General features: G+C 65.5%; 484 protein-coding genes, 7 tRNA genes and 3 pseudogenes (2 of these 494 cut by a window edge). 251 read left to right on the top strand and 243 right to left on the bottom strand.

Going from position 1 to position 442,535, the window contains the following annotated elements; all coding sequences use genetic code 11:
- Positions 1–105: the 5' portion of a DUF7503 family protein gene (locus LIX00_RS26245; RefSeq protein WP_438267058.1), read on the bottom strand. It extends 30 nt beyond the left edge of the window; only the first 105 of its 135 coding nucleotides appear in the window; it begins with the start codon at positions 103–105; its stop codon lies beyond the left edge, outside the window.
- A 508-nt stretch (positions 106–613) separates the two neighbouring features.
- On the opposite strand from LIX00_RS26245, the gene LIX00_RS02450 reads away from it, so the two are divergent.
- From LIX00_RS02450 to LIX00_RS02475, 6 genes are all read left to right on the top strand, one after another.
- Positions 614–1,792, top strand: coding sequence for a thiolase domain-containing protein (locus tag LIX00_RS02450; RefSeq protein WP_227354598.1), 1,179 nt, complete (start codon positions 614–616; stop codon positions 1,790–1,792).
- A complete protein-coding gene (locus LIX00_RS02455; RefSeq protein ID WP_227354599.1) occupies positions 1,789–3,210 on the top strand; it encodes a zinc ribbon domain-containing protein in 1,422 nt (473 codons plus the stop codon). Before LIX00_RS02450 ends, LIX00_RS02455 begins: the two co-directional genes overlap by 4 nt.
- A 267-nt stretch (positions 3,211–3,477) precedes the next feature.
- Positions 3,478–4,287: an aldo/keto reductase gene (locus LIX00_RS02460; RefSeq protein WP_227354600.1), complete on the top strand. Its 810-nt coding sequence runs from the start codon at positions 3,478–3,480 to the stop codon at positions 4,285–4,287.
- A 68-nt stretch (positions 4,288–4,355) separates the two neighbouring features.
- On the top strand, positions 4,356–5,009 hold the full coding sequence (locus LIX00_RS02465) for a hypothetical protein (protein ID WP_227354601.1): 654 nt from the start codon (positions 4,356–4,358) through the stop codon (positions 5,007–5,009).
- A 37-nt stretch (positions 5,010–5,046) separates the two neighbouring features.
- Positions 5,047–5,928, top strand: coding sequence for a 3-hydroxyacyl-CoA dehydrogenase family protein (locus LIX00_RS02470; RefSeq protein WP_227354602.1), 882 nt, complete (start codon positions 5,047–5,049; stop codon positions 5,926–5,928).
- Positions 5,925–6,773 carry an enoyl-CoA hydratase/isomerase family protein gene (locus LIX00_RS02475; protein ID WP_227354603.1) on the top strand — a complete coding sequence of 283 codons (849 nt, stop codon included), beginning with the start codon at positions 5,925–5,927 and terminating at the stop codon, positions 6,771–6,773. Before LIX00_RS02470 ends, LIX00_RS02475 begins: the two co-directional genes overlap by 4 nt.
- Positions 6,774–6,792: 19 nt before the next feature.
- On the opposite strand, the gene LIX00_RS02480 is transcribed toward LIX00_RS02475, so the two are convergent.
- A complete protein-coding gene (locus tag LIX00_RS02480; RefSeq protein WP_227354604.1) occupies positions 6,793–7,578 on the bottom strand; it encodes a helix-turn-helix transcriptional regulator in 786 nt (261 codons plus the stop codon).
- A gap of 255 nt (positions 7,579–7,833) precedes the next feature.
- Between LIX00_RS02480 and LIX00_RS02485 the strand changes: the two genes are divergently transcribed.
- Both LIX00_RS02485 and LIX00_RS02490 read left to right on the top strand, forming a co-directional pair.
- Complete coding sequence (locus LIX00_RS02485; RefSeq protein WP_227354605.1) at positions 7,834–8,172, top strand: DUF7344 domain-containing protein; 339 nt, start codon at positions 7,834–7,836, stop codon at positions 8,170–8,172.
- Between the two features lie 243 nt (positions 8,173–8,415).
- On the top strand, positions 8,416–9,252 hold the full coding sequence (locus LIX00_RS02490) for an MBL fold metallo-hydrolase (protein WP_227354606.1): 837 nt from the start codon (positions 8,416–8,418) through the stop codon (positions 9,250–9,252).
- Here the strand turns inward: LIX00_RS02490 and LIX00_RS02495 are convergent.
- The gene (locus LIX00_RS02495) at positions 9,249–9,548 is read right to left on the bottom strand and encodes a DUF7545 family protein (RefSeq protein ID WP_227354607.1); all 300 of its coding nucleotides are present in this window, start codon (positions 9,546–9,548) and stop codon (positions 9,249–9,251) included. The two genes, LIX00_RS02490 and LIX00_RS02495, sit on opposite strands and share 4 nt — an antisense overlap.
- An 82-nt stretch (positions 9,549–9,630) precedes the next feature.
- Positions 9,631–10,992 (bottom strand): glutaredoxin 3, encoded by a 1,362-nt coding sequence (gene grxC / locus LIX00_RS02500; RefSeq protein WP_227354608.1) that lies wholly within the window; start codon positions 10,990–10,992, stop codon positions 9,631–9,633.
- Between the two features lie 149 nt (positions 10,993–11,141).
- Between grxC and LIX00_RS02505 the strand changes: the two genes are divergently transcribed.
- Positions 11,142–11,426 (top strand): DUF357 domain-containing protein, encoded by a 285-nt coding sequence (locus LIX00_RS02505; protein WP_227354609.1) that lies wholly within the window; start codon positions 11,142–11,144, stop codon positions 11,424–11,426.
- Positions 11,427–11,444: 18 nt separating this feature from the next.
- On the opposite strand, the gene LIX00_RS02510 is transcribed toward LIX00_RS02505, so the two are convergent.
- Positions 11,445–12,641 carry a putative manganese transporter gene (locus tag LIX00_RS02510; RefSeq protein ID WP_227354610.1) on the bottom strand — a complete coding sequence of 399 codons (1,197 nt, stop codon included), beginning with the start codon at positions 12,639–12,641 and terminating at the stop codon, positions 11,445–11,447.
- A 181-nt stretch (positions 12,642–12,822) separates the two neighbouring features.
- Between LIX00_RS02510 and LIX00_RS02515 the strand changes: the two genes are divergently transcribed.
- Positions 12,823–13,017 (top strand): cold-shock protein, encoded by a 195-nt coding sequence (locus LIX00_RS02515; protein ID WP_227354611.1) that lies wholly within the window; start codon positions 12,823–12,825, stop codon positions 13,015–13,017.
- 95 nt (positions 13,018–13,112) lie between these two features.
- Positions 13,113–13,292 (top strand): DUF7836 family putative zinc-binding protein, encoded by a 180-nt coding sequence (locus LIX00_RS02520; RefSeq protein WP_227354612.1) that lies wholly within the window; start codon positions 13,113–13,115, stop codon positions 13,290–13,292.
- On the opposite strand, the gene LIX00_RS02525 is transcribed toward LIX00_RS02520, so the two are convergent.
- Positions 13,293–13,700, bottom strand: coding sequence for a translation initiation factor IF-2 subunit beta (locus LIX00_RS02525; protein ID WP_227354613.1), 408 nt, complete (start codon positions 13,698–13,700; stop codon positions 13,293–13,295). It lies immediately after the preceding gene.
- Between the two features lie 117 nt (positions 13,701–13,817).
- On the opposite strand from LIX00_RS02525, the gene LIX00_RS02530 reads away from it, so the two are divergent.
- A complete protein-coding gene (locus LIX00_RS02530; RefSeq protein ID WP_227354614.1) occupies positions 13,818–14,054 on the top strand; it encodes a UPF0058 family protein in 237 nt (78 codons plus the stop codon).
- A 189-nt stretch (positions 14,055–14,243) separates the two neighbouring features.
- A complete protein-coding gene (locus tag LIX00_RS02535; RefSeq protein ID WP_227354615.1) occupies positions 14,244–14,843 on the top strand; it encodes a flagellin in 600 nt (199 codons plus the stop codon).
- A 30-nt stretch (positions 14,844–14,873) separates the two neighbouring features.
- Here the strand turns inward: LIX00_RS02535 and LIX00_RS02540 are convergent, their stop codons facing one another.
- The 4 genes from LIX00_RS02540 to LIX00_RS02555 form a co-directional block, all read right to left on the bottom strand.
- Positions 14,874–15,674, bottom strand: a complete 801-nt coding sequence (locus tag LIX00_RS02540; protein ID WP_227354616.1) for a carbon-nitrogen family hydrolase — start codon at positions 15,672–15,674, stop codon at positions 14,874–14,876.
- The gene (locus LIX00_RS02545; RefSeq protein ID WP_227354617.1) at positions 15,671–16,102 is read right to left on the bottom strand and encodes an SRPBCC family protein; all 432 of its coding nucleotides are present in this window, start codon (positions 16,100–16,102) and stop codon (positions 15,671–15,673) included. The genes LIX00_RS02540 and LIX00_RS02545 overlap by 4 nt, the downstream gene beginning before the upstream one ends.
- A 38-nt stretch (positions 16,103–16,140) precedes the next feature.
- Entirely contained in the window at positions 16,141–16,365 is a 225-nt protein-coding gene (locus LIX00_RS02550) for a DUF7123 family protein (RefSeq protein ID WP_227354618.1), read from the bottom strand.
- 68 nt (positions 16,366–16,433) lie between these two features.
- The gene (locus tag LIX00_RS02555; protein ID WP_227354619.1) at positions 16,434–16,622 is read right to left on the bottom strand and encodes a DUF7525 family protein; all 189 of its coding nucleotides are present in this window, start codon (positions 16,620–16,622) and stop codon (positions 16,434–16,436) included.
- 111 nt (positions 16,623–16,733) lie between these two features.
- On the opposite strand from LIX00_RS02555, the gene LIX00_RS02560 reads away from it, so the two are divergent.
- Both LIX00_RS02560 and LIX00_RS02565 read left to right on the top strand, forming a co-directional pair.
- On the top strand, positions 16,734–17,924 hold the full coding sequence (locus LIX00_RS02560; protein ID WP_227354620.1) for an LEA/WHy family protein: 1,191 nt from the start codon (positions 16,734–16,736) through the stop codon (positions 17,922–17,924).
- A gap of 87 nt (positions 17,925–18,011) precedes the next feature.
- Positions 18,012–18,446, top strand: a complete 435-nt coding sequence (locus tag LIX00_RS02565; protein ID WP_227354621.1) for a DUF7528 family protein — start codon at positions 18,012–18,014, stop codon at positions 18,444–18,446.
- 34 nt (positions 18,447–18,480) lie between these two features.
- On the opposite strand, the gene LIX00_RS02570 is transcribed toward LIX00_RS02565, so the two are convergent.
- From LIX00_RS02570 to LIX00_RS02610, 10 genes are all read right to left on the bottom strand, one after another.
- Positions 18,481–19,509: a phosphate signaling complex PhoU family protein gene (locus tag LIX00_RS02570; RefSeq protein WP_227354622.1), complete on the bottom strand. Its 1,029-nt coding sequence runs from the start codon at positions 19,507–19,509 to the stop codon at positions 18,481–18,483.
- Between the two features lie 53 nt (positions 19,510–19,562).
- Positions 19,563–20,627, bottom strand: a complete 1,065-nt coding sequence (locus LIX00_RS02575; RefSeq protein WP_227354623.1) for an ATP-NAD kinase family protein — start codon at positions 20,625–20,627, stop codon at positions 19,563–19,565.
- Between the two features lie 48 nt (positions 20,628–20,675).
- Positions 20,676–21,530 carry a manganese catalase family protein gene (locus tag LIX00_RS02580; RefSeq protein WP_368410725.1) on the bottom strand — a complete coding sequence of 285 codons (855 nt, stop codon included), beginning with the start codon at positions 21,528–21,530 and terminating at the stop codon, positions 20,676–20,678.
- A 220-nt stretch (positions 21,531–21,750) separates the two neighbouring features.
- Positions 21,751–22,443 carry a competence/damage-inducible protein A gene (locus LIX00_RS02585; protein ID WP_227354625.1) on the bottom strand — a complete coding sequence of 231 codons (693 nt, stop codon included), beginning with the start codon at positions 22,441–22,443 and terminating at the stop codon, positions 21,751–21,753.
- 30 nt (positions 22,444–22,473) lie between these two features.
- Complete coding sequence (locus LIX00_RS02590; protein ID WP_227354626.1) at positions 22,474–23,244, bottom strand: DUF5803 family protein; 771 nt, start codon at positions 23,242–23,244, stop codon at positions 22,474–22,476.
- Positions 23,241–23,915: a DUF2110 family protein gene (locus LIX00_RS02595; protein WP_227354627.1), complete on the bottom strand. Its 675-nt coding sequence runs from the start codon at positions 23,913–23,915 to the stop codon at positions 23,241–23,243. Before LIX00_RS02595 ends, LIX00_RS02590 begins: the two co-directional genes overlap by 4 nt.
- Positions 23,915–24,442 carry a transcription factor E gene (gene tfe, locus LIX00_RS02600; protein ID WP_227354628.1) on the bottom strand — a complete coding sequence of 176 codons (528 nt, stop codon included), beginning with the start codon at positions 24,440–24,442 and terminating at the stop codon, positions 23,915–23,917. Before tfe ends, LIX00_RS02595 begins: the two co-directional genes overlap by 1 nt.
- A gap of 21 nt (positions 24,443–24,463) precedes the next feature.
- A complete protein-coding gene (locus LIX00_RS25910) occupies positions 24,464–24,598 on the bottom strand; it encodes a hypothetical protein (protein WP_255679341.1) in 135 nt (44 codons plus the stop codon).
- A complete protein-coding gene (locus tag LIX00_RS02605) occupies positions 24,595–25,137 on the bottom strand; it encodes a tRNA (cytidine(56)-2'-O)-methyltransferase (RefSeq protein WP_227354629.1) in 543 nt (180 codons plus the stop codon). Before LIX00_RS02605 ends, LIX00_RS25910 begins: the two co-directional genes overlap by 4 nt.
- A 46-nt stretch (positions 25,138–25,183) precedes the next feature.
- On the bottom strand, positions 25,184–26,809 hold the full coding sequence (locus tag LIX00_RS02610; protein ID WP_227354630.1) for a Na+/H+ antiporter NhaC family protein: 1,626 nt from the start codon (positions 26,807–26,809) through the stop codon (positions 25,184–25,186).
- Positions 26,810–26,973: 164 nt separating this feature from the next.
- Here LIX00_RS02610 and LIX00_RS02615 point away from each other — a divergent pair, with 164 nt between their 5' ends.
- Complete coding sequence (locus LIX00_RS02615) at positions 26,974–27,906, top strand: NAD-dependent epimerase/dehydratase family protein (protein WP_227354631.1); 933 nt, start codon at positions 26,974–26,976, stop codon at positions 27,904–27,906.
- A 27-nt stretch (positions 27,907–27,933) separates the two neighbouring features.
- Here LIX00_RS02615 and LIX00_RS02620 read toward each other — a convergent pair whose 3' ends face one another.
- From LIX00_RS02620 to LIX00_RS02645, 6 genes are all read right to left on the bottom strand, one after another.
- The gene (locus LIX00_RS02620; RefSeq protein ID WP_227354632.1) at positions 27,934–28,266 is read right to left on the bottom strand and encodes a BsuPI-related putative proteinase inhibitor; all 333 of its coding nucleotides are present in this window, start codon (positions 28,264–28,266) and stop codon (positions 27,934–27,936) included.
- 52 nt (positions 28,267–28,318) lie between these two features.
- Positions 28,319–29,458: a S8 family serine peptidase gene (locus LIX00_RS02625; RefSeq protein ID WP_227354633.1), complete on the bottom strand. Its 1,140-nt coding sequence runs from the start codon at positions 29,456–29,458 to the stop codon at positions 28,319–28,321.
- A gap of 166 nt (positions 29,459–29,624) precedes the next feature.
- The gene (locus LIX00_RS02630; RefSeq protein WP_227354634.1) at positions 29,625–30,773 is read right to left on the bottom strand and encodes a S8 family peptidase; all 1,149 of its coding nucleotides are present in this window, start codon (positions 30,771–30,773) and stop codon (positions 29,625–29,627) included.
- A 366-nt stretch (positions 30,774–31,139) separates the two neighbouring features.
- On the bottom strand, positions 31,140–32,267 hold the full coding sequence (locus tag LIX00_RS02635) for a S8 family peptidase (protein WP_227354635.1): 1,128 nt from the start codon (positions 32,265–32,267) through the stop codon (positions 31,140–31,142).
- Between the two features lie 186 nt (positions 32,268–32,453).
- Positions 32,454–33,611 (bottom strand): S8 family peptidase, encoded by a 1,158-nt coding sequence (locus LIX00_RS02640; RefSeq protein ID WP_227354636.1) that lies wholly within the window; start codon positions 33,609–33,611, stop codon positions 32,454–32,456.
- A gap of 107 nt (positions 33,612–33,718) precedes the next feature.
- Positions 33,719–33,955 (bottom strand): hypothetical protein, encoded by a 237-nt coding sequence (locus tag LIX00_RS02645; RefSeq protein WP_227354637.1) that lies wholly within the window; start codon positions 33,953–33,955, stop codon positions 33,719–33,721.
- 182 nt (positions 33,956–34,137) lie between these two features.
- Here LIX00_RS02645 and LIX00_RS02650 point away from each other — a divergent pair, with 182 nt between their 5' ends.
- Together LIX00_RS02650 and LIX00_RS02655 are read left to right on the top strand one after the other, a co-directional pair.
- Complete coding sequence (locus LIX00_RS02650; protein ID WP_227354638.1) at positions 34,138–34,893, top strand: DUF2797 domain-containing protein; 756 nt, start codon at positions 34,138–34,140, stop codon at positions 34,891–34,893.
- Positions 34,894–34,916: 23 nt separating this feature from the next.
- Positions 34,917–36,254, top strand: coding sequence for a DEAD/DEAH box helicase (locus LIX00_RS02655; protein ID WP_227354639.1), 1,338 nt, complete (start codon positions 34,917–34,919; stop codon positions 36,252–36,254).
- Here LIX00_RS02655 and LIX00_RS02660 read toward each other — a convergent pair whose 3' ends face one another.
- Positions 36,255–36,641: a hypothetical protein gene (locus LIX00_RS02660; protein ID WP_227354640.1), complete on the bottom strand. Its 387-nt coding sequence runs from the start codon at positions 36,639–36,641 to the stop codon at positions 36,255–36,257.
- Between the two features lie 76 nt (positions 36,642–36,717).
- Here LIX00_RS02660 and LIX00_RS02665 point away from each other — a divergent pair, with 76 nt between their 5' ends.
- Positions 36,718–38,223, top strand: coding sequence for a DUF790 family protein (locus LIX00_RS02665; protein WP_227354641.1), 1,506 nt, complete (start codon positions 36,718–36,720; stop codon positions 38,221–38,223).
- Here LIX00_RS02665 and LIX00_RS02670 read toward each other — a convergent pair.
- Together LIX00_RS02670 and LIX00_RS02675 are read right to left on the bottom strand one after the other, a co-directional pair.
- On the bottom strand, positions 38,220–38,732 hold the full coding sequence (locus LIX00_RS02670) for a DUF7122 family protein (protein WP_227354642.1): 513 nt from the start codon (positions 38,730–38,732) through the stop codon (positions 38,220–38,222). The genes LIX00_RS02665 and LIX00_RS02670 overlap by 4 nt on opposite strands.
- The gene (locus tag LIX00_RS02675; protein WP_227354643.1) at positions 38,729–39,634 is read right to left on the bottom strand and encodes an RsmB/NOP family class I SAM-dependent RNA methyltransferase; all 906 of its coding nucleotides are present in this window, start codon (positions 39,632–39,634) and stop codon (positions 38,729–38,731) included. Before LIX00_RS02675 ends, LIX00_RS02670 begins: the two co-directional genes overlap by 4 nt.
- A 96-nt stretch (positions 39,635–39,730) precedes the next feature.
- Here LIX00_RS02675 and LIX00_RS02680 point away from each other — a divergent pair, with 96 nt between their 5' ends.
- Positions 39,731–40,477, top strand: a complete 747-nt coding sequence (locus LIX00_RS02680; RefSeq protein WP_227354644.1) for a proteasome assembly chaperone family protein — start codon at positions 39,731–39,733, stop codon at positions 40,475–40,477.
- Positions 40,478–40,525: 48 nt separating this feature from the next.
- Here the strand turns inward: LIX00_RS02680 and LIX00_RS25915 are convergent, their stop codons facing one another.
- A complete protein-coding gene (locus tag LIX00_RS25915) occupies positions 40,526–40,648 on the bottom strand; it encodes a hypothetical protein (RefSeq protein ID WP_255679343.1) in 123 nt (40 codons plus the stop codon).
- A 419-nt stretch (positions 40,649–41,067) separates the two neighbouring features.
- Here LIX00_RS25915 and LIX00_RS02685 point away from each other — a divergent pair, with 419 nt between their 5' ends.
- The 6 genes from LIX00_RS02685 to LIX00_RS02710 all read left to right on the top strand — a co-directional run bounded on the left by LIX00_RS02685 (position 41,068) and on the right by LIX00_RS02710 (position 44,795).
- Positions 41,068–41,217, top strand: coding sequence for a hypothetical protein (locus tag LIX00_RS02685; RefSeq protein WP_227354645.1), 150 nt, complete (start codon positions 41,068–41,070; stop codon positions 41,215–41,217).
- Between the two features lie 61 nt (positions 41,218–41,278).
- Positions 41,279–42,400, top strand: a complete 1,122-nt coding sequence (locus LIX00_RS02690; RefSeq protein ID WP_227354646.1) for a pyridoxal phosphate-dependent aminotransferase — start codon at positions 41,279–41,281, stop codon at positions 42,398–42,400.
- A 223-nt stretch (positions 42,401–42,623) separates the two neighbouring features.
- Entirely contained in the window at positions 42,624–43,091 is a 468-nt protein-coding gene (locus LIX00_RS02695) for a hypothetical protein (RefSeq protein ID WP_227354647.1), read from the top strand.
- Positions 43,092–43,186: 95 nt separating this feature from the next.
- The gene (locus LIX00_RS02700; RefSeq protein ID WP_227354648.1) at positions 43,187–44,038 is read left to right on the top strand and encodes a UbiA family prenyltransferase; all 852 of its coding nucleotides are present in this window, start codon (positions 43,187–43,189) and stop codon (positions 44,036–44,038) included.
- Between the two features lie 29 nt (positions 44,039–44,067).
- On the top strand, positions 44,068–44,373 hold the full coding sequence (locus tag LIX00_RS02705; protein WP_227354649.1) for a hypothetical protein: 306 nt from the start codon (positions 44,068–44,070) through the stop codon (positions 44,371–44,373).
- Positions 44,370–44,795 carry an NUDIX hydrolase gene (locus LIX00_RS02710; protein WP_227354650.1) on the top strand — a complete coding sequence of 142 codons (426 nt, stop codon included), beginning with the start codon at positions 44,370–44,372 and terminating at the stop codon, positions 44,793–44,795. Before LIX00_RS02705 ends, LIX00_RS02710 begins: the two co-directional genes overlap by 4 nt.
- Positions 44,796–44,803: 8 nt before the next feature.
- Here the strand turns inward: LIX00_RS02710 and LIX00_RS02715 are convergent, their stop codons facing one another.
- Complete coding sequence (locus LIX00_RS02715) at positions 44,804–45,181, bottom strand: hypothetical protein (protein WP_227354651.1); 378 nt, start codon at positions 45,179–45,181, stop codon at positions 44,804–44,806.
- Positions 45,182–45,226: 45 nt separating this feature from the next.
- Between LIX00_RS02715 and LIX00_RS02720 the strand changes: the two genes are divergently transcribed.
- From LIX00_RS02720 to LIX00_RS02730, 3 genes are all read left to right on the top strand, one after another.
- Positions 45,227–46,108, top strand: coding sequence for an alpha/beta fold hydrolase (locus LIX00_RS02720; protein WP_227354652.1), 882 nt, complete (start codon positions 45,227–45,229; stop codon positions 46,106–46,108).
- A 32-nt stretch (positions 46,109–46,140) separates the two neighbouring features.
- A complete protein-coding gene (locus LIX00_RS02725) occupies positions 46,141–46,779 on the top strand; it encodes a type 1 glutamine amidotransferase (RefSeq protein ID WP_227354653.1) in 639 nt (212 codons plus the stop codon).
- A 486-nt stretch (positions 46,780–47,265) separates the two neighbouring features.
- Positions 47,266–48,348, top strand: coding sequence for a TrmB family transcriptional regulator (locus LIX00_RS02730; protein WP_227354654.1), 1,083 nt, complete (start codon positions 47,266–47,268; stop codon positions 48,346–48,348).
- A gap of 173 nt (positions 48,349–48,521) precedes the next feature.
- On the opposite strand, the gene LIX00_RS02735 is transcribed toward LIX00_RS02730, so the two are convergent.
- Positions 48,522–49,703, bottom strand: coding sequence for a redox-regulated ATPase YchF (locus tag LIX00_RS02735; RefSeq protein ID WP_227354655.1), 1,182 nt, complete (start codon positions 49,701–49,703; stop codon positions 48,522–48,524).
- Positions 49,704–49,835: 132 nt separating this feature from the next.
- Between LIX00_RS02735 and LIX00_RS02740 the strand changes: the two genes are divergently transcribed.
- A complete protein-coding gene (locus LIX00_RS02740; RefSeq protein WP_227354656.1) occupies positions 49,836–50,567 on the top strand; it encodes a GNAT family N-acetyltransferase in 732 nt (243 codons plus the stop codon).
- 60 nt (positions 50,568–50,627) lie between these two features.
- On the opposite strand, the gene LIX00_RS02745 is transcribed toward LIX00_RS02740, so the two are convergent.
- Positions 50,628–51,200 (bottom strand): DUF2238 domain-containing protein, encoded by a 573-nt coding sequence (locus LIX00_RS02745; RefSeq protein ID WP_227354657.1) that lies wholly within the window; start codon positions 51,198–51,200, stop codon positions 50,628–50,630.
- Positions 51,201–51,381: 181 nt separating this feature from the next.
- A complete protein-coding gene (locus tag LIX00_RS02750) occupies positions 51,382–51,591 on the bottom strand; it encodes a dodecin family protein (RefSeq protein ID WP_227354658.1) in 210 nt (69 codons plus the stop codon).
- A 113-nt stretch (positions 51,592–51,704) separates the two neighbouring features.
- Here LIX00_RS02750 and LIX00_RS02755 point away from each other — a divergent pair, with 113 nt between their 5' ends.
- The gene (locus LIX00_RS02755) at positions 51,705–52,094 is read left to right on the top strand and encodes a DUF2267 domain-containing protein (RefSeq protein WP_227354659.1); all 390 of its coding nucleotides are present in this window, start codon (positions 51,705–51,707) and stop codon (positions 52,092–52,094) included.
- 11 nt (positions 52,095–52,105) lie between these two features.
- Here the strand turns inward: LIX00_RS02755 and LIX00_RS02760 are convergent, their stop codons facing one another.
- The 5 genes from LIX00_RS02760 to LIX00_RS02780 all read right to left on the bottom strand — a co-directional run bounded on the left by LIX00_RS02760 (position 52,106) and on the right by LIX00_RS02780 (position 57,674).
- Entirely contained in the window at positions 52,106–52,486 is a 381-nt protein-coding gene (locus LIX00_RS02760) for a DUF8055 family protein (RefSeq protein WP_227354660.1), read from the bottom strand.
- Positions 52,483–54,156 (bottom strand): FAD-dependent monooxygenase, encoded by a 1,674-nt coding sequence (locus tag LIX00_RS02765; RefSeq protein ID WP_227355654.1) that lies wholly within the window; start codon positions 54,154–54,156, stop codon positions 52,483–52,485. Before LIX00_RS02765 ends, LIX00_RS02760 begins: the two co-directional genes overlap by 4 nt.
- Positions 54,157–54,160: 4 nt before the next feature.
- Positions 54,161–55,693 (bottom strand): FAD-binding protein, encoded by a 1,533-nt coding sequence (locus LIX00_RS02770; RefSeq protein WP_227354661.1) that lies wholly within the window; start codon positions 55,691–55,693, stop codon positions 54,161–54,163.
- A gap of 2 nt (positions 55,694–55,695) precedes the next feature.
- On the bottom strand, positions 55,696–56,544 hold the full coding sequence (locus LIX00_RS02775; protein WP_227354662.1) for an electron transfer flavoprotein subunit beta/FixA family protein: 849 nt from the start codon (positions 56,542–56,544) through the stop codon (positions 55,696–55,698).
- A 185-nt stretch (positions 56,545–56,729) separates the two neighbouring features.
- On the bottom strand, positions 56,730–57,674 hold the full coding sequence (locus tag LIX00_RS02780) for a polymer-forming cytoskeletal protein (protein WP_227354663.1): 945 nt from the start codon (positions 57,672–57,674) through the stop codon (positions 56,730–56,732).
- 116 nt (positions 57,675–57,790) lie between these two features.
- Here LIX00_RS02780 and LIX00_RS02785 point away from each other — a divergent pair, with 116 nt between their 5' ends.
- Together LIX00_RS02785 and LIX00_RS25920 are read left to right on the top strand one after the other, a co-directional pair.
- The gene (locus LIX00_RS02785; RefSeq protein ID WP_227354664.1) at positions 57,791–57,988 is read left to right on the top strand and encodes a DUF5800 family protein; all 198 of its coding nucleotides are present in this window, start codon (positions 57,791–57,793) and stop codon (positions 57,986–57,988) included.
- A gap of 31 nt (positions 57,989–58,019) precedes the next feature.
- The gene (locus tag LIX00_RS25920) at positions 58,020–58,154 is read left to right on the top strand and encodes a hypothetical protein (RefSeq protein ID WP_255679344.1); all 135 of its coding nucleotides are present in this window, start codon (positions 58,020–58,022) and stop codon (positions 58,152–58,154) included.
- A 175-nt stretch (positions 58,155–58,329) separates the two neighbouring features.
- Here the strand turns inward: LIX00_RS25920 and pan1 are convergent, their stop codons facing one another.
- Complete coding sequence (gene pan1 / locus LIX00_RS02790; RefSeq protein ID WP_227354665.1) at positions 58,330–59,544, bottom strand: proteasome-activating nucleotidase Pan1; 1,215 nt, start codon at positions 59,542–59,544, stop codon at positions 58,330–58,332.
- A gap of 143 nt (positions 59,545–59,687) precedes the next feature.
- Here pan1 and LIX00_RS02795 point away from each other — a divergent pair, with 143 nt between their 5' ends.
- The 3 genes from LIX00_RS02795 to rad50 all read left to right on the top strand — a co-directional run bounded on the left by LIX00_RS02795 (position 59,688) and on the right by rad50 (position 64,137).
- A complete protein-coding gene (locus LIX00_RS02795; protein WP_227354666.1) occupies positions 59,688–59,963 on the top strand; it encodes a MarR family transcriptional regulator in 276 nt (91 codons plus the stop codon).
- 155 nt (positions 59,964–60,118) lie between these two features.
- Positions 60,119–61,474, top strand: coding sequence for a DNA double-strand break repair protein Mre11 (gene mre11 / locus LIX00_RS02800; RefSeq protein ID WP_227354667.1), 1,356 nt, complete (start codon positions 60,119–60,121; stop codon positions 61,472–61,474).
- Positions 61,471–64,137, top strand: a complete 2,667-nt coding sequence (rad50, locus tag LIX00_RS02805) for a DNA double-strand break repair ATPase Rad50 (RefSeq protein WP_227354668.1) — start codon at positions 61,471–61,473, stop codon at positions 64,135–64,137. The genes mre11 and rad50 overlap by 4 nt, the downstream gene beginning before the upstream one ends.
- On the opposite strand, the gene LIX00_RS02810 is transcribed toward rad50, so the two are convergent.
- From LIX00_RS02810 to LIX00_RS02820, 3 genes are read right to left on the bottom strand one after another with little or no spacing between them, the layout of a single operon-like run.
- Positions 64,114–64,548, bottom strand: coding sequence for a DUF7346 family protein (locus tag LIX00_RS02810; RefSeq protein ID WP_227354669.1), 435 nt, complete (start codon positions 64,546–64,548; stop codon positions 64,114–64,116). The genes rad50 and LIX00_RS02810 overlap by 24 nt on opposite strands.
- 25 nt (positions 64,549–64,573) lie before the next feature.
- Positions 64,574–64,909: a DUF7322 domain-containing protein gene (locus LIX00_RS02815; RefSeq protein WP_227354670.1), complete on the bottom strand. Its 336-nt coding sequence runs from the start codon at positions 64,907–64,909 to the stop codon at positions 64,574–64,576.
- A 57-nt stretch (positions 64,910–64,966) separates the two neighbouring features.
- The gene (locus LIX00_RS02820; RefSeq protein ID WP_227354671.1) at positions 64,967–65,152 is read right to left on the bottom strand and encodes a DUF7331 family protein; all 186 of its coding nucleotides are present in this window, start codon (positions 65,150–65,152) and stop codon (positions 64,967–64,969) included.
- A gap of 108 nt (positions 65,153–65,260) precedes the next feature.
- Here LIX00_RS02820 and LIX00_RS02825 point away from each other — a divergent pair, with 108 nt between their 5' ends.
- From LIX00_RS02825 to LIX00_RS02870, 10 genes are all read left to right on the top strand, one after another.
- On the top strand, positions 65,261–67,942 hold the full coding sequence (locus LIX00_RS02825; protein ID WP_227354672.1) for a DNA-directed DNA polymerase: 2,682 nt from the start codon (positions 65,261–65,263) through the stop codon (positions 67,940–67,942).
- Between the two features lie 153 nt (positions 67,943–68,095).
- Entirely contained in the window at positions 68,096–68,998 is a 903-nt protein-coding gene (locus tag LIX00_RS02830; protein WP_227354673.1) for an ABC transporter ATP-binding protein, read from the top strand.
- A gap of 9 nt (positions 68,999–69,007) precedes the next feature.
- The gene (gene sufB / locus LIX00_RS02835) at positions 69,008–70,438 is read left to right on the top strand and encodes a Fe-S cluster assembly protein SufB (protein ID WP_227354674.1); all 1,431 of its coding nucleotides are present in this window, start codon (positions 69,008–69,010) and stop codon (positions 70,436–70,438) included.
- Complete coding sequence (gene sufD, locus LIX00_RS02840) at positions 70,435–71,643, top strand: Fe-S cluster assembly protein SufD (RefSeq protein WP_227354675.1); 1,209 nt, start codon at positions 70,435–70,437, stop codon at positions 71,641–71,643. The genes sufB and sufD overlap by 4 nt, the downstream gene beginning before the upstream one ends.
- 77 nt (positions 71,644–71,720) lie before the next feature.
- On the top strand, positions 71,721–72,221 hold the full coding sequence (locus tag LIX00_RS02845) for a ferritin family protein (protein ID WP_227354676.1): 501 nt from the start codon (positions 71,721–71,723) through the stop codon (positions 72,219–72,221).
- Entirely contained in the window at positions 72,218–72,646 is a 429-nt protein-coding gene (locus tag LIX00_RS02850; RefSeq protein ID WP_227354677.1) for a metal-dependent transcriptional regulator, read from the top strand. Before LIX00_RS02845 ends, LIX00_RS02850 begins: the two co-directional genes overlap by 4 nt.
- Positions 72,647–72,830: 184 nt before the next feature.
- Positions 72,831–72,903 (top strand) — tRNA-Gln (locus LIX00_RS02855).
- A 157-nt stretch (positions 72,904–73,060) separates the two neighbouring features.
- The gene (locus tag LIX00_RS02860) at positions 73,061–73,810 is read left to right on the top strand and encodes a helix-turn-helix domain-containing protein (protein WP_227354678.1); all 750 of its coding nucleotides are present in this window, start codon (positions 73,061–73,063) and stop codon (positions 73,808–73,810) included.
- A gap of 60 nt (positions 73,811–73,870) precedes the next feature.
- Entirely contained in the window at positions 73,871–76,435 is a 2,565-nt protein-coding gene (locus tag LIX00_RS02865; RefSeq protein WP_227354679.1) for a heavy metal translocating P-type ATPase, read from the top strand.
- 171 nt (positions 76,436–76,606) lie between these two features.
- Positions 76,607–77,281 carry a helix-turn-helix domain-containing protein gene (locus LIX00_RS02870; RefSeq protein ID WP_227354680.1) on the top strand — a complete coding sequence of 225 codons (675 nt, stop codon included), beginning with the start codon at positions 76,607–76,609 and terminating at the stop codon, positions 77,279–77,281.
- A gap of 65 nt (positions 77,282–77,346) precedes the next feature.
- Here the strand turns inward: LIX00_RS02870 and LIX00_RS02875 are convergent, their stop codons facing one another.
- Positions 77,347–77,979 carry a hypothetical protein gene (locus tag LIX00_RS02875; RefSeq protein WP_227354681.1) on the bottom strand — a complete coding sequence of 211 codons (633 nt, stop codon included), beginning with the start codon at positions 77,977–77,979 and terminating at the stop codon, positions 77,347–77,349.
- 357 nt (positions 77,980–78,336) lie between these two features.
- Between LIX00_RS02875 and LIX00_RS02880 the strand changes: the two genes are divergently transcribed.
- A complete protein-coding gene (locus tag LIX00_RS02880; RefSeq protein WP_227354682.1) occupies positions 78,337–78,522 on the top strand; it encodes a hypothetical protein in 186 nt (61 codons plus the stop codon).
- Positions 78,523–78,594: 72 nt separating this feature from the next.
- On the opposite strand, the gene LIX00_RS02885 is transcribed toward LIX00_RS02880, so the two are convergent.
- Together LIX00_RS02885 and LIX00_RS02890 are read right to left on the bottom strand one after the other, a co-directional pair.
- Positions 78,595–79,023, bottom strand: coding sequence for a hypothetical protein (locus tag LIX00_RS02885; protein WP_227354683.1), 429 nt, complete (start codon positions 79,021–79,023; stop codon positions 78,595–78,597).
- Positions 79,024–79,154: 131 nt separating this feature from the next.
- Positions 79,155–79,859 (bottom strand): alanyl-tRNA editing protein, encoded by a 705-nt coding sequence (locus tag LIX00_RS02890; RefSeq protein WP_227354684.1) that lies wholly within the window; start codon positions 79,857–79,859, stop codon positions 79,155–79,157.
- A 110-nt stretch (positions 79,860–79,969) separates the two neighbouring features.
- On the opposite strand from LIX00_RS02890, the gene LIX00_RS02895 reads away from it, so the two are divergent.
- Entirely contained in the window at positions 79,970–80,677 is a 708-nt protein-coding gene (locus tag LIX00_RS02895) for an HD domain-containing protein (protein WP_227354685.1), read from the top strand.
- Positions 80,678–80,696: 19 nt separating this feature from the next.
- Here the strand turns inward: LIX00_RS02895 and LIX00_RS02900 are convergent, their stop codons facing one another.
- From LIX00_RS02900 to LIX00_RS02920, 5 genes are all read right to left on the bottom strand, one after another.
- A complete protein-coding gene (locus LIX00_RS02900; RefSeq protein ID WP_227354686.1) occupies positions 80,697–81,353 on the bottom strand; it encodes a LysE family translocator in 657 nt (218 codons plus the stop codon).
- A 38-nt stretch (positions 81,354–81,391) separates the two neighbouring features.
- Positions 81,392–82,105: a TMEM165/GDT1 family protein gene (locus LIX00_RS02905; protein ID WP_227354687.1), complete on the bottom strand. Its 714-nt coding sequence runs from the start codon at positions 82,103–82,105 to the stop codon at positions 81,392–81,394.
- Positions 82,106–82,777: a metal-dependent transcriptional regulator gene (locus LIX00_RS02910; RefSeq protein WP_227354688.1), complete on the bottom strand. Its 672-nt coding sequence runs from the start codon at positions 82,775–82,777 to the stop codon at positions 82,106–82,108.
- Positions 82,778–82,878: 101 nt separating this feature from the next.
- Positions 82,879–83,310, bottom strand: a complete 432-nt coding sequence (locus tag LIX00_RS02915) for an FAD synthase family protein (RefSeq protein WP_227354689.1) — start codon at positions 83,308–83,310, stop codon at positions 82,879–82,881.
- Positions 83,307–83,795, bottom strand: a complete 489-nt coding sequence (locus tag LIX00_RS02920; protein ID WP_227354690.1) for a Mov34/MPN/PAD-1 family protein — start codon at positions 83,793–83,795, stop codon at positions 83,307–83,309. Before LIX00_RS02920 ends, LIX00_RS02915 begins: the two co-directional genes overlap by 4 nt.
- Positions 83,796–83,944: 149 nt before the next feature.
- Between LIX00_RS02920 and han the strand changes: the two genes are divergently transcribed.
- A complete protein-coding gene (gene han / locus LIX00_RS02925) occupies positions 83,945–85,858 on the top strand; it encodes a Hef-associated nuclease (RefSeq protein ID WP_227354691.1) in 1,914 nt (637 codons plus the stop codon).
- Here the strand turns inward: han and LIX00_RS02930 are convergent.
- The gene (locus tag LIX00_RS02930; RefSeq protein WP_438267067.1) at positions 85,855–87,435 is read right to left on the bottom strand and encodes a phospholipase D-like domain-containing protein; all 1,581 of its coding nucleotides are present in this window, start codon (positions 87,433–87,435) and stop codon (positions 85,855–85,857) included. The two genes, han and LIX00_RS02930, sit on opposite strands and share 4 nt — an antisense overlap.
- A gap of 109 nt (positions 87,436–87,544) precedes the next feature.
- Here LIX00_RS02930 and LIX00_RS02935 point away from each other — a divergent pair, with 109 nt between their 5' ends.
- A complete protein-coding gene (locus LIX00_RS02935) occupies positions 87,545–87,799 on the top strand; it encodes a hypothetical protein (RefSeq protein ID WP_227354693.1) in 255 nt (84 codons plus the stop codon).
- Here LIX00_RS02935 and LIX00_RS26250 read toward each other — a convergent pair.
- From LIX00_RS26250 to cofD, 7 genes are all read right to left on the bottom strand, one after another.
- A complete protein-coding gene (locus LIX00_RS26250) occupies positions 87,784–87,936 on the bottom strand; it encodes a DUF7837 family putative zinc-binding protein (protein ID WP_438267059.1) in 153 nt (50 codons plus the stop codon). The genes LIX00_RS02935 and LIX00_RS26250 overlap by 16 nt on opposite strands.
- 81 nt (positions 87,937–88,017) lie before the next feature.
- Positions 88,018–89,280, bottom strand: a complete 1,263-nt coding sequence (locus LIX00_RS02940; RefSeq protein WP_227354694.1) for a HEAT repeat domain-containing protein — start codon at positions 89,278–89,280, stop codon at positions 88,018–88,020.
- A gap of 57 nt (positions 89,281–89,337) precedes the next feature.
- Entirely contained in the window at positions 89,338–90,054 is a 717-nt protein-coding gene (locus LIX00_RS02945) for a protein sorting system archaetidylserine synthase (RefSeq protein ID WP_227354695.1), read from the bottom strand.
- 78 nt (positions 90,055–90,132) lie between these two features.
- Positions 90,133–90,696 carry a DUF447 domain-containing protein gene (locus LIX00_RS02950; RefSeq protein ID WP_227354696.1) on the bottom strand — a complete coding sequence of 188 codons (564 nt, stop codon included), beginning with the start codon at positions 90,694–90,696 and terminating at the stop codon, positions 90,133–90,135.
- The gene (locus LIX00_RS02955) at positions 90,693–91,529 is read right to left on the bottom strand and encodes a triphosphoribosyl-dephospho-CoA synthase (RefSeq protein WP_227354697.1); all 837 of its coding nucleotides are present in this window, start codon (positions 91,527–91,529) and stop codon (positions 90,693–90,695) included. The genes LIX00_RS02950 and LIX00_RS02955 overlap by 4 nt, the downstream gene beginning before the upstream one ends.
- Positions 91,526–92,269, bottom strand: a complete 744-nt coding sequence (locus tag LIX00_RS02960) for a tRNA-dihydrouridine synthase (RefSeq protein ID WP_227354698.1) — start codon at positions 92,267–92,269, stop codon at positions 91,526–91,528. Before LIX00_RS02960 ends, LIX00_RS02955 begins: the two co-directional genes overlap by 4 nt.
- Before the next feature lies 1 nt (position 92,270).
- On the bottom strand, positions 92,271–93,263 hold the full coding sequence (cofD, locus tag LIX00_RS02965) for a 2-phospho-L-lactate transferase (RefSeq protein WP_227354699.1): 993 nt from the start codon (positions 93,261–93,263) through the stop codon (positions 92,271–92,273).
- A gap of 245 nt (positions 93,264–93,508) precedes the next feature.
- Between cofD and LIX00_RS02970 the strand changes: the two genes are divergently transcribed.
- The 3 genes from LIX00_RS02970 (at position 93,509) to LIX00_RS02980 (ending at position 96,369) form a co-directional block, all read left to right on the top strand.
- Positions 93,509–94,732 carry an HD domain-containing protein gene (locus LIX00_RS02970; RefSeq protein ID WP_227354700.1) on the top strand — a complete coding sequence of 408 codons (1,224 nt, stop codon included), beginning with the start codon at positions 93,509–93,511 and terminating at the stop codon, positions 94,730–94,732.
- A gap of 57 nt (positions 94,733–94,789) precedes the next feature.
- Positions 94,790–95,803, top strand: coding sequence for an amidohydrolase family protein (locus tag LIX00_RS02975; protein WP_227354701.1), 1,014 nt, complete (start codon positions 94,790–94,792; stop codon positions 95,801–95,803).
- A gap of 80 nt (positions 95,804–95,883) precedes the next feature.
- Positions 95,884–96,369, top strand: coding sequence for a universal stress protein (locus tag LIX00_RS02980; RefSeq protein ID WP_227354702.1), 486 nt, complete (start codon positions 95,884–95,886; stop codon positions 96,367–96,369).
- A 19-nt stretch (positions 96,370–96,388) separates the two neighbouring features.
- On the opposite strand, the gene LIX00_RS02985 is transcribed toward LIX00_RS02980, so the two are convergent.
- Positions 96,389–97,306 carry a biotin--[acetyl-CoA-carboxylase] ligase gene (locus LIX00_RS02985; RefSeq protein ID WP_227354703.1) on the bottom strand — a complete coding sequence of 306 codons (918 nt, stop codon included), beginning with the start codon at positions 97,304–97,306 and terminating at the stop codon, positions 96,389–96,391.
- Between the two features lie 210 nt (positions 97,307–97,516).
- On the opposite strand from LIX00_RS02985, the gene LIX00_RS02990 reads away from it, so the two are divergent.
- A complete protein-coding gene (locus LIX00_RS02990) occupies positions 97,517–97,912 on the top strand; it encodes a hypothetical protein (protein WP_227354704.1) in 396 nt (131 codons plus the stop codon).
- A gap of 12 nt (positions 97,913–97,924) precedes the next feature.
- On the opposite strand, the gene LIX00_RS02995 is transcribed toward LIX00_RS02990, so the two are convergent.
- Positions 97,925–99,712, bottom strand: coding sequence for an acetyl-CoA carboxylase biotin carboxylase subunit (locus LIX00_RS02995; protein ID WP_227354705.1), 1,788 nt, complete (start codon positions 99,710–99,712; stop codon positions 97,925–97,927).
- Between the two features lie 220 nt (positions 99,713–99,932).
- On the opposite strand from LIX00_RS02995, the gene LIX00_RS03000 reads away from it, so the two are divergent.
- Genes LIX00_RS03000 through LIX00_RS03010 form a run of 3 tightly spaced genes read left to right on the top strand, consistent with a single transcriptional unit; the run spans position 99,933 to position 101,200 of the window.
- Positions 99,933–100,223 (top strand): 50S ribosomal protein L21e, encoded by a 291-nt coding sequence (locus LIX00_RS03000; RefSeq protein WP_227354706.1) that lies wholly within the window; start codon positions 99,933–99,935, stop codon positions 100,221–100,223.
- Positions 100,224–100,227: 4 nt separating this feature from the next.
- On the top strand, positions 100,228–100,584 hold the full coding sequence (locus LIX00_RS03005; RefSeq protein WP_227354707.1) for an RNA polymerase Rpb4 family protein: 357 nt from the start codon (positions 100,228–100,230) through the stop codon (positions 100,582–100,584).
- Between the two features lie 43 nt (positions 100,585–100,627).
- A complete protein-coding gene (locus LIX00_RS03010) occupies positions 100,628–101,200 on the top strand; it encodes a DUF655 domain-containing protein (protein ID WP_227354708.1) in 573 nt (190 codons plus the stop codon).
- 5 nt (positions 101,201–101,205) lie between these two features.
- On the opposite strand, the gene LIX00_RS03015 is transcribed toward LIX00_RS03010, so the two are convergent.
- Positions 101,206–101,529, bottom strand: coding sequence for a hypothetical protein (locus LIX00_RS03015; RefSeq protein WP_227354709.1), 324 nt, complete (start codon positions 101,527–101,529; stop codon positions 101,206–101,208).
- A 112-nt stretch (positions 101,530–101,641) separates the two neighbouring features.
- Between LIX00_RS03015 and LIX00_RS03020 the strand changes: the two genes are divergently transcribed.
- The 8 genes from LIX00_RS03020 (at position 101,642) to LIX00_RS03055 (ending at position 111,058) form a co-directional block, all read left to right on the top strand.
- Positions 101,642–102,526, top strand: a complete 885-nt coding sequence (locus LIX00_RS03020) for a 16S ribosomal RNA methyltransferase A (protein ID WP_227354710.1) — start codon at positions 101,642–101,644, stop codon at positions 102,524–102,526.
- Entirely contained in the window at positions 102,526–103,707 is a 1,182-nt protein-coding gene (locus LIX00_RS03025) for a mechanosensitive ion channel family protein (protein WP_227354711.1), read from the top strand. The genes LIX00_RS03020 and LIX00_RS03025 overlap by 1 nt, the downstream gene beginning before the upstream one ends.
- Positions 103,704–104,279, top strand: a complete 576-nt coding sequence (locus LIX00_RS03030; RefSeq protein WP_227354712.1) for a HemK2/MTQ2 family protein methyltransferase — start codon at positions 103,704–103,706, stop codon at positions 104,277–104,279. Before LIX00_RS03025 ends, LIX00_RS03030 begins: the two co-directional genes overlap by 4 nt.
- Positions 104,280–104,343: 64 nt before the next feature.
- Positions 104,344–105,339 carry a 5-methyltetrahydropteroyltriglutamate--homocysteine methyltransferase gene (locus LIX00_RS03035; protein WP_227354713.1) on the top strand — a complete coding sequence of 332 codons (996 nt, stop codon included), beginning with the start codon at positions 104,344–104,346 and terminating at the stop codon, positions 105,337–105,339.
- Positions 105,336–106,463: a methionine synthase gene (locus LIX00_RS03040; protein WP_227354714.1), complete on the top strand. Its 1,128-nt coding sequence runs from the start codon at positions 105,336–105,338 to the stop codon at positions 106,461–106,463. The genes LIX00_RS03035 and LIX00_RS03040 overlap by 4 nt, the downstream gene beginning before the upstream one ends.
- A 289-nt stretch (positions 106,464–106,752) precedes the next feature.
- A complete protein-coding gene (locus LIX00_RS03045; RefSeq protein ID WP_227354715.1) occupies positions 106,753–108,099 on the top strand; it encodes a ribonuclease J in 1,347 nt (448 codons plus the stop codon).
- A gap of 1 nt (position 108,100) precedes the next feature.
- A complete protein-coding gene (idsA3, locus tag LIX00_RS03050) occupies positions 108,101–109,156 on the top strand; it encodes a geranylfarnesyl diphosphate synthase (protein WP_227354716.1) in 1,056 nt (351 codons plus the stop codon).
- 183 nt (positions 109,157–109,339) lie between these two features.
- On the top strand, positions 109,340–111,058 hold the full coding sequence (locus LIX00_RS03055; protein WP_227354717.1) for a glutamate--tRNA ligase: 1,719 nt from the start codon (positions 109,340–109,342) through the stop codon (positions 111,056–111,058).
- Between the two features lie 426 nt (positions 111,059–111,484).
- On the opposite strand, the gene LIX00_RS03060 is transcribed toward LIX00_RS03055, so the two are convergent.
- From LIX00_RS03060 to LIX00_RS03070, 3 genes are all read right to left on the bottom strand, one after another.
- Complete coding sequence (locus LIX00_RS03060; RefSeq protein ID WP_227354718.1) at positions 111,485–111,640, bottom strand: DUF8014 family protein; 156 nt, start codon at positions 111,638–111,640, stop codon at positions 111,485–111,487.
- Positions 111,641–111,663: 23 nt separating this feature from the next.
- Positions 111,664–113,949, bottom strand: coding sequence for a tRNA(Met) cytidine acetyltransferase TmcA (gene tmcA, locus LIX00_RS03065; protein WP_227354719.1), 2,286 nt, complete (start codon positions 113,947–113,949; stop codon positions 111,664–111,666).
- A gap of 199 nt (positions 113,950–114,148) precedes the next feature.
- A complete protein-coding gene (locus tag LIX00_RS03070) occupies positions 114,149–115,003 on the bottom strand; it encodes a cytochrome c oxidase subunit 3 (protein WP_227354720.1) in 855 nt (284 codons plus the stop codon).
- Positions 115,004–115,146: 143 nt separating this feature from the next.
- Between LIX00_RS03070 and LIX00_RS03075 the strand changes: the two genes are divergently transcribed.
- The 10 genes from LIX00_RS03075 (at position 115,147) to LIX00_RS03120 (ending at position 122,394) form a co-directional block, all read left to right on the top strand.
- Complete coding sequence (locus LIX00_RS03075; protein WP_227354721.1) at positions 115,147–115,725, top strand: GNAT family N-acetyltransferase; 579 nt, start codon at positions 115,147–115,149, stop codon at positions 115,723–115,725.
- A 144-nt stretch (positions 115,726–115,869) separates the two neighbouring features.
- Entirely contained in the window at positions 115,870–116,232 is a 363-nt protein-coding gene (rpl7ae, locus tag LIX00_RS03080) for a 50S ribosomal protein L7Ae (RefSeq protein WP_227354722.1), read from the top strand.
- Between the two features lie 11 nt (positions 116,233–116,243).
- Positions 116,244–116,471, top strand: coding sequence for a 30S ribosomal protein S28e (locus LIX00_RS03085; RefSeq protein WP_049970866.1), 228 nt, complete (start codon positions 116,244–116,246; stop codon positions 116,469–116,471).
- The gene (locus LIX00_RS03090) at positions 116,471–116,656 is read left to right on the top strand and encodes a 50S ribosomal protein L24e (RefSeq protein WP_227354723.1); all 186 of its coding nucleotides are present in this window, start codon (positions 116,471–116,473) and stop codon (positions 116,654–116,656) included. The genes LIX00_RS03085 and LIX00_RS03090 overlap by 1 nt, the downstream gene beginning before the upstream one ends.
- Positions 116,653–117,108, top strand: a complete 456-nt coding sequence (gene ndk, locus LIX00_RS03095; RefSeq protein ID WP_227354724.1) for a nucleoside-diphosphate kinase — start codon at positions 116,653–116,655, stop codon at positions 117,106–117,108. The genes LIX00_RS03090 and ndk overlap by 4 nt, the downstream gene beginning before the upstream one ends.
- Before the next feature lie 132 nt (positions 117,109–117,240).
- Complete coding sequence (locus LIX00_RS03100) at positions 117,241–118,641, top strand: selenium-binding family protein (protein ID WP_227354725.1); 1,401 nt, start codon at positions 117,241–117,243, stop codon at positions 118,639–118,641.
- Positions 118,638–118,961 (top strand): 2Fe-2S iron-sulfur cluster-binding protein, encoded by a 324-nt coding sequence (locus tag LIX00_RS03105; RefSeq protein ID WP_227354726.1) that lies wholly within the window; start codon positions 118,638–118,640, stop codon positions 118,959–118,961. The genes LIX00_RS03100 and LIX00_RS03105 overlap by 4 nt, the downstream gene beginning before the upstream one ends.
- A gap of 212 nt (positions 118,962–119,173) precedes the next feature.
- Positions 119,174–119,575 (top strand): carboxymuconolactone decarboxylase family protein, encoded by a 402-nt coding sequence (locus LIX00_RS03110; protein ID WP_227354727.1) that lies wholly within the window; start codon positions 119,174–119,176, stop codon positions 119,573–119,575.
- A 108-nt stretch (positions 119,576–119,683) separates the two neighbouring features.
- Positions 119,684–122,068, top strand: a complete 2,385-nt coding sequence (locus LIX00_RS03115; protein ID WP_227354728.1) for a penicillin acylase family protein — start codon at positions 119,684–119,686, stop codon at positions 122,066–122,068.
- Positions 122,065–122,394: a hypothetical protein gene (locus tag LIX00_RS03120; RefSeq protein ID WP_227354729.1), complete on the top strand. Its 330-nt coding sequence runs from the start codon at positions 122,065–122,067 to the stop codon at positions 122,392–122,394. The genes LIX00_RS03115 and LIX00_RS03120 overlap by 4 nt, the downstream gene beginning before the upstream one ends.
- Positions 122,395–122,425: 31 nt before the next feature.
- On the opposite strand, the gene LIX00_RS03125 is transcribed toward LIX00_RS03120, so the two are convergent.
- From LIX00_RS03125 to LIX00_RS03145, 5 genes are all read right to left on the bottom strand, one after another.
- The gene (locus LIX00_RS03125; protein ID WP_227354730.1) at positions 122,426–122,878 is read right to left on the bottom strand and encodes a hypothetical protein; all 453 of its coding nucleotides are present in this window, start codon (positions 122,876–122,878) and stop codon (positions 122,426–122,428) included.
- 77 nt (positions 122,879–122,955) lie between these two features.
- Positions 122,956–123,026 (bottom strand) — tRNA-Gly (locus LIX00_RS03130).
- A gap of 126 nt (positions 123,027–123,152) precedes the next feature.
- Positions 123,153–123,794 carry a class I SAM-dependent methyltransferase gene (locus LIX00_RS03135; RefSeq protein WP_227354731.1) on the bottom strand — a complete coding sequence of 214 codons (642 nt, stop codon included), beginning with the start codon at positions 123,792–123,794 and terminating at the stop codon, positions 123,153–123,155.
- A 31-nt stretch (positions 123,795–123,825) separates the two neighbouring features.
- Complete coding sequence (locus tag LIX00_RS03140) at positions 123,826–125,925, bottom strand: type II secretion system F family protein (RefSeq protein WP_227354732.1); 2,100 nt, start codon at positions 125,923–125,925, stop codon at positions 123,826–123,828.
- Positions 125,925–127,559, bottom strand: a complete 1,635-nt coding sequence (locus LIX00_RS03145; RefSeq protein ID WP_227354733.1) for a type II/IV secretion system ATPase subunit — start codon at positions 127,557–127,559, stop codon at positions 125,925–125,927. Before LIX00_RS03145 ends, LIX00_RS03140 begins: the two co-directional genes overlap by 1 nt.
- A 246-nt stretch (positions 127,560–127,805) precedes the next feature.
- Here LIX00_RS03145 and LIX00_RS03155 point away from each other — a divergent pair, with 246 nt between their 5' ends.
- Positions 127,806–128,279, top strand: a complete 474-nt coding sequence (locus LIX00_RS03155) for a DUF5793 family protein (RefSeq protein WP_227354734.1) — start codon at positions 127,806–127,808, stop codon at positions 128,277–128,279.
- 62 nt (positions 128,280–128,341) lie between these two features.
- On the opposite strand, the gene LIX00_RS25925 is transcribed toward LIX00_RS03155, so the two are convergent.
- The gene (locus tag LIX00_RS25925) at positions 128,342–128,473 is read right to left on the bottom strand and encodes a hypothetical protein (RefSeq protein WP_255679346.1); all 132 of its coding nucleotides are present in this window, start codon (positions 128,471–128,473) and stop codon (positions 128,342–128,344) included.
- 91 nt (positions 128,474–128,564) lie between these two features.
- Between LIX00_RS25925 and LIX00_RS03160 the strand changes: the two genes are divergently transcribed.
- From LIX00_RS03160 to LIX00_RS03180, 5 genes are all read left to right on the top strand, one after another.
- Positions 128,565–129,926, top strand: a complete 1,362-nt coding sequence (locus LIX00_RS03160) for a phosphohexomutase domain-containing protein (RefSeq protein ID WP_227354735.1) — start codon at positions 128,565–128,567, stop codon at positions 129,924–129,926.
- 87 nt (positions 129,927–130,013) lie between these two features.
- The gene (locus LIX00_RS03165) at positions 130,014–131,084 is read left to right on the top strand and encodes a BMP family lipoprotein (protein ID WP_227354736.1); all 1,071 of its coding nucleotides are present in this window, start codon (positions 130,014–130,016) and stop codon (positions 131,082–131,084) included.
- Positions 131,085–131,225: 141 nt separating this feature from the next.
- The gene (locus LIX00_RS03170) at positions 131,226–132,809 is read left to right on the top strand and encodes an ABC transporter ATP-binding protein (RefSeq protein ID WP_227354737.1); all 1,584 of its coding nucleotides are present in this window, start codon (positions 131,226–131,228) and stop codon (positions 132,807–132,809) included.
- A complete protein-coding gene (locus LIX00_RS03175; protein ID WP_227354738.1) occupies positions 132,806–133,978 on the top strand; it encodes an ABC transporter permease in 1,173 nt (390 codons plus the stop codon). The genes LIX00_RS03170 and LIX00_RS03175 overlap by 4 nt, the downstream gene beginning before the upstream one ends.
- Complete coding sequence (locus LIX00_RS03180) at positions 133,971–135,020, top strand: ABC transporter permease (protein ID WP_227354739.1); 1,050 nt, start codon at positions 133,971–133,973, stop codon at positions 135,018–135,020. Before LIX00_RS03175 ends, LIX00_RS03180 begins: the two co-directional genes overlap by 8 nt.
- Here the strand turns inward: LIX00_RS03180 and LIX00_RS03185 are convergent.
- Complete coding sequence (locus LIX00_RS03185; protein WP_227354740.1) at positions 134,999–135,169, bottom strand: hypothetical protein; 171 nt, start codon at positions 135,167–135,169, stop codon at positions 134,999–135,001. The two genes, LIX00_RS03180 and LIX00_RS03185, sit on opposite strands and share 22 nt — an antisense overlap.
- Positions 135,170–135,318: 149 nt before the next feature.
- Between LIX00_RS03185 and cdd the strand changes: the two genes are divergently transcribed.
- Both cdd and LIX00_RS03195 read left to right on the top strand, forming a co-directional pair.
- Complete coding sequence (gene cdd / locus LIX00_RS03190) at positions 135,319–135,705, top strand: cytidine deaminase (RefSeq protein ID WP_227354741.1); 387 nt, start codon at positions 135,319–135,321, stop codon at positions 135,703–135,705.
- A gap of 56 nt (positions 135,706–135,761) precedes the next feature.
- Complete coding sequence (locus tag LIX00_RS03195; protein ID WP_227354742.1) at positions 135,762–136,580, top strand: nucleoside phosphorylase; 819 nt, start codon at positions 135,762–135,764, stop codon at positions 136,578–136,580.
- Here LIX00_RS03195 and LIX00_RS03200 read toward each other — a convergent pair.
- Complete coding sequence (locus tag LIX00_RS03200) at positions 136,577–138,829, bottom strand: DUF2298 domain-containing protein (RefSeq protein WP_227354743.1); 2,253 nt, start codon at positions 138,827–138,829, stop codon at positions 136,577–136,579. The genes LIX00_RS03195 and LIX00_RS03200 overlap by 4 nt on opposite strands.
- A 152-nt stretch (positions 138,830–138,981) precedes the next feature.
- Between LIX00_RS03200 and LIX00_RS03205 the strand changes: the two genes are divergently transcribed.
- The 11 genes from LIX00_RS03205 (at position 138,982) to LIX00_RS03255 (ending at position 148,334) form a co-directional block, all read left to right on the top strand.
- Positions 138,982–139,056, top strand: a tRNA-Met gene (locus tag LIX00_RS03205).
- A gap of 133 nt (positions 139,057–139,189) precedes the next feature.
- Positions 139,190–139,873, top strand: coding sequence for a type 1 glutamine amidotransferase domain-containing protein (locus LIX00_RS03210; protein WP_227354744.1), 684 nt, complete (start codon positions 139,190–139,192; stop codon positions 139,871–139,873).
- A gap of 51 nt (positions 139,874–139,924) precedes the next feature.
- Positions 139,925–140,203, top strand: a complete 279-nt coding sequence (locus LIX00_RS03215) for a hypothetical protein (protein WP_227354745.1) — start codon at positions 139,925–139,927, stop codon at positions 140,201–140,203.
- A gap of 142 nt (positions 140,204–140,345) precedes the next feature.
- A complete protein-coding gene (locus LIX00_RS03220) occupies positions 140,346–142,397 on the top strand; it encodes an ABC transporter substrate-binding protein (RefSeq protein WP_227354746.1) in 2,052 nt (683 codons plus the stop codon).
- Positions 142,398–142,574: 177 nt separating this feature from the next.
- Positions 142,575–143,564 carry an ABC transporter permease gene (locus tag LIX00_RS03225; protein ID WP_227354747.1) on the top strand — a complete coding sequence of 330 codons (990 nt, stop codon included), beginning with the start codon at positions 142,575–142,577 and terminating at the stop codon, positions 143,562–143,564.
- A complete protein-coding gene (locus LIX00_RS03230) occupies positions 143,565–144,521 on the top strand; it encodes an ABC transporter permease (RefSeq protein WP_227354748.1) in 957 nt (318 codons plus the stop codon).
- Between the two features lie 2 nt (positions 144,522–144,523).
- A complete protein-coding gene (locus tag LIX00_RS03235) occupies positions 144,524–145,675 on the top strand; it encodes an ABC transporter ATP-binding protein (protein ID WP_227354749.1) in 1,152 nt (383 codons plus the stop codon).
- Positions 145,645–147,015 carry an ABC transporter ATP-binding protein gene (locus LIX00_RS03240; RefSeq protein WP_227354750.1) on the top strand — a complete coding sequence of 457 codons (1,371 nt, stop codon included), beginning with the start codon at positions 145,645–145,647 and terminating at the stop codon, positions 147,013–147,015. Before LIX00_RS03235 ends, LIX00_RS03240 begins: the two co-directional genes overlap by 31 nt.
- Before the next feature lie 78 nt (positions 147,016–147,093).
- Positions 147,094–147,582 (top strand): hypothetical protein, encoded by a 489-nt coding sequence (locus LIX00_RS03245; RefSeq protein ID WP_227354751.1) that lies wholly within the window; start codon positions 147,094–147,096, stop codon positions 147,580–147,582.
- Positions 147,579–148,037, top strand: coding sequence for a hypothetical protein (locus tag LIX00_RS03250; RefSeq protein WP_227354752.1), 459 nt, complete (start codon positions 147,579–147,581; stop codon positions 148,035–148,037). The genes LIX00_RS03245 and LIX00_RS03250 overlap by 4 nt, the downstream gene beginning before the upstream one ends.
- A gap of 39 nt (positions 148,038–148,076) precedes the next feature.
- The gene (locus LIX00_RS03255; protein WP_227354753.1) at positions 148,077–148,334 is read left to right on the top strand and encodes a hypothetical protein; all 258 of its coding nucleotides are present in this window, start codon (positions 148,077–148,079) and stop codon (positions 148,332–148,334) included.
- A gap of 12 nt (positions 148,335–148,346) precedes the next feature.
- Here the strand turns inward: LIX00_RS03255 and LIX00_RS03260 are convergent, their stop codons facing one another.
- The 6 genes from LIX00_RS03260 to LIX00_RS03285 all read right to left on the bottom strand — a co-directional run bounded on the left by LIX00_RS03260 (position 148,347) and on the right by LIX00_RS03285 (position 151,669).
- The gene (locus tag LIX00_RS03260; protein ID WP_227354754.1) at positions 148,347–148,559 is read right to left on the bottom strand and encodes a hypothetical protein; all 213 of its coding nucleotides are present in this window, start codon (positions 148,557–148,559) and stop codon (positions 148,347–148,349) included.
- A 5-nt stretch (positions 148,560–148,564) separates the two neighbouring features.
- On the bottom strand, positions 148,565–149,092 hold the full coding sequence (locus LIX00_RS03265) for a hypothetical protein (RefSeq protein ID WP_227354755.1): 528 nt from the start codon (positions 149,090–149,092) through the stop codon (positions 148,565–148,567).
- Between the two features lie 3 nt (positions 149,093–149,095).
- A complete protein-coding gene (locus tag LIX00_RS03270; RefSeq protein WP_227354756.1) occupies positions 149,096–149,347 on the bottom strand; it encodes a hypothetical protein in 252 nt (83 codons plus the stop codon).
- 45 nt (positions 149,348–149,392) lie between these two features.
- Positions 149,393–149,728 (bottom strand): hypothetical protein, encoded by a 336-nt coding sequence (locus tag LIX00_RS03275; protein WP_227354757.1) that lies wholly within the window; start codon positions 149,726–149,728, stop codon positions 149,393–149,395.
- A 1-nt stretch (position 149,729) separates the two neighbouring features.
- Positions 149,730–150,296 carry a hypoxanthine/guanine phosphoribosyltransferase gene (gene hpt, locus LIX00_RS03280; RefSeq protein ID WP_227354758.1) on the bottom strand — a complete coding sequence of 189 codons (567 nt, stop codon included), beginning with the start codon at positions 150,294–150,296 and terminating at the stop codon, positions 149,730–149,732.
- Between the two features lie 881 nt (positions 150,297–151,177).
- The gene (locus LIX00_RS03285) at positions 151,178–151,669 is read right to left on the bottom strand and encodes a type IV pilin domain-containing protein (RefSeq protein WP_227354759.1); all 492 of its coding nucleotides are present in this window, start codon (positions 151,667–151,669) and stop codon (positions 151,178–151,180) included.
- A gap of 539 nt (positions 151,670–152,208) precedes the next feature.
- Between LIX00_RS03285 and mbhE the strand changes: the two genes are divergently transcribed.
- Genes mbhE through mnhG form a run of 7 tightly spaced genes read left to right on the top strand, consistent with a single transcriptional unit; the run spans position 152,209 to position 158,117 of the window.
- A complete protein-coding gene (mbhE, locus tag LIX00_RS03290; RefSeq protein ID WP_227355656.1) occupies positions 152,209–154,566 on the top strand; it encodes a hydrogen gas-evolving membrane-bound hydrogenase subunit E in 2,358 nt (785 codons plus the stop codon).
- Positions 154,563–155,027, top strand: a complete 465-nt coding sequence (locus LIX00_RS03295) for an MnhB domain-containing protein (RefSeq protein WP_227354760.1) — start codon at positions 154,563–154,565, stop codon at positions 155,025–155,027. The genes mbhE and LIX00_RS03295 overlap by 4 nt, the downstream gene beginning before the upstream one ends.
- On the top strand, positions 155,024–155,359 hold the full coding sequence (locus LIX00_RS03300) for a sodium:proton antiporter (RefSeq protein ID WP_227354761.1): 336 nt from the start codon (positions 155,024–155,026) through the stop codon (positions 155,357–155,359). The genes LIX00_RS03295 and LIX00_RS03300 overlap by 4 nt, the downstream gene beginning before the upstream one ends.
- Positions 155,356–156,936, top strand: coding sequence for a complex I subunit 5 family protein (locus LIX00_RS03305; protein ID WP_227354762.1), 1,581 nt, complete (start codon positions 155,356–155,358; stop codon positions 156,934–156,936). Before LIX00_RS03300 ends, LIX00_RS03305 begins: the two co-directional genes overlap by 4 nt.
- A complete protein-coding gene (locus LIX00_RS03310) occupies positions 156,933–157,523 on the top strand; it encodes a Na+/H+ antiporter subunit E (protein ID WP_227354763.1) in 591 nt (196 codons plus the stop codon). Before LIX00_RS03305 ends, LIX00_RS03310 begins: the two co-directional genes overlap by 4 nt.
- On the top strand, positions 157,504–157,797 hold the full coding sequence (locus LIX00_RS03315) for an MrpF/PhaF family protein (protein WP_438267060.1): 294 nt from the start codon (positions 157,504–157,506) through the stop codon (positions 157,795–157,797). Before LIX00_RS03310 ends, LIX00_RS03315 begins: the two co-directional genes overlap by 20 nt.
- Entirely contained in the window at positions 157,794–158,117 is a 324-nt protein-coding gene (mnhG, locus tag LIX00_RS03320; protein WP_227354765.1) for a monovalent cation/H(+) antiporter subunit G, read from the top strand. Before LIX00_RS03315 ends, mnhG begins: the two co-directional genes overlap by 4 nt.
- Positions 158,118–158,119: 2 nt before the next feature.
- Here the strand turns inward: mnhG and coaBC are convergent, their stop codons facing one another.
- Both coaBC and LIX00_RS03330 read right to left on the bottom strand, forming a co-directional pair.
- Positions 158,120–159,283, bottom strand: coding sequence for a bifunctional phosphopantothenoylcysteine decarboxylase/phosphopantothenate--cysteine ligase CoaBC (gene coaBC, locus LIX00_RS03325; protein WP_227354766.1), 1,164 nt, complete (start codon positions 159,281–159,283; stop codon positions 158,120–158,122).
- A gap of 53 nt (positions 159,284–159,336) precedes the next feature.
- A pseudogene (locus LIX00_RS03330) lies at positions 159,337–159,738 on the bottom strand (ATP-binding cassette domain-containing protein); the annotation flags it as partial.
- A gap of 103 nt (positions 159,739–159,841) precedes the next feature.
- Here LIX00_RS03330 and sugE point away from each other — a divergent pair.
- The gene (sugE, locus tag LIX00_RS03335) at positions 159,842–160,165 is read left to right on the top strand and encodes a quaternary ammonium compound efflux SMR transporter SugE (RefSeq protein WP_227354767.1); all 324 of its coding nucleotides are present in this window, start codon (positions 159,842–159,844) and stop codon (positions 160,163–160,165) included.
- 236 nt (positions 160,166–160,401) lie between these two features.
- Positions 160,402–160,932, top strand: coding sequence for an SRPBCC family protein (locus LIX00_RS03340; RefSeq protein ID WP_227354768.1), 531 nt, complete (start codon positions 160,402–160,404; stop codon positions 160,930–160,932).
- A 24-nt stretch (positions 160,933–160,956) separates the two neighbouring features.
- Here LIX00_RS03340 and LIX00_RS03345 read toward each other — a convergent pair whose 3' ends face one another.
- The 5 genes from LIX00_RS03345 to LIX00_RS03365 all read right to left on the bottom strand — a co-directional run bounded on the left by LIX00_RS03345 (position 160,957) and on the right by LIX00_RS03365 (position 165,948).
- A complete protein-coding gene (locus LIX00_RS03345; RefSeq protein WP_227354769.1) occupies positions 160,957–161,814 on the bottom strand; it encodes a DMT family transporter in 858 nt (285 codons plus the stop codon).
- 73 nt (positions 161,815–161,887) lie between these two features.
- Entirely contained in the window at positions 161,888–162,604 is a 717-nt protein-coding gene (locus tag LIX00_RS03350) for a GNAT family N-acetyltransferase (RefSeq protein ID WP_227354770.1), read from the bottom strand.
- Between the two features lie 114 nt (positions 162,605–162,718).
- Entirely contained in the window at positions 162,719–164,062 is a 1,344-nt protein-coding gene (locus tag LIX00_RS03355; protein ID WP_227354771.1) for an alkaline phosphatase family protein, read from the bottom strand.
- Positions 164,063–164,122: 60 nt separating this feature from the next.
- Complete coding sequence (locus LIX00_RS03360; RefSeq protein WP_227354772.1) at positions 164,123–165,235, bottom strand: DHH family phosphoesterase; 1,113 nt, start codon at positions 165,233–165,235, stop codon at positions 164,123–164,125.
- A gap of 179 nt (positions 165,236–165,414) precedes the next feature.
- Positions 165,415–165,948 (bottom strand): inorganic diphosphatase, encoded by a 534-nt coding sequence (locus tag LIX00_RS03365; RefSeq protein ID WP_227354773.1) that lies wholly within the window; start codon positions 165,946–165,948, stop codon positions 165,415–165,417.
- Positions 165,949–166,162: 214 nt separating this feature from the next.
- Here LIX00_RS03365 and LIX00_RS03370 point away from each other — a divergent pair, with 214 nt between their 5' ends.
- The gene (locus LIX00_RS03370) at positions 166,163–166,519 is read left to right on the top strand and encodes a PadR family transcriptional regulator (protein ID WP_227354774.1); all 357 of its coding nucleotides are present in this window, start codon (positions 166,163–166,165) and stop codon (positions 166,517–166,519) included.
- Here the strand turns inward: LIX00_RS03370 and LIX00_RS03375 are convergent.
- Together LIX00_RS03375 and rnhA are read right to left on the bottom strand one after the other, a co-directional pair.
- A complete protein-coding gene (locus tag LIX00_RS03375) occupies positions 166,500–167,045 on the bottom strand; it encodes a DUF7108 family protein (protein WP_227354775.1) in 546 nt (181 codons plus the stop codon). The genes LIX00_RS03370 and LIX00_RS03375 overlap by 20 nt on opposite strands.
- On the bottom strand, positions 167,038–167,631 hold the full coding sequence (gene rnhA / locus LIX00_RS03380; RefSeq protein ID WP_227354776.1) for a ribonuclease HI: 594 nt from the start codon (positions 167,629–167,631) through the stop codon (positions 167,038–167,040). The genes LIX00_RS03375 and rnhA overlap by 8 nt, the downstream gene beginning before the upstream one ends.
- A 129-nt stretch (positions 167,632–167,760) precedes the next feature.
- Here rnhA and LIX00_RS03385 point away from each other — a divergent pair, with 129 nt between their 5' ends.
- The 3 genes from LIX00_RS03385 (at position 167,761) to LIX00_RS03395 (ending at position 170,442) form a co-directional block, all read left to right on the top strand.
- The gene (locus tag LIX00_RS03385; protein WP_227354777.1) at positions 167,761–168,726 is read left to right on the top strand and encodes a transcription initiation factor IIB; all 966 of its coding nucleotides are present in this window, start codon (positions 167,761–167,763) and stop codon (positions 168,724–168,726) included.
- Positions 168,727–168,897: 171 nt separating this feature from the next.
- Entirely contained in the window at positions 168,898–170,157 is a 1,260-nt protein-coding gene (gene nreA / locus LIX00_RS03390) for a DNA repair protein NreA (RefSeq protein ID WP_227354778.1), read from the top strand.
- Positions 170,158–170,250: 93 nt separating this feature from the next.
- Positions 170,251–170,442, top strand: coding sequence for a hypothetical protein (locus LIX00_RS03395; RefSeq protein WP_227354779.1), 192 nt, complete (start codon positions 170,251–170,253; stop codon positions 170,440–170,442).
- Between the two features lie 65 nt (positions 170,443–170,507).
- Here the strand turns inward: LIX00_RS03395 and LIX00_RS03400 are convergent, their stop codons facing one another.
- The 8 genes from LIX00_RS03400 to LIX00_RS03435 all read right to left on the bottom strand — a co-directional run bounded on the left by LIX00_RS03400 (position 170,508) and on the right by LIX00_RS03435 (position 176,874).
- Positions 170,508–171,788, bottom strand: a complete 1,281-nt coding sequence (locus LIX00_RS03400) for an MFS transporter (RefSeq protein ID WP_227354780.1) — start codon at positions 171,786–171,788, stop codon at positions 170,508–170,510.
- A gap of 332 nt (positions 171,789–172,120) precedes the next feature.
- Complete coding sequence (gene corA, locus LIX00_RS03405) at positions 172,121–173,101, bottom strand: magnesium/cobalt transporter CorA (RefSeq protein ID WP_227354781.1); 981 nt, start codon at positions 173,099–173,101, stop codon at positions 172,121–172,123.
- The gene (locus tag LIX00_RS03410; protein WP_227354782.1) at positions 173,098–173,268 is read right to left on the bottom strand and encodes a hypothetical protein; all 171 of its coding nucleotides are present in this window, start codon (positions 173,266–173,268) and stop codon (positions 173,098–173,100) included. Before LIX00_RS03410 ends, corA begins: the two co-directional genes overlap by 4 nt.
- A gap of 39 nt (positions 173,269–173,307) precedes the next feature.
- Complete coding sequence (locus tag LIX00_RS03415) at positions 173,308–173,943, bottom strand: DUF6517 family protein (RefSeq protein ID WP_227354783.1); 636 nt, start codon at positions 173,941–173,943, stop codon at positions 173,308–173,310.
- 78 nt (positions 173,944–174,021) lie between these two features.
- Positions 174,022–175,509, bottom strand: coding sequence for a cysteine--tRNA ligase (cysS, locus tag LIX00_RS03420; RefSeq protein ID WP_227354784.1), 1,488 nt, complete (start codon positions 175,507–175,509; stop codon positions 174,022–174,024).
- Between the two features lie 43 nt (positions 175,510–175,552).
- Positions 175,553–176,047: a DUF7523 family protein gene (locus LIX00_RS03425; protein WP_227354785.1), complete on the bottom strand. Its 495-nt coding sequence runs from the start codon at positions 176,045–176,047 to the stop codon at positions 175,553–175,555.
- A gap of 55 nt (positions 176,048–176,102) precedes the next feature.
- Entirely contained in the window at positions 176,103–176,654 is a 552-nt protein-coding gene (locus tag LIX00_RS03430; RefSeq protein ID WP_227354786.1) for a DUF7524 family protein, read from the bottom strand.
- Between the two features lie 34 nt (positions 176,655–176,688).
- Positions 176,689–176,874, bottom strand: coding sequence for a methytransferase partner Trm112 (locus tag LIX00_RS03435; protein WP_227354787.1), 186 nt, complete (start codon positions 176,872–176,874; stop codon positions 176,689–176,691).
- A gap of 102 nt (positions 176,875–176,976) precedes the next feature.
- On the opposite strand from LIX00_RS03435, the gene LIX00_RS03440 reads away from it, so the two are divergent.
- Positions 176,977–177,393, top strand: coding sequence for an EamA family transporter (locus tag LIX00_RS03440; RefSeq protein WP_227354788.1), 417 nt, complete (start codon positions 176,977–176,979; stop codon positions 177,391–177,393).
- 218 nt (positions 177,394–177,611) lie between these two features.
- Positions 177,612–177,917, top strand: coding sequence for a hypothetical protein (locus LIX00_RS03445; protein WP_227354789.1), 306 nt, complete (start codon positions 177,612–177,614; stop codon positions 177,915–177,917).
- Here the strand turns inward: LIX00_RS03445 and LIX00_RS03450 are convergent.
- The 4 genes from LIX00_RS03450 to LIX00_RS03465 form a co-directional block, all read right to left on the bottom strand.
- Complete coding sequence (locus LIX00_RS03450) at positions 177,914–179,818, bottom strand: DUF7527 domain-containing protein (RefSeq protein ID WP_227354790.1); 1,905 nt, start codon at positions 179,816–179,818, stop codon at positions 177,914–177,916. The two genes, LIX00_RS03445 and LIX00_RS03450, sit on opposite strands and share 4 nt — an antisense overlap.
- 67 nt (positions 179,819–179,885) lie before the next feature.
- Complete coding sequence (locus tag LIX00_RS03455; protein WP_227354791.1) at positions 179,886–180,164, bottom strand: UPF0058 family protein; 279 nt, start codon at positions 180,162–180,164, stop codon at positions 179,886–179,888.
- A gap of 68 nt (positions 180,165–180,232) precedes the next feature.
- The gene (locus LIX00_RS03460; protein ID WP_227354792.1) at positions 180,233–180,448 is read right to left on the bottom strand and encodes a ribbon-helix-helix domain-containing protein; all 216 of its coding nucleotides are present in this window, start codon (positions 180,446–180,448) and stop codon (positions 180,233–180,235) included.
- A gap of 179 nt (positions 180,449–180,627) precedes the next feature.
- Positions 180,628–180,873 carry a hypothetical protein gene (locus LIX00_RS03465; protein ID WP_368410726.1) on the bottom strand — a complete coding sequence of 82 codons (246 nt, stop codon included), beginning with the start codon at positions 180,871–180,873 and terminating at the stop codon, positions 180,628–180,630.
- Between the two features lie 223 nt (positions 180,874–181,096).
- Between LIX00_RS03465 and LIX00_RS03470 the strand changes: the two genes are divergently transcribed.
- From LIX00_RS03470 to LIX00_RS03490, 5 genes are all read left to right on the top strand, one after another.
- Complete coding sequence (locus tag LIX00_RS03470) at positions 181,097–181,693, top strand: sulfite oxidase-like oxidoreductase (protein WP_227354794.1); 597 nt, start codon at positions 181,097–181,099, stop codon at positions 181,691–181,693.
- Between the two features lie 33 nt (positions 181,694–181,726).
- Positions 181,727–183,076 carry an isochorismate synthase gene (locus tag LIX00_RS03475; protein ID WP_227354795.1) on the top strand — a complete coding sequence of 450 codons (1,350 nt, stop codon included), beginning with the start codon at positions 181,727–181,729 and terminating at the stop codon, positions 183,074–183,076.
- Positions 183,073–184,830, top strand: a complete 1,758-nt coding sequence (menD, locus tag LIX00_RS03480; RefSeq protein WP_227354796.1) for a 2-succinyl-5-enolpyruvyl-6-hydroxy-3-cyclohexene-1-carboxylic-acid synthase — start codon at positions 183,073–183,075, stop codon at positions 184,828–184,830. The genes LIX00_RS03475 and menD overlap by 4 nt, the downstream gene beginning before the upstream one ends.
- A 64-nt stretch (positions 184,831–184,894) precedes the next feature.
- A complete protein-coding gene (locus tag LIX00_RS03485; protein ID WP_227354797.1) occupies positions 184,895–185,278 on the top strand; it encodes a DUF7522 family protein in 384 nt (127 codons plus the stop codon).
- Positions 185,279–185,330: 52 nt separating this feature from the next.
- Positions 185,331–185,780: a DUF302 domain-containing protein gene (locus tag LIX00_RS03490; protein WP_227354798.1), complete on the top strand. Its 450-nt coding sequence runs from the start codon at positions 185,331–185,333 to the stop codon at positions 185,778–185,780.
- Positions 185,781–185,822: 42 nt separating this feature from the next.
- Here LIX00_RS03490 and LIX00_RS03495 read toward each other — a convergent pair whose 3' ends face one another.
- The 5 genes from LIX00_RS03495 to LIX00_RS03515 all read right to left on the bottom strand — a co-directional run bounded on the left by LIX00_RS03495 (position 185,823) and on the right by LIX00_RS03515 (position 190,632).
- Positions 185,823–187,142 carry a toprim domain-containing protein gene (locus tag LIX00_RS03495; protein ID WP_227354799.1) on the bottom strand — a complete coding sequence of 440 codons (1,320 nt, stop codon included), beginning with the start codon at positions 187,140–187,142 and terminating at the stop codon, positions 185,823–185,825.
- 137 nt (positions 187,143–187,279) lie between these two features.
- Positions 187,280–188,521, bottom strand: a complete 1,242-nt coding sequence (locus LIX00_RS03500; protein WP_227354800.1) for a tripartite tricarboxylate transporter permease — start codon at positions 188,519–188,521, stop codon at positions 187,280–187,282.
- A gap of 104 nt (positions 188,522–188,625) precedes the next feature.
- A complete protein-coding gene (rpl12p, locus tag LIX00_RS03505; protein ID WP_227354801.1) occupies positions 188,626–188,955 on the bottom strand; it encodes a 50S ribosomal protein P1 in 330 nt (109 codons plus the stop codon).
- Positions 188,956–188,960: 5 nt separating this feature from the next.
- Complete coding sequence (locus LIX00_RS03510; protein WP_227354802.1) at positions 188,961–189,992, bottom strand: 50S ribosomal protein L10; 1,032 nt, start codon at positions 189,990–189,992, stop codon at positions 188,961–188,963.
- Between the two features lies 1 nt (position 189,993).
- Complete coding sequence (locus LIX00_RS03515; protein ID WP_227354803.1) at positions 189,994–190,632, bottom strand: 50S ribosomal protein L1; 639 nt, start codon at positions 190,630–190,632, stop codon at positions 189,994–189,996.
- A 199-nt stretch (positions 190,633–190,831) separates the two neighbouring features.
- On the opposite strand from LIX00_RS03515, the gene LIX00_RS03520 reads away from it, so the two are divergent.
- The gene (locus LIX00_RS03520) at positions 190,832–191,548 is read left to right on the top strand and encodes a hypothetical protein (RefSeq protein ID WP_227354804.1); all 717 of its coding nucleotides are present in this window, start codon (positions 190,832–190,834) and stop codon (positions 191,546–191,548) included.
- Positions 191,549–191,573: 25 nt separating this feature from the next.
- Here LIX00_RS03520 and LIX00_RS03525 read toward each other — a convergent pair whose 3' ends face one another.
- Complete coding sequence (locus LIX00_RS03525) at positions 191,574–192,050, bottom strand: 50S ribosomal protein L11 (protein ID WP_227354805.1); 477 nt, start codon at positions 192,048–192,050, stop codon at positions 191,574–191,576.
- Between the two features lie 153 nt (positions 192,051–192,203).
- Positions 192,204–192,407 carry a VNG_1110C family protein gene (locus LIX00_RS03530; RefSeq protein ID WP_227354806.1) on the bottom strand — a complete coding sequence of 68 codons (204 nt, stop codon included), beginning with the start codon at positions 192,405–192,407 and terminating at the stop codon, positions 192,204–192,206.
- Between the two features lie 109 nt (positions 192,408–192,516).
- Here LIX00_RS03530 and LIX00_RS03535 point away from each other — a divergent pair, with 109 nt between their 5' ends.
- From LIX00_RS03535 to LIX00_RS03570, 8 genes are all read left to right on the top strand, one after another.
- Positions 192,517–193,626 (top strand): OBG GTPase family GTP-binding protein, encoded by a 1,110-nt coding sequence (locus LIX00_RS03535; protein ID WP_227354807.1) that lies wholly within the window; start codon positions 192,517–192,519, stop codon positions 193,624–193,626.
- Positions 193,623–194,096 carry a TIGR04206 family protein gene (locus tag LIX00_RS03540; protein ID WP_227354808.1) on the top strand — a complete coding sequence of 158 codons (474 nt, stop codon included), beginning with the start codon at positions 193,623–193,625 and terminating at the stop codon, positions 194,094–194,096. Before LIX00_RS03535 ends, LIX00_RS03540 begins: the two co-directional genes overlap by 4 nt.
- A gap of 158 nt (positions 194,097–194,254) precedes the next feature.
- Complete coding sequence (locus tag LIX00_RS03545; protein ID WP_227354809.1) at positions 194,255–195,013, top strand: VOC family protein; 759 nt, start codon at positions 194,255–194,257, stop codon at positions 195,011–195,013.
- A 604-nt stretch (positions 195,014–195,617) separates the two neighbouring features.
- The gene (locus LIX00_RS03550; protein WP_227354810.1) at positions 195,618–197,612 is read left to right on the top strand and encodes a DUF7827 domain-containing protein; all 1,995 of its coding nucleotides are present in this window, start codon (positions 195,618–195,620) and stop codon (positions 197,610–197,612) included.
- 389 nt (positions 197,613–198,001) lie between these two features.
- Positions 198,002–198,850: a DUF7344 domain-containing protein gene (locus LIX00_RS03555; protein WP_227354811.1), complete on the top strand. Its 849-nt coding sequence runs from the start codon at positions 198,002–198,004 to the stop codon at positions 198,848–198,850.
- A 2-nt stretch (positions 198,851–198,852) separates the two neighbouring features.
- Complete coding sequence (locus LIX00_RS03560; RefSeq protein WP_227354812.1) at positions 198,853–199,167, top strand: HalOD1 output domain-containing protein; 315 nt, start codon at positions 198,853–198,855, stop codon at positions 199,165–199,167.
- Between the two features lie 107 nt (positions 199,168–199,274).
- The gene (locus LIX00_RS03565) at positions 199,275–199,631 is read left to right on the top strand and encodes a hypothetical protein (protein ID WP_227354813.1); all 357 of its coding nucleotides are present in this window, start codon (positions 199,275–199,277) and stop codon (positions 199,629–199,631) included.
- A 156-nt stretch (positions 199,632–199,787) separates the two neighbouring features.
- Complete coding sequence (locus tag LIX00_RS03570) at positions 199,788–200,408, top strand: N-acetylmuramoyl-L-alanine amidase (protein ID WP_227354814.1); 621 nt, start codon at positions 199,788–199,790, stop codon at positions 200,406–200,408.
- Positions 200,409–200,753: 345 nt separating this feature from the next.
- On the opposite strand, the gene LIX00_RS03575 is transcribed toward LIX00_RS03570, so the two are convergent.
- Entirely contained in the window at positions 200,754–202,100 is a 1,347-nt protein-coding gene (locus LIX00_RS03575) for a glycosyltransferase family 39 protein (protein ID WP_227354815.1), read from the bottom strand.
- 444 nt (positions 202,101–202,544) lie between these two features.
- Here LIX00_RS03575 and LIX00_RS03580 point away from each other — a divergent pair, with 444 nt between their 5' ends.
- Positions 202,545–202,778, top strand: a complete 234-nt coding sequence (locus tag LIX00_RS03580) for a hypothetical protein (protein WP_227354816.1) — start codon at positions 202,545–202,547, stop codon at positions 202,776–202,778.
- Positions 202,779–202,856: 78 nt separating this feature from the next.
- Here the strand turns inward: LIX00_RS03580 and LIX00_RS03585 are convergent, their stop codons facing one another.
- The gene (locus LIX00_RS03585; RefSeq protein WP_438267061.1) at positions 202,857–203,198 is read right to left on the bottom strand and encodes a DUF7853 family protein; all 342 of its coding nucleotides are present in this window, start codon (positions 203,196–203,198) and stop codon (positions 202,857–202,859) included.
- A gap of 389 nt (positions 203,199–203,587) precedes the next feature.
- On the opposite strand from LIX00_RS03585, the gene LIX00_RS03590 reads away from it, so the two are divergent.
- Positions 203,588–204,214: a class I SAM-dependent methyltransferase gene (locus tag LIX00_RS03590; protein WP_227354818.1), complete on the top strand. Its 627-nt coding sequence runs from the start codon at positions 203,588–203,590 to the stop codon at positions 204,212–204,214.
- 61 nt (positions 204,215–204,275) lie between these two features.
- On the opposite strand, the gene LIX00_RS03595 is transcribed toward LIX00_RS03590, so the two are convergent.
- Positions 204,276–204,494, bottom strand: coding sequence for a DUF7522 family protein (locus tag LIX00_RS03595; protein ID WP_227354819.1), 219 nt, complete (start codon positions 204,492–204,494; stop codon positions 204,276–204,278).
- 183 nt (positions 204,495–204,677) lie between these two features.
- On the opposite strand from LIX00_RS03595, the gene LIX00_RS03600 reads away from it, so the two are divergent.
- Complete coding sequence (locus LIX00_RS03600) at positions 204,678–204,872, top strand: hypothetical protein (RefSeq protein WP_227354820.1); 195 nt, start codon at positions 204,678–204,680, stop codon at positions 204,870–204,872.
- 7 nt (positions 204,873–204,879) lie between these two features.
- Here the strand turns inward: LIX00_RS03600 and LIX00_RS26090 are convergent, their stop codons facing one another.
- Positions 204,880–205,152, bottom strand: coding sequence for a HalOD1 output domain-containing protein (locus tag LIX00_RS26090; protein ID WP_227354821.1), 273 nt, complete (start codon positions 205,150–205,152; stop codon positions 204,880–204,882).
- Between the two features lie 128 nt (positions 205,153–205,280).
- On the opposite strand from LIX00_RS26090, the gene LIX00_RS03610 reads away from it, so the two are divergent.
- On the top strand, positions 205,281–206,303 hold the full coding sequence (locus LIX00_RS03610) for a threonine ammonia-lyase (protein ID WP_227354822.1): 1,023 nt from the start codon (positions 205,281–205,283) through the stop codon (positions 206,301–206,303).
- Positions 206,304–206,546: 243 nt separating this feature from the next.
- Positions 206,547–207,812: an MFS transporter gene (locus LIX00_RS03615; RefSeq protein WP_227354823.1), complete on the top strand. Its 1,266-nt coding sequence runs from the start codon at positions 206,547–206,549 to the stop codon at positions 207,810–207,812.
- A gap of 154 nt (positions 207,813–207,966) precedes the next feature.
- Here the strand turns inward: LIX00_RS03615 and arsN2 are convergent, their stop codons facing one another.
- From arsN2 to dph5, 5 genes are all read right to left on the bottom strand, one after another.
- Positions 207,967–208,431, bottom strand: coding sequence for an arsenic resistance N-acetyltransferase ArsN2 (gene arsN2 / locus LIX00_RS03620; protein WP_227354824.1), 465 nt, complete (start codon positions 208,429–208,431; stop codon positions 207,967–207,969).
- Positions 208,428–209,759, bottom strand: coding sequence for an amidohydrolase (locus LIX00_RS03625; RefSeq protein ID WP_227354825.1), 1,332 nt, complete (start codon positions 209,757–209,759; stop codon positions 208,428–208,430). The genes arsN2 and LIX00_RS03625 overlap by 4 nt, the downstream gene beginning before the upstream one ends.
- The gene (locus LIX00_RS03630; protein WP_227354826.1) at positions 209,756–211,324 is read right to left on the bottom strand and encodes a sodium:solute symporter family protein; all 1,569 of its coding nucleotides are present in this window, start codon (positions 211,322–211,324) and stop codon (positions 209,756–209,758) included. Before LIX00_RS03630 ends, LIX00_RS03625 begins: the two co-directional genes overlap by 4 nt.
- Before the next feature lie 2 nt (positions 211,325–211,326).
- A complete protein-coding gene (locus tag LIX00_RS03635) occupies positions 211,327–211,659 on the bottom strand; it encodes a DUF3311 domain-containing protein (RefSeq protein WP_227354827.1) in 333 nt (110 codons plus the stop codon).
- A 203-nt stretch (positions 211,660–211,862) separates the two neighbouring features.
- Positions 211,863–212,669, bottom strand: coding sequence for a diphthine synthase (dph5, locus tag LIX00_RS03640; RefSeq protein WP_227354828.1), 807 nt, complete (start codon positions 212,667–212,669; stop codon positions 211,863–211,865).
- Positions 212,670–212,750: 81 nt separating this feature from the next.
- On the opposite strand from dph5, the gene LIX00_RS03645 reads away from it, so the two are divergent.
- The 4 genes from LIX00_RS03645 to LIX00_RS03660 all read left to right on the top strand — a co-directional run bounded on the left by LIX00_RS03645 (position 212,751) and on the right by LIX00_RS03660 (position 216,242).
- On the top strand, positions 212,751–213,731 hold the full coding sequence (locus LIX00_RS03645; protein ID WP_227354829.1) for a class I SAM-dependent methyltransferase: 981 nt from the start codon (positions 212,751–212,753) through the stop codon (positions 213,729–213,731).
- 64 nt (positions 213,732–213,795) lie between these two features.
- Positions 213,796–213,870: transfer RNA gene (locus LIX00_RS03650), tRNA-Thr, on the top strand.
- A gap of 169 nt (positions 213,871–214,039) precedes the next feature.
- Positions 214,040–215,065 (top strand): hypothetical protein, encoded by a 1,026-nt coding sequence (locus tag LIX00_RS03655; RefSeq protein WP_227354830.1) that lies wholly within the window; start codon positions 214,040–214,042, stop codon positions 215,063–215,065.
- Positions 215,066–215,309: 244 nt separating this feature from the next.
- On the top strand, positions 215,310–216,242 hold the full coding sequence (locus LIX00_RS03660; RefSeq protein WP_227354831.1) for a formyltransferase family protein: 933 nt from the start codon (positions 215,310–215,312) through the stop codon (positions 216,240–216,242).
- A 44-nt stretch (positions 216,243–216,286) separates the two neighbouring features.
- On the opposite strand, the gene LIX00_RS03665 is transcribed toward LIX00_RS03660, so the two are convergent.
- Positions 216,287–217,408 carry a GNAT family N-acetyltransferase gene (locus LIX00_RS03665; protein WP_227354832.1) on the bottom strand — a complete coding sequence of 374 codons (1,122 nt, stop codon included), beginning with the start codon at positions 217,406–217,408 and terminating at the stop codon, positions 216,287–216,289.
- Positions 217,409–217,609: 201 nt separating this feature from the next.
- Here LIX00_RS03665 and LIX00_RS03670 point away from each other — a divergent pair, with 201 nt between their 5' ends.
- Together LIX00_RS03670 and LIX00_RS03675 are read left to right on the top strand one after the other, a co-directional pair.
- The gene (locus tag LIX00_RS03670; RefSeq protein WP_227354833.1) at positions 217,610–219,190 is read left to right on the top strand and encodes a class I adenylate-forming enzyme family protein; all 1,581 of its coding nucleotides are present in this window, start codon (positions 217,610–217,612) and stop codon (positions 219,188–219,190) included.
- A gap of 520 nt (positions 219,191–219,710) precedes the next feature.
- Positions 219,711–220,073 (top strand): hypothetical protein, encoded by a 363-nt coding sequence (locus LIX00_RS03675; protein WP_227354834.1) that lies wholly within the window; start codon positions 219,711–219,713, stop codon positions 220,071–220,073.
- 160 nt (positions 220,074–220,233) lie between these two features.
- Here LIX00_RS03675 and coxB read toward each other — a convergent pair whose 3' ends face one another.
- Positions 220,234–221,022: a cytochrome c oxidase subunit II gene (gene coxB / locus LIX00_RS03680; RefSeq protein WP_227354835.1), complete on the bottom strand. Its 789-nt coding sequence runs from the start codon at positions 221,020–221,022 to the stop codon at positions 220,234–220,236.
- Between the two features lie 202 nt (positions 221,023–221,224).
- Here coxB and LIX00_RS03685 point away from each other — a divergent pair, with 202 nt between their 5' ends.
- Both LIX00_RS03685 and LIX00_RS03690 read left to right on the top strand, forming a co-directional pair.
- Entirely contained in the window at positions 221,225–223,489 is a 2,265-nt protein-coding gene (locus LIX00_RS03685) for a DUF6789 family protein (RefSeq protein ID WP_368410711.1), read from the top strand.
- Positions 223,486–224,046 carry a hypothetical protein gene (locus LIX00_RS03690; protein ID WP_227354836.1) on the top strand — a complete coding sequence of 187 codons (561 nt, stop codon included), beginning with the start codon at positions 223,486–223,488 and terminating at the stop codon, positions 224,044–224,046. Before LIX00_RS03685 ends, LIX00_RS03690 begins: the two co-directional genes overlap by 4 nt.
- A 1-nt stretch (position 224,047) precedes the next feature.
- On the opposite strand, the gene LIX00_RS03695 is transcribed toward LIX00_RS03690, so the two are convergent.
- From LIX00_RS03695 to LIX00_RS03705, 3 genes are read right to left on the bottom strand one after another with little or no spacing between them, the layout of a single operon-like run.
- Positions 224,048–224,890: a cytochrome c oxidase subunit 3 gene (locus tag LIX00_RS03695; RefSeq protein WP_227354837.1), complete on the bottom strand. Its 843-nt coding sequence runs from the start codon at positions 224,888–224,890 to the stop codon at positions 224,048–224,050.
- 47 nt (positions 224,891–224,937) lie between these two features.
- Positions 224,938–225,612 carry a TIGR00266 family protein gene (locus LIX00_RS03700; protein WP_227354838.1) on the bottom strand — a complete coding sequence of 225 codons (675 nt, stop codon included), beginning with the start codon at positions 225,610–225,612 and terminating at the stop codon, positions 224,938–224,940.
- A gap of 55 nt (positions 225,613–225,667) precedes the next feature.
- Positions 225,668–226,447 carry a GHMP family kinase ATP-binding protein gene (locus LIX00_RS03705; protein WP_227354839.1) on the bottom strand — a complete coding sequence of 260 codons (780 nt, stop codon included), beginning with the start codon at positions 226,445–226,447 and terminating at the stop codon, positions 225,668–225,670.
- Between the two features lie 179 nt (positions 226,448–226,626).
- Here LIX00_RS03705 and LIX00_RS03710 point away from each other — a divergent pair, with 179 nt between their 5' ends.
- Positions 226,627–226,824: a DUF7501 family protein gene (locus tag LIX00_RS03710; RefSeq protein WP_227354840.1), complete on the top strand. Its 198-nt coding sequence runs from the start codon at positions 226,627–226,629 to the stop codon at positions 226,822–226,824.
- Between the two features lie 64 nt (positions 226,825–226,888).
- Here LIX00_RS03710 and LIX00_RS03715 read toward each other — a convergent pair whose 3' ends face one another.
- Complete coding sequence (locus LIX00_RS03715) at positions 226,889–227,320, bottom strand: hypothetical protein (protein ID WP_227354841.1); 432 nt, start codon at positions 227,318–227,320, stop codon at positions 226,889–226,891.
- Positions 227,321–227,382: 62 nt separating this feature from the next.
- Complete coding sequence (locus LIX00_RS03720) at positions 227,383–227,721, bottom strand: DUF7344 domain-containing protein (RefSeq protein ID WP_227354842.1); 339 nt, start codon at positions 227,719–227,721, stop codon at positions 227,383–227,385.
- A 102-nt stretch (positions 227,722–227,823) separates the two neighbouring features.
- On the opposite strand from LIX00_RS03720, the gene LIX00_RS03725 reads away from it, so the two are divergent.
- The 4 genes from LIX00_RS03725 to LIX00_RS03740 all read left to right on the top strand — a co-directional run bounded on the left by LIX00_RS03725 (position 227,824) and on the right by LIX00_RS03740 (position 230,364).
- On the top strand, positions 227,824–228,633 hold the full coding sequence (locus tag LIX00_RS03725; RefSeq protein WP_227354843.1) for an ArsR/SmtB family transcription factor: 810 nt from the start codon (positions 227,824–227,826) through the stop codon (positions 228,631–228,633).
- A 30-nt stretch (positions 228,634–228,663) separates the two neighbouring features.
- Positions 228,664–228,948, top strand: a complete 285-nt coding sequence (locus tag LIX00_RS03730; RefSeq protein ID WP_227354844.1) for a hypothetical protein — start codon at positions 228,664–228,666, stop codon at positions 228,946–228,948.
- A 98-nt stretch (positions 228,949–229,046) separates the two neighbouring features.
- Entirely contained in the window at positions 229,047–229,331 is a 285-nt protein-coding gene (locus LIX00_RS03735; RefSeq protein ID WP_227354845.1) for a spore germination protein GerW family protein, read from the top strand.
- Positions 229,332–229,416: 85 nt separating this feature from the next.
- Positions 229,417–230,364 (top strand): phytoene/squalene synthase family protein, encoded by a 948-nt coding sequence (locus LIX00_RS03740; protein WP_227354846.1) that lies wholly within the window; start codon positions 229,417–229,419, stop codon positions 230,362–230,364.
- Here LIX00_RS03740 and cruF read toward each other — a convergent pair.
- From cruF to crtID, 3 genes are read right to left on the bottom strand one after another with little or no spacing between them, the layout of a single operon-like run.
- A complete protein-coding gene (gene cruF / locus LIX00_RS03745) occupies positions 230,361–231,194 on the bottom strand; it encodes a bisanhydrobacterioruberin hydratase (protein WP_227354847.1) in 834 nt (277 codons plus the stop codon). The two genes, LIX00_RS03740 and cruF, sit on opposite strands and share 4 nt — an antisense overlap.
- A complete protein-coding gene (locus LIX00_RS03750) occupies positions 231,187–232,014 on the bottom strand; it encodes a prenyltransferase (protein ID WP_227354848.1) in 828 nt (275 codons plus the stop codon). Before LIX00_RS03750 ends, cruF begins: the two co-directional genes overlap by 8 nt.
- Before the next feature lie 12 nt (positions 232,015–232,026).
- The gene (crtID, locus tag LIX00_RS03755; protein WP_227354849.1) at positions 232,027–233,547 is read right to left on the bottom strand and encodes a bifunctional phytoene desaturase/3,4-desaturase; all 1,521 of its coding nucleotides are present in this window, start codon (positions 233,545–233,547) and stop codon (positions 232,027–232,029) included.
- A gap of 369 nt (positions 233,548–233,916) precedes the next feature.
- Between crtID and LIX00_RS03760 the strand changes: the two genes are divergently transcribed.
- Entirely contained in the window at positions 233,917–234,219 is a 303-nt protein-coding gene (locus LIX00_RS03760) for a hypothetical protein (protein WP_227354850.1), read from the top strand.
- Positions 234,220–234,223: 4 nt separating this feature from the next.
- On the opposite strand, the gene LIX00_RS03765 is transcribed toward LIX00_RS03760, so the two are convergent.
- On the bottom strand, positions 234,224–235,483 hold the full coding sequence (locus LIX00_RS03765) for a heme ABC transporter ATP-binding protein (protein ID WP_227354851.1): 1,260 nt from the start codon (positions 235,481–235,483) through the stop codon (positions 234,224–234,226).
- Positions 235,480–236,589 (bottom strand): vitamin B12 ABC transporter permease BtuC, encoded by a 1,110-nt coding sequence (btuC, locus tag LIX00_RS03770; protein WP_227354852.1) that lies wholly within the window; start codon positions 236,587–236,589, stop codon positions 235,480–235,482. Before btuC ends, LIX00_RS03765 begins: the two co-directional genes overlap by 4 nt.
- 63 nt (positions 236,590–236,652) lie before the next feature.
- Here btuC and LIX00_RS03775 point away from each other — a divergent pair, with 63 nt between their 5' ends.
- From LIX00_RS03775 to LIX00_RS03795, 5 genes are all read left to right on the top strand, one after another.
- A complete protein-coding gene (locus tag LIX00_RS03775) occupies positions 236,653–237,729 on the top strand; it encodes a PGF-CTERM-anchored ABC transporter substrate-binding protein (protein WP_227354853.1) in 1,077 nt (358 codons plus the stop codon).
- Positions 237,730–237,802: 73 nt separating this feature from the next.
- Positions 237,803–238,084 carry a signal recognition particle subunit SRP19 gene (srp19, locus tag LIX00_RS03780; RefSeq protein WP_227354854.1) on the top strand — a complete coding sequence of 94 codons (282 nt, stop codon included), beginning with the start codon at positions 237,803–237,805 and terminating at the stop codon, positions 238,082–238,084.
- Entirely contained in the window at positions 238,084–238,311 is a 228-nt protein-coding gene (locus LIX00_RS03785) for an H/ACA ribonucleoprotein complex subunit GAR1 (protein WP_227354855.1), read from the top strand. The genes srp19 and LIX00_RS03785 overlap by 1 nt, the downstream gene beginning before the upstream one ends.
- Before the next feature lie 324 nt (positions 238,312–238,635).
- Positions 238,636–239,673 carry an ArsA family ATPase gene (locus tag LIX00_RS03790; protein WP_227354856.1) on the top strand — a complete coding sequence of 346 codons (1,038 nt, stop codon included), beginning with the start codon at positions 238,636–238,638 and terminating at the stop codon, positions 239,671–239,673.
- 191 nt (positions 239,674–239,864) lie between these two features.
- On the top strand, positions 239,865–241,238 hold the full coding sequence (locus tag LIX00_RS03795) for a GntP family permease (protein ID WP_227354857.1): 1,374 nt from the start codon (positions 239,865–239,867) through the stop codon (positions 241,236–241,238).
- 30 nt (positions 241,239–241,268) lie between these two features.
- On the opposite strand, the gene LIX00_RS03800 is transcribed toward LIX00_RS03795, so the two are convergent.
- Genes LIX00_RS03800 through LIX00_RS03820 form a run of 5 tightly spaced genes read right to left on the bottom strand, consistent with a single transcriptional unit; the run spans position 241,269 to position 245,947 of the window.
- On the bottom strand, positions 241,269–242,576 hold the full coding sequence (locus LIX00_RS03800) for a glycerate kinase type-2 family protein (RefSeq protein WP_227354858.1): 1,308 nt from the start codon (positions 242,574–242,576) through the stop codon (positions 241,269–241,271).
- The gene (locus LIX00_RS03805) at positions 242,573–243,424 is read right to left on the bottom strand and encodes an SDR family oxidoreductase (RefSeq protein WP_227354859.1); all 852 of its coding nucleotides are present in this window, start codon (positions 243,422–243,424) and stop codon (positions 242,573–242,575) included. The genes LIX00_RS03800 and LIX00_RS03805 overlap by 4 nt, the downstream gene beginning before the upstream one ends.
- A 24-nt stretch (positions 243,425–243,448) precedes the next feature.
- Positions 243,449–244,276: an endonuclease V gene (locus tag LIX00_RS03810; protein WP_227354860.1), complete on the bottom strand. Its 828-nt coding sequence runs from the start codon at positions 244,274–244,276 to the stop codon at positions 243,449–243,451.
- A complete protein-coding gene (locus LIX00_RS03815; RefSeq protein ID WP_227354861.1) occupies positions 244,276–245,193 on the bottom strand; it encodes a rhomboid family intramembrane serine protease in 918 nt (305 codons plus the stop codon). The genes LIX00_RS03810 and LIX00_RS03815 overlap by 1 nt, the downstream gene beginning before the upstream one ends.
- 55 nt (positions 245,194–245,248) lie before the next feature.
- Complete coding sequence (locus LIX00_RS03820) at positions 245,249–245,947, bottom strand: class I SAM-dependent methyltransferase (RefSeq protein WP_227354862.1); 699 nt, start codon at positions 245,945–245,947, stop codon at positions 245,249–245,251.
- 116 nt (positions 245,948–246,063) lie between these two features.
- Between LIX00_RS03820 and LIX00_RS03825 the strand changes: the two genes are divergently transcribed.
- Genes LIX00_RS03825 through LIX00_RS03835 form a run of 3 tightly spaced genes read left to right on the top strand, consistent with a single transcriptional unit; the run spans position 246,064 to position 248,671 of the window.
- Positions 246,064–246,501, top strand: coding sequence for a DUF5788 family protein (locus LIX00_RS03825; RefSeq protein WP_227354863.1), 438 nt, complete (start codon positions 246,064–246,066; stop codon positions 246,499–246,501).
- Positions 246,498–248,237, top strand: coding sequence for a DNA polymerase/3'-5' exonuclease PolX (polX, locus tag LIX00_RS03830; RefSeq protein ID WP_227354864.1), 1,740 nt, complete (start codon positions 246,498–246,500; stop codon positions 248,235–248,237). Before LIX00_RS03825 ends, polX begins: the two co-directional genes overlap by 4 nt.
- Positions 248,237–248,671 carry a Mut7-C RNAse domain-containing protein gene (locus LIX00_RS03835; RefSeq protein WP_227354865.1) on the top strand — a complete coding sequence of 145 codons (435 nt, stop codon included), beginning with the start codon at positions 248,237–248,239 and terminating at the stop codon, positions 248,669–248,671. The genes polX and LIX00_RS03835 overlap by 1 nt, the downstream gene beginning before the upstream one ends.
- A gap of 24 nt (positions 248,672–248,695) precedes the next feature.
- Here the strand turns inward: LIX00_RS03835 and LIX00_RS03840 are convergent, their stop codons facing one another.
- Positions 248,696–249,508 carry a cell division protein CdpA domain-containing protein gene (locus LIX00_RS03840; RefSeq protein ID WP_227354866.1) on the bottom strand — a complete coding sequence of 271 codons (813 nt, stop codon included), beginning with the start codon at positions 249,506–249,508 and terminating at the stop codon, positions 248,696–248,698.
- A 160-nt stretch (positions 249,509–249,668) separates the two neighbouring features.
- Entirely contained in the window at positions 249,669–250,163 is a 495-nt protein-coding gene (locus LIX00_RS03845; RefSeq protein WP_227354867.1) for a hypothetical protein, read from the bottom strand.
- 210 nt (positions 250,164–250,373) lie between these two features.
- Between LIX00_RS03845 and LIX00_RS03850 the strand changes: the two genes are divergently transcribed.
- From LIX00_RS03850 to LIX00_RS03860, 3 genes are all read left to right on the top strand, one after another.
- On the top strand, positions 250,374–250,664 hold the full coding sequence (locus tag LIX00_RS03850; RefSeq protein WP_227354868.1) for a DUF5789 family protein: 291 nt from the start codon (positions 250,374–250,376) through the stop codon (positions 250,662–250,664).
- Positions 250,665–250,678: 14 nt separating this feature from the next.
- Positions 250,679–251,347: a CPBP family glutamic-type intramembrane protease gene (locus LIX00_RS03855; RefSeq protein ID WP_438267068.1), complete on the top strand. Its 669-nt coding sequence runs from the start codon at positions 250,679–250,681 to the stop codon at positions 251,345–251,347.
- Between the two features lie 80 nt (positions 251,348–251,427).
- Positions 251,428–252,333 (top strand): DMT family transporter, encoded by a 906-nt coding sequence (locus LIX00_RS03860; RefSeq protein WP_227354870.1) that lies wholly within the window; start codon positions 251,428–251,430, stop codon positions 252,331–252,333.
- A gap of 1 nt (position 252,334) precedes the next feature.
- Here the strand turns inward: LIX00_RS03860 and queC are convergent, their stop codons facing one another.
- The 3 genes from queC to LIX00_RS03875 are packed head-to-tail and all read right to left on the bottom strand — an operon-like array spanning position 252,335 to position 254,296.
- Positions 252,335–253,075 (bottom strand): 7-cyano-7-deazaguanine synthase QueC, encoded by a 741-nt coding sequence (queC, locus tag LIX00_RS03865; RefSeq protein WP_227354871.1) that lies wholly within the window; start codon positions 253,073–253,075, stop codon positions 252,335–252,337.
- 4 nt (positions 253,076–253,079) lie between these two features.
- A complete protein-coding gene (locus LIX00_RS03870) occupies positions 253,080–253,856 on the bottom strand; it encodes a 7-carboxy-7-deazaguanine synthase QueE (RefSeq protein ID WP_227354872.1) in 777 nt (258 codons plus the stop codon).
- A 2-nt stretch (positions 253,857–253,858) separates the two neighbouring features.
- Positions 253,859–254,296 (bottom strand): 6-pyruvoyl trahydropterin synthase family protein, encoded by a 438-nt coding sequence (locus LIX00_RS03875; RefSeq protein ID WP_227354873.1) that lies wholly within the window; start codon positions 254,294–254,296, stop codon positions 253,859–253,861.
- A gap of 375 nt (positions 254,297–254,671) precedes the next feature.
- Between LIX00_RS03875 and LIX00_RS03880 the strand changes: the two genes are divergently transcribed.
- On the top strand, positions 254,672–255,415 hold the full coding sequence (locus LIX00_RS03880; RefSeq protein ID WP_227354874.1) for an Lrp/AsnC family transcriptional regulator: 744 nt from the start codon (positions 254,672–254,674) through the stop codon (positions 255,413–255,415).
- Between the two features lie 90 nt (positions 255,416–255,505).
- On the opposite strand, the gene LIX00_RS03885 is transcribed toward LIX00_RS03880, so the two are convergent.
- The 9 genes from LIX00_RS03885 to LIX00_RS03925 form a co-directional block, all read right to left on the bottom strand.
- Positions 255,506–256,366, bottom strand: a complete 861-nt coding sequence (locus LIX00_RS03885; RefSeq protein WP_227354875.1) for an MBL fold metallo-hydrolase — start codon at positions 256,364–256,366, stop codon at positions 255,506–255,508.
- A 177-nt stretch (positions 256,367–256,543) separates the two neighbouring features.
- On the bottom strand, positions 256,544–257,554 hold the full coding sequence (locus LIX00_RS03890; RefSeq protein ID WP_227354876.1) for an NAD(P)-dependent oxidoreductase: 1,011 nt from the start codon (positions 257,552–257,554) through the stop codon (positions 256,544–256,546).
- A 36-nt stretch (positions 257,555–257,590) separates the two neighbouring features.
- Positions 257,591–258,403, bottom strand: coding sequence for a sugar phosphate isomerase/epimerase family protein (locus tag LIX00_RS03895; RefSeq protein WP_227354877.1), 813 nt, complete (start codon positions 258,401–258,403; stop codon positions 257,591–257,593).
- Between the two features lie 34 nt (positions 258,404–258,437).
- Positions 258,438–259,769: a glucoamylase gene (locus LIX00_RS03900; RefSeq protein ID WP_227354878.1), complete on the bottom strand. Its 1,332-nt coding sequence runs from the start codon at positions 259,767–259,769 to the stop codon at positions 258,438–258,440.
- A gap of 14 nt (positions 259,770–259,783) precedes the next feature.
- Positions 259,784–260,935: an ABC transporter ATP-binding protein gene (locus LIX00_RS03905; RefSeq protein ID WP_227354879.1), complete on the bottom strand. Its 1,152-nt coding sequence runs from the start codon at positions 260,933–260,935 to the stop codon at positions 259,784–259,786.
- Between the two features lie 54 nt (positions 260,936–260,989).
- Entirely contained in the window at positions 260,990–262,117 is a 1,128-nt protein-coding gene (locus LIX00_RS03910; RefSeq protein ID WP_227354880.1) for an ABC transporter ATP-binding protein, read from the bottom strand.
- A 2-nt stretch (positions 262,118–262,119) separates the two neighbouring features.
- Positions 262,120–263,019, bottom strand: a complete 900-nt coding sequence (locus LIX00_RS03915; protein ID WP_227354881.1) for a carbohydrate ABC transporter permease — start codon at positions 263,017–263,019, stop codon at positions 262,120–262,122.
- A gap of 3 nt (positions 263,020–263,022) precedes the next feature.
- On the bottom strand, positions 263,023–263,928 hold the full coding sequence (locus LIX00_RS03920) for a carbohydrate ABC transporter permease (RefSeq protein WP_227354882.1): 906 nt from the start codon (positions 263,926–263,928) through the stop codon (positions 263,023–263,025).
- A 34-nt stretch (positions 263,929–263,962) separates the two neighbouring features.
- Positions 263,963–265,336 carry an ABC transporter substrate-binding protein gene (locus tag LIX00_RS03925; protein ID WP_227354883.1) on the bottom strand — a complete coding sequence of 458 codons (1,374 nt, stop codon included), beginning with the start codon at positions 265,334–265,336 and terminating at the stop codon, positions 263,963–263,965.
- Between the two features lie 155 nt (positions 265,337–265,491).
- Here LIX00_RS03925 and LIX00_RS03930 point away from each other — a divergent pair, with 155 nt between their 5' ends.
- Positions 265,492–266,580, top strand: a complete 1,089-nt coding sequence (locus tag LIX00_RS03930) for a TrmB family transcriptional regulator (protein ID WP_227354884.1) — start codon at positions 265,492–265,494, stop codon at positions 266,578–266,580.
- A gap of 21 nt (positions 266,581–266,601) precedes the next feature.
- Here LIX00_RS03930 and LIX00_RS03935 read toward each other — a convergent pair whose 3' ends face one another.
- The gene (locus tag LIX00_RS03935; protein WP_227354885.1) at positions 266,602–267,909 is read right to left on the bottom strand and encodes a purine-cytosine permease family protein; all 1,308 of its coding nucleotides are present in this window, start codon (positions 267,907–267,909) and stop codon (positions 266,602–266,604) included.
- Between the two features lie 142 nt (positions 267,910–268,051).
- Here LIX00_RS03935 and LIX00_RS03940 point away from each other — a divergent pair, with 142 nt between their 5' ends.
- Positions 268,052–269,026, top strand: a complete 975-nt coding sequence (locus LIX00_RS03940) for an LLM class flavin-dependent oxidoreductase (RefSeq protein WP_227354886.1) — start codon at positions 268,052–268,054, stop codon at positions 269,024–269,026.
- A 25-nt stretch (positions 269,027–269,051) separates the two neighbouring features.
- Here the strand turns inward: LIX00_RS03940 and LIX00_RS03945 are convergent, their stop codons facing one another.
- Positions 269,052–270,206: a hypothetical protein gene (locus LIX00_RS03945; protein ID WP_227354887.1), complete on the bottom strand. Its 1,155-nt coding sequence runs from the start codon at positions 270,204–270,206 to the stop codon at positions 269,052–269,054.
- Between the two features lie 113 nt (positions 270,207–270,319).
- On the opposite strand from LIX00_RS03945, the gene LIX00_RS03950 reads away from it, so the two are divergent.
- From LIX00_RS03950 to LIX00_RS03965, 4 genes are all read left to right on the top strand, one after another.
- Positions 270,320–271,429 (top strand): mandelate racemase/muconate lactonizing enzyme family protein, encoded by a 1,110-nt coding sequence (locus LIX00_RS03950; RefSeq protein WP_227354888.1) that lies wholly within the window; start codon positions 270,320–270,322, stop codon positions 271,427–271,429.
- Entirely contained in the window at positions 271,426–272,586 is a 1,161-nt protein-coding gene (locus tag LIX00_RS03955) for a M20 family metallopeptidase (RefSeq protein WP_227354889.1), read from the top strand. The genes LIX00_RS03950 and LIX00_RS03955 overlap by 4 nt, the downstream gene beginning before the upstream one ends.
- Before the next feature lie 127 nt (positions 272,587–272,713).
- Entirely contained in the window at positions 272,714–273,913 is a 1,200-nt protein-coding gene (locus tag LIX00_RS03960; RefSeq protein ID WP_368410727.1) for a pyridoxal phosphate-dependent aminotransferase, read from the top strand.
- A 40-nt stretch (positions 273,914–273,953) separates the two neighbouring features.
- Positions 273,954–274,406, top strand: a complete 453-nt coding sequence (locus LIX00_RS03965) for a TIGR03668 family PPOX class F420-dependent oxidoreductase (RefSeq protein WP_227354891.1) — start codon at positions 273,954–273,956, stop codon at positions 274,404–274,406.
- A gap of 207 nt (positions 274,407–274,613) precedes the next feature.
- Here LIX00_RS03965 and LIX00_RS03970 read toward each other — a convergent pair.
- The 3 genes from LIX00_RS03970 to LIX00_RS03980 form a co-directional block, all read right to left on the bottom strand.
- Positions 274,614–274,688: transfer RNA gene (locus LIX00_RS03970), tRNA-Glu, on the bottom strand.
- 106 nt (positions 274,689–274,794) lie between these two features.
- Positions 274,795–275,976, bottom strand: coding sequence for a helix-turn-helix transcriptional regulator (locus LIX00_RS03975; RefSeq protein ID WP_227354892.1), 1,182 nt, complete (start codon positions 275,974–275,976; stop codon positions 274,795–274,797).
- A gap of 51 nt (positions 275,977–276,027) precedes the next feature.
- Positions 276,028–277,179 (bottom strand): metal-dependent hydrolase family protein, encoded by a 1,152-nt coding sequence (locus LIX00_RS03980; protein WP_227354893.1) that lies wholly within the window; start codon positions 277,177–277,179, stop codon positions 276,028–276,030.
- A gap of 100 nt (positions 277,180–277,279) precedes the next feature.
- Between LIX00_RS03980 and LIX00_RS03985 the strand changes: the two genes are divergently transcribed.
- Entirely contained in the window at positions 277,280–278,020 is a 741-nt protein-coding gene (locus tag LIX00_RS03985) for an SDR family oxidoreductase (protein ID WP_227355657.1), read from the top strand.
- 57 nt (positions 278,021–278,077) lie between these two features.
- Here the strand turns inward: LIX00_RS03985 and LIX00_RS03990 are convergent, their stop codons facing one another.
- The 3 genes from LIX00_RS03990 to LIX00_RS04000 form a co-directional block, all read right to left on the bottom strand.
- The gene (locus LIX00_RS03990) at positions 278,078–279,124 is read right to left on the bottom strand and encodes a ferredoxin--NADP reductase (RefSeq protein WP_227354894.1); all 1,047 of its coding nucleotides are present in this window, start codon (positions 279,122–279,124) and stop codon (positions 278,078–278,080) included.
- Positions 279,125–279,185: 61 nt separating this feature from the next.
- Positions 279,186–282,215 (bottom strand): FAD-binding and (Fe-S)-binding domain-containing protein, encoded by a 3,030-nt coding sequence (locus LIX00_RS03995; protein WP_227354895.1) that lies wholly within the window; start codon positions 282,213–282,215, stop codon positions 279,186–279,188.
- 40 nt (positions 282,216–282,255) lie between these two features.
- Complete coding sequence (locus LIX00_RS04000; protein WP_255679347.1) at positions 282,256–283,155, bottom strand: DMT family transporter; 900 nt, start codon at positions 283,153–283,155, stop codon at positions 282,256–282,258.
- 249 nt (positions 283,156–283,404) lie between these two features.
- Between LIX00_RS04000 and LIX00_RS04005 the strand changes: the two genes are divergently transcribed.
- The gene (locus tag LIX00_RS04005; protein ID WP_227354897.1) at positions 283,405–283,890 is read left to right on the top strand and encodes an Lrp/AsnC family transcriptional regulator; all 486 of its coding nucleotides are present in this window, start codon (positions 283,405–283,407) and stop codon (positions 283,888–283,890) included.
- On the opposite strand, the gene LIX00_RS04010 is transcribed toward LIX00_RS04005, so the two are convergent.
- Positions 283,891–284,388, bottom strand: a complete 498-nt coding sequence (locus tag LIX00_RS04010; protein ID WP_227354898.1) for a hypothetical protein — start codon at positions 284,386–284,388, stop codon at positions 283,891–283,893.
- A gap of 86 nt (positions 284,389–284,474) precedes the next feature.
- On the opposite strand from LIX00_RS04010, the gene LIX00_RS04015 reads away from it, so the two are divergent.
- The gene (locus LIX00_RS04015) at positions 284,475–285,053 is read left to right on the top strand and encodes an MBL fold metallo-hydrolase (protein ID WP_227354899.1); all 579 of its coding nucleotides are present in this window, start codon (positions 284,475–284,477) and stop codon (positions 285,051–285,053) included.
- A 27-nt stretch (positions 285,054–285,080) separates the two neighbouring features.
- Here LIX00_RS04015 and LIX00_RS04020 read toward each other — a convergent pair whose 3' ends face one another.
- Complete coding sequence (locus tag LIX00_RS04020) at positions 285,081–285,869, bottom strand: ATPase (protein WP_227354900.1); 789 nt, start codon at positions 285,867–285,869, stop codon at positions 285,081–285,083.
- On the bottom strand, positions 285,866–286,132 hold the full coding sequence (locus LIX00_RS04025) for a DUF5827 family protein (RefSeq protein ID WP_227354901.1): 267 nt from the start codon (positions 286,130–286,132) through the stop codon (positions 285,866–285,868). The genes LIX00_RS04020 and LIX00_RS04025 overlap by 4 nt, the downstream gene beginning before the upstream one ends.
- A gap of 148 nt (positions 286,133–286,280) precedes the next feature.
- On the opposite strand from LIX00_RS04025, the gene LIX00_RS04030 reads away from it, so the two are divergent.
- Entirely contained in the window at positions 286,281–286,709 is a 429-nt protein-coding gene (locus tag LIX00_RS04030; RefSeq protein WP_227354902.1) for a DUF7522 family protein, read from the top strand.
- Between the two features lie 69 nt (positions 286,710–286,778).
- Here LIX00_RS04030 and sod read toward each other — a convergent pair whose 3' ends face one another.
- The 5 genes from sod to LIX00_RS04055 all read right to left on the bottom strand — a co-directional run bounded on the left by sod (position 286,779) and on the right by LIX00_RS04055 (position 290,763).
- Positions 286,779–287,390, bottom strand: coding sequence for a superoxide dismutase [Mn] (sod, locus tag LIX00_RS04035; RefSeq protein WP_227354903.1), 612 nt, complete (start codon positions 287,388–287,390; stop codon positions 286,779–286,781).
- Positions 287,391–287,506: 116 nt separating this feature from the next.
- Positions 287,507–288,127 carry a superoxide dismutase gene (locus LIX00_RS04040; protein ID WP_227354904.1) on the bottom strand — a complete coding sequence of 207 codons (621 nt, stop codon included), beginning with the start codon at positions 288,125–288,127 and terminating at the stop codon, positions 287,507–287,509.
- A 159-nt stretch (positions 288,128–288,286) separates the two neighbouring features.
- On the bottom strand, positions 288,287–289,174 hold the full coding sequence (locus tag LIX00_RS04045; RefSeq protein WP_227354905.1) for a DsbA family protein: 888 nt from the start codon (positions 289,172–289,174) through the stop codon (positions 288,287–288,289).
- 140 nt (positions 289,175–289,314) lie between these two features.
- Positions 289,315–289,851, bottom strand: coding sequence for a hypothetical protein (locus tag LIX00_RS04050; protein WP_227354906.1), 537 nt, complete (start codon positions 289,849–289,851; stop codon positions 289,315–289,317).
- Positions 289,852–290,073: 222 nt separating this feature from the next.
- Complete coding sequence (locus tag LIX00_RS04055) at positions 290,074–290,763, bottom strand: DUF2270 domain-containing protein (protein WP_368410728.1); 690 nt, start codon at positions 290,761–290,763, stop codon at positions 290,074–290,076.
- 177 nt (positions 290,764–290,940) lie between these two features.
- Here LIX00_RS04055 and LIX00_RS04060 point away from each other — a divergent pair, with 177 nt between their 5' ends.
- Positions 290,941–292,485: a long-chain-fatty-acid--CoA ligase gene (locus LIX00_RS04060; RefSeq protein ID WP_227354908.1), complete on the top strand. Its 1,545-nt coding sequence runs from the start codon at positions 290,941–290,943 to the stop codon at positions 292,483–292,485.
- A gap of 32 nt (positions 292,486–292,517) precedes the next feature.
- Here LIX00_RS04060 and LIX00_RS04065 read toward each other — a convergent pair whose 3' ends face one another.
- Complete coding sequence (locus tag LIX00_RS04065; protein ID WP_227354909.1) at positions 292,518–292,928, bottom strand: DUF7344 domain-containing protein; 411 nt, start codon at positions 292,926–292,928, stop codon at positions 292,518–292,520.
- A gap of 296 nt (positions 292,929–293,224) precedes the next feature.
- Between LIX00_RS04065 and LIX00_RS04070 the strand changes: the two genes are divergently transcribed.
- Positions 293,225–293,365, top strand: coding sequence for a DUF7503 family protein (locus LIX00_RS04070; RefSeq protein WP_227354910.1), 141 nt, complete (start codon positions 293,225–293,227; stop codon positions 293,363–293,365).
- On the opposite strand, the gene LIX00_RS04075 is transcribed toward LIX00_RS04070, so the two are convergent.
- The 4 genes from LIX00_RS04075 to LIX00_RS04090 all read right to left on the bottom strand — a co-directional run bounded on the left by LIX00_RS04075 (position 293,362) and on the right by LIX00_RS04090 (position 298,993).
- Positions 293,362–295,485 carry a hypothetical protein gene (locus LIX00_RS04075; RefSeq protein ID WP_227354911.1) on the bottom strand — a complete coding sequence of 708 codons (2,124 nt, stop codon included), beginning with the start codon at positions 295,483–295,485 and terminating at the stop codon, positions 293,362–293,364. The two genes, LIX00_RS04070 and LIX00_RS04075, sit on opposite strands and share 4 nt — an antisense overlap.
- Positions 295,486–295,566: 81 nt before the next feature.
- Positions 295,567–296,523: a DdfA family disk-determining factor gene (gene ddfA / locus LIX00_RS04080; RefSeq protein ID WP_227354912.1), complete on the bottom strand. Its 957-nt coding sequence runs from the start codon at positions 296,521–296,523 to the stop codon at positions 295,567–295,569.
- Positions 296,524–296,676: 153 nt separating this feature from the next.
- Entirely contained in the window at positions 296,677–297,891 is a 1,215-nt protein-coding gene (locus tag LIX00_RS04085; RefSeq protein WP_227354913.1) for a lactate 2-monooxygenase, read from the bottom strand.
- 25 nt (positions 297,892–297,916) lie between these two features.
- Entirely contained in the window at positions 297,917–298,993 is a 1,077-nt protein-coding gene (locus LIX00_RS04090) for a putative sulfate/molybdate transporter (protein ID WP_227354914.1), read from the bottom strand.
- 227 nt (positions 298,994–299,220) lie between these two features.
- Between LIX00_RS04090 and LIX00_RS04095 the strand changes: the two genes are divergently transcribed.
- From LIX00_RS04095 to LIX00_RS04110, 4 genes are all read left to right on the top strand, one after another.
- Positions 299,221–299,979 carry an SDR family NAD(P)-dependent oxidoreductase gene (locus LIX00_RS04095; protein WP_227354915.1) on the top strand — a complete coding sequence of 253 codons (759 nt, stop codon included), beginning with the start codon at positions 299,221–299,223 and terminating at the stop codon, positions 299,977–299,979.
- 49 nt (positions 299,980–300,028) lie between these two features.
- Positions 300,029–301,030 carry a TIGR04024 family LLM class F420-dependent oxidoreductase gene (locus LIX00_RS04100; protein WP_227354916.1) on the top strand — a complete coding sequence of 334 codons (1,002 nt, stop codon included), beginning with the start codon at positions 300,029–300,031 and terminating at the stop codon, positions 301,028–301,030.
- Positions 301,031–301,105: 75 nt separating this feature from the next.
- Entirely contained in the window at positions 301,106–301,420 is a 315-nt protein-coding gene (locus tag LIX00_RS04105; RefSeq protein ID WP_227354917.1) for a 2Fe-2S iron-sulfur cluster-binding protein, read from the top strand.
- Positions 301,417–301,827, top strand: coding sequence for a luciferase domain-containing protein (locus LIX00_RS04110; protein WP_227354918.1), 411 nt, complete (start codon positions 301,417–301,419; stop codon positions 301,825–301,827). Before LIX00_RS04105 ends, LIX00_RS04110 begins: the two co-directional genes overlap by 4 nt.
- Here the strand turns inward: LIX00_RS04110 and LIX00_RS04115 are convergent.
- Genes LIX00_RS04115 through LIX00_RS04125 form a run of 3 tightly spaced genes read right to left on the bottom strand, consistent with a single transcriptional unit; the run spans position 301,824 to position 303,245 of the window.
- Positions 301,824–302,054: a hypothetical protein gene (locus tag LIX00_RS04115; protein WP_227354919.1), complete on the bottom strand. Its 231-nt coding sequence runs from the start codon at positions 302,052–302,054 to the stop codon at positions 301,824–301,826. The genes LIX00_RS04110 and LIX00_RS04115 overlap by 4 nt on opposite strands.
- Positions 302,054–302,197 (bottom strand): hypothetical protein, encoded by a 144-nt coding sequence (locus LIX00_RS04120; protein ID WP_227354920.1) that lies wholly within the window; start codon positions 302,195–302,197, stop codon positions 302,054–302,056. Before LIX00_RS04120 ends, LIX00_RS04115 begins: the two co-directional genes overlap by 1 nt.
- A 55-nt stretch (positions 302,198–302,252) precedes the next feature.
- Entirely contained in the window at positions 302,253–303,245 is a 993-nt protein-coding gene (locus LIX00_RS04125) for a DMT family transporter (RefSeq protein WP_227354921.1), read from the bottom strand.
- Positions 303,246–303,401: 156 nt separating this feature from the next.
- Here LIX00_RS04125 and LIX00_RS04130 point away from each other — a divergent pair, with 156 nt between their 5' ends.
- Positions 303,402–305,087 carry a thiamine pyrophosphate-binding protein gene (locus LIX00_RS04130; protein WP_227354922.1) on the top strand — a complete coding sequence of 562 codons (1,686 nt, stop codon included), beginning with the start codon at positions 303,402–303,404 and terminating at the stop codon, positions 305,085–305,087.
- Between the two features lie 48 nt (positions 305,088–305,135).
- Here the strand turns inward: LIX00_RS04130 and LIX00_RS04135 are convergent, their stop codons facing one another.
- From LIX00_RS04135 to LIX00_RS04170, 8 genes and pseudogenes are all read right to left on the bottom strand, one after another.
- Positions 305,136–306,485: a PQQ-dependent sugar dehydrogenase gene (locus LIX00_RS04135; RefSeq protein ID WP_368410729.1), complete on the bottom strand. Its 1,350-nt coding sequence runs from the start codon at positions 306,483–306,485 to the stop codon at positions 305,136–305,138.
- A gap of 122 nt (positions 306,486–306,607) precedes the next feature.
- Entirely contained in the window at positions 306,608–308,014 is a 1,407-nt protein-coding gene (locus LIX00_RS04140; protein ID WP_227354924.1) for an FAD-binding oxidoreductase, read from the bottom strand.
- Between the two features lie 72 nt (positions 308,015–308,086).
- Positions 308,087–308,776 carry a 6-hydroxymethylpterin diphosphokinase MptE-like protein gene (locus tag LIX00_RS04145; RefSeq protein WP_227355658.1) on the bottom strand — a complete coding sequence of 230 codons (690 nt, stop codon included), beginning with the start codon at positions 308,774–308,776 and terminating at the stop codon, positions 308,087–308,089.
- 130 nt (positions 308,777–308,906) lie between these two features.
- Positions 308,907–309,713 (bottom strand): annotated as a pseudogene (gene folP, locus LIX00_RS04150) (dihydropteroate synthase); the annotation flags it as partial.
- Between the two features lie 39 nt (positions 309,714–309,752).
- Positions 309,753–311,597: a CHAT domain-containing protein gene (locus LIX00_RS04155; RefSeq protein WP_227354926.1), complete on the bottom strand. Its 1,845-nt coding sequence runs from the start codon at positions 311,595–311,597 to the stop codon at positions 309,753–309,755.
- Positions 311,598–311,851: 254 nt separating this feature from the next.
- A complete protein-coding gene (locus LIX00_RS04160) occupies positions 311,852–312,550 on the bottom strand; it encodes a DUF7504 family protein (protein ID WP_227354927.1) in 699 nt (232 codons plus the stop codon).
- A gap of 60 nt (positions 312,551–312,610) precedes the next feature.
- The gene (locus LIX00_RS04165) at positions 312,611–312,847 is read right to left on the bottom strand and encodes a hypothetical protein (RefSeq protein WP_227354928.1); all 237 of its coding nucleotides are present in this window, start codon (positions 312,845–312,847) and stop codon (positions 312,611–312,613) included.
- On the bottom strand, positions 312,826–313,188 hold the full coding sequence (locus LIX00_RS04170; RefSeq protein WP_227354929.1) for a hypothetical protein: 363 nt from the start codon (positions 313,186–313,188) through the stop codon (positions 312,826–312,828). The genes LIX00_RS04165 and LIX00_RS04170 overlap by 22 nt, the downstream gene beginning before the upstream one ends.
- A 155-nt stretch (positions 313,189–313,343) precedes the next feature.
- Between LIX00_RS04170 and LIX00_RS04175 the strand changes: the two genes are divergently transcribed.
- From LIX00_RS04175 to LIX00_RS04185, 3 genes are read left to right on the top strand one after another with little or no spacing between them, the layout of a single operon-like run.
- Positions 313,344–313,868 (top strand): DUF8114 family protein, encoded by a 525-nt coding sequence (locus LIX00_RS04175; RefSeq protein ID WP_227354930.1) that lies wholly within the window; start codon positions 313,344–313,346, stop codon positions 313,866–313,868.
- Positions 313,865–314,614: an RNA methyltransferase gene (locus LIX00_RS04180; RefSeq protein WP_227354931.1), complete on the top strand. Its 750-nt coding sequence runs from the start codon at positions 313,865–313,867 to the stop codon at positions 314,612–314,614. The genes LIX00_RS04175 and LIX00_RS04180 overlap by 4 nt, the downstream gene beginning before the upstream one ends.
- A 36-nt stretch (positions 314,615–314,650) precedes the next feature.
- On the top strand, positions 314,651–315,487 hold the full coding sequence (locus LIX00_RS04185; protein ID WP_227354932.1) for a phosphatase PAP2 family protein: 837 nt from the start codon (positions 314,651–314,653) through the stop codon (positions 315,485–315,487).
- A 30-nt stretch (positions 315,488–315,517) separates the two neighbouring features.
- Here the strand turns inward: LIX00_RS04185 and LIX00_RS04190 are convergent, their stop codons facing one another.
- Together LIX00_RS04190 and gatE are read right to left on the bottom strand one after the other, a co-directional pair.
- Complete coding sequence (locus LIX00_RS04190; RefSeq protein WP_227354934.1) at positions 315,518–315,832, bottom strand: formate/nitrite transporter family protein; 315 nt, start codon at positions 315,830–315,832, stop codon at positions 315,518–315,520.
- A 179-nt stretch (positions 315,833–316,011) separates the two neighbouring features.
- A complete protein-coding gene (gene gatE, locus LIX00_RS04195) occupies positions 316,012–317,880 on the bottom strand; it encodes a Glu-tRNA(Gln) amidotransferase subunit GatE (protein WP_227354935.1) in 1,869 nt (622 codons plus the stop codon).
- Positions 317,881–318,157: 277 nt separating this feature from the next.
- On the opposite strand from gatE, the gene LIX00_RS04200 reads away from it, so the two are divergent.
- Positions 318,158–319,975, top strand: a complete 1,818-nt coding sequence (locus LIX00_RS04200) for a hybrid sensor histidine kinase/response regulator (protein WP_227354936.1) — start codon at positions 318,158–318,160, stop codon at positions 319,973–319,975.
- Here the strand turns inward: LIX00_RS04200 and LIX00_RS04205 are convergent, their stop codons facing one another.
- Entirely contained in the window at positions 319,976–321,457 is a 1,482-nt protein-coding gene (locus LIX00_RS04205) for a PH domain-containing protein (protein WP_227354937.1), read from the bottom strand.
- On the bottom strand, positions 321,454–321,915 hold the full coding sequence (locus LIX00_RS04210) for a PH domain-containing protein (RefSeq protein WP_227354938.1): 462 nt from the start codon (positions 321,913–321,915) through the stop codon (positions 321,454–321,456). Before LIX00_RS04210 ends, LIX00_RS04205 begins: the two co-directional genes overlap by 4 nt.
- Positions 321,916–322,093: 178 nt before the next feature.
- On the opposite strand from LIX00_RS04210, the gene LIX00_RS04215 reads away from it, so the two are divergent.
- On the top strand, positions 322,094–323,032 hold the full coding sequence (locus tag LIX00_RS04215; RefSeq protein ID WP_227354939.1) for a hypothetical protein: 939 nt from the start codon (positions 322,094–322,096) through the stop codon (positions 323,030–323,032).
- A gap of 62 nt (positions 323,033–323,094) precedes the next feature.
- On the opposite strand, the gene LIX00_RS04220 is transcribed toward LIX00_RS04215, so the two are convergent.
- Complete coding sequence (locus LIX00_RS04220; protein ID WP_227354940.1) at positions 323,095–324,507, bottom strand: class II fumarate hydratase; 1,413 nt, start codon at positions 324,505–324,507, stop codon at positions 323,095–323,097.
- Positions 324,508–324,695: 188 nt separating this feature from the next.
- Here LIX00_RS04220 and LIX00_RS04225 point away from each other — a divergent pair, with 188 nt between their 5' ends.
- From LIX00_RS04225 to LIX00_RS04240, 4 genes are read left to right on the top strand one after another with little or no spacing between them, the layout of a single operon-like run.
- A complete protein-coding gene (locus LIX00_RS04225; protein ID WP_227354941.1) occupies positions 324,696–326,003 on the top strand; it encodes an ABC transporter substrate-binding protein in 1,308 nt (435 codons plus the stop codon).
- A gap of 20 nt (positions 326,004–326,023) precedes the next feature.
- On the top strand, positions 326,024–327,022 hold the full coding sequence (locus tag LIX00_RS04230; protein WP_227354942.1) for a carbohydrate ABC transporter permease: 999 nt from the start codon (positions 326,024–326,026) through the stop codon (positions 327,020–327,022).
- 52 nt (positions 327,023–327,074) lie between these two features.
- Positions 327,075–328,010 carry a carbohydrate ABC transporter permease gene (locus LIX00_RS04235; protein ID WP_368410730.1) on the top strand — a complete coding sequence of 312 codons (936 nt, stop codon included), beginning with the start codon at positions 327,075–327,077 and terminating at the stop codon, positions 328,008–328,010.
- A 39-nt stretch (positions 328,011–328,049) separates the two neighbouring features.
- Positions 328,050–329,225 carry an ABC transporter ATP-binding protein gene (locus LIX00_RS04240; RefSeq protein WP_227354944.1) on the top strand — a complete coding sequence of 392 codons (1,176 nt, stop codon included), beginning with the start codon at positions 328,050–328,052 and terminating at the stop codon, positions 329,223–329,225.
- Here LIX00_RS04240 and LIX00_RS04245 read toward each other — a convergent pair.
- The 5 genes from LIX00_RS04245 to LIX00_RS04265 all read right to left on the bottom strand — a co-directional run bounded on the left by LIX00_RS04245 (position 329,222) and on the right by LIX00_RS04265 (position 333,120).
- Positions 329,222–329,476: a BolA family protein gene (locus LIX00_RS04245; protein WP_227354945.1), complete on the bottom strand. Its 255-nt coding sequence runs from the start codon at positions 329,474–329,476 to the stop codon at positions 329,222–329,224. The genes LIX00_RS04240 and LIX00_RS04245 overlap by 4 nt on opposite strands.
- Positions 329,477–329,551: 75 nt before the next feature.
- A complete protein-coding gene (locus LIX00_RS04250) occupies positions 329,552–329,833 on the bottom strand; it encodes a hypothetical protein (protein WP_227354946.1) in 282 nt (93 codons plus the stop codon).
- A 40-nt stretch (positions 329,834–329,873) separates the two neighbouring features.
- A complete protein-coding gene (gene fen, locus LIX00_RS04255) occupies positions 329,874–330,854 on the bottom strand; it encodes a flap endonuclease-1 (protein WP_227354947.1) in 981 nt (326 codons plus the stop codon).
- Positions 330,855–331,470: 616 nt separating this feature from the next.
- The gene (locus LIX00_RS04260) at positions 331,471–332,478 is read right to left on the bottom strand and encodes a DsbA family protein (RefSeq protein ID WP_227354948.1); all 1,008 of its coding nucleotides are present in this window, start codon (positions 332,476–332,478) and stop codon (positions 331,471–331,473) included.
- 87 nt (positions 332,479–332,565) lie between these two features.
- Complete coding sequence (locus LIX00_RS04265) at positions 332,566–333,120, bottom strand: GNAT family N-acetyltransferase (protein ID WP_227355659.1); 555 nt, start codon at positions 333,118–333,120, stop codon at positions 332,566–332,568.
- Positions 333,121–333,189: 69 nt separating this feature from the next.
- Here LIX00_RS04265 and LIX00_RS04270 point away from each other — a divergent pair, with 69 nt between their 5' ends.
- The 3 genes from LIX00_RS04270 (at position 333,190) to LIX00_RS04280 (ending at position 334,706) form a co-directional block, all read left to right on the top strand.
- Complete coding sequence (locus LIX00_RS04270; RefSeq protein ID WP_227354949.1) at positions 333,190–333,780, top strand: class I SAM-dependent methyltransferase; 591 nt, start codon at positions 333,190–333,192, stop codon at positions 333,778–333,780.
- Positions 333,781–333,803: 23 nt separating this feature from the next.
- Positions 333,804–334,214 carry a DUF3054 domain-containing protein gene (locus LIX00_RS04275; protein ID WP_227354950.1) on the top strand — a complete coding sequence of 137 codons (411 nt, stop codon included), beginning with the start codon at positions 333,804–333,806 and terminating at the stop codon, positions 334,212–334,214.
- 87 nt (positions 334,215–334,301) lie between these two features.
- Entirely contained in the window at positions 334,302–334,706 is a 405-nt protein-coding gene (locus LIX00_RS04280; RefSeq protein WP_227354952.1) for a PPOX class F420-dependent oxidoreductase, read from the top strand.
- A gap of 24 nt (positions 334,707–334,730) precedes the next feature.
- On the opposite strand, the gene LIX00_RS04285 is transcribed toward LIX00_RS04280, so the two are convergent.
- Positions 334,731–335,372 (bottom strand): SdpI family protein, encoded by a 642-nt coding sequence (locus LIX00_RS04285; RefSeq protein WP_227354954.1) that lies wholly within the window; start codon positions 335,370–335,372, stop codon positions 334,731–334,733.
- 382 nt (positions 335,373–335,754) lie between these two features.
- On the opposite strand from LIX00_RS04285, the gene LIX00_RS04290 reads away from it, so the two are divergent.
- Both LIX00_RS04290 and LIX00_RS04295 read left to right on the top strand, forming a co-directional pair.
- Positions 335,755–335,970: a DUF8015 family protein gene (locus tag LIX00_RS04290; RefSeq protein ID WP_227354955.1), complete on the top strand. Its 216-nt coding sequence runs from the start codon at positions 335,755–335,757 to the stop codon at positions 335,968–335,970.
- 48 nt (positions 335,971–336,018) lie between these two features.
- Entirely contained in the window at positions 336,019–337,017 is a 999-nt protein-coding gene (locus LIX00_RS04295) for an ornithine cyclodeaminase family protein (protein ID WP_227354956.1), read from the top strand.
- 10 nt (positions 337,018–337,027) lie between these two features.
- Here the strand turns inward: LIX00_RS04295 and LIX00_RS04300 are convergent, their stop codons facing one another.
- The 4 genes from LIX00_RS04300 to LIX00_RS04315 form a co-directional block, all read right to left on the bottom strand.
- A complete protein-coding gene (locus LIX00_RS04300) occupies positions 337,028–337,459 on the bottom strand; it encodes a hypothetical protein (RefSeq protein ID WP_227354957.1) in 432 nt (143 codons plus the stop codon).
- A gap of 53 nt (positions 337,460–337,512) precedes the next feature.
- A complete protein-coding gene (locus tag LIX00_RS04305; protein WP_227354958.1) occupies positions 337,513–337,773 on the bottom strand; it encodes a hypothetical protein in 261 nt (86 codons plus the stop codon).
- Between the two features lie 55 nt (positions 337,774–337,828).
- A complete protein-coding gene (locus LIX00_RS04310; protein WP_227354959.1) occupies positions 337,829–338,809 on the bottom strand; it encodes a presenilin family intramembrane aspartyl protease PSH in 981 nt (326 codons plus the stop codon).
- A 386-nt stretch (positions 338,810–339,195) separates the two neighbouring features.
- On the bottom strand, positions 339,196–340,296 hold the full coding sequence (locus LIX00_RS04315) for a pyridoxal phosphate-dependent aminotransferase (RefSeq protein ID WP_227354960.1): 1,101 nt from the start codon (positions 340,294–340,296) through the stop codon (positions 339,196–339,198).
- 75 nt (positions 340,297–340,371) lie between these two features.
- On the opposite strand from LIX00_RS04315, the gene LIX00_RS04320 reads away from it, so the two are divergent.
- From LIX00_RS04320 to LIX00_RS04335, 4 genes are all read left to right on the top strand, one after another.
- Positions 340,372–340,731, top strand: a complete 360-nt coding sequence (locus LIX00_RS04320) for a nuclear transport factor 2 family protein (RefSeq protein WP_227354961.1) — start codon at positions 340,372–340,374, stop codon at positions 340,729–340,731.
- A gap of 395 nt (positions 340,732–341,126) precedes the next feature.
- Positions 341,127–342,998 (top strand): ABC transporter ATP-binding protein, encoded by a 1,872-nt coding sequence (locus tag LIX00_RS04325; RefSeq protein WP_227354962.1) that lies wholly within the window; start codon positions 341,127–341,129, stop codon positions 342,996–342,998.
- 37 nt (positions 342,999–343,035) lie between these two features.
- Positions 343,036–343,545, top strand: coding sequence for a CinA family protein (locus LIX00_RS04330; RefSeq protein ID WP_227354963.1), 510 nt, complete (start codon positions 343,036–343,038; stop codon positions 343,543–343,545).
- Between the two features lie 61 nt (positions 343,546–343,606).
- Positions 343,607–344,086, top strand: a complete 480-nt coding sequence (locus LIX00_RS04335; RefSeq protein ID WP_227354964.1) for a metal-dependent hydrolase — start codon at positions 343,607–343,609, stop codon at positions 344,084–344,086.
- Here the strand turns inward: LIX00_RS04335 and LIX00_RS04340 are convergent.
- A complete protein-coding gene (locus LIX00_RS04340; protein WP_368410731.1) occupies positions 344,080–344,814 on the bottom strand; it encodes a PHP-associated domain-containing protein in 735 nt (244 codons plus the stop codon). The genes LIX00_RS04335 and LIX00_RS04340 overlap by 7 nt on opposite strands.
- A gap of 109 nt (positions 344,815–344,923) precedes the next feature.
- On the opposite strand from LIX00_RS04340, the gene LIX00_RS04345 reads away from it, so the two are divergent.
- From LIX00_RS04345 to LIX00_RS04355, 3 genes are read left to right on the top strand one after another with little or no spacing between them, the layout of a single operon-like run.
- Positions 344,924–345,559, top strand: a complete 636-nt coding sequence (locus LIX00_RS04345) for an HAD family hydrolase (RefSeq protein WP_227354966.1) — start codon at positions 344,924–344,926, stop codon at positions 345,557–345,559.
- 47 nt (positions 345,560–345,606) lie between these two features.
- On the top strand, positions 345,607–345,918 hold the full coding sequence (locus LIX00_RS04350; RefSeq protein ID WP_227354967.1) for a DUF7565 family protein: 312 nt from the start codon (positions 345,607–345,609) through the stop codon (positions 345,916–345,918).
- A 45-nt stretch (positions 345,919–345,963) separates the two neighbouring features.
- Positions 345,964–347,940 carry an AMP-binding protein gene (locus LIX00_RS04355; protein WP_227354968.1) on the top strand — a complete coding sequence of 659 codons (1,977 nt, stop codon included), beginning with the start codon at positions 345,964–345,966 and terminating at the stop codon, positions 347,938–347,940.
- Here the strand turns inward: LIX00_RS04355 and LIX00_RS04360 are convergent.
- Entirely contained in the window at positions 347,937–348,656 is a 720-nt protein-coding gene (locus LIX00_RS04360; RefSeq protein ID WP_227354969.1) for a hypothetical protein, read from the bottom strand. The genes LIX00_RS04355 and LIX00_RS04360 overlap by 4 nt on opposite strands.
- A gap of 92 nt (positions 348,657–348,748) precedes the next feature.
- Between LIX00_RS04360 and LIX00_RS04365 the strand changes: the two genes are divergently transcribed.
- Positions 348,749–350,179 carry a short-chain fatty acid transporter gene (locus LIX00_RS04365; protein ID WP_227354970.1) on the top strand — a complete coding sequence of 477 codons (1,431 nt, stop codon included), beginning with the start codon at positions 348,749–348,751 and terminating at the stop codon, positions 350,177–350,179.
- 33 nt (positions 350,180–350,212) lie between these two features.
- On the opposite strand, the gene LIX00_RS04370 is transcribed toward LIX00_RS04365, so the two are convergent.
- From LIX00_RS04370 to LIX00_RS04390, 5 genes are all read right to left on the bottom strand, one after another.
- Positions 350,213–350,800: a cupredoxin domain-containing protein gene (locus LIX00_RS04370; RefSeq protein ID WP_227354971.1), complete on the bottom strand. Its 588-nt coding sequence runs from the start codon at positions 350,798–350,800 to the stop codon at positions 350,213–350,215.
- 93 nt (positions 350,801–350,893) lie between these two features.
- On the bottom strand, positions 350,894–352,039 hold the full coding sequence (gene dnaJ / locus LIX00_RS04375) for a molecular chaperone DnaJ (RefSeq protein WP_227354972.1): 1,146 nt from the start codon (positions 352,037–352,039) through the stop codon (positions 350,894–350,896).
- Between the two features lie 97 nt (positions 352,040–352,136).
- Positions 352,137–354,038: a molecular chaperone DnaK gene (gene dnaK / locus LIX00_RS04380; protein ID WP_227354973.1), complete on the bottom strand. Its 1,902-nt coding sequence runs from the start codon at positions 354,036–354,038 to the stop codon at positions 352,137–352,139.
- 223 nt (positions 354,039–354,261) lie between these two features.
- Positions 354,262–354,915: a nucleotide exchange factor GrpE gene (locus LIX00_RS04385; RefSeq protein WP_227354974.1), complete on the bottom strand. Its 654-nt coding sequence runs from the start codon at positions 354,913–354,915 to the stop codon at positions 354,262–354,264.
- Positions 354,916–354,948: 33 nt separating this feature from the next.
- Entirely contained in the window at positions 354,949–355,296 is a 348-nt protein-coding gene (locus LIX00_RS04390; protein WP_227354975.1) for a DUF7344 domain-containing protein, read from the bottom strand.
- A 279-nt stretch (positions 355,297–355,575) separates the two neighbouring features.
- Here LIX00_RS04390 and LIX00_RS04395 point away from each other — a divergent pair, with 279 nt between their 5' ends.
- From LIX00_RS04395 to nth, 3 genes are all read left to right on the top strand, one after another.
- On the top strand, positions 355,576–355,935 hold the full coding sequence (locus tag LIX00_RS04395) for a hypothetical protein (protein WP_227354976.1): 360 nt from the start codon (positions 355,576–355,578) through the stop codon (positions 355,933–355,935).
- Between the two features lie 80 nt (positions 355,936–356,015).
- On the top strand, positions 356,016–357,317 hold the full coding sequence (locus LIX00_RS04400; RefSeq protein WP_227354977.1) for an MFS transporter: 1,302 nt from the start codon (positions 356,016–356,018) through the stop codon (positions 357,315–357,317).
- A gap of 76 nt (positions 357,318–357,393) precedes the next feature.
- On the top strand, positions 357,394–358,080 hold the full coding sequence (gene nth, locus LIX00_RS04405) for an endonuclease III (protein ID WP_227354979.1): 687 nt from the start codon (positions 357,394–357,396) through the stop codon (positions 358,078–358,080).
- A gap of 15 nt (positions 358,081–358,095) precedes the next feature.
- Here the strand turns inward: nth and LIX00_RS04410 are convergent, their stop codons facing one another.
- The gene (locus LIX00_RS04410) at positions 358,096–358,581 is read right to left on the bottom strand and encodes a DUF7321 family protein (RefSeq protein ID WP_227354980.1); all 486 of its coding nucleotides are present in this window, start codon (positions 358,579–358,581) and stop codon (positions 358,096–358,098) included.
- An 89-nt stretch (positions 358,582–358,670) separates the two neighbouring features.
- Here LIX00_RS04410 and LIX00_RS04415 point away from each other — a divergent pair, with 89 nt between their 5' ends.
- The 8 genes from LIX00_RS04415 to LIX00_RS04450 all read left to right on the top strand — a co-directional run bounded on the left by LIX00_RS04415 (position 358,671) and on the right by LIX00_RS04450 (position 363,677).
- Positions 358,671–359,456, top strand: coding sequence for a DUF7319 domain-containing protein (locus LIX00_RS04415; protein ID WP_227354981.1), 786 nt, complete (start codon positions 358,671–358,673; stop codon positions 359,454–359,456).
- Positions 359,457–359,544: 88 nt separating this feature from the next.
- Positions 359,545–360,237, top strand: coding sequence for a plastocyanin/azurin family copper-binding protein (locus LIX00_RS04420; RefSeq protein ID WP_227354982.1), 693 nt, complete (start codon positions 359,545–359,547; stop codon positions 360,235–360,237).
- On the top strand, positions 360,238–360,624 hold the full coding sequence (locus LIX00_RS04425; RefSeq protein ID WP_227354983.1) for a DUF7318 family protein: 387 nt from the start codon (positions 360,238–360,240) through the stop codon (positions 360,622–360,624).
- Between the two features lie 3 nt (positions 360,625–360,627).
- The gene (locus tag LIX00_RS04430) at positions 360,628–361,473 is read left to right on the top strand and encodes a Rieske 2Fe-2S domain-containing protein (RefSeq protein ID WP_227354984.1); all 846 of its coding nucleotides are present in this window, start codon (positions 360,628–360,630) and stop codon (positions 361,471–361,473) included.
- Complete coding sequence (locus LIX00_RS04435) at positions 361,474–362,277, top strand: cytochrome b (RefSeq protein ID WP_227354985.1); 804 nt, start codon at positions 361,474–361,476, stop codon at positions 362,275–362,277.
- Positions 362,278–362,282: 5 nt separating this feature from the next.
- Positions 362,283–363,041 carry a cytochrome b family protein gene (locus LIX00_RS04440; RefSeq protein WP_227354986.1) on the top strand — a complete coding sequence of 253 codons (759 nt, stop codon included), beginning with the start codon at positions 362,283–362,285 and terminating at the stop codon, positions 363,039–363,041.
- A 53-nt stretch (positions 363,042–363,094) separates the two neighbouring features.
- Complete coding sequence (locus LIX00_RS04445) at positions 363,095–363,430, top strand: DUF7315 family membrane protein (protein WP_227355660.1); 336 nt, start codon at positions 363,095–363,097, stop codon at positions 363,428–363,430.
- Positions 363,423–363,677, top strand: coding sequence for a DUF7314 family protein (locus tag LIX00_RS04450; RefSeq protein ID WP_227354987.1), 255 nt, complete (start codon positions 363,423–363,425; stop codon positions 363,675–363,677). Before LIX00_RS04445 ends, LIX00_RS04450 begins: the two co-directional genes overlap by 8 nt.
- Before the next feature lie 49 nt (positions 363,678–363,726).
- On the opposite strand, the gene LIX00_RS04455 is transcribed toward LIX00_RS04450, so the two are convergent.
- The 19 genes from LIX00_RS04455 to moaA form a co-directional block, all read right to left on the bottom strand.
- A complete protein-coding gene (locus tag LIX00_RS04455) occupies positions 363,727–364,467 on the bottom strand; it encodes an isopentenyl phosphate kinase (RefSeq protein WP_227354988.1) in 741 nt (246 codons plus the stop codon).
- Positions 364,464–365,447, bottom strand: a complete 984-nt coding sequence (gene mvk / locus LIX00_RS04460; RefSeq protein WP_227354989.1) for a mevalonate kinase — start codon at positions 365,445–365,447, stop codon at positions 364,464–364,466. The genes LIX00_RS04455 and mvk overlap by 4 nt, the downstream gene beginning before the upstream one ends.
- 385 nt (positions 365,448–365,832) lie before the next feature.
- The gene (locus tag LIX00_RS04465) at positions 365,833–366,561 is read right to left on the bottom strand and encodes a cupin domain-containing protein (protein WP_227354990.1); all 729 of its coding nucleotides are present in this window, start codon (positions 366,559–366,561) and stop codon (positions 365,833–365,835) included.
- A gap of 331 nt (positions 366,562–366,892) precedes the next feature.
- Entirely contained in the window at positions 366,893–367,666 is a 774-nt protein-coding gene (rpsB, locus tag LIX00_RS04470; protein ID WP_227354991.1) for a 30S ribosomal protein S2, read from the bottom strand.
- Complete coding sequence (gene eno / locus LIX00_RS04475) at positions 367,663–368,868, bottom strand: phosphopyruvate hydratase (RefSeq protein ID WP_227354992.1); 1,206 nt, start codon at positions 368,866–368,868, stop codon at positions 367,663–367,665. The genes rpsB and eno overlap by 4 nt, the downstream gene beginning before the upstream one ends.
- The gene (locus tag LIX00_RS04480; protein ID WP_368410717.1) at positions 368,865–369,047 is read right to left on the bottom strand and encodes a DNA-directed RNA polymerase subunit K; all 183 of its coding nucleotides are present in this window, start codon (positions 369,045–369,047) and stop codon (positions 368,865–368,867) included. The genes eno and LIX00_RS04480 overlap by 4 nt, the downstream gene beginning before the upstream one ends.
- Entirely contained in the window at positions 369,047–369,247 is a 201-nt protein-coding gene (locus LIX00_RS04485; RefSeq protein ID WP_227354994.1) for a DNA-directed RNA polymerase subunit N, read from the bottom strand. Before LIX00_RS04485 ends, LIX00_RS04480 begins: the two co-directional genes overlap by 1 nt.
- A gap of 12 nt (positions 369,248–369,259) precedes the next feature.
- A complete protein-coding gene (locus LIX00_RS04490; protein WP_227354995.1) occupies positions 369,260–369,655 on the bottom strand; it encodes a 30S ribosomal protein S9 in 396 nt (131 codons plus the stop codon).
- Complete coding sequence (locus tag LIX00_RS04495) at positions 369,649–370,086, bottom strand: 50S ribosomal protein L13 (protein WP_227354996.1); 438 nt, start codon at positions 370,084–370,086, stop codon at positions 369,649–369,651. The genes LIX00_RS04490 and LIX00_RS04495 overlap by 7 nt, the downstream gene beginning before the upstream one ends.
- On the bottom strand, positions 370,083–370,436 hold the full coding sequence (locus LIX00_RS04500; RefSeq protein ID WP_227354997.1) for a 50S ribosomal protein L18e: 354 nt from the start codon (positions 370,434–370,436) through the stop codon (positions 370,083–370,085). The genes LIX00_RS04495 and LIX00_RS04500 overlap by 4 nt, the downstream gene beginning before the upstream one ends.
- Before the next feature lie 26 nt (positions 370,437–370,462).
- A tRNA-Leu gene (locus LIX00_RS04505) sits at positions 370,463–370,547 on the bottom strand.
- 195 nt (positions 370,548–370,742) lie between these two features.
- Complete coding sequence (locus LIX00_RS04510) at positions 370,743–371,489, bottom strand: DNA-directed RNA polymerase subunit D (protein ID WP_227354998.1); 747 nt, start codon at positions 371,487–371,489, stop codon at positions 370,743–370,745.
- A 3-nt stretch (positions 371,490–371,492) separates the two neighbouring features.
- Positions 371,493–371,879: a 30S ribosomal protein S11 gene (locus LIX00_RS04515; protein WP_227354999.1), complete on the bottom strand. Its 387-nt coding sequence runs from the start codon at positions 371,877–371,879 to the stop codon at positions 371,493–371,495.
- Positions 371,876–372,397 carry a 30S ribosomal protein S4 gene (locus tag LIX00_RS04520; RefSeq protein WP_227355000.1) on the bottom strand — a complete coding sequence of 174 codons (522 nt, stop codon included), beginning with the start codon at positions 372,395–372,397 and terminating at the stop codon, positions 371,876–371,878. The genes LIX00_RS04515 and LIX00_RS04520 overlap by 4 nt, the downstream gene beginning before the upstream one ends.
- Positions 372,397–372,903, bottom strand: a complete 507-nt coding sequence (locus tag LIX00_RS04525; protein WP_227355001.1) for a 30S ribosomal protein S13 — start codon at positions 372,901–372,903, stop codon at positions 372,397–372,399. Before LIX00_RS04525 ends, LIX00_RS04520 begins: the two co-directional genes overlap by 1 nt.
- Positions 372,904–372,919: 16 nt before the next feature.
- Positions 372,920–373,004: transfer RNA gene (locus tag LIX00_RS04530), tRNA-Ser, on the bottom strand.
- A gap of 76 nt (positions 373,005–373,080) precedes the next feature.
- The gene (locus LIX00_RS04535) at positions 373,081–373,365 is read right to left on the bottom strand and encodes a hypothetical protein (protein ID WP_227355002.1); all 285 of its coding nucleotides are present in this window, start codon (positions 373,363–373,365) and stop codon (positions 373,081–373,083) included.
- Positions 373,362–374,138, bottom strand: a complete 777-nt coding sequence (locus LIX00_RS04540; RefSeq protein ID WP_227355003.1) for a M99 family carboxypeptidase catalytic domain-containing protein — start codon at positions 374,136–374,138, stop codon at positions 373,362–373,364. The genes LIX00_RS04535 and LIX00_RS04540 overlap by 4 nt, the downstream gene beginning before the upstream one ends.
- A gap of 43 nt (positions 374,139–374,181) precedes the next feature.
- On the bottom strand, positions 374,182–375,141 hold the full coding sequence (moaA, locus tag LIX00_RS04545; RefSeq protein WP_227355004.1) for a GTP 3',8-cyclase MoaA: 960 nt from the start codon (positions 375,139–375,141) through the stop codon (positions 374,182–374,184).
- A gap of 179 nt (positions 375,142–375,320) precedes the next feature.
- Between moaA and LIX00_RS04550 the strand changes: the two genes are divergently transcribed.
- Positions 375,321–376,355 (top strand): Mrp/NBP35 family ATP-binding protein, encoded by a 1,035-nt coding sequence (locus LIX00_RS04550; protein ID WP_227355005.1) that lies wholly within the window; start codon positions 375,321–375,323, stop codon positions 376,353–376,355.
- A 2-nt stretch (positions 376,356–376,357) separates the two neighbouring features.
- A complete protein-coding gene (locus tag LIX00_RS04555) occupies positions 376,358–376,585 on the top strand; it encodes a DUF7976 family protein (protein ID WP_227355006.1) in 228 nt (75 codons plus the stop codon).
- 14 nt (positions 376,586–376,599) lie between these two features.
- On the opposite strand, the gene LIX00_RS04560 is transcribed toward LIX00_RS04555, so the two are convergent.
- Positions 376,600–377,355 (bottom strand): hypothetical protein, encoded by a 756-nt coding sequence (locus LIX00_RS04560; RefSeq protein ID WP_227355007.1) that lies wholly within the window; start codon positions 377,353–377,355, stop codon positions 376,600–376,602.
- A 237-nt stretch (positions 377,356–377,592) separates the two neighbouring features.
- Positions 377,593–380,952 (bottom strand): PKD domain-containing protein, encoded by a 3,360-nt coding sequence (locus LIX00_RS04565; RefSeq protein WP_227355008.1) that lies wholly within the window; start codon positions 380,950–380,952, stop codon positions 377,593–377,595.
- Positions 380,953–381,251: 299 nt separating this feature from the next.
- Between LIX00_RS04565 and LIX00_RS04570 the strand changes: the two genes are divergently transcribed.
- The 3 genes from LIX00_RS04570 (at position 381,252) to lrpA1 (ending at position 384,611) form a co-directional block, all read left to right on the top strand.
- Positions 381,252–383,141, top strand: a complete 1,890-nt coding sequence (locus LIX00_RS04570; protein WP_227355009.1) for a 2-oxoacid:acceptor oxidoreductase subunit alpha — start codon at positions 381,252–381,254, stop codon at positions 383,139–383,141.
- A 1-nt stretch (position 383,142) separates the two neighbouring features.
- Positions 383,143–384,078: a thiamine pyrophosphate-dependent enzyme gene (locus LIX00_RS04575; RefSeq protein WP_227355011.1), complete on the top strand. Its 936-nt coding sequence runs from the start codon at positions 383,143–383,145 to the stop codon at positions 384,076–384,078.
- A 104-nt stretch (positions 384,079–384,182) separates the two neighbouring features.
- A complete protein-coding gene (lrpA1, locus tag LIX00_RS04580) occupies positions 384,183–384,611 on the top strand; it encodes an HTH-type transcriptional regulator LrpA1 (RefSeq protein WP_227355012.1) in 429 nt (142 codons plus the stop codon).
- On the opposite strand, the gene LIX00_RS04585 is transcribed toward lrpA1, so the two are convergent.
- Positions 384,604–385,227, bottom strand: a complete 624-nt coding sequence (locus LIX00_RS04585; RefSeq protein ID WP_227355013.1) for an arsinothricin resistance N-acetyltransferase ArsN1 family B — start codon at positions 385,225–385,227, stop codon at positions 384,604–384,606. The genes lrpA1 and LIX00_RS04585 overlap by 8 nt on opposite strands.
- Before the next feature lie 88 nt (positions 385,228–385,315).
- Here LIX00_RS04585 and LIX00_RS04590 point away from each other — a divergent pair, with 88 nt between their 5' ends.
- A complete protein-coding gene (locus LIX00_RS04590; protein WP_227355014.1) occupies positions 385,316–385,792 on the top strand; it encodes an SRPBCC family protein in 477 nt (158 codons plus the stop codon).
- Positions 385,793–385,826: 34 nt separating this feature from the next.
- Entirely contained in the window at positions 385,827–386,384 is a 558-nt protein-coding gene (locus tag LIX00_RS04595; RefSeq protein ID WP_227355016.1) for an NAD(P)/FAD-dependent oxidoreductase, read from the top strand.
- Here LIX00_RS04595 and LIX00_RS04600 read toward each other — a convergent pair whose 3' ends face one another.
- Positions 386,385–386,993: a plastocyanin/azurin family copper-binding protein gene (locus LIX00_RS04600; protein ID WP_227355018.1), complete on the bottom strand. Its 609-nt coding sequence runs from the start codon at positions 386,991–386,993 to the stop codon at positions 386,385–386,387. It lies immediately after the preceding gene.
- Between the two features lie 285 nt (positions 386,994–387,278).
- On the opposite strand from LIX00_RS04600, the gene LIX00_RS04605 reads away from it, so the two are divergent.
- Complete coding sequence (locus tag LIX00_RS04605; RefSeq protein ID WP_227355019.1) at positions 387,279–387,536, top strand: MTH865 family protein; 258 nt, start codon at positions 387,279–387,281, stop codon at positions 387,534–387,536.
- On the opposite strand, the gene LIX00_RS04610 is transcribed toward LIX00_RS04605, so the two are convergent.
- Positions 387,537–387,779, bottom strand: coding sequence for a hypothetical protein (locus LIX00_RS04610; RefSeq protein ID WP_227355020.1), 243 nt, complete (start codon positions 387,777–387,779; stop codon positions 387,537–387,539).
- Positions 387,780–387,830: 51 nt separating this feature from the next.
- Entirely contained in the window at positions 387,831–388,871 is a 1,041-nt protein-coding gene (pdhA, locus tag LIX00_RS04615; protein ID WP_227355021.1) for a pyruvate dehydrogenase (acetyl-transferring) E1 component subunit alpha, read from the bottom strand.
- Positions 388,872–389,105: 234 nt separating this feature from the next.
- On the opposite strand from pdhA, the gene LIX00_RS04620 reads away from it, so the two are divergent.
- From LIX00_RS04620 to LIX00_RS04635, 4 genes are all read left to right on the top strand, one after another.
- On the top strand, positions 389,106–390,416 hold the full coding sequence (locus tag LIX00_RS04620) for a M20/M25/M40 family metallo-hydrolase (RefSeq protein ID WP_227355023.1): 1,311 nt from the start codon (positions 389,106–389,108) through the stop codon (positions 390,414–390,416).
- Between the two features lie 72 nt (positions 390,417–390,488).
- A complete protein-coding gene (locus LIX00_RS04625; protein ID WP_227355024.1) occupies positions 390,489–391,226 on the top strand; it encodes an NAD(+)/NADH kinase in 738 nt (245 codons plus the stop codon).
- Positions 391,227–391,282: 56 nt separating this feature from the next.
- The gene (locus LIX00_RS04630; RefSeq protein ID WP_227355025.1) at positions 391,283–391,717 is read left to right on the top strand and encodes a DUF7313 family protein; all 435 of its coding nucleotides are present in this window, start codon (positions 391,283–391,285) and stop codon (positions 391,715–391,717) included.
- Between the two features lie 315 nt (positions 391,718–392,032).
- Positions 392,033–393,265, top strand: a complete 1,233-nt coding sequence (locus LIX00_RS04635; RefSeq protein WP_227355026.1) for an outer membrane protein assembly factor BamB family protein — start codon at positions 392,033–392,035, stop codon at positions 393,263–393,265.
- A gap of 54 nt (positions 393,266–393,319) precedes the next feature.
- Here LIX00_RS04635 and LIX00_RS04640 read toward each other — a convergent pair whose 3' ends face one another.
- The gene (locus LIX00_RS04640; protein WP_227355027.1) at positions 393,320–393,733 is read right to left on the bottom strand and encodes a hypothetical protein; all 414 of its coding nucleotides are present in this window, start codon (positions 393,731–393,733) and stop codon (positions 393,320–393,322) included.
- Positions 393,734–393,874: 141 nt separating this feature from the next.
- On the opposite strand from LIX00_RS04640, the gene LIX00_RS04645 reads away from it, so the two are divergent.
- From LIX00_RS04645 to LIX00_RS25930, 3 genes are all read left to right on the top strand, one after another.
- Positions 393,875–394,951, top strand: coding sequence for a saccharopine dehydrogenase family protein (locus tag LIX00_RS04645; RefSeq protein WP_227355028.1), 1,077 nt, complete (start codon positions 393,875–393,877; stop codon positions 394,949–394,951).
- 148 nt (positions 394,952–395,099) lie between these two features.
- Positions 395,100–395,423, top strand: a complete 324-nt coding sequence (locus tag LIX00_RS04650; RefSeq protein ID WP_227355029.1) for a DUF7979 domain-containing protein — start codon at positions 395,100–395,102, stop codon at positions 395,421–395,423.
- A 3-nt stretch (positions 395,424–395,426) separates the two neighbouring features.
- Positions 395,427–395,555, top strand: a complete 129-nt coding sequence (locus LIX00_RS25930; RefSeq protein ID WP_255679351.1) for a hypothetical protein — start codon at positions 395,427–395,429, stop codon at positions 395,553–395,555.
- Positions 395,556–395,639: 84 nt separating this feature from the next.
- On the opposite strand, the gene LIX00_RS04655 is transcribed toward LIX00_RS25930, so the two are convergent.
- Both LIX00_RS04655 and LIX00_RS04660 read right to left on the bottom strand, forming a co-directional pair.
- Complete coding sequence (locus LIX00_RS04655) at positions 395,640–396,287, bottom strand: HD domain-containing protein (RefSeq protein WP_227355030.1); 648 nt, start codon at positions 396,285–396,287, stop codon at positions 395,640–395,642.
- 195 nt (positions 396,288–396,482) lie between these two features.
- A complete protein-coding gene (locus LIX00_RS04660; RefSeq protein ID WP_227355031.1) occupies positions 396,483–398,129 on the bottom strand; it encodes an acetate--CoA ligase in 1,647 nt (548 codons plus the stop codon).
- 267 nt (positions 398,130–398,396) lie between these two features.
- Between LIX00_RS04660 and LIX00_RS04665 the strand changes: the two genes are divergently transcribed.
- The 5 genes from LIX00_RS04665 to LIX00_RS04685 all read left to right on the top strand — a co-directional run bounded on the left by LIX00_RS04665 (position 398,397) and on the right by LIX00_RS04685 (position 402,827).
- On the top strand, positions 398,397–399,557 hold the full coding sequence (locus tag LIX00_RS04665) for a glutathione-independent formaldehyde dehydrogenase (protein WP_227355661.1): 1,161 nt from the start codon (positions 398,397–398,399) through the stop codon (positions 399,555–399,557).
- A gap of 70 nt (positions 399,558–399,627) precedes the next feature.
- The gene (locus LIX00_RS04670) at positions 399,628–400,851 is read left to right on the top strand and encodes an ornithine cyclodeaminase, nickel-pincer nucleotide-dependent (protein WP_227355032.1); all 1,224 of its coding nucleotides are present in this window, start codon (positions 399,628–399,630) and stop codon (positions 400,849–400,851) included.
- 72 nt (positions 400,852–400,923) lie between these two features.
- On the top strand, positions 400,924–401,181 hold the full coding sequence (locus tag LIX00_RS04675; RefSeq protein WP_227355033.1) for a hypothetical protein: 258 nt from the start codon (positions 400,924–400,926) through the stop codon (positions 401,179–401,181).
- A 127-nt stretch (positions 401,182–401,308) separates the two neighbouring features.
- Positions 401,309–401,890 carry an HhH-GDP family DNA glycosylase gene (locus LIX00_RS04680; protein ID WP_227355034.1) on the top strand — a complete coding sequence of 194 codons (582 nt, stop codon included), beginning with the start codon at positions 401,309–401,311 and terminating at the stop codon, positions 401,888–401,890.
- A gap of 70 nt (positions 401,891–401,960) precedes the next feature.
- Entirely contained in the window at positions 401,961–402,827 is an 867-nt protein-coding gene (locus LIX00_RS04685) for an NmrA/HSCARG family protein (protein ID WP_227355035.1), read from the top strand.
- 60 nt (positions 402,828–402,887) lie between these two features.
- Here the strand turns inward: LIX00_RS04685 and LIX00_RS04690 are convergent, their stop codons facing one another.
- Both LIX00_RS04690 and LIX00_RS04695 read right to left on the bottom strand, forming a co-directional pair.
- Positions 402,888–403,328, bottom strand: coding sequence for an AAA family ATPase (locus LIX00_RS04690; RefSeq protein ID WP_227355037.1), 441 nt, complete (start codon positions 403,326–403,328; stop codon positions 402,888–402,890).
- A gap of 103 nt (positions 403,329–403,431) precedes the next feature.
- Positions 403,432–404,361, bottom strand: coding sequence for a hypothetical protein (locus LIX00_RS04695; protein ID WP_227355724.1), 930 nt, complete (start codon positions 404,359–404,361; stop codon positions 403,432–403,434).
- Between LIX00_RS04695 and LIX00_RS26095 the strand changes: the two genes are divergently transcribed.
- On the top strand, positions 404,275–404,676 hold the full coding sequence (locus tag LIX00_RS26095; RefSeq protein ID WP_227355662.1) for a DUF6176 family protein: 402 nt from the start codon (positions 404,275–404,277) through the stop codon (positions 404,674–404,676). The two genes, LIX00_RS04695 and LIX00_RS26095, sit on opposite strands and share 87 nt — an antisense overlap.
- A 3-nt stretch (positions 404,677–404,679) precedes the next feature.
- On the opposite strand, the gene LIX00_RS04705 is transcribed toward LIX00_RS26095, so the two are convergent.
- Both LIX00_RS04705 and LIX00_RS04710 read right to left on the bottom strand, forming a co-directional pair.
- A complete protein-coding gene (locus LIX00_RS04705) occupies positions 404,680–405,576 on the bottom strand; it encodes a universal stress protein (RefSeq protein WP_227355038.1) in 897 nt (298 codons plus the stop codon).
- A gap of 5 nt (positions 405,577–405,581) precedes the next feature.
- Positions 405,582–405,860, bottom strand: a complete 279-nt coding sequence (locus tag LIX00_RS04710; protein ID WP_227355040.1) for a hypothetical protein — start codon at positions 405,858–405,860, stop codon at positions 405,582–405,584.
- 42 nt (positions 405,861–405,902) lie between these two features.
- Between LIX00_RS04710 and LIX00_RS04715 the strand changes: the two genes are divergently transcribed.
- Both LIX00_RS04715 and LIX00_RS04720 read left to right on the top strand, forming a co-directional pair.
- Positions 405,903–406,643 carry a lipase family alpha/beta hydrolase gene (locus LIX00_RS04715; RefSeq protein ID WP_227355042.1) on the top strand — a complete coding sequence of 247 codons (741 nt, stop codon included), beginning with the start codon at positions 405,903–405,905 and terminating at the stop codon, positions 406,641–406,643.
- A gap of 53 nt (positions 406,644–406,696) precedes the next feature.
- Positions 406,697–407,569 (top strand): SDR family oxidoreductase, encoded by an 873-nt coding sequence (locus LIX00_RS04720; RefSeq protein WP_227355043.1) that lies wholly within the window; start codon positions 406,697–406,699, stop codon positions 407,567–407,569.
- A 37-nt stretch (positions 407,570–407,606) separates the two neighbouring features.
- Here the strand turns inward: LIX00_RS04720 and LIX00_RS04725 are convergent, their stop codons facing one another.
- Positions 407,607–408,452: a hypothetical protein gene (locus tag LIX00_RS04725; RefSeq protein WP_227355044.1), complete on the bottom strand. Its 846-nt coding sequence runs from the start codon at positions 408,450–408,452 to the stop codon at positions 407,607–407,609.
- Between the two features lie 142 nt (positions 408,453–408,594).
- Between LIX00_RS04725 and LIX00_RS04730 the strand changes: the two genes are divergently transcribed.
- On the top strand, positions 408,595–409,791 hold the full coding sequence (locus LIX00_RS04730; RefSeq protein WP_227355045.1) for a low temperature requirement protein A: 1,197 nt from the start codon (positions 408,595–408,597) through the stop codon (positions 409,789–409,791).
- A gap of 133 nt (positions 409,792–409,924) precedes the next feature.
- Positions 409,925–410,575, top strand: a complete 651-nt coding sequence (locus LIX00_RS04735) for a dihydrofolate reductase family protein (RefSeq protein ID WP_227355046.1) — start codon at positions 409,925–409,927, stop codon at positions 410,573–410,575.
- A gap of 164 nt (positions 410,576–410,739) precedes the next feature.
- Here LIX00_RS04735 and LIX00_RS04740 read toward each other — a convergent pair whose 3' ends face one another.
- Positions 410,740–413,832 carry a PAS domain S-box protein gene (locus LIX00_RS04740; protein WP_227355047.1) on the bottom strand — a complete coding sequence of 1,031 codons (3,093 nt, stop codon included), beginning with the start codon at positions 413,830–413,832 and terminating at the stop codon, positions 410,740–410,742.
- Positions 413,833–414,144: 312 nt separating this feature from the next.
- Between LIX00_RS04740 and LIX00_RS04745 the strand changes: the two genes are divergently transcribed.
- The 7 genes from LIX00_RS04745 (at position 414,145) to LIX00_RS04775 (ending at position 419,987) form a co-directional block, all read left to right on the top strand.
- A complete protein-coding gene (locus tag LIX00_RS04745; protein WP_227355048.1) occupies positions 414,145–414,333 on the top strand; it encodes a hypothetical protein in 189 nt (62 codons plus the stop codon).
- Complete coding sequence (gene aceA / locus LIX00_RS04750; protein ID WP_227355049.1) at positions 414,330–415,358, top strand: isocitrate lyase; 1,029 nt, start codon at positions 414,330–414,332, stop codon at positions 415,356–415,358. The genes LIX00_RS04745 and aceA overlap by 4 nt, the downstream gene beginning before the upstream one ends.
- On the top strand, positions 415,351–416,271 hold the full coding sequence (locus LIX00_RS04755) for an HpcH/HpaI aldolase/citrate lyase family protein (protein ID WP_227355053.1): 921 nt from the start codon (positions 415,351–415,353) through the stop codon (positions 416,269–416,271). Before aceA ends, LIX00_RS04755 begins: the two co-directional genes overlap by 8 nt.
- 226 nt (positions 416,272–416,497) lie before the next feature.
- Entirely contained in the window at positions 416,498–417,094 is a 597-nt protein-coding gene (locus LIX00_RS04760; protein WP_227355054.1) for a DUF6230 family protein, read from the top strand.
- A gap of 40 nt (positions 417,095–417,134) precedes the next feature.
- A complete protein-coding gene (locus tag LIX00_RS04765; protein WP_227355055.1) occupies positions 417,135–417,563 on the top strand; it encodes a DUF6114 domain-containing protein in 429 nt (142 codons plus the stop codon).
- 190 nt (positions 417,564–417,753) lie between these two features.
- Complete coding sequence (locus LIX00_RS04770) at positions 417,754–418,407, top strand: helix-turn-helix domain-containing protein (RefSeq protein WP_227355057.1); 654 nt, start codon at positions 417,754–417,756, stop codon at positions 418,405–418,407.
- A gap of 122 nt (positions 418,408–418,529) precedes the next feature.
- Positions 418,530–419,987 carry a hypothetical protein gene (locus LIX00_RS04775; protein WP_227355058.1) on the top strand — a complete coding sequence of 486 codons (1,458 nt, stop codon included), beginning with the start codon at positions 418,530–418,532 and terminating at the stop codon, positions 419,985–419,987.
- 55 nt (positions 419,988–420,042) lie between these two features.
- On the opposite strand, the gene LIX00_RS04780 is transcribed toward LIX00_RS04775, so the two are convergent.
- The 3 genes from LIX00_RS04780 to LIX00_RS04790 form a co-directional block, all read right to left on the bottom strand.
- The gene (locus tag LIX00_RS04780; protein WP_227355060.1) at positions 420,043–421,029 is read right to left on the bottom strand and encodes a TackOD1 domain-containing metal-binding protein; all 987 of its coding nucleotides are present in this window, start codon (positions 421,027–421,029) and stop codon (positions 420,043–420,045) included.
- 223 nt (positions 421,030–421,252) lie between these two features.
- Positions 421,253–421,780, bottom strand: coding sequence for a hypothetical protein (locus LIX00_RS04785; RefSeq protein ID WP_227355062.1), 528 nt, complete (start codon positions 421,778–421,780; stop codon positions 421,253–421,255).
- 183 nt (positions 421,781–421,963) lie between these two features.
- Positions 421,964–423,664: a class I adenylate-forming enzyme family protein gene (locus LIX00_RS04790; protein ID WP_227355063.1), complete on the bottom strand. Its 1,701-nt coding sequence runs from the start codon at positions 423,662–423,664 to the stop codon at positions 421,964–421,966.
- 253 nt (positions 423,665–423,917) lie between these two features.
- Here LIX00_RS04790 and LIX00_RS04795 point away from each other — a divergent pair, with 253 nt between their 5' ends.
- Positions 423,918–425,438, top strand: coding sequence for a formate/nitrite transporter family protein (locus LIX00_RS04795; protein WP_227355064.1), 1,521 nt, complete (start codon positions 423,918–423,920; stop codon positions 425,436–425,438).
- Positions 425,439–425,455: 17 nt separating this feature from the next.
- On the opposite strand, the gene LIX00_RS04800 is transcribed toward LIX00_RS04795, so the two are convergent.
- Entirely contained in the window at positions 425,456–425,794 is a 339-nt protein-coding gene (locus LIX00_RS04800; RefSeq protein ID WP_227355065.1) for a DsrE family protein, read from the bottom strand.
- Between the two features lie 176 nt (positions 425,795–425,970).
- Here LIX00_RS04800 and LIX00_RS04805 point away from each other — a divergent pair, with 176 nt between their 5' ends.
- The 5 genes from LIX00_RS04805 to LIX00_RS04825 all read left to right on the top strand — a co-directional run bounded on the left by LIX00_RS04805 (position 425,971) and on the right by LIX00_RS04825 (position 430,915).
- Positions 425,971–426,747, top strand: coding sequence for an SDR family NAD(P)-dependent oxidoreductase (locus LIX00_RS04805; RefSeq protein ID WP_227355066.1), 777 nt, complete (start codon positions 425,971–425,973; stop codon positions 426,745–426,747).
- Positions 426,748–426,813: 66 nt separating this feature from the next.
- Positions 426,814–427,467 (top strand): helix-turn-helix domain-containing protein, encoded by a 654-nt coding sequence (locus tag LIX00_RS04810; RefSeq protein WP_227355067.1) that lies wholly within the window; start codon positions 426,814–426,816, stop codon positions 427,465–427,467.
- A 143-nt stretch (positions 427,468–427,610) separates the two neighbouring features.
- A complete protein-coding gene (locus tag LIX00_RS04815; protein ID WP_227355068.1) occupies positions 427,611–428,174 on the top strand; it encodes an SCP2 sterol-binding domain-containing protein in 564 nt (187 codons plus the stop codon).
- On the top strand, positions 428,174–429,376 hold the full coding sequence (locus tag LIX00_RS04820; RefSeq protein ID WP_227355069.1) for an acyl-CoA dehydrogenase family protein: 1,203 nt from the start codon (positions 428,174–428,176) through the stop codon (positions 429,374–429,376). Before LIX00_RS04815 ends, LIX00_RS04820 begins: the two co-directional genes overlap by 1 nt.
- Positions 429,377–429,481: 105 nt before the next feature.
- Positions 429,482–430,915 (top strand): FAD-binding oxidoreductase, encoded by a 1,434-nt coding sequence (locus LIX00_RS04825; protein ID WP_227355070.1) that lies wholly within the window; start codon positions 429,482–429,484, stop codon positions 430,913–430,915.
- 276 nt (positions 430,916–431,191) lie between these two features.
- On the opposite strand, the gene LIX00_RS04830 is transcribed toward LIX00_RS04825, so the two are convergent.
- Positions 431,192–431,725, bottom strand: coding sequence for an SCP2 sterol-binding domain-containing protein (locus tag LIX00_RS04830; RefSeq protein WP_227355071.1), 534 nt, complete (start codon positions 431,723–431,725; stop codon positions 431,192–431,194).
- Between the two features lie 359 nt (positions 431,726–432,084).
- Between LIX00_RS04830 and LIX00_RS04835 the strand changes: the two are divergent.
- The 8 genes and pseudogenes from LIX00_RS04835 (at position 432,085) to LIX00_RS04870 (ending at position 439,485) form a co-directional block, all read left to right on the top strand.
- Positions 432,085–433,374: pseudogene (locus LIX00_RS04835) on the top strand (ABC transporter substrate-binding protein).
- Positions 433,375–433,399: 25 nt separating this feature from the next.
- Positions 433,400–434,320: a carbohydrate ABC transporter permease gene (locus LIX00_RS04840; RefSeq protein ID WP_227355072.1), complete on the top strand. Its 921-nt coding sequence runs from the start codon at positions 433,400–433,402 to the stop codon at positions 434,318–434,320.
- Positions 434,317–435,237, top strand: coding sequence for a carbohydrate ABC transporter permease (locus LIX00_RS04845; protein ID WP_227355073.1), 921 nt, complete (start codon positions 434,317–434,319; stop codon positions 435,235–435,237). The genes LIX00_RS04840 and LIX00_RS04845 overlap by 4 nt, the downstream gene beginning before the upstream one ends.
- Positions 435,238–435,291: 54 nt before the next feature.
- Positions 435,292–436,416, top strand: a complete 1,125-nt coding sequence (locus LIX00_RS04850) for an ABC transporter ATP-binding protein (protein ID WP_227355074.1) — start codon at positions 435,292–435,294, stop codon at positions 436,414–436,416.
- A complete protein-coding gene (locus LIX00_RS04855) occupies positions 436,413–436,589 on the top strand; it encodes a hypothetical protein (protein ID WP_227355075.1) in 177 nt (58 codons plus the stop codon). The genes LIX00_RS04850 and LIX00_RS04855 overlap by 4 nt, the downstream gene beginning before the upstream one ends.
- A gap of 105 nt (positions 436,590–436,694) precedes the next feature.
- The gene (glpR, locus tag LIX00_RS04860; RefSeq protein ID WP_227355076.1) at positions 436,695–437,453 is read left to right on the top strand and encodes an HTH-type transcriptional regulator GlpR; all 759 of its coding nucleotides are present in this window, start codon (positions 436,695–436,697) and stop codon (positions 437,451–437,453) included.
- Positions 437,450–438,358 carry a 1-phosphofructokinase gene (gene pfkB / locus LIX00_RS04865; protein WP_227355077.1) on the top strand — a complete coding sequence of 303 codons (909 nt, stop codon included), beginning with the start codon at positions 437,450–437,452 and terminating at the stop codon, positions 438,356–438,358. Before glpR ends, pfkB begins: the two co-directional genes overlap by 4 nt.
- A gap of 110 nt (positions 438,359–438,468) precedes the next feature.
- A complete protein-coding gene (locus LIX00_RS04870) occupies positions 438,469–439,485 on the top strand; it encodes a M48 family metalloprotease (RefSeq protein WP_227355078.1) in 1,017 nt (338 codons plus the stop codon).
- A 45-nt stretch (positions 439,486–439,530) separates the two neighbouring features.
- Here LIX00_RS04870 and LIX00_RS04875 read toward each other — a convergent pair whose 3' ends face one another.
- The gene (locus tag LIX00_RS04875; RefSeq protein ID WP_227355079.1) at positions 439,531–440,727 is read right to left on the bottom strand and encodes a PKD domain-containing protein; all 1,197 of its coding nucleotides are present in this window, start codon (positions 440,725–440,727) and stop codon (positions 439,531–439,533) included.
- Positions 440,728–440,970: 243 nt separating this feature from the next.
- Here LIX00_RS04875 and LIX00_RS04880 point away from each other — a divergent pair, with 243 nt between their 5' ends.
- Positions 440,971–442,038 carry a M42 family metallopeptidase gene (locus LIX00_RS04880; RefSeq protein ID WP_227355080.1) on the top strand — a complete coding sequence of 356 codons (1,068 nt, stop codon included), beginning with the start codon at positions 440,971–440,973 and terminating at the stop codon, positions 442,036–442,038.
- A 53-nt stretch (positions 442,039–442,091) separates the two neighbouring features.
- On the opposite strand, the gene LIX00_RS04885 is transcribed toward LIX00_RS04880, so the two are convergent.
- Positions 442,092–442,535: the 3' portion of an IucA/IucC family protein gene (locus LIX00_RS04885; RefSeq protein ID WP_227355081.1), read on the bottom strand. It continues 1,371 nt past the right edge of the window; the window shows 444 of its 1,815 coding nt (coding positions 1,372–1,815); the start codon falls outside the window, past its right edge — the gene reads right to left on this strand; its stop codon occupies positions 442,092–442,094.

The raw sequence follows: 442,535 nt of genomic DNA on the forward strand, positions 1-442,535 counted from the left end.
CGCGTTGCCCGTCTGAGTGAGCAAGAGGCAGATCGTGAACAGGACGCCAGCCATTCGTGGGTTCTCTGCGAGGTAAGCCGTTAGCGAGTCATTACTTTTCGTCATCGCATCCGTTACGTGGGAGAGGAGAAGGTTAACTTTTCCTAAATGATTTAGACGGGAAATAAATTGGAATATCGTTTCATTTCGCAAGAGAAACCAGACCGTACCCGGGGAGGCGGGATACGAAAGGGGAGGTTACCGCTTTCGACGGGGTCATTTCCATCGGTCCGTAATTCTCTAATCGACGCAAGTACAAGGGTAATGGCCGATTACGCCGATTTTCGTCGCCGAAGCTCCTCGCTGCAGCGGGACGGACGCGAGCCGTAACGAGTTTCGAGGTTCGCACCGCCCCCCTCGCGGTTTCGATGATTTCCGGGGGACGCGGAATCGAGGACCCAGCTGAAACGCTTTCGGGTGAGTACTCGCCGTCGTTTCGGAACGTCGCTCGTTACGGCGAAGGGAGTGCGAGCCAGCGCGTCGGCGCGGACGAGGGCCTTCGGGAACGCCTCCTCGTTCGAGGGAGCACGAAAGTGACGGCAGTTATTTGCCCGCAGAACCATCAGTTCGATACATGCGAGACGCGTACCTCGTCGGCGCGGCCCAAACCGACTTCGGGTCGTTCCCCGACGAAAGCTATCGGTCGCTGTTCCGCACCGCCTTCGAGGCGGCTCGCGACAGCGTTCCGGCGGGCATCGACCCGGACGACGTGGACGAAGCGTTCGTCGGCACGCTCGGCGTCGGCGGGCGGCAACTCGGCCTCTCGGGGCCCGCGGTGACGGAACACGTCGGCCTCGACGGGATCCCCTGCACTCGCGTCGAGAACGCCTGCGCGGCCAGCGGATACGCGGTTCGACAGGCGGTGCAGGCGGTGAAAAGCGGGATGGCCGACGTCGTCCTCGCGGGCGGCGTCGAGATCATGACCGACGCCTCGAGCGACGCGACGAAGTACTGGCTCGGCGTCTCCGGCGAGACCGAGTGGGAGCGCCTCTCCGGGACGACCTTCGCGGGCGTCTACGCCCAGATGGCCGACGCGCACATGGCCGAGTACGGCACGACCGGCGAGCACCTCTCGCGCGTGGCGGTGAAGAATCACGCCAACGGGGCGAAGAATCCCCACGCCCAACTCGGCTTCGAGTGCTCGCTGGAAGACGCCCTGAACGCGCCCGTCGTCGCCGACCCGCTGACGCTCTACCACTGCTGTCCGACCACGGACGGGGCGGCCTGCGCCCTCGTGGTCTCCGAGGACGCGGTCGAGGAGTACACCGACGACCCGATTCGAATCGCGGGGGTCGGCGCGGCCAGCGACCGAGTCGGACTGTTCCAGCGGGAGTCGTACACCTCCGTACCGGCCTCGCGCGAGGCGGCGGAGCGGGCCTACGAGATGGCGGGCGTCGCGCCCGAGGACATCGACTTCGCGGAGGTTCACGACTGCTTTTCCATCGCGGAACTGCTGGCCTACGAGGACCTCGGCTTCTGCGAACCCGGCGAGGCCGGAGACTTCGTCGAATCCGGCGCGACCGAACTCGACGGCGACCTCCCGGTCAACACCTCCGGCGGGTTGAAGTCGAAGGGCCATCCCATCGGCGCGACGGGGGCCGGACAGCTGGTCGAGGCCTACAAACAGCTCTCGGGCGCGGCGGGCGACCGACAAGTCGAGGGCGCGACCCGCGGGCTGACCCACAACGTCGGCGGCAGCGGCGGTGCGGCGGTCGTCCACGTGCTGGAACGCGAGCAGGGGGTGGAAGCGTGACGGACATCGTCGCGGTCGGAGCCTACGCCCCGCGACTCCGCGTCTCGGCCGAGGAGTTCCGCGAGGCGTGGGGGCGGTTCCACGCCGCCGGCGTCGAGCGGAAGGCGGTGCCGGAAGCCGACGAGGACGCGCTGACGATGGCTCACGAGGCCGCGACGCGGGCGCTCGACGCCGCCGGAGACCCCGACGTCGCCTTCCTCGCGTTCGCCTCCACCACCCCGCCGCTGGCCGAGGAGGACCTGACCGCCCGACTCGGCGGGATGCTCGGCGTCCCGAGCGACGCGACCCGGCACGTCTTCACGGGGAGCACCCGCGCCGGAACCCGGGCGCTGTTCGCCGGACTGACCGCCGGCCCGTGGAACGACGGCGTCGGATTGGTCGTGGCCGCCGACTGCCCTCGGGGGGAACCCGATTCGGCGGAAGAACACGCCGCGGGTGCGGGGGCGGCGGCGTTCGTCCTCGCGGACGACGGTCCCGTCCGCATCCTCCAGCGGGCCGAGTACGCCGACGAGTTTCCCGGCACGCGCTTCCGACGAGCCGGCGACGGGACCGTCGACGGACTCGGCGTCACGGGCTACGACCGACGCGCGTTCACCGAGACGCTCGCCGGGGCGGTCGAGCAACTCGATTTCGAGGGCGTCGACGCCGCCGCGGTGCAGGCCCCGGACGGGAAACTCCCTTACCGCGCGGCCGGCGCGCTCGGCGTCGGCGCGGACGAGGTTCGGGCCGGGACGCTCGTCCACGAACTCGGCGACGCGGGCGCGGCGAGCGTTCCGCTCGGATTGGCGAAGGCTCTGAGCGAAGGCCGCGAGCGAATCCTCGCCGCGTCGTTCGGAAGCGGGGCGGGGGCCGACGCCCTGCTCGTGGAGGCCGACGAGGTACCGACGTCGCTCGCGCTGGACGGCGAGGATAGCGTCTCCTACGCCGAGTACCTCCGCGAGCGGGGCGAACTCACCTCCGGCCCGCCGAGCGGCGGCGGGGCCTACGTCAGCGTCCCGTCGTGGCGGCGCACGCTCGACCAGCGCCACCGACTGCTCGCCGGGCGGTGTTCGGAGTGCGGCGCGCTGAACTTCCCGCCGGAGGGCGCGTGCAGCGCGTGTAAATCGCTGGTCGAGTACGAGGAGGTGCGACTGACGGGCGAGGGAACCGTGGAAGCCGCGACGACCATCTCGCAGGGCGGTGCCCCGCCGGAGTTCGCGGAAGAGCAGGCCCGGTCGGGCGATTTCGACGTGGCGATAGTCGCGCTCGACGGGCCGGACGGCGACTCGGCGAGCGCCCCCGCGCAGGTGACCGGCACCGACCCCGGAACCCTCGAAATCGGCGACAGGGTGACGACGACGATGCGCCGAATCTACACGCAGGAGGGCGTGACGAGGTACGGGTTCAAAATCCGACCGATTCGGTCGGATTTCGAATGAGAGGATAGCACAGCTATCCGCGCGGTTCGAAATTCGGCCGGTCGACCGAGTTTCGAATCGGGAGCGATTCGGCTCCTCGTGTGATTCCGGCAGTATTCGGGAGACCTACCGCTCCGCGAATTACCCATAAAAATTCTGTCTCGTGTACCCCTACCCGAGACAACTATCCGATTTCGCGGTTACGATAAAAGCTTTCTGTAACGAGTCGGAAATTCGATCTGTTCGCGACCGAATCTGATTTGATTCGCAGGACGAGCTTGTCGCTCGATGGACTCCCCCGACGCGGGCGTCGAACTCCCGGCGATCGGACTCGGAACGTGGAAGAACACCGACTCGGACCGCTGCGCCGAGACGGTTCGGACGGCGCTCGAACTGGGCTACCGACACGTCGATACCGCCGCGATGTACGGCAACGAGTCGGCCGTCGGCGACGGAATCGCCCGCGCCGACGTTCCGCGCGAGGACGTAGTCGTCGCGACGAAGGTCTGGCACGACAGTCTGGGCTACGACGACGTCATCGAGAGCGCGGAGAACAGCCGTTCTCGGCTCGGAGTCGACGCCATCGACGTTCTGTACGTCCACTGGCCCTGCTTCAGTTACGACCCCGAGGAGACGCTTCCGGCGTTCGACCACCTCCGCGAGGAAGGCGCGATTCGACACGTCGGGGTGAGCAACTTCACGCCCGACCTGTTGGACGAGGCGCGGGCGGTTCTCGACGCGCCTATCGTCGCCAACCAAGTCGAGATGCACCCGCTCCTTCCGCAGGCGGAACTCCGCGAGCACTGCGCCGAGCGCGGCGTTCGACTCGTCGCCTACTCGCCGCTGATTCACGGCGAGGCGTTCGACGTCCCGGAGCTGAGTGCCGTCGCCGAGAGGCGCGGCGCGAGCGAAGCGCAGGTCGGTCTCGCGTGGCTCCGCGAGAAGGGCGTCGCCGCGATACCGAAGGCGAGCGGTGAGAATCACCTCGCGGACAACCTCGACAGCCTGTCCCTCGACCTATCGGACGAGGACGTCGAGCGAATCGACGCCATCGAGGACGAAAAGCGAATCAGTACGGCCGACTGGACGCCGTGGTAGGGACCAGAGCGACGACACGCGGCCAGTATAGCAGAAAGCACTTACGGTAATTTCGGAGACGTACGGTGATGAACCGCGACTGGCGTTTCCGGCTTCGAATCGCGCTCGGCATTCTCCTGCTGGCGAATCCGTTCTACCTCTTTCCGCACGCTGGCGATGCGACCTATCGATACGAGGCCGAGAAGATCGATTACTCGCGAACCTACCTCCGCGCGGACAGCCAACTCGCGCGGGTCGATTGCTACGTCGAACACGAACGGGGGTGTCTGCTGGCGGTCGAAATCGCCCAACACGGCCCCGTCACCATCAACGCATCGGGTTTTCGGCGGTACCGGACCGGCGCGGAGTACGTCGCGCTGGACGACGCCGAAGACGGCCCCGCACCGTTCTATCGCCGGATCGTGAATCGATCGGACGGGCGAGTGACGGTTCGACTGGAGAAAGTCGCGCCCGAGACGCTCCTTTCGAGAATCGCGCTGAACGGGAGCGAACTGTCGAAACCCGCCCGAAAAGCGATGCGAGGCGAGACGGTGACGGTTCGCGGCGACCCGCTCCCGGAGGCGGACGAGGTCGTTCGAAAGGGCGGTGACTATTACGTCTTCAGAAGCGTCGGCTACGCCCCGCCGGATTCGGATCGAACCGGCGAGAGCATCGTCAGCGGTGCGGTGTTCCTCGCCGGACTCGCGCTCGTCCTCCCCGGCCGCCGCTGGCGCGTCGCGTAGAAAAACGCTTTTCCTTCGTCCCCGCGCGCTCTCGGATATGAAGGTAGGCGTACTCGGAGCCGGAACCATGGGACACGGAATCGCGCAGGTCGCGGCGATGGCGGGCCACGACGTGACGCTCCGCGACATCGAGGAGGAGTTCGTCGAGAACGGTATCGAGAGCGTCGAGGCGAATCTGCAGGGGGGCGTCGAACGCGACAAGGTGACCGAGGAGGAGAAGGCCGCGGCGCTCGACCGAATCTCGGGGACGACCGACCTCGAAACCGCGGTCGGCGACGCGGCGCTGGTCGTCGAGGCGGTGCCGGAGGAGATGGATATCAAACGGGCGACGTTCGCGGACGTGGAGGAACTCGTCTCCCCCGAGACCGTCATCGCGTCGAACACCTCGTCGCTCTCGCTGACCGAGATAGCCAGCGCGCTCTCCGACCCGACGCGAGCCATCGGGCTCCACTTCTTCAACCCGGTTCACATCATGAAGCTCGTGGAGGTCGTCGTCCCCGAGCAGGCGGACGACGGAACGGTCGAGTTCGCCGCCGAGTTCGTCGAGGACATCGACAAGGTGGCGGTCGAAGTGCGCGACTCGCCCGGGTTCGCCTCCTCGCGCCTCGGGGTCGCCCTCGGCGTCGAAGCCATCCGGATGCTCCAGGAGGGCGTGGCGAGTCCCCGCGACATCGACGCCGCGATGGAACTCGGGTACAACCACCCGATGGGCCCCATCGAACTCGGCGACGTGGTCGGACTGGACGTTCGCCTCGACATCCTCGAACACCTCCGCGAGGAACTTGGCGAGCGATTCCGTCCGCCCCAAATTCTGCGCCAGAAGGTTCGGGCCGGGAAGCTCGGCAAGAAGACCGGCGAGGGGTTCTACGTCTGGGAGGACGGCGAAATAGCGGGTGTGAGCGGAGGTGACGGCGAATGAGCGACGAATCGGACGAGACGAGCCGAACCGGCGAAGCGCCCGGCAGTCCCGAGCAAGTCGCGGCCGAGTGCGAGACGGTCGAGGTGGCCGTCGAGGAGCGCGTCGCCACGGTCACGCTGAACCGGCCGGACGCCCGCAACGCCCTGAACGCTCAGCTCCGTTCCGAACTGAAAGACGTGCTCGACGCGGTCGAAGCGTCACCGGACGTTCGCGTGGTCGTCCTCACCGGGGCGGACGAGGCGAAGGCGTTCGTCGCCGGAGCCGACGTGAACGAACTCCGGGAGCGCGACGCGCTCGAACAGCGCGAGGCGAGCAAGCGCCCGCGCGTCTATGAGTACGTGGACGACCTGGAGAAGCCGGTCATCGGGGCGCTCAACGGTCACGCCCTCGGCGGCGGGTGTGAACTCGCGCAGGCCTGCGACGTGCGTATCGCGCACGAACGCGCGAAGCTCGGCCAGCCCGAAATCAACCTCGGCATCATGCCCGGCGGCGGCGGCACCCAGCGCCTCCCCCGTCTGGTCGGCGAGGGGCAGGCGATGCGGCTCGTTCTCTCCGGCGAGATAATCGACGCGGAGGAGGCTCGCGACATCGGCCTCGTGGACGAGGTGTGCTCGGACGAGGAGTTCGACGACCGCGTCTACGAACTCGCCGGACGGATGGCAGAGAAGAGTCCGGCGGCGCTCGAACTCGCGAAGAAGGCCGTCAAGGCGAGCAGTCGGATGGAACTCGAAGCGGGCATCGAGTACGAGGCGGAGCTGTTCGCGCTGTTGTTCGCGTCGGAGGACAAGAACGAAGGTATCGACGCCTTCTTCGAGGACCGGGAACCGGAGTGGCAGCGGCGGTGAACCGCGCTCCGACTCGGAGTCACCCGCCCCCGATGTAGTCCGCGCCGTCGCGGTACGACTCGAAGAGTTCGCGGCCCCACGCCGTCGCTTCCCGGGTGTGGTTGGCGACGAGACCGCGAAGTTCCCCCCGCTCGTCGTACACGACGACGCAGACGCCGTCGCGCTCCCCTTCCACCGCGATGAGTCCGAACGGGAGCGTGTCGGTCGTCTCCCAGACGGAGAGTCCCCCCGACCGTAACGCCTCCTGAAGTCGGTCGCCGTAGTCGGTGACGAGGTACCGGACGACCGGACGTTCGAGCACGAGTTCCGCCGACAGATCCCCTCGCACCGCCTGCTCGTGGAACAACTCCACGTACTGCGGGAGGGCGACCGGCGAGAAACCTCGCGTCACGTCCGCTTCCGACACTATCTCCTCGACGTACTGAACCGGATGATTCGGCGCGTGGCGCTCCGCGAGGGCGACCGTCGCGTCGTCTAAGAGCGCCATCGGGAGGTCGCAGTCGGTCGGAAGGATGGATAGGAGTTGGCGGGTTCGGCGCACGTCTTCCACGCACCCGCGAAACGCGTCGTACTCGGCTTCGAGCAAGCGCCCGGCGAGCGTCAGTTCGAGTCCGGCGTCGGTTCGCTCGACGAGGTCGTGTTCGCGCAACTCCCGCACCGCTTTGTACACCGTCGAACGGGAGACCCCGAGTTCGTCGCCGAGGTCCCGTTTCGGTATCGGACCGGACGAGAGCGCGGAGAGGAACTGCGACCGTTTCGTCACGGTCGCGATCGTGTCGTTCAAATCGTCTCCCGTCTCAGTCATGCGTTACTCGTCTTTTTTGGCGCATCGAGCATAAATTTGTCTTAAACGGACACAACAGTTATGTAGGTGGTTCGGAGGTTCGAACCACGCTTTCGATCGTCGTACTCCGTTCCGGGGTCGAATCGTGTCTGATGAACTAAATTAATGAGCGTTCATTTCCATTACTCTCACGCCCGAATCGGAGATTCGAACCGCGTCCCCCAGCGCAATCGGCTCTCCGCTCGAACGCGGTCGGCACACGGAGGTCAGCAACCGATGATTCGAAACTCGACACTGGACGGCGGAGAAGAAACGCTACCGTGGTCGCTTACCGCGGCGCTCGACATTCTCGCAGCACCTCTCCGTCGGTCACTCCTCCGATTTTTCGCGGAACACGAAGGCCCCGTCTCCGTGACCGAACTCGCGGCGTGCTGTGTCGACGACGGCGCATCGGTGCGAGAACCGGAACGAATCGCTATCGCGTTACGTCACGTGCACCTCCCGCGACTCGCTGATTACGGAGTCGTCACCTACGATCTGCGAGAGAACACCGTCGAGCGAATCCCCGACGCCGCCGTCGTCCGAACTCTCCTCACCATCGTCTCCGACCGATAACGCCCCGTCCGAATGTGAGTGCGGCACTACTGCCGCACTTGTCAGAGGCACATTGCGGTACCGGACGCCCGCCGCCGGTGAAGACATCGACGGTGGGCGTTCTCGGAATCTGACTGAACGAATATATGTCTTTGGTTAACGACCCATATTAGTCGATTCATCGATGCGGAATTCGAACGTTTCCCTCGATCGGCGGATGGAGCGAACGCAACCTTTAGGCGGGTCTGACGGGCAGTAGTTCGCATGGCGATTCACAGCGACTGGGGCGATTGGCTCCCTCGCGCGGTCGAGGACGCAACGCCCTCGGGCGTCGGCATCTGGTATCTCGGCTGCAACGGATTCGTCCTGAAAGCGAGCGACGGAACGACGCTGTTCGTCGACCCGTACCTCGGAACGGGCGACCCGCCGCGAACCGTTCGCATGGTTCCCGTGCCGTTCGACCCGGCGGACGTGACGGAGGCCGACGCGGTGCTGGCGACGCACGAACACACCGACCACGTTCACGGACCGAGTCAGGCACCCATCCTCGAATCGACTGGGGCGACCTTCTACGCGCCCGACGACGGCATCGCCGTCGCGCGCGAGGACGAACGCTGGACCAAGGAGTGGAACGTCTCCGACGACCAACTCGAGGCGGTGGCGGAGGGCGATTCGTTCGACGTCGGCGAGTTCACCGTCCACGTCGAACCGGCGCACGACTCCGATTCGACGCACCCCGTTTCGTACGTCGTCGAACACTCGGCGGGAACGTTCTTCCACGGCGGCGACACGAAACCGGGGGACGAACTCGAATCCGTCGGCGAGCGGTACGACATCGACCTCGGCGTGCTGGCGTTCGGGTCCGACGGACGAATCCCGGACAAAGAGACCGGGGAACCGAAGTACACGAAGTGGTACAGCGACGAGAACGAGGTGGCGGCCGCCGCGAACGCCCTCCGGATCGACCGACTGCTACCGAGCCACTGGGACATGTGGAAGGGTCTCACTGCGGACCCGACCGCGCTCTACGACCACGTCCGGAGTTACGACTATCCGGCGTCGCTCGAAATCGTCGAAATCGGGGACCGAATCGACCTCTAGTGGGAGTGGCCGGTCGCTTCCTCGAACGTGATGCCGAGTCGTTCTTCGAACAGTTCGCGCGACTTCTCCTCGATGGCGGCTATCTGGGGGTCGGCCTCGCCCTGACTGTGGTGAACCGCCGCGTGGGCCTGCTGAACGAACGAGATGAGCGCCATGTCGCCGATGACCTCCGACTGCGTCTCGGTCCCTTCGCGGAGCAGGTCGATGAGGCCCGGCGGCAGTTCGAGGTCGTCGGTCTCGCCGTCCGGTCCTTCGATGGTGTACGTCGCCGTCTCGATGTCGTCTGCGTCTGCCATACCGTCAGTTCACCGTGAAGGGTAAAGGGTCTGTGGGTAGGCGCGTTGGGACGACGTCCCGGCGCGACGAAGCGCGTCGAACTCAGTCGTCGGAGAGCGCCGCGCTCTCCTGCGCGGCGCTCGCACCGCCGACCTCGGCGGTTTCGAGGTACTCGTCCGCGTCGATGGCGGCCTTACAGCCCATGCCCGCGGCGGTCACGGCCTGCTGGTAGTGGTAGTCGACCACGTCGCCCGCGCCGAAGATGCCGGGTACGTCCGTCTTCGTCTGGCCGCCCCCCTTGCCGCCCGCGGTGCGGATGTACCCATCCTCGTCCAATCGGACGCCCGTGCCTTCGAGGTAGCCCGTGTTCGGCGTGTGGCCGATGGCGAGGAACACCGCGCCCACGTCGAAGTCGAAGGCCTCGGTCTCGGGGTGGTCCGGCTTTTCGGTGGGGCGACCCTCGGGGTGGGTGACCATCTTGACGTGGCTGACGCCGCCCTCGGGCGAGCCGTGAATCTCGGTTACCTCGGTGTTCTTCATTATCTCGATGTCGCCGTCCTCGACCTTCTCCTGGACGCGGTCTTGCCAGTAGTCCTCGGCGCGGAACTCCTCGCGCCGGTGAACGAGGTACACCTTCTCCGCGAATTTGGTGAGGAAGGTGGCCTCCTCGAACGCGGCGTCGCCGCCGCCGATGACGACCATCTCCTCGTCGCGGAAGAACGCGCCGTCGCAGGTCGCGCAGGTCGAGACGCCGTAGCCCATCAGTTCGTCCTCCCCCGGAATCGAGAGCGTTCGGGCGCTCGCGCCGCTGGCCGCGATGAGCGCGTCGGTCGTGAACACCTTCCCGTTCGAGAGTTCGACCCGGAACGGGCGCGAGGTGTCGTCCACGTCCTCGATGATGCCCATCTCGACGTCGGCGCCGAACCGCTCGGCCTGTTCCTGCATGTTGTTGATGAGGTCGGGCCCGCTGATGCCCTCCGGGAAGCCGGGGTAGTTTTCGACCTCCGTGGTGAGCGTCAACTGACCGCCCGGTTCGTCGCCTTGCAGGACGAGCGGGTCGTTGTTCGCCCGCGCGGCGTAGATGGCCGCGGTCAGCCCCGCGATGCCGCTTCCGGAGACGATGAGCTTTCGGTGCTCGGGGTCGCCGCCGCCTCCCTCGCTTCGTCCCTTCGCGTCGCCGTTCCCCCCGTCGGCGCGCGCGATTCCGAGCTTCTCGTCGAGTTCGCCCGTTTCGTCGAGCGCGCTTGTCTCGTCCCATCCGCCGACGAGTTCGTCGTCGATGAACACCTCGGGTGCCGTCTTGCGACCGTTCGCTCGCTCGACCATCTCCTCGAACAGTTCCTCGTCGCCGGTCACGTTGTACGTCTCGTACTCGACGCCTTTCTCGTCGAAGAGGTCTTTCGCTTTATCGCAGTACGGACAGTCCTCCTTCGTATAAATCTCGACGTGAGGATGTTCGGTCATGGTGCAATATCACTTCCCATCGCGTATTTACCTTGCGCTGTCCTCCCTCGTTTCCGGTATCGTCAGCCCTCGACTCCGTTCGACTCCCCGACGTCGACCGTTCGCAATCGTCCGAAGCCCTTACCCCCTTCCCCTCGCTTCTCACGCCTATGACCGCGGATATAGACGAGAAGACGAACCGCTACGAGCGACTGTTGTCTGAGGCGCTCGACGCCGCCGAAATCGCTCCGCCGACCGACACGCCGATGGGCGAGGCGGCGGCGGACTGCAAGGAAATGGCGCGGTCGTACCTCGAAGACGGACGGCACTTCCGCGAGGACGACGACCTCGTCAACGCGCTCGCCTCGTTCTCCTACGGTCACGCGTGGCTCGACGCCGGAGTTCGGATCGGCCTGTTCGACGCGCCCCGAGAGGGACACCTGTTCACGACGTAACGCCGAAAATTCGACGTCTCACCCCAGGACGCCGAACCCCGTTTTCGCGCCGATGTCGAAGAACAGGTGCAGGGCGACGCCGACGACGAGCGCGGGAATCGTCGTGTAGATGGACGCGACGACGGCGGCCTTCTTGTCGATGGCGAGAAGGGGAAAGAGGGCGTCGCCGTCCTGACTGATGGCGTTCGCGGTGAGCGCGGAAAACGGAATCGCACCCTCGGCGTACACGCTGGCCAGCACGATCTGCGGGCCGCAACCGGGTATCAGTCCGATGACCGCGCCGGCGACGGGGGCGAGCACGCCGACGGCGGCGGCGAGTGATCCCACGTCGACGCCGAGGAGGACGACCCCGTACTCGTAGAGGAGGTACGCCGCGAGCACCCACACCGTGACGAAACTCGTCTCCAGCGCGGCGTGCGTCAGCGTGTCGTAGAGGTCGGCGAAGGAGTCGCGGGCGCGACCGACTCGCCCGTCGCCGAGGTAGCGTCGTCCGACGAAGTAGAGGTAGAACGACGCCGTCGTCCCCGTCAGCCCGACGACCGTGAACGCGCCGGCGTACGACGCGCCGAGCGTCAGCGGGACGTCCGGTGCGCCGGAGAGCAGGTACAGCACGCCCAAAACGAGTGCGACACCCGCCGACACCCACCAGAGGGCGTGAACCGCGTGGCTGAGCGGGGTCAAAACGGGGGACTCCCGGGCCGCGGTCGTTTCGCAGCAGTCGTACTCGTGCGCCGGATTGCCGCCGGGATTGGCCGCGACCGATCCCCCGTCCGTCGCCGTCCGTCCGAAAGTGGCGACCGCGCGGTCGACGCGACCGACGCCCATGCCGAAGCGGTCGATGGCGTAGCCCGAGGCGATGGCGGTGGCGAAGGCGATACCGTACGCGTACAGCGCGGCTTTTGGGGCCAGCGCGAGGATGACGAACGCGGAGTCGCCCGCCGTGGCGATGAGCGTCGCGACGACGGTTCCGAAGCTGACCGTCCCGCGGACGTACAGCGGCATCATCACGATGGCCCCGCCGCAGCCGGGCGTGAGACCCATGAGCGCGCCGAACAGCGGTTGCAGTCGCTCGTTGTCCGAGAGTCGTTCGACCAGTGCGCCGTTCGTCCGGTACTGGACGACGCCGAACAGGAGCACCGTGACCGCCACGAACGCGCTCACCTGCACGTAGCCGTCGCGCACCGAGGTGAGAAACACCTCCACGAGTTCGTTCATCGTTTCCGCACACCTTCCAGAGACGCCAGCAGATTTAGACTCATCTAAACTCTATTTTCGTAGGGGGGAACTTATACGTTTCGCCGGTGCAATTCTTGCCGGTCGGTTCGTGAACGATTCGAGGCGGGGACGAGGTAGAGCCACAATTCTTATTCGCTCTACCATACTCTGTACGGTCGCAATGGCGAAAGGTACGGTCACCTTCTTCAACGACACTGGCGGTTACGGTTTCATCGACACCGAGGACGCGGACGAGGACGTGTTCTTCCACATGGAAGACGTCGGCGGTCCCGACTTGGAGGAGGGCCAAGAAGTGGAGTTCGACATCGAACAGGCCGACAAAGGGCCGCGAGCAACGAACCTCCAACGAATCTGAGCTAGTTCCGGACGGGCTAGTTCGGCGAGGAGCGACGGCTCTGTTTCACTCGGTCGCCAACAAGATTTTTCCCGGTTCCCATCGACATCCACGATATGGTGGAGACGTACGTTCGACTGTTGTGCCCGGAGTGCGGAAAAAATTGGGAATCGAGTCCGGACGACCTGCCCGCTTCCGACCGGCAGTTCAACTGTCCGAACTGCCACGCGACACGGCGAACGTCGGAGTTCACGCGGACCGAACGCGACCTGGAGACGCTGAAACAGCTCCAGTAATCAGCCGCTCGTCGCCGCCCGCGCGCCGCACGCTTCGCAGCGTAGCATCAGCGCACCGTTTTCCCGTTCGAGTTGCGTATCCGGCAGCCCACACTCCGGACAGCGGACGAACTGCTCGGTGTACTCCTCGATGGCGTTCGCGATACGCTCGGCGGAGAACGACCCGGTCAGACGGGCACGACCCTTCTCGTCGATCTGCGCGCTCGTCCCCAGTTCGTTCTGTACGAACTTGAGAACGTGCTTTTCTTCGCGCCCGAGTCGGTCGAGCGTCGCCTGAAAGTTCTCGTACACGGTGGCGTTGCCCTCCTGTCGGACGTTCGGGTCGGGTACGTCGAACCTGTCGCCGCTTCCTTCGATGTCCGGCGTCTCGTCCAGCGCTCGTTCGAGCTGTTCGTCGTAATCGACCATACCCGTATCCAACGCCTCTGCCGATAAAAGCGTTTCAAACTCGAAAACGGACCGTATGGCGTGCTAGCGGGACTCAAGATAATAATATAACCCTGCAACCACTACATCAGCGTGCTTATGAAGAAGCAGGAGCTTATCCACCTTCACGGCCTGCTTGCAGAGGTCGGTAATCACTTCGAGAACAGAAACGGGGAGACGATTAGACTGGACGAGTACGACGCACTCGGCGTACGGCCAACATCCATTCACAAATCGAAAACTGACCACAAGGCGGCTGTTTTTGCGTTGGCTGGTGCGATAACGACGGAGATGCGTGCGACCGAACGCGAAACGGTCGCACCCCGAGCAGACTGAACAACAGCGCGTTGGCTCCCCGCAGTTAGAAAATTCCCGAGTGGTAACGCTGCGCTTCTAATTTAATGTGTCAGAGTCAGTACTGTGTAATATTCTCAGACGTGATAACGGGCTGCGGGATTTAATACAACTCTCTTCGAACTGTACGCTACCGAATCGGCAGAATGTCACGGGAGACAGAAAATAAACATGAACGAAAACGACACAAACGGACGGCGTTCGGACCGCGGTCAAGTCGGCATCGGAACGCTCATCGTGTTCATCGCGATGGTGCTCGTCGCTGCGATTGCAGCGGGCGTGCTCATCAACACGGCGGGGTTCCTCCAATCGAAATCCGAACAGACCGGGACGGAGAGCAGCGCACAGGTGACCGACCGCGTACACGTCGTCAGCACGATGGGCAACGTGACTTTCAGCGGGGCGAAGGGCAGCCACGTGGTCGATTACGTCAACCTCACGGTGATGAAAGGCTCCGGTTCCGGCGACATCAACCTCTCGACGGCGACCATCGAGTGGCTCGGCCCCGACGACGGACGTATCCTGACGATGGGCGACAGCGCCAACGGTACGCAGTTCGCCGTCGAAGAGATCCGGGACGAAGGCGACTCGCTCCCGGTGCTCGTCAGCAAGAAAGACCGCTTCCGAATCGTGCTCAACGCGAGTGCGATCACCGGCGGTCTCGAAGAGCGCCAGGACTTCACGATAAAGATCGTCACGTCCGCGGGTGCGATGACGTACCATCACAGCGTCCCGGAGACGCTCTCGGACGGCCACGCGATAGCGCTGTAATCGCCCCTCTTTCTCTCGTTCTCCGCTCGACTAGCGTCGCCTGTCGCGCCACGCCGGAAACTCCTCGCGCACGCGTTCGACGCGTGCTGGGTCGATGTCGGTAACGACGAGGTCCGGTTCGTCGCCCGTGCTCGCGAGGAGCGTTCCCCACGGATCGTACACCGTCGACCGACCGAGGAGGGTCGCGTCTTGGTACGACCCGGAGCCGTTGATGGTGGCGAGAAAACACTGGTTTTCGACGGCGCGCGCCCGTGAGAGCACCGTCCAGTGTTCGACGCGGGGGTAGGGCCACGCGCTCGGGACGAGCACGAGCGTCGCGCCCGCCTCCGCGATGTCGCGGTAGAGTTCTGGGAATCGCAGGTCGTAGCAGGTCGTCATCCCGACGGTCACGTCCTCGAACTCCGCGATACCGAGCGACTCGCCGGGGACGAGCAGTTCGGCTTCCGCGGACTCGTAGCCGAAGAGGTGGTGTTTCCGGTACACCGCCCGCCGCCGTCCGTCGCGGTCGAAGGAGACCGACGTGTTGGCGAGGCCTTCGTCGGCGGGCGTCCCGTCGTCCGTCAGCGAGAGGTCTTCGACGATGCTCCCGGCGAGGACGCCGATCCCGTGCTCCGCGGCGAGGTCGCTCACCGCCGAGAGCGTCGGCCCGTCCAACCCCTCGGCGTTTCGCTGGTAGGTTTCGAAGGCGAAGTAGCCGACGTTGAAAATCTCGGGGAGGGCGACGAGGTCCGCGCCGCGTCGGGCCGCCGATTCGATGGCCTCGGCCGCCCGTTCGCGGTTCGACTCCACGTCGCCGCCTTCGATGGCGAGCTGTGCGAGCGCGAGCCTCATGACCTGACTCCGACTTCGTCTCGAAGCGCGTCTTCGAGGTTCGATAGCTCCTCGTCCAGGTGTTTCTTGAAGTATCGCTCGATGCCGGGGATGCGACCCTCGACGACGAACCGGTTGACGAGCCTACAGCCGCCCTCCGTGGGGAGAATCTCGTGCTCCCCGGTCACGCGCATGGCCGACGAGCGCCCGACGAACTTCACGTACCTCGGTTCTTCGCGGACGACGTCCTCGGTCTCGACGGGAATCGTTCGGCTCACGAACGGAATCGGAAGCTCGATGTGCCACGTCGCGCGCCTGCTCCCGGCCTCGGCGTCGTACTCCGCGACGACGCTGATGGCGCTGGCTCGCCGCTTTGGGTCGGCGATGAACTCCCAGACCTCCTCCGGGGGAACGGGGAGGTCGAAGGTTCGCTCTACCCGGACTGTCATACGAAAAGATTGGCGTGCGGCGGTAAAAATCCAGCCACTTAGCTCGGACTGACCTTCCACGTCGTCGAACGGGCGCGCCCCCACTTTTCGATGTCCACGTCCTCGGACTTCTCGGCGAGTTTCGGGAGTCGGGACCCTACCTGCTTCGAGGAGAGGCCGAGGTGCTTGGCGATGTTCTTCGCGCGGAAGTACCGCTCACCGCCAGCGACGCTATCGCGTAGGAACTCGAGGATTCGCCGTTCCTCGTCGCTGAAATCTGTCATCCTCACCAACACTACGCGCCTGACGGTCTTAACCATTATCCCCCCGAAGAACAAGTGTTAATTTCGCGTCAATTCGAGTAGAGGTGCGTCGCCGTTATCGCCAGCACGCCCGCGACGACGGCGGTTGCGAAGCCCCACGCCGCGATTTCCGTCCCCGGAGTGGCGAACGTCACCGCCGCCCCGACGACCGCGACGAGCACGAACAACACGGAGAGGCCGACCCCCATGTCCGTCGAAACTGCCTGATTTCCTGCCATGTGACACCCTTTCCCGACCTTCGACTTAGTTCATTCTACTCCGATTCGGTGGGTTCGATGACAGATACGCGACCCGAGGGTTTTTTGGTACCGCTCTCCCGGAACATCCGTATGGTCGTGGGACCGCTTAAGACGCTGTTACCTGTCGGAAAGCGCGGGTTTCTCGCTATCGTACTCGTCGCCGCGCTCGCCGGGGCGGGCGTGCTCTCGGGCGTGCTCGGCGCGCCGAGCGTCGTCGGCGTGGACAACGAGTTCGGGGACGTGACGAACGAGACGACGGAGATACGAACCGCGCTCGTCGTTGACAACCCCAACCCGTTCGGCGTGCGGGTCGGGAACACCTCGGTGAACTACACCGTCGAGATGAACGACGTGGCGATGGCCACGGGCGAGCGGTCGAACCTCGGACTCGACCCCGGGAACACGACGCTCCGGTTCTCGACGCGGATGGAGAATGGAAAGATTCCCGAGTGGTGGGCGACGCACATCCGAAACGACGAGCGGACGACGCTTCGAATCCGGTCGAAGGTCAGTTCGTCGCTCGTCGGTCGGTCGGTGCGCGTTCCGTACAGCCAGCGAATCGAGACGAACATCATCGACGAGTTCAACTCGACGGAGACGCGCCCGGTGAACGCGAGCGCCCCGCTCGTCTCCGACCCCGTGCTCTACGTCAACGAGACGAGCGCGAACTGGGGTTCCCCGACGCGCGATCGGACGCCCATCCGGATGCGGATGCGAATGTACAACCCGAAACAGGTGCCGTACACCGTCTCCGAAATCGGGTACGAGGTGACGATGAACGGGATTCCGGTCGGGGAGGGAACGACCGCACGACCGTACACCATCCCGGCGAACTCCGAGCGGACGGTTAAGATGCGGACCGTCATCCGCAACCAACGACTCGACGAGTGGTGGGTGAGCCACCTCGAAAACGACCAAACGACTCACCTGAAAATCGATTTCTACGCGAAGGTCGACCTCCCGACCGGGAGCACGGTTCGCGTGCCGCTTCGCCCGCTGACCTACGAGAAGCGAATCGAGACGCACATCTTCGAGAACGACTCGATCGAAGGCGCGGTCGAGGGGTCGAACGGAACGACCCGGCCCGCCGGAACGACGCGGGCGACGACGGGAAGCGATTCGGGCGCGACGACGGAGACGACCGACGGACGGACGACGGACGCGCCACCGACAGAGACGACCGCCGGTGAGACGACCACCACGGACGACGGTGGGCTTCTCGGGAGCCTGTCGGTGGACGCCCGGGCGGCGCGATACTTTCCCTCACCGATAGAGTTTTGAATCCGGCGTGACCATTTCTGCGTATGCCACGGAGTAGTCACTCTCCTGGTCGAGTTCTTCTCGGGCGATGAGAGTGCCGTAACGGCGATGCGAGACGGTGAATCGATAGTTCTGGACATCGACGGGCAGTCCTACGAGTTGTCGCGCGAGGCGGCGACCGACCTGCAGGACGCGGTCGGCGACGCCCTGACCGAACGCCGCGAGTTCTTCCGCACCGCGGGCACGTTCCGCGAGGACGGGAGCTACGAGGTGTCCCGCCGGAGCGCCGACTCGGCGGGGAACGCGAAGGTGTTCCAAAGTTTCGACGCGATGGCTCGGCTGTTCGACCGCCTGCCGGACGAGTTCACCGCGGAGGACGTGGGTCGAACCGGAATCACGGGGTCGCGCAGACACCTGCTGGTTCGCCACTTCGCGGAACACCCCGACTTCGCCTGTCGAATCGGCTCGCGGAATCCGCTGACCGCGAGGAAGGAGACGGACGTCCTCGGCGAGGACGCGACGGCGGAGGTGGGCGCTGACTGAGCGGTCGCCGCCCGCCGAGAAAACGGGTCGTCGTTCAGGTGATCGTCGTGTGTTCGCTCTCCTCGTTCAGCGCCAGGTTCGCGGCTATCTCGGCGTTCCGCATGGCGTACTGGGCCGTCTGCTGGAGGCTGACGAGCACGTCGCGAACCTGCAGGAGGTCCTCGTTCGACATTTCGGGGAGGTCGGAGAGGATGTCCGACTCGCGGTCGCCGAGTTCGTGGAACTTCCGCCGGACTTCGAGGGTCATGTCGTAGTCGCGCTCGACCGCCGCCTGCACCGCCAGCGCCGTCACCTCGTCCACCTGGTCGGTGAACTCGCGGATGCGGCGCATGGTGCTTCCGTCCACTTCGAGCGTGTGGCCGTCGGCTTCGAGGACGATGTCCGCGATGTCCTCCGCGTTGTCGGCGGTCAGTTCGAGGTTCTTCGCTATCGAGCGATAGCCGATGAGGGGGAAGCCGGTGTCGAGTCCCACCGCGCGGGCGAGGTTCGGGTTCTCGTGGGCCGTGAAGATGAGGCGCAGGAGGAGGACGAATATCTTGTTCGCCTGTCGCTCGCGGTTCAGCGCCCGCTGCGCGAGATCCGGATTCCCGTGAGCCAGCGCCTTCACCGCCTCGCCGCGCATCGTGCTCCCCGTGTTCTCCAGTCGCTCCAGCAGGTTGTCCAGATCGAAGTCCTCGGGGTCGACGGAACACCGGATGGCGATGCTCGCGGGCGTCTCCTCGATGACGCCGAGTCCCATCAACTGCGTCTCCGCGTTGTAGACGGCGTTGATGTGACTGCTCTCCAACGTCCCGTCGCTCTCGACGTGGATGACCCGCCGCCCGAGCACGTACTGGGCGACGATGGCCCGCTCCACCGCGTCCGCGTCGAGTTGCTCGGTGTGTATCGTCGCTTCGACCTCGTCGTCGTGCGCCGATTCCGGGAGGACGGTGAGCGAGCCTTTGCCGCTGATTCGAAGCGACACCTCGTCGCCCTTCTCGACCCCGTGCTCCTGCGCCCACTCGGCGGGCAGGGTCATCGCTAGCGTCGACGGTCCCAGTCGCTGCACCTTCCGTGTTTCCATACCCTTCTATTTTCGCATGAACCCTTAAGCCTCACCGTATGACACTAGATGCCTCATACGACTTTCAACAGCCGTCGCTCGAAGCGCCCGACTCGCACCTTTCGCCAACCGCGGAGCGAGTCGTCCACGTCCTCGTCCCCGGTGTCGACCCGGAGAACGCCGACTCCGTCGAGTTTCGTCTTCGAAGCAACGACCTCCACGTCGGACCGGCGAATCACGGCGGGCGAAATCTGGTCGTTCCCGCGCCCGAAGACGAACCCCTGCCCGCCGATGGGCGAGACGACGATGACGTTTCGCTCGCCGAGGTGGGCCAGAATCTCCTCCTCGTTCGCGTCGGAAGCTAGCACCTCCCCGTCGCGCCACACGTCGACGCCCAGCGGCGACCCGTCGAATCCCAGTTCCGACTGTATCGCGCCGACCGTGCTTCCGGGTCCGAAGACGTAGGTGACGCCGTCTTCCACGTCGTCCGCGACCCCCGCCGCGAGGCTCTCGACGGTTCCGCCGCCGAGTTGCTTGCTCGACTGGAGCGCGTCGGCCACGGGCACCCGCGCGACGGCCCGCAGTTCGGCTCGAACCTCTCCCTCGCGATAGGCCGCCTCGTCGATGTCGTTCACCTCGCGCTCCTCGACGCGGTCGAACGAGGCGGCGATTCGGCCCGCCGCCTTCGGCGTCACCGCGAACACCGACGAGTAGATTTTCACGCCGGCGGGAACTCCGAGCACGGGAACTGCGGCGTCGAACTCGGCCAGCGTCTCCGCCACGTCGACCGCGGTTCCGTCCCCGCCGGCGAACAGAATCAGGTCGACGTCCTCCGCCGCCAGTCGGCGAACCGCTTCGCGGGTGTCCTCGGCGGTCGTTTCGCTCCCGGCGGGTTCGCCGACGATTTCGGGGTCGAACCCCGCGCGCCGCGCTTCCTCCGCGCCCATCTCGCCCCCGTAGGCCAGAACCTCCGCGTCGGGTGCTCGCTCGGCGAGCGCGGACAAGGCGGCGACCGCTCTGTCCGGCGCGCGTCGTTCCGCGCCGCGCTCCCGCGCCTCCGCGACTTTCCCGTCCGTGCCCTTCAGACCGACTCGCCCGCCCATCCCGGCGATGGGGTTGACGACCACGCCGACTCGCATAGCTGGTGGTTCGGCGGCGCGGATAAAAGGCGTGTGGGCGGCGGCGAATCAGTCGTCTTCGCCCTGCTCTTTCACTTCGTTGTGCGTCTTCGGGTTCGGAGATTGGAGGTTAGCCTTCGGCCCGTCCTGGTCCTGCTCGCGGATGAACGAGAAGGTCCCCTCGCCGTCGACGGACTCGCCCTGCGTCCACCGTTTCTCGGGGTCCTGCGGCTCGTTCACGTCCGTGGACATGAACGAGTAGTTGAACTCCTCGTTCTCCTTGTCGTCGGGGAAGCTGTCCGGAACCGGCAGGTGGTCGAACATGTCTTCGGGGTCGCCCAGGTCCTGCAGGAGGGCGAGCCACTGGTTCTGGTGCATGGTGTCGCGGGCGATGAGGTACGAGAGCATGTCCTTCATCCCCTCGTCGTCGGTCGCCTCCCACAGCCTCGTCGCCAGCAGTCGTCCGGTCGATTCGGCCATGACGTTGGCGTACATGTCCGCCGCGAGGTTCCCGCTGGCGACGACGTAGTTCCCGTTGAACGGGAACCCGTTGCTGTCCACCGGCATCGCGTGCAGTCCCGACGAGAGCAGTTGGCGCGGCTGCATTCCGCTCATCGCGGCGTTCACGGCCCGGTCCTGACTCATCTGCTCGCGGAGTTCGACCGGAGCGCCCTCCAAGTTCTTGGCGACCGCCGTCGCCAGCATCTCGATGTGACCGAGTTCCTCGGTCGCGGTCTCCAGGAGGGCGTGCCGGTACTCGTCGTGTTTCTGCGGGAGCGCCCACGCCTGAAACAGGTACTGGAGCGCGACCCGCATCTCCCCCTCGACGCCGCCGATGGCCTGCTGGAGCATCTTCGCGAACGCCGGGTCGGGTTCCTCTACCTCCACCTCGTACTGTAGTTTTCCTCCGTCGTGGTAGAACACGGTACCACCGCGTCCGACTGCACTCACTGCGTCAATAAGCATGGCGGCCCTCGGAATCCGCCGCGCCGGGTTGTCAAGAGTTAAGAGTGCGGACCGGCTACCGCCGAGTATGTTCCCACTCGCAGAGACGTTCCCCACGAACGCGGCAGGTATCGTCGTTCTCGTCGTCGGACTCGCGTCGGTCGCCGCGTGGATGGCGTACCTCTACCGCTGAGGTCGTCTATCGCTCCGGTCGTTCGACGCGCCCGCGCAACCAGTCGGCGGCGTTTCGCACGGTCTCCTCGTCCGACCCCTCGATTTTGACGCGGACGTGGTCGCCGGGGTAGCTTCCGACCTTCACGTCGAATCGCTCGCGTAGCTCCGCGAATCGGTCGACGAGGGCGCTCTCCGGTTCGTCCGCCGGGACGACTTCTTCGAAGTGCGGTCCGCCGTCGAACTCGTCGGCCACGCGTTCGAACATCGTTCGCATTTCCTTGGGCACGCCCGGCAGGACGTAGACGTTCTCGATCTCCGCGCCGGGGGCGACGCCGACCTCGTTCGGGAGCATCCGCGCTCCCTTCGGGAGGTGGGTCGTCCCCGCGACGAGGTCGGCGCGCTCGTAATCCGTGTGTTCGTCTATCCAGCGGATCGCCTCCTCGTGTTCCTCCACCGGGACGCCGATCGCCGCCGCGACCCCCTCCATCGTCAGGTCGTCGTGGGTCGGCCCGAGACCCCCCGTGACGACGACGGCGTCGTACTCGGCGAGCGATTCGTTCACGACGCGGGCGATGTCGGCCACGCGGTCGGGAACGACGACGACTCGCTCGACCGAGACGCCGCGCTCCGTCAGTCGCTCGCCCAGCCACGCGGCGTTCGTGTTGACGGTGTCGCCGGAGAGAATCTCGTCTCCGACGGTGACCAACGCAACTCGCATACCGGAGGGTGGACCGCCAGACGAAAAGGGCTATCGCATCCCCGGCGGCGGGCCGTCGCCGAAGTCGTCGTCCGAGACGTCCACGTTCAGCCCCAGCTCCTCGCGCTCGCGTTCGAGTTGGCGAATCTGGAGGCGGAAGTACGCCAACCCTCCGAGGCCGGCCAGTAGCGCCACGCCGACCACCCCGCCGAAGATGAACTTATCGCGGGCCAGGTAGTAGCGAACGGAGATGGCGTCCGGGTTTATCGATTCGTCCCAGACGATGTGAACCCGACCGTCGCGCATCTCGGTCTCGTACTTGCCTGGACGCACGTCGCTCAGCAGAAACAGGTCGACGCGCATCCCGCGAGGGATGACGACCTCGTAGGTTCGGTCTTTCAGGTAGGTCGGCACCGAGAACGTCTTTCCGCGCCTCGGGGCGGTGTACGCCAGCTTTCCCTTCCCCTTCGGCGGCGTGATGATGGTCTTCGATTTCGTCTTCTTCACCCGAATCTCTTCGGCACCGACGACCGTTCCGTTCGGGTACTGGAACTTGACCGCGGAAATTTCGACGGGTGCCTTCTCGCCGAGGGCCTCCTGTTTGTGGATTTCGAGCGTCGTCTTTCCGTTGAGGTCGTAGATGGCTTGGTACTCGTCGCTGGAGACGTTGTAGGTCACGTCCTGTTCGGTGTCCCACTCGTACGACGCGTTCGCGGCGAGTTTCTTTTGGCTTATCTGGTCCGGTCCGAACACCGACGAACACCCCGCGCTGGCCGCGAGCACGACGAGCAGACCGAACGCGAGTACGAGTCGCCGATTCATGGAATGACGCAACGAATCTCGGCCGGGATGTACTCGCCGATGCTGGCGAGCAGTCCCGGCGGGTCGGTGTCTTCCGTGCAGACGATGCTCTGTTCCAGCACGCCGAGGCGTTCGACCGTCACGATGTCGCGGGCGTGTCCGGCGCGGTTGACCGTCGCGCGAACCTCTCCCCGCGTCGCGCTGTTGACGTTCACGCGCCCGTCGCCCCGCGACCAGTCGAACAGGCGGTCGCGCTCCTCGTCGGCGAGGCGCGAGGGGTCGCCGTCGCCGCCGAACACGAATCGCATCGGGAGGTGCTGGACGAGACCGAACCGCTCGACTATCTGGGCGGGCGCGCCGGGGCCGAGGCCGAGTTCGGACGCCGGAATCCGAACGTCCCGCCCGGCGTCGAGGACGAACCCCTCGTCGTCCCACGATTCGAGCGTTCCGACGTAGGTTTCGCCCTCGCGGAGGTCCGGCGTGACCTCGCCCCACTCCTCGCGGAGGACGTTCCGAGCGATGACCTCGTCGTCGCCCTCGACCGTGACCGTGACGAAGTCGTCGCGGCGGATGCCGATTTCGTACGTCACGTCGAGGTCGCCGAGGGCGTTCTCGATGAGCGACCCGAGACCGTCGAGCGCGCGATCTCTCGCGTTGCCGTCGACGTACACTTTGGTTGCGAGGACGACCATTATGCGCCGAGTTCCTCGACGTTGAGTTCGCGTTCGAGTTCCTCGATACGCTCGTCCATCGAATCGACTAACATCGCGTTGTCCATCGATTCGAGCGGCGAACCGCACTCGGGACACTCGAAGCCGAAGTCCATCGCCTCGCCGAACTCGAAGCGAAGCGAGCAGATCTCACAGAGGTAGAACTCGTGGTTCCGCTCGTACTCCTCGCGCTGCTTCAGCGCGTCGAGCAGGCGGTACATCTCCTCTTCCAAGTTCTCGGGTATCTTGTCGTACTCGAACGTCCAGAGGTAGGTGAGCCACCCCGAGTCCTCGTCGCGGAGACGCCGATAGGACGCGAGGTCGTTCTCGTAGAGGATGAAGAGCGCCCTGCGAACGTCGTTGAGTTCGAGGTCGAGTTCCTCCGCGAGTTCCTCGTCGGTGACCTCGCCGTCCGGCGGCGCGGCGGCGACCGGCATTCCCTTCGGGCCGACCAGTTCGTGGAGATACTTCTGTATCACCGGGTCGCTCAGTAGGTCCTCGAAAGCCATTGATACGTTATACCGGGTTGTTCAGCCGTTTAAAACCATCGGGAGACGGTCGGTGTGCGTCGTTTCGGCTCGAACGCCGTCGGTCGGGGGACGCGCCGAAACGCGTACTTTCGGCGTTCCCGGTCGACCCTCGTCCCGGTGTCGTTCGTCGGTCACCCCTCGTCGACCGACTCCACCCGCTTTCCGGTCGCCTTCGGAATCACGCGCTGTTCCGCGCCCTCCCACTCGCGCTCCAGTTCCCGACCCTCGAACAGTCTGTCCAGAAACACGGCCAACCCCGCGACCTCCGAGTGCGGCTGGTTCGTCACGCCGACGTTCCAGTCGGCGGCCTCGTACACGTCGAACGAGACCTTCTCCGCGCCGACGACGACGAGCAGGGGGGCGTCGGTGCTCGCCGCCCGAACGTCCGCCTCCACGTCCTGAATCCGCTCGCCGTACATCGTCAGGTGGACGACGCGACCCTCCCAGTTCCGGATGAGCGCCTTCTGGCTGCCCGAACACTCGACCGAGAAGGGACCGCCGAAGCGGTCGGTGATGTCCGCGATGGTGTCGCGGGACTTCCCCGCGTTGTCGGGGAGGACGACGCGGTCCGCCCCCAGCGCGCGGGCCGTGAGTCCGACGTGCGTGGTCATCCGCTCGTCGCGCCCGGGTCGGTGGCCGAGTCGGACGACGGTGACCTCCGGTTCGTTCTGCATGGGCGGACGAACGAGCGGGACGAGTTAGGGGGTTTCGAATCTCGACTCACTCGAACACCTGCGCGACGCCCAACTCGCCGGTCGTGCCGAGGTGCTCCGAGAGGACGTACGTCCCGCCGACGAGCGTGGCGAGTCCGAGCGCGAGCGTGAGGCCGACCGGGAGTCCGGTGTAGCCGCTGACGAGGAACGCCACCGTCGCGATTCCGGCGGCCAGCAACGCGTAGGGAATCTGCGTGTTGACGTGGTCGACGTGGTCGCTGGCGGCGAACATGCTCGACATAACGGTCGTGTCGCTGATGGGCGAGCAGTGGTCGCCGAACAGCGACCCCGTGAGGATGGCTCCGATCGCCAGCGCGAGGGGCGTACCGAGGCTGTGCGCCAGCGGGACTGCGACCGGGAACAGGATTCCCATCGTCCCCCACGAGGTGCCGATACAGAAGCTGATGATGGCCGCGCTCAGGAACACGACCGCCGGGAGCAGTTCGGGGGTGATGATGCCCTTCGAGACGCTGACGACGTAGTCGCCGACGTTCAGCGCCTCGCTGACCGAGCCGATGCTCCACGCCAGCGAGAGGATGGCGACGGGGAACATCACCATCTTGAAGCCTTCGAAGATGGAGTCGCTGACCCTGTCCAGCCCGATGCGAGCGTGGCCGACGAGGATGGCGAGGATCGTCGCACAGCCCGCGAACGCCGCCCAGAGGATGGCGCTCGCGGTGTCCGCGTTCCGTAGCGCCCTGCTGAACGCGTCGAAGACGGCGGATATCGACTCGAAGATTCCGTCGGCGCCGGCGAGCGCCGTGGCGGTCTTCCCGACGCCGCCGCCGGTGAACCAGAGGCTGAAGACGGTCACGGCGACGAGCACGACGATGGGCGAGACGAAGTACCACCAGCGCGGGTCGACGTGGTCGGGCGTCTCGATGTCGCTCGCCTGCGTCTCCATCAGCGGGTTGGCGTCGTCGCGGAGCACCTTCCCTTCCCGGCGGGCGCGACGCTCGGCGGCCCGCATCGGACCGAAATCCCAATCGGCGAGCACGACGATGAAGACCAGCGCGAGCGCGAACAGGCTGTAGAAGCGGAACGGGATGGACTGGATGAACACCACGAAGGCGCTCTTCTGGATGCCGAGCGAGTTGAACTGCTGTTGGATGAGCCCCACCTCGTAGCCGAGCCACGTCGAGACCACGGCGATGCTGGCGGTGGGTGCGGTGGTCGAATCGAGGATGTACGCCAGTTTCTCCCGGCTCACGTCGAAGCGGTCGGTCACGGGACGCATCACCGACCCCGAGATCATCGTGCTGGCGTAGGAGTCGAAGAAGATGAGCATGCCAAGAATCGAGGTGCCGAGTTGGGCCTGCCGTCCCGTCTTCACCCGCTTGACGATGGCGTCCGCCACGGAACGCATCCCGCCGGAGAGGAATATCATCCCGAGCATCGCGCCGATGAGGAACGTGAACAGGAGCAGTTTGACGTTGAACGCGTCGGTGAGGTTCGTCACGACGAACTGTAAACCGCGGGCGGCACCGGCCACGGGGTTCCACCCGACGAGGATAGTCGCACCGAGCCAGATACCGGCGAACAGCGACAGTAACGCCTGCCGCGACACCAGCGTCAGCACGATGGCGATCAGCGCCGGAAACAGGCTGATGAGGCCGTACGTCTCTGAAGGCATGGTGAGACTCACTATCGGTCACGAAAATAAGCGTTATTGGCGTCGATTGAAATCATAAATCTGAATTTCTATTGGAATATCACGTTTCGGTTCGGATTCCCGAAACTTCCCGCGTACCGGCGAAGACCGGAAAACACTTGCGCGCCACCGGCACAGGTTGGCACATGCAACTATCCGGGAAACGAGTGCTCGTAACCGGCGGCGCCGGACTGGTCGGCTCTCACCTCGCCGAGCGACTGTCGGAAGAAAACGACGTGACTGTCGCCGACGACCTCTCGAAGGGAACCCGGGACCGGGTCCCCGAAGGGGTCGAGTTCGCGCGGGCGGACATGACCGACGAGGACGACGTGGCCGAGGTCGTCACCGAAGACCTCGACGTCGTCTTTCACTTCGCGGCGTACACCGACACTAACTACTCCGACCCCCGCCGGTTGTTCGAGGAGAACGGCGCGATGACGTACAACGTCCTCGAACGGATGCACGAGGTCGGCGTCACCAACCTCGCGTTCACCTCCTCTTCGACAGTGTACGGCGAAGCGCCGATGCCGACGCCGGAGGACTACGCCCCGCTCGAACCCATCAGCATCTACGGCGCGAGCAAACTCGCCGACGAGGGCATCGTCTCGACGTACGCCCACTCGCACGGCATCACGTCGTGGGTGTATCGGTTCGCCAACATCGTGGGGCCGCACCAGCGCGGAAACGTCATCCCGGACTTCATCGAGAAACTCCTCTCCGACCCCGAGACGCTGACCATCCTCGGAAACGGTCTCCAGGAGAAATCCTACCTGCACGTCGAGGAGTGCGTCGACGCGATGTGCCACGTCGTCGAGACCGCGGACGACGACCTCAACATCTACAACCTCGGCACCAGAACGACCACCTCGGTCAACGCCATCGCCGACATCGTGGCCGACGTGATGGGTCTCGACCCCGAGTACGAGTACACCGGCGGCGACCGCGGTTGGACGGGCGACGTGCCGAAGATGCGCCTCTCCATCGAGAAACTGTCCGCGCTCGGTTGGAACCCCGCTCGGAGCAGCGACGAGGCGGTTCGGAGAGCGGCCGAACAGTTGTACGACGAACTGCGCAGGTAGCGTTCCGTAGCGACACGCCCCCGCGAACTACACCGAGAAATCGGTGCTCGCTTCCACGTCCTCTTCCACGAGTTCGAGCGTCGCGACGACGGTGTACCGACCCGGTGCCGGGTCGGGCCATTCCGCGGTGTAGGTTTTTTCGGCGCCGGGGTCGAACGTCACCGACCTGAGCGCCTGCGTGAACATCCGCCCGTCGCTCGCCCGCCAGATTTCGGCGTCGTCGTCGAGCACCGCGAAGTCGGCGTCGAGGCCGCTTCGGAAGGTCACGTCCGCCGGGTCGTCGTCCGGGTTCCGCACCGTTAGTTCGAATTCGACGATATCGCCGCCGGTCGTCGCGGTCACGTCGCTTTCGAGTACCATTGATTCACCGTTCGTCGGAACGAGTAGAAAAGCTTGCCCTCGCGGCGTCGGTTCAGCAGTCGACCGCCGCCGCAACGTCGAGCAGTTTGCAACTCGAACAACCGGAGACGGATCCCGCCGTACTCGTGAGCCGCGTTCGCGCGCTCTGGTGGCTGAACCCCCTCTGAGCCATCAGGATGCCGCCCGCCGCCGCGACGTGCGGCGCGGACATCGACGAACCGGAGAACGTCGCGTACCCGCCGGGAACGGTCGAGTAGATGTCGCTACCGGGCGCGTAGATCTCCGCCGACGTGGTACTGCTGGACGAGACGGCGTCGCTCTTGTCCGTCGCGCCGACCGAGATAACCTCGGAGTACTCGGCGGGGTAGCCGACGCACGTCGAACACGATCCCGAGGCCGCGGCGACGAGGAGGACCCCGTTGTCGTAGGCGTACCGAATCGCGTCGTGGAGCGCCTGCGACCCCGACGACCCGCCGAGGCTCATGCTCCCGACGTCCCAGCCCTGGTCGGCGACGTACTCGACGCCCGCCGCGATGTCGGAGTAGCTACCACTGCCGGAGCAACTGAGCACTTTGACGGCGTGCAAGGTCGCTCCGGAAGCGACGCCGTAGACGCCCTGCGAGTCGTACGCTGCCCCCGCGATACCCGCGCAGTGGGTGCCGTGGTCGTTGTCGTCCGACCACGACTGGTTGCAGGCGTTGTCGTTACCGCCGTAGCTACAACTACTCCCACAGGTGACGAACCCAGCACCCGAACCGAGGTTGGCCCGTAGGTCCGGGTGGTCGTCGTCGATGCCCGTATCGATGATGGCGACGTCCGCACCCGAACCATCGTAGCCGCAGTGGTACGTCCTGTCGGCGTTCACTCGGTCGATGTTCCACGTCGTCTGCTGGCCGAGCGCGCGCATCCGGCCGTTCTCCTCGACGTACCGAATCTTCGGATTCCGCGCGAGCGCTTCGGCCGCTCGCTTCGGAACGCGAATCGTGAGCGCGTCGAAGTTGAACTCGCGGACGACCTCGTGTCCCGTATCGAGGATCGTTTTTCGCGCGTCGCGACCGTCGTAGCCGACGTTGACCTCGACGAATTCGTCGGGGCTCGCCGCCGCGAAACCGCTCACAGTTGGGAGCGCGAGCGCGGCACCGGTTGTTCTGAGAACTGTCCGTCTGGAGACGAACTCTCGTGAATCCTCCATGATTACCATCTGATTTTCATTATAATAAATTTATCTAGAGGGAAATAATAGGCAGGAAAATGCCTGCGGCGGTCCCCGCGTCTCTGTCGAGGACCGACGGTTTCGCGGCGGCGGCCGGAACGCCGAGTTCCGCCGCGTCGACGGCGGTTTACGGTCCTCGACGAGCTTACGTACTGTCGCCGGAATCGTAGCCGAGGGCGGCCGCAACGTCGAGGAGTCCCGATCCGGATTCGTTGCTCGATAGGCCGACGTCCTCGGCGGTGGATTTCAACCGACTTCTCGCCTCCGAGTTGGTGTAGCCGTTCGCCATCAGTTGCCCGGCGGCACCCGAGACGTGCGGGCAGGCCATCGACGTCCCCGAGAGTCTGGTGTACGTCCCGCCGACGTACGTCGAGTAGATGTCGCTACCGGGCGCGGCGATCTCGACTTCCGGACCCTGACTGGAGAACGAGGAGAGGCCGTCGTTCCTGTTGGTCGAGCTAACCGCCATGACGCTGGGGTAAGCCGCCGGGTAGCCGACGCAGTCCGTACACGGCCCGGAGTTGCCCGCCGCAGCGACGAGCAGGACGCCGTTGCTCTGGGCGTACTGGCAGGCGTCGCGGAGGGTCTGCGAACCGGACGAACTTCCCAAACTCAGGCTTCCGACGTCCCACCCTTGGTCGGCGACGTACTCGATACCGGCCGCCACGTCCGACGTGGTGCCCGAACCGGAGCCGGTGAGCACCTTCACCGCGTGCAGCGTCGCCTCCGTGGAGACGCCGACGACGCCCTGGCCGTTGTCCACGGCGTCGGCGATGCCGGCGCAGTGGGTGCCGTGACCGTTGTTGTCCTGCCACGCCGGGTAGTTTCCGGTGGTCACGAACGACCGACCCGTGCCGAGATTGGCCTGCAGGTCGGGGTGCGTGCTGTCGATGCCGGTGTCGATGATAGCGATGTCCGCGCCGGCACCCGTCTCGCCGTTCGCGTGGGCGACTTCGGCGTCCGCGCGGTCGACGCCCCACGGGAGCGTTTGGGCCAGCGCCTCGACGGTTCCGTTCTCCTCGACGTAGCGAACGTCGGCGCGATTCCGAAGCCCCGAGGCGGCCTTTTTGGGCGCGCGAATCGTGAGCACGTCGATGGAGTCGAACTCTCGAATTACGTCGGTCGCCGCGCTACGGGCCGCACTCCGACTGCTGTTCGACGCGACCCCGACGTTGACCTCGACCGTATCGTCGGGTTTCGCCGCCGCCAAACCACCCGCACTCGCCGCGGCGAGCGAACCGCCGGTCAGTTTCAACACGTCTCGCCTCGATGGAATACCGAATTTCTGTGCCATCGAGTCAAAAATAAAATACTGTGGAACTATAAAAGATTTCTACGCTCACGTTTAATTGAGCGGTTTTCATAACTGCTCGAATCAGTCTCCGAATCTATCGGTCGGAAAGTAATCGGCGAACGGCGGCGAACCGCCCGGCGAACTCTCGTCGCTCGCGCCGTTACTATCGGATGGGCGACGATCCGACGGTCCTACTCGTCCGGGCGGCGGTGTTCGCGGGCTTTCACTCGGGACCCGTCGCTCGTTCGGCGAAACGTCAGAAAACGATGTGATGGTGCGGCCAGCGCGTCGAGGAACCCGTTGCCCCGTTCGTCGCTTTGCGGTCCGAGAACCTCGACGGCGTGCGCGAAACGGAAGCGAGTCGCTTCAGTTGTCGCCGGTCGGCGAACCGACGGCCGCAGCGACGTCCAGCAGGCCGGCGCCGGACTCGTTGCTCGACAGACCGATGTTCTCCGCGGTGTTCTTGAGGCGACTGCGTGCGCCCGAGTTCGAGTAACCCGCGGCCATCAGGACGCCGGCGGCACCCGCGACGTGCGGGCAGGCCATCGACGTTCCCGAGAGCGTGTTGTAGCCGCCGTCGTTGTACGTCGAGTAGATGTTGCTGCCGGGTGCGGCGATCTCGACTTCCGGCCCGGTCGAGGAGAAGTACGACAGGCCGTCGCTGGAGTTGGTCGAACTGACCGCCACGACGCTGGAGTAAGCCGCCGGGTAGCCGACGCAGTAGGAACACGGTCCGCTGTTGCCCGCCGCAGCGACGACGAAGACGCCGCTGTTGTAGGCGTAGTTACAGGCGTCCTGAAGCGTGTAGGAACCGGACGACCCGCCGAGGCTCATGCTGGCCACGTCGAACCCCTGATTCGCCGTCCACTCGACGCCGGCCGCGATGTCCGAGAACGACCCGCTGCCGCTGTCGCTCAGCACCTTCCCGGCGTGCAGCGTCGCGTCGGGAGCGACGCCTTTGATGCCCTGTCCGTCGTTTTCCGCCGCCGCGATGCCGGCGCAGTGAGTGCCGTGACCGTTGCCGTCCTCCCACGTGCTGTAGCCGAATCCGCGACTGTAGCCGACGTTGTCGAGGTCGGCGTGGTCGGAGTCGATGCCGGTGTCGAGAATGGCGATGTCCGCGCCCGCACCCGTGTAGCCGTCCGCGTGCGCCTGCTCCGCGTCGACGCGGTCGACGCCCCAGGGGACGGAGTCCGCGAGGGCGTGCATCTGACCGTCCTCCTCGACGTAGCGCACGTCCGGACGTCGCTCGAGCGCCGCGACTGCTCGCTTTGGAACTTCGAGCGAGAGCGCGTCGAAACTGAAATCGCGACGGACGGCGGAAGCCGCGTTCAGCGCCGCCTTCCGTCCACCATTTCCTTGATAACCGACGTTGATCCGCACGAAGTCGTCCGGTTTCGCGTTCGCGAAACCGGTGACCGCGAGGCCGCCCGCCGCACCGCTCGTCGTCTTGAGTACGCTACGCCGCGAAACGCCACCTTTGTTGCGTATCATTGCGATTGAAACAATGTATGCCTAGGTATTAAATTTTACTTATTGGGAACTATTAATATATTCTTTAAATCCGTGGATATACACTCTCGCGGCGGAGAGACGTCTCGCAGACGTCCCTCGGTCGGTATCGAGTCGCTCCCGGAGAGCGGTCGAGTTCCGAAAAAAGGATCGCCGAGCGGTGGACGTTCAGTTGTCGCTCGAATCGTAGCCGAGGGCGGCCGCAACGTCGAGGAGGCCCTGCCCCTGTACGTTCGACGAGAGACCGAGGTCTTTCGCCGTGCTCAGAATCCGGCTCTCCGCGTCGCGAGCCGAGTAGCCCTGCGCCATGAGTTGCCCCACGGCACCGGCGACGTGCGGGCAGGCCATCGACGTTCCCGAGAAGGTGTCGTACCCGCCGGGCACGGTCGAGTAGATGTTGCTACCGGGCGCGATGATGTCCACTTCGGGGCCTTGGCTGGAGAACGAGGACTGGCCGTCGCTCTCGTTCGAGGACGCGACCGCGATGGTCTCGGGGTAGGCCGCCGGGTAGCCGACGCAGTCCGTGCACTGACCGCTGTTGCCGGCCGCCGCGACGAGCGAGACGCCGTTGTCGTAGGCGTACCGAATCGCGTCGTGGAGCGCCTGCGACCCCGACGACCCGCCGAGGCTCATGCTCCCGACGTCCCAGCCCTGGTCGGCGACGTACTCGACGCCCGCCGCGATGTCGGAGAAGTATCCGCTGCCCCGGGAATCGAGCACTTTGACGGCGTGCAGCGTCGCCTCCGTGGAGACGCCGATGACGCCCTGGCCGTTGTCCACGGCGTCGGCGATGCCGGCGCAGTGGGTGCCGTGGTCGTTGTCGTCGTCCCAGCTGTATCGGCACTTCTTCGGTCCGCCCTTGCAGGAGACGAACGCCTTCCCCGCGCCGAGGTTGGCCTGCAGGTCGGGGTGGTCGGAGTCGATGCCGGTATCGATGATGGCGATGTCCGCGCCCGCGCCCGTCTCGCCGTTCGCGTGAGCTACGTCCGCGTCGACGCGCTCGATGCCCCACGGTTCGGTCTCCGCGAGGGCGTGCATCGTCCCGTTCTCCTCGACGTAGCGAACGTTCGGATTGTTCTGTAGGCCCGAAACGGCCTTCTTCGGCACGCGAATCGTGAGCACGTCGATGGAGTTGAACTCCCGAACCACGTCGGACGCGGCGCTAAGCGCCGCCGAGCGACCGCGTCCGCTCTTGAACCCGATGTTGACTTCGACCTTGTCGGTGGGCTTCGCCGCCGCGAGGCCGCTCGCGCCGGTCGCTGCCAGCGAACCGCCCGTTAGTCTGAGTACATTCCGCCGCGAAACGCCATTGTCTTTCCTTGCCATGCAGCTTGTAATAATCTCCTACGTATTTAAATAATTTTCTTTTCGAATAAATTAATATTTAGAGATAGATTGGTCTGACGAACTAGCGCGCCACCGCAAACGCCACCCTAGGCGTCGAGTGTGCCTGCCGTCCCGTTCTCCTCGACGTACCGAATCGCCGCGTGAGCCTCCAGTTCCGACCGCCGTTCGCGCGGGATTGTGACGGTCACCACGTCGAGCGATTCGAACTCGCGTATCACCTCCACGGCGCAGTCTAACGCCGCTTTTCGGCCACTCTCGCCGTCGAATCCGACGTTCACCTCGACAGCGTCCCGCTCCGATTCCTCCGTGTCACGGTCCGGCACGGTACGTTACTACGAGGCAATGATTATTAAAAGCTTTTCCTTACGTTCAAATATTTCCTCTCAACCCAATTTCAACCGAATAACGCGATGTATTTCCCCGCGAACGTCCGGAAACCACCCTCGGGGAAATCGTTTCCCGACGAACGATACGACTTTTACTCGGTCGGCGCGTACTCCCGTTCGTGCAAGTCGTCGGGTACGAAACTGGTGCGTCCGGGGACGGTCCCCCTTCCTTGTTGGTGAGCGACGGTTCCCTCGCGCGCGAGGAACTGCCGCCCGGAACCGAACTCGAATACACGCTCGGGGACCGACACTGCGCCGGGACGTTCGACGGTGAGACCCACGTCCCCTGTGCTCGCCCCGGAACGCCGTACTGCGACGCCCACACCAGCACGTGGGTCTGCGCCCGCTGCACCGGGACGTGTCTGAAAGACGAGATGGACTGCTACGAGGAACACGCCGTCTACCTCGCCGCGTTCGCGCCGGCGACGTTCAAGGTCGGCGTCACCCGCGAGTGGCGACTTCGAACGCGGCTCCGCGAGCAGGGCGCGGACCGCGCCGCCCACCTCCGAACCGTCAAGGACGGGCGGATCGCCCGCGAACTGGAGGCCGAACTCGCGGAGACGTTCACCGACCGCGTCCGCGTCCCCGCGAAGATTCGGAACCTCCACCGAACCGTCGACGAATCCGCGTGGCGCGACGCCCTGTCGCCGTTCGACCCGCTCGACACGTTCGCATTCGAGTACGGCTTCGAATTGGCGTCCGCGCCCGTCCGCGAGACGCTCGCCAGCGGCACCGTCGTCGGAACGCAAGGTCGCGTGCTCGTGCTCGAACGCGCGGGCACCGCCTACGCGACGGACATGCGCGACCTCGTCGGCTACGAACTGGAGCGCGGCGCGACCGACCGAAGCCTCCAGTCCAGCCTCGGCACCTTTTAGGCCGCGGAATCCCCATTTTCGGTGTGGCCGACGTGACCATCTCGTACGAAGGCGGCACCCTGCGGGTCGAGACCGAACGCGACCTGCCGTTCACCGAACCCGACCCGCGCTCGAAGACCCGGCGCGCCCCCGCCTTCCGCTACGCCGCCCTCCGCGATTTTCTCGACGAACGCGACGTTTCGACCGACGACTCCGTCCTCGACCTACCGAAACTCCCGCGACTGCTCTCGGCCTACGAACTTCGGGAGTATCAGGCGAACGCCCTCGATTCGTGGGACGACGCTCGCCGACGAGGGGTGCTCGAACTCCCGACGGGGAGCGGAAAGACGGTCATCGGGGTGAAGGCCATCGAGCGGTGTCAGACTCCGACGCTCGTCGTCGTTCCGACCATCGATCTGCTCGAACAGTGGCGGCGGGTGCTCGAAACGGAGTTCGACACGCCCATCGGCCAACTCGGGGGCGGCGAACAGAACGTCGAAGCCCTCACCGTCTCGACCTACGACTCGGCGTACCTCCGGGCGGACGACATCGGCGACCGGTTCGGCCTCGCCGTCTTCGACGAGGTTCACCACCTCGGCGGCGAGGGCTACCGCGAAATCGCCCGCCTGCTCGCCGCCCCCGCCCGGATGGGGCTGACGGCGACGTTCGAACGACCGGACGGCGCACACGAGGTCGTCGGCGACCTCGTCGGCCCGAAGGTGTTCGACGTCGACGTGGACGAACTCGCGGGCGAGTACCTCGCGCCGTACGACGTCAAACGGATGACGGTCGAACTCACGCCCGAGGAGCGCGACCGGTACGAGCGAGAGCAGGGCGTGTTCACCGACTACCTCGCCAAGTCGAACATCCGGATGCAGAGCGGAAGCGACTATCAGGAACTCGTCAAACGGTCGGGCAACGACCCGGAGGCCCGCGAAGCCCTCCTCGCCAAGCAGCGCGCGCGCGACATCATGATGAACAGCGACGCGAAGGTGGCGACGCTCGCCGATATCCTCGACAACCACTGCGACGACCGAGTCATCGTCTTCACGGCGCACAACGACCTCGTCTATCGCCTCTCCGAGCGATTTCTGATTCCGGCCGTCACGCACCAGACGCCGACCGCGGAGCGCCGGGAGGTACTCGACCGATTCCGGCGCGGGGAGTACTCGCGCGTGGTCACGTCGAACGTGTTGGACGAGGGCGTGGACGTGCCCGACGCCAACGTGGCCGTCGTCCTCTCGGGGAGCGGGAGCGAGCGCGAGTTCACACAGCGTCTCGGGCGAATTCTGCGGGAGAAGGGAGACGGCGGGCGCGCCATCCTGTACGAGGTCGTGACCGAGGAGACCGCGGAAGTTCGCGTCGCTAACCGACGGCGATAGCTACTTCAGGTCGAGGTCGACGCTCGTCCGCGAGGCGTTGTCGTACTTCGAGTAGTCGACCGGTAACACGACGGAGATATCCTTCGACTCGCCGCCCGGGACGGTCACTTTCGTCCGCTTTTCGTGGACCGAGTCGTCGATGGTGACGGACGTCTCGAGCGTCGCGGAGTCCTTCTTCTCGCCCTTGTTCCGCACGGTGACGACCACGACGAGCTTTCCTTTCTCCCCCTTCTCGACGCTGATATCCTGGTTCACCAGCGTTCCGGACCGCTTTCTGTCGCCGTCGCCGCTTCGTTGACCGCCGCCGCCGAGAATCGTCGCGCACCCGCCGGTCGAGGCGAGCGTCGCGGCGAGACCGAACCGCTGGAGGGCTTTTCGTCTTCGCATACCCCCTCCTCTCGGGCGACCGGAATGAATCTTCTCATTCAGATTCCTTTTGTACGCTCCGCGCCTACCGGGAATCGTGCTCACGAAAGACCTGCTCCGCGTCTCGCGCGCCGGGGGAGGCTATCACCCGCAGTTCGCCGGGCGCGAACACCGCCCGCTGGCCGCGCGCGTCCTCGGCACGTACCAGGGTCACGTCGGCGAACCGCGTTCTCGGCTTCGGTCTGCGCTCGCCGACCTCGAAACGGACGCCCCGGACTTCAAACTCGTCCGGGGATTCGCCAAACTGCTCGAACGCGAGGCGGTCTTCGAAACGCGGGCCGCCGTTCCGCCGGAGCGCGCCCGGAAAGTCGCGTTCGAGGAGGCGGAAGCGGTCGGCGTGGCCGACGACGTCGACCGCACGACCGCGCTTCGTCGGGCGGCGGAGCGCCTCGGCTCGACGCCGGACGACATTTCGGAGTCGCTGTACGCCGACCTGGAGGAGCGCCAACTCCTCGCCGCCTTCGACCCGCGCTGGAGTCCCGACGAACTCGTCGCCCAGTACAACCTCTCGCTCGCCCAGACCGCGCTGTTCGACGCGACCGAACTCCGCGTCCGGAGTTCGAACCCGAAGGCGCTCGTCTCCGCCGTCAAACGACTGCGGCTGATGTACGAGATTCGGAAGACCGACGCCGGACGCGAGGTGATCGTCACCGGCCCCGACGCGCTCTTTCGCTCGACGCGCCGGTACGGAACCCGGTTCGCGCGCCTCCTCCGAACCGTGGCGAAGGCGAACGAGTGGCACCTCGCGGCGACCGTCGACGACTACGGAACCGAGCGCGAACTCGTCCTCACCGACGCCGACCCCGTGCGCGCACCCGGAACCGAACCGGTGAGCGACGTGTCGTTCGACAGCGGCGTCGAACGGGAATTCGCCGCCCGGTTCGAGGCGCTCGGGTTGGACTGGAACCTCGTGCGCGAACCGGAACCGCTCGAGGCGGGCGCGAAGGTGATGATTCCGGACTTCGCGTTCGACTACGAGCACGCCGACTTTCGGCTCTTCTTCGAGGTGATGGGCTTCTGGACGCCGGAGTACGTCGAGAAGAAGCTCTCCCAACTCGACACGGTCGAGGACGTGGAACTGCTCGTGGCTGTGGACGAGTCCCTCGGCGTGGGCGAGGAGATAGCGGCGCGCGACCACCGGGCCATCCCCTACTCCGGCGGGCGAATCCGCGTCAAGGACGTGCGCGACGCACTCCGGCGCTACGAGGACGAACTCGTCGCGGAGAGCGCCGACTCGCTCCCGGACGAACTCGCGCCGGACGCCGACGCCATTTCGTTGACCGACCTCGCCGCCCGGCACGGCGTGAGCGAGGACGCGCTCGCCGACAAGGAGTTTCCGGAGCACGAGCGAGTCGGGCGGACGCTGGTTCGTCCCGCCGTCCTCGCCGCGCTGGCCGACGACATCGAGGACGGCATGGCGTACTCGGAGGTCGAAGGACTACTCGCCGACTCCGGCATCGAAGACGCCAGCGCCGTGCTCTCGGAACTGGGCTACTCCGTCGAGTGGGAGGGGCTGAGCGGCGGGACGGTCAGGGAGCGTTAGATGTCGCGCCGTCGTCCCTGCGGCACGAGCGACTGGAGTTCGCCGTGGAGGAATAGCCCGACGCCGAGGGGTTCTCGCTCGCCCGCGAGTTCGTGGGCCGCGATGAGGTAGCCCCAGTCGCCGTCCCAGTCGAGTTCCTGGTCCTCGCCGCGCGCGAAGCGCCGCGCCCGTTCGCGGTCGAGTTCGACGACGTTCCTCGTCGCGCGCCGCCCGAACCGCTGGGCCGCGTTCGTCGTCGGCTTCCAGTGCTCCTGTCGCGTGCGGAGGAACGTCATCCCGAGCGCTTCGATGCGAACCGGCGAGTCGAGGTCGCCGCGGAGCACCCACACCTTCCCCTTTCCCTTCTCCCAGAACGAGCAGTCGTCGAACGTCTCCGGGGGGATACCGAACCGCTCGTCCCACCAGTCGAGCACCTCCTCCCTGGTCGCGCGACCCGACACCTCGCGCTCGTCCGCGGTGGCGGGGAGGCGGTCGAATCGCTGGCCGTCGTTCGTCGGTTCGTCGGTCACGCGCCCACCTCCAGTTTCGCGCAGAAGAACCCGCCCGTGTCGTTGTGGTGCGGGTAGAATCGCTTCGCCGCTCGGACGCTCTCGTCGTACTCGTCGCCCCGCCACTCCGTGACGCCGGGTTCGGAGCGCAGGCCGACCTCGAACTCGACGAGGCGACAGTCCTCGGACGCGAGGACGTAATCGAGGACGGCTTCGTTCTCCTCGGGCGCGAAGGTGCAGGTGGAGTAGACGACCTCCCCGCCCTCTCTGGTGGCCTGCACCGCCCGCCGGAGGATGCCCTTCTGGACGCCGGAGACGCCCTCGATGTGGTCGAGGCTCCAGTCGTCCAGCGCGGTCGGGTTCTTCCGAACCGTCCCCTCGCAGGAGCAGGGGACGTCCACGAGCGCGGCGTCGAAGGCCGCGAAGTCGAACGGTTTGAGCGAGAAGTTCCGCGCGTCCTGGTTCGTGACCGCGACGGAGGTGACGCCGAGTCGTTCGGCGTTGAACCGAAGCGCGGAGAGGCGTCCGAGGTTGCTGTCGTTCGCCACGACGAGGCCCTCGTCGTCCATCAGCGCGGCCAGTTGCGTCGTCTTCCCGCCCGGCGCGGCGCAGGAATCGAGCACGCGGTCGCCCGGTCGGGGGTCGAGGACGACCGCGGGAATCGAGGACACCTCCTCCTGTCCGTGCGTCCAGCCGTGAAAGGACGGCCACGTGTTGCCGGGGCTGGCGTCGATCTCCAGCACGCTCTCGTTCCACTCGCGCGGCGTCCACTCGACGTCCTCCGCGTCGAGCGCCCGCGTCACGCGCTCCCGGGTCGCCTTGATGCCGTTCACCCGGACGACGGACGGAAGCGGTCGCTCGCAGGCGGCGCGGAACGCCTCGAAGTCGTCGAGTATGGGTTCGTAACGCTCCAGTGCGTCCATTACTCGGACGTGCGAGCGAGAGGCGTTTGTGGGTTTCGGAGCGTCCCTCGCGACTCCGCCCGCGCAATTAAGTGGAATCCGGCCGAATTATCGCGTATGACCAACGTAACCGTGGTCGCGGACGACGTGGAACTGGACGCGCCGACGCTGGTCGAGGGACTGCCGGGGCTGGGTCTGGTCGGAAAGATCGCCACGGACCACCTCGTCGAGGAGTTCGACATGACCTACTACGCGGGAATCGACTGCGACGGCATCCCGCAGATAGCGGTGTACCAGGGCGGCGACCGGGAGCTACTCCCGCCGGTTCGGCTCTACGCCGACGAGGAGCGGGACCTCGTCGCGCTGCGGAGCGACGTGCCCGTCTCGTCGGACGCCGCGCCCGAGTTCGCCAGCTGCGTCACCTCGTGGATAGAGTCGAACGACGCCACGCCGCTGTTCCTGAGCGGTCTCCCGCACCAGAAGCAGCCGGACGAGGTGCCCAGCCTGTACGGCGTCGCGACCGGCGACGCCGGAACCCTGCTCGACGACCACGACATCGGCGCGCCGGACGAGACGGGCGCGGTCAGCGGCCCGACCGGGGCGCTCCTCCACCACGCCGGGAAGGAGGAACTCGACGCCGTCGGCCTCGTCGTGCAGTCCGACCCGCAGTTCCCCGACCCGGAGGCGGCCCGCATCCTCATCGAGAAGGGCATCGGTCCCCTCGCGGACGTCGAGGTGAACACGGACGACCTCGTGGAGCGCGCCGAGGACATCCGCGAGCAGAAAGAGCAACTCGCCCAGCGGATGCAGCAGGCCGAGTCGGAGGAGAGTTCGCAGGCGCAACCGCTTCGGATGTTCCACTGAACCTTTTACGACGGTCGAGCGTAGCGAATCGGAACCTCCGGTCGCGGTTCACTCACCGCTGGCGTTCGGCGGGACGGTCACCCACTCCGAGTCCGGCGCGGAGCGCCGGACTACCTTCACCTTCGATTCGCGGACGTCGTCGCCGTCGAAATCGCGGCTCGTTTCGCACACCAACGAAAACGTGCGGTTCTCGTCCGCCGGAACGACGAATCGCTGCTCTATCGCGCGTCGAAACCCCTCCCCTCGGAACGCTATCTCCCACCGGAGGTGAACGCGCGCCGTTTCGGTCTCCTCGCCTCTCTAATTCGGCGATCAGCACGAAACGTCCCGGCTCGAATCCGTGTACCTCCGCGGATTCGATCGTAAATCGAGGTTTCTCCGCGTCCTTCGTAATCTTCGCACAGCCGGACAGCACGGGGTAAGCGAGGGCCGTAGATAGCAGGCGGCGACGTTTCATGAGGCGGTTTTTTCGAACCGGTTCGAATACGTGCCATTTTCCAAACGAAATCGGTACGTCGCGCGATGCGCGTTTCGTCGCTCGCTCGGCGGAAAGCGTCGGTCTTTTCCACGCCAACCGCGTTCGAACGACCATGACCGACAGCGAAGACGCCGACCTACAGCAGTTCCTCCGCGACGCGGACAAGGTGTACTCCGAGTACGAGAAGGGCTACATGGACGCCGACGCCGCCCTGTCGGTGCTCCGCGACCACCTCGACGCGCTCCGAGCGCAGGTCGAGTGACCGAACGGGGTCGCCCCGAGAGGAGAAGAATTATCGCACCGGGTTCCGTCGTTTCGGGCGTATGACCGGCTTTTCGGACAGGGTCGAACGCGTATCGATAAGCGGCATCCGGAAGGTGTTCGAGGCCGCGGGCGAGGACGCCATCAACCTCGGCATCGGACAACCCGACTTCCCGACGCCGGACCACGCCCGGCGGGCCGCGCTCGACGCCATCGAATCGGGCGCGACCGACGCTTACACGCCGAACAAGGGATTCCCGGAGCTTCGGGACGCCATCAGCGCGAAACACGAGCGGGACAACGACCTCGACGTCCCGCCGGAGAACGTCATCGCCACGGCGGGCGGGAGCGAAGCCCTCCACATCGCGATCGAGGCGCACGTCGACCCCGGCGAGGAGGTCATCTTTCCCGACCCCGGATTCGTCTCCTACGACGCGCTGACGAAGATCGCGGGCGGCGAACCCCGACCCGTCGTGCTCCGGGAGGACCTCACGCTCGACCCCGCGGCGGTCGAGGACGCCATCACGGACGACACCGCCGCGTTCGTCGTCAACAGCCCCGCGAACCCGACCGGGGCGGTCCAGAGCGAGGAGGATATGCGGGAGTTCGCCCGCATCGCCGACGAGCACGACGTGCTCTGCATCTCCGACGAGGTGTACGAACACATCGTCTTCGACGGCGACCACCACTCGCCCATGCAGTTCGCCGAGTCCGACAACGTCGTCGTCGTCAACGCCTGTTCGAAATCCTACTCGATGACCGGGTGGCGACTCGGCTGGGTCGCCGGAAGCGAGCGCCGAATCGAGCGAATGCTCCGCGTCCACCAGTACGTGCAGGCCTGCGCGAGCGCCCCGGCGCAGTTCGCCGCGGAGGCCGCCCTCACCGGTCCGCAGGACCCCGTCGACGAGATGGTCGCCGCCTTCGAGGAGCGCCGGGACGTGCTCTTGGACGGTCTCTCCGACATCGGTCTCGAAACGCCGACGCCCTCCGGCGCGTTCTACGCCATGCCGAAGGTTCCCGAGGGGTGGGTGGACGAGGTGCTCTCGCGCGGCGTCATCGTCGTCCCCGGCGACGCCTTCGGCGAGGGCGGCGCGGGCTACGCCCGCATCTCCTACGCGACCGGTATCGAAGAGATCGAAACGGCGCTCGAAGTGATGGGTGAGGCGGCGCGCGCGGTTCGGTAATCGAACCCCTCCCCTTCTGCGAGCGGTCCCCCGCTTTCGCCGTCGCGGCGATGCGGTGCGGTCGCGCGACGATAATCGCCGGTGGATTCGACGCCGCGGACGGACATCCGTCGTTGGGACGGTGGAAATCACCTTCCGCGTTTACGAATCAAGTTCTCGAATCGACTGAACGGATAAAACGACCGCCGCTACTGAAATCGCTCCTTGCCGTTCTCCCGCCGACATGGAGTCATCACCAGCGTCGAACGCCCTCGTGGCGGTCGTCGTCGCGGGACTCGTGATGAGCGTCGGCGGACACGCGCTCCCGCTTTTCGGCGCGGACGGCGTTCACCCGAGCCAGAACCGCACGGAAACGACGACCCCCTGTCCGACGACCGAAACGACGGACGGACGACTCGACGAGAATCGAACGACGGTCGGGACGGTGACCGTCGAGACGGAGACGGTCGGTACCCTCACCGAGGGGGACCGCACGGAGACGACCCAGACTACCCGGACCACCGAGACGACCGATTCGGACGTCTCCGCGACTGACACCACCGAGGGGGAGTTCGTCACGACGGTCACCGCGAACGAAACGACGCGAACCGAAACGACCGGCGCGTTCGAAACCGGAACGACCGGGACGCCGGGAACCGACACGCGGACGGAGACGACTCGCTGTCCGACGGTCGGAACCGCGTCCCGGTAATCCGACCGTTCGTCCGCCCCTCCTTTCGGCCGCTCGCGCGGGACTCCCCTCGTCGGCCTGTGATTTTATCTTCGTCGCAAACGTGATTCGATTCGATGCCTCTCTCGCGCCGCGGTTCCGGCGTCGTTCCCGCCGCCCGCGCCGTCGCTTCGCAGGTTCACCCGGTGTTCATGCTCCCGCCCGTCGCCGCCTCGTGGTTCGGGAGCATGTTGGCCGAGCAGTTCTCGCTCACCACGGGCGCGCTCCACATGATCGCCATCTTCGCCGCGGTCTACACGGCCCACGTCAAGGACGGCTACGTCGATTTTCACGTCCGCGGTGAGGACGACGACCATCCCCTGACCGCGAAGGGGTGCAAACTCCTGCTCGCCGCCGCGACCGCCCTCTTCTCCGCCGCCCTCGCCGGACTCTGGGCGGTCGTCGGCCTCGGCGCGGCGCTCGTCACGCTCCCGACGTGGTTCATCGGCTACTTCCACGCGCCGCAACTCGACACGAACCCCGTCACCGCGACGAGCGGCTATCCGTTCGGCATCGCGCTCGCCATCCTCGGCGGCTACTACGTGCAGACCCGAACGTTCGCGCCCGTCGCCGCCGCGTTCGCCCTCGTCTTCCTCGTGCTCCTCTCGGGCGTGAAGGTCGTCGACGACGCGCAGGACTACGAGTACGACCGCACCATCGCGAAGCGAACCGTCGCGGTCGCGCTCGGACGCGAGCGCGCTCGCGTCGCGGCGTTCGCCCTCATGGTGGTCGCCCTGCTCGGCGTCCTCGGCTTCGCCGCGGCGCGGGTCTTCCCACCGAGTTCCGTCCTCGCGGCGGCGGCGTTCGCGGTCGTCGCGGGTATCGCGTACCGAACCGGGCCGGAACTCGCCACCATGTTGCTCATCCGCGGGTCGTACGTCTTCCTCGCGCTGCTGCTCGCAGCGGTGTGGTTCCGTCCGCTTTCCTAACACCGTTCCCCGCGAGCGAAGGAGGTCGCGTGCCCGACTGCCCCGACGCGCTCGCGGTCACCGCCGCCGAACCGCTGGTCGCGTACGCCCGCTCGCGCGAAGACGCGGACGAATCCGCGTCGACGAACTCCGCGAGGCGTTCGGAAATCGATTCGAGGTGGCGTCTTCCGCGTCTCGAAGGGCGTCGGAATGCTCGTCGCTTCCGGATAGGGTTCGCCGAGCGCGGACGTACCGAGACCGAGCGACGGCCGGAACGCCGCGACGACCACCGAATCGGACAGCTGGCCGAAATAATACTTACACCCCTCCTCATCGTTTGGGGGAGATACGCGTGACCGAACCCGCCGTAACCGCCGAGAAAGCCTACGCCTACGTCACCCGCGACTGCGCGCGAACGGAGCTACTCGTGTTCGAACACGCCGACCGAGAGGCGGGCGTGCAGGTTCCGAAGGGCGGTATCGAGGACGGAGAGGCCCCGCGCGAGGCGGTCGTTCGGGAAGTGAAAGAGGAGAGCGGGCTGACGGAGTTCGAGTCGATACGCCGGCTGACGACGGACGTGTGGCACCACCACGAGAAGCCGAAAGCGTACCGCCGCCACTTCTTCCACATCGAGGCCGGCGAGAGCCGCGACGAGTGGCGACACACCGTCACGGGCGACGGTGACGACCGGGGCGTCGTCTACAAGTACTTCTGGGTTCACCCCGAAGCGGTGTCGCTCGCGCGGGACATGGACGACTACGTCGAGCGGGTGCTGTAGTCGGCGCGTTAGACGTCGAGCGACCGACACCGCTCGACCCAGCGCTCCTCGAACGTCGATTCGGAGACCACGCGTCCCGCGAGGTCGGCGACTTCGGTCACGTCCTCGTCAGCGCACCACGAGACGCACCGTTCGTACACGGGCATCGGGATATCGTCGGCGTCCCGCACGACTCGAAGCTCCTCCGCGCCCGCGAGGTGCGCGACGAACGCGCGGGTGTGACCGTCCGTCAGCGTCCACTCGCCGCCGATTTTCCGAACGGGAAGCGGATCGTAGTTCGGACCCTCGAAGTCGAACCACGCCGCGACCGACGCGAGTTTCGCCGCGTTCAGGTAGAGCTGACTCGGCCGAACCTCGGCCAGCGGAACGACGAACGGTTCGGACACGCTCCCACGTCAACGCTTATCCGCGAAAACCCCGTCGGTTCGACCGTGACGGAACTCGCTCACCACGAGGCGGTCGTCGACGGCGTTCGGCTCCACTACGTCGAGGCGGGGGACGGCCCGCTCGTCGTTCTCCTGCACGGATTTCCGGAGTTCTGGTACTCGTGGCGCGAGCAGATACCGGCGCTCGCCGAGGCCGGGTTCCGCGTCGTCGCGCCGGACATGCGGGGCTACAACGCCTCCGAGAAGCCGCGAGGCGTCGAGCGGTATCGAACGGACGAACTGGTCGGCGACGCGGCGGCGCTCGTCGACCGCTTCGGCGAGGAGTCCGCCAGCGTCGTGGGCCACGACTGGGGCGGAGTGGTCGCGTGGGAGACGGCGATTCGCCGCCCGGAGCGCGTCGACCGACTCGCGGTATTGAACGCCCCGCACCCGGGCAGGTATCGGGAGGCGATTCGCTCGCCCGAACAGCTGTTGCGGTCGTGGTACGCGCTCTTCTTCCAGCTTCCGAAGGTGCCCGAGCTACTGCTGTCCGCCCGCGACTACGCCGGAATCGAGGGGATGCTCCGCGGGAGCGCCGAGAGCCCGGACGCCTTCACGGAGGAGGACATCCGTCGGTACGTCGAGGCCGCCGCCCGACCGGGGGCGCTGACGGCGGCCCTCGACTACTACCGGGCGGCGTTCCGCGAGAACGCGCCAGAGGAGCTTCGCGCCCGCCTCGGCGGGACGAGACGCTCGTTCGACGTTCGCGCCCCGACCCTGCTGATCTGGGGCGAGCGAGACCCCGCGCTAAGCGTCGAGTTGACGGAGGGACTGGAGCGATGGGTGCCCGACCTCAGGGTCGAGCGACTGCCGGACGCGGGACACGCCGTGCAAAACGACGCGCCCGACCGCGTGAACGAACTGCTGGTCGAGTTTCTGCGGGAGTAGCTTTTTCGTCGCCCCCGACCGATTGCCGCTCGATGCTGCTCGTACTGGAGAACGAGGTGAAGCCGGAGGTTCGGTACTTCGTCCGCGCGATGTCCGAGTTCCTCCCCGAGCACGCGGTCTACGACTACGCGAACGAGGGCGGCCGGCCGTCGCTCTCGGGCGTCGACGGCGTCGTCGTCGCCGGAAGCACGGCGGGCGTGTACGAGCGCGAGGAGTACCCGTGGATGGACGCGGAGGCCGCGCTGATCCGCGAACTCGTCGAACGCCGGATTCCCACGCTCGGCGTCTGTTTCGGCCACCAGTTGGTCAACCGCTCGCTCGGCGGGTCGGTCGAACACCGCGGGCTGACGGCGGAGTTGGTGCGCGCCGATTTCGCGGACGACCCGCTGTTCGAAGGGGTCGAGGGCGTGGTTCCGGCGATTCACGGCGACCACGTGACCGAACTCGGCGAGGGGATGGAGACCGTCGCCGCGACGGAACACTGCGAGATTTTCGCCGCGCGACACCGGGACGCCCCCCTCTGGACGACCCAGTTCCACCCGGAGTTCACGGCGGCGCTGTTGCCGCGAATCGCCGCCGATTTCGACTGGCGAGAGAACGACCTCTCGTTCGGGGACGTGACGTCGGAGCGGGTCTTCGAGAACTTCGCCGAACTGGCGGACGAACACTGACCCGTCCCGTGGTTGCCCGAGAGACCACCGCGAACTGCGCCGGCGGTCGCGGACCTCGCGAGCCGTCTTCTCGCGGTCGTTGTGCCGCGCACGGGTACGTCCTCGATCGTTCTCCGTAGCGCCCTTCACTGTCTGACGGGACACCGACGAACGAGATTTCCGACTACAACGGGCGTTGTCCTACAACGGCTATTGTTAAGAAAATTGATAATTCTTATCTACTCTCGGATCCGACTTCCTACCGTGATGAACTGGAAGCATCACCGAACTCGCCCGAACGAAAAATTGAAGAACCGGGAGACGCGCTCCGGCACCAATTGGTGGTTCATCGCCGGCGTCGCCTCTGCGGCGGGCACCGGATAAGCACCGCGCCGGTGCGCCTGAGCGCACCGAAAAGAACATTACGGAAACGGGAGCGATACCGGATCGCTCCTGTCGATTCGACCGACGTTCAAAATTTATCCGTGTACATCGTACGAACTGACCATGGAAACCGGTGAACTCGTTTCAGTGCTGAAAGACGCTGGTTTATCCCCCTATCAGGCCAACGCCTACGTCACGCTTCTAGAACTCGGCGCGGCGTCGGCGAGCGAACTCGCGACCGCAAGCGGTGTTCCGGGACCGCGCATCTACGACGTACTGCGGGACCTGGAAGACGGCGGGTACATCGTCACCTACGAACAGGATCAGCTGTACGCCCGCGCGACCGATCCGGCGGACGCACTCGCGACCATCAGGACTCGCATCGGACGCTTCGAAACCGCCGTCGAGGAGATCGAATCCCGCTGGCACCAGCCGGAGGCTCACGACCACGAAATCACCATCGTTCGGCGGTTCGAAACGGTCTTCGAACAAACCAAACGCGACATTCGGAACGCCGAGGATTACGTGCTCATGTCGATAACTCCGAACCAGTTTCGGGAACTCCGGCCCGTGCTCCGCGAGGCTCACGAGCGCGGCGTCTACACCCACGTCGTGATCCAGCCGCAGCCGGACGAAGAGTTCTCGATCGAAACGGAGGAGTTCGAAGGCGTTTGCGCGGAAGCGCAACGGACGGTTCCGTGTTGGGGAAAGCCGTTCGCCGTCTTGATCGACCATCGGAAGGTCGGCTTCGCGCTCTACATCGGTTCTCCCGACGAGTACGGCATCCTCGTCGACGATCCCCTTCACGAGTTCGTGTTCTGGTTTTATCTGGCGGGGTTATCGGAGATCGCCGAATCGGTGTACACGAACTCCAGGACGCAGCTACCGATCGCCTTCGGGGAAATCCGCGGTTGTATTCGCATGGTCGAACCGCTACTGCGGGACGACGCGACGGTGATCGCTCGGGTCGACGGGCGGTGGACCCGCACGAAACGCTCCTGCGAGCTTTCGGGGCGACTCACCGACATCCAGTACGCCGGTCAACCGGCGACCGACGGCCCGGCGTCGCTGTTCCACTTGATCGAGCAGGCTACGTTCGTCATCGAGGCGGATCAGGAGCGGTACACGATCGGCGGACACGGCGCATCGCTCGAAGACGTCGAGGCGGACCGCATCGTCGTCGAGGACATCGAATACAGCGATTGAGGAGATTAGCGCGTCGATACCGCGTCCGCCGACCGGGTTACCTTCGCAGTCCACGTCCGATCGATAACCGCACGCGAACGCACCCGCCGCCGTTCGAGACGACCTCCGCTCGCCCTCCGCTTTCAGCACGGAACCGGCGTCGCATCACGAGGGCTTCGACGGAGCCTTCGAACCTACTTCGCCGCGCTGACGATCTTTATCACGTCGCCCTCCTCCAGTTCGTAGGAGTCGCCGACGTCGCGATTGGTCTTCGCGTTCACGGCGTGGAGGTAGCCGTCGCCGATGTCGCTGTGGACCGCGTAAGCGAGGTCCACCGGCGTCGAACCGCGGGGGAGCAGGAAGGCGTCGGGAAGGACGTTCCCCTTCCCGTCCGTCCACTTGGACTCGTTCTGCACCGGGTAGGCCGTGATTCGGTCGAGCAGGTCGTACACCGCCGAATCGAGGGCCTGCTGGACGCCCGTGCCGCCCCACTCCCGCATGACGCCCCGGATTCGTTCGAGCCCCGCCCGCTGCTGGTCGCTGACGTCGTCGATTACCTCGAAGTCGGCGTCACCGGGGTCGTAGTCGACGACGTCGGCCTCGGCACCCTGCCGGAGCGCGAGTTCGCCCTCCGCGGTCGCGGGAACGACGAGTTTGCCCGTCTCGCGGAGCCGTTCGATGTTCTCCTCGGGTGCGACGTCGGCCTTGTTGGCGACGAGGATGATGGGTTTGGTTCGAGCGCGGACGTCGCGTGCGAGTTCCTCGCGGTGTTCGTCCGTCCACTGTTGGGGGTCGTCGGGGTAGTCCAGTTCGCGGAGGCTCGCGGCCACTTCGTGTTCGGTCGCGCCGAACCCCGTCAACAGCTCCGCGAGGGCCTCGTCGATGTAGAAGCCGGGCGAGCGGGATTGGCGTTCGACCCCTTCCCAGTTGCGCTCGATGATGCCGGTCAACCACTGATCCATCTCCTCCTCGATGAAGTTCACCTCCTCGACGGGGTCGTAGGTGCCGACCTCGACGGGTTCGCCCTCTTCGTTCGTCCCGCCGGAGGCGTCCACGACGTTGACGATGGCGTCGGCGTTCGTCAGCTCGTCCAGGAACTGGTTGCCGAGGCCGCGCCCCTCGTGCGCGCCCGGCACGAGTCCGGCCACGTCGAGCAGTTCGACGGGAACGTAGCGTTTCCCGTCGCGGCAGTTCTCGTTACCGCACCGCTCGTCGCGTTCGAGACAGGGACAGTCCGTGCGAACGTAGCTCACCCCGCGATTGGCGTCGATAGTGGTGAAGGGGTAGTTCGCCACGTCCACCTCGGCCAGCGTCGCCGCCTTGTAGAAGGTGGACTTCCCGGCGTTGGGTTTGCCCGCCAGCGCGATGGAAATCATGCGTACTCATATCAGGGTATCGTGGAACTACCTTTCGGTTCCCGGGGCGCGGACGGCCGGAATCGAACGACCCTTCCGGGGACGGGCGACGCCGTCGATAAAAATAAGTGCTGTTGAGTGGTAACAGGGTGCATGGAGTTCTCCGAGAAGCTCGAGTTCGGCCACGAGGACCGCAAGCAAATCTACGAGTACGTGGAACGGCACGGTACCGCGGACGCCGACGAGGTGCAGGAGACGCTCCGAATCGACCCGGGCGGATTTCGCCACCACGTCGCCATCCTCCGGCGCGACGGCTACCTCACGGAGGACGACGGCGTCCTCTCGGTCTCCCTCGAAACCGGCGCCGAGGAGGAGTACGACACCGAGGACGTGGCGTTCGTCATCCGCCCCGCCCGACAGGAGGACCTCTCCGGCATCGTCGGCGCGATTCGACAGGTCGCGGAGGAGGGAACGTACATCGTCGCGGAGAGCGTCGCCGACGAAATCGACCACCAGGACGCCCTGCTCCGCCACAACGAACTCGAATCGCGGATGTTTTTCGTGGCGACGGTGGACGACGAAGTCGTCGGCTGGGTGCACCTCCACGCCCCCGAAATTGACAAACTCAGCCACACCGCCGAGTTGACGGTCGGCGTGCTGGAGGAGTACCGCAGCCACGGTATCGGCAGCCACCTCCTCGAACGCGGACTGGAGTGGGCCGGGTCGAACGGTTACGAGAAGGTGTACCAGAGCGCCCCCTCGACCAACCAGAACGCCATCGAGTTCCTCGAAGCCCACGGCTGGGAGACGGAGGCGGTGCGCGAAGACCACTACAAGATGAACGGCGACTACGTGGACGAAGTGATGATGGCGGTGAAACTGTAACCCGTCGACGCTCCGTTTTTCGCCGACGGCGTCCGTCGTTCGAACCGAGCGACCGCGCCGTCAGTCGCCGCGCCGGGTGAAGTTCCGGAGGAGGCGGTCGCCGAACGCGAGCACGAGGAGCGCCCCGAGGAGGTTGAAACAGAGGTCGAGGACGGTGTCGCGCGCGCTGTAGGGGATGAGCACGGGGTCGATGCCGAGGCGGTCGGTGACCGCGTGGACGGCGTACTCCGTGAGTTCCCACAGGACGCCGACGCCGACGATGGCGGCGAGGACGCGCGGTCTGGGGTCGTCGCCGCGGCGGTCGGCCGCGGCGTGGACGAATCCGCCGAGGAGCGTCGCGGAGAGGGTGTGCGTGACGTGGTCCCACCACCACGTCTCGTCGTACGGGCCGAGCATCCCGACGGCGTGGGCGAGCATCGCGGTCCCCGCGTACACGCGCTGCCACGGCCGGAACGAGACGTCGTACTTGCGCTCGACGACGTCGGGGAGGAAGGTTGCCGCGAGCGCGAGGACGGCGTTCACGATCCCGCCCGGGTGCCGTCGGCGAAGCCCCTCGACGAACACGCCGAGGGTCGCGAGCTTGATACCGCGCTCGGCCTTTCGAGCCGCGGAACGCCACATCGTTCCCGTCATGAGTACTAGTCGATGGTGACGGGGACGGTCGGAAATAGGTTCGCATTCGCGGCCGGGGTCGCGGAACTCGCGACCGCCGCCCGTGACGATCGAGGCTCGGATCCATCGGCTACCGGCACTCGACGCGAGCGAAAAATCGACGTCCGGAGCGCGATTCGTCCGTCGCCCGCCACCCCCCGCGTTACTGCTGGTGGTGAACCGGGAACGCGACTTCGACGGTCGTCTTGTATCCCGTTATCTCCCCGTCCTCCACGTCCGCCGTCCAGTCTTCGACTTCGATACCGTGGATGTCGTCGATGGTCTGACTCGCCTGTTCGACCGCCTCGCGGGCGGCGTCCTCCCACGATTCGTCGGAGGTGCCGAGCACTTTGATTATCTTCACTGCCGTCATGGCACGCGTCATACGCCGCGCCGGACATAGCCTCTTGTGGCCGACCCGCGAACCGGGCGAAACCGCCGGTCGATACTTGTACGGTGGCGTCGTTTACCCGACGGGGGGAGAACATGGACTACAGCGATTTCATCGGACAGGTGCAGCACCGACTCGAACTGGGGACCCAAGGCAAGACGGTTCGGGCGATTCGAGCCACGCTGACGACGCTCGGCGAGCGATTGCAGGAGGGCGAAGCGACCGACCTCGCCGGGCCGCTGCCGATGGAAATAGACTGGTATCTCGAAAACGCGGAGTCGGGCCAGCGGTTCGATTACGACGAGTTCGTCTCGCGCGTCGCCGACCGGGCGAGCGTGGAGCGGAACGAGGCGAACTTCTACGGGCAGTCCATCGTGTCGCTCCTCGCCGAGGTCGTTCCGGAAGGAGAGTTCCGGCAGGTTCGCCAACAACTGCCGGAGGAGTACGACCCGCTCTTCGAACTGGTCGGCGTCGAATTCGACTGACGCTCGACGCGCTACCTCCGCGCCCGCCGGGTTTCCGGACTCGGGACGTGAGTCAACAACTGCGCCGCGTCGTGGACGTCGTGGGTCTTCACGACCATCTCCGCGACCTCGCGGACCGTGAAGTCGGTCTCCATCTCGCGACCGTAACACCGCGCGTACAGCGCCAACCAGTCGTTGAGCGCCCGCTCCAGTTCCGCCATCTCCGACCCGTCGAATCGGGCGAACTCGCCGGTTCGCCCCTCGACGTACACCGCGACGACGTCGCCGACGCCGTCCCGGAGGTACGACAGCGCCCGTTCCTCGTCCGGCGGGTCGGCGGGCGGGTCGAACGACTCGCGGTCGCTCCGGGCGCGCTCCGCCAGCGCGGCGATGCGGTCGCGGTGCTCGGTCATCCCTCTCTGAACTCCACGCCCTTCCCGCCGCGCGGATGCTCCCACTCGGTCTCCGCGACGATGGCGCAGGTGCCGCACTCGACGCAGGGTTGCGTGTCGAGGCTGACTATCCGCTCCTCGTGTCCGTTCACCTGCACCGTCTCCTCGCGGTAGCAGCCGCCGCCGAAGTCCTTCGCGCTGACCGGGCAGGCCGAGACCGCCGCGCCGCTGGCTTCGTAGGAGTCGTTTCGCAGGCGGATGTGGGGGTTGCCCACGTCGGTGTCGTAGGTCAGGTCGCCGATTCGGTCGGCGAGGCTCTTCGGCTCGACCTCGTTCTCGTCCGTAACCGGCGTTCCGAGTTCCTCCGCGATGACCGTCGGAAGCGTGACGTAGGGCGTCTGCGTGTCCGGAATCATCGAGGAGAGGTACGGCGAACCGTACAGTCGTTCGAGCTGTCCCTCCACGACGCCCGATCGGAGCACCGCCCGTCCGAGCCGCGAGGAGAGCAGGCTGTCCGTGAGATCCGCCGCCCGCTCGTTCTCGCCGAGCCGACCGAGGGTTTGGTACTGCTTCGGGCGGAGTTTGCCCATCACGCCCTCGTCTTTCAACTTCTTCGTGTAGAGCTTGCCGGCCCGCTCCGGTTCGCCGCGCATGCGCGCCTCCGCGAACGCCTCCGCGGCGAGCGCGCCCGCGGTCACGGCGTGGTTCATGCCCTTGATTATCGGCCCCTGCGCCTGCATCTGCCCGCCGGCGTCGCCGACGAGCACCAGCCGTCCGCGGTGCGGCGCGGGGTGGGCCACCTTCTTCGAGTCGGGGACGAGCTTCGCGGAGTACTCCACCTCGTCGTAGTGCCCGTTCAACCACTGGCCGAGCAGCGGGTGGGTGAGCAGGTTGTCGAGCAGTTCGTGCGGCTCCGCCTCCTCCGCGACCAGGCTGTCGAGGTGGAAGACGGTCCCGATGGAGAGCGAGTCCTCGTTCGTGTAGAGGAAGCCGCCGCCGCGCACCCCGTCGAAGAGGTTCCCCGAGAACAGGTGCGCCTTCCCCGTGTCGTCGTCGACGTCGAATCGCTCCTCGACGACGTCCTGAGGCATGTCGATGACCGCTTTCACGCCCTGGAACCACTCGTCCGGTTCCTCCCAGTTCATCAGTCCCGCGTCGCGGGCGAGTTCGCTGTTCACGCCGTCCGCCGCGACGATGAAGTCCGCCGTGATGGGGTCGAGCTCGTCGCAGGTGACGCCGACGATCCGACCGTTCTCGCGGAGCAGTCCGTTCACCCGCACGCCGGCCAACAACCCGCCGCCGGTCTCGCTGGTCATCTCGTGGACCCGGTCGGCGAGCCACGAGTCCATCTTCCGGCGGAGCACCGCGTCGGCCCACTCCGTGTCGTGCTCGTGGAGGCGAGTGATGTCGAACGACTTCACCTTCTCGTCGGCCACGTTGTGGATGTAGTAGTCCGTGATGGGGCGTTCCGCCGCCTCCTCGCGGAAGTCGGGGAACAGCGAGTCGACGGTGTAGGGGGCCGACTCCTCGGCGTAGATGAGTCCGCCGGAGACGTTCTTCGACCCTGCCTCGACGCCGCGTTCGAGGACGAGCGTTTCGATTCCGTTCCGTGCGAGCGTCGCGGCCGCCGCGGCCCCGCCGGGCCCCGCTCCGACCACGACAGCTTCGTAGTGTTCGTATTCGTCCGTCATCGTCTCAGTCATCGCCTTCCGCCGCGACCGCGTCCAGTTCGCCCGCCTCGACCGCGTCCGTGAGGCGGGGGAGCACTTCGAAGAGGTCACCCTCGATGTAGTAATCGCTGAAGTCCCTGATGTCGGCGTCCGGGTCGGTGTTGATGGAGACGATGGTGTCCGACTCGTCCATCCCGACCTTGTGCTGAATCGCGCCGCTGATACCCGCCGCGATGTAGAGGGGCGGTTGGACGATCTGCCCGGTCTCGCCGATCTGGCGCTCCTCGGTGACGTACTGCTCGACGTGTCCCTCCACGCTGTAGGAGGCGGTGACGACGCCGCGGGACAGACCGAGGTCGGCGTCGTTGAAGGCGTCCACGAGGTCGAGCGCGAGTTCGATTCCCTTCGTGGGGTCGTCGCCGATACCGCGTCCCACGGCGACGACGACCTCGCGTCCGGTCAGGTCGATGCCGGTGTCGAGCACGTCCCAGTCGGAGACGTCGACGCGGAACCAGTCGTCCGGCAGGTCGATGTCGTGGGAGACGATTTCGCCCTCGCGCTCCGGGTCGGCCTCCATCGGTTCGAAGCTCCCCGGGATGACGGAACAGCCCTGCGGGTGGAACTCCCTGTCGGGGTTGTCGAGACAGAGGATGGTCGAGTACTCGAACCCGGAGAAATCGGGCCGTTTCATGTGGAGCACGCGCTCGAACTCGACCTTCTCGCCGGGCGTCCCCGTCTTCACGGGGTTGGAGATGAGTTCGTTCTCGATGGTCAGCCCCGAGCAGTCGCTGGCGAGGCCGGAGTCGAGTTCGCCCTGCACCTGCGCGGAGAGGTCGCGCCCGTTGTTCGTCGCCGGGAAGAGGAAGTAGCGCGGCTTGTCGTAGTCCTTCCAGTCGGCCTCGGTTCGGGCCATGTCGGCGACGATTTCGGTGTACGGCTTGTGGCGGAACCGCTCCAGTCGGTCGTCGTCGTGGTAGACCGCCACGTCCGCGCCGATGGCGATGCACTCCTCGGCGAGGTCCCCCATGTCGTCGCCGACGAGGACGGCCACGACGCGCTCCTCGTCGCCGTACTCCTCGGCGTAGTCGTCCATCAGTTCGCGGGCCTTGCCGAGCATCTCCCGCGACACGTCGAGGAGTTCGCCGCCCTGCGTCTCGCAGTACACCCACATGTCGCGGTAGACGCCGTCCTCCAGCGCCCTGACGTGCTTTTTGTCCGCGGTGGGGCGGGCGAGTCCGTCGTCTTCCGCTTCCTCCTCGTCGCCCTCGGCGTCCGATTCGTCAGGTTCCTCGGCGGTGGCCTCCGCCTCGTCGGGGTCTTCCACGTCCTCCTCGGTCGCTTCGTACTTCCCTTCGGTTTCGGTGTCCTCGGTGGCTTCGCCCTCGGTCTGCTCCCGAACCTCCTCGATTCGAGCCTGGATGGCCTCCTTCGCCGTCGTTCGGTCTTTGCCCTCCTCCTCTCTGGTGAGCAGGTCGTCCAGCGCGCCGGGGTCTTCGACTGTCTTCACGTCCTCTTCGAGTTCCTCGACGGTTCGCTCGCCGGGGTCGATGTCCGTCACGGTCAGTCACCCGCCGCGAAGGGTCGCATCGTTTCGAGCACCTCGGACATCCCCTCCTCGTCGTCGGGCGTGACCATCGTGGCCTCCCGCTCCGCCGGGGCCTTCGGAATCGGGTCGACCGACGACACGATGGTCGGCGATCCGTCCAGTCCGATGTAGTCCGGGTCGAGGTTGAGGTCGGCGTGGTCCCACGTCGTCATGTGGTCCTCGTGCTCCTCGGCGCGTTCTTCCGTCTCGGCTTTCAGCCGTTTGCGCTGGAGTCGGTGGGAGGCCTTCCGGTACGACGACTCGTACTCGGGGTCGGTGACGATGAAGGCTGGGAGCGGCGATTCGACGGTCTCTATCTCGTCCACGTCGCCCTCCACCAGTCGCTTCGCGCGGACGCGTCGCTCCTCCTCGTCCACCTCCATGGCGATGACGTGCGTGATGATGGGGTAGTCGAGACACCACGCCGTCTGCGGTCCGGTCTGGCCCGTCTCGCCGTCCGCGGTCTTGAATCCCGCGAACACGAGGTCGGGTTCGCCGATCTTCTCGATGCCGGACGAGAGGGTTATCGCGGTCGCCCACGTGTCCGCGGCGGCCATCTCGCGGTCGGAGAGCAAGTAGAGGTCGTCGGCGTACACCGTCATCGCCTCTCTGAGCACGTCGCCGTACCCCGGCGGCCCCATGCTCATCGCGCTCACCCGCCCTCCGTGTTTCACCTTCGTCTGGAGGGCGGCCCGGAGCGCGAACTGGTCGTTCGGGTTCATCACCGTCGGCGTCTTTCCGCGCTCCAGGTGGCCGTCCTCGTCGAACGACACCTGTCCCTCGCGGAAGTCGGGAACGCCCTTGGTCAACACGACCGAGTGCATCGGTACCTCCTAACGTGAATGTGTTTAGTTGGCATACGTCACTTTGTACCATTCCCCCAGTCATTATTATACTGTCGGAGAACCAACAGAGAACCGACATACGAGCGCGTTACCTCCGGTAGCCGACAGCTATGGCTCCGTCGAAATCGGCGGCGAAAATTATCAATCGTCGGGAAAATCGGACGTTACGCCTGCGGCGCGGGACCGTCCGAGGAGTTCCGCTCCCGCTGGCGGGTCGTCTCGACCGACTCGTCCACGTCGTCCGCCTCTCGCTCGACTTCGTCGGTCGGTTTGCGCTTCTCCGTGCGTATCATCGTCATCTCGCCGCGGGCGCGCATCGTCCCGTCGGCGGTGGCGTCCTCGTGAAATTCGAGGTCGGTGCAGGACACGTCGCCGAGCACCTCCGTCCCGTCTTCGAGGACGACGGTCCCGTTCCGGGTCGTCACGTCCCCGTGGATTCGCGTTCCGGAACCGACGACGATGTCGCCGCGAGCGCGGAGACTGCCGAACAGCTCGGTGTCCGAACCCATCTCGATCTCCTCCGCGCGGATGTTCCCGTGCAGGCGACAGTCGTCGCCGATGGTCGCGGGCGTCGAGACGCGCCACGCGTCGTCGCTGACGCGGGCGTTCCGCGGGATGACCGCCGGGTCGGCCTCGGTCTCGTCCAACATCTCGTCGATGACGTTCCGAGCGGCCTCCTCCTCGCCGAGTCGCAGGAGTTGCGAGAGGTAGACGAACAGGAAGACGACGGTCGGCATCGGGTTGCGGATGACGATCCACCCGTTCGCTTCGAACCCCTCGTCTATCTGTACGTCGTCGCCGATGTCGAGGTCGCCGCTGACCATCAGCCGTCCCGAGACGTGGACGCGCTCGCCGAGGTAGGCGTCCTGCCCGACGAGCACGTCGCCGTCCACGTCGCTCCAGAGGTCGAGGCGGCAGTCGGCCTCGGCTTCGATGTGTCCCCCGAAGGTCGCTCGCTCGCCCGCGATGACGTGGTTCCCGCGAACGCCGAACTCGACGGTGCTCTGTGCGCCGACGATGACGTCGCCGTCGGTCACGAGGTCGTGTTCTTCGACGGTCGTCCCGTCGGGAATCGAGAGGGTGTCCAATGAGTCGGAGCGGAGCGGCACACATCCTACCAGCGAGTCACCGGTAATAAATCCTCCCGCGTGCGTCTGACGGGCGTCTGCCGACCGCGCCGTCGCGTTCTGTAGCTTTTTTATTCGGTCGCGGCCAACGCTGGCGCATGACCACGCTTTCCTTCGACGACGAGGGCGTCGACGTCGTCTACGAGGGCACCGAGTTTCGCATGTCGAAAGACCTCATCGAGGAGGCGACTCAGAAGTCGTACTACGACGTGACCGACCACGAGGTGCTCCGACTGGTCGAGAAGAATCCCTCCCTCGGCGGGCAAGCACGTCGAATCGGTGATATCATCCGGTAGGATTTAGGTGCGGGAACCGAAACCGTGGAACATGAACCTCCCTGCCGACTTCGATCACCCCGCGTGGCTGACCGCGGTGAGCACCGTCGCGTCCTACCTGCTCGTGCTCGCGGCGATGACCGTCCTGCTCTTCGGCGTTCCGTACCTGCTTTTCACGGCGCTGTGAGTCGGCTCTGACGACCGCTAGCGCCCGACGGAACCCCACACCCTCCCGGTTGCACGCTGGCATCGGTTACCGGCGCGTCCGAGCGAAACGAATAGCTCCATAAAAACGGGTTCCGCAGGGCTCTCGTGTACGAAAGTCGAAAACGCGAACGGAGAGAAATCGACCGACCCGAACCTCAGGCGAACGTCTTGGAGACTTCGTCGTCCTCGTCCTCTTCCTCGATTTTCTCCCGCGCGTCGAGGAAGTCCTGCATCGTTATCTCGGTGCGGTCGTCGCGGATGGCGAACATCCCGGCCTCCGTGCAGATGGCCTTGATGTCGGCACCGCTGGCGTCGCCCGTCTCGTTCGCGAGTTTCTCGTAGTCCATGTCGTCGGCGACGTTCATGTCGCGGGTGTGGATGCGGAAGATCTGCTCGCGGCCTTCCTCGTTCGGGTTGGGGACCTCGATGAGGCGGTCGAACCGACCTGGGCGCAGGATGGCGCGGTCGAGCATGTCGAAGCGGTTGGTCGCCGCGATGATGCGAATCTCGCCCCGCTCCTCGAAGCCGTCCATCTCGGAGAGCAGTTGCATCATCGTGCGCTGCACCTCGGCGTCGCCCGACGTCTTCGAGTCGGTGCGTTTCGACGCGATGGCGTCTATCTCGTCGATGAAGATGACGGCGGGTTCGTGGTCGCGGGCTACCTGGAAGAGGTCGCGCACCAGTTTCGCCCCCTCGCCGATGAACTTGTGGACGAGTTCCGATCCGGCCATCTTGATGAACGTGGCGTCGGTCTGGTTGGCGACGGCCTTCGCCAGCATCGTCTTCCCGGTTCCGGGCGGCCCGTAGAGGAGCACGCCGCTCGGGGGTTCGATGCCGACGTCTTCGAACATGTCGGGGTTCTCCAGCGGCATCTCGACCGTCTCGCGGACCTCGTTCATCTGCTCTTTCAGCCCACCGATGTCGGTGTAGGTCACGTCGGGACTCTTCGTGACCTGCATCACGCGAGCGCGCACGTCGGTCTCGTCGTCGAGCGTCTTCACGATGGAGAGGGAGTTGTTGACGGCGACGCGCGAGTCGGGTTCGAGGTCGGTGCGCATCTCGTCGGTCACTTCGGTAACGGCCTCTTGATTGTTACCGTGCTGTTTGATGATGACGCCCTCCTCCGTGATCTCCTGCACGGTGGCGACGAACAGCGGCGATTGTTTCAGCTTCTTGTTCTCGTGGGTGAGTCGTTCGAGCTTCTGCTGATATTTGTTGTTCTCTGCGTTCGCGTCGAGGAGCTTATCCCGCATCTCCTCGTTCTGTGATTCGAGGACTTCGAGGCGTTCCTGAAGCGCCTCTATCTTATCCTGTTGGGACGTGTTCTCCTCGTCGTAGGGGAGATCAACGTCTTCCACAGTGTCGGTCATCAGTACCCGATAAGCGCCTGTCTCTTAAGAGGCTTCGGGTGAGCGACCGTTTCGTCCGCCTCTCTCACCGAGGAAATATAATTCCCAATGGTAATATTTCTGAATGGGAAATATTATTAGGCTGTATTCGAAATGGGTGATTGATGAGTGCTCCAGAGCTATCACACACGAACGGAACTCGTTTGCGAGACGCGGACTCGACCGACACCATCCGCGACCTGCCGCCGAGCGCGAAGTTGGTCGCAAAGGTGCTCGAATACAACGAAACGATGACCCAGAGCGAACTCGCGGACGAGACGCTCCTTCCGCCCCGGACGGTTCGCTACGCGCTGAACCGTCTCGAAGACGAGGAACTCGTCGACTCGCGCTTTTCGTTCTCCGACGCGCGCAAGCGTCTCTACACGCTCGACCTCGAATAGAGCGAACTCTTATAAGTAAGAGCGCGGCCAATCGTAGCCATGCGCTCTCGAAGTCGACGTCCCGAACTCCCCGCTGCTCGACCGGTCCGTCGCGTGCGAGCCCCCGCGATTCCTCACGGAAATCATTTAAGGCCAGTATGCTAAGTACGCAACCAATGACACGGGTGATTCACACCGGCGACACCCACATCGGGTATCGTCAGTATCATTCGCCCGAGCGACGGGACGATTTCCTCTCCGCGTTCGACAGAGTCGTCGACGACGCCATCGAGGACGACGTGGACGCCGTCGTCCACGCCGGCGACCTGTTTCACGACCGTCGCCCGGGACTCGCCGACCTCCTCGGGACCATCTCCGTCCTCCGAAAGCTCAGTCGGGTGGACATCCCGTTTCTCGCCATCGTCGGCAACCACGAGAGCACGCGCGGCGACCAGTGGCTCGACCTCTTCGAGAAACTGGGGCTCGCGACGCGGCTCGGTCCCGACCCGGTCGCGGTCGGCGACACCGCTTTCTACGGCTTGGACCACGTCCCGTTGTCGAAGCGGGACGACCTCGACTACGATTTCGTCCCCCACGAGCAAGACCACGCCGCGCTCGTCGCCCACGGACTCTTCCAGCCGTTCGAGTTCGGCAACTGGGACGCCGAGGAGGTGCTCACCGAGGCGTCGGTCGAGTTCGACGCGATGCTGCTCGGCGACAACCACCAGCACGGAAAAGAGCGAGTCGAAGACACGTGGGTCACGTACTGCGGTTCGACCGAGCGCGCGAGCGCGAGCGAGCGCGACGACCGGGGGTACAACATCGTCACGTTCGACGGCGACACAACCATCACCCGGCGAGGTATCCCGACCCGAGACTTCGAGTTCATCTCGGTCGGACTCGGCGAGGGCGAGGGCATCGACCGCGTCCGCGAGGTCGTTCGGGAGTACGACCTCGAAGATTCGGTCGCCCTGATTTCGGTTACCGGCGAGGGGGAGAACGTCACCCCCGCTCGCGTCGAGGCGTTCGCGCTGGACGAAGGCGCGCTCGTCGCCCGCGTGAACGACCGCCGCGAGGTGGACGCCGAGACGGGGGACCTCTCCGTCTCGTTCGCCGACCCCGACGACGCTGTCAGAAAGCGGGTCCGCGAGATGGGACTCAGCGAGACGGCCCACGACGTGGACGAGATCGTTCGCGCGAGCAAGGTGGCCGACTCGAACGTCCGGGCCGCGGTGGAAGAGCACGTCTCCGACCGCATCGAAGAGGGCGTCGCGGCCTTCGAACCGGCGGACGACGAGGCGGGCGAAGCGGTTCCGGAGGACGCCCCCGACGCGACGGACTCGACCGATCCGACCGACTCGACTCCCGAGAACGAAGCTGTCGAGGAAGCGCCGTCGGCGGGCGAAACCGCCGAGGCGTCCGCCGAAACGAGCGCGTCGGACGAGTTCGACGAACCGACGACTCTCGCGCAGGCCGACCGAGGTGAGTCGGGCGACGCCGACGAGCAGATATCGATGGAGGACTTCCTGTGAGGTTCGACCGAATCCGCCTCTCGAACTTCAAGTGTTACGAGGACGCCGACCTGCTGCTCGACGCGGGCGTCACGGTCATCCACGGCCTCAACGGGAGCGGCAAATCCTCGCTACTCGAAGCGTGCTTTTTCGCGCTGTACGGCGCGCGAGCACTCGACAGAACGTTAGACGACATCGTCACCATCGGCGCGGACGACGCGGAGGTCGAACTCTGGTTCACGCACGCGGGCGGGGAGTACCACCTCCACCGTCGAGTTCGGGCGACGGGTGAGTCGGCCCAGACCGCGAAGTGCGTGCTGGAGACGCCGGGGGGAAGCGTCGACGGTTCCCGCGACGTGCGCGACCACGTCAGCGACCTGTTTCGAATGGACGCCGAGGCGTTCGTCAACTGCGCCTACGTCCGGCAGGGCGAGGTGAACAAACTCATCAACGCGACGCCCGCCCAGCGGCAGGACATGATAGACGACCTCCTGCAACTGGGCAAACTGGAGGAGTACCGCGAGCGGGCGAGCGACGCCCGCCTCGGAGTCAAAGGCGTCCTCGACGACCGACGCGGGAGCCTCTCGGAACTCGAATCGCAGATAGCGACGAAAGAGGAGAAGAACCTCCACGAGTCGTTGAACGACCTCGAATCGAAGCGCAACGAGACGGAGTCGGAGATAGAGCGGTTCGAAGAAAACCGCGACAAGGCGCGGCAGACGCTCGAAGATGCCGAAGACGTGCTCGAAACGTACGACGAAAAACGCGAGGAACTCCGGTCGATCGAGGACGACATCGAGGAACTCCGGACCCAAATCGCCGAGGCGGAACAGGAGCGCGAGGAACTTCGAACCCGAGCCGCGAAAAACAGGGAACGAATCTCGGAGTTGGAATCGGACATCGCGGCCGCGCTCGCCGAGACGGAACTCGACTCGGCCGACGAGGACGCGCTCGAAAGCCGACTCGACGAACTCGACGACGAGGACGAATCGGTCGCGGAAGCGTTGAAAGACGCTCGCATGAAAGCGCAGATGTTCGACAATCAGGCGTCGAACCTCGCCGAGCGCGCGGGCGAACTCGAATCGCGAGCGCGGGAGAAACGGGAGCGAGCCGAACGGCTCGACGCGGAGGCCGAAGCCGCGACGGAGGAACTCGAAGACCGCCGCGAGAAGCTGACGGAGATCGACGCCGACGTCGAATCGCTCCGCGAGCGGTTCGCGGACGCGCCGGTCGACTTCGGCGACGCGAGCGACCACCTCGAATCGCTTCGCTCGGACCTCGCCGACCGCCGCGAGGACGAGACGGAGCGGCGGGCGGAACTGAAAACGGCGAGAGAGCAGGTCGCTGAGGCCGAGAGGCTGTTGGAGGAGGGTAAGTGCCCGGAGTGCGGACAGGAGGTCGAGGGGTCTCCGCACGTCGATTCGGTGGACGAGAACCGCGAGCGGGTGTCCGAGTTGGAAGCGCGGGTCGCGCGGTGCCGCGAAGAGCGGGAGGAGTTGGAAACGAAAATCGAAGGTGCCGAATCGCTCGTGGCGGCCGAAAACCGCGTAAACGAGCTACGAAACAACCGCGAGAACGTCGCGCAGTTGGTCGAAGACCGCGAGCAAGCGGTCGGCGAGAAGCGCGAGCAGGCGGAAATGCTCCGCGAGGACGCCGACGACCTGATGGCCGACTCGGGGGAACGGCGCGAGGACGCGGACGAACTCGAAGCGAAAGCGGAGACGCACCGAGAGACGGTCGCCGACCTCGAAGCGAAGCGAGAATCGCTCGCGGAACGGCGGGAGCGGATCGAGCGGATTCAGTCGCTTCGAGGAGACGTGGACGACGCCGAGAGCGAACTCGACCGCCTCGGCGAGAATCGGGACCACCTCGAAGAACTGAACGGCCAGCGGCGCGACCGCCTCGACGAGAAGCGGTCGCGCCGGACGGAACTGCAGGAGGCGTACGACGAGTCTCGCGTCGAGAAGGCTCGAGAGGACAAAGAACGGGCCGAAGGATACCTCGAACGGGTCGAAGAGGAGTTGTCGACCCTCCGGGAACGGCGGGACGACCTCATCGACCGAATCGGCGGCGTTCGCGGCGAAATCGAGGAGCTGGAAGAACTCCGCGACCGCCGCGACGGCATCGAATCGCGCGTCTCCGCGCTCGAATCGTTGTACGACGAAGCCGCCGACCTGCAGGCGATGTACGGCGACCTCCGGGCGGAACTCCGCCAGCGGAACGTCGAGAGTTTGGAGCGGATGTTGAACGACGTGTTCGACCTCGTCTATCAGAACGACTCGTACTCCCGAATCGCGCTCGACGGCGAGTACCGACTGACCGTCTACCAGAAGGACGGCGAACCGCTCGACCCCGAACAGCTATCCGGCGGCGAACGGGCGCTGTTCAACCTCAGCCTCCGTTGTGCCATCTATCGACTCCTCTCCGAAGGTATCGAGGGGAGCGCACCGATGCCGCCGCTGATTCTGGACGAACCGACGGTGTTCCTCGACTCCGGCCACGTCTCGCAGTTGGTCGAGCTGGTGCAGTCGATGCGCAAACTGGGCGTCGAACAGATCGTCGTCGTCAGCCACGACGAGGAGTTGGTCGGTGCCGCGGACGACCTCGTGCGGGTGGAAAAGGACGCGACGACGAACCGCTCCCACGTCGAACACCGGGACTCACTGGCCGAAGTCGCCGATTAACGGTTCCAGTCCGTCGGTCGCGGTGTCGGTCAGACCGTACCCGCGTTCGCCGGCGACTCGGCGTTCTTCGACGAGTCCGGCGGCGCGGAACTCGGCGAGGTACCCGTGGATGTCGCTCTCGCAAAGGTCGTACGCGGAGAGCAGTTCGCGGACGGAGAGCGGCCCTCGGTCGTGGAGTTCGACCAACAGTCCGAGCGCGCGCTCGTTCGGAACCGCGGTGAGGACGCGACGGGTGGCGGGACCGACTCGCCGGGCGGCCGTTTCCAGCGGCGATTCGCCGTCGGCGAACCGGAGTCGGTCGTTTTTCAGATAGGTTTCGTCTCCGGTTCGCGGGTCGCGGACGAGGCTCGATTCGTCCGATCGCTTGAGGAGAAGATACCGCCGTCCCGATTCGTCGCGCACGGTTCGCATGAGTCGAGATAGCGCGGCGACGCGGTTAGTCCTTCTGGACGGCGCGGTACCGCTGATAGCCGCGCGCGAACGCCACGAGACCGACGAGGACGAGTCCGCCGCCGAACGTCCACCGTCGCTCGAACCAGATGAGCATGAGTCCGAGACTGAGCGCGAATAGGGCGACGTTGAAGAGCAGGACCTGCGCCCAGAACTCCTTCTGTAGCTCCGGGTCGGCGTCTACTTGACTGTAGTCGCGCACCGACGGTGCCTTGATTTTGAGGTTTTCGGACGGGTCGTTCACCTCCGGGACGAGGTCGGCTTCCGGGGCGTCACCCGGGTCTTCGGACCCTTCGTCGTCGTGACCGAATCTATCGAACACCGTAATCGAAAAATCGTGCGGGAAGTGAAAAGCGTTCGGAGTCGATTCGGTGTCTCTTCAGACGTGTTTCTCTAGCGTGACCGTGCTGGATGCTTTGAGCCAGCCGAGGGGATTTTCGGCGTCGTAGAATACCACCCCGTCGTCCGTCTCGTAGGCCTCTATCGAACCCGTCGGCTCGTCCGGAGCCGGGAGCCCGGTTTCTGCGCGGTCCAGCTTACTGTCTTCGGTGGCACGGTCAGACATTGACTTGACCTCGGAGTATGCTATGCGCTAACACATTAAATCCCTTTCCATTCCGGCGACTCGCACAAACGGGAGGGTTTTTACCGGGAAGCACCAAAAACAATCGACATGACTCAATCGGGGCTCGGCGACTTCGCGGGCGGGGACGAGCGACCCGCGGCGGAAGCCCGCGCCGTCGCCGGAAACGACGACACGACGGTACGCGTCGTGGACGCCGACGCGGAGTGGCTTCCTGACTCGCAAGGTGACATCGAACTGGCAGTGACGCAGGTCGATTACACCGTCGAGGGAAGCGGCGAGGACGAAGAGCCGATTATCCACGTCTTCGGGCGGACGCCGGACGACGAACTCGAACACGTCCGCGTCGTCGGCTTTCGACCGTACTTCTACGCGCCGACCGAGACCTTGGACGACGAGAAACTGAGCGACTCGCGCATCACCGGTTTCGAAGAAGGGTACGAGAGCATTCGCGGCGAGCGGCTGACGAAAATCTTCGGGAGGACGCCCCGCGACGTGGGGAACATCCGCGACCAGTTCGAACACTACGAAGCGGACATCCTCTTTCCAAACAGGTTTCTCATCGACAAGGACGTAAAAAGCGGCGTTCGCGTGCCGGAGCGTCGCCGGGACGACGGCGAAATCGTCGTTCGAGAGGACGAAGTCGTCGCCGCCGACGTGCACGCGAACCTTCGGGTCCACACCTTCGACATCGAGGTGGACGACCGCTCGGGATTCCCCGAGGACGGCGAAGAGTCCATCATCTGTCTCACCAGTCACGACTCCTACCGCGACGAGTACGTCGCGTGGCTGTACGACGCCCCGGACGGCGGCGTCGACGCGCCGGACGACCTCCCCGATTACGAACCGCTCCGCGACGACTCCGACATCGAGGTTCGGACCTTCGCGGAAGAGGAAGCGATGCTGGCGTCGTTCCTCGACTACATCGAGGAGACGGACCCGGACGTGCTCACCGGGTGGAACTTCGACGACTTCGACGCGCCGTACCTCCTGGACCGCCTCGAACGGTTGGCGGGGAGACACCACGACTACGACCTCGACTACGAGCGACTCTCGCGCGTGAACGAGGTGTGGCGGAGCGACTGGGGCGGCCCGACGATAAAGGGCCGCGTGGTCTTCGACCTGCTGTACGCCTACAAGCGCACGCAGTTCAGCGAGCTCGACTCCTACCGCCTCGACGCCGTCGGCGAAGTCGAACTCGGCGTCGGCAAGGAACGCTACGCCGGCGACATCGGCGACCTCTGGGAGCGGAATCCGCCGCGCCTGCTGGAGTACAACGTCAGGGACGTGGAGCTCTGCGTCGAACTCGACCGCAAGCAGGACATCATCGCCTTCTGGCAGGAGGTCGCGTCGTTCGTCGGCTGTAAACTCGAAGACGCGACGACGCCGGGCGACGCGGTGGACGTGTACGTCCTCCACGAGGCCCACGGCCAGTTCGCGCTTCCCTCGAAGGGGCAAGTCGAGAGCGAGGACTACGAGGGCGGCGCGGTGTTCGACCCGATAACGGGCGTCAAGGAGAACGTCACGGTGCTCGACCTGAAGTCTCTGTACCCGATGTCGATGTCGACCATCAACGCCTCGCCGGAGACGAAAGTCGACCCGGAGGAGTACGACGGGGACACCTACCGCGCGCCGAACGGAACCCACTTCCGGAAGGAACCGGACGGCGTCGTGCGCGCGATCATCAACGAGACGCTGGCCGAACGCGAGGAGAAGAAAGAGCTCCGGAACCAACACGACCCCGACAGCCACGAGTACGAGGTCTTCGACCGCCAGCAGGCCGCGGTGAAGGTGATAATGAACAGTCTGTACGGCGTGCTCGGCTGGGACAGGTTCCGCCTCTACGACAAGGAGATGGGCGCGGCCATCACCGCGACCGGGCGGGAGGTCATCGAGTTCACCGAAACCGCGGCGAACGAACTCGACTACCGGGTGGCGTACGGCGACACGGACTCGATCATGTTGGAACTCGGCGGAGACGTCGAAAAATCGGAGGCCATCGAGCAGTCGTTCGAAATCGAGGAGCACATCAACGCCCGCTACGACGAGTTCGCGCGCGAGGAGTTGAACGCCGAGGACCACCGCTTCCAGATCGAGTTCGAGAAGCTCTACCGCCGCTTCTTCCAGGCGGGCAAGAAGAAGCGGTACGCCGGGTACATCGTCTGGAAGGAGGGCAAGGACGTAGACGACATCGACATCACGGGATTCGAGTACAAACGGTCGGACATCGCGCCCATCACGAAGGAGGTCCAGCGGGAGGTCATCGAGATGATCGTGACGGGCGAGGAGTTGGACGACGTGAAGACGTACGTCCACGACGTCATCGAGGACTTCCGGGAGGGGAACGTCGATCTGGACGAGGTCGCCATCCCCGGCGGTATCGGGAAGCGACTCGACGACTACGACACCGACACGGCCCACGTGCGCGGGGCGAAGTACGCCAACGTCCTCCTGGGAACGAACTTCCAGCGCGGGAGCAAGCCCAAGCGACTCTACTTGAAGAAGGTTCACCCGACGTTCTTCGAGCGGATGGAGGGAGAGAAGGACTTCGACGCGCGGACCGACGCGCTGTACGGCGAGTTCAAACGCGAACAGGACGTCATCTGCTTCGAGTACGCAGACCAGATCCCCGACGAGTTCGAGGTAGACTGGGACAAGATGCTCGACAAGACGCTGAAAGGACCCATCGCGCGCGTGCTCGAAGCGCTCGACATCTCGTGGGAGGAAGTGAAATCCGGCCAACAACAGACGGGGCTCGGGAGCTTCGTGTGAGCGCCGACGAAACTATCGAAACCCCGTAAGGAACCACCATTGTTTTCCGGTCTGCGAAAAGAATCTTTACTTTCCGGAAATCGATTGCATACGAATGCGAAACCGTTATGGGACGACCGACCCTTGCTCCAAACGACTTAGGTGAACCTAACTATGGCAACGCTCGAACTAAGAAATGTCCACGCGGAGGTCGTGGAAGAAAGTGAGGAAATCCTCAAAGGCGTCGATCTCGAGGTTAGCTCCGGCGAGATTCACGCGCTGATGGGGCCGAACGGAAGTGGGAAATCGACGACGGCGAAGATAATCGCCGGACACCCCGCGTACGAAGTGACCGACGGCGAAGTGCTCGTCCACCTCGAAGAGGGCGAGTTCGGCGACGTCGAGATACCGGAGGACAAGCGCACGTGGAACCTCCTCGAACTGGAGCCGAACGAGCGCGCGGCGCTCGGCGTCTTCCTCGGCTTCCAGTACCCCGCCGAAATCGAGGGCGTCACGATGTCGAACTTCCTCCGCACAGCGGTCAACGCTAAGTTCGAGGAGCGCGAAGAGCTCTTCGAAGAGGGCGACGACGAGGAAGAGGAGGAAGAAGCGGGCTACGACACCAGCCCGATGGAAGGTCCCGCCGACGAGGGCGAGATCAGCGTCGCGGAGTTCCAACAGCTCCTGAAAGAGAAGATGGAACTGCTCGACATGGACGAGAAGTTCGCCCAGCGCTACCTCAACGCCGGCTTCTCCGGCGGCGAGAAGAAGCAGAACGAAGTCTTGCAGGCCGCCCTCCTCGAACCGTCCGTCGCAGTGCTCGACGAGATCGACTCGGGGCTGGACATCGACCGACTGCAAGACGTATCGAACGGGATCAACGCCCTGCGCGACGAGCAGGGGACCGGAATCCTGCAGATTACCCACTACCAGCGTATCCTCGACTACGTCGAACCCGACACGGTTCACATCATGCTCGACGGGGAAGTCGTCATGGAAGGCGGTCCGGAACTCGCCAAAGAACTCGAAGACAAGGGATACGACTGGGTTCGCGACGAAGTCTACCAAACCGCATAAGGTGAAATTATGAGCTCAGAACAGGATCACTTGAAAGAGACAGACACGGAAGAACGGTTCGAGTTCAAGAAGGAACAACGGGCCGCCGTCAAGTCCGACAAGGGGCTGACCGAAGAGGTCGTCCGCCTCATCAGCGAGGACAAGGACGAACCCGAGTGGATGCTTCAGCGCCGCCTGCGCGCGCTGGAACACTACCAGAACATGCCCCTGCCGACGGACTGGCCCGGCCAGCCCGACCTCACAGAACTCGACGTCGAGGAGATCGTCCCGTACATCCGCCCCGACGTGGACACCCGCGGCGGCGCGGATAGCTGGGACGACCTGCCGGAGGACATCAAGGACACCTTCGACAAACTCGGCATCCCGGAGGCGGAGCGCAACGCGCTCTCCGGCGTCGGCGCCCAGTACGAGTCCGAGGTCGTCTACCAGAACATGCAGGAGCAGTGGGAGGAGAAGGGCGTCGTCTTCATGAACATGGACCAAGCGGTCCAGGAACACGAAGACCTCGTCAAGGAGTACTTCATGACGAAGTGCGTGCCGCCGAGCGACAACAAGTTCGCGGCGCTCCACGGGGCCGTCTGGTCCGGCGGGTCGTTCGTCTACGTCCCGGAGGACGTGACGGTTCAGATGCCCGTGCAGGCGTACTTCCGCATGAACTCCGAAGGGATGGGGCAGTTCGAGCACACGCTCATCATCGCCGAGGAAGGGAGCGAAGTCCACTACATCGAGGGCTGTTCCGCGCCCAAGTACTCCGCGTTCAACCTCCACTCCGGCGGCGTCGAGGTGTTCGTCGGCGAGGACGCCCACGTCCAGTACTCGACCGTGCAGAACTGGTCGAAGAACACCTACAACCTGAACACCAAGCGCGCCATCGTCGAAGCGGGCGGCCGCATGGAGTGGGTCTCGGGCAGCATGGGGTCGAAGTCCACCATGCTCTACCCGTGTTCCATCCTGAAGGGTCCCGGCGCGAGCGCCAACCACATCTCCATCGCATTCGCCGGCAAGGGCCAGAACATCGACACAGGCGCGAAGGTGTACCACAACGCGCCCCGCACCAACTCGACCATCGAGTCGAAGTCCATAAGCAAGGACGGCGGCCGCACGAACTACCGCGGTCTCGTCCAGATCAGCGACGGTGCGGTCGACTCGTCCACCTCGGTCGAGTGCGACGCGCTGATGTTCGACAACGAGTCCACGTCGGACACCATGCCGTACATGGAGATCAACGAAGACCGCGTGGACGTCGCTCACGAGGCGACCGTCGGCAAGATCGGCGACGAGGACGTGTTCTACCTCCAGAGCCGCGGACTGGACGACGACGACGCGAAGCAGATGATCGTGAGCGGGTTCATCGAGCCCATCACGGAGGAGCTACCCATCGAGTACGCGGTCGAACTGAACCGCCTCATCGAACTCGAGATGGAGGGAAGCCTCGGATGAGCACGCAGGTGCACAGCACCCTCTCGGAGGAGACCGTCCGCGAGATTTCGAGCGACCTCGGCGAACCCGAGTGGCTGCTCGAAACGCGCCTCGAGGCGCTGTCGGCGCTCGACGACCTGGACATGCCGCAGGTCATCCGAACGCCGGGCCGCGACTGGACGAACCTCGACGCGCTGGACTACGACAGCTTCGTCGACCCGCTCGGGGCCGAGGAGGAAAAAGATCGCGTCGAACCCGAGGGCGTTCACGTCCTCCCGCTGTCCGAGGCGTTCGACGAGCACGGAGACGTCGTGAAAGAGCACTTCGGCTCCGTCATCGACCCGCAGGAGAACTACCTGACGGCGCTCTCGACGGCGCTCTTCACGAGCGGCACGCTCATCTACGTCCCGAAGGGCGTCGACGCCGAGGACGTGACCATTCGGACGACGATGCAGAGCCAGTCGCTGTTCAACTACACGCTCGTCGTCACCGAGGATTCGAGCTCGGTGACGATTCTCGAGCGACAGGACTGCGAACCGCTGTCGGGGGAGCGCTACTACAGCGGACTGGTCGAAATCGCCACCGGCGAGAACAGCCACGTCCAGTACGGCTCCCTACAGGAGTTGGACGAGGAGACGTACAACTACACGCTGAAGCGCGGCAGCGCCGCCGACTACGCGACGGTCAACTGGATCGAGGGCAACCTCGGTTCCCGGCTCACGAAGTCCTCCGTCGAGACGACGCTCGACGGCGAAGGCTCGGAGACGAAGACCGTCGGCGCGTTCTTCGGTCACGACGACCAGCACTTCGACGTGGCGGCTCGGGTCTGGCACAAGACGGCGCACACGACGGCCGACCTCGTGACCCGCGGCGTGCTGGACGACGAGGCGCGCTCCGTCTACGAGGGCGTACAGGACGTCGGCACCGACGCGTGGGACACCAGTTCCTACCAGCGCGAGAACACGCTGATGCTCTCGGACGGGAGCGAGGCCGACGCGTCGCCGAAGCTCATCATCAACAACCACGACACCGAGGCGAGCCACTCCGCGACGGTCGGACAGATCGACAAGGAAGACCTGTTCTACATGACCTCGCGCGGCGTGCAGGAGCAACTGGCGAAGGACATGCTCGTGGAAGGGTTCTTCGTGCCCGTCCTGGACGAGGTCGAAGTCGAAGAACTCCGGAACGACCTCGAATCGAAGATCACCGAACGGCTGCAGAACTGAACGAGCCCTTCTTTCGTCTTCCGTCGCGCGCGAGCGCATCAGGGACTGTTAAGTTTCCCCGCCGCTACCCCTCACGCATGAGTGTGGGTCAGCGCGTCTCGTCCGATCGTCAACTGGCGCGCCTGCTTCAGATCGGTGTCGTGCTGGAAGAGGTCGTCGAGGCGCGGGCCGCGCGCCACTTCGAGACGCTCCCCTCCGAGGAACGAAACGAGCTTCACGAGGACGTTCGCGAGATGCTCACGGAAGCGCGCGAAGAGTCGGCCGAACACCGAGAGCGCCTCGAATCGCTCATCGACGAACTCGACGCGAAGACGATCCCGTTCGAGGAGATCGAGATGTTGGTCGGCGAGCAGTACGCCCAGACCGCCCCCGACGATTTCGACGGCGTGCTCTACGACCAACTCCACGGCGAGGAGACGGCGTACAAGTTCTACGACGACCTCATCGTCGCCATCGAGTCGAGCGACGCGACGTTCGCGCTCGACCGCGAGCGACTGCTCGAAACGCTCACCGCGATTCGAGCGGAGGAGGCGGAAGGCGTCGAAGAAGTGGCGGAACTGATGGAGGCCGCAGAATGAACACCGCAGACCAGTACCTGAAAACTATCTACCTCGTCCAACGCATCGAAGACGGACCGGCCGCGACCGGCGCGCTCGCGGACAGACTCGACATCAGCCCGGCGAGCGTCAACGAGATGGTCGGAAAACTCCAAGACCGCGGGTTGGTCGAACACGAGAAGTATCGCGGCGCGACGCTGACCGACGAGGGGGAGACCCGCGCCCGCGACGCCCTCCAGACGTACTGCATCCTCGAACGCTTCCTCGCCAACGTGCTCGAAGTCGAGGAGTTCCGCACCGAGGCGAAACAGCTCGAAAGCGTCATCGACGAGACGGTCGCGGAGCGATTGGACACCATCATCGACCGCGAACCGCAGTGTCCGGACTGCTTCCGCGCCGACGCGGACATGTGTGCGTATCTGGTCGACGAGGGCGAGGCGGACTGACCGGGTGAAACGAGGCGAATCGAATCGGCGTACTGCGGTTTTCCCCGCCGGTCGTTTGCGGTACGTTCAAGTATCAGCCCAGATTACGTGACGACGAAGCCTCGCATCTACCGCCGAGTCCCGCGGTGGTGAGCAGCGTCGAAAGAACGTGAGCCTCGCGGGACCGTGCGAATGAGGCGAACGAAGTCCCGTGGTGTAGCGGCCAATCATAATGGCCTTTGGAGCCATTGACGGCGGTTCGAATCCGCCCGGGACTATACCCAAAACGGTACGATTCCCCTTTTACGCGGTGATGATCGTCGGCAGTTGGTGAACCGAGTAAAAGTCGTACTGGTCGTGGCGGTGAGTCGACCGACGCTCAGGGACCGTCAATTCATCAACGCGTTCATAGCCGTCTCGCCGCTATAGCAGAGCATGCGAGAATTCGTCTTCGCTCTCGAATACGACCCGGAGAGCAGCGCGGTCGCCGACATCCTCGCCGCCAATCCCGAGACGACGATTCGGTCGCTCTCCTGCCACGTGACGTCCGACAACCTCTGGCGCGTTGACCACGTAAGCGGAAACGACGACGCGCTCGACGAACTCGCCGAGACGGTCGCGGACGCCGAGTACTACACCGACTGCCTGGCTCGTCGCGACTGCGGGGCCGACTGGGAGACGCGGGTGCTCGATCGTACCGACGACGTGCTCGTCCTCTACTCCTACTGGACGAGGACTCCCTCCTGCACCTCCATCCCGCACCTCGCACTCGACCACTTCGGCGACGGGCTCATCTTCGAAACCACGTGGACGGGCCGCCGCTACGAGTGGCGAATCATCGCTCCCGGCGACACCGCCTTTCGTGCCTTCCGCGAGGCCATCGGAGGGGAGATCGACGGGACGACCGGCGTCGACTTCGTCCGAGTGGGTGGCACGGCAGCGGACACGACGAAAGACGGTAGTGCGGAAACCCTCACGCCCGAGCAGGACGCGGCGGTCCGCGCCGCCGTCGAACGCGGCTACTACGAGACACCGCGCGAGATCGAGACCTACGAACTGGCCAAAGAGCTGGACGTTCCGGGGTCGACGCTGGGGTACCGACTGCGTCGCGCCGAGAGTAAACTGGCGACGGCCTACGTCGACGATAGTCCACCATCCTCTCGATTGCCGGCTTCCGAGTCCTAACGCGGCATTCGGTACGCACCAAACGAAGCGGTTTGTCCGTCAGTCACCTTCGAACGCGTAATGACTACGAACGCCGCGGGACCGGAGGGAACTCCGCCCCGAGCCGTGGAGCTGGACGTGCCCGGGATGGATTGCCCCTCCTGCGCGGAGAAGATCGTCAACAGCGTCTCCGCGCTCGACGGCGTCGTCTCCGTCGAACCGCAGGTGATGACCGGAACCGTCCACGTCGAGTACGCCCCCGGAAGGGTGGGCGTGGATGCCCTCGTCGAACGCGTCCACTCCGCCGGCTACGACGTCGAATCGCGGAGCGACCTCGAGACAGTGCGCTTCGACGTCCCCACGATGGATTGTGCGTCCTGTGCGGGTAAAATCGAGAACGCACTCGATACCGTCGAGGGCCTTCGAGAGCGAGAGACGTTACCGACGACCGGAACAGTCATCGTCACCTACGACGCCGAACGAACCTCCCGCGCCGATCTCGTCGCCGCCATCGAGAGCGCGGGATACGAAGTCGAAGAGACCGGCACGGAAGCGGACGGAGGAGGCTTCGACGGGGAGAGTTCGGCGAAAGCCGTCTGGCTGAGTCCACGAGCGCTCAAGACTTGGATCGGTGGTGGGCTGTTGCTACTCGGCCTCGTCTTCGAGTTCCTGCTCTCCGGATTCGACGTGACGCTCTTCGCGCTTCTCGGACGGGAATTCGGCGCGGCAGAGCTGCTCTACTTCGCCGGTGCAGCGATCAGCGGGGAGGAAATCATCCGCAACGGGTACTACTCCGCTCGAACCCGGTCGCTCGACATCGACCTGCTGATGAGCCTCGGCATTCTCGGTGCGATCTCGGCCAGCTTGGTCTTCGCCGAGGCGCTTTATCTCGAAGCGGGGATGCTGGCGGTGCTGTTCAGCGTCGCGGAGTTGATGGAGGAGTACGCGATGGACCGCGCTCGCTCCTCGCTGCGCGAACTAATGGACCTCTCCCCGACGACCGCGACCGTCCGGCGCGACGGGGAGGAGACGACCGTCCCCGTCGAAGAACTGCGCGTGGGCGACCGCGTGATCGTCCGGCCCGGCGACCGCGTTCCCGCCGACGGAACGGTCATCGAGGGCGAGAGCGCGGTCAATCAGGCACCGATCACCGGCGAAAGCGTTCCCGTCGACAAAGCGGAAGGTGACGAGGTGTACGCCGGGACCATCAACGAAGAGGGGTACCTCGAAGCCGAAGTCACGGCGGTGGCCGAGGACAGCATGCTCGCCCGCATCATCGAACTCGTCGAAGACGCCCAGCGGGACAAAACCGAACACGAGCGGTTCGTCGATCGGTTCGCCGGTCAGTACACGCCGGTCGTCGTCTCGCTGGCCGTCCTCATCGCCGCAGTCCCACCGCTCCTCATCGACGCTACCGTAACCGTCGGCTTCGGCGGTACCACCCTCGCCTTCGCCGGCGACTGGGCGACGTGGTTCAAGCGCGGACTGGCGCTCCTCGTCCTCTCGTGCCCGTGTGCGTTGGTCATCAGCACGCCGGTCAGCGTCGTATCCGGAATCACCAGCGCAGCGCGCAACGGCGTTCTCATCGAGGGCGGAACTCACCTCGAATCGGTCGGTACCGTGGGAGCCGTCGCGTTCGACAAAACCGGAACGCTCACGCACGGACGACTCACCGTCACCGACATCGTGCCCGTCCGCGGCGAATCCCGGGAGTCGGTACTGGCAGCGGCGGCGAGTCTGGAGTCGCGAAGCGAGCACCCGATCGCGCAGGCCGTCGTGGAGGCTGCCGACGAAGAGGGCGTCGAACGCGAGGACGTCTCGGCGTTCGAGAGCTTAACGGGAAGAGGCGTCCGCGCCGCGCTGGACGGCGAAGCGCATTACGTGGGCAAGCCCGCCCTCTTCGAGGAGCTGGGAATCTCGCTGGACCGCATTCAGGCCGCATCCGACGGGGGTGTGGAACTCGAAGGGTCCGGTGACCGCGACGAACCGTTCCCGCCGCAGGGTGATACGATCGCCGACCTGCAGGCGGAGGGGAAGACCGTGATTCTCGTCGGAACCGAGAAGCAGATCGAGGGCGTGATCGCGGTCGCGGACGAGGTGCGCCCCGAGGCGAGACGGGCGGTGGAGCGCCTTCGCGATATCGGCGTCGAGCACGTGGTAATGTTGACCGGAGATAACGAGACCACTGCCCGCGCCGTCGGCGAGACGGCCGATATTGACGAGGTCCACGCGGAGCTGCTTCCGGAAGACAAGGTGAACGTAATCGCGGCGCTCGACGAGAAGTACGGCGGTGTAGCGATGACTGGGGACGGAGTCAACGACGCACCCGCGCTCGCGACTGCTACCGTCGGCGTGGCGATGGGTGCAGCAGGAACGGACACGGCGGTCGAGTCAGCGGACATCGCCCTGATGGGTGACGATTTACTGAAAGTTCCCTATCTGTACGCGCTGTCGAGGAAAGCCAACGGTGTCATCAGGGAGAACATCTGGGCGAGCGTCGGTGTAAAGGCGCTGTTGGCGGTCGGCGTCCCGTTCGGACTGGTGAACGTCGCGATCGCCGTTATCGTCGGCGACATGGGGATGAGTCTCGGCGTGACGACGAACGCGCTACGATTGGCGCGAATCGAACCCGAGCGAATCGAGTAATTGTCAAACTCCGCCCGGGACTACACCGATTTTGACTCGAACCTTCTCACGGCGTTTCGTTCCGCGTCCGACGACGGCGGGTGCGGCGATGTCCGCACCCGAGGCGAGCGCGCTATTTGCCGCGACTCTCCGCCCGTAACTCCCATTACCATCTAAAATCCACGTGGCGATATGAGTACGATCGCGGAATTCAGTATTCCGGCGGAGGAGTTCGCGCTGTCCGAGACGTTGGAGCGCCTGCCCGAGATGGTGTTCAAAATCGACCGCGTGGTGGCGCACGATACGGATTACGTAATGCCGTTCGTCTGGGCATCCGACGGCGATTTCGAGTCGCTGACCGCGGCGCTCGAAATCGACCCCAGCGTGGGAAACGTCGAGCTTCTCACCGACCTCGACGAGGAGCGTCTTTACCGCATGGAGTGGGTCAACAAGACCCGGATAATCGGGCACATGCTGCTCGAACAGAGCGCGACCGTTCAGCGCGCAACGGCGCACGACGACCAATGGGATCTACGCGTGCTGTTCCCCGAGCAGAACCGGATTTCGGCAACGAGCCAGTACGCGCACGAGCACGGGTTCTCCCTCGACGTCTCGCGGATCTACGACGTCGACAGCGCACAGCGCGTTAGATTCGACCTCACCGACGACCAACAGGAAGCCCTCGCCATGGCCGTCGAACACGGTTACTACGACGTCCCGCGGGACGTCGACCAGTCCGAACTGGCCGAAAAACTCGGCGTGTCACACCAAGCGCTTTCAGAACGGCTCCGGCGGGGAACCAAGGGAATCCTCGAGAAGGTCGTTCTCGATACCCCCGCCGACGAGGACGCGGACCGTACCCTCTGACGGGACCGGCAAGATAAGAGGACCGCCGTGCCGCCCGCCATCGTTCGAAACGGTCCGAGATGCGGTTACTTCGAACCGTGCTGAATCGTTCCCGTCCACTTTCCGTACATGTCGTCGGTCTGTTTGTCCTTATCCAGCAGGAGTACTTCGACGTTCAGCGTCCCGGAGTTGAACTGCCGGAGCGCCGCCTTGTCGATCTCGATTTGGTGCGTTCCCTCGTCGTGCTGGAATCGAACGCCGGCGCGCGCGACTCGTTCGCCGTTGATTCTCACGAGGAAGTACGGGTCGCCGTCCACCAGCGGTTCGGGGTCGACGCCCGACATGCTGGTGTTCGCCACGACCTCGACGTCGAAGTCGGAGTAGCCGTTCCCGCTCTTCGCTTCGACCTTGTTGGTGAACGTCACGCTCTTGATTCGTCCGGGCTCCCGCTTGACGTCTATCGGCGTGTTCGGCGCTTTCGGCGGCGACCACGATTGGGTCGTCGTCGTTCCGGTCGTCGTCTCCGTCGTTTCCGTCGTCGTCGTTGTCGTCGTTGTCGTGGTACCGGTCGTAGAGGTGGTCGCGGTGGTCGTCTGGGCGGGACTCGTCGACGTCGAGGTCGTTTCCGTCGTGGTCGTGTCCGACCCGCCGATGCCGCTACAGCCGGCGAACAGGACGGCGACGACGAGGACGAGCGCGGATAACTGATGACGATTCATAGGTGGGTAATGGAGATGATTCGTTAATATCCTTTTGCCGCTTTTCAAGCGTCCGTTTCCTAATATCGACGCCGTCGGAATCGAGAGTAACGAGAGAGTACGGCTCCCGACGGGCGGCGTGAAAACGCGCGAGGCGAACGGAAAGCGACGCGTAGGATCGACTTATCGCCGACCGCGTCCGATAACAGATAGGAGATCCGAACGCTTCGATTTCGACGGACGACGTTGACGCTGCGTTATTTTATCATTTTTGATTGACGGGTAGAAACAAGACATATATACGCTTCGGACACATCCGTAATATCTACCATCGGTTTGGCGATATTCATGGAATATAAACAAAATAATCGGTACGAGATGACAGTTACAGATGCGGAGTACGACGACGACGGTTCCTTGAATCTCTCGGTGCGCTTCGACCCGAACGAGACGCCCCCGCTGGACGAACTACTCACCGATAGCTACGTCAAACTGAGCGTGTACGACAGAGGAGAGTTCGCGGAGAGCGGGACGCTGGCCCTCTACAACCGTATTCACTGTTGAGCGGATTCGATCGGCGAAAAAGCGGAGTTTTCTGGCGAGGTGCGGTCGGTACCGGTCGGTTCTTGAAGCAGTTTAGAGTCGGTCGCGCCCCTTACGACGCGACACGGAGCGTCCGAGTTCGAACTCGTCGAATTTTCGCGAAACTGTCCGCAGGTAGCGACGAACGTCGAACCCCGTTCGTCGTTTCGTGCGCCCCCGTCGAGAGCGTGAGCGGCGGGACGGTTCTCGGTTCCGACGGTTCAGCAACCGCCGAGCCGCTGCTTGCGTCTCCGGTGAGATGAGGGGATTGTCCGGCGAGAACGCCTGCGAGAGCACCCCGCAGACCGCCGCGATGACGACGAAGTAGTATCCGAGGGTCGTGATGATGTTCGCCGAGAAGAACGCGACGTAGATGCCGTTCACGAAGAAGAACAGCCCGAGGAGCTGTAACCCCCTGTTGAGATACCGAAACGACGAGTCCGTCGTTGGTTGCTCGATGCCGTTTAGGTTTGTCGTACTCATCTACCCACACGCCGTTTCGACGCGCGACGTAATGAAAGTCAGTCAGACATATGTGTATAACGTGACTTGAACGGAAATAAACCACTCGAAGATGCGACACGCCCGTTGAGAGCTTCTCGAACGGCGGTCGACTAGTCGAGCACGAATTTCAGCCGCTCTTCGTCGCTTCCCTTCGTCTCTCGTCCGGTGATTCGGAACTCGCCGATTTCCCCCGTGTTTTCGACGTGCGTTCCCGCGCACGCGGTTCGGTCGTACCCGTCTATCTCCACGATGCGAATCTCTCGGATGCTCTTCGGAAGGAGGCGAATCCGCGTTCGTTCAGGGTCGAGCGTCGATTCCGCCTCGTCGCGGGCCATCTCGTACCAGTCGACGGCCAGTCCCTCCTCGATGCGCTCTTCCATCTCCGCCTCGATGCGGGCGAACTCCTCGTCGGTAAATCGCTCGTAGGCGCAGTCGATTCGGGCGCGGTCGGCGTACAACTGGTTTCCCGTCGTCGGCGCGTCGAACTCGTCCAGCAAGACCGCCGAGAGGAGGTGTTGTGCGGTGTGATGTCGCATGTGCGCATACCGACGCTTCCAGTCGATTCGTCCGGTGACGACGGTTCCCGCTTCCGGCGGGGTTCCGTCGACGGTGTGGTAGATGGTATCTTTCTTCTGCACGTCGGAGACTCGCCACGTTTCGCCGTCGGTTTCGAACTCGCCCGTATCGGCGGGCTGTCCGCCACCTTCGGGATAGAACAGCGTTCGGTCGAGTACGACGCGGTCGCCCGCGACGCGCTCGACCGTCGCCTCGAACTCTCGATCGTACGTGGCGTCGAGATACAGCGCCTCGGTCATATGCCGGTAGAAGAACAGGCGACACTTAATGAACTCGTCGTAACGCTAAAGAGCGAATCGTGCGTTTGTATCAGTAATGAGTACGAACTACGGACAACGGAGGAGAGTTTATGGGTGTCGAAATTAAGGGTTCGCCGGTCTCTGAACAGGAGTTCGAGGAGATGAAAGAGTTCGTTTACGAGTATCTCTCCGCGAGCGTGAAAAACGAAGAGGGTGGCGGGCGTATGCGCTGGTACCCGTGGCACTCCGCGGACTACCGGTTCAACCACATCCTCAACGTCGTGAGTCTGGCCGAAACCATCGCGGAACGGGAAGGTGCCGACGTGGACGTGGCCCGCGTCGCCGGGCTGTTCCACGACATCGCCAAACTCGACGCGGACCAGGAGGTGCACGCGGAGGAGGGGGCGCGGGTGGCCCGCGAGTACCTCGAATCGCACGGCGAGTTCCCCGAGTCGTTCGTCGACCAGGTGTGCAAGGCCGTCGAGAACCACTCGTATCAGGGCGACCTCTCGCGCCTCTCGAAGGAGACGCAGTCACTCATCGAGGCGGATATGCTCGATAAGGTCGGCGCGAACGGAACCGCCCTCATGCTCCTTCGGATGGGCTACGAGGCACGAACGCACATGGCCGCCGCGGAGATGGTCGACAGGGTGCTCGAACGCGGGAAGGACGCCTCCGCCCGCGTGCAGAGCGAGACGGCGCGGGACATCGCCCACCGCCGACTGAAACGCGTGAAGTGGTTCCGCGAGTGGCTGGAAGACGAGGTGCCGGAGATGGACGCGGAGCCGTCGGGGTCGCCGCGGAACGGCGACTTCTGAGCTCCGCGAGTCGCCGAGGTCACGCGAGCGTCGTCGCCGCGTCGTAGACGAACGCCGCGCCCGCGAGGGCGAGCACGCCCGCGCTCAGATACGCGACCGCGGGCGCGAACGAATCGACCCGCTTTCCCGCGGCGACCAGCGCGGCCGGAAAGCCGGTGATCCAGAGCGCGATACCCGCGAAGAAGCTCGCGACGATGACGGGACCGCCGGTCGTCACCGCGAGTTCGCCGGGGAGGCCGGCGAGCGCGCCGAACCGTCCGGGGTCGAGCAGTCCGACGCCCGCCGTGAGCCACCAGATTATCTGATAGGGGTTCGTGATGGCGAGCGCGAACGCTTTTCTGAACCCCTTCGCGTCCTCCTCGACCGCGTCGGCGGTGAACGTCGCTGTCGCGTCCTTCGCCGCTCCGTAGGCGAAGTACAGCATGAGCAACCCGCCGACGCCGACCATGAGTCCGCGGACGAGCGGGGCGTCTCGGACGACCGCGACGACCCCCGCGAGCGCGAGGACGAAAAAGCAGGCGTCGGCGGTCATCGCACCGAGTCCGGCGAAGAACCCCGACCGCCAGCCGCGGAGGACGCTCTCCTCGGCGATGACCGCGTTCATCGGTCCCGGCGGGGCCGCGAGCGAAAGGCCGAGAACGACCCCCGCGACCGCCGAAACGAGCACTTCCAGCATCGAACGCGGCTTCGCGCCGGGAAACCAAAAGACCGCGGTTAGAGGAACCCGCCCCACTCCGCGAACACGAACGCGCCGAACAGGAGGAAGACGAATGCGGCGACGAGTTCCATGTACCTCGTCGGCACCCGGCGCTCGAACCGCTCGCCGATGAGCGCGTCCACGCCGGTTCTGAGTCCGAGGGCCGCCACGACGCCGACGAAGACCGACGCCCGAGCGCGCGGGAAGGTGGCCGCGAGGTCGATGGTCAGCAGCTGCGTCTTGTCGCCGAACTCGGCGAACGCGATGAAGACGAAACTCGTCAGGACGCCGCCGTACGCGCCCATCCGAGTCAGCACGCTATCGGGAAGCAGACGACCGGAGAGCCCCACGTCGACTCCGCCGCCGGTCACGAGCGGGCTTTCGTTCTGCTCGCCGCGGAAGCGCCGGGACGCGCTCCGGAGCGTCCACAGGCCGAAGGCGACGAACAGGCCGCCGGTCGTCGCCGCGATGACGCCGCCCGGGAGGACGGCGACTATCCAACCGCCCATCGCGACCTCGACGAGGCTCCAGAGCGAGAAGGCGGCCATCGACCCGACGAACACTTTCTTCGCGTCGTATCGGGAGGCCAGCGTGACGACGACGAGCTGTCCCTTGTCGCCGAAGGTGGCGAGCATGTTGGCGAGAAACGACGCCAGCAGCGGACCGTACTCGGCGTACCGCTCGACGACGGACTGTAAGCCGGTCGCGGCGGGAGTCGGCGCGCCCACCATCTACGCCACTTCTTCGGCGACCGCCCGGACTCGAATCGACCGGGCGACGCTCTCGGGAAGGCTCTGTTCGTCGGCGTCGATGGCGACCGTCACCATGCCGAAGGGGGCCACGTCCGTGATTTCGAGTTCCGTACCGGGCGTGATTCCCGCGTCGGAGAGGTAGCGGAGTTCCTCCTCGTCGCGGTCGCTGACGCGCGCCACGACGACCGTTTGGCCCACGTCGTGTTCGCTGAGGCGCGTCGTGTCGTCCTCCTCGATGGGCGTGAGGTCGGCGTCCGGAATCGGGTCGCCGTGCGGGTCGACCGTCGGGTTCCCCAGCACCTCGGCGACGCGGCGCTCGAACTCCTCGCTGATGTGGTGTTCGAGGCGGTCGGCCTCGTCGTGGACCTCGCTCCACGAGTAGTCCAGGTGCTCGGTCAGGTAGGACTCCAGCAGGCGGTGGTGACGGAGCACTTCGAGGGCGACCGTCTCGCCCTCCTCGGTGAGTTCGACGCCCTTGTACTTCTCCCGGTGGAGCAGGCCGCGGTCGGCCAGTTTCTCGACCATGCTGGTGACCGTCGGCGGCGTCACGCCGAGGTACTCGGCGATTTCGGATGTCGCCACCGGCTCCTCGCTTTCCTTCTGGAGCGTGTAGATGGCCTTCAGGTAATCCTCCATCACGTCGCTCAACATCACTGGTTCGATTTAGATGCTTCTAAACCTTCAATTTGTCGTGTGCTCGGTGTCGCGTTCGGGTGCGGGGCGAGGATCGGACAGTCGCCCTCTGTCGGGCTCTAATCGCACCGCTCCTCGCAGATTCGGTCGATGATTCGTCCCGTCGAAAGCAGTTCCTCCGCGTCGTCGGGGTCGAGCGGCGAGGCGCGTCTGACCTCGCAGTCGATTCCGCGCCGGTCTAGCTCCGCCTCGATGGCCGCGTCGTCGTGGTGCTGGTCGTACCCCAGCGCGATGATATCCGGGTCGAGTTCTTCGATGGGCACGAAGATATCCTCGGAGTGGCCGACGCGCGCGTGGTCGACCACCTCCAGCGCGCCGACCAGGTCCCGGCGCTGACGGTTCGGCAGGATGGGCGGTTGCTTGTGCGTCACGTTCTCTCGGCGGGCGACGATGACCGACAGCCTATCGCCCATCGCCGCCGCGTCGCGGAGATAGTGGACGTGGCCCGGGTGGAGGATGTCGAATGTTCCCTGCGCGAGTACGTGGGTCACTGCTCTCTCAACTCCTCGTCGATGTCCGCCTGCGTGAAATCGAAGAACGATTCCGCGTCCGGAAGTTCGACGTCCAACACGTCGAGCGTTCGCGGGTCGCCGTCCCGGTCGAACGCCCTCCAACTGTTCCGGTCGTAGGGCGCGCCGATGATGATGTGCACGTCGCCCTGCCCGAACGTCGCCAAGTCGGCGTCGCTCGGTCGGAGCACCCCGTTCGGGTGCGAGTGGACCGAGCCGATCGCTCGCGTATCGTTGGGCACGGTGCTCGTTTTCACCGTCGCGCTCACGCTGTTCGACTCGGTGCCGGGCATGACGAGCACGTCGGTGATGACGGTCCCCTCGCGGTCGAGTCCGAGTCGACTCGCGGATTCGCCGCGGAGGAATCCCATGTACTCGTTCGGGTGGGTGTCGCGGGAGGCTTCGAGCGCGAACTCCAGCGTCTCCGCCGCGATGCCCAAGATTTCGTTCGAGCGGAACAGCCGCATACCACACACTCCGATTCCCCGCGTTCTAAACGTTGCGAACGCGCCGGGTACCGAATCCCGTCGATATCGAATATAATTTTAAGCGATTCCGCACGAGCGGCCGCAAGTTGCAAAGCGTTAAAAATAGCGCCCCCGAAAGTGGGGACAAGATGACTCCCCCCGATACCGGTTCCGTCGATGGAACCGACGATTCCGTCGTGTACGACCTCGCGGCGGACTGTACGCTCTCCGATATCTCCGAGGGTGAACGATATCACGCCACCGTCAACGGCGTCGTCGATTACGGCGTGTTCGTCGATCTATCCGACTCCGTATCCGGTCTCGTTCACGAATCGAATCTCTCCGGCGAGTACGAGGTCGGCGACGACCTCGTCGTCGAACTGCTCGAAGTGCGGGAGAACGGCGACCTGAGTTTCACGCCGGTCGAGTCCGACGACTTCGAGACCGTCGCCGTCGCTCACGAGTACGAAGTCGCCGAGACGGGCACGCTCTCCGAGCAAATCGGCGAAACCGTCCACATCGAAGGTGAAGTGGTCCAGATAAAACAGACCGGTGGCCCGACCATCTTCCACGTCAGCGACGACACCGGCGTCGTTCCCTGCGCCGCGTTCGAGGAAGCGGGCGTGCGCGCACATCCCGACATCGACATCGGTGACGTCGTCCACCTCGTTGGCGCGGTCGAGGAGCGCGACGGCTCGCTTCAAGTCGAAGTCACCTCCCTCGACGCGCTGACGGGCGAGGAGGAGACGGTCGTCCGCGACCGAATCGAGAGCGCGCTCGACGAGCGCGCCGAACCGCACGACACCGAACCGCTCGTCGAGTGGCCCGCGCTCGAACAGCTGTTTCCCGATCTGCGGGAAATCGCCAAAAAGCTCCGGCGAACCGTGCTCGAGAGCCGCCCGATTCGCGTCCGACACCACGCCGACGGCGACGGCATGTGCGCCAGCATCCCGGTCGAACTCGCGCTGAAACGCTTCATCGAGGAGACCCACCAGGACCCCGACGCGAAGCGCCACCTGTTCAAGCGCCTGCCGAGCAAGGCACCCTTCTACGAGATGGAGGACGTGACGCGCGACCTGAACTTCGCGCTCGAAGACCAGGCCCGCCACGGCCAGAAACTCCCCCTCCTGCTCATGCTCGACAACGGGAGCACGGAGGAGGACGTGCCCGCCTACGAGAACTTGGCGCACTACGACATCCCGATTCTCGTCGTCGACCACCACCACCCCGACCCCGAAGCGGTCGAACCGTACACCGACGGGCACGTCAACCCGTACCTCTACGACGAGGATTACCGCATCACGACCGGGATGATGTGCGTCGAACTCGCCCGGATGATATCGCCGGACGTGACCGACGAACTTCGGCACGTTCCCGCGGTCGCCGGCATCTCCGACCGCTCGAAGGCCAACGCGATGACGGATTACGTCGAACTGGCCGAGGCCGAGGGGTACGACGAGGAGTTCCTCACGGACGTCGGCGAAGCCCTCGACTACGAGGCGTTCTGGCTGAAGTACGACCCCGGACGGAACCTCATCAACGACGTGCTCAACGTGGGCTGCGACGACGAGGAACGCCACCGCGAACTCGTCTCGTTCCTCGCGGAGCGCGCCCGCGCGGACACCGACCAGCAACTCGACGCCGCGATGCCCCACGTCAAACACGAGCGACTGGCGAGCGAAGCCCACCTCTACCGGGTCGACGTGGAGAATCACGCCTACCGCTTCACCTACCCGCCGCCGGGGAAGACGACCGGCGAGATTCACGACCGGAAGGTACGGGAGACGGGCGAACCGGTCATCACCATCGGCTACGGGCCGGACTTCGCCGTCCTCCGGAGCGACGGCGTCCGCCTTGACATCCCGGAGATGGTCTCCGAACTCAACGACGAAATCGTCGGCGGCGGCGTCAACGGCGGCGGTCACCTCGTCGTCGGGAGCATCAAGTTCGTCCAAGGGATGCGCGAACAGGTGCTCGACGCCCTCGTGGAGAAGATGGCGGACGCGGAACTCGACGAGGACCTCCAGAGCACGACCATCGGCCACCAGCGCGCGGAAGACTAACCGAACGCCACCTCCCTCCTCGCGAGCCAAACTGCTCCAGCCACGCCGACCGCGACGAATCCGCAGAGACCGACCGGAACGCGTCGCCCGCCCGCCTTCCAGTCGGCCCTGAACACTTCCGCGTAGTACGCGCCCGCCTCCGTTCCGTGGAGAATCACGGCGACTTCGCGGTTCTCTCGGGCGGAGTGATTGTTCCAGTTGAGACTGCCGACGACGACGTGTCGCTCGTCCACCACGACGCCTTTCGCGTGTATCTTCTCGTATCCCCGCGGTTCCACCAGTTTCGCCTTCAGCGGAAGTCCTTCGGCGTCGGCGCGCTCGTTCAGCCAGCGCACGACTTTTCGGTTGTTTTCGCGGGCGTACCACGCCCCGCTGAGTAGAACGCGGACTTCGACGCCGCGGCGGGCCGCGGCGAGGGTCGCGCGGACGAACGGTTGTCGCGGACCGCCGACCGTCATCTGCTGGACGAGTATCGACTCGTTCGCGGAGCGCAGGAGGGAGACGATGCCTCTCTCGGCGTTGTCCGGTGCGGTCAGCACGGTGACGGATTCGACGGACACGACTCGCGGTTCGAATCGGCCGGGATAGCTTCCGTTCGCCGGAGCGGCGGGGGCGAACGACCGCCCGCGCCTGAACGCTTCCCACGAGCGAGTGTCGCGCCAACCGGCGTCCGCCTCGAACACCTCGGCCAGTTCCGCCGCCGCCGCACCGCGGACGACGACGCCCCATCCGCGATTCGAACGCCCGCCCGTACCTGACGGTTTCCAGTTTTCCGTTAGCACCATCGCCCGGTCGTCGACGACGGCGTACTTCGCGTGGTGGAAGGCGTAACGCGCTCGCTCCCCGCCGATGACCTCGACGGAGATACCGCGCTCGGCGAGCGCGTCGAGGACGGCCGCCTCGCGCCGCGAGATTCCGCCGACCGGTGCGTCGTCCACGAGCACGCGAACCGCGACGCCTCGATTCGCGGCGGCGACGAGGGTTCGAGCGACGCGGCGGGAGGTGAACGAGTACCCGGCGAGGAGGATGCGGTCGTCCGCCGACCGGAGCGTTTCGACCGGGACGGTGGGGTCGTCCGGCAGGACGAACGCGCGCACCGTCGCGGCGTCGGTGCGGACGATGGGCCGCTCGGTCGCTCCTAACGGCCGCCACTCGCTTCCGTTCGGTCGCCACCGTTCGCCCTCCGGCGCGTCGGCGTACGCGACCGAATCGACGGTCGCGGTCCGACGGTCACCCGCCCCGTTTCGACGCAGGACGACGGTTTCGCCGCTGTTGGCCAGCGAGAGCCCGGCTATCGGGAGCGCGCGAAGCGACGTGAGATTCTCGGTCAGGTTCGGTGCGGTGGAGAACGCGATTCGCCCCGAGACGGTCTCGTTCGGGAGTTCGACCGCGTTTTCGCCGTCCGATATCCTCCATCCCGAAAGATTCGTCCGGCGGGGAAACGACACGACGACGAACTCCCCGGCGTCCTCGTCCGCGACCGGGTTCGGATACACCGCGACGATTTTCGGGTGCGGAGTCGCTACGGCCGCCGACGCGGTCGCTACCGCGGGAACCGGGAGAACGGGCGCGAACATAACCAGGGCGGCGAGCGCGACTCTGGCCAACACGGGGCGGAGTGGTTCCGGCTTCGGGTTTAAACGTTCGGAACGGTGGATTTTTGTCAGCGACGTTCGGTCTCTCGGTATGGTCTCGATACCGATCGCGCTCGAACTGGCCGGGTACGCGCTGGGGGCGCTCGGCGCGGTGCTCGTCTTCTTCGAGTTCTTTCAGATTCCGGACTACATCGAGTACGACCCGGACTACAACGATTACACCATCGACATCTCGCCGATGGAGGTGACGGAACACACGTGGATCGGTCGCGTCGGCGCGTTTCTCGTCGCGCTCGCGTTCGCGCTCGAATTTCTGGCGGTTCTCCTCGCTCAGAGTCTCGGGTGAACGACCTCTCGGCAGTCGGGACATTCGGCGAACTGCGCGCGACCGTTTTCCGTTTCGTATTCGATGAGAAGATAGCCACTCGGAATGTCGCTCTCGCAGTTCGGGCACGCGCCGAGTCGAACGGGTTCGGTCGCCATTTACCTCTCGGCCGGAAGTGGTCGCTTAATAACCTTTGTTATTGACCGATTAGAGGACGGTAATGACTCCTTACCGGCCGACTACAGCGCCTTTTCGGCCTCGCTCTGGACGAGGAAGGCGCGGTCGTCGGCGTAGCCGCGCACCGCGTCGAGCGCCCGGGCAGTTCCGATCTGGTTCAGCGCCCACGCGGCGCTCGCGCGGACGGAGTCCGACTCGTCGTTTTCGAGCGTGTCCGCGAGGGGGTCGATGGCCCGCGTGTCGCCGATGCGACCGAGGGCGCGAGCGGCGTGGCTGCGAACGCCTTCGTCGTCCGCGACGAGTTGATCCGCGATTTCCTGCGTCACCTCGTCGCTTCCGATTTCGCCGAGTGCTTTGATGACGGTCTTCGCCATCCCGGGGTCGGCGTCGACGTAGTCGACGATGGCGTCGATGGCTTCGTCGCTCCCGATCTTACCGAGGATGCGGATGGCGTCCTTATCGCGCCGGTTCGCTCGTTGGAGCATGGGTTCGAGCGCCTCCTCGTTGCCCATCCGTTCGAGCGCGTCGAGGCAGTGACGCTCCATGAAGTTCGACTGGAGCGAATCGAGCGCGAGGAGCACCATGTCCGCCCGGTCTTTCTTCTCCCAGACTTTGAGGGCGTGCCACTCCGGCGGGTAGTCCTTCCGGTGGTCGAGCACCTCGTAGAACCCTTCGGCTTCGAGCTGGTCGCGCGTTTCGAGGTCGCTCCACTCCTCGGCGTCGTCGATACCCTGTTTCAGCTCCTCGGTCGCCGCGACCAGCGCCTCGATGGTGTCCGCGTCCTCGTCCGGGTCGAGATCCGCGTCGCCGACGGCGGCGGCCGAGTTTTCGAGTACTTCCGCGAGGTCGTCCGAGTTCCGGGATAGGGTGACGCCGAAATCGGTGTTGAGCGTGTCCTGCACCGTTTCGACGAACGATTCGACGACGTCGACGAGTTCGCCGCTCCCCTCGTCGGTCCAGCGGGTGTCCCGAACGGTCGATGCGGCGTCCTCGATGTCGCCGATAACGTCCGCGGCGTACGGCCCGCGCTGGTCCTCGAGTTCGTCGCGGAGGTCGGAGAGTCGGGTCTCCAACTCCTCTCGCGGGTCTTCCTCGTCCTCGTCTTCCGGTTCGGGAATATCGGCGCTCTCCAGCAGCCCCTCTATCTTGTCGAGTTTCGCTTCGACCACGTCGAGGTCGGCTTCCGTCTCGGCGGCTTCGAGTTCCGACTCCGCTTCGTCGAGTTGTTCCTCGACGGTGGCCGCGTCGACGGGTTCCGTCTCCGATTCGGGTTCCGTCTCCTCGGTCTGCTCCTCCTCGGTCCCTTCGGCGTCTTCGTCGCTCATGCGTCCACCCCCGGGAAAGCCGTTGCTCTCATATGCCGAAAAATCGGTGCGTGCCCATCAAGAGCGTTTCCCTTCTGTCGTCGGCGCGGTTTTCCCGTCCGTCGTCCGCCAGTAAAACTGCGGCGAGAGCACGAGGTACGCCAGCGCCAGCGTCAGCAGGGCGTAGGGGAACGCTCGTCCCCGAAAGTCCGGGACGAGCACCGCGAGCGAGTGGACGATTCCCATGATGAGCGCGTCGCGGGCCAACAGGTCGGGGTACGTAATCGTCGACACCATCAGTCCCGCGAGGACGAACGCGAGCGGGACGAGGACGAACGGGTCGGTGAACCCAGCGAGCACCCCGGCGCTGATGATGACCGACGCGAGCGTCGTCGGAACCCCTTCGGTCACGTCGTCGTCGGTGTCGTAGGCCGTGTACAGCCCCAACCTGACGATGGCCATCGCGACGAACAGCGCGCCGCCGGCGAGCGCCACCGCGACGCGGAGCGCGTCGAATCCCCACGCTTCGCGCACGACGGCGACGACCAGCATCGCCGGCGCGACCGAGAACGAGGCCATGTCGGCCAGCGAGTCGAGGTACGGCCCCGCCGCCGAACTCCCGACGTGGCGGGCCAGCACGCCGTCGAGTCCGTCCGCCACCGCGGCCAGCAGGATGAGGCGCGCCGCCAGTTCGGGGTTCGCGGTCGCCGTCGCAACCGCCAGAAAGCCGAGCGCGGCGTTCGAGACGGTCACCGCGTCGGCCAGCGACAGCCGACCGACGAACCGGGGTTTCATACCCGGCGAGTAGTGCGAGCGCGCTTGATACGTCTTTTGAAAGCACGCTCGAGGCGGAAAATACGCCGTCGCCGAAACTCACCGCTCGGCGACGTCTCGAATCCGGTCGAAGGCCTCGCGCTCGCGCTCGCCCCCGCACGTGCGAGCCACGTCCTCGAAGTAGTCCAGTCGCGCCCGGAGTTCGTCGGCGTCGTAGCCCTCCACGCCGAGACGGGACGCGGCCACGGTCGCCTCCACGACCGCCGCGAACCCCCGGTTGGTCGTCGGAACCGCCTCCCGCACGATTTCCGAGTCGACCGGCGTCAGCGCCCACTCCTCCCAGCGCGTTCCGCCCGACTCCCCCGAATCGACCCGCTCGACCTCGACCTCGACCCACGCGTCGGCGGAGTCGAGCACCGCTCCCGACTCCTCCCGAATCGAGAGCGCGGCGTCCGCGAAGTCCACGGGGTCGCGGGTGAACTGGACGACGCCGCCGCCCCTCCGGCGGAAGTTCCGCCGCGTTCGGGTGTTTCCCCACGTTCGGGCCGTCACGGGGTCGCCCGCGCGGAGGCCGAGCGCCGCCGCGTTCCAGAGGTCGTTCGGGCCGAGCGTCGTGACGACCGACTCGGTCACGCCCCGGAGTTCGACCGGCCACTCGGTCACGGCGTCTCTCCCCGCGCCAACGCGACGAACAACCCGCCGGCGACGATGTCCGCGGTCGTTCCGGGGTTGATACCGTCCTCGACCAGCGAGTCGGCGAAGGCGCGAAGGAGTTCCAAGTCGCCGTTGCGCGCCCCTTGAAGCGCCTCCTGCGCGCGAACGCGGACGCTCTCAGCGACCCTCCTCCCGTGCTGTTTCGCCACGAAGGTGTCCGGTTCGCGGGCCAGCAGTTCGAGGTAGACGCGCGCGCCGCGACCCGAGAGCGGTCCCTCGAGTTCCGCGATTCGCTCGCCCGCCCGGAACGTCCGTTCGAACTCGTTCGTCCACTCGCGGGCGATGCCGTCCTCGTCCGCCCCGAGCTCCATCACGTCGTAGAGGGTGAGTTCGGCGTCCCTGACGGCCGGAATCGCGTCGCTCCCCCGGCGCACGTCGAACTCGTCCGCACCCTCGGGCGGGTCGTCGACGTACACGTCGACGTGCTCGAACGCGCGGTAGAACCCCTCGGCGTCAGCGACCGTCGTGGACTCGACGACCTCGGCGACGGCGTCGGGGGCGGGTTCGTCCGCCTTCACGAGGGGAACCAGCAGGCAGAGCGCCCCGAACTGCGTGTTGCCCCCCGACTGCCCGCTCATCCCGGCGACGGCCTCCTCGAACGCCTCGCCGACCGCCGCGCCGTCTTCGGCCGCCCGAAGCCCCGCCCCGGCGCCGACCGCCCCGGCGAGGAAGTGTTCGAACCGGAGGTCGGGAAAGTCCCGTTCGCGGTCGACGTTGCCGGGTTTCGGCGTCCCCGCGACCTCCAACAACAGCGCGAGTTGCGCTCGTTCCGCGGGCGTCATGCGACCGCCTCCGCGAACCACTCGTCGGTCGCGCGGCGAACCCGCGAGAGGACCGCCGGACGGTCGCTGGGTCGCCCGACGCTCACCGCGTCCGCGCCGTAGTCGAGGTACTCGGCGACCGTCTCCCCGTCCCGGACGCCGTTGTTCGCGACGAGGAAGCAGTCGGTCGCCGCCGCGATTTCGGCGACCGCGCGCTCCGAGTCCATCGCGTCCACGTGGACGACGTCCGCGCCGGCGTCCGCGACGACGCGGGCGACTTCCGGGAGGTCGACGCCGGACATCTCGGTTCGAACCTTGACGCCGACCGCCGCGCCCGTCTCGGCGGCCGCCCGAACCTGCTCGCGGAGTCTGTCGGGGTTTCGAAGCAGCGACTGCCCCGCGCCCGCCGCGCACATCTCGTCCTGTCGGCAGTGCGCGTTCACCTCCAGAATCGCGTCGTGCGCGCGGCACACCTCGGCGGCGGCGCGAATCGGTGGCAGGGTCGCGGAGCGCACGTTGAACCCCGGACGGAGCGGCGCGTCGGCGAGCGCGGCGAGTTGGTCGTCCGCGAAGGCGACGGGGTCGTCCGGCAGGAACTCCTCGCGGTCGCGGTCGACCATTTTTCGGGCCGCCTCGCGCGTCTCTTCGTCCAGCGCGATACCGCCCAGAAACGCCGCCCCGACGTGTCCCGCACCTGCAAGCGCCCACTCGGCGTCGGATTCGCCGCTGAGACTCGCCAGCGCGACCCGCGGCTCGAACATCTCAAGCCACCTCCAGCGCGCGTTCGGCCGCGCGCGCGACGCGTTCCGCGTCCGCGGCGTCGTTCATCTCCGTGTCCGTCCTGACGACCGGCCGGTCGAGGTTCGTCCCGTCCTCGTCGTCCAGCACGAAGGCGTCCGCGAAGGGGTACGCCGCCGCCACGCCCGCGGTGCTCGGGTCGTAGCCCACCGCCGCCATCAGTTTCGCCGCCGGCCCGGAGAAGACGCGGTCTTCCACGAACGGCGAGACGGCGACCACGGTGGTCGATTCCAGCGCCTCGCGGAGTTCGTCGACGGCGAGCATCGGGCCGATGCTCGTCACCGGGTTCGACGGGCCGACGACGACCGGTTCGTCCGAAATCGCGTCCAGCGCGGCGGGCGACGGGTCGGCCTCGTCGGCGCCCCGGAACTCCACGTCCACGACTTCGGGGTCGCCGCCGCGCGCGACCCAGAACTCCTGGAAGTGCATCTCCCCGCCCGGCGTGCGGACGATGCTCGCCACCGGGTCGTCGCTCATCGGAACCACGTCGACCGGGGCGTCGAAGGCGTCGGCGAGGAGACGGGTCGTCTCGGTGAGGGTGTGGCCCTCGTCCAGTAACCCCGTCCGCGTGACGTGAACCGCCCGGTCGCGGTCGCCCAGCAGCATGAACTCCGCGACGCCGGAGAACCGCCGCCAGCGAGCGATGTCTCTCCCGTCGGTCTGGAACTCGTCTGGGAGGTAGCGCGGGCCGTCGGAGAGGCCCGCCGACTCGGCGAGTCGGTGGAGTTCGTCGTGGGTCTCGGTCGTGTCGTCGGCGATTCCCCACCACGTCTCGCGGTTCAGCACGTCGCCCTGCTGGAACAGCACGGTGTCGATGTCGGGGCAGACGAGCAGTCCCCCCAACTCGACGTCGTCGCCCGTGTTCCCGACGACGGTCGTCTCGGCGGGCGAGAAGACCGAGCGCGCGCCGTCCAGAAGCTTGGGGGTGCCCGTTCCCCCGGAGAGAAACGTTACCATGCTCGGAGATGGTCGCGGGGTCGTGTAAATTCTTGCGCTCGGTTACTCCCAGAGCGATCGCCACGTTTCGACGTGCAACGCGAGGTACGTGCCGTCGCCGTCGACGTTCGCGCGAGCGACGTTCGCCTCCTCGTCGACCGTCGTCTCCAGCCGCACGAACGTCTGTCGCTCCCGGTCGTATCTGACGCGGTAATCGCCCTCCTCGTCCTTCGGTTTTTATACCACGACGACCGAAACACGTCACAATGAAGACCATCAAGGACAGCGTCCACGACCACATCGACGTGGTCGGCGTCGCGCGGGACTTGCTCGACACCCCCGCGGTCCAGCGACTCCGCCACATCACGCAACTCGGAACCGCCCGCCTCGTCTATCCCTCCGCGAACCACACGCGATTCGAACACAGCCTCGGGGTGTACCACCTCGCGTGCGAGGCCCTCGCCAACCTCGGCATCGAGGGCGTGCAGGCCGAGCGCGTCCGCGCCGCCGCCATCCTCCACGACGTGGGGCACTCCCCCTACAGCCACACCATCGAAGACCTCATCCACCGCCGCACGGGCAAGTACCACGACGACGTGCACGACCTGCTCGTCGGGTCGGAGGTCGGCGACGTGCTCCGGGCGCACGACTTAGACCCCGACACCGTCGCCGGACTCATCGCGGGGGACGGCGAACTCGGACAGGTCGTCTCCGGCGAACTCGACGTGGACAGGATGGACTACCTCGTCCGCGACGCCCACCACACGGGGGTTCCGTACGGCACCATCGACCACCAGCGTCTCGTCCGCGAACTGACCTTCCTCGACGGCGAACTGGTGCTCGCGGAGGGGAACGTCCAGACCGCCGAGAGCCTGCTGGTCGCTCGCGCGCTGATGAACCCGACGGTGTACAACCACCACGTCACGCGGATCAGCAAATCCATGCTCCAACGCGCGAGCGAGCGACTCCTCGACGCGCCGGACATCGACGCCGAGGAGTTGCGCCGGATGGACGACCACGACCTGCTCGTCGCGCTCCGTGCGAACCCGAACACCGCCGAGTTCGCGCGCTGCCTCTCGGACCGCGACCTCTACAAGCGCGCCGTCTGGGCCGAGATGGCGGACGTGCCCGACGACGTCATCGACGCCGACCACGAGACCGTCCGCGACCACGAAGCCGACATCGCCGAGAGCGCGGGGGTCGATCCGGACTCGGTCATCCTCGACGTTCCGGGTCGCCCGCGGATGACCGAGTCCTCGTCGCGCGTCATCGTCAACGGCGAAGTCAGGCCCCTCGCCCGGCAGTCGACGCTCGTCAGGGCGCTCCAGCGAGTCCAGCGCGACCAGTGGCGACTGGGCGTCTACGCGCCGGCGGAGGAGACGGAGCGGGTCGGACTCGCGGCGGAGCGCGTGCTCGGACTCGCCACCGACGGGGCGCTCGTCAGCGACGTTCGGACCGGCGTCAGGACGACGCTGGACGACTTCGAGTGAGGCGTCCGCTCGAACCGCGACGAGGAGTTTAAGACCCGCTGCTAACAACTTCCTCGCATGTTCGTCGAGGGTACGATACTGCGCGGCCCGAACTTCGACCCCGTCGAGGGTCGCGTGGTGGTCGAAGACGGTACGATAACGGCTGTCGAAGAGGAGTCCGTCTCGTCGTCGGACGTCGTCCTCCCCGCGTTCGTCAACGCCCACACGCACATCGGCGATTCGATCGCGAAGGAGGCGGGTGCGGGCCTCTCGCTCGAAGAACTCGTCGCGCCGCCCGACGGATTGAAACATCGACTGCTCCGCGAGGCGACCCGAGCGGAGACGGTCGAAGCGATGCGCCGGTCGGTGCGGTTCATGCAGCGGACAGGGACGGCGTCGTTTCTCGAATTCCGCGAGGGCGGCGTCGAGGGCGTCTTCGCGCTGCGAGAGGCGGTCGAAGGACTCGACGTCGACCCGGTCATCCTCGGACGCGAGACGGTCGAGGCGATGGAGGCCGGCGACGGATTCGGCGCGAGCGGCGCGAACGACGCGGACTTCGGCCACGAGCGCAACGCGACCGCCCGGGCCGGAAAGCTGTTCGGCATCCACGCGGGGGAGGTCGATTCCAGCGACATCAACCCGGCGCTCGACCTCTCGCCGAACTTCCTCGTCCACGTCGTCCACCCGGAACCGATCCACCTCGACCGAATCGAGGACAGCGAGATTCCCGTCGCGGTCTGCCCGCGGTCGAACCTCGTCACCGGCGTCGGCCTGCCGCCGATTCGGGAACTGCTCGACAGGACGACGGTCGCGCTCGGGACGGACAACGTGATGCTGAACAGTCCGTCGATGTTTCGGGAGATGGAGTTCGCGGCGAAACTGACCGAAGCGTCCCCGCGGGAGGTGCTCCGAATGGCGACGCGGAACGGCGCGCAAATCGCGGGGCTGAACTGCGGCGTCGTGGAACCGGGTCGGGACGCGAAACTGCTCGTCCTCGACGGCGACTCGGACAACCTCGTCGGAAGTCGCAACGTGATTCGCGCCGTCGTCCGCCGCGCGGGGGCGACCGACGTGAAGGACGTGCTGCTGTAGTCCCGGCTGACTTTCGGTTCGAAGGCCGAAGACACCAAACGAGTTAAGAAGGCGCGAACCGTGCTATTCGGTAACGTATCATGTACGATCGAATTCTCGTGCCGACCGACGGTTCGGCGGAGACCGAACGAGTGGTCGAACACGCCGCCGAACTGGCCGAGGCGCACGGGGCGGAACTGCACGCGATCTACGTCGTCAACTCGGCGACGTTCGCCAGCCTCCCGATGGAAACCTCGTGGGAGGGCATCAACGACATGCTTCAGGAGGAGGGCGAGTCCGCGCTCGAAGACGTGCGTCGCGTCGCGGATCGCTACGACGTGTCGCTCACGACCCACCTCGTGGAGGGGCCGCCGAACCGGGAAATCGTTCGATACGCGGAGCAGGGCGGTTTCGACCTCATCGTGATGGGTACCCACGGCCGCGGCGGCATCGACCGACTCCTGCTCGGGAGCGTCGCGGAGCGCGTCGTCCGCGCCTCCACCGTCCCGGTGCTCACCGTCCGGGTCGGCGCGGACGAGAACTCGCCGAAAACCGAGGCGAGCGAGGGGGCGAAGGGGAGCAGTTAGACGGCGCGGGCGCGGGCGCTCAGACGGGTCGGAGGTGTTCGCAGTCGCCCGCGTGAACGCGAACCTCGCCGTCGTCGGTCGCCACGACCAGCGCGCCGGGCGTCACGACGTCCACCGCGTTCCCTATCACGTCTCCGTCCCGCGTTTCGATTCTTACTCGCTGTCCGAGCGTCGCCGCTCGCTCGCGCCACGCGCCGAGCACGTCGTCGGTGTTCGCGCGGAGCGCGTCGAACTCCTCTAACAGGCGCTGGACGAATATTCGACGGTTCACGCTCCCCGCCGCCTCCTGCACGCTCGTCGCGCCCTCGGGAAGCGACGCTCCGGGGACGTTGACGTTCACGCCGATTCCGACGACGATCCACGAGACGCGGTCCGCCTCGCCCTCCATCTCGGTGAGGATTCCCGCGAGTTTCTCTTCCCCCACGAGAACGTCGTTCGGCCACTTGATCTCCGCCGGAACGCCCGCCTCGCGGGCGGCGCGCGTCACGGCGACCGCGGCGGCGAGCGTCAGCAGCGGGACGTGCGCCGGCGGCAGGTTCGGCCGGAGGACGATACTCATCCAGACGCCGCCGGACGGTCCGACCCACTCGCGGTCCAGTCGGCCCCGCCCGCCGACCTGTTCGTCGGCCAGCACGACCACGTCTTTCGCTCCGTCCGCCGCGAGATTCCGCGCTCGGTCGTTCGTGCTCCCGATGGACTCGTGGTACTCGACCTCGAAGGGGGCGTCGAGACCGTACTCGACCGTGGGGCCGAACTCCGAAGCCTCGCCGAGAACGTAGCCTTTGTTCGTGGTCTCGATTTCGTACCCCGCCTCGCGGAGCGCCTCGACGTGCTTCCAGACCGCGTTTCGGGACACGTCGAGGCGCTCGGCGAGTTCCGGACCGGAAACCGGACCGTCGGCGAGCGCGTCCAGGACGGCTCGGCGCGTGTCGTTCATGTCGCGCGATAAGGCGGGTCGCGACAAGAGTCGTGCGTTTCGCGGCGGCGAAGGTGGAGAAAGACCCTCGACGGAGAGACCGTCCGAAACCGCGGCCCCGGTGCCGCGACCGACGATATCCGCGCCGGTGCTGCGAGTCGATTCGGGGCACTTCGACGGACACCGGCGAGCGACCACAGCGTTATCCCCCTCGGCCACCCATGTTAGAGCATGGCAGACACGAAAAAAGGTCGGAACAAGCAAGCTCACGACGCGGAGAAGCGCCAGCGAGAGCGGGAACTCTCCGAAGCGCGCGAGCGTGCCGACGAAACCGAGCCGCCGCGCGACGAACGAGAGGAGTCCGGCGACGTTCGCGACGACGCGGACGAAAACGCGGACTCCCCGCGTCGGTGTCACCGACGCGGTTGCGACGAGGCGGCGGCGTTTGTCGTCCTCGAACGGTACCAAGAGGAAACGGGGCACGGCGCGGTCGAGGCGAAAGCCCTCCTGTGTCGGACCCACACCGCCGAGGAGCGCCCCGCGAATCTCGACGGCGTCTACGCGGAGTACGTGTTTCGCGTCGAACCGCTTCCGGAGTCGGTGCCGGTGACGGAGCCCGAACGGTAAGGGTTCGCTCGCTCAGTCCACGACGACGAGCACGTCGCCCATGTCCACGCTCTCGCCCTCGCTAACCGCGACCTGCGTGACCGTGCCGCCCCGCGAGGCGACCACGTCGTTTTCCATCTTCATCGCTTCGAGGACGCAGACCACGTCGCCGGCCTGGATTTCGTCGCCCTCCTCGACTCTCACGTCGAGGATTGTTCCCTGCATCTCGGCGGAGACGGTCTCGCCCTCGGCGTCCACGACGGATTCGCCGCCGCCGCCGCTACTGCCGCCCGCCGGTTCGGGCTTCTGGCCGCCCGAGTTGGCGTTCGCGGGAACCGCCGCCGCGCCGCGCTCTTCGAGATTGACTTCGAATCGCTTCCCGTTGACCTCGACCGTGAACTCGCGTTCGACGGTCTCCTCGTCGTCGCTCGACGCTTCGGTCGACCCCCACTTCTCCTGCGCCTCCGCTATCTTCCGCTCGTCCAGGTGCTCGTCCAGGTATTTCGTCGTGTGCTCGCCGGCGACGAACGCCTCGTCTTCGAGCATCGCACGGTGGAAGGGGATGATGGTGACGACGCCCTCGATGTCGTACTCCGCCAGCGCGCGCCGACCGCGGGCGAGACACTCCTCGCGGTCCGCCCCGTGGACGATGAGTTTCGCGATCATCGAGTCGTAGTCCGTCACGAGGTCGTCGCCCTGCCGGAGCGCGTCGTCGAGGCGAACGCCGATTCCGCCCGGCGGGTCGTACACGTCGAGCGTGCCGCCGCGGGCGGGCGCGAAGTCCTCCGCCGCGTTCTCGGCGTTGATGCGGAACTCCATCGCGTGGCCCTCCAGCTCCACGTCCTCCTGCGCGAAGTCGAGTTCGTCGCCCGCCGCGACCCGAATCTGCCACTTCACGATGTCGATGCCCGTCAGTTCCTCGGTGACGCAGTGCTCGACCTGGATGCGGGTGTTCACTTCGAGGAAGAAGAACTCGCCGTCCTCGACGAGGAACTCCACTGTTCCGGCGTTGACGTACTCGGACGCCTTCACGCCCTGTCGGGCCGCCTCGCCTATCTCCTCCCGGAGCGCGTCGGAGAGCGCGGGCGAGGGTCCTTCCTCGATGACCTTCTGGTGGCGGCGCTGGAGCGAGCAGTCGCGCTCGCCGAGGTGGCGGACGTTGCCGTGCTCGTCGGCGATTATCTGCACCTCGATGTGGCGCGGCCGTTCGAGGTAGCGTTCGAGGTAGACCGAGTCGTTGTCGAAGTACGCCTCGCCCTCGCGCTGCGCGGAGTCGAGTTGGTCTTCGACCTCGTCTTCCGTCCGAACGACCTTCATCCCGCGCCCGCCGCCGCCGCCCTCGGCCTTGATGGCGATGGGGTAGCCGTGTTCCTCGCCGAACGCGCGCACCTCCTCGGGGTCGGTGACGGGGTCGGTCGTCCCCGGAACGATGGGAACGTCGGCCCCTCGCATCACCTTGCGGGCCTTCGTCTTCTCGCCGAGTTGCTCCATCGAGTCGCTGGTCGGGCCGATCCACGTCACGCCGTCGGTGGCTTCGACCTTCGCGGCGAAGTCGGCGTTCTCGGCGAGGAAGCCGTAGCCGGGGTGGATGGCGTCCGCGCCGGCCTTCTCCGCGGCGTCGATGATGGCCTCCTGGTCGAGATACGAGTCGGCCGCCCGCGCCGGGCCGACGTTGTACGCTTCGTCGGCGTAGCGGACGTGTCCCGAATTTCGGTCGGCGTCGCTGTAGACGGCGACGGTGTCGATTCCGAGTTCCTCGCAGGCGCGCATCACGCGAACCGCGATTTCCCCGCGATTGGCGACGAGAACCTTGTCGAACATCCTTGCGGGAGAGTATTCGGGTGGGTTACCTCATTCTGTCGGTTCTTATCTCGGGGTTGCGGCCGTCAACTGAGCGCTGAAATCGGGTTGACGGACGACCGGCCGCACCGGCTCGAACCGCGACGACGGAGCCGCGTCCGCGAGCGCTCCGAAAAAGCCGTCGCGGCGACCGCAGAACGTACGTTTTATAACCGTCACCGAACAAGAGCGTCGTACGACTATGCCGAGCTCGCACGGACCGTACCACAGCACCCGCGAAAAGTTATCGAACAACCCCCGAGAACGCGGCACCTCTCCGCCACAGCGCGCCGTCCAGCAGTTCGAGGCCGGGCAGAAGGTCCACCTCAAAATCGACCCGAGCGTCCGCGACGGTCGCTTCCACCCGCGCTTCGACGGTCGAACGGGCGAGGTCGAGGGTCGGCAGGGGCAAGCCTACAAGGTCGTCATCAACGACGGCGGCAAGGACAAGACCCTCATCGTCAAGCCCGCACACCTCCGCGCACAGGAGTAACTCCATGACCATCTTCAAGGAAAAGCTCGGCGAGGAGTATCTCACCACCGCGGAGGCGAAAGAGCTGCTCGCGGACATCGAGTACGAACGCGCGATGGACGAGACCCGCGAGATGCCGTACAACCTCTCGCGCGCCATCGAACACGTCAATCGGTTCGCGGTGCTCGACGCCGAGGAGTCCCGGGAACTGGTTACGGAACTGCTCGAACTGGAGAAGGTGGACGAGCCGACGGCGTTCAAGATAACCGACCTCCTGCCGAAAGACCGCGACGAACTCCGGGCCATCTACGCCCAAGAACGGTTCACCCTCTCCGGCGAGGAACTGGACGAGATACTGAACGTCGTGGCGAAGTACGAGTAACCTGACCGACTCTTTAAGTTACTCGTCACCGTATCACGGGGCAATGAGTGAATCCGAGAGTGGCCGCGAAGCGGTGGCCGTGGTGCTCGACTTTCTGCCGCACGGCAGAGCGGACGACGACCGTCCTCGGTACCAGAAGGAGCCGCTCGCGTACGCGCTGACCGAGTCCGACTTTCGCCTGCTCGAACTCACGCTCGAACGGGACGGGGGTATCGGAATCGGCGACAGCGTCACCGTCGAACCGCCGGAGGACCGCGAGGGCATCGAAAAGGTGCGCGAGATAGAGTACGACGACCTCTCGGCGGCCGCGCAGTCGGAACTCGAACACGCCGTGGTGGACGTCGTCGAAAGGGACGAACGGCGGTTCGTGGACTTCTACAACGACGCACAGCCCATCACCCTCCGACTCCACCAGTTGAACCTGCTTCCGGGTATCGGGAAGAAACTGCGGAACAACGTGCTCGAAGCGCGAAAGCGCCAACCGTTCGAGAGCTTCGACGACCTCGAAGACCGCGTCGCCGGACTCCACAATCCCGAGGACGTGCTGGTCGAGCGTATCATCGAAGAAATTCGGGCGGATGACCTGAAGTATCGGACGTTCGCCCGACGCGAGTAGCGTTTTCAGTTCGACTCGTTCTGCTGATCGTCGCTCTCCAAGTGCTCGCGCGCGAACTCCGAGAGCGAGTCCCACCCCGTCTTCTCGCCGAGTCGTTCGATGGCCTGCCCGATGGTCTCCTCTGCGCCGAGCGACTCCTCCGAGCCTTCGATCGGCGTGATTCGTTCGTCGTCGGGGTGCGCCCTCCCCCTGAACGTCGAGCGCGTCTCCGGGTCGTAGAAGACGGGTTCGCCGACGCCCATCACGCCCACGTATTCGGCGCGATTGTACTCGTCGTGGTCGATGTTCCACGTATCGTACTCCGGGGTTACGGGATCGCGTCGGCCCATTCGTTATCCTCTCCGTTTCGGACGTTCGGTCGTTAACTTAGTAAGGATGGCGGCCGGTTCCGAGCGCGACTCGGTGGGTTTACGCCATTCGCTCCGTTACACCGCGACAACGATGGGACGCGCGCCACGCGAGGAACACGGCACGAGAGACCCCGACGCCCTCATCCGACGGGCCGGCGTCCGGGGCGACCCGAACCGCGACCAGCACTTCCTCGTGGACGACCGAGTGGTCGACCGCATACCGGAGTACGCCGAGGGGATGGACCTCTCCCACGTCCTCGAAATCGGCGGCGGGCCGGGCGTGCTGACCGACCGCCTGCTCGCGGTCGCCGACCGGGTGACGGTGGTCGAGCGCGACGCCGAGTTCGCCGAGTTCCTGCGTCGGGAGTTCCGAGAGGAGCGCGACGCGGGGCGGCTGACGGTCGTGGAGGGCGACGCCTTGGACGTCGAACTCCCCGACTTCACCGCCTGCGTCGCCAACCTCCCGTACGGCATCTCCAGCGAAATCGCGTTTCGACTGCTCCCCCGTGGGAATCCGATGGTGCTGATGTTCCAGCAGGAGTTCGCTGAGCGAATGGCCGCCGAGGCGGGGAGCGACGACTACGGACGCCTCTCCGTGACGGCCCAGCACTACGCCGACGTGGAGGTCGTAGAGCGCGTCCCGCGCGAGGCGTTCGCGCCGCAACCGGAGGTGTCGAGCGCCGTCGTGCGGACGACGCCGCGACGACCCGACTACGAGGTGGACGACGAGGCGTTCTTCCTCGACTTCGTGAAGGCCGTCTTCACCCAGCGCCGGAAGACGATTCGAAACGCGATCCGAAACACGGCCCACATCTCGGGGCTGGACGACCCCGACGCGGTGGTCGACGCGCTCGAATCCCCCGATTCCGACGTTCTCGACGACGACATCCTCCGGAGGCGCGCCGGGAAGGTCGCGCCCGCGCAGTTCGCCGCGATGGCGCGGATTGCGGACGAGCACGGACGGGGTGGTGGCTGATGGTCGAGTGGGTCAAGCAGATCGGCAACCTCACCATGCTCGACGTGCGGTTGTTCATCACGGCGTTCGTCGTCCTCTCCGTCGTCGCGGTTCTCGTACTCGCGTGGCGGGGACGCCCGCGCTTGCAGGAGAAAATGCCCCACGCGCTGGCGAACGTCATCACCGTCGGCGGCGTCTGCGTTTACCTTCTGCTGGCGAGTGCGACGCTCGCTTTCCTCTGGAGGGTGATCAACACGGGGCTCATCATCCCCGAGAAGTGGACCCACGATACGAAGTATGCAGTACAAGTCACGATGACGGTGCTCGCGCTCACCGTGGCATACGTTATCGCCGGATTCACCCGCCAAGGTGTCGAGCGGGTGACGAAACAGCGCGACGCGTTCTCCCAGCACCAGACGCAGGTGTTCATACGCGTCGCGCAGCTTTCCGTGTACGTCGTTGGCTTCACCGCCGTTCTCGGCATCTGGAAAGTCGACCTCACCGGTCTGCTCGTCGGCGCGGGATTCCTCGGCATCGTCGTCGGGATGGCCGCACGACAGACGCTCGGGTCGCTTTTGGCGGGGTTCATGTTGATGTTCGCCCGGCCGTTCGAGATCGGCGACTGGGTGGAGATCGAAGACCGAGAGGGAATCGTGACCGACATCTCCATCGTCAACACGCGAATCCAGACGTTCGACGGCGAGTACGTGATGATTCCGAACGACGTGGTCGGCGGGAGCACCATCACCAACCGGAGTCGGAAGGGCCGCCTGCGACTGGAGGTCGACGTCGGCGTCGATTACGAGACGGACGTCGGACGGGCCAGCGAACTGGCGAAGGAAGCGATGAAGGAACCGGACGACGTGCTGTCGGTTCCGTCGCCGGAGGTCGTGACGAAGGAGCTCGCCGACTCCGCCGTCCTGCTCGGCCTGCGGTTCTGGATCGACAAGCCCAGCGCCCGCCGGAAGTGGCGCGCGCGGACGGAGGTCATCAGGGCGGTCAAGGCGGCGTTCGACCGCGAGGGAATCAAGATACCCTACCCGCAGCGCGAACTCTCGGGGCGCGAGGAGACCGGCGGCTTTCGGGTCGCCGGACGGGCTCGGCGCGAACTCGGGGCGACGGCCGACGGCGGAGAAGATACCGACGACCCGCGACCGTCCGGCGGGGACGGCGGGGAAGACGGGGGCGACGATCGACCGTGACGAACCTCGCGGAGCGACGCGGCGTCGAGACGGCGGTGTATCAGCCGGCGGAGGACTCGCACCTGCTCGCCGAGACGGCGGCGGGCGAGATTTCCGCGGACGAACTCGTGCTCGAAGTCGGGACGGGGTCGGGTTACGTGGCGGAGTACGTCGCCGACGAGACGACCGCCCGAGTGCTCGGGTCCGACGTGAATCCGCACGCCTGCGAGCGTGCGCGCGACCGCGGCGTCGAGGCGGTTCGAGCGAACCTGGTCGCCCCCTTTCGTGACGGCGTCTTCGACGCCGTCTTGTTCAACCCGCCGTACCTGCCGACCGACCCGGACGAGGAGCGCGACGACTGGATGGAGCGCGCGCTCTCGGGCGGCGAGTCGGGCCGGGAGGTCATCGACCCGTTCCTCGACTCGGTCGGGCGGGTGCTCGCGCCGGAGGGCAGGGTCTTCCTCCTCGTCAGCAGTCTCACGGGCGTGGAGGAAGTCGTCGAGCGGGCGAGCGAGAACGGGTTCGGTGCGGTCGCGCTCCGGGACGAATCGTTCCCCTTCGAGACGCTGTCGGTGCTGAAGCTGGTTCGCTGATTACTGTAGATAATTTTCTGGGATGGAAAATATTAAACACCGGCATACCATACGGTCGGGTACCATGACCGAACGCGTCGCCACGACTCCGGGAATCTTCCCCCTCCCGGACTGGGCGAAAGACGACCTCTCCGACGTGAAGGGACACCAGAAAGACGACCTCATCTCCGGCGACGAGGGGCCGGAACTCGCGGGGATATACGACAAGGCCCGCGCCGAAGTCGCAGGGGTACAGCAGGACGCCGGACTCGACCGCGTCGTGGAGGGGCAACTCCGCTGGGACGACATGCTCGCGCACCCCCTCGCGGTTCACGATTCGGTGGAGACGCGGGGTATCGTCCGCTACTACGACAACAACAACTTCTACCGCGACCCCGTCGTGGTGGACGAACTCACCTTCGACGGCGACGTGGCGTCCGAACTGGAGGCCGCGGCGGAACTCACCGACGACCTGCAGGCGGTTCTCCCCGGTCCCTACTCGCTGGCCGACCTCGCGACCGACGAGTTCTACGGCGACGACGAGGAGTTCCTCGCGGGGGTCGCCGAGTTCCTCGCGGGCGAGGCGGGGGCGTTCCCCGACGTCGAGACGCTGTTTCTCCTCGAACCGTCGCTCGTGGAGAATCCGCCCGTCGACGGCGAGGACGCCCGCGCTAGCGAGGCCATCGACGCGGTGGCCGACGCGACCGACGCCGAGGTCGTCGTCCACACCTACTGGGGGTCGCTGGACGAGAAGGTGCACGCCCACCTGCTCGACGCCGACGTGGACGCGGTGGGCTACGACCTCGTCACCGACCACGAGGGGACGCTGCACAACGTCAACGAGTACGGGACGAAGGACTCGGTCGCGCTCGGTCTCGCGGACGGCCAGAACACGCTGGTCGAGTCGCCGGAGACCATCGCCGAGCGCGTCGAGTGGTTCGAGGAGAACACGCACGTCAACGAGTTCGACACCGCCTACCTCACGACGAACACGGAACCGTTCTACCTGCCGTACAACAAGTTCGAGGCGAAACTCGCGGCGCTGGCCGAGGCGGCGCGGGTGCAGGAGGTGAAAGCATGAGCGACGAGTTGCCGGCGGAGTCCCCAACAGCCGACTCGGACGAAACGACGCGCGAGCGGAGCGAGGTTCGCGACCAGTTCCGCCCCGCGGACCACGACAACGACCACTTCATCCTGACCACCGTCGTCGGGAGCTATCCGAAGCCGAAGTGGGTGGACAGGGCGCGCGACCTGTACGAAGACGACGAGGCGGACTTCGACGAGAAAGCGTTGCAGGAGGCGCAGGACGACGCCTCGCGGCTCATCACCCGCGAACACGAGCGCGCGGGCCTCGACGTGGTGGTCGACGGCGAGATGCGGCGCAACGAGATGGTCGAGTTCTTCGCGCACCGCATCGAGGGCTACGAGTTCAACGGTCCGGTGAAGGTGTGGGGCCACAACTACTTCGACAAGCCGAGCGTCGTCTCGGAAGTCGAGTACGACGAGACGTGGCTGGTGGACGAGTACGAGTTCACGAGCGAGGTGGCTGAGCGCCCCGTGAAGGTGCCCATCACCGGCCCATACACGCTGGCGAGTTGGAGTTTCAACGAAGCGTACGACGACGAGGAGTCGCTGGCCTACGACCTCGCCGACCTCGTGAACGAGGAGATAGAGAAACTGGTCGACGCCGGCGCGCGCTACGTCCAGATCGACGAACCCGCGCTGGCCACGACGCCGGACGACCACGCCATCGTCGGGGAGTGTCTGGAGCGCATCGCCGACGGAATCCCCGAGGACGTGTACCTCGGCCTGCACGTCTGCTACGGCGACTACTCGCGCATCTACCCCGAGATACTGGAGTTCCCGGTGGACGAGTTCGACCTCGAACTCGCCAACGGCGACTACGACCAACTGGACGTGTTCCGCGACCCCGAGTTCACGGCGAACCTCGCGCTCGGCGTGACGGACGCCCACGACGCCAGCGTCGAGAGCGTCGAGGAGATAAAGGCGAACATCCGCAAGGGCCTCGAAATCGTCCCGCCGGAGCGACTGACCGTGAGCCCCGACTGCGGGCTGAAGTTGCTGCCGCGCGAGGTGGCCTACGGAAAGATGGCGAACATGGTGCAGGCCGCGCGGGAGGTCGAGGCGGAGTTGGACTCCGGGGAACTCGAAGTCGGCCGCGAAGTCGTCAGCGCGGACGACTAGCGGGAGCGACCCGCGAATCGACGTTCGAACGACGCTCGTTCCTCGGAAACGCACCGTTTTTCGCCTGCTAGCTGCTCGCGTAGAGCGCAATCCCGGCAGTTTTTATTACCCGGGGGCGTAGGTGAGGCTAGACTGGGCAACTCGCGGGTCTGCGGCCCCCGCCGCGCGCGAGTGCTGGACCGACGTGCTGTAAGACGCCGGGGTCTGACGCTCGCGGCCCCGCGAGAGTTTCAGTGAGCAACGCAACCGCCACGACGCGTGGCATTTCAGTGCTCGAGGAAAGCAAACTATGGAAATCGAAATCGCAACAATCGGCGGCTACGAAGAAGTCGGACGGCAGATGACTGCCGTGCGCGCGGGTGACGACGTGGTTATCTTCGACATGGGTCTGAACCTGTCGAAGGTGCTGCTTCACGACAACGTCGAAACCGAGAAACTACACAGTCTCGACCTCATCGACATGGGCGCGATTCCGGACGACCGGGTCATGTCCGACCTCGAAGGCGACGTGAAGGCCATCGTCCCCACGCACGGTCACTTGGACCACATCGGGGCGCTCAGCAAACTGGCTCACCGGTACAACGCGCCAATCATCGCATCGCCGTTCACCATCGAACTGGTGAAACAGCAGATTCAGAGCGAGGAGAAGTTCGGCGTCGAGAACGACCTCGTGAAGATGGAAGCCGGGGAGACGACCCAGCTGAGCGACGACATCGAACTCGAGTTCGTGAACGTCACTCACTCCATCATCGACGCCATCAACCCCGTCGTTCACACGCCCGAGGGCGCTATCGTCTACGGACTCGACAAGCGCATGGACCACACGCCCGTGCTCGGCGACCCCATCGACATGAAGCGGTTCCGCGAAATCGGGCGCGAGGGCAACGGCGTCCTCGCGTACATCGAGGACTGCACGAACGCGGGCCGCAAAGGTCGCACGCCGAGCGAGGCGGTCGCTCGCCGTCACCTGAAAGACGTGCTCTACAGCGTGCAGGACTACGACGGCGGCATCGTGGCGACGACGTTCTCCAGCCACATCGCCCGCGTGAAGAGCCTCGTCGAGTTCGCGCAGGACATCGACCGCACTCCGGTGTTGCTCGGACGCTCGATGGAGAAGTACTCGGGAACCGCGGAGCGCCTGAACTTCGTCGACTTCCCCGAGAACATGGGCATGTTCGGCCACCGCAAGTCGGTCGACCGAACGTTCAAGCGCATCATGAAGGAGGGCAAGGAGAACTACCTGCCCATCGTGACCGGCCACCAGGGCGAACCCCGCGCGATGCTGACCCGGATGGGGCGCGGCGAGACGCCGTACCAGTTGGACGACGGCGACAAGGTCATCTTCTCCGCGCGGGTCATCCCGGAACCCACGAACGAGGGCCAGCGCTACCAGTCCGAGCGCCTCCTGAAGATGCAGGGCGCGCGAATCTACGACGACGTGCACGTCTCCGGCCACCTCCGCGAGGAGGGGCACTACCAGATGCTCGACGCGCTCCAGCCGCAGAACGTCATCCCGGCCCACCAGAACATGAAGGGGTACGCGCCGTACGTCGACCTCTGCGAGAGTCGGGGCTACCGCCTCGGTCGAGACCTCCACGCCTCGCGGAACGGTAACCTCATCCAGCTGGTCGATTGATATGACAGACGCGAGCACGGAATCACGCGAAGAACTCGTCACGCAGACGGTCGAACAGCGCCGCGAACTGGTCAACGAGGCCATCGAGGAGGAACTCCCGATCGTCGAACCGGAGCGCCTCTACGAAGCGTCGCGGTATCTGCTCGACGCGGGCGGGAAACGCCTTCGACCGACGGTGCTGCTGTTGGTCGCGGACGCGCTGGCCGACGTCGAACCCATGTCGGAGGCCTACCGAAAGTTCCCTGCGCTCGACGGGACGGAGGTGGACGTGATGGCCGCCGCGGTGAGCATCGAGGTCATCCAGTCGTTCACGCTCATCCACGACGATATCATGGACGCCGACGACCTGCGCCGCGGCGTTCCGTCGGTTCACCGCGCTTACGACACCGAGACGGCGATTCTGGCCGGTGACACCCTCTACTCGAAGGCGTTCGAGATCATGCTCGACACCGACGCCACGCCGGAGCGGTGTGTCGGCGCGCTCGACGTGCTCGCATCCACCTGTACGAAGATCTGCGAAGGACAGGCGCTCGACGTCGCGTTCGAGGAACGACCGGACGTACTCCCCGAGGAGTATCTCGAGATGATAGAGAACAAGACCGCCGTGCTGTACGGGGCGGCGGCGACCGTTCCGGCCGTCTTGCTCGGCGCCGACGAGGATACCGCGGAGGCGCTCTATCGGTACGGCATCGACGTGGGCCGGGCATTCCAGATTCAGGACGACGTGCTCGACCTGACCGTCCCGAGCGACAAACTCGGGAAACAGCGCGGGAGCGACCTCGTGGAGGACAAACAGACCATCATCACGCTCCACGCCCGCAAGCAGGGCGTCGACGTGGACTCGCTGGTCGAAGCCGACGAGGTCGGCGACGTGAGCGAAGCGGAAATCGACGCCGCGGTGAACGTGTTGGACGACGCCGGAAGCATCGACTACGCGAAAGAGAAGGCGCAGGAACTCGTCCAGCGCGGGAAGGATCACCTCGACGTGCTTCCGGAGAACGAGTCGCGCTACCTGCTGGAGCAGATCGCGGACTACCTCATCGAACGCGGCCACTGACCGTCCGTCGGTTCCGTTCGACGGACGCGTTCGGCTGTCGCCGAGGCGGGCGGTAGTCGGTCGACGACCCGGCGAGCCTCCGCGGCGTTCTCGAAGATTCTCGCGAGTCGGCGATTCCCGCCGGCGGAAGCCCCCGCTCGGAAGAGCGAGGTTTTTCATCGAGACTCTCAAAACCACGAGACGATGGACGACGAGTTACGCGCCCGAGTCGAGACGGAGGCGGAGAGACACGCGCTGTTCAACGCGCTGAAACACGACAGCGACGCCGACGTCGGGGCCATCATGGGGTCGCTGATGGGCGAGAATCCGGCGTTCCGCGAGCACGGAAACGAGGTTCCCGGGGTCGCGGGGAAGGTCGTCGCGCGGGTCAACCAGCTCGACGCCGCAGAGCGCAGGGAGCGCCTCGCCGAACTCGACCCGGAGTTGGTCGAAGAACTCGACGCCGAAGACGAGGAGGAAGAGCGCGTGCTCCCCGACCTGCCGAACGCCGAGGAGTACGACCAGGTTCGAATGCGCTGCGCGCCGAACCCGAACGGACCGTGGCATATCGGACACGGTCGGATGCCCGCCGTCATTGGGACTTACAAGGAGATGTACGACGGTTGGTTCCTCGTCCGGTTCGACGACACCGACCCGGAGACGAAACGTCCCGACCTGGACGCCTACGACGCCATCCTGGAGGACGTGGAGTACCTCGGCTTCGACCCCGACGAGGTGATGAGGGCCAGCGACCGCCTCGAAATCTACTACGACCACGCCCGCGACCTCATCGGGGAGGGGGGCGCGTACACCTGCTCCTGTTCGGGCGAGGAGTTCTCGAATCTCAAGAACGACGCGAAACCGTGCCCGCACCGCGACAAAGACCCCGAGACGACGCTGGAGGAGTTCGAGAACATGGTCGCCGGGGAGTACGACTCCGGCGAGATGGTGCTCCGAGTGAAGACCGACATCGAACACAAGAACCCCGCCCTGCGCGACTGGGTCGCCTTCCGAATCGTCGACACGCCGCACCCCCGACCGGAGGCGGCCGAGTATCGGTGCTGGCCCATGCTCGACTTCCAGTCCGGCATCGACGACCACATGAAAGGCATCACGCACATCATCCGCGGCATCGACCTGCAGGACTCGGCGAAGCGCCAGCGGTTCGTCTACGACTACTTCGACTGGGAGTACCCCGAGACCATCCACTGGGGGCACGTGCAGGTGGACGAGTACGACGTGAAGATGTCCACCTCGACCATCGCCGAACTCATCCGGAAGGGCGAACTCGACGGCTGGGACGACCCGCGCGCGCCAACCCTCCGGAGCGTCCGCAGGCGGGGCATTCGCGGCGAGGCCATCACCGAGGCGATGGCCGAACTCGGCACCTCCACGAGCAACGTCGACCTGGCGATGAGCACGGTCTACGCCAAGAACCGCGACCTCGTGGACGACGTCGCGCCCCGGTACTTCCTCGTCCGCGACGGCGTGGAGTACCCCCTCGTCGGCGAGCACCCCCCGACCGCGGAGCCGCCGGTTCACCCCGACCACGAGGACAGGGGGACGCGCCGCATCCCTGCCGGGGAAGCGGTGCTAATCGAACCCGGCGACATCCCGGACCACGGGGAGCGCGTCTGGCTGAAGGGGCTTGGCTGTTTCCGGCACACCCGCGACGCCCTCCAGTACACGGGCGACGACATCGACGCGGTCCGGGAGGAGGGCGTCGACGTCATCCACTGGGTGCCCGCCGAGGAGAACGTCCCGGTTCGACTGCGGACGATGGACGGCGACGTGGACGGGTTCGCGGAACCGGAGTTCGCGGAGACCGACGCGGACGACGTCGTCCAGTTCGAGCGCGTCGGGTTCGCCCGCGTCGACCGGCACGACGAGGACGAGACGGTCGCCTACTTCGCGCACGAGTAGCACCGCCCGATTCCCCTTTTCGTCCGATTCGACCGACTACGCGGCCGCGAGGACGGAACGAGCTAAACCGCGAGTTTCGTCCTCGCCGGGGAAGGGTAGGCGTCCCTCGGCGGATGAAGGGCGAGGGAGGAGCGACCGGAGGGAGCGACGACCGAGGGTTTCGTTCATAGGCCCTAGCGATAGTTCGAGCCGAACTAGTGGAATGCAGCAGTTTGGTCCTCGGAAGTCGCTAGAGTGGGTTAGTCGCTAGCTGATGCTCGAGCACGTGAGTGAAGCCCTCACTCGCTTCGCTCGTTCGCCCTTCATCTGCCAGGAAACCGCCCCGCCCTGCCCTTCCCCGGCGAACGCGGAACTCGCCGCAGTGGCTCGTTCCGCGTCCGCGGCCGCGAGTGAGCGATGGTATCGACAGGGACGTTTTTCGACCGCTCACCGCCACTCGACGTCCTCCAGCGGTTCGGCCACGACGCCGTCCTGCCGGGCCAGCACCCTCGCGTGAGCGGTGCAGACCTCCCGATTCTCGGCCCACGGGACGTGCAACCGAACCGCCGCCTCGTTCTCGCAGTCGTTCTCGGCGCACTCCATCGCCCGGAGGGAGGGGTTCGTCCCTAATCGGTGTACCGCTCGACCTCCTCCCGCGCCGCGGCGTTCCCGTAGCGGTCGACGAGCGGTTGAAACGCCCTTCCCAGCGCGCGCATGGCCTCTCCGGGCGAGTGGAAGCCGAGTTCGTCCGCGACGGCGGGCCACCTGCGGGCCTGCAACACCTTCCGCACCAGCAGGCGTTCCTGCTCGGGCGAGAGCGCGTCGGCGTCGGCCGGGTCCACGAAGTGTTTCACGACCAGTCGCCGGAAGGGGGCCGGGCCGTGGTCGAACTGCCCCGGACCGTAGGCGCTGGCGGCGACCAGTCGCCACTCCCAGTCGGTGAGCGCGGGCGAGACGGGCGTCTCGGTGGCGCGCAGAGCCTCCCGCACCACGTCCGATTCCACGTCGCCGAGCGCGTCCGAGAGCACCGACGCGATTCGCCCCGCGAACCGCCGGGCGTGGCGGTCGTACAGGTCGCGGCCCGCGTCGGAGAGGGGGGCCATCATCAGCGCCGAGTACTCCCCGCTGGCGTCGTTGCGCGTGGTCGATAGCTGGACGGTGCGGTAACCGTTCTCGCGCCAGAATCGGAGCAGTTCGGGGGTCGCTCCGAACCCCGTGCCGAGCCAGTCGAGGTGCGAGAACTCCCGCCGAATCTCGCCGAGCAGGCGCGACCCGAGGCCCGACGACCGGACGGCGTGGTGGGTGGCGATTCGCATGACGCGCATCCCCTCCGGGACCCCCGCGTCGAAGTCCCGGAGTTGCGTCGTGAGCACGTCCGGGAGCATGTTGCCCTTCACCCGCCCGCCGTCGTACATGTGCTCGCGCACGTCGGCGGGGAGATTTCCCTCGCGGGCGAGCAGGGCGACGCTGACGACGTGGCCGTCCAGCGAGAGCGCCCGCACCGCGACGTTCGGCGCGTCCAGCAGTCGCGCGAGATCGGCCGGTTCGGTTCGGTAGTGCGCGAGGACGAGCAGGCCGAACGTCTCGCGCAGCAGGTTCTCGTCCGCGAGCAACTCGCCCGGGCCGAGCGCTCGGTACTCGACCTCCGAAGGGGTCGCGTCCGCCGCGAGCGGTTCGACCGCGGGGCGGGCGTCGAGCGCGAGCGCGCGGAACGCCCACACTTCCACCGGGTCGCCCGGCGCGTAGCGAATCGGTTCGACCATGCTCGCGTCGGTCACGTCGTGGCCGCTCTCGGCGAGTCGGTCCCGGAACCGCACCGAGAAGCCCCGTCCCGCGCCTTCGTAGCCGTGGACGGTCGTCGCGAACGCGACGCGTGGGAACGCCAAGAACCGTTCCAGCAGGCGAACCGAGAGCGCGGCGGCTTCGTCCACCAGCACCACGTCGGCGTCGGCTTCGACCGCCGCGGTCGGTCTCTCGAACCGCACGACGCCGCCCGACTCCGACGAGATTCGCGCGGGCGGGTCGCCGTCGGTCCCGGCGAGTTCGCCCAGCGAGTCGAGCACTTCGCCGGCGCGGGCGAACACCTCGCGGGCGCTTCGATAGCTCCGAGCCGTCACGAGCACGTCGTCGCCGTCCGCGGCGAAACAGCCCGCCGCGATTCCGGCGGCGCTCGATTTCCCCCGGCCGCGGTCGGCCTCCACGACGACCGCCCGCTCGCGTTCGTCGTCCTCGTCGCGCTCGCTGCGTTCTTCGCGTTCGTTCCGTCCCCGTCTTCGAAGATCCTCGAAGGCACGCACCGCCGTTCGCTGATCGTCGGTGAGACACGTTTCGTAGGCGATCCGCGGGAAATCGCGGCGCGAAAGGTCGCGCCCCCGCGGTCGCAGCCTCGGTGCGGGGTGCGTCAGCCCGTCTTTCTCGGTCGTTCCCGAGTCAACGTCGACGATGGCGACGCCGGGATGCGCGCGGAGCGTGGCGACGAAGCGTCGCCGGAAGTTTCCGGTTACGTCCTCGACGTCGAACGGCGGCACCGCGAGCGTCTCGTCGAACTCGTCCCGCCGCGCTGGCCACGAGTCGAGCGGCGGCGCGAGCAGGACGAACAGGCCGCCGCCGTCGACCGCGCCGACGACCCGCCCCAGCGCGTTCGGCCGGAGCTCGCCGTGCGCGTCGAAGACGACCGCCTCGCGGGTCGTTCCGAGCAAGGTTCCGGCGCGGCGCTGCGCGACCCGCTCGCAGTCGAGCGCGCGCCGGGGTCCGACCTGTACCGTTTCCGCCCGGGGAATCCCCGCCGCGTCGAGGGCGCGGCGGGCGGCGGCGTCCCCCTCGCTTCGGTCGCCCGCGAGGACGAGCAACCGACGCTCGTTCGACCGTCGGGCCTCCTCTCGCAGGGCCGTCGCCACCGACGCTACGTCCATACTCGGTGTTAGAAAGGGCGTCGCAAGGATGTTTCTCTTCGGTGTGAGAAGGTCAGGAGTCGTGGCGAGGTGGGGTCGGGTGATGGCGCCAGACCCGCTCGCGTTTCGCGGGGACCTCGCCACTTACGGCGACATCGTCATTAGTTAAATGCTTTCTGGAGGTGGCGGTATCTCGAACCGGTCGGGGACGCTCGGTCGGTCACCCGGCGAGCGTCGCTCCGGCGTAGATGGAGACGACGAGGAAGAGCCAGACGGCGTCCACGAAGTGCCAGTACATCGACACCGTCGAGACCGAGGTGTCTCGCTCGGCGTCGTACTGACCGAGTAGCGCGCGCGCCAGCAGAATCGTCATCAAGACGACGCCGAGCGTGACGTGCAGGCCGTGCAGGCCGGTCAGGCCGAAGAAGGCGCTTCCGAAGACGCCGGACGTGAGCGTGAAGCCCTCGTGGGTGATGAACTCGTAGTATTCGAATATCTGCCCGCCGAGGAAGACGACGGACAGCGCGACCGTCAGTGCGAGGAGGCCGACGAACCGGCGTCGCTTTCCGCTCAACAGCGAGGTGTGTGCGAAGTGGAGGGTGAAACTGCTGGTGACGAGGATGAGCGTGTTGACGAGGACGAGCGAGTTCAACAGGGGTGGGATGGTCTGTCCGCTCGGCGGCCAGGCGCCCGTTCTGATGAAGAAGTAGTAGACGAACCCCGCGCCGAACGTCGCCACCTCGGTTCCGAGAAACAGTATCATCGCCCACCGGAGTTTCGTCCCTCCCGCCGCCTCGCGACTCCAGTAGTGGTCGACGAAGCCGTGATAGAGCCAGCCGTAGACGCCGACGAGGAACACGACCGTCCCCGCGACGAAGACGGCGGGGCCGTATATCGGCGCGACGGTGCCGTTCCCGCCCTGACTCATCACGTACAGGGCCGCTCCGGTGTACAGTCCCGTCGCACCGACCGCCGAGACGAAGGGCCACCAGGACGCTTCGCCGAAGCCCCGCGGCCAGTCCTCCGTCGCCGGGTGGTGGCTGTGCTCTCGCTCCTCCACTTCTCCCCCGCTCACGGTCTCCGCACCTCCCCATTCATAGCTCGAAGTACGGGCCGAACCGACAAAACCCTCATTCGTATTCGTCGGAGTCGTTCCGGTCGGTAATTTGCCGCGACGGAAGTGAAACGTTTTTGTCACCCATCCGTCTCGCCTCCGGTATGCTCGGCCCCGTCTTTCCGGAAGGCGACCGCGTCGAACTCCGCGTGACCGAGCGGGAGGACCTCGACCTCCTGCAGCGAGTGCGAACCGACCCCGAACTCCGTATCCCGATGACGTTCACCGAACCGCAGACCCGCGAACAGGTCGAGGAGTTCTACGAGAACACGGTCTCGGCGGACAGCGGCGATTCGAACTTCGTCGTCTGCGTCGACGGCGAACCGGTCGGCGAGGCGAACCTGTTTCGGGTCGAAGCCGACCGCGGCGAAATCGCCTACTGGCTCGACCGCGACGAACGCGGGGAGGGGTACGCCACGGAGGCGGTGTCGCTCCTGTTGGACTACGCCTTCGACACCCGAGGCCTCCACCGGGTCGTCGCTAGGGTCGTGAATTTCGACGAGGCGTCGCACGCGCTCCTGAAACGACTACGGATTCGAAGAGGAGGGGCGACTCCGGGAACACGTCTTCCTGCGCGGCGAGTACCGCGACGTGTCGCTCTACGGTCTTCTGCGCGAGGAACTCGTCGCGCGACCGGTGAGCGGAATCGAAATCGCCCGACTCGGCGGCGTGCGCTAGCGTAGCATTCCGTCGTCTATTTGAAAGCGTTTTTATGGGGGCATATTCTACTGAAGGGTACAACCCGTGCGGGGTTGATGATGCTCCTAGCCATACAGGATTCATCTGGCAGGGGAGCCTGAGCCAACGCACGGGGAGGTGAACAACCCATGCCAGTATACGTCAACTACGACGTCCCGGCCGACCTCCAAGACCGAGCGCTCGAGGCGCTCGAAGTCGCGCGGGACACGGGAAGCGTAAAGAAAGGAACGAACGAGACGACCAAGGCGGTCGAACGAGGGAACGCGTCCCTCATCTACGTCGCCGAGGACGTCCAGCCCGAGGAAATCGTCATGCACCTGCCCGAGCTCGCCGACGAGAAGGGAATCCCCTTCGTCTTCGTCGACACGCAGGACGACGTCGGTCACGCCGCCGGACTGGAAGTCGGCAGCGCCGCCGCGGCCATCGTCGATGCGGGCGAGGCCGGCGAGGACGTGGACGACATCGCCTCGAAGGTCGAGGAACTGCGGTGAGGTGGTAGACGATGAGTGCTGAAGAGACCGGACAGGAGGACTCCACCTCCGCCGAGGTCATCGAAATCGTCGGCAAGACCGGAATGCACGGCGAGGCCATGCAGGTCAAGTGCCGCATCCGAGAGGGCGAGAACCAAGGGCGCATCATCACGCGCAACTGTCTCGGCCCCGTTCGCGAGGGCGACGTGCTTCAGTTGCGCGAAACCGCACGCGAGGCGGACTCCATCGGAGGACAATAATGCCACAGACGCGAGAGTGCGACTACTGCGGCGGCGACATCGAACCCGGCACGGGAACGATGTTCGTCCGCACGGACGGAACGACCATCCACTACTGCTCGGCGAAGTGCGAGAAGAACGCCGACCTCGGGCGCGAACCCCGCGACCTCGAGTGGACCGAGGAAGGTAGCGGTGGTGGAGAATGAGCGAGCGAACCTTCGTGATGGTCAAGCCCGACGGCGTCCAGCGCGGCCTCATCGGGGAGATCGTCTCCCGATTCGAGGACCGCGGTCTGAAGCTCGTCGGCGGGAAGTTCACGCAGATTGACCGGGAACTCGCCGAGGAACACTACGGCGAACACGAGGGCAAGCCCTTCTTCGAGGGCCTCGTGGACTTCATCACCTCCGGACCGGTCTTCGCGATGGTCTGGGAGGGGCAGGACGCGGTCGCCCAAGTCCGAACGATGATGGGCGAGACCGACCCCGCCGAGTCCGCGCCGGGAACGATTCGCGGCGACTTCGGACTCGACCTGGGTCGGAACGTCGTCCACGGTTCGGACACCGAGAAAGGCTCCAACGAGCGCGAGATTTCGCTGTTCTTCGACGAGGACGAGTTGGTCGACTACGAACGAGTCGACAACGAGTGGCTGTACGAGTAACCGACCACCGAAGACCGATTTTTCGTTCTTTCCGATACGACGGCCGAGGCCATCGTCAATTAGAGGCAAAATTTGCCGCTACGCGCCCCATCACGACAATCGGTATCTAACCACACGGTCGAGGGAGAACCCGTGAGCGACACTGAATCATCCGAAAGCGGAGCGCACGAACACCACGAACACCACGACGTGGAGGGACCGGGGTACGCCACGCCGCAGGCGGCCATCGAGCAGGCCGAACGCGAGAAGATCGCCTACGTGATGTCGCTGTACGTCGGCACCGACGTGGACGCGCCGGATTTCCTGTCGATCGTGGACGTCGACCCGGACTCCGAGACGTACTGTCAGGTCGTCGACCGCGTGGAGATGCCGAACAAGGGCGACGAACTCCACCACTTCGGTTGGAACGCCTGTTCGTCGTCCTGCCACGTCGGGGGCCTGGAGCGCCGCCACCTCGTCGTTCCGGGCCAGCGATCATCGCGGCTACACATCGTGGACACGAAAGACCGAGAGAATCCGGAGATCGTCAAAGTCATCGAACCGGAGGAGGTGCACGAGTACGACCTCTCGGCGCCGCACACCGTCCACTGCATCCCCGACGGCGAGATTCTCATCTCGATGCTCGGAAACGAGGACGGCGACCTGCCGGGCGGCTTCCTCGAACTGAACGACGACTTCGAGATCGAGGGGCGGTGGGACGCGCCGGGCGAGATCGATATGAACTACGACTTCTGGTACCAGCCCCGGCACAACGTGATGGTGTCGAGCGAGTGGGCCGCGCCGAAAACGTACTACCCCGGCTTCGACCTGGAGGATGTGGAGGCAGGCAAGTACGGCCACGAAATCCACGTCTGGGACTGGACGAACCGGACCGTCGAGCAGACCATCGACCTCGGAGAGGAGGGGTTGATTCCGCTGGAAGTCCGATTCCTCCACAGCCCCGAGGCCGTCCACGGCTACGTGGGTGCGGCGCTCTCCTCGAACCTGTTCCACTTCTACGAGGACGACGACGAGTGGCGCGCCGAGAAGGTCATCGACGTCGAACCGCGCGAGCACGAGGACTGGGACATGCCAGTGCCGGGGCTCATCACCGACCTCGTCGTCTCGATGGACGACCGCTACCTGTTCTTCGGGAACTGGCTCCACGGCGACGTGCGGATGTACGACGTGAGCGACCCGAAGAACCCGCGACTCGCCGACCGCGTGTGGGCCGGAGGGCTGTTCGGCCCGCGCCATCCGACCGGCGAGAACGACCGTCCCGTCATCGCGGGCCCGCAGATGCTCCAATTGTCCCTCGACGGCGAGCGACTCTACTGGACGACCTCGCTGTTCTCCACGTGGGACAACCAGTTCTATCCGGAGGAGGGCGAGAAGGGCTCCGTGATGCTCAAGGCCGACGTGAACCCGCGGAAGGGGACGATGACCCTCGACGAGGACTTCCTCGTGGACTTCGGCGAGATGCCGAACGGTCCGGCGAGGGCGCACGAAATACGGTGGCCGGACGGCGACTGCACGAGCGACGTGTGGCAGTGAGCCGCCGCCACGACGTCGAACTCGTCCGGCGCGACGGCCGGAACGAATCCGTCCGCACCGACGGCGAGGAATCGATACTCGAAGCCGCGGAGCGGGCGGAAATCGGTCTCCCCTTCGGGTGTCGAATCGGCGCGTGCGCCACCTGCACCGGTCGACTGCTCGACGGGCGAATCGAACACGCGCGACCGCCGAGTGCGCTGAAACCGCGATTTCTGGACGAGGGGTACGTCCTGCTCTGTATCGCACGAGCGAGGGCGGACTGCCGAATCGAAGTCGGCGTCGACGTGCAGAAAGAACTGGTCGAGAACCCGTGGAAGTAGCGCCGACCTTGACCGCGGCGAGTTTCACGACCGGCTTCGCGACGGAAGGATTCGCGGACGGCGACGCTAACGCTATACTCCGTACTATCAGACTTCATCAGGCGACTCTCATTACTCCGGACGTTGTATTTTATAGACGAGTTCCCGGCGTGACGACGACGGCGGTACGGGGAGTCAGGGACGCGTCCGGGGACTCGAAGGGGGAAAAGAACATGGTATCGACCGAAACACGGGAGGAAATAGAGGAGTACCTCGGGCAGGTTCCGACGTGGGTGGAGAACCTCGCGGAACCGGCGAGCGACCAGAGTTGGGAACTCGTCCGGGACCTCGAATTCGGGGAGACGGACCTGTCCGCGCGGGAGAAGGCGCTCATCGGAGTCGGCGTGGCGGCCGCCATCAAGTGCCCGTACTGCATCCACTTCCACAAGGAAGACGCGCGGATGGAGGACGTCACGGAGGACGAACTCGCGGAGGCCGTCAACCTCGCCAGCACGACGCAGTACTTCTCGACGATTCTCCACGGGGCGGAGGTCGACGTGGACGAGTTCGTCGACGAAACGACCGAAATCGTCGAACACGTCGAAGAACAACGGGCCGCGGCGGGAGCCGACTGACCCGGCGGCTCGTCCGTCAGTCCGTTCGCGAATCGCTCGTAGCGGTCGAGCCGACCGAGGCCGACCAGTCGACAGTCATTTTATATCGAGCGGCGCACAGGTTTTCGTATGGACACGGATATCACTCGCCGGGCGCTCGTCGGGGCGATTCTCGGCGGAAGCGCCGTCGGCGGGTCGCTCTCGCCCATTCGGAGCTACCTCCGACGATTCGCCCCCCTCAGCGGAACGGCGTGGGACGGCGCGACCGACCGCACCGACCGTCGCGTCGAAAGCCCCTACGGAGCGGCGAAACTCCGCTACGACGGGGACGGCGTGCCGAACGTCACGGCGGACGACGAGCGGGCGCTCTACTTCGCGGTGGGGTACGCGCAGGCCCGCGACCGACTGTTTCAACTCGACCTCCAGCGCCGACTGATGCGCGGACAGGTGTCCGCGGTGGTCGGCGAGGCGGCGCTTTCGAGCGACGAGTTTCACGTGCAGATGGACTTCGCGGGCGCGGCGGAAGTGACGTGGAACCACGTCTCCGACACCGACACCGGAGAACTCGTCCGGGCGTTCTCCGAGGGCGTCAACGCGCACGTCGAAAACGAATCGCTTCCGCTGGAGTTCGCGCTGCTGGAGTACGAACCCGCGCCGTGGACGCCCGCGGACACGATGCTGATGGAGAAACAGATATCGTGGAACCTGACGGGGAGCTTTCTGACGCTCCGACGCGCGACGGTCGCCGAGAAACTCGGCCCGCGGGCCGCGCGCGATCTCTACCCGGCGCGTCTCGACCACGATTCGCCCATCATCCGGAACGACGGCGACCGAAACGGAGGACGGAGCGGGCGGGAGAACGAGAGCGCGGGCGACGAGGCGGACCGGTACGAACCGCCGAGGGGTGCGGTCGGAACGCCGCTGCTCGACTGGGCGGGCGAGTTCGAGCGCGGCCGCGGAATCGGGTCGAACAGTTGGGTCGTCTCCGGGAAACACACGAAGAGCGGGAAGCCCATCGTGGCGAACGACCCGCACCTGAGCCTGATGGCCCCGCCGGTCTGGTACGAGATGAACCTCCGCGCGGGGGAGACGAGAGTTCGAGGCGTCACCTTCCCCGGCGTCCCGTTCGTCGTCATCGGCGAGAACCGCGCCGGGGCGTGGGGGTTCACGAACACCGGGGCTGACGTCATCGACTTCTACGAGTACGAGACGCGGGGCGGGCGCTATCGCTACCGGGGAGGGTGGCGCGAGTTCGACGCCGAGACGCGGGAGATCGAGGTGGCGGACGGCGAGAACCGCGAAGTGACGGTTCGAAAGACGGTTCACGGGCCGATGCTCGAGCGCGAGGGCCACCGCGTCGGCGTCGCGTGGACGGGCCACACCGCGACGGAGACGACGCTGGCCGTTCACCGATACGGCAGGAGCGAGGGGGTGGACGACCTGCTCGCGGCGATCCGGCGGTTCGACCTCCCGACGCAGAACCTCGTGTACGCGGACCGCGACGGAAACACGCTCTACTACGTCACCGGTCGGATTCCGATGCGAACCGCGGACGGAGAGCGGGTGCGGGGCGACCGAATCTTCGACGGCTCCGCCGGGGAGGCCGAGTGGACGGGCTTCGAACCCTTCGGCGTCTCGTCGTGGGAGGGGTTCGTTCCGTTCGAGGAGAAGCCCCACGTCGTCGACCCCGACCTCCTCGCCACCGCGAACCAGCGCGTCACCGACGACCCGTACCTCGCGGAGGCGTACTCCAGCCCCTACCGGGGGCAGCGAATCTACGAACTGCTCGACGCGGCGGCGGCGTCCGGTTCTGGGATGGACGCCGCGACGATGAAAGCCGTTCAGGACGACGCGCTGGACAAGCGCGCCGAGCGGTTGGTGCCGGAACTGCTCGGCGCGGCGCGCGGAAAAGACGGGGTTCGCTCGGCGGTGGAGACGCTCTCCCGGTGGGATTTCCGGATGCGCCGCGACTCGAAGGGTGCCCTGCTGTTCGCTCACTGGTTCGACGCCTTTCGCGAGGAGACGCTGGGCGACGAGTTCGAGCGGGCGGGGTTGGACGAGAGCTACTACCCCCGCGACTGGGTGCTCGCCCGCCTCCGGGGGAAACGATGGTTCGGGAGCGAGGGCCGGAGCGCGGCGATGGTTCGGGCGCTCCGAACCGCCGTTCGGCGAATCGAGGAGGGGGAATACGAGACGTACGGCGATTACAACACCAGCCGCGCCATCGCGCACCCGTTCGACCAGTCGTTCCTGAACTACCCCCGCCTGCCGACCGACGGGTCGAGTCACACCGTGAACAACTTCCGGGTCGAGGACGCCGTCGGAAGCAGTTGGCGGATGATCTGCCCGATGGGCGGCGAATCGGCGGCGATTCTGCCGGGCGGCAACTCGGGCGATTACTTCTCCGAGCACTACGACGACCAACTGCGGGCGTGGGCGAACGCCGAGTACAAACCGATGACGCGCGAGATTCGCGGCGACGTGGCCGTCACGTTCGAAGGTGAGAAGCGATGAGCCGACTCGGCGAGTTTCGGGGGGACGGCGCTCGGCGCTGGACGCTGGTCGGCCTCGGAGCGCTCCTCGGCCTCGCCCTCGCGTGGCTTCACTGGCTCGGCCTGCTGGTCGGCGGCGTCCTCGTGAGTCTCCCGACCGCGGACCCGAAGCGCGGCGTTCTGGCCGGACTCGGATTCGGCGCGCTGGCGCTGCTGGTTTTCGCGGGACTGCTCGCGCTCCGCGGGGCGCTCGTTCCCGCGGTCGAGATGGGTCGAATCACCGCGCTGACCGCGGCGATTCCGCTCGTCGCGGGTGCCGTCGGCGGACTGGCGCGGGCGCTGGTCTGAACGCGCTCGCTTCGACGACCCGCGATAGGACTCACACCGACTCCGCGACGAGCAGGTACGCCAACAGCACGAGCAGCGATACTTCCGAAACGACGGTGACGAACTCCACCGGACCGGCGAGGAGGTGGTCGAGGAGAAACGGCAATAGCGGGCCGGCGTGCTGGGTACCGGGGCCGAACAGGAACAGCGGCCGGTGTCCGCCGGCGTGCCACCCGAAGTAGCCGACGAGGTACGCGAGCACGAGGACGATTCCGCCGGCGTACAGCGGTCGACGCGGTGCTCCCGCCGCGGCGAGGAACAATCCGACGACCATCGCCAGTCCGGAGACGACGAACAGCGGCCACCGGAGGTCGCGCGGAACGAGAAATCCGGCCATCATCCACCGGGTCCAGTTCAGCGCGCCCAGCGAGAGGTGAATCACCGCGACGACGACCGCTAGCTGGGCGGCGACGAAGCGAACCGGCGAGACGCCGTCGGAATCCATCGGGAGAACTAGCGGTGCGACGGGACAAAGCGGTTCGGTGGGAACTGCGGACGGTCTCCGATCCCTCGCAGGAGTAGTGCACCGGACGGGATTTGAACCCGTGCCATGAGCTTGGAAGGCTCAGGTCCTGCCACTAGACCACCGGTGCGCGGTGCTCACTTCGCTCGCACCGCGCACCGAGCCTCGCTTCACTTCGTTCAGTGAGACACCGGTGCGATTCGTGGTGCGGCGAATACGAGTGTATCTCCGGATTGTGGGCGACGGCTTAAGGGTGTTACTGTTTTCGCCCGCGGACTTCGGCGTAGCAGTTCCCGCTGGACACGGACACGTCGTCCGGAACCAGCGCGCTCTCCGCCACGTCCTCGCGGAACTCCTCGGGCGAGTAGATGTGATAGAACCGCGGCACCGTCTCGCCGCCGGGGAGGGTCCAATCGACGGTCGTATCGAACCCCTCCTCGCGGTCGAACCGGTCGTGCGCCGTGCTCCACGCGCTCACCAGCGCGACGCCATCCCGGCCGAGCACCCGCGCCAACTCGTTCAGGCTGTCGAGGCGGGCCTCGCGGGTGGGGAGGTGGTGGAGCGTCGCTACGTACACCGCGAGGTCGACGGAGTCGTCCGCGAAGGGCAGGCGCGCCGCGTCGCACTGCACCAACTCGACCTCGAACGCGCGCTCTCGGGCGCGGGTTCGCGCTTCCGCGAGCAGTCCCCCGCTCGCGTCCGCTCCCACGACGCGCCGAGCGCGCGAGGCGAGTAGCTCCGCGTGGCGTCCGTTGCCGCAGCCGAGGTCGAGCGCGGTGTCCGCCTCCCGACCGTCGAGGAACGACTCGACTTCGGGCCACGCGTGCTCCCGAGTTCGGGCGAAGTGGGCCGCGATGCGGTCGTAGGTCGCCCTGACGTCGCGGCCGGTCGGTTCCATACCCGAACTCTCGCGCCGGACGCCAAATGTCCTACGGGTGAACGAAGTGGTCGAGCGCGAGGAAGACGACGTAGGCGACGGCGAACATGACCGTCGCGTGTTTCGCGCCGTCTTTCGCGCTCCCCTCGCCCATCTTCCCCGCGACGAGCCCCGAGAAGAGCGCCTGCACCAGCGCGGTGTGGAAGAAAACGAGGGTGTAGGCGTCGATGTCGACCGCCCCGACGTCGCCGACGCCGCCGAGACCGACCGGTCCGCTCCCGGCCGCGTCCGCGGACGGCAAGTTCTCCAGCGCGGGAACGAGGATGCCGGAGAGCGACGCGACGATGAACAGGAAGACGAAGAACGAGAGGTAGATGATGACGAGGTAGGTCATCATCTCCTGTCGGCGCTGGCGCTTCAGCCGCCGACTGGCCTGCGCCTCGTCCGCCGCGATACGGAGCACGCTTCCGATGTCGCCGCTCGCGTGCATCGCGTTCGTCACGAGCGTCACGACGCGCGTGACGGTCGGCGTGTCGATTCGGTCTTCCAATCGCCGGAGCGCCGTCGCCGCGTCGGTTCCCCACTCGATGTCGCGCCACGTGCGCCCCAGTTCCGCGTTCAGCACGCCGAGGTCGCTGTCGGCGACGCGACCGAAACTCTCGACGACGGTCATCCCCGCCTCGTTGACGCTGGCGAGCCGGTCGAGCAGGTCCGGAACCGCGGCCTCGATGGCGGCGAGCCGCCGTCGCTTGAGCTCCCGGACGGCGGCGAACGTCGCCAACACGAACAGTGCGGCCTGCGCCACCGCGTCGTCCGCCGACGCGAGCGTGGCGGTTCCCGCCGCGACTTCGGGACCGAGGCGAACGAGAACGAACAGAGCCGCGAGCGGAATCGTCAGATAGAGCACCGCGACCGGTCGCTCGCGCACGGTTCGGAGGGGGTCCGCGAGGGCGCTCCGCACGCTCCTGAACCGGTCGAACGCCGCCAGTCGCTCGGCGTTCGTCGCGACCCCGCCGTCGCCCACGGCTCGCCCCGCGTCCGGGTCGCTCGCTCGGCGAACGTCGTGCGAGCCGCTCTCGACCGGCGCGCGTTCGTCCCGGCTGATGCGCAGCGATTCCGTGATGCTGTCGAGGTAGACGACGAATCCGACGTTGCCGAGCGGGACGAGCAGGTACGTCATCAGCTGGAGGAACGAGAGCGTGTCCGCGACGCCCATCAGTCCGACGACGACGAGGATGGTGATGAACAGGAGGGGGCCGACGACGAACAGCGAGACGTACCCCTCGGCCAGCGTCGCCAGCAGTTCGAGAAACGCCTCCTGCTCGGCCTTCGCGTCCCGCTGGTAGCGTTCGTACTGCTCGCGGAGGTACCCCGGGAGGCTCTGGCCGCTCTGGAGCACGCTCGCGAGGTTCTCGCCGAACTCCTCGAACTTCTCGCTCGGCGACTGGCGCGACATCTGGCGGATGGCCGTCAGCACGTCGAGGCCGAACAGATCCATCGCCTTCACGCCGACCGCGACCTCCTCCGCGGCCTCGCCGTACACGTCCCGATTGCGCGCCAAGGTTCGCATTATCTCGGGAAACGCCATCCCGCTTCGGGAGAGGGCGAAGACGAACGCGACGGTTCGCGCGAGGCTGGCGTCTATCCGTCTCGCCCGGGCGCTCCCGCGGTGCGACAGCGTCTCCCAGCGGAGCCAGTAGGTTGTCGCACCCCCGAGCAGTCCGACCGTCGCGCTGCTGAACAGCAGGAGGACGAACAGTTCGCCCGCGGAGAGGGTGGGGACTGCGAGGACGTTCGAGAGGAAGCCGAGCCGCGCCGGGAGCGTCCCGCGGAGCGTCTCGGGCGACACCGACAACACGGCCAGCACCAGTCCGACGAGGTAGACGCCGAGGACGCTCCCCGCCACCGCCGCGAGCGCGGCGTACATCCACGTCTTCGAAGCGTACAGCCGGTACGTCTCGCCGACGTGAGCCGCCCGGAGGTGGTCGCTTCGTTTCGAGCGTCGTCTCCCGCTGGCTTGGACGTAGGTTCCGAACACCTGCAACGCGACGCGCGTGACGGTTCGGTAGGCAGTCCTGCTGACGGGCGACAGGACGACGGGCGCGAGCAGGAGGAGCGCGAGGACGAGCGGAACGTAGTTCAGCAGTCCCATCAGTCGAACTCCGAAACCTCGGCGTCGGTGGTTCGCTCGACCGTCTCGACCACCCGGTCGGGGTCGGCGTAGTACTCGTTTATCATCGCGGTGAACCGGCGATAGTCCGTCACGCCGTTCTCGCGGAGGTACTGGAGGACGAGCTTTCGGTCGCGAAGTTCGGAGAGGAGCCGCGAACGCGACCAGCCGTGGTTCTCCTGAATATCGCTCAGCACGTCGCTGTCGCGCCTGCGAACGGCGTCGGTCGCGGCGTCCCGCTCGAACGCGGTCGTGTAATCGAGGTCGCCGGTCCGCTGGTCGATGCCGTTAATTTCGGCGACCGTCCGATTCCGGCGGACGCGCTCGTCGCCGACGTAGGTGAGCGTCTGGATGGAGAGGATGTCGAGGGACTGAATCATCGCCCGCGGCACGTTGATCGGCTCGTTCTCCAGCCGGTTGATGACCGTCTGGACGCTGTCGGCGTGCATCGTGGAGTAGGTCGTGTGTCCCGTGTTCATCGCCTGAAACAGCGTCATCGCCTCCCGCCCGCGAACCTCGCCCACCGCGATGTACTCGGGGCGGTGGCGGAGCGCGGAGCGGAGCAGGTCGTACATCGTGATGTCCGTCCCTTCGTCCGGTCGGTCGCGGGTCACCGACGAGAGCCAGTTGTCGTGGTACAGCGTCAGTTCCCGCGTGTCCTCGATGGTGAGCACCTTCGAGCGCGGGGGGATGAACATCGAGATGGCGTTCATCGACGTGGTCTTTCCGGACGCCGTCCCGCCCGCGAAGATGAGCGATTTGTTGTTCTCGATGGCCAACCAGAGGTAGGCCATCTGGTCGAGCGAGAACGTCCCGTAGTTCACCAAGTCGACCGGCGTGAACGGTTCGTCGGCGTACTTCCGGATGGTGAACGCCGACCCGCGCGGCGTCACCTCCTTCCCGAGGGCGAGTTCCGTGCGACTCCCGTCCGGGAGGGTGGCCTCGACGACCGGCTCCCCGACGCTGACGTGTTGTCCCGACTGCTGGGCGAGTCGGACGACGAGGCTGTCGAGTTCGTCCTCCGCGTAGGCGACGTTCGTCTCGATGTCGTTGTACTCGTCGTGGTAGACGAAGATGGGGAGGTCGTACCCGTCGCAGGAGACGTCCTCGATGTGCGGGTCGTGCATGAGCGGGTCGAGTTTGCCGAAGCCGCGGAACGCCCGGAAGAGGTAGTAGAAGAGGCGGTAGTAGCCGGCGGCGTCGACGTCGACGCCGTACACCTCCAGCAGTTCGCGCAGTTCGTCGCGGAGGACGTCTTCGGCGGTGTTACCGCCCATCTCGCGCCGGTAGATGAGCGACTCGCGCAAATCGGAGAAGAGGCGGTCGAGCAGATCGGCTTCGAACTCGTCCAGTTCGGGTTCGACCACGTAGTACAGGTGTTCGTTCGCGTCCGGGTCGTGGTAGATGGTGACGAACGCGAACGGCGCGTTCACCCAGTAGCGTTCCACTTCCCGGTAGCCCGGCGCACCCGCGAACGAGATGAGCGAACCGTGCGCGGCGGGGTCGTAGTAGCCGACCGAGACGGTCGAACCGCGAAGCATCTCGGCGGTCCGACGAATCGTTCGCCGGACCTCGCGGACGCGGACGGTCAGGTCGTCTAGCTCCAAGCTCGACATGTCTCTTCGATGGCGTTCGGACGCGTCCCGGTCGGGATTTCCGTTCCGCGCGTGACGCGCGCTTTCGTCACGCCCTTTGTAGCACGAGTATTTAAATCAATGGCTGGGTAGTTTCAATTCCGAAATATTTTTCGGCGCGGCGGAGGTGTCAGCCCATCGACCGTCCGGCGAGCGCGCATCGCTTCCGTCCTTGCGTTCGCGTGGCGTTACGTTCATGAGACGCGAGAACGTAGGCGGAGATACGGAATGAGGCGCGACTACTTCACACTGGAGGTCGAAAACATCGACTGGGTCGAGGCGGACGGGACGCCCCGCAAGCCGACGGTACTCATCGATTTCGAGGGGCCGTCTTCGACGCTCCGCGAACGACTCTCGGGACCCGATGGAGACCTCCTTGACGCCGACGAGACGGACGTAACCTTCCGCCTCCAAGCCAGCATCGACGACGCCGACGCGACCGGCGTCGTGAGCGTGACGAACCGCACGACCGGCGATTTCATACTCGAACTCAATCAGGAAGCGGCGGACGTACTCCGGTTCATCAAAGCCGCTCGCGCGTACGGGTCCGAGACCGACGACACGGAGGGACGGTATCACGTCGACATCGCCATCAACGGCGACCACGTGGTTTCCTACGAGAAGGCGACGTTCCTCATCTACAACAGCGAAGGCAACCTCCTCCGCCAACACAGTCTCATCCCGAGCGGTGTCGAACTGTGAACCGCCGCGGGATCGCGCACCGTGGCACTCGACCTCCTTTTCTCCGGTAACCTTCCCGCGTGCTATAACAGCGGGGGGATGACGTCCATCGCCACCGCGGTCAGATAGAGACCGAAGAGCACCGTCAGGGTGATGAGGAGTCCGATGAGATAATCGAACAGGCCGGTTGGCGTCGTCAGCTTTGGCAGGTTCATGTCAGTCCCTACGCCGGAGAGCCGCTTATTTTTATTGGGGGATGCGCCGAGAATCGAGTGAACCTAAGTATCCGGAAACGAACGACTCCGTATGAAGCTGTTCGGAACCGCGGGTATTCGCGGCAGCGTCGTCGAGCGAGTGACGCCGGAACTCGCCCTCGCCGTCGGTCGCGCCGCGGGACGGCCGGGCGAGGAGTTCGTGGTCGCCCGGGACGGGCGCGAAACCGGTGCCGCGCTCGCCGCCGCGATGGAGGCAGGACTGGAGAGCGCCGGTGCGGACGTTCGCCGGGCGGGGATGCTCCCGACCCCCGCGCTGGCGTTCGCTTCGCGCGGTCGTCGCGGCGTCGTGCTCACGGCGAGCCACAACCCGCCGACCGACAACGGCATCAAACTGTTCGACGACGGGGTGGAGTACGACCGCGCCGCCGAGCGCGACGTGGAATCGCGCGTGGCGGACGACGACCCGCCCCTCCCGTGGGACGAGTGGGGGTCGAGCATCCGCGAAGACGTGCTCGACGAGTACCGGGACGCCGTCATCGAGTACGCCCGAGCGCACGGCGCGCCGCTGGACGGACTCCGGGTCGCCGTCGACTGCGGAAACGGGATGGGAAGCCTCGCCACGCCGCAGGTGCTTCGCGCGCTGGGTGCGCGCGCGGTCACGCTCAACGCGAACGTGGACGGGCACTTCCCCGGACGCGCGAGCAAGCCGACGCCGGAGACGCTCACCGACCTCCAATCGTTCGTCGCGGACGGCGACTTCGCGTTCGGACTGGCCCACGACGGGGACGCGGACCGAATCGTCCTCGTCAACGGCGACGGGGAGTTCGTCCACGAGGACACCGTCGTCGCCGTCTTGGCGGAGCACTACACCCGAGAGAGCGACGCGCCCGACCCGGTCGTCGTGACGACGCCGAACGCCTCGGCCCGCATCGACGAGCGCGTTCGGGCGGCGGGCGGCCGCGTCGAGCGCGTGCGGCTCGGCGCGCTCCACGAGGGTATCGCGTCGACGCTCGAAGCGGGCGACGACGACACGGAGGTCGTGTTCGCCGCCGAACCGTGGAAACACATCCACACGCGGTTCGGCGGCTGGATAGACGGCGTCACGAGCGCGGCGGTGCTCGCGCGACTCGTCGCCGACGCGGGCGGCGTCGAACCGCTTCGGGGCGAGGTGACCGAGCGCCCGTATCGAAAGGTGAGCGTCGACTGTCCCGACGCCGCGAAGGAGGAAGCGATGGAGCGAATCGAGGCGACGATTCCGGATCGATTCCCCGAAGCCGCGGTGCGAACCGAGCACGGCGTTCGGGCCGAACTGCCGGACGGGTCGTGGATCCTCGTTCGGCCGAGCGGCACCGAACCCTACGTCAGAATCTACGCCGAAAGCGAGGACGTGGACGGGTTGGTCGCCGAGGCGGAAGCGGTCGTCGAGGGAGCTGTGTCGGATTCTCGAGGGTAACTCGAAACGCCCTAGAATCCAGTTGTTCGCCGCTATAGCCGCGAAGCGGAGCGTTTATGAGGAACAATCAGGGTGGACTATACATAGATGACGGACATCGAAAAACGGCGACGACAACTCGTGAAAACCGGCGGCGCGCTCGGCATCGCCGGCCTCGCGGGGTGCCTCGGCGGCGTCCCCGGCACCGGCGGCAACACGACGAACGTCGGCATGGTGTACGCCCTCGGCGGCAAGGGCGACAACTCGTTCAACGACATGGCGTTCAAGGGTGCGCAGAAGACCAAAAAGGAGATGGACGTCTCCCTCTCGGAGGTCGAACCGGGGGACGCGAGCCAGTTCCAAACGTACCAGCGCAAGTTCGCGTCGCAGAAAAGTCCCAGCTTCGAACTCATCTGCTGCATCGGCTTCGTACAGACCGACGCGCTGAAGAAGACCGCGAAGAACTTCCCGAAGCAGAACTTCATGCTGGTCGACAGCGAGGTCAAGCGGAAGAACGTCTCCAACTTCGTCTTCAAGGAACACCAGGGCTCGTTCCAGGTCGGTCACCTCGCGGGACTGCTGACGACCAGCGACTTCAGCGAGGGCGGCGGCTCGACGAACGGCGACAAGGTGGTCGGTTTCGTCGGAGGGAAGCAGAACCCGCTCATCAAGAAGTTCGAAGCCGGCTTCATGGCCGGTGCGAAGCACGCCGACAGCGACATCGAGGTCAAGTCGGCGTACGCGGGCTCGTGGAGCGACATCCAGCGCGGGAAGGAGATAGCCCTCTCGATGTACGACGAGGGCGCGGACGTCGTCTACCACGCCGCCGGCGGAACCGGAAACGGCGTGTTCAAGGCGGCCAAGCAGAAGAGCCGCTACGCGATCGGCGTGGACTCCGACCAGTCCAAGAGCGCCAAATCCTACGCGGATTGGATCGTCGCCAGCATGGTCAAGCACGTTGACACGGCCGTCTACAACTCCGTGAAGAACGTCGTGAACGGCAACTTCGAGGGCGGACAGACGCACTCGCTCGGACTGGGGAAAGACGGCGTCGAGGCCGTCATCGGTCAGAGCTTCACAGGCAAGATCCCGAAGAAGATCACCTCGAAGTTGGAAAAGTCCAAGCAGGCCATCATCAACGGCGACATCTCGGTTCCGAAGGATCCGAAGAACGTCTAATCGCACACCCGATCTGACGCGGATTCCCGGACGGCGTTGCCGACGACGGTCGGCACATCCCGTCGCCGAACCGCCGGGGACGGTGGACAGCGACGACGGAGAACGCGTCGACTACCGGAGTAACCGCGTCGTCATACATTAATGAGTACTCCTACTGTACATCTCGACGGAATCACGAAGCGGTTCCCCGGAGTCGTCGCCAACGACGAGGTCGACCTCGTCGTCGAAAACGGCACGGTCCACGCGCTCCTCGGCGAGAACGGCGCAGGGAAGACCACGCTGATGAACGTCCTCTACGGACTGTACCGCCCCGAGGAAGGGACGGTTCGGGTGGACGGGGAATCGCGCGCGTTCGAATCACCCCGGGACGCGATCGACGCCGGCATCGGAATGATACACCAGCACTTCATGCTCGTCGACCCGATGACCGTCACCGAGAACATCGTCCTCGGCAACGAGCCGCGAAAGTGGGGCGGACTGGCGGTCGACCAGGACCGCGCCCGCGAGCAGGTTGTCGAACTGAGCGAACGGTACGGCTTCGACGTGGACGTCGACGCGAACATCGAGTCGGTCGGCGTCGGCGTCCAGCAGCGCGTGGAGATACTGAAGGCGTTGTACCGCGGCGCCGACGTGCTCATCCTCGACGAGCCGACCGCGGTGCTCACCCCGCAGGAAGTCGAGGACCTGTTCGCCGTCTTCGACGAACTGACCGACCAGGGGAAGACCATCATCTTCATCACGCACAAACTCGGCGAGGCGATGCAGGCCGCCGACGACATCACCGTCCTTCGAGACGGCGAGAACGTCGGCACCGTGGACGCCGCCGCCGCGACCCGCGAAGACCTCGCGGAGATGATGGTCGGACGCGAGGTCATCCTCGAAGCGGACAAGGAGCCCGGAAACCCCGGCGACGTCGTCCTCTCGGTCGAAAATCTCGGCATCACCGACGAGGCGGGAATCGAGCGCGTTTCGGACGTGAGCTTCGACGTCCGCGAGGGGGAAGTGTTCGGCATCGCGGGCGTCGACGGCAACGGGCAGAACGAGTTGGTCGAAGCTATCACGGGGATGCGCACGCCCGACGCCGGCAGCGTCGTCTTCGACGGCGAGGACGTGACCCGGCGCTCGCGCCAGGAACACATCGAGCGCGGCATGGCGTACGTCCCCGAGGACCGTCAGGAACGAGGGCTCGTCATGGAGTTCGATCTGGTCGAGAACGCCCTTCTCGGGAGCCAACACAGCCCTCCCTACGCCAAGCGCGGCGGCATCGACTGGGAGGCGACCCGCGGCCACGCCGACGCTCTCGTCGAGGAGTACGACGTCCGCCCGAGTAACGTGGACGCCGAGGCGCACTCCCTGTCCGGCGGAAACCAGCAGAAGTTCGTCGTCGGTCGGGAGTTCAACCGCGACCCGTCGCTGGTCGTCGCCTCCCACCCGACCCGCGGAGTGGACATCGGCAGCATCGAGTTCATCCACGACCGCCTGCTGAAGCTTCGACGGGGCGGCAAAGCCGTCCTCCTCGTCTCCTCGAAGCTCGACGAAGTGCAGCAGCTCTCCGACCGGCTGGGCGTCGTCCACGACGGCGAGTTGGTCGACGTGGTAGACCCCGATACGGTCAGCGAGGAACAACTCGGGTTGCTGATGGCCGGCGAGCGCCCCGCTTCGGTGCCCCGGATGGCCGCGCGCGCCGCGGACGGCGGCGCGCCCGTCGGAGGTGAGTCTCGATGAGCGACGGACTGCGAGGCAGGGCCGCGACAGCGCTCGAACGCCTCGTCGGCGCGTCGGCGTTGGAACGGCTGGTACTGAGCGTGGCGGCGTTGCTCGCGGCGCTGGTGGTCGGCGGGGTGCTGCTCGCGGCGTCCGGTTACAATCCGCTGCTGGTGTACGTGTACCTGTTCTACGGCGCGGTCGGCACGCCGTTCAACGTGGCGCTCACGCTCCAGCAGATGACCCTGCTCCTGTTCACCGGGCTGGCGGTCGCGGTGTCGTTCCGGGCCGGACTGTTCAACATCGGCACGCAGGGACAGCTCGTGCTCGGTTCGCTGGCGACGGCGCTGACCGTCCTCGCCGTCGCGCCGCTGGTTCCGGGCGGTGTCGTCGGTGCCATCGTGCTCATCCCGCTCGGGCTCCTGGCCGGAGCGGTGACGGGCGGCGTGTACGGGGCGATTCCCGGCGCGCTGAAGGCGTACGCCGACGCCAACGAGGTCATCACCACCATCATGCTCAACTTCATCGCCACGGGAATCGCGTTCTACCTCGTCAACAACTACTTCCGGGTGAGTTCGACGGTCGCCACCGAGAGCGTCCCCGGTTACGCGACGTTCAAACCGCTCGTGTTCCACCCGAGTTCGAGCTTCTCGCTGCTCGTGTTCTTCGGGGCGCTGGGGCTCGCGGGCGGCGTCCACCGCCTGTTCAAGAACACCTCGTTCGGCTACGACCTGCGAACCAGCGGTCTCCAGCCAGAGGCCGCGTCCTACGCCGGCGTGAACGCGAAGCGGATGGCCGTCACGAGCATGACGCTCTCGGGAGCCATCGGCGGGGTGGCCGGGGCCATCTTCGTGCTGATGGTCGAAGGCCGATACATCGAACCCCCGGCGCTCGGCTTCGACGGCATCACGGTCTCCATACTCGCGGGGAACAACCCCATTGCGGTGATTCCGGCCGCGTTTCTGTTCGGCGTCCTGAAGAGCGGCGGTCTCTCGGTCGGCTTCCAGACGGACGTTCCGCCGCAGCTCATCGGCGTGCTCCGCGGTCTCATCATCTTGTTCGTCGCCATGCCGGAGTTCTTCCGCATGGTCGGCGGTCGACTCGGGGTCGCGAATCGCGAGCGCGTCGCCGCCGACGGTGGCGAACCGTCTCCGTCGGACGGCGACGACGGAGGTGACGACGATGCGTAGGAAACACGCCCTGCTCGTCGCGCTCGCGGCGCTACTCGTGGTCGGCGCGCTCGTCGTGGAAGTGTTCTTCCCCGCGAGTCCGACCGCGGCGGTCATCGGTATCATCGACGTCGGCTACCTCAGCGCGTCGCTCCGGGTGACCGTCCCCATCGCCTTCGCCGCGCTCGGCGGCATCTTCGCGGAGAAGAGCGGCGTCATCAACATCGGCCTCGAAGGCCTGCTCATCATCGCCGCGTTCACCGGCATCGCCGTCAGCGGAGCGTCGACCGGATTCGCCTCGCCGGCGACGGCCGCGTGGCTCGGTTTCGTGGCGGCGGTCGCCGTCAGCACGCTGTTCGCGCTCCTGTTCGCTATCGTCACCATAGATCTACAGGCCGACCAGATCATCGCGGGACTGGCGGTGTGGCTCATCGCGCTCGGACTGGCTCCGTTCGCCAGTCGGGTCATCTGGGGGAGCACCACCAGCGAGACGGTCCCGTCGCTGTCGAACTGGGTGATTCCCGGACTGGTCGAGATACCGGTGATCGGACCGGTGTTCTTCAACGCCAACCCGACCGTGTACATGCTCCTGGTGGCCGTACCGCTGTCGTGGTACGTGCTCCGGGGGACGCCGTTCGGCCGGTGGGTGCGCGCCAGCGGCGAGAACCCGCAGGCGCTGGACACCGCCGGCGTGGACGTGCGGCGGGTGCGGTACGCGAGCGTCCTGCTCTCGGGGGTCCTCTGCGGCATCGGCGGTGCCGGACTGTCCCTCTCGCTGGGACAGTTCATCGGCAGCGGCGCGACGATGGTGGATGGGCGGGGCTGGATCGGCATCACCGCGTATCTGTTCGGGAACTACAACCCGCTGGGCGCGTTCGGCGCGTCGTTGCTGTTCGCGGCGCTCTCGGCGCTGGAGATACGGCTCCAGACCCTCGGGTTCGACATCTCGCAGACCCTCGTCCGTCTCGTTCCGTACGTCGTCGTCATCGTCGTGCTGACGTTCGTCGGACGAACGCGCACGCCGGACGCCGCGGGCGAACACTACGAATCCGGCGAGGAGTGAGGCGGCGGGCGGTCGTTCGCCGCCATCGGCGGTCGCTTTTCGTCACGCGTTTCGGTCGTCTCTCGGAGCGGAGTCGGCGGTCTCGACCTGCTCCGGGGTTCGAAGACGAGCGACCGGAAAACGACCGAAACGAGCAGCGTGCGAAGCACGGCGAGTCTGGTTCCGTTTTCGCATAAAAACGTACGGCGTTCGGACGTCGCTCGATGGGCGGACGGGGCGACCGGCCGCGTCGTTCGAAGCCTCGCTTCTCGATTCACCTTCGGATTTTATTTGAACCGTCGCCGCGCACCACTTCCGTATGGACGAACTCGTCGAGCGAGCACGCGAGGTACAGGAACGCGCCCACGTCCCCTACTCCGACTACCCGGTCGGTGCGGCGCTTCGAACCGCGGACGGAACGGTGTACGTCGGCTGTAACATCGAGAACGCGAACTACAGCAACTCGCTCCACGCGGAGGAGGTCGCCATCGCCGAGGCGATAAAGGAAGGCCACCGGAAGTTCGACCGCATCGCGGTGAGTTCAGCGCGACGCGACGGCGTGACGCCCTGCGGGATGTGCCGGCAGACGCTCGCGGAGTTCTGCGGCGACGACTTCGCGGTCGTCTGCGACGAGGGCGACGACGCGACCGAGTACAGCCTCGGCGAACTGCTGCCGAACACGATCACGGAGGAGATGCTCGGCTGAGGCGGTTGGACGGACGACGCGAAGCACCTATCTCCGCGGCGATAAACGTGTCAGCCATGGACGACAGCGAAGACCCGAACGCGGAGGTACAGTACCACATCGAAGTCGGCGAGGGCGACGTCGCCGACTCGGTCCTCCTGCCCGGCAATCCCGAGCGCGTCGGAAAGATAACGCAGTTCTGGGACTCGGCGGACGAGGTGGCCTTCCACCGCGAGTACCGAACCGCGACGGGTACCTACGACGGGACGCCCATCAGCGTCACCTCGACCGGAATCGGCAGTCCGTCCGCCGCCATCGCGGTCGAGGAGTTGGCGCGAGTCGGCGCGGACACGTTCATCCGCGTCGGTTCGTGCGGCGCGATCCAACCCGAGATGGACGTGGGCGACCTCGTCATCACGACCGGCGGGGTCAGACAGGAGGGGACGAGCGACGAGTACGTCCGCGAGGAGTACCCGGCGGTCGCGGACTACGAGGTCGTCGCCGCGCTCGTCGCCGCCGCGGAGCGACTCGGCCACGACTACCACGCGGGCATCACGATGAGCGCCGATAGCTTCTACGCCGGGCAGGGTCGCCCCGGATTCGAGGGGTTCCGCGCCGAGGGCGGCGACGAGTTGGTCGAACACCTGAAGAACGCGAACGTGAAGAACATCGAGATGGAAGCGAGCGCGATTCTCACCATCGCCAACGTCTACGGACTGCGGGCGGGGGCGGTCTGCTCGGTGTACGCCAACCGCGAGACCGGCGAGTTCAGAACCGAGGGCGAACACCGCGCCGCCGAAACCGCCAGTCTGGCGGTGAAACTGCTCGCGGAGATGGACGAACTGAAGGCCGAGGCGGGCGTCGAACGCTGGCACCCCGGACTGGCGTTAGATTAACCCGGTACGTCGGTCTGCCGGTCGACGGCGGTCTGGTTCACGCGGTATATCGACACCGACCCGGAACGGTGGGCCAGTTCGACGCCGGGATAGTTCGAGAACGTCGACCGTCCGTACCACTCCCGTTCGCGCGGTCCGTAGTAGATGTACCTCACGTCGTACCGGTCGAAGAGCCTCGCGCGAGTTTCCCAGTCGGCGCTGTAGATGAGTTCGACGTTCCGCTTTCGCTCCTCGTAGGCCGCGTCGCCGCGGTAGATTCGTTCCTGATACCAGCCGAGAACCGTCGGCAGGCCGGTGAGCGACGACGCCGGACTCCCCCACTGGTAGGGTTTGCCGGGCGCGGAGACGATGTGCGGCCGCCCCTCTTTCGCGCCGAGCCACTCGATAGCGCCGGCCTCGCCGGCGTGAACCGTCCAGATGAACGCCATTCCGTCGAGCGTCGGGTCTTCCGTTCTGTGGATGGCGCTGTCCGAACCGACGTGCTGGCCGAGCGCGAAGACGCCGTAGACGGACGTCGACAGCAGGAGGAACGAGGCGAAAATCGCCATCCACTGTCGCGGCGTGAGAAGCGTTCCCGAGAGTTGGTCGGGCGCGGCGTCGGTCAGGAGTCGCGCGAGCGCGACGCCGCCGGCGACCGCCCAGAGCACCCACACCTGCATGTACACCTTGAAGACGGTGTTGAACCGCCCGGCGATCGCGTTGTCCTGCAAGTAGACGAACTCCACGAGCAGGACGAGACCGGCACCCCCGACCAGCAGGACCGTCTCGAAGTCGAGGTCGGCGTCGAGGCGGAGGAGCGCCCACCCGGCGACGAGGAGGGGTGCGACCAGCGCGACCGCCGCGACGCCGCCCTGCCATCCCGCAACGACCAGCAGACCGCCGAGAACGCCGACCTGCGTGGCCTCCCTGTCCCGCCAGCGGACGTGCGAGCCCAAGTAGAGCGCGAAGAGGGCGAGGAACGCCCCGTGGACGACGAGCACCTCCACGAGGCTACTTCGGTCGGGGAAGAAGGCGATGCTCCGGTTCCCGGCGGCACCGAGGAGGACGTTCGCCACGAACGGAGCCGCCCAGATTAACGATAGCGCGCCGACGACGACCGTTATCGCCATCGCGGTCGTCGTCCGCCCGAGTTCACGGACGACGACCGATTCCCCTCCCGCGATGCGTTCGCCGCCGGGAACGAGCGTCGCCGGATGCTCGTCCGCGAAGGTAAGCGAGAGCCAGACGACGCCGAGCGCGGTCGGGAAGCTCCACGAGCTGACGGTGCTGACGAAGGCGACGACGAGCGGAAGCGCGCCGAAGACGAGCGCCCGACGCCACCGCGCGTCCGAGCGGTAGACGGCGTAGCCGAGCGCGGCGACGAACAACAGAAACGGTTGCCCCATCATGTGGGCGTGCAGGTCGCCGTTCAGGTACGCGAAGAAGGGGAACTCGTTTATCGTTCCGACCATCACGCGACTCGCGTCCCAGTAGTGGAACTCGGTCGGGGTGAGCGGGACGTCCGCCGGGTTCATCTCCAACGGCGTCGCTATCGCCTCGACGAGCGAGCGGGGAAGCGCCCCCGCGAGCAACCGCATCGGGGTGTAGACGTTCGCGGCGAAGCCGACGAAGAACGCGGCGAGCGCGCCCGCGAGCCGCCGGGGCGTTCCGTGTCGGTCGGCGATCGCGCTCGCCAGTCCGTAGGCGGTGCTGACGAGCATGCCGTAGAATCCCGCGAGCGCGAGGTTGTAGCTGAACCGGGGGAGCGTCCCCGTCAGCTTCGTCAGGATGGCCGCGACGAGGTGGCCCCCGTAGTAGTAGCGGACGGGTTCTCCCGCGAACCACATGTCTTCGGGCGGGAGCGCGGGCGCGCGCATGAGCGACTGCAACAGGCCGAAGTCGAGGAACTTCTCGCCGCCCGTCGCGATAATCGCCGGGTCGATGGCCCGGATGACGATCAGAAAGCAGAACGCGGCGGTGAACACGGCCATCGCTTCCGCGTACCCTCGGAGGTCGAGTTCGATATCGCGCCTCCACAGCAGGACGGAGATGGAAGCGAGCACGGCGATGGCCGCGACGACGGTGGCGGTGGTGAACGCGAACTGTCCGAGCCAGTACACCACTATCGTCACGACGGCGAGCGAGGCGGGGAGTGCGAACGCGGCCCCCCGGTCGGGGAATCGCGGAAAGAGCGCGGCAGCGGCCGGAAGACCCGCGAGAGCGAACGCGTAGTAGACGAGCAGCCAGAAGGCGACGAGCGCGAACTCCATATCTTCTGCTTTGGTGAGTGCGCCGGAAAGGTATACGTCTTGGGGTCGTGATACGCAGCGGACACGTTCTCCGCCCGGCGGCGCGGCGGTACTAACTCACATACGGCGGTCGAATCACAATCCTTAACTACCGAACGACAGTACGAGAGTGTAGCGGGATGGGATAGCCAGGAGATTCCGGCGGGCTCATAACCCGCAGATCGGTAGTTCAAATCTACCTCCCGCTACTTTTACACTATCTCCGGTTCGAAGCGTCGCCTCCGTTCTGCGAACGGTCCGCCGATACGCGAGAGTTCGTTCTCGGTCTAGCTTCCGCGACCGGCCACGCGATTTATTGACCGCGGTACGCAAGAACGTCGTATGACAACCGCGCTGTTCGTGGTCAGCGAGGAAGGGTATTGGGGCGAAGAGTGCGTCGACCCGCTTCAGACCCTCTCCGACGCGGGGGTCGACATCGACGTCGCGACGCCGAGCGGCTCGAAAGCGGTCGTCGACCAGCGCTCCATCGACCCGGAGAACGTCGGCGAAGAGACCGCGGAGCGAGTCCGCGACGTCCACGAGAACGACGAGCGAATGCAGAATCCGATACCGCTGGCGAACGTCGACGGCGACATGTACGACGCGGTGGTGTTCCCCGGCGGACACGGGACGGAGTGGGACGTGAACCAAGACCGACACGCGCGACGGCTGCTCCGGGACACCGTCGAAGGGGAGGACGGGAAGGCGCTCGTGGTCTGTCACGCGGTCGGATTGCTGGCGTTCACGCGGGACGGCGGCGGCGGATTCCTCGTCGAAGGGCGAGACGTGACCGGCTTCCCGAACGACTGGGAGGAGGATATCGTCGACGAGCACGACTGCATGCCCGACGGACGAAAACTCCCGTACTACGTCGAAGACGAAGTGAGCGCGGCGGGCGGAAACTGGGACGCCGAACTCGACTCGGAGACGAGCGTGCGCGTGGACGGCGACTTGCTCACCGCGCGCGGCCCCGAATCGTCCCACGAAGCGGCGACGACGCTCCTCGAGAACCTCGGCGTCAAGTAACCGTCGGCAAAAACGGACGATTTATGCCGTCATCGTCCGCACTGCCAACGAATGCTCGGGACGCGCGGCGTGCTGGCGATACTGGCGGGGGTCACGATGACCGTCGCCGTGGTCTTCCTCCGGTCGGGGCGGAGACGGACGGGGTTTTGGTTACTGACGGCGGGGTTTTTCGTCGCCAGCATCTGGTCCGCGCTGAGTATCGCGTGGGCGCAGACGTATCCGGGTCGAGCAGCGCTCTCCGACGAGTCGTTCCTCCTCTTGGGGACGACCGCGGTCGCCGGGACGATTTACTACGGAATGCTTGCCAAAGATGATGACAGATATCGATAACGACAGGTAAGATACCGCACATTGACCTTTCCGATAAACCGTTTAAAATTCTTTATAGGTAGTATCGACTTCTATGAACCGCTGAAAACTAAATCCTTCTGGTGACCAGTAACTTTAAATACATCTTCTACAAGTCTTTGGTATGCCACGGCGACGCAACCGAAGTGGTAACGACGATAGCCGAAGGAACTTTCTAAAGGCGAGCGGGGCCGGTGCGGTCGCGCTCTCGCTCGCCGGCTGTTCGGGTCAGGAAAAAAATCCGGGAACCAGTACGACGGGAACCGGGGACACTTCGACGACGAACGGGGAAGCGGGTACGGTCAGCGTCGGTCCCGACCAGATTACGCCTGGCGGAACGCTGCGGTACGGTCTTCCGGAAGCCCCGGACAGTCCGAATATCTTCCTGTCCGGTAACGTGTACTCCGCCGTCGGGCTAGCACCGGTGTACAACTACGGTGTCAGCACCGACCCGGTGACGTTCGAGGTCAAACCGAACGTCTTCACCGATTGGGAACTGAAGAACGCCGACAAGGAGAAACCGGACGTCTACTTCAACGTCCGAAAGGAAGGGCTGGAGTGGAACGACGGTGAGAAGTTCAAGCCGATAGACGACGTCGTGTTCTCGTACCAGTACCTGCTGGACCACGAACCCGGCGAGTTCTCGGCGTGGAACGACTACGAGAAGGTCGAGGAGGCGAGCAACGACTGGGATATCCACATCAAGATGTCCCAGCAGGTCGGTACGTGGGACACGACCATCCTCCAAGGAGCGCCCATCATTCCCAAACACAAGTGGGAGGGCGTCGATTACAACAACTACGACCCGATGGCGAAGAACGAGGAAGGACCCGTCGGAACCGGGCCGGGGAAACTCACCCAGTTCAACCCCGACACCTCGATGCAGGTCAAGTTCCGCCGCGACTACATCGACAACACCTACGCGCTCAACAGCCTCCAGTGGATCAAAGACCACAAGTCGCTCATCCACGGCGGTCCGTTCCTCGACGGCGTGAACTTCAAGGTGTACGGCGGGACGTCGCCGATGACGCAGGCGTTCCTGAACGGCGATATCGACACACACTACGGTAGCTTCTCGCCGGCGCAGATTCCGAAGGTCAAGAAGGACAGCAAGAGCAGCCTCATCAAGGGGTACGACAGCGGGTTCTCCTACTACGGCTTCAACTGTCGCCGCGCCCCGCTCGACGACGTGGCGTTCCGACAGGCGATGGCGTTCATGTTCGACGACCAGTACTGGGTCCGGTCCCTGAAGGGCGGCTACGTCATCAAGGGCGACTACGCCCAGTCGCCCGGTTACAGGGCCGTCCGTCCGGAGACCGTCCACGGCGGCGAGTTGCTGACCGACCCGCGGACGAACGCGTTCGACTTCCGGAGTGCGTCCGGCAATAAAAAGCCCGACGTCCAAGGCGTTCGCAAGTTCCTGACGGACAGAAAGGTAGTCAGCGGTAAGGGGACCTACGTCGGCAAGGAGTTCCCCGGAACGTTCTCCGGCGTCAAAGCGAGCCGTTCGACTGCGAAGTACGAGTACTCCTTCGGCTCCATCAAGTCGAAGGCGCTCAAAGATGCGAACGTCTCGGTCGACAAGGAGATTCGAATCGACGGGCAGACCGTTCCGGAGATGATGGACGGGGACGCGATCGTCATCTTCATCGACCCGCCGAGCGAGAAGCCGAACGAGGCGAAGGCCATCGACCAGTGGCGGAAGAACCTGCTACAGCTCGGCATCCCGGTTCGAACCAAACCCGTCGAGTTCAACACCTTGTCCGGCCTGGTGTACAACCAGGAAGACTACGACATCTATCCGATGGGTTGGGGCGGCACCAGCGCGTACGGAACGTCCATCGAGGCGTTCTTCCACTCGCGGAACGCGGGCGACGACCACGAGAAGTTCGCCTACAACTCCACCGGCTACGGCGTCGCCGGCGGTAGCGCCGACACGCTCATCGAAGACGCGTACAGCGAGACCGACCCCGAGACGCGGAACAAGAAGTGGGCGAAGGCCATCGAGCGCGTATACCTCGACATGCCGTACATGGTACAGGACTACGCGAAGTACCGCTGGCCCATGAACACGGCCAAGTTCGGCGGCGTCGTCGGCAACATCGTCGACCCCGCGTACGCGAACTGGGATTCGGAGTACGGCAACCTCTACCTCAAGGAGAACTTGAAGCAGTAACGGTCGTCTTCCGACCCTCGGTACTGGATTTTACCGACTCGTAGGGATGCCGACCGAATTTCGTACCAGAACGATGCGAGAACACCACATTGATAACGAATGTGTGCCATGCACCGCATGGATTCGCAAGACCAAGCGATATGGTAACTATCACACCGACGTCGAAGAAGGATGGCCATGAGTAGGATCAGCGCCCGCTACCTCGCAAAGCGGCTGGTCGTCTCCTACCTGACCCTGCTCGTGATAATGACGATCCTGTTCGTGCTCGTCCGAAGCATGCCCGGGTCGTTCATCAACAGCATGATAACGCCGGAGATGAGGCCGGCGCAGATCGAGCGACTCAGGGAGACGTGGGGACTCAACGAGCCGTTGTGGAAACAGTACGTGAACTTCATGCTCAACTACCAGGTCGGCGAGTTCGGACGCTCGCCGATCCGAAAGGTGTCCGTCTGGTCGCTCATCGTCCGACGACTTCCGCGCACCATCATCCTGTTCGGCGCGGGATTCGTCGTCGCGTACACGGTCGGCCCGCTGGTCGGGATGTACCTCGGCTGGTGGCGCGGGACGCGGAAGGACAAGTTCACGTACACCGTCGGTTTGACGATGTACTCCATGCCCGCGTTCTGGATCGCGTGGCTGTTCATCTGGCTGTTCGACTACGAACTGGGCTGGCTGAAGAGCCAGTACATGGTCAACCAGTTCGGAATCGCCGATTGGACGCCGACGATAGCGATGACGAACATCTTACACCACATCGCTCTCCCGCTGTTCAGCATCGCGTTCGTCGGCTGGGTCGGCGCGATGCTCGTCATGCGTCCGTCGATGAACAACGTCACCGGCGAGGACTACGTGTTCCTCGCGCGAGCGAAGGGTCTCAGCGAGCGAACGGTGATGATGAAACACGCCGCTCGCAACGCGCTGATTCCGGTCGCGACGCAGGCTATCGTCGGACTGGCGTTCCTCATCGACGGGAGCATTCTCATCGAGCAAGTGTTCAGTTGGCCCGGCATCGGGGAGCTGATCGTCAGCGCGGTGTTACAGCATGATTACCCCGTCACGCAGGCGGCGTTCTTCATCCTCGCCGTCCTCATCATCACGATGCGGCTGTTCACGGACGTCGCGTACACGTATCTCGACCCGCGGATCAAATTCGAGGGGAAATCATAGATGTCGACACAATCCAAAACCGCGTCGGCGACCGGTTCGTTCAAGGAGCGATGGGAGCCGCGCATCGAACGCTTCCGCCGAGGGTGGAATCGATACACCCAGCACAAGATGGGCGTCCTCGGGCTCCTCATCCTGCTGATGTACGTCCTCTGGGCGCTGTTCCCGTCGGTGTTCGCTCCGCACACCTTACAGTGGCGGGCGTTCGTCGGCAACGACCCGCACGCCTATCTGACGCTGCAACAGAAACAGCAGTTCCCGCATCCGCCCGCGTTCGGGGATCCGTTCTTCGCGCCCCTCGGCACGGACGACCTGGGGCACGGCATCCTCACCAAGATGGTGTACTCGGCGAAGACGGCCCTGTACATCGGCTTCGCCGCCGGACTCCTCTCCAGCCTCGTCGGCGTTCCGTTGGGGCTCATCAGCGGATTCTACGGCGACACGTGGATCGACGAACTCATCCAGCGCATCGTCGACGTGATGTACGGGATGCCGTTCCTCCCGTTCCTCGTCGTCCTCGTCGCCATCAACGGCATCACCACGACGAACATCATCTTCGGCATCGCCATCACGTCGTGGCTCAACAACTGCATCCTCATCCGCGGGGAGACGCTGTCGCTCAAGGAGCGGGCGTACATCGAGTCGGCCCGCGTCGCGGGGGCGAGCGATACGCGAATCGTGTTCCGACACATCCTCCCGAACGTCATCCCCCTCGCCTTCGTGTTCCTCGCGCAGGACGCTGCGGGAGCGATTCTCGCGCAGGCGGCGCTCGCGTACCTCGGGTTGGCCGATTTCACGGCCAACTCGTGGGGGATAATGATCGAGAGGGTCAGCGCTAAGGGTTACGTCTTCGACGCGCCGTGGTGGCTCATCCCGCCGGGGCTGGCGATCACGTCCATCGCCGCGGCGTTCTACTTCATCGGATTCTCGGTGGAGGACGTTGCGAATCCACAGGAGTAACAATGTCACTGTTAGAAGTAAACGAGCTTTGCGTTCGGTACGACGCCGGAGAAAAGCAGGTTCACGCCGTCGACGGCGTCAGTTTCAGTGTCGACCACGGCGAGACGTACGGTCTCGTCGGCGAATCAGGCTGCGGAAAGACGACGCTGGCGAAGTCGCTCATCCACCTCCTCGACGCGAACGGCTACGTCGAAAGCGGCGAGGTGTGGTTCGACGGGACGCTCCCGCAGTGGGAGGACGAGAACGGGAACGCGCGCCGGGAGATAATCGACGACGACCGCTACCCGGTGCGCGAGGACGGGATGACCGACCTCACGAAGCTGGACGACCAGCAGATTCGCGACGTTCGCTGGCGGGACATCGCGCTCATCCCGCAGAGCGCGATGAACGCGCTCAATCCGGTGTACAAGGTCGGCGATCAGATCGTCGAGGCCATCCTGCGTCACGAACCGGCGACGACCCGCGAGGAGGCGGACGCTCGCGCCCGCGACCTCATCGAACGCGTCGGCATCGAACCGGAACGCGCGGACGACTACGCCCACCAGTTCAGCGGCGGGATGAAACAGCGCGCCGTCATCGCCATGGCGATGGCGTGCAATCCGGACTTGCTCATCGCGGACGAGCCGACGACCGCGCTCGACGTTATCATCCAAGACCGCATCCTCGAGGAACTCGAAGCGCTCCAAGAGGAGTTCAACGTCGCGATTCTCGTCGTCAGTCACGACGTCAGCGTCATGGCCGAGATATGCGATAAGCTCGCCGTGATGTACGGCGGAAAGATGATGGAGAGCGGACCGATGGGCGAGGTGCTCACGGATTCGGCGAACCCGTACACGCTCGGGCTGAAAAACTCGTTCCCGACGGTCGAAGAGGAGCAGCGGAAACTCATCTCCATCCCCGGGTCGCCGCCGACGCTCCTCGACCCCGGTGCGGGATGCCGATTCTCGGCCCGGTGTCCGTTCGTCGTGGACGAGTGTCACTCGGCGCACCCCCCGATGTACGACGTCGAGCAGGCGGAGATGGGCAAGCGCACCGAAGCGAACACGCCCCACGTCCACCGTTCGGCTTGTTATCGCGTCGACGAACTCGAAACGATGCGCACTGAGGCGCAAAAGGAGGAAACATGGCAACAGAACACGACCCAGACCCACTAGTTGAGATAGAGAACGTCTCGAAGTTGTTCGACTTATCGCAGGGCGTCGTCGACCGCGTCCTCGGTCGAGAACCGCAGCCGGTTCGCGCGGTTCAGAACGTGGACCTGACCATCAACGAGGGAGACATCATGGGGATCGCCGGCGAATCCGGCTGCGGGAAAACCACGCTCGGAAAGCTGCTGGTGAAACTGTACGAACCGACGGACGGAACGATCACGTTCGACGGACGCGACGTGACCGAGCTCTCGCGGGAGGACGAGAAGATGTTCCGCCAGCGCGTCCAGATGATATTCCAGGACCCGTTCGAGAGTCTGAACCCTCGAATGACGGTGTTCCAATCGGTCGTCGAACCGCTCCAGATAAACGATATCGGTGACGGGTACCGGGACCGCCGGGAGCGGGTCACCCGCGTGCTGAACGACGTGGGGCTCTCGCCCGCGGAGGCGTACTTGAACGAGTTCCCGAAGGAACTGTCGGGCGGCGAGCGCCAGCGCGTCGCCATCGCCCGCGCGCTGGTCGTCAACCCCGACTTCGTCGTCTGCGACGAGCCGGTTTCGATGCTCGACGTGTCGATTCGAGCGGGCGTGTTGAACCTGATGAAGGAACTGCAGGACGAGTACGGCCTTACTTACTTGTTCATCAGCCACGATCTCTCTCTCATCCGGTACATGTGCGACCGGACGGCCATCATGTACCTCGGCGACGTCATCGAACAGGGGCCGACAACCGACGTCGTGACAAAGCCGAAACACCCCTACACGCAGGCGTTGTTCGATGCGGTGCCGGAGATTTCGCCCGACGCCGAACGACACCGGGCGAACGTGACCGGCGAGGTTCCGAACCCTCGAAACCCGCCGAGCGGTTGTCGGTTCCACCCGCGCTGCTCCAAGATAATCCCGCCGGAGGACTGGACGGGCAGTCAGGACGCGTTCCGGCGCGCGTTCAACTTCAAACGAAGCGTCGCGACGGGCGAACTGGACGTGGAGGACGTGGAAACTGACCACGTAGAGCAGCGCGTCGCGGTCGATAGATTGCTCGAAACCGGTCTCGCGTTGGAGCTACCGGAGGAACACCGCCTCGAAGGAGAGGGGAAAGGGTCGGTCGACGTGCGGACGCTCGACATGCCTCGACGGGCCGAGAACGCGCTTCGATCCGCCGCCCGCGACCTCCTCGAGGGCGACGTCCAAGCGGCGGAGGAGCAACTCGACCGGGAGTTCCAGACCATCTGCGAGCAGCAGCATCCCGACCTCCGACGGGCGGACGAACAGATTACGGCCTGCCACCTCTACGAATCGTCGGCGTCGAATACGGAGACCATCACGCCGGACGCTTCCGACTGATTCCCGGCGCGGTTTCTCGTTCGTCCGCTGCCGAGAGAAACCCTTACGGTACCGATACACAAAGTTCCGATTATCATCATGTCTTCCGCCCGTTCCGTGTTACGACCGGACCGTCCGCTCCTCGTCGCGCTCGTCGTCGCCACGGCGGTCGTCACGCTGTGGCTGTTCGTCCCGACGATGTCGGGCCACATCGCCACGATGAACGTCGGAAGCGTCGACGTGACGGTGTCGGAGTACGCCGTCTCCGACGGCGGCGAACACCTCTCCGCCACGCTCGAAGTCCACAACCCGACGCGCCGAGCGGTCGTGTTCTACAGCGGACTGTTACACGCCGCCGACGGCCGAACGCAGCTATCCGACGGGACGACGACCGGACTCGGAGAAGCGACCGTTCCTCCGGGGGAAACGGTCGAAATCACCGCGAACATCGACCTCGCCCCGGAGCGCGTCTCGCGAGCGAGGCGCGCCGTCGAATCGGGGTCGGTCGCGCTCTCCGGCAAACTTCGCGGGGAGATCGGTAACGAAGGCGTCACCGTTCCCGTCGATACCGCGGGGTCGGACCGATGACGGAAGCGAACACGAACGGCTGGGCGAGCGACAGCACCCACGGAAACGCGCGGCGTCGATACCGAATCGCGGTTCTCGGAAAGAGCCTCGTGTCGGGCGGCATCGCCGGACTGGCGGCGTTTACGTACAGCATGTCGGGATTGATGACCGCGTCGCTAGACCCGTCCTTCGTGCTCGGACTCGTCGCCCTCGCCGGTGCCTACGCACACCTGCTCGCACACGACCTGCGCGAGAGCATCCGCGTCGGGTTGATGGGGTTCATCTTCGGCGGACTCACGATGGTCGGCGTTTGGATCGCTCCGCTCTGGATACTTCCGTTCGCGTCGGGTGCCCGCGACATCTTGCTCCCGAGAGTAGCCGGAACGGCGGTCGTCGCCGCGCTTTTCGTCTACGCGGCGGTGTACCTCGGGGCGTACCTGACCACCCTGACGGTGGACGCCTACGCGTCCACGTGAACCGTGAGCGTTTTGGTACGAGCGTCGCTACCTTTCTCCGTGTCGAAAGACGTCCCGACGCGCGAACGCTCCGTCCGCGAACGCGGCACCTTCGCAAAACACGGTGACGACCCGACGATAGCCAGCTATCTCTCGTCGCTGTTCTTGCTCCTCTCGGTGCCATCGTTCGTCCTGCTCGCGTACGCGGGCTACTGGTACGACCTGTACGCCTACGGGGCGATAATCCCGGTGTTCGCGGGACTCCTCGTCGGGTCCATCGCGCTCGCGTTCGCCATCATGCACGTGGCGACTCGCTGAAACGCGTTCCCGTCAGAACGTGCTGCTCCGAATCGTCACGAAAAAGACGAGTACCATCGCCGCGACGAGGAGGACGAACTCCGTCTGGGTCGCCGATCCTTGCCCGGAGAGGAAAAAGAGCAGGAGACTGGCGACGCCGAGTAGGGTCGCCGCGGTGAACATGAGCACCGTGACGTTCGTTTCGTCGGTCAACCAGTAGAAGACTCGGTTTCCAAGGTCGTCCATGTATCTCAGAAACGGATACCCTCGTAAACGCACTCGACGGGTTCGAGGACGATCTGCTGGGCGAGGGCGTAGGTCGTGAGCGCGAGCGTCGAATCCGCGGTGAACTCGGCGTCATCGTCGCGCCACTCGGCGACGCTCGCGGCGAATCGAACGTGGGAATCGTGAATCGTCATGAGCCACTTCGGTGGAAGTTCGCCGCGGGTCCCCTTATGCTTCACCCGTAACAGATATTTGAACGTTTCGTCGGTTCGCCAGCCGATGTCCTCGCCCGCCTGGAACTCGGGGAACTGCGGCGTGCCGAACAACTGGACGAGGCGGTAGAGAGGGATGCCGACGTGCTCCGCCTCCGTCCCGTCGGTTTCGGGGCCGATGTACGCGACGACGTTCAGGTCGTCTCGTTCGCGGACGTTGTCCTCGACCAACACGCCGCCGTCGGCTCTGCGCGTTTCTATCTCCGCTCGGGGGACCGGTTCGACGACGATATCTCGGAGTTCCTCGAAGTCGGGTGCGTCGGGGTGATTCCGAACGTCCATGGCTCAGTACGCGAAGTAGTTGAAGCCGCGCCAACCGGCGTAGCCGAGTCCGAGAAGGGCGACGCCGGCCGCGATGACGACGAGCGATTCGGAAGTCGTCATCGTATCGTCCATCTGCGGAATCAGTTTGAAGTACAGCGAGAGGCCGAACAGGAAGTAGATGTAGCCGACGATGACACTGAGCAGCGCCACGACTATCGATATCAGTCCTATCGGACCGCGCAGCGGTTTCGGAACGCGACTCTTTAACGCCATGGTTTGTGCTACTACGGCACAATCATAAGTGTTCTGCAACGAAGGTTAATTCGATTCGTCCCGTTCGCTCTCGCTCGCTTCGAGGTTCTCCAGTCCGTCTCCGGCGAGCGGTGACATTCGCTCGTCGAACTCGTCCTCGTCGGACTTCGCCGCCGCGTCCCGCCCGGCGAAGTAGGAGGAGATGAACTTCTCGTGGTGCTCGCGGAGGGTGTACCCCACCCAGATGAGCGCGAGGCCGGGGAGCATACGGAGGACGAAGGCCGGGGAGGTCACCCCGTACGCACCCGTGACGACCGACCCGTGAAGGGAGTCGCCGACGAGCAGCGCGCCCGTGACGAGCGTGAACGTCGAAACCATCGACAGGAACCGTCGAGAGAACATCTCACCCGTCGCCGTGCTCGTTCACGATGACGACTTCGCCGTCCTGCACGTCCACGTTGATGAGCGTCTTGACCGCGTAGTCGGTCTCGTCCAACTCGTTCGCGCCGACCTTCTTGATGACGGCGCACACGTCCACCACGTCCGCGCCGATGTACTCCAGCGCCTCGGTGACGGCTTTCATCGTCCCGCCGGTGCTGAGCACGTCGTCCAGCAGGAGCACCCGGTCGCCCTCGCGGACGTTGTTGATGTACATCTCGTTCTCGGAGTAGCCGGTCTGCTGGGAGAGCGCGACCTCCCCCTCCAGTCCGTACTGTCGCTTGCGGATGACGACCAGCGGGATGTCGGTCATCAGCGAGACGGCGGTCGAGATGTGGATGCCCATCGCGGCGGGCGTGACGATTTTATCGACGTTCTCCAGGTCCGCCTTCCGGATGATCTTGATGACGATTTCGCGCAGGAGGGTCGGTTCGAGCATCGGAATGCCGTCGCTGATGGGATGGACGAAGTAGTGGTACCCGTTTTTCTCGATAATCGGCGCTTCGAGAAGCGACTGCTTCAACTGGTCCATGTTGGTGATTTTCGACCCATCAGTAAAAGATGCCGGTATCGTCGTTCGCGGAGAAGACTAGCGGAGTAATCGAAAGCAACATTGGAACCGAACGGAGCGGTTCAAGCGAGAACGGACCGCGTCCTCTCCGGAGCGAAACCAGTTCTTGTGGCGAAGAATCGTTCACTGATGTTAGGCCCAGGCCACGCCCTCGCTCGGACGCTCGCTCGCAGACGCTTCGCGTCCACTCGCGCCGCATCCTCGTTCACCCGTTACCACCAGGAACCGCCAGGACGAATGTGCCGTCTGGCGCATTCGTCCTGAAGGCGGCTGGTCAGCCTGCCGCCGTGAATCGCTAGGGCGAACGTCCGCCGAAAGCGGCTGGCCGGATTAGAATCGGCCGTGCGGGCCGCCGGCCCGCACGGCCGGCTGTCCTGGTGGCAACGGGCGAACGAAGGAGGGAGCGAGTGGCGAAGCCACGAGCGACTGACCGAGTGAGGGCGTGGCCTGTGCCTAGTCGCAGCTAGCGTCGTTGCTTCAACGCCTCGTGTCGAAACGCGACAAATGCGGGATTTTCTGCCGGCGGTTACCAAACCCAACGCCACAAAATCGTCTTCCGACCGCGGCCACTTTCACTTTCGCTCCGGGTAAGGCTCACCGCTTTTAGCCCGCCCGTACTACGAGAAAGTGCGGGTGGGCGAGACCCGCACTCCGACGATCGGTTGCCAAGACCCCCTACCCCAGCAAGGTTTGAATAGTTCCCCCACTCCCCTTTTGCGGGAGTGAGCCTCGGCTAATGGCGTTATGCGGTTAGTTGGATTCCAGCCATCAACCATCACATCTAATTATTGGCGAATTTTGGCTATAGAAAATTAAACGGTATAATTTGACAGCTAGAGGTTTTAATTCACTTCGTACGTTGCAAGCACGTTGGAATTAGAACCACCATCAGCGTTCCAAACAATTTTGATGACGTCTCCGGAATCATATTGTCCATTACCATTCGTTCCTGCAGTAGGTGTTAACACAACAGATTCACCACCTGTAATTTCTGCTTGATCACCCAATGAATCACCCCATGAATTAACATTAGTGTCACTGTCAATAGTGTCATCGTCGGTGCTAGGCTCAAAGACCACAGAGATTTCTCCCTCTTGTAGCGGGCTACCGCCGACGTGGGAAACTTCAATCTCAGTGGCGGACTTTTGGCTAATCTCAAGCGATACTTGGGGAGCGTTCTTTTGAACACTATCTCCAAGACCCATCACGAACGCTCCAATCACGGCAGCCAGTATCACGGTGATAGCGACCATCAGAATGACGCCGATAACGGGACTGACCGCACGCTCGAAGTCCCGTCCGGTAGCTTCTTCGAACTTTTCTTTGAGTGTCATGTTTTGTGTTTCTCCTTCGACGCGCGTTTCCATCACCGGGACCGGCTAGGAGAGATAAATATCCCGACAGTTGGATTCAGATGTCGGAAATTTGATCGTCCTGCTCCCAACTCGATTCCGATTTCTTCCGGCGATGTGCGCGTTACAACAGCCGTTACTACTCGGCCCTAATAAATATATGGCTGTACATATATAAATATCAATTTTTGATAATTTTCCCTCAAGAGTTCGTATTTAAATAGTATCGGTGCGTGTAATTATCTATCGGGCGGTATTGGCGACTTCGAGACAATTGTTGGCCCGGGTGCGACGAGAAGGAAATCGTTCGAGCCGACGGCGTCGTCTCCCCCGTCCGCCGGTCGAGTTCGGCGGTGGGCCTCGCGATTCGCTCCGGGAGACCCGTGATTTTACGCTCGAGCCATCGGCCGCTTTCGGCGAGTTACCCGACCGGTTTGAGAACTGTTAAGGTGAGTCCATCGCTCACTTCGAGTGTGCAATCACCATCCGACCCGGTAGCCGCGGTTGTCCTTGCGCTGGTGATGCTCCCGTTCGCGGCGGCGGCGCTGACCCCGGTCGTCTACCGCGTGCTGGGCGAGCGCACCGCCTACTACGCGGCGGCGGTCGCGCTCGCCTGCTTCGGGATGGTCGCCAGCCAACTGGGCACCGAAGGGCCGGTCTCTTTCGCGTGGATTCCATCGCTCGGCGTCTCCCTCCGGTTCTACGTGGACGGCCTCGCGCTCCTCATCGGCTTTCTCGCGAGCGGGGTCGGCGTGCTCATCCTCACCTACTCGGGAGGGTACATGCACCACGAACCGGGCAAGGCGAAGTACTACACCGCGCTGCTGGCGTTCATGGGGTCGATGTTGGGGGTCGCCTTCGCGGCGGATCTCGTCTCCCTGTTCGTCTTCTGGGAACTGACGAGTCTCTCGTCGTTCATCCTCATCGGCCACTACTCCGACCAGCGGTCGTCGCAGTACGCCGCCCGGAAATCGATGCTCATCACCGTCTCGGGCGGTCTGTTCATGTTAATCGGCTTCCTGCTGCTGGCGAACACGGTGCCGGCGCCGCACGCTTTCGACCTCGCGTGGATGGTCGAACACCCCGCGGAGGTGCACGAGGGGTTGGTCGAAGCCGGGATGCTCCTGCCGGTCCTCTCGCTCGTCGCCATCGGCGCGGCGGCGAAGTCGGCGCAAGTTCCGCTCCACATCTGGCTGCCGAACGCGATGGAAGCGCCGACCCCGGTCTCGGCGTTCCTCCACTCCGCGACGATGGTCAAGGCGGGCGTCTACCTCGTCGGGCGTTTCCGTCCCATCCTCCTACCGGAGGGGGTCCACGGAATCCCCGAGTGGTCGTTGCTCTTCACCGTGCTCGGCCTCGTCACGATGACCGTCGCGGCCATCCTCGCCGTCGCCGCCACCGACATCAAGGAACTGCTGGCGTACTCGACGGCGAGCCACCTCGGTCTTATCATCGCCGGATTCGGCTTCGCCTCCGAACTCGGTGCCGAGACGGGGGCGTTCCACATCCTGAACCACGCGGTGTTCAAGGCCGCGCTGTTCCTCGTCGCGGGAATCATCGCGCACGAGGCGGGTACCCGGAGGATAGCGCACCTCGGCGGCCTCGGGCGCGACCTCCCCGTCACCGCCGCCATCACCGTCGTCGCGGCGCTCGGGATGGCCGGCGTCCCGCCCTTCAACGGCTTCTACTCGAAGGAGTTCCTGTTCGATGCGGCGTGGCACGCCGCGGAAGCCGCGGGCGGCCTCGCGTGGCTCTACCCCGTCGTGGCCGTCTTCGGGAGCGTCTTCACGTTCCTCTACTCGGTCAAGTTCATGATGCTCTTCTTCGGCGAGAAACCGGAGGGTCTGGGGCACGTCCACCGTCCGCCCGCGGTGATGCTCGTTCCGCCGGCCATCCTCGGGACCATCGCGGCGCTCATCGGACTCGGCGGCGTGACCTCGTCGCTCCACCTCGCGCCGGCCCCGCTCGACCACTTCGTCGGGGAGGTCGTCGGCAGCGTCCTCCCGCCGGGCGCGGAACACGAGCCGTTCCACTACCACCTCCCGGATCACGTCACGCCCCCAGCCGTCATGAGCGCGACCACCATCGCGCTCGGCGCGGCGGCCTACCCGTTCTACGACCGCCTCCACGACGGTATCAACCGCCTGCTATCGGTCGACCCGCTCCGGGCGAACTGGTGGTACGACAACGCCGTCTTCGGGCTGAACGACGCGAGCGTGGCCGCGATTCCCCGCATCCAGACCGGCCTGCTCCGAACCTACGCGACGTGGACCCTCGCGGCGGTCACCGCCCTCGCCCTCGGCGGATACGCCGCGGCGAGCGTCCCGCTCCCCGCATTCGAGGGTCTGAACCCGAGCATGACCTATCCGATTTTGCTCGTCCTGCTGGTCGCGGCCGTGGGCGCGGTCGCGGTGAGCGTCGCGCCCTCGCACGTCGCGGGCGTGCTCACCCTCTCGATTCTTGGGTTCATGGTCGCCGTCTTCTACGTGTTGGCGAGCGCCCCCGACCTCGCGCTCACGCAACTGGTGGTCGAGACGCTGTCGCTCGTCATCTTCCTGCTCGTCTTGGACCGTCTCCCCTCGTTCTACGGCGAGATGAACCGCGGTCGAGCCATCCGCGACGGCGCGCTCTCGGTCGCCGTCGGCGCGACCGTCTTCGTCACGGTGCTCCTCTCGACGGCGGCGCATCCCGACTCCATCGCGTCGCACTTCACCGAACCTGCCGTGACCGTGAAAAAGGCGGGCGGCCACAACATCGTCAACGTCATCCTGGTGGACTTCCGTGGCTTCGATACGATGGGTGAAATCTCGGTCATCGCGATGGCCGCGCTCTCGGTGTTGACGCTCATCGCCATGCGCGAACGGGGTGAGATACAGTGACGACGATCATCACCCGAACCGTCACGCGCACGGTGGTGCCGCTCATCTTCGTCACATCGGTGGCGCTCATGTTGCAGGGGCACAACCTCCCCGGCGGCGGGTTCATCGCGGGCGTCCTGACGACGACGGCGTTCGCGCTCGTCTACATCGTCTACGGGCTGGGATACCTCGAGGAGGAGTTGTTCCACCGGATGGTCCGCGGCCCGGTCGAACACCTCCAGCACGGTATCGTGGAGAACTACCGCGCCCTCTTCGCGCTGGGGCTGGCGCTCGCCGCCGGAAGCGGACTGGTGTCGATGGCGTTCGATCACGCCTTCCTCTATCAGACGCACGACTACGTCCGCCACCTCCCGATTTACGGCGAACTGCACGTAGCCAGCGCGCTGGCGTTCGACACGGGGGTCTACCTCGTCGTCGTCGGGGCGCTGCTGACGATCCTCTCGGTGGTGGGTGCGGAATGACGCAGTTCGCCCTCGCGGCCGTGCTCGGCTTCCTGTTCGCCCTCGGCACGTTCCTCGTCCTGCGCCGGGACGTGGTGCGGGTCGTCTGGGGCGTCGCCATCATCAGCCAAGCCGCCAACGTCTACCTCGTCACGATGGGGGGGGTGGAGGGTCGCGTTCCGATACTCGGCCACGGCGGCGGTCACGCCGTCACCGACCCGCTCGTGCAGGCGCTCGTCCTGACCGCCATCGTCATCGGGTTCGGGACGACCGCCTTCGCGCTCGTCCTGACGTACCGCGTCTACGAGGAACACGGAACCATCGACATGAACGAACTGGGTGAGTCGGCGTGAACCAACTCGTCATCGCACCGCTGCTCGTCGCGCTCGTGACGGCGATTCTGACGCTCCTCGTCCGGAGCGTCCCGAGCGTCCAGCGCGGGACGAGCATGCTCGGCGGGGTCGGCTACGTCGTCGCGGTGGCCGCCCTCTGGGCCGAGGTCGACCCGCTCGGCGCGTCGAACGTCGTCCCCTACCAGGTCGGCGACTGGCGAGCGCCGTACGGAATCACGCTGGTCGCCGACTCGCTTTCGGTGTTCATGCTCGCGCTCGCGGCGGTCGTTTCGCTTGCCGCGCTGGCGTTCTCTATACGGTACGTCGACGAGTTCGGCCAGCGCCTCTCGTACCACCCGCTCTACCACTTCATGCTGGTCGGCGTGACTGGGTCGTTCCTCACGGGCGATATCTTCAACCTGTTCGTCTGGTTCGAGGTGATGCTCATGTCGAGCTACGTCCTCGTCGTCTTCTACAGCGGGCCGGAACACACCCGCGCGGCGCTCCAGTACGTCGTCCTCAACCTCATCGGGAGCGCGGTCATGCTCCTCGCAATCGGCGGTATCTACGCCACGACGGGGACGCTCAACATGGCCGACTTGGCGAGACGGCTGGCAAACCCGACCGCCTACGGGTTACAAGACCCGGCGAGCGTCTACCCCGTCCTCGGCCTGTCGGCGCTCCTCTTCGCGGTCTTCGCGCTGAAGGCGGGCATCGTCCCCTTCCAGTTCTGGGTGCCCCCGGCGTACCGCGCCGCCCCGGCACCCGTCTCCGCGATGCTCGCCGGCGTGGTGAAGAAGGTCGGCGTCTACGCCATCATCCGCCTCTACTTCACCGTCTTCTCGGCGCTGGAACTGGGCGAACTCGCGCTCCCCGGCTTCGGGGGGAACTCCGTGCTTTCCTTCTTCGGACCCGTCATGTTCGTCATGGCCGCCGCGAGCATCCTGCTCGGCGGCCTCGGCGCGGTCGGCAGGGACGACATCGACGGCTTGCTCGCCTACTCGAGCATCGGACAGGTCGGCTTCATCGTCCTGCCGCTCGCCGTCGGCGCGACCGTCCCCGAGGTTCGAACGCTCGCCATCGCGGCGGCGCTCGTCTACGCGCTGAACCACGCGCTGGCGAAGGGACTGCTCTTTCTCGTCTCCGGGTCGGTGCTCTCGTCGGTGGGTTCCATCCGGTTCGCCGACCTCGGCGGCCTGACGCGGAAAGACCCCGTGCTGTCGGGCGTCTTCTTCGTCGGCGCGCTCTCGCTCATCGGCATCCCGCCCCTGTCGGGCTTCTTCGGAAAGCTCCTCGTCTTCGACGTGGCAGGGCGCGCCGGGGCGACGCTCGCTCTCGCCCTCGCGCTGGCCGGGGCCATCCTGACCATCGCGTACTTCAGCCGCGCGTGGAACCGCGGATTCTGGGGCCCCGAGAGCGCGATGGTCGAACGGGGCGCTCCCGCGACCGGCGTGGTCGTCGTCGCCGCGCTGGCGGTGCTCGTCCTGCTGGTCGGCGTCGGCTTCGACCCGGTGTTCCGGGCCGCCGAATCCGCTGCGCGGGCGGCGACCGAATCGCAGGGCTACGTCGACGCGGTGCTCGGAGGTGGTGCGGCGTGAAGAAGTGGCCCGTCATCGGCTTCGCGCTCGCCGTCCTCTGGCTGTTCGTCCGCGGCGTCGCACTCGAACCGACGGCCATCCTCGGCGAGTTTCTCATCGGCCTCGCGGTCGGATTGCTCATCGCGTTCGCCTTTCGGCGCTTCTACGCCGCGGAGACGAGCGTCGTACGGAACCTGCAGGCGGCACCGTACGCCGCGCTGTACGTCGGCGTCTTCCTCAAGGAACTCGCGACGGCGAACGTCGACGTCGCGTACCGCGTGCTCGCGCCGGGGATGCCCATCAAACCCGGCGTGGTCGTCGTCCCGCTTCGGGTGCAGACGGACGCGGCCATCACGACCATCGCCAACAGCATCACGCTCACGCCCGGAACCCTGACCATGGATTACGACGAGGAGAGAAACGCGCTTTACGTCCACAGCATCGACGCCCGCGACCCCGAGTCCGTCGTCGCACCGATTCGGACGTGGGAAGATTACGCCCTCGTCATCTTCGACGAGGAGCGCAAACCCGGCGACCCCGTGCCGGAGATTCCGCTCGCCCACGCGGGATACGAGTCGGCGGACGGAGGTGTCGAACGTGGCGACTGAGGGTTTGCTCGCCACGGTGCTCCAAGCGGGACTCGTCGTCGCCAGCGGACTCACCCTGTTGGCGGGCTACCGCGTCATCAAGGGGCCGACGATTCCGGACAGGGTCGTGGCGCTCGACACCATCGGAACGAACGTCGTCGCCATCGCGGTTCTGTACGCGCTCCAGACCGGCGAAGGGCTGTTCGTCACGGTGAGCCTCGTGCTCGCCATCATCGGGTTCATCAGCACCATCGCGGTCTCGCAGTACGTCATCGAGGGGGATATCATCAAATGAGCGCCGTCCAGCAAATCGTCGTCGGACTGCTCGTTGCCGTCGGGAGTTTCTTCCTCGCGGTCGGAACGTTCGGCCTGCTCAGACTCCCCGACGTGTACAATCGGATGCACGCGACCAGCAAGGCGACCACGCTCGGCGCGGCCTCGCTCTTCCTCGCCGGGTTCGTCCAGTACGGCCCCCGGGGCGCGGGGCTGACCTCGCTGGTGGGTATCGTCTTCCTCTTCATCACCGCGCCGACCGGCGCGCACATGATCTCCCGGTCGGCCCAGAAGATGGGTATCGAGTTCTTCGGCGACGCCGAGTGGCCGGACGAGGACTGAACTCACTCGGCCAGTTCGGCGGCGAGTTCCTCCGCCACCCGTCGGCCGAGTTCGGCCTTGCTTCCGCCGTACTCCCGAACGCTGTGCTCGCGGACGAACACGGCTCGCGTCTCGTCTTCGCCCATCACGCTCGCGTCGTTCGCCACGACGAACGAGAGGCCGGCGCGTTCGAGCGTCTCGCGCGCGGCGGCGACCATCGCCGCGTCGTCCCCGCCCGTCTCGGCTTTGAATCCGACGATGGGGAGGTTCGGGTAGTCGTCTCGAATCTCGTCGATGAGCTTCGGCGTCGGGTGTAGATCCAGCGAGAGTTCCCGGCCGGAGCGAATCTTCTCCCCCGCGGCGTCGGTCGTGTAGTCGCTGATGGCCGCCACCGAAACCAGCGCGTCCGCCGGAAACGCCGTCACGAGGTCGGAGACGGCGTCGAGCATCTCCGCCGCCGTCTCCACCCGCACGTCGGTCGCGTAGGGGACGCTCTCGCCCGGGTGGACGAGGGCGACGTTCGCGCCGGCGGCGTAGCACGCGCGGGCGACTGCCCGTCCGGTCTTCCCCGAGGAACGACTCGTCAGCACGCGGATGGGATCGACGGGTTCGCTCGTGGCCCCGCTGGTGATGACGACGTTCTTTCCGTCGAGCGGGCCGGGGGTCGCCGCCCGGGCGACTTCGAGCGCGATGGTGTCCTCGGCGGCTATCTTCGCCTTCCCCTCCTCGATTCGCGGTTCGACGAACTCGACGCCCCACGACGCCACGCGCTCGATGGCGTCGAGCACGCCGGGGTGGTCGTACATCGGTTCGTGCATGGCCGGCGCGACGACCACGGGAACCTCCGCGCCGAGCGCCGTCGTCGCGCAGGTCGTCACCGGAGTGTCGTCGACCGCGCTCGCGATTTTACCGACCGTGTTCGCGGTGGCGGGCGCGACGAGAAACACGTCGGCCCACCCCTCGCGCCCGCAGAGTTCGACGTGCTCGACCCGCCCCGTTATCTCGGTGACGACGGGGTTGTCGGTGGCGTACTCGACCGCCCACGGGTGAATGATACCCTGCGCGCTCGGCGACAGCACCGCCCTCACGCTCGCGCCCCGTCTGCGCAGTTCGTGGGCCAACTCGACGACCTTCACCGCCGCGATGCTTCCCGTCACCCCCAACGCCACGTTCACTCCGGTGAGCATTATCCGCTATTGGGTGCGGAATCCGATAAAAAGTCACGGGTTCGACCCGCGGCTTACCTGCTCGTGCTCGCCCGGCGGGCCGCCTCCTCGACGAACCGCTCCGAGAGCGCGTCGATTTCGCCCGCCTGCACCCGCCAGAGGTCGGCGTAGAGGCCGTCGTTTTCGAGCAGTTCCTCGTGAGTGCCGCGTTCGACTATCTCGCCGTCTTCGACCGAGAGGATGGTGTCCGCCCCCTTCACCGTCGAGAGGCGGTGGGCGATGATGAACGTCGTGCGGTCCTCGGTGAGGCGGTCGAGACTGCGCTGGATGAGCATCTCCGTCTCGGTGTCGACGTCGCTGGTCGCTTCGTCGAGGATGAGAATCTCCGGGTCTTTGAGGATGGCGCGCGCTATGGAGATGCGCTGTCGCTGACCGCCCGAGAGCTTCACCCCGCGCTCGCCGACCCGCGTGTCGTACTTGATAAAGGTACTTGAATTTCGGCAGGACGGGAACCTGACGACGGGGACTGAGAGACGCGAAACGGAAGGCATAGTGTTCGCCCTTCCCGAGAGGAGAGCGATGTCGTGGAAACTGCTCGTCGTCGCCGGGGTGTTCGAAGTCGCGTGGGCCATCGGGCTGGAGTACTCCGACGGTCTCTCGAAGTTCTGGCCCTCGGCGGCGACGGTCGTCGCCCTCGTGATCAGCATGGTGCTCCTGGCGAAGGCCATCGAGACGCTTCCGGTCGGGACCGCCTACGCGGTCTGGACGGGTATCGGCGCGGTCGGAACCGCGACGCTCGGCGTCGTGCTCTTCGACGAACCCGCCGACCTGCTCCGCGTGGCGTTCATCGGTCTCATCGTCGTCGGCATCGTCGGCCTCCACCTCTCCTCCGGCGGGCACTGAGTCGAATCGGAGGGAGACGTTTCCGGACGGAGTCGGGCGGTCGATGGAGGGCGAACCGCCTCGATAGGTGCGAACCACCCCGATTGGGACGAACCGCCCAGTACGCGCCGGGGCGGCGAGGGCGCGTCGTCCGAGCCGCCAGCGCCGGACTTCGTTCGAGACCTCGCGAACGGGGCGAGCCGTTCGCTCGCCGTCCGCCGGAATGCTTACTTTCAGCCGCGTAAAACCGAAGAGACGTGGATCGCGTCGAACTCAGCACCGTCGTTCACGTGCCGCCGGAGGAGGCCTACGAGTTCCTCATCGACTTTCCGGGCTACGCCAACTACTCGAAACATCTGAAGCGCGTCACGCGACATGGCGAGGGCGGGCCGAGGACGGAGTACGACATCCACCTCGAATGGTGGAAGATAGGGTACACCGTCCGCTCGGAGGTGACGGAACTCGCCCCCCCGAACCGTATCGACTGGCGAATAACCAAGGACTTCAGCGCCCACGGCCACTGGCGGGTCGAGGAGGTGCCGGAGGAGGCACCGGAGGGGAAGGAGACCGCCTCGCGGGTATGGCTCTCCATCAACTTCGACGCCGATTCGGCGGACTCCGGGATGCTCGACCTCCCGATGTTCGTCTCGCTCGGCTGGGTCGTGAACAAGGTGAAACCGCTGGTGCTGAAGGAAGCGGAGCGGGTCGTCGCGCGAATCGTCGCGGACTTGGAGGGCGAAACGCGCGACGTGAACCTCGTAATTCACGAGAAACCGGACTCCGTCTGAGCGTTCGAGCGGCCTTATGGCGACTCATTCGACCTGCACGAGCAACACGCCCGCGAGCACCAGCCCTCCACCGACCACGGTCACGGGCGTTATCGGTTCGGCGAGGATGGCCGCGCCGAGCAGGAGCGTGACCACGGGTTCGACGGTGCTGACGATGCTCGCGCGACTCGCGCCGACTCTCCCCAGCCCGGCGAAGAAGGTGAAGATGGGTAGCGCGGTGGCGACCACGGCGATGCCGGCGACGACCGACCACTCGGCGGCCGTCGTCGGAATCGAGATGGTTCCCGTCGTCGAACCGAAGACGAAGTACGCGCAGGCCGCCGCCGGAAGGACGTGCGCGGTGAGTTGATCGGCGGGAACGACGTCCAGCGCGATTCTGCTCGCGGTGATGTAGCTCGCGTACACCGCGGCGGCCCCGAGGACGATGACGACGCCGCGCGGGTCGGCACCCGCCGGGTCGCCGCCCGTGATGAGCGCGACCCCGGTCAGCGCGAGGACGAGCGCCGCGCCGGTTCGGCGGGTCACGCGCTCCCCCAACAGGAGCGCGGAGAGCGCGACGACGAAGGCGGGGTAGGTGTAGAGCAGGATGCCGACGAGTCCGGCGGTCATGAACGTCAGTCCCCAGAAGTACAGTCCGCTCATCACGGCGTAGCCGAACGCACCGAGGCCGAGACCGACGAGGAGGGTGCGCCCCGAGAAACGATGGAGTCGGCCGCGAACCGCCAAGCCCGCCCAGACCAGCGCGGTGGCGAACACGAATCGAAAGAAGAGGAGGGTCGGTATCGACAGCCCCGCGTCCGCCGCGAGTTTGCCGAAGATGCCGAGGGTGCCGAAGCCCACGGCTGAGACGACCACCAGCGCGGTGCCGACCCGGTCGGTCATTCGTCCGGGGGTTCGCATTTCTGCGGTAAATACGTGTATTTGTTCGGCTCAAAAATATCGACTCGATTTCAAACTAGCCGAGGCGGACCAGCGCCGCCGTCGCGAACCGCTCGAAACCGAGTTCCCGCGCCAGCGCGACCGACCACGGCCACTCGTCCGCCGTCCGGTACTGCGGGAGGAGTCCCTCCGCGAGCGCGCGCTCCGTCGTCCGGGAGACGACGGCGCGGCCGTTCCCCTCGTTCCGGTGGTCCGGGTGCGTAACGACGCCGATGTGCGCGATGAAGTCGTCCCAGCCTTCGTAGCCCGCGGTCGCGACGAGGTCGTCGTCGACGAACAGTCCGACCGTCTCGCCGGGCGAAAATCGCGGAGCACCCTGCTCCCACTCCTCGTCGGGAATCGCCGCGCGAAATCGGTCGTAGGCCGATTCGTCGGCGGACGTCAGTACACGAGCGTCGGACGAGACCGGCGCGAACGATTCCCCGTCCGCGTACCCGTAGAACGCCGGGCCGAGCGCTCGCGTTACGGTTCCGAACGTTTCGAACCGTTCTCTGAGGGCGTCCTCGTCGCCGATGTCGAGCGGTTCCAAGCCGTCCGCGTGCCGACGGAGCGGTTCGACCAGCGACTCGGGAGCACCGACGACGAGCGATTCTCCGCTCCGGAACAACTGGACGCCGCCCTCGTCGGCCGCGCCGACGGCCACGCCGGATTCGTCGAACGCACCGTTCTCGACGCCGAGGCGGTTCGTCCAGTACGAAGCGAGGGCGTCGAGCGTTCGGGTCGTGAGCGTCACGTCTTCGACCTCGGTCGTTCCTTTTCGTCCACCGTGATAGGGGTTCGGGACGAAGGACGGTGGAAATATCGTCGTCGTTCGGTCGCGCGCCGACCGACGGAAGGCGGGTGTGGCTCAGACCAGACTACGCCCGTCGAATTCGCTCGCGGGGTAGTCGAGTTCCATCAGGTCGAGGATGGTCGGCGCGATGTCGAACAGGTCGACGCCCTCGTCGATGGTCACGTCGGCGTCCACGAACAGCGAGGCGTTGTCGAAGCTGTGCATCCCGTTTCGCGGGCCGGCGCCGAACACGTCGTCGTGGCCCTTGAACCCCGCCTTGAGGTCGAAGCCGTGGTTCGGGATGGCGACGAGGTCGGGCGCGATGTCCTCGTGGTCGCCGCGGAAGGCATCCTCCTTCTCGACCACGCGAGCGCACACCTTCTTCCCGTTCGGCCCCTCGAGGTTTTCGAGCATCCCCTTGAGTTCGGCGCGCTTTTCCTCGTACTCGTCCTGCGGAACGCTTCCGCGAGGTTCGCGCCCTTCGAGGTTGATGTAGAATCGCCCGGGGATGAGCGAGTAGGCGGCGGTGTCGTCGGCGATGTCGCCGAGTTCCTCGTGGTCGTCGTCCTGGTAGGAGAGCCACCCCTCGTCCGCGAGCCACTGGTTGAAGTGCACCTCGTAGTCGAGACCGGTGAACCCGTGGTCGCTGGCGACGACCATCGTCACGTCGTCGGCCAGCGCCTCTCGGAGCTTTCCGAGGTACTCGTCTACCTTCTTGTAGAACTCGATGAACTCCTCTTTGTACTCGCCGTCCTCCTCGTAATCGCGGAAGAGGAAGTGGTTGACCCGGTCGGTGGTCATGAAGACGCCGAAGAACAGGTCCCAGTCGTCCTGGTCGACGTAGTGACGGAACGCCTCGTAGCGCGCTTCGAGGGTCGCGTAGGCGTTCTCGAGGAACTCCGATTTGTCCGCCTCGTGTCCGAGTTTCGCGTTGGTGTCGATGCGGTAGTCGGTGGACTGCAGGTAGTCCCGCAGTTCGTCGGGGTACGCCGCCTTGTCCACGCCGGGCGAGAGGAACCCCGAAACCATGCGCTGGACGTTGCGCTGGGGCGGGAACGTGACCGGGACGTTCATCACCGTCGCGTTTCGGCCCGCGTCTGTCACGCGGTCCCAGATGCGCGTCGCCTGCACGTCCCGTCCCATCGGAACGTAGGTGTCGTACGAACCGACCTCGCGGTCCTGGAAGCCGTAGACGCCAGTTTGGCCGGGGTTGACGCCCGTCGTGAGGGAGGGCCAGCAGGCCGAGGATTCCGGCGGTACGATGCTATCTATCGCTCCCGCGCTCCCTTCGCTCGCCAGCGATGCGATGTTCGGGAACTCCGAAGCATTCTCCTTGAGAAAACTGTACGGCACGCCGTCGATGCCGAAGAAGGCTACCCGGGGGTCGTCGCCTCCACGGAGCCTATCGAAGAGACCCATACGCCGCCCTACCACAGGCGGCTACAAGAACCTTCGTTTCCATGCTACGGACTATCGAACCTACGAACTCTCAAACGCAGTGAACAACGCCTTCCGAGTGCTCGCGTCGATGAGCGAATCCAGCGTCCCGGCGTGTCGGCTGTCGACCTGCGCGAAGATACCGAGCGGGACGCGCGCGGTCGCGGCGTCCGCGTTCCCGCCCGTCGTCTCGCTCGCGTCGAACGCCCCGTCGAGGATGTCCACCGCGCTGGTGCGAACGTCCTCCGCGCGACAGGAGATGACGATGGTCTCCTCGTGTAATCCGAACACGGCCGCCGTCGAGACGCCTTCCAATCGGAGTAGCGAGTCCGCCGACTCCTCCAACGCGCTGACCGACGGAACCGCCCCGACGTTCGACACGGCGAAACTCGCCCGGCGCTCCCGGTTGGCGATGGCTTCGCCGAGCACGTCGAAGGTGTCGCCGCTGACGCCCGGCGACCGCAGGGCCTCGATGCGTCCGAGGTCGGCGTAGGCGTGCAGGAACCCGGCGGCGTCGTAGTCGTTGACGCCGTTGGCCCGGCGGAACTCCCGCGTTCCGGCGCGAACGCCGTAGAGGAGCGCGGTCGCCACGCGCTGGTCGGGGACGAGGCCCGCGTCGCGGACGAGGTCGGTCACCACGGTCGAGGTCGCGCCGTCGTCCGTTCGCGTGATGGTCAGGATGTTCTCCTCGGCGGTCGGTCGGTGTCGGACGACGCCGACGACCGGCGGGTTGTTCGAGAGGCGCGGAACCGCGCCGCCGCCGCCGATGGCGATGGCGGCGTCGCAGTCGGGGAGTCCATCGCCCGTCTCGCCGATGACCGTCAGGTCGACGTCGAAGATGTTGCAGAACGCCTTGCTGTCCTCGCCCGTCACCTCCCCCTCCGCGGCGATGCGCCCCGCGACGCCCCAGTCCTTGCAGAGGGCTTGCACGCCCACCGCCGCCGCGAGCGAGTCGATGCTCGCGCTCTCGGGAACGACGAGGGCGACGCGGTTCTGGCCGGCCACCGTCTCGCGGAGCGAGTCGACGGGCGACCGATCGGTGCCGCGGCGCAGAGAGCGAAGTTGGACGGCGTAGAGAACGCCGCCGCTGGAGAGAACGAGCGCGAGCGCGGCGAGCACGACCGGCGCGTTTTCGAGGACCGAACCGAGGAGCATTGCTATCGCATAGCTCCGCGCTAGCGTAAATAATTTCGGGTGAGCGACTGTGACAGTTATAAGACTAGTTCGGTTGGAGAGTTTGCTAACGAGTAAATACGCCTATCATCTGGCGGTCGGAGGAGCACTGCGGAAAAATTCGATGATACAAATTTCTGACCGTATCGACCGGATGACGGCTATCCGAAGTGTTCCGCGTACAGCTCCTGGGCGTGTTCGATGGCGTTCAACGCGGCCTCCCGATCCTCCCAGCCCTGCGTTTCGACTTCCTTGCCCGCTTCGAGGTTCTTGTAGGTGGCGAAGAACTCGTCTATCTCGTCTTTTTGCTGTTGCGTGATGTCGTCCACGTCCTCGATGTGGTCGAAGCGCGGGTCTTCGACGGGGACGGCGATGACCTTGTCGTCCTGTTCGCCGTCGTCGTCCATCTTCATGAGCGCGACGGGGCGCACTTCGATGACGCAGCCGGGGAACGTCGAATCCTCGACGAGAACGAGCACGTCGAATGGGTCTTCGTCGTCGTAGTACGACTGCGGGATGAAGCCGTAATCACCCGGGTAGTGGACGTTGCTGTGGAGCACCCGGTCGAGCATGACGCCGGGGATGTCCTTGTCGTACTCGTACTTGTTCCGGTCACCTTTGAGACACTCGACGACTGCGTAGATTTCCTCGGGAGCGTTCGGCCCCGTTTCGAGGTCTTCCCAGAGATTCGTCATGGGTCGTCTGCGAATCGACGGGAAGACCAAAAAGTCCTTTCGGCATCGACGCAAACCCCCCGTTACTCACTCGCTCGGTCATCCCGAAAGAGCACACGTCACCGCCGTCGAGAGTGACCACTCAGTAATAAAATCGAACGAAAGCGAAGAGAAACACCAAGAAACTTGAGAAGGGTTAAATATCTCGATTACATATCTCGTCGTGTCAAAGCCAATGTCAGAGGCACAAACACTCACCGAAAGCAGTACCGCCCGCGACCTCACCGCGTTTCAGCGGAACATCCTCATCGTCCTCACCGAGGAGCCGATGTACGGTCTCGCCATCAAGCGGGAACTCGAGGACTTCTACGACGCGGAAGTGAACCACGGTCGGCTGTACCCCAACCTCGACACGCTGGTCGAGCGCGGGCTGGTCGAGAAGAGCGAGTTGGACAAGCGCACCAACGAGTACGGCCTGACGCAGGACGGGCTGAGCGCAGTCGAGGACTCGCTGGCGTGGTCGCTCTCGAAGTTCGTCACGAACGAGGAGCGCGCGGAGCAGGTTCGCTCGCTCATCGAGAAGCACGAGTAACCGACTCGAACACGAGCTCGATCGATTTTTCGACGACCTCCTTCTGAGCGTCGCTTGGCCACGCGTTTCGTCGGAAGTAGTCGGTGCGGAACTCGTCGACTTCGGCGGCGGTCGCCGACTCGACGGGCCGGGCGTAGTGGTTGCTCATGAAGTCGGCGAACGCCTCGGCGTTCGCGCCGTGCACCTCGCCGTGGGCGTCGCGAACCGTCCTCGCGACGGCCCGGTTGTGTTCGTCTATCTCGCCCCAGTCGTCCGGGTCGCCGGGACCGTCGAGCGGAATCTCGACGGCGCGACCCGTATCTTCGATTCGCTCGACCCGAATCGCGCCGTCTTCGACCCACTCCGCGGGGTGAAGGACGAGGACGGTTCGCGCGTCGTCTTCGCGAATGCGCGCGATAAAATCGTGTTCGGCGAGCAGTCGCTCGCGCTCCGCTCGGTACGCCTCGGCTTCGTCGTCCCCCGCTTCGCGCGCGAGGTGCGTCAGTCGCTCCGCTTCCGAAATCGTGTCGTTCGGCAGTTCAGCCATCGTCTAACGCCTCGTTTACCAGTTTATCGGCGCGCTCGTTTACCTCCCGCGGAACGTGCTTGAGCGACCACGTCTCGAACTCGTCGAGCAGCTCCCGCGCTCGAACCCGTTTTTCGCGCAGTTCGGGGTCGTTCGTCTTCCACGCGCCGGTCACCTGCTTGACGACGAGCTGCGAGTCGCCCTTCACGTCCACGGTGTCGAACCCGTAATCGCGGGCGGCTTCGAGGCCTTGGACGAGCGCCTCGTACTCGGCCTGGTTGTTCGTGGCGCGTCCGATCCGCTCGCCGCCTTCCGCGGCGATACCGTCGCTGGTGACGATGACCCAGCCGGTCGCGGCCGGGCCGGGGTTCCCGCGACTGCCCCCGTCGAAGTAGACGTACGCGTGGCCGCCCGCGTCGCTCAGCAGCGCCTCGATATCCTGCGGGTTCGCGCCCTGGATGACGACTTTATCGTCGTACGCGACGGCGACGGCGTCGCCGCGCTTCGCTCGCCAGCGTTCGTACTCGTTCTTCCCCTCGGACACGATGACCCCGGCGCTGGCGAGCGCCTCGCGCGCCTCGTCCACGTCGCACTCGATGACTGGCATTGGTCGGCACTCGTCCGCGTGTAAGTAAACGGGTTCCGATACGTTCGACGTGCGTGCTACCGTCTGTCAGATATATATAGCTTTTGTCCAAGGGTTTAAGTGCTTCGAAGCTACTACTATAAAAGTGCGATGACACGGTCCACTCGCCAGCGGGAGCGCCAACTTGAAGGGGAGCAAACGGCGAACGAACGAGAGGGAGAGCGATCTTGTCCTGAGTGCGAATCTGATAATCTGGTCAAGAGTAACGACCGTTCCGAACTGATCTGTGACGACTGCGGATTGGTCGTCGAGGAAGAGCAGATCGACCCCGGCCCGGAGTGGCGTGCCTTCAACCATCAGGAACGCCAGCAGAAATCGCGCGTGGGCGCGCCGACCACGCAGACGATGCACGACAAGGGGTTGACGACGACCATCGACTGGAAGGACAAAGACGCCTACGGTCGATCCATCTCTTCTAAAAAGCGCAGTCAGATGCACCGACTGCGCAAGTGGCAGGAACGTATCCGAACGAAGGACGCGGGCGAGCGCAACCTGCAGTTCGCCCTTTCGGAGATCGACCGGATGGCGTCCGCGCTCGGCGTTCCGCGCTCGGTCCGCGAGGTCGCCTCGGTCATCTACCGTCGCGCGCTCAAGGAAGATCTGATCCGCGGGCGCTCGATCGAGGGCGTGGCGACCAGTGCGCTCTACGCCGCCTGCCGAAAGGAAGGCATCCCGCGGAGCCTCGAGGAGATCTCCGAGGTATCTCGCGTCGAGCGAAAGGAGATCGGTCGAACGTACCGGTACATCTCGCAGGAACTCGGCCTCGAGATGAAACCCGTCGACCCGAAGAAGTACGTTCCCCGGTTCTGTTCCGAACTCGAACTCAGCGAAGAAGTCCAGTCGAAAGCGAACGACATCATCGAGACGACCGCGGAAGAAGGGTTGCTCTCGGGCAAATCGCCGACGGGGTACGCCGCGGCCGCGATCTACGCCGCGTCGCTGCTCTGCAACGAGAAAAAGACCCAGCGCGAAGTCGCCGACGTCGCGCAGGTGACCGAGGTCACCATCCGCAACCGGTACCAAGAACAGATCGAAGCGATGGGAATCCACAGCTAAGACTCGTCCAGCTTATTTTATCGCCCCCGCCCGCCGAGTGTCAGCTATCGCGGTCGCCCGTTCCGCGAGTCGTCCTCGGCGGGTCGCCGAAGTCGTTCCCGGTCCGTCGCCCGCGACCGTAACCGCGGGACGACCGAACGTTCAAGCCGTCCGCGACCCTAGAGCGAGCGAATGCGGTTGGACGAGTACATCGACGACCTGCGGCCCGACGAGGAGGAGCGCAGACGCCGTCTCGCCGAGGAGAAGTCCTACGAGATTCTGGACTACGTGGACGATTTCGAGGAGCGGTTCTCGGAGGTGGCGCAGGGTGATTCTCTGTTCGGAAGCACGTCGCCCTCGGTGTTCGTCGGCCGGTCGTCGTACCCCAACGTCTCGACCGGAATCCTCTCGCCGGTCGGCGAGGAAGAGCGCGCGTCGGAGTTCGCCACCAGCGGCGACTGGTACCGGCGCGGCCTCGACATCGACAACGTGCTCCAGTACCGAACCGGGCTGTTGAACTCGAACCGCTCCGCGAAGGTGAACGTGGACGACGTGTGGGACGGATTCGTCGGCGTCCAGCGCGAGATCGCCATCGCCGACCGCCCGGTGGACGTGGAGATCGGCCTCGCCGAGAGACTCGACTTGGACGTGAGCGTGGACGACGTCGCAACCCCGACCGGCCCCTCCGCCCGCGCGGACTCGGCGACGCTGGCGGAGAATCCGCACGTCCCGCGCCCCGTCAAGAAGACGCTGGAGGACGACGACTGGCAGGCTCAGGGCGCGATGACCTACCTCTACCGCCGGGGGTTCGACGTGTACGACATCAACACCATCCTCTCCGCGGGCGCGCTGGGACGGGGGCGGAACCGAAAGCTCGTCCCGACGCGCTGGTCGATAACGGCGGTGGACGACACCGTCGGGCAGTACCTCCGCGGGCGCATCCGCGACGCGCCGAGCATCGACGAGACGCAGGTCTGGGTGAACGAGTACATGGGTAACCGCTACTGGGTCGTCCTCGCGCCGGGACGGTGGGAGTTCGAACTCGTGGAGATGAAAGCGCCGGGGAGCATCTGGAACCCCTCCCGGGACGACGACATCTGGATGGGGAGCGCCCACGAGGGGTTCGAGGGCAGAACCCAGTACGTCGAGGAGACGTCGGGGGCGTACTACGCCTCTCGGCTCGGCGTGCTGGAACACTTGGAGAGCATCGGCCGGCAGGCGAAAGCCCTCGTGCTCCGCGAGGTGAGCGACGACTACTGGGCCCCCGTCGGCGTCTGGCAGGTGCGAGAGAGCGTCAGAAACGCCTTCGACGGGGAGTTCGGCGAATCGGAATCGTTCCACGCCGCGGTTCGGAACATCGTGCCGGAGCTTCCGATCTCGATGAACCGACTCCGCCGAAAGTCCGAGATGGTCTCCGGCGTGCAGGCGAACCTGTTCGATTTCGGGCGGTGAGTCGACGATCGGTTCGTTGAAACGCGGTCCCCGGGCGTCCCGGAACGCATTTTACCGGGACGAGACTTACCAAATCGAGTAGAGCTGGAACCCATGCGCCGCCGTCGCCTCCTCACCCTGCTCGGTGCCGCAACCGGCGGGGGCTGTCACTCGATCGTGGGGGCGTCCCCTCCCGACGCGAACCCCGGTCGACGCGACACGCCGAACCTCACCGTTTGGCGCACCAGTAACCCGAGCGAACGCTGCGAAACGACCGCCACGACCGCCGAAGCCTCGACGGAGTGATTTCGAGCGGCGTCCCCTCGCTGGAGAGCGCGCCCCTCTTGTCCGTCGAGAGCGGCGCGCGGAATCTATCGGTCGTCGAATGCCGCTTTCAACGACACTCCAGCTACGAGGGGACGTTTCGAGACGGTGACACCGAGTGCAACGCCGAGCGGAACGACGCCGACGAGCGCGAGCGCCACCGCCGGCGTCGTCGCGTCCGCGACTCGGCCGCCGACCAGCAGGAAGGGAACGCGAACGACGGCACCGACGAAGGCGACGGCGCTCAGCGTCGTCGCCCGGCCGGCGGAGTCCGCGCGGTCGTTCAGATAGGCGCTGTGGATCGGACGGACCACGTCGCCGCAGGTCCGAAAACCGACGATGGCCGAGAGCGTCGCGGCCGCGGCGAGGGACCCGCCGAACAGCCGAGTTCCGACGAGCGGCACCAGCATCGCGGCCCCGCCGACACCGACCAGCGCGAGCAACGCGGTGACCGACCCGAGCGATTCGCGGAGCGCGTCGGCCCGGTCGACGGCGAAGGCCGACAGCGCGGTGAACGTCGCGTAGAGGCAACCGAGGACGACGAACTCCGGAAGCGGCGCGCCCGCGACCGTCGCGGTGGTTCGGGGCAGGGTCCGGACGACCACGGGTTGAAGGTAGTCGCCGGCGGCGGACAGGGACCCGACGAAGACGGCCACGACGGCGATGACGACGCGGAGGCCGGGACGACCGAGGAAGTGACGAATCAGCGAAAGCGCGCGACGCGGGCCGAGGGAAGTATCCCCACCCTCGTCGGTGCTCGCTCCTCGATACCGAGCGTTCGCGGGGAGCGACGCGACGATAGCGACGCCCGACCAACTGAGCGCGGCCGCGCAGGCGAACGGAGCCAGCGGTTCGACCACGTAGAGGAATCCGCCGGCGACCATCGTCGTCGCGGTAACCCAGAGTCGCAGCGCCGCACCGCGGCTCTCGATTTCGGTGTATCGTTCCGCCTCGTCCGCCTCGTCGAGGGCGTCGTACAGCCACGCCTCGGTGCTCCCGGACTGGAAGGCGCTGGCGAGACCGAAGACGACGAAGACGCTCACGACGGCGGTCGTCGAGCGCACGAACGCCCACGAGGAGACGCCGACCGCGAACAGCGTCTGGCTGAGCAGGAGGCTCCTCCTGCGACCGAGACGGTCGCCGACGTAGCCGCTCGGCACCTCGCCGAGGACGGCGACCGCGGCCATCGCGGACCCCCCGAGCGCGAGGTCGGTGAACGTCACTCCGCGACTCACGAGAAAGACGTTCAAGAACGGCCCGATGAAGCCGATAGCGCTGACACAGCGGTACGCGTAGTACGTCACCACCGCCCGACGGAGGTTGGTCACCGCGACCACCTCCGGGTGCGACGCCGGGGGGCGGGGCGGCCGGGGAATCGATGGACGGGTCCCTCTCGTCGGAGGAGAGGGCACGCGAAACGGTTCTGTCGGTCTGAACTGCGGGTGGATCGTCGAAACATGTGGCGTGACGGATGGGATAACAGTCACAACGCTAGTCACCGCGAGGTATCGCCGGGAGCTACACCCGTCACTGCGCGGTGTCGCGTCGGTGGGACTCCGTTCGGAGTGTCACGCCGCGTTCGACATGGACCGATGTTTTTCCGGTTTCGTGATAAGTGTATCGGGAGCGAAAGTCACACCCCCGCACCGGGCCCCGACCGTCACAACCAGCCTTCCTGCCGGAAGTAGACGACCAGAACCACCGTCACGAGTAACATACCCAGCATCACGGCGGGGTAGCCGTACGTCCAGCCCAACTCCGGCATGTTGTACGGGCTGTCCGCGAAGTTCATCCCGTACAGGCCGACGACGAACGTCAGGGGGAGGACGATGGTGGCGACGACGGTGAGCTTCTTCATCACCTCGTTGGTCGAGACGGAGAGCGAGTTGAGGTAGATGTCGCGCGCGCCGCTCGCCAGGTCGCGATACGTCTCGGTCAGGTCGACCAGTTGAACGAGGTGGTCGTACACGTCGCGGAAGTACTTCTCCGTCTCCGGGCGCACCTCCTCGGGGTCGCCGCGGGCGAGGTAGCCCACCGCCTCTCGCGTCGGCCACGCGAGTTTGCGAAACGAGAGCAGTTCCCGTCGGACGCTGTTTATCGACTCCAGCGTCTCGATGTCCGTCTCCGTGATGACGGCGTCCTCCACCTCCTCGATCCGATCTTCTATCAGGTCGAGGACGTCGAAGTAGCTGTCCACGATTCCGTCGCAGATGCGGTACGCCGTGAAATCCGCGCCGCGCCCGAGGATGCGCCGGTCGCCGTCGAGCGCTGCCCGCCAGATGCGCTCGACGGCATCGATGTCGTGCTCCGAGAGCGTGACCAACCAGTCCTCGCCGACGAACAGGCCGACCGATTCGGCCCGAATCTCCCCTTGAAACGTGGTGTCGCCGCGAGCCAGACCGGCCGTTTTGAGCAGGACGAAGGTGTACCCCTCGAACTCCTCGGTTTTCGGCCTGACGCCGTTGCGGATGTCCTCGACCGAGAGGTGGTGGATGCCGAACTCCTCGGCGACCCGTTCCAGTTCGACGGGCGTCGCTCCGGTCGCCCGAACCCACACGCTCCCCGGTTCCGCCCGGGCGGTCTCCATATCGCGGAACGTTTCGACTGTCTCGTCCGAGAACGCCAGCGACTCGACCGTCATCGCGGCTCCTCCGACGGCGTCGCGTTTCCGATGGCGAGGAGCGTGACGCCGACCATGACGCCGGTTATGGAGAACGCCCGACCGGGGTACGATGCGACCAGTCCGAACACGTAACCCGCCAGTCCGAGGACCGTCAGCGCGAGGCCGACGGCGAGGGTGCGGTTCATAGTCTCCGTACCGGAGAGGGGAGAAAAAACGTTACCCGATTACTTCTCGTGTTCGACGCCCTCGACGAGGCGGTAGACGCCCTCCGACTCGTCTAGCTGCTTCGGATAGATCGCCATCGCCACCACGATGTCGTCTCCGTGTTTGACCTTCGCCACGTGGATGGACACTTCGATCGTCGCGCCGTTGGACTTCGCGGTCGTCGTGAACTCCGACACCTCGGTCTTCGTTCCGAGCATCGTCACTCGCTTCGAACCGGTCTTTCGGAGGTCGTCGACGTTCGCGTAGCCGGAGACGAACCGCTCGACCAGCTTTCGGTCGTCGTACTTCGCCAGCGGGTTGAACGTCTTCCCGGCGACCTCGACCTTCGGGCTGCTGATAACCACGAACTTCGAGACGGTTCCCTCCGCGATTCCCGACACTCCGACCGACTTCTCGTACTGGGCGACCCAGTTCGTCACTTTGACCTCGCGGCTCTGTCCGGCCGCTTCGAACGTTCGTTTCGCGGTCTTCCGCTCGACGCTCGCCTTCTCGTACCCCGCCCCCGAGAGCGCCTCGTTCCCGACCGTCGCCTTGTTCGCGCTGAAGGCGAGGGAGTCCCCGAGAATGAAACCGAGACAGCCGCTCGAGAGGACGAGAACCGCCAGAAACGCGCCAGCGAGTATTTTGCGTGCCATATGAACCATCCGTACACGACCATCCAGTATAAACCCGACGACTGCGAAAACGGAAATTTGAGCGACGGTTCGAGCGCGCTACGGGAGTTTGAACGAGGCCCCGGAGTCGGTGTCCTGCACGTCGACGCCGAGGGCACGGAGTTCGTCGCGCAGGGCGTCCGCGCGCTCGTAGTTGCCCGCCTCGCGCTCCCCTTCGCGCAGGTCGAGGACGAGTTCCACGAGGTCCTCCGCGAGTCGCACGTCGCCGCCCGTCTCGCCGCCGAGGGTGAATCCGAGTACGTCGCCGCCGAGTTCCCCGAACGTCTCGACCGCTCTCCTGAGCCCCTCGTAGTCGTACTCCTCGCGGTCGTCGACGTGGCGGTTGACCGCGGTCACGAGGTCGAGCAGGGCCGCCAGCGCGCGACGGGTGTTGAAGTCGTCGTTCATCGCGCTCTCGAAATCGGCGCGGGTCTCCTCGACCGCCACGCGCAGGTCGTCGTCCGCGACCTTCGTCCGGGCGTCCGGGTCGTCGAGCGCCTCCACCGCGCGGTCGTACCCTCCCGAAAGTCGCTCCCACCGGTCGACGGCCTCGCTCACCGTCTCGTCGCTGTACGTCTGGGGGTTGCCGTACGACGTGGAGAGGAGGAACATCCGAACCGCGTTCGCGCCGAGTTCCGCCACCGCGTCCCTGACGGTGAAGAAGTTCTGGAGGCTGGAACTCATCTTCTCGCCCTCGGTTTCGAGCAGGCGAACGTGGAGCCAGTAGCGGGCGAACCGGTGGCCGGTCGCCGCCTCGCTCTGGGCCACCTCGTTCTCGTGGTGCGGGAAGACGAGGTCCTGGCCGCCGACGTGGATGTCGATGGTCTCGCCGAGGTGTTTCATGCTCATCGCCGAGCACTCGATGTGCCACCCCGGTCGGCCCTCGCTCCACGGCGACTCCCACGTCCGACCGGAAGGACGGGAGACCGCGTAGTCGGTGTCCGAGTCGCGGTGTTCCTCGATGGCGTCCTCGCTCACCCCGTCCGCCTTCCAGAGCGCGAAGTCCGCGGGGTGGCGCTTGTCGCCGCGCTCCTCCTCTTCCCCCTGCGCCTCCATCTCCTCGACGCGCTGGTTCGAGAGTTTGCCGTAGTCGTCGAACGTCGTCACGTCGAAGTAGACGGAGCCGTTCGATTCGTAGGCGTACCCCGCCTCGACCAGCGTCTCGATGAGGTCGATTATCTCCGGGAGGTGCTCGCTGACCCGGGGGTAGACGTCCGCCCGCAGGAGGTTCAGGTCGCGCATGTCGCGGATCGTTTGCGTGATGAAGGTGCGGGCGACCTCGGCCTCGTCCTCGCCGAGGTCGTCTTCGCCGGCCCGCGCCGCGATCTTCTCGTTCACGTCGGTGAAGTTCTCGACGTGGCGCACGTCGTAGCCGAGGTGTTCCAGCCATCGGTGCATCACGTCCGTGTGCACCCATCCCCGCGCGTGGCCGAGGTGCGCGTAGTCCGAGACGGTCAGTCCGCAGTAGTAGAGGAGCACGGAATCGGGATCGCCCGGTTCGAACGGTTCCCGCTCTCCCGTGAGCGTGTTCGTAACGGAGAGTGTCATGGCAAAGGGTAGCGTCAGCAACCGTTTTAAATCGTCGGAAGCGTCACGGTCCGCCGAATTCCGGCACCGAATCCAGCGCGTCCTCGACCGCTCGCACCGCGTTCGCACCGTCCCGGCGCTCGACGACCACGACGAGCGATTCGGCGACGGCGGCGGCGACGATATCGACCTCCGTCGTCGCGAGGCGCGCGACGACGTGCGAGAGCGCCGCCGCGTCCACGTCGCCCGTGGCGACGACCGCCGTGAGCGACCCGCGGTCGGGCGAGAAGCCGACGTCGCCGACGACGAGCAACGGGTCGTCGTCCGACTCCCCGAGTCCGCTCCGCATGACGACGCGGGCGTCGCGCGCGTCGGCGCGGTAGTCCGGCATCTCGTCGGCGAATCGGTTCAGCGCCGTCGAAACCGCGTCGGTGTCGTCGCCGACCTCGTCCGCGAGGAACCGGGCGGCGGCGGTGTAGTTCACCACGCCCGCCCGGAGCGCGGCGTGGAGGAACGGTCGTCGCCGAACCGCCTCGCGGGTCGCTGCTGCGAGTGACATCATCGACCGGGACGCACGGGACGGAAAAAAGCGATGCGATCGTCGGACGAGGGTGCTAGCGGGTGAGGAAGTACGCCGCCGCGCCCAGTCCGGCCAGCACGACCAGCGCGCCGAACACCGCGACGACCCCGTCGACGACGGCCCCGACGCCGATGACGAGGAACAAAGCGAGGACGCCGAGCACGAGCAGCGGGAGGTTCTTCGTCAGTTCCGACGGTTCGGTGTCGGAGTCGGCGGGGCGGCGCTTCGGCTTCGAGAGCGACTCGTCGACCCGAACCGAGTCGCCTCGCTCGTCGGGTTCCGTGATGTCCACGTCCACGTAGGCGGTCTCCGCGCCGTACCCCGTGGCGACCTTCAGTTTCCCGCTGGCGGGGGCGTCGTGGACCGTGACGGTCACGTACCGCGTCGTCCCGCCTTCGACGTAGTGGTTCGTCGCCGCGAGCGACGCGCCCCGTGAGAGGTCGTCGTCGAGGTGGACGTACGCGTGCACCGGCGCGCCGTGGTTCTCCAGCGCGACGGTGAACGAGTCGTCGGCCTCGAACGACTGCGCTACCTCTATATCGTGGAGGCCGTCGCGGTTGATGTGAATCGGTAGCGTGCCCGGCACGGTTCACCCTTTATTGTATAGTGTACAAAGACGTTCAGGCCTCCCGCATGTCCGGCGGGAGGAGGTTCGGGATGCCGTCCTCGATGGGATATCGCTCGCCGCACTCCGTGCAGGTGAGCGTTCCTTGCAGCACTTCTCCGTCGTCCTCCCGTCGCACGTCCAAATCGAGTTCCTGCTTGTCCAGCGGACAGCAGATGATGTCCATCAGGGACTTCTTCATGCCCGGGTGGACGAAGGGGTGGGGCAAAAGCGTGACGGGTTCGACGGTTCGACGCCTTTCGCTTTCGAAACGCCTCTCACCCCCGGCGCGAAACCACCCCGCATGAACTACGTCGGGTGGGCCATCGTCGCCCTCGTCGGATACACGGCGCTGCCGCCGCTCGTCAGCATCGCCACGCGAGAGATTCCGGACACCGTGGCCGCGCTGGTGGCGAACGGGATGCTCGTCGCCGCGGCGCTCGCCATCACGGTGTACGAGGGCGAACAGATCGTCCCGTACCTCACGAGCGACAAAGCGCCCTACATGTACCTCGCCGGCGTCTCCCTCGCCGTCGGCATCCTCGCGTACTATCGGGCGCTGGCGTCCGGCCCGGTGAGCGTCGTCGTCCCCATCTTCGGCCTCTTCATCGCCACGAGTTCGATTCTCGGCATCGCGCTCCTGGACGAACCGCTCACGGCCCGCAAGGCCGCGGGAATCGGGTTCGCGCTGCTCGCCATCTATCTGACGACGGTGGAGTGAGGAGGCGGAACGGAGAATCGAGCGCGCTCCCCGGAGCGACCGTGACACGTTCGTGTGCACTAGGCGGCGCGAACCCCGCCGACACCGACACGTCCGTGGATACCGTCGCGAACGAGTCGCAAGTGTTAACCCGTCTCATTAGAAACCAACCTCCGACGGTTCTACTTGCGGTGTCGACAACAATCTTTAAAAGGTTCAAAGACAAGTTAACACGTGCCATGATAGACCGACTTGAAAAGGAAGTCGATATGCTAGAACGCCATTTGCAGGTTCTGAAAATGGTCATCGAGAACGAACCCATCGGCATCGTGAAGATGTCGAACGAGACGGGGTACCCGCACCACAAGGTTCGGTACTCCCTCCGCGTCCTCGAAGAAGAGAATCTCATCTCGCCCTCCAACCAAGGAGCGATCACGACCGAGCGAACGCAGGAGTTCGTCGCGGAACTCGACGAGAAACTCGCCGAGATTACGGACAAACTCGATACGATGAAGATCGGCGAGAAGCCCGAAGCCGAGAGTTAAAGTTCTGGAACGGTCAGATAGAACTGCCCGTTGCGCGATTCGACCAAACAGAGATGGTATCCCCGCTTACGGGATAGCTTGACGAAACTCTCCCTCTTTTCCCGCGTCAGCAACCCGCCGCTGGTCGCGTCCTCCGTCGTCTCCAGCGCGGCGGGTTCGAAGAAGCTCTTCGTGACCTGAAACGCCGCGCTGAGTTCGTCGTTCGCCGCGACGACGTCTGTTGCGGCGTCCACCAGCGACCCCATCATCTCGCCGGTCGCCGGTTCTCGCGAGTCGTTGATGTTCGCCACGGCGAGGGGGTTTCCCATCCTGTCGCGCAGGATGACGTCGAACGACAGCTCTCGCTCCTCGTCCTCCTCGCTCGCCGCGGTCACCGCCCCGTGGAGTTCGGCCCGGTCGACCTCCTGAATCGCCTCGAAGAGGTCTTTCATCCCGCGCTGGTGGCCCGTCTCCAGAATCTCGTACAGCAGGTCGGTGACCAGCCACGAGACGAATTGGAACTCCATCGAATCGTGGAGGAACGCCTCGTACTCGCGCCCCTCGACCGCGACGCCGTCGGATTCGAACTGCGTGTGGTGTTCGAGTTTCAGGTTGGACTCGACCGCCTCCCGGTCGACTTCGCCCGCCGCCGCGTCGGTCAACGTTCCCTTCCCCTTCGAGCCGTAGCGGACGAACAGGTTCGTCCCCGCGAACGCCTGCTCCGGCGTCAGCTGTCGCTCCGCCACCGCGCCGGGGGCGCTCTCCCGAACCGTCTCGAGTTCGTCTCGGAGCCGTTCGACCTCGCTCTGAAGCCGATCGCGTTCCTGTCGAAGCTCGTCGCGCTCCGCTTCCGACTCCGACAGCTTCGTTCGGAGCGTCTCGATTTGCTCCGCGCGCGCCGCCAGTTCGGCTTCGAGTTCCTTCGTTCGCTTGGACGCGGCGCGCGCTTGCGACTGTTGCTGCGGCGGTCGTCGCGTCGTCCGGCGCTGTTTGACCCCCCTCTCGCGCGATTTGGACGTGCTGCTCTTGTCCGGGTCGAGCGACGGAATCGTCGACGTCTCGCGCCACTGTTTCTCGTCGGAGAGCGGGTCGGACGCGCCCCCGTTCGACTCGGTTTCGGAGGCGGTCGCCCGCTCTTCCGACTGCTGGTTCGCCTCGGAGGCCGCCCGCCGAGGCGAGGGCTGGTCGGGCTCCTGCGTGGGCTGACGGGGCGTCCGCTCTGTCTCCGGGGCCGTCGCGGCGGGCTCAGCCGATCCCGGGGTCGTCTCGGGTTCCGAATCCGGCTCCGACGGCTGGTCCGGTTCCGATTCGGACTCCGATCCGGGTTCGTCCCCCTCCGAATCGGAGGACGAGGCGGCCGTCGGCGTTTCGTCGGGCGTCTTCGGCTCTGGAATATCGATGACGTCCACGTCCGCGGCGACGACTTCGTAGATTCCCACCTCGTCGTTCGCGCGTTCGAACGCCTCGTCGCCGCTGACGAGCTGTTCGCTCTCGCCGACGTACGCGACGCTCATCGACCGCCCCGCGTGGTAGACGACGTAGTAATCGCCGCTCAGGACGTTCTCGCTGAGTTCGACGTAGCCCGTGAAGTTCTTCCCCGCCAGCGTGTCGCTCGCCTCGGCGAGCGGCGTGTCGTTGGTGTAGTACTTCGCCTGCGTCTTTCCGCCCCGCTCTCGCATACTGAACAACAGCGGAAGGGAGGCGTGTGGGGCCTCGAAAACCGTTCCGTCGGCGTCCTCGAAATCGTCGAGTTCGCCGCCGAACACGCCGACGACGCGACCGTTCAACATGAACAGCTGCGCGCCGCCGGCCCGAACGGCACCGGAAAACTCGGCGTCGGCGAGGTCGCGGAGCGCGTCGAAGCCGCCGGTGAATGGGCGAGAATCCCACTCGGATATCTTCTCGTCCGTACGTGTATCCATACTTACGTCAAAACGGCATTCCCCTCAAATACTTTCGGGTTGGCGTAATACGCCCGTCAGACGGATCTCAGATTTTGCTCTCGGCGTCGTCGGCGAGCTCTTCCATGCGCTTGCCGATTCGACCGGCCTCGCTGAACTCGTCTTCGCTCATCACGGTCGCCAGCGAGTTGCCGAGCACGAAGACGGCGTGCTTGTGCTCGCTCTTGGATTTGTGGACGTGCGACGGGTCGACGTCGAGTTGGTCGTACGCGTCGAACGCGTCGTTGGGAACGTCCTCTTGCTCCCTGAAGTACTCCATGATGGTCACCATCTGCTCGTGAAGCTCGAGAAGATCGTCTTTATGCATGTCCGCGGTTTAGTAGCTATGTGGTTTAAGGGTTTCTGAGAACGGTTCGCACACTGACGAAGATAGCGTCAGAAGACGTACTCGTCTTCGTGCCCCATCATCCCCTCTTCTTCGAGACCCGGCTCGCGCTCATCGTCCATCGGCCCGCTCGTCTTGTATGCCTTGAGACCGGTGGCGAGCAAGTCCTCGATGGCTTCTTCCCGGTTGACGAACTCCCCTTGGTCAACCAACTGGGCGATCTGCATTTCGAGGTGCTCCGGTACGGTGATCTCTACCTTTGGCATTGGAACGTTGCAGGCTTCGAGAGGGGTGTTCTTAAGTCTGACGGGTAGATAATACGGCGGTCACGAACGAGAAGTCGCCATTTCAAAAATTTATTTCCAAGAATATCGGCTCACCGCTCACGTTCGTGAAGTAACCGTCGGGTTCGACGCCGAAGAAAGGAACAGCCGTCAGTCCGTCGTCACCGGTTTCCGAACATCTGGTCGAGCGAGTCGATGATGCTGCTCGGTTTCAGCGAGTTGAGGCGCTCCTCCATCCGCTTTTGGTTAAAGTAGCTGGCGAACGCGAGGATGGTCGGCGGCCACAGGCCGATGAACAGACCGCGCTGGCGGTTCCCCCTGAGGAAAAACTGATGCCACGAGAGGAGGACGGACGCGGCGGACGCGAGTATCGCGAGGTCGGTCGTGGACTTCTGTGCCGCTCCCATCGTCGGACTCTCCTCCATCCCCATCTGTTGCTCTGTCTGAGACATGCGTCAACCGATAGCGTCGGCGCTTTCCTTTGTTATTCAGTAGCTACTCCCGAGCGCGATCGCGGTCGGTTGCGATACGACGATTACTCGGGAGTAAGGCACCGTTTCGCCGGGCGACGGCCGCCGTCGCCCGTTCCTGTCCGGTAACCCTACGTGCCCTCGCTCCCTGAGTGCGACCATGCGCGTTAGGGACGTGACGAACCTCCACCGGGAGTTCGACGGCGAACGACTGCCGCCGGGACAGCGCGAGACGAGCAAGTTCCCCGTTCTCTCGAAGAGCGGAACGCCCGAGTGGAACCCGGAGACGTGGGAGTTTTCGGTCACGGGCGCGGTCGAGAACGAACTCGCGCTCTCGTGGGACGAGTTCCGCGACCTGCCGAGCGAGACCCAGCGACAGGACTTCCACTGCGTGACTGGTTGGAGCAAGTTCGACTGCGAGTTCACGGGCGTCACCCTTCCGACCCTCGCGGAGCGGGCGGGCGTGAGAGACGACGCCGTCCACGTCATGTTCTCGGCCCTCGACGACTACGCGACCAACCTCCCGCTCGACGAGTGCATGCGCGACGAGGTTCTCCTCGCGTGGGCGTACGACGGCGACCCGCTCCCGTCGGAGCACGGCGGGCCGCTCCGGGTGGTCACGCCGCACAAGTACGCCTACAAGGGGGCCAAGTGGGTGAACGCCGTCGAATTCCTCACGGAGCCGAAACGCGGCTACTGGGAGAAACGCGGGTATTCCGACACCGCGAATCCGTGGAACGAGGAGCGATATAGTTAGGCTGAAGGGTCACCGCTTCCGAACTGTATCGCAATGCCACCGCACCGCGACGGTCAACTGTCGGCGGGTTCCACGCTGGTGACCCGTACCTGCCGAATATCCGACGTTTCGTTTCGCTCGTTTCTCGCCGGGCGGCCGGCACCGCGAATCTACTGGACCACCCCGGACGGTCTCGAAATCGCCGCGAGCGGTGCGGTCGCGCGCATCACCGCCGAGGGTCAGGGTCGATTCGACGACGTCCGCGCGCGGGCGAGCGACCTCTTCGCCTCCGTCGACCGGAACGATTCCACACCCGACGGCGGCGACTGTCCGAAAGCGACCCGTCCGCGGCTCTTCGGCGGGTTCTCGTTTCACGCCGAGCACGACGCCAATCCGCCGTGGGACGACTTCCCCGGCGCGGAGTTCGTCCTTCCCCGCGTCCAGTTGACGCGAACGGAAAGCGACACGTGGCTCACCGTCTCGGCGCGCGAGACGTCGCCGGGGTCCGTCGAGCAGACGCTGTCGGAGACGCGCGCCGAGACGGAGACGCTCCCGAAGATGCGCCCGACCGCCGACCCGCCGGGCATCGAGGCGACGCGCCACGCCGCGTCCCGCGGGGAGTGGTGCGAGCAGGTTCGACGAGCGACCGACCAGATTCGCGACGGGACGCTCCGAAAGGTCGTCCTCGCGACCGCGCTCGACGTGAAGCTGACCGACCCCGTCTCCGTCCCGGACACGCTCGAACGGCTCCGAACGTCGTATCCCGAGTGCTACCGATTTCTCGTCGAACCCGCCTCGACGGGCAGTTTCTTCGGCGCACCGCCCGAGCGACTCGTCTCGCTTCGCGGGCAGACCGTCGAGACGGAGGCGCTCGCCGGGTCCGTCGCTCGGGGTGAGACGCCCGAGGAGGACGACGGGCTGGCGGCCGAACTGGCCGAAAGCGAGAAAGTCCGCGAGGAACACGACCTCGTCACCGAGACGATTCGGGACGGGCTCGAACCGCTCGCCTCGTCGGTGACCGTCGGCGAGAGACGGCTCAAACGACTCTCGAACATCCAACACCTCCAGACGCCGATATCGGCGGAGCTGGACGGCGACGAACACGCCCTCTCGGTGGTCGAGGCGCTCCATCCGACCCCCGCCGTCGGCGGCCTCCCGCCGGACGAAGCCATGCGAACGATACGGGAGACCGAGACCTTCGACCGCGGCTGGTACGCCTCGCCCGTCGGCTGGTTCGACGCCGACGGCGACGGCGAGTTCGCGGTCGGAATTCGCTCGGGCGTCGCCGCGGGCGAGCGCGCGACGCTGTTCGCCGGAAACGGCATCGTCGCCGACAGCGACCCGAGCGCCGAGTGGGAGGAAGTGCAGTTGAAGTTCCTGCCGATTCTGGACGAACTCGAATGAGCCACCCGAACCGAAACACCCTGTGGGCCGAGACGTTCGTGGACGAACTGGCCGCCGGGGGCGTCGACGCCGTCTGTCTCGCGCCCGGCAGTCGGTCGACGCCCCTGACGGTCGCGTTCGCGGCGCACGACGACGTCGAGGTGTTCTCGTACTTGGACGAGCGCTCGGCGGCCTTCTTCGCGCTCGGTCGGGCGAAGCGCACCGGGACGCCGACGCCCGTCGTCTGCACGTCGGGGACGGCGGCGGCGAACTTCCACCCGGCCGTCATCGAGGCCGACAGGGCCCGCGTGCCGATGCTCGTCCTCACCGCGGACCGCCCGCCGGAGCTCCGGGACAGCGGCGCGAACCAGACGGTCGACCAGGAGAAGCTGTACGGCGACGCCGTCCGCTGGTACGCCGACCTCGCCGAACCGGAGGCCGAGGCGCGGAAACTTCGCTCGCTCCGCGCGGCGGCGGCGCGCGCGATCGACTCGGCCGTCGGCACGCCGCCGGGGCCGGTGCACCTCAACTTCCCGTTCCGAAAGCCGCTCGAACCGACGGAGGTTCCGGGCGACGTGCCGGCGGCGTTCGCGGAGCGCCACCCCCTCGCGGTCCGGGGACGCGACGGCCCCTTCGTTCGCGTCTCGCGGGGGGTACCGGAACTCGACGCCTCGTCGCTGGGGCGGATCGCCGACCGGATCGCGGACGCGGAGCGCGGTCTGCTCGTCGTCGGCCCCGCGGACGCGCCGACGCCCGACCGCGACGCGCTGGCGACGCTGGCCGACGCGACCGGATTCCCGATACTCGCGGACCCCCTGTCGGGCCACCGGTTCGGTCACGACCGGCCGGTCGTCGGCGGCTACGACTCGTACCTCGTCCCGGACGTGACCGACGACTGGCCCGACCCGGAGGTCGTCCTCCGGTTCGGCGCGTCGCCGACCTCGAAGGCGCTCCGGCGGTACCTCGAACGAACAGACGCTCGACAGTACCTCGTCGACTCCGCGGGCGGGTGGCGCGAGGCGTCGTTCACCGCGACCGACCTCGTGGTGGCCGACCCGACCCGATTCGCGGAGGAACTCGCCGGGCGATTCGCGGATTCAAGCGCGACCGCCGGCGAGGAGTGGCGGCGGCGCTTCGACCGCGCGGAGATGCGCCACTGGAACGCGGTCGCGGACACGGACGAGCACTTCGAAGGCGGCGTTCTCGCGTCCGTCTCGGAACTCGTCCCCGACCCGACGACGCTGTTCGTCTCCAACAGCATGCCCGTGCGCGACTTGGACCGGTTCGGCGAACCGCGCCCCGCCGACCTGACGGTGCTCGGAAATCGCGGCGCGAGCGGTATCGACGGCATCGTCAGCACGGCGCTCGGAGCCGGGAGCGCGACCGACGACCCGCTGGTGCTCGTAACCGGCGACCTCGCGTACTACCACGACATGAACGGCTTGCTCGCGCTCGGGCGCTGCGGAGTGGACGCGACCGTCGTGGAGATAAACAACGACGGCGGCGGTATCTTCCACATGCTCCCCATCGAATCGTTCGACCCGCCGTTCACCGGACAGTTCCGAACGCCGCACGGACTCGACTTCGAGCCGACGGGCGACCTCTACGGGTTCGACTTCGAGCGCGTGGACGCGCTCTCCGCGTTTCGGGAGCGTTTCCGGGCGTCCCTCGACGCGCCGGGGACGCAGGTCGTCGAAGTCGTCACGGACGCCGAAGCCAGTCACCGAACGCGGGAGTCGGTACGGGAGCGCGTCGTTCGGGCGCTCTCGTCTTAATTTTCATCTGGAATAATCTCGGTAAGATTGAAGCTATCGCCGCGAGAAGACGGCGGGAGAGAAGATGACGGAAACCGCTCAGGAATCGAAAGAACTCGTCGCGTTCTTGCGAGAACAGGTCGGTGAGCACCTTCGAAGCGTCCTCTACTACGACGACAGCGACTGGGACGTGTTGTTCGTCCGCGACGACGTGGCCGACGCCTACGACGAACGGGAGCGCGTGAACATCCTCCGCGATATGCGCCTCGAAGCGATCGAGAAATCCCATCAGGAAGACCTCTACGTCCACGGGACGCTGAACTGCACCATCAGGTGCTTCGAGGACGCGGTGGAGATGCACTTCGCCCACGGCGAGAAATCGGGTACGGCGGTCGCGCTCGACGGGGAGGTGTTCGCGGTACAGAACACCTTCGTCGGTCGCTGTCTCGAAGTGATGGGTCGGCAGTGACGGCGTCCGGGTAAGCGTGGTGTTTTTACTCGGCCGGGAGAGTGAGTGACGTATGAGCCTCGCAATCGACCCGTCGAAGCTGGACGGAGAGGACATCGGCGAAAAGCGCGCGACGCTGGCGATGGAACACGAGGAAGCCGTCGAACACGTCCGCGAGGCGTTCTCGGACGCCGGGTTCGGCGTCGCCACCGAGTTCTCCCCCTCCGCGCTGCTCGCCGAGAAGATCGACGCCGACCGGGACGACTACCACGTCCTCGGCGCGTGCAACCCCGCGATGGCGAACCGCGCGCTGGACGCGAGCGACCACCGAATCGGCGCGCTCTTTCCCTGCAACGTCGTCGTTTGGGAGGAGGAACCTGGACGGCAGACGGTCTACCACGTCAGCATCATGAAGATAGCCCGACTCGTCGGCATGGCCCCCGACGACGAGGCGTGGGACGACATCGTCGCCGAGACCGGGGCGTTCGTGGACGAGGCGTGGGCGAACCTCGACACGGCGTAAGCGCCGCGCCTCGTTCGATTCGCCCGCGGAGACCGCCGACGGTTACGAGGACGACTCGCCGCCGTCGGCCGTCTCGTCGAGGTTGAGCAGATCGGCGATATCGATCTCGCCGTTGTGCATCGCTTCGCGGAGTCGCCGTCGCACGTCCCGCGAGGCGCTCTCCCTGTTGGTGACGTCCCACTCGTCCTCGCCGACGGCCGATTCGTGTAGGTCGCCCGCCGCTGGCAACGCGGGGAGTTCGGGGGAGTGGTCGGTGGCCCCCTCCGAATCGAATTCGTCGATATCGACGTCGAGGCGTCGCGCACCCGTTTCGTCGTCGACGCCGTTCTCGCGAACGCCGGGAGCGTCGAGATACATCGCTCGTCCGCGCGAGACGAGTTCGCGTCGTAGGTCGCCGACTATCGACTCGACGATGCTGTTCGTCGCCTCCTCGGGTATCTCGTTCACGGCGCGCTGGAGGGTCCGTCGGCGGCGCTCGCGCTCGTCGATCTCGTCGCCGATTTCGTCGACGACGAGTCGCTGCAGGGCTTCGCCCTTCGATTGGAGGTCCTCGCCGACGGCCTCGAGTTCGATACCGTACCGTCCCTCGATACCGTGCGTTTCGAGCCACTCGCGGTCCGCCTCGCTCTGCGCCGGCGGCGTGAATCGCTGGGTTTCGAGTTGGTCGTCCGAGAGGTGTTCGGGGTCGATTCCGATTCGACGAACCTCGTCGAGCGAGACGCCGAGTCGCTCCGAGCGCGACGCGAAGTCCTCGGCGATTTCGAACCCCGTCGGGTCGTAATCGGTGAGCAGGTACAGCGTGTACTCGGTATCGCTGTCGAGTTCGCGCGCGAGGTCCTCGATGAGCGCGGTCGCCTGCCACCCGCTTCCGGAGACGACCGATAGCTCGTACCGATCCGCGAGCGGTTTCACCTTCAGGTACGCCGAGTCCTTTTCGACGAACAGGATTTTGTCCGCTTCGACGCTCTCGGCGTCCGCGAGCGCGCGTTCGCGGCTGGCGTCGATGATGTTCAGGTCGCTGTAGGTGAGTTCGCCCTCCTTGACCATCTCGCTCAGCGTTTCGCTGAGGTACTGGCTCATTCGTCGCCCGAAGTCGAACTCCGGATCGGCGAGTTGGTCGGGGAACGCCCGTTCGAGGATCGGTTTCACGGGGTTGTACCAGAAATCCCGTAGGCTGTTCGCGTTCGAGGGTCCGCGCCATTCGACTTCGGGAACCGAGAGGCGAGCTATCGAGTGGATGATACGCTTGGGCGACAGTTCGCCCTGATAGTGATACTCCTCGACGGCGCGAAAGTCCTCGGTCGAGAACTCCTGTAGTTCCGACAGGGTCTCCGGGGGTGGACGGGACGACTGGTCGGTCATCGTTCTCCTTCGAGGGAAAGTCGCGTGTCTATTTAACGAATTTGGGGAGTTTCTCGACTCACTCACGAGTGAGACGCCGGCCGTCCCTCCGTTCACCGGGAGCAGAAACTCCGTTTTCCGGGACTCCCGCCTCGCGGTCACCCGCCGAGGGCGAGCGGGCCCATCAACACCCCCATCAAGTGAACGCGCCGACAGCCCACCCGCGGGGGAAACAGACCGAGCGCAGTGCTGACGAGAAAGACGCCGATTCCCGCGACGCCCGCGAACAGGAACGACGCCGCGACCAGCAGCGCGAGCACGACCAGCGAGAGCAGTCGGTAGTCCATCCGACCGACCGTCCGGAGGTAGGTGTCGCCCAGCACGAACACGAGTACGAATCCGACGATCCCGGCGACCGCGACGCTCGCGAGCAAGATCGGTAAGTCGAGCGGTGCGCCCGTTTCCCGCAGTGCGACCATCACGCCGGTTCGAGGCGTTCCGAGCACCACCAGCGCGAACAGGGCGAACACCGTGTTCGCGGTGTTGACGCCGCTGGTCGTCACGACGAAGCCGCGCGCGCCGGTGCGCCCCGGAACGAGCGCGAGCGCGAAGACCGCGGCGATCGCGCTCGAAACACCCGGCAAATAGCCGACGACGGCTCCGGCGAGCGCGCCCCCGAGCGCGGTCAGGAGGACGGTCTTTCCGGAGACGGCGAGCGTCGCGTCCGCCTGTTCCGGAACGCCCGAACCGTCCATCGCGTCGACGAGCACCGGCGCGCCGAACAGCCCCGCGAACAGCGGCGTGAGGACGCCGCCCGAATCGAGCGGCGCGGCGAGCGTCAGGTCGAGCGTGAGAACGCCGAGAACCGAACTCGCGCAGAAGGCGACGATCCCGCCGACCGCTCCCCGCACCGTCGGCTCAGTGACGACGAGCAGACCCGCGACCGCGACGAGCAGGAGGGGAAGCCGCGCTCGCACGAGCGGGTACGTGGCGGTCATCGCCGCGGTCACCGGAACCGCGAGCGGCACCGCGAACGCGACCGCGAGACCGCTGCCCAGCGCGGAGAGTCGTATCGCCTCCCGCCCTCGGCCTTCGATGACGAGGCGGTGGCCGGGAAGCGCCGTCGCGGCCATCGCGGGGTCGGGGACGCCGAGCGCGAGGGTCGGAACAACGTCGAGAAACGAGTGGACGACCCCGGCGGCCAACATCGCCGCGCCGACGAATTTCGGCGGACCGGGCACCGCGGGGGCCACCGACGCCAGCAGCAGCGCGAGGTTGTTGACGTGGATTCCCGGCGTCAGTCCGCTCACCGTCCCGAGCGCCACGCCGCCGAAGACGAACGCGAGCGCCGTCGCCGTCGCCGTCGGAGCTACCACCAACCGCGTTCCGAACGCCTCCATCGAGGCGGAGTGGTCCCGTTTTCCTACTTAAACGTTGGCTGTCCCGTCGACAGCCGTCGCTCCGCGAAACCGGCGCGAAAGAAAATCTCGTTTGGTGTCGTCGCTCAGCCGAAGAGTTCGCCGAGACCTTCGCCGCTGGCCTCGTCCTCTTCGTCTTCGTCCTCTTCTTCTTCGGCGGCTTCCTCTTCTTCGGCGGCTTCCTCGCCACCTTCTTCGCCACCCGCGGCACCGCCGGCGGCGGCGCCACCGGCGGGAACGGCGGCGGCCTGTTCGACGGCCTCGTCGATGTCGACGTCCTCCAGCGCGGCGACGAGCGCCTTGACGCGGGATTCCTCGACATCGACGCCGGCGGCGTCGAGGACGTTGGTGAGGTTTTCTTCGTTGATCTCTTCGCCCGATTCGTTCAGGATGAGTGCAGCGTAAACGTATTCCATGGTTGTTATCCGAACATAGCGCCGAGGCCTTCTCCGGCCGCGTCGTCGTCATCGTCTTCGTCGTCTTCGTCTTCGGACTCGGCTTCCGTTTCTTCGTCAGTCGATTCTTCTTCCTCGGCCGCACCGCCCGCGGCGGGGGCTTCGATGCCGCGAAGCTCCTCGGGCAGCGCGTCCTCGTCCTCGATTTGGGCGGCCAGCGTCCGCACCTGCGCGTCCGCCTTGCTCACGAGATCCGGGGCAAGGTCGGGGCTCTCGATGGCGGCCTGTAGACCGAGGCTCTTGGCCTCGCCGGTCGCCTTCGAGACGAGCAGGGGTACGGTCTGGTCGGTCGGGAACACCGCGTTGACCGAGAGGTTGCGACCGAAGGCCGCGGCCCGCTCGATGTCCGCGCGGTACTCGTCGACGTCGATGGCGAGTTCGTCCGACTCGAACATGACGCCGTCGGAATAGACGGCGCGCAGGTCGAGACCGACCTCCTTCGGCTCCATGCCGAGCTCGGAGAGAACGTTCGCCAGCTCCTCCGAGACCTCGTCGCCTTCCTCCGCGACGAGGCTGTCCTCGGTCACGTGGATGGAGCCGTCCATGATGCGCGCGGCGGCGCCTGCCTGCTGGAGTTCGCCCACGAACGGTCCGGGGTCGACGCCCGTGTCGCCCTCGGGAATGGTGATGTCGTTCGGCGCGATTTCGCCGGCCGAGATGGGGGCGGGACTCTTCGAGGCCTCCAGTTCGCGGTACAGACCGAACGGGTTGTCGTTCGTCCCGATGAGACCGATCTGGCCGGTGACGTACTCCTCCAGGTCTTCGAAGCCGCCGCCGACCTCCGAGAGCGCGCGCCGAACGAGCGTGTTACGGCTGACGCGGAGTTCCGCGCTCCCGTGGAGACTGCGGCGCATGTTCTGGAGCTGTTTGCTCGGAATGCCGGTGATGTTGACGACGCCGACGCTGTTGTAGTCGTCGATGAAGTCGGTCAACTCGTCGACTTCCTCGCGCTTCCACTCGGGAATCGTCTCGGTCTTCCGTTCTGCTTCTGCGGACACGTTAGGCCACCTCCACGGACGGTCCCATCGTCGTCTTGACGTAGACGGTGTCGACGTTGAGCGGACCTTTCTCCAGGTTCGAGTGGAGACGGCGGAGGATAACGTCGATGTTCTCGGCGATGTCCTCCGCGGACATGTCCTCCGCGCCGACGCGCGTGTGGAACGTCCGCCGGTCGCCGCTCCGGAGCTGAACCGTGTTTTTCATCCGGTTGACGGTTTCCACGACGTCGTCGTCGGGCTGAAGCGGCGTCGGCATCTTCCCGCGCGGACCGAGCACGGTACCGAGGTATCGACCGATGTCTTGCATCATCGACGCCTCGGCGATGAAGAAGTCCGTGTCGTCGGCGAGGTCTTTCGCCGCGTCGCTGTCGTCGCCCAGGTCTTCCAGTTCGTCACCGCCGAGAACGTCGTCCGCGACGTCTTCGGCGCGAAGGGCGGTTTCGCCCTCCGCGAACACCACGATGGTGGTGTCTTGGCCGGTGCCGGACGGTAGCACGATGCTCTCGTCCACACGATTCGACGGATCGTTTAAATCGAGGTCGCGCAAGTTGATCGCGAGGTCCACCGTCTCGCGGAAGTTCCGCGGCGGGGAGTCCTCGAGTGCGCGAGAGACTGCTTGCTCTATCTCATTATCTGCCATCGTTCACCTCCGTAGTACGCAGGAATGCTCCTACGGGTCAGTGAAACAGGTGATGCCTGTCTCACCCGAATTTGACGCATGCGCAACTTAAACCCGTCGAACTACCGCGCGTCCGCGGTACCGGCGGCGGCGCACCGTGGCGGAGCACCGCAGGCCGACACCGGTTTCAGTTACGGCGACGAATCGACGAAGGAAAGCAATGACACTTCTTCCGGGTGCGCTGGCGCTCGCGCTCGCCGCCGTCCACATCTTCGCGGGGAGGGTGCGGTCGTTTCAGGTGATTCCGCGGAGTTACTGGCTCTCGATGGCCGGGGGCGCGTCGGTCGCGTACGTCTTCGTCCACATCCTGCCGGAGCTGAGCGAGGGCGACACGGTTCTCGAAGGGGTGGTGTTCCTGGCTCGGTTCCTCGAACACCACGTGTACCTCGTCGCGCTCATCGGATTCGCTCTGTTCTACGGGCTGGAACGATTCGCGCGCGAGTTCGGTCGCGACGGGGGTCGCGAGGGGACGGGCATCTGGGTGTTCTGGATTCACATCGGCTCGTTCACCGCGTACAACGCGCTCATCGGCTACCTGCTCGTCCACCGGGAGGTGACGGGACTGACCAGTCTCGCGTTCTTCGCCGCCGCGATGGGGCTGCACTTCGTCGTCAACGATTACGGGCTTCGGGAGCACCACGAGGACGCCTACGACCGAATCGGTCGCTGGTTGCTGGCCGTCGCCGTGATCGTCGGGTGGGCGGTCGGTAGCACGACGCACATACACGAACCGGCCGTGAACACCCTGTTCGCGTTCTTGGCGGGGAGCATCGTTCTGAACGTCATCAAAGAGGAACTTCCCGAGGAGCGCGAGAGTCGCTTCTGGGCGTTCGCGTTCGGTGCCGCGGGCTACACCGCGCTGCTGCTCACGGTGTGACGAAAATCGAAAGGAGAGACCCGGATCAGGCGGCGAGAGCGTCGTCGTACTCGCCGGCGTCGATCTGCTCTTTAAACTCGCGGGGGTTCTTCCCCTCGATGGTGACGCCGAGCGAGGTGCACGTCCCGACGACCTCCTTCGCCGCGTTCTTCGTGTCGTAGGCGAGGAGGTCGGGCTTCTTCTGTTCCGCGATCTTCTTCACCTGGTCGATGGAGAGGTCGGCGACGAAATCCTTCTGGGGTTCGCCGCTTCCCGTCTCGAATCCGGCCTCGTCCTTGATGAGCGCCGCGGTCGGCGGGACGCCGATTTCGAGCTCGAAGCTGCCGTCCTCCTCGATGGTAACGGTCACGGGGACTTCCGTGCCGTCGAAGGCGGCGGTCTGTTCGTTGATCTCGTTGACGACTTCCTGCACGTTGACCGCGGTCGGGCCGAGCTCCGGTCCGAGCGGCGGGCCGGGGTTGGCCTGCCCTCCGGGTACGAGGACTTCGATTGTATCAGCCATACGTACACGGAATCTCGCCGCAGTTTTAAACGTTACGAGGAGAGTTCGTCGGGGGACGGTGTCGCGGACGAATTCGACGGAACCGGTCGCCGCGAGGAAGACCCGCGAGCGCCGGGCGTTTCCAGCAACGAACCGAGTGCCCCGCGAGCGAGATTACGGCAGACTCACGCCGTGGCGGCCGAGGAACTCGCTGGCTTCCTTTATCTCCACCGGACTGCCGATGATGCGGAGGTACTCGTCCTCGAACGGCACGATGGTGAGTACGAACTCCCGTTCGAGGTCGGCCCGAATCCCGTTGAGCACGTCGCGGTGAAGAACGATCTGCGTGCTATCTCGTAGATGGGCGGGATCCGGCATTACGTGTAAACGCTTCGATGGCCGCAACCTATTAACGTGTCGAAAGTGATGTGTGCCCCTCTGATTCGAAAGAACAGGTTTTTCGGCGGTCACGGCGGACGTGTCCACAATGGGACTGGAGGAGGAAATCGAAGCGCTCCGCGAGGAGATCTCCAACACGCCATACAACAAGTCGACCGAGTCGCACATCGGTCGGCTGAAGGCGAAGCTCGCGGAGAAGAAAGAAAAGCTGGAGAACCAGTCCTCCGCGGGCGGCGGCCACGGCTACGCCGTCGAGAAAACCGGCGACGCGACGGTCGCGTTCGTCGGGTTTCCGAGCGTCGGGAAATCGACCCTGTTGAACGCGCTCACCGCCGCCGACAGCGAGGTCGGCGCGTACGAGTTCACCACGCTCGACGTGAACCCGGGGATGTTGCAGTATCGCGGCGCGAACATCCAACTGCTCGACGTGCCGGGACTCATCGAGGGGGCCGCTCACGGGCGCGGCGGCGGACGCGAGGTGCTGTCGGTCGTCCGCGCCGCGGACCTCGCGGTGTTCGTCCTCTCGGTCTTCGAAATCGACCAGTACGAACGCCTCAAGGCGGAGCTGTACGAGAACAAGATCCGGTTGGACGAGGAGCCGCCGAGCATCTCCGTCTCGAAGAAAGGCATGGGCGGCATCAAGGTCACCTCCAGCGTCGAACAGGAAATGTCCGAGGACGTCATCAAGGAGGTGCTCCGCGAGCGCGGGTACGTGAACGCGGACGTGACCCTGCGCGAGAACCTGGACATCGACCGCCTCATCGACGGCATCATGGACAATCGCGTCTACATCCCCTCGATGGTGACGGTGAACAAGGTCGACCTCATCGACCCCGAGTACGCCGAAACCGTCCGCGAACGGCTCCGAGCGCACGACATCGCCCCCGCCGATGCGGTGTTCATCAGCGCCGAGGAGGAGAAGGGGCTCGAATCGTTGAAAGAATCGATCTGGTCGAACCTCGGCCTGATGCGCATCTACATGGACAAGCCGGGGCGCGGCATCGACTACGACGAACCGCTCGTCCTCCCCGAGGGAAGCACCGTCGCGGACGCCTGCGAGAAACTCGGCGGCGACTTCGAGCAGCGATTCCGGTTCGCGCGCGTCAGCGGCCCCAGCGCGAAGCACGACGAACAGCAGGTCGGCACGGAGCACGTCCTCGCGGACGAGGACGTGCTTCGGCTGGTTCTTCGGAAGTGAGACGCCCCTCGATTCTCGCGGGTCGTTCCCTCTCATCCTCCCTCTCGGGACGCCGTCTCGCGCTTCTCGCGCTGGGCCTCGTTCCGTGGACGGTTCTCGTCGCGCGCGGCGGGACGACGTTCGTCTTTCCGTGGGGACTGGTCGAACCGACGACGCTCCACGTCACGACGCTCCCCGACTACCTGTTCGTCTACACCGCGGGCCTGCCGGATCGACTCCTCGCGTGGCCGGTGAGCGTCCTCTGTTACCTCCTCGCGCTCGCGTGCGCGTTCGCGGGGCGGTTCGAAGACAGACGCGTGACGGCGGGGCTGCTCGTGTTGGCGGGCGCGAGCCACGCGAGTTTCGCGCTCGGACTCGTTACCGGCGTCTCGCGGTCGGGGTTGGTGGTTCCCGTCGGCCCGGTCGCGCTCTGGCTCGTCGCGTGGTGGTTTCACTGGCCCGACCTGCGCGGCGCGCTGAACCGGGGGTGAAACCGCCGGGCGCTCGGGGAACTTCCGCGGATCGCGCCTCGTGTTCCTTCGCACACACGCGAAAAGACACTAAAACCGGAGAAATCGAAGATAACGGAGTCGAACGAACTTTCCGCGGGCGGTACTCTTAACGCGCCGGAGGGGGTGGTTTCGAACGCATGAACGGGACGCTCGACCACACCATGATGCGAGTAGCGGACCTGGACGAGTCGCTCGACTGGTACCGGACCCACCTCGACTACGAGGAGCAGGGTCGCTGGGAGGCGGACACCTTCACCAACGTCTACCTCGGCCCGGCGGACGCCCACGACGAGGGCGCCGTGCTCGAACTCACCTACAACCACGACGGGCGGTCGTACGAGATGGGCGACGCGTGGGGGCACATCGCCGTCCGCGTCGAGGACGTGTACGACGCCTACGAGGAGTTGATGGACGCGGGCGTCGAGGACTACCGCGACCCCGACTCCTGCGGCGGGAGCTACGCCTTCGTGAAGGACCCGGACGGGCACGAAGTCGAAATCGTGGAGCGCGACCACGGCGCGCGCTGGAGTCTCGACCACACCATGATCCGCGTCGAGGACGCCGACGAGGCGCTCGGCTTCTGGACGCGCAAGTTCGAGTACCAACACACCGGACGCTGGGAGTCGGACACCTTCGCCAACTACTTCGTGAAGCCCGAGGACGCCGCGCCGGAGGCGATGGCGGTCGAACTCACCTACAACTACGACGGCCGGTCGTACGAGATGGGTGACGCGTGGGGACACCTCGCGGTGCGCGCGGACGACCTCCACGACGACTGGGAGACGCTGATGGAGCGCGAAGCCGAGGACTACCGCGACCCCGAGTCCTGCGACGACCGCTACGCGTTCACCAAAGACCAGGACGGACACGAGATAGAGCTCGTCGAGCGCGACTGAACGCGCTCGGGTGCGACCGGACGCGACGGAGTACGACGGGGCACGTCGAAGCGCGGACCGGCGCGACGAAACGCGACCGAGCGCTGCAAACAGTGAACTGGCGTGAGAGGGCCTGAATCGCCCGTACTCTCCCGTTTTCTCGGTCGGCTCGACCCCTCCGAATCAGTTAGTGAGTAAATGAATCGATACTGTTCTGTCGATAGAGTTTCAGTCATCGATAAATTTCATAATCGGCTTCTGATCATGTCTTCGTCTGGAAAAATGATCCGATGCCACTTAAAGCGTGGAACTGTGAATCCTTCGGTTGATGGTGGTACTCCCGCCTCGAAACGGACGGCGCTCGTCGATTTCGGTCAGTTCTATTACCGTTTTCGAAAACTTCCACCGAGCCCTCTCACGCCCGAATTCGGGCGTAAGAGAGCGTATCAGCCCGTTCCCAGACCACAAAGCATTTATAATAAAGGAATAACGTACAATCTGTACCCCTACCCATGGTGGCAAACGGAGTACCACTTCCATGCTCGAATCGCTCGGGTTGCACAAAGCGTGCGAATGGTCGTGGGAAAGGGACTGTCGCCGTACAAGAAATAAAAAACGATAAAGCATGACAGGAAATACGACAAAGGTTCGCAGCCTGCTCCTGACGGCGCTGATGGTTATGTCGGTATTCGCCGGCGCGACCGCGTTCGCAGGATCAGTTGGTGCGGCCGAGGCTGACGCTGAGATTGGCGTTGACTCGCCGATCTTCCAGGGTCAGCAGGCTAACGCCACTGGCTTCAGTGGCGAAGTAACGCTCGAGAAGAAAGTGGACGGTAACTGGATCTACCAAGACCAGTACACGGCTGACGGTAACGGTAACGTCACCGTCGACACGTCCAACCTCGAAGGTCAGTACCGTCTTGACGACGGTTCCACCAACGTCACATTCCAGGTCGTCCAGCAGACGCTCGACTTGGAGGCCAGCAGCACCACGGTGAAGAACGGTGGCGCTGACTCGGTCATCACCTTCGAACTCGCGGACTCGAACCGCAACAACTTCAACGTCTCCGCCACGTCCGAAGACGCGTTCGGCGAGGACGTTGCGAAGTACGTCGGTAATTACAGCAGCGACGGCGACGAAGCCACGCTCGACTTCACCGGCGTCGACCCCGGCACGTACAACATCACGCTCGGCGTGAACGACACGACCGCGAGCGAGACGTTCCAGGTCACCGTCAAGGACGCGGGCGACATCAGCGGTAACTTCGAAGAGTCGTCCTACAGCGTCCCGCGCGGCGACATCGTCCCGATTACGGTCGAACTCACGAACACCAACTCGGGAACTGTTCAGGTCGGCAGCGACGAGTCGAACTTCAACATCTCCGTCGACGTTACGGACGGTAGCGGTGACGCCAACGACGGTAAGGTCACCTTCTACCTGAACACGTACAAGACCACCAGCGGCAACGCTGACGATGTCATCTACGCGGCATCCAGCAGCGGCGACTCCGTCGACGCCACGTGGAAGACTCCCTCGTCCGATGGTCTCGACGCTCCGGTCGCAGTCACGTCCGGTGACAACATCTACAAGCTGCGAATCGACGCTAACGACGACGGCACTCCGGACAACGCCGCCGCGCTCAACGTCAACCCGCGCAGCACCGGTAGCGCCCAGACGTGGATCGCTCCCGACAATCTCAACGACGTGAGCAACGCGACGGAACTGACCGACGTTCTCACCCAGCGTAGCAACGTCGCCCACGGCGACCACGTCGTCGTTCAGGTCAAGGACACGACCGGTATCTTCGGCGCCATCAACGAGGAGGGCGCAGGTCACGACGACCTCTCCAACATCAACGGCCTCTCGCTGACGGTCACCGAGGACAACCCCGAGCCGAACACCGACGCAGATTCGTTCACCACGGGCGACAGCGGCGTCTCGCTGATAACTGACGGTGCGAACAAGTCGCTCTACGTCCTCGTCGACACGTCCGCAGTCAGCGTCGACAAAAAGGACCTCATGGGCGAGTGGACGGCCACCTTCACGGTTGACGAGAACTTCGCAGTTACGCCCGACGAGAACCAGTCCGTCTCGACCGCGTTCTCGGTCGAGGAGGCAACCATCGAAGTGAACAGCGGTGACGACGTGCGCGTCGCACCCGGCGACAACCAGACCATCTCGGGTACGACCAACCTCGCGCCCGGTACGCCGGTGACCATCCAAGCTAGCTCCGGTGTCTTCTTCAAAAACGTGAACGACCTCACGGTCAACGACGACGGCACCTTCAGCGGCACGATCGACTTCAGCGGCTACGACAACGGCACCGAGTTCACCGCCAAGGCCATCGCCAGCGGTCTGTCGGCTTCCGTCGATGGCGTCCTCGACCAGAACGCTGGTCAGCCGACGACGACGACCACGACGACCACGACGACCACGACGACCACGACCACGACGACGACCTCGTCCGAGCCGTCGACCACGACGTCCACGACGGAGAAGACGTCCACGACGGAGAAGACGTCCACGACGAACGACGACGGTCAGCCCGGATTCGGCGTCGCCATCTCCGTCATCGCACTCCTCGCCGCTGCGCTCCTCGCGCTCCGCCGAGAGAACTAACTCAGACACCGCGTCTGATTTCGACTAATCAATTCATTTTTCGCGCACTCGACCGCCGAGCGACGGCGCTACCGAATCGACGATAGCGCCGGTGGATGAGTCGCCAAGTACCTCACCAGTGACCCCAAACACGGTGTACAAACTATCCCTATTCCGGTGATTCACCGGACGAGAGGGGGTGTAGACTACCGTTTTCGAGTGCTCAACGCGACGTGCGAGCGGACGCGATTGACTCGATCGACTTAATCCGCTGTCAGATTCGCTATTGACGGACGGTAGAAGCGCTGTTTGGTGGATCCTCGTCCTAAACGTAGCCGACGATTCACGAGGAGTGAGACGCGATCCCGTTGGCCACTGGGTTTAAACGTGTCTACCACGCTTAATCTGTGATGGACTGGGAACGCACGCCGGAGAACGATGTGACCCGTTTGCTGGCCGATGCACGCAATCGGACGATCGCGCACCTTGTCCAAAACGCCGGCGGGTCGCTCCACATCTCCGAACTTGCCGACCGGATCGCGTCGCGTCACGCGGGAATTTTGGAGTCGGACGAGTACGAAGGACGGTTCGAACGAGTCCTCATCTCACTTCACCACAACCACCTTCCGAAACTCGCCGACGCCGGACTCGTCGAATACGACCGCGAAGATAATCTTGTGCGCTATCGAACCGACGCGGCGGTCGACGCCGAGTGGGTCGATGGCGAGAAAATCGATCGATTACTCGCTCGCTTCCAACCCGAAAGCGAGTCGGACGAGAACGCGATCGGAGTGCTCGAGGATAGAGCGAGTATCATCGAGCACGGGCGAGTCTTGGCGGACGAGGCCGACGAGGAGCTGTTCTGCATGTACATCTCCGATGATTTACTGGAGGAAAACTGCATCTGTCACGCGAAGGACGCCGTCGCTCGCGACGTCAAAATTTACCTCGGGTCGCAAAACGAGACCGTCCGCGACCTCGCCCGTCGACGGCTTCCGGAAGCGACCCTCTGGGAACCCCAGTCGGATTGGGTGAGGGAAAAGGGGAGGAGAATCGGTCGACTCGTGCTCGCCGACCGCGAAAAGGTCATGCTCGCACTGTTGGACGGGGACGAGGCGAGCGGAACCGGACGGGAAACCGCGATGATCGGGGAGGGGTGGAACAATCCGTTGGTCGTCCTCGTCCGCGAGTTGCTGGGTCCGAGACTCGACCATCTCGATTACCAGAGCGACGAGTTTCGGAGCGAACTTCCATTCTAACCATGACGAAACACCACAGCACCGACGGTGGAACTGATTTCGATCACTCAGAGCGGACATATCGGTTCGAATACGACGCCGAGGGCGGCGAACGACCGAGCGTGATCGTCGTACGGGCCGTCGCGGCGGTCACGAATACGCCGTCGATCGATTTCGATCCGCTGTACGATACCATCGACCCCGATCACCTAGACGGACTCTTCGCCGAAACGGACGGCACGGCAAGCGTCGAACTGTCGTTCACCTTCGGAGAGTGTTCGGTCACGGTAACGCACGACGAAGTCCGAATCCGCACCGAAGGCGAGTCGGCGATGTGATCTCGGAGTAATCCCCGCAGCGGTTCGTAGAGCGCGAACGGACGCCAGTTGTCCTACAGAATTATTCATGCCGAATTCTTTAGTCGCTAGCGGTCGTAGCCGCGACGATGCTCGCACACCTGCACCAGTACCAGCACGAGGAGGTCGAAGACGGTAACCGGACGGCGGGGGAGTCCCAGACCGAAGATTCGGTCAACAAGGACGCGGAGGAGTACTTCGGCAGGAGCATGGACGACTTCGACGCCGAAACGTGGGAGACGGTCGAACACGATGGCGACCCGATTCAACGTCGGTCCGTCACCATCGACGAGGTGGTCGCCATCTCCGTTCCGGAGAAACCGGCCGACGACGACGATCCCGACCTCCCCGGACGGACCATCCAAATTCGCACGGGCGGCGGCGAAACGTTCGTTTCGCAGGCCAAAATCGTCGAAGTGCAGGAGGCGAACCCGGACGAGACCTGACCGCGGCGAACGTTTCCCGACGGCCGGACGAAACGACCCCCGCGGTCGACGCCGTTTTCGCTCGCGACCGACGATGGATTCTTCGCATTTCGTAGACATATACCAATCATACTAGACTATGAATTAAAGCATATGCGTCTTAATAATGAAGATGCGATGCAAGAAAACAACAGTGGCGGTTCGACGCGACGCGACGTCCTGAAGCGTATCGGTGCGGTCGGCGTGACCGGTCTCGGCGGCGCCGCGCTGACGAGCGGCACCGCGGCGGCGAAACCGACGGTGGACTGGGAACCGGCTCACTCCAGCAATTACACGGCCGCGGACCGCGGCGCGGGGTACATCGACTGGGTCATCATCCACACCGTTCAGGGGTCGGCCAGCAGCGCGGTCAACTGGTTCCAGGACCCCGACGCCGACGTCAGCGCCCACTACACCGTCGCGCAGGACGGGTACAAGTACCAGAGCGTCAGCGACATCAACATCGCGTGGCACGCGGGCGAGTGGGACTACAACCAGTATTCGGTCGGCATCGAACACGGCGGCTACGTCAGCGGAACCTACGAAGACGCGCAGTATCGGGCGTCGGCCAAACTGACGAGTTGGCTCTGCGACCAGTACGGCATCCCGAAACAGCACCCGTCGAGCGTCCCGTACGACGCGGCGAACCCGGCGAACGGCGGCGTCATCGCCCACTCGCAAGTACCGAGCAGCACGCACACCGACCCCGGCTCCAACTGGGACTGGGGTTACTACATGGACCTCGTCAGGTCGTACTGATCGACGGACGAGCGCCTTCGTTTTTGAAGGACCGTGAACTCTCGTGTGAAACCCGGGAGCGTTCACCAACCTTCGCTGCGGCGGGTGAAGAACGGCAACGACGGTCTCAAGTACCGTGTTCGACGTCGACTCGACGAGGCGGAACCCCGATTCGGAGTCGGAACGCGCGGTGAGGCGACCTGCCAACGGTCACGTCGCCCGGAAGTGGTATCGGTCGACCACGGGTTAGACCGGCATGGAACGCGCCTATCTCGGTTCTCGCGGAACCCGAAAACCGTTCGAGAGACGGTACGCAAAATGCGCATGTTGAGGGCGGTTCCTCGGTTTTCCGCGAACCGATGTCGGCTAATGCGTCGGTAGCGGAGATCTCGACAGCCGTTTCCCGCTCTCTTCGACAAACCGATAAACGGTGATTCCGGCGAAGTGATGAACCGTCGTCTGGGTGTGCGTTCGTCGGACGACCTGCAGCACTTTCGCTCGATGTGAGCGCTTCGAAGTGGAAAAAATCGTCCACACGGTGTCGGTCCGTCGAACTTGCTTTCGAATCGCCGGACGAAGCGGTCCGGCGATGTCACCGATCGTTTTCATCCCTCGTTTATCGAAGTAGTACCCGAAGGGAGACGTGATTTTGCGTTTGTCGACGATAACGAGGTCCCGTGGCGAATACTGTTGCTCGACGAAATCCGCCGCCGCCTCGAAGTTTCGCTTTTGATGGCGCGTGTACTGGTGATTAATGGGCGCGACGGTACTCACCAAAATGAGGGTCAGTAGTGCCAGCTGTACGTTCGGGCGCGGGATCAGCGTAATTCCGCGAGCGAAGAGGATGTAGAGTGCGACCGAACAACCGATCAAGTATTTCGGTGAGTAGATCGGTTGAACCAGATACGAGGAACCGATCGCGATACCGATCGGGAGTACGAGCCAACTCCAGAGAAACGCCGATTTGCGCCTCGAAAGGACGCTGTGGGGAACGAAAAACGATCCGAAAACGCCGACGAAGATACCCAGTAAAACGACGGTATTCCACGGCGAGTGAGGGACCCGCACTATGAACTGAACGAAGGTCGTCGTTATATCGTGCCAGTTCGGCGGCGCAGCGATGTGACGGACTTGCCCCCCGCTTCCGTACGTGTTCGGGATGAAAACCTTTGCGGCGATCATTCCGACCGGGGGAGCACTGCCGATTACCGTCGGCAGTGCGACGCGCCCCCACGTGGAGAGGCACGGACGAACGCCGTTACACTCACGGTAGAGAAACCAACCGTAGTAGAGGAGTTGCGCCGCGATGATGAAAAACCCGTAAACGTGCGTGTAAGCGAGGAGCACGGCAGTTACGGTGTACGCCACCGTGTTCGAAGTCGTCGGAGTCTGCAGCGTATCGAGAAAACAGTAGTAGGAGAGAACGGTGAGAAACGCCAAGAGAGCGTACATCCGCGCTTCCTGCGCGAAGTATATCTGAAACGGATTGATCGCGAACAAGAGGGAAGCGATGGCTCCGACTTGGAATCCGTACAGACGTTTTCCGACGGCGTAAATCAGGGGGATGGTGAGCAGGCTAAGGCAGGCGGACAGGAGCCGTACCGCCTGCTCTTCGGTGCCGACGAGAGCGATCCATCCCTTGAGCAGGACGTAGTAAAGCGGCAGGTGCGGTTGGACTTTCGGAAGCTCGGTCAGGAGCTCAACGTAGCTCATGGTCGAGACGAAATGCATGGTAATCGTCTCGTCGAGCCAAAAGCTATCGAATCCGAGCGAGTGAAGGCGCAGCGCACCACCGAAAGCGCAGACGAGGAAGAGAAAAAATACGTGATAGTATTCGAGATATATCGTCCTTTCACGTAACCCTTGCAAATTCATTTTCTGTATGGCTTAACCGGAGTGCTATCAATCTCTCGGATTGGCTCACTTCGCTCCGCAGATTGATAGATGGGTGACAGATATCCCCGTGAGTAATTTTTCGCTCGCTCGCCGGACCTCGCAGAACGTACTCAGCTCTCGGCCGCGGCGAAGATGATTCCAGCGATTGTCCGATGCTACTCGACGCCGTTCTTCATCGACGCGAGGTGGACACGTGGACGTGAAGAGTGCTTGCATATTAATGCCATCGACTCATAATATAAACCGCTGAAGAACGTACAAATGCAGAAATCAGACGGGGACGACGGTTCACGAACGCCACTCAGTCCCTCCGCGCGCGAAGCGCTCGACGAATTCGCCCCGCTCATCGAGGAGAACGACCACCTCTCCCGTAACGAAGCACAGTCTCATCTTCGGCAGATCGGTTTCGAGGCAGAACTCGCTCGTACCACCCTCGATGAACTTCTGAACAAGGGGTATCTCTACGACGTGCGCGGTGAGATTCGACTTCCGTAGCTATACCGGTAACGTGAGGGCGTCTCGTTACACACCCTCGACCTCAACGGACAGGTGCTTATGGCCGAGAGAGGGGATTTAGTGTGATTGCGGAGCCCGGTTCGCTTCGAGGATCGTCGCAACGCGATGGAGGAGGTGTTCGAGCCGGGATCGTTCGATCTCCCACCAGGTGGTTGCGTGATGGTACTCCGCGAGAACCTCTTGTATCGCCTCGAACTGGGCGATGGTAAACTGCGTAGTACCAGCGTCGAGTCGCTCGAATGCGTGGAAAATCTCGAGTGACGGCGGTTCGACGGTAGCCGTCTCGTCAGCGGAAGCTTCTCGCTCGATTCGGTGGAGGAGCACGTGATGGAGCGTCCACTGTTCAGCCGGCGGGAGCGACAGTGAAATCGGTCGTGTTGACGGTGAACGGGCAGCCATGGCGATTCGGCGGTGTAGTTGCCCGTAGGTGCTCCCCGGCTATAGCTCTTCGTCCAATGGTAGCAGCTATCACGATATCTCGATGACGGACGGTAGTTCGCTCATCCAATACGAGAAACTGTCGATGATTTCGGCTACAGCTGGTTATCGTCGCAAACACGACCAAAACGGATCGTGAAGTTCGTCGGTTGGATACCGACTTTGGGTGAAAGATTGCGAGCGGAATTCATCGTGCGCCGCGAGTCCGCATTCAGTATCCGAGGTCGCCACTCGAGCGGCGACACCACACTCGCAGACTTGAACGACTGCTTTCGGCGGGGGGTTCCGGCACTCGAAGACTGCACTAACGGCCTAGGAGACTATGGGCGTACCGTCCGTGGATTTTGACGATGAGTTCGCCCGAAGATGGATTCGACGATGCGTACACTGGAACGCCGCCGTGGGATATCGGCCGCCCTCAGTCGGCCGTTCGCTCGCTGTTCGAGACGCAATCGTTCGAGGGGCCAATCCTCGATATCGGTTGTGGAACGGGTGAGAACGCGCTCTTCCTCGCGGCTCAGGGGTACTCGGTTCTCGGAGTCGACGCCTCTCCGCGCGCCATCGAAAAGGCGCGAGCGAAGGCGCAAACGCGAGACGTAGCGGGACAGGTCCGCTTCCAAATTCAGGACGCGCTCTCGCTCGATGAACTCGGTGAAACGTTCGGCGTCGCCCTCGACTGCGGCCTATTTCACGTCTTCGACGATGAGAACCGACGAACCTACGTCGAATCGGTCGGCAGCGTCGTCGAGCCAGATGGTCGCGTCATCATCCTCTGTTTCAGCGACCGGGAACCGGGCGAGTGGGGGCCACGGCGAATCAGCGAAGCGGAGCTTCGAACGACGTTTACCGATGGGTGGGTCGTGGAAACCATCGAGCCGGCCCAGTTCGAAGTCAACGCCGACCAGGAGGGAATCGACCCGTCGAACGACGATAGCGTCGAAGCGTGGCTCGCCATCGTTCGCCGGGCCGCCGGATGAACGGACGTGAGGGCTCGGCTAGCGAAGTCGGCACGTGCGGGCGCGATTCTTCCCTCGGCGATCACGAGTCGGTAATGTTCCATCCTCGACTCATTTGAATGCGATGAAAGAATATATGGATGATTTCGTCAATGCGCTGCCTGAGTTCACCCGCTGGAATATCCTCACGCCTGTACGTGAGTTCGAAAGCATCCTCAGAGTAGCAGGCGATACCGCGAAGGGAATTACCAGACCGATCCAACGCAAACTCCACCAGCTCGTCTGCGTCAATTTCGTTCACGTCCCAGTTTTAGTACGCACTCATGAAAGTTGTTTAGACTTACCCTAAATATGAAGATTGGAATCGTGGGCCTTCTGACCTCGTTCGATTATTAATATCTGAAGATCAGCCGCGGTTCTTTCGGGTTTGCGGCAAAATACCGCGAGCCGTAAAAATTTTCCCAGTGGGAAATTTCATCGGAGTATGGAGGTCACAATTCGACTGAACGATGGGGCACAGTTGGCACTAAAGGATGTCGGCATCGCTGCTGAAGAAGGGAAAATTGCATTCAGCATTGATGGTGTTCTCCTCAACGTTGACGATGCAACACTCGAAGCGCTTTCTGGAAACGCAGTTCGGCCGATCGCCGTCACGTTCGAAATCAGTGATGAGGAGTGATAAGCCGCTATTCCTCGTCTAGCGGTGTGAGTTGAATCTGCCCCTCGTTTGCGACAGCGATTCGATAGCCAGAATAAGTGAATACAACACGGATATGGCTTTGCTGGTCGTCCTCGTTCTGAGGGGTAAGGAGATCGTTCAAAGCATCGGGGTCAATAGACTCACAGAGCGGTTGGAGTTCTTCGGTCGAGACATCCTCTTCTGCTTCCGCACTCCGATGCTGACCTCGTCCGGGATGAACTGGGACTGGAGGACGCGGACATCGTGGATCACGACGCATCGATGCAGTTCACTGTCGGTCATCGGACACGGAATCGCGTCGTCCCCGATTTTTCCTATACAAACGCGTCGTCGGTGTCGGATGTCCGTCGTGAACACTTAACACGAGCGGGCCCATATCGGCGCGAGATGCCATCGTACGATCCCATCGAGTCCCCCGACGAGACGACGATATTCCCCTACCACGACCTCACACCGCCGACGACGCGGGACGTATACGAGGCGCGGGCCGTCGTCCGGCGGTACCTTCCGCGAACGCCGCTGGTGCGCAGCGAGAGCCTCTCGGCCGAACTCGACGCCGACGTCTACCTCAAGCGGGAAGACACGCTCCCGACGAGGTCGTTCAAGATTCGCGGGTTCTACAACCTCGTCGCCGACCTCGACCCGGAGTTCCGCGAGAAAGGACTGATCACGTCGAGCATGGGGAATCACGGCCAAGGGATGGCGACCGCCGCGCGGGAGTTCGACGTTCCGGCGGTGATCGTCGTCCCCGAGACGCTGGAGAACCCGACCAAGATAAACGGCATGAAACGGCTCGGAGCGACCGTCGTCGCGCACGGCAGAGACGTCGACGAGGCGCGCGAGCACGCCGAGCGGCGGGCGGCCGAGGAAGGGTACCGGTACGTCCACGGCGGGAACGAACCTCACCTGATCGCCGGACGCGCCAGCGCCGGCCTCGAAGTGATGGAGGACCGTCCCGAGGTGGACGTCCTGATAAACCCCGTCGGGGGCGGGAGCAGCGCCGCGGCCTACGCGCTCACCGTCGGCAAACTCCTCGGAGCCGACGTTATCGGCGTGCAGGCGGCGGGAGCCGACGCCGTCCACCGAGCGTGGAGCGGGGGCGAGATCGAACTCCAAGAGAGCGCCGACACGTTCGCGGAGGGAATCAAGACGCGAACGCCGTTCGCGCTTCCGTTGGAGATCATGCGGGAGCACCTCGCGGAGATGCTGCTCGTCGAGGACGACCAGATACGGGCGGCTATCCGACGGGTACTCGCCGACGACGCGGTCTTGGCCGAGGGAGCGGCGGCCACCGGCGTCGCGGCGGCGCTCGAACTGGGCGACGAACTCGCGGGAAAGACCGTCGTACTGCCGATATCGGGCAGTAACCTCTCCACGACCAAACTTCGGGAGATACTCGACGAGCGGTGAACGGTCCGGGCACCCCTTCGCGGCGGCTCACCGACCGCCGCCGGTCCAAGCTCCATACTATCCGACAGAACCGAGGGGAAAGACTTATCGACTAACTGTCGGACCGACCGCCAGCCTAGGTTATCTCCGCCCGGGGCGTACTAGGAACTCGGTGTTCCAGATGGCTCCCGCGGCGCGACGACCGTTATCGAACGAAACGATCGAAGAACTCCGGGCCGGTGTCCGGGGGACGGGAGCCAACTCATGACGAACTTCCGATCACCGAAAGGGGGCGACGCCCCCGACTCGCGCGAATCGGTAGCCGTCCCGTGGCGTTCTCCGCTGGTTCAAGTAGTGCTCGCGAGCACGTTCCTGGCTCCGCTCGGGGTGCCGCTCGTCAGTCCGGTGTTGCCGCTGTTCCGCGACGTGTTCGCGCTGACCGACGCGCAGGCGAGCCTCCTCATCAGCGCGTACTTCGCGATGGGGATCTTCCTTTCCCCGTTCATCGGGATGCTCGCCGACCGGGTCGGTCGGCGGAGCGTCCTCATCCCGTGCCTGTTCGCGTTCGGTCTCACCGGCGGTGCGACCGTATTCGCGCCCGACTATTCGACCGTGCTAGTGCTGCGCCTCCTGCAGGGAACCGCCGCAGCGGGTATCTTCATCACGACGGTGACGCTGATCGGCGATTCTTTCGAGGGCGTGCAGCGAAACACCGTCCTCGGGATGAACACCGCCGTGCTGACGGCGAGCGCGGCGATCTTTCCGATCGTCGGCGGCGCGCTCGCTACCATCGCGTGGGACGTCCCGTTCTTCACCTACCTCGCCGCCCTTCCAGTCGGCCTGTTCGCGGTTTTCGTACTCGAAGACCCGCCGAGCGAACGCGAGACGCGCAGCCTCGCGTACCTTCGCGGCGCGGTGAGCGCGCTCGCCGCTCGCGAAGCGGCCGTGCTCTACGGAACGACGTTCATGGTCGAGTTCCTGGCGTTCGGCGCGATCCTGACGTCGCTGCCGTTCTTCCTGACGGCGCGGTTCGGACTATCTCCGGTCTCGGTCGGGTTGATAGTGACCGCGGTGGGCGTGTCTTCGGCGCTCGTTTCCACCCAGAACGGGCGCTTCGCGCGACACCTGTCGAACCACGGACTCATCGGGGTCGGATTCGGCTGCTACGGCGTGAGCCTTCTCGGGGCCTGGTTAGCCCCCTCGCCGCTGTCCGTCGGACTCGCCGTGCTCGTGTTCGGCGCGGGGATCGGATTGATTCTCCCGTCGGTCGACGCCGCGATAAGCGACGTGGTTTCGACGCGGTTCCGCGCGGGGGCGCTGAGCCTCCGAAACAGTACGACGTTTCTCGGGCGGACGACTGGACCGATAGCCTTCGCCGCGTTGGCGATGACGACCGGATACCACGCCCTCCTCCTCGCGGCGGGTGTGGTCGCCCTCGGGTGCGGTCTCCTCATCGTGATCCTGACCGGTCAGACTCACCGCGACCGCAGCGTCGCCGCGCCCGAGGAACCCGGACCGGGCGTGCGCTGAGACCCGTTGCCGCGCGGGGCCGGTACGGTCGCGATGCGATCGTAGTCGTGACGGTTCGCGTCGGAGCGACGACGCCGAAATCCGAGGCGCGCTCGCCGACCGGCACCTCGCTACGGCGAACGCCAATCGGGACCGTTCAGCGTCGATGCCGGGATCACCCGCACCCGTCGGCGGAGAGCGCCTTGGACATGCAGACCGCGGACGACGGACAGAGATCCGCGAACTGGTTCGTCTCCCGGATCACGGCGGGGACGGCGTCGCGGTCGATTTCCTCGAATCCCGAGCGCCGGAAGAAGTCGGCCGCCGTGGTCGTGAGGAGAAACACCCGTTCGACGCCCGACTCCCGGCCGCGGTCGAGGAGGCGTTCGCAGAGCGCGCGACCGTACCCCCGGCCTCGAACCGACGAGTCGATCACGACGGAGCGGAGGAGCGCGGCGCGACCGTGACGTTCGAGACCGCCGATTCCCACGCGCTCGTCGCCGGCGTAACACAGGTACAGGGACTCGCGATGGGCCTCCACGTCGGCCGCGGGAAGTCCGTTTCGTTCGAGGCGCGCTTCGACGTACGGTAAATCCGCCTTTCGAACCGGTCGAAGGTCGACGGCCGGGGACGCGGTCACGTCGAATCGGCCCCCCCGGTGGACGCCGAGCCCCCGCCGGCGCGACCGAGCGGGTCGCGAGCGGCCGCGGTGAGGATCGCGTCGGTCAGCACCTCGACCGCGGTCGGGAGCGTCGACTCGTCGATGTCGAACGTCGCCGTGTGGTGGCCGGTCGGGTGGTCGGTCCCGACGATGGCGTACGTCGCCAGGCCGCCGCGCTCCTGGACGGCGCGCATCAGGTAGGTACCGTCCTCGCTCGCCCCGAACGGCGCGTCGTCGACGACGCGGTCGACGGCCGAGTGGGACCGCGCGGCTTCGCCGACGAGGGCGGCCAGCGCGGGGTCGCTGTCGGCGCGCGGCGCTTGCCCCTCGACCGTCACCTCGGCGTCGCAGCGGTGCGCGTCCGCGGCGGCGCGGACGGCCCGCTCGAACTCGGTTTTCATGTACTCCATCAGGGCGGTCGTCTCGCCGCGAACCTCGGCTTCCGCCTCGATTCGTTCGGCCGTCACGTTCGACGCCGTCCCGCCCTCGACTCGGCCGACGTTGACCCGGGTCGCCCCGTCGGCGTGGCGGGGAATGGCGTAGACGTTCTGGATGGCGGTGCCGAGGGCCTGCATCGCGTTTCGGCCCTCGTTCGGCGCGAGGCCGGCGTGGCTCGACTCCCCCCGGAACGTGACGCCGAGATTGCTGACCGCGAGCGGTTCGACGATTCCGGCGACGACCTCGCCGGTGGGATGGTCGAGACCGACGTGGACGGCGAACAGATAGTCCACGTCGGCGACGTGCTCGCTCTTCGCCATCGGTCGGCCGCCGCCGGCCTTCTCCTCCGCCGGCTGGAAGAAGACCTTGAACGTTCCCGAGAAGTCGCTCTCCGCCACCGCTTCGAGCACGCCGAGGCCGATGGTCGCGTGCGCGTCGTGCCCGCAAGCGTGCATCGCGCCGTCGCGCCGGGAGCGGAACCCCTCGGCCGCGGGGCGATGGGTCTCGTCGGTCGATTCGTCGCGGAGGAGACCGTCGATGTCGACGCGGAGGGCGACCGTCGGCCCCTCGCCGCGGTCGAGGACCGCGAGCGCGCCGGTGCAATCGTCGAGGGCGTCGAGGAGGTCCTCGCGGGCACCGTCCTCCCGCGCCCGGTCGCGCCACGCGGCGATATCGGCGGACGACGGAACCGCCAGTCGCTCGGTCGGATCCATCGCCGCCCGGCCGAGGTGGAGTCGGTCGACGCCGATGCCCTCGACCTCCTCGGCGAGTCGGCAGGTCGTGTAGAACTCTCGCCACGCGGGTTCCGGGTAGCGGTGGAGTTCCCGCCGGAGGTCGACCAGGCGGTCGCGGACGGGAGTGTGGGTCATCGCGAACACCGTCCCTCTCCCTCGTCGCCGGGCGCGTCCGGGTCCGTCCCGCCGTCGGTGGCCACGCCCGAGGGTGACCCGGGCGGGTCGCGAACGGATTCGGGCCGGGAGAGGCGGATGATTTCGCGCGCGAACTCGATATCGTCGACTTCGGTGACGAGGCTCACGGGGATGAAGACGGCCGTGGTCGCGAGGAGTCCCCAGAGCCCGGCGTGGAGTTGGAGCGGCGACGCGGCGAAGAAGGTGAACAGCACCGTCACGCTCGCGCCGGCGAACAGTCCCGCCAACGCTCCCTCGCGCGTGGCCCGCGGCCAGTACAACGCGCCGACGACCAGCGGCAGGAACTGGATGATGGCGCCGTAGGCTCCGGCCAGCAGCTGCACGATTTCGACCGGACTGAAGAGGGCGAAGTAGTAGGCGACGCCGACGATGGGAAAGACGGCGAGTTTCATCAGTCGCGCCTCGCGCCGGTCGTCGATGCCGGGGTCGAACAGGGGTTTGTAGAAATCGCGCGCGGTGATGCTGGCGGCCGCGTGAACGATGGCGTCGGCGGTGCTCATCGCCGCCGCGAGCGCGCCGGCGAAGAAGAATCCGACCAGGAACGGGTTGAGATCCAGCGTGGTGACCAGGTGCGGCAGGATGCGGTCCGGATTGCTGAGGTCGGTGACGTACAGGACGCCCGAGAACCCGATGAGCAAGATGGGGATGAGGAGATACTGAAACGTCGGGTAGAGGACGACCGTCCGCTTGAGCGTCCGCTCGCTGTCTGCCGTGTACGCCCGCATGAACAGGTGGGGCCACATCACGAATCCGAGCGCCGAGACCACGATGTAGCTGGAGTACCGGAGCATCGGCATCTCGGGCGCGCCGACGACGAGGTGGGTCGGCTGTTCGGCCGCGATGCGTTCGAACATCGGTTGGAGCCCGCCGTACAGTTCGAACGGGAGGTAGAGTCCGAGCCCCCACGCCAGGACGATCATCATGATGCCCTGGAGGACGTTCGACCAGCCGACGCCCATCATCCCGCTCGTGAAGACGTACACGGCGATGACGGCGAACGGGAGGAGCGCCGAGAGCCAGAACGGGATGAGCCCGTTGCTCGCCTCGTTCAGGACGAATCCGACGCCCTTGATTTGGATGACGAGGTAGGGGATGAACGCGCCGACGCTGACGACGGCCATGAGGCCCGACAGGAGCCGACTGTCGTACCTGTCGGTGATGAAGTCCGCCTGCGTGACGTAGCCCATCTCGCGGCCGAGCCGCGAAATCTTGGGGCCGAACAGGTACCACGGTAACATCCCGAACCCGCCGTAGACGAGGATGTAGAGCGCCGCCGCGCCGCGGCTGTACGCCCACCCGGGACCGCCGAGGAACGCGAAACCGCTCAGGATGCTCGCGCCCATGATGAAATAGAGCACGAGGAGTCCGATACCCCGATTCCCGGCGACGTACCCCTCCGTGGTCTCCTGGTCGGCTTCGCCCCGACTCCACAGCCCCAGTCCGAGCGCGAACGCGAGGTACAGGAGCGGAATCGCCGTGACGATGAGGGTACTCGTGGCGACCATGGCTACGGTCCGTCCTCCGCGTCGCCCTTCGCGAAGAGCGGCCCCTCGTCGACCCGGTACAGCAGGTACGTGTTGACCGCGACGAACGCCAGTACGAGCGAGTCCCAGAATATGTTGAACGGAAGCCCGAGGACGTACGGCGTGACGCGATTGAACGGAACGAAGACCGGCCAGACGGTGAAACTGAGTAAGACGGCGTACACGATGAAGTGGAGCCAGTACCGCTTTCGTTTGCTGGTCGGCGTTCCCGGTGCGAAGAGGTCGAGCCCGGATTCCCGGCCGGCGGCCTCCGTTTGGTACTCCTCCGAATCCCGTACGGGTTCTGTTTGGCTCATGGGTGGTCTGTTAGCGGTCGCCGCTCGACCGCGTTCTACGATGTGTTATATCATACCACGATAATAAATGTCCATTCCGTTCAGATTATATTTCCCGCCGGGGGAAGTATCCGCCGGGACCGACGTCGCGTCGCCCTCCGCGGAACGCCGCACCGACCGCGGGCCGTGTCGAGTCGGGAGTGGCGGAGGGTGAAATCCGAACCCTATTCGACGGTCACCAGTTCGCTCGGCGCGCCCGCGAGCGATTCGAGCGCGTCCGCCTCGATGTGGTGGAGGTCGCCCGGAACGACGAGCAGGTGGAGCGGGTCGCCGAAGTCCCGCTCCGCGAGTTCCGACAGTCGGTCGGCTTCCACCCGCGGATTCGGACTGCCGGCGCGCGCGACCGCGACCGCCAAGACGTCCTCGTACCCCTCGGCGAGCATCCCGCTCGCCTCGTCCGCGGTCATGTACTCGTCCTCCGCGTCGCCGCTCCGACCGCCGGACGGACTCCAGCCGACCTTGATGTCGAGGTAGACGAGGGTGTGGAGGCCGCGGTCGCGGTTGTCGTCGAGCACGTCCGTGACGCTGGCCGGGAGGCCCTCCGCGCCGTGGGCGTAGTCGAACGGGAGCGTCGTCGCCTTCCCGAAGCGGTAGTTCTGGAGGCCGGTGAGACCGCTCGCCGCGGACTCGGCGGTCGGAGCGTGGACGACCCTGGTGTCGATACCCCGCTCCTCGGCGCGCAGTCGGAGGTCGACGTGGGTGGTCGATATCATGGTGTCGCCCGCGGTGAGGAACGCCGCCCGACCCGCCTCGGCGGCGGCGAGAATTTCCTCGGGGTCCTGTTCGACGCCAGGTCGATCTCGCACCTCGATGGTCGCGTCGTGGAACCGTTCGAGGTCGGCGACGTCCGCCCCGACGAGTTTGCTGGTGTAGAACTCGGCGAACGCGCGGTCCGCGTCCGCGATCGCGTCGCGGCCCTCGAGGGTGATGGAACGCTCGTCGTACAGGCCGAGACCGATGAAGGTGAGCATAGCCGTCCTTGGGAGGTGGGACGCTTAAGCGGTGCGACCGAAAGCGTCAGCGTTAACGCCCGCTTCCGGCAAGACGAGGGTATGAAAGCGCCCTGCGTGCGCGTCGAACGGGAGCGCGGCGAGGCGACGCGCCGCGAACTCGCGGACGCGAACCTCGTGGCCGACGACCTCGAAATCGTCGTGGAAGACGACCGGCTCTACGTCCCCGTGACCGACGCCGACGCGGTGCCCGAGCGATTCACGGTCGTCGAACGCGAGGTTCCGACCCGACGAACGCAGGACACCCCCGCCGACCTGCTCGGGTTCGACCCGAGCTACGAACGACTGGGCGATATCGTCCTCGTCGACGAGGACGACCCCGAGCGCGCGCGACGCATCGCCGACGCCGTCGTCGACTCCTCCCTCCCGGTGGAGACGGTGCTGAACCGCGCGTCGAAGGTGAAAGGCGAGACCCGGGTCCGCGAGTGGGACGTGCTCGCGGGCGGGAAGACGACGACCGTCCACCGCGAGTACGGCTGCGAGTTCGCCCTCGACGTCGCCCGGGTGTACTTCTCCCCCCGCCTCGCCACCGAGCGCCACCGCGTCGCGGAGCAGGTCGAGGCGGACGAGCGGGCGTTCGACATGTTCGCCGGCGTCGGCCCGTTCGTCATCCCCTTCGCCAAGCGCGGCGCGGAGGTCGTCGGGGTGGACGTGAACGAGGTCGCCGTCGAGTACCTCCGCGAGAACGCGCGCCGGAACGGGGTCGAAGACCGGGTGACGGCCGTCCGCGGGGACGTTCGGGAGGTCGCGTCGGAGTACGAGAACTGGGCCGACCGCCTCGTGATGAACCTCCCGCACAGTGCCGACGAGTTCCTCGATACGGCGGTCGCGCTCGCGGGCGACGACTGCGCGCTCCACTACTACGACATCCAGCACGAGGACGACCCCTTCGGCCCCGGCGAGGGAGCCGTCCGCGCCGCCGCCGAACCGGAGTACGACGTTTCGGTCGAGACGCGACGGGTCGTGCGGTCGTACGCACCCCACGAACTGAACGTCTGCCTCGACGTGCGACTAACCCGCTAGCCCGCGGCGATTCCGGAACCCTTATGCTTCCAGTGGATTGTATGTTCGAATGCAGAGGCACCGCGCCGGTGTAGCTCAGACTGGCTAGAGCGATTCCTTCGTAAGGAATAGGCCGAGGGTTCAAATCCCTCCACCGGCTCTTCTCTCACCTTTCAAAGTCCGAGAGCCGACCGCTCGGAAACGCCGTAGATTCACCGTCGAACGCTCGAACCCGTTTGTCAAAAGAATTGGACATTCGTTATTAAACGAATCATTGGTAACTCATCCGCGAATACACTTTATAAGACCTCGTCGGTGATAATTCATCGATGGAATCAGAAACGAGAGTCGCGAATTTCACCCGAAATCTGGATTCTCGAATCGTCCCGGCCTGTTTTTTCGTCGTCGTCGGTCAGGTCGCGATGGCCGTTCAGTATCTCCTCGTTCGACTGTCGGCTCGGACCGTCCACTACGACGTCAAGGTCAAGTGGCTCCCCATCGCCGAGCAGTTGGCGAACGGGAGGGTCCTCTACCTCACCACGACCTTCGACAACAAAACGCCGCTCTGGCACGCGCTCAATTTCCTCGTCTACCGAACCGGTCACTACGTCGTCGTCTTCTACCTCCTCGTCGGGCTGGCAAACGCGGCCATCGCCTACTTGCTGTGGGAGTGGCTCCGCAGGGAGGGGAAGGGGAAGGCGGGAATCGTCGCCGGCGGGTCGTATCTCGCGGCGAGTCCCGTCGTGCTCGGCACCGTCACCAACGTCCGGTCGTTCGCGATGGTTTTCGTCCTTCTCGCGCTTCTCACCCGGAGGGCGGCGATACGGGGCGCGTTCACCGCCGTCGCCGTCCTGTTCTCGCAGTTCTCCGTCCTCGCCATCCCCGTCCTGCTGTACGACGGTTGGCGGCGTTCCGGGAAGCGGTACGACTGGGCGTGCCGGTATCTCGTCGCGGGCGCGGCGACCGGCGTCGTGGCGTACCTTCCGCTCGTTCTCGTCTGGTCGCCCGAGGCGGCCGTCGCGGGGGTTAAAGCGACGTTCCTCGAGTTCAACCACTACGCGTTCGAGAAAGTCGATAACTTCTCGCCGTACAACCGGCCCCGCATGTGGGCGGTGCATCTGCTCGAAGTCGCACAGAAACTCCTCGTTCTACTCGTCGGTGCCGCGGGCGCGGTCGCCTACCGGACGCTTCGAAGCGGGTGGACGTGGGACGCCTTCACGAAGGCGACGGTTCTCGCGGCGCTGTTCACGGCGACGCTGCTGGTCAAATCGCTGGCGTACTACTGGCTTCCACCCGTCGTCTTCCTCTCGGTTCTGCTCGGTACCGGTCTCACCGGCTGGATTGCGACCGACTGACGCCGTCCGCCGCTGCCCTCCACCGGGTCGCTCCCGCGGATACCGCCCCTATCAGTATTTCGCCTCTGTATCGTGCCTCACAGTCGTCAGGTTCCCTATAACAAATGGTGTGAATCGAGAGTAAGGGCGTAGAGGTCGATGAACTATTAGCTCGACGACTGACGTACAATCAGAAAAGAGCCGTTCTCGTCCTCGACCGGATCGTTCGGAGGGGGTCGACGGACGGCCGAACCGCTCTCGCCCGGTGCGGCAGGAGCCGCTTCGGGTCGGCGTCCTCCTCTCCGGCGAAACCGTGCCCGCGTGGGTGAAGCGGGCGATAGAGCGCACGGTCGAAGCGGCGAACGTCGAGATAACGCACCTCGTCATCCACGAGGCGTCCTCTCCGACCGACCTCAGCGAGTTCCTCGTGCGGTCGACCCCGGCGGACGTTCCCGAGTACCTCTCGTGTTGCTTCGACCGGCTCCGCTCCCACGCGCTCTGGTCGCTGTTGGGAGCGGTTCGGCAGCTCGCGAGGACCCCCGAGTACCGGAAGCCGATGCCGGTCGATTCGATCGACCACTTCTCGGATGCGAAACGGATTCGGTGCCGAGCGCTTCCCGCGTCGGACTTCGGAAATCGACTCCCCGAACGCGTCGCCGAGGACGTCGGCGCGAACACCGACGTCGTCCTTCGGTTCGGGTTCGGCGTGCTGAAGGGGGAGTTCTTGACGATGCCGACGCACGGCGTGTTGAGCTTCCACCGGGGGGATCTCGAATCCTACCGCGGACAGCCCGGCGGTCTCTGGGAGTTCCTCAACGACGAACCGACCGTCGGCGTCACGCTCCAGCGAATCGACGACACGCTCGACGGCGGGCGGATAGTCGCCGAGGAGACGGTCGACATCGCCGACGCACGCACGTGGCGGGAGGTCGAGCGGCGGCAGATCGCCGCGTGCGAAGAACTGCTCGCCGCCGGCGTTCGGTCGCTCCGGGACCCGGAGCACGAACCGAGGTCGCCCGACACGCTCGGCGCGCTGTACACCGTTCCGCGGGGAATCGACGCCGTTCGTTACGCGACCAAGACCGCGATTGGACTCCTTCGAACCGCCGTCGGTCGACGCGGGGTCGGAAGCAGAACGCCGGACGACTACGTCTCCGAGCCGCGCCAGCGAACCGTCGAAGCGCGACGAAGCGACTGACCCGGGGGGACGGCGAGGTCGCCGGGGCTACGCGGCCGACCGTCTCACCCGACTTCCAGCTCGCAGAACGACAGGTTCCAACTCTCCTCGTCCGTGAGCGCCTGCCCGTTCACCACCCACTCGCCGCCCGACCCGCCGAGCGGACGGGCGGAGAACCAGTACGCCGACGCGAACCGCGAGAGCGGCAATCGGTCGGTGCCGAGGAAGCCGTGCCGAGCGAGCATCGACCGCGGAAGCGTCGTCCCCGCGGCCGCGACCACGTCGGCGTCCCGGTACTCCTCGAGAACCGCGCCGAGGAGCGCGGAGAGCGCCTTCGTCCGCGCCTCCCCGCCCGCCACCGGGAGCACGTCCGAGAGGTGGACGATGCGCTCGTCCGCGTCCTTCTGTTCGCCGACGACGATGGCGACCGGGCCGCCCTCCCCCCGGAAAACGTAGGTCGCGTAGTCGAAGCGCGGGTTGTCGTAGCGCCACTCGAAGAACTGCTCGTCGCGCACCGCGTGAACGCGGGGGGTGGACCGGTCGGCCGCTATCTCCGCGACGCGCGCCGCCGGGACGCCGGCGTAGCGGTCGAGTTCCCCGTCGGGCGCCCTCGGCGTCGTTCGGTCGCGGGCCGCGAGGTAGACTCGGAGACCCGGCGACGCCGCGCCCGCCAACGGCGCGTTCGACAGCGCCGCGGGGTTCTGCACCCGGTAGAACTCGGTGAACGCCGCCATGATACCGTCGTCGAGCGAGAGCTTCTCGGCCATCTTTTCGAGTCCGGCTTTCACGGCTTCGTTCGGGAATCCGACGACGACGGACGGCTCTTGCGGGCCGTAGTGGTCGTAAACGTGCTCGGCCATTCGGGTGAACAACCCCCGCCTTCGGTGGTCGGGGTGCACCATCGGGTCGACCTGCACGAGCGCGAGCTCCCGTCGACCGCCGACGGACAGCGGCAGGGGGAGGCTCGGGCGAGCGCCGACGATTCGTCCGTCTCGCTCCGCGACGCAGATGGGCACCCGCGACCGATAGGGGTTTTCGACGAACTTCCAGTCGAACCAGTCGCCGCGACCGCGACGGTCGCCGAACACCGTCCGGTACAGCGCCAACACGCCGCTTCGGTCGCCGGGCTCGTACTGCCGAACCCGATACGAGTCGACCGCGGACGCCCCGTACTCCCTGTTTACCATCGCCGGACGGACGCCCGCGAAAACCGTAAATCGCGGCGGTCGTTCGCGCGTTAAGCGGCGCGGAACGTCGCCCCTCGAAACGACGAGCGGCGGGCACGTTCCGCCTATCGACCGCGAAGACTCGCGTTAACCGGCTAGTCCGACGCTGCCCTCGATGAACGATTTACCACGCTTTTCCCGATCGGTCACGCCGGTGTCCGCATGGAGGCCGACGCGTTTTCAGCCGCGGCGCGCTCCGGTAACGTCGCGAGACTGTACGACGAAACCGCGGAGGTGCACCTCCGAAAGCTGGCACTCGAGATGGACGGCGAGACGTACACGCACGGCGAACTCCGCGACCGCTCCGCGCGGTTCGCCGGCGGTCTCCGCGCGCTCTCCCTGCAACCGGACGACCGCATCGCCCTCTTTCTCCCCAACAGCCCCGCGTTCGTCGTCGCCGCGCTCGGCGCGCTCAAGGCGGGGACGCCGTTCATCCCGATGAACCCCCAGTACCGAACCCGGGAGGTCGCCTATCGGTTCGACGACGGCGACGTCGCGGCCGTCGTGACCGACGGCTCCCTCCGAGGGACGGTCGAAGACGCCGTGGCCGCCGTCGACGTCGACCCGCTCGTCATCGGGTGCGGCGACGGGTGGGGCGGGCGGCGCGGACGCGACGACGGCGCGGGGCGGTTCGTTCGGTTCGAGGAGGTGGACGACGACCCGCTCGTCGCCGACCGGTTGGACGACGACGTCGCGATGCAGCCCTACACCAGCGGCACGACGGGGGAGCCGAAGGGCGTCCTGCTCACGCACCGAAACCTCCGAGCCCAGTCGTTCATCGGGTTCGAGCGAACCGCCCTCGACGCCGAGGAGGAGCGGTTCCTGTCGGCGCTCCCGCTGTCGCACATCGCCGGCTTCGTCAACCGGACGTGGCAACCCCTCGTCCGGGGTGCGACCGTCCACCTCCGCGACCCCGAATCGTGGAACCCGGAGGACGCGATGGCCACCATCGAGTCCGAGCGCATCACGAAGTTCGGTGCCGTCGCCGCGATGTACGTCGACATCATCGAACACGAGTCGTTCGGCGAGTACGACCTGTCGAGTCTGCAGGAGTCGATGGAGGGCGGCACGAGCATGCCGCCCGCGGTGCAGGAGCGGTTCGAGGAGGGCGCGGGCGTCGAACTGTTCGAGGCGTACGGCCTGACCGAGACCGGCGGGGGAACCCACGCCGGCATCAAGGCCACCTTCGGCCCGCGTCGCGGTACCATCGGCCAACCGTTCCGCGCCACCGACTGCAAGGTCGTCGACGGGGACGGGCGGGAAGTGCCGTCGGGCGAAGCGGGCGAACTCCTCCTCCGCGGCCCGCACGTCATGGCGGGCTACCACGACCGCCCGGACGAGACCGCCGCGGCGTTCACCGACGACGGCTACTTCCGGACGGGCGACGTGGTTCGCCGGGACGACGACAACTACTACGAGGTGCTCGGGCGCAAATCCGACCGCATCGTCACCGCGGGGTACAACGTCTACCCCCGCGAGGTCGAGGAGGTGCTCCACCGACACCCGGACGTGGCGGACGCCGCCGTGGTCGGCGTTCCGGACGACCGCCGGGGCGAGACGGTGAAAGCCTACGTCGTCCCGGTCGCGGGGACGTCCCCGAACGCCGACCGACTCAGGGAGCACTGTCTGGAGACGATGGCGGCGTACAAACACCCGCGGGATATCGAGTTCGTGCGGACGCTTCCCCGAACGACGAGCGGGAAGGTACAGCGGTTCGAACTCGGCGGGCAGGCCGACGACTGACGCTCCGCCGCCGGTTTTTTACACCCGAGTGACGCGAGTCCGAGCGGTCGCCGGAGGGCCGACGGACGCGAGCGAAGTGTTTTCGGACGACCGACGGAACTGCGTTTTGTCCGTTTCGGGCGACCCGACGACGGCGGTTCGCCGCAACTCTCCCCCCGCGACGGTCGCGTCCCGGGCCGCGCGAGCGGAGGGCCGAGGGGGACGCTCCCCGCCGAGAAGTCGAAAAACCGAAAGGATATTGAGTAGCGGGAGCACGGAACTTCGGCGAAGAGGGACAGGCCTCGCTTAGTCCGCGTTTGGGCAAGCCTAGGCGACCGCGCACGGTTCGACCGACGGGTCGAACGGCCGGTTATTTTCGGCGCTTCAAAAACCGCATCAGAGCCGCGATGAACGATTCCAACGATTTTAGCGCGTTCGTTCATCCTATATTTGTACGAAATGAACTTCCTACAATCCGGTAAAACTCCGCCCAACCATCACCCCTGCTTTTTCCTTGGGGCTCCAAAGGGACGACCGTACCATGCGACCACTATCTCGGAAACTCGTGGCGACTGTACTCGTAAGCGTACTGCTCATCGGCGGCGGTACGACCGTCGCCCTCGCGGACGGGCAGTCCGCGGACGAGAGCGTTCACAAAATCGGCAGCCAGGATATCACCATCAGCGACGCGACGATAACCATCGAGGACACGCACGTCAAAGGACCGGGACTCCCGGACGCCACCATCGAAGACCAGACGTACACCGTCGAGGAGTCGAAGACGACCGTCGACGGGCTGACGGTGTCGGTAAACGGTGAGACGTACGAAATCTGCGAAATCGATATCACCGTCCAGAACGTCGGCGTGACGCTGGACGACGTCCGACTCTCGAGCGGTAGCTAACCGCCGGTTCTCGGGTTCCGATTTTCGGCTCCGACCCCGTTTTTATCGACCGTCGACTCGGTAGCGGCGCGACCGACCGCGAACCGGCGGATCGGACGAACGACACGGACGGTACGACCGAGGGACGGAGAGGTCGAGCGGGGCGAACCGCCGACGTTCGCTACGACGGTGCGTTCGCGGCGGTCGCGTTCGGTGCGGGTTCGTTACTCGCCGTCCCGTTCGTCGCGCCCGCGTTGTCTCGAAGCCACCGCCGGTACTCGTCTTCCGGCAGCACCCTGACCGTCGTTCGCATCAGGGCGTGTCCCGAACCGCAGAACTCCGTGCAGTAGCCGCGGTACGTTCCGGGTTCGAAGACGCGAGTGTGGATAATCGTCGTTCGGCGCGGGAACACGTCCTGCTTGACGCCGAGTCTCGGGACGAACAGCGAGTGGATGACGTCCGCCGAGGTCATCTCGATGTAGATGTCGGTGTTCGCGGGGACGACGAGTTCGCTCTGCGTCGTGACGTTCGTGCCGGGGTAGCTGAACTGCCACCCCCACTGGTAGGCGAGGCCGCGAACCGTCACCGGGCCCGACCCCGAGGCGGTGGCGTTCCCGGGGGCCTGAGACGAGTCGCTCGGCTGCTCCGGCGTGATGTACGGGCTGGCGAGCACCGTGTACGCCGCGACACCGACGAACAGGAGGATGATCGCGGTCGCGATGGTCCACGTGATTTCGAGGGGCGGGTCCTCCGCCGTCGGAAGCGGGTCGTCGTTGTTCCGGAACCGGACGACCGCGTAGATGAGGATGACCTCGACGAAGAGCGTCAGCGGAATCGCCACGTAGAGCAGTTGGAAGTTCAACTGCTCGATGAGCCGCTTGTTGACGGACTGGGCCGCCGCTGGAGCGACGGCGACTATTCCCACCGCACCCAAGAGGAAGGCGAACCCCCCCGCGCGACGAAGTCGCATCGTTCCCGAGTCAACGGTCGGGTCAATATAGCTATCGCGGGCGGAGTGAGATGTCAGTTCGCGTATCAGCTCGCCGAAACGCCCCGAGCGGATCGACCGCCCCTCGAACCGACCTCCGGATTTATCGTAATCGATACCGACACGGTAGACCACGCATGTACGCGGGGTGGGGAGCGAGCGGACGCAACGGAGGGTATCGGCGGTGAATCGACCGGTGGTCGAACTGACCGCCCTCGGACTGCTGCTCGGGGGATGCTGGCTCGTCGCGTGGCTGTCCCGTCGAAACGGCGCGGAACCGGACGGCGGGTACCGGACGCGGCGCGGGTTCGGCGTCGACGTCGGGACGCTCAAGGAGTCGGTGACCCGCTGGACGACGACGACCGACCACCGGGAGATAGGGATACTGTACATCGTCTTCGGCACCTTCGCGGCGCTCTGGGGCGGCACCGACGCCATGATGATGCGCACCGAACTCCTCACCCCCTCCGCCGACATCTGGTCGGTGGAGACCTACAACGCCCTGTTCACCGCCCACGGCCTCATGATGCTCTTTTTCTTCGTGACGCCGGTGTTCTTCGGCATCGCGAACTACTTCGTCCCGCTGCTCCTCGACGCCGACGACATGGCGTTCCCGCGGCTGAACGCCATCGGCTTCTGGCTCCTTCCGCCCTCGCTGTTCCTCGTCCGCGGCGGCCTCCCCGCGCAGATCGTCGGGCAGATACTCGGTTTGCTCGGATTTCGAGGCGACGTCCGTCAGTTCTTCTGGACGCTCCACGACCCGGAACTCGGCTGGACGCTGTACACGCCGCTGTCGGTGCAGACGGTGAACCCGCAGATAGATTTCCTCCTCCTCGGCCTGCACCTCTCCGGCATCGCCACGACCATCGGCGCGATCAACTTCATCGCCACGATACTCTACGAGCGCGGTGAGGGGGTCGGTTGGGAGAACCTCGACATCTTCTCGTGGACCATCCTCACGACGAGCGGCATCGTCCTCTTCGCGTTCCCGCTGCTGGGCAGCGCGCTCATCATGCTCCTGCTCGACCGGAACTTCGGCACCACGTTCTACGCGCCGGTGGGCGGCGACCCCATCCTCTGGCAGCACCTGTTCTGGTTCTTCGGCCACCCCGAGGTGTACATCATCTTCCTCCCCGCCACGGGGCTGATGAGTTTCATCCTCCCGAAGTTCGTGGGCCGGAAGCTGTTCGGGTTCAAGTACATCGTCTACTCGACGCTCGCCATCGGCGTGCTCAGCTTCGGCGTCTGGGCCCACCACATGTTCGTCACCGGCCTCGACCCGCGCCTGCGGGCGAGTTTCATGGCCGTCTCCATCGCCATCGCGGTGCCGAGCGCCATCAAGACGTTCAACTGGATAACGACCATCTGGTCGGGCAACGTCCGGCTGACCGCGCCGATGGTGCTCTGCATCGCCAGCATCGGCACGTTCGTCGTCGGCGGCGTGACGGGCGTGTTCCTCGCCACGATTCCCGTCGACATCGTCTACCACGCGACGTACTACGTCGTCGGCCACTTCCACATGATCGTCATGGGCATCATCCCGTACACGATGGTCGCGGCCAGCTACTTCTGGTACCCCATCCTGACTGGGCGGATGTACGACCGCCAACTTGCGCTGTTCCAGTCGGTGCTGCTCGTCTTCGGGTCGGTCGTGACGTTCGGGACGCTCATCGCCATGGGACTATCGCACCTACCGCGGCGGTACGCCGTCTACCCGCCCGAGTTCGCGACGCCCCAGCGAATTGCGACCGTCGGCGCGTTCGTCATCGGCATCAGCGTCCTCCTGTGGCTGTACAACATGATCTGGTCGTACTGGAGCGGGGAGCCGGTACGAACCGCGGACGTGTGGGGCCTGAAGCGCACCCGGCAGTTCACCCGCGAGTGGCAGTGGTTCGAGCGGCGACTGGAGGAGCGGTACGACATCGAACCGACGGAGCCCGAGGTTACGCGCGCGTCCTCGACGACCGTTCCCGGCGAGGGGAGCCCGACCATCCTCCGAAGCGTGGAACCGCTCCTCACCACGATACCGCGAATCGCCGCCGCCGCCGCGACCGGCGGATTCGTCGGAACGATGATGATGTCGGGCGTTCTGCTCACCGCGACGATTCTGGGCGTGTTCGACCTCTCGTCGTTCGCCGAACTCGCGGAACTCGTCGGAATGCGCAACGTCACCGTGGGTTACCTCCTCTTTCTCGTCGGCGGAATGACGACGTGGGCGCTCCTGTTCGCCACGCTGGCGGAGTTCCTGCCGGGCCGCCCGCGAATCGTGACTGGTATCGCGTACGCGACGATAATCTCGGTCGGGTTCGGACTGGCGTTCTACACCGGGCAAACCGGACTGCGACTCCTCGGCTACCTCGTGTTCGTCCTCGTCGCCCACTGGTTCTACGGCGTCGGCCTGTCCGTCACGTTCGAGTACGTCGGGTCGCGCTGGCGGGTCGAGAGATGAGCGGCGACGAGCGTTCTTCCGCGCCGGTTAGGGACGACCGACCGACCGTCTCGACCCTGCTGACCTACGGCGCGCCGTTCCTCGGGACGCTCCTCGTCGCGGTCGGCATCGCCGGCGGCATCCTCGGGGGGTACGCCGCGGTGCAGGCGGAACTGGGGTTGTGCGGGGATCCGACGATCGTGGTCTACACGCCCGACCAGTCGGAGCAGTATACGAACCCGCGGGCCGATCCGACGCTGCGCCGCTTCGACGTCTCCGAACTGGCTCCGGCGGAACGGCGCGCGTTCGAGGAGGCCGTCGAAAGCGTGAGGGGGGAAGCCGAGGTACGGGGGCGGTTCGTCCACCGGCGGGCGTTCCGCCGCGGCGTCCTCGTCTCGGACGGCGGGACGGTGCGCTACGCGACCGTCGCCTCGACGAACTCGTGTCTCTCCGTCGACCCGCTGCTCTTCCCGCTCGGGGTGGTGTCCATCCTCCTCGGCGTTCTGGGCATCCTCACGCCGCCGCTCTACCGGATGGTGCTCGAACGCGAGGAGCGGGCGGGGCGGGGGCCGCGGTGAACTAGCCGGTGATCGCCGCCCCGGCGTACAGCACGACGACGAGGAAGATCCAGACGGCGTCCACGAAGTGCCAGTACATCGACACCGTCGAGACCGAGGTGTCTCGCTCGGCGTCGTACTGCCCGCGCAGCGCCCGCCAGAGGACGATACCGAGCAACACCACGCCGAGCGTGACGTGGAGACCGTGCAGGCCGGTCAGGCCGAAGAAGGCGCTTCCGAAGATTCCGGTCGACAGGGTGAACCCTTCCCCGACGATGAACTCGTGGTACTCGACGACCTGCCCCCCGACGAACGCGACGCCGAGCGCCACCGTGAGTCCGAGGAGCGCGAGAAACCGCCCCCGGCGTTCGTCTTCCAGCGCGAGGTGCGCGAAGTGGAGCGTGAAACTGCTGAGCACGAGGAGCACCGTGTTGACGAGGACGAGCGAACTCAGGAGGTGGGGGAGGTCGCCCGGCGGCCACCCGCCGACGCGGATGAAAAAGTAGTACGCGAACCCCGCGCCGAACGTCCCCAAGTCGGTGAGCAGGAACAACACCATCGTCGTCAGATACGAACGTCGCTTCCGGGCGTCCGCCCGCTCCCGCCAGTAGCGGCGGACGTAGGCCGAATCGAGCCACCCCGCGAGTCCGGCGACGAACACCCCGAAGCCGACGACCGCGATGGCGATTCCGAGCACCGTGGGGAACACGTCGGTCGCCCGACCCAGGAGCGCGAGCGCGCCGCCGGCGTACAGCGTTCCGGCGCCGGCGGCGGCGACGAAGGGCCAGCGACTCCGCTCGTGGTGACTCGACTCGTGCTGGCGCTGCTCCGCGGCGCGGTCCGCGCCGGCCGTCGGGTCGGACATGGTACCGATAGAGACAGTCCGCCGAACGGCAAAAAACCGACGGCGACCTATCGGTTGTCGGCCGAGAGCGCGTTCGCGAACACGAGCGGGTTGCGCGTCTGGAGCCAGACGGTTCCCGCGCCGGAGAACCGCGTGACCCGCCCTTCGCCGCCGAGCACCGAAGATTTGATGCCGCCGTCGCGTTCGCGCGAGAGGTCGAGACCGTCCGTCCACGCGACGAGGTGGTCTTCGTCCACGATGAGGGGGTCGTCGTCCGCGATGTCGACGCTGTAAATCGACCCGTACGACGAGAGGAACGCGATACCGTCACCGCTCATGGCGAGGACGGTTAGCTCGTTGGACGAGAAGAAGTTCCGCGCGTCGTTGAGCGCGGTTTCGTGTTCCACCTCGGGCGTCCACGCCAGCGGCGACCCCGATTGGGCTTTGATGCGGCCGGTCTCCGCGAGGTCGATGGCGACGACGTCGCCGGGCACGTCCGGCGCGAGCGTGACGTGCGCCCCGTCGACCTCCGCCGTGAACGCGTTCGAGACCGTCTCGCGCTCGTCGCTGATGGCCCGCGAGAGCATCCCCTTGAGACCGTCGCCTCCGCCGACCCGCGCGTCGGCGTTCGTGCTCGCGCTCCGACTGACCATCGTGCCCGTCTTCGCCTCGATGGTCTCCCCCTCGTCGAGCGTCGCCGTGAGAACCGCGTTGCTCGGTCCGTTGGTGATCTCGTACTCCATACCCGAAACTGATGGCCGGTCTGCTATATGAAGTTACGCACGAAGCCGGCGATACCTACAGGAGCGTCGCCCCGTCGAACGAGATGCCCGTCCTGTGGGGGAGGACGCCCTCGACGCCGACGGCGAACACCGTCTCGCCGAGCATCGCCATGCTCGCCGCGCCGCCGGCGGCTTCGACTTCGGCCACCGTCTCCCGAACCCTGTCCGTCGGCAGTCCGATTTCGCGCGCGAACGTCCACGAATCGCGGATCAGCCGTTCGAGCGACGGTTCGTCGGGGAGCGAGTCGAGAACGCGACCGCCCACCGCCTCGATTCGGGCCATGAGTTCGTCGTCGCCGAGGGTGTCGCTCGTCGCCATGCCGCCGAACGAGACGTACTCGACGGCGTCGCTCGGCTCCCAGCGCCTGCGTCCCGACCCGTCGTCCATCAGCAACCCGCCCGCCGACTGGATGAACACGTCGCCGAGGCCGGTGCCCGCCTCGACCTCCGCGACGTGCGAGGCTTGGACGAGTCCGTCCCGCGAAAGCCCGAGTTCGAACGCCTCGTTCGCCGCGAGCGCGGTTGCGAGGGTCGCCGCGCCGCTCGCGCCGAACCCGCAGCCGACGGGAACCTCGGCGTCGAGTTCGACGCGCGCCGCGACGCCGAGGTCGTCGAGCACGCCCTCGACCGGTTCGAAGTCGGTGGCGTCGCCGTCGAGGAACACTTCGGTTCGATCTGCGGCCCGCACGTCGGCGACGACGCCGTCCTCGATGGCCACGCTCGCACCCTTCGACCCGTTTCCGGACTCCGCCGGCGCGAACACCGCCGTGATGCTCCCCGGAGCGAACGCTCTCATACGGGTACCGAGGCGGAAGCGGGCCTTCAATCCGCCGACCGACGAGCCGGAGTCGTGGAGTGGAAATATTTACTGAAATAGGAGCATTCGTGGATATATATTCACTAAATTCCTTAGATCGATTCCGAACGTCTATCACTTCCCGAAAAATTTTATAGTATGCTACCGAATAACATAGTATGTCGAGCCAGTCCTCGCCCGCGCAGACGACTTCCCAATGGAGCGACCCGAAACGCTGTCCGTTCTGCGATGCTCCCCTCGACGACGGCGGTTGGGGGTTCATCGTACACATCAGGGAGAATCAGCCGTGTAACGACGAGTTCGAAACGTGGCGCGACCGAATCGGCGGCGACATGCGCGGCGAGTGGGGCGGATAGCGGGCCGTCGCCCGTTTTCGATTCCTCGATTCACGTCGTCCCCGTCCGACTCGTCTTTTTCGCGTCAATCCTCGCGTCTCGATTCCTCGTCGCCCGTATCGCGGTCTTCGTCCCGCTCTTTCTCGTCCGCCTCTTTTTCCTCTTCCTCTGTCTCGTCTTTTTCTTCTTTTTCGTCTTCCTGCTCTTTCGCCTCTCCTTTCTCGTCTCTCTTCCCCTCTCGCTCTTCCCGCTCCCGTTCTTCCCTTTCTCGCGCACCCTCGTTCCGCTCACTCCCACCGCCGCTCGTCCGGTCCGCGCTCGCCCCGGTCCGGTCCCCCGCGCTCGTCGCGTCGTCGACGTCGCTCGCGCCTCCGTCGGCGACGGTCGTGGGGAGAGGGTCGGACGACTGCGTCTTCGCGCCGGGGGTCGGCGGGTCGACCACGCCGACCGTGACGACGATACCGGCCGCGAAGAACGCGGCACCGACCAGCGTCAGCGTCCGCTGCATTCGGTTCATCGTCCGCGGGATTCGGCGACCGTCGACTTTATTAGTGATGGACTAAATCGTCCGGCGGTCGGTCAGGTCGCCCCGTCGTCGAATTCGAGCGTCACGTCGAGTAAGGCGTGGAGCACGTCCGGGAACCGGGTGACCTCGACCCGCTCGTCGCCGCGGTAGTCCACGATGTCGGCGGCGGCGAGTTTCGGGAGGTCGGTGTGGTGGAGGTCGGTGTATATCCTGACGAGCGTCTCGGCCGAGAGGGGTTCGTCTCGCCCCGCGGCCATCCACCCCGCGACGTTGTCCGCGATGCGCGTCACCGTCGTCCGGTCGCGTCGGCGGAGATGGTACAGAGCGTAGCGTCGCCGCGGCTCAGCGAGTATCTGTAAGAGCGTTCGCAGCGAATCCTCCTCCCCATCCATGAGTTCTCGGTTGACGAACGGTGGGTTTCCGGCCCGATGTAATAAAACGCCGGGAATCGCTGGGTCGGGCAGAGTTATAGTAATCGCACGGAATGTCACGGTATGGTCGATTTCCCTCCCTCCTCCATCGACGCCGTCGCGGACGAAGACCGCGATCCTCGCGTCGTCGGCGTCGACAGCGACGACGCCGACGACCTCGTCGCGGCGCTCTCCTCGCAGACCGGTCGGGACATCCTCGCCGCCCTCTACGAGGAACCCGCGACCCCCGCGGCCATCGCGGAGCGGGTCGATACGTCCCTCCAGAACGCCCAGTACCACCTCGGAAAGCTGGCGGACGGAAATCTCGTCGAGGTCGCGGACACGATGTACTCCAGCAAGGGCCGCGAGATGAAGGTGTACGCCCCGGTCGCGGAACCCCTCGTGCTCTTCGCCGGAAACGAGTCGGACACCGCGGGGTTGAAATCCGCCTTGAAGAACCTGCTCGGCGGTCTCGGCGTCCTCGGCCTGGCGAGCCTCGTCGTCCAGCGACTCTCGTCCGGCGGGATGACGCTGACGAGCGGCGACTCGAACGACGGAGGGAAATCGTCGAACGGAGCGGGCGGCGGCGACGTCGCTCAAGGGACGACCAGCGATAGCGCGGGCGGCGATGCGATCGGCGCGACGCAGTCGCCCACGGGCAGCGGAACGACGGAAAGCGCGGCGCGGAAGACCGCCGAAACGACGACGACCGTCGCGGACCGCACCACCGCGGCGGTGGGTGATGCGACGACGACCGTGACGCGGACGGTCGCGGAGGGGACGGCGGGCGTCGACCTCCCGCCGGGACTGCTCTTCTTCGCGGGCGGCGCGCTGGTTCTCGCGCTCGCATTCGCGGTCTGGTACGTCCGGGCGCGGCGCGAGCGTGAACCTTGATGGAGGTCGAGTGCTAACATCTGTCAACCGTTGCTCGACAGCAGAACCGTCCACACCGTCGGAACGCTCTCGATGGCGTCGGGAGCGGCGGTGCTCGTCCTCTCGCTCTCCGTCGTTCTCGCGGGAATCGCGGACGTCGTCGGCGACGCCGCGACGACGACGGACGCGGTGTCCGTCCTCGTTCGGACGCTCGCGGCGGGGGGGTCCGCGTTCGGCGAATCGGGAGGGACGCTCTCGCTCGGGCTTCTCGGCGTCGGCGTCGGCTGCTGGCTACTCGGCGTCGGCCTGCTGTTACAGGGCCGAACCGAGCGGTGAGGAGACGGTGCGGCGCGCCGAATCGCCCCGAACTACCTTGTCTCTGCCCGGCGTACTCGGCGTCCGGTGATACGGTGAGCTTCGAACGGATACGATCGATGGCCGAGCGACTCGGCGAGCGCGCGAGCGTCGAAGCGGTGTACGGCGACCCGATTTCGGTCGGGGACAGGACCGTCGTCCCCGTGGCGAGCGTCGGGTACGGGTTCGGGGGAGGCGGGGACGAGGACGGCGGCGGAATGGGCGGGGGCGTCGGAGCGACGCCCGTCGGCGCGCTCGAACTGACGCCGGACGGGACGCGGTTCGTCCGGTTCTCGAACCCTCGTCGCGTCGGCGTCGCCCTCGTCGTCGGGTTCGTCCTCGGAGTGCTCTTCGGACGGAAGTGACTCCGAAGAGACCCGTTCGCGCAAACGATTTATGGGACTCACCGTCGTACTCGGACGGAACGTCGTCGGGGGGCGGGGTTCTCGAATGGTCACGGACCGACAACTCGCAACGAGCAAGGCGATCAATCGCCGAACCGGACGGACGTTCTACGTCGCGACTCGACTCCTCCCGAAGCGCGTGCGACACCCGACGTACGTCCTCTACGCGTTCTTCCGGACGGCCGACGAGGTCGTGGACGACGCGGCGGGCGTTCCGTCGGACGACCAGTACGCCGCGCTGGAGCGACTTCGGGCGCAGGCGCTCGGTCGGGAGTCGACCGACGACCCGGTTCTCGTCGCCTTCCGCGAGGTGGCGGAGACGCACGACATCCCGGACGCCGAGATAGAGTCGTTCGTGGACGCGATGGCGACGGACGTCGAGAAGGGGCGGTACGAGGACTACGCCGAACTGGAAGCGTACATGCGGGGGTCGGCGGCCGCCGTCGGTCGGATGATGCTCGCGGTCGTCGGTGCCGACGACCGCGCGCGCGCTCGACCGCACGCGACGGCGCTGGGCGAGGCGTTGCAGTTGACCAACTTCCTCCGCGACGTGCGCGAGGACATCGAGGAGCAGGACCGTATCTACCTGCCCCGGACGACGCTCGAGCGCCACGGGGTCACCGAGGAGCAAATCCGGCGGTTGGAGTTCTCCGAGGGTTTCGCGGCGGCGGTGCACGACGAACTCCGTCGGGCCGAGTCGCTGTACTGGCACGGCGTCAGGGGCATCCGGTACCTCCCCGCCGACTGTCGGTTTCCCGTCCTGCTCGCCGCCGTGCTCTACGCCGAACACCACCGACTCATCCGGGCGCGCGGGTACGACGTGCTCTCCGCGACGCCGCGACTCGGCCTCGCACGCACGGCGTGGGTCGTCGCCCGAACGCGCTGGCGCTGGCAGTTCCGCCGCGACCCCGAAACCGTCTTCGAGGCCGTGAGCGCGGTTTCCGAGGGGGCCGGTCGCCGCGCGGGAACCGGGTCGTCGTCGCCGACGCGCTAGCGAGGCGCTCCGCGCGACGACCGGAGGACGGCGAAGTCGAACCGGTCGCTCCTGCGGAGGCCGACGAACAGCAGGAGGGCGATGCAGACGGGAATCCAGTTCGCGAAGTAGGCGTTCGTCGCGCCCCAGAGGACGACGAAGCTCACCATATCGTCCAGCGCGAACTCGCACCGGTCGAGTCGCTCGCGGAGCGCGCGCCAGTCGAAGCCGAGTTCGACCAGTCCGACCGCGACCGCCCCGCTCGCCAGCCAGCCAGCGTAGTTCGAGGGGGGAACGCCGTAGTACGCGCCACCCTCGGCGTACGTCCAGAGGCCGAGGGCGACGGCGGCGGGGTCCAGCACGAGGTCGACGAGCAGCACGACGGCGAGCGAGGCCGCGAATCTGGCGAGCCGAGAGCCCGCTCGGGGGCCGAGCAGGAGGAGGCAGAGCAGGTAGCTGTTCAGCACGAGGGGGAAGAAGAAGACGGGGAGGCCGGCCGGAACCGTTCCGAACAGCATCGGGCCGAGTTCGACCCCGTAGCGAAACTCGCCATAGGGGAAGCCGGTCGTCACGCCGACGAACTCCACCGCGTAGGTGTAGGCCGCCAGCGCGAGGAGCGCGATTCCCGCGCGGCGGTCGACGAGCGGCGCGAGTCCGGCGACGAGCGGCGACCGCATCACGAGCGTCCCGAACAGGATGAGGAGCGGGTCGCGCGCGAGTCGCGCCGGAATCCACCCCTCGTGCCCCGCCACGAACAGCAGGGCCCCGACGAGGGGGAAGACGACGGCGATGGTGAACCGGTTGTTCCGGACGAGCGTCGACAGCCCCGCTTCCGCGTCGCGTCTATCCACGGACGACACCCCACAGGCCGCCGAGCGTTAGCGCCGCCCCGACGGCGGCGTTGATGGCCGGATACCACCAGTAGGCGCGGTCGATGGCCACGTCGCCGACGACCCACGCCGCGACGAGGGCGGGGTAGGCGAGCAACAGCGCGCCGGCGCGGGGGTCGAGCAGGGCGAACGTCCCCGCCGCGAGGAGCCAGCAGACCGCACAGTAGGCCAGCGTCCCTCGCGCCCCGAGCACCGTCGCGGTCGTCCGGATTCCCGCCCGGCGGTCCGGGTCGATATCGGGAATCGCTGAGAAGGCGTGCATCGCCATCGCCCAGAGCCACCCGCCGGCGACGGCGAACGGGGGCGGGGGTGTCGCGGCGAGCGCGGCGTAGGCCGCGGCACCCGGGAGAACGTAGAGACCGTTCGAGACGGAGTCGAGGAACGGCGTCGCCTTGAATCGCAGCGGCGGCGCGGAGTACCCCGCGCCGAGGACGAGGAAGCCGAGGAGCCACGGCCGCGCGACGGGCGGCGCGACGAGCACGAGCGCGAGTCCGAGCAGGGCGGAGACGACGACCGCGATCGGAACCGCTCCGCCCCCGCGGTACCTGCCCTCGCGGCCGTCTTTCTTCGGATTTCGCTCGTCAGCGTCGGCGTCGAACACGTCGTTGACGCCGTAGAGGAAGACGTTCGCCGGGACGAGGAAGTAGGCGAACAGCGCGAGCGCGGGGGGAGAGAGCAGTTCGTCGACCGAGGACGCTCCGTAGGATAGCCCTACCAACACCGGTCCGGCGAGGTAGAGCCAGAATCGCGGGCGCGACAGTTTCAGTAGCTGGCGAATCATCGGAGCCTCGGTTCAGCGGTCTTCGATGACGGCGGCGGCGGCGTGCTGTCCGCCGATGAGACACATCGGCACCCCGATGCCGGGCGTGGTGTACGACCCCGTGAAGTACAGTCCGTCGACCTTCGGCGAGCGGTGGCCGGGGCGTAAGGGTCCGGTCTGCCGGAGCGTGTGGGCCAGTCCGAGCGCGGTTCCCTTCGCGCTGTTGTACCGCTCGGCGAACTCCGAGACGCAGAACCGCTCCTCGAAGACGATTCGGTCGCGGAGTTCGACGCCGGTATTCTCGGCGACGTCGGCCAGCATCTTCTCGCGGAATCGGTCGCGGACGGCGGGGCCGTCCGGAAGGCCCGGCGCGATTGGGACGAGGACGAAGAGGTTGTTGTACCCGTCGGGAGCCACGGCGTCGTCGGTCTGGCTCGGCGCGCAGATGTAGTAGGCCGGGTCGTCGGGCCACGCCGGACGTTCGAAAATCCGGTCGAAGTGGGCGTTCCAGTCGGTCGGGAGGACGAGGGTGTGGTGGGCGAGCGGGTCGACGTCGCCCTCGACGCCGAGGTAGAGGAGGAACGCCGACGGGGCGTAGGTGCGCGAGTTCCAGTAGTCCGCGCCGTACCGGCGCATCTCCGGCGGGAGGAGTTCCAGTTCGGTGTGGGCGTAGTCGGCGTCGCTCACGACGAGGTCTGCGGCGGTCGCTTCGTCCCCGACGTGAACGAGGAAATCCCCCTCGTGGCCCGTGACGGCGGTCACCTCGCGGCCGGTTCGGTACTCGACGCCCAACTCCTCGCCGAGTTCGGCGATACCGTCAACGACGCCGCCGATGCCGCCCTCCGGGTAGTAGACGCCGAGGTTGAAATCGACGTGGCTCATCAGGTTGTAGATGGCCGGCGTGTTCTTCGGGGAACCGCCCAGGAAGACGAGCGTGTACTGCAGTATCTGCTGGAGCCTCGGGTGGTCGAAGAAGCTCTCGACGTGGTCCTGCATCGACCCGAGGAGGTTCAGGCCGCGGGCGTTCTTCGCCACGTCCCACGAGAGGTAGTCCCGAAAGCGGGCGCGGTCGGCGTAGACGAAGTACTCCATCCCGACGCCGTAGTTCCGCTCCGCCCGGTCGAGGTACCGCTGGAGTTCCTCGCCCGCGCCCGGTTCGAATGCCTCGAACGTCTCCTTGTTCCGTTCGAGGTCGGGGACGATATCGACCCGGTTACCGTCCGCTCGCGGCCCGCGGCCAGTCGCGCGGCCCGGCGAGGAGTCGCCCTTGAAGAAGATACGGTAGTGCGGGTCGAGTCGCCGTAACCCGTAGTAGTCGTCCGGCGCGCGGTCGAAGTGCCCGAAGAACCGCTCGAACACGTCCGGCATGAGGTACCACGACGGACCCATGTCGAACCGGAAGCCGTCGGCGGCGAGGCGACTGGCGCGCCCGCCGAGCTGGTCGTTCTTCTCCAGCACGGTCACGTCCGCGCCCGCCTCGGCGAGGTAGCACGCCGTCGAAAGTCCCCCGAACCCGCTTCCTACCACGACGACGGACTGGTCGACGAGGTTCATAGGTCCCGTGCGAGCGCGACGGTGATAAAAACGACACCCCGACGAAGGGGAGGCTTTGTCGATGCATAAGGTCGTTTCTCCGTACGTTTAGCTGGCGTATAACAAAGGTAGTAAAGCCCGTATCATCTACCGCGCCCTTCCTGACTCGGGCGCGTAAGCGTGCAGCCGTGAACTCGGGTAGTCCGACGGTGCCAGAGGCTCTGGCGGAAGGTTGGCCTCCTTCCAAAGTGTCACCAACCCTCTCACGAAAGTTCTCATCTCGGAGTACCGTTATTCCACGCTGCACCTCTTTACTCTCGCGAAAATGTGCGATATTCGATAGATTTATGTCGGCGTGCGCCGCGCTCGTACCCAACGGACGAATCAGACGTGCAACTCGACGCATTCTTACTGTTACTCGGTGTCGCCCTGCTCTCGTTTCTCGTCGTGGTGACGCTGTACGTCGTCTGGTCCCGAATCGTCGGTCTCGACCCGACGCTCGCGCAGGGGTTCGTGTCCCTCTCGGGCGTGAAACGGTTCGCGATGGCGCTGGTGTCCGGCGTTCTGCTCGGCGTCAGCGCGGTACTCGCTCCCTCGGTTCCGGTCGGCGTCGCGGCCATCGTCATGCTCGCGGCCAGCACGTTCGCCGCGCTGATGCTGTTCGAACTGGTGCGCAAGCGACACGCGACCTGAACGGTCAGGACTCCGCGTCGACGCTGGCTTCGACCGCGGACAGCAGTTCGTCGGGCGAGACGACCGTCCCGCGTTCGCGGAGCGTCCGATAGCGCGCCGCGGCGTCGCTCCCGGCGTAGTTCCGTTCCTCGAAGGGACGCTCCTCGACGATGATGACCGAGTCGGCTTCGGCGGCGGCTTCGAGGTTCGCCAGGTTCCCCGCGCCGACCTCCACGTCGGCGAGCACGGTCGCGTCCGCGTCGCGGATTCGCGCCTCGACCGCTTCCCGCGCGCTCGCGCCGATGGGCGCGAAGGGTTCTTCGACCACCGCGTCCAGTCCGAGCAGGCGGGCGGTTTCGAGGTCGGAGTCGCCCTCGTTCAGCACGCCGACGGACGCGTCGTACCCCGCCGCGGTTAGCAGGTAGAGCAGGCGCGAGACGGTTCCGCCGCCCCCGACGACGTGGACGCGCCCCTCGCGGGCGGGGGTCGTTCGGTCCGGGAGCGCGGTCACGTACGTCGACCCAGTCACGGGGTGGCGGGAGACGACCGCCCGGGCGTCGAACGCCTCGCGGAGGGTGTCCTCGGCCAACACGTCCGTCGGCGGGCCGGAGGCGAGCACCGACCCGGAATCGAGGAGCAGGAGTTCGTCGCAGTAGTGCGCGGCGAGATTCAGGTCGTGGATGGCCGCGACCACGGTCTTTCCCTCCCGAACCAGTTCCCGGACGAGTTCGAACGTTCGCACCTGATGGTTGATGTCGAGGCTCGCGGTCGGTTCGTCCAGCAGGAGGACGGGCGTGTCCTGCGCCAACGCGCGGGCGAGCAGGACCCGTTGGCGTTCTCCGCCGCTTATCGCGGTGATGGGGCGGTCGGCGAACGCGGTCACGTCGGTTCGCTCCATCGCGCCCTCGACGACGTCCGCGTCCGAGACCGTCTCGGTCGTCCGTTTCTCGCCCGCGCGACCGCCGAACCGCGAGCGGTAGGGGTTGCGACCCATGGCGACCACCTCGCGGACGGGGAAGTCGAACGAGAGCGACGTGTCCTGCGGGACGGTCGCCACGCGGCGACTGGCCGCCTTGGAGGAGAGGTCGGAGACGGCGTCGCCGTCGACCAGCACGCGCCCCTCGTCGGGCGAGAGCGCGCCGTTCACCGCCCGGAGCAGGGTCGTCTTCCCCGCCCCGTTCGGGCCGACGAGTCCCACGAACCGTCCGCCGTCGACGGTGGCGGTGACGCCGTCGAGGACGCGGGCGTTTCCGAGTCGCACCGCCACGTCCTCGATTCGGATCACAGCGCGTGCACCTCCCGCTTGCGGAGCAAGTAGAGGAAGAAGGGCGCGCCGAGGAAGGCGGTGACGATGCCGACCGGGAGTTGCTCCGCGCCCGCGGCGGAGCGGGCGACGGTGTCGGTCGCCACCAGGAAGACGGACCCGGCGAGAGCGCTGGTCGGGAGCAGTATTCGGTGGTCGGGGCCGACGAGCAGGCGCATCACGTGCGGCACGACGAGGCCGACGAATCCGATGACGCCCGACACCGCGACCGCGGCCGCGGTGACGACGCTGGCGACGGCGAGGAGGAGGCGCTTCGTGCGTTCGACCTCGACGCCGAGGTTGTGGGCGTCCTCCTCGCCGAGCAGGAGGACGTTGAGTTCCTGCGCGAACGCGGCGAGGACGAGAAAGCCGACGAGCGAGACGGGGAGCGCGACGCCGACCTTTCCCCACGAGGCGTAGTGGAGGTGGCCCATCAACCAGAAGACGGCCTCCCGCAGGCTCTCCCCGCTTTCGAGGAGGAGAAAGGAGACGACCGCGCCGAGCAGCGTCTGCACCGCGACCCCGGCGAGCAGGAGCGTGGCGACCGGCGTCCGCCCGTCCCGCGTCGCCAGCAGGTAGACGCCGAAGGCGGCGGCCATCGCGCCGACGAAGGCGAACAGGGGCAGCGCGAAGGGGAGCGAAATCGAGAACGCGATGGTCGCCACCGCCCCGACCGCCGCGCCCGAGGAGACGCCGATGATGGAGGGGTCGGCCATCGGGTTGCGGAAGAAGCCCTGCATCACGACGCCCGCGGTGGCGAGGGCGAAGCCGACCACCGCGGCCAGCGCGATTCGCGGCAGTCGGAGGCGGGTGACGATGACCGCCGCGGTTCGCGGCACCGCGAAGGAGAAGAGGGGGTCGTACGAGAGGTCCGGGAACGGGACGCCGAGCGAGAGGCCGCCCGGAACCGACAGCGTCTGCTGGGAGAGTCGGACCCCGGTCGGCACCGCCAGCGCGTTGAGGAGGGTCTTCGCCACCACGACGGGCGAGAGGGAAGTCGGGCCGATCGCGGCGCTCGCCAACACGACGAGTATCAACGCCGCCGTCAGTCCGCCGCACCACGTCGTCACGCGCGTCCCGTATCGCATCTGTATCCAAGTCTGGTTGCTTTAGGTAAATATTTATTGAACACGCTCGACGTGCCGAGTGGCATGAGACACCTACTGCTGTCGGCGATGCTCGTCGTCGCCGCGATTTTCGGCTCGGGCGGCGTCGTCGGTGCGACCGACGACGCCGCCGACCTGGCGCAGAACTCCTGTTCGTTCCCGTTCTCGAAGACCGACGCGACGGGGACGGAGGTCACGGTGAAAGAGGAGCCGCGGAGGATAGTCACGCTCTCGCCGAGCGCGGCCCAGACGATGTGGGAGATCGGCGGGAAGGAGAAGGTCGTCGGGGTCACGAAGTACGCGATGTACCTCGACGGCGCGAGCGCGAAGGTGAACGTCTCGGGGGCCGGGATGACGACCGTCGTCCCCGAGAAGGTCGTCGCGCAGAACCCCGACCTCGTGCTCGCCCCCAACATCATCCCCGACCAGACCGTCCAAAAGCTGCGGGACGCGGGGCTGACCGTCTACAAGTTCCGCGAGTCGAAGTCCATCGAGGACATCTACGCGAAGACGAAGCTGACCGGCCAGTTGACGGGCGAGTGTCGAGGGGCCACGGAGACCGTCTCGTGGATGAAAGACCGCGTGAGCACCGTCCGTAAGGCGGTCGAAGGCGAAGACCGTCCGAAGGTGCTGTACGTCATGGGCGGCGGCTTCACCGCCGGAAACGGAACGTTCGTGAACACCATCATCCGGACGGCGGGCGGAACGAACGTCGCCGCCGAAGCCGGGATAGAGGGGTACAAACAGGTCAGCAACGAGGTGGTCGTCCAACGCCAGCCCGAGTGGTTCGTCCTCTCGGGCGGTATGCAAGTCCCCGACGCCTACGGCGAGACGCCCGCCGCGAAGCGGAACAACACGGTGTCGCTGAACTCGAACTACGTGAATCAGCCCGCTCCGCGCATCGTCTACCCCATCGCCACCCTGGCGAAGAAACTCCACCCCGAAGCGTACGCGGAGGCGAACGCGACGAGTACGACGACCGAGACGACCGCGGCGGCCGAGACGAACGCCGGGAAGACGACGACCACGACCGCGACCGGTTCCGGCGGTCAACCCGGCTTCGGAACGTCCGCCGCGCTGGCGGCGCTCGCGTTGGTCGCCCTCCTCGCGCGGCGCGAGTGAGGCGATTCGGCGGGGGAGGACTCGGCGCGAGCGACACGAAAAGGCGTTTAACGGGGGACTGCGGAGAAGAAGTATGGTCGAAATAGTCATCTGGCCCGCGTATCTCGACGCGGGGTTGACTCGGAGCGAGGGGCGGCGGGTGCCCGAGCGCGCCGCCGTCGAGGAGCCGACGGTGGACGAAATCGCCCGCGCGGTCCAGCAGGTCGGGTACGACACCGTCATCGAACGCGACAAGGCTTACTCGCGCGAGGGGTGGGAAGAGCGCGGTCGCGTGCTGGTGAAGAACGCCGACGACTCCTCGAAGAACGACCTCATCCAGGCCGTCGCCGCCTACGTGTCGGCCATGCGCGACTGATGCGCCGACTCGGGCAGGTCGTTCGAACCGCGCAGGGGCTCGCCATCGTCCGGTCGCCGGGCGAGGAACACCCCGACCTCGGCACCGAGGCGGTGGACGAGAGCTTACGGACCGTGGGCCGCGTGGTCGACGTGTTCGGCCCGGTCGAGCGACCGTACCTCGCGGTGTCGCCGGACGAGGGGACGCGACTGGCCGCCCTCGTCGGGTCGAAGCTGTACGCGCGATAGCGACTCGGCTCCGTCGCCGGCGGGCCGGCGTCTCGGGAAGCAGCTTCGCCGACCGTCGATCGTTGGTGACGACGAGTTGGCATTCTCGAAAGCTCCCGCCGTCTCGACTCGGGAGGGCTTTCCGGAACCCCGTCACGTCGTTTCTCCGAAGGTCGCGTGACGAGAGCATTCGACGGGGTTTCGAGGAGTTCCGCTGCGAAACCGTCTCACCGCGAATCGTTCCGCACTCCGCCGAGACATCGCCGTACTCCGCTTTCCATCGACTCCGAACGGAGTCGCGTAGAGACCGACGGGTACACGTGTCCGCGCCCGATACCCACTGCCATGAGTCAAATCGACGTGGAACCCGTCGAGCGAATCGACGAAGCGGACGTGCCCGCGGGCGTGGAGGCCCCGGAGTACGTCCTCTACGGCGGGAAGGGCGGCGTCGGCAAGACGACGATGGCCGCCGCGACGGGGCTGGCCAGCGCGCGCGACGGGACGCGAACGCTCGTCGTCTCGACCGACCCGGCGCACTCGCTGTCCGACACGTTCGAGCGCGAGATTCCGGCGGAGGCGACGCGGATTCGGGACGACGTCCCGCTCTTCGCCGCCGAAATCGACCCCGACGCCGCGCTGGAGGAGCAGGCGGGAATGCTCGGCGGCGAGGGTCCCCTCGGCGGGATGCTCGGCGACGACGGCGACGGGCCGATGGCCTCCCTGTTAGGCGGGGCGATGCCGGGGGCCGACGAGGCCGCCGCGATGCAAAAACTGCTGGAGTTCCTCGACGACGACCGGTTCGACCGCGTGGTCGTGGACACCGCGCCGACCGGGCACACCCTCCGCCTGCTCGAACTCCCCGAGATAATGGATACGATGGTCGGGCGGATGGTGTCGCTCCGCCAGCGATTGCAGGGAATGATGGACGGCGTGAAGGGCGTGTTCGGCGGCGAGAGCGACTCGTCGGAGGGCATCGACGACCTCGAGGCGCTCAAGGGACAGATAGAGCGCCTGCGGACGACCCTCCGCGACCCCGCACAGACCGACTTCCGCGTCGTGATGATTCCCGAGGAGATGAGCGTCTTCGAGTCGAAGCGCCTGCTCTCGCAGCTCGACGAGTTCGACATCCCGGTGGGGACCGTCGTCGTCAACCGCGTGATGGAGAATCTCGCCGACGTGACGGAGGCGGTCGATTCGAGCAAGTTCGTCGCGCCGAACTTGGAAACCTGCGAGTTCTGCCAGCAGCGGTGGCAGGTGCAACAGCGCGCACTTCGGGAAGCCCAAGACGTGTTCCGCGGCCACGACATCAAGCGCGTTCCCCTCTTCGCCGACGAGGTGCGCGGCGAGGAGATGCTGTGCGTCGTCGCGGCGTGCCTGGACTGAGGCGCACTCGCGGTTCGGGGACGCATTCGGGACCGGCTTCGGTGTCGACGAAAATCGGCGCGGAGAACTTCGGCGACCGTCACGACCGAGATTCGGTCTAAGTATAATACATATAAGATTATAATACAGAAACAGGAAATTACGGATGGTTCTCGTACCGTTTTCTCCGATGAGGCTATCGAGTAGGGTGCATGTTACAGGGACTCGCACTCGTTGCGCTCCTGATCGGAGCGGTCGCGTTCATCATCGTCGCAACGGCGAAGTTGGAGTTGCACGCGTTTCTGACGCTACTCGTCGCCGCGTACGGAACCGGATTGATAGCGGGCGTCGACCCGAAGAAGGTTGCGACGCTCGTCACCGACGGGTTCGGAAGCGTGCTGGGCTACATCGGCATCGTCATCCTCGCGGGGACGATCATCGGAACGACGCTCGAACGATCCGGCGCGGCGATCGTCATCGCGGAGACGATCCTCGGCCTGGTCGGCGAAGAGCACACGACCGAGGTCATGGCCGTCACGGGGAGCATCGTCAGCATTCCCGTTTTCTGCGACTCGGGGTTCGTGATCCTCTCCGGGTTGAATCGCGCGGTCGCCGAGCGCTCTTCGCTCTCCCTTTCGACGCTCGGCGTGGCCCTCGCGGGGGGGCTCTACGTCACGCACGTCTTCGTTCCGCCGACCCCCGGCCCGATCGCCGCCGCGGGTATCCTCGGCGCGGACGTCGGCCTCGTCATGCTCACGGGACTGCTCGTGAGCGTTCCCGTGGTGTTCGTCGCGGCGAAGTGGGCCGATGCGGTCGCCTCGAACTACCACATCGATCCGAACCCGGAAACGACGATCGAGGACATCAAATCGGAGTACGGCGACCTGCCGTCGCCGACGGCTTCGTTCGCACCGCTGCTCGTTCCCATCGCGCTCATCACGCTCGGTAGCATCGCTTCCTACCCGGAAGCGGGGAACCCGGCGTTCGTTACCGGAGCGCCCCAGCGGTGGCTCCTCTTTCTCGGCGATCCGGCGGTGGCACTCGTCATCGGCGCGTTCGTCGCGTTCGGAATGGTTCCGACGTACAAAGACGAGATCACCGACGAGTGGGTTTCCGACGGTATCACGAACGCCGCGGTCATCCTCGCGGTGACGGGTGCCGGCGGCGCGTTCGGTTCGGTGCTCGCCGCGCTCCCGCTGAAGGCGTTCGTGCAGAACACGTTCGGCGGTCTCGGCGTCGGTTTGCTCGCCGCGTTCGTCATCGCCGCTGCGCTGAAGACGGCGCTCGGCTCCTCGACGGTCGCCATCCTGACGACGGCGAGCCTCGTCGCTCCGTTGCTCGGGTCGCTCGGCCTCGCGTCGCAGTGGGGAAAAGTGTTCGCCGTCCTCGCCATCGGTGCGGGGAGCATGACCGTCAGCCACGCCAACGACTCCTACTTCTGGATCATCACCGAGTTCACCGATATGGAACCGCAGACCGCCTACCAGGCGTGGACGCTGGCGACGCTCGCGCTCGGACTCGCCAGCATCGTCTGGATCGTCGTACTCCGAAACGCGGTCCAAGTGTCGGCGTCGCTGGTCGGGTGACCGCCCCGACGGCGCTCGTCGGTCGCTCGGCTACTCGACCACCAACACCCGCAAGTCGTTCACGTTCGTCCCCGTCGGGCCGGTTTCCACGAGCGCCCCCGCGGAATCGAGGAACGGGTATGCGTCGTTCTCCCGAAGCGCCTCCTCACCGTCCTCGACCGGCGTCCCGTCGTCCACGAGCGCGCCGGCAGCGTCGGTGCTCCCGTCCCGTCCGTCGGTGTCGACGCTGGCGACCGTGATACCGGCGTCGAGTTCGAGGCGGGAGCCGAGGGCGAACTCCAGATTCGGGCCGCCCTCGCCCGCTCCGCGGACCGCCACCGTCGTCTCGCCGCCCGAGAGCAGTATCGCCGGCGGAGCCAGCGGATTCCCGCTCGCCTGCACTTCCTCGGCGACGGCGACGTGGGTCGCGGCGGACTCGCGCGCTTCCCCGCGAACGCGCGAGGAGAGAATCATCGCCTCGTACCCCCGCTCCTCGGCGGTTTCGCGGGCCGCGTCCAGCGCGGTGAACCCGTTGGCGAGGACGTGATTAGCGACGCGGTCGAAGACGGGGTCGTCTCCCTCGGGCGTCTCCGATAGCTCGCCGGAGACGCCGCGCTCCAGTCGGTCTCGAACGGTCGACTCGACGCCGTACCGGTCGAGGACCGCCAGCGCGTCCCCGAAGGTCGTTCCGTCCGGCGCGGTCGGGCCGCTTCCGATGACGCCGGGGTCGTCGCCGACCACGTCGCTGAACAGCAGACCGACGACGGTCGCGGGGGACGCCGCGCGGGCGAGTTGCCCGCCTTTCAGCGCCGAGCAGTGCTTGCGAACCGCGTTTATCTCGTCGATGTCCGCGCCCGAATCGAGCAGGTCGCGGGTCGCCCCCTGCAGGTCCGCCAGCGAGATTCCGTCCGCGGGGGCGGGCAGGAGGGCGCTCGCGCCGCCGGTGACGACCGCGAGGACGAGCGTCCCCTCGTCGGCAGAGTCGACGAGTTCGCGCACCCGCCGTGCGCTCTCGACGCCCTCCTCGCTGGGCACCGGGTGGTCGCCCGGAAGCACGTCGACGGTCGCCGTCTCCTCGGGGTCGTCGGTCACGACCGCGCCGCGAGCGACGCGGTCGCCCAGAACGGATTCGACCGCCACCGCGACCTGCGCGGCGGCTTTCCCGCCGCCGACGACGACCACCTCGTCGTACGCGGAGAGGTCGTACCTCCCGTCCCCGATTCGGAGCGTCTCCCCGTCGAGCGCCACCCGCTCGCGGACGACGGTGTCGGGGTGAGCCGCCTCGATTCCGGCTTCGATGCAGGCCAGCGCCGCGTCGCGGGCGGGCGTCGCGGCGAGCGCCTCCCGATTCGCTATCATCCGAGGTACTTCTTCGCCCAGTTGCTGGTCGAGAGCTCCGAGACGGTCCCGTAGAGCTTATCGAGCCACGCCGCCGGGAGGATTCGCGCGTAATCGGTCAACTCCGCGACGGTGCCGACAGGGTAGCGCGCTTCGGGGTGTTGGACGTTCGCCGCGTCGAGGATGGTGTCGGCGACCTCCTTCGGATGCACCGCGCCGGGCATGCCGCCGTCGACGGCCCGCCGGTCGTCGTACATCTCGTAGAACCGCTCGTAGGCCCCGGAGCGTTCGACGCCTTCGATCTCCCCGTTCGCCCGCTCGTAGAACTGCGTGTCCACCGGACCGGGTTCGACCAGCACGACGTCGACGTCGTACTCCTCGACCTCCGAGCGCAGCGCGTCGGAGATGCCCTCCAGCGCGAACTTCGACCCGCTGTAGATTCCCATGCCGGGGACCGCGACGCGCCCGACCGCGCTGGAGACGTTGACGACGGTTCCCTTCCCCCGTTCGCGCATGTGGGGGAGGGCGGCCCGCACGAGGCGGAGCGGCCCGTAGACGTTCACGTCGAACTGCGCGTGCACCTGCTCTATCGGCACGTCCTCGACGGGGCCGGGTTGCGCGTAGCCCGCGTTGTTGACCAGACAGTCGACGTGCCCGTGTTCGTCCACGATGCGCGAGACGACGCGGTCGACGTCCTCGTCCTCCCGCACGTTCAGCGTGGCGACGTGACAACCCTTCTCGCCGAGCGTCTCGATATCGGCGGGATTTCTGGCGGTGGCGTACACTTCCCAGCCGTCCGCGAGGAACGAGAGGGCGGTCTCCCTGCCGATTCCCGACGAACAGCCCGTGATCAGCACAGTCTCGGCCATGGGGTTTCCTTCGAAGGGGGGTGGCTAAGTACCAACGGTTTCTTTCACCTCGCCGGCGTAGGCGTCCGCCCGCCGGGTCGGCTCCGGAAGTTTGTAGCCCGCGCAGAGTTTCCAGACGAGTTCCGCCGCCGTCTCGGCGCTCACCCGGTGGCCGGGGCTGACGTACAGCGGATTGACGTGGCGCTTTTCGGGGTTGTCGTACTGGCGCGACTGGAGCGCGTAGCCGATGACGGTTCCGTCGGGCGCGCTGACCCGACCGTTCGCGACGACGGGGACGCGCTCGCCCTCGTCCATGTGGCCCTGCGGCGGGTCGCGCAGGGTCCCGCAGAGCAGGCTCTTTGCGACGCCGACGGCCGGCACGTCCAGCATGACGCCGATGTGGGTGGCGATGCCCGCCTGTCGGAAGTGGATGCGTCCGCTCCCGTCCACGACGGCGAGGTCGGGGTCGACCGACAGCTCCTCGAACGCCGCCAGAATCGCCCCGCCCTCGCGGAAGGATAGCAGGCCGGGGATGTACGGAATCTCCGTCTCGACCGCGGCGTGGGCGCGCTCGACGACCTCGCCGTCGCGGAGCGCGACGAGGGCGCTCACCGCGTAGTCGCCGACGAACGCTTGGTCGACGCCGACGACGACCGGCGCGTCGGCTCCGTCCCGTTCTTCGACGCCTCCGAGGTCGCCACCCCCGGTCGGGAGTCGGGTCTGCCCGTCGTCGCCCCCGGTCCGAATCGCGGCCGGGTCGAACGCGAACTCGTCCTCGAACACCGCCGTCTCGGCCACCTCGTGCTGGAGCGCCTCCATCTCCTCGCGCGAGAGCGAGGCGTCCGGCGCGAACTCGGGATGGGCGAGGGTCATCAGAACCGCCCGCCACCCATTCCGCCCCGGCCACCGCCGCCGAACTCGAGCTGTTTCGGCGCGCGTTGGCCCTCCTTCCTGAGCTTCGCGCCGTAGAGTAGCCCAAGACCGAGGCCGGTGAGGTGCGCGAGTTGGGCGACGCCGCCCGCGCCGACGCCGAAGGCGACGCTGGTGAACGCCGAGTAGACGGCGAACGCGAGCGTCGCCAGCCAGAGCGGCATCGGGATGATGAAGTAGAGGTAGATGCGGAGGTTGGGGTTCAGCACCGTGAGCACGCCCATGATGGCCGCTATCGCGCCGCTCGCGCCGAGGACGGGGGCGAGCTGTCCCGGTTGGGTGAGGATTGTCGCCCAGACCTGCGCGAGCCCCGAGAGCGCGCCCGTCGCCAGAAAGAGGACGGTGAACTTCTTGCTCCCGATGCGTCGTTCGACGACCGGGCCGAAGAAGTACAGCACGATGCTGTTGATCGCGATGTGGCCGATGCTGCCGTGCGCGAAGATGGAGATGAACCACGTCCAGACGTAGAAGGGGTGCGCGGTGTTCAGCGTGAAGATGTTGAACCACTGCATGTCGAATTGCCCCTGCGTTGGCGGGTTGATACCGAACAACGGCGCGATAGCTATCTGGGCGACGTACGTCAGCCACATTAGCCCGAGGAAGACGAACGTCATGTTCCCCCGGAAGTACGCGAGGGGACCGCCGGTTCCGGTGCTCACGCCGAACGTACCGCTCCGACCCCGGTTCTCCACGCTGTCGTCGAACCCGCTGTCGAAGACCCCTTTCGGGTCGTTCCACTCGTTCAGCCCCGGACAGGAGTGGTTTTCCGGCAGACGATGTTCGCCGCAGAACGTCCCGCCGCACATCCGGCATTTGTACGGCATGTTCTCGTTTTGACCACACACGTCGCAGTTCGCCATTGTTTGTCGTTTGAACCGATAGCAGAAATGGGTTTGGGTGATTCGGCGACCGTCGTTATCGGGCGTCTTCCGGTCGCTGCCCGCCGAAGACGGCGAAGTTGTAGTACTGCCAGATGGACGTGACCGAGTCGTATCCCGACTCGCGGAGCCACACCAGTTGGTCGGTGAGCGTGTCGGGGTCGTCGTACTCGTCGCTGGCCTGCCAGCGAGCCATGAACTCCTCTTCCTCCCAGCCCTTGGAGCGAACCCAGTTCTTTATCATCGAGTCCGAGAGCGTCTCCAGGTGCGGCGCGTCGAAGCGAATCACGTCGCCGTTGACGAACCATCCGCCGGGGACCAGCGCGTCGAAGACGGCGTCGAAGAGGACGCGTTTCTTCTCGGCGGAGAGGTGGTGGACGGCGAGCGACGAGATGACGAGGTCGAACTCCTCGCTGGCGGCGGGGTGGTCGTCCGGAAACGCACCGCGTTCGATGTCGACTCGGTCGCCGAACGTCTCCAGTTTGCGGTCGGCCTCGGCCAACATCTTCTCGCTGTGGTCGACGGCGAGGACGCTGCTCTCCGAGAACCGCGTGAGGAGTTTCGCGGTGAGTTCCCCCGTTCCCGCCCCGAGTTCGAGGACGCGAATCTCGTCGGTGCGCTCCTGCGGCGGCGCGTTCAAGATCGCGTCGTGGAGTTCGTCGTACCGCGGGACGATGGCCTCGATGCCGGGGTCGTAGACGCGAGAATCCTCGAACACTTCGCCGGGTTTCTTCATGCCCCCTCTAGCGGACCGAGCGATTAATGCTTTTTCCGGCCTCATCTCGGGCCGGGGATTATGCCCGCGACGCATAGGGGGCAGGACCTTTTTGTCTGCGCCGACGAGTAGTACCCGTGAAAGGGTACGAGCGAAAACAACTGCTGGAGCGCGTCGACCGCGAGGGGGCGACCATCGGCGCGACCATCCCCGAGGCGATAACGGTGCAGGGGGAGGACATCAACCTGCGCGAGTTCGTCTTCGAGATAAAGCGCCGGGAGACGATTCCGCCGGGCGAGCGCGACCGGGTGGACCGGGCCAAGTCGAACCTGCGGCGGGAGCGCCTCCAGCGCAGGCAGCGCCTCGAAAACGAAGACATCTCCCGCGAGGAGGGCGAGCGACTGGTCGAGAGCATCATCGGCATCGACCGGGCGTTGAACGCGCTGGAGAGTCTGGGGCCGACCGACCTCGAAGCGGAGGAGCGGGCGAAGGAGACCGCGGACAAGAAGCGCTGGATGTCGTTCCTGAAGAAAGCGCTCGGGCGCGAAAACGCCGGTAAACGGTCACGACTATGAGCAGAAACGCCGAAATTTCCGACCTGTTCGAGGAGTACGCGAACCTGCTGGAGGCGCAGGACGTGGGGTACAAACCGCAAGCCTACCGCCGGGCCGCGGACAACATCCGGGACTACCCCGAGGATATCGAGGAGATGGCGGCGGGCGGCCCGGACGAGGTCGGGCGGATTCCCCAGGTCGGCGAGTCCATCGCCGGGAAAGTGGTCGAGTACTTCGAGACGGGCGAAATCGAGGCGCTCGAGGAAGAACGCGAGAAGTTGCCCGTCCGGATGGAGGAGTTGACCCGCGTCGAAGGCGTCGGACCGAAGACGGTCGGCGACCTCTACGACGAACTCGGCGTCGAGACGCTGGACGACTTGGAGGAGGCCGCCCGAAACGGGGAGATTCGGGAACTCAAGGGGTACGGGGAGAAGACCGAGCAGAACATCATCGACGGAATCGAGTTCGCCCGCACCGTCCGCGGTCGGCAACTGCTCGGCGACGCCCGCCCGGTGGGCGAACAGGTGCTCGCGTTCGTCGACGACGTGCCGAGCGTCGGACGCTGCGAACTCGCGGGTTCCTTGCGGCGATGGCGCGAGACCATCGGCGACGTGGACGTGCTGGCCGAGAGCGAGGACAAGCAGGCGGTCGTGGACGCCTTAACCGACTGGGAACGCGCGACCGAGGTCATCGAGGCGGGCACCGACAAGGCCGCCATCCGGGTCTCGGACGTGCGCGTCGACCTCCGGGTCATCGCGCCCGAGGAGTTCGGGAGCGCGCTCCAGTACTTCACCGGGAGCAAGAACCACAACATCACCCTGCGGAACTACGCCATCGAACGCGACCTGAAGGTGAACGAGTACGGCGTGTTCGACGTTTCGGAGGTGGACGACCCGGACGCGGGGCAACGAGTCGGCGAACGAATCGCCGGCGAGACGGAAGCGAGCATGTACGACGCGCTCGGACTGCCGCTGATAGCGCCCGAGATGCGCGAGGACAGGGGCGAAATCGACGCCGCGATCGCCGGAGAACTTCCGGACCTCGTCGAAGCGGACGACGTTCGCGGCGACCTCCACCTGCACACCGACTGGTCGGACGGGGGCTACACCGTCGCGGAGATGGTCGACGGGGCCGCCGAGTTCGGTCTCGATTACATCGCCGTCTCCGACCACGCGACCGGGCCGGGGATGGTCGGCGGCGTCGGCCTCTCGGACGACGAACTCCGCGAGCAGATGGAGGAAATTCGAACGGTCGCGGACGACGCGCCCATCGACGTGCTCGCCGGCGTCGAGGCGAACATCGACGCGGAGGGGGGAATCAGCGTCGCGGACGACGTGTTGGCCGAGTTGGACATCGTCGTCGCCTCGCCGCACAGCGGACTCGACGGCGACGCCACGGAACGGCTGATTCGAGCCATCGAGCACCCGAGCGTCGACGTGCTCGGCCACCCGAGCGGTCGCCTCATCAACCGCCGTCCCGGCGTCGACTTCGACGTGCGCAAGGTGGCGAAAGCCGCCGCGGAACACGGCGTCGCGCTCGAAATCAACAGCAACACGCACCGCCTCGACCTCTGGGGGGCGGCGGTGCAGGTCGCGGTCGATGAGGGCGCGCTCGTCGCCATCAACACGGACGCCCACGGTCCCGACGAGTACCGAAACGTCCGGTACGGGGTTCACACCGCCCGACGCGGGTGGGCCGAGGCCGACGACGTGCTCAACGCCCGCGACGCGGAGGGACTTCGGGACTTCTGCCACTGATGGCCCTCCTCCTCGACGTGATGCTGGGAAAGCTGGCGACCTACCTCCGGATGTGCGGGTACGACGCGGCCTACGCCCTCGACAGGGGTATCGAGGACGACGACGAGATTCTCGAACTGACGCGAGCGGAGGGGCGGACGCTATTGACGCGGGACCGGGAGTTGGCGGCGCGGGCCGACGACTCCATTCTCGTCGAATCGCTCGACGTGAGCGACCAATTGCGCGAACTTCGGGGGAAGGGTCTCGACCTCTCGCTCTCCGAGCCCTCGCGGTGTTCGGACTGTAACGGGACGCTGGTGCGCGACGCGGGGCGACCGCCCGACCACGCGCCCGACGGGAAGGCGGTCTGGCGGTGTCGGGAGTGCGGAAAACGGTTCTGGAAGGGGAGCCACTGGGCGTCGGTCGAACGGACGCTCGAAGAAATCCGTCGGTGAGCAATCGGCGGTCGGCGGTCGACGTCAGCGATTCGGCGTCCACCGGTCGCAGGCGTCCATGTCGGTCATCCGCCGGTCGTAGAGGCCGCAGTAGGGCGTCATCCCGTCGTCGGTGCGGACGTAATCGAAGTGGGCGCAGTTCCCGCAGTACGTGTCGGTCGGGGTGGCGGTCGTCTCCGGCGCTCGCTCGTGCTGCGGGGGAATCGGCGAGGAGATGTCGTCGCTCGTCGCGCCCCCGTCGCTCACGGGGTCGCTCGCCGCGCCGATTTCGCCGTCGGGCCGGTCGCCGAAGACGCCGACGCTGCCGAACCCGCCGGAGCGTTCGACCTCCACGACCCTCGTCTCGCCCTTGCGCGTGACCTCCATCGTGACGGTTCCGCCGGGGTCGTTGCGCGTCTTGAAGTTCACGACGGCGGTGAACAGACACCAGAACGTGACGACGAGGCCGAGAAAGTAGACCGCGACGACCGGGAGGGTGAGTTGTTCGCCGTGTCCCCGCCAGTGGAGCGGATAGGCGTACCAGAACATCGCAACGCCGAGGACGGAGATGCTCGACCCGATGGCCGCCGCGGCGCGGACGCGATTGCTCGTCGCGGGCAGGACGGTGAAGATGCCGACGAACACCGACGGAACGCCCAAACCCGCGGTGACGCCGGCGAGTTTATACGAGCCGTAGCGGTTCACCCCGACCGCCGAAAAGAGGCTCGTCGTCGCCGCGAGGATGGCGACGACGACGAGCAGAGACCCGGCGAGAAACAGGCCGACGCCGAGGTAGAGTCGCTTCGGGCGTTTTTTCACGCCGTCGCGCCCTTCGTAGGTTTCCCCGAGGCTTGTCATGTGTCCGTCATTGGAGGCCACCTACTAAACTACTGCGTCAGACAAGTATCATAAACAGTACCTGTAGGGGAGAAATCGGCCGGGAAAGGCGTGCAGTAGCGGCGTTTACTGAATGACAACTTCGCGACCGTATCGCGGGAAGGCGGGTCGACGAACACCGTCACCTGTAGGCGTACGCAACCGCGAAGAGGGAGACGAACGAACCCCCGAGCGCGATACCGAGGAGGAGACCGGGACCGGCCCGGAACCAAATCGCGGGAGCGAGCGGGAGGACCAACGCCCCGCAGAGGATGGCCGCCCCGCCGAGTCGTCGCGCCGCGGCGCGGTCGACGTTCGGGGTGGTGAGCAGTTCCCGCCGGTCTCGGTAGCGGATGAGCCACCCCAGAACGATACAGAGGCCGGCGCTGACGACGACCGTGACCGTCCCGACGAGACGCGTCGAGACGCCGAAACGGATCGCGGCGGCGAAGGCGCACATCCCGATTCCACACAGCCCGACCACGGTTGCATTCGCTCGAACCGCGCTCTCGTCGGTCGCGTCGGCTCCGTATAAACGGCGAGTTCGACTCCCGGACCGCAAGGAGAGAGCGGCAACGGCAACGAGGAGACATCCTATGAGGAGGGTGGTCGCTGCCGCGAGACCGTCCGCTTTCATAGCTGCCGTTCGAATTTCGGAATCATAACCGATACGATTGTTGTCCTCTCGACGCAACTCACCGCGAGCGAAGTTCCGACGGCGCTTTCGGTCGAGCTTTTGTCAAGGAGGCAGGCCGAGACCGACGCCACGTAGCGCTGGTCTCGGCACCCGACCGCGGCAAAAGGTCGTGTCGAAAAGCCTAATCCCCGGGGTGTCAAACGGGCGAGTATGGCTGACGACAACGAAGACGAGGGCCCCGCCGTCGAACTCGGCGAGCGCGAGCGCGTCGAGGGCGCGCCGGTCGCCCGCATCTCCTCTCGACTGTTCTGGCCGATTCAGAAGAGCGAAATCGTCCGGAAGGTCGGCGACCAGACGGTTCGAACGCCGGACGGACCGCGGAAACTCTCGGACGTGCTCGAAGACGTGGACGAGACCTACTTCCAGAGCGAACACGAGTTCACGCGGAACGTCCGCGACGTCGTCGGTACGGGGCCGGTTCCGACTGCAGACGATTCGTGAGCCTCGTTCGGTCGGTGGAGGGGCGGACGTTCGGACTGACGTGGGTGCAGTTATCGCTGCTCGTCGGCGCGGCGCTGACGGTCGCGTGGTCGCTGTGGGAGGTTCCGCGCGACAGTTTGAACGCGCGGGTCGTCCGCGACGTGACGCTGTACGTGGCGATTCCGGGCGCGCTGGCGGTGACCCACGGACGCCACCTCGGCTATCGAATCGACCGCAAGGCGATACGAAACACGCTCGTTCTCGCGGCGTTCGTGGTTCCGTTCTACGTCGTCGGGTCGTCGCTCCCGTCGATTCGGACGTACTATCCGATGTGGAGCACGACCGCCGACCTCGGGAGTTTCCTGCCGCACGCCGCGAAGCAGTTCGTCGTCGTCGTCGCCGCGGAGACGTACTACCGCGGATTGCTCTGCGTCGGCGTCCGGAAAATCGGATTCAAGAGCGTGTTCATCAGCCCGGTCGTGTACGCCTTCCACCACCTCGGTAAGCCGCCCATCGAACTCCTCCTCTCAGGGCCGACCGACGTGCTCTTCGGCGCGGTGGACTACGACTGCGATTCGCTGCTCCCCTCCGTCGTCGCGCACGGACTCGGTCTCGTCCTCCTCGATTGGCTGGTGCTTCACGACCCGCTCATCCGCACGGAGACGGTGGTCGATTGGCTCTCGTGGCTTCGAATACCGCTGTGACGGAGGAACGGAACCGGGGGTTCGTTACGAACCCTACCCGGAACTTTAAATCGGATGCCGGGACCACTCCCTGACGAGCGATGTTTCACGTCGTCGAGCGGGTCGAAGACGAAGTGCCTCCGATGGTCGCCCTCGCCGTCGCCGTCGTCGCCGTGAGCACGAGCGCCATCCTCGTCGAACTGAGCTACGCGCCGAGCATCATCAAGGCGTTCTATCGCGTGCTCTTCACGACGCTCCTGCTCGCCCCGCTCGCCGTCACGCGCTACCGCGCCGACCTCCGTACCTTCTCGCGCCGGGACTTGCTCGTCGCTATCGTCACCGGCGGCGCGCTCGCCTGTCACTTCGTCGCGTGGTTCGAGAGCCTGGAATGGACGACGGTCGCCGCCTCCGTGACGCTCGTGCAGTCGCAACCGCTGTTCGTCGCGTTCGGCGCGTGGGCACTGTTGGACGAGCGAGTTACCCGACGAACGGTGGCCGGGATCCTCGTCGCGCTCGTCGGGATGGTCGCGATGTCGCTCGGCGGCCTGCTTTCGGGGGCGGTAGTCGCCGGGCAGCGCCCGCTCTACGGAAACGCGCTCGCGGTCGTCGGGGCGATCGCCGCGGCGGGGTACGTCCTCGCGGGGCGGTCGCTCCGCCAGCGCGTCTCCCTCGTTCCGTACGTGACGGTCGTGTACGGCGTCTGCACGGTCGTCCTGTTCGGCGTCGCGCTGGCCGGCGATGCTCCCGTGGCGCTCACCGCCTATCGACCGACCGAGTGGCTTCTGTTCCTCGCCATGGCCGTCGGACCGGGCATCTTCGGCCACACGGTCATCAACTGGGCGCTGAAGTACGTCGAATCGAGCGTCGTCAGCGTCTCGCTGCTCGGCGAACCCGTCGGGAGTACCCTGCTCGCCCTCGCCATCCTCGGCGAGGTGCCGGGGATCGCGACCGTCGCGGGTGGTCTCGTCGTTCTCGGCGGAATCTACGTCACGTCGACGGCGCGCTGAGTCAGTAGTTCGGACGCTCCTCGTACTCGATGGGGTCCCGCACGCCGACGTTCTGGAACGCCTGCAGGCGATACGCGCAGGCGTCACAGGTTCCGCAGGCGGGTTCCGACGCGCGGTAGCAACTCCACGTGTGTTCGTAGGGAACGTCGAGGTCGACCCCGCGGCGGGCGATGTCGGTCTTGCTCCACTCGACGAACGGCGCGACGAGTTCGACGGTCGTGTCGGGTTTCGTCCCGATGTCGACGACCCGCTGGAACGCCTCGAAGAACGCGGGTCGGCAGTCTGGATACCCCGAGAAGTCCTCGCTGTGCGCGCCGATGAACACGGCGTCGCAGTCGTTCGCTTCCGCGCAGGAGACCGCCATCGAGAGCAGGTTCGCGTTCCGGAACGGAACGTAGGTGTCCGGCACCTCGTCGCTCTCCAGATCCGCGTCTTCGACCGCCATCTCGTCGTCCGTGAGACTCGACCCGCCGATGGTGGCGAGGTGACTCGTCTCGACGCGGAGGAACTCGGCGTCGAGTTCGTCGGCCTGTCGTTTCGCGCAGTCGAACTCCTTGCCCTCGGTTCGCTGGCCGTAGGAGGTGTGCAGGAAGTACGGTTCGTACCCTCGATCGCGGGCCTCGTAGGCCGCGGTCGCGCTGTCCATCCCGCCCGAAGCGAGGATGACGGCCCGGTTCTGCGTCGTCGATTCGTCCGTCGGTTCCGTCCTCTCTCGTGTCGCGGTCGTCTCGTTTCGTGTCATGCGTTCAGGTTCCGGGTGCGTCGTTCCAGAGGTCGACGTGCAGTCGCGGCGTGTACCTGTAGCCGCGCTCCATCGCCAATTCGGCGACTCGGTCGCGCGTCTCGTCCAGTCGGTCTCGGGTCGCGCCTTCCGGCATCAGGAGCACGTCCGCGTCTCGGACGGTCGCGTCGGCGGCGTCGCGAATCCGCGAAACGAGCCGGTCGACCTCCCTCAGGTCGGAGTCGTCCGTGACGACGAACTTCAACTGCGTTTCGTAGGCGTCCGCGAACTTCGCCAACGCCGCCGCGTCGATTCGCCGCGCTTCGTGGCGCGCCGCCCACTCGCCGTCTCCTTTCGGGTCCCTCTCGGCGGTCGGCGTCGAGGAGGCGAGTTTTGGGCTGACGCTCGCCAGGTCGATGGGCGCGTCCCTGAATATCGTGCCGTTCGTTTCGACCGTGGTGTGGTAGCCGGCCTCCGCGAGTCGGTCGAGGAGGGCGACGCACTCGTCGTGAACCAGGGGTTCGCCGCCCGTGACGACGACGTGGTTCGCGTCGTGCGATTCTATCTCCGCGAGGATTTCGGAGAGCGTCATCCTCGCGTGGGTCGGCTCCCACGAGGTGTGGTACGAGTCGCAGAACCAACACCGGAGGTTACAACCGCTGGTTCGGACGAAGACGCTCGGCGTGCCAACCAGTTTCCCCTCGCCTTGAAGCGAGTAGAACAGTTCGTTGACGGGGAGCGACGGTTCGCCGGAGTCCGTTTCCGTCCCCGTCCTCTCCTTCGCGTCGGCGTTCACCGGCATGGTCAAATCGGGCCGCCGCAGAGTTCCGCGGTTTCGCTGACCCGCACCGCAACATCGGAGACGGTGTCCGGCAGTTCCGCGCGGAGTCGGCGTTCGAGTTCGATGCTCATCACTTCCGCCGTCGGCGGCGCGTCGAAGAGGACGACGGCGTCGGAATCGCCGCTTCGCTCGAACGCTTCGACGAGCGGGTCGCCCGCCTCCAGCAGGAACCGGTGGTCCCACTCGGAGATGACTGCGGTAATATCTCCCTTGTCGACGACCCATCCCTCGTCCGTGAGTTCGCCGACGACCGTTACCTCGATTTCGTAGTTGTGGCCGTGCGGCCTGCTACATTTTCCGTCGTGGTGGAGCAACCGGTGGCCGGAACTGATGCGAATCGGTCGGTCGCGTCCGATGTGGAGGGTTCGTTCGTGCGGTGATTCCAGTATAGGCTCGGACATACCCGAAGCTTATCGAGAGAATACTTAAACGGTACCACTCCGAACGCGCCGGCTACAGCAGCCGGCGCAGGATTCGGAGCGGAAGCGTGATTATCGCGATGACGAGGTTGATGGCCGAGCGAAGCACCGACCGAATGGGTGCGAGCACCGAGAGCATGGTTTAATTTTCGTCGGAAAGAAGGCTGTCGCTTGTGGCTGCAAATGCAAGCGTGGATTACCGTCGTCCGTCTTCGTCAGGGGAGTTCACGGACGATTTTCAGCGCGGTCGGAAGGTGTATCCCGTCCACGCTCCTCGACGACCGATCGTCCGCGGGGGAGTCGGTCGCGGAACCGGGGACGAAAAACGGTTTAGCGCGTCTCTGATTAAATCGAGCCATGGGATATCGGCTCGACGAAATCGACAAGCGGATTATCTACCGACTGATGCAGAACGCTCGGGACACCTCCGCGCCCCAGATAGCCGACGAAGTGAGCGTCTCGGCCGGGACGATACGGAATCGCGTGCAGAAGATGCGGGAACACGGAATCATCACCGGGTTCCACGCGAACATCGATTTCGAGCGCGTCGACGGGAGGTTGACGAGTCTGTTCACCTGCACGGCGGAGGTTCCGAGTCGGGAGGGACTCGCGCAGAGTATCCTCGACATCCCCGGCGTCGTGAACGTCCGCGAACTCATGACCGGGCGGGGGAATCTACAGGTCAAGGCGGTGAGCGAGGACACGAGCGACCTCTCCCGCATCGCGAACGAGCTTTCGAATCGCGGACTCGAAATCGAGAACGAAAACCTCGTCCAGAACGAGCGGTTCCACCCCTATCACCAGTTCGGACCGGACGAACGACGGGGTCACGTCTCCATGGCCGACCTCGTAAGCCTCTCCGGCGAGGCGGACGTCGTCGAGTTGGTGATCGACTCCGACGCGCCGATCGCCAACAAGACGCTGAAGGAGGCGGGACGGGAAGGGCTCATCGGCGACGAACTCCTCATCATCGCCATCGAGCGCGACGATACGGTCCTCACTCCGAAGGGAAGCACGTGGATTCGCCCGGACGACGTCGTGACGGTGTTCTCCAGGGAGGGCGTTTCGGACGACGTTCTGCGGGAGTTCGTGGGGGAATAACGCGCGGAACGAGGGAATCGGGCCGGTGGAAACGGCATCGCTCCCCCGTACCCGGTGAACCGCTCCGGAACGGTACCGAGTATCGCACCGCTATCGCCGATTCGCGGGTATTTCGAACGTGTAGGTGTCGCCGTGGTCGAGGTACGCAACTCGGTCTTCGAGCCCCGCTTCCGCGATCGCGTCCTCGAAGTCGGCGCGCGGCGACCGGAAGACCTCGTAATCGTTGTAGTGAATCGGAATCGAGGTGTCCGCGTCGAACAGTTTCACGGCCTCGACGCCCTGTTCCGCGTCCATCGTCAACAGGATGCCGAGGATCTTCGTCCCGCCCAGGTGTAAGAGCGCGATATCGATGTGCGGGTATCGCTCGGGAATCGCTTTCAGTTTATCGTACACGAGCGTATCGCCCGTGATGTAGAGCCGCAGAAGCGTTCGTTCCTCGTCCGCTCGAAACTCGAGCATGCTCCCCATCACCGGGGGGAGCGCCTTCGAGAGGATACCGGGCGCGTGAGTCCCCGGCATCGCCGTGATGGTGAGTTCCGTTTCTCCCTTCCGAACGCGCGTTTTCTCCCACGTGTCCATCGGATACGTTTCGTGGAATCCCTCGTCCGCGAGTTCGCCGGCAGCGTGGTGCGTCGTCACGATAGGAAGGCTCCGGTCGAGTTTCTCCTCGACGACGCGATCGAAGTGGTCCCCGTGATAGTGCGAGAGGAGCACGAAATCGATGTCCGGCGGTAACTCCTCGATATCGATGGCCGGGTCGGTTCTTCGCTTCGAGGTGATACCGTATCCGAGGTGGACGTGGTCGCCGCTGTGGAGGAAGTTCGGATCGGTCAGAATCGCGAATCCGGCGTAGCGAACGATCAGGGTGGCGGTTCCGACGAAGAATATCGAGCCGCTTTCGAGGTCCACGTCGTCCGTCCGCGGGGGCGAAAGCTCGAGCGTTCGGTCCATATCGGACGCTTCGGTACGCCGTTTCTTAGCGTTGTGCTAGCCATCCAACTACTCCGCCCCGCGGTCGCTCGCAAACGTCGGAGCGACGTTGCACGGGTCGCGGATTTCGCCGCCGTCGACGAACCCGCGGACGCGACGAGAGCGCGGACGAGGAGACTCGCGGTTGGCGGCCGCCCTTCAGCCGAAGTGCGCGACGAGACGCTCCGCCCACCGCCGGTTCGCGTCCTCGGTCCGCCCCGCGATGTGCGGCGTGTGAACGACGTTGTCCCGGCCGAGGAGCGGGTCGTCAAGCGCCAGCGGCTCCTCGTCCCACACGTCCGCGGCCAAGAGGAGTTCGTCGGCGAGCACGCGCTCCCGAAGCGCCGCCGTGTCGCAGACGCCCGCCCTCGTGATGAGGACGACCAGACAGCCCTCCGGAAGGCGGTCGATGTGGTCGGCCGTGATCAGCCCCCGCGTCGCCTCGGTGAGCGGCACGGTCGGCGCGAATACCTCCGCGTCGCGGACGAGCGCGTCGAGGTCGTACACCCGCCGCGCGCCCGAGCGGTGGAAGCAGGGCTCGTCGGCGTACGGATCGTAGGCGGCGACGTCGGCGCCGAGGAAGTCGGCGACGCTCGCGTAGCGGCTGCCGATGTTGCCGACGCCCGCGACGCGAACGCGTTTGCCCGAGACCGTACCGTTCACGAACGCGGGGTCGTCGGCGAACTGGTGGCCCCTGGCCTCCGGAATCTCGTTGTCGAGTTGGTCGAGGTCCCACGGGTCGTGGCTCTCGATCATCCCCCGGTACTTCTGGGGGAGCTTTCGGAGCGCGTTTATCGTCAGCGCGATGCCGAACTCGGACACGGACTCGCTCCAGAAGCCCTCGTTCGTGTGGTCGTGGACGGTCACCCCGCGGTCTTCGAGCGCGGCCGCGACGGTCCCGTCCGCCGAGTACATCGACGTGGTCATCACGAACGCTTCGCGCAGGTTCGAGAAGGCGGACAGCCGCGTATCGTCCACCCTCGCGCCCAGCGAGACGAGTTGCGTGACGCCGCTCGGGTCGGCGACGGCGTCCGTCAGGGGCGTCTCCCGTTGGTCGTTCAAGCGGACGAACTCGACCGGCCCGTCGCGTTCCCAGAGCCGGCGGAGATGGTCCGCCGCGAGGGGCCAGACGTCTTCGAACAGCGGGTCGACGACGATGGTGCGTGACATCGGTGTGTATCCTCCTGTGTCTCCTGTGATTCGAGTTTACGCTTCGGATTCTCCGCGGTCGAACAGATATCGCACGTTTTCGAGCACCTGAGGCGGCATCCGCTCCGGGTGCGAGGGGTACGGCGGCACCTCGGCGGTTATCCACCCGTCGTACCCGACGTCCGCGAGCGCGTCGACGACGCTCTCCCAGTCGATATCGCCCTGCAGCGGGTACGTCGGTCGGTGCGCGTCCGTGAGCCAGTCCTTGACGTGTACCTTGGAGATGCGCCCCCCGAGTTCGCGTATCCATCGGTCGGGGAGCCCCCACCGAAAGCCGTTGCCGACGTCGAAGTACGCGGTCACCGGCCCGGCGTCGGCCGCGGCGTCCAGAAATCGGCTGAACTCCGACGGGGAGTAGAGGAAGTCGTTCTGGACGTTCTCGACGGCGACGCGGACGTCCCGCTCGGCGGCGTACCGGACCAGTTCGCGCACGGCGTCGAGCGCCCGGTCGTAGCAGGCGTCGTAGTCGGCGGACGGTTCGACCACCGCCGGGACGACGAGCACCTCGTCCGCGCCGAGGGTCGCCGCGGCGTCCACCATCTCCTTTCCGATTTCGATACCTCGCTCCCGCGCCTCGTCGTCGGCGCTCGACAGCGGGTACTCCCAGTGGCGCACGGTCGAGACCGCCGGGATGGCGAGGTCGTGCGCCGCCGCCGCCCGTTTCATCTTCCGGCGGCCGGCGTCGGTCGTGATTTCGCCGTCCGCGGTGTAGTTCGGTTCGACGCCGTCGTAGCCCGCGGCCGAGACGATGTCGCACGTTCGTTCGAAGTCGTCGGTCGGAAAGCCGGCTTGGTTCAGTCCGTAGTTCATGAGTGGGTGATGTCGGGTGGGTTCGGTTCGCGTCTCACCGCGCGTCCGCTCGGCGGAGCAGGGCGGTCAGGAACTCGGCGTGGCTCCACGCCAGCGGCAGCGCGAAGCTGACGACGTTCCGCTCGGCCGTCTGCTCCGCGAGGTCGCGGTACGCGTCCTTCATGTGCCCCAACTCCTCGACCACGAGGTCGAAGGGCACGTCCCGGAGCACTTCCTCGTCGAACTCCTTCTCGAAGTCCCGCCTCGTGTGCCACTCGTTCTCCATGAACGACTCGAAGCGGTCGCGCGTCGTCAGGTGTTCCGGGATGTGGCCCGAATCGTCGGCGTACCGGGCGATGGTTTCGAGGACGGCGTCCCCGCGCTCGACCTCGCCGCGGTCGAACCGATACTGCGCGTGCCACGCCGTGTACTGCATCCACGGTCCGTTCCCGCCGTGCTGTTGCACCTCGTAGTCGCGGTAGAACCCGAGAAACCGCTGGAGCCCCCCGAGTTCCGGGTCGTCGAGCGCGGCGACCGCCCGTTCGGCGGCCTCCTCGACGCTCGCGCCGAACAGGTCGTCGAGGCCGAAGTAGTAGGGTGCGAGCAGGGTGATATCCGGCCGCGCGTCGATATCGCCGGTCGGCGAGTACCGACGGGGGACGTGCCGCGTGCTCGTGAACGCCCGTCGCACGCCGCCTTCCAGTCGCGTTCGGAACTCCTCGACGGCGTCGACGACGGCGGGCGTCTCGCGGAGGGTGGACAGCGCGTCGACCGTCGATCGAAGCGCGGCGACGAAGGTGCAGTTCACCCACAGCGTGTAGCCGGACTCGATGCGGCCCTCGTGGATGCTCGTCGTGCTCTCGACCAACTGCGCGTTCGGGTCGAACAGTTCGTCCCGGACGAACGGGACGGCGCGCTCGACGGCGTCGACGGCGGTCGCGTAAAAGTCGTCGTCGACGGCCTCCGTCGAGTTGGTCGCGTCGAGGGCGAGGAGCGCGTGCGCGAGGACGCGCAGCCCGTGTCCGGTGTTGTCCTCCTGAACGTAGATGCTCTTGTCCGTCCCGTCGAGCGCGTATCGCTGCTGCCACGCGCCGGTCTCGTCTTGGACGGCGAGCACGAATCTGGCCGCGTCGAGGATGCGTCGCGTGCAGTCGTCAGGCCGAACGTCGGCTTCGACCGCGGTCAACCACGCCCGCGTTATCGAGGCGATGTCGCGCGGATAGGCGTACGGGTATCGGTTGTCGGGCGAACTGGCCAGCGGCACCGCGCCGCGACGCTCCGCCGGGTACACCAACTCGTCCAACACGTCGAGGTGGAACTCCGGCGTCAGGATGTGGTCGGGGACTTGTTCGACGGCGCTCGCCTGCTGAACTGAATCGTCGGTCATGGATCGATTATCGCTCATTCGGATCGCGTGAGGGGCCGTTCTTCGTGCGACTGTGCGGCGGTACCTCTGGTCTTCAGGGCTCGCTTCGACCCGGGGTCGAAGAGGTAGACGTCGGCGGGGTCGACCGAAACGCCGACCGTCTCGCCCGGGTTCGGGTACACGTCCGGCGGTACCCGCGCGGTGAGATTTTGATCGGCGGCGGAGAGGTGGAGGAAGTTGTCGTTGCCTTGGTACTCGGCGACGGTCACGGTCGCCTCGAACGTCGCCGAGTCGGCGGCCGCGTCGACTCGGAGGTCCTCGGGTCGCAGCCCCACGCGCACCTCCGCCCCGTCGTCGCGGGGAACCGAGTCGGCGGGGAGCGTGGCGAACGCGACCCCCTCCCGTCGAAGCGCCGCCTCGCCGCCCGACGCGTCGACGCGGGCGGCGAAGGTGTTCATCGACGGACTGCCGAGGAACGTCGCCACGAACTCGTTCACCGGGTGGTCGTACGCGGTCTCCGGCGGCGCCACCTGCTGGAGTTTCCCGTCGTCCATGATGGCGATGCGGTCGGCCATCGTCATCGCCTCCGTCTGGTCGTGCGTGACGTACACCGTCGTCACGCCGAGGTCGTCCTGGATGTGCTGAAGCTCCGTCCGCATCCGCGCCCGCAGTTTCGCGTCGAGGTTCGACAGCGGTTCGTCGAGCAGGAACACGTCGGGGTCGCGGACGATGGCGCGGCCGAGCGCCACGCGCTGTTTCTGCCCGCCGCTCATCTCGTCGGGGAGGTCGTCGAGCAGTTCGGTGATGTCGAGCAAGGACGCAACGTCCTCGACTTTCTCCTCCCGCGCCGTCGCGTCGAGGTCGGTCGAGTGTTTGAGGCCGTACTCGATGTTCTCCCGGGCGGTCATCTTGGTGTAGAGCGCGTAGCTCTGGAACACCATCGCGAGGGAACGTTCGCTCGGCGCTAGCTCCTGCACCTCCCGGTCGCCGATTTCTATCGTTCCCGACGTGACGGTTTCGAGTCCGGCGATCATCCGGAGCGTCGTCGATTTCCCGCAGCCGGACGGACCGACGAAGACGACGAACTCGCCGTCCTCGGCGGCGAGTTCGAGGTCATCGACGGCGGTTTCCCGGCCCTGTGCGTCGTCGTAGATCTTCGTGAGACCGTTCATTTCAAGCGTCGCCATCGGTATCACCTCGCGGGTTCGTCGTCTCGTCGTTCGACCGGCGTACGCGAGCGCTCATCGCACCGCCTCCCCGTCGTCGAACGCGTGCAGTTCGTCGATATCGAAGGCGACGTCGACGCGGTCCCCCTCGGAGAGCCCGGGGGGAAGGTCGCGCAGCCGCGCGGTGAACCGCGAGCCGCCTCGAACCAGCGCGAGTTCGTACGCGTTCCCGAGCGGTTCGACGACGGCGACCTCGCACTCGAACGATTCGCCGTACGCCGCGTTCGACCCCGTTCGTCCGCCGTCCGTCAGGTGGACGTTCTCCGGGCGGATGCCGACGGTGTCCGCGCCGGCCGGGAGCGACGTTCCGAGCGAGACCGGCTCGCCGTGGGGGAAGAGACGCGCATCCCGGCCGCCGTCCACGTCGAAGAAGTTCATCGGCGGGTTGCCGATGAAGCCGGCGACGAACTCGTTGGTCGGTCGCTTGTAGATCTCCTCTGGCGTGCCGACCTGCTGGAGCTCCCCGTCGTTCATCACCGCGATGCGGTCGGCGACGCTCATCGCCTCCTCCTGGTCGTGGGTGACGTACACCGTCGTCGTGCCGAGCCGCTGTTGGAGTTCCCGGATTTCGAACCGCGTCTGGACGCGCAGTTTCGCGTCGAGGTTCGACAGCGGTTCGTCCAACAGGAACGCCTTCGGCTCGCGGATTATCGTCCGCCCGACCGCGACGCGCTGGCGCTGGCCGCCCGACAGCTGTCCGGGCTTCTTGTCGAGCAGGTCGCCGATCTCCAGCAGTTCGGCCGTCTCCTCTATCTTCCGCTCCTTCTCGTCCTTCGAGAGGTCCATCTTCCCGAGCGGGAACGCGAGGTTCTCCCGCACCGTCTTGTGGGGGTAGAGCGCGTAGCTCTGGAACACCATCGAGAGCTCCCGCTTCTGGGGGAGGGTTCTGGTGACGTCCGCGCCGCCGATGTCGATGGTGCCGGCCGTCGGCGTTTCGAGTCCGGCGATCATCCGGAGCGTCGTCGATTTCCCGCAGCCGGACGGGCCGAGCAGGACGAGGAACTCGCCGGATTCGACCTCGAGCGAAAGGTCGTCGACGGCGACGATACCGCCGTACTCCTTCCGAAGGCCGTCGAGCGAGATGCCCGCCGCCTCGTTCGATTCGTCGGCGGCGTTCCGGTCGACGTGTGCGTTCGCCGCCATCGTCACCCCTCCACCGAGCCGAAGGTCAAGCCCTCGACCATGTACTTTTCGAGGTAGACGAACATGACGATGATCGGGATGCTCGTCATCAGCGACGCGGCCATGATCTGCCCCCAGACCTGATGGAACCCAGTCGAGAGCGCTTCGAGCCCGATGGGGAGCGTGTAGTTGCTCTGGCTCCGGAGGAAGATGCTGGCGAAGAGGTACTCGTTCCAGGCGATCATGAACGTGTAGATGAACACCGCGACGATGGCCGGCGCCGAGAGCGGGAGCGTGATTCGGAATATCACTTCGAGCCGCGAGTAGCCGTCCATCATCGCGGCCTCCTCTATCTCCGGCGGGACGCTCCGGAAGTAGTTCCCGAGCATGTAGAGCGACACCGGGAGCGTCTGGACGAGGTACGTGATGATGAGGCTCCCCGGCTTGTCGACCAGCCCGAGCCAGACGACGATCTGGAAGAGCGGGACGACGAGCAGGATGCCGGAGAACATGTAGACGAGGAGCACCCCGCGGGAGAACAGTCCCCGGCCGCGGTACTCCAGCCGCGCGAAGCTGTACGCGCCGAACGTGGCGACGACGACCGACAGGCCGCCGGTGATCACCGAGATGATGAGGCTGTTCTTGAAGTAGGTCACGAACGGGAACGTCTGCGGACTGAAGACGCTCTCGTAGTGTTTGAGCGTCAGGTCCCGCGGGACGAGCGTCGGCGGTAGCGAGTAGATGGCGCTCTCGTTCATGAAGCTCGTCATCACCATCCAGTAGAACGGGAACAGGGAGACGAACAGCGTCACCGCTATCGAGAGGTAGAACACCAGCCGTTCCCACCGACTCGTCTCGATGTGATTGCGTCCGAACGCGCTCTTGAATCCGTCGACCGTCGTCGTGTAAATCGTTTCTATCATGTATCACCACTCCAATATCCAGCTGACGTACACGAGGACGAACCCCATGAGGGCGAGGAACAGCACCATCGCGATGGCGGCGGCCTGCCCCTGGTTGTAGTTGGCGAACGCGGTCTGGTAGGCGTAGATCGGCAGCGTCTGCACCTGCCGCGTCAGCAGCCAGATGTCCGCGAACTTGTTGAAGTTCCATATCCAGCGCAGGAGGAACACGGTGCCGAGGACGTACTTCAGTTCGGGGAGCGTGATGTCCTTGAACTGCGCGAGCCGTCCGGCCCCGTCTATCTTCGCCGCCTCGTACATGTCCGACGGAATCGCCTGCAGTCGCGCGATTATCATGAGGAAGGCGAAGGGGAAGTACCGCCACGCGTCGAACAGGACGACCATCGGCAGCGCGGTCTCCGCGTTGTTGAGCAGGTCGAGTTGCCCGCTCGACCAGCCGAGAACGTTGGTCAACAGGTACGGGGCCAGCCCGTACAGCGGATCGAGCAGCCACTGCCAGATGTACGCCACCGCGATGAGCGGCGCGACGTAGGGGAGCAACATGAGCCCTCTGACGACCCGTCGACCCCGGAACTGGCGGTTGAACAGGAGCGCGACGGCGAGTCCGCCGACGGTGGCGAGGCTGTCGCTGAAGAACGTGAAGACGACCGTGTTCTTCAGCGCCGACCAGAACGCGGCGCTCGAAAAGAGCGTCTCGTAGTGGCTCAGTCCGACCCACGTCGGCGATTCGGCGGGCGATATCGGAACCCGCGTGAAGCTCAGGTAGACGTTGTACGCCACCGGGTACAGGATGACCGCGGCGACGAGCACGATGGCCGGCGCGATGAGCAAGTAACCGAGAATGGCCTCTTTCTGCTCTATCGTGTACTCTCCGTCGGGTAACAGTTTCGACGTAGTTTTCGTTGACATTGATGAAAGTCACCGCTGGCGGGCGGCGAATCGGCTACTGCCCGACCGCCTCGCGCATCTTCTTCGCCTGCTCCTTGGCGACGGTGGCGGCGTCGTCGCCGGAGGCGACGCGGGAGACGGCCTCGGCGATCAGATACTTGTTCGTGATCTGACCCAGTTTCGGGAACGATTTCCCCTCGACGTAGCCGAACCGCTCGATGTTCTCGAACGCGCCGGAGATGTCCTTGAGGGTCGACCCCCACGCTTTCAGCGTCTCGTCGTTTTTGAACCGCTCGCTCTGGGCGGTCGGTTTGAGCACGGGGTTCATCCCGCCGGGGGCCATGTGGAGCCACTTGACGTAGTGGTCGCCGGTCATGAGGTACTCGGCGTACTTCTTTCCGGCCTCGAGCTTCTGTTTCGACGCGGAGCTGAAGTGACTGAGCGTGACGACCTGTCCGAAGGAGCTTTTGCGCTTCTTCTCGACGTGCGGCGCGAATCCGGTGTCTTTCACCATCTTCGACCCCGCCTTCGCGGCGTCTCCCATGAGGTACGACGAGTACTCGACGAGGTGACACTGCTCGTTGAGGTACGTGTGGTTGGCGGTTTTCCACGTGTCCTTTCCCGGCGGCGTGTACTGGGCCAACTTGCCGTAGAACTCCAGCGCCTCGATCATCTCCTTGCTGTCGAAGACGATTTTGCCCTGCTTGTCGAACACGCGCGCGCCGTTCGACCGCGCGAAGGGCGTGAAACACTGGCGAGCGAACGAGGTCTTTTTCGTCCCGACGACGACGCCGAACTGATTCTCGTTCGGCTTGTGGAGGGTCTTCGCGGCGTTCAACAGCGCGTCCCACGTCGTGGGTCGTTTCAGACCGTTCTCCTCGAGGACGCTCTTGCGGTACCAGAAGCCCTGCACCCAGCCGTGCATCGGCACGGCGTAGTGGCCGCCGCCGGGGGCGCGGGTGAGTTCGAGAGCGCCGTCGTAGAACTTCTCCCTGCCGATGGAGTCGATGACGTCCTTCGCTGCGCTCTTCGAGAGCAGTCCGCCGCTACCCAACTTCTGCATCGGGGAGAGGCCGAACTCCGCGACGGTCGGAAGCGTGTTCGACGCCCGCGCGGAGGAGATGCGGGTCGGAAGTTCGTCCTCCTTCACGGTTCGCATCTGCACGTTCGTCCCGTGGCTCGATTCGTACCCCTTGATGAGCTCCTTGATGACCTGTTGCCGGTCGTTCTCGACCTGCGTCGTCCAGAACGTTATCGACGACCCTCCGTTACCGCCCTTGTTGCCGCCCTTCTTCCCCTGCGTTCCGTCGTCGCCACCACCATAGAGGCTTCCGAGACACCCCGCGAGGGACGTCGCAACGGAGGCCCCGCCGACCGCCTTGAGAACGTTACGTCGGGATTTCGAGGCCGCGTCGATGTCGTCTGTCATGGTATGGCTTCGCACCAAGGTTCATAGACAAAATATATAAAATTTGCCCTCTGAGTTGATACTGTAGTGAATATGGTTGTGTATGAACGAACGTTTATGATTCCGCCGCGCGATTTCTGGGAACCTTTATCGGTGGAGACGCGAGGGTGCGACGAATGAACGAAGCGGAGTTGCGCGACGGGCTCATGGAAGCGGGGTTGTCGGAGTACCAGGTGAAGGCGTACGTCACGCTCCTCGAACTCGGGAGCGCGGCGGCGACGGACTTGGCCGAGAAGGCCGACGTTCCGCGGTCGCGAATCTACGACATCCTCCGCGACCTCGAAGACGAGGGGTACGTCGAGACGTACGAACAGGATTCGTTGCGCGCCCGCGCGCGGGACCCGACGGAGATATTCGAGGAACTGCAGGCGCGCGCGGAGGTGCTGAGCGACACGGCGGAGGAGATCAGGGAGCGGTGGCAGAAGACGGGCGTGGGCGGCCACCGAATCAGCGTCCTCAAGCGGGTCGAGACGGTGCTCGAACGGGCGGAGTTGGCGATACGGGACGCGGAAAATCAGGTACAACTCTCGATCCGACCCGGCCAGTTCGACCGTCTGAAGCCGGCGCTCCGTACCGCCGTCGAGAACGACGTGTTCGTCACGGTCTCGTTCAACACGTCGCCAGAACAGCCGTCCTCCCCGCCGACCGACGACGAGATGCGCGGCGTCGTGACCGAAGCCCGGCACAGGGACCTCCCGGCGCCGTTCCTCGTGCTGGTCGACCGGGAAGTGACGTGTTACGCCCCCCACATGCGGCCGGTCGGACAGTTCGGCGTCGTGTTCGAGGACACGACGCTGACGTACGTCTTCCACTGGTACTTTCAGGCGGCGCTCTGGGAGTCGTGGCCGGTCTTCTACACGACCCGCGACGACGGCCTCCCGGCCGAGTACGTCGACATCCGGGAGTGCATCCGCGATATCGCCCCGCTCTTGGCCGACGGCGCGATCATCGACGCGTCCGTCCGCGGTAAGGACGCCGGGCGGAAGCGGACCCACGACCTCCGGGGGCGCGTGACCGACGTCCTCTACGCGAACCCGGAGGCCGACGAGGGTGCGACGCCGTCGCTCTCCAGTTTGGCCGGGCAGGCGACGCTCGTGCTGGAGACGGACGAGGGCGAGTACGGCATCGGCGGGTGGGGAGCGATCCTCGAGGATATCGAGGCCGAGCGGGTTGTCATCGAGTCTGTGCGGTTCGACGACGCCTGACGGCGCTCTGAGAACCGGTTTTCAGTCGGCGGTCTCCGTCGCCCTCGTCGGCGTTCGCCGGGCGATCCAGGCGTCGACCGGCGACTTGATCGCGTAGTATATCCCGCCGGCGATCGCGGCGCTCGAGAGCGCGGGAACGAGCCAGTCCGGGGCTTGGATCGCGTACGCCGCGCCGATGGTCCAGGCGATGACGGCCGCGGGATTCCACCCGCGGAGGTACCAGTACCGACCGCCTCGCTCGAACAGGTCGCTCGCGTCGAAGTCGCGTTCGAGCAAGTAGTAGTGAACGAGCAAAATCCCCGTCGTCGGGACGAGCGTTACGGTGAGCGCCTCGAGGAAACCGAGGATTCCCCCGTAGCTGAAGATGCCCGCGATCGCCAGGATCGTTCCGATGAGACCGGTGACCGTCGTCATGTACACTCGATTCCACCCCGTTATCTGTGAGAGCGCGATACCGCCGGCGTAGACGTTGGTGACGTTCGTCGTCCACGACCCGGCGATCAGCAGGACGAGTCCCAGCGAGCCGAGGCCGAGTTCGACCATGATGGTCACCGGGTTCCACGTCCCGGCGGCCGCGGCGGCGAGGATGCCGATACCGGCGAGAACGATGCCGAAGATGACCCACGCGAGCGCCGCTCCCCAGCCCGGACCTTCCGGTCGCCGAGGATTACCGTACCGTCCGTAGTCCATCGCGACGATGAGGAACGCCGCGGTCGCGGCCGGAAAGATGTTCAGCGCCGCCCAGAAGCTGAGCCGTCCGCCGCCCGCGCCGCTCAGGGTGACGGAGTACTGGGTCACGATTTGGTAGACGACGAGCGCGAGGAGAACCGTCATTATCGGTACGGCGAGCCGGTTCAACCACTCGATCCACCGGTAACCGAAGACGGCGACCGAAGCCATGAGGACGCCCAGTACGCCAGCGAGAAGCGCGAACGAGACGTCGACGCCGAAGTTCGCCAGTATCGCCTTCGAACTCTGCGCCACGATTCCGGTCTGGACGCCGAACCACCCGACCGTCGCGATGACCATCGCGAGGGAGGGAATTACCCGTCCTCGCACGCCGAACGGCGCGCGCATCGCGGTCGTTCCGGCCGTGCCTTCCGCCGCGGCTATCTTCGTTCCGAAGTACACCAGCACCCCGATGAGGACGATGCTGATCACCGCTGCGGCGAGGCCGGCGAGCACTCCTGCGCCGAGGGTGAGCGATCCGAGCAGGAAATTCGTGATGACGATCGCGAACCCCGCCCATATCGTGAAGATCTTCCAGAACCCCCTCGTTCTGTTTTCCTCGGGGATGACGTCGATCCCCTCCGTTTCGATAAACCCCATAGTTTGTGATTGTCTGGCATGGTTGTAAGCATTTTGTTTATTTCGCCAATTTCCCAACCAATATCAAAAAATAATCCGGAGAGGGTGTGGAACCGAAGCAATTTTGAGTCATCCTTTAGGTTCTATCCCGCCTACTCCTCGCATGGAATTCGGGATCTACCTCAACCAGTACGGCGACGAGCGCCACCCCTTCGCGTTCGAGGACGCCTTCGAACAGGCGGCGCTCATGGAAGAACTGGGATACGACACCGCCGCGGTGGGCGAGCGACACTTCTACGAGGAGGGGTTCTACGAACCGCTGACCTTCCTCTCCGCGCTCGGCGCGCGAACCGACGACCTCGATCTCATGGCGAACATCCTCATCCTGCCCGTCTACCACCCGATTCACCTCGCCGAGCGAATCACGGCGCTCGACCACCTGATCGACGGACGAACGCGGTGGGGCGTCTCGTTGGGCTACCGGGAGAGCGAACTTCGCAACTTCGGCGTCGAGATGGACGACCGCGTTCCGCGATTCTTGGAGAGCATCGATATCGTGAAGCGGTTGCTGGAGGGGGAGCGATTCAGCCACGACGGGGCGTACTTCCGGTTCGACGACGCGTTCGTTCGACCCCGACCGGTTCAAAAGCCGCGACCGCGGCTCTGGGGCGGCGGCAGTTCGCCCGTCGCGATAAAGCGGGCGGCGTACCGGTGCGACGGCTTTACCGCCGCCGTCACCGTCCCGGAGACGCTCGCCGACGATATCGAGCGCTACCGCGAGGCGGTGGCGGAAGCGGGGAAAGACCCGGACGACGCGTCGGTCACGATCATGGTGGACGGGTACGTCGGCGAATCCACCGACGCCGCCCGGGAGGCGCTCGAACCGTACATGTTCGACCTCCACGAGAAGTACATCAAGTGGGGGAACCCCGAGTTCCGACGACGACCGACGTGGGAGGACGTCGAAGCGCAGGTTCTGGTCGGGACGGCGGACGAAGTCGCCGAGAAGGTCGCGCGCTACCGCGATATCGGCGTCGACCACCTCATCTTCCGAACGCAGTTCCCGGGGATGGAGCAGTCGGCGGCGCTCGAAAGTATCCGTCGGTTCGGGGAGGACGTGATGCCGCAGTTCCGGTAACGAGGCTCGCCTCGGCCGCGCCGCGCTACGCGTATTCGCTGATCGCCTCCCGTATCCAGTCCAAGTTGCGCTCCGGTAGCAGCCCGTAGTTGTAGAACGAGACGCGCTCGGCCCCGGCGTCGACGACCGCGTCGACCAGTTCTCGGACGGTCGCGGCGTCGCGAACCGCTGGGTGGCCGGGTAGCAGTCCCGCGTGGAGCGGAACGTCGGGCGTCAGATCGTCGGCCACTCGAAGTCGGTCCGCGGCCGCGGTTCCCGACGACTCGTACGCGATAACGGTGTAGTAATCGAGCGAGTCGGCCAGTCGCGCCAAGTCGGCACCCTGCATCCACGCGTCTTCGACGTCGAGCAGGCCGACGTAGTAGCCCATCTTCGCGTCGACGACCGCCCGACAGTCCGAGAACAGCGTCGTCAGAACGTCCGTGCGCGCGTCGGCGTATCCCTCGACTTCGGGGTGCGCGGCGAGCCAGCCGTAGGGGTCGACGGTCGACGGGAGGCGGCCCTCGGCCAATCGCAGAATCGCCTCTCGGCACGCGCGGCGGGCGCGGTCGACGTCCACACCGTCGTTCGCGGCGTTCTCCCGACAGTGGTCGCAAAAGCAGAGCCCGAACAGGAACTCCCCGAGGGTGCCGAGTCGGGCGTGGATTTTCTGGTGGTGCCAGCCGAACCCGGTTCCGTACATGTAATCGAACGACTCCAGTTCGATGCGGTCGAACGCGCCGAGCGCCGAGAGCTCTCCGAGAACGTCCAGGAGATACCGCCGAACCGTCGGATTCGCGGGACAGAGTCCGAACGCGAGCGAATCCCCGAACGGCGTTCGAATCGTCGCCTCCGGACGGCGCAGTCCCAGCCGCGAGTTGTGACAACCGACCGTCCACGAGTTGAGCGACACCTCCGACCCCTCCACGCCGTCGACTATCTCACGAACCCAATCGCCATCGCCCATCGTCTCGTTCGGAACCGGTTTCAGATCGGCGTACTCCGCGTCCGGCCGGAAGTAACTGCTCGCCCGCGCGAAGAACGTCTTCCGCGCGGGGTTGTGCGGGAGGAACGCCTGAACGGCGTGGTAGTTCGTGGCGAGGTTGATCTCCGTGATGCCGATGTCGTCGAGTCGCTCGACGACGGCGTCGACGCCCTCGTCGAGCACGTCCCACGGGTACGCCCACAACGCGAAGTCCATGTTGGATGGACGCCAGCGCGTCGCTTATCGTTTTCTCGAATCGTTCCGATACGTCTCCGACGGAACGGCTCGGAGCGCGCCAAGTTGATGACCCACTCCGCCGTACCACGCGCATGCAGATCACTCGCGTAGCGATCCACCGGTTCGAGATACCGCTGGAAGAGCCGTTCGTCACCGCGCTCCGGCCGATTCCCGCCCTCGAACGCGTGCTGGTCGAAGTCGAGACGGACGTCGGACTCACCGGCGTCGGCGAGGGCGCACCCGCGTACGAGGTGACCGGCGAGACGCAGGGCTCGACCGCCGCCGTCCTCGCGGACGTGCTGGCCCCCGCCGTTCTCGGCGAGGATCCGCTGGCGGTCGAACGCCTCGTTCGACGGATGCGGGCGCTCGTCGACGGTGCGCCGAGCGCGCACGCGGCGCTCGAAATCGCCTTTCAGGACCTCCGCGGAAAGGCGGCAGAGCAACCGCTGTACCGATTGCTCGGCGGAAACGCCGAAGAGCCGACGCTCACCGTCCCGAAGGTTCTCAGCATCAAACCTCCCGACGAGATGGCGGCCGACGCCGCGGCCGCCGTCGACGAGGGTTACGACCAACTGAAGATAAAGCTCGGACGCGACCCGGAGACGGATATCGAACGCGTGACCGCTATCGCGGCGGCCGTTCCCGACGAAACCAGCCTGAAAGCCGACGCGAATCAGGGATGGGGCGACGCGAAGACGGCCGTAGAGGCGCTCGCCGGAATGGCCCACCACCTCGACGTGATCGAACAACCCGTCGCCAAGGAGAACGTGAGCGACCTCGCCTTCCTCCGCGACCGACTCGACGTCCCGGTCATGCCCGACGAGAGCGTCGAAACGGCGACCGACGCGTTGGACCTGATAAAGCGAGGGGCGGGCGACGTCTTCAACATCAAACTGATGAAGACCGGCGGCATCGCCGAGGCGGTCCGACTGAACGCGGTCGCCGAGGCGGACGACCGTCCGACGCAGTTGGGGTCGATGGTCGAGGGACACGTCGGAACCGCCGCGGGAATTCACTTCGCGTCGGCCTTCGAGAACGTGATCTGGAACGAGATGGTCGGCCCTTTCATGACGACCGAGGGAATCACCGACCTGCGCGCGGACGTTCCGCGAATCGAAACCTCCGGCCCCGGCCTCGGCGTGCGGGTCGACCGAACGAAGCTGCGGTCGCTCCGCAGCGACGTTACCGAAATCGAACCATGAGCGTCGACGAGGAACGACTGGTCGAGTTGACCGCGGAACTGGTCGAGCGGGCGAGCGAGAATCCCCCCGGAAACGAGCGCGCGGTCGCCGACTTCCTCGCGGAGCGACTTCGAGCGTCGCCGGTCGGGTTCGACGTCGAGCGGTACGAGGTCGAACCCGACCGTCCGAACGTCGTCGCTCGCGCCGGCGACGCCGACGGCGGAACGGTGCTCCTCGCCGGCCACACGGACGTGGTTCCCGCGACCCCCGACGAGTGGACCGGCGACCCGTACGCGCTCCGTCGGAACGCGGGGCGACTCGTCGGCCGGGGCGCGTCCGATATGAAAGCCGCCCTCGCCGCCAAGGTGCTCGCGGCCGAATCGGCGCTCGCCGACGGCGCGGTCGACGGGGAGGTCGTCCTCGCGTTCGTCGTCGACGAGGAGTGGAACGGCGCGGGGATGCGAGCGCTCGTCGATCGGGGAATCGCGGCCGACTACGCGATCATCGGCGAGCCGACGAATCTGAACGTGTGCGTCGCACAGAAGGGCGTCGCGCGGTACCGACTCACCGTCCGGGGGAAGAGCGCCCACTCCGGCCGACCGGATCGCGGCGTGAACGCCATCACCGGGATGCGTCGTGCGCTCGACCGAATCGAAGAACTCGACCCGGACGTCCGCCGGACGACGTCGCATTCGCTGTTGGCGCCCGAAACGATAACCGTCACCGAGATCGACGGCGGAATCGGGCCGAACGTCGTTCCCGACCGCGTCGTCGCCACGGTCGACTGGCGGACGCTCCCCGGACGCGACGGGTCGGTCGACGCGTTCGATCGCAGAATCGAGAGCGCGCTCGACGGCCTGTCGGTCGACGGGACGGAAGTGGACGTTTCCTCCGAGCGTCTCGTGTTCGCTCGCGCGGCGGAGATCCCGTCCGACCATCCCCTCGCCGCGACCGTCGTCGAGGCTGCGCGGGATTCGGACGCGGACGCCGACGCGGTCGGGTTCGACGCGGCGACCGACGCGCGATTTCTGATCCGCGACGCGGGGATTCCGACGGTGCTGTTCGGTCCCGGGAGCATCGAGGAGGACGCCCACACGGTCGACGAATCGGTCGCCGTCGACGACGTGGTCACGACGGCCCGCGTTTACGAGTCGGCGATCCGCCGCTTGCTCGCCTGAAACGGGATTTCGAGCGTTTTCCGAGTCCATGTCGCCGTTCGACCTCGAACGGTCGGTCTCGGCGGGGCGTCGGTTCGGACCGGCGGCACCAACGTACTTGCTTTCGAACGACGAACGCACGACCACGATGAACGGGGAGCAGCCACACTCGCGCTCCGATTCGCGCCTTTCGGAGCGAGTAAGCGCCATCGACCGCTCGAAGATCCGCGTGATGTACGACCTGGCGCTGGAGGTCGCCGACGAGGATCTCGTCCACTTCGAGATAGGGGAACCCGACTTCGATACGCCGACGCACATCGTGGAAGCGGCGGCGGACGCCGCGAACGCCGGCGCTACGCACTACACCTCGAACGCGGGTCTTCCGGAGCTTCGGGAGGCGGTGGCGGCGAAGACGGCCACGGAAAACGGGGTCGAGTTCGACCCCCGTCGGGAGATCACGATCACCAACGGCGCGATGGAGGCCCTGTACCTCGCGCTCCAAACCGTCGTCTCGCCCGGCGACGAGGTGGTCGTCCCGACTCCCGCGTGGCCGAACTATCGAAATCAGATTCGTCTCGCGGGGGGAGTACCGGTGTACGTGCCGCTGCCAGCGGAGCGGGGATTCGATTTGGACGCCGACGCCGTCGCCGACGCCATCTCCGACGAGACCGCGGCGGTGATCGTCTGCAGGCCGTCGAATCCCACCGGTCGCGTGTACGACCGCGACCGACTCGAAACCGTCGTCGAGGCGGCGGCCGCACACGACGCGTACGTCATCGCCGACGAGGTCTACGAGGGACTCATCTTCGACGGTTCGCCCCGGAGCGTCGCCGCGGACACCGCGCACTCGGACGCCGTCGTGAGCGTGAATTCGTGTTCGAAGAAGTACGCGATGACGGGTTGGCGATTGGGTTGGTTGGCCGGACCGGAGCACGTCGTTCGGGCCGCCACGGTCACGCACGAGAGCACGACGGCGTGCGCGCCGAGCGTTTCGCAGCACGCGGCGATCGCGGCGCTCACGGGACCGCAGGAGCCGATCCGCGCGATGAAAGACGCGTACGAGACGCGCCGCGACTACGTCGTCGACCGGATCGCCGACATCCCCGATATTTCGTGCCCCCGTCCGAAGGGGGCGTTTTACGCCTTCGTCGACGTGAGCGCGCTCGACGGGTCGAGCTTCGAGATCGCAAAACGGTTGCTCTACGATTACGGCGTCGTGACGGCGCCGGGGGACGGATTCGGGGACGCGGGCGAAGGGTACCTGCGACTCAGCTTCGCGACCGGTTTGGAACGCATCGAACTCGGCCTCGATCGCATCGAGGCGATGGTGACGGCGGAGCGAGGATAGCGGCGAAACGCTCGGTACAGAGCACCGCGTTCGTATTCGTATGTACTCCGAACGAGAACGCCGATTCGTATCGAACGCGCGCGTCGCCCGCCTCGCGACCGTCGACCGTGATGGACGGCCGCACGTCGTCCCGATCTGTTTCGCGCTCGTCGGCGACCGACTCGTCTCCCCGATCGACGAAAAACCGAAATCCGTCGACGCGGACGCGCTGACGCGGGTACGAAACGTCCGGCACGACCCGCGCGCCGCGGTCGTAGTCGATCGTTACTCCGACGACTGGTCGCGGTTGGGGTGGGTGCAGATTCGCGGCGAAGCCTCGATTCGAGAGCCCCGCGATTCGACGTTCGCTTCGGCCGTTTCCTCGCTCCGAACGAAGTACCCCCAGTACGACGACCACCGATTGGAGGACCGACCACTCGTCGTTCTCGACCCGCGAACGGTCGTCTCGTGGGGGAATCTCCGACCGTCGTCGAACGACCGGAATCGGAGGTGACCCCCCGACGTCGAAGCGTGATTGCCCTCGGGAGGCTTCGAGATTCGTCTCTTGCCACCGCTCAAAACCGGGAGAAATCGGAGGGAAAGAAGGAGTGCTCCGTCAGGGATTTGAACAACCGGAAGACGCTTCCTCGCCTCCGGCGAGACTGCCTCTTCCGTAATTCGAACCCCTGAGCGTCCGCTTTTCCTCGTTACACTCGGAAAATGCTCCGTCAGGGATTTGAACCCTGGTCCTTGCCGTGAGAGGGCAAGATGATTGGCCGGACTACACCAACGGAGCGCGTTTTTCGATAGTCGTAGGGACCGTTTAACAGTTGCGTTTTCGCCGCGCCGTGGCCCAAATTGACACGTGCTGGCAGGGGTTCGCGCTCGGAGGGAAGAAACGGTCACTCCCGGTCGAGCGGCGAGCCGGCGGCGTCGGGCTCGTGACCGTCGAGGCTGATGATGTTCTCGCGGCCGACCCGGAGTTTGCTGATGTCGCCGTCGTCTTCCATCTCCGAGAGGAGCATGCTCACCTTGGATTTCGACCAGCCCGTCGCCTCCACGATGTTCACCTGCTTCATCCGTCCGCCGTTTTCGCGGAGCAGTTTCTTCACGCGCGCCTCGTCGGTCAACAACTCCTCGTCGCTCACCGCGGGTTCGGCGGAGTTGCTACTCGCCGTCGCCGGCGCGGAACCACCGCCGCCGCCACCGCCGCCGGGAGTGCTCGGCGGAGACGAGAGCGAGCCGAAACCCCCCTGTCGCCACGCGAACACCGCGGCCAAGCCGATGAGAACGACCACGGCGGCGACGAACAGCATCATCGGCGATTCGGAGGGCTGTTCGCCGCCGCTTCCCGGCGGATTCTCTCCGCCGTTCGGCGGGGATGTAGTCGTGGTCGTTCCGTCGTCCGGCGGCGGCGTGAACTGAACCATCGGTCGCTGGTCGTTGAACTCACGCGGCCCCGACCACGAGACGGTGTCGCTCCCCGCGAGCGTTTCCCCCGTCATGTGGAACTTCTTCCCCTGCGGTTCCGCGGACTTGAACTTCATCCCGTCCGCTGGTTCGATGACGAGCGTCTGCCGTTCTCCGAGATAAAGTCCTCCCTTGAACACGTCGCCGATGGTGCGGTACCCCTTGTTGTTGTCCGCGAACGAAGTCCACCTGAACGACATCTCGACGACGCCTCGCCGCGCGTCTTCGTTCAGGCCGCCGCCGCCGATGTAGGCCCGTTTCGAAAAGTTCTCCGCGACCATTCCCCGGCCCGTTCGATTGGCCGCCGTTTTGGTGAGATTTCTCGCATTGTTCTTGAAGTCCGTGTAGAGTTCCGTCTCTCCGTTGTTGAACTGCTCTTTGAACTGTTGGAACTGTCGTCGCTCGGTGTCGTTGTTCAGCGTCTTCTCGTACCGAAACGTCCAGCGCGCGGAGTAGTTTCCGTAGACGGTGATGTGAAACTCGACGTCGTCGAACTCCTGAGGAGTGGTGAACGTCTGCGGAGTTTCCTGGCTGCTACTCTGAGTCGTACCGAGAGCGGGAAACGACCCGACGAGTAGCACCACGACGAGGCCGACAGCCAGGAGCCGTCTCATGTACCTAATTCGTCCATGCCCGGATATAAAAGACCTTGTGACGTGCGGTCGTCAGCGCGCTATGCTCCCAGACGACACGACACGTGTTGGCGATTGCCACGCGGTAACGTCCTCGCGTGGGTCGGAATCGAGCACCACGAGGTCGGCCCGATAGCCGTCCTCGACCAATCCAACGTCCGACAGACCGAGCAAGTCGGCGGCGTTGACGGTCGCCGCTTCCAGCGCATCGTCGGGCGAGAGACCGTACTCCACCATCAGTTCGAGTTCCTCCGGAATGTCGCCGTGGAAGTTGAAGGGCGTCCCGGCGTCGGTTCCCATCGCCACCGACACCCCGGCGTCGACGGCGTGCTCGAACGCTTCCGCGAACGCCTCGGCGGTTTCTTCGGCCTTCTCGACCGCGTACTCGGGGATTCCGGCGTCCGTTCCGGCGTCGACGATTCCGTGGAGCGCCTTCGCGGTCGGCACCCAGTACGTCCCTCGTTCGGCCATGAGCTCCGCCGCTTCCCGATCCATGAACGTTCCGTGTTCGACGCTCGAAACTCCGGCGCGCACGGCGTTCTTGATGCCCGCCGTCCCGTGGGCGTGGGCCGCCGTCGGCACGCGTTTCGCGCCGGCGGTCTCGACGAGCGCGGTCAGTTCCTCCTCGTCCAACTCCGGCGCGCCGGTGATTGCGCCCTCGGTGAGGACGCCGCCGGTCGCCATGCACTTTATCACGTCGGCCCCGCGCTTGAGCTGCTCCCGAACCGCCTTCTTGACCTCCGCGCGCCCGTCGGCCTCCCGCCCGAACCAGTGACCGTGTCCGCCGGTCATCACGACGTTCTCCCCGCAGGCGAGCACTCGCGGGCCGTCGACGACGCCTTCCTCGACCGCTCGCGCCGCGTCGAGGGCGAGCGTCGCGGGCGCGCCGAGGTCGCGGACGGTCGTCACGCCCGATTCGAGCGCCGCCGCGAGGTTCGCCGTCGCTCGATAGGCGAGCATCGTCTCGGTCTCACCGACCGTCGACGCCGGGTCCGGTCGGCCGTCCAACATCAGGTGAACGTGCGAGTCGACGAGTCCCGGCGCGACGAACCGCCCGTTCGCGTCTATCTCTTCGTCGGCGTCGGGAACGTCGCCGACGGCGACGATTCTCCCGTCTTCGACCGCCACGTCCGCCTCCCGGATTCCGGCGGCGTCCACCACGTCGCCACCACGGAGTACGAGCATGGCTGGCGTGAGACGCGCCGGGGAGATAACTGTCGGGGTCGCGGCAGACGGGGAAATCGCGGGCAAAAGAGCGAACACGCCCGAGGGCGAACGCGGGCGTATGGCAGAGACACCGCTCTCCGGAAAGTGCGCGTTGGTTACCGGCGCGAGTTCGGGTATCGGACGGGCGACGGCGCACGCGCTCGCCCGCGACGGCGCGGGGGTCGCGCTGGCGGCGCGCCGCGAATCGAAACTGTCCGACCTCGCGGAGTCGCTCGAATCGGAGTACGACGCGGAGACGCTCGTCGTCCCGACCGACGTGCGCGACGAGGACGACGTGGCGTCGATGGTCGAGGAGACGGTCGCCGCGTTCGACGGCCTCGACGTGCTGGTGAACAACGCGGGGTTGGCGCGCGGCGACGCGGTCGAAGAGCTCTCGACCGACGAGTTCCGGACGATGCAGGAGACGAACGTGGACGGGGTCTTCTTCGCCGCGCGGGCGGCGCTCCCGCACCTCCGCGAATCGTCGGGCAACCTCGTCTTTCTCGGGAGCTTCGCGGGTCAGTATCCCCGACCGTTCAACCCCGTCTACGCAGCGACGAAGTGGTGGGTCCGCGGGTTCGCCCACAGCCTCGAGGGGCAGGTTGGCGAGGACGGCGTGGCGATAACGGTCGTGAACCCGTCCGAAGTCCGCACCGAATTCGGGTCGGAGTACGGCGAGTCGTTCGCCGAGCGGTTCGACCCCGGCAGCGTGACCGAACCGGAGGAAGTCGCCGCCGCCATCGCGTTCGCGGCGCGACAGGAGGTGTCGACGGTCAGCGAACTCGACGTCTATCGGCGCGATAAGTTCGCCCACTTCTGACCGTCCCCGCTCTCCGGCGCCTCGCCTCTCCGGTGGTCTCCGCGCCCGCCGCGCCGCCTATCCGTACCCCTCGTACTGGATGTGTTCGTCCGGGACGCCGAGCAGTCGCGCGGTTCCGGCGAGTCGGGAGACCATCGCGTTGACCCCGCAGGCGTACACCTCCAGTTCGTCGGGGTGGATTCGCGCGTCGATGTCGTACGCCGGGTCGTCCGCGAACCGGGCGATTCCCTCCGGGAGGTCGCTCGCCGAGGACGCGGCGAGGTACTTCACGAGCGTCTGCTGGACGTAGTCGGTCTCGCCCTCCCAGTCGGTGAGGTACTCCTCGCGCGAGCAGGTGGGTACGAAGTGGAAGTTCTCGTGTTCGTCGTCCAGTTCGCGGAACTCCTCGCGGTACGGTAGGTCGTCTTTCCACGTCGCGCCGAGGAACAGCCACAGATCGCGTCGGTCGCCGCCGACCTCGTCCCGTCCCTCCTCCAGCGTGTATCGAATCATGCTCCGGAGCGGTGCGACGCCGGTTCCGGTGGCGAGAAACGCCATGTCGCGCCCGGACGGTTCTTCGAGGACGAACTCGCCGTTCGGCCCGCGGACCGTCACCTCGTCGCCCTCCGAGAGGTCGTCGAACAGCTTCGTCGTGAGTCGCCCCCGCGGGACGCGCCGCACGCAGAACTCGAGCGCGTCCTCGTTCGGCGAACTGGCGACTGAGTACGGTCGCGGCGTTCGCCGGTACCGAAGCGTGACGTACTGGCCGGGGGAGAAACCGAACTCGTCCTCGACGTCGATTCGCGCCGTGAGCAGGGCCGGGTAGGCGCGGTCGTACCGCTCTTTGAGCGTCGAGAGCACGGCGTAGAGGCGTTCGTGACTCCCCTCCTCGTTCTCCAGCAGGGTACTCAGTCGGTCCCAATCGACGTCGTTCGCTCCGGGGCGTTCGACCTCCTCGACCCACTCGTCGTACCCGCGTCCCGCGAGCAGGTCGGTGACGCGCTCGACGACCTCCTCGGTGCGGTTGTGGCCCATGTGTCCGACGCCAGCGACCGTCGCCGAATCCGTTATCAGCGGCAACTCCTCGGCTCGTTCGTGTTCGGTGTGCTGAGGTGGAACCTTCATGGCCGATCCGCTTACAGTGACGGACACGACCGACAAAACGCTTCCCGCCCCTCGAAGCGCGCTACCGAAGCGCCTCCGCGACCTTCTCGATGGGGTGGGGCGGTTCTTCCCCCTGCCAGTCGCCGAGTTGCGTTCGACAGGACGCGCCGGGGGCGACGACTTCAGCCCCTGCGCTCGCGTCGACCTGCTCGAAGAGGATGCGGCCGACCGCCTGCGACATCGAGTAGTGCTCGGCCTCGTAGCCGAAACTCCCCGCCATGCCGCAACAGCCCGAATCGAGGGGGTCGACCTCGTAGCCCGCGCGCCGGAGGACGCTCACCGCGTGGTGGTCTTTCTTCGTCGCTTTCTGGTGGCAGTGGCCGTGGTAGGTCAGCGACCCGCTCCCGCCGAACGCGAGGTCGAAGTCGAAGGTGTCCAGGTACTCGCAGACGCCGTACGTGTTCGCCGCGAGGCGTTCGGCTTCGGTTCGGATACCGCCCGCCTCCGGGTCGGCGGAGCGAGGTTCGGCGTACTGGCCGCTCGACGAACCGGACGCCTCGCTCGCGGGGAGCAGATCGAGGTAGTCCGACTGGAACATCACGGCGTCGGAGGGTTCGACCACGACCACGTCCCACCCGTCCCGGACGAAGGGTGCCAGCGCCGCGACGTTCCGCTCTGCTTGCTCGCGCGATTTGTCGAGAAAGCCCTTCGAATGGGCGGGGCGACCGCTCGCGGTCACCCCGCTCGGCAGTCGGACGTGAACGCCCGCGGCTTCGAGCACCCGAACGGCCGCCTTGCCGGCCTCGGGGTGGTTGTAGTTCGTGTAGGTGTCCGGAAAGAGGACGACGCGCCGGTCGGCGTCGGCCTCCGCGACGCGGGTGCCCCGCTTCTCGAACCAGTCTTCGAGGCTCTCGCGGTGGAACGTCGGCAGGCTTCGCTCGCTGGCGATGCCGACGGTCTTCTCGGCGAGGATCCGCGACCCCGGAATTTTCGTCGCCCAGTTCGAAAGCGGCGCGAGGGCGCTTCCGAGCGCCGACAGTCGCCCGATGTTCGCGAAGAGTCGGTCGCGCAGGCTCGCCCCGTGTCGCCGGTGGTACTCGTGTTCGATTTCGGCTTTCAGCTTCGCCATGTCGACCTCCGAGGGGCAATCGCGGGCGCAGCCCTTGCAGCCGATGCAGAGTTCCATCACCTCGTGCATGAACTCCACGTCGAACTGCTCGTCGTCCGGCAGACTCCCGCTCATCGCCTGCCGGAGCATGTTCGCCCGGCCGCGGGTGCTCGTTATCTCCTCGTCGGCGGCCCGGTAGGTCGGGCACATCACGCCGCCGGTGGTCTCCTGCCCGCCGCGACAGCCGCCGCAGCCGTGACAGAGTTCGACCATCCCCTGGAAGCCGTTGTCGTTCTCCCAGTTCAGCGCCGGGTCGAACCCCGCGTCGAACCCGTAATCGGGCGAAAAGCGGAGGTTCTCGGTCGTGCTCACGTCCCCGCACACCTGCCCCGGATTCAGCAGCCAGTCGGGGTCGAACGCGGTCTTGAGGTCGCGGAAGACGTTCCAGACGCGCTCGCCGTACAGCTTTCGATTCCACTGCGTTCTGGCGCGCCCGTCGCCGTGCTCGCCCGAGACGCTCCCGCCGTACTCCACCACGAGGTCGGTCACGCCGTCCGCGATGGCCGCCATCTGGTTCACACCCGCCGGGCTCTTGGTGTCGATGAGCGGGCGGATGTGCAGACAGCCCGGCCCGGCGTGGGCGTAGACGCTGGCGAACGTGTCGTTCTCCTCGAGCACGCGCTGGAACTCGGCGACGTACTCCGGCAGGTGCTCGGGCGGCACCGCGGCGTCCTCGATGAACGAGATGTGTTTCGCGTCGGTCGTCCGCGAGAGCAGGATGGGGAGGCCTGACTTCCGGAGCTTCCAGAAGCGGGCGCGCTCGGCCTCGTCGTGGGCTTCCATCGCGGCGAGCGCCCGGTCGCCCTCGCGGTCGCCTCGGAGGCGGGCGACCTTCTCGCGCCCGTCCGCGTCGTCCTCGGCGTAGAACTCCACGAGGAGGACCGAGTCGGTTCCCTCGGGCAGCATCTCCACCACGTCGCGGAACTCCTCGGTGTCGCGGGCGAGTTCGACGAGCACGTCGTCCAGCACCTCGACGGCGGCGGGGTCGTGGTCGAGGATGGGCGCGACGTCCTCCATCGCGTCGTTCAGGCTCCCGTAGGTCAGGAGCGCCATCGACTTCGTCTCGGGGACGGGTTCGAGACTCACCGTGGCCTCCGTGACGATGGCGAGCGTCCCCTCGCTTCCGGCGAGGAGGCGCGCCAGATTGACCGCGCCGTCTTCGGCCTCCTCGACCAATCTGTCGAGGTTGTACCCCGAGACGTTGCGTTTGAGTCGCGGGAACGCGTCGCGGACCGCCTCGGCCTCCTCGTCGAGGATTCGAAGGACTTCCGCGTAAATACGCGCCTTCAGGGAGTCCCCGTCGGCCCCCTCGCGCAGTTCGTCCATCGTCACCTCGCCGAACCGCGTCACGGTCCCGTCCGCGAGCACCACCTCGCACTCCTCGACGTAGGCGTCGGTCTTGCCGTACTTAAGCGAGTGCGCCCCCGTGGAGTTGTTGCCGATAGCGCCGCCGAGGGCGCTCTTGTCGCCCCACGCGGGGTCGGGCGCGAACTTCAGGTCGCTGTCGGCGAGCGCCCGGTTCAGGTCGCCGAGGACGATGCCCGGTTGTGCGCGCGCGGTCCGGCCCTCGGGGTCGAAATCCAGCAGCGCGTCCATGTGATGGGTGAAGTCGAGCACCACCGCCTCGTTGACGGACTGCCCCGCCAGACTCGTGCCGCCGCCGCGCGGGAGCACCGGTATCTCGCGCTCGGCGCAGTACGTCATCACCGCGGCCACGTCCTCGGTCGAGCGCGGGAAGACGACGCCGATGGGCGTCACCTCGTAGGCGCTCGCGTCGGTCGCGTAGAGTTGGCGGGAGTACTCGTCGAAGCGCACCTCGCCCTCGACCCGCTTCCGGAGGTCGGCGACGAGCCCGGGGCGCGTCACGTCGTCGGAGCGGTAGTCGTAGTTCGCCCGGTCGTCGCGGGCCGGGTCGTCCGTCTCGCCCGCGTCACGTGTTGCCATGCGGGGGCGTAGGGAGGGGAACCCGAAAAGTGATGCGGGGTCAGATTCGCCGCGCGGTCGGTGAGACCGATCGCGCGAACGCGAACAGGGCGTCCCGCTTCAGCAGGGCGAAACCGACGAAGATGGCGGCGAAGCCAAGGACGGTCGTTTCGGCCACCAGTTCGTCGAGCAGGAGCCAGCTGAGGAGCGTGGCGACGACCGGTTCGAGGTAGCCGACGAGGTTGAGTTCGGTCGGACCGATGCGGTCCAGCAGGTGGAAGTAGAGCAGGAACGCGACCACGCCGGAGACGAGGGCGAGGTAGGTGAGCGACGCGACCGCGGGGAGCGACCAGCGTATCGCGGCGACGGACTCGCCGCGGGCGACGCTGGCGACGTGGAGGAGTCCCGACCCGAACACCATCGCCCAGCCCTGCAGTCCGGGGACGGAGAGGTCGGTTCGGAGGGGCCGGGCGAGCACCGAACCGAGGGCGAAACTCGCAGCGCCGAGGAAGACGAGTCCGATGCCGAGCACGTCGGCCGAGAGGACGTCCGCGGGGTTCGGGTCGGCGACGATGGCGACGCCGACGACGCCGCAGGCGAGTCCGACGACGCCGAGGGGCGTGACGTGCTCGTCCGCGAGAAGCCCGCTGGCGAAGACGGCGGTGAGCACCGGCGAGAGGCTGACGACGACCGCCGCGAGCGCGCCGGGGACGTGCTGCTGACCGAGGTAGAGCAGGCTGTGGTGACCCGCGATGACGAACGCGCCGACGGTCGCCACCGCCAGCGCGTCGGCCCGACTTCGGGGACGCCAGCGGTCGGTCGCGGCCGCGGCGTATCCGAGGATAACCAACCCGGCAACGTCGTACCGGATGGCCGCGAACAGGAGGGGCGGGAAGTAGCGGAGCCCGACGTCGATGGAGACGAACGAGGCGCCCCAGAAGCTGGCGAGCAGTACGAACATCACCCCGTTCCGTGGGAGCAATCTGCTAGATTTAGACGATAGCATGGATTTCTATCCAAGTCTACTTGACGCCGGTTGTTAAACCCTTCTACAACGGATTCGTTTGCCACCGTCTCTCAGTCGGATTTCGAGCGTAGAATGGAATTCCTCTCCAAAATCGGCGGTTCGAGGAATCCGCGCGCTTCTATCGTCTCGCCGTCCTGACCGAAATCCAGAGATTAAGTATCGGGACTCCCCAACGTCGGGCCGATGGACGAACGCGACGTCACCCTGCTCAAGGCAATCTCCGACCTGGAAACCGGCAGTCCCGAGAAACTGCACGAGGAGACCGGGATACCGGTCTCCACCATCCACTACCGCCTCAACAACCTCCGGGACGCGGGCATCATCGAGAACGACCTCTACGACATCGACCTCGAAGCGTTCGGACTCGGCGTCACGGTCGTCGTGGAGGTGTTCGCCGACTACACGGGATCGTACGCGGACTTCGGCGAGAAGATTCTCGACATCGAGGGCGTCACGCAGGCGTACTTCACGATGGGCGAGACCGATTTCATCGTGGTCGCCCACCTCACCGGACGCGAGATGGTCGAACGACTCATCAGCGACTTCGAGAGCATCGAGGAGGTCGAGCGGACGAACTCCACGTTCGTCATCTCCACGCTTCGGGACTCCCACCGCGTGCTCCAGAGCTACAGCCTCGAGACGCTCGTGGACGAACTCGCCGAGGAGTAACTAGATCGGCGCGCCGTCCTTGTTCCCGGTCGAACACCGCACCGAGAGCGATTCGCGGTCGGGTGCGATACAGGAGACGGAGCTGATGACGTCGGTGTTCGTCGGCTCCGGCTGGAAGGTCACGCTGTCGCCGACCCGTATCCGGTTGAACAGCGACCGGTAGGTGGTGTACCGCTTTCGCCCGCCTTCCTCCGCGTCGTTCGGCCACGCCACTCGATAGTGGTCGATGGTCACCTCGTAGGTCGGATTTCCGTACGTCCGCCGGAGTTCCTTCGCCGTCTCGCCGCTCACGGAGACGTTTCCCGCGCTGGCGTTGCTCGGATAGTCGTCGCGGGTAGTCACTCCCTCGGGCCCGGCGGAGACCAGCGTCTCGCCGCCGCCGCGGACCGCCTTCGCGACGACCTTGCCCCGGTTCGTGCCGAGGACCGCTTTCGTACACCCGGCGGTCGCGGCGAGCGCGCCGACCGCTCCGACCTCCAGGAACCGACGACGGTTCACGCGTCGGCGTTCGGGGGTGTCCGGGATAGTTCTGTCTACTCGGCGCGAACGAAAACCGGAAGCCCCACCCGCCCCTACGCCGAGCCATGATTCGCAACATCGCGGCCGGCGTCCAGTCGTTCACCAGCAACGCCTTTCTCGTGGTCGGGGAGCGAACCGTCCTCGTGGACGCGGGGTCGAACTTCGACGCCGCGGGTCGAATCGAGGAACTGGCGGGCGGTTTGGACGCGGTGGTTCTCACGCACACCCACCCGGACCACGTCGGCAACGTCGAGGCGGTGAAAGACGCATTCGGCGTCGAAGCGTTCGGGTTCGACGCGAGTCAGCACGGCGTCGACGTCGAAATCGAGGACGACGAGACGGTCGCGCTCGGCGACGACGACTACCGCGCGCTCCACACGCCGGGGCACAAGAACGACCACCTCTGTTTTTACTCCGAGTCGGCGGGCGTGCTCTTCGCCGGCGACCTCGTCTTCCAGAACGGGAGTTTCGGGCGAACCGACCTCGAGGAGGGCGACCGCGAGGCCCTCGTCCGGAGCATCGACCGCGTGCTCGCCGCGGCGGACGAGGAGTTGCGCGAGATGCACACGGGCCACGGCCCGAGCGTGACGACGAACCCCTACCACGACCTCGAACTCGCGTCGCAGGCCGCGCGGATGTACTGACGCGGTTCGACCACCGGCGAAATCCGACTACCGAAGCGCCTCGTAGGCGCTCTCGTAGACCGCCGCGATCTTCTCGGGGTCGTTTCGCTCGGCCTTCGTCAGCGGTTCGAGCGCGTGGGTCGTGCGCGGTTCGAGCAGGCCCACGACGTCCTCCGCGCGCTTTTCCATCGTTCCGTCTCGAACGCTGCTGTCGGCGATTTCGCAGGCTTTCAGGTAGCGCGCCCCGTCGTACACCCTGACGCGTCGGGGTTCGACGACCGCCACCGTCTCGAACTCGACGCCCCGAATCGGGCGGGCGATGTCCCCGTAGGACTCCACGACCGCCCGCTCTTCGCTCCGGATTCGCTCCGCCAGCGCCCGGAAGTGGGGGAGGTAGCGTCGCTCGGTCTGGTCGTTCAGTTCGGGAAGCGACTCGACCGTCACGGCGTCGCCCAAAGGGAGGTGCTCCCGCACGAGGTCGGGGAGGGAGACGGTACCGTTCACGACGAACCCCTCGCCGACGCGGTCGACGAGGAACTCCCGACGTTTCTGACCGAGCAGTCCTTGCCCGTTCCCCGGTGCCGGTCGCCAGAGCCGGTGAACCGGATTCACGTCCTCGGGCGCGAGGTCGCCCGCGCTCGCGTCCGCGAGGCGACTCGCGTCCTTACCGTACAGTCCCCCCGCGGAGACGGCGGTCGCGGCGTCGTCGTGGTCGAACCAGAAGTCGTTGCCCGCGCGAGGTTTGAACCCGACGGCGTCGAGGTGCGAGAGGAGACCGACCGTGAACGTCGTCTTCCCCGCGTCGACCCGGTCGCTTCCGGCGACGAGAGTCGTCATGTCTTCAGTCCGTAGTAGCCGGGTTCCTCCTCGCTCGGAGGCTCCGCGACGACGAGGTCGTCGGCGTTGACCATTATCCACGGAATCGCCCAGTCGAGCAGGATGTCCTCGGTCTCGACGTCGATCTCCGCGTCCGGGTCGAGCCCCTGCAGGAGCCGCGCGATCTCGTAGACGCTGTACATCGAGTCCGAGTCGAGCAGTTCGTCGGGTTCGTAGAAGTCGCACGGATACAGTTCCTCGAACTCCGATTTCGGTCTCGGCATACCCGGTGGTACGCGCGAACGAGCGTAAAACCTCACGAATCGAGTCGTCGCACTGCCGGCGAGAAATACTCGACCCGCCGACGCGTAACCGGAGTTCGCGATACTTGTAACCGAGTTTTTATGTGACTGCTTCTAAATAGTGGACGACATGCGCGAGGAACAGGGCAGTGAGACGAAGGATGCACTCGTGTCGGCGTTCGCCGAGTTCGGCGGCGAGGAGCTTCGAGATATCTGGCTGTTCGACCAAACCGATTTCGAGATGCTGTACCTCCGGGACGACGTCGCCGCCAAACTCGAAGAGATAGACGTCGGGAAGTTCGTCGACAACGAGCGGTTCGGGTTCATCACTCGGGACACGTACGACCAGTTGTACTACGCCTCCTACCAGTACACGGTCCGAGGGTTCGACGACTTCGAACAGTTTCGAACGTTCTTCGCGGACGACGAGCGAAACGTCGGCGTGTTCGCCAGTCTCGACCAACGGCCCGGCGGGCACGACTACGAATCGCTCTATCGACACGTGAACGACATCGCCTCCGGATACGACGTTCCGTCGGTGACGCCGGCGGAGGACTGACCGCGCGGAAACGAGGATGGCGGTCGCTCACCTTCGAACTCCGTCCGAAAAATATCGGTAGTTTGGGCTCTACTCGACCCGCGACGAGACGTTCTCGAACTGGTCGGCAACCTCGTCCCAATCGACGACCTCGAAGAAGTTGTCGATGAAGTCGCCGCGGTCCGGACCGTAGTCGTAGTAGTAGGAGTGCTCCCAGACGTCGAGCGCGAGGATGGGATGGCTCCCCCAGAGCGCGCCCTGGTCGTGCTTGTCGACGACGAGGTTTCGGAGCTGCTTGGCGACCGGGTCGTAGACCAGGAGCGCCCAGCCCGAGGCGTTCTTCGCGGCGGCCTCGAACTCGCCCTTCCAGCCCTCGTAGGAGCCGAAGTCCTCCTCGATGCGGTCGGCCAGTTCGCCCTCGGGTTCGCCGCCGCCGTTCGGGTCCATGTTCTCCCAGAACAGGGTGTGGAGGTAGTGTCCACAGCCGTTGTGGGTGACGTTTCGGATGGCCGACCCCGAGGAGCCGAACTCGCCGTTCTCGCGGTTTTCAGCGAGCGTCTCCTCGGCCTTGTTCAGGCCGTTGACGTAGCCCTGGTGGTGCGTGTCGTGGTGCCACGTGAGCACCTGGTCGGAGATGTGCGGTTCCAGCGCGTCGTAGTCGTACGGAAGCGGTGGTAGTTCCGCGTTGGATTGTTCTGGCATAGTTTGCTCCTCCACCTCACCTATCTCACTTAGTGCTGTTAAACTTTGAGGAGATGGTTGATAGCATACGGCACGACGTTGCGGCAAAATAGTCCGATTGTGGGCGTCCGTCAGACTCACTCGGTTCCGGAGAGCGTCCACGTGCTCGCCCGGTCGTAGCGCTCCGCCACGTCGTCCCAGTTCACCACGTCCCAGAAGTTGTCCACGTACTCGCCGCGGTTGTTCTCGTACTGGAGGTAGTAGGCGTGCTCCCACACGTCCAGCACGAGGAGCGGCGTCGCCCCCTGCGGCGACTGGTTCTGGTGGTTCTCGGCCATGCTCACGATGGGCTTTCCGGCGGCGTGGTCGTACAGCAACAGCCCCCACCCGGAGCCCTCGACGCCCTTGGCGGCCTCGGAGAAGTGCGACTTGAACTGGTCGAACCCGCCGAAGTGCTCGTCCAAGGCGTCGGCCAGTTCGCCGCCGGGTTCGCCGCCGCCGTCCGGCGACATGTTCTCCCAGAACACGGAGTGGTTGACGTGGCCCGAGAGGTTGAACGCGAGGTTTCGCTCGACCCCCTTCACGTCGCCCCACTCGTCGTTCTCCCGCATCGTTTCCAGTTTATCGAGCGCGGCGTTCGCACCGTCGACGTACCCCTGGTGGTGCTTGTCGTGGTGCAGCTCCATGATGCGCGCGTCGATGCTCGGTTCCAGTGCGTCGTAGTCGTACGGTAGGTCTGGTAGTTCGTACGTCGCCATTCGAAATCCCCCGTGTGCTGGTCAACGGTGGTTGTGTTAAACGTTTAGGCGAACGACGAACCGCGACCGAGAGGGGACGCACCGGGAGACGGCGTCGACCCGCACCACGGGGTTACCGCGTCGAAACTGCTCGACGGTTGAGGAACGACCGTCGTTCGATCACGCGTTTTTCGTCTTCCGTATCTTCCTCTCGAACAGCGGATACGGCTGCGCGCCGATGAGCTTCCGCGCCTCGTCCGAGTCGCGGTCGTAGAAGATGAACCCCGGCGTCCCTCGGATGCCGTGCGACTTGGCGGCGGAGACGTCGTCGGCGACGCTCGACCGGACGGCGTTCGCGCGATTTCGCAGGCACGAGTCGACTGCGTCGGCGTCGACGCCCTCCACGTCTTCGGTGATGTCGAGCAGGTTCTTCTTCGACGCCCATCCGGAGTTCTCCTCGCCCTGCGCGTCGAACACCGCCTCGTGCCAGCGTTTGAACGCGTTCGGATTCTCGCGTCGGACCTGTCGCCAGACGCATTTGGCCATCCGGGCCGCCGTCTTCGAACTGGCACCGAGGTACGGGAAATCGAGAACGACGATACGCACCGTTCCCGGACGGGCGTAGTCGTCGACGAGTTTCGGGAGCGTTTCCCGCGCGAACTTCCTGCAGAAGGGACACTGGTAATCGCTCCAGTAGTACGCGTCCACCGGCGCGTCGGGAGCGCCGATAACGGGGTTGCCCCGGAGGTCGATGCCGTAGCCCGTCGTCTCGTCGGTCGCGTACAGGAGCGACGATTCGTCGGTGGCGGTCGTTCCCTCGGTCCGGGAGCGGGCGGTTTCCGTCTCGGTCTCCGTCTCCGTCTCCGTCTCCGTCTTCGTCTCCGTTTTCGTCATCGTCTCCGCGGTCGTCTCCGTTCCCGTCGTCGTTCCGCCGGACGAACCGTTCTGCTTCGTCGTTTTACCGTCTAGCCTGTCGGTGATGCTCGTGCAACCGGACAGTCCGAGGAGTCCGCCGGCGGTCGTTCCGAGGAACGCCCGCCGAGCGATTTCGGAGTCGCTGTCGAACATTGTCGCTCGTGTCGAGGGAGACGCGCCAAGGACAAAGCTTCACTGCCCGATTTCGGAGTTTGAAGTCGGTCGGTGCGTTTTACTTACCGCGATTCGGTCGGCAACGGGTTTCGCCCGGCCGCGCACGTCCGGTCGTCGCCCTAGGCGTCGAGTCGACACTCCCGGGGGTCGCCGGCCCGAGCGAGAAATCCGAGCAGGAGCACGAGACCGCCCGCTCTGAGCAGGTCGCCGTGGAACGGCAGCGCCGCCAGCGCCCCGGCGAAGCCGAGAAAACCGAGCAGTCCCGCCCCGCAACTCGCGCACCCCGAGGCGAGCAGTCCGGGCAGCACGCCGGTCAACTCCGAGAGGTTCGACGCGCCGGTCGCGCTCACCCGCGCGGCGGTGTTGGTGACGGCGACCCCCGTCAGCAGCGCGTAGGCGACGATGAGTCCGAGACCGAGCCAACCGTTGGTCGCCAGCACGTTCTCCATCAACAGGACGAGGGTTTCGTCCAGCCAGTGAAGCCCCGCGCCGAGCATCTGCATCGACATCTCCGGAAACGTCGAGAGGACGAGCAGGAGGTAGGTGAGGACCGCGACGACGGCGGTGCCGACGATTCGGGGTGCGGAGGTCGTCGGGTACGTCAACGCGGCTTTCAGCTTCGTGCTCCGTCGGCGGAGTCGCTCGTGTCCGGTCATGCGCTCTCGATTGCTCCGGGTTCGTCGAAGGCGCTTCGGATCGGCGGCGTACGGCCGTGCGCCTCCGTTCGAACGCCGTCGGTTTCGTTTCGACCCCGGTGCCGGATACACTTGGCGATTCGGGCCGCGGTTCGATGGTCCGGCGTTCGGATTCGAGGACGAACCGAATCCCGCCGGGTCTCGCGGGGGACGGAGAACGGAATCGACGACCGCACCAACCCGCTAGTCGTCGTAGATTTCGCCCCTCACGTGGTGCATCCCCGGCCAGAACGTGATGGCCAGCAGTCCGGCGTAGAACAGGGCGACTGCGGCCGTGACGGCGGTTCCGGGAATCGCTCCTATCGCCGCGGTTCGAGACCACGGCTGGTTCGGCTCGAACGTCGAGACGCGGATGACCCACGCGACGAGGAGGAGACCCAGGAGGGGGAGGTACACCCGCCGGAGGCGGTGGGCGAGCGCCGCCACGGTGGAGATGTTCGGCGTCGGGCGGCGAACGTCGTCGCTCAGCGTGGCGCGCCAGTCGACGGACTCGACGTCCTCGGCCGGGTTCAGGGCGGTGGAGAACACGTTCTCCTGCAGCACGCGGATGCGGGAGCGCCAGATGTCGTAGCCGCGATAGCGTCGGGCCTCGATTCCGAGGAACGCGGCCACGACGAGCATCCCGATGAGCAGCAGGTAGTGCGGGTTCCCTCGACTCGAAAACGCCCACGTCAGGATGGCCGCCATGAGCGTTATCGCCCAGTACGTCGTCTGGTCGAGGCGCTGTCGCCACGTGTTCGTCCTGTCCATCTCGCCCCGGTAGAAGTGCGCGAGCGCCGTGCCGAACTCGGTGTCCTCCGTCGCCACCCCGCGCCCGATTCCTCGGTGTTCCGGTGCTTCGGGGTCGTAGTCCCCCTTTTCGCTGTCGCTCATGGTCGGGAGGACAGCGCCCTCGAACTTTGCGGTGACGGCGACTCGAACGGTTCGACCGTTCCCCTCCGGTCTTCCCATCGCGTCGCCGCGCGGCGACGATTCGCGCACCCGCGGGACGGACGTTCCGTGCTGCTTCGTGGCAAACACTTTAGACCGGGCTCTTCGTTATCATCAGTCATGGCGAATCTCGTCAACGCCGTGAGGGAGACGGTACGCGAACATCCGGACGACCCGGCCATCGTCACCGACGACGGAACGCTGACGTATCAGGAACTTTGGGAACGCATCGGCGGCTTCGCCGCGGGGCTGACGGAGCGCGGGGTCGGCGTCGACGACCGAGTCGCGCTGTACCTGCCGAACGTCCCGCAGTTCGTCGTCGCGTTCCACGGGACGCTCAGGGCCGGCGGCGTCGTCGTCCCGATGAACCCCCAGTACCGAGCGCGGGAGATCAGCCACCTGCTCGCGGACAGCGGCGCGCGGGTCGTCGTGACGCTTCCGGATCTCGTCCCGTTCGTGGACGAAGTCCGCGAGGACACGGACGTGGAGCACGTCGCGTCCGTGGGCGACGGCGGGTTCGAGGAGTTCCTCGGGGAGGGCGACCCCGAAATCGCCGAGCGCGCGGACGACGACCTCGCGGTGCAGCCGTACACCAGCGGAACGACCGGCACGCCGAAGGGCGTGCGACTCACCCACCACAACCTCGCCTCGAACGCCGCCGCGGCGGCCGACCTCATTCCGGGGGGAATCGGCCCCGACGACTCGCAGTTGGGCGTCCTCCCTCTCTTTCACATCTACGGCATGACGGTCTGTATGAACGCCACGCTGTTCCGCGGCGGGACGTTCTACCCGCTCCCCTCCTGGGACGCCCAGCGGGCCCTCTCGCTCGTCGAGGACGCGGAACTGACGCTGATGCACGGCGTGCCCGCGATGTACAACGACGTCATCAACCAGCCGAACGCGGAGGAGTTCGACCTCTCCTCGATTCGGCTCGCGGGAGTGGGCGGCGGCGGAATTCCAATCGAGGTGCTCCGACGATTCGAGGAGCTGTACGACGCGAAGATCTACGAGGGCTACGGCCTGACCGAGACGAGCCCCGTCACGCACTTCAACACGCCCGACGACGGGCGGCGCGTCGGGAGCATCGGAAGGACCGTACCGGGCGTCAGTTCCCGCGTGGTCGACGACGACTTCGAGGAGCTTCCGCCGGTCGAGGAAGGGCCGCTCGCCGAGGACGACGCTGAGTTGGACGACGTGACCGGCGAGATAGTCGTCGCCGGGGCGAACGTGATGCTCGGCTACGCCGGACTGCCCGAGGCGACCGAGGAGGCGTTCACCGAGGCGGACGGCGAACGCTGGTTCCACACGGGCGACATCGGCTACTGGGACGAGGACGGCTTCTTCTACGTGGTCGACCGGAAGAAACACATGATCAACACCGCGGGCTACAACGTCTACCCCCGCGAGGTCGAGGAACTGCTCTTCGAGCACGAGGCGGTCGCTGACGCGGCGGTCATCGGGGTTCCGGACGAGCGCCGGAACGAGACGGTGAAAGCCGTCATCGTGCCGGTTCCGGACGCCGACGTGACGGCCGACGAGATTCGAGAGTACTGCCTCGACAACCTCGCCGCGTACAAACACCCCCGCGAAGTCGCGTTCGTGGAGGAACTGCCCCGCACGACCACCGGGAAGGTGCAGAAGTTCGAACTTCGAGAGCAGTCGTAGTCGGGACGGCCGGCGTCTTTTCGCGGTTTCGTTTACTGCCGAGACGAGTGTTCCTCGACGTTCGCCGCGAGTTCCACGAACAGTTCGAACGCCTCGGACTGCACGTCGTACTCCACGAACTCCCCCGTCCGTTCGAAGCGCACGACGCCGGCGCTGGCGAGTTTCGGGAGGTGGGTGTGGAGCAATTCGACGCGGAGTCGCTGCTGTTTGGACGGCGACGGCGCGATGGCCGCCTCCTCTTCCATCGTTCGCACGTGCTCGACGAGGGATTCGACGACCGCCGTCTCGTGCTCGCGGAGATGGTAGAGAACGTATCGACGGCGACGGTTGGCGAGTACGTCCAGAATCACCTCCAGCGGAACGTCGGCACCGACGAGAACGTCGTCGAGCGGTTTAACCGAGTCGTGTTCTCGAACCAGCAACTCGAACGCGTCGTTCGCCATGGTCACCGGTTCTAGGTCGGTCGACGAATAAAACCACACGATAATTTCATCAGAGAGCAGTTGGTGAAAATGTATGCGCGGAACGGGCCGTACGAACGGAAACGGACCCGTTACTCGGCGGAAATTTGTCGTTTACCCGATCGGAACGGGGAAAGAGGCGATTACCGCGAAGTAATCGGAGTGTACCGTCGAGCTAGAAATTTATTATCTCCGGCTGGAAGTGGCAAGCGGTAATTGCTTCCGGATATTAAACCTTAAGTTAACTATATGCCCTCCGGGGGCCCTCGTAAGCCTGCATGTCGCAGAGAAACCAAGCGTTACGAAACTACCTCGCCGAGAATCCGCGAATGATGGGCGTCGCCTTCGCCATCCTGCTCGCGCTGACGCAAGCGGGTAACACCGCCGCCGCGCACGGCGGCGGCATCTCCGGACCCTAGGACAGGAGGTCGAAGGAGAGTTCCGTCGACCAGCGGAGTTCCCCGTCGACGGAGACCGGCAGCTGTTCCAGTTGGAAGATGTAGACGAGTTCGGCGGTCGAAACGGAGAGCTCCGGAATCGAACCGCCGGCGAGGAAGTAGGAGTCGACGTCGTCGAGGTACGGGATATAGAGGGAACCGATTCCCCTGTTCGCCGTCGGATACGTCGTTATTTTCACGCGGTACTCGTCGTCCGCCTCCCCGGTGCGGAGTCGATACAGCGCCGGAAAGCTACTCTCGCACTGCGCGACCTCGACGCTCCCGTCGCCGATGACGACGTACTGGTTCGCCACGAGTCGGTGCTCGCCGACGACCGCCAGCGCCGAGCGGAGCGAGAAGCCCGCGTTGAGCAGGCGCGCGACCTGCCGACCGACGGCGATGGCTCCGTCGTTGCCGACGTCGCCGTGCGTGACGATACCGCCGACGCTCCCGTTCTCGACGAGGCCGAGCCCCTGTCGATAGGAGTTACAGCCGTTCAGGAAGAACGTCTCGACGCCGGTTCCGTCGAGCGATCGCGCGTCGAGCGTCCCGTCCGCGCAGACGAACCCCCGCTCGTCGATGTGACCGATGTAGTGGAGGAAGTCCGTCTCCGACGCGAGCAGTCGCTCCAGCGCCTCGGTGGAGAGGTTCTCGTGGACGGTGACGTCGAACGGAAGCTCGTCCCGCTGGCCGTACAGCGCGCTGTCGTCGTTGTCGTACTCGGCGCGCATCCGGTCGTCGTTACAGACGATGTCGATGTCGATATCGCCGTCGGACGCGGTTCGCTCCCAGCGGTGGTCGAACGCGCTCCGGAGCAGTTTGTTCGCGCCGAACGGTCGGCCGGTTCCGAGCCACGCCTGCTCCAGCGCGTCCGTCGCCGGCGGTACGACGTACGGTTCGTCGGTCCCCTCCCGTCCGCGACGAGCGTCCGTCGACCGACCGAACTCCGCAGAGCGGGCGAACTCCGCCGAACGAGCGGGCGCCGACCGGACGAACTCGTCCACGTACGACGGTGCCGCGGCCCGCGTTCGCGCGGCCGCTCCCGCCGTCGCTCGCCGCACGACGGCGAGTTCGTCGACGAGGTACGGGAGCAACGCGACGTTATCGGCTTCCGGGGTCACCGACACCGTGAGCCGCCACGTCGGAATCGCGTCCCGAACGGCGTCGAACGGTACGGAGAGATACGTCTCCAGTCGCTCCCCGAGCGACGCGTCGTACAGGTCGGCGAGCGGGAGGTCGAGGGTCCCCTCGACGGCGCGACGCTCGTGGAGTTCGACCGGGTACAGCCCCTCGGTCCTGACCAGACAGTCGAAGAACAACGCCTGCTTGAGGACCCGTTCGACCTCCGCGTCGAATCCGCGGTCGGCGTCCAAGGGATGTTCGAACCCGCTATCGGTGACGATGCGCGACCGCTCCCCCGGAACGAGCGTCGCACCGAGGTAGTACGCGAGCGGCGCGGCGACGTACGCCCGCTCGCGCTCGGCGGGAACTTCGATTCGAATGCCGGTGTCTGAGGGCGAGACTCCGTCGGGGATTTCGAGGCGGTCGCCGAGTTCGATCGTCGGCGGGTGGCCGCGCAGCGTTGGAAACGACCGCTCGGGGCTGGTGGTCTTGAGCGCCGACCCGAACGTCGAAATCGCCGCCATCACGTCGACCGGGTCGGCCGTCGTCCGCACCGTCTCCGCCGGGCGTTCGTGATACGACCGCGCGCCGACTCGCACGGTCGTCTCGTCCTCGAAATCGAACGCGACGTGTTCGAGCGCGGACGTGACCGTCACCCCGCTCTCGACGAAGACGAAGAGCTTGATCGGCGCGTGCAGTTCGATGCAGTACTCCGCCGCCGGCAGTCGCTCCCGGGTGTCCCGTTCGATTTCGCGGACGAGGGTGCCGTCTCCCCGGCGGACGTGGGCTTCGACGAAGTACGGAAGCACCAGTCGAGCGGTGTCGATTTCGACCGCGCTGTCGGTCGGAACGGAGAACCGGTCGGTGTCGACCGGCTCCGGACGAACCGGCGAGGACGTTCTGAATTCGAACCGCCGGTCGTGGATGGGGTCGAATATCGACAGTCGAGGGCCGGCGGCCGGCGAGAACGTCGGTTTCACGCGCGCACCCCCCGCCCCCGTTCCACTCCCGTCCCGCGACCGCTCGCCGATACGTCGGCGAGCGGGCGAATCCTGTCCATTCTATTCGAGTTCCAGACCGAACCAGTCGGTCGTAAACTCCGTGTCGGGGAGGTGCCAGCGTTGTTCGGGGCCGATTTCGCCGACGCGGAGTTCGACCGTGGCGTCGAACAGGGGTTCGATGGCGGCCACCTCGGGCGTGTTCCGTTCCGCCGGAAGAACGTAGTGGGCCACTCCGGAGAGGTCTTCGACGGTGTCGAAACAGTCCTCGAGGAACTGCTTCGCGTCGCCCTCTCCGTGCTCGTCGACGACCGGCCGGAGGGAGTCGAAACAGAAGCGAAGTTCGGCGGGGTCCATTCCGCGGCGTTCGTAGTCTATCTTCCGCAGCGTTCGGTCGATCTCTCGTTGGAAGTCGAAGAGGTCGCCGACGACCTCCGTCACTCGACGGTCGGTCGAAGCGGACGCGTCGGGCGTACCGGAGACCGCCGACCGGGCTTCGGCGCTGAAGTTGAGGACGTAACCCCCGTTCGAGGCCGTCCCGACCCCCGAAAGCCTCCTGTTAGCCGTGGTCACGTTTCGGTCGTGGAGCGCGACGACCTGCGTCCTATCCGGGTCGTCGCGTCCGAGCAGTTGGACGCTGACCGCGTCCACGACCCGATCGGGCACCAGCCCCGTGAGCAGGAGGTTTCCGCCCGTCTGCTTGATCCGGGCGAGTTCGGATTCGACTTCCACGACGCCGTCCGCGGAAACCGTAACGTAGTGCCCGTGGAGCGCGAACGAGACCGTTCCGGCGGTTCGGTCCCTCCCGTCCGGCCTCGGGGCGAACAGGGCGTCGAGCGCGTCCGGATCGATGACGTCGTACAACGGTACCTCGATATCGGCAGGGGTCACGCCGGCCGCTTCGGCGACTGTCTCGACCACCGTCGTGCCGAGCATTCGGTCGCTTCGCCATGCATTCGGCTCGTGTACCTTCGTGACGCCGGATTCCGATGACCGGCCACTACCGTCCTCTCCATCCATGGTTCTTCTGCCGAGTAGCACCGTGATACTTATAAATTCTCTTAATCCTTTGAATCGTAGCGCGCCGTTCTGAAGCTTATCCGAACCGTTCACCACGGTTCGTCGCCCGGGTCTGCGGACGTTCGATTCGCGGCCGCCGCCGGTCGCGCCGGCTCACCGACCGACCCGCCTCTCGCCCGTCTCCACCAGCACCGACCGGTCCACCTCCGCTAACGAGACGTGGCCCGACAGCGCGAGGGTGAGGTCGAGGTCGGCGAGGAAGTTCCGGAGCACCTCTCTGACGCCGTCGGCGCCGTCGATTCCCAGCCCGTAGACGTACGGACGTCCGAGCATGACCGCGTCAGCGCCGAGCGCGATGGCCCGGACGACGTCCGCCCCGCGGCGGATTCCGCTGTCGAAGAGCACGGGAACCTCGTCGCCGACTTCGTCCACGACGCCGGGGAGGGCGTCGAGCGCGCCGATGGCGCCGTCGACCTGTCGGCCGCCGTGGTTCGAGACGACGAGTCCGTCGACGCCGCGCTCGACCGCCTCGCGGGCGTCGTCCGGATGGAGGATGCCCTTCAGCACGACGGGGAGGTCGGTGCGTTCGCGCAGGAAATCGAGGTCGTCCCACGTCAGCGATGGATCGCCGAATATCTCCGTGAACCGCCAGAGAGCGCCCGTTTCGTCCTCCTCAGGCGGGGCGTCGAGCGAGTCGCGGAACGCGGGGTCGCTCAGGTAGTTCGCCACGCCCTCCCCGTCGAGGAAGGGGAGGTAGGCGTGGTCCACGTCGCGCTCCCGCCAGCCCATCATCGGGGTGTCGAGCGTGACGACGACGGCCTCGTAGCCCGCCTCCTCCGCCCGACGGAGGAAGCTGGCGCTCACGTCGCGGTCGGCGCTCCAGTAGAGTTGGAACCAGCCGAGGGTGTCGCCGAGTTCGTCGGCCACGTCCTCCATCGTCTCCGAGGACGCGGAACTGAGGACGAGCGGCACGTCGATGTCGGCGGCGGCGCGCGCGGTGGCGAGTTCGCCGTCCTCGTGGATGATGGACTGGACGCCGACGGGCGCGAGCACCACCGGCACCGGGAGTTCTCGTCCGAAGAGTTCGACCGAGAGGTCGCGCTCTTCCACGTCGCGGAGCATCCGAGGGACGATTCGCCAGCGGTCGAACGCGCGGCGATTTTCGTCCTCGGTGCTCTCCTCGCCCGCCGACCCCGCGACGTAGGCGTGGGCCTCGGGCGGAAGTTCCTCGCGGGCGAGTTCGGCGAGGTCTTCGGGCGACGCGGGCAGGTCGGGCGTTCGGTCGGCGAGCATCCCGGCGGCGTACACTTCTCGCTGGCGGTTCGGGCCGAACGGTTCCGAGGAATCGTCCTCCGAGGAGTCGTCCATGGTTCGTGAGAGATTCTCAGTCGGATTATATCTTGTTCCGGAGCCGCCTCGCGCCGACCCCGACGACGAAGGCGACGCCGACGTTCGTCAGCAGGCCGAGCAGGCCGATTCCGACCGCGAGCCACGGATGGTCGGTGTCGAGCCCCGACTTCCCGAGTTCGACCGCGACCAGCACGAGCACGACGCCGAGCACGGGGAGGGGGAACGCCGCGACGAGCGACGCCGCGAACACGGCGGCCAGCGCGTACAGCACGCCCAAGACGAGATTGGCGCCGGCGGTTCGCGCGCCGAAGGCGTACTTCCCCGCGACGCCCCCGCTTCCGTGGCACATCGGCATCGCGCCGAACGGCAGCGCGAGCAGGTTCATCGCGCCCATGCTGGTCGCCAGTTCGTCCGGCGACACGTCGGCGTCGAGCAGGTCGGAGAGCAGGAGCGAGGTGGCGACGGCCGCGTTGCCGACCGTCATCGCCAACTGTCCGGCGGCCGCGGAGAGCATCCCCGACGTAAGTACCGGCGTGAAACCGATCGAGACGGCGGGGAGGCTGGGCGGGGAAACGCCGACGTCGAACCCCGCGAGGACGAGTCCGAGCGCGAGCACCGCGAGCGCGCTCACCCGTCGGTACCCGAGCGCGGCGACGACCGCCGTGACCGCGGCGGCGAGCAGCGCGGTCGTCGGAGCGGCGACACCGAGTTCGAGGCCGGTTCGCGCGAGGAGGAGCGCGACGGCCACCTGCACGCCCCGAACGACGGGGTCGCCGACGTGCGCCGCGAGGCGGCCGAGCGACCCCGTCGCCCCGAGGACGAGGAGGACGCCCCCGGCGAGCAGTCCGGCGGTGACGAACTCGCCGGTCGTGAGGGTGTCCGCGACGACGAGGGCCGCGAGCGCCTTCATCGGTTCGACCGAGACGGGGACGCCGTAGCGGAGCCCCCAGACGACCTGAAAGACGGCGAAGCCGAGGAGCAAAACCGGTAGTTCGAGGTCGGTGAGCGCGGCGACCGCGACCGCGACGGGGAGGACGGTGATGGAATCGCCGACCGCTCCGGTCGCCTCGGAGAGCGAGAAGTCGAGTCGCCGCCCGCTCTCGAACGTGTTCTCGGCCATCGGAGGTTGTGACGGACGCAACCGGTATAGATTTACTGAGAAACGGAATTCGGCGACATACGGCCGAACTGGAAACCGATTTCGGTTGCTCTCCGCGACCCTCCACCGTCGAGGGTACTTCGGATGACCGCGACAAGAACTATCCTTCGAGTTCGAGTATCGCCGGGCATGGACGGCGTTACCGAGCGGAACGCGACGGAAAACGGCGTGACGGGAGGAGAAGGAACGTGAGAGAGCAGTTCGGCGTTTCGGGGAAGACGGCCATCGTGACGGGCGCGTCGAGCGGTATCGGGAAGGTGATCGCGGAGCGGTTCGCGGACGACGGGGCGAACGTCGTCGTCTGCTCGCGCGAGCAGGGGAACGTCGACCCGGTGGCCGAGGGGATCGGCGAGAACGCCCTCGCGGTCGAGTGCGACGTGACCGAGAGGGACGCGGTCGAGGCGCTCGTCGAGGCCACCGTCGAGGAGTTCGGCGGACTGGACGTGCTGGTGAACAACGCCGGGGCGAGTTTCATGGCGGGCTTCGACGACATCACCCCCAACGGCTGGGCGAAGATAGTGGACATCAACCTCGCCGGAACCTACCACTGCACGCAGGTCGCCGGAGAGCGCCTGAAAGACGGCGGCGGGTCGGTCATCAACGTGGCCAGCGTGGCGGGTCAGCAGGGCTCGCCGTACATGAGCCACTACGGCGCGGCGAAGGCCGGTATCATCAACCTCACGCGGACGCTCGCGTTCGAGTGGGCGGGCGACGACGTGCGCGTGAACTGCATCGCACCCGGCTTCGTCGCCACGCCGGGACTCGAATCGCAGATGGGCGTCTCCGCCGAGGACGTCGACCGCGAGGACGTGGAGCGCCGGGTCGGGCTGAGCGAGGAGATAGCCGACGTGACGCAGTTCCTCGCCAGCCCGGCGTCGTCGTTCGTCGTCGGCGAGACGATCACCGCGGCCGGCGTCCCCGACATCGTGGAGACGCCCGAGGTCTGAACCGCGAACATCGGTACTGATAGGTGACCACACGAACCATTCGAAGCAAATGCCCGCAGACAGAACGGTTCACCTCCCGGTCGCGGCACAGCCGAGCGTCGACACGCTGGTCGAACTCACGCAGAGAGCGGAAGACTTGGGCTACGAACACGCGTGGCTCCCCGAGACGTGGGGCCGCGACGCGGTGACGAGCCTGACCGCGATGGCGCTCGGCACCGAGGACATCGGTCTCGGCCCGTCCATCTGGAACGTCTACTCGCGGTCGCCCGCGCTCATCGGCCAGACCGCGGCGACGCTGCAGGAGGTCTCGGACGGTCGCTTCCGGGTCGGCCTCGGGCCGAGCGGCCCGGCGGTCATTCAGGGGTGGCACGGCGAGTCGTTCGACCGCCCGCTCCGGCGCACCCGCGAGACCATCGACATCGTCCGGAAGGTGCTGTCGGGCGAGACGGTGAACTACGACGGCGACTGCTTCACGGTCGGCGGCTTCCGACTGCGCTGCGACCCGCCGGAGACGCCGCCGCCCATCGACGCCGCGGCGATGGGACCGAAGTCGGTGGAACTCGCCGGGCGCTTCGCGGACGGCTGGCACGCCATCGTCTTCACGCCGGACGGTCTGCGCGACCGACTCGACGACCTGCGCCGCGGGGCGGAACTCGGCGACCGCGACCCCGACGACGTGCGGGTGACGCTCTCGCTGACCTGCTGCGCGCTGGAGGACGGCGAGCGCGCCCGGCGACTCGCCCGCGAGCACGCCGCCTTCTACGTCGGCGGGATGGGAACCTACTACCGCGATTCGCTGGCCAGACAGGGGTACGAGGAACTCGCGCACGACATCGCCTCGGCGTGGGGAAGCGGCGACAAGGAGCGGGCGACCGAACTCGTCGGCGACGACCTGCTCGACGACCTCGGGGCCGCGGGGACGCCCGCACACGCGCGCGAGAAACTGGAGAGGTTCGCCGCCATCGACGGCGTCGACGCGGTCGCGGTCGGCTTCCCCCGCGGCGCGACGGTCGAGGAGGCCCGCGAGACGATGGCCGCGTTAGCTCCCTGAGCCGAAGCCGGACGTCCGCCGAACCCTCGTCGTGCCGTGGAAAGACGTAACTCGGTCGCGGGCGACCCTCCTCCCATGCCGACCGTCAGATTCCGCGGCCGAGAGTTCGAGTGCGAGGAGGGCGCGATACTCCGCGACGTGCTCCTCGACGCCGACGAGACGCCGTACAACGGCGCGGCGCGCTACCTGAACTGTCGGGGGAAGGCGGCCTGCGGTACCTGCGCCGTCGAAGTCGACGGGGCTGTGAGCGACCCGGAACCGAAGGAGACGCGCCGCCTCTCGAAACCGCCCCACGAACCCGACTCCGACCTTCGACTCGCGTGCCGGACGCGCGTGCTCGGCGACGTGGAGGTGCGAAAGCGCGCGGGGTTCTGGGGGCGGAAGGCGTGACCGAAGCTATCGACCGAATCGTCGCGGAGGTGTCGACGTGGGACGGCGTCGAAGCGGGCGACCACCGGTTCGGCGGCGCCGAGTTTCGCCTCGGCCCGCGGGAAGTGGGTCACGTCCACCGCTGGGGCATCGTCGACGTCGCGTTTCCGCGCCGGGTGCGCGACCGACTCGTCGAGGAAGGGCGCGCGGAACCGCACCACGTCTACCCCGAGTCGGGGTGGACGACGTTCCGCGTCGAGGAGGAGGACGACGCGGACGGCGCGCTCTGGCTGTTGCGCCTCTCGTACCTGAGCCACGCGAAGGCGGTGCGGAGAACCGACGCGGGCCGGGACGCCCTCTCGGGAGTCGACGTCGACGCGGAACTCGCCGCGCTCGAACCGAGCGACGAGCTTCGGGAGCTGCTCTAACGCTCGGCCCACTCGGTCGCGCGCTCGACGGCGTCGGCCCTCGAGTCGGTCTCTGCGACCGTCTCCCACTCGTCGCGCTCCACGTCGTACACGGAGACCGCGTACCCCTCGTCGCGGTAGGTCAGGTTCTCGACGTACAGTTCTTCGCTATCGTCCTCGCGGAGCCAGACGCGAATCTGCTTGCCGCCTTCCAGATCCTCGCGGCGTCGCCACCCGGAAATCGACATCACCGGGACCCCCAATCCGAGATACCGAGCACGCGGTCGCACTCCGGACACGTCCAGACCTTCGGCGTGCTCGCGGCCGACGCGCGTTCGAGTCGCTGCGCCCACTCGGTGATGTCGGACTCGCAGTACGGACAGATGGCCATGGAGTCCGTGACGACGGAACTTCACTTGTACGTTCGGGCGAGCTATCGAAAATCGCTACCGGTAGTAGACGTTCCCCGAGACGACCACCGTCTCCGAGGAGGACGCCCCCGGAAGCGAGCGCGAGGGCCTGCGGGCCGCGACGACCCCGCGCTTCAGCGCCGCCCACTTCAGCAGGACGAATCCGGCGAGGATGACGAGGAAGCCGAGCACCGTGTTTCCGGTGATGGGTTCGCCGAGGAGGAGCCACCCGAAGAGGGTGGCGACGGCCGGGACGACGTAGTTCACGAGGTTGACCTCGTTCGCGCCGACGCGCCCCAGCAGGTCGAAGTAGATGAAGTAGCCCGCGAGGCTGGCGACGATCGCGAGGTAGGCGAGCGAGGCCAGCGCCATCGGCGACGGCGACACCGTCGGCCAGCCGCGAAGCGCGGCGCTCGTGACGTGGAGGAAGAGCGCGCCGACCAACATCATCCACGCTTGCTGCGTGAGCGTCGGAAGCGTCGTCCGCATCCGCTGGGTCAGCACCGAGGCGAGCGCGAAGACGACCGCCGCGGCGAACAGCAGGCCGACGCCGACGGCGGTGCCGCCGAGCGCCGACGGGTTCGGATTCGCCACCACGACGACGCCGACCAGCGCCACGAGGACGCCAGCGATTTCGAGCGCGTCCAACCGTTCGTCCGGCAGGAGCGCGAGCGCGAACAGCGGCGTGACGACCGGTTTTAAACTCAGGATGACCGCGCCGACCCCGCTCGTGACGTACTGCTGGCCGGTGAAGACGAGCGCGAGGTAGAGACCGAAGAGGAAGACGCCCCCGACGGCGACGTTCGCCCAGTCGGTTCGCGTCGCCGGTCGCCACCGGAAGTCGTCCCGACGAAGGCCGAGTCCGGCGACGATGACCAACAGCACCGCGCTCGCCGCGTCGTACCGGAGCGCGGCGAACAGCACGGGCGGGAAGGCGCGGAGACCGGTCTCGATGGCGACGAACGACGACCCCCAGATGACCGCGAGCAGGAGGAACGACGCTGCGTTTCGATACCGTGATAGATTCATGCGTTTCGAACACCTCGGAGAGCGGGTATTACCGTTAACAGCCCCCGACACTTCAAAATTGTCGGGGCTGAGATACCAATTCACAGAGTCGCACGCCCCGGCCGGTAGGTCCGCGAATCCCGGAAATTGTTTAGTCCCTCGCGTTCAGTCACCGCCATGGTAGATTCACGCACGGGGGCGGCGCTGTTCACCGACGCCCTCGAAACGTACGGCGTCGAGCACGTCTTCGGCAACCCCGGAACGACCGAACTGCCCGTCATGCGCGCGCTGGGGGACAGCGAGTTGGAGTACGTTCTCGCGCCGCACGAGGACATCGCGGTCGGGATGGCCGCGGGCTACGCCAGCACCCGCCGGTACGACGCGCGGGACGGGAGTCCGGTCGGCGTCGTCAACCTCCACGTCGCGCCGGGCGTCGCGCACGGACTCGGCAACCTCTACGGCGCGTCGGTGGCGGGTGCCCCGCTCGTCGTGACCGCGGGGGCGCACAGCCTCGACTTCCGCCACGAGGAACCGATACTCTCCGGCGACCTGCTCGCCATGACCGACCAGTTCACGAAGTGGAGCGCGGAGGTGACCGACGTCACCGCGCTCCCGACGATGCTCCGGCGAGCGTTCCGCGTGGCCCTGACGCCGCCGACCGGTCCGGTCTTCCTCGCCCTCCCGCTGGACGTGATGATGGCCGAGACGGACGTCGAGCCCCAGCGATTGGGGCGCATCCAGAACCCCGGCGCGGGCGACCCCGAGGCGATAGCGCGGGCCGCCGACGCGCTTCGGGAGGCCGACGACCCCGTGCTCGTCGTCGGCGACCACGTCCCGCGTCACGGCGCGCGGTCGCGGACCGACCCCGTCGACGCGGCGGTCCGCCTCGCGGAGGCGACCGGCGCGCGCGTCCACGCCGAAATTCTCTCCTGCGAGGTGGCCTTCCCCACCGACCACGAGCAGTGGGTCTCCCACATCCCGCCGGACGAAAATCTGGCCGCCACCGTGATGAACGCCGACGCGCTCGTCTTCGCGGGCTGTTCGACCAACACGACGCTCACCCGCCACGACCGCGACCTCGTTCCCGACGACGCGACCATCGTCGACCTGAACGACGAGCCGTGGCAGGTCGGGAAGAACGCGCCCGCCGACGTCGCCGCGGTGGGCGACCTCGGCCTCGTCATGGACGCCGTCGCGGAGCGGGTCGAACTCCCGGACGACGAACTGGCGGGGCGGTTGGAGCGCGTCCGACAGTTCAAGTCCTTCGCGCAACAGAAGATGGCGTCGATGGGCGAAGACGAGTCGGACGACCCCCGCGCCTCGAAAGCCGAGCTCGTGGACGCCCTGCGCTCGGTCGTTCCGGACGCCTACATCGTGGACGAGGGCGTCACCTCGAAGTACGCCCTGCTCACGCGCTGGGACTTCGAGCGCGAATCGTACATCTCGAACAAGGGCGGCGGACTGGGCTACGGCCTCCCCGCCGCGGTCGGCGCCGCGATGGCCGAGGCGGAGCGCGACGACCCCAGACCGGTCGTCGGCTTCGTCGGCGACGGGTCGTACCTCTACTACCCCCACGCGCTCTACCCGGCGGCCCGGTACGACGTCGACCTGACCGTCGTCGTTCCGGACAACCGCAACTACCGCATCCTCAAGGACAACACGATAAAGCTGTTCGGCGGGACGGACGACGACCACGAGTTCGTCGGGATGGACTTCGACCCGCCCGTCGACATCCCGAAGAACGCGGAGAGCCACGGCGCGACCGGACACCTCGTGGAGTCGCCCGACGACATCGAGGCGACGGTGGAAACCGCGCTCGCCGAGGACGGCCCGAGCGTCGTCGACGTGCTGATTCACGATTGACGTCGCGTCCGCCGACTCGGCGCGAGCCGCGGTTCGCCGGCGAGTTCCTCACCCGGCGGGGACGATGCGGTGGAGTCCGCCGCCGTCGGCTCCGGTGCCGAGCACGTACATCTCCCCGCTATCGTCGCGGCCGAACGAGAAGATTCGCTCCACCTTGCTTCCGGCGTTTCCGGCCACCGCGACGACCCGCGTCGGCCACAGACCGCCGTCGTCGGGGCGCGTCGCGACGAACAGTCGGCCCTCGGCCTGCAGGTCGCCGAAGACGTACGTCCCCCGCATCGCCGGAAGCGCCGACCCGCGATAGACGTACCCGCCGATGACGGAGATTCCGCTGACGGGACCGCCCGAGTGGGGGTATTCGATGATGGGCGAGGCGAGCGGTTCGCCGCCACGGACGCTCCCGGGCGTCCGACCCGGGCAGTCGTCCGCCTCGTAGCAGTGGGTTCCCTCCTTGACGTTCCACCCGTAGTTGCCGCCCTTCTCGACGAGGCTCACTTCCTCGTACCGGCTCTGCCCGACGTCGCTGACGAAGAAGTCTCCCCGGTCGAAGGACATCCGCCACGGGTTCCGGAACCCCCACGCGTAGTGTTCGTCGAGACCGTCGGCATCGACCAGCGGGTTGTCGTCGGGCACGGCGTAGCCCTTTCCGTTCGCTCGGTTATCGACGTCGATGCGGAGGATGCTCCCGAGGAGGTTCTCGGTCACGTCCTGTCCGTTGCCCCCGTCGACGGCGTCGTACCAATCGGGGACGTGACCCGTCCCCTGGTCGCCGCCCCCGCCGCCGTCGCCCACCGCCACGTAGAGGTAGCCGTCCGCCCCGAACTTGATGTCCCCGGCGTTGTGGTTGCTCTGTGGCTCCGGAATCTCCAAGACGACGCGTTCGGAGTCGCGCTTCGCTCGCCCGCCGTCTTCGGTCGCCGCGAACTCCGAGAGGACGAACGTGTGGCTGTAGTTCGGCGGCGTTCCGGGTCGCGGCGGGGAGGTGTAGCGGACGAACAGTCGGCGGTTCTCGGCGAAATCGGGGTGGAGCGCCATCCCCAGCAGTCCCTTTTCGCCGCCGGCCTCGACGGCGTCGCGCAGGTCGAGGAACGGTTCGTCGCGGAGGCCGTTCGAGTCGTGGAGATGGACGAGACCGACCTGGTCGGCGATGTAGCGACGGTCGGCGTCGGGCGCGAAGGCCACGTCCAGCGGTGCCTCCATGCCGGTCGCCAGCGTTCGAAGACCGACCGAGTCGGGCGGGTTACCCCCCGTCGCGTCCGTTCCCGACGTGCCGGTCGTCCCGGTCGCTTCCGCGCCGGTCGTGTTCGGTCGAGCGTTCCGGCCGGCCGGTCGCCCGCAACCGGCCAGTCCCGTCAGCGAACCTGCGAGCGTCGCTTCGAGAAAGCGTCGCCGCTTCATGTCCGCCGATACGCGTCCGGGCGGCAAAAGGGAGGGGTGCGAAGGGAGGTTCGCGCCGCGATTCGGGGCGGAGCCGCGAAGCGGCGGTTCCGTTCCCGCGTCGCGCTCGTCGGGGACGACGCTCACCGCATCCGCCCCCCGTTCCTCGTCTCGGGGAATATCTTCCCGGGATTCAGCGTGTCGTTCGGGTCGAGGGCGCGTTTCACCCGGCGCATCGCTTCGACGCTCGCCTCGCCGTGTTCGAGTTCGAGGTACTCGCGCTTCCCGCGGCCGACGCCGTGCTCGCCGGTGCAGGTGCCGCCCACTTCGATGGCCCGCTCGACGATTTCGGTCTGCACCCGCCGGGCGCGTTCGACGTGGTCGTCGTCGGACTCGTCCACCAGCACCGAGTAGTGGAGGTTGCCGTCCCCGGCGTGACCGAAGCAGGGAATCAACAGGTCGTGTTCCTCGGCGAGTCGGCGCACGAGTCGAACGATGTTCGGGTACTCGCTGATGGGCACCGTCACGTCGCCGGGGTGGAGCGGCGAGAGTTCCGGGTCGTAGGCCTGCACCGCGTACGCGAGTTCCCGCCGGGCCTGCCACAGTTCGTCCATCTCGTCGCCATCGGCCACGTCGAACCGCGCCGCGTCGTGCGCGTCGAACACCGAGCGACAGAACTCGATCTCGTTCTCGACGCCGTGGTTCGCGTGGAACTCGACGAACACCATCGGGGAGTCCGGCAGGGACGACCCGGTGTAGGCGTTGGCCATCGCGGCGCTCGTCTCGTCCACGAGTTCGATGGTCGCCACGTCCACGCCGGAGCGAACCGCGTCGGAGACGGCCTCGACGGCGTCCGACAGCGTGTCGAAGAGGGCGCGCCCGCCGCGAATCTGCTCGGGTCGCCCGGCGAGTTCGAGCGTCGCCCGCGTGACCACCGCGAGGGTGCCCTCGCTCCCGACGACGAGGTCCTTCAGGTTGTAGCCGCTGGAGGTCTTGACCGCCTTGCTCCCCGCCGTGACGACCGACCCGTCCGCCAGCACGGCCTCCAGTTCGAGCACCCAGTCGCCCACCTCGCCGTACTTCACGGTCTTCATCCCGCTGGCGTCGTTGGCTATCATCCCGCCGATGGTCGAGATGTCGCCCGACGAGGGCAGGGGCGGGAAGAAGAGGCCGTGGTCGGCGACGGTCTCGTCCACGACCGAGCCGAAGACGCCCGGCTCCACGTCCACCTGAAAATCGTCCGGACGCACGTCGAGCACCGCGTTCATCCGGCTCGTATCCATGCTGATTCCGCCGCGGGAGGGGGTCGCGTTCCCCTCGAGGCTCGTCCCCGCCGCGTAGGGCGTGACCGGTACTCCCCGGTCGTCCGCCGCGGCGAGCACGCTCGCCACGTCGCCCGTCGATTCGGGCCACACCACCGCGTCCGGGCGCACCCGCTCCGACTCCGGCGTTCCGAAGTCCCCCGCGTGTCCGTCGCGCTGGGAGTCGCCGAACGATAGCTGGTCGTCGGCGAGCGGGAGGTCGCGGAGAAACGAACAGTCGAATGGCATACGCTGGCAATGGTCAACGCGGACGATAAAAACTCCCCCGTGCAAACGAAGGACGAAACGAGGCGACGCGGTTCACGACGGGAGCGCGCTCGTATCGATCCCATCGCGCCGCCCGTCGAGCGCCGAAAATCGCTCGTCGCGCCGCAGTTCCAGCCAGCGGAGCAGGCGCTCCGCCCAGTCGAGTTTTTTGCGCTTCGCCGCGCCGACGGCGGGGTCGTCGAAGTCCCAGCCGAGGAAGACGAGCCTCCCCGCCCCGAAGTGGTCGGCGAGGAAGGCCGCCCGGTCGCCGTCGGTGAACCCGCCGAAGTTGCGGACGGGGCCGCGGGGTTCGGCCTGCGTCGTCGCCAGCACGTGTTCCGCGTCGAACGTCGGAACGTGCTCCCGAATCGCCGGAACGTTGTCGCCGTGCGCGTGCGCCGCGACCGGAACCCCCCGCTCGGTCAACTCGCGGGCCGTCTCGGGGTTCTTGTCGAGGTCCGTCACCATGCAGTCCACGGCGACTCCCGCGTCGAGGAGGGCGTCCGCGGCGGTTGACGCCGCCAGCACGAAGTCGGCCTCGCGCGCCCGGTCGACCTCGTCGTCGAGCGACGGCCCCGCCCCGGCGACGGCGATCGTCCGCCCGGCGAAGTCGTCGAATCGAGCGCGGTCGAAGGGGACGGCGAGCGCCGCGAGCGCGTCGCGGGCGCGCTCGTCGCCCGCGCGGGAGAAACCGAAATCCTCGAGGATGGCCGCGTACGCCGGTTCCCAGTCGTCGAAGTTCATGCGTCGCTCCGAGAAAGTCGAGTGTCCGCGCCAGAAGTGCGTCCGATGCGTACCCCTACCCATCGAAGCACTTCCGGCTTACCTCCCGTTGGAATGTCGTCCGGTATAAGTTTTCCCGTCATTCGCTATCCCGTCCGAAGACGTGCCCGATGGTGGCTGCGTCCACCGTCTCCGCCACGTCGTGCGTCCGAATCACGTCCGCCCCGCGCTCGACCGCCAGCGCCGTCGCCGCGAGGCTCGCCGGGAGTCGTTCGTCGGTGTCCCTGCCGACCACGTCGCCGAGGAAGTTCTTCCGATTGACGGAGACGAGGACGGGCCGGCCCAGTTCGCGCAGTTCCGCGAGTCGGCGGAACGTCTCCCGGTCGTCGGCCAGCGTCTTCTCCTCGCTCCACCCGCCGAAGGCGGGGTCGAGGATGGTCTTGTCGGTCAGCGGCTCGCTCGCCAGCGCGTCGAAGATGTCGTCCGGGCGCTCTATCGCGCCGGGTCGGTGGACGTCCGGCGGACTCGCCATCTTCACCACGGCGGCGTCGTGGCGCTCGCAGACCGACGCCATCTCCGGGTCGGCGAAGCCGCAGATGTCGTTCACCATGTCGAATCCGCGCGAAAGCGCCTCGTCCGCCACCTCGGCGTACCGCGTCTCGATGGAGAAGACGGCGTCGCCGGAGACCCGTTCGACCGTCTCGACCGCCGCGTCGAGGCGGTCGAGTTCCTCCTCTGCGGTCAGCACTTCGAACCGCTTGTTCGCCGATTCGAGGCCCACGTCCACGATGTTCGCGCCTTCGGCGAGGAGTTCGGATTCGACGTACTCGGCGGCGTCTTCGGGGTCGTCGTAGACGCTCGGGTCGTACGGCGATTCCTCGCTGACGTTCAACACGCCCATGATTCGGGGCGGGTGCGCCGGCCCGATTCCGAGCCCCGCGGCGGAGACGTTCTGCATACTCGGACGAGGGGAGCGGAGGGATAAAAAGCGGCCCTTTCAGTCGAGGTCGGCGGCGGAGATGTCGTCGCTCCAGTAGAGGTCGCCCTCGTACTCTACCGGAGCCGCTTCTAGGTCGAAATACGCGTCGAGCTCGTCCTCCGTCAGTTCGAACGATTCGATGGTCCCGGGACCGAGATACTGCTTCGTCACGCTATCGACGTTTATTCCGATGGTACTACCCATACCCAAGTGGTGGTCGACGTACCACTCCTGTCTTACGCGGAACGTCTCCTCGTCGACTCGACGGAGGCGGAAGTAGGAACACCCGCCCGAGCGTGACTGACAGAGCGTCGTTCCCCCGTCGCCGATGGTGATGTACTGGTATCCGGCGAGCGTCTGTCCGCGCGCGATGGACAGCGCGACTCGAAACGGAAATCCGGTGTTAAGGAGGCGAGCAAGCGTTCGTCCGACTCTCGTGGCAACCTGATTGGACACCTCCGAGAGGGTGACGACGCCCGTGTGACTTCCCTTCTCGACCAACGCCGCACCCTGTTCGTACGAGCGACAGGCGTTGAGGAGGAACGTTTGCACGTTCACCGCGTCGAGACGCCGCGCGTCGAGAACGCCATCGGCGCACCGGATTCCCCGATGGTCGACGTGACCGACGTAGTGGAGGAAATCGGTGGGAGTTGCGAGCTGCTCGCGAAGCTCGTCGGTGGTGAGGTCGTACGCCAGTTCGACGTCGTAGTCGATCATGTCACGGAAACCGTACAGCTCCTCGACCCTCCCTTCCTCGCGCATGCTCGCGTCGTTACAGATGACTCGAATTCGAACGGTGGGATCGTCGGTCGGGTCGAACTCGACTCGACGCCGTAGCGACTCGACGGTCACCTTGTTGCTCCCCATCGGATACCCGTCACCGATCCACGCGTGTTCGGCGCTCTCGACCGGTTCCGGTTCGACTATCGGCGGTTTCGACTCGTCATCGCCGGACTCCGCGACCGCGTCTCGACAGAACTCGGTCAGAGTCCGCGGGGGTGCGTCGATGGTGGCGTCGTTCACCCGTGACGGACACCGTATCAGGGCGAGGTCGTTCGCCACGAACGGGAGGACGTCGACGTTCGTGCTCGTCGGCACGACGTCGGTCGTCAAGTGCCACTCGGGTACGTGCGGTTCGAGCGTTTCGAACGGGACGTCGAGATACGTCCCGAGACGTTCGGATAACGGTGCGTCGTAGAGTGCGGCGAAGTCGAGATCGACCGACGGTTCGATCGCGTCGCGCTCGTGCAGGGTGATCGGATAATAACCCTCGGTTCGCACCACGCAATCGAGGAACCACACCTGTCGAAGTACGCGACCGACGGTCGATTCGTAGCCGTTCGAACCCGTTAGCGAGTACTCGAATCCGTCCCCCACGAGGGCGGGTTCGGTTCCCGGAACGAGCGTCGCCCCGAGGTAGTGCGCGAGCGACGCGGCCGGATACACGTACTCTCGCTTCGGCGGGAGCGCAAGGTGGACGTTCGTGTTCGGCGGTTCGAGTTCTTTCGGAGCCGAAAACTCCTCACCGCGTTCGATAGCCGGCGGATGTCCCCTGAGCGTGGGATACGCGCGCTCGGGGCTGGTGGTCTTGAGCGCCGACCCGAACAGCGACACCGCCCGCATCGCGTCCTCGACATCACCCGTTACAGTGATCGTTCCCGCCGGGCGCGTGTGTAGCGATCGAGCGCCCAAACGCACCGTCTGCTCGTCGTCGAATTCGATGACGGTAGTTTCGTCGTCGCGGTTCACCCGAACCGCGGATTCGACGCCGAGATAGAGGTTGATCGGTGTCGGTGAGACCTGCAGGTAGTACTCGTTCGGAGCAACGGACAGTTCGTCCGCGTTCAGGTCGAACCGTTCCACGACTGTTTGCGCTCCGTTCCAGAAATCAACCGTGAAAATGCCCGGTAGAACAATCCGTCGCGTCGATAACGCCACCGCCGAGTCCATCGGAAACGGAAAGTCGTCCGTATCGACCGACCGCAGCGATACGGGGTCGGACGTGTGTAGTTCGAATCGAACGTTCTCGATCGGATCGAATATCGCTACGCCCGACGGATTCGAAATCCGGTCGAATCTCGGAGCGACTGACGACTCGTCGTCCGAATCAAATCGATTCATATCTGAACCCAGTTCGTCGTCCGGTCGTACTCCGGAACGTGCCAGCGCTGTTTCGGCACCAATCCGTCGCCCTGCTTCACTTCGATGCGCGCGTCGAACAGCGGCGACAGTTCCCGCACCAGCGCGTCGTCGTCCGGAAGCGGCAGGTGGTAGTGCGCCATGCCGCGAACGCCGCGGACGAGCGCCGTGACGATTCGAAGGAACTGTTCGACGGTGTCGCGGTCGTACCGTTCGAGCGGTTTGACGAGCGAATCGAACGACAGTCGAAGTTCCGAGGGGGCGAGACCGTCGGCCCACTCGTCGAAGAAGCTGACGGCGGTGACGATGTCCGACCGGAGGTCGCGGAGACCGACCTCGGCGGAGGCGTTCGGTCCCGGGACGGTCGGGGTCGGCCTCGAACTGGCGGCGCGCTCGTCGTTCCCCCAGTCGATTATCCACACGTCGGCGTCGTCCGTCCTCGTGCCCGCGGGGAGTTTCGCCCCGGCGTACCGGGCGGTCGCGTCCGCGAGAACGAGGACGCGCTTTCGCTCCTCCGTGCTCGCGCCGAGCAGTTGTATCGTCGTTCGGTTCGTGGTCGTCTCGGAGACTCGTCCGGTGACGAGGATGTTACACCCTCGCCGTTTGAAGTCGGCGAGAACCTCGCGAAACTCGACCGAGTCGTTCCCGCCGCGGAACGAGATCTCTGCGGGACGCATCGATGAGAAACCGATGGAAGCGGCCGGTGATAAAAATTCGGTTCGTTCCGCTCGCCGGTTTCAGTCCACCGCGTCGTTCATCGCGTCGTTCCCGCCCCGAATCGCCGTCGTCCGTTCCTCGACGGCGGCGAATTCGGCCGTCTCGTCCCTGATATCGCTCGCGTTTTGCGCGGTCCGGTCTATCACCGACGCGACCTCCTCCGCGCCCGCGGCCTGCTCGTCCGTCGCGTCCGCGACCTCCTCGATGCCGAGCGTCGCCTCCTCGACCGCGTCGCTCATCTCGTCGAGGCTCTCCATCGCCGCACCGACGTCCTCGGCGGACGACTGTCCGTCCTCCGCTCGCTCGCGGCGGACACCTGCTCCGCCGACGCCGCGACCCGCTGAATCGCCGCGCTCAGTTCCGACACCTCCGTCGCGACGGTTCGCATCCCGGTGGACTGGTCGGTCGAGAGCGCGGCGATTTCGCCGACGCTCTCGGCGATCTCCTCCGAGGACTCGTACAGTTCGAGCGGTCCGCCGCGCGCTCCGTTCGCGTCGTCGCCGTACTCCGCATCGAGGAGTTCGTCTTCGACCGTTTCGTCCAGTTCTATTTCGACCCCCGTCTCGGGACGCCGGTTGTGCCACGCTCTAACAGCCATCGAACACATAATTCCCCATATATATTCCCGGGAGCGACGGGGGGAACGGAAGCCGCGGAGAGCGGTACGGGGATGGATTCGTCGCGAGAAGCGCCGTATCGATGTCGGCGGCGCAGACACGCACTTTTTGGTCCTCCGGTCGTTACGGGAACGTGATGGGTAAAGTGAGCATCGGGCTTCGCGGCTGGCGGTTCGACGAGGAGGAGGTGTTCACCGACGAGGGGAACTTCCGACCGATGGGCGAGATGTCCGCCGACACGCAGAAACGACTCGCGCGCCTGTCGGCCCTCGTCGGGTCGCCCTGCGACGCTTGCTGGCTGATTCACGGGGACGAGAACGTCCGACGGTGCAACGTGACGGAGGTCGTGTACGGCGAACCCCTGGCGGAGATCTCGGTCTGCGCGGAACACGAGCCGGACTTCCTCTACTGGTACTTCGAGGAGGGCGGCGAACGGCTTCGGGGCGAGGCGGAGCTTCAGGACGAGTTCCACGAGTGGTTCGCCGACGGCGGACGCGCCCCGGAGGGGTACGGCGAGATGGAGCACGTCGACACCGACCCCGACGACCTACCGGAGCCGCCGGAACCAGACCTCGAGGCGATGAACGTCGAGCTTCCTGCGGAGGAGAAAGAGAAGATAGACCTCCGCGACGTGGACTTCTCGCGGGATTACCCGGGATGAAACCGGCCGTCGCCGTCGTCGAGCCGAAGACGCCGGGCAACATCGGTACCATCGCGCGGGCCATGAAGAACTTCGGTCTCCACGACCTGAAGCTGGTGAACCCGCCGGAGTTCGGGCGCGACAGCGAAGCGTACGGATTCGCCGGGCGGGCCCGGAACGACGTGCTTCCGAACTACGACGAGGTGACGTTCGACGAACTGGTCGCGAACTACCACACGGTCGGACTGACGGCGACGACGAACGAGGACGACAGACGCCACGTCCGATTTCCGTTCACCACGCCCCGCCGACTGGCCGAAACGCTCGCCGCGGTCGAGACGGACACCGTCCTCGTCTTCGGGCGGGAGTCGGACGGCCTGACGAACGAGGAGTTGTCGCGCGTCGACGAGGTGTGCGCGATTCCCGCGAGCGCGGCCTACCCCTCGCTGAACCTCGGGCAGGCCGCCACCGTCACGCTGTACGAACTGCGCGACCTGACGGTCGACGAGCGCCAACTTCCGGACGTGGAGCGCGAACGCGCGGACGAGCGGGAGATAGAGGGTCTCTACGAGACGTTCGCGGATCTCCTCGAGAGCGTCGACCACCCCGAGGAGAAGCGGGAGAAGGCCATGCGGATGATACGTCGACTCGTCGGGCGCGCGCACCCGACCGGTCGAGAGGTGGCCACGCTCCGCGGTATCGTTCGACAGGCGAGTCGACGCGCGCGGTCGTCCGACTCGCGCGGAAGTACTCGAGGAGATAGGTAACTACTTTATGTCGTGTCGCCTCAGTAACGAGTAATCATGGTGTCCGCCCTCCACTTCCACTCCCTCCCGCTCGGGACGCAGTTCACGCTGCTCGTCGCGGTACCGAGCGTCCTGTTGTTGCTCGTCGGCAAACAGGTGTTCCTTCCCGAAGAACGCCTCCGAACGCTGTTCGGCGACTTCCTCAAGACGGACTGGAAGTACCTCGGCGTCGCGTGGGTCGTCACGAACATCGTCAACACGCTCGCCCTCCACTTCCACGTCGGGAGAACGTTCACGGGCGTCGTGTACGCCATCGAGGGAGCGACGGTGGCGACCTTTCAGGGCATCGCCTCGACGCCGCTTACGGTCGCGTTCACCGCGGTCTACCTCGTCGGCTTCCCGTTCGTCGTGCTCTTCACGTACTTCAAGCTGAAGGTGCACGACGAGGAGGAGGCCCAGCGATACGCGCTGGCGTACGTCTTCCTCGTCCTGTTGGCGGTGCCCTTCTTCCTCCTGTTCCCGGTGAAGGTGTCGTCGCTCTACCTGACGACGGTCGAACCGCTGATGTACGAACTCAGCCCCGCCATCCAGTACGGCATCCACTCGACCGACACGCTGGTGAAGGCGTTCCCGAGCCTCCACACCGGCCTGTCCGTGCTCGCGGCGCTGTACGCTCGGAAAGCGGACGCGGCGTACGCCTACACGACGGCGGTCCTCGCGGTGGCCATCGTCTTCTCGACCATCTACCTCGGCGTTCACTGGCTGACCGACGCGGCCTTCGCCGTGGTGCTCGTCGCCTGCGCGTACTACCTCTCCCAGAAGGTCAGCGAACCCCGGTGGTCCGTCGTCTCGCGCGAGGCGATGGCGGCGGTTCGTCGAACCGCCGGACGATAGCCGTCCGATAGCGGATCTTTTCGAGTGCGGTCAGCCGTCGTCGGTAGCGTCCCCCTCGTCGGCGTCGTCCCGCCGCGTGCGGTACTCCTCGGAGAGCGCGACGAACACGGTGCCGCCGACCGCGTTCCCCGGCGTCGTCCAGACGGGGAAGTGGCCGAACTCGCCGAGCGTAACGCCCTTCCCCATGAACATCGCCGACAGCACCTCCGTCGTCCCTAGGAGGCAGTGGTGAAACGGCCCGAACCCGATACCCGTCGTGACGATGACCACGAACAGGAGTCGGCTCGCCGTGTCTCGGCTGGCGGCGAGTCCCGAGATGAACAGCCCCTTCGAGGGGCGATCCATCTCCTTCAGCGCGTTGTTATCTCGCGTTCGAGGATGTTACCGTAGGACAACGTCGCCCCGGACGGGTCGACGTTCGAATCCGAACTCACCCGTCACCACCACGAGTCCGACTCGGCTCGACCATTCTCGGTCGGAGCATCGGTCCCGTCCGCCAGAGTCCTGCCGGCGGAAAACCGGAATCAGGCCCGCTGCTGAATCTCCTCGCGCAGAATCCGGCTCACGAGGTCGCCGTCGGCCTTGCCGCGGAGTTGACCCATGCACTCGCCCATCAGGCCCGAGAACGCGGCCATCCCCTCGGATTCGACCTGCTCTTCGTTGCGTTCGACGACCGAGACGACCGCGTCGCGGACTTCGTCCTCGCCGACGCCCGCGAGGCCCGCTTCCTCGACGGCCTCCTCGGCGGAGAGTTCCGGATTTTCGGCGAGCAGCGTCAGCACGTCGTTAACGCCCTCCTTCGCCAGGTCGCCCTCCGTGACGAGTTCGACGACGCCGAGGAAGTCGTCGTCGTCCAGATTCTCGACCGGCACGTCGTCGCGCCGGAGTTCCGTCACCGTGCTCTCGACCAGTCCGGCGACGAACGTCGGGTCCGCGCCCGTCTCGACCGCCCGTTCGAACAGGGGCATCCGACGACCGTAGGCGACCTGCTCGGCGAGGCCGGCGTCGAGCGAGAACTCGGATCGGTAGCGCTCGACCTTCTCGGTGAGCAGTTCCGGCGTCTCCACCTCGGTCGGGTCCAACTCGACCGGCGGCACGTCGGTTTCCGGGTACATCCGCGCCGCGCCGGGGAGCGGTCGGAGGTAGCGCGAGGTGCCGTCCTCGTTCGCGCCGCGGGTCTCCTCCGGCACGCCCTCGATGGCGACCTCGGCGCGAGCGGCCGCGGCTTCGATGGCGTTCTCGGCGACTTCGGAACCGGCGGCGACGATGGCGACCGCGTCCTCGTCGCCCGCGCCGACGGCCTCCCGGAGGGCGTCGACTTCGTCCCCTGTCACGCCGTAGGCCGGGAGTTCGTCGGTGTGGAAGATACCCCCCGCGCCGTGGCGCTTCGCGTGGTCCGAGAGTTCGGTGCCGAGGCGGCGGTCGGGTTGAATCTCCCGGCCGACGAGCCCGTCGAAGCCGAAGAGCGGGACGGCCGCGACCGTCCCGCCGCCGTCGAGCGCGCCGCGGATGACGCCGCTGTCCGTGTCCGCGAACACCTCGCTCACGTCCCGCGGGTCGCCGACCGCCGCGTCGAGCGCCCGGAGTTCGTCGCGGATGGAGAGCAGTTCGACCTGCCGTCCGACCTCGAGTCGGACGAGGTCGTCGATGTCGTCGAGGCTCTGGACGCCCTTCATCTCCACGCGCGCGCCCTCCGCGATGGAGACGTTCACGTCCTGACGGATGGTGCCGAGGCCGCGTTTGACCCGCCCGGTCGAGCGTAAGAGCATCCCGATTCGCTCGGCGGCTTCGCGGGCCTGCTCCGGCGACCGGATGTCCGGACTCGTGCCGATCTCCACGAGCGGAATTCCGAGGCGGTCGAGGCTGTAGAGGACGCCGTCCTCGCGCTCCTCGATGCGCTGGGCGCTCTCCTCTTCCAGCATCAGGTCTTCGACGCCGACCGGGCCGTCGCTCGTCTCTATCTCGCCGTCGGTGGCGACGAGCGTCGACCGCTGGAACCCCGACGTGTTCGAGCCGTCCACGACGATTTTCCGCATGACGTGCGCTTGGTCGACCACGTCCATGTCGAGCAGTTGTGCGATTTCGAGGACGATGTCCCGCGCCTCCTCGTCCAGTCGGTGCGGCGGTTCGTCGTCCTCCTCCACGAGGCAGGTCGTGTCGTACGCCAGGTACTCGAACTCGCGGTCGATTTGGCTCTCCTCGAGGGCCGCTTCGTCTATCTCGCCGAGTTCGCTCCGCGTCGGGTGGAGGTACCGGGTGAACGTCCGCGCCGCGTCCTCCGGTTCGCGCAGTTCGGTCGGACACTCGCAGAACAGCTTCGTCTCGGTGTCGAGCTGCTGGTGAATCTCCAGCCCCGCCACCAGACCGAGATCCGCGTAGTCGTACTCGCTCATTGGTCGCACGTGGGACGCGGAGGGGTAAAAAACCGTCCAGTTCGGGCGAGTTTCCCCCGTCGGTAACGTCGTCGACCGCGCCGCTCGAGGTTCTCGAACGATGGAATATCGTACACGTACTAAATACTATCACACCGTCGCCTCATTCAATCCACTTCTCGTCGCGCAAGTGTCGAACGTCAGCGATAATTCCCGTCTCGGCGCGGTGACGACGGGAAGACGCGACGGTCGTCGGAGAGCCCGTAGATTTAAAAGCAAAGAAAATCGTTACTCCCGTATGACTAGTTTCCTGGGGGCGAGCGATTTCGGCGACGATACGCCCATCCGGGTACTTCACGTGGACGACGACCCCGCCCGCGTTCGGCTCTCCGAAGCCCTTCTGACGAATCACCTCGCGGACGCGGTCGTTCACACCGAGACCGACCCGACGGCGGCGCTCGCCAGCCTCGACGACGGCCGCGCCGTCGACTGCGTCGTCAGCGACTTCGACATGGGCGAGACGAACGGGCTCGACTTTCTGGAGACGGTCCGAGACCGCTTTCCGCGCCTCCCGTTCATCCTCTTCACCGGCAAGGGAAGCGAGGAGATAGCGAGCGAGGCCATCTCCGCGGGCGTCACCGACTACCTCCAGAAGGGCGGCGGCGCGGACCAGTACGCGGTGCTGGCGAATCGCATCGAGAACGTCGTCGGTCGCTACCGGGCGGAACGCGCCGCGACGGAGTACCAAGAGCGGATGCGGAACGTCTACGAGCGGGTGAGGGACGCCTTCTTCGCGCTCGACGCCGAGTGGCGGTTCACGTACCTCAACGAACGAGCCGAGCGACTGCTGAGCAGGACGGAAGAGGAGCTACTCGGGGAAGTCGTCTGGGAGGAGTTCCCCGACGCGCTCAACAGCCAGTTCGAGGACGAGTACCGCGAGGCGATGGAGACGCAGGAACCGACGATGTTCGAGGCGCACTACCCGCCGCTCGACAAACTGTTCAAAGTCCACGCCTACCCGTCGGAGGAGGGGCTGTCCGTCTACTTCCGCGACGTGACCGAAGCGAACGAGATGCGGAAGGAACACCACCGGGAGAAGGAACTGCTCGAACGGGTGTTCGAGACGAGTCCGGTCGGCATCCTCGTCATCGACTCGGAGGGCGAGATAACGCGCGCCAACGAACGGGTGGTCGAACTGCTCGAAGTCACCGAAGAAGAGATCACGAACCGCACCTACGACTCCTCCCAGTGGACGACGACGGACGAGGAGGGCAACCCGTTCGCGGACGGCGAGAATCCGCTCTTGGAGGTGTTCGAAGAGGGAACGACGATACGGGACGTGTCGATGGGGTACGAGGGTCCGAGCGGCGACTGGCGCCTCCTCTCCATCAGCGCGGCACCGATACGGTCGGCGGACGGGGACTTGGAGCGCGTCGTCGTCACCGTCGACGACGTGACCGAGCGGAGGAACCGCCAGCAGGAACTGGAACAGCAGAACGAGCGCCTCGAGGAGTTCGCCAGCGTCGTCTCCCACGACCTCCGGAATCCGCTCGACGTCGCGCAGGTCAGAACCGACCTCGAACGCCGGGAGCGGGACTCGGAGCACTTGGAGGAAATCTCGCTCGCGCTCGACAGGATGGACGCGCTCATCACCGACCTCCTGACGCTCGCTCGGCAGGGTCGCGTCGTCGGCGAGACGAAATCGCTCGACCTCAGCGACGCGGTTCGCGACGCGTGGTCGATAACCGGGAGCGAAACGGCGACCCTCGACGTGGCCGACGACCTCCCGACGATTCGCGCCGACGAGAGCCGTCTCCGCGAACTCCTCGAAAACCTGCTCGACAACGCGGTCACCCACGCCGGGGACGACCCGCACGTCCGCGTCGAAGCGGTACGCGACGGATTCGCGATCGGGGACGACGGTTACGGCATCCCCCCCGAGAAGCGCGACAGGATATTCGAAGACGGGTTCTCGACCGAGCGAAGAGGGACGGGGTTCGGACTCTCCATCGTGAAACAGATCGCCGACGCCCACGAGTGGACGCTCACCGCGGGCGACGACGAACTCGGCGGCGCGCGCTTCGAGGTTCGCGGCGTCGACACCGCCGAGGAGTGATCACTCGCGGCTGGAGGGTTTCGATTCGGCGTTCCTCCGGCGGGACTGCGCCTTCCGGCGTCGAACCTGTCGGCCCAGTCGCCGGCCGACCAGTTCGCGCAGGTCGCTCGCGTTCCCCTCGTCCACGTCCGCGGCGCGGGCGTCCCGCCCGCCGAGGCCGACCGAACTCGCCGTGTCGACGACGACCGTCCCCAGTCGCCAGCGACGCTGGAAGAAGGTCTCCCGCTGGATGACGGTCTGCACCCGGTAGTAGGGGACGACGTGCGTCGTCCTGCGCCAGAACCCGTTCCGCGTCTGCACGTGGTCGTCGCCGACGAAGTAGCCGCGGTGTTTCCACTGGTAGTGTCCCGCCACGGGCGCGAGCGCGACGAGCGCGAGGGGTGCGTACCAGAAATCGAGTAAGCCGGTGAACCGGTCGACGCCGTAGGTGAGCGCCGTCAGACCGACGACGGCGAGCGCGTAGCGAACGGCGTAGCGGCGACGGGTCCGCGCGGGCGGTCGCTCGAACGTCGGGTCGTCGAACGACTCGATGGAGTGCGCCAGCGCGAGGACGCGCTCGCGGACCGCGAGCGGAACCGCCGCCTCCGACCCGCCGGACGGGCCCTGTCCGGGCGCGTAGCCAGCCGTCTCGACCGAGAGCGTCGCGTAGCCCGCGAGTCGCATGAGCGGGTTCTCGCGGAGCGTGAGCGTCTGCACCTTGTCGAGCGGGATGCTCCCGTCGTACCGCTGGAGCAGGCCGCGCTCGTACCGGAGTTCGTCGTCGACCCGCGCGAGCCGGAAATCGTAGTAGCGCGCGAACGTGACCATCGCGCTCGCCACCCAGAGCACCAGCGCGGAGACCGCCAGTTGCGCGAGTCCGACCAGCAGCGTCAGTCCGCCGAGCGAGTTCGCGGCGTCCGTCAACAGCGGGACGACGAGGAACACGAGACCGAAAACGCGCGGTTCGAGCGAGACGGCGGAGAGCAGCAGTAGCTCCGTCGAACTGATTTCGTACAGGAGGTCGGCCTCCGGTTCCGGTCGTTCGCCTCCTTCGTCCGCCACGACGCCCCGTTTGCGGCGCTGTATCTCGCGCTGGAGGCGTCTCGCTTCCTCGTCGGAGACGAACCGAAGGCTCGCCTCCGTCTCGCCGCCGCCCGCGGTTTCGAGGCTCACGGCGGCGAGTCCCAGCGCGCGCTGGACGACGTTTCGTCGGATGTCCACGTTCTGCACGCGCCGGAGCGGAATCTCGCGGCGGCGGCGCGATACGACGCCGGAGTCGATGTCGAGCGAGTCGGCGGTGAGGGCGTACTCGAACCGCCGGTAGTAGGCGTACTCCCACCCGACCGCGAGCGCCAGTCCGGCGACGACCAGGAGGGCGACCGCGCCGACGGTGAGGGAATCCACCGCTCCGGCCAGCGCCAGCCCGGCGAAGAGGACGGTCGAGCCGACGCTCACGCTCCGAGTGACCGCCCGGTAGGGTAGCGAGAGCGGGTGGAGTTTCATACGGCGTCCTCGAACTCGCTCTCGATGGCGAGGTTCCGGAGGCGACGCTGGAGGTCGCTCGCCCGCTCGGGCGTGAGGCCCGGTATCGTCACGTCGGCTCCCCGCGACCCGGCGGTGTACACCACGACGCTCCCGAGACCGACGAGTCGCTCGACGGGTCCGCGCTGCGTGTCAACGTGCTGGACGCGGACGAAGGGGACGACGGTGGTGACGCGGGTGAACACGCCGCGCTCGAGGTAGAGGTCGTCGTCGCGTATCTCGAACCGCCAGACGCGGTACTTGAAGACGACGTAGGCCGCGCCGAGGCCGATCACGGCGAGCGTCGCGGCCGCGACGAGCCACACCGCGAGGTCGACGAGGAATCGTCGGACCCCGACCAGCGCACCGCCGACCAACGCCGCGGCGACGAGGACGCCCGCGAGCCAGACGATTCGGACGCGGGAATCGAGTGTCTCCATACCCACACTACGAGACAGACGCCGTATAAAGGTAGGCGTGCCGGAGCGGTCACCGATTTCGGATTAGCGTCGCCTTACCGCGAGGAAAGGCGCGCTTACCGCTTCGTTCGCCCCACACTGATTCGAATCAGACGGCGTGGAACAAAGACGCCGGGAAGCCGTATCCTTCGTGGACAGCATGACCGAGAACTCGCCAACAATCAGCCGTCGCCGATTCGTCTCGGCGACCGTCGCCTCCACCGCGTTACTCGGGGGTGTCTCGTCGGCAGGTGCACTCCAATCTGACGGAAACGCGCAGTACAGCATCGAACAGGACGGTAAGTGCATTCCGATCCAACCGCTCTCGATGTCGGGGCTGCCAGTCGAGCAGTTCTACGACTACCGAACGCCCGACACCGACCCGTCGTCGTACAAGTACGCCTCCTTCGGCACCGAGAGCCTCCAGCGCAAGAACACCAGCATCCTCTTCCTCTACGAGGGTCCGAAGGGTCTGAGCCTCGTGATGGTGCACGACAAACTGGACGCCGGAAACGGCGGCGCGGTCTCGTTCAACATCACGAGCCTCCCGGTCAACGGGAAGTTCGTCGTCAGGGACGACCAGTACGACGGCTCGACGAACCGGGATACGTTCGACTACTCGAAACACCGCAACTGGAACGGAAAGGAGACGGCGACGGCCACCATCCACTGGACGTGGCAGGGCGGTCGGGCGGACGGCGCCGTGTACCGCGGACTCGGGGACAAGTTCGAGTTCACCATCCACCCGAAGTTCAACAAAAAGGCGCTCCTCTCGGACGCGAGCGGGAACTACAGCGGGAACGTGGAGAAGTGGCAGGTGCTCTCCGGGAACGTCAACAACCCGACCCGGACGCAACTGAACATGAACAAGCCGATAACCATATCGGCCAACAAGTGCCAGTCCGGGTCGAACCAGACCACGACGACGAAGAAGGCGGGAGAGGGCAACGGAGGGGGAGGTGAAACGCCGACGACAACGACCACCACTGGAACGTCCGGCGTGAACGCGAAGAAGAACGAGTCGTTCCTCGATAAGCTCTGGAGCGGCTTCGCCTCCGCGATAAACTCCGTGGTGTCGTTCTTCACCAACCTCTTCTGACCGCCCGCTCGTCGTCGCGTCCCCGTTTTCTGCCGGCGGTCGAGGGACGACGGCCGACCGCGCTACTCGTCCCGCCCGAGGATGCCGCGGTGGGTCATCGCTTCGGGGTCGATGACTTCGTTCGCCTCCTCCTCGCTGAGGTAGCCCTTCTCGACGACGACCTGCCGAACCGTCTTTCCTTCCTTGAGCGCCGTCTTCGCGGCTTCGGCGGCCTTGTCGTAGCCGATGTGCGGGTTGAGAGCGGTGGCGAGCGCCATGCTCTCTTCGACCTGTTCCTCGCAGTGCTCCCGGTCGGCTTCCAGTTTCCGGACGAACTTCTCGGCGAACACCTCGCTCGCGTTCGAGAGGAGTTCGGCGGACTGGAGGAAGTTGTGCGCCAATAACGGCTTGTATAGGTTGAGGTCGAGTTGGCCCTCCGCCGCGCCGTACTCCACCGCGGTGTCGTTGCCGACGACCTGCTTGTGGACCTGATTGACCGCCTCCGCGACGACGGGGTTTATCTTCCCGGGCATGATGGAGCTACCGGGCTGGTTCTCGGGCTGGTCGATTTCGCCGAGCCCGTTTCGGGGACCGGACGCCAGCAGCCGCAGATCGTTGGCGATCTTGTTGAGCGACCCCGCGACCGTGCGGAGCGCGCCGTGCGCCTCGGCCATCGCGTCGTGGGCCGCCTGCGCCTCGAAGTGGTCGTCCGCCTCGCGGAACTCGACGCCGGTCTCCTCGCTGATGTACTTCGCGGCGAGTTCGGGGAAGTCGGGGTGGGTGTTCAGCCCGGTTCCGACCGCCGTTCCGCCGAGCGCGAGTTCGCTCAGGTGGTTCCTGACGTCGTCGACGCGGGCGAGACCCTTCTCGACCTGCGTCCGATAGCCGCCGAACTCCTGCCCCAGTCGAACCGGCGTGGCGTCCTGCAGGTGGGTCCGACCCGTCTTCACAACGCCGTCGAACTCCGATGCCTTCTCCTCGAGCGCCTCTCGCAGGGTGTCGAGCGCCGGGAGCACGTCCTTCTCGACGGCCTCCAGCGCCGAGACGTGCATCGCGGTCGGAATCACGTCGTTGCTCGACTGGCCGAAGTTGACGTGGTCGTTCGGGTGGATGTCGCGGTTCCCGACCTCGTTCCCGTAGATTTCGGCAGCGCGGTTGGCGATGACCTCGTTGGCGTTCATGTTGGTCGAGGTGCCGCTCCCGGTCTGGAACACGTCGACCGGGAACTGGTCGTCGTGTTCGCCGGCGATGACCTCGTCGGCGGCCTCGACGATGACCTCCGCCTCGTCGGCTTCTATCATCCCGAGGTCGCGGTTGGCCTGCGCCGCGGCCTTCTTCACCACGCCGAGCGCGCGGACGAACCGCCGTCCGAACGTGATGCCCGATATGGGGAAGTTCTCCACCGCGCGTTGGGTCTGCGCGCCCCAGTAGGCGTCGGCGGGCACCCGCATCTCCCCGAGGCTGTCCTCCTCGATTCGATAATCCTCGTCGCTCATGCGTCCGGAGGGTGGTTTCGGGCGGGCGTAAAACCCATCGATAAGGATCCGTTCGCGGTGATTACACGACGGCGCGATTGATTCAATAGTTTACCATATGTAATAATTTACTCGCCGAGGGATTAACTTAGTGACAATGGTTAAGTGGTTCTTCCGAGATGGTCAGGGTACGTTAACGAGGTGTACCCATGACAAGAAATAGCAGCGGAGACCTATCGCGTCGTAGCTACCTGAAAGTCACCGGTGCCGCCGGAACCGCGGGGCTCGCCGGCTGTCTCGGCGGAGGCGGAGGCGGAGGCGGAGGCGGAGGCGGCGGAAACAAGGTCGAGGTGCAACACTGGTGGACGGGGGGCGACGGCGGCGCGGCCATCAAGGCGCTGTTCAAAGGGTTCGAGAAGAAGCACGGCATCAAGATAAAAGCGAATCCCGTCTCCGGCGGGGCGGGCCAGAACCTCCACGCCGTCATCAAAAAGCGAATCCTGAACGACAACCCGCCGAGCACGTGGCAAGCGTGGCCGGGGAAGAACCTGCAACCGTACATCGAAGCGGACAAACTGCGGGATATCGGCGATTCGATTTGGTCGAACAACGACATGAAAAAGGCGTACCTGAAGGGGCCGAAAGCGGCCGCGAAACCGGGCGGGAAGTTCGTGACGGTACCGCTCAACATCCACCGCCTGAACAACCTCTTCTACAACGTCGAGGTCGTCGAGAAAGCGGGCGTCGACCCCAAGAGCATCGAGAAGCCGAGCGACCTCGTCGGCGCGATGAAACAGGTCGAGAGCAAGACGAACGCGGTCGGAATGGCCCACCAGACGAAGTCCGGTTGGTCGACCCTCCAACTGTGGGCGCAGATACTCCTCGGCGAGCACGGCGAGCAGGCGTACACCGCGTTTACCGAAGGGAATGTCAAGGAGAACCAGCAAGCCGTAAAGAACTCGCTCTCGATGGTGAAGCAGTACCAGAAACACTTCAACAGCGACGCGGGGTCGCTCGACTGGCAGCAGGCCAACAAGAAGCTCATCAACGGGGAAGCCGCGTTCATCCACCAGGGCGATTGGGCCGCCGGAATGTACCGCAGTCAGAAGAACTTCGAGTTCGGAAAACAGTGGGATATGGTGCAGTTCCCCGGCACGAAGGGGATGTACGCGCTCGTCATGGACTCGTTCCCGTTCCCGAAGAACAACCCCACGAAGGGCGCGACGAAGAAGTTCCTGCAGTACGTCGGGTCGGTCGACGCGCAGGAGCGGTTCAACCCCAAGAAGGGGTCGATTCCGCCGCGCACCGACGTGCCGAAGGACAAGTTCGGACCGTTCCTCTCGCGGCAGATGGACGAGTTCAAGAACTCGAAATCGCAACCGCCGTCCATCACGCACGGGTTGGCGACGAAACCCGGAACGCTGACGAAGCTCAAAGACGCCGCGACGTCCTTCAACTCAGGTTGGAACGTCGATAAGGCGTACAACGATTTCGCCAAGGCGTTCAAATCGAACTGAGACACGACGCTCGATTTTCCATGCAAGGAATACGCGAATCACTGGAAAAACTGCGGCGCCGTGCGAGTCGAAACCGGGAGGTTCGAGCCGACGGGGGCACGGTGACCGAGAAGCGCCGCGAGACGGAGGGGTCCGTACTCCAGAGCGAGTTCGTCCAGAGCCTCCCGTTCTGGCTGCCGCCGTTCCTGCTGATGGGGTTCTTCGTCTACGGCGCTATCGGCTGGAACCTGATAATTTCCTTCACCGACTTCGCGGACCTCACGCTCCCGACGTACGACCCCGCGGCGTTCGACCTGGAGATGTACCGGCGGGCGCTTGGCGACCCGAACTTCTGGGCCGCGGCGCGGAACACGCTCGCTCTGCTGGTCGCGTTCACCGTGCTCTGTCTGGTGGTCGGGTTGGCGCTCGCCATCGTCGTCGACAGGGAGATTCGGTTCGAGAACACGTTTCGAACCATCTACCTCCTGCCGATGAGCCTCTCGTTCGTCGTGACGGCGAAGGTGTGGGCGTGGATGTACAACTTCCAGAGCGGGATGATAAACATCACGCTGCGGAAGTTCGGTCTCGACTTCCTCGCCCACCACTGGATAAGCGACCCGTCGACGAAGCTCGCGGCGGTCATCTTCGCGCTCATCTGGCAGTTCAGCGGCTACGCGATGGTCGTCTACCTCGCGGGCCTGCGGGCGATTCCCGACGATCACTTCGAAGCCGCGCGGGTGGACGGCGCGAGTTCGTGGCGCATGTACCGGCGGGTGGTCATCCCGCAGTTGCGCGCGTCGACCATCGGCGCGGCGGTGGTGCTGATGGTGTTCGCGCTCAAGGCGTTCGACTTCCTGTACGTGATGTTCGGAAACAATCCCGGCCCCGCGGCCGACATCCTGGCGACGATGATGTTCCGCGAGGCGTTCGCGTCGAACAACTGGGCGTACGGGTCGGCCATCGCCATCATCCTCTTCCTGATGGCGCTCGCGGTCGTCGGCCCGTACCTCTACAGCGAGTACAGACGGGGTGAGCTATGATCCCGACCGAAGCGACGATACGGTGTCGGACGGGGACGGCGAGGTGGTCCCGATGAGCGGCCCGCCTGCGACTCCGGACCCGGAGAATCACACTCGCGGGGAGCGGGCCGCCGCCGCGTTCCGGAACGCGGGGCCGCGACGCTTGGCGCTGTACGCGGTGCTGCTCGCGCTCGTCGGCTTCTATCTGGCACCGCTGGAGTCGGCCGTCATGACCGCCTTCAAGACGAGCAGCGCGTTCAACGAGACGCTCCCGTTCGCGCCGCCCGGCCCCGGCGGATTCACCCTGAAGCCGTGGCGGGTGGCGATAGACAAACTCGCTCACGGAATCGTCAACAGCCTCATGCTCGCCGTTCCGGCGACGCTCCTGTCGGCGACGCTGGGGAGTCTCGCGGCGTACGGAATTACGAACGTCGAGTGGAAGTACCAGATGCCCGTCATCGCGCTGTTCGTCGCGGGCATCTTCATCCCGTACCAGGCGGTGCTGGTGCCCCTCTCGCGGCTGTTCGCCATCGTCGATACGCGGGCCCTGCTCGCGCCGGTGTGGAGTCTGCCGCTGATGCACCCCCACTACGCGAACATCGTCAACCTCATCATCGCGCACACCGCCTACGGGATACCCATCACGTTCCTGCTGTTCCGGTCGTACTACCGGAACCTCTCGGACGAGATGCTGGAGGCGGCCCGGTTGGACGGGGCGAGCGTGTTCAGCATCTACCGAAACATCGTGCTTCCGCTGTCGAAGCCGATGTTCGCGGTGACGCTCATCTACCAGTTCACGCAGGTGTGGAACGACCTGCTGTTCGCGCTGGTCATCCTCCCCGGCGGTGCCGGAGCGGGGGAACCGGTGACGGTCGCGCTGACGAACCTGAGCGGCGGCATCATCCAGTCGTTCGGCCTGCAGATGGCGGGCGCGTTCGTCGCTGCGATACCGACGCTCATCGTCTACATCGCGTTCGGAGAACAGTTCGCAAAAGGAGTGGCAAGCTGATGATACGAAATCACACGACGGAACGGAGGTATCGGAACGATGGCTAAGCTCACGCTCGACGGCGTGACCAAGTGGTTCGACGACGACGGCGACCGGATCGTCGCCGTCGACGAGGCGACCGTCGAGATAGACGACGGGGAGTTCCTCGTCCTCGTCGGCCCCTCCGGGTGCGGGAAGTCGACCACGCTCAGGATGATAGCGGGGTTGGAAACCGTCTCCCGCGGCTCGATTCGCCTCGACGGGACGGTCATCGACGACCAACCGCCGACGATCCGGGACATCGCCATGGTGTTCCAGTCGTACGCGCTCTACCCCCACATGACCGTCCGGGGGAACATGCGCTTCGGACTGGAGGAGTCGACCGACCTCGCGGACGACGACATCGACCGCCGCGTCGAGGAGACCGCCGAGATGATGGGCATCGAAGACCTGCTGGACCGCAAGCCCGGCGAACTCTCCGGCGGCCAGCAACAGCGCGTGGCGCTCGGCCGCGCCATCGTCCGCGACCCGGAGGTGTTCCTGATGGACGAACCGCTGTCGAACCTCGACGCGAAACTGCGCTCGCAGATGCGTACCGAACTCCAGCGACTGCAGGACGACCTCGGCGTGACGACGGTGTACGTCACGCACGACCAGACGGAGGCGATGACGATGGGCGACCGCATCGCCATCCTGAACGACGGGCAACTCCAGCAGGTCGGCACGCCGATCGAGGCGTACCACCGACCCGCGAACCGGTTCGTCGCCGGATTCATCGGCGAGCCCTCGATGAACTTCTTCGAAACGACGCTTGAGGGCGACGCGCTCGTCGGCGAACGGTTCGAGTATCCGCTCTCGAACGAGACGCGCTCCGAGGTGGGCGACGCGGAGCGGGTGACCCTCGGCGTCCGACCGGAGGACGTGGAACTCGTCCGCGACGGCGACGGCGACCACGACTTTCGGACCGTCGTGGACGTGGTCGAGCCGATGGGCAACGAGAACAACGTCTACCTCCGGTTCGCCGGCGCGGACGACGAGCCATCGGTGACGGAAGGGGCGGCGGAGGAGCCCCGAACCTTCGTCGTCACGCTCGGCGGGATGCGAACCGTCGAGGCGGGACAGGAGGTCGTCGCTCGCGTGCCGGAAGAGGCGATACACCTGTTCGACGCCGAGACGGGCGAGACGCTGCGAAATCGCAGGCTCGACGCCTCGGAAGTGTCGATTCCGAACCGCTAGCCCTCGTACTCTTCGTACTCCTCGGGCGCGTACGTCTTCACTTCGAGGGCGTGGATGTCCGTCGTCATGTGGTCGCCCAGCGCGTCGTACACCATCCGGTGCTGTTCGACGAGCGTCTTCCCCTCGAACGCCGGGGAGACGACGAGCGCGGCGAGATGGTCCTCGTCGTGGCTCCCGCGGGGATGGGTGATCGTCACGTCGGCGTCCTCGAGTCCCGATTCGATGAGTTCCGCGACCTCGTCCGCGTTCATGGTGGGACGTTTCTTGTCGAAGGACAAAAAGACGGACGGAACCGGTTCCGACGCGGCCGGCGAACCGAACCCGAATCAGCGACCCAGAAGGTGAATCGTATCGAGCCGGCCGATCGTCTTCGTCTCCGGTTCCTCGCCGCCCTCGTCCACCCGCTCGACCGGCGGGTCTCGGTACTCTGTGTAGACGTTCCAGAGGGTGTCGTCCGCCCGGACTGTGAACTCCCGAACGTCGTCGGGTCGCCAGACGCGGGTCACCTCCCCCTCGGAGGCCCCGCCGCCCGCCGCTTTCTTCGGCGACCATTCGAGTTTAACGGTCATCCCCTCCGCGAGGTCGTTCGGCGATAGTTCGTCGGTCACGACTCCGCGTACCGTCTCGGCACCCGTCAACGTGTCGGCCCTACGTCCACTGGTCGAGACCCGTCTGCGCGACGCTCTCCTCGATTCGCTCGAAGCCGCGCTCGACCTCGTCCTCGTGCACCTTCCACTCCTCCGTGACGTACTCGCGCGCCGCCGCGACGTCCGGGTCCATCTGGGCGTCGAACTCGTACTCGTCGGTGACGTCGGGGTCGAGAAACAGCTCGCGGATGCGGTCCGCGTACTCGATGTACTCGCCGCGGTCTTCGAGAACCGACCAGAGGTCGCCGCGCTCTTTGACCGCCGAGAGCGCCGTCTTCGGCCCGACGCCGGAGAGGCCCTCGTTGAAGTCGGTGCCGCAGAGGATGGCGACGTCCACCAGTTGTTCCCACGTGATGTCGTGCGCTTCGAGCGTAGCGTCGAAGTCCATCAGCTCCGGGTCGCCCTTGCTCGTGAGCTTCCTGAGCGTGAGGGGCGAGCCGAAGAGCAGGGCGTCGTAGTCCTCGGTGCCGGTGTAGTCGACCGCGCCCCTCCGGGCCATGTGCGCCGCTTGCGCTTCGCCCTCGGCCGGAGCCTCGATGACCGGCACGTCGAGCAGGTCGAGCAGTTCCCGCGTCGTCTCCTGGATGACGGGCGTGAGCCGCTGGGTGTGTGCTTCGAGTCGGGCGATCTCTATCGTATCGCCCTCCTCGCGCGCTTCCTCCAGTTGATCCTCCAACTTCGAGCGCTGTTCGCGCCGGCTCTCTATCTCGTCGCTCTTCAGGTCGGTCACGCGCCCGTCGAAGACGAAGACCGGGGTCAGGTCGTGTTCGAAGAACTTCGGAAGCCCCTGCACGATGCCCACGAGGTTCGCCACCTCGGTACCGTCGTCGGTGGTGTACACCTCGTCGCGCGTCCACTTCACGGTCGTCGTGAGGTAGCGATAGAGCCAGTTGTGCGCGTCCACCGCCACCAGCGACCCGTCCAACTCGTCGAAGCCGACCTCCTCGATGGCGGCGAGCTGCCGCAGTGCGGAGTTACCCATTTGCGGGGAGTAAGGGCGGGGTGGGCTTGAAGGCTGTCGTCCTACGGCGGAATCGCGACGCCGACCGAACTCGAAGTCGTGAAGAGGGTGACCGGAACACCGACCGAGACGACGGCCTGCGGGTGACGCTCCGAACGTGCTGCACGCCCGCAGCCCGGATGGAGGCCCCCAGAGCGCGAACGGCGGGACGACGAATCGTGGGAGAAGAGACCAAAACGCACCGCGCGTCACCGTATCCATCGTGGTTCGGGCGTTCGGACTTCCGAGAGTCGATGGGTCGAGCGCGACGGCGACGACGATGACCAACGGCGCGCCGTGAACGACCGACGGGAAACCCGCCAGCGACGACAGTCGGCAGCAGGGTGGCGAGGTCGTTCGCGTCGATAATCACGAACGTCGGCAACGGTCCGGCGACGTCGGGGAGGCTAACGCTCGCCACTACGAGGACGGGAAAAACGAACCCGAGGGGCGATTTTTGCCGATCGAGAACGAATCGAGGTCGAACGGGAGCGTTCGTACCGAATTCGAGGACGACGTCCTCGAACGAGGTTTCTCGGAGCGCCGATGAATACGGAGGACTTCCGGAAAATCGTCCGGCGGGGGACGGAAAACGGAGCTACTCGGAGGACGCGGTGCTGGTGGTCGAACCGCTGGCGGTCGTGGCGTTAGTAGTCGTCTTTCCCGCGGTCGCGTTCGAGGCCGGAGCGGTAGTCCCAGTTGTCGTGTCGGGAGTCGTTCCGGAGGTCGTAGCCGTCCCGTCAGTCGTGGTGTTGCCATCGCTCGTCGGAGTCGTCGTCCCGTGGGGCGTCGACGTCCCCGACCCCTTCCCGAGCGCGGCGTCCAACTGCGCGACCGTCCGATTCGGATTCACCGTCGGCGCGGTCACCGTTCCACCGACCACGACGCGGGGCACGGCACCGATTGGAATTTCCCGAACCCGTTCCATCGTTCGTTCGATCCGCTTCTGGTGCGTTCCGTTCTCGATCTCCGATTCGATCGTACCGAGGTTCGTCACGCCCGCCTTCTTCGCGATTCGAAGGAGCGTCTCGGTCGTCGCCCACCCGTCGACGCCGCTTCGATTTTGGAACATGTACTCGAAGTAGTTCCAGTACGAGGCCGGGTCGTTGTTCCAGACGGACAGTCCCGCTCGCGCCGCTCGGGGTTCGTCCGAGCCGTGAAATCCCTCGCCGTTCCTGTACGCGACGGCGCGGAATTCGAGGGCCACGTCGCCGGATTCGACGTACCGTTCGACGATGTCGCGCATGAGTCCGAACACGAAATCGGCCGTGTGAGGGCATTTCCACGCCCCGTAGACGGTCGCCGTGACCGGAGCGTCGTCCGTTCCCATCGTCGCGTAGGTGAACTTGCTCGGGCGGCCCGGAACGGTCGCGGATCGATAGACTCCGGGCGGCGACTCGATCTCCGCGACCTCGGATTCGGTCGCGGAATCGTTACGTTCGCCGGTGCTCCCGACGGCCGTCGACGTTTCCACACCGTTCGACGTTCCACTCGACGCGGGCGTCCCTTCGTGGGTCGATCGACTCGAAAAGGCAGCGCAGCCGGGCGCGCCGACCGAAAGTCCCGTGCCGATGAGACCGAGCATCTTCCGCCGACTGGTTTTCATACGCTTTTTCCGTCCCAAAAGGACTTCGTTAATCGGCAGTTAAACGGTAAAACGAACCGAACGAGAACGGGTGGAACTCGTCGTCGGTTACCGCGGCGAGGGAGGTTTCTCACCCTCCCTCTCGGCGAGGAACGCTTCTTCGTCCGTCGAAAGGTCGCGCTCCCGAAACACGTCCAACCCCGCTTGATACGTTTCCCGCGACCGGTCTCCCGGATACGTCAACACGAGCTCGGCGATACCCGTCTCCTCGCCCGTGAACCCGAACCCCGCCCGGTAGAGCGCCTGGTACGCGAAGGGGTTGTTCACCGCGATTTTCACCCGCCGGTAGTTCCGGGCGCGAATCCGCTCCGTCGCGAACCGAATCAGCCGCGGGCCGATTCCCTCGCCGCGCCGCTCCGCGCGCACCGTCACGTACCGGAGCCACATCATTTCCTCGTCGGTGCGGTCCTCGTTGAACGCGACGGCGGCGATGATCCCGCCGTCGGCGTCCTCCGCGTCCTCGCTCTCCGCCTCGCCTACCTCCACCCTCGCCACCGCCTTCCCCGTGTTCGACATCACGAACTTGCCGGCGTAGCTGAACCGCTCGTGGTCGAGGCGGAGGGTCGGTTCGTCCTCGGGCCACCCCAGTACCGCGTACTCCATGCCGAACGGTTCGAACGCGAGGTTCATCCATCCGTCGGGTTTTACTCGTCGGCCGCCGTCTGTCGCGCCATGCCGAGTTCCAACGGAGACGTCCACCACTTCGACCGCTTCGCGCGCTTCTACGACCTCCTCTCGCCGGACGCCGACGCCGATATTCTCGCGGAGGGACTCGCGCAGGCGGAGCGCCCCGTCGAGCGCGTCGTGGACGTGGCCGGCGGAACCGGACGCGCCGCGAGGGCGCTCGACGCCGACGAGCGAATCGTGCTCGACGCCTCGGGGAAGATGCTCGCGCAGGCGCGCGCTCGCGGACTCGACTGCGTTCGGGGGGACGCCTCCCGACTGCCCCTCCGTTCCGAATCGGTCGACGCCGTCGTCGTCTCCGACGCCCTCCACCACGTCGGGGCCGTCGCGGACGCCCTCGCCGAAATCGCCCGGGTCCTCCGTTCCGGGGGCGTCCTCGTCGTCCGAGAGTACAATCCGGCGACGATTCGAGGGAAACTGCTCGTCCGAGGCGAACATCTCATCGGGATGGACTCGACCTTCTTCGCGCCCGAGGAGTTGGTTCGAATGCTCTCCGACGTGGATCTCGTCCCCCGAGTTCGGAACCGAGGCTTCGATTACACCGTCGCGGGCGTCAAGCGCACACCGGGAACGACATAACCCCGGCGCGCCGAGTGAAGGACATGAGCAGCGTGTTCGGTGCTCGGCGTTTCGACCGCTCGTCGGCCACGGCGGGACTGGCCATCGGGGATCTGCTGGTGCTGTCGATACTCCTCGGAATGGGAAGCCTCCGCCACAACGAAAATCCGATCGAAGTACCGCTGCTGTTCGCCGACACGGTCGCGCCGTTTCTCGTCGGTTGGATAGTCGCGTCGGTAATCGTCGGCGCGTACAGCGCACGAGCGCAGCGGTCGGTTCGCGACGCGGCCCTCTTCGGCGGAGGAACGTGGATCGTCGCATCGCTCATCGGGGCCGGACTGAGAGCGACCCCGCTGTTCCACGGGAACGCCCCCCTGACGTTCGTCGCGGTCGTGACGGGTATCGGGTTGGTGTTCTTCGTCGTCTGGCGGGGGCTGGCGGCGGCGGTGTCGTGAGGGAACGCCGTAGTCTCCGACCGCGGTCAGGGTCGAATCGGCGGGTGCCCAGCAGCGTGAAGTGAGTCGCGAAGCAATCGTCGGTCGATGTCGTCGATACCCAGTGACTTCCACGACCTGTTCGAAAAGCCGGTGTTCGCGCACGTGGCGACGCTCACGCCGGAAGGCCTCCCGCACGTGACGCCGGTCTGGATCGACTACGACGCGGACGCGGACCGCGTTCTCGTTAACACGGAGCGCGGTCGGCGCAAGGAACGAAACGTCCAGCAGGATCCGAGGGTCGGGGTGAGCATGATCGACCCCGAAAACCCGTACCGGGCGCTGTCCATCCTCGGCGAGGTCGACGAGATAACCGAGGAGGGAGCCCGCGAGCACATCGACGAACTCGCGCGGCGGTACACCGACGCCGACGAGTACCAGCCGACCATCCAAACTGCGAGGGTGCTTCTCGAGATTCGACCGGACGAGGTCATCGCGCACGGCGGCGACTGAGCGGAGTCGCCGTACCCGCCATCGTCACGCCGATACGCGTCGATACTCGACGTACGAGTAGACCGCGAGATAGAGGGCCACGACGACCGCCGGGCCGGCGATGAGATAGACCGCGTACGCCGGAACGAGCGCGCCGAGGAGGGCGACGACCCCGGCGAGTTTGAAGAGCGGTCCGGCGCGGGAGTGGGTCTTCCGCCACACCTCGTCGCTCGTCATCGTCCACGGGGTCCGGACGCCGACGAACCAGTTACGCTCGACGCGGTTCATCAACGTCCCGACGAAGTAGTACAGCGCACCGATCGCGGGCGCGAGCACCGCCGTGAACTCGAATCGATAGTCGAGATTCCAGAGGACGACGAGCAGATGGACGTAGAGCACGAACGCGACGAGGAGGACGACGAACAGGTCGTAGTGCTCGCGGAAAGCCTCGACGTTCTCGCCGAGCGGGTCGATCTTCGGAATCACCGCGAACAGACAGAGGAGACCCGCGGCCAGCGCGGGGAGAAAGAACGCCCCCCAGACCTTCGGCGTCGTACCGTCGGCGTCGCCGCTCGCGTTCCAGTGGGTCGTCATCCGCTCGGGGAACTGCGGATAATAGTACGCGCTGACCCCGAACGCGACGACGACGAGCGCGAGCGCGGCGAGATATTTCGTTCGCCCTTTCATGTCCGATTGTTTCGCGTTTCGACGTATAAATCTACGTGAGAGACCCGAAACGCGACTCCTGTCGTCGCACAGTCGTCGCCGCGTCGACGGAAGCGCGCCTAAGGATGATTACCTCCGGTTATCTCCGGCCCCGATTTCGTGCTATTCATCGTACGATTATCGTTACTCCATCGGCGAGCGGCGACGGATTCAGCCGATTAACTACCGACCCCCTGAAACGCTCGAAAAACCGGCACACGGCGTCCATATCCTGAGTTAATACCTATAACTTATGGAGAACCAATGCGTCTATGAGATAGTGAATACCGAAGACATACAGAGAACGACTGTCGCGCATATGGGAAAGAGTTTTATACCCTGTCCGCATATTCTATAATGGATTATGACTGGATACTATGACCTCATTCTGGGCCTGATTCCGCTCGCACTGATCGGCGTAACCGGAGCGTTCAGCGTCGCTGGACTTACGATGACGATGGCAGTTCCCCTCGGAGCAACCGCGTCGGTGTTGCTCATCGGACACGCGCTGTTCATCAACGGACCCGTCGACGAATCGTCTCAACTTCAGTCATCGACTCCAGTCAACCCTGCGGACTAACTCTCTCTTTCCTCAACGGTTTTGTCGCTGGCATCCGTTTTGCCGGCCATGACAGATGCGCTGTTTCTGACGAGCGACGACGTTGCGGGATTGGCGACGCCGGGCGAGTACGTCGACGCCGTCCGCGAGGGGTACCGCCAGCGAGGGACGGGTGCGCCCGCGGAACCCCGTACGACGCTTGTGAACGACGACCCGTCGGGGATGCTGACGGGGTACTCCGCCATCCTCCCCGAAACCGGCGCGATGGGCGGTTACATGTACACCGCCGGATTCGGCGCGGGCGACGCGTGGTTCGTGACGCCGCTGTTCGACGCCGAGAGCGGCGAACCCCTCGCGCTCGTCGACGGTGCGAGCATGAACCCCTTCAAGACGGGCGCGGTGGGTGCGGTCGGCGTGGACGCGCTCGCTCGGGAAGACGCGACGACGCTCGCGGTCATCGGAAGCGGGGCGCAGGCTCGCGGTCAGTTGAAGGCGACGGCGACGGTTCGCGACCTCGAAACCGTCTGGGTGTACTCGCCGACGAAGGCGAACCGCGAATCGTTCGCCGCCGAGATGAACGAGAAACTGGACGCCTCGGTGGCCGCCGTCGCCAGCAGCGCCGCCGCGGTGGAGAACGCGGACGTCGTCGTCACCGCGACCACCGCCAGCGAACCGGTGTTCGACGGCGACCTGCTCGAAGACGGGGCGCACGTCACCGCGATGGGCCAGTACCACCCGAAGAAACGCGAACTCGACGCGACGACCGTCGAACGCGCGACCTACGTTCCGGACCTGCGGGAACGGATGACGCGGGACGCCGGGTCGTTCCGCTTCGCGCTGGAGTCGGGTGCGATAACCGAAGACCACGTCCACGCGGAACTCGGCGAGGTGGTCGCGGGCGAGAAGCCGGGACGCGCGTCGGCCGACGAGATAACCGTCTTCGACAGCGGCGGAACCGCCATCGAGACGGTCGCCTCCGCGTACATGCTCTACGAGAAGGCCGACGCGAAGGGGCTGGGTTCGCCTGTCTCGCTCTCGCCCGCGAGCGAGGCGTTGACGGGCGAGTGAGCCGGACCGCCTACTCCGCGCGAGAGCCGACCCAAGCGCCGAGCGAGAGCCCGTACACGACGTGCCCGGCGTGGAACACCGCCCGCTCGTCCTGTTCGAGGTTCATCTCCAACAGCCACTCGAGGAGGACGCGTTCTCCGAAGAGGGAGAGCGCGAGTCCGTAGACGAGGCCCGCGAGCAGTCCTTCCGTCTCCGGTTCGAGGGACGACGACTCCGTCGACCGCGCCGCCAGCACCGGAGCGAAGACGCTCCCCGCGCCAGCGCCGTACAGCAGGTGGAGCAACAGCGCGCCGACCGTGTGGTCGTCCGGTTCGCCGCCGACGAACTTCGAGAGGAACGCCGCGGTCGGAGGGAGCGACCGGGCGACCGGTTCGCGGAACGCCGTCATGATGACGGTGCCGAAGAGACCGCCGACGAACCCCGTTTTCGCGTTCGAACTCATGCGGCGGAACTACGGACGACGGACGAATAGTGCTGGCGGCGACTCGCCGCCGACTAGCTCCACCAGCCGAACTGCTCTTTCGCCTGTTCTATCGCCCCTTGGACCTTCTTCTCCAGTTCGTCTATGGAGCGTTCGACGTGGTGGACGCGCTCGCGGGGGATGCGTCGAACCACGTCGTCGCCCTCGTCGGTCTCGTCGACCTTGACGAGCCAGTGGTCGTCGAAGTAGACGATGTCGTCGTTCTCGACTTCGCGCTCCGTCGTCCCCTCGTCGGGGTCGTCGTAGACGATGGTTGCCGTGCCGATGTCGGGCATGGGTCGGTCTACTCGGAGGCGACAGTAGGACCTTCCGGCCGTCCGGTCGCGCGACCTACGCCAGGTACTGTTCGACGCCGAGCGCCCGCGCAAGCGAGATTCCGCTCGCCAGCGCGCCGAGGAGGTAACCGCAGATAGCGCCGCCGTTGAGCAGGGGGAGACCGGCGTGCGCCCGGCCTTTGAGCACCATCCAGAGGAGGGTTACCAGCCCGACGAGCGTCCCCAGCATCGCGGTCAGGGCGGGGAGGTTGATGGCCGTGCCGGAGACGAGCGCGTCGGCGGGGGAGAAGAAGGCCGCGCTGGCGACGAGCACGGTCGGCATCACGGCGTCGCCGAGACCGATGAAAAAGGCGTCGCGGTCGTCCTCGCCGGGGTTCGCGTCCTCGTCGACCGCCCCTTCGCTGGTGGCCTGCGCAGTCTCGTCGAGAAACGAGTACGAGAGGGTCAGCGGAATGACGAGGATGACGGGTATCTTCAGGTCCATCACGCCGGAGGCGAGCGTGAGCATGTGCTCAGTACCGTAGACGCTGATGGCGTCGTACACGGCGAGGACGACGAGGAGGATGACGGCCGGAAGGAGGCCGAAACTGATGCCGAACAACCCCGCCGCGCCCGCGCCCATGACGACTCCGGCGGCGTCGATGACGTACCACTCGGGGTAGACGGCGAGCGCCACCGCGACCAGCGCGGCGGCGACCCACGCGAGGACGTTCACCGGCGCTCCGCCGACCGAGATTTCGATCACGGGAGGAACGACGACGGTGAACACGTACAAAGAAAGCATCCCGCTGGTGAGTATGATGACCCCCCGCAGAATCCACTCGACGCCGAGCTTGATGACGGCGAGCATCCCCGCCGTGAACACGAGGATGACCGCGACGTAGAGGAGGCTGTTCGTCGGGTCGGACGGGTCCTCGACCGTCTGGTATCCGGCCGATTCGAACGGTTCGACCAGCGCCAGCGCCCCGAGTTGCACTCCGAGGAAGATGGCGATGGTCAGACCGGAGGCGAAGAGAATCCGCGTTCGTCGTTCCATGGACGGAGCAAGGAAGTGACCCCTCTTTGTGGTTTTGGGTTCGACAGCTTCGAAGGAAGGAGAGCGTTCAGCGCGTGTTATCGCGGCGCTCTCGTCGTCAGTAGCGAGTGGCCGTCGTCGCGTATCCCGGATGGTCCCCGGTCCTTTTCAATGCCGCCCAACCGCAACCGCCAACGCGCGTCACGGCGGGAGCGAACACCGAGAGACGCGCGTATCGGGAACCCCGCACCTTACACGAGGGTTTACGTACGAAGCCGGAACCAGACCCGCCGGACGCTCCCGGTCGAAGCCCGAAAACTCGTAAGCCGAGACCGACAGTCTGCCTAACCCGCGAGGGTGCGCCCATTCGACGGCGATTCGACGCTCGTCCGGCCTCGAATCAGGACCTACTCGAAGTGTGCGGCGAGTCGCTTCGCCGCCTCCTCCGCGCGCGGCGTCACCAGCGCGAAACGGATCCAGTCGTCGCGCGACGAGCCGAAGGCTTCGCCCGGCATCCCGGCGACGCCCGCCTCGTCGACGAGTCGCTCGACGTTCGCCAGCGTGCCGGGAAAGTCGGGAAAGCGCGCCATGACGTAGAACGCTCCGTCCGGTCGCGTGTAGTCCGCGCCCGCTTCGTCCAGCGCTTCGGTGAACGTCTCCACCCGCGATTCGAGCAGTCGACGGTTCTCCTCGTAGTAGTCCGTCTCCGTCTCGCGGAGGGCGTGGAGCACCGCGTACTGCGAGGGGCGACTGCCGGCCACGTTCGTCAACATGTGCCGCGTCTTCGCCACGTCCACCAGTTCGGGCGGGAAGACGGCGTATCCGACGCGGAACCCGGTGATGGCGAGCGACTTCGAGAACGAGTTCGTCACCACGCGGTGCGACGAGTCGAACGCCAGCGCGCTGGTGAACTCGCCCGAGAAATCGAAGTGGTCGTACACCTCGTCGCTCACCAGAAGCGCGTCGTACTCCTCCGCGATGGCGACGAGTTCGCGCATCGTGTCCCCGTCGTACACCGCGCCGGTGGGGTTGTTCGGCGAGTTTACGACGATCGCTGCGGTGTCGTCGCTCGCCTGCGCTCGAACCGCTTCGGGGTCGAGTTGGCCGTCGGCGGCGGTGGCGACGAACCGCGCCGTCGCGCCGAGCATCTTCGTCTTGCCCGGATAGTAGGGATAGACCGGGTCGGTCAGGACGAACTCGTCGCCGGCGTCGCGTTCCATCGCCCGCGCCATGGCAAGATAGTTCGCTTCGCCGCCGCCGCACGTCACGATAACCTGTGACGAATCGACGTTTCGTCGGGCGGCGATCTCCTCGCGAAGTTCGAGGAGCCCCTCGCTCGGCGGATACTGGAAATCCGCGCCGCCGAGGTCGGCGTACTCGCGCAGTCCGTTTGCGATTCCCGGCGGGGACCCCCAGTCGGGGTTGCCGCTCACCATGTCGATTACGTCGCGGTCGGCGTCCATCGCGTACGACATCACGTGAAAGAACAACGGCGTCTCGTAGTCCATACCGAGGGGTCGCAGTACTGGCAAGTCTTTCTTTCGCCCCGAAACGATTAGTCGTCGCGTCGGTACCATCTAGCGATGACACCCAGCGTCGACCCCGACGCCGTTCGGTCGTACTACGACTACATCGACGCCGAGGCGTACGAGGACGTGTTCGAACTGTTCGCCGAAGGCGTCGTCTACGAACGTCCCGGCCAACGAAGTTTGAGCGGGATGGACGAGTTCCGGGAGTTCTACCTCGAAGATCGACCGCTCGAAGACGGAGAACACGAAGTCGACCAACTGGTTGTCGGCGAGGACACCGTCGCCGTCCGGGGGCGGTTCTCCGGCGTGCAGGACGGCGAGCGCGTCTCGTTCGGCTTCGCCGACTTCCATCGATTCGACGAAGACGGCCGGATAGCGAAACGCATCACGTACACCGATCGCGACGAAGTGTAGGAGGACGCGCTCGAAGGAGGCAGTCGTTCTCTAGGTGACTAGCCGGGAGGTGTGTTACCGATACTCGCAAAGATTTATGTCGGAAGATGTTAATTTTCTGGCTACTAACGACAATGACCCTTTTCGCGCCCAACTGAAACGGTTCGACTCCGTCTTGCGACGGGTCCGACCGTTCCCGCGCTGCCGACTCACGTCCGGTGTCCGACCGCCGTAGCTACGGCACCGAGCCAGCGATACCGGCAATCGACTCCCCCCTCTATCCGCGAGTTTCGGATTCGTAGTCCGGGGAGTCGGCCGCCGCGACACGCGTTCCGACCGTCCGCCGACGCTCGAACGCCGAGACGACCCGTCTCGGCCGTCGGACGAACCGCCTGAGATACCCTCGACACACCCCCATGACAGACGATATAGATTCGGACGATACCTTCAGCGCGCAACGCGACCGCGTCGACGCTCCCATCCGCCGACTGTTCGCGACGTACGGTCGCAAACACTGGTTCCCGCTCTCGGTCGGCGTGGTAGCGAGCGTCGCGGCCCACTTCCTCTCGCTCGTGCCACCGTTCATCCTCGGCGTCGCGGTCGACGCGATCTTTCCGACGGGAAGCTCGAAACCCTACGAACTACCGCTGCTGCCGCAGGCGTGGATCCCCGACGGACACGTCGGACAGTTCTGGCTGTCGGCGGTGCTCATCGCCACCACGTTCGCGGGCGGTGCGGTCGGTGCGCTAGTGAAAGGGTGGGGACTGAACAAGTTCGCGCAGTCCATCCAGCACGAAATTCGCACCGACACCTACGATGCGATGCAGCGCCTCGACTTGGGCTTCTTCGCCGAGAAGCAGACCGGCGAACTGATGAGCATCATGAACAACGACGTGAACCGCCTCGAACAGTTCCTCAACGGCGGACTCAACGTTCTGACGATGATCGGCGTCACAGTCGTCGGCGTCGCCGGCATCCTCGTCTACCTGAACTGGCAACTCGCGCTCGTCACGCTGGCGACGGTGCCGGTGGTCGCCCTGTTCACGCACAAGTTCGTTCAGATAATCCAGCCGAAGTACGCCGAGGTTCGTTCGACGGTCGGACGGCTCAACTCCCGACTGGAGAACAACCTCGGCGGCATCGAAGTCATCAAGGCCAGCAGCGCCGAGGATTACGAGTTCGGTCGCGTCACCGACTCCTCGCAGGAGTACTACGACACGAACTGGGACGCCATCCGCACCCGCATCACGTTCTTCCCCGGACTCCAGTTGAGCGCCGGACTCGGATTCGTCCTCACGTTCGTCGTCGGCGGACTGTGGGTGTTCGGCGGCGCGCCGCTGGTCTTCTCGGGCGACCTGACGGCCGGCGAGTTCGTCACGTTCGTCTTCCTGAGCCAGCGGTTCGTCTGGCCGCTCGCGCAGTTCGGCCAACTCATCAACATGTACCAGCAGGCGGTCGCGTCCGCCGAGCGCGTGTTCGGACTGATGGATCAACCGACCGGGCTGGACGTAGACGACGCCGCACCCGACCTCGCCGTTTCGGCGGGCGACGTCGAGTACGAGGACGTCTCGTTCGGCTACGACGACGATCCGGTCGTGGAGGACGTGAGCTTCGAGGTCGAGGGCGGCGACACGCTCGCGCTGGTCGGCCCGACCGGCGCGGGTAAGTCCACCGTGTTGAAGCTTCTGCTGCGGCTCTACGACGTGGACGAGGGAGCCGTCCGTATCGACGGTCAGGACGTGCGCGACGTCTCGCTCGACAGCCTCCGCGGGGTGGTCGGCTACGTCAGCCAAGAGACGTTCCTCTTCGCGGGGACCGTCGCCGAAAACGTCGCCTACGGCTCCTTCGAAGCGACCCGAGAGGACGTGATAGCGGCCGCGAAGGCGGCGAAGGCGCACGAGTTCATCGAGGAGTTGCCCGACGGCTACGACACGGAGGTCGGCGAGCGCGGGGTGAAGCTCTCGGGCGGCCAGCGCCAACGGGTCGGCATCGCGCGCATCCTCCTTCAGGACCCCGCGGTGCTCATACTCGACGAGGCGACGAGCGACGTGGACACGGAGACCGAACTCCACATCCAAGAGAGCCTCGACGCGCTCCTCGCGGACCGAACCGTCCTCGCCATCGCCCACCGCCTCTCGACCATCAAGGACGCGGACACCATCCTCGTCCTCGAAGACGGCCGGGTCGTCGAACGAGGCGCGCACGGGGAACTGCTCGCCGAGAACGGTCTCTACGCCGACCTCTGGGGCGTGCAGGCCGGGATGCTCGAGGAGATTCCCTCGCGGTGAGGAGTAGCTACATAACCGGCTCGCACGTACCGCCGATATGGACGAATTCGCCGACGATACGCCGGTCGAGAAGCGACTGGGGGATGCGCTCCGCGACGCGGGCGCGACCGTCGCAACCGCCGAGTCCTGCACGGGGGGACTCATCGGCTCGCTCCTGACCGACGTACCGGGGTCGAGCGACTACTTCGACCGAGGGTTCGTCACCTACTCGTACGACGCGAAGATGGAGCACCTCGGCGTCGACCGCGAGACGCTGGACGAACACGGTGCGGTGAGCGAACCCGTCGCCCGCCAGATGGCCCGCGGCGTCCGCGACGTGGCCGGGGCGACGTGGGGCGTCGCGACGACCGGAATCGCGGGGCCGACCGGGGGAACGGAGGAGAAACCGGTCGGCACCGTCTTCGTCGCGGTCGCCCACGCCGACGAGTGGGGAAGCGGCGGCTCTTACTCGACCGTCGAACGGTACGAGTTCGACGGGACGCGCCGGGAGATAAAAACGAAAATCGCTCGGCGAGCCCTCGAAGACCTCCTCTCGGAACTGCGGTGAGCGAAACCGAACGCGGCGAAAGGGAAAACCTTGATACGTCCCGGTGGGGACGTGAGACCGAATGAACCGGAAAGAGCACGTCCTGAACGCCGCCCTCCTGAGCATCGGGCTCGGCTACGTCCTGCATCCGTCGGGCGACACCACCACCTTCTACACCATCGTCGAGGTCGGCGTCCCGGTCGTTCTCGGCGCGCTCTTTCCGGACGTGGATACGGCGTTCGGAAAACACAGGAAGACCCTGCACAACCTGCCCGTGCTCGCGCTGTTCGCCTACTTCCCGCTGGTGTTCGACAATCTCCGGTTCGTCTGGATCGGAATCCTCACCCACTACGCGCTGGATATGCTCGGGAGCAAGCGCGGACTCGCGCTGTTTTACCCCTACGAGAAGGAGTTCGGCGCGCCGTTCGGCGTCTCGGTGAGCAGTCGGTACGCGACGGTGGTGACGCTCGTCGTGACGGCGTTCGAACTCGTCGTCGCCTCGTTGGTCGTCCACCGGCGGTTCGTCGCGGAGGCCGGCCTCACCGCCGTCGGCCTTCAGTAAACGCGCACGTCCTCGAACCGCCCGTCGTAACGGTCGTCGGTCGGGTGGGTCGGCTCCGTCCCCGAGAGAACGAGTCGGTCGAACTTCCCCCACGTGTTCTCCCAACCGAGGTGCGCGAACTCCAACCGCCGTCGGAACTCGTGCGTGCGCCCTCGGCGGTGGACGACGCGGGCGATTTCGCCCGCTCTGAGTCGGTCGACCAGTTCGGCTTCGGTCTCGACGGGCGCGTCGAGCGCGGTCCACACCTCGCCGATGCTTCGTCGCAGGTGCGCGTACGACGACCCGAACGCGGGCTTTCCGGTGTCGGAGACTATCTCTTTCGCCCGGCGGTTGTGTCGGTCGAGGTGTTTCGGGTTGTACGCCTCGACGGCGTGGACGACGTCGCCGTGGACGCGAACGTCCGCTTCCGAGACGCCGACGTTCAGGAACTCGGGGTGCGGAATCAGAACGGCGGCACCCTGCCGGTCGAACTCCCGCATCGCCCCCGTGAGCGTGATGAAATCCGGAACCGGCTCGGAGAGACCCACGGCGAGCACGTGCTTTCTGTTGCGCCAGGTCCCGGCGAACACCTCGCGCGCGGGGACGACGCGCAACTCGTCGTCCGAGAACCGCTCCGCGCGGCGGCGAATCTCCGGTAGTGGGACGAAGTGCGGCGCGTACACCAGTGCGTCGAGACCGCGGTCTTTCGCTCGTCGAACGACCTGTTCGTCCAGCACTTTGACGTGCATATCGACCCGGAACTCGTCGCGGTCGGTCACAATGTATCGTTTCGAAGGGTGTACGATATGGGTTCTGATTCCAGCAGCTAGAAGTAACGGAGACGGAAAGTTACCCTCGATGACCGCTCTCTACTTCGACCTCGACGGGACGCTGGTTCGCCACACCATCCCGTTCGAGGAGTTGTTCGAACGCGCGCGTCGGGAACTGAACCTCCCCGCCCGCTCGGGGCTCTACGAGAGCTACACGGGGACGTTTCTCGACTACCTCGGTGACTGTCACCCGGAGCCGTACCGCGCCGCGATGGCCGATATCTGCGAGGAGTTCGCCATCCCGACCGACGGGGAGACGTTCGCCGAGACGCTCGTAGAGACGGAACTGTCGCGCGTCGCGGTCGCGGACGGAGCGCCCGAACTGCTCGCCGAACTCGCCGCGGACCACCGACTCGGCGTGCTGACGAACGGCGCGGGACGCGTCCAGCGGGAGAAACTCGAAGTCTGCGGGCTGGCGGAGTACTTCGAGACGGTCGTCGTCTCCTGCGAAGTCGGCGCGGGGAAGCCGGACCCCGAGATTTTCGAGAGAGCGAAAGCGAACATCCCGGACGACGAACACGTCTTCGTGGCGGACGACCTCGAACGGGACGTGCTTCCGGCGCAGGAGGCGGAATTCGCGGGCGTCTGGCTCTCGGAATCGGACGACTCGCGCGCCGACAGTACCGTCGAGGAGCTTTCGGCGGTTCGGGATATCGTCGCCTGACGAGCAGGAAAAGGTTTTATCACCGGGATTACAGAGTCAACGTACGAATGCCCGCCTGGGAATGTGATATCGACGGCTGCGGAGAACGCTTCGACAGCGTCGAGGACGCCATCGTCCACCAGACGTCGGAGCACGAGCGCCGAGAGTGTAAGGTGTGCGGGTCGGTCGTTCCGGACGGTTACTTCGCCATCCGCCACGCGTTCGACGAGCACTCGCGCGCCGAGTACGTCCGCGCGTACGACGCCGATTCGAACGACGTCCGAACGCGCGAACGCATCCGGGACGAAATCGAAGAGACGGCGAATCTCCAGCGGGTCGTCGAGCGGTTGGACGAACACAGGAGCAGCGAACTCCCCTGACGCGGCGAAGTAAACTATTTTGAGGCGGGTACGCATCTTTGTCACATGGAGGATGCTACGGATACGCTCGCTGACGTAGACGAAATCGTCCACGAACCCGACGCCGAGTTCGTCCAATCCACGAACGTCTGGCGGTTCATGCGGGAACACGACATCGCGGACTACGACGAACTCATCGAGCGAACTTGTCGAAACGTAGACTGGTTCTGGGACGAACTGGTGGACCACCTCGGCATCGAGTTCTACGAGGACTACGAGACGGTTCGGGACGACAGCGAGGGGCCGCAGTTCTCGGACTGGTATCCCGGCGGGAAAATCAACATCGCGCACAACGTGGTCGACCGCCACGCGCGGGTCGACAGTCCGAACCGGAATCGGGTCGCCTGCATCTGGGAGGGCGAACCGGGCGAGGTGCGCGAAATCACGTACCACGAACTCCGCCGGGAGTCGAACAAGGTGGCGAACGCCCTCGAAGCGCGGGGAATCGAGACCGGCGACACGGTCGGCCTCTACATGCCGATGGTGCCCGAAGTCATCTCCATCCTCTACGGCATCTTCAAAGTCGGCGCGATAGCCGTCCCGATCTTCTCCGGGTTCGGCACCGACGCGACGGCGACCCGAATCGAGGACTCGGAGTGTTCGGTGCTCTTCACGGGGGACGGCTTCTACCGCCGCGGAAGCGAAGTTCTCCTGAAGGACACGGCGGACGAGGCCGTAGAGCAAGTCGGCCACGTCGAGCACACCATCGTCTACGACCGACTGGGCGCGGACGTCGCGTGGCACGACGAGCGCGACGAGCGATGGGACGAGGCCGTCCTCCCGCAGGACGACGAGTACGAGACGAAGGAACTCGACGCCAGCGACGAGGCGATGCTGCTGTACTCCTCGGGGACGACCGGCAAGCCGAAGGGCATCGTCCACACCCACGCCGGGCAGTTGATGCAGTGCGCGAAGGAGATATACTTCGGCTTCGACCACAAGGATTCGGACCGATTCTTCTGGGTCTCGGACATCGGCTGGATGATGGGGCCGTGGACGCTCATCGGCAACCACGCGTTCGGCGGCACCATCTTCATGTACGAGGGCGCGCCGGACTACCCCGACCCCGACCGGTTCTGGGAGATGATAGACCGCCACGGCCTGACCGTGTTCGGCATCTCCCCCACCGCGATTCGGGCGCTCCGCAAGTACGGCGACGAGTGGCTGGACGGTCACGACCTCTCCTCGCTCCGCCTGCTCGGTTCGACCGGCGAACCGTGGGACCCCGAATCGTGGCTCTGGTTCTACGAGAACGTCGGGGGGAGCAGCGCCCCCATCATCAACATCTCCGGCGGCACCGAAATCTGCGGCTGCTTCCTCATGCCGATGCCCATCCAGTCGCTCAAACCCTGCACGCTCGGCGGGCCGGGACTCGGGATGGACATCGACATCGTGGACTCGCAGGGACGGTCCATCGCGGACACGCACGAGCGAGGCTACCTCGTCGCCCGCGACTCCTGTCCGTCGATGACCAAGAGCCTCTGGTCGGGCGACGAACGCTACCTGAACGAGTACTGGTCCACCTTCGAGGACATGTGGAACCACGGCGACTGGGCGCAGAAGGACGAGGACGGCTTCTGGTTCCTGCACGGGCGCGCCGACGACGCCATCAACGTCGCCGGACGCAAGGTCGGCCCCGCCGAGGTCGAGGGCGCGCTCATCGACCACGAGTCGGTGAACCAGGCCGCCGCCGTCGGCGTTCCGGACGACACGACCGGGCAGGCCGTCGTCGCCTACGCCATCCTCGAATCCGGCTACGAACCGACCGACGACCTCCGGGCGGAGCTAACCGAGCAGGTCGGCGACGAACTCGGCAAACCGTTCCGGCCCCGCGAAATCCTGTTCGTCGACGAGTTCCCGAAGACCCAGAGCGGGAAGATAATCCGCCGGGCCATCGAGGCGACCTACACCGGCGAGGAACTGGGCGACATGAGCAGCATCGAGAACCCCGATTCGCTCGACAGACTCGAAGAGGCGAGCTAATTCGGGCGGTCGAACGAGAGCGGAACGTCCGCCAACCGCACGACCTCCTTCTCGGGCGCGTCCTCCACGGCCACGGCGAAATCGCCGGTTCGGTCGGCGTCGAGGCGGATTTCGGCTCCGGCGACGAGCGGAGCGACGACCCCGGCGGCGACCGCCCGCGGGTCGGAGAGCGGGGCGCGGACGACGACCGAGTCCCCCGCTTCGAGGTGCCGCGCCTCCGCGACCGCTTCCCCCGCGTCGAGCAGGTCGGCGCGGGACACCGCGCGGTCCCCCGCGAGCGCGGTCGTCTCGGGAGGAATCGGCGTCTCGGGGAACGCCGGGTTCTCGCTCCACACGTCGCTCTCGAAGTGGGAGACGCGGGGGTCGTCCACCGCCCCGCCGTAGGAGGCGTACTGGCCGCCGGGCGGGAGGTCGTACTCGCCGACGATCGCGCCGGGCGCGAGCAGCACGCGGGCGTCGACTTCCCTCGGCGGGTCGAATCTGACGCCCGCGCCGAGCAACGCGCTCCCGAGGAAGCCGAGGACGGGCGGGGCCGCGGGAGCGGCGACGACGCCGACCGTCGCGCCCTCTCCGACCCCGAGGTGGCGCAGGAAGTTCCCCGTCTTCCACGCCGTCGTCAGAAGCCGGTGGTAGTCGTACCCCCGGGAGTCCGGCACCGCCAGCGCCGGGTCGTCGCTCCGTCGCTCGCGGGCGACGAGGTCGGCGAACGTGTCCATGCGAACCCTCGTCCCGGTGCGCGCAAAAGTCCGACGGTTCGACCGTCTGACGAACGTTTATGCTTTCTTGCTAGACACACTCTGGCGGAGCTATGGCAAACGTAATTCGTCGAATGGCGGAAGGCAGTTCACGACTCGTCGAACGCTACCTACCGGACGCGTTCCTGTTCGCTATCCTGCTCACGTTCGTCGCGTACGGACTGGCGTTCGGGGCGGTCGAACCGCGTTCGGATTACCTGACCCACGCGGAGAACCTCATCGTCGACGGCTGGTACGGCGGATTCTGGGGGCTACTCACCTTCGCGATGCAGATGACGCTCATCCTGATGACGGGGTACGCCCTCGCGCAGTCGGCCGCGGTCGACCGACTCCTCTCGCGAATGGCGGCCGTCCCGTCGAGCGAGCGGCGCGCCGCGGCGCTGGTTCCGGTCGTCGCCGCGGCGGCCTCGTTCGTCCACTGGGGACTCGGACTGGTCGTCGGCGCCATCTTCGCGCGGAAGGTCGCGGAGCAGCTTCGAACCGTCGATTTCCCGATCATCGTGGCCGGAGCGTACTCGGGGTTCATCGTCTGGCACGGCGGGTTGGCGGGGTCGATACCGCTGGTGCTCAACTCGTCGGCCGAGAACGGAAACTTCCTCCTCGCGGACGGGGTGCTGAACTCGACCATCTCGACCGGACAGACCATCTTCACGGTCGCCAACCTCGCCCTGTTCGTCGTCGTCGGGTTCGTCTTCCTCCCGCTGTTGTTCACGCTGATGTACCCGGAGAACGACGAGAAAAAGCGCCCCATCGACCCCGGCGAGTTCGAAACCGCGACCGACGGCGGAACCGCCGCCCCGACTATCACCACCGGGAGCATGACGTTCGCGGAGCGAATCGAACACTCCCGTCCCCTCGCGTGGGCCATCGGCCTCGGGGGGCTGCTGGCCATCGTCGGCTACTTCGGTCGCGGTATCGCCGAGGGAACCATGCCGTGGAACAACCTCAACCTGAACATCGTCAACTTCACGTTCCTCTTCCTCGGCCTCCTGCTTCACGGCACCCCGGCGGCCTACATCGACGCGATGAAGGAGGCCGTCGAGAACGTCTGGGGCATCATCCTCCAGTTCCCCTTCTACGCCGGCATCATGGGCATCATGAGCTACGCGCCGGAGGGGTCGACCAGCCTCGCCACGCAGATCGCGCAGGGGATGGTGCAGGTCTCCCCGGAAGGGACGCTCCCCGCCGTCGCGTTCCTTACCGCCGGACTGGTCAACGTCTTCGTTCCGAGCGGCGGCGGCGAGTGGGCGGTCGTCGGCGAGACGCTCGTCACGGCGGCGCAGGCGAGCGGCGCGAGCGTTCCCCGGGTCGCCATGGCCGCCGCGTGGGGCGACGCGTGGACGAACATGATACAACCGTTCTGGGCCATCCCGCTGCTGGCTATCAGCGGACTCTCCGTCCGCGACATCATGGGCTACTGCGTGATGGTGCTGCTCGGTAGCGGCCTCATCATCGCCGTCGGCATCACCGTCCTGCCGATGTGACGCGACCGTTTCCGCGGTCGGCGCGCGGCGCGCTCAGTCGCTTCGCCGAAGCAGGTACCCGATCCCCGCCAGACTTCCGAGCGCGGCCGCGAACCCGAACCCCGGTAGTCCGCCGTCGGTCACCGTGGAGTCCGTCGCGGTCGTCCCCTCCGCCGACGCCGTCGTGGAACCGGTCGCGGAGTTCGTCGTCGCCGAGGTCGAGGTCGGGGCGGTCGTGACCGACGCGGTGGCCGTCGCGTTCGCGGTTCCGTTCGCGGTCGTCGTCGGCCGCCTCGTCACGACCTTCCCGCGCATCGTCTCCGGGTCGAACTCCGAGAAGTAGGTCACCATCTCCGGTTTCACTGTGAACTCCAGCGTTTGGGTCTTTCCCATCTCGCTCACGCGCTCCGTCCGCTTCAACACGTTTCCGTCTCCGTCGCCGATGGCGATGTTGTGCGGTTCCCCGTCCAGGTTCTCCCACGCGATGACGTAGGTCTTGCCGACTTGCATCCGGAGCGTCGGGTTCGTCTCGTTCGCGATGGACTCCGGCGATTGTCCTACCCAACCGGACAGCCGACCGCCGAGTTCGAACGTCGTCGCTTGTCCGCGCGCGAGCCCGACCGTCGCGCTCGCTCCAACCACCGCCTGTACGAACCGCCTCCGAGAAATCCGAGTCATTCGAGGACGCTAATTGTAACGAGACGTGCGGTTTTAGCTCGTTCGGCTTGACGGAACTCAGAAGCTGTTCTTGATCCGTTCGAAAAAGCCCTGTCCGACTTCCACTTCCTCGCCGCCCGCCTCCGCGAACGCCTCCAGCGCCTCGCGCTGTTCTTTGTTCAACGATTCGGGCGTGACGACCTGCACCTGCACGTAGAGGTCGCCGTGGCCGCGCCGCCGGAGGTGGGGCATCCCCTTTCCGCGCAGGCGGAACGTCTCGCCGCTCTGGGTTCCGGCAGGAACGTCCATCTCGACGGTGCCGTCGAGCGTGGAAATCTCGATGTCGTCGCCGAACACGGCCTGCGGGAACGAGACCGGCGTCCGGTAGAAGAGGTCGGCCCCGTCCCGTTCGAAATCGGGGTGTTCGCGCACGCGAACCTCGATGAGCAGGTCGCCGTTCGGGCCGCCGTTCTCGCCCGGCGCGCCTTCGCCCTCCATCTGGAGCGTCTGCCCGTCGGCGATGCCCGCGGGGATGTCGACGGTCAGTTTCGCCTCGCGGTGGACGACGCCGTCGCCGCCGCACTCGCCGCACCGCTCCTCGTACAGTTGCCCCTCGCCTTGACAGCGCGGGCAGGTGCGCGACTGCTGGACGCGACCGAACGGCGTCTGTTGCACCTGCGTGACCTGTCCCTGTCCGCGACACTCGGGGCAGGTTTGCACGTCGGCTCCCGGCGGGTGACCCTCCCCGTCGCAGGCGTCGCAGCGTTCCGGACGCCGAACCGTCACCTGCTTTTTCACGCCCTCGAACGCGTCCTCGAGGTCGATCTCCAGCCCGGTACGGAGGTTCGACCCCTGTCTGGGTCGGTTCGGGCTTCGACCGCCGCCACCGCCGCCGAAGAACTGCTCGAAGATGTCGCCCATGCCGCCCATGCCGCCCCCACCGCCGAAGGGGTCGCCGCCGGCGGCACCGCCGGCACCGTCGAAACCGCCGCGCTTCTCGGCCTGTTCGAAGCGGTCGTGACCGAGTTGGTCGTAGGCTCGGCGCTTCTCCTCGTCGGTGAGCACCTCCTTCGCCTTCTTCACCTTCTTGAACTTCTCGTCTGCGTCCGGGTCGTCGCTCACGTCCGGATGGTACTGGGTGGCCTTCTTCCGATACGCCTGCTTTATATCGTCTTCGTCGGCGTCCCGACTCACACCGAGCACGTCGTAGAAGTCCTCGCTCATCAGTTATCGTTGATAACGTAGGATGGTACTTGAATCGTCCGTCTACTCGTCGTCCTCGTCGCCGGAACCGCCCCGCCGCGGTCGGCGAGCGAGGACGTCATTCGTCGTCGTCCACGTCCTCGAAGTCGGCGTCGACGTACTCGTCGGCGTCCCCGTCGCCGGCACCCTCGGGGCCGGCAGCGCCCGCACCGGGACCTGCGCCGCCCATGCCGCCCATGCCGCCGGGGCCCGCGGCACCGGCCTGCTGGGCCTGCTGTTGTTCGTACATCTGCTTGCCGATCTCCTGTAGCGCCTTGCTCAGGCTCTCGGTCGCCTCTTCGAGGTCGTCTTTCGTCGCGTCGTCGTCTCCGAGCGTCTCCTCGACGTTCTCGATCTCGGCGCGGATGTCCGCTTCGAGGTCGTCGTCGACGTTCTCCTCGTTCTCCTCGAGGAGCGTCTCGGCGCGCTGCACCGCCCCTTCGGCGGCGTTACGGGCCTCGATGCGCTCCCGGCGCTCTTTGTCCTCCTCGGCGTGCTGTTCGGCCTCCTCCTGCATGCGGTCGATCTCCTCGTCCGAGAGGCCCGCGCCGCCCTCGATGGTTATCTCTTCTTGGTTGCCCGAGCCCTGGTCCTCGGCGGAGACGTTGACGATTCCGTTCTCGTCGATGTTGAACGCGACCTCGATCTGCGGGGTGCCGGCGGGCGCGGGCGGAATGCCCGAGAGGTGGAACTCGCCGAGCAGTTCGTTCTCGTTGGCTATCTCGCGCTCGCCCTGGAAGACGCGCACCTGCACCGAGGTCTGGCTGTCGGCGGCCGTCGTGAATATCTTCGACTCCTCGGTCGGGATGGTCGTGTTCTTGTCGATGAGGCGCTCGAACAGGCCGCCTTTCACCTCGATGCCGAGCGAGAGGGGCGTCACGTCGAGCAGGACGATGTCGTCCACGTCGCCGGAGAGGACGCCGCCCTGAATCGCCGCGCCGAGCGCGACGGCTTCGTCGGGGTTGACGTTCTTCTTCGGTTCCTGTGCGGTCATCTCCTCGACTTTCTCCTGCACCTGCGGCATCCGGGTGGAACCGCCGACGAGGATGACCTCGTCGATGTCGCTCTTGCTGTAGTCGGCGTCCGAGAGGGCCTGTTCGGTCGGTTCGACCGTGCGGTCGATGAGGTCGCTGGTCAGGGACTCGAACTTCGCGCGGGTGAGACTCTCCTCGAGGTGGACGGGACCGTCGTCGGTCGCCGTGATGAACGGGAGGTTGATGTCCGTCTCCTTGCGCGAGGAGAGTTCTATCTTCGCCTCCTCCGCGGCGTCCTTGAGTCGCTGGAGCGCCTGACGGTCGTCGCGGAGGTCGATTCCGTGCTCGTTCTCGAACTCCTCGGCGAGGTAGTCGATGATGGCGCGGTCCCAGTCGTCCCCCCCGAGGTCGTTGTCACCGTTCGTGGCGACCACTTCGTAGACGCCGCCGCCGAGATCGAGGATAGAAACGTCGAACGTGCCGCCGCCGAGGTCGTAGACGAGAACCGTCTGGTCGGTGTCGTCGTCCAGTCCGTAGGCCATCGACGCCGCGGTCGGTTCGTTGACGATGCGCTCCACGTCGAAGCCCGCGATCTCTCCGGCGTCCTTCGTCGCCTGTCGCTGCTTGTCGTTGAAGTACGCGGGAACCGTGATGACGGCCTTCTCCACGTCGTCGCCGAGGTACTCCTCGGCGTCGCGCTTTATCTTCTGGAGGATCATCGCCGATATCTGCTCCGGCGTGTACTCCTCGTCCTCGATTTCGACCGTGTAGTCCTCGTCGCCCATGTGGCGCTTGATGGACTGGATGGTCTTTTCGGGGTTCTGCACCGCCTGATTCTTGGCCGGTTTCCCCACGAGACGCTCGCCGTCGTCGGAGAACGCGACGACCGAAGGCGTCGTCCGGTCGCCCTCGCCGTTGACGATGATCTCCGGGTCGCCGCCCTCCATCACCGCGAACGCGCTGTTCGTGGTACCGAGATCGATACCCAGTATCTTGTTACTCGCCATTGTTGGGCCAACCTACCCGTTTGCGCCGGTTAAAGGTTACTAGATGTCACGACACGTCGCCGAGCGACGCCCCGACGCCCGCCTTCGATTCGGGGTGCGGTAGCCGCTCACATTCGGGAACTTTATGACGAACCGATACCCCACCCGCCGAGAAACGGCGGGTCGGAGACCGCCGCCCGCTCCCCGCCGCCGGGTCCGTCCGTCGTCGGACCCGCCGGTCTCCTCACTCCTCGTCGTCCGCGTCGCCGCCCTCGTTTTCGTCGCCGTTTCCGTCGCTGACGGTGACCTGCGCGGACTGGAGGACCTTCTCGGCCATCTCGTACCCGGGCTGGTACACCTCGGCGATCGTGTCTTCGGGCCGGTCGCTCTCGACCCGGAGCATCACCTCGTGGCGTTGGGGGTCGACCTCCTCGCCGGGGTCGGGGCGTATCTCGGTGACGTTCTCGTCCTCGAACACGCGGTCGAGTTCCTTCAGCGTGAGTTCGACCCCCTCGCGGAGGCTCTCGACGTCCTCGTGTTCCTCCTCCACGGCGCGACGCAGGTTGTCCCGCACGTCGATGAGTCGCTGGACGAGGTCCTCGGTGGCGCGCTTTTCGAGCTGTTCTTGGCGCTTTTTCGCCCGCTTCTTGTAGTTCTGGAAGTCGGCCTGCTTTCGCTTCAGTCGCGCTCTGAGGTCGTCCACTTCCGCTTCGAGTTCCCGTCGCTCCGACTCCGCGGCGACGAGGCGCTCCTCCACGTCGTCGGCGAGGCTCTCGTCGGCCACGGCGACGCGCGCGACCAGGGTAGTTCCCTCCGGGCCGAGCGCGTCGTCCACGTCGGACGCGTCCGGTTCGACTGGCTGCTCGTCCGCCGTTTGGGCGGCCTCCTCCTCGGTCATACACGTCGAAAGTTCCCGCGTGCGTTTAAGGTTTCAGAATCTGGGCGCGAGTTCGGTTCGGGCCAGGAGTTCGACGAGCGCCTCCGCGGGGACGCTGTACCGCGGTCGCCCGACCAGTCCGCTGAGCGGGTCGTACTCGACCAGACCGCGCCGGGAGAGCGTGGGGAGGCGAGTCCGCGAGAGGTCGGCGAGCACCGCTTCGAACGCCTCGTCGGGCACCGGTTCGGACGGCGCGCCCCGCTCCCACGCGGCGACCTCCCTCGCGAGCGCCTCCAGTTCCATCGGCGCGGTTCCGGCGTGCCGGTCGAGCGAGTAGAGCACGTAGCGGTTGCGACGCTCGGACAGGCTAGCGAGCACCGAACCGACAGAACCCCGGGGCATCCGTCGTTCCACTGTCGTCGCGAGCGAATTTTAACCCTGCCAACCGTTTCCATCGTTTACCGCCTGTAACGCGAGGTGAGTCGAGCGCGACCGAGTTACGCGTCCGATTGTCCGAGGAGCGAATTCGGATATGGCCGTTTCCTCGGGGGTGAACGCGCGGTAACGACCGATTCTGGGGGATAAGCTCTCGTTCGAGAGCCTCGCCGAGCGGATTCGTCGGGGCGCTTCGCGCCGGCGCGGGACACAACTCTTTTCGGGCGGGCGAGAGAACTCGAACGTATGCCAGACGAAGAGCCAAACGAGAACGGCGACGAGGAGGAGAAATCGTTCCGAGAGCGAGTCGAGGAGATTCGAGAGAAGCGCGCGGAGGAGGGCGACGAGGACCGCGACGAGCGACTGAAGGAGGCGCTCGGCGGCGGCGGCCCGGGCGGAGGCGGCGGCCCCGGCGGCATGGGCGGTAACCCGTTCGCCCAGATGATGGGCGGCATGATGGGCGGCGGTCCCGGTTCGATGGGCGGCGGCCCGGGCGGCGAGTCCGGCGGCAACGAGGAACTCGTCCGCGAGGTCCGACAGCTTCGAGACGAAGTCCGCGACGCCACCCGTCAGCTTCAGCGAATCGCGGACGCGCTCGAGGACTGAAACTGTCACTCAGCTTTCGGCAAATCGCAGGCGGAAAGCTGAGATTCTTATAGCTCACGCCCGTATTTCGATTCGTAACAGTGGCGGGAGAGTCGAGTAGCGGCAGTTCGCGCCGTCTGTTCGAGAACCGGGAGTTCGTCGCGCTGGCGAGCACCGCGTTCGCCCGGAGTCAGGCGTACTCGACCATCCTCATCGCCCTGGCGCTGTACGCCGACATGTTCCACACGTCGAGCACCGTCGAAGGGCTGTTCGGCACGGCGTTCGCGGTGGTGCAACTCTTCATCGTCCTCCCGCTCGGGCGCTACATCGACACGCGAAACTCGAAGCGCATCCTGCTCGTCGGACTCCTGCTCAACGTCGCGGTCTTCGTCGGATTCATGCACGTCGAGAGCGTCGGGCACGTCATCCTCGTCCGGGTTCTACAGGGAGTCGGCGCGAGCATCCTCTGGATAACCGGGATGACCGTCATCGGGGAGATCAGCGAGGACGGCTCGCGGGGGTTGTGGATCGGCACGTACAATCAGATCGGCGCGCTCTCCAGCCTCGCCGGCGACGTTTTCGGCGGGCTCCTGCTCTACCTCTACGGTTTCAAGCTCACGTACGTCGTGCTTTCCGCCATCACCGTCGGGGCGTTCGTCGCGGTGCTCCTCTTCCTCCGGGACGACCCCGGCGGCCGGAAAGACTCCAGCGAGGTGAGCGGACGCGAGACCATTCGAACGCTCCTCGGTCGCTCGGCCATCAAGGCGCTCGTGTTCTTCCGCCTCTCGTTCAGCGTCGGGAAGATGGCGGTCATCACGTTCCTCCCGATATACGCCCACACGGAGTTCGGCATCAACATCTTCGTCGTCGGCGGTATCATGGCCGGCGGAAAGCTGACCAAATCGCTCACGCAGGGGAAGGTCGGCGATTGGACCGACCGCGTGGACGACACCTACAGGTTCATCTTCGCGGGCGCGCTCGTGTACGCGCTCGGGACGGCGCTCATCCCGTTCGCCGGTCTGGCCCACCGGTACATCCCGGGCACGACCGTCAGCGCGTTCGGCGGCGAGATGGCGCTCCCCGGCGCGTTCTTCGTCCTCTTCGCCGCTTACGCGGTGCTCGGAATCGGCGACAGCCTCCGACTCCCCGCGAGCATGTCGCTGTTCGTGGAGGAGGGCGAGCAGTTCGACGCGGTGGCTTCAAGCCTCTCGCTGCGCTCCATCGCGTGGAAGGTCGGGCAGGTCGGCGGCCCGGTGTTCATCGGGGCTATCTGGGACGCGACGAGCGTGTTCGTGGCGTTCTGGTCGGCCGCGGCGTTCATCGTCGTCTCGTCCGCCGCCTTCGTCGTCCTCTACAGCACCGACCCCGCGCCGGAGGTCGGAGACGCGGTGGCGGGCGACTAAAGCTCGCGCCACCGCGTCCGCCGGCGTCCCCGCGAACATCGAACTACTGAAACCCCGCCCGCCCGATACGAGCGGTATGGGCGAGCCACTGGCGACGCGGGACGAGCAGTTGGACGAAATTCTGGACAGGCTGTACGACGAGTACCCGGACGCGACCATCTCGCTGAACTTCACGAACCGCCTCGAACTCCTCATCGCGGTCATGCTCTCCGCGCAGTGCACCGACGAGCGCGTGAACAAGGAGACGGCCGACCTGTTCGAGAAGTACCAGTCCCCGGAGGACTACGCGAACGCCGACGTGGATGAACTCGACGAAGACCTGAGTTCCATCACCTACCACCGCAACAAGGCGAAGTGGATAAAAAGCTCCTGTCGGACCATCGTGGAGGAGCACGACGGGAAGGTGCCGGACACGATGAGCGAACTGACCGACCTGAAGGGCGTCGGTCGCAAGACGGCGAACGTGGTGCTTCAGCACGGTCACGACACGGTGGAGGGTATCGTCGTGGACACGCACGTCCGGCGGTTGTCGCGCCGACTGGGACTGACCGAGGAGGAGCGTCCGAAGACCATCGAGTCCGACCTGATGACGTTCGTCCCCGAGGAGGACTGGCAGCAACTGACCCACCTGTTCATCAGCCACGGACGGGCGACCTGCACGGCCCGGAGTCCCGACTGCGACGACTGCATCGTCGAGGACGTCTGTCCGTCGTCGCAACTCGACCACGAGATCGACCTCGCCAGCGGCGAGCCGTGGGACTGAGCTCCGCCGCGGCGGTCAGAAGTAGTCGGTGTACTTGATGAGGAATCGAATCATCCCGAGCACCCACGCGAGCAGCCAGAAGAGGACGTAGCCCGCGACGCCGACCCGCAGCCGCCAGCGCCACGAATCCATGTCCTCGTGGAGTTCGCCGATGTCCACGTCGTCCCGGGGGTTGCCGTACAGGTCGTGGGCGCGCTTCACCTGAAATATCCTGACGATTCCGGTGAGCGCGAGCACCAGCATCGCGTAGGCCTGCAGACCGAGGAAGACGTGCACCGCGGCCAGTCCGCCCAACTGATCCAAGAGGCGCGGGGCCATCCACCCGAGAACGGGAACCGTGGTCAGCAGGAGTCCGACGAGGATGAACTTCAGGTGGTGGGTGAGCACGTCCCACGTCACCGTCTCGGATTCGATGATCACCCACGCGCCGTAGAGGTAGAACGGAAAGCTCGCCGTCACGACTACCGCGACCACCGTCGCAATCGCCGCGTCGCTGACCATGTCCGGTGGTTGGAGCGGGGAGCGTTAAAGCGTGCGAAACTCCCGGCAGGACAGAAGATGTTTAGCCGTCGAAGCGTAACTCTCGTCCAATGGCCGACTCCGACAGCGGGACGCGGGGAGCGGACGACGCGCAGGAGAAATCCCGCGAGGAACTCCGCCGCGAGGTCGAGGAGAAGTACGACTTCGAGAACTTCGGCCCCGAGGATATGGAGGAGATGTCGCTCGAAGAGTGGGAAGTCGCGTTCGACCCGGACGCGTGGATTACGGGGCGCGAGCTACTCGACCGAGTCGAGGCCGACCTGAAGCACCGAATCGCCGTCCGCGAGGTGTTCGCCGTCGTCGAACGCATCACCCGCGACGGCGAGCCACAACTGCTCGCGTACTCCGACGAGGGGTACGCCATCGTCTACCCCGACGGGAGCGTCGAGGGACGCGGAACGGTGCTCCGCGACGTGAAACCGACGGTGGCGCTGGCGTCGATGGAGGAGTACGACGTGCCGGAGATGCCCGACGGCGACCAACTCCCGCAACCGGACGAGGTTCCGGAGGGGAGCGGCGAACTGGGCAACAAACTGATGCAGGCCATCGCGGTCATCCACATCCTCGCCGGAATCGGTCTGCTACTCGGCTGGCTCCTCATCACGCTCCGCGTTCTCGGCGTTCCGGAGAACGTGCAGAACGCGGCGGCGCTCCTCGCCATCGTCGGCGGCGGCTTTCTCGTCTTCGGACTGTTCGTCCTGCTCCTCGTGGCGAACGCTCGCCTCTCGGACCGGTTCCGGTCGGAGGAGTATCGGAATCGACTCCGGTCCGCCGGCGTCGAGTCGGGCGAACGACCCGACTTTCTCCCGCTGGACGAGAACGAGCAGGACGACTGAACGGTCGATAGGAGTCTCGAAACCGTCGATACGGGCAATCCAACGGCATCGGTGGCTTTAAGCAAGTCCCATCCTGAGAATCACGTGTATGAAGAGGCGGGACTTTCTACTGGCGGCCAGCGGCGTTGCTGGCGGAACCGCCGCGGCGGCGGCACCCGCTGGTGCGCAGCAGACGACCACGTCGGGAGGTGGAAACCAGTCCGGCGGGAACGGGACTGGCGGAAACCAGACGTCGGGCGGTGGCAACCAGTCGAGTGGAAACCAGTCTAGCGGGAACAAATCACAAGGCGGCGGTGGCGGCGGTGGCGGCGGTCCGACGAAGACGGTGAAGGTCGGCCCCGGCGGGAATCTGACGTTCGAACCGTCGGAAGTGACGATTCCGCCGGGCGGGACGATCAAGTGGGTCTGGGAGTCCAACACCCACAACGTCGTCCCCGAGAGCCAACCGAGCGGATCGAGTTGGCAGGGGTCGCCGGGCGCGCCGAGCAAGACGTACGATTCGGGCTACACCTACTCGCACACGTTCGATACGCCCGGTGAGTACGCGTACTTCTGTCAGCCGCACAAATCCGCCGGCATGACCGGCACGATAACCGTCGGCTCGGCCGGCGGCGGCGGTGGCGGTGCCGCCGAGGAAGCGGACCCCGAAGAGATGGGCGTGCCGTTTCAGGCGCACTACGTCGGAATCGCGACGATTCTGATGATGGTCGTCTCGCTCATTTACACGTTCTTCTTCCTGAAGTACGGCGAATCGGCACACACCAGCGGAGGGAACAGATAGATGTCATCGTCAGGAAGCACGTACGGCGATATTCACCGATACGAACCGGCCCGCGAGAGCACGACCGCGGCCATCGCCATCGTCCTGTTGACGATAATCGAGGTCGTGTTCGTCGGCCTGTTCACCTACGGCCTGCTCAACGGGTGGGGGCTCTCGGAGGTCGGCAACATGTACCTCGGCGGCATCCTCGCCGTCATCTTCATCGACCTCGCGTTCGTGCTCATGCTGTACCGAAAGGAGTTCCTCCCGGACGTGATGATCGTCAAAAAGCGCCGGCGCAAGTGGGAGGACCTCTACGTTCGTGAAGAAGAGCAGTACGGAACCGAGTCGTTCGGTGATGCGTGGGACCATTTCAAACGAGCAGTGTACCCCTACTACAAACGATAAACAATGGCAGAAGACGACAAATACCCGGAAAGCACAGGTCGCCGCCGTTTCGTCAAAGGCGTCGTCGGAAGCGCGACGCTCGCCGGCCTCGGCACCGCCACGGCCGCCGCGCTCAAGTCGGCGACGTCCCCGACCGGCGAAGGTGGCGGTATCACGAAGTTCATGGGTGTAGAGAACATCGACGGCCCCGCGCCGCGCGGGATGCCCCAAATTCCGATCGAGATAGACGACGAAGGATACCTCAAGGGACTGTTCCCGAAGCCCGAGAAGAAGACGGTGCAAGGGCGAGAAGTGACGGTCGCCGAGACGAAAATCGCAGGACACACGTACTCCGTGGAGTGGTTCCAGTACTGCGGCGTCCAGACGTACAAGGGGGTCGACCCTGAGGCCGACATGGACAACTACTTCCGGTACAAGGAGGGTGGGTACGATTGGCAATCTAGCGAGGTCGAGGCCGGTAACAAAGTCCACGTCGACGACTTCAGCGACTACAAAACGTGGGGCAATGGAATCGGCAAATCCGGTTTAGGGAAGCCCGCGAGTGTGACATGGCGCTCACAGGACGTACCCGCGAGCCAGACCCTGACCGTCGAAGTCATTCGAAGCACGAACGTCGAAGAGATGGCGAATAATAGCGAGTGGCTCAAAGCGACCACCCAGAAAGGATTCATCGCCCATCTGAACAAATGTACGCACTTCTGTTGCGTGCCCTCGTTCAAAGGCATCGCCGGATCCGCGAAGTTCGGCGCGGCGGATGAAATCTACTGCCCGTGCCACCAGTCGGTGTACGACCCCTTCAGCATCATCGAGGAATCGTTCGTGGCGCTACCGCGACCGGAGGACGAGTAAATGAGTATCGAACGAAAAGACGAGTACGACCACGGGGAGTGGCTCCGCGAGAAGGACCTCACGCCCATCGAGAGCACGTTCCTCACGACGCTCATCTGGATGGACCGCCGGTTCCGCATCGTCGATTACCTGGAGATTCTGGAAACGCTGTACTACCGCGTCAACCTCCAGATGCCGAAGAGCCACACCGAACAGTACGGGCTGGACAACAAATTCTGGTACTGGTACCCGCTGTACGCGCTCGGTAGTTTCTCGACCATCGCGTACGTCGTCGCCGCGATCAGCGGCGCGTTGCTCGGGTTCTACTACGCGCCATCCACGGCGGCCGCACAGGGAGACCCGTCGGCGGCGTACCAGCAGTTGACGTTCATCATGACCGACCTCAACTTCGGGTTCATGCTCCGGAGTCTCCACCGCTGGTCGGCGCAGGTGATGGTCGCCGCGGTGTTCCTCCACATGCTCCGCGTCTACTTCACGGGCGCGTACAAGGAACCGCGGGAAGTCAACTGGATAATCGGCATCATCCTCATCAGCCTGACGATGGTGTTCGGGTACACGGGCTACCTGCTCCCGTGGGACCAGTTGGCGTTCTGGGCCGGACAGATCGGCGTCGAGATGAGCCTCTCCGTTCCGCTCATCGGCGAGTGGGTCGCCCAACTACTGTTCGGCGGCTTCAGCCTGAGCCAATCGACGCTCCAGCGGATGTACATCCTGCACGTGTTCCTGTTGCCGTTCGTCGTGACGACGCTCGTCGCGGTTCACATCGGCATCGTCTGGATGCAGGGCATCGCCGAACCACACTGATACAAATGACCGACGAAAACGAACCACAAACAGACGGAAGCGGCACCGGCATCGTCCCGCCGGACGACGAGACCCCCTCGTGGCTGGAGCGCAAACAGCGCACGCAGGGTCTCTCCCGGCTGACCTACGAGTACTTCGAGCGGGCCCGCCGCGAGGACCAGGACCTCCGACAGGAGTCCAGTTACGTCGAGCGCGACGTGCTGGCGTTCCCGACGTGGCCCCACGAGATGATTCGCAACCTCTCCATCACGAGCTTCTTCGTCGGGATGATCCTGTTTCTCTCGGCGACGCTCCCGCCGCACCTCGGCCCGCCCGCCGACCCGAGTTCGACCCCGGCTATCATCCTGCCCGACTGGTACCTCTACTGGTCGTTCGGTCTGCTGAAGCTAGGGCCGCTCAACCCCGAACTCACCATCCTCGGCGGTGACAAACTGATGGCGGACCGAACCTACGGCGTCGTGGCGAACGTCGTCGTCGTCGGAATCATCGCCATCGTCCCCTTCCTGAACAAGGGGAGCGCTCGACGCCCGGTCGAGGAGCCGTTCTGGGCTGCGGTCGGCGTCTTCGGCGTCACGTTCGCGATTACCATCAGCGCGCTGTCCATCAAGAACCTGCTACCCATCAACGCGCACCTCGCGTTCGACCTGACGTTCCTCCTGCCCATCGTGGCGGGGACGATGGCGTACGCGGTGCTGAAGTCGATGCGGGAGGGCTACATGTTCAGCCTCAATCGCCGGTACTACCGCCTGCGACCGCCGAAGTGAGCGAGCTTTTTCTCATGTCCGGTCGCGACGACGAGTTAGAGACCAGATATTCGATGTTCGACGACGGAAGCGAGGAGAGCGACGACGACGGCGACGATTCCTCCGGACTCCGTTCCCGCGACGTGGTCGTCCCGCTTCGCGTGTACAAGGCGGTGACGGTCTTTTCGACGCTGTTCGCGGTCGTCACGGTCGTCGGGGGGTTCATCGCGCTGGACGTGGCGACCGAGCGAGCGACCGTCCCGCTCCCGAAGATAGACTTCCCGCTCGCCATCTTCGGACTCGCGCTCATCGCGGCGGGAGCCGCGGTGTACGCCTTCTCAACGCGATTTCGCGCCGAGGGAATGGGAAAGCCTAAAGACGACTCCGACGAACCTTCGAACAATGGCTGACGAATTCGCAAAGGGACTCGGTATCGCCACGACCGCAGGTCTCGCCTGGATGGTTCTGTCGGGGTGGTACACGACCCCCGGCTTCGAGGACACTCAGCTCATCGGCGAGGTGCCGGGTAACTTGGACATGTACGGCAGCTTCGCCATCCTCCTGCGCGAGGCGTTCTTCTGGTTCGCCATCTCCGCCATGGTGTTCTTCTGGGTTCTCGTCCCCGCCATGCGGAAGTTCCAGCAGGCGCGGACGTAAAACGACTTCTTCTCCGCGGCATCCGCGTCTCGACTGACCGTCGTTCCGACTACCCGTCGATGCGCGTTCCCGGCGTCTCGTCGGCGAGGAACGCGGCAACGTCGTCGGGACCGAATATCGACGCCGGCGCGCCGAGTTCGAGGAGCGCGCGAACCTTCCCGGCCATTCCGCCGGTCACGTCCGTCGATTCGCTCTCGCCGAGCACGTCGGCGGCCTGCTCGTAGGCGGTGATTTCGGGAATCACCGAGCCGTCCTCGTCCAGGACGCCGGGAACCGTCGAGCAGAAGCCGACGCGGTCGGCGTCGAGTTGGTCTGCGAGCGAGACGACGAGTTCGTCCCCGCTGACGACCGTGACGCCCGCTCCGGCGTGGGCCACGACGTCGCCGTGCAGGACGGGGACGAACCCTTCGCCGAGCATCGTTTCGACCTGTCGCGTCGGAAGCACGAGCGTCGCATCCGAATCGCGCGAGGCCGCGGAGAACGGATGCACCGGGAGGGCGGGAACGTCGCGTTCGTGGAGGCGCGCGAGAACGAACTCGTTCAGCGTCTTCATCGCGCCGTGGATATCCACCGCGGCGCCCGCGTCGCGGGTCCCCGCCGTCGTCGAGACGCCGTGTCGGCTCGCGTGGTGGTGACCGAAACTCCCGCCGCCGTGGACGAGCACGAGGTTCTCCGCGTCGCCCTCGCTCACCGCGTCGGCGACGCGGTTCAGGGTCGCGCCGTCCAACGTATCGGCGCGGTCTTTGTCCGTGATGACGCTTCCGCCGAGTTTGAGCACGGTGGGGTTCACTCGACGCGCACCCCCTCGGTGTCGAGTTCCGCGCGGAAGGCGTCCTCGCAGCCCGGCGTGAACCGAAGCGCGGTCTTCGTCTCGTCCGTGGGGTCGAGGGCGACGATGCAGCCGCCGCCGCCCGCGCCCGTCAGCTTCGCGCCGAGCGCGCCCGCGTCGCGAGCCGCCCAGACCATGTTGTCGAGCGAGCGCGAGGAGACGCCGAGCGCCTCCAGTAAGCCGTGATTGAAGTTCATCAGTCGCCCGAGTTCGTCGACGTCGCCCTCGGCGAGGACGTGCTCGCCCTGCCGGACGATGTCGCCGATGCTCTCGACCGTCGCGTCGGCGAACCCGTACTCCTCGCGGAGCGCGCGAACGCCGGCCACGAGCTTACCGGTGTCGCCGGCGCCGCCGTCGAAGCCGACGACGATGGGGAGGTCGGGAGCTTCGATGGCCCGGCAGTCGTCGCCCTCCACGCGAACCGCGCCGCCGGTCGCCGAGCAGAAGGTGTCCGCGCGAGAGGCCTCGCCCTCCTGCACCGCGAGTTCGGCGCGGTACGCCCGGTCCGCGATCTCGTCGGTCGACAGTTCGACGCCCAACTCGCGGCTCGCCGCGTCGATGGCGGCGACCGTCACCGCCGCCGAGGAGCCGAGCCCCGCGCCGAGCGGGATGTCGCTCTCGACGGTGATGTCGAAGCCGGCGTTCGGCGCGCCGGTCGCGTCGCGGGCCTGTTCGACCGCGGCGTCGATGTACCCCACCCCGGCCCGGACGAGCGATTCGGAGGCGTCCACGTCCGGCGTCTCGTCGGTTCCGCCGGTGTACTCGACCGTGAACCCTTCGAGGCTCAGGTCTTTCAAGTCGACTCGAAGCCGGTCGTCGTCGCGCGATTCGACCGTCACCGTCGCCCGTCGCTGGATGGCGCAGGGAACCGCCGGTTCGCCGTAGACGACGGCGTGCTCCCCGAAGAGGTATATCTTCCCCGGGGCGCTCGAAACTGTCATGTCGTACTCTCGGTGAGCCGGGGGTATCACTTTTTTCGAATGAACTCCGACCCCGGAGGCGATCACTACCGATTTTCGAACGCTCGACGCTACCGGGTCGGCCGAAAAAACGAGCGAACGGAGTGAGCGAGAGCCGAGGAAATCTTCGATTTCCCCGGCTTCGGACGCGACGCGTTTTCGGGAGGTTCGTGTACCTCGGCGACTGCTTGCGTTATCCGAGTCGCGAGAAATCGAATCACCGGACAGTGCGTCTACCTGCGGGAGATGCAGAATCGGTCGTGTACGCGCCGCTGATCAAAAACAGTCCGCCGAGTAGCGTGCTGAACACAGCGGGCGGATTCGGCGCTTCGTCTCGAACTCGACTCGCAATCGAGCGAGGACGGCGTTACTCCGGCCCCTCGACGTTCACGACCCAGGGTTCGCCACCGCAGAGCCAGATGATCCCGGTGTGTGCGGTGTCGGTCGGGTTGGTGTCGCGGTGAATCAGTCTCGGCGGGACGTGGAAACACTCGCCGATCTCGATCCGCGAGCTCTTCTCGCCCGCCGGACCGTACTCGGTCTCGCTCGGTCCGTCGACAGCGTAGCCGAAATAGACGTTATCTCCGTGGTGGTGCCAGCCGGCGGCGGCCCCCCCGGCCGCTCGGACGCGCATCGGGAGGACTTCGGCTCCGGGAAACGGCGTCTCTCGAATCAGGTTCGGACTCTCGACCGTCGGAACGAGGTCGTCGGGACCGACGATGGTCGGCACGGCGTCCTCGTCAGCGGTAGTCGGTGCGGCAACCCGAGTGACGTCGGGGTCGCCGGTGACGACTGCAAGAATCTCCAGCCGATCGCGCCCGGCGACGTACCTGTGAACGGTTGCCGGGGGCACGCTGAGGAAGTCGCCCGCCCCGAGGTCCGTGGCTCGTTCCCCGCCGTGCGCGATCCGTCCGTGGCCGGCGCGAACCCAGCCGTAGATGGCTCCTTCCCGGACGTGCCACGACGAGTTCTCGTCGATCCGGAAGAGGACGAGTCGATAGTCACCGACGTGAAACGCCGTCCGCTCGACGAGGCCAGCCACCGGTGCGGTCCGATCCACATCCGCCGGATCGACGACTCGAATGTCACCGCTCATACCGTACCGGTGGACTCGGAGCCTGATTACTTCTTTGACGGGTAGTAACGGGACACGAGTGCCGGTTCGGCAATCGATTCGAACTCGCCGCCGACCTGCTGTAGGTCACAGGAGCGCCGGTAGCCCCAATCGCCGCTTCTCGTCGATGTGCGCTCCCTATCCGGCACTGCTACCGAAACCTATCACTGCGTGAGTTTCGACAAGGCACCCATCTCGAACCCGACCGCGATGCGACCCGATTCGAGCAGGCGGCCACAGATTCCGAGCGAGTCAGCCCACGCTGCCCGTGAAACTATCGTTCGGTAAAACAGCGCAAATCCAAAATCGGCGATTAAATCTCGCTCTCGAAGTCGTCGAGCGAGTAGGCGGGTTCGGCGCCGCGTCGGTCGAGCGTCTCGTTGGCGAGCAGCCAGTAGACGACCGACAGCGCCTTGCGACCCTTGTTGTTCGTCGGGACGACGAGGTCGACGTTGCTCGTGTTGTTGTTCGAGTCGCACATGGCGATGACGGGGATGCCGACCGTGATGGCCTCCTTGACCGCCTGCGCGTCGCCGATGGGGTCGGTGACGACGACCACGTCGGGTTCGATGTAGCCGTCGTACTTCGGGTTCGTCAGCGTTCCGGGGATGAACCGGCCGGTGCGGGCGCGCGCCCCCACGGCGTCGGCGAACTTCTCCGCCGGGAAGCGACCGTACTGGCGCGAGGACGTGACCAGAATCTGCTCGGGGTTGTAGTTGGCGAGGAAGTCCGCCGCCGTGCGGATTCGCTGGTCGGTCTTGCTCACGTCGAGGACGTACAGCCCGTCGGTTCGGACGCGGTGGATGAACCGCTCCATGTCCTGGGTCTTCTGTTGCGTCCCGATGTGGACGCCGGCGCCGAGGTAGTCCTCGACGGGGATGAGGAGGTCCGCCTCCTCGTCGCCGAGCACGTCCTCGTCGAACCGCGGTTCTTCTTCGGTCTCGTCCGCCTGTGCGGCGACGTCTTCGTCGGGGTCGACTTCGGGTTCCGCACCGGCCTGTCCGGTGGCCTCCGCGTCGACGTTCTCTTCCGCGGCGTCGAGACCGTCCGCTTCGTCTTCTACCTGTTCGGATTCGTTTTCGCTCATAGTCGTGTCACGTTCTGCTCGATTCTGATGAGTTCGTTCAGTTTGGCGGTTCGCTCGCCGCCGACCGCGCCCGTCTTGATGAACGGCGCGTCGGTCGCCACGGCGAGGTGTGCGATGGTCGTGTCCTCGGTCTCTCCGCTCCGGTGCGAGATGACCGGGTCGTACCCGTTCTCGACGGCGAGTTCGACCGCGTCGAAGGCGTCGGAGAGCGTTCCGATCTGGTTCGGCTTGATGAGGATGCTGTTTCCGGCACCCCGCTCGATGCCCTCCGAGAGTCGCTCGACGTTCGTGACGAACAGGTCGTCACCGCAGATGAGCGTCCGATCGCCCACCCGGTCGGTGAGTTCCGCGAACCCGTCGTAGTCGTTCTCGTCCAGCGGGTCTTCGACGTAGACGAGGTCGTACTCGTCGACGAGTTCCGCGACGTAATCGATCTGCTCGTCCGTCGAGCGCGTCTCGTCGCGGTAGTGGTACTCGCCGTCCTCGTACAGTTCGGCACCGGCCACGTCGAGTCCGAACAGCACGTCGAACCCGAACTCGTCGGCGACGGTCGAGACGGCCTCCTCCATCACCTCGAACGCTTCGTCGTCGTCGATGGACGGCGCCCACGCGCCCTCGTCACCCTTCGCCGCGGAGATACCGCGGTCGTCCAGGATGTCCGCGACCTCCTGATGAACCGCGGCGTTGGCGAACACCGCGTCCTGCACGCTCGGTGCGCCGACCGGAACCGCGAGGAACTCCTGAATCGCCGTCGCGTCGGCGGCGTGTTCGCCGCCGCCGATGACGTTACCGAGCGGAATCGGGAAGTTCTCGCCCCGGAACGCGCCGCCGAGGTGCTGGTAGAGCGGCGCGCCGAGCACGTCCGACGCCGCCTTCGCTGCGGCCATGCTGATGGCGACGGCGCTGTTCGCGCCGATCTCCGAGAAGTCGTCCGTTCCGTCGGCGACGCGAAGCGTTCGGTCGACGTCGCGCTGGTCGCCGACGTACACCGTTCCTTCGAGACGCGGTACCGCGTGTTCGCGGGCCGATGCGATCGCCTCGCCGGGTTCGAGTTCTATCGCCTCGTACTCGCCCGTGCTCGCCCCGCTCGGCGCGGCGGCCCGACCGAACCCGCCGCTCTCGGTCAGCACGTCGGCTTCGACGGTCGCGTTGCCGCGCGAATCGAGCACCTGCCGGAGGCGAACGCGCTCGATGAGCGTCATTGTTCCTCACCACGACGGACGGTGAACGGTAGCACCCCAGCGTCGTACTCCTCCGCCGCGATGAGGATCGGCTGTGACTCCTGGGTATCGACGAGCACCGGAGCGCCGTACGACACCTGCAGCGCGCGCGCGCCGAGGATTCGAGCTTTCTCGTACCGGGAGTAGTGTTGTTGAGCCATCACTGGTAAGGAGCGACGATGTCCACGAGGTCTTTGTGCGAGACGAGCATCCGCCGACAGCAGTGACGCTCGACGCCGAGGTCGTCGAGAACCTCCGCCGGGTCCTCGTCGCCCATCTGGGTCTCGGCGCGAGCCTTGTACTCCTGCCAGTGCTCGCCGACGACGTTACCACACGTGAAACATCGAACTGGGATCATCATGGTTGGACCACCTCAGCGGTAGGACTTCTGGTAGCGGGCGCGAGCGCCGGGGCCGCCCCACTTCTTGGGTTCGGACTGGCGAACGTCGTTGACCAGCAGGGAGCGGTCGAACTCCATGAACGCGTCGCGGAGTTCGGCGTCGCCCGTGTACTGGACGAGTCCGCGGGCGATCGCGGTGCGAACCGCGTCCGCCTGTCCGGTGATTCCGCCGCCCGACACGGTGACCTCGACGTCCACGCCCTCGCGCTCGTCGCTCGCGATGCGGAACGGTTCGAGCATCTTGAGGCGGGCCATCTCCGGGTCCACCAGTTCGACCGGTTTCGAGTTGATTCGTACGCGACCCTCGCCTTCCTTGACCGTGGCGCGGGCGATGGCCGTCTTCTTCTTACCGCTCGTGTTCGTTACCATGTGACGTTAGCACCTAGGTGTTTACTGACCTCGCCCAGCTGGACGAAGCGGATGTTCGAGAGTCGGTCTAGCGACGTACCGTCGAGGATTTCGCCGTCCTCGTCGAAGGGGTTGCCGACGTAGACGCGCACGTTCTCGAAGGCCTCGCGGCCGCGCGGCTTCTTGTACGGGAGCATGCCGCGGATGGAACGTTTGGCTATCATGTCCGGACGTTTCGGGTAGTACGGACCCTGGTCGGAGCTGAGATTGAAGCGCGTCTCGAACTTCTCCTTGACGTCCGCTTCGCTCCCGGTGATGATAGCTTGCTCGGCGTTGATGACGGCGACTCGCTCGCCGTCCATCGCCTTCTGTGCGACCTGGCTCGCCACGCGACCGAGAATGCAGTCTCGGGCGTCGACGATAACGTCCGCGTCGAACTCCGCGATACTCATCGAATCACCCGGACGTTCGAGCCGCTGGGGTTCTGTTCGAGTGCCTGTTCGAGTCGGATCGGTTCGCCGTTTGCCTGCTCGATCTTCGTCTGAGCGGTCGAGGAGAAATCGACTGCCGCAACGGTGATGTCCTTCTGCAAGACACCGCTCCCGAGAACCTTACCGGGCACGACGACGGTCTCGTCTTCCTGCGCGTACCGCTCGATGCGGCCGAGGTTGACCTCCGCGTGCGTGCTCCGTGGTTTCTCGAGGCGTGTCGCAACGTCGCTCCACACGTCGGCGTCCGAATCGCGGGACACCGATTTGAGTTCGGCGATGAGACTACTGAGCCTCGGGTTAGTTTTACTCATATTGTTCCTCCAATTCTGAGAACGGATGCAGGGAGCAGGATTTGAACCTGCGGACTCCTACGAGACAGCGCCCTGAACGCTGCGCCGTTGGCCAGACTTGGCTATCCCTGCACGCTGAGAACACGTGCGTACCCTCGCGGGCAACACAGTGTTGTCGATGGCCCTTCAAACCTGTTTCGGTTGGCGAGGCGCTCCGCGCCTCGGATTCCGCGAGCGGGAACCGCCCGCGAGCGCGCCGGTTTCGAGAGTCGGTACTCCGCGTCGAACCGGCGGACGCGTCAGGGAGGTTCGAAGGTCCTGTCATGGTTATAGTCGTATTGCCTGTGCGAGTTCGTCCGCGCGCGCCGACAGCGAGTCGACGGCCTGCGTCACCAGCTCTTCGACGGTGAACGACCCGTCGCTTTCGACGTGGAATACGAAGGCGTTCGGTACGTCGTGAACCGCGACCTCCTTTCCGGGGAACCGGTTGGTGAGGTCGTGGTCGAACGTCTCCGTCGGGACGAGTTCGCCGTCGTCTTCGATGACGCCGCGGAGAATCTGCGGTTCTTCCTCTCCGAACTCGTCCCGGTCGCCGACGACTTCGACGCGCTGTAGGTGACGGTAGCCGACCGCGACGCCACCTTGATGCTTGGCGTGGTCCTTGCCCGAGCCGAGCACCGCGTCGGCCTCCAGTTCGAGTCGCTGACCGTCTTTCAGGTCGATTATCGGGACGTTGTCGTCGGCCGGCCGCACCATCTCGTCGGAGCTGATGAGGTCGCCCGAGAACGCGGTTCCCGGCCCCGACACGTCGAGACTGAGCGTCACGGTGTCACCCTCCTCGAACTCGCCGGGCGGCGTCGTCAAGGGGACGAGACCGAGGCGCAGCGCGATCTGCTCGTCGAACATCACCGAGGAGTTCTCGATGACTCGGAGCGTGTCGATGGACAGCGTCGGCACGTCCGCTATCATCGCCCGGCGAATTCCGTTGGCGAACGCCGGGGTGACGTTGCGGACGAGGAACCGAGCCTCGCGTTCGTCGCGGTCGATGAACTCTACGTCGAAGTCTTCGGTCATGTGTTAGAACCCACTACCTTTCGGTGCGCGAGTGCCGTCGTGCGGAATCGGCGTGACGTCCTCGATACGACCGATTTCGATCCCGGCGCGGGCGAGCGCGCGGATCGTCGCCTGCGCGCCGGGACCGGGGTTCTGCTGCAGGTTGCCGCCGGGGCCGCGCACGCGAACGTGCAGGCCGTCGATACCGGCGGCCTTGACCTCCTCGGCGACCGTCTCGGCCATCTGCATGGCCGCGTACGGCGAGGACTCGTCGCGGTTCTGTTTCACGACCGACCCGCCGGACGACTTCGCGATGGTCTCCGCACCGGTGAGGTCGGTGATGGTGATGATGGTGTTGTTGAACGATGCGTGCACGTGGGCGATTCCCCACTTCTCGTCGTTGTCGCTCATTCGTTACCCTCCGCGCGTTCCGGGTGAAGTTCGTCCGCCAGCGGGCTTCTCTCGTCGAAGTCGACGAAATCTTCCTCGTCGACTTCGACCTTGTACGACGGAATGGACACTCGGCTGTCGCCCACGGTGATGTGCCCGTGGGTGATGAACTGCCGCGCCTGTTGCGGCGTGTGCGCCAGTCCCTTTCGGTACGCGACGGTCTGGAGACGGCGTTCCAGCACGTCGGTGATGTCGAGGAGCAGCACGTCGCCGAGTTCGTCGCCCTCGTCGAGGACGCCGATTCGCTTGAGTCGGGAGAGGAACTCGTCGCTCTCTTCCGCCTCGTCGCCCGTGATGCTACCGAGCAGTCGACGGGCCTCGCGGCGGAAGTTGCGAAGTTGACTCTGGGTTCGCCAGAGCTCTTCTTTGTTCTTCAGGCCGTATCGGTCCATCAGACTGCGTTCCTCGGCGATTCGCTCGCCCTGGAACGGGTGGTTCGGCGTCTCGTAGAACTTCGTGTTCTCACCGGGAAGCGACATTATTCTTCCTCACCACCCTCAGCGGCGGCTTCCTCTTTGATCTCCTCGACGTTCACGCCGACCGTCCCTTCGGTACGGCCCGTGGACTTCGTTCGCTGACCGCGAACCTTCTGTCCCCGCTTGTGACGGACGCCTTTGTACGAGTTGATCATCTTCATTCGGTTGATGTCCTGTCGGCGGGTCATCGACAGGTCGTTACCGGTCTCGTGGGTCGTCTCGCCGGAGAAGTACCCCTTGCGGTGGTTCGCGAGCCACTCCGGGGTTCGCTCGGTGTAGTTCTCCACGGCGTCGACGACGCTCTCGATCTCGTCGTCGTCGAGTCGACCGAACGTCGCCGTCCGGTCGATGCCCGCCTCCCGCGCGATGATTCGTGCCGTGCGACGACCGATCCCTTTCATCTCGGAAAGCGACCGCTCTACGGACTTCGTCCCATCGAGGTCTGTCTGCCCGATGCGGACGAAGTACCGTAGGTCGTCGTCTTCGTCCTGTGGTTGTTCCGTGCTCATGGTTGATAGGTTGGAGCGTCGAGGGAGGGATTCGAACCCTCGAGGCTTGACGCCACAGAGTTAGCAACCCTGCGCCGTGGGCCAGACTAGGCTACCTCGACACGTACTCTTACGTTCGCCCTCGCGGACTCGGGACGCCGTATCCCTACAGTTGTCTGCAACTCATCCTACCGGAGGTTAGTATTTAAACGCAACGAATGTCTTCCGGAGCGCGCGGTATCCGGCCGCCAGCGCCACGGAGACGGCGTACGACCCGGCCAGAAACGGCGCCCAGAACACCCACAGTTCGAGCGTCGGAAACAGTCGACTGCCGACTGCGCTCCCGAGCGTGAAAACGACGTAGCCCGGCAGTGCGAGCGGCGTCATGAGTCGATTGTCCAGCGCGCCGAGCGCGAGCGGAACCACCAGCGCGAGGTACGACCCCCACACCGCCCGCCCAGCGAGCACTTCTCGAAGGTTCATCGGTTCTCCCTCCGTTCGATTCCGTGGCGGGAGAGGAGGTCGGCGGTGGCCCGTTTCGTCCACCGAACCCTCGTATCGAAGTCGAGCAGGAACTTCGTCGTCTCGACGATGTACCCCGGCTTTTCGAGGTCGCCCGCCACCTTGTGCATCAGCATCGGACTCGACCCCTCCAGGCCGTCACCGCGACGGTAGGCGTGGAAGGGCATGTACCACGGGACGGCGTCGTCGTTCAGTCGCTCGGCGGTTCGTTTCGCGTACTCGCTCGCGTCTCCTACGTCCGTCGGCCAGATCATCTGTCCGACCGACGACTGGTGGTAGCCGTATATTCCGATGGAACTGTGCAAGTCGAACACCACGTCCGGGTCGTGGCGGGAGACCACGTTCCAGATAGCTCGCGCGAGCGTCGTCTCCGGGTTCTCGCCGACGGGGAACTGTCGGTTCAAGTCCCCGTTCGCACCTTCGCGCCGGCTCTTTCGAATCGCCACGCGGTTCGCCTTCGGAAGGACGACGAGCGTTCCGCCGTCGATCCGCCACTTCGCGACGTCGCTCGCCGCGCGATAGCCGCTCGGTTCGTCGCCGTGCATCCCGCCGACGACGAGTGCCGTCGGTCCGTCACCCGCCTTTCGGACGAACACCTCCGTCGCGTACTTCGTCCCGGCGAGAATCGTGTACGACGAAGGTTTCCCCTCCGACCGTCCGCCTCCGACGACCGATGTCGCGGCGCACCCGCCGGCCAATGCACCAGACCTCGCGAGAAATGCCCGTCGTCGCATACGAGAGTGGGCGTAGCCGGACCCTATGAACTTTGTCGCCGACTCAGGCGTCGATGTATCGGTCGTTTATCTCCCACTCGCCCTCGGCGTCCCGAACCATGTACTCGCCGTAGTAGGGGACGCGGTTCGCGACCGTCTCGCGGAACGTCTCGCGGATTTCGGGTTTCGTCATCTCGCCCATCGACCGCAGGTCGTCGTTGCGATTCAGACAGCCTTTGAGGTATCCTTCGTGCGTGACGCGTACGCGATGACAATTAGAACAGAAGCTCGGGTTTTCGACCGGGTCGACGATTTCGACCATCCCGCCGTTCACCCAGTACCGCCTTCGCCCGTGCATCTCCCGAACTTCGATCTCGTCGGCCTGTTCTTCGAGCCAGTCGTGGACGCGCTGGATGTCGATTGACCACTCCGGCTTGCCGGTCAGCTCCGGCATGTACTCGATGAGCTGTAACTGCAGTCCGTCGTTCTCGGCGACGTGTTCGACCATCCGAGGGACGTACCCCGCGGTCGCCTCGAAGACGACCATGTTGAGCTTCACCGGGTCGAGACCGGCGTCGAGCGCCGCTTCGACGCCTTCGAGCACTTTGTCGTACGCGCCGCTCTTCGTCACCTCGGCGAACGCTTCGGGGTCGAGGGCGTCTTGCGAGACGTTCACCCGCTCCAATCCCGCGTCGCGGAGTTGTTCGGCCCTCCCGGGGAGGAAGGTTCCGTTCGTCGTCAGAGAGACCTCCATCTCGTCGGGCGTCCGGCGGATTATCTCCTCCAGGTCCTGGCGGAGCATCGGCTCTCCTCCGGTGAACTTCACCTTCTCGACGCCGAACTCGCGGGCGACTTCCAGAAACCGAACGACGTCGTCGGCGCTCATCTCGTCGTCCTGAGCCTCCATCGGGCCGCGCGTATCCCCGAGTCCCTCGTTGTGGCAGTAGACGCAGTCGAAATTACACCGGTCGGTGAGCGAGACGCGCACGCCCGACACCTCGCGCCCGAACGAATCTTCGAGCATCACACACTTCTTTCGGACGAGTATTCTTAAACTCGTGGGAGAACGACGCACCGACGTAACTGGATACGGTTACGCCAGGTGCGCGGTGGAACCGCCGACGGCAGAACGGACTCATCCGATTTATCAGTCTTTCCTCCGGTTCACAAGTCTTATCGACGGGTCGCGTCCTAACCGTCACCATGAACGAAGCCGACGTTCGAGAACTCCTCCGAGCCGTTACAGACCCCGACCTCGACGAGGATATCGTTTCCCTCGGTCTCGTCAACGACGTAACCGTCGAGGACGAGACCGTACGGGTTTCGCTCGCCCTCGGTGCGCCGTACGCGCCCCACGAAACCGCGATCGCGAACCGCGTCCGCGAAGTGCTCGCCGAGGAGGGACTCGAAGCGCAGCTCTCGGCCCGCGTCGACAGCGGTCTCTCGCCGGACGAGCAGGTGCTTCCCGGCGTCAAGAACGTGATCGCCGTCGCGTCCGGAAAGGGCGGCGTCGGAAAGAGCACCATCGCCGTCAATCTCGCCGCCGGACTGTCGAAACTCGGCGCTCGCGTCGGTCTGTTCGACGCCGACGTGTACGGGCCGAACGTTCCGCGGATGGTCGACGCCGACGAACGACCGCGAGCGACCGAGGACGGGAAACTCGTCCCGCCGGAGAAGTTCGGCGTGAAACTGATGAGCATGGCGTTTCTCACTGGTCAGGACGACCCCGTCATCTGGCGCGGCCCGATGGTTCACAAGGTGCTCACCCAACTATGGGAGGACGTGGAGTGGGGACAGCTCGATTACATGGTCGTCGACCTGCCGCCCGGAACCGGCGATACGCAGCTCACGCTGCTCCAGAGCGTCCCCGTCACCGGTGCGGTTATCGTCACCACGCCGCAGCGAGTCGCGCTCGACGACGCGGAGAAAGGTCTCCAGATGTTCGGGAAACACGAGACGCCGGTTCTCGGCATCGCGGAGAACATGAGCGCGTTCAGATGCCCCGACTGCGGGAGCGAACACGACATCTTCGGACGCGGCGGCGGCGCGGCCTTCGCAGAGGAGCACGACATGCCGTTCCTCGGCGCCGTCCCGCTCGACCCGTCCGTCAGAACCGGCGGCGACGAGGGAACGCCCATCGTCCTCGACGACGAGAGCGAGACGGGCGACTCCTTCCGCGTGATGACGGAGAACGTCGCCAACAACGTCGGGATTATCAACCGCCGCAAGCAATCCTGAGTATGGCGCGCGAGACGGAATCGTTCGAACCGGACGCGGAGCGCGTGGAAGTTCTCCGCGAAATCGCCGACGAGATCCGCGGCGACAGCAGCGAGAGCAAGCAGGTCGCGGCCATACTCTACCGAGTGAGCGACCTGTTCGACCCCGACGAGGACACGTCTCCGAGGGACATCTACATCAACATGCGCGAGATTCTTCGGACGAAAGACGCCGGTGGAAAGGGAAGGTGAAGATCCTTCGTCTTTTATCGTAGTCGTCGAACGAGCACGACAGCACCGAGGAGTGCGAGCATCGGATACACGATCGGAATTTCGCCGATTTCGTATCCTCCGCTGAGTTTCTCACCGAGGGTTCGGGAGTACGTGTCGTTTTTGTACTGGTAGTGGTTGTCCATCCACGTCGGTCGAACCGGCTCGAACGATTCGTTCCACGTCCTCGTCCGTTCACCCGCTTTCCCGACGAAACCGACTTGGTCGAGGGCACCTTCGCGTTCCGTGAGATTACCCGAGTACAGACGAGCTTCGCCGGCGATTTTCGTACCGCGTTTATCGAGGAGTTCGACCTTGATCGTTCGCTTCCCGCCCGGACGGACGGATGCGGGGTAGAAGCTTCCTTCTGTTCCGACCGTATGGACGAACAATTTCGACGAGTACGTCTGTATCGACGGGTTCACCAGAGTTACGTAGGCGACAGCGGACTGTTCTCCGTTTATCGTTCCGCTTGCTACAGTGACGTTCTCGATGTACGGCGTTAGGACTTCTGGGGAGTTCGATGCGTTAATCTCTTTAGTAAAATTGTAGCTGGTGTTGTCCCCGAACGTGGAAACGTAAACGGAATGATTGTCCTTAAAGGCGTGAAGTCCTTGAGTGATGTTGATCTTTCGTTGGAAGGATTCTCCCGGTTGGATGTCGAATCGGTTTTCATATAATTCTTTTCCGTCGACTGAAATAAGCGCCCCGACATTTTCTACATTTTTTGATGTAGGGTTTGAGATAGTCAATTTTATACTATTATCTATAGATTCTGATATAATGCAGATATCTCGATACGATTGGATTATCCTAGTGCTCTCTTGATCCGTAATACGGCAACTAGGGTGCTTATGAGTGCTATTTTCAGCATTCACGGTAGGCACGACTAGCGATGAAAAGGTGAAGAGTACCGCGATTATTAACTGTATCTTTTGATTCACAACGAGTTTTCTTATCTATTATATTTTAAATTTAATGAATTTCGGTCAACAGCGCAGCTCGTTTTCGCAGTTGCTTCCCCCGTATTCGAGATGCTTTCTAAGCTTACTCCTAATTTCCGATGGACTCACGAGCTTTCTATACGAAGTATTGACGATTTTCGTACCGATAGTTTCGTTCACCGTTCTATCACCGGTGAAATACTGTTTTGTCACATCTACTTCGGCAGTTACGTACGTGGTGGCGACCCAATTCTCTTTCAGATACATGTTGACGGTCGTCGTTTCCGTACCGGTACGTTTCTTGAGGCTCCATCTGACGTTTGGTCGATGGCTACCAATTCGCCAATCGCGATCGCTGATCAGCGACTGCACCACCTGATCGTCTTTCGTCACGATCTCCTTTCGCCACTCGTACTTTGCAGCGCGAACCTTTTCGCGCGTCTGCGCTTTGTACTTCTGAATAACTTCGGTGTGTTCCTCTCGATACTCGAACTGGTACTGCGTTTCGTACTCGGCATCCTCGACTTTCACTCGCTTTTTCTCTCCGGTAGCCCAGTGATCCCAACTGAATTTCTGATACGACCAGTACGTATTGTACCTCGTAACCGTGTAGGTGTACTGCTCCGTCGTGGTGTACGTTTTCTCTATCGTCGTCGTGTAAGCGTACGTCTTCGGGAATTCGAAGCAGAAGTCGTGTCTACCGCACTTGGTGACGTATTTTGTATCCGTTCTCGTCACCTCGACTTCTCTCGTCCGAGTGACCGTTCTCGTACCGGTTTTTTCTACTTCGTATCGGTACCGATACTGCTTCAGCGTCCGATATTCCGCCGGTTCTGTCTTTACACGGCGTGTGTTTCCGGTGAACGCCCCCTCACCGGACCTCGAATCGCGCCACTCTCGTTCGGTCGTCGTCCACGTACGCTCCTTATTTTCGTGACCTGCAGACCACCAGTCTGAATGGCTTCGTAAGAAGGCAGAACGAAGTAGTTCGGTGGAGAACTTCTTGGTTTTCTTCTCGTACTTCGCATCGCGTACTTTTACGCGCTCTTCGAGTATGTATTCGAAACCGTCGCGCGTTTTTTTATCCACCGAGTATCCTTCTGCGAGATAGTGGTCGCGTTCTTTTTGTGAACCGGTGACTTTCCAATCGTAGATCGGTCTTTTTACCAGATAGTCGGTGTTCGTAATGGAGACGTTTGTCCAGAGAGTTCCCTGCAATCTATACACCTCAAGGGTGGGAATCCCTCGTTCTTCGTACGTCGACGGGTCCTTTTCGTTGAAGACTCGTATCTTCGGGTCGTCCGTAGCCTGCGCCAGTTCAGCAGCTTCGATTTCGATGATACCCGAATACCTCCTCGGGTCTCCAACGTAATTGGTATCCCCCTTACTGGTCACCACCTGTTTTCGCCAGCTAACGACGTTACTGGATACTCCGTCCGTTGAGACACCCAAATTGAACTGATCGTGGTACGTTTCCTTCGTAAACCGGTACTTTTCGGTAGTAACTCGAAGACGTATCGTTTCGTTCGGTTTGTACGGGCCTTCCGAGAGTACCTTAATATTCCCAATCTTCGGTGAGAAATCCTTGAGATAATTGAATTGCTTGGACGAACGGAGATTGTACCTGTCCTCTAACACCAGTTTGGCGAAGTTGACAGACCGGAATTTCCCCGTTTTGTTGTCCGGAGTAATCGGTTCAGCACCCATTTGCCAGATGTACTTGAGTTTTGAACCGTCTGGATCAAACGAGTCGCTTGCATCCACAACAATCCCCCAATTTGACGCTCTATATCCACTTGTACCGTCGTTTGTCACTTCGACTCTCAATTCTGGATGGCTAGGAGTTACGTTAAGTATTGATTCATCAGTGATATTAATTCGCTCAAAGTTGTCCTGTTCAATTCTTATCTCCCGCACTTGGCTATATTCTCCAGGTACTTCCGCCACCCAATTAGAGGAAATCGTTAATAACCCACCGTTTGTTGACCAAGCTGGTGACTCTAATAAACGAACTCTATGTTGACTGTTTATTTCCCGTCTATTAATATATAGATCACTCGGATCAACTCCGTTCAAATCGATTTTCATCACGTGATGAGCAGTGTATCTCTCCGGATCGATACGTTCGTGATACGAATCCACCGGTCCATTGACGAACCTCGATTCGATGATCTTCGGTTTCTTCGCGGGCGTAATCTCACGCGTTAGTGTACTTCTCTGACCGCGTGTATCGACTGCTATCACCGTCAGCGTATACGCCTTCCCGGGTTCGAAATCACGGCGGTTAAACGACGATTCCTGCCGTCGTTGTATATCCCCAGAAATAGTCGGGTCTATCGCTGCGGTGCCGATTACCGTCCCATCGAGTCGCACGGTTATCGATTGTAGATTTTCGTATCGATCTATCGCAGTAGCGCGTCCGGAGATAGTATCGAAGGTGTCAAGCGACGATAACTCGACCATCGGCTTCGGGTCTGCGGCGACCGTCGTCGAACCATCAGCGAACCGAGCAACGTCGCGCGACCCGTCAGCGTAGGCGACGACTGCGTAGAGGGAGTGATCACCCGGTTGCCAGTCGGTCGTCAGCCCACTACCGCCACCGAGGTGCCGCCCATCACCGATCCATCTCACCTCTTTAATCTCACTAGAGTCAGCCCGAGACTGGAGGTCGTACGTACCGCGAAGCGGTGACGTGCCGGTGATGAGACTGTCGCCAGCTATGGTCGGCGCGTATCGATCGGCGAGGGTGCCTCGTAACGGCGGACTCGGTGACGACCGTACCGATACATCCAACGTATCGGAGGCCGTTTGTCCATCCGAATCGTACACCGTGACGGTGAGCGAACGTTTCCCGGCGCTCGGAAACGTTCGCTCGAACGTATCTACGGAGTCAGCTCCCGATATCGAACGTGTCGCGACTTTCTTTCCGTCCAGTGACCAAACGACACGGTCGAGCGACGCCGCCCCTGCATCGATGGTCGCAGAGTAGATCACTTGCTCCCCGACACGAGGCCTCCGTGGGCCGGAAACGCTTACGGTCGGTTTTTCCCCCGGTGTAACGGTTACGTAGAGGGTATCACGAGCAGTAGCGCCGAACTCGTCGGTTACGGTTAGAGAGACGGTGTACGTCCCGACCGTAGGAGGGCGAAATTGGGTCCGGGGACAGGTCGTACAGTCCGGCGTGAGAGGCCGCCCATCCGGCCCCGTTATCGACCACTCGTACCGGTCGACGTTTCCATCCGGGTCATGTGAACCGGTTGCATCGAGGAGAACCGTCGCCCCCCGGGTGACGTTCTGGTCGAGTCCGGCATCCGCGAGGGGTGGTTCGTTCGCCGCAGTTATCGCCGGGATCAACGAAGTAGTTAGCAGTAGGAGTACGAGAGCGCTCGAGGTGATTCGACTCATTCGTTCGGCGGATCTTGTCACCTTTTCCTTTAAAAAATTACTTTTCTAAGATATTTTATTTATTATGAATACTAACGATATACTACGAGAAAATTCGGAGAGGAGGACGTAGAATAGGAGGGCGTTCGCCAAGTTTTAAACAGGGAGTAAGAAACAATACATTTCCCTCCTCGAAATCTTAGAAACCAACCGTTAGACCGCATCTATCACGATAAACCCTTGCTAATCTATGGCAAAGGCTTTACCACCTTGCGCTACTACCGTAATACACTAGGCCGGGGAGGCCAGGAGTTACAATTATGACGGATGAAGAACTAATCTGGCGAGTCGCAGGGGGTTCCGGGGACGGAATCGACTCGACGAGCCAGAATTTCGCAAAAGCCCTGATGCGATCGGGGCTGAACGTATTCACGCATCGACACTACCCGTCGCGCATTCGCGGCGGCCACACCTACGTGGAGATTCGCGCGGCCGATCACGAAGTGAAATCGCGGGGAGACAACTACAACTTCCTCCTCGCGCTCGGCGACAGCTTCGCGCGAAATCCGCAGGAAGAAGCCTACTACGGCAACGAAGAGATCAAGCCGCTGTCGGAGAACTTGGACGAACTCCGAGAAGGGGGCGTCATCATCTACGACGCCGGACTGCTCGACACGGACGACATCCCGAACTTCGAGGAGCGCGTCGAGGAGAACAACTGGCACGTCTTCGACTTGGATCTCCGCGGACTCGCCAAGGAGCACGGCCGGGAGGTCATGCGAAACACCGCAGGGGTCGGGGCGACCTGCGCCATCATCGGTCTCGACCTCGACGTCGTCGAAGATCTGATGACCGAGGCGATGCCGGAGAAGATTCTCGAACCGAACCTGGAGATCCTCCGAGAAGCTTACGAGGACGTCTCTGAGAACTACGACACGGACGTCGGCGTGACGGTCCCCGAGAGCGACCACGACGAGGAGCCGGTGCTCCTCTCCGGCAGCCACGGAATCGCGTACGGCGCTATCGACGAAGGGTGCCGATTCATCGCGGGCTATCCAATGACGCCGTGGACGGACGTGTTCACGATCATGACCCAGCACCTCCCCGACCTCGGGGGCATCTCCGAGCAGGTCGAGGACGAGATCGCCGCCGCCTGTCTCGCCGTCGGTGCGAGCCACGCGGGCGCGAAGGCGATGAGCGGGTCGTCCGGCGGCGGGTTCGCGCTCATGTCCGAACCGCTCGGCATGGCCGAGATGACCGAGACGCCGGTCGTGCTCGTCGAATCGATGCGCGCAGGACCCTCGACGGGGATGCCGACGAAGCCCGAGCAGGGCGACTTAGAACACGTACTCTACACGAGTCAGGGCGACTCGAACCGCGTCGTCTTCGCTCCGGGTGACGCGCGCGAGTCGTACATCCAGACCCGAAAGGCGTTCGAGATCGCCTACGAGTACCAGATCCCGTCCATCATCCTCTACGACCAGAAACTCTCCGGCGGGCACGAGACGGTGCCCGAATCCGTGTTCGACCGCGAACCGAACCCGGACATCGGAAGCGTCGTGACCGAGGAGGACATCGAGGCGGGCGAGCGCCTCGCGGGACGGTTCAAGCGCTACCGCTACGACGGCGAGGACGGCATCAGTCCGCGCTCCCTGCCGGGACAGAAGGGCGGCAACTTCCTCGCGTCCGGGAACGAGCACAACGAGGCCGGGCACATCAGCGAGGATCCGAACAACCGCATCACGCAGATGAACCGTCGGATGGACAAACTCGACGCCATCCGCGAGGAACTCGACGCGATGGACGAGTCGCACCAGACCGTCTACGGTCCCGACGACGCCGACTACGCCATCCTCAACTTCGGCAGCACGAAGGGTGCCGTCGAGGAGGCGGTGGACGTGTTAAACGAGGACGGCCACTCCGTCAAGGCGATGAACGTCAGCGACATGATGCCCTTCCCGAAGGACGAGGTCAGCGAGTTCCTCGAAGACGTGGACGAGGCGCTGGTCGTCGAGATGAACGCCACCGCGCAGTTCCGCAGACACATTCAGGGTCAGACGGGACGCTTCGGCGAGAAGATGTACAGCTTGCTGAAGTACGACGGTAACCCGTTCGAACCCGCCGAAATCGTCGACGGCTTCGAGTCGAGACTCGACGAAAACGTCGAGACCGATTACAACACGCACATCGAATCCGCAACGGGTGACTAACATGAGTGTATTCAACGCAATCGGAGAGGAAAGAGAGATAGACACGAACGAGTTCACGCCGAGCCTCGAACCGCAGGCGACGTGGTGTCCGGGCTGTGGCGACTTCGGCGTGCTGAAGGCGCTGAAGCAGGCGATGCCCGAAGTCGGTCGCACGCCGGACGAGACGCTGCTCGTCACGGGCATCGGCTGTTCCGGGAAGCTGTCGAGCTACTTCCAGAGCTACGGCTTCCACTCCATCCACGGGCGCGCCCTGCCGGTCGCGCGCGCGGCCAAACTCGCCAACCCCGACCTCGAAGTCATCGCCGCGGGCGGTGACGGCGACGGGTACGGCATCGGCGGGAACCACTTCATGCACACCGCCCGCGAGAACCACGACATGACGTACATCGTCTTCGACAACGAGATCTTCGGGCTGACGAAGGGCCAGACGTCCCCGACCAGCCCCAAGGGTCACAAGTCGAAGACCCAGCCCCACGGCAGCGCGAAGAGCCCGATTCGACCGCTCTCGCTCGCCCTCACGTCGGGCGCGAGTTACGTCGCCCGAACGGCGGCGGTCAACCCGAACCAGGCGAAACAGATCCTCGCCGAGGCGATGGAGCACGACGGGTTCGCGCACGTCGACTTCCTCACGCAGTGTCCGACGTGGAACAAGGACGCGAAGCAGTACGTCCCGTACATCGACGTCCAGGACAGCGACGACTACGACTTCGACGTGAACGACCGACGCGAGGCGGCCGAGATGATGCACGAAGCCGAGGACGCGCTCTACGAGGGCACGGTGCTCACCGGGCGCTTCTACATCGACGACGAGCGCCCGTCCTACCAGCAGGAAAAGCAGGCCACGGGCGACATGCCGGAGACGCCGCTGGCGGAGCGGTACTTCGACGACGAGTACGAGTGGGAGCGGAGCTACGACATCCTCGACCGCCACAAGTAATCTCGTTTCGCTTCCGTCGGCGGTTCGTACAAGCTTTTCGCGGCCGACAATGTGTTTTCCACTTCGCAAGGTATTTTTTCCTGTGCGGGAAACTACCCACCAACATGAGCACGGAATCGACCGAAGACCGTATTCTTCGCGTTTTGGAGCACGACGCGCAGGCGTCGTACTCGGAGATCGCGGACCGCGCGGGCGTTTCGAAGCCGACCGTCCGGAAGTACATCGACAAGCTCGAAGACGAGGGCGTCATCGTCGGCTACTCGGCGGAAGTGGACCCGAAGAAACTCTCCAGCCAGAGCATCGCGCTCGTCGGCATCGACGTCGAGAGCGAACGCTACGTGGAGGCGACGCGGGCGCTCAAGGAACTCGACGACATCGAGACGCTGTACACGTGCAGCGGCGACCACATGCTGATGGCTGAGGTTCGCGCGCCGAACGGCGACGCCGTCGGCGGCGTGATAAGCGACCACATTCTCGTCATCGACGGCGTCTCCGCGGCCCACCCGTCGTTCCTCCAAGAGCGCCTCAAGTGATTCGCATCGACCGCACGCCTCGTCGTAACGCCTCGGCCTTCGTTCTCGATTCCAGTTCGGTCAGCGACGACGGCGGTTCGGGGTCGTCCGGGGAGTCGGAGTTGCCCGACGCGTCGGAATCGCCGGGCCGCAATCGCAGGTGCCACCAACCGACGTCGCGCCACGCTCCGTCTTTGTAGCCCACGTTCCGGTAGACGCCCACCTCCTCGAAGCCCATCGACTCGTGGAGACCGACGCTCGCCGGATTCGGAAGCGCGATTCCCGCGTAGGCGTTGTAGAACCCCTGTCGCCGGAGGAGGGCGAACAGCGATTCGTAGAGTCCTCGCCCGACGCCCGAACGACGGTGGCCGTCGTGGACGTACACCGACGCGTCCACCGACCACCGATAGGCGTCCCGCGTCCGGTGCGCGGACGCGTAGGCGTACCCCAGAATCTCCTCGTCGCGCTCGCAGACCAACCACGGGTACGTCGGAAGCGTTTTCGAGATTCGCTCCGCTACCTCCTCGTCGTCCGGCGGGTCGGTTTCGAACGAGACGACCGTCTCGCGGACGATTGGCGCGTAAATCGCCGCTATTCGCGGCGCGTCGTCCGCCTCGGCGAGTCGAACGGTGACCATCGCTTCGACGTGCGCGTCGAACCGAGATAAATCGTCGTCCCGTCGACCGCGCACAAGAGACTTTACGGCGGCGACGAAAGTCCCGACGATGACCACCTACCAGCGCGAGGTCTGGGTGGACGCACCGTTCGAGGACGTGTGGCGGTTCTACTCGACCATCGACGGACTGGAGGCGCTCACCCCCGAATGGATGCACCTCCGCGTCGAAGGGATCCGAGGACCGGACGGCGACCCGGAACCGGACGTGCTGGAGACGGGCACGGAGGTTCGCCTGTCGCTCCGACCGTTCGGCGTCGGCCTGCGTCAGCGGTGGACGTCCGAAATCACCCGCCGCAAAGAGCGCGACGGGTCGGCCCTGTTTCGGGACGAGATGAGGGACGGACCGTTTCCGGAGTGGCGACACACCCACCAGTTCTACGACGGCGACGGGCGGACGCTGGTACGCGACCGGGTGAAGTATCGGCTCCCGGCGCTGGGGACGGCGGGGAGTCCGCTGGCGAAGGTCGGGTTCGAACCGATGTTTCGCTACCGCCACCGAAAGACGAAGGAGTTACTGGAGCGGTGAGCTTTATGCGCGCATCGGTGGTACGCGACACCGTATGCCAGATGTAGCCGTCGTCGGCGGCGGTCCCGCCGGCCTGAGCGCCGCACTGTTCACCGCGAAAAACGACCTCGAGACGGTCGTCTTCGATACGGACGAGACGGCGATGCACGCCGCGTGGCTCTACAACTACCTCGGCATCGAGAGCATCGCGGGCGACGAGTTCATGGAGATCGCCCGCAAGCAGGTGGACGACCACGGCGCGGAGCGAAGGCAAGGGGAGGAAGTGACCGACGTCGAGCGAGCGGACGACGGCTTCACCGTCACCACCGACTCCGGGGAGTACGACGCCGAGTACGTCGTCTTCACCACCGGACGCTCCCGCGACTTGGCCGAGGGGCTCGGCTGCGAACTGGCCGACGACGGCACCGTCGAAATCGACACGAACAACGCGACGACGGTCGAGAACGCCTACGCCGCCGGGTGGACGGCGCGCGCCGACAAGATTCAGGCGGCCATCTCGGTCGGGGGCGGCGCGGCCGCGGGGCTGGACATCCTGAGCGCGGAGAAGGGTCGCGCGTTCCACGACTTCGATACGCCGAAAGAGGAGGAGTAGCTACTCGTACTCGCCGTACTCGCCGTAGTCGCCGCCGAACTTCATGAAGAAGTACGCCAGTCCGAGCGTGAACGCCAGCGCGCCGGAGGTGGCGACGCCGAGGGTCTTGGCGCTGGACGGAATCGCCGGGGCCGACGAACCGCCACCGCCGGTGCTGCCGACGGTTATCGTGCCGGTCATGCCGGCGGATTTGTGCGGCTGACAGAAGTACGCGTACTCGCCGGGCGTGTCGAACGTGTGCGAGTAGGTGTAGCCCGAATCGTACGTCTTGCTCGGCGCGCCCGGCGACCCCTGCCAACTCGATCCGCTCGGTTGGCTCTCGGGGACGACGTTGTGGGTGTTGGACTCCCAGACCCACTTGATCGTTCCGCCCGGCGGAATCGTCACTTCCGACGGTTCGAACGTCAGGTTCCCGCCGGGGCCGACCTTCACCGTCTTCGTCGGACCGCCACCGCCGCCGGAACTGCTGTTGCCACCGGAGCTACCGTGTCCGCCGGAGCCACCCTCCTGCGCCGCCGCCGTACCGGCCGCACCGGCGGCCGCTGCACCCGCAGAGCCGAGGATAAACCCGCGACGAGTGACCGATCCGTCCGCTTCCCCATCTGTCATGAGAGAGGGTTAGGACCGACGGGTACTGAATACTTTGGTTTCACCACGACCGACCCTCCTTCATTCAGTTACCCGCTCGTCGCTCGAAACGACCCTTCCGCTCGCCGTTTCGTCGCCGGAAGTCGCGCTCGCCGGTCTCGGCACGGCCTCGCGTCGGAACTCCGGAAAAAACGCGGCGGAAAGCCCGCTTCGCCCGCTCAATTGTTCCGACGGCGGGCGTTAAACTCACAACTCGTTTCTCGTTGTTCCGGAACGTTTTTGCCGGATACGCACGCACGAAACGATATGGCCGACAAGGAAGCAGAATTCCGACAGCAGTTCCACGACGCATTTAAAGGCGCGGACTACCCGGTCAGCAACCCGATGGACCTCGTTCCGGCGCTCCCTAACGGCCCCGGCACGCGCTTCGAGGCCGGCGATACGAGCTTCACCGCGATGGAGCTGTCGACGAAGATGAACGACTCGCAGGACTTCCCCTACGAGAACGTGGACGCGCTCGTCGACGACCTCATCGAGGGGATGAAGCGGAAGGATATGCTGTAATTACTCTTCGTCGGCGTCCGACTCATCGTCGGGAAGCGCGACGAGCAACACTTCCCACACGTCCTGTTGCTCGTTGAAGTAGCTGTTCAACACCCTATCGTTTTCGCCGATCGGAATCGGTTGCTGTGGATGGGCAATTTCGAGCCACGTCAGCGTCGGTTCCGTGATATCCATCTCGGCGATGTCCGCTATCTCCTCCGTCTCGGCCCCGTACTCCCCCATCCGCGCGTCTTGGCGTTCCATCGTGACACCCCGTACCGAATACCACAGCCCGGCACATAACTGTGCTGGCGACTACCGCTCCACGTCGGGATTCTCGGGGACGGCGGCGCGCTGGCGGGCGTATCGGGGGTGTTCGCCGTCGTACACGTGGTCGAAGATGGCGTCGGTGTCGTACCCGTCGTGCGCTTCGGCGGCTTCGACGGCCTCGGCCACGCGGTCGGTCGCCTCCTCGCGGAGCGCCCGCTCGTCCTCGTCGGTCCACTCGTGCTCCGATTCGAGGTACTCGCGGGTCCGTTCGAGGGGGTCCTTCTCGGCCCACGACTCGACCTCCGCTTCGTCGCGGTACTTCGTGGGGTCGTCGGTCGTGGTGTGCGCGCCCCGTCGGTAGGTGACGGCTTCGATGAGCAACGGTTCGCCGTCCTTCGCACGCGCGAGGGCGTCGCGAACCGCGCTGTAGACGGCGAACACGTCGTTTCCGTCCACGCGGATGCCCTCGAAGCCGTAGGCCTGGGCTTTCTGCGCGATGGTCTCGGAGGCGGTCTGGCGCTCGCGCGGCACCGATATCGCCCACTGGTTGTTCTGGCAGAAGAAGACGGCGGGCGCGTCGAAGACGCCCGCGAAGTTCATCGCCTCGTGGAAGTCACCCTCGCTGGTCGCCCCGTCGCCGAAACTCGCCAGCACGGCGCAGTCGTCGTCCTTGTACTTGGCACCCATGCCGACGCCGACCGCGTGGGGAAGTTGCGTGGCGATGGGAATCGTCGGCGGGAACGTCCGGAGGCCGTCGGCGTCCTCGCGGTCGACGTAGTTCCCCGCTCCCGAGAGGTTGAGGAGGACGTCTCGCATGGCGTGCCCGCGGGTGAGATACATCGCGTGGTCGCGGTAGGTCGGGAAACAGTAGTCGTCCGGCGAGAGCGCGTACGCCGCTCCGACCTGCGCCGCTTCCTGTCCGTGCAGGGGCGCGTACGTTCCGATGCGCCCCTGTCTGTGGAGCGAAACCGCTTTTCGGTCGAACGTTCGCGCGAGCACTTGTAATCGATACATGTTCTCGACGTCCGTCGCCGAGAGGTTCACGTCCCTTTTGACGCTCCCGTCTAGTCCGACTACGCGCGCCATATCAGGTGCTTGGGAAGCCATGTTTGAGTGAAACTCCGACCGTCTCTCGGTGAAACAACCTCGTTCATCATAAAACATCGCTACACTAATGAAATCGCCGATAGTCCCAAGACGGTTTAAATACCCGGATTACGAATCTCCGATTTCGGAGGCGAGCACGCGGAGAGAATCGACGAATCGTTGGAATGTTACGGTTCGAAACGCTTAGGCGACCCCCGCGAGATGTGGAAGCGTATGTCACGATGGATCGGCCGGACGTTCACGAGCGACGCGGGATGGAATCTCCTCGAAACACTCGTCGATATCGGCGACCGGATGGCCGGGAGCGACGGCGAACGACGCGGTGCGGAGGCGACGCGCGACGCGCTCGAATCGGTCGGGGCGCGGAACGCCCGATTGGAGGAGTTCGACGTGCAGGGGTGGACGCGCGGCGACAGCGCGATTCGGGCGGGCGACTCGACGCAAGACTGCATCGCGCTCCCCCGCAGTCCCGCCGAAAGCGCGGAGGGTGAGTTCGTCGACCTCGGCTACGGTCTGCCGTCCGACTTCGAGGACAACGACGTCGAGGGGAAGGTCGTGATGGTCGCCTCGAACGTGCCGAGCCACTACGACCGCTTCATCCACCGCCGGGAGAAGTACTACTACGCGGTCGAAGGCGGCGCGGCGGCCTTCGTCTTCCGCAACCACGTGGAAGGCTGTCTCCCGCCGACCGGGAGCGTCGGCACCGAGGACGACCCCATCGGCGACGTCCCCGCCGTCGGCGTGAGCAAGGAGGTCGGGTCGCGTCTCGCCCGGCGGTGGGAGGGCGAAACCGTGGTCGTCGAGGTCGACGCCGAAATCTACGACGCGACCAGCCGGAACGTCCACGCGGAACTCGGACCGGACACCGACGACCGGGTGCTCGTCACCAGCCACGTGGACGCCCACGACATCGCCGAGGGGGCGATGGACAACGGCGCCGGAACGGCGATGGTCGTCGAGATGGCCCGCGCGCTCGCGGAGCGGGAGGACGAACTCGACACGCGCGTCCACTTCGTCGCCTTCGGGGCCGAGGAGGTCGGCCTCGACGGGTCGAACCACATGGCGAGCGTCACCGACCACGACAGCATCAAGGCCATCGTGAACAACGACGGCGTCGTTCGCGGGCGCACGTTGTCGTTTTACACGCACGGCTTCGAGGAGTTGGACGAGGCGGCCCACGACGTCGCGGAGACGCTCGACCACCCCGTCACGACGATTCCGAAGCAGGGGCCCCACAGCGACCACTGGCCGTTCGTCCAGTGGGGCGTTCCGGGCTACCACGTCATGAGCGAGACGGGCGACGAGGGCCGCGGGTGGGGTCACACGTTCGCCGACACGTTGGACAAACTCGACGTCCGCGACCTCCGCGAACAGGCCGTCCTGCTCACCGACCTCGCGGTTCACCTCGCGAGCGACGAGTTCGCGGTCGCGCACAAGGACCCCGAGGAGATAGTCGCCGCGCTCGAAGCCGAAGACCAGGCGGCGGGGATGAAGGTGATCGGCGACTGGCCCTACGACGAGTAGCGCGGTATCCTTTTCAGGACGGGACGAGACTGTTCGGGTGATGAGAAGCGAGCGAGCACACGGGGGAAGACGATGCGGATAGGGGTCGTGACGGGGGGTGACGCGCACCTCGTCCGTCGAATCGACGAGGCGATCGGCGACGAGGTCGAGCGAGCCACGAACGACGACCCGCGGGCGGTCCTCGACGCGAACCCGTCGGTCGTCGTCGCGCCCGGCGAAGCGGCGGTCACCGGCCTCGTCCGCGCCGGGGTGTCGGTCCCCATCCTTCCGGTCGGCGCGGGGCCGGGGTTGGAGAGCGTCCCCGAGTCCGACGTCGAACTGGGAATCGAGGACCTTCTCGCGGAGGAGTGGACGACGAGAAATCGACCGCTCCTCTCCGCGTCGGTCGGCGGCAACCGCGTCGCCGACGCGCTATTCGACGCGACGCTGGTGACGAGCGAACCGGCTCGAATCTCCGAGTACAGCGTTCGCGCGGACGGCGAGTTCGTCGACCAGTTCCGGGCGGACGCGACCGTCGTCGCGACGCCCGCCGGCAGTCGGGGCTACGCGCGGAACGCCGGCGGTCCGGTCGTCCAGTTGGGAACGGAGGTCGTCTCCGTCGTCCCCGTCGCGCCGTTCGCGATCCACGTCGACGACTGGGTGCTCCGCGACCCGGTCACGCTCGCGGTCGAACGCGACGAGGACGCGGTGGTGCTGCTCGCCGACGACCGCGAGGTGTGTCCGGTGGAGCCGCACGAACCGGTGGAGATGGCGTTCGACGGAACGGTCGAACTCGCGTCCGTGGACGCGAGTCGGAGTTTCTTCGCGTAGCGGTCCGGCGAGCGAATTGGAAAGAATATAATACGCTGTCCGACTGAGTTCCGGACATGCAACTCCTATCGCTGCTCGGGCCGATCGACGTGATCGAACCGTTCGTGGAGTACGTCGTCCTCGCGCTCGTGTTGCTCAACATGGGGACGCGGTGGTTCGCGTACCGGAACTACTCGAAGCAGGCGACGGACGACGACCGCGAGACGCTCGACCGGTGGATTCCGCACGAACTGTCGAACCTCCTGCTCGTGCTCGGGTCGTTCTACTTCCTGACGACGCACCACCACGCCGGAATCGTTCTCTCGTCGCTCGTGCTCGGACTCTTCATCACCGACTTCTTCGAGGTCGAGGCCCGCGCCGTCGAGATGCGCCGCGGCGTCCCGCTCGACAAGCCGAAGGGAGCGCTCACGGCGTCCTTCGTCGTGTTCCTGTACGTGGCGTACCTCAGCCTGTTCAGCTTCATCAAACCGTTCTGGAGCGCCGTGGTCTGAACCGTTTCCGATATTCACTTCTCCCGCTATCGAAACCGGCGGTGGCCGATTCCGACGAGACGCGACGGGTCGAAGGGTCCCGTCGGTGATCGTCACTTTCTCGCAGCGGAGCAGTTACCGGACGGCGAACGGCGGCGGCTGAATACGGCGGGTCGTCGGGTCGATGCTGGCCGAAATCGCGGAGGGGAACCCCCGAAAAGGAGCGGCTTTCTGGCCGGCGTCGTTCTCGTGCTCGCTTGCGGCGCGGTTCCCGAAGCTATCGACGGCGGAGTCGCGCGGTGAAAGTATTTACGCTCGGAGAACAGTTCGCCGTTGATGCCATCCAGACGGGACGTCCTCGCCGCCGCGGGCATCGCCGGTCTCGGCGTCGGGGCCGTCTCGCGGCTCCGACTCGGCCCCGTCGAGTCGTGGACTCCCCGCCCCGACACGTGGCCGCTCCGGCGGTACGACCCCGCGAACACCGCCGCCAATCCCGACGCGACCCCGCCGACGAACCCGTCGGTCGCGTGGGCCGTCGCTCCCCTTGGAGTGAGCCGAGATAACGCCGTCGTCGTCGATCAAGAGACAGCGTACGCGGCGGGGAACGGAATTGCAGCACTCAACCGCACGGACGGAACGGTACGATGGCGGTCGGACCGCCCCGGCGGACCGCTCGCCGTCCGCGATGGAACCACGTTCATCGCACCCGGGTACGACGTATCTGCCGATGGTGCCGCGCTCCGGGCGATCGGAACCGACGGCGTCGAACGTTGGAGTCGGAAACTGGAAGCCGGAAACGTCGATTCGCTCGTCGTCGCCGACGATACCCTCTTCGTCGGCGGGCAAGGAATACTGCGCGCCTACGGGACGGATGGCCGCCAGCGATGGTCGACGGAGGGCGGTCCGCAGACACACGTGCTCGTCAGCGGCGGACGACTCCACGCCTCGACCGGGTCGGTGGCTCGCTACCGCCGTCGAAGTCTGCTGTCCGTCGGCATCGGTTCGCCCGGGGAGACAGCCTGGGAAACCGACTACTACGGAGTGCGGTTCGGCTATCCCACGGGATTGGCAGCGACCGACTCTCGACTTGTTGCCGGATTCTGGCATTCGATGCCGTACGGGGGTTCGGCGTTGGTCGGCGTCGACCCGCGAGGCGGCACCGTTCGCTGGAGCGCATTCCCTTTCGACGATGATGCCGAGATGCCCCTCCTCACGGGGGCGCTCGCGACCGACACCGCGAACTGTTTCTTCGGTTTCCTTCGCGGAGAGGGTGAGAACACCCGGTACGCCGTTGCCAGTCGACGGCTTTCCGACGGGGGGCGGCGATGGCACCACACGGTCGAACAACGAATCACGGACATCGCCGTGGTCGCGGAGACGGTGGTAGTGGCGACCGCGGCCCCCGACGGGGCGACGGAAGTGCCCTTCGGGACGGTCCGAGCGCTCCGCTCCCGTGACGGCAGCGAAATGTGGCGAGTCGATTTCGACGACTACGTCCGGTCGATCGCTCCGGTCGACGGGGCGGTCTTCGCCGCGACGCTAGGCGGACAGGTTATCGCGCTCGAGTGACGGACGACGCTTGGACAACGGCGGAAGCCCGTTACCGTAGAATTCGCGACCGCGTCACTCGGATCCGGCGTCCCCCAGCGTCTTCACCTCCCAGTCGTCGGCCTCGCGGAGGTAGTCGGGAATCTCGTCGTCGTCCAACCGCTCGCGGACGTGAATCGTCCCGTCGTCCACCCCGCCGCGACCGAGGTCGACGAACAGTCGCCGGAGACCGCTCCGCCAGCGCGTATCCACCAGTTGCCGCCAGCAGGCCTCGAAGGCGGCCTGCTCGGTCTCCGTCGGCCCGCCGCTCTCCCGGGCGAGTTCGAGACAGCACTCGGGGCAGTTGTAGACGGACACGGCGTCCGCGAGCGCGTGGACGTGCCCGTCGAAGGTGACGATGGGCGCTCGCCGCTCCATCGCCCCGTGCCGGTCGCACACGGCGTCCTCCGGGTCGGTACCGATGTAGATGGGTCGTCGGTTCGAAGTCATGAGTGGCGCGACCCGACGGGTTCGTCGGTTATCGAACGCCGCCGAGTCGATCGCCAACGACCAACGGCCGACATGCCCATCAAGCTACCGGCGGAGACCGCGGCCCCGCCAGTTTTGTCCATCGGTACGCAAACGCCCACCATGGAGGACGAACTGCTCGTCTACGGGTCGTACGGATACACGGGCGCGCTGGTCGCGCGAACCGCGGTCGACGAGGGACTGTCGCCGACGCTCGCCGGGAGGGACGCCGAGCGAGTCGAGGAACAGGCGATGGAACTCGACTGCGACCACCGGGTGTTCAGTCTGGCGCACCCGGAGGTCGTCGAGAAGCACGTCGAGGACGCCGCCGCGGTGTTGAACTGCGCCGGGCCGTTTTCGAACACCGCCGACCCCCTGATTTCGGCGTGCCTGCGGGCCGGTACCGACTACCTCGACATCAACGGTGAGATAGACGCCCTCGAAGCCACCGCGGAACGCGACCGGGACGCGGAGCGGGCCGACGTGAGCCTGCTTCCGTCCATGGGGTTCGATACGGTCCCGACGGACTGTCTGGCCGGACACTTAGAAGGACGGTTACCGAGCGCGACCCGCCTCATGCTGGCGATAGACGGCCTCGGGACCTTCTCGCCCGGCACCGTGAAATCCATCATCGAGGGACTCGCCAGACCGGGAGCGGTTCGCGCGGACGGCGAGATTCGGGCGGTTCCGGCGGCGTGGAAGACCCGCCGGGTCGATTTCGGACGGGGAACGAAGACCGCCGTCACCATCCCGTGGGGCGACGTTTCGACGGGGTACTACACGACCGGCATCCCGAACATCGAGGTGTACGCCACGGTGCCGGAGTACGCCGTGGGGGTGATGAAGCGAACGCGCGCGCTCACCCCGCTGTTCGGCGCGAAACCGGTGCAACGGGCGGCGAAGCGCGCGGCCGACGCCGTGGTCTCCGGCCCGACCGCGGAGCGGCGAGCGCGGAGCGTGACCCGGATCTGGGGTCGCGTCGAGGACGACGAGGGTCGCCACGTCGCCGCCCGCATGCGAACGCCCGACACGTACGAGTTGACCGCACGGACCGCGGTCGAGGCCGCCCGACGCACGCTCGCGGGCGAGGTCGACCCCGGCTTCCAGACCCCGGCGTCGGCGTTCGGCCCGGACTTCGTCCTCGATTTCGACGGCGTCGAGCGCGAGGACGTGGCGGAAAAAACGACCGTCCGATCGTAAGTGCGCGCTGAGGGGGAAGCGGAGTTCGGAGCGCCGCCGAACTCCGGCGACCTCGTCGGAAAGCCCGGCGAATTCGCGGCGTAAACTTCGCGTTCGGGATGGGCGTTCGAAGCCGCACATTTAAATATCCCGGATGGGAGTTCACTTTATGTCTAAACCTGTATGGATAAACTACGGCTTGTTCTTCCTCGGCGTGTTCATGATCGCCGGCGCGGTCGTCGCCGGGGTCGGGGCGCTCAACTACGAGTTCGCGCTCGCTTCCTCGACGGAGAATCCGCCCGCTACGACTCACCCCCCTTACGAGTACGGGAATCTGCCGGCGAGCGAACAGCGCATCGTGGACGGCGCGATAGACGGAACTCGTTACACGCTCGACGGGAGCAGTCCGATTCCGGGCGGCGCGAGGCCCAGTTTTAGCGAGCAGGAAGTGGTGGTACGGAAAGGTGACGCGTACTACGTCTTCACCTACTGACTGATGGTCGTCTGGACGGAGCCCGCCGGATTGGCGGCGATTGCGCTGATTCTCGGTGGGTTCGTGGCGGTCGTCGAGGCGATTCGCCGACAGCAGTTCCCCAACAAACGATACCCGTGGCAGGCCGGTTGAGGGAGTCACCGACCGCGAGCGAGGACCGTCGGCGAGTCCCCAACGACGGTTCGTATCCCGTGGATGACGAGGGCGCGAAACGAGTTACCGCTCCCCTTCTATGCCGATTTCTCCGTCGAACTGCGTGAAGAACTCGTCCATGAAATCCCATCGGGACTTTCCGAGCCGACGGGCCGGCGAGGTGTACAACAAATCCAGACGCTCCCTGGCCCATTCTCGTAGTAAATCGATGTCGGGAAGGTCCGATGTAGCCGCGCCGGGAACCGACGAGTCGTCGATCACCGCGTATCGTTCCCCCGCCCTACCGGATCTCTCGCCGACGATACCGCGCGCTCCGGCGGCATCCAGCTTGTCCGCGTCGAAGAGTAATTTCGCCTCGAGAGTCTCGGGCTCGGGGGAGCCGGATCGAATACTGTGCGTTCGGATACAGTGCTCGACAGCTTCGATCGTGTCAGTCGCCACACCCTCTCTCTCCAGAAGCTCTCCGGCTTTTACCGCCGCCCACCGGTCGTGGTCGTCGATTTTCCCGACTCGTTCTCGCGGCCGGCCGATGTCGTGTAACCACGTCGCTGCGGAAAGAACGTCCCGATCAACGGCACCCTCACACTCGTTCGCTAACCGAATCGCCAAATCGCGGACCCGCTTGGCGTGGAAGCTATCGTGCGCCGGGAGGGCATCCTCGTAGTACGGCAACGACAACTTTCGAGCGAGCGAATCCAATTCACGAGCCATCGAATGTAATCAGAGGGTGGCTCCTAGGTGTTATAGGAGCTGTGAAATTAGGAGCTGCGGAATCCCATTCCGGGAGATATTCGAACTGGCAACTATCGTATCTCCTCTAACGATAGCTGACGGATTCGTCTGTAGCGAGGTGAACCGATGCGCCGACGCGCCTCGACCTCGAAATCGCCGCGGACGAGCGGTCCCTCAGTTCGTCTCGTCGCGCAGTTCGGTGCGGCGAATCTTGCCCGTCACGGTCTTCGGGAGGTCGTCGCGGAACTCTATCTCCCGGGGGTACTCGTGGGCCGACAGCTCCTCTTTGACGTGCTGTTTGATGTCCTCCGCGAGTTGGGGCGTGGGGTTCGTCCCCTCGCTCGGGACGACGTAGGCTTTGACGATGGTGCCGCGTTCGTCGTGCGGCTTCGGAACGACGGCGGCCTCCGCGACGGCGGGGTGTTCGCCCAGCGAACTCTCGACCTCGAAGGGGCCGATGCGGTAGCCGGAGCTGATGATGACGTCGTCGGCGCGCCCCTCGAACCAGAAGTAGCCGTCCTCGTCGAGGTGGCCGAGGTCGCCCGAGAGGTACCAGTCGTTGACGAAACACTCCGCCGTCTTCTCGGGCTTGTTCCAGTACCCGGCGAAGAAACAGGGGTAGTCGCCGCGCTGGGCTATCTCGCCCGTCTCGCCCGGTTCGAGCGGTTCGCCGGTCTCCGGGTCGACGACGGCGGCCTCGATGCCGGGGAGCGGTTTGCCCATGCTCCCCGGACGAACCTCCATCGTCGGGTAGTTGTTGATTATCATGTTGCCCGTCTCGGTCTGCCCGTAGGTGTCGTGGATGGTGACGCCGAGCGTCTCTTCGCCCCACTCGACCACGCCCGCCGAGAGCGGTTCGCCGATGGACAGCGCGTGGCGGAGGTCGAGATCGGCGTCCTCCAGCACCGCTTCCTTCTCGCGGAGCATCCGGTAGGCGGTCGGGACGCTGAACAGCACCGAGACGGGGAACTCGTCCAGCAGGTCCGCCCACGTCTCGGGGTCGAACTCGCCCTCGTAGGTGAAGAGGCTCGCACCCCAGAACCACGCGCCGAGGGTGTTGATGGGTCCGGTCAGCCAGCCGAGGTCGCCCGTCGACCAGTAGAGGTCGCCCGGTCGGAGGTCGACCGCGAACCGCTGGGTTGCCGCGACCCCCGCGACCCACCGGTGTTTGTGGAGGACGCCCTTCGCCAGTCCCGTGGTCCCGCTCGTGTAGTACAGCAGCGCGTCGTCCTCGCCGCCGGTCGCCGCGGTCTCGTACTCGCGGTCGGCGTCGGCCAGCGCGGCGCGATAGCTGACGTCCCCGCGCCTGATCCCGGTTCCGTCGTCGCTGACGACGACGACGTGTTCGACCGACGGCGCGTCGTCGAGCGCCCTCGAGATGGTGTCCCGGTTGTCGGGCGTGGTGACGACGACCTTCGCGTCGCAGTCGTCGAGTCGGTAGGAGATGCCGTCGGGGCCGAACCGTTCGTTGACGCCGCCCCACACGCCGCCCGCCTTGAGCGTCCCGACGAGAGCGACGTAGTGCTCGGGGATCCGCGGCATGTAGGAGAACACCCGGTCGCCCGATTCGATCAGGTCGTCGAGGACGTTGGCGAACCGATTCGACCGCTCGGCGAGTTCCCAGAAGGTGAGCGTCTCGCGTTCCCCGTCCTTGCCCGCGTAGTAGAGCGCGACCTTCTCGCGGTTTTCCGCGTGTCGGTCGCAGACCTCGTGGGCGATGTTCAACCGCTCGGGCGCGTTCCAGTCGGCCTCGGCGTAGATGTCGTCCCAGTCGAACGTCTCCCGCTCGTCGTCGTAATCGTGTAGATTGTGAGCAGACATCACGCTCATAGTCGGAGGCGGCGCGTATAATCGTTGTCCAACGGTTCACCTCCGAACACCTATCGAGCGAGGGAGGGAATGGGGAACGACGTCGGGCGGAAGTATCGTTCGTCCGCCCGGTCGTCGTCGGTACGGCGCCAGCGTTCAACACGAATGATTCGGGAAGAAACGCTCTGACGGCTCAATTTAGCCTCGAGCTACCATATGGAATCGAATAACGACATATCTATCACCAGTGTATGGTTTGTGGGGTGGGAACGTATGCCAATGGACGCGGTCGTCTATCAAGGACCGCACGACGTAGCGGTGGAATCGGTCGACGAACCGGAAATCGAACATCCCGACGACGTCATCATCGACATCTCGACGACGGCCATCTGCGGGTCGGACCTGCACATGTACGAGGGGCGGACGGACGCGGAACCGGGAATCGTCTTCGGTCACGAGAACATGGGCATCGTGGACGAAGTCGGCGAGGGCGTGACGACGCTCGAGGAGGGCGACCGCATCGTCCTCCCGTTCAACGTCGCGTGCGGGTTCTGTCGGAACTGCGAGAACGGCTACACGGGGTTCTGCCTGAACGTGAATCCCGGTTTCGCCGGCGGCGCGTACGGCTACGTCGCGATGGGTCCGTACAAGGGCGGCCAGGCGGAGCGCCTCCGCGTCCCGTTCGCGGACTTCAACGCCCTCCACCTGCCGGAAGGGGACGAACACGAGGACTCGTTCATCCTGCTCGCGGACATCTTCCCGACGGGCTGGCACGGGACGGAACTCGCCGACCTCCGGCCCGGCGAATCGATCGCCGTCTTCGGCGCCGGTCCGGTCGGGCTGATGGCCGCTTACAGCGCGAAGATAAGGGGTGCGGCGGAGATATACGTGGTCGATAGGGTGCCGAGCAGACTGGAACTCGCCGAGGAGTACTGCGACGCGAAACCGATCAACTTCGAGGAGGCCGACCCGGTCGAGCAGATAAGGGACGCTCACGGCGGCGGCGTCGACAAGGGCGTCGACGCCGTCGGCTACCAGGCCATCGACCCCGACACCGACACCGGCGACGACGCATACGATCCGGCACGGGAGAACCCGGCGGTGGTGCTCAACCAACTCATCCAGGTCGTACGCGCGACCGGTCAGCTAGGAGTGCCCGGTCTGTACGTCCCCTCCGACCCCGGTGCGCCGGACGAGATGGCCGCACAGGGCCGACTCGGCATCGACTTCGGGACGCTCTTCGAGAAGGGACTCAAGCTCGGCACCGGCCAGTGCAACGTAAAAGAGTACAACCGTCAGCTTCGCGACCTGATAATCGAGGGACGAGCGGACCCGAGTTTCGTCGTCTCGCACCGCGTCGAAATCGAGCAAGCGCCGGAGATGTACGAACGATTCGACAACCGCGAAGAGGGCGTCACGAAGGTGCTGCTCGAACCCTGAGAACGCCCGTATTTCGTCACAGGTTGACGCCGACGTAACGCTGATTGCGTTCACGTGCGTCCTCCTTCGCATGGTGGATGCTCGCACGGTCGAGCTGGAGGGGCACATCATCGACTCCGGCATGATGCAGCGGTGCTTCGGAGTCGTGATGGACCTCGACGGCGAATTCGAGGTCGAGGAGTTCCGAGTCGGCAAACACAAAGACGAGGAGTCCTACGCCCGGATGACGGTCACCGCGGACGACGAGGAGACGCTGCGCTCCATCCTTCACGAACTCCACCAGAACGGGGCGCACCTCGCGAACCCGCCGGACGCGACCCTGAAACCGGCCCCCGAGGACCGGGTGGTTCCGGACGGCTTCTACTCCACGACGAACCACCCGACGCAGGTGCGCTACGAGGGGGAGTGGCTCCCGGTCGAGAACATCGAGATGGACTGCGCGGTGGTCGTCGACCCCGACGAGCGGACGGCGAGGACGAAGGTGCTCAACGCGGTCGAGGAGGGCGACCTCGTCGTCGCGGACGAGGCCGGGGTGCGCGTCGACCCGCCGGAGCGCCCGCGGGGGTCGGGCGGGCCGTTCGGGTTCATGCAGGGCGGCGTGTCGAGCGAGCGCCCGTCGGAGTCGCTCATCCGGGAAATCGCCGAGACCGTCGTCGAGACGAAAGAGGACGGCGGCAAGGTGCTCGCGGTCGTCGGCCCGGCGCTCGTCCACTCCGGCGCGGGCGACGACCTCGCGCGCCTCGTCCGCGAGGGATACGTCGACATGCTCAGCGCGGGCAACGGCTTCGCCGTCCACGACATCGAACACGGGCGGTACGGCACGTCGCTCGGGATGGACATCGAGACGCTGGAACACCCGCGCAAAGGCCACAAACACCACATCTACACCATCAGCGAGGTCATCAGAGAAGGGGGTATCGAGGAGGCCGTCGAAGCCGGCCGCATCGACGGGGGCGTGATGTACGAGTGCGTGACGAACGACGTGCCCTTCGTGCTCGCGGGGTCGATACGCGACGACGGACCGCTGCCGGACACCATCACCGACGCGGTCGAGGCGCAGAACGCCATCCGCGAGCAGGCCCACGAGGCCGACCTCGTGTTGATGCTCTCGACGCTCCTCCACTCGGTCGCGGTGGGCAACTGCCTCCCGTCGACCACGCGCGTCGTCTGCGTCGATATCAACCCCGCGACGGTCACGCAGTTGCTCGACCGCGGGAGCGCGCAGGCAATCGGGATGGTGACCGACGTGGGGACGTTCGTCCCCGCGCTCGCCGAGCAGGTGCTGTCCGAGTAGTCGGCGACCCGGACGACTCCGGCAAGAGATTCATGCTCGCCGGAGTCCTCCCTTTAGGGAGGGGGTACGACCATGAAAACGTGGGGGAGCAGAACCACGAGAGGAGACGAACGACGACGGCAGTTAGAGCAACTGCATCGGTTACAGCGTCAGATCGACAAACAGCGCCGCAAAATCGCCGAGTTGGAGCGGGTGAAGAACGCGGTTCGAACCGTCCCGGCTGGTTCGATGACGTACGAAGGAACCTGCGCCGACTGCGGGGTCGGCGTCATCGTCCGAACGGACGATACGCTTCGCTGCACCGTGTGCGGATTCCGCAGTTACCTCTGAGACCGCCGGTACGCGACGGGCGGACGGTTCGCGGAGCGCGGGGCGCTTTCGGGCCCTCGCACGCGCGTCGAACGCGCCGCATCGAGCGGCGTCGAGGGTTTATGGACGTGACCGACCTACGGGAGCCATGGACGCCGCCGACCTCGAATCGAGCGAACTCTACTCCGAGGAACTCGACGTCGACCTCCGGTCGGGCGACGACGACGCGGTGTTCGAGTGGTTCCTCGCGAGCGTCCTCTTCGGAGGACGCATATCGGAGGACATCGCCAAGCGAACGTACCGCTCGTTCGAGCGACACGACCTCCTCACCCCGGAGGACATCGAGGAGGCCGGTTTCGACTTCCTGGTCGACCCGGTGATGCGGGAGGGCGGGTACGTTCGATACGACAACCGGCGCTCGGAACAGGTGCTCCGCAACTGTCGCACGCTGATGGACGAGTACGACGGGAGCCTAAACGAACTGCACGACGCCGCCGAGGACGAGGCCGACCTCGAAGACCGACTCGACGCGTTCTACGGCGTCGGTCCGGTGACGGTGAACATCTTCCTCCGAGAACTCCGCTCCGTCTGGGAGAAGAGCGACCCCGAACCGCTCGACGCGGTACGGGAGGCCGCGGAACGCCACGACGTCGACCTCGAGCGCTACGACCGGAAGAGCGAGAGGTTCGCCCGAGTCGAAGCCGGTCTCGTCCGCCTTCGACACGGGTGACCGAGCGACTTCGAGACGGAAACCGCCCGTAGCTCACGCCTAAGTGAGTGGACGACGTCCCTCCGGTGCCATGCCGCAATCCACTCCGACCAGCGTCCTCGTCGTCGGCGCGACGGGGACTCAGGGCGGTGCCGTCGTCGATAACCTGCTCGATTCCGACGCGGAGTTCGACGTGCACGGACTGACGCGGCACCCCGAGAGCGACGCCGCCCGGCGGTTGGCCGACCGCGGCGTCGCGGTCGAAGAAGGCAACTTGGAGGAGAAAGACACGCTCAAACCCATCGTGGAGGACGTGGAGGCGGTCTTCGGCGTGACCAATTTCTACGAAGCGGGATACGACGGCGAGGTGAGGGAGGGAACGAACCTCGCGGAGGTCGCCGCCGACGTCGGCGTCGAACACTTCGTGTTCAGTTCGGTCGGCGGGGCCGAGCGAGACACCGGCATCCCGCACTTCGACTCCAAGTACGAGGTCGAAGAGCGGATTCGGGAACTCGACCTCCCCGCGACCGTCGTCCGCCCCGTCTTCTTCATGCAGAACTTCGAGGGACAGCGCGACGCCATCGAGGACGGCACGCTGGCGCTGGCGCTCGACGAGGGCGTCTCCCTCCAGATGGTGGACGTGGATAACGTCGGCGCGTTCGCCGCGCGGGCGTTCGAGAACCCCGAGCGATACCGGGGCGAAGCGTTCGAACTCGCCAGCGACGAGCGCACGTTGGAGAGCGCCGCGGACGCCTTCTCGGAGGCGCTCGGCCGCGAGGTCGAGGCCCGACACCTCTCCATCGAGGACGTCCGCCAGCGGATGGGCGACGAGTCCGCCACGATGTTCGAGTGGTTCAACGAACACGGGTACCAAGCCGACATCGACGCCCTCGGGGCGGAACACGACGTCGACCTCACGCGACTCGAGACGTACCTGCGCGAGCACGATTGGGGATGAGCGGCGGGACGGGGAGCGCCGAGCGAGAGACGCGGTCCCGCCGATTCGTCGCGGTCGGCGTCAGTCGGTCGGGACGGGCAGTTCCCGGAGGATTCGCTCGACCGCTCGCTCCGGCGTCGTTCGCGCCGCGTCTATCGTCACGTCCGCGTCCGGTTCCTCGAACTCGCGCCAGATGATGTGGACCGCCCGTTCCTCGATAGGGTCGTCGCGCGCTCGATTCCGTTCCAGACACGTCTCCAAGTCCGCTTCGAGGAGCACCACGACCGCGTCGTCGAGCGCGCGGAACCGTCGTAACCACTCGCGCTTGTAGAACGTCCCGTCGAGGAGCCAATCGTCGTCGGAGTTCTCGACCCGCTCGTACATCCGGTCGTACGTGTTCCGGCTAAACTGGTCCGAGTGGAGTATCCGAAACGAGCACCCGCGCTCGGCGAGTCGCTCGCGGAGTTTCGTCGCCACCGTCGTCTTCCCGACGCCCGCCGGGCCGCAAACGATCAGGATCACCGGTCGTCTCCCCCGTTGGTGCCGGACCGCCCTACGAGTGACGGGCGGGGTTCGACCCGCCGGCCCCCCGCGTTCGCCGGCGGCGGAAAGCGTCGCGGGTCAGTCACCGAACGCTGTGCATCAGTCGGAGCAGTTCCGCTCGATAGGCGTCGCCGTCCCGGCCGAAGACGTCCCGTAACATCGCGTCGGCCGGCCGCGCGGCCGAGGTTAGAATCAACGACCCGCGGGGGCGCGAAACGTCGAAGTAGAGTATCGTCTTCACGCGTCCGTCCGGACGAACGTGCGGGAGTTCGGAGACGGACGGAAGCGAGTGCGCCACGTCGTACCCGATGTCGTAGTACGCCTCGTACTCGGCGGTCACCCGTCGCGGCGAGGTCTCGCGCTCCGCCGGGGAACGCTCCCGAAGCGCAGAGAAGCCGCGTCTCCGGGCCGTCCGCTCGAAGCGTCGCTTCGCCAGCCCCGCCACCAGCGACGGTTGCGCGAAGACCGACAGCGGTGAGTCGAACGTGACGCGGGTCGGCGCGAACGCGCCGACGATTCCGTCGAAGTTCCGGCGCAGTCGCTCGTCGAGCGCGTCCGTCAGTCGCGAATCCTTGTAGATGACCGTCGTCGAGTACGCGTCGCCGAACGTCCACCCCCGCGCTCGAATCGGGATGCGGTCGGTCAGCGTCGCTTCGACCTCCCACTCCTGAATCGCCGGGGACGTGACGGCCGGTGCGCGATACCGGCCCTGTTGCGCGCCGGCGACACCCGCGCCCGCCCCTATGGCCGCGATTCCACCCGCCCGTCGAAGGAACTCTCTTCTATCCACGGTGATGGAATCGTCGTCCGTTTCGATAGCCTTCACGGCCCGACGACTCGCCGGCGACTCCGTCCGCGGGGGAACCGTTTTGTCGCGAGCGGGGGAGCTACGACCGCGCCCGAAGTCAAACTCGCCCGCGCCCCCATCGAATCCGGACGGGAATCCCGACTCCGCGACTGGTTCGACGAACTGCGCGAACGGGAGTCGGAAGTCGTCGAAACGTTGCGACACGAAGGCGTCTACACCGAGACGGCGTTCGTCCGCTCGTCCGGGGAAACGACCGTACCTCTACGTGGAAGCCGAGAATCTCCGAAAGGCCGACCGAGCCGGCGACGAGGAGGAGTACGAGATAGGCGAGGAGCACCACGCGGTTCTCCGAGACGTTCGCGCCGGCGGCTGGGGAGAACTGGAGTCCCTCGCCCACTTCGTGAACCCGTCGCTGCGGCGAGCGTCATCGCCAAAACCGCGTCGCGGTGCCCGCAACCGGAGTTCGCGGCTAACGAAACGCGCCTGTCGTATCGCAACGCGAACCGTATTCGACGGTGAGCGTTACGTCTCCGCCTCTCCGGTGGCCGTCACGACCAACACCGGAACGTCGACCGAGTGAATGACGTGGTTCGTGACGCTCCCGAGGAGCTGTCCGCCGAGGTTCGCCTCGCCGCGGGAGGCCATGACGACGAGGTCGACGTCGTTGTCGGCGACGTACTCGCGGATACCGGCGTACGGGGTGTCGCGCACGACCGCGGTCCGAACGTCGACGCTCGCGTCCGCGTCTCGAACGTCGTCCGCGATTCGTTCCACCGCCTCGGCGCCCTCCGACTCCAATCGCTCGATGAACCCCTCCGAGACGCCGCCAGCGCTGAACAGTCCGCCCTCCGTCCGCACGTCGACGACGTTGAGGACGTGGAGGGTCGCGTCGTAGCGTCCCGCGACGTCCGCGCCGTACGGCGTCGCGCGTTCGGCGTTCGAACTCCCGTCCGTCGGAACGAGCACCCCCTCGTAGGTCGTCCCGGTGTCGTCCGCGACGTCGCCGCTCGGAACGGTCAACACGGGGACGTCGGTCGTGCGGAGCACGCGGTCGGCGATGCTCCCGAGGAGGTGGTCGCCGAGTCCCCGTCGCCCCTGTCGACCCATGACGAGGAGGTTCGCGCCGATTTCGGCCGCGAACGCGGCGATGACCTCGTGCGTCCTGCCCTCCCGCAGGTGCGTATCCACGGGAACGCCGACGGCGGCGGCCGTCGCTTCGGCGTCTTCGAGGAACTCGGTCGCGCGCTCCCTTCGGGAGGCTCGTTCCTCCTGCGATTCGAGCGACCGAAATCGCCCGTGGTCTATCACGTGAAGCACGTCCGCCGCCGCGTCGTACGATTCCGCGAGTTCGAGTCCGTACTTCGCGGCGCGGCGCGCCCCTTCGCTTCCGTCGACGGGAATGAGGATTCGGTCGAACATGGTGGTTACGTCGTCCCGAAGGTACGACGGATTCGAACATAAGTGGTGACCGGCGACCCGGAGCGCTCGACGCCCTCTCGGCGCCGGTCAACGCCCAAATCGGCGGCGGAAACGGCGGCGCTCCGGACGCCGGTCGCGTCGCCGGTGGGCGTTCCCGCTCGTTCCGGACTCCCGGCGCGGGCGACGCACGCCGACCGGGTCGCTCGTCGGAACGGACGCCCCGCAGTCCCGTTCCGCTCCCCGAACCGCGCCGGGAACGCGGGTAAAAACGGGCGGATATCCACGGCAAAAAAGGCACGTCCATCACGAAAGATAACGTACATCGTATGTCGCGATTCGAAACCACGTCGACGCGGCGGTCGTTCCTCCGAAAATCGGCGCTCGGGGGGTCGGCGCTCGGCGTCGCGGCCGTCGGGGCGGCGTCGGCGACCGAGACGCCGCCCGGTTCCGAACCGGTGTTGCTCGTCCACGGGTACGGGGACACAGGCGAGACGCCGTGGTGGGACGTCGTCAGGGGCTATCTGGTCGACGTCGGCTACTCGCCCGACGACGTCTACGTCCTCAGTCTGGGCGACGTTCCCGGGACGACCACCGATTCGCCCGCCGAGTACGCGGACGCGGTGGGCGAGCGCCTGAAGGCCATCAGCGAAGCGCACGGAAGTCGCGTGGATATCGTCGCCCACTCGATGGGCGGACTCGACTCGCGGTGGTGCGTCGAGAAACAGGGCGGTGCGCGGTACGTCGACGACCTCGTCACGCTCGGCACGCCGCACCAGGGAACCTACGCGGCATACCTCGGTCTCCTGACGGAGGGCGGCAGGGATATGCTTCCCGGGAGTACGTTCGTAGAACGATTGAACGACGGGACGCTCGCCGAGGGGGTGAACTACACCGCGCTCTGGAGCAGCGCCGACGAACTCATCGTTCCGAGCGAGTACGCGAGGCTCCCGTCCCCCGAGTTCTCGTCGGTCGACGCGGCGCGAAACATGAACACCGGCTATCAGGAGCACATCCAACTCGTGTACGACCGGGCGGTGTTCGACCGGTACTACCGCCTGCTCGACTGAGCGGAGCGAACGGACCGCCCCACGATTAACTGGGTGGCGGTGTAACGACTCGTATGGAACGAACGGTTCTGGTCACCGGCTGTTCGACCGGCATCGGTCGCGCGACGGCGCTGGCGTTCCGCGACGCCGGTTGGGAGGCGTACGCCACCGCGCGCGATGCGAGCGACGTCGCCGACCTCGACGACCGCGGGTGTCGCATCGTCGAACTCGACGTCACCGACGACGCGTCGGTCGGGGCCGCCGTGGAGCGCGCGTACGAGGAGCGGGGTCGCCTCGACTGCCTCGTGAACAACGCGGGGTACGGTCAGTTCGGCCCGGTCGAGGACGTGCCGATGGAGAAGGTCGTCGAACAGTTCGACGTCAACACGTTCGGACCGCTTCGATTCGTGCACGCCGCGCTGCCCCGGATGCGAGAGCGCGGCGACGGGACGATAATCAACGTCACGGCCGGCGTCGGGGGGCTCACCCTCCCGGGAATCGGAGTCTACACCGGCTCGAAGTTCGCGCTCGAATCGGTCACCGACGCGCTCCGCCAGGAGACGGCCCGGTCGGGCGTCGACGTGGTTATCGTCGAACCGGGTATCGTGGCGACGGACTTCTACGACCGCGCGCTCGACGAAATCGAGTCGATAGACCACGCGCCGGCCTACGCCGATTTGTACCGCGCGCTGGAGTCCATCGGCGTGGTCCAGCGCGGTGGACCGGGCGTCAACCGACCCGAGCGGGTGGCCGAGACCATCGTGAAGGCGGCGACCGCCGACCGACCGCGTCCGACGTACCGGGTCGGTCCGGTCGCGACCCTCGGAACCTACGCCGGCGGCGCGGTGCGGGGACGGATTCGCGACGCGGCGTCGCGGTTCGGTATCGGGGTCGTGTCGAACGAGTGGGTGCAGCGCCTCCTCCGGAAGCGAGGCGGGTCGCGGTGAGGCCGGGGCCGCGGTCGCCCGGTCGTACGTCGTCCCGTCAGTCTGTCACGACGGTCACGGTCCCGTTCGCCGTCCCCAGTCCCCAGGACGCGCTCACGCCGAGGCCGCCCGCATCGCCCCCGACGTAATCGACGGTGACGGGTTCCGTGACCGTCTCGCCGGCGGCGACGTCGACGGCGAACTTCCAGAATCCGTCGTAGATACGGTCGTGGGTGACGGCGCCGACGAGCGTTCCCTCGCTCGAACCGGCGTTCTCCGCGATGACCGCGACGTCGAATTCGCCGTCGCTCCGAACCGTCTCCGGAAACGAGACGTCGACGTTCCAGGCGGGAGGGTGTTCGATTCGCTTCCGGAGGGAGTCGGGGAGCGCGTAGCGGTACGCGGTGTCCGCGCCCGCGAACACGACGGCGACGTCCGCGCTCGACCCGGCCGGAACCGGAAGTCCAACTTGCGCGTCGGGGCGGTTCGGCGCGCGGACGAAGAACTCGTCGCCGGCGGGGTTCGTCTCGCAGCCGACTTCGACGCCGACGGGGAGTCGGCGGACGTCCTCGCCGTACTTCAAGACGCCGACGTCCAGCACGACGACGAGTTCCTCGCACCGGCCGACGATATCCCACGCGAGGGAGACTTGGTGGTGGAACGAGGATTGCAATGAGAGCGAACCGAGTTCGACGTCGTCTCGCTCCCCGGAGACGACGTCGCCCGCGCCGACGGGTTCGGCGTCGGCGGAATCGTTCGACGATTCCGCCGAGGATTCGGGGACGGTTCGGTTCGCGGCGGTCCGAGAATCGGTCGCGTTCGCGGGTGACCCGGTCGAGGCGCATCCCGCGAGGGCGAGGGCGGCGGTCGAACCGAGCGAAGCGAGGAGTGCGCGACGGTTCACGATTTGACATGTTCGACCAACCGGTAAATGCTTTCTGTGAACCGACCGCCGCGGAATCGCGAGAGTGGTAGATACCCGACGTGTCGGCGATCGCACCCGGCGGCAGCGGTATCACGTTGCCCGGCGATACCTCTATCGAGAGATGCCCGACGCATGGCTTCGGCCCCCGAAACTGCGCACCGCCGGTTCGGTTGACGACGACCGGCACGCCACCTGGTTAGAGCTGTTCTTCGATCTCGTCTTCGTCGCCGCAATCGCCGAACTCGCCCACGGGCTGCGCGACCAGCTCACTTGGATGGGAGTGCTCGAGTTCGTCGCGCTGTTCGTCCCAGTGTGGTGGGCGTGGGTGGGGTCGACGTTCTACGCCACGCGGTTCGATACGGACGACGCGGAGTACCGGCTCCTGACGGCGGTCGAGATGTTCGGCGTCATCGCGCTCGCGGTCAACGTCCACGGCGGTCTCGCCGAAACGTCGCGAGGGTTCGCGCTCGCGTACGTTCTCGTCCGGAGCGTGCTCATCTTCAAGTACGTTCGCGCACAGCGTCACATCCCGGAAGCTCGCGCGCTCACCGTTCGGATACGCACCGGGTACACCATCGCGGCGGGCGTCTGGCTCGTTTCGGCGTTCGTTCCGCCGCCGTACCGATTCCTGTTGTGGGGGCTGGGAATCGCGATCGATTTCGGGACGCCGATCACCGCCGGGAGGCTGCACGTCGAGATACCCGTGGACCCGACGCACATTCCCGAGCGGTTCGGCCTGTTCACCATCATCGTCCTCGGCGAGACCATCGTGAGCGTCGTGACCGGCATCTCGACGCAGGAGTGGACCGTCACGTCGGGGCTGATCGCGGTCTTCAGCACGGCGATCGCGTTCAGCCTCTGGTGGATATACTTCGATAACCACGACGAGGCGGCCATTCGAGCGGCCCGCGAAGGGAAGCGGATTCGGGCGTACTGGGAGTGGATCTACGTCCACCTCCCCTTGGTGATCGGCATCGCGGCGGCGGGCGTCGGCGTGTTCCGCGTGTTCACCGGCGACCTCGCGGCTCCGCTTCCGATGGCCGAGCGCTGGCTCCTCGCCGGGTCGCTCGCGGTCTGCCTCTCCTCGCTCGGGTTCCTCCACCGGACGACCGTCTCGTGCGCCGGTCGACGGCCGACCGGCGGCGTGCAGTCGCTCTATCGGTTCGGAACGGCGGGCGTCGTCCTCGCCATCGGTGTCGCGGGCGGTCGAATTCCCCCGCTCGGGTTCGTCGCGCTGTTGGCGTTCGTCTGCGTCGCGCAAATCGGGCTCGACCTCAGAGTCCGCGAACCGCCGACGGCCGCGGCCGTTTCGGACTGATCCGGAGGTTCGACGTCCTTCGAACCGTCACGCCGGCGGGAGTCCCGCGCCAAACAGGAGGGGAAACTTCGACGGACACCGGTTCGAGGGGCCGAAACGGTCTTTATCGGACTCGGCGATTGAAGTGCTTACGATGAGTGAGACGAACGAAGACGAAGCGACCGGAAAACTCGTGGTCGGAACGTTCCTGACGCTCGACGGCGTGATGCAGGCACCGGGCGGCCCCGAGGAGGATCGCGACGGCGGCTTCGAACACGGTGGGTGGTCGGTCGACTACTGGGACGAGCGGATGGGCGAGGTCATGGACGATCAGTTCGCCGAGGGCGACGCGCTGCTGCTCGGCAGGAAGACGTACGAAATCTTCGCCGCGCACTGGCCCAACGTCGACGACGACCCCACGGCGGCGAAACTGAACAGCATGCCCAAGTACGTCGCCTCCGGGACCCTCGACGCGGTGGAGTGGAACAATTCGACGCTCCTCTCGGGCGACGTCGCGGAGGCCGTCGAGGATCTCAAGCGGGAGCGCGGGGACGTGATCACGGTGCAGGGGAGCGGCGATCTGATCCAGACGCTGCTGGCGCACGACCTCGTCGACGAGTTCTGGCTCTGGGTCTTCCCCCTCGTTCTGGGGGACGGGAAGCGGTTGTTCGAGGACGGCACGATTCCGGCGGCCCTCGAACTGACGAGCGCCGAGACGTCGAGCACGGGGGTTCAAATGCTCCGATACGAGCGAGCGGGGGAGGTCGAGTACGGCTCGTTCGCGTTGGACGACGCGGCGGAGTAGCGGCGCGAACGCGCCGGTGCTCTTCCGGAATCGACATCGTCGCGTACGACCACCTCGTCGAAGGGGAGTACCGCTTTCGAGGACGAACTCCCGCCGCTACCTCCGGTGTTCGATAGGGAGTCCGATCCCGGGGTCGGGTCGGCCGTCGATTCGACCCGGTTCCCTCACCGACGGTCGTCGGTCGCGTCGCCGGCCGTCTCGACGCCTCGAATCTCGAACCGGGCACCGCCGCTCGCCGAGTCGGTCACGGTTATCTCCCACTCGTGCGCCTCGACTATCTCCCGGACGATGGCGAGTCCGAGTCCCGTTCCGTGGCTCGGGGAGTAGCCGTACTCGAACACTTCGCTCCGTTTCTCGGGGGGAATGCCGCTTCCGTCGTCCTCCACGTAGAGACCGTCGACGGGTCCGTCGGGCGACGTTCCGGTCGCCCCGTCTCCGTCGTCCGTCAGGAGTCCGACGCGGACCTCGACGTCGTCCCGTCCGTGTTCGACGGCGTTCCGAAACAGATTCTCGAACGCCGTCTGGAGTCGGTTCTCGTCGGCCAGAATCGTCCGACTCGTCTCGTCGACGCGGAGGGTCGCTTCCGCCGTGTCCACGTACCGCCACGCGTTTTCGGCGACGTTCGAGAGGGACACCGGATTCGACTCCGTGACGGTCTGTCCCTCCCGCGCCATCGTCAACAGGTTCCGGATGATGGTCTCCATCCTGTCGAGCGCCCGCTGCACCTCGTCGAAATCGTCCGAGTCGCCCTCGTCTCGCGCCATCGTCAGATAGCCCTGCGCGATTCCCAGCGGATTTCGAAGGTCGTGGGAGACGACGCTCGCGAACCGGTCCAGTTTTCGCTCGCGCTCCTTGCGCTCGGTGATGTCCCGAACGACGCCGACGCGCTCGCCGGACGGCAGGAGCGCGAACGTCGCCTCGGCTCGAATCGCCTCGCCGTCGTTGGGGAGGATGTCCATCTCGACCTTGCCGGTGTCCCGCTCCCCTCTCCGAAGGCCGCGTTCGAGTCGATTGATCCGTTCTCGTATCTCGCCCCCGACGACGAGCGAAACGTGCGACCCCACGAGTTCCTCCGGCGAGTAGCCCGTCATCCTCGCGTACGTCTCGTTGACCATCGTGTAATAGCCGTCCTCGTCCACGGTGTACACGCCGTCGTTTACGGTTTCGATGATGGTCTCGTACTGTTCGAGTTCGCGTTCTCGCTCCACCCGTTCGGAGATGTCCTGCGCGAAGCTCAACCCGGCGAATATCTCACCGTCGGCGTCCCGCACGGGCGCCGTCCAGATTTCGAAGGTACGACCGATGAACTCGACTTCGATCGAGTTCGTCTCGCCGTCGAGCGCGTTCCGGAAGAGGGGTTCTAGCGCGTCGGACGTTTCGGCGGGGAACACCTCCGCGACGGTGTGCCCCTCGAGATCACCGGCGGTTCTTTCGAGGTCGTCGAAGATGGCCCCTTCCACGAGGGAGAACCGGAGGTCGTCGTCGTAGAGGCCGACCGCACCGTCCGGAAAGTGCTCGGCGAGCACGCGGTACCGTTGTTCCGACTTTTCGAGCGCCCGCCGCTGTTCGACCCGTTCGGTGACGTCCTGGGACATCCCCATCCCCGCGAACACCTCGCCGTCCGCGTCACGAACCGGTATCGCTTGCACTCGAAGGATGCGGTCGCCGTAGTCGACCTCGAAACTGCTCTCCTCGCCGTCGAGCGCGGCGCGGTAGTGGCACTCGAACGTCGCGCGGACCTCCGACGGGTGCGCGTCGCCGACTCTGCTCCCGACCATCTCCTCGCCCTCGATGCCGAGTTGATTCGAGAGCGTCCCTTCGACGAGCGTGTACCGGAGGTCGTGGTCGAACAGCACCACGGAGCCGTTGGGGAAGTGTTCGGCGAGCGTGCGGTAGCGTCGTTCGGATTCCGCGAGGGCCCGTTCGTATTTGACGCGTTCGCTGACGTCGCGGAAGTAGACCGACAGTCCCGTCTCGGAGGGGTACGCGTTGAACTCGACCCAGGTGTCGAGCGCCTGGTAGTATATTTCGAAACTGGTCGACTCCTGCGTCTCCATCGCTTCGTGGAAGTTCTCCCAGAGCGCGGTGTCGGCGGTGTCGGGGAACACGTCCCAGATACTCTTCCCCAGCACCTCCGCCTCGGACAACTGCATGAGTTCCTCGGCCTGATCGTTGACGTGCGTGAATCGCCACTCCTCGTCCAGCGCGTAGAACGCGTCCGACACTCGCCCGAGAATCTCGCTCAGCTCGGTTTCGAGCTGCTGCTCGCGCTCTTTCAGGTACGTGACGTCCTCGCTGGCGGTGACGACTCGCTCGAGATTCCCGTCCGAGTCGTAAACAGGGGCGGCGTTCACGGAGAACCACCTGCGCTCGCCGTTCGGCTTCTCGACGGCGATCTCCTCGTCGAACACCGGCTCCCCGCTCGCCAGAGCGCGAGCGGTCGGCGAGTTTTCGGGAGTGACGGGTTCGCCGTCGCCGTCGTAGAAGTCCCACCCGTCCGGGTCCTCCGGTCCCTCCTTGATCTCCTCCTCGGAGAGTCCGAAGAATCGCTGCGCGCGCTGATTCGCGTGCAGTATCGTCCCGTCCTCCGCCCGCACCGACAGCGAGACAGGTGCCGTGTTCAGTATCTCTTTGATCAGGTCGCGTTCCTGTTGCAGCTGCTGCTCGTACTCCCGTCGCTCGGTCATATCGCGGGTGACTTTGGTGAATCCCGTGAGCGTCCCGTCGTCGTCGCGGACGGCGGTTATCGTGACGTTGGCCCAGAATCGCGAACCGTCCTCGCAGAGTCGCCACCCCTCGTCTTCGGTTTGACCGTGTTCGCGCGCCTGTTCGAGATTTCGTTGGGGGATGCCGCGCTCGGTATCCTCCTCGGTGTAGAACTTCGAGAAGTGCTTCCCGACGATTTCTTCGGCGTCGTAGCCCTTTATCTGCCTCGCGCCCTCGTTCCACGTGACGACGTATCCGTCCGGGTCGAGGAGGAAGATGGCGTACTCCTCGACGGTTCCGACTAGCGAGCGGAACTGAGCGTGGTTGGACGACTCTGGGTCGCTCGATACCCACCATACGCGAGTCCCACCGCCGACCGTCTTGGTCTTCACGTCGCCTCGCTCGACGAGTTCGTCGAGCGTCTTGGAGGCGACGAGCGGAGGGCAGTTTAGTTCCGTCGCGAGTTCGCTCGCCGTAATCGGTTCGTCCGGTGCCCCGAGGTTCTCGAGGGACGCGAACGCTTCCGCGAGCGTAATCCGCTTGGAACTCATTAGGCTTTCTTCTCGGATGGATTATCATAGGTCTTTCTCCTTTTTCTCGTCGTCCTTGGATAGCCGCGAGCGCCGCGTTCCCGAACCGGTCGGCGAACCGTCATTGGGAGACAATCACAATCAATTAAAGGCCCTTATTCCCCACCCAAGCGTAGATACGCATTAATGAATATTAACATTATAAATCATAATGTTTATATCCCGAACGCTGGTCAAGCCCGATGTGGTGAAATAAATGCCAGTATCCGTAGACCACCCCCGACGCCGCGGTAGAATAGCCCCTCAGCTACCACAACAGACGACCCGACTGATATGACAAAGCCGACTCGATACGACCGCACCGAAGTCGAAGGACCGACCGTTCCGAACGTCTCGCGAACGGGCGGACGACCGCGCTCGACCGAGGAGGTCGACGCGCTCAAGCGAGAGCTCGTGACGATCCAGACTCGACTCGAACGAATCGAAGCCACGCTACAGACTACGACCGCTGACGACCGATGATTCCGGACAAAAACGTTACCACGACGAACCTCGAGAACCGCGCCGCACAAGAGTTCCGCGACATGCTGAACAGCCAGGATTACGTGTTCGCGCCCGGGCTCTACCACGCGCTCGACGCCCGACTCGCCGAGATGGCCGACCTCGACGCCGCGTACATGAGCGGCTACTCGACGGTGCTGGGACAGTTCGGCTTCCCGGACTTGGAGATGGTGACGATGACCGAGATGGTCGAGAACGCGAAGCGCATCGTCGAGGCGACCAACCTTCCGGTTATCGCCGACTGCGACACCGGCTACGGCGGCGTCCACAACGTCCGCCGCGCCGTCCGCGAGTACGAGAAGGCGGGAGTCGCCGCCATCCACATCGAAGACCAGACGACGCCGAAGCGGTGCGGCCACATCGCGGGCAAGCAAATCATCCCGCGCGAGAAAGCTCGCTCCCGGTTCGAGGCCGCGGTGGACGCGAAGCAGTCGGACGACACGGTCATCATCGCCCGAACCGACGCGTACGGATCGGCGAACGGCGACTGGGAGGAGCACCTCGAACGCGGTCGCATCTACGCGGACGCGGGCGTCGACATCGTCTGGCCCGAGATGCCCGACCCGAGCCGGGAGGACGCGGTCGAGTACGCCGAAACCATCCACGAGACCCACCCCGACCTCAAGCTGGCGTTCAACTACTCGTCGTCGTTCGCGTGGTCGGAGGAAGAGGACCCGCTCACGTTCCAGGAGTTGGGCGACCTCGGCTACAAGTACATCTTCATCACCCTGTTCGCGCTCCACTCGGGCGCGCACAGCGTCTACGAGGACTTCAAGAAGCTGTCGGAGTCGGACGAGCAGGCGCAGTTCGACCTCGAAGGGCGGTATCTCGACCACCCGACCGAGTCGCACCACGAACTCTCGTTCGTGAGTCGGTATCAGGACATCGAGACCCAGTTCGACCCGGAGGCCCGCGAGCGCATCGAGGGCTCCGAAGGCTACAGCGAAGACCAGACCGACCCCATCAAGTCCGAGACCGATGACTGAGACGGAGGGCGTCAAACTGCGGCGGAGTCAGCTGGCGACGCCCGGAAGCGACCCCGAGATGATATCGAAAGCGCCGTCCTCGGGCGCCGACGAGGCGTTCCTCGACCTCGAAGACTCGGTGGCACCGAACGAGAAGGTTGACGCCCGCGAGAACGTCATCGAGGGCCTCGTCGAGGGGGACTGGAGCGAGACGCTCCCCTGTTTCCGGATGAACGGGGTCGAGACGGAGTGGTGGTACGACGACGTCATCGAAGTCGTCGGTCGGGCCGGCGAGTACGTCGACACCATCATGGTGCCGATGGTGCACGGTCCGAGCACCGTCCACACCGTCGAGAACCTGCTCGCCCAGGTCGAGGTCAACAACGACCTCCCGGTCGGCGAAATCGGCTTGCAGACCCAGATAGAGAGCGCCGAGGGGATGAACAACGTCGTCGAGATAGCCAAGGCGAGCGACCGCATCGAGTCGCTGGTGTTCGGTCCGGGGGACTACACGGCCAGCGTCGGTGCGGCGGGTCTCACCATCGGAAGCGGCGACGGCTACCCCGGTCACTACTGGCATTACCAACTCGCTCGCATCGCGCACGCCGCGAAGGCGGAAGGCTTGCAGGTGATGGACGGTCCGTTCGCGGAGATAGAGGACACCGAGGGCTTCCGCGACTCCTGCCGCCACGCCAGCATGGTCGGCTGTGACGGCAAGTGGGCGATCCACCCCAGCCAGATCGAACCGGCGAACGAGGTGTTCGCCCCGAGCGAGACGGAGGCTGAGAAGGCGCGGCGCATCGTCGAAGAGTACGAGCGAGCGACCGCGGAGGGTCGCGGTGCGGTGTCCGTCGACGGCGAGATGGTGGACGAAGCCACGAACAAGATGGCGCAGAACATCGTCGCGCGGGCCGAACAGGCGAACCTGTACTGACCCCGACGAGTCACCCTTCGTCGCGTTCTTTTTTCACCGCCTTCCGTTTCGTCGCTCGTCTCCGGTGGCGTCGTCCCCCGACCTGTACGGTATTATTAAAATAAAACGTATTTGGTAGTAACCGGATTGTTTCATAGTAAAAAATCTGATTCAACATCGTTGCCCACTTATATCCCCGGTTTTAGCCGCGATAATCCTTAATATATTAAATAGTGATAAACCGGGTATGGCAATCGATACCAGGAAGTTCGCGATAACGATGGTCGCAGCGCTCGTGCTCCAGACAGGCGTCGTCGGCGCAATCATGACCGGCGGTGCCGCCGTCGCGGTTCCGACGGCGGGCGTCGGCGGCTTCACGGTGACGTTCGACAAGTTAGAGGGGCAAGGATTCACACAGTACGCGTCCATCGAGAACTCGAGCGAGTGTCCGGCCTACCCGTCGGCGGTCGCGAAGATAGATAAGGGAACCATACACAACATGAAACTCTACAAGGACATCAAGATTCCCGAGGAGATGCCCGGCGGCGGGAACACGGTGAGAGTTCTCATCGCGGCGAACAAACCGGTGAAGTTCACCGGGCTGACACAGAAGTTCACCTATCTGGAAGGGAACCTCCAGATGAAGAACCAGCAGATAACCTCCGACCCGGCGAGCATGAAGAGCGCCATCTCGCTCTCGGCTCCTTCCATCGTCATCAAGGACGGGAAGATTCACGCCCAGAGCCAGTTCCTGCGGAGCATCACGCTGAAGGGAACGCACGTGCAGACCAAGGTGAACCCCGAGAGCGACACCAAGTTCCCGGCGAATCAATGTGCGGCCTGATGAACGATAGCTGAGAAAACCAACCGAGAGGAATCCAACGATGTCCACAACGTACGGGTCACAGCTCGGGTCGTACCGCTCGCGGTTCGCGTCGTGGCGACACGACCGTCCCTTCTGGGGAGGCGTGTTCGTCCTCCTCGGCGGACTCATCATCGGCATCATCCCCGCCGAACTGGCGCTCACCTTCGCGCTCGTCCCGAGCATGTTCATGTTCGCCGGACTGGTGTTCGCCATCTTCGTCATCCTCTGCGGGATCTTCGCGCTGCTGCGCCCGGACTTCGCGGAGTTCTTCGGGGCCGCCGCCATCCTGCTTTCCATCGCCTCCATCGTCGGGGCGCTCGGCGGTTTCGGAATCGGGATGATGTTCGGCGTGCTCGGCGGCGCGATGTGCGTCGCGTGGGAAGACCCCCGGGAAACGGAATCCCGAGAGACCGACTCGACTTCCGACGAGCAGGCGACGGTGACGTGAGGCTCGGCGCTCGCCGACTCGACCCGCTTTTCGTTCGAAGCACGACTCGCAAGCGCCGCCGACCCGCGAACCGTCCCGCTTCCGAACGGCAGTATCGATAAGAGAGGTTTCAGCGGTCTCAGGGCGTCTCCCGCCCGAGATTAGGAGACGTATAATAATGTACGTCTCCAAAGTTGTAGGAACACTGACGATGAGATATCTCACCCTCAGGCTGATGCTGGACGGCGACGGAATCCATCCAGTCGGCGATCTCATCGCGGGACACCCCGCCATCCAGCGGGAGGAACTCATCCACGTCAACGCCCTCTACAGCGGGGACGGTGTGCTCTTCTACCGACTTCGAGGCGACGTTGACGCGCTCGCCGAGGAACTGGACGCCCACGACTCGGTGCTCGCGTACGACATCCTCGACAGACAGAAATCGCAGTTCCACATCTACATCTACGTCGAGTCCGGCGAACCGGCCGGGACGCTCATGCACATCGTCGAGAAGTACGCCCTGATAATCGACACGCCGCTCACGTACACCGACTCCGGCGACATCTTGGTGACGGTCGTCGGCAAGGAGGAGATGATCCAGCGGGCGTTCCGAGCGTTGCCACAGTGGATAGACATCGAAGTCGAACAGACCGGCGATTACGCGCCCGACTCCGGCTACCTGCTCTCGCAGTTGACCGACCGACAGCACGAAGTTCTCGAAACGGCGGTCAAACTCGGCTACTATCAGATTCCGCGGCAGGTCACGCACGCGGACATCGCGGAACGACTCGAGTGCGCCCCCAGCACCGTCGACGAACACCTCCGAAAGTGCGAGCAACACCTCTTTTCGACGCTCATCGGATAGTTTATCCGCGGCGCGACGTGCGACAACGCTCGTCGGCATATAAATGACCGGAAATGCACAAGGGAATTAATTTACTGCTGAAGGTGCATGCTAGCAGTAGTCATAATTGACAGTGAAAATTCATGGGGCACTCGATCACCATCGCCGTGGTACTTTGTGTCGCGTTCGCCTCGGTCGTTCCCGCGTCGGCGACGTTTGGCTCCGACGGGGTTCCGTCGGCCGCGGACCAAACCCTCACGGGCGAGCTACGGTGTTACCAGGACGTGACGTACCGAAACGTCCGGTTTCCCGCCCACGGGCAGAGCGCGCGCGATCTGCAAGTCGAAGGGGCCGTCTCGGGATACCTCGATTCCAACGGGAGTTCGGGCGACGCACCGATAACGATTCGAATCGCTCGGTTCCACGCGGAGAAGGTGTGTCTGGAGGCGAACAGTTCTGACGGCACGCCGGGAGTCCACCTCACGTTCAAGCGGGCGGAGTTGGAGAACGCGACCGTTCGCGGACCGAACCTCCTGTTCGAGCGGGCGACGGCGGACTCGATCAGCTTCGACGTTCCAGAGGACGTCGGTCGCCGACTCCTCTCCCGGTTCATCGGGAACGGAAGTCAGAACGGAACCGACGGACTCCCCGGTACGGGCGGCAACGCGACCGACCCGACCGAACGAGTTCCGGGCGACGTCGATAACGGGACCGGGACGCCGATTCCGAACTCGACCGACGACATCGAGAACCGAACGAGCGTTCCCGGGGATGGCGTCGAGAACACCACCGACGGCGTCACGGACGGCGTCGATAATACGACCGACGACGTGCGGGACGGCGTCAACGATGGCGTCAACGACACCACGGACGAGGTCGAAAACACCACCGGCGGCGTTACGGACGGGGTGGAAGACGGCATCAACGACACGACTGACGGGGCGAAAGACGGCGTCGAGAACACCACCGGCGGCGTCACGGACGGGGTGAAGGACACCACGGACGGCGTCCAAGACGGCGTCGAGAACACCACCGACGGCGTCGACGACACGACCGACGGAGTCAAAGACGGCGTTCAGAACACGACCGACGGGGCGAAAGAGGGCGTCGAGAACACCACCGACGGCGTCACGGACGGGGTCAAGAGAACGGCGAGCGGGCTACGTGACGGTGTCCAAAACACTTCCGATGGCGTCCAGGACGGCGTTCAGAACACCACGGACGGTGTCGCCGACGGCGTCCAGAACACGACCGACGGAGTGAAAAACGGCGTCGGGAACACCACCGACGGCGTTACGCAGACGGCCGGCAGCGTGAAAGACGGCGTGAAGGATACGGCGGGGAGCGTCACGGACGGCCTCGGCGACGCGACCGCCACCGAGACGACGACTCCCGACACCACGACCTCCTCGGACGAGACCACCGGCGCGACGACCGCCGGGACGACGACCGACGACGACGGCATAGACCTACTCGATACGACGACGTCCAACGCGACGGAGACGACGGGAACGAACACCACGACCGGAGAGACGGACGGGACGACCACGACCGACGACGGACTGCTGTCGACGGGCTTCGTCGGCGTCAGGGGCGCGTGACGTGAGCGAAGTGGCGGCGCCCGGTTAGATTTTTCCGAGAACGTTCGGCTCTCGTCTAGCCGTTCTGCGGTTTGAAGATGTCGGCGATACGTCCGACGAACGAGTTCCCCGCCTCGGCTCCCTCCGCGACCTCGTACTCGCGTCGGAGGGAGCCGTTTCGCAGACTCAGGACGGCCATCCCGTCACCGGAGACGAGCTCTCCGACGTTCTCCCCGACCACCGTCCCGGAAGTGGTGACCAGCGTCGCGCGCGCGTCAGCGTCGGACGCGATCGACCGGAGCGCCGCCACGTCGCTCTCGTCCGGTCGTTCGTGCACGGCGGCGATCACGCGGTCGTTCAACAGTTCGTCTCGCGCGTAGACGTGGACGGGAACCTCGTCGCCCGCTCGGTCCGTCACCGTGGTGTCTATCTCCGTCTTCAACTTCCTGTCCTCGAATATCTCGGCCATCGACTGGCGCGCGGTCAACTGCTCTTCGACCCACTCGGCCCCCCGGTCGCTCAGGTAGTATCGGTAGAGAATCCGCTCGACGGTCTGCAACGGCGGGAAGACGAGGCGACAGTCGCGGCAGCGGAGTCGGTGCTCCGGGGTCTCGAATATCGCCTCGCAGTCCTCGCAGACGTGCGCGGCGTCGGACTCGAGGTGCTGAAGCGATTCCAGCGACGTCTCGCACTCGGGACAGGCGACGCCGTCCTCCTCGACGAACTGCTCCCGGATTCCCTCGTACCCGCAGTCCGGATGCCGGTACCGGTCCGTCCGAATCGTCTGCGGGGACTCGCAGGTGGGACACGCCGTCGTGTACTGCATCCCCTTCGTCTCGCACCGCGGGCAGATGTACTGCTTCTCCTGAAACTCGCGGTAGAGGAGGTCCCGTTCGGCGAGCGTCTCCAGCACGTCGAAGGTTTCACCGTCGCGTTCGTCGAGTCGCTCGTCCGCGTCGGGGTACGTGACCTCTCCCGTCTCCGTATCGAGCGTCGGCCGAATCTCGTCGAGTGAATCGTCCCAGAGGGCGGTCAACAACCGAACCGTGCCCGGCGAAGCCATGCTGTCAACTAACAAGGTTCGACTATTTAACCATCACTCAAATCATAATCATTAATTTATAAATGATGTTTGAGGTTCGGACGAGGACTCCTCGAAGCGTTCCGGTAGAGCGTGAAACGAACCGCGGTCATCCCCGCTCGTGCCTGCGACGGTCGAGCGGGGCCGGACGGTCGCGGTTTCGGCGGTCGGAAGCCCCGCGTCTCGGCGTTCGTGACCCGACGGGTCACTTCTCCATCATCTGGCCGTAGACGACGCCCAAAACCCCGCCGTACAGCACCCAGACGAGGAGGCCGACGTCGACGTTCGGAACCGGTACCGGGACGTTCGCGACGTACCGTAACCAGACCGGCAACAGCAGCGCGTGGAAGACGACCGCGAGCGCGAGTCCGTACGCGAGTCCGAGATTGGCCGCGGTCAGCGTCAGCGCCGACCGTCGGAGGAGCGGCACCAGGAGCTTTCGGAGGTGCTCCTGTTGGCTCGACATGGTGATAACCCGGGTGACGAACGAGTTGACCGTTCGGGAGAGAAACTCGACGAACGCGAGGGCGAACCCGGCGCTCGCGACGAGCAACACTATCCACCCGGTCGAGTAGCTAGCGCCCACGAGGCGTCCGAACTCCGTCACCCCGACGTTGCTGTTCGTCACTTGGAGCAAAATTCCGACGAGAATCGCCCCGGCGAGCGCCGCCAACGTCGCCGCGTGCGCTTCTTCCCTGGAGATGGCGGTTCGCGTCTGCAGTCGTACGGACATGATTGTTACGTGTTCACAGTTCTCGATGAAGCTACCGCACCGTTTGCACGGCTGTTTTTATCCCCGGTCCGGCGCGCCCGGGGAACTCGGCGAACCCGCCTCCGACTCGCTCCCGTCGTTCGCGCCCGTTCCGTTCGACCCTCGGCGTCGCTTGCGTCGCCGCGGCAAAGCGGGCGTCGGGTCCTACTCCGCGGCGGCTTCGTCGCCGTGTCGCTCCCTGAGTCGCTTCTTGTCGGTCTTCCCGATGGCCGTCAGCGGTATCTCCTCGACGAACTCGACCGATTCCGGTCGCGCGTGTCGCGGTATCTCGTCCGCGAGGAACTCCCGGATGTCGTCGGCCGTGAGGTCGCCGTCGTAGGCGGGGTCGGGTTCGACGTACACCTTGACGAGCTCGCTCCCCGGTCGGTCGGGGTCGGGGACGCCGACGGTCGCCGGTCGTCGCACGCCCTCGTGGCCGAACAGTATCTCGTCCACCTCCTCGGAGTACACCTTCAGTCCGGAGACGTTAATCATGTCCTTGACGCGGTCGACGACGTAGAATCGACCCTGCTCGTCGACCTTGACCACGTCCCCGGTGGACACGAACCCGTCGTCGTCGAACGGCGAGGTTTCGGCGTCGAGGTAGCCGAGCATTCGCTGGGGGCCGTTCAGGTACATCTCCCCTTCCAGTCCGTCCTCGATGGCGCGCTCCATCGGAATCTCCTCGCCGGAGTCGATATCGACCAGTTTGACCTCGGTGTCGGGCACCGGAACGCCGATGGTCGGCCGGTCGAGACCGCCCGCGTCGTCGGGGTCGCCGCCGAGCATCATCTCGTACACGCCGCGGATGTCGAAGTGCGTGACGGGGGACATCTCCGAGAGCCCGTACCCCTGCGAGACGCCGGTGCTGCTGCGCTCGAACGACTCCTTCGTCTCGCTCGCCAGCGGTGCCGACCCGGAGATGCCGACGACGCTCGTGTCGAGTTCCTCGTCGACGATGTCCATGAACTGCGTCGGCACGCCGAACAGCAACACCGGTTCGCGCTCGTCGATGAGGTCGACCATCGCTTTCGTGTCCCGGGGGTCGGGAGCGAGCAACACCGTGACCGGCAGATCGAGCAGGGAGTGGGCGACCGAGTAGCCGTAGGCGTGATAGATGGGAAGCGCGAGGAGCGCGGATTCGCTCCCGCGGAGCATCGTCGCCAGTTGCGACATGCTCGCCACCCCCTGTTTGGCGTTGGCGAGGACGTTGCGGTGCGAGAGCAGACACCCCTTCGGTCGCCCGGTCGTCCCGCCCGTGAACAGGATGGTGTGGACGTCCGACTCCACGTCGAACTCCACGTCCGGCGGGTTCGGTGGGGTGTCCTCGATGACGTCCACGAGCCACTCGGCGTTCGGAGCCTCGTCGTGTGCCGGGGGGTCGGCCGAGTAGTCGTCTATCTCCGTGAGCAGGAGGTGCTCGATGTCGAGTTCGTCGTACAGGTCGTAGAGGAGTTCGCTGTGCTCCGCGTTTCCGACGAGCACCTGCGGGTCCCCCCGTTCGAGTCGGTACTTCAGGTCCGATTCGGCGTCGAGGAAGTCGTTCGGGATGTGGACGCCGCCCGCCCTCGTGATGGCGTGCTCCGTGACGATGAACTGGACGGACGTCGGCAGCACCGTCGCCACGCGGGTCCCCTTCTCGACGCCGCGCTCCCGAAGCGCGGTCGCGAGGCGTTCGACGTGGTCGTGCAGTTCGGGGTACGGGACGGTGCGCCCCCGCTGGACGACCCCGGCGTCCGGATAGTCGGTCGCGGCCGCTTCGACGATTTCGTGCACCGGCGTCTCCGGATACGGGCGGAGCGACTCCGGAATGCCGAACTCGCGGTACTCCCGGAACCACGGTTTCCCCATCTCCGACTGTGTCATACGTTGGATTCTCTCAAGCTTCGCCTAAGTCGATACGCCCCGCATGGAAAGCCATTGAAGGCGACGCTCGTCGCTCGGCCTCGTTCGGTCGCGCACGCCGCTCTCGGCGCTTCCGTCGAACGGGCGGAATAACTAACCCCGTTCGCGGGGTACGGGTTGCACGCCGCGGGCGTCGCGGGGCGGCTCCGCGGTGCGATTACGACTCGGGGGAGTCAACCATGAGTGAACAGGGGGAGAACCGGGGGGTCGAACGGTGAGTAAATCCGAACTGTCGGTTCTCACCGAGCCGGTGAGCGAGCGCGACCACGTCAGGGGGCCGGTCGACGCCGCCGTGACGCTCGTCCAGTACGGGGACTTCGAGTGCCCCTCCTGCGGCGACATGTACCCCGTCCTGAAGCGGATTCGAGACCGCCTCGGCAATCAGCTTCGATTCGTCTTCCGCCACTTCCCGCTGGGACAGAGCCACCCTCACGCGCAGCAGGCCGCCGAGGCCGCCGAGGCCGCCGCGGCGCAGGGCGCGTTCTGGCGGATGCACGACCTGCTCTACGAGAACCAACGCGCGCTCGACCGCGACGACCTCGTGGGCTACGCCGCGGAGTTGGGACTCGACACGGACCGGTTCGAGCGCGAGTTGGCGGAGGGCGTCCACGAAGAGCGGATTCAGGAGGACCTGTCGAGCGGAATGCGGAGCGGCGTCAACGGAACTCCCACGTTCTTCATCAACGGCGAGCGCTACGACGGCCTGCTGGAGTTCGAACCGCTGCTGTTGGCGCTGGCGGACGCGGGCGGCATCGCCGAGATGCAGGTGTCGGTTCGCCGCGATAACCTCGAACTCCGCGACACCATCGACCGCTCGGAGCGGGGCGCTCCGGCGGCGGGGCAGGCGCTCCGCGACCTGTTCTCGGCCGACGAGATATTCCAGCGCATCACCGCGACCGCCGACGAGGAGGTGAATCAGAGCGCCCGACTCCTGTTCTTCAACGGCCTCGCCGCGGGGTTGGTCATCACGCTGTCCTTTTTCGCGCGAGCGGTCATCGCCGCGGCCGTCCCGCGAGGCCCCACGGACCTCCTCGCCAGTTTGGCGTACCCCATCGGGTTCGTCTTCATCGTCCTCGGTCGCTCGCAGCTCTACACCGAGAACACGCTGACCCCCGTCACGCTCGTCCTGACTCGAATCGTCAGCGTTCCCATCCTCCTTCGCGTCTGGGGAATCGTGCTGTTCGCGAACGTCCTCGGGGCGGCCGTCGGCGCGTACCTGCTGGCGACGACCGGCGTCTTCGACCCCGGCGTCGGCGCGGTCGCAGACGAGTTCGGCGAGCACGCGCTCTCGGTGGAGTGGTCGGCGCTCTTCTGGAAGGGCGTGTTCGCGGGGTGGCTGGTCGCGGGAATGGTCTGGCTCACGCACGCCGCGCGGGACACCATCACGCGATTCTTCCTCGTCTACGTCATCATGTTCCTCGTCCCCGCCGGGGGACTCTTCCACTGCATCATCGGCGCGTGCGAGGTGTTCTACCTCGTCTTCCGCGGAAGCGCGGAGCTGACGGGCGCGTTCTTCCAGTTCTTCGTCCCCGTGCTGCTCGGGAACACCGTCGGCGGCGTCGTGCTGGTGGCGCTGTTGGTGTACGGGATGACGCGCGAGCGACGGTTCCCGAACCGGAACTACCGTCAGCTCGAACTCTCGTGGTCCGAGTGGCTGTTCGGTCGCCACACCGGTCAGCCGCGAACCGTCTCGCCGAGGGACGCGCCCGCCGACTCCGAGGAGTCGACGCCGTGAGTACGGAGACGCCGCCCCTACGGACGCAGATACGCGTAGCCTTCGTTTTCCAATCGCGTGACTTCGACGGCACCTTCCGGGACGGTTTCGACGCCCTCGACGAGGTCCGACTCCTCCAAGTCCATCGTGTCGAGCGTGTTGCTACACGCCTTGAACGCGACGCCCTCGTCCAACAGCGACCGCACACGCTCCTCGCCGTCTCCCCCGGCGGTGACCGACTCGATGCCCTTCGACTGGGCGACGACCGCCACGTCGTCGATGGCACCGCTCTCGTCGTTTAGGAGGTTCTCGACGATGGCGAGCGCGGTCTGCCGTTCGTCCTCGTCGCCCGAGATGAGGTGGACTACGGATTGCATAGCTGGAGGACGGTCGCTCGAAACGCACTAAAAACTGCTGGCTGCGCCCGCGAAACCGCCGTCGCCGACCGATTCGGAACGCGGTCGAGAGGTGCCGACGGGACCCCGTTCGATATAAAGCGCCGCGCATCCGGCGAACAAGCGACTTCCGCCCGCTTTCCGACGGTACGAACGAGATGGATTTCGGACTCGATGGCCGAACCGCGCTGGTCACGGGCGGCGGCGGACGAATCGGAAGCGTCGACTGCGAAACGCTCGCGGCGGAAGGGGCGGAGGTCGTCGTCCTCGACGTGGACGCGGACGCGGCGCAGTCGGTCGTCGACGACATCGAAGACGACGGCGGCGCGGCGGTCGCGGTCGAGTGCGACCTCACGGACAGGGCGGAAGTGTCGGCGACCGTCGAGGGGATACGCGACGAATTCGGCGGAATCGACGTGCTCGTCAACAACGCGGGCATGGTCGACGCGCAGGCGAAACTCGAAGATTACGACGACGACATCTGGGACCGCGACATGGAGATCAACCTCACCGGGACGTACAACGTGACGAAGGAGGTGTTCCCGGCGATGTGCGAGCGCGAGTGGGGTCGCATCGTCACCATGAGTTCGATGGCCGGCTGGCAGGGCGGGTACGGGCAGTCGTCGTACGCCGCGACGAAGGCGGCCCTCATCGGGTTCGGAAAGACGCTCGCGCTCGAAGGGGCCCAGCACGGCGTGACCTCTAACGTCATCGCGCCGAGCATCGTCGTCGGCGCGCTCGCGGACCTCCCGCTGGAGCAGTTGAAGGAGGTCAACGAGTACTTCGGTCGCATCGCGGAGGCGACGCCGATGCGCCAACTCGGCCGGGAGGAGGACGTGGCCAACCTCGTCGCCTACCTCGCCAGCGAGCAGGCGAGCTACGTCACCGGACAGGTGGTCGGCGTCACCGGCGGCGTCGACCTCTTCTCGTTCTGAAGCCGCGACGAAACTGTCTGGATATAACCGAAAAAACATTTAAGATTATTCTTCTCATCTATTGATATGCGGTACGTCAAGTTCGTCCTCATCCCCGACGACGGTGGGCTCCACCCGGTCGACAAAGCGTTCGCGTCGGAGCCGTCGCTCACGCGGCAGTTCATCCACGAGATATCGCTGCTCAACGACGGGACGGCGATCACCATCTATCAGCTGTCCGGCGACGCCGACGTGGTCGAGGACATCCTCGCCGAACACGACGAGGTGGTGATGTCGCACGTCTCGCAGCCGCGTGACAGCGTCCACGTCTACGTCCAGTTCGAACCGAACGAGGTCATCGAGACGCTGCTGGAGATTCCGCGCGAGTACGAACTCATCGTCGACACGCCGCTGGAGTTCACCGACCGCGGCGGCCTCCGACTCACGGTCGTCGGCGAGGAGGAGATGGTTCGACGGGCCATCCCCGAACTTCCCGCGTCGCTCCGCCCGAAGTTGGAGCAGACCGGGGACTACAAACCGCAGAACGAGCGGCTCTTTTCCGTGCTCACCGAGCGCCAACAGGAGATACTGAAGACGGCGGTGGAACTGGGCTACTACTCGGTTCCGCGTCGCGTGACCCACGAGGACCTTGCCAGCGAACTCGACTGCTCCCCGAGCAACGTGGGCGAACTCCTCCGCAAGGTCGAATCGACCATCCTCACCGAGGTAACGCCCCGCTGACCGGGGTCGCGTCGGGGGCTGACGGGTATAAAAACCCCCGTGTATGCGACGAAGTAAACCCTTCGGCGTTTCGTCCGAACCATCGGGTGAAGACGGCCCGGAGCACCCGAGACGGAGTTTCGGGTCGCACAGTGGTGACACCCATGACCGACGATCTGATACAACGCATCGAAGCCGCGACGGAAAAGTCAGACGAAGAACTCGAACGCGAACTGCCGGAACTGCTCGACCAACTGGACGGGCGGGAGCGGGAACTCGTCCGGGAACACCCGGTGACGTTCGGTCGCGTCGTCGACCGGATGAAGACGCTCGACACCGCGGAGTTCGTCTCGGAGAATCCGGAGACGGCGGACCAGTTCCAGGAGCTCCTCTGGGCCGGCGTCGAGGTGCTCGTCGAGGAACAGCCGGAGGTGCAAGAACAGATAAACGACGACATCACCGTGAACTTCTCGGCGACCGACTGCCAGATGGACGGCCACCTCGAGGTGGACAAGGGCGCGCAGACGATGCGCGGCGGGGCCGGAACGCTGGACGACCCGATGCTCGAAATCACCGGCCCGGCCGACACGCTCGTCGGACTGGTCACGGGCAACGTCGACCCGATACAGGGGTTCATGCAACAGAAGTACGAGATGGACGGACCGGTCAACAAGGGAACGCGCCTCGCGCCGGTCATCAACTCCGTCTCCGATAACATCCCGAGCTAATGCAGTTGACAGACGAGCAGCGGGCGTTCCGCGAGGAACTGCGCGAGTACTTGGACGAGAACGTCGAACCGGTCGTCGACGAGCAGGACAAGGAGCCGTTCACGAGGGCGGAACTGCTGGAGTACGTCGACGACCTGCGCGAACTCGGCGTCGGGTTCGACCCCGAGACCGCGGAGTCGTACTTCGGCGACCTGCGGCGCTACACCATCTGCTCCGAGGAGATGAGCCGCGTCTGGCCGAGCCTCAACGTCGCGCTGAACATGTCGTTTCCGTCGCTGTTCGCCCAGTTCGCGAGCGAGACCACGCGGGACGCGATGCGTCCGAAGCTGAACGCGGGCGAGTGCATCGGCTGTCTCGCGGTGACCGAACCGGGGGGCGGAAGCGACACCGCCCGCCCGCGGACGACGGCGCGAAAGGAGGGCGACGAGTTCGTCATAAACGGGGAGAAGACGTGGGTCGGAAACGCGCAGATCGCCGACGTGGCGCTCGTCGTCGCCCACGACGAGAGCACCGATTCGCAGGACATGTTCCTCGTCGACCAGGAGACCGCGCCGTTCGAGACGGAGGGAATTAGCAAGCTGGGCTGGAAGGCGGTGCCGAACGGTCACATCTACCTGGACGACGTGCGCGTCCCGGTGGACAACCGCCTCTCCATGATGTTCGAGAACGCCATCATGGAGGGCAAGGACATCTCGGACATCGTTCCGTTCCCCGAGAGCGTCACGCAGTTGTTCCTCGACCAGAAGCCGCTCAACGCGACGTTCTCGTTCATGCGAACCGGCATGGCGTTCATGGCGGTGGGCATCATGCAGGCGGCGTTCGACGAGTCGCTGGCCTACGCGAAAGAACGCGAGACGTTCGGCGAGCCCATCGGGCAACACCAGCTGATTCAGGAGAAGCTCTACGACATCAAGTGCGCCCTCGAAACGTCGCGGTGTCTCGCCCACCGCGTCGTCGAGCTGCTCGAAGAGGGTAGTCCGGACGCGCGCATGATGTCGTCGCTCGCCAAGGGGTACGCCTGCGAGAAGTCGGTCGACGCGACCTCCGACGCCATCCAGATTCACGGCGGGGAGGGGCTGAAGACCGAGAATCGCCTCGAACGCTACTACCGCGACGCGCGGACGATGCCCATTCCCGACGGGACGACCGAGATTCAGAAACTCATCGTCGGAAAGGAGCTGACGGGGATGGCCGCCTACTGACGGGGGTTCGGTGGGGTCGAGGACCCGATTTCGGGTTCTCGACCGACGGTCGTCGGCCATCTTTTTGGTGTTTGGTAACGTATGTCATAATTGGTGTTCTCATCGATGACCCTAGCCAGGACTACCATCACCACCCGAGACGGAGCGACGACCACGCTGATCGAGGAAGCGCTCGAGGCGTTCCGCCAGCGACTGCGCGGTCCGCTCCTCGCCCCGGAGGACGCGGGTTTCCGTGAAGCGACGCGGCTCTGGAACGGCATGATCGAGAGGACGCCGGCGCTCGTCGTCCAGCCGACGGGGACGGCGGACGTCGTGGCCGCGGTGAACTTCGCCCGCGACCACGGCCTGCTGCTCTCGGTGAAGGGCGGCGGTCACAACATCGCGGGCACGGCGCTCGCCGACGGCGGCCTGACCATCGATATGTCGCGACTCCGCGGGGTCATCGTCGACCCCGAGGAGCGGACCGCGATAGCCCAGGGCGGCTGTCTCCTCGGCGATCTCGACCGGGAGACGCAACTCCACGGACTCGCCACGCCGGCCGGGTTCGTCTCCGAAACCGGCCTGGCCGGCCTGACGCTCGGCGGCGGGTTCGGCTACCTGACCCGGCGGTTCGGGTACACGGTCGACAACCTGCTCGAAGTCGAGATCGTCACCGCGGACGGGGAGGTCCGCCGTGCCAACCGCGAGGAGAACGAGGACCTCTTCTGGGCGGTTCGCGGCGGCGGCGGCAACTTCGGCGTCGTCACGTCGTTCACCTTCCGACTGCACGAGGTCGGCCCGACCGTCTACGGCGGACTCGTCGCCTGGCCCTTCGAGCGAGCCGACGAGGTCATCGAGACCTACCGGGGACTCACCGCCGACGCGCCCAGGGAACTCACCGCGTTCCTGGTCATGCGTCGGGCCCCGCCGGCACCCTTCGTCCCCGAGGAGTGGCACGGCAGGCGGATCTGTGCCATGGCCGTCTGCTACAGCGGCGACCTGGCCGATACCGACGACGTGACCGCCCCCATCCGAGCGCTCGGGGACCCCGTCTTCGACCTGTTGGGGGAAAAACCCTTCACGCAGCTGCAGTCCTTCCTCGACGCCACCCAGCCCAAGGGCAAGCACTACTACTGGAAGACCGAGTTCACGGCCGAGTCGAGCGACGACTTCCTGTCGACAATGCGCGACCTGGCCGCGGAGAACCCCGTCCGGAGCGGCCAGATGATCGTCGCGCACATCGGCGGGGCGCTCAACGAGCACGACCGGGACGACGGGGCCGTCGGTAATCGCGACGCCCGGTTCGCGTACGGCGCGGCCGGCATGTGGGAGCCGGACGACCCGGACGGCGAACGGTACCGCGAGTGGGTCCGCGACGCGTGGGAGCGGTTCCGGCGCTTCTCGACCGGGGGCAACTACATCAACTTCCAGACCGCCGACGAGGGCGAGGAGCGAATCGAAGCGACCTACGGCGACAACTACGACCGTCTCGTCGAGATCAAAAGGAAGTACGATCCGGAGAACGTGTTCCGCGTGAACCGGAACATCCGGCCGGAGTGAGCCGAGTCCGCGACACGGAGCGTCTCCTTCGCAACCGCATCGACCGGTTAAAACGCCCCGGACGGGGCCCTTGCCGAGCTTTTAGCGGCCCCGAACTCCGAGCGTAACGACCGCGACACGTGGACGATACGCGCGAAGACGCGGAGGAGACGATGCTCGCGCCGGCGGAGCTCCGATGCGGTGACCTCCCCCGCGCGACGCTCACGGGCGCCGACGCCGACGACTGTCGGACGCTCGCGGACTCCGCACGGTTTCGGAACGGACGACGGACGTTCGCTACTCGATTATGTACTTCTCGCGCGCGAACTGCGCGTCTATCGACGCGGCGAGCGACGTGAGTCGCTGCGCGGAGTCCGAGTACTGCAGTATCTTCTGCATGTCGCCGTCGAGTTCGAACTTCCCGCTCATCAGCCCCTGGATGATGTCGGTGTCGCCGCGAAGGAGCGCCTCCCAGTCCTCGTTGTGGGCGGTGAGGTGGAAGCCGTTGTCCACGGCCTCGGGCCCGGTTATCAGGTCGGACCCCGTACACCGACCGTCCTCCAGCCCGAGGTACGCGTACCCCGTGTAGCCGTTTTCCGTCTCGGTCATGTACTCGTCCAGTTCGTCCTGTAGGTACTCCGGCATCGCCGCGACATCGAGTTCGTCGACCGGCATGTCGGTCATCTCGAACACGATGTCGCCGTCGAACCCGACGCCCCACCCTTCGCTCATCTCGTTGTACTCGTCGTCGTCGTTGATGGTCTCCTCGTACCGGGAGAACCACGCTTGACTGGGGAAGTACAACGGCTCTGGATAGTCATTATCTACCATGCGAATTCGTCCGAATAGTCGCGCAGCGAGGAGAATCAAGATTCTCCGTCGCATCGACGGGGCTTTATTAGGCCGAGCGACGGCGGTTCGGAGACCGTTTCGGTCGACGCTGCGTCGTTCGTGCGAACGGATTCGAATACGAACTCGATGGTCGAGGGCAGAAAAAATCAGATACGAGCACATCCCGATCGCTGAAAAACGGAGTGATATCCCTCCGATACCGAGCATACACCGTCGTTCCGGTGGAAAACTGGAACTGTTCTTCCAGCGACCTCCCGACGACGCGGTGATTGTTTCTGTTCGAATCTGATGTTTTTGTAGAACATTTATAACGTACGTTCTATATGGTTGTAGATGTCATGGTAGATAAATACAACCACTCGCGACGTACGTTCATTCGCTCGGTGGGTGCAATCGGCGTCGGCGGAATAGCCGCCCTCGCCGGCTGTTCCTCCTCGAAGAACGGCGACGGTTCGGGCGGGAAGACCGCCGACAAGATCGTCTTCTACAACGCGGGAAGCCTGAAAGACGACCCCGGGACGAAAAAGAACATCGACCGATTTCAGAAGAAGACGGGGATCAAAGTCGACGTCAACGAGGTTCCGTGGAGCAACCTGAAGACGACGCTCATCACGCAGTGGCGCAACGAGGGAACCAAGGTAGACGCCTTCAACGGACCGACGTGGTGGCTCGCCGACTTCGTCGCCGCGAACTGGGTCGAACCGCTCGGCCTCTCGGACTCGCACATGAAGAAGTATCCGAAGAACCTCCGCAAGTTGGTCACGTTCGACGGGAAGGTGTACATGGCCCCGTAGCTCGGCAAATGGGGCAACTTCCTCTACGATAAGCAGTACTTCGAGAAACAGGGCATCTCGAAACCGCCGGACACGTGGGATGACGTGCTCAAACTGGGCGATACGGTCGGGAACGACAAGTCCGCGTTCGCGTTCACGTGGGCGAACAAGGACGTGTTCATGTTCAAGCAGTTCCTCTGGCAGGCGGGCGGTCAACTGTTCAACGAGAAGAACGAGCCCGTCTTCGCCGAGACGGGGGCGAAGGTGTTCAACGACTTCCTGACGCCGTTGCGGAAGAAGGGTCTCATCCCCGATGGCATGTCGAGTATGAACGAGGGGAACATCGGCGACTCCTTCATCGGCGGGAAGTTCGCCACCGTCGAGGGCTGGACGCCGCTCGGGTCGCGCGCGCTCAACGAGGGGTGGAAGAAGAGTCGGCTCGGCATCGCCAAACCGCCGAAAGGACCGTCGTCGCGGGCGACGTTCCAGGACTCGAACGCCATCGGCGTCTCGGCCTTCTCCAAGCGAAAGAAGGCGGCGAAGAAGTTCGCCGAGTTCATGAGCACCCCCGAATCGGCGAAGACGGACATGATCGTCGAGGGCAATCCCGCCGTCATCCCGGAGGTGTACCAGGATTCGGAGGTGAAAAAGAAGTTCCCGAAGGAGCTGCGCGAGAACATGAAGTTCAACCTCGAGAACGCGAAGAGCGAGGTGTACCGCCTGCAGCCGCAGGTCGACGACGCCCTCTCCTCGGAGATCACCCCCGCGTTCCTCGGCAAGAAAGACCCGAAGTCGGCTCTCTCGACGGCTCAGAAGAACATCAAAGAGCTGTACAAGAACAGCGGTATCCTGTAGTTCGGGTACCGATCATCGTTTCAATATGGCAGAGAACACACCTTCACTACGACGACGGCTCGATAAGCTGTTCGTCCCGCTCACCGTCGGCCCGACGGTTCTCTGGATCGCGGGCATCATCGTCTATCCGACGGCGCAACTCCTCTGGTCGAGTCTCTTCTTCACGAACCCGATCACGCAGGAGAAGTCCTTCGTCGGCCTCCGGAACTTCGAGCAACTTCTGCTCTCGGACGGCGGGGTGTTGAACCCCGCGTTCGTCGAGTTCACGAAGCACACCGCCATCTACGTCGGCTGCAGCGTCTCGATGTCGTTCCTGTTGGGGCTGGGCATCGCCACGCTACTCAACAAAGACCTGAAAGGTCGGGGGTGGATTCGAACGGCGGTCATCGTGCCGTGGATTCTCCCCTACGTGATGAGCGGGCTGATGTGGCGCTGGATGTTCCAGACGCAGTACGGTGCCATCAACGGCGTGCTCGTCCGGACGGGAATCGTCTCGAACCAGATCGCGTTCCTCTCGGACGGAACGCTGGCGATGATGGCGCTCATCATCGCGGACGTCTGGGTGTTCACGCCGTTCATCATCATCATCCTGCTGGCGGGTCTGCAGAACGTGCCCGCGCAGCTCTACGACGCCGCCGAGGTGGACGGTGCGAGTCGGTGGTCGCGCTTCTGGAACGTCACCTACCCGTTCCTCAAACCCTCGATTCTGGTGGCGCTCACGATCCGCATCATCTTCGACATCCGGGCGCTCGACCTCGTCTGGGTGATGACGCAGGGCGGTCCCGGAAAGTCGACCGAAGTGTGGGCGTCGTGGCTCTATCGCACCGCCATGGTGTTCGGTAACACCGGCGAGGGCGCCGCGCTGGGCGTCGTCATGCTCGCCGTCACGTTCGCCATCGTCGCGGTTCTCTACAAGGTATTCGGAGGGACGCCCTACGAAACATGAGCACGAAAACGACGGCGCTGACTCGGATTCGAGAGGAGTTCGGACTGAGTACCGACGACGAGTGGTCGAGCGTGGTTCGGGAGCGACTGGTCGCCTACGGCGTGCTCGGGCTGTACGTCTTCGTGGTGTGGTTCCCGATCTACTACATCCTCATCACGAGCCTCAAAGCGCCGGCGGAGACGCTGTCGTTTCCCCCCACGTTCTACCCCCACGACCCGACGATCTCGAACTACGTCGAGATCTTTCGGAACCGACCGTTCGAGACGTACACGCTGAACAGCCTCATCGTCGCCTCCACGACGACGTTCATCTGCGTCACGCTGGGAACGCTGTCGGGCTACACGTTCTCCCGGTACGATTTCCTCGGAAACAAGGCGCTCTTGCTGTCCATCGTCGGGGCGCGGATGATTCCGCCCATCGCGCTCATCGTTCCGTTCTTCGAGATCATGTCCGAACCGCCGCTCATCGGCGGCCTCACGGGTAACCTCTACAACACGAAGATAGCGCTCATCCTGACGTACACGTTCTTCAACCTCCCCTTCGCCGTGTGGATAATGAAGAACTACTTCGACGGCGTGCCGCGGTCGCTGGACGAACAGGCGAAAGTCGACGGCTGTTCGACGTGGGAGGGCTTCTTCAAGATAATCCTCCCGGTGGCGAAGCCGGGCATCGCCGCGACGGCCATCCTGGCGTTCATCTTCTCGTGGAACGAGTTCGTCTTCGCGCTGGTGCTCACGTCGTCGGAAGCCGCCCAGACGCTTCCCATCGGCGTATCGCTGTTCGTCGCGGACGACTTCATCGATTGGGCGCACCTCGCGGCGGGCGGGATGATCGCGGCGCTCCCGGGCATCCTGTTCGGGCTGGTCTTCCAGCGGTACATCGTCAGCGGACTCACGCAAGGGGCGGTGAAAGAATGACGCACACCGACTACATCATGCACTGCGGACACACCAACGACGGACGTGGTATCGATGGCTGAAGTAACGCTCGACGCGCTGGTCAAGCGGTTCGGCGACGTGGTCGCGGTCGACGGCATCTCGCTCGACATCCCCGACGAGTCGTTCACGGTGCTCGTCGGCCCGTCCGGCTGCGGGAAGACGACGACCCTTCGGCTCGTCGCCGGCCTCGAACGCGCGACCGACGGCGAGATCAAGATCGGCGACGAGGTGGTGAACGACCGCCGAGCGTACGAACGGGACATCGCGATGGTGTTCCAAAACTACGCGCTGTACCCGCATAAGACGGTCGAGGAGAACATGCGCTTCGGCCTCGAACAACACGGGGTCGAGGAGTCGATCATCGAAGAGCGGGTCGCCGAGACGGCGGCGCTCCTCCAGATATCCGACCTGCTAGACCGGCGTCCCGCGGAGCTGTCCGGGGGACAACAACAGCGCGTGGCGCTCGGCCGCGCCATCGTCCGGGAACCCGACGTGTTCCTGATGGACGAACCGCTGTCGAACCTCGACGCGAAGCTCCGGGTGCAGATGCGCGCCGAACTCAACAAGCTCCACGAGAAGCTGTCGACGACGACGGTGTACGTCACCCACGACCAGATCGAAGCGATGACGCTCGCCGACCAGATCGCCGTCATGGACGCCGGGGAGATCCAACAGGTCGGCGATCCGACGTTCGTCTACGCGAACCCGCGGAACCTGTTCGTCGCCGACTTCCTCGGCAGTCCGTCGATGAACTTCGTCGAAGGGACGTTGATGCGCCGCGACGGGTCGCTCGTCGTCGACGCGGGCCCGTTCGAACACGAGGTCCCCGACTCGTACCGCGACGCGCTCGACGGAAAGCTCGGCGACCGAATCATCGTCGGCATCCGGCCGGAGAACGTCACCCTCCGCCCCGACGGACTCCCGGCGCTCGTCGAAGTCGTCGAACCGCAGGGCGAAAAGACCGTCCTCGAACTCGACCTCGGCGACGACGTCAGCATCAAAGCCTCCGTCGAACCCGACGTTCCGGTCGAACGCACCGACCGCGTCAACGTCGAATTCGACCGGCGGTCGCTCCACTACTTCGACGCCGACACCGGCGAATCGCTGACGTACACGCCGGCTGAACGCTCGGAAGCCTCGGAGGCGACGCTTCGATGACGCGGACGCCGACCCGACCGACGGTCGACGGAGAACTCCTGTTGGTCGTCGTCTGCTGTCTCATGGCGCTCCTCGCGGCGTACAACTACCGAATCGAGGCCTACGGCGGAACCGTGGCCGCGGCCGCGGGGGCCGGAATCGCGCTGGCGTTTCTCGTCCTCCTCTCGGACTGAGACGACCGCCCTAACGACCCCGACGCAGACGTTATAATAACTGACAACCCGCGAAAAATGAAGGATACGCCACCGACTCGCCACCGAGTCGGATCGAATGAACACATGTTGCCCGACGAACGCAAGCGGAAGATCGTCGACCTGGTTACCGAAGAGAATGGTTGTACCGTCACCGACCTCGCCGGCCGACTCGACGTCTCGGAGGCGACCATCCGACGCGACCTCGAGGACGACGACCGCCTCGAGCGTTCGCACGGCGGCGCGCTCCCCGCTAGAACCGTCGGCGAAGAACGAACCTACGGACAGAAACAGGTTCAGAACCGAGACGCCAAGCGCGCGATCGGCGAACGAGCCGCCGCCGAGATACAGGACAATCAGGTGATCTTTTTCGACTCCGGAACGACGACCATCGAAGTCGCCAAGAACGTCCCCCCGACCGCGTCCGTCACCGCGGCGACGAACTCGCCGCTCGTGTCGATGCAGCTCGCTGAGGCGGGCGTCGAAGTGAAGGTCACCGGGGGAACGCTCCGCCGCTCGACGTGGTCGCTCGTCGGGCCGACCGGCGAACAGTTCCTCGAACGAACGAACTTCGACCTCCTCTTTCTCGGGACGAACGGTATCCACCCGAACGCCGGGTTGACGACGCCGAACGAGGACGAGGCGCGGGTGAAATCGCTGATGTGCGAGAGGGCGAGCTGGGTGGTGCTCGTCGCCGACGGGAGCAAACTCGGTCGGCGGAGCTTCTTCCGATTCGCGGAGTTCGACGACGTGGACGCCTACGTTACCGACGGTTCGCTCGCGTCGGAGTATCGGGAGTCGTTCGAGGCGGCGAACGTCGAACTCGTGGACGGGGTCGGAACATGATTCTGACGGTGACGCTCAATCCGGCCGTGGACTACACCGTGACGGTCGACTCCCCGGTCGAACCGGACGGGGTGCTCCGGTCGAGCACGGAGCAGTACGACCCCGGCGGGAAGGGAATCAACGTCTCGAAGTACCTCGCCGAGCTGGGGGTGGAGACGCTCGCCACCGGACTCGTCGGCGGGTTTCTCGGCCGGTACATCGAGGATCAGCTCACCCGGTGTAAGGTTCCGAACGACTTCGTCGAGATGGACGTCTGCACGCGGCTCAACACGACGATACTCGCCCCCGACGCCGAGTACAAGCTCAACCAGTCGGGGCAGGGGGTCAAAGCGGAAACCGTCCGCGAACTCGTCGGGAAGATACGCGAATACGACCCCCAGATCGTCGTCGTCGCCGGAAGCCTCCCGCCGAACCTCGGCCCGGCGGCCGTCGACCGCATCGCGAACGCGGGGTCGTGGGAGACGGTCGTCGACGTGCAGGGGGATCTGTTGACGGGCGTCGCGGCCGAGTACGCGCTCTGTAAACCGAACCGCGACGAACTGGCGAGCGCGACCGGGATGCCCGTACACACCGTCGAGGAGTGCGCTCAAGCCGCGGCGGCGCTTCACGAACGGGGGTTCGACCGCGTCATCGCCTCGCTGGACGACGACGGGGCGCTCCTCGCTTCGGACGACGGCGTCTTTCACGCCGAATCGCTCGACGTCGACGTGGTCGATACCGTCGGCGCGGGCGACGGACTGCTCGCAGGCGTGCTCTCGACGCTCGCCCGCGGACAGACGGACAGGATCGCGATCAGGGTCGGCGTCACCGTCGCTTCCCGGGTCGTCGGGGTTCCCGGAACGACGATTCCCGACATGGCGAACGTCCGCACCGAAGCGACCGAGATTCCGCTCCACGTCGGTTGAATCGGATCGCTCAACGGGAGCCCTCACCGGAACGTTTCCGCGCCGACCCCCGTCCGATCGGCCGTCGTAGCGGTGGAACTATCCGTACACGGTACGCTCCCACGCGGTAGATGTCACCGAAAAACGGCGCGAGCCGGGACTGGGGCCTCGTGGTGCGGATGGTGGCGACCCTCTGTCTGAGCCTCGCGGTCACCGCACTCCTCGGCGTCGCGTTAGCGCGGGCGCTGGTTCTCCTCCTCGGCACCGAAGCCGGTCTCGCTCTCTTCGTCGCCGTCGTCGGCCTCCTCGTCGCCGCACAAGTGATCGTCGGCGGTCCGCTGGAACTCCGTCTCACCCCCGTTCACGAGCGTTCGAGCGAGGAGGCCGCCGAACTGTCGGCGGTCGTCGGGCGAGTCGCGCGCCAACTCGACCTCCCAATGCCGACCGTCGCGATCGAGGATTCGTCGGTCCCGAACGCCTACACCGTCGGTGTCCTCCCGAACCGAAGTCGACTCGTCGTGACCCGAGGATTGGTGGCGCTCCTCTCGACCGACGAACTCGAAGCCGTCGTCGCGCACGAGATGGCGCACGTCAAGAATCGCGACGGGGCCGTGATGACCGTCGCCGCGGTCGGCGCGGTGCTCGCGGGTCGAGGCGCGTCGATAACGAAAGCCCACCTCGAACCGAACTCGCGCGCCGGACGCACGAACCGCCGGCGGAACGCCAACGGGGTGGACATCGTCGTGGCCGCGTTCCACGTCTTCTTCACCGCGTCGTGGTTCGTCAGCTACCTCCTCGTGAGCGCGCTGACGCGGTACCGCGAGTACGCCGCCGACCGCGCGGCGGCGCGGATAACCGGAAGCCCCGCCGTCGTCGCGACCGCGCTTCGAAAACTGGACGGTGTCGAGGCGTCGCCGACCCGAGACCTCCGGTCGCGTCACTCGTCGATTCAGGAGTTCTGTATCGTCCCCGAGGAGCGGTCTTCGGACGGAGACGACCCCTTCGCTTTCGAATTGGACTCCTACCATCCCCGAACGTCACGATTCGCGACGGAGTGGCCTCTCGTGGCGCGCCTCACGCGAACCCATCCGCCGGTCGAGGCGCGGGTGGAGCGATTGCGGGCGCTCGAAGGAGCGGTCACCTCGTAGTCGTCCGCGTTTCAACGCGAGAGAAGCGAAAGGTCCTGCGTTCGTCTACTTCACCGTGGTGATGGTGACCTCGTCGGTGGTCTTCGCGCCCTTGTCGTCGGTCACCTGCAGGACGACTTGGTAGGTTCCGCACTTGTTCACCGTCAGCTTCGTCTTCTTCCCGGCGGTTTCGAACGAGCCGTCGCCGTCCAGGTCCCACATGTACTCCACGATTTCGCTGTCGCCGTCCTCGGACTTGGACGCGTCGAGCGTGACGGTCTGGCCCCTTTCGAGCGACCCGTCGCTCACGTTGCTCGGGCTCGTCCGAATCCGCGCGACGGGCGGTTCGTTCTTCTCGTCGCCGGAGCCGGTGTCGTCGTTTCCACCGCCGCCTCCGCCGTCGTTCCCTTCGCCGCCGTCCCCGCCGTCGTTACCCTCGCCGCCGTCGTCTCCGCCGCCGCCGTCCCCGCCGTCGCCCGACGTCGCGAAGAGTTCCTCTTCGACGAGCTGCCGGGCGAGGTTCGTGTGCCACTGCACGCGCTTGTCGAGCGAGGTGTCCTTCGACGTTACTTCCGCGAGGTAGGCGCGCGCGCCGGCGTCTCGGGCCGCCTTGTGGGTGAATAAACCGTTCGGTTCGTTCGAGGACGGGGAGAACGCGTCCGTCGAGAACTCGTACCCGTCGCGGGAGACGTAGTTCTCGTTCAGGTAGTTCGCGGTCTCCTTGGCCTCGGCGGACGCCGCCTCCTCCCAGTTGTAGAAGATCGCCTGCCCGACGCCGCCGACCATGTCGCCGTCGTAGATGCCGACCGATTCGTGGAGGTCCGCGACCACGTCCGGTTGGTACTCCTCGACGACGCCCCAGATTGCGCGCGCCAGTTCCGTCTCCGGCGCTTCGCCCGTGGGGAACTGGCGGTTCAGGTCGCCGTCGCCGTCGGACGTCCGCGAATCCTGCGCGACGGCCTCGGCGTTCGCCTTCGGAATCGTCACCAGCGTCCCGCGCGCGATGTCCCACTCGGCGATCTTCGCCGCGGCTTTGTATCCCGCCTCCTCGTTCCCGTGCATCCCGCCGACGATGAGCGCCGTCGGCCCGGATTGATCCGCCTTCGTCACGTACACCTTCGTCGCTTTGTCGGTCCCGCTCATGAGGGTGAACGACTCCCTCGAAACGGACGACGTTTCGCTCTGACCGCTCGTCTGTACCGCGCCGAGTCCCAGTAGTCCCGCGGTGCCGGCCGCCGTCAAAAACGTGCGTCGTGTTGTCATTGCTGTCCAGTTGGTCGTTGAAGTACTGGGTTATGTTTTTTTGGTTTTCGTCCAAAAAAAGAAGGTCCTTTCACATAATTATGCATAATTATCGGAAATATTACGTTGGTGTTCCGTACATTTTCAACGCAGTATGGTTTGCCGAATTGGAAAACGTTCGGGACGGTCGTGGCCGCAGTCCGGTCTCGGCGTCCGGATTGCGGTTACCCGAACGGTTAACCCCCGCTCGGACACGCATAGCCCATGCACGTTTCGCTCGATGACCTCGAAACGCTGGTCGAAGCGGCCGGTGCGCCCGGAAACGAGTACGCCGTCGCCGACCGGTTCGCCGAACTGATAGAGCCGCACGTGGACGACGTCTCGTTCGATCCGATGGGGAACGTCGTCGCCACGAGCGAGGGAAGCGACTTCGAAATCATGCTCGCGGCCCACACCGACGAACTGGGCTTCCTCGTCGACGACGTGGACGAGGACGGCTTCCTCCGGTTCCGGATGCTGGGCGGGCACTACAAGGGGAATCTCTCCGGTCAGCGGGTTCGCGTCGGTCCCGACGGCGTCCTCGGCGTCGTCGGTCCGCGGTGTCGACACTACATGAGCGGCGAGGAGAAAGAGTCCCTACCGGAGAACCTCCGCATCGACGTCGGGGCCGCTTCCCGCGAGGAGGTAGCGGCGTTGAACGTCGAACCCGGCGACTACGCGACGTGGGACTGCGGCGTCTCGGAACTCGCAAACGACCGCGTCTCAGGGCGGGCGCTGGACGACCGCATCGCGCTGGCGATCCTCCTCGCCGTCGCGCGCGAGGAGGACGTCGACCCCACGGTTCACTACGTCGCCACCGTGCAGGAGGAGGTCGGTCTCCGCGGGGCGCGGGCGGCGGGACACGACGTCGACCCGGACGTCGGCGTCGCGCTCGAGATCTTCCCGGTGGACGACTACCCCGCCGGGAGGAGCGACGGCGTGAACGCGACGCTGGACGGCGGTCCGGTCGTCGAGTTCGCCGACGGCACCTCGGAGTACCTCTTCGGCGGCGTCATCGTCGACAGGCAGACCAGAACGTGGCTCCGCGACGCCGCGGACGCGGCGGACGTTTCGATTCAACACGACGTGATGCTCTCCGGGTCGACCGACGCGACCGAACTCCAGCAGGTGCGCGGCGGTCGCCACGCCGGAGCCATCGCGGTTCCCTGCCGCTACACGCACTCGCCGGTCGAGACGCTCTCGATGCGCGACGCGGAGGAGACCGCGGAGGTGCTGCTGTCGGCGCTCGGACGCGAGTTTCCGGGGCGGGACGAGATTCGCCGACCCCGGTGAGGGGTCGGCCGCCGCCTCGCCCGGTACCTGCTCCGCACCTCGTTCCGCTGCGCTTACTCCTCCGCGACCTCGTGGAGCGGGTTCGGCACCGTCCCGTGCTCGGAGGCGTGCGGGCGACCGTCGGCGTCCTCGTAACCGTACTCGAGCAGTCGGTTCCGGTTCAGACAGAGCTTCGTAAACTCGGGGCGGAGCAGGTCGAACAGTTCGAAGCGGTCTTCGAGTTCGGGGAACCGGGACTGGTAGTCGAGCACCGCCCCCCGAACCTGCGCCCAGAACTGCTCCTCCGGGTAGTCCGAGTGCGTCTCCAGCGCGTCCGCGACGTACCGGAAGACGCAGACGAACAGCCCGGAGAAGATGAACTGACAGAGCCCCTCCGGCGGTTCCGCGCGGAGGACGCCCCGGAGTTCCTCGGGAAGCGATTCGAGTTCGGGGAGCGGCCGGTCGCTGACGTTCACGTCGTCCACGAAGTCCTTCACCGCGAGGCGGTGCGGCCGCCC

It is taken from the genome of Haladaptatus salinisoli, assembly GCF_020614375.1.
GTDB lineage: Archaea > Halobacteriota > Halobacteria > Halobacteriales > Haladaptataceae > Haladaptatus > Haladaptatus salinisoli.

Coding starts and splice junctions, on each gene's coding strand:
- LIX00_RS04410 (WP_227354980.1), bottom strand. CDS start 358,581: ATGGTCAGCGACGCGGCGATTGCGACGGTGGTCGCGGTAGTCGTGACG.
- LIX00_RS03665 (WP_227354832.1), bottom strand. CDS start 217,408: ATGGTAAACAGGGAGTACGGGGCGTCCGCGGTCGACTCGTATCGGGTT.
- LIX00_RS04815 (WP_227355068.1), top strand. CDS start 427,611: ATGACCGACGATCTGATACAACGCATCGAAGCCGCGACGGAAAAGTCA.
- LIX00_RS04235 (WP_368410730.1), top strand. CDS start 327,075: ATGAGCGGCCCGCCTGCGACTCCGGACCCGGAGAATCACACTCGCGGG.
- LIX00_RS03575 (WP_227354815.1), bottom strand. CDS start 202,100: ATGAGCTACGTTGAGCTCCTGACCGAGCTTCCGAAAGTCCAACCGCAC.
- LIX00_RS04515 (WP_227354999.1), bottom strand. CDS start 371,879: ATGAGCGACAACGACGAGAAGTGGGGAATCGCCCACGTGCACGCATCG.
- LIX00_RS03835 (WP_227354865.1), top strand. CDS start 248,237: ATGGCCCTCCTCCTCGACGTGATGCTGGGAAAGCTGGCGACCTACCTC.
- LIX00_RS04310 (WP_227354959.1), bottom strand. CDS start 338,809: ATGGAACGACGAACGCGGATTCTCTTCGCCTCCGGTCTGACCATCGCC.
- LIX00_RS03700 (WP_227354838.1), bottom strand. CDS start 225,612: ATGGAGTACGAGATCACCAACGGACCGAGCAACGCGGTTCTCACGGCG.
- LIX00_RS03300 (WP_227354761.1), top strand. CDS start 155,024: ATGACGCAGTTCGCCCTCGCGGCCGTGCTCGGCTTCCTGTTCGCCCTC.
- LIX00_RS02560 (WP_227354620.1), top strand. CDS start 16,734: ATGGTCGTGGGACCGCTTAAGACGCTGTTACCTGTCGGAAAGCGCGGG.
- LIX00_RS02945 (WP_227354695.1), bottom strand. CDS start 90,054: ATGAAACCCCGGTTCGTCGGTCGGCTGTCGCTGGCCGACGCGGTGACC.
- LIX00_RS04590 (WP_227355014.1), top strand. CDS start 385,316: ATGACCACCTACCAGCGCGAGGTCTGGGTGGACGCACCGTTCGAGGAC.
- LIX00_RS02795 (WP_227354666.1), top strand. CDS start 59,688: ATGAGTGCTCCAGAGCTATCACACACGAACGGAACTCGTTTGCGAGAC.
- LIX00_RS04800 (WP_227355065.1), bottom strand. CDS start 425,794: ATGCAATCCGTAGTCCACCTCATCTCGGGCGACGAGGACGAACGGCAG.
- LIX00_RS04295 (WP_227354956.1), top strand. CDS start 336,019: ATGACAGATGCGCTGTTTCTGACGAGCGACGACGTTGCGGGATTGGCG.
- LIX00_RS03215 (WP_227354745.1), top strand. CDS start 139,925: ATGCTCGGGACGCGCGGCGTGCTGGCGATACTGGCGGGGGTCACGATG.
- LIX00_RS02590 (WP_227354626.1), bottom strand. CDS start 23,244: ATGAATCGGCGACTCGTACTCGCGTTCGGTCTGCTCGTCGTGCTCGCG.
- LIX00_RS02625 (WP_227354633.1), bottom strand. CDS start 29,458: ATGGAGGATTCACGAGAGTTCGTCTCCAGACGGACAGTTCTCAGAACA.
- LIX00_RS04045 (WP_227354905.1), bottom strand. CDS start 289,174: ATGTTCGACAGCGACTCCGAAATCGCTCGGCGGGCGTTCCTCGGAACG.
- LIX00_RS04190 (WP_227354934.1), bottom strand. CDS start 315,832: ATGGATCGCCCCTCGAAGGGGCTGTTCATCTCGGGACTCGCCGCCAGC.
- LIX00_RS03875 (WP_227354873.1), bottom strand. CDS start 254,296: ATGTCCGAGCCTATACTGGAATCACCGCACGAACGAACCCTCCACATC.
- LIX00_RS04635 (WP_227355026.1), top strand. CDS start 392,033: ATGCCATCCAGACGGGACGTCCTCGCCGCCGCGGGCATCGCCGGTCTC.
- LIX00_RS03850 (WP_227354868.1), top strand. CDS start 250,374: ATGGCTGACGACAACGAAGACGAGGGCCCCGCCGTCGAACTCGGCGAG.
- LIX00_RS04230 (WP_227354942.1), top strand. CDS start 326,024: ATGCAAGGAATACGCGAATCACTGGAAAAACTGCGGCGCCGTGCGAGT.
- LIX00_RS04805 (WP_227355066.1), top strand. CDS start 425,971: ATGGATTTCGGACTCGATGGCCGAACCGCGCTGGTCACGGGCGGCGGC.
- crtID (WP_227354849.1), bottom strand. CDS start 233,547: ATGAACCTCGTCGACCAGTCCGTCGTCGTGGTAGGAAGCGGGTTCGGG.
- LIX00_RS03530 (WP_227354806.1), bottom strand. CDS start 192,407: ATGCCGGATCCCGCCCATCTACGAGATAGCACGCAGATCGTTCTTCAC.
- LIX00_RS04415 (WP_227354981.1), top strand. CDS start 358,671: ATGGCCGACTCCGACAGCGGGACGCGGGGAGCGGACGACGCGCAGGAG.
- LIX00_RS03555 (WP_227354811.1), top strand. CDS start 198,002: ATGGACTGGGAACGCACGCCGGAGAACGATGTGACCCGTTTGCTGGCC.
- LIX00_RS02940 (WP_227354694.1), bottom strand. CDS start 89,280: ATGAGCGACGAAGACGCCGAAGGGACCGAGGAGGAGCAGACCGAGGAG.
- LIX00_RS02880 (WP_227354682.1), top strand. CDS start 78,337: ATGACAGTTACAGATGCGGAGTACGACGACGACGGTTCCTTGAATCTC.
- LIX00_RS04300 (WP_227354957.1), bottom strand. CDS start 337,459: ATGAGTTCGAACGCGAAAACGGGGTTCGTCGGCGGTCTCTTCGGCACC.
- LIX00_RS03580 (WP_227354816.1), top strand. CDS start 202,545: ATGCAGAAATCAGACGGGGACGACGGTTCACGAACGCCACTCAGTCCC.
- ndk (WP_227354724.1), top strand. CDS start 116,653: ATGAGCGAGCGAACCTTCGTGATGGTCAAGCCCGACGGCGTCCAGCGC.
- polX (WP_227354864.1), top strand. CDS start 246,498: ATGAGCAGAAACGCCGAAATTTCCGACCTGTTCGAGGAGTACGCGAAC.
- aceA (WP_227355049.1), top strand. CDS start 414,330: ATGATTCCGGACAAAAACGTTACCACGACGAACCTCGAGAACCGCGCC.
- LIX00_RS03285 (WP_227354759.1), bottom strand. CDS start 151,669: ATGACACTCAAAGAAAAGTTCGAAGAAGCTACCGGACGGGACTTCGAG.
- LIX00_RS03690 (WP_227354836.1), top strand. CDS start 223,486: ATGAGCGGCGACGAGCGTTCTTCCGCGCCGGTTAGGGACGACCGACCG.
- LIX00_RS02605 (WP_227354629.1), bottom strand. CDS start 25,137: ATGCAGAACGAACCGGAGGTCACCGTCGTCCGACTCGGCCACCGACCC.
- LIX00_RS02520 (WP_227354612.1), top strand. CDS start 13,113: ATGGTGGAGACGTACGTTCGACTGTTGTGCCCGGAGTGCGGAAAAAAT.
- LIX00_RS04070 (WP_227354910.1), top strand. CDS start 293,225: ATGTCGCAGAGAAACCAAGCGTTACGAAACTACCTCGCCGAGAATCCG.
- LIX00_RS04160 (WP_227354927.1), bottom strand. CDS start 312,550: ATGCGTCCCGCAGAGATCTCGTTCCGCGGCGGGAACGACTCGGTCGAG.
- LIX00_RS02635 (WP_227354635.1), bottom strand. CDS start 32,267: ATGATACGCAACAAAGGTGGCGTTTCGCGGCGTAGCGTACTCAAGACG.
- LIX00_RS03165 (WP_227354736.1), top strand. CDS start 130,014: ATGACGGACATCGAAAAACGGCGACGACAACTCGTGAAAACCGGCGGC.
- LIX00_RS03210 (WP_227354744.1), top strand. CDS start 139,190: ATGACAACCGCGCTGTTCGTGGTCAGCGAGGAAGGGTATTGGGGCGAA.
- LIX00_RS03805 (WP_227354859.1), bottom strand. CDS start 243,424: ATGGCCGAGACTGTGCTGATCACGGGCTGTTCGTCGGGAATCGGCAGG.
- LIX00_RS03955 (WP_227354889.1), top strand. CDS start 271,426: ATGAGCGTCGACGAGGAACGACTGGTCGAGTTGACCGCGGAACTGGTC.
- LIX00_RS02900 (WP_227354686.1), bottom strand. CDS start 81,353: ATGCTGGAAGTGCTCGTTTCGGCGGTCGCGGGGGTCGTTCTCGGCCTT.
- LIX00_RS04840 (WP_227355072.1), top strand. CDS start 433,400: ATGGCAGAGAACACACCTTCACTACGACGACGGCTCGATAAGCTGTTC.
- LIX00_RS03055 (WP_227354717.1), top strand. CDS start 109,340: ATGGACGACGAGTTACGCGCCCGAGTCGAGACGGAGGCGGAGAGACAC.
- LIX00_RS04175 (WP_227354930.1), top strand. CDS start 313,344: ATGGGTAAAGTGAGCATCGGGCTTCGCGGCTGGCGGTTCGACGAGGAG.
- sod (WP_227354903.1), bottom strand. CDS start 287,390: ATGCCAGAACAATCCAACGCGGAACTACCACCGCTTCCGTACGACTAC.
- LIX00_RS03020 (WP_227354710.1), top strand. CDS start 101,642: ATGGGACGCGCGCCACGCGAGGAACACGGCACGAGAGACCCCGACGCC.
- LIX00_RS02620 (WP_227354632.1), bottom strand. CDS start 28,266: ATGGTACTCGAAAGCGACGTGACCGCGACGACCGGCGGCGATATCGTC.
- LIX00_RS03240 (WP_227354750.1), top strand. CDS start 145,645: ATGGCAACAGAACACGACCCAGACCCACTAGTTGAGATAGAGAACGTC.
- LIX00_RS03980 (WP_227354893.1), bottom strand. CDS start 277,179: ATGCTCGTACTCCGTGGTGGCGACGTGGTGGACGCCGCCGGAATCCGG.
- LIX00_RS03935 (WP_227354885.1), bottom strand. CDS start 267,909: ATGGGGTTTATCGAAACGGAGGGGATCGACGTCATCCCCGAGGAAAAC.
- LIX00_RS02935 (WP_227354693.1), top strand. CDS start 87,545: ATGGTCTCGATACCGATCGCGCTCGAACTGGCCGGGTACGCGCTGGGG.
- LIX00_RS04670 (WP_227355032.1), top strand. CDS start 399,628: ATGGTGGATGCTCGCACGGTCGAGCTGGAGGGGCACATCATCGACTCC.
- LIX00_RS03815 (WP_227354861.1), bottom strand. CDS start 245,193: ATGGCGAACTGCGACGTGTGTGGTCAAAACGAGAACATGCCGTACAAA.
- LIX00_RS04600 (WP_227355018.1), bottom strand. CDS start 386,993: ATGACAGATGGGGAAGCGGACGGATCGGTCACTCGTCGCGGGTTTATC.
- LIX00_RS04005 (WP_227354897.1), top strand. CDS start 283,405: ATGGACGAACGCGACGTCACCCTGCTCAAGGCAATCTCCGACCTGGAA.
- LIX00_RS03545 (WP_227354809.1), top strand. CDS start 194,255: ATGAACGGGACGCTCGACCACACCATGATGCGAGTAGCGGACCTGGAC.
- LIX00_RS04265 (WP_227355659.1), bottom strand. CDS start 333,120: ATGGAGTACGCGGTACTGGGGTGGCCCGAGGACGAACCGACCCTCCGC.
- LIX00_RS03975 (WP_227354892.1), bottom strand. CDS start 275,976: ATGAGACGGCTCCTGGCTGTCGGCCTCGTCGTGGTGCTACTCGTCGGG.
- LIX00_RS03425 (WP_227354785.1), bottom strand. CDS start 176,047: ATGTCACTCGCAGCAGCGACCCGCGAGGCGGTTCGGCGACGACCGTTC.
- LIX00_RS03450 (WP_227354790.1), bottom strand. CDS start 179,818: ATGGATACACGTACGGACGAGAAGATATCCGAGTGGGATTCTCGCCCA.
- LIX00_RS04575 (WP_227355011.1), top strand. CDS start 383,143: ATGAGTGTATTCAACGCAATCGGAGAGGAAAGAGAGATAGACACGAAC.
- LIX00_RS04055 (WP_368410728.1), bottom strand. CDS start 290,763: ATGAGCGACAGCGAAAAGGGGGACTACGACCCCGAAGCACCGGAACAC.
- LIX00_RS04090 (WP_227354914.1), bottom strand. CDS start 298,993: ATGGCCGAGAACACGTTCGAGAGCGGGCGGCGACTCGACTTCTCGCTC.
- LIX00_RS03585 (WP_438267061.1), bottom strand. CDS start 203,198: ATGGCTGCCCGTTCACCGTCAACACGACCGATTTCACTGTCGCTCCCG.
- LIX00_RS04445 (WP_227355660.1), top strand. CDS start 363,095: ATGTTCGACGACGGAAGCGAGGAGAGCGACGACGACGGCGACGATTCC.
- LIX00_RS03725 (WP_227354843.1), top strand. CDS start 227,824: ATGGTCGATTTCCCTCCCTCCTCCATCGACGCCGTCGCGGACGAAGAC.
- LIX00_RS02765 (WP_227355654.1), bottom strand. CDS start 54,156: ATGACGGACGAATACGAACACTACGAAGCTGTCGTGGTCGGAGCGGGG.
- LIX00_RS03670 (WP_227354833.1), top strand. CDS start 217,610: ATGGAGGCCGACGCGTTTTCAGCCGCGGCGCGCTCCGGTAACGTCGCG.
- LIX00_RS03900 (WP_227354878.1), bottom strand. CDS start 259,769: ATGACCGACGATTCAGTTCAGCAGGCGAGCGCCGTCGAACAAGTCCCC.
- LIX00_RS03375 (WP_227354775.1), bottom strand. CDS start 167,045: ATGGCTGAACTGCCGAACGACACGATTTCGGAAGCGGAGCGACTGACG.
- LIX00_RS03265 (WP_227354755.1), bottom strand. CDS start 149,092: ATGGACGTTCGGAATCACCCCGACGCACCCGACTTCGAGGAACTCCGA.
- LIX00_RS04030 (WP_227354902.1), top strand. CDS start 286,281: ATGCGCGAGGAACAGGGCAGTGAGACGAAGGATGCACTCGTGTCGGCG.
- LIX00_RS04105 (WP_227354917.1), top strand. CDS start 301,106: ATGCCGACCGTCAGATTCCGCGGCCGAGAGTTCGAGTGCGAGGAGGGC.
- LIX00_RS04225 (WP_227354941.1), top strand. CDS start 324,696: ATGACAAGAAATAGCAGCGGAGACCTATCGCGTCGTAGCTACCTGAAA.
- moaA (WP_227355004.1), bottom strand. CDS start 375,141: ATGCTCGAAGATTCGTTCGGGCGCGAGGTGTCGGGCGTGCGCGTCTCG.
- LIX00_RS04120 (WP_227354920.1), bottom strand. CDS start 302,197: ATGGCCATCTGTCCGTACTGCGAGTCCGACATCACCGAGTGGGCGCAG.
- LIX00_RS04650 (WP_227355029.1), top strand. CDS start 395,100: ATGTCTAAACCTGTATGGATAAACTACGGCTTGTTCTTCCTCGGCGTG.
- LIX00_RS02510 (WP_227354610.1), bottom strand. CDS start 12,641: ATGAACGAACTCGTGGAGGTGTTTCTCACCTCGGTGCGCGACGGCTAC.
- LIX00_RS03075 (WP_227354721.1), top strand. CDS start 115,147: ATGCTCGGCCCCGTCTTTCCGGAAGGCGACCGCGTCGAACTCCGCGTG.
- LIX00_RS03125 (WP_227354730.1), bottom strand. CDS start 122,878: ATGGATTCCGACGGCGTCTCGCCGGTTCGCTTCGTCGCCGCCCAGCTA.
- LIX00_RS03885 (WP_227354875.1), bottom strand. CDS start 256,366: ATGGACCGAACGCTCGAGCTTTCGCCCCCGCGGACGGACGACGTGGAC.
- tfe (WP_227354628.1), bottom strand. CDS start 24,442: ATGGCTTTCGAGGACCTACTGAGCGACCCGGTGATACAGAAGTATCTC.
- LIX00_RS02830 (WP_227354673.1), top strand. CDS start 68,096: ATGGCAACGCTCGAACTAAGAAATGTCCACGCGGAGGTCGTGGAAGAA.
- dnaK (WP_227354973.1), bottom strand. CDS start 354,038: ATGGCGAGTAACAAGATACTGGGTATCGATCTCGGTACCACGAACAGC.
- LIX00_RS03465 (WP_368410726.1), bottom strand. CDS start 180,873: ATGGGAGCGGCACAGAAGTCCACGACCGACCTCGCGATACTCGCGTCC.
- LIX00_RS04740 (WP_227355047.1), bottom strand. CDS start 413,832: ATGAGTTCCAAGCGGATTACGCTCGCGGAAGCGTTCGCGTCCCTCGAG.
- LIX00_RS25920 (WP_255679344.1), top strand. CDS start 58,020: ATGAACCTCCCTGCCGACTTCGATCACCCCGCGTGGCTGACCGCGGTG.
- LIX00_RS04240 (WP_227354944.1), top strand. CDS start 328,050: ATGGCTAAGCTCACGCTCGACGGCGTGACCAAGTGGTTCGACGACGAC.
- LIX00_RS04825 (WP_227355070.1), top strand. CDS start 429,482: ATGACCCTAGCCAGGACTACCATCACCACCCGAGACGGAGCGACGACC.
- LIX00_RS02640 (WP_227354636.1), bottom strand. CDS start 33,611: ATGGCAAGGAAAGACAATGGCGTTTCGCGGCGGAATGTACTCAGACTA.
- LIX00_RS04040 (WP_227354904.1), bottom strand. CDS start 288,127: ATGGCGACGTACGAACTACCAGACCTACCGTACGACTACGACGCACTG.
- LIX00_RS04550 (WP_227355005.1), top strand. CDS start 375,321: ATGAACGAAGCCGACGTTCGAGAACTCCTCCGAGCCGTTACAGACCCC.
- LIX00_RS03220 (WP_227354746.1), top strand. CDS start 140,346: ATGCCACGGCGACGCAACCGAAGTGGTAACGACGATAGCCGAAGGAAC.
- LIX00_RS02740 (WP_227354656.1), top strand. CDS start 49,836: ATGGAGTTCTCCGAGAAGCTCGAGTTCGGCCACGAGGACCGCAAGCAA.
- LIX00_RS04395 (WP_227354976.1), top strand. CDS start 355,576: ATGCCAGACGAAGAGCCAAACGAGAACGGCGACGAGGAGGAGAAATCG.
- LIX00_RS02820 (WP_227354671.1), bottom strand. CDS start 65,152: ATGTCTGACCGTGCCACCGAAGACAGTAAGCTGGACCGCGCAGAAACC.
- LIX00_RS02730 (WP_227354654.1), top strand. CDS start 47,266: ATGGAAACCGGTGAACTCGTTTCAGTGCTGAAAGACGCTGGTTTATCC.
- LIX00_RS03195 (WP_227354742.1), top strand. CDS start 135,762: ATGGACGACAGCGAAGACCCGAACGCGGAGGTACAGTACCACATCGAA.
- LIX00_RS25925 (WP_255679346.1), bottom strand. CDS start 128,473: ATGAACCTGCCAAAGCTGACGACGCCAACCGGCCTGTTCGATTATCTC.
- LIX00_RS04020 (WP_227354900.1), bottom strand. CDS start 285,869: ATGACGACTCTCGTCGCCGGAAGCGACCGGGTCGACGCGGGGAAGACG.
- LIX00_RS02545 (WP_227354617.1), bottom strand. CDS start 16,102: ATGACAGTCCGGGTAGAGCGAACCTTCGACCTCCCCGTTCCCCCGGAG.
- LIX00_RS02985 (WP_227354703.1), bottom strand. CDS start 97,306: ATGAACGACACGCGCCGAGCCGTCCTGGACGCGCTCGCCGACGGTCCG.
- LIX00_RS04655 (WP_227355030.1), bottom strand. CDS start 396,287: ATGGCTCGTGAATTGGATTCGCTCGCTCGAAAGTTGTCGTTGCCGTAC.
- LIX00_RS03270 (WP_227354756.1), bottom strand. CDS start 149,347: ATGGCGTTAAAGAGTCGCGTTCCGAAACCGCTGCGCGGTCCGATAGGA.
- LIX00_RS03410 (WP_227354782.1), bottom strand. CDS start 173,268: ATGAACCGCACCCTCGCCGTCGGCCTCGCGCTGACGGTCCTCGGACTG.
- LIX00_RS04875 (WP_227355079.1), bottom strand. CDS start 440,727: ATGACAACACGACGCACGTTTTTGACGGCGGCCGGCACCGCGGGACTA.
- LIX00_RS03810 (WP_227354860.1), bottom strand. CDS start 244,276: ATGACCCTCGCCCATCCCGAGTTCGCGCCGGACGCCTCGCTCTCGCGC.
- LIX00_RS03365 (WP_227354773.1), bottom strand. CDS start 165,948: ATGACGAATCTCTGGGAAGACCTCGAAACGGGGCCGAACGCTCCCGAG.
- dnaJ (WP_227354972.1), bottom strand. CDS start 352,039: ATGAGCGAGGACTTCTACGACGTGCTCGGTGTGAGTCGGGACGCCGAC.
- rnhA (WP_227354776.1), bottom strand. CDS start 167,631: ATGCCAGTCATCGAGTGCGACGTGGACGAGGCGCGCGAGGCGCTCGCC.
- LIX00_RS04625 (WP_227355024.1), top strand. CDS start 390,489: ATGCGGATAGGGGTCGTGACGGGGGGTGACGCGCACCTCGTCCGTCGA.
- LIX00_RS04345 (WP_227354966.1), top strand. CDS start 344,924: ATGACCGCTCTCTACTTCGACCTCGACGGGACGCTGGTTCGCCACACC.
- LIX00_RS02495 (WP_227354607.1), bottom strand. CDS start 9,548: ATGGCAGACGCAGACGACATCGAGACGGCGACGTACACCATCGAAGGA.
- LIX00_RS04555 (WP_227355006.1), top strand. CDS start 376,358: ATGGCGCGCGAGACGGAATCGTTCGAACCGGACGCGGAGCGCGTGGAA.
- LIX00_RS04285 (WP_227354954.1), bottom strand. CDS start 335,372: ATGAAAGGGCGAACGAAATATCTCGCCGCGCTCGCGCTCGTCGTCGTC.
- LIX00_RS03025 (WP_227354711.1), top strand. CDS start 102,526: ATGGTCGAGTGGGTCAAGCAGATCGGCAACCTCACCATGCTCGACGTG.
- LIX00_RS02480 (WP_227354604.1), bottom strand. CDS start 7,578: ATGACTGAGACGGGAGACGATTTGAACGACACGATCGCGACCGTGACG.
- LIX00_RS04025 (WP_227354901.1), bottom strand. CDS start 286,132: ATGCCGAGACCGAAATCGGAGTTCGAGGAACTGTATCCGTGCGACTTC.
- LIX00_RS03500 (WP_227354800.1), bottom strand. CDS start 188,521: ATGGAGGCGTTCGGAACGCGGTTGGTGGTAGCTCCGACGGCGACGGCG.
- LIX00_RS25930 (WP_255679351.1), top strand. CDS start 395,427: ATGGTCGTCTGGACGGAGCCCGCCGGATTGGCGGCGATTGCGCTGATT.
- LIX00_RS04605 (WP_227355019.1), top strand. CDS start 387,279: ATGGCCGACAAGGAAGCAGAATTCCGACAGCAGTTCCACGACGCATTT.
- LIX00_RS03715 (WP_227354841.1), bottom strand. CDS start 227,320: ATGAACCGAATGCAGCGGACGCTGACGCTGGTCGGTGCCGCGTTCTTC.
- LIX00_RS03520 (WP_227354804.1), top strand. CDS start 190,832: ATGACACTTCTTCCGGGTGCGCTGGCGCTCGCGCTCGCCGCCGTCCAC.
- LIX00_RS04135 (WP_368410729.1), bottom strand. CDS start 306,485: ATGAAGCGGCGACGCTTTCTCGAAGCGACGCTCGCAGGTTCGCTGACG.
- LIX00_RS04870 (WP_227355078.1), top strand. CDS start 438,469: ATGTCACCGAAAAACGGCGCGAGCCGGGACTGGGGCCTCGTGGTGCGG.
- han (WP_227354691.1), top strand. CDS start 83,945: ATGACTCCCCCCGATACCGGTTCCGTCGATGGAACCGACGATTCCGTC.
- LIX00_RS03890 (WP_227354876.1), bottom strand. CDS start 257,554: ATGTCACGCACCATCGTCGTCGACCCGCTGTTCGAAGACGTCTGGCCC.
- LIX00_RS02530 (WP_227354614.1), top strand. CDS start 13,818: ATGAAGAAGCAGGAGCTTATCCACCTTCACGGCCTGCTTGCAGAGGTC.
- LIX00_RS02525 (WP_227354613.1), bottom strand. CDS start 13,700: ATGGTCGATTACGACGAACAGCTCGAACGAGCGCTGGACGAGACGCCG.
- LIX00_RS04210 (WP_227354938.1), bottom strand. CDS start 321,915: ATGGAGACACTCGATTCCCGCGTCCGAATCGTCTGGCTCGCGGGCGTC.
- LIX00_RS03445 (WP_227354789.1), top strand. CDS start 177,612: ATGATAGACCGACTTGAAAAGGAAGTCGATATGCTAGAACGCCATTTG.
- LIX00_RS04660 (WP_227355031.1), bottom strand. CDS start 398,129: ATGTCTGCTCACAATCTACACGATTACGACGACGAGCGGGAGACGTTC.
- LIX00_RS04640 (WP_227355027.1), bottom strand. CDS start 393,733: ATGACTTCGAACCGACGACCCATCTACATCGGTACCGACCCGGAGGAC.
- LIX00_RS03060 (WP_227354718.1), bottom strand. CDS start 111,640: ATGGAGTGCGCCGAGAACGACTGCGAGAACGAGGCGGCGGTTCGGTTG.
- LIX00_RS04115 (WP_227354919.1), bottom strand. CDS start 302,054: ATGTCGATTTCCGGGTGGCGACGCCGCGAGGATCTGGAAGGCGGCAAG.
- LIX00_RS02660 (WP_227354640.1), bottom strand. CDS start 36,641: ATGCGAAGACGAAAAGCCCTCCAGCGGTTCGGTCTCGCCGCGACGCTC.
- LIX00_RS04440 (WP_227354986.1), top strand. CDS start 362,283: ATGACCGACGAAAACGAACCACAAACAGACGGAAGCGGCACCGGCATC.
- nreA (WP_227354778.1), top strand. CDS start 168,898: ATGCGGTTGGACGAGTACATCGACGACCTGCGGCCCGACGAGGAGGAG.
- LIX00_RS03990 (WP_227354894.1), bottom strand. CDS start 279,124: ATGAAGGTTCCACCTCAGCACACCGAACACGAACGAGCCGAGGAGTTG.
- LIX00_RS04715 (WP_227355042.1), top strand. CDS start 405,903: ATGTCGCGATTCGAAACCACGTCGACGCGGCGGTCGTTCCTCCGAAAA.
- pan1 (WP_227354665.1), bottom strand. CDS start 59,544: ATGACCGACACTGTGGAAGACGTTGATCTCCCCTACGACGAGGAGAAC.
- LIX00_RS02675 (WP_227354643.1), bottom strand. CDS start 39,634: ATGGACGCACTGGAGCGTTACGAACCCATACTCGACGACTTCGAGGCG.
- LIX00_RS03260 (WP_227354754.1), bottom strand. CDS start 148,559: ATGGACGACCTTGGAAACCGAGTCTTCTACTGGTTGACCGACGAAACG.
- LIX00_RS02485 (WP_227354605.1), top strand. CDS start 7,834: ATGATTCGAAACTCGACACTGGACGGCGGAGAAGAAACGCTACCGTGG.
- rpl7ae (WP_227354722.1), top strand. CDS start 115,870: ATGCCAGTATACGTCAACTACGACGTCCCGGCCGACCTCCAAGACCGA.
- LIX00_RS03775 (WP_227354853.1), top strand. CDS start 236,653: ATGAGACACCTACTGCTGTCGGCGATGCTCGTCGTCGCCGCGATTTTC.
- LIX00_RS02860 (WP_227354678.1), top strand. CDS start 73,061: ATGCGAGAATTCGTCTTCGCTCTCGAATACGACCCGGAGAGCAGCGCG.
- LIX00_RS02955 (WP_227354697.1), bottom strand. CDS start 91,529: ATGACGCCCGCGGAACGAGCGCAACTCGCGCTGTTGTTGGAGGTCGCG.
- LIX00_RS02505 (WP_227354609.1), top strand. CDS start 11,142: ATGACCGCGGATATAGACGAGAAGACGAACCGCTACGAGCGACTGTTG.
- LIX00_RS04130 (WP_227354922.1), top strand. CDS start 303,402: ATGGTAGATTCACGCACGGGGGCGGCGCTGTTCACCGACGCCCTCGAA.
- LIX00_RS03230 (WP_227354748.1), top strand. CDS start 143,565: ATGTCGACACAATCCAAAACCGCGTCGGCGACCGGTTCGTTCAAGGAG.
- LIX00_RS04585 (WP_227355013.1), bottom strand. CDS start 385,227: ATGGTCACCGTTCGACTCGCCGAGGCGGACGACGCGCCGCGAATAGCG.
- LIX00_RS02875 (WP_227354681.1), bottom strand. CDS start 77,979: ATGAATCGTCATCAGTTATCCGCGCTCGTCCTCGTCGTCGCCGTCCTG.
- LIX00_RS04610 (WP_227355020.1), bottom strand. CDS start 387,779: ATGGAACGCCAAGACGCGCGGATGGGGGAGTACGGGGCCGAGACGGAG.
- ddfA (WP_227354912.1), bottom strand. CDS start 296,523: ATGGATGGAGAGGACGGTAGTGGCCGGTCATCGGAATCCGGCGTCACG.
- LIX00_RS04390 (WP_227354975.1), bottom strand. CDS start 355,296: ATGCCCCGGGGTTCTGTCGGTTCGGTGCTCGCTAGCCTGTCCGAGCGT.
- LIX00_RS03035 (WP_227354713.1), top strand. CDS start 104,344: ATGACCGAACGCGTCGCCACGACTCCGGGAATCTTCCCCCTCCCGGAC.
- LIX00_RS04820 (WP_227355069.1), top strand. CDS start 428,174: ATGCAGTTGACAGACGAGCAGCGGGCGTTCCGCGAGGAACTGCGCGAG.
- LIX00_RS03950 (WP_227354888.1), top strand. CDS start 270,320: ATGCAGATCACTCGCGTAGCGATCCACCGGTTCGAGATACCGCTGGAA.
- grxC (WP_227354608.1), bottom strand. CDS start 10,992: ATGACCGAACATCCTCACGTCGAGATTTATACGAAGGAGGACTGTCCG.
- LIX00_RS02970 (WP_227354700.1), top strand. CDS start 93,509: ATGAAGACCATCAAGGACAGCGTCCACGACCACATCGACGTGGTCGGC.
- LIX00_RS03590 (WP_227354818.1), top strand. CDS start 203,588: ATGAGTTCGCCCGAAGATGGATTCGACGATGCGTACACTGGAACGCCG.
- menD (WP_227354796.1), top strand. CDS start 183,073: ATGAGCCACCCGAACCGAAACACCCTGTGGGCCGAGACGTTCGTGGAC.
- LIX00_RS04360 (WP_227354969.1), bottom strand. CDS start 348,656: ATGGACACGTTCGCCGACCTCGTCGCCCGCGAGCGACGGAGCGACGAC.
- LIX00_RS03705 (WP_227354839.1), bottom strand. CDS start 226,447: ATGAGAGCGTTCGCTCCGGGGAGCATCACGGCGGTGTTCGCGCCGGCG.
- LIX00_RS02465 (WP_227354601.1), top strand. CDS start 4,356: ATGAACCGCGACTGGCGTTTCCGGCTTCGAATCGCGCTCGGCATTCTC.
- LIX00_RS02850 (WP_227354677.1), top strand. CDS start 72,218: ATGAACACCGCAGACCAGTACCTGAAAACTATCTACCTCGTCCAACGC.
- LIX00_RS02910 (WP_227354688.1), bottom strand. CDS start 82,777: ATGTTGAGCGACGTGATGGAGGATTACCTGAAGGCCATCTACACGCTC.
- LIX00_RS03820 (WP_227354862.1), bottom strand. CDS start 245,947: ATGAAGAAACCCGGCGAAGTGTTCGAGGATTCTCGCGTCTACGACCCC.
- queC (WP_227354871.1), bottom strand. CDS start 253,075: ATGACACGAAACGAGACGACCGCGACACGAGAGAGGACGGAACCGACG.
- LIX00_RS03440 (WP_227354788.1), top strand. CDS start 176,977: ATGAACTACGTCGGGTGGGCCATCGTCGCCCTCGTCGGATACACGGCG.
- LIX00_RS04290 (WP_227354955.1), top strand. CDS start 335,755: ATGACTGGATACTATGACCTCATTCTGGGCCTGATTCCGCTCGCACTG.
- LIX00_RS04205 (WP_227354937.1), bottom strand. CDS start 321,457: ATGAAACTCCACCCGCTCTCGCTACCCTACCGGGCGGTCACTCGGAGC.
- LIX00_RS02460 (WP_227354600.1), top strand. CDS start 3,478: ATGGACTCCCCCGACGCGGGCGTCGAACTCCCGGCGATCGGACTCGGA.
- LIX00_RS03110 (WP_227354727.1), top strand. CDS start 119,174: ATGGTATCGACCGAAACACGGGAGGAAATAGAGGAGTACCTCGGGCAG.
- LIX00_RS03370 (WP_227354774.1), top strand. CDS start 166,163: ATGTCAGAGGCACAAACACTCACCGAAAGCAGTACCGCCCGCGACCTC.
- LIX00_RS02515 (WP_227354611.1), top strand. CDS start 12,823: ATGGCGAAAGGTACGGTCACCTTCTTCAACGACACTGGCGGTTACGGT.
- LIX00_RS02885 (WP_227354683.1), bottom strand. CDS start 79,023: ATGAGTACGACAAACCTAAACGGCATCGAGCAACCAACGACGGACTCG.
- LIX00_RS03610 (WP_227354822.1), top strand. CDS start 205,281: ATGCCATCGTACGATCCCATCGAGTCCCCCGACGAGACGACGATATTC.
- LIX00_RS04385 (WP_227354974.1), bottom strand. CDS start 354,915: ATGACCGAGGAGGAGGCCGCCCAAACGGCGGACGAGCAGCCAGTCGAA.
- LIX00_RS26250 (WP_438267059.1), bottom strand. CDS start 87,936: ATGGCGACCGAACCCGTTCGACTCGGCGCGTGCCCGAACTGCGAGAGC.
- LIX00_RS03040 (WP_227354714.1), top strand. CDS start 105,336: ATGAGCGACGAGTTGCCGGCGGAGTCCCCAACAGCCGACTCGGACGAA.
- LIX00_RS03560 (WP_227354812.1), top strand. CDS start 198,853: ATGACGAAACACCACAGCACCGACGGTGGAACTGATTTCGATCACTCA.
- LIX00_RS03600 (WP_227354820.1), top strand. CDS start 204,678: ATGGAGGTCACAATTCGACTGAACGATGGGGCACAGTTGGCACTAAAG.
- gatE (WP_227354935.1), bottom strand. CDS start 317,880: ATGAGCGAGTACGACTACGCGGATCTCGGTCTGGTGGCGGGGCTGGAG.
- cysS (WP_227354784.1), bottom strand. CDS start 175,509: ATGACACTCTCCGTTACGAACACGCTCACGGGAGAGCGGGAACCGTTC.
- LIX00_RS02540 (WP_227354616.1), bottom strand. CDS start 15,674: ATGAGGCTCGCGCTCGCACAGCTCGCCATCGAAGGCGGCGACGTGGAG.
- LIX00_RS02610 (WP_227354630.1), bottom strand. CDS start 26,809: ATGCCTTCAGAGACGTACGGCCTCATCAGCCTGTTTCCGGCGCTGATC.
- mvk (WP_227354989.1), bottom strand. CDS start 365,447: ATGACAGTTTCGAGCGCCCCGGGGAAGATATACCTCTTCGGGGAGCAC.
- corA (WP_227354781.1), bottom strand. CDS start 173,101: ATGACGGTCGAGTCGCTGGCGTTCTCGGACGAGACAGTCGAAACGTTC.
- LIX00_RS04595 (WP_227355016.1), top strand. CDS start 385,827: ATGCCAGATGTAGCCGTCGTCGGCGGCGGTCCCGCCGGCCTGAGCGCC.
- LIX00_RS03625 (WP_227354825.1), bottom strand. CDS start 209,759: ATGACCCACACTCCCGTCCGCGACCGCCTGGTCGACCTCCGGCGGGAA.
- LIX00_RS04325 (WP_227354962.1), top strand. CDS start 341,127: ATGACAGACGATATAGATTCGGACGATACCTTCAGCGCGCAACGCGAC.
- LIX00_RS04770 (WP_227355057.1), top strand. CDS start 417,754: ATGAGATATCTCACCCTCAGGCTGATGCTGGACGGCGACGGAATCCAT.
- LIX00_RS04050 (WP_227354906.1), bottom strand. CDS start 289,851: ATGACCGGACACGAGCGACTCCGCCGACGGAGCACGAAGCTGAAAGCC.
- coxB (WP_227354835.1), bottom strand. CDS start 221,022: ATGCGACTTCGTCGCGCGGGGGGGTTCGCCTTCCTCTTGGGTGCGGTG.
- LIX00_RS04830 (WP_227355071.1), bottom strand. CDS start 431,725: ATGGTAGATAATGACTATCCAGAGCCGTTGTACTTCCCCAGTCAAGCG.
- LIX00_RS03200 (WP_227354743.1), bottom strand. CDS start 138,829: ATGGAGTTCGCGCTCGTCGCCTTCTGGCTGCTCGTCTACTACGCGTTC.
- LIX00_RS03795 (WP_227354857.1), top strand. CDS start 239,865: ATGTTACAGGGACTCGCACTCGTTGCGCTCCTGATCGGAGCGGTCGCG.
- cdd (WP_227354741.1), top strand. CDS start 135,319: ATGGACGAACTCGTCGAGCGAGCACGCGAGGTACAGGAACGCGCCCAC.
- LIX00_RS02680 (WP_227354644.1), top strand. CDS start 39,731: ATGACCAACGTAACCGTGGTCGCGGACGACGTGGAACTGGACGCGCCG.
- LIX00_RS03905 (WP_227354879.1), bottom strand. CDS start 260,935: ATGGCGACGCTTGAAATGAACGGTCTCACGAAGATCTACGACGACGCA.
- LIX00_RS04215 (WP_227354939.1), top strand. CDS start 322,094: ATGACCGAGAACTCGCCAACAATCAGCCGTCGCCGATTCGTCTCGGCG.
- LIX00_RS02470 (WP_227354602.1), top strand. CDS start 5,047: ATGAAGGTAGGCGTACTCGGAGCCGGAACCATGGGACACGGAATCGCG.
- LIX00_RS04755 (WP_227355053.1), top strand. CDS start 415,351: ATGACTGAGACGGAGGGCGTCAAACTGCGGCGGAGTCAGCTGGCGACG.
- LIX00_RS02760 (WP_227354660.1), bottom strand. CDS start 52,486: ATGACCGAGCACCGCGACCGCATCGCCGCGCTGGCGGAGCGCGCCCGG.
- LIX00_RS04140 (WP_227354924.1), bottom strand. CDS start 308,014: ATGCCATTCGACTGTTCGTTTCTCCGCGACCTCCCGCTCGCCGACGAC.
- pdhA (WP_227355021.1), bottom strand. CDS start 388,871: ATGGCGCGCGTAGTCGGACTAGACGGGAGCGTCAAAAGGGACGTGAAC.
- LIX00_RS03800 (WP_227354858.1), bottom strand. CDS start 242,576: ATGATAGCGAATCGGGAGGCGCTCGCCGCGACGCCCGCCCGCGACGCG.
- LIX00_RS02535 (WP_227354615.1), top strand. CDS start 14,244: ATGAACGAAAACGACACAAACGGACGGCGTTCGGACCGCGGTCAAGTC.
- LIX00_RS04485 (WP_227354994.1), bottom strand. CDS start 369,247: ATGATGATCCCAGTTCGATGTTTCACGTGTGGTAACGTCGTCGGCGAG.
- LIX00_RS03275 (WP_227354757.1), bottom strand. CDS start 149,728: ATGTTCTCTCGACGGTTCCTGTCGATGGTTTCGACGTTCACGCTCGTC.
- LIX00_RS02690 (WP_227354646.1), top strand. CDS start 41,279: ATGACCGGCTTTTCGGACAGGGTCGAACGCGTATCGATAAGCGGCATC.
- LIX00_RS02890 (WP_227354684.1), bottom strand. CDS start 79,859: ATGACCGAGGCGCTGTATCTCGACGCCACGTACGATCGAGAGTTCGAG.
- LIX00_RS03155 (WP_227354734.1), top strand. CDS start 127,806: ATGAGGCGCGACTACTTCACACTGGAGGTCGAAAACATCGACTGGGTC.
- LIX00_RS04185 (WP_227354932.1), top strand. CDS start 314,651: ATGGTGTCCGCCCTCCACTTCCACTCCCTCCCGCTCGGGACGCAGTTC.
- LIX00_RS03345 (WP_227354769.1), bottom strand. CDS start 161,814: ATGACCGACCGGGTCGGCACCGCGCTGGTGGTCGTCTCAGCCGTGGGC.
- LIX00_RS03415 (WP_227354783.1), bottom strand. CDS start 173,943: ATGGCACGCAAAATACTCGCTGGCGCGTTTCTGGCGGTTCTCGTCCTC.
- mbhE (WP_227355656.1), top strand. CDS start 152,209: ATGCTCCCGTTCGCGGCGGCGGCGCTGACCCCGGTCGTCTACCGCGTG.
- LIX00_RS04620 (WP_227355023.1), top strand. CDS start 389,106: ATGTCACGATGGATCGGCCGGACGTTCACGAGCGACGCGGGATGGAAT.
- LIX00_RS03460 (WP_227354792.1), bottom strand. CDS start 180,448: ATGCCAAAGGTAGAGATCACCGTACCGGAGCACCTCGAAATGCAGATC.
- LIX00_RS03045 (WP_227354715.1), top strand. CDS start 106,753: ATGGAAATCGAAATCGCAACAATCGGCGGCTACGAAGAAGTCGGACGG.
- LIX00_RS03000 (WP_227354706.1), top strand. CDS start 99,933: ATGCCGAGCTCGCACGGACCGTACCACAGCACCCGCGAAAAGTTATCG.
- LIX00_RS03015 (WP_227354709.1), bottom strand. CDS start 101,529: ATGGGCCGACGCGATCCCGTAACCCCGGAGTACGATACGTGGAACATC.
- LIX00_RS03735 (WP_227354845.1), top strand. CDS start 229,047: ATGGCCGAGCGACTCGGCGAGCGCGCGAGCGTCGAAGCGGTGTACGGC.
- LIX00_RS02735 (WP_227354655.1), bottom strand. CDS start 49,703: ATGATTTCCATCGCGCTGGCGGGCAAACCCAACGCCGGGAAGTCCACC.
- LIX00_RS04340 (WP_368410731.1), bottom strand. CDS start 344,814: ATGCACGTCAAAGTGCTGGACGAACAGGTCGTTCGACGAGCGAAAGAC.
- LIX00_RS02975 (WP_227354701.1), top strand. CDS start 94,790: ATGTTCGTCGAGGGTACGATACTGCGCGGCCCGAACTTCGACCCCGTC.
- pfkB (WP_227355077.1), top strand. CDS start 437,450: ATGATTCTGACGGTGACGCTCAATCCGGCCGTGGACTACACCGTGACG.
- LIX00_RS04430 (WP_227354984.1), top strand. CDS start 360,628: ATGGCAGAAGACGACAAATACCCGGAAAGCACAGGTCGCCGCCGTTTC.
- LIX00_RS04465 (WP_227354990.1), bottom strand. CDS start 366,561: ATGAGCGGTGACATTCGAGTCGTCGATCCGGCGGATGTGGATCGGACC.
- LIX00_RS26090 (WP_227354821.1), bottom strand. CDS start 205,152: ATGCGTCGTGATCCACGATGTCCGCGTCCTCCAGTCCCAGTTCATCCC.
- mnhG (WP_227354765.1), top strand. CDS start 157,794: ATGAGCGCCGTCCAGCAAATCGTCGTCGGACTGCTCGTTGCCGTCGGG.
- LIX00_RS04145 (WP_227355658.1), bottom strand. CDS start 308,776: ATGAACTTCGACGACTGGGAACCGGCGTACGCGGCCATCCTCGAGGAT.
- eno (WP_227354992.1), bottom strand. CDS start 368,868: ATGACGCTCATCGAGCGCGTTCGCCTCCGGCAGGTGCTCGATTCGCGC.
- LIX00_RS03525 (WP_227354805.1), bottom strand. CDS start 192,050: ATGGCTGATACAATCGAAGTCCTCGTACCCGGAGGGCAGGCCAACCCC.
- LIX00_RS04270 (WP_227354949.1), top strand. CDS start 333,190: ATGCCGAGTTCCAACGGAGACGTCCACCACTTCGACCGCTTCGCGCGC.
- LIX00_RS03750 (WP_227354848.1), bottom strand. CDS start 232,014: ATGATTCGCCAGCTACTGAAACTGTCGCGCCCGCGATTCTGGCTCTAC.
- LIX00_RS04630 (WP_227355025.1), top strand. CDS start 391,283: ATGCAACTCCTATCGCTGCTCGGGCCGATCGACGTGATCGAACCGTTC.
- LIX00_RS03235 (WP_227354749.1), top strand. CDS start 144,524: ATGTCACTGTTAGAAGTAAACGAGCTTTGCGTTCGGTACGACGCCGGA.
- glpR (WP_227355076.1), top strand. CDS start 436,695: ATGTTGCCCGACGAACGCAAGCGGAAGATCGTCGACCTGGTTACCGAA.
- LIX00_RS02825 (WP_227354672.1), top strand. CDS start 65,261: ATGACTCAATCGGGGCTCGGCGACTTCGCGGGCGGGGACGAGCGACCC.
- LIX00_RS04365 (WP_227354970.1), top strand. CDS start 348,749: ATGGCAAACGTAATTCGTCGAATGGCGGAAGGCAGTTCACGACTCGTC.
- LIX00_RS02490 (WP_227354606.1), top strand. CDS start 8,416: ATGGCGATTCACAGCGACTGGGGCGATTGGCTCCCTCGCGCGGTCGAG.
- LIX00_RS02750 (WP_227354658.1), bottom strand. CDS start 51,591: ATGACGGCAGTGAAGATAATCAAAGTGCTCGGCACCTCCGACGAATCG.
- LIX00_RS02700 (WP_227354648.1), top strand. CDS start 43,187: ATGCCTCTCTCGCGCCGCGGTTCCGGCGTCGTTCCCGCCGCCCGCGCC.
- LIX00_RS02685 (WP_227354645.1), top strand. CDS start 41,068: ATGACCGACAGCGAAGACGCCGACCTACAGCAGTTCCTCCGCGACGCG.
- LIX00_RS04705 (WP_227355038.1), bottom strand. CDS start 405,576: ATGTTCGACCGAATCCTCATTCCCGTCGACGGAAGCGAAGGGGCGCGC.
- LIX00_RS04785 (WP_227355062.1), bottom strand. CDS start 421,780: ATGTCCGTACGACTGCAGACGCGAACCGCCATCTCCAGGGAAGAAGCG.
- LIX00_RS03005 (WP_227354707.1), top strand. CDS start 100,228: ATGACCATCTTCAAGGAAAAGCTCGGCGAGGAGTATCTCACCACCGCG.
- LIX00_RS02785 (WP_227354664.1), top strand. CDS start 57,791: ATGACCACGCTTTCCTTCGACGACGAGGGCGTCGACGTCGTCTACGAG.
- LIX00_RS02630 (WP_227354634.1), bottom strand. CDS start 30,773: ATGGCACAGAAATTCGGTATTCCATCGAGGCGAGACGTGTTGAAACTG.
- LIX00_RS03675 (WP_227354834.1), top strand. CDS start 219,711: ATGCGACCACTATCTCGGAAACTCGTGGCGACTGTACTCGTAAGCGTA.
- LIX00_RS04520 (WP_227355000.1), bottom strand. CDS start 372,397: ATGTCGCTTCCCGGTGAGAACACGAAGTTCTACGAGACGCCGAACCAC.
- lrpA1 (WP_227355012.1), top strand. CDS start 384,183: ATGAGCACGGAATCGACCGAAGACCGTATTCTTCGCGTTTTGGAGCAC.
- LIX00_RS03570 (WP_227354814.1), top strand. CDS start 199,788: ATGCAAGAAAACAACAGTGGCGGTTCGACGCGACGCGACGTCCTGAAG.
- LIX00_RS02725 (WP_227354653.1), top strand. CDS start 46,141: ATGCTGCTCGTACTGGAGAACGAGGTGAAGCCGGAGGTTCGGTACTTC.
- LIX00_RS04760 (WP_227355054.1), top strand. CDS start 416,498: ATGGCAATCGATACCAGGAAGTTCGCGATAACGATGGTCGCAGCGCTC.
- LIX00_RS03495 (WP_227354799.1), bottom strand. CDS start 187,142: ATGACCGACCAGTCGTCCCGTCCACCCCCGGAGACCCTGTCGGAACTA.
- LIX00_RS04845 (WP_227355073.1), top strand. CDS start 434,317: ATGAGCACGAAAACGACGGCGCTGACTCGGATTCGAGAGGAGTTCGGA.
- LIX00_RS04085 (WP_227354913.1), bottom strand. CDS start 297,891: ATGGACGACTCCTCGGAGGACGATTCCTCGGAACCGTTCGGCCCGAAC.
- LIX00_RS03175 (WP_227354738.1), top strand. CDS start 132,806: ATGAGCGACGGACTGCGAGGCAGGGCCGCGACAGCGCTCGAACGCCTC.
- LIX00_RS04490 (WP_227354995.1), bottom strand. CDS start 369,655: ATGGTAACGAACACGAGCGGTAAGAAGAAGACGGCCATCGCCCGCGCC.
- LIX00_RS04435 (WP_227354985.1), top strand. CDS start 361,474: ATGAGTATCGAACGAAAAGACGAGTACGACCACGGGGAGTGGCTCCGC.
- LIX00_RS03145 (WP_227354733.1), bottom strand. CDS start 127,559: ATGTCGAGCTTGGAGCTAGACGACCTGACCGTCCGCGTCCGCGAGGTC.
- LIX00_RS04665 (WP_227355661.1), top strand. CDS start 398,397: ATGGACGCGGTCGTCTATCAAGGACCGCACGACGTAGCGGTGGAATCG.
- LIX00_RS03535 (WP_227354807.1), top strand. CDS start 192,517: ATGGGACTGGAGGAGGAAATCGAAGCGCTCCGCGAGGAGATCTCCAAC.
- LIX00_RS02550 (WP_227354618.1), bottom strand. CDS start 16,365: ATGACAGATTTCAGCGACGAGGAACGGCGAATCCTCGAGTTCCTACGC.
- LIX00_RS03135 (WP_227354731.1), bottom strand. CDS start 123,794: ATGGAACCGACCGGCCGCGACGTCAGGGCGACCTACGACCGCATCGCG.
- LIX00_RS03880 (WP_227354874.1), top strand. CDS start 254,672: ATGGGATATCGGCTCGACGAAATCGACAAGCGGATTATCTACCGACTG.
- LIX00_RS03140 (WP_227354732.1), bottom strand. CDS start 125,925: ATGGGACTGCTGAACTACGTTCCGCTCGTCCTCGCGCTCCTCCTGCTC.
- LIX00_RS03925 (WP_227354883.1), bottom strand. CDS start 265,336: ATGACAGACGACATCGACGCGGCCTCGAAATCCCGACGTAACGTTCTC.
- LIX00_RS03475 (WP_227354795.1), top strand. CDS start 181,727: ATGCCACCGCACCGCGACGGTCAACTGTCGGCGGGTTCCACGCTGGTG.
- LIX00_RS04330 (WP_227354963.1), top strand. CDS start 343,036: ATGGACGAATTCGCCGACGATACGCCGGTCGAGAAGCGACTGGGGGAT.
- LIX00_RS03845 (WP_227354867.1), bottom strand. CDS start 250,163: ATGAAAGCGGACGGTCTCGCGGCAGCGACCACCCTCCTCATAGGATGT.
- LIX00_RS02810 (WP_227354669.1), bottom strand. CDS start 64,548: ATGCGAACCGTGCGCGACGAATCGGGACGGCGGTATCTTCTCCTCAAG.
- sugE (WP_227354767.1), top strand. CDS start 159,842: ATGTCGTGGAAACTGCTCGTCGTCGCCGGGGTGTTCGAAGTCGCGTGG.
- LIX00_RS03565 (WP_227354813.1), top strand. CDS start 199,275: ATGCTCGCACACCTGCACCAGTACCAGCACGAGGAGGTCGAAGACGGT.
- LIX00_RS03860 (WP_227354870.1), top strand. CDS start 251,428: ATGTTTCACGTCGTCGAGCGGGTCGAAGACGAAGTGCCTCCGATGGTC.
- LIX00_RS04100 (WP_227354916.1), top strand. CDS start 300,029: ATGCCCGCAGACAGAACGGTTCACCTCCCGGTCGCGGCACAGCCGAGC.
- LIX00_RS04420 (WP_227354982.1), top strand. CDS start 359,545: ATGAAGAGGCGGGACTTTCTACTGGCGGCCAGCGGCGTTGCTGGCGGA.
- LIX00_RS03115 (WP_227354728.1), top strand. CDS start 119,684: ATGGACACGGATATCACTCGCCGGGCGCTCGTCGGGGCGATTCTCGGC.
- LIX00_RS04320 (WP_227354961.1), top strand. CDS start 340,372: ATGACACCCAGCGTCGACCCCGACGCCGTTCGGTCGTACTACGACTAC.
- LIX00_RS03435 (WP_227354787.1), bottom strand. CDS start 176,874: ATGAAGAAGTCCCTGATGGACATCATCTGCTGTCCGCTGGACAAGCAG.
- LIX00_RS03870 (WP_227354872.1), bottom strand. CDS start 253,856: ATGCCGGTGAACGCCGACGCGAAGGAGAGGACGGGGACGGAAACGGAC.
- tmcA (WP_227354719.1), bottom strand. CDS start 113,949: ATGGACGTAGCGTCGGTGGCGACGGCCCTGCGAGAGGAGGCCCGACGG.
- LIX00_RS03485 (WP_227354797.1), top strand. CDS start 184,895: ATGACGGAAACCGCTCAGGAATCGAAAGAACTCGTCGCGTTCTTGCGA.
- LIX00_RS02995 (WP_227354705.1), bottom strand. CDS start 99,712: ATGTTCGACAAGGTTCTCGTCGCCAATCGCGGGGAAATCGCGGTTCGC.
- LIX00_RS03515 (WP_227354803.1), bottom strand. CDS start 190,632: ATGGCAGATAATGAGATAGAGCAAGCAGTCTCTCGCGCACTCGAGGAC.
- LIX00_RS04745 (WP_227355048.1), top strand. CDS start 414,145: ATGACAAAGCCGACTCGATACGACCGCACCGAAGTCGAAGGACCGACC.
- LIX00_RS02775 (WP_227354662.1), bottom strand. CDS start 56,544: ATGCACTCGGTCGTGTTGACCAAGGGCGTTCCCGACTTCCGCGAGGGA.
- LIX00_RS03470 (WP_227354794.1), top strand. CDS start 181,097: ATGCGCGTTAGGGACGTGACGAACCTCCACCGGGAGTTCGACGGCGAA.
- LIX00_RS03945 (WP_227354887.1), bottom strand. CDS start 270,206: ATGGACTTCGCGTTGTGGGCGTACCCGTGGGACGTGCTCGACGAGGGC.
- LIX00_RS04685 (WP_227355035.1), top strand. CDS start 401,961: ATGCCGCAATCCACTCCGACCAGCGTCCTCGTCGTCGGCGCGACGGGG.
- srp19 (WP_227354854.1), top strand. CDS start 237,803: ATGGTCGAAATAGTCATCTGGCCCGCGTATCTCGACGCGGGGTTGACT.
- LIX00_RS04200 (WP_227354936.1), top strand. CDS start 318,158: ATGACTAGTTTCCTGGGGGCGAGCGATTTCGGCGACGATACGCCCATC.
- LIX00_RS04645 (WP_227355028.1), top strand. CDS start 393,875: ATGGAGGACGAACTGCTCGTCTACGGGTCGTACGGATACACGGGCGCG.
- LIX00_RS02865 (WP_227354679.1), top strand. CDS start 73,871: ATGACTACGAACGCCGCGGGACCGGAGGGAACTCCGCCCCGAGCCGTG.
- rpsB (WP_227354991.1), bottom strand. CDS start 367,666: ATGAGCGAAAACGAATCCGAACAGGTAGAAGACGAAGCGGACGGTCTC.
- LIX00_RS03930 (WP_227354884.1), top strand. CDS start 265,492: ATGAACGAAGCGGAGTTGCGCGACGGGCTCATGGAAGCGGGGTTGTCG.
- cofD (WP_227354699.1), bottom strand. CDS start 93,263: ATGGTAACGTTTCTCTCCGGGGGAACGGGCACCCCCAAGCTTCTGGAC.
- LIX00_RS04500 (WP_227354997.1), bottom strand. CDS start 370,436: ATGAGTAAAACTAACCCGAGGCTCAGTAGTCTCATCGCCGAACTCAAA.
- LIX00_RS02565 (WP_227354621.1), top strand. CDS start 18,012: ATGCGAGACGGTGAATCGATAGTTCTGGACATCGACGGGCAGTCCTAC.
- mre11 (WP_227354667.1), top strand. CDS start 60,119: ATGACACGGGTGATTCACACCGGCGACACCCACATCGGGTATCGTCAG.
- LIX00_RS03720 (WP_227354842.1), bottom strand. CDS start 227,721: ATGGATGGGGAGGAGGATTCGCTGCGAACGCTCTTACAGATACTCGCT.
- LIX00_RS04355 (WP_227354968.1), top strand. CDS start 345,964: ATGGAGGATGCTACGGATACGCTCGCTGACGTAGACGAAATCGTCCAC.
- LIX00_RS03965 (WP_227354891.1), top strand. CDS start 273,954: ATGTACTCCGAACGAGAACGCCGATTCGTATCGAACGCGCGCGTCGCC.
- LIX00_RS04565 (WP_227355008.1), bottom strand. CDS start 380,952: ATGAGTCGAATCACCTCGAGCGCTCTCGTACTCCTACTGCTAACTACT.
- LIX00_RS04280 (WP_227354952.1), top strand. CDS start 334,302: ATGTCGTCGATACCCAGTGACTTCCACGACCTGTTCGAAAAGCCGGTG.
- LIX00_RS02615 (WP_227354631.1), top strand. CDS start 26,974: ATGCAACTATCCGGGAAACGAGTGCTCGTAACCGGCGGCGCCGGACTG.
- LIX00_RS03360 (WP_227354772.1), bottom strand. CDS start 165,235: ATGCTCCTCGGTTCGGTCCTCGAAAACGCGCCGGTCGTGCTCGCCGCG.
- LIX00_RS04015 (WP_227354899.1), top strand. CDS start 284,475: ATGATTCGCAACATCGCGGCCGGCGTCCAGTCGTTCACCAGCAACGCC.
- LIX00_RS03630 (WP_227354826.1), bottom strand. CDS start 211,324: ATGGTCGCCACGAGTACCCTCATCGTCACGGCGATTCCGCTCCTGTAC.
- LIX00_RS04000 (WP_255679347.1), bottom strand. CDS start 283,155: ATGTTCGTACTGCTCGCCAGCTTCTGGGGCGCCTCGTTCGTCTCCATC.
- LIX00_RS02695 (WP_227354647.1), top strand. CDS start 42,624: ATGGAGTCATCACCAGCGTCGAACGCCCTCGTGGCGGTCGTCGTCGCG.
- LIX00_RS03355 (WP_227354771.1), bottom strand. CDS start 164,062: ATGGGTCTCTTCGATAGGCTCCGTGGAGGCGACGACCCCCGGGTAGCC.
- LIX00_RS03385 (WP_227354777.1), top strand. CDS start 167,761: ATGACACGGTCCACTCGCCAGCGGGAGCGCCAACTTGAAGGGGAGCAA.
- LIX00_RS03655 (WP_227354830.1), top strand. CDS start 214,040: ATGGAATCAGAAACGAGAGTCGCGAATTTCACCCGAAATCTGGATTCT.
- LIX00_RS03940 (WP_227354886.1), top strand. CDS start 268,052: ATGGAATTCGGGATCTACCTCAACCAGTACGGCGACGAGCGCCACCCC.
- LIX00_RS04735 (WP_227355046.1), top strand. CDS start 409,925: ATGAGTGAGACGAACGAAGACGAAGCGACCGGAAAACTCGTGGTCGGA.
- dph5 (WP_227354828.1), bottom strand. CDS start 212,669: ATGCTCACCTTCATCGGTCTCGGCCTGTACGACGAGCGTTCCATCACC.
- idsA3 (WP_227354716.1), top strand. CDS start 108,101: ATGACAGACGCGAGCACGGAATCACGCGAAGAACTCGTCACGCAGACG.
- sufD (WP_227354675.1), top strand. CDS start 70,435: ATGAGCACGCAGGTGCACAGCACCCTCTCGGAGGAGACCGTCCGCGAG.
- LIX00_RS04165 (WP_227354928.1), bottom strand. CDS start 312,847: ATGGAGAGCCTCGACGAGATGAGCGACGCGGTCGAGGAGGCGACGCTC.
- LIX00_RS02450 (WP_227354598.1), top strand. CDS start 614: ATGCGAGACGCGTACCTCGTCGGCGCGGCCCAAACCGACTTCGGGTCG.
- LIX00_RS04855 (WP_227355075.1), top strand. CDS start 436,413: ATGACGCGGACGCCGACCCGACCGACGGTCGACGGAGAACTCCTGTTG.
- LIX00_RS03995 (WP_227354895.1), bottom strand. CDS start 282,215: ATGGCAACACGTGACGCGGGCGAGACGGACGACCCGGCCCGCGACGAC.
- LIX00_RS03790 (WP_227354856.1), top strand. CDS start 238,636: ATGAGTCAAATCGACGTGGAACCCGTCGAGCGAATCGACGAAGCGGAC.
- LIX00_RS04450 (WP_227354987.1), top strand. CDS start 363,423: ATGGCTGACGAATTCGCAAAGGGACTCGGTATCGCCACGACCGCAGGT.
- LIX00_RS04220 (WP_227354940.1), bottom strand. CDS start 324,507: ATGAGCGACGAGGATTATCGAATCGAGGAGGACAGCCTCGGGGAGATG.
- LIX00_RS04180 (WP_227354931.1), top strand. CDS start 313,865: ATGAAACCGGCCGTCGCCGTCGTCGAGCCGAAGACGCCGGGCAACATC.
- LIX00_RS04275 (WP_227354950.1), top strand. CDS start 333,804: ATGAGCAGCGTGTTCGGTGCTCGGCGTTTCGACCGCTCGTCGGCCACG.
- LIX00_RS04880 (WP_227355080.1), top strand. CDS start 440,971: ATGCACGTTTCGCTCGATGACCTCGAAACGCTGGTCGAAGCGGCCGGT.
- LIX00_RS02905 (WP_227354687.1), bottom strand. CDS start 82,105: ATGGTGGGCGCGCCGACTCCCGCCGCGACCGGCTTACAGTCCGTCGTC.
- LIX00_RS03645 (WP_227354829.1), top strand. CDS start 212,751: ATGAAAGCGCCCTGCGTGCGCGTCGAACGGGAGCGCGGCGAGGCGACG.
- LIX00_RS02920 (WP_227354690.1), bottom strand. CDS start 83,795: ATGCGGCTGTTCCGCTCGAACGAAATCTTGGGCATCGCGGCGGAGACG.
- LIX00_RS04335 (WP_227354964.1), top strand. CDS start 343,607: ATGAACCGGAAAGAGCACGTCCTGAACGCCGCCCTCCTGAGCATCGGG.
- LIX00_RS02895 (WP_227354685.1), top strand. CDS start 79,970: ATGGGTGTCGAAATTAAGGGTTCGCCGGTCTCTGAACAGGAGTTCGAG.
- LIX00_RS04680 (WP_227355034.1), top strand. CDS start 401,309: ATGGACGCCGCCGACCTCGAATCGAGCGAACTCTACTCCGAGGAACTC.
- LIX00_RS03090 (WP_227354723.1), top strand. CDS start 116,471: ATGCCACAGACGCGAGAGTGCGACTACTGCGGCGGCGACATCGAACCC.
- LIX00_RS03120 (WP_227354729.1), top strand. CDS start 122,065: ATGAGCCGACTCGGCGAGTTTCGGGGGGACGGCGCTCGGCGCTGGACG.
- LIX00_RS03985 (WP_227355657.1), top strand. CDS start 277,280: ATGGCAGAGACACCGCTCTCCGGAAAGTGCGCGTTGGTTACCGGCGCG.
- nth (WP_227354979.1), top strand. CDS start 357,394: ATGGGCGAGCCACTGGCGACGCGGGACGAGCAGTTGGACGAAATTCTG.
- coaBC (WP_227354766.1), bottom strand. CDS start 159,283: ATGCTCACCGGAGTGAACGTGGCGTTGGGGGTGACGGGAAGCATCGCG.
- btuC (WP_227354852.1), bottom strand. CDS start 236,589: ATGCGATACGGGACGCGCGTGACGACGTGGTGCGGCGGACTGACGGCG.
- LIX00_RS02575 (WP_227354623.1), bottom strand. CDS start 20,627: ATGCGAGTCGGCGTGGTCGTCAACCCCATCGCCGGGATGGGCGGGCGA.
- LIX00_RS04780 (WP_227355060.1), bottom strand. CDS start 421,029: ATGGCTTCGCCGGGCACGGTTCGGTTGTTGACCGCCCTCTGGGACGAT.
- LIX00_RS04730 (WP_227355045.1), top strand. CDS start 408,595: ATGCCCGACGCATGGCTTCGGCCCCCGAAACTGCGCACCGCCGGTTCG.
- LIX00_RS03395 (WP_227354779.1), top strand. CDS start 170,251: ATGCGCCGCCGTCGCCTCCTCACCCTGCTCGGTGCCGCAACCGGCGGG.
- LIX00_RS04305 (WP_227354958.1), bottom strand. CDS start 337,773: ATGCCCGACATCGGCACGGCAACCATCGTCTACGACGACCCCGACGAG.
- LIX00_RS02475 (WP_227354603.1), top strand. CDS start 5,925: ATGAGCGACGAATCGGACGAGACGAGCCGAACCGGCGAAGCGCCCGGC.
- LIX00_RS02980 (WP_227354702.1), top strand. CDS start 95,884: ATGTACGATCGAATTCTCGTGCCGACCGACGGTTCGGCGGAGACCGAA.
- LIX00_RS03550 (WP_227354810.1), top strand. CDS start 195,618: ATGACAGGAAATACGACAAAGGTTCGCAGCCTGCTCCTGACGGCGCTG.
- LIX00_RS03785 (WP_227354855.1), top strand. CDS start 238,084: ATGCGCCGACTCGGGCAGGTCGTTCGAACCGCGCAGGGGCTCGCCATC.
- LIX00_RS03170 (WP_227354737.1), top strand. CDS start 131,226: ATGAGTACTCCTACTGTACATCTCGACGGAATCACGAAGCGGTTCCCC.
- LIX00_RS03180 (WP_227354739.1), top strand. CDS start 133,971: ATGCGTAGGAAACACGCCCTGCTCGTCGCGCTCGCGGCGCTACTCGTG.
- LIX00_RS04720 (WP_227355043.1), top strand. CDS start 406,697: ATGGAACGAACGGTTCTGGTCACCGGCTGTTCGACCGGCATCGGTCGC.
- LIX00_RS02745 (WP_227354657.1), bottom strand. CDS start 51,200: ATGACGGGAACGATGTGGCGTTCCGCGGCTCGAAAGGCCGAGCGCGGT.
- LIX00_RS03615 (WP_227354823.1), top strand. CDS start 206,547: ATGACGAACTTCCGATCACCGAAAGGGGGCGACGCCCCCGACTCGCGC.
- LIX00_RS04495 (WP_227354996.1), bottom strand. CDS start 370,086: ATGAGTATCGCGGAGTTCGACGCGGACGTTATCGTCGACGCCCGAGAC.
- LIX00_RS02595 (WP_227354627.1), bottom strand. CDS start 23,915: ATGGTCGTCCTCGCAACCAAAGTGTACGTCGACGGCAACGCGAGAGAT.
- LIX00_RS02870 (WP_227354680.1), top strand. CDS start 76,607: ATGAGTACGATCGCGGAATTCAGTATTCCGGCGGAGGAGTTCGCGCTG.
- LIX00_RS02845 (WP_227354676.1), top strand. CDS start 71,721: ATGAGTGTGGGTCAGCGCGTCTCGTCCGATCGTCAACTGGCGCGCCTG.
- LIX00_RS03010 (WP_227354708.1), top strand. CDS start 100,628: ATGAGTGAATCCGAGAGTGGCCGCGAAGCGGTGGCCGTGGTGCTCGAC.
- LIX00_RS04790 (WP_227355063.1), bottom strand. CDS start 423,664: ATGACACAGTCGGAGATGGGGAAACCGTGGTTCCGGGAGTACCGCGAG.
- LIX00_RS03490 (WP_227354798.1), top strand. CDS start 185,331: ATGAGCCTCGCAATCGACCCGTCGAAGCTGGACGGAGAGGACATCGGC.
- LIX00_RS04525 (WP_227355001.1), bottom strand. CDS start 372,903: ATGAGCACGGAACAACCACAGGACGAAGACGACGACCTACGGTACTTC.
- LIX00_RS04510 (WP_227354998.1), bottom strand. CDS start 371,489: ATGACCGAAGACTTCGACGTAGAGTTCATCGACCGCGACGAACGCGAG.
- LIX00_RS04570 (WP_227355009.1), top strand. CDS start 381,252: ATGACGGATGAAGAACTAATCTGGCGAGTCGCAGGGGGTTCCGGGGAC.
- LIX00_RS03225 (WP_227354747.1), top strand. CDS start 142,575: ATGAGTAGGATCAGCGCCCGCTACCTCGCAAAGCGGCTGGTCGTCTCC.
- LIX00_RS04810 (WP_227355067.1), top strand. CDS start 426,814: ATGCGGTACGTCAAGTTCGTCCTCATCCCCGACGACGGTGGGCTCCAC.
- LIX00_RS03895 (WP_227354877.1), bottom strand. CDS start 258,403: ATGAACTACGGACTGAACCAAGCCGGCTTTCCGACCGACGACTTCGAA.
- LIX00_RS02990 (WP_227354704.1), top strand. CDS start 97,517: ATGGCAGACACGAAAAAAGGTCGGAACAAGCAAGCTCACGACGCGGAG.
- LIX00_RS04260 (WP_227354948.1), bottom strand. CDS start 332,478: ATGAAAACCAGTCGGCGGAAGATGCTCGGTCTCATCGGCACGGGACTT.
- LIX00_RS02960 (WP_227354698.1), bottom strand. CDS start 92,269: ATGTTCGAGCCGCGGGTCGCGCTGGCGAGTCTCAGCGGCGAATCCGAC.
- LIX00_RS04480 (WP_368410717.1), bottom strand. CDS start 369,047: ATGGCTCAACAACACTACTCCCGGTACGAGAAAGCTCGAATCCTCGGC.
- LIX00_RS04850 (WP_227355074.1), top strand. CDS start 435,292: ATGGCTGAAGTAACGCTCGACGCGCTGGTCAAGCGGTTCGGCGACGTG.
- LIX00_RS03695 (WP_227354837.1), bottom strand. CDS start 224,890: ATGTCCGACCCGACGGCCGGCGCGGACCGCGCCGCGGAGCAGCGCCAG.
- LIX00_RS03245 (WP_227354751.1), top strand. CDS start 147,094: ATGTCTTCCGCCCGTTCCGTGTTACGACCGGACCGTCCGCTCCTCGTC.
- LIX00_RS03160 (WP_227354735.1), top strand. CDS start 128,565: ATGAAGCTGTTCGGAACCGCGGGTATTCGCGGCAGCGTCGTCGAGCGA.
- LIX00_RS02930 (WP_438267067.1), bottom strand. CDS start 87,435: ATGTTCGCGCCCGTTCTCCCGGTTCCCGCGGTAGCGACCGCGTCGGCG.
- LIX00_RS04540 (WP_227355003.1), bottom strand. CDS start 374,138: ATGCGACGACGGGCATTTCTCGCGAGGTCTGGTGCATTGGCCGGCGGG.
- sufB (WP_227354674.1), top strand. CDS start 69,008: ATGAGCTCAGAACAGGATCACTTGAAAGAGACAGACACGGAAGAACGG.
- LIX00_RS04425 (WP_227354983.1), top strand. CDS start 360,238: ATGTCATCGTCAGGAAGCACGTACGGCGATATTCACCGATACGAACCG.
- LIX00_RS03085 (WP_049970866.1), top strand. CDS start 116,244: ATGAGTGCTGAAGAGACCGGACAGGAGGACTCCACCTCCGCCGAGGTC.
- LIX00_RS04350 (WP_227354967.1), top strand. CDS start 345,607: ATGCCCGCCTGGGAATGTGATATCGACGGCTGCGGAGAACGCTTCGAC.
- LIX00_RS02585 (WP_227354625.1), bottom strand. CDS start 22,443: ATGCGAGTTGCGTTGGTCACCGTCGGAGACGAGATTCTCTCCGGCGAC.
- rpl12p (WP_227354801.1), bottom strand. CDS start 188,955: ATGGAATACGTTTACGCTGCACTCATCCTGAACGAATCGGGCGAAGAG.
- LIX00_RS03635 (WP_227354827.1), bottom strand. CDS start 211,659: ATGAGCCAAACAGAACCCGTACGGGATTCGGAGGAGTACCAAACGGAG.
- LIX00_RS03740 (WP_227354846.1), top strand. CDS start 229,417: ATGGTCACGGACCGACAACTCGCAACGAGCAAGGCGATCAATCGCCGA.
- hpt (WP_227354758.1), bottom strand. CDS start 150,296: ATGGACCAGTTGAAGCAGTCGCTTCTCGAAGCGCCGATTATCGAGAAA.
- LIX00_RS02570 (WP_227354622.1), bottom strand. CDS start 19,509: ATGGAAACACGGAAGGTGCAGCGACTGGGACCGTCGACGCTAGCGATG.
- LIX00_RS03840 (WP_227354866.1), bottom strand. CDS start 249,508: ATGACAAGCCTCGGGGAAACCTACGAAGGGCGCGACGGCGTGAAAAAA.
- LIX00_RS04775 (WP_227355058.1), top strand. CDS start 418,530: ATGGGGCACTCGATCACCATCGCCGTGGTACTTTGTGTCGCGTTCGCC.
- LIX00_RS02555 (WP_227354619.1), bottom strand. CDS start 16,622: ATGGCAGGAAATCAGGCAGTTTCGACGGACATGGGGGTCGGCCTCTCC.
- LIX00_RS03910 (WP_227354880.1), bottom strand. CDS start 262,117: ATGGCGGCGAACGCACACGTCGACCGGAACGCCGCCGACGAATCGAAC.
- LIX00_RS03960 (WP_368410727.1), top strand. CDS start 272,714: ATGAACGGGGAGCAGCCACACTCGCGCTCCGATTCGCGCCTTTCGGAG.
- LIX00_RS03455 (WP_227354791.1), bottom strand. CDS start 180,164: ATGCATAAAGACGATCTTCTCGAGCTTCACGAGCAGATGGTGACCATC.
- LIX00_RS04765 (WP_227355055.1), top strand. CDS start 417,135: ATGTCCACAACGTACGGGTCACAGCTCGGGTCGTACCGCTCGCGGTTC.
- LIX00_RS03250 (WP_227354752.1), top strand. CDS start 147,579: ATGACGGAAGCGAACACGAACGGCTGGGCGAGCGACAGCACCCACGGA.
- LIX00_RS03710 (WP_227354840.1), top strand. CDS start 226,627: ATGTCGAGCCAGTCCTCGCCCGCGCAGACGACTTCCCAATGGAGCGAC.
- LIX00_RS04315 (WP_227354960.1), bottom strand. CDS start 340,296: ATGGACTACGAGACGCCGTTGTTCTTTCACGTGATGTCGTACGCGATG.
- fen (WP_227354947.1), bottom strand. CDS start 330,854: ATGGGTAACTCCGCACTGCGGCAGCTCGCCGCCATCGAGGAGGTCGGC.
- LIX00_RS04065 (WP_227354909.1), bottom strand. CDS start 292,928: ATGGCGAACGACGCGTTCGAGTTGCTGGTTCGAGAACACGACTCGGTT.
- LIX00_RS04060 (WP_227354908.1), top strand. CDS start 290,941: ATGGCGAATCTCGTCAACGCCGTGAGGGAGACGGTACGCGAACATCCG.
- LIX00_RS04675 (WP_227355033.1), top strand. CDS start 400,924: ATGAAAACGTGGGGGAGCAGAACCACGAGAGGAGACGAACGACGACGG.
- LIX00_RS04245 (WP_227354945.1), bottom strand. CDS start 329,476: ATGAACGCGGACGAGGTCGCGGAACTCATCGAATCGGGACTCGAGGAC.
- LIX00_RS04125 (WP_227354921.1), bottom strand. CDS start 303,245: ATGAATCTATCACGGTATCGAAACGCAGCGTCGTTCCTCCTGCTCGCG.
- LIX00_RS03915 (WP_227354881.1), bottom strand. CDS start 263,019: ATGATAGAAACGATTTACACGACGACGGTCGACGGATTCAAGAGCGCG.
- LIX00_RS02755 (WP_227354659.1), top strand. CDS start 51,705: ATGGACTACAGCGATTTCATCGGACAGGTGCAGCACCGACTCGAACTG.
- LIX00_RS04170 (WP_227354929.1), bottom strand. CDS start 313,188: ATGGCTGTTAGAGCGTGGCACAACCGGCGTCCCGAGACGGGGGTCGAA.
- LIX00_RS04535 (WP_227355002.1), bottom strand. CDS start 373,365: ATGAACCTTCGAGAAGTGCTCGCTGGGCGGGCGGTGTGGGGGTCGTAC.
- LIX00_RS03920 (WP_227354882.1), bottom strand. CDS start 263,928: ATGTCAACGAAAACTACGTCGAAACTGTTACCCGACGGAGAGTACACG.